This window comes from Marinococcus halophilus (assembly GCF_002265875.1).
In the GTDB taxonomy this organism is placed as follows: Bacteria; Bacillota; Bacilli; order Bacillales; family Marinococcaceae; genus Marinococcus; species Marinococcus halophilus.
The window spans coordinates 1-354,646 of record NZ_NPFA01000002.1 but is presented as its reverse complement, the minus strand read 5'-3'; the positions used below and the strand labels follow the sequence as shown (position 1 = coordinate 354,646).

Genomic DNA, 354,646 nt, shown 5'->3' with positions numbered 1-354,646 from the left:
CGCGCCCGGGCGGGCGCGACCCTGGAGAGCGTGTATAAAACCTACCTCGTGGCCTGACCCGCAAAGCCATCGGTTGGATGATATTGTCGATGATTTCCAATATTTAAATCCATGACCAGCATTTGTTTTCAAACCTGCAACAGTAGAGACGTTTATTAATCTGTTCTAATTCTTCTGTATTTTTTTTATTCAATTCTTTTTTTGCTGTCTCTGCCAAAAAAACTTCAAACATACAATCACCTCTTATTGCAAAATTATTAAACAGGACAAATAAAAATTTTTATAAATCATGTCCTTTTTCCTACTTATATCGTAATAAATTCCTGTTTTTTTACATTTAAAGAATAAATTTTAGTTAAAAAGTATCGTATTAAATGAAAAAGTTATTTTAAAAAAGAATAACTTTTTCATTTAAATTTAAAATCGTTAGATTCAGCCTCTAAATAATCTCTGCTTACTCAAAAATTAAATTCAAATACAAAAAACCCCGACTAACATTGAAGTCGAGGTTTCCTTACATATTTCTAATATATTCCTATTCCACTAAATCAAGCCGCTTTTTCTTCTTCGTTTTTCTTTCCCTTGTTGCGGTTCCAGCTGAGCAGGAAGATGCCTGCGAGTACCGCGAGGATAATCAGCGAGTACAACCACTGGGACTGGACGAGCATGATCAGGTTGCCAAGTGCAAGGCCGATGACGCCGAAGTCAGCATCGCCAAACGTAGTGTTCTGGAAGCCGAGATCGCCGAGCAGCGGCAGGAGCAGTGCCGGCAGGAAGCTGATCATTACACCGTTCGCTACAGCGCCGACAATGGCACCCACTCTTCCGCCGGTGGCGTTGCCGAAGACGCCGGCCGCCGCTCCGGTAAAGAAGTGAGGCACAAGCCCCGGCACGATGACGGCCAGGCCCAGCAGCGGCAGGATGAACATGCTGCCAAGGCCCGCGATAAAGCTGAACAAAAAGCCGATAATCACCGCATTATTTGCGAATGGAAATACAGCCGGTGCATCGAGCGCCGGTTTCGCGTTCGGCACAATTTTATCCGCAATACCCTTAAACGCCGGTACGATTTCACCGAGCAGCATCCGCACCCCGGCGAGAATGATGTAAACGCCGGCTGCAAAGGTAAGGCCCTGCATGAGCGCGAAGATCAGGAAGTTCTGGCCTTCGCTCACCTCTGACTCAATAAACGCCGGCCCTGTGAACAGCGCAACCACTACAAACAGGATAACCATCGTCAGCGACACGGATACGGTAGTGTCACGCAGGAACCCGAGCGACTTTGGCACCTTGATGTCTTCGGTGCTTTTGCTTTTGTCGCCGATCCGCTTTGCAAGAAAGCCGGAAACAAAATAACCAAAGGAGCCGAAGTGGCCGACCGCAATGTCGTCGGACTGCGTAATTTCACGCGTGTACGGCTGCAACATGGCCGGAAGCAGTACCATGAGCGACCCTAGGATGATGGAGCCAAGCGCTACCATCGGCACGCCCGTCATGCCGCCGGTCGTCAAAATAACCGCGATCATGCACGCCATAAACATAATATGATGCCCGGTCAGGAAAATGTAGCGAAACGGCGTAATTCTTGCCAAAATAATGTTGACGATCATACCAAACAGCATAATCATGGCCGTTTCCGCCCCAAACGCGTCCTGGGCAACCGCGACGATTGCCTCGTTGTTCGGAATGACCCCGTCGACGTTAAACGCCTGGTTGAACATGGCGCTGAACTGGTCGAGCGACCCGGTAATCACTGCTGCCCCTGCTCCTAAAATCACAAAGCCGAGTATTGTTTTGAGCGTCCCGGACACGACGTCCGACGCTGCCTTCCGTTGAATCAACAGGCCGATAAAGGCAAACAGTCCGACCAGAATTTCCGGTGTACCCAACAAGTCATTCATCAATAAGTCTACCATCACTCAACCTCCCCTCTAACTTGCCTGATGCTTTACAGATTTTTTTCCAGGGCGTCCCGCAGCTCTTGCTTGTCGAGCAGGTTATTCAGAAGCGCAATGTTGCGCGTGCCGTCGTCGAGGTTGCCGAGAATGTCGGCGGAGCCAATGTACAGATCGGCGCTTTCCGTTTTGGCGGTCGTCAGATCCGTATGGGAGACGTCCGCCTCCTCGTTCATTTCCTTTAAAATGCTGTTTACGTTCATTTCCACCATCATCGAGCTTCCTAGTCCGTTACCGCATACGACTAAAATCTTTTTCATTTTTCTCACTCCTCGTTGTTATTGGGTTGAATACGTTTTGACCAGCTGCATGATCTCTTCCTTGGATGATGCGTTTAACAGCTTTTCCTTTGCCTCCGGCTCCGACAGCAGCTCGGTCAGCTGCGACAGCGCCTTTAAATGCGTTTCGTTGTCAATCGCTGCGAGCACAATCACGACCGACGCCTGGTGCTTAGCCTCCTCCGAAAACTGGACCGGCTGCTGGAGGTGCAGCAGGCTCATGCCGAGCCTGTTGACGCCTGATTCGGGGCGCGCATGCGGAATCGCAATGTCCGGCGCAATGACCACATACGGGCCGAGCTCTTCAATGTTTTGGATCATCGCCTCGATGTAGGAGGCGTTCACGCTCTCGTTATCGGTAAGCGGAGTGGAAGCCTTGCGGATCGAGTCCTGCCAATCCGCCGCGAATTCTTCCATTAGGATCGTGTCTTCGTTGAGCAGTTCTTCTAGCATGGGTTTGGTTGTCTCCTTTACCTTTGAAATATCGCCCCTTAAGAAATGCCGGAGCTTGTCGGCCAGCTGCTCGCGCTCATGGATGGTCGCGTGCTGGCTGATCGCATCCAGCAGCGCCTCTTCTTCAAAAGCACCGGGGCTGCTTTCGGCGAACACCTCTTTTAATCTGGCGTGCACGGCGTCCCGCTCCTCATTGGTTAAAAACGGCGGGAGCAGAATCACCGGTGTATCGGTTTCCGGTACGGGAATCGTGGTAAAGATAATGTCCACGTGCCGGTCCATTGCCTCATATTCCTGCCGGGACAGTATGTCTTCGACCATCAGTTCCGGCAGCAGTGCTTCGAGCTGCGACCGCAGCAACGCGGATGCCGCGATCCCGTTTTCGCAGATGACAACGGCGGTATACTTTTTATTCGTCTGGACGCCGTCCCGGTGCAGCCAGCCCCCGAAGTGCATCGCGATGTAGGCGGCTTCCTCTTCGGGTACGGGCTTGCCCAGGTAGGACTCCAGGTGGGTAATCGACCGCCGGGTCAGATGCAGAATCTCGGGGTAGTCCCTCTGAACCTCCGCTACGTAGTCGTTTGCGATCGGCATGTCGTACTTCATCCGGTAGTAGGCGGGCTTTAAGTGCGCGAGCAGGTTGTCCTCCAGCTGCCTTCGTTCGTCAAACACGAGGCAGCCGACCACCTGAAAGTCGTTGACAATTTTCGTGATAATCATGCGCAGCTGGTGTTCTTCCTTCGTTTTGGACTGCTTCGCTGCCTCCCGCTGAACCCGCGAGCCGAGCAAATGCATCGCGAAGTAATAAACGTCTTCTTCCGCTAGGGCGACTAGCCCGCTTTCCTGCAGGCTGCGCTGGATTTCCCGGGCGGCCTGGTACGCCTTCGTCTGCCGGATGATTTCCTTTTCCTCATCGTCGATATCGACGGCTGGGGCGCTTCCGGACTGCTGCGCGGCCAGGAGCAGCTGCAGCACCAGAGAGCGGACGCTGTCGTTACTGTACTGCACTTCAAGCATCGTCTCGACGCGCCGGATTTCGCGTTCGATCAGGGCATACAGCTGATCCTCCTGGGGAAGCGCCGCAGGTGAGAGCATCTGCTGCGCTTTTTCCTCCATCCGCTCGGAGAAACGCTCGGAGAAAATGTCTTTAATGATCGTGTTTAACAGCTGCTGCTTGTCCTCCCGGCTCCCATCAAGATAGTAGCCAGCGTGTTTTTCGTTTTTGATGCGGATGCGTTTTGGCTCCAGCCACTCTGCGGCTTTTTTCATATCCCGAAACAGCGAGCCGCGGCTCACGTTAATCCAGTCGAGCAGCGTGTTCGTCCGCACGTTTGCTTTCGCGACCAGGAGATGCAGCACGATCAGGTAGATGCGCTCCCACTGGTCAAACCGGTAGTCCCAGTCATTGTCGATGTGGGTAACATCCTGCAGCTTCCGCTTTGTCTCCGCATCCAGGTAGATGCCCTTGCCGTAGATCCGCTGGGTGCGCCTCAGCCTGTTTTCCTCGAGCCAGTCGTCAATCTGCTGAAGGTCGTAATAGATGGTGCGCTGTGAGATGCCGAACTGCTTTGTTAACCAGTCCACTTCCACAACCGTGTCCGCCTGCAGCACATAATTTAAGATCGCCGTCCGGCGCTGATCCAGGACGATGATGATTCACCTCCCGCCTCTTTGTTTCAAATTGCAAAATGTATTTGCTCATTACTAGTGAATACCGTTACTATAATATAACCGCTGCAACTATGTAAGGGCTTTCCATGTTTCAAATTTGTAGAATAGAAATTTGCAAAATGATACTTATTTAAAACTTTGATTTCTAATTTTGCATTAAAAAAGCTTCTAGCACAATTAGCAATTGTCCAAGAAGCTTATAATGAAATCTATATTATTTTGCTATAGCATCTATCTATTAGCTCATGCTATTTGTTTTTTCTTTTGCATTCCAATATTTCTTATAATTTTTGGTTGCTCTATTTATGATTTTATTTTTCCAAGGAAAGGTAAAGGTGTATAATGCAAAAGTTAAAGAAATTAAACTAATTCCATTAAAAATAGTCAAATAATCTTGCCTTTTAGCCCATTCATTAATAATATCCAATGAAGTATTACTAGTTAAGTTGTCAAATTTGAAAACCAAACATAAAAAATAAATTGAAATGAGAATATACATGAAAAACTCTAAAACTATTACGTTTAAATATTTCATCTGATTTCCTAATTCTATAAATCTTGATAGCTCTTTTATATCTGGTTTATATATTATTTTTTTATCTTTCTCTTCTGGGAAGATTGTTTTTAGCATTAAATAATAAACTAAATCAACAATATAATATAAAAATATAACGAGAATAGATAGATATAAGTATGAAAATATTAGTAATGTTATAATCATCCAAGTTTTTGAATTTAAATAAGATAAAGCTATTATTAATATCAAATCAACAATACTTATTATAGCTATTCGATTTAGAGTCTTAAACAAAAATGGCTTTTTATTTAATTTACTATATCTTTTCCATAAGGCTCTATTAATTACTAACCATATAATAGTGAAAATAAACAATAATAATTTATTATCTAAAACAAACAGTAGTATTGGTAAGTATAAAAGAATGGTAACCAATAATATTAAATCTACCTTTTCAATTTTTCCTAATTCAGTTATATACTTTAGTTTATTTTTTCTTTTCAATAAATTCTCCTCACTTTCACTCTAAAATTATCAACAAATTAATGATAAGCACTTTTAAAAGCTTAAATTGACAATCTAAGAATAAAATTTTAAAAATGCGGTTAAAGATTTTTCTTTCAATATTTTTCGGAATAAACTTAAATTAAAAAACCACCCGTCCCTGCTTCCGCAGGAACGGGCGGTCTCGGGAACTCCTTTTAAAGGAGTTCTTTTTTATTCTTCGCTCTCGCTTTCGGTCTGCAGGGAGACGGTCCGCTGCGGGACGAAGGTGCTGATGGCGTGCTTGTAGACGAGCTGCTGCTTGCCGTCGCTGTCGAGGACGACGGTGAAGTTGTCAAAGGCTTTGATCAGGCCGCGCAGCTGAAAGCCGTTCGTCAGAAAGACGGTCACCTGAATTTTTTCCTTGCGTACCACATTCAAAAACTGATCCTGGATATTGACTGATTGTTTCATGATTGAATCTCCTTCCACTGCAGGGCTTAGTAAGTGATTTATGTATTAACGATGCTCGCGCTCGAACTGCCGCAGAATCGAAGCAAACGCTTCGTCGGCAAACGGCCGGGAGCGATCGGTAATATCATACCAGTGTGCGTCCTCTTTGTTGCGGAACCAGGTGAGCTGCCGCTTGGCGTATCTCCTGGAGTTGCGCTTCATCCGCTCGGCGACCCAGTCGGTGCCTTGGTCCCCGCGGAAATACGGGAACCATTCCTTGTAGCCGATCGCCTGGGCGGCCTGTACTTCCTCGCCGAAGCGTTCATACAGCCAGCGCGCCTCGTGCTCGAGGCCCCCTTCCATCATGCGGTCGACCCGGCGCTCGATCCGCTCATACAAATACGGACGGTTCATTGTTAATCCTATCATGAATGAGGCGTAGGGCGAATGCTTTTTTTGCATTTTTTTGGATAAAGTTGGACCTTCCTCCGACGTTTCAAGAATTTCGAGCGCCCGCACGACCCTGCGCACGTTATTCGGGTGAACCGCGGCCGCGCGCTCCGGGTCCTTTCGCTCCAGGTTCGCGTGCAGCGCCTCGCTTCCGTAATGGCGCGCGTACAGCTCCCACTTCTCGCGCACGCTCTCCTGCTTCTTTGCGTCATAAAACGAATAGTCGTGCAGGAGCGCCCGGATGTACATGCCGGTGCCGCCGACGATAATCGGGAGCTTGCCCTCCCCGTGCAGCCGCTCGATGATCGGCTCGGCCTTTTCCTTAAAGTCCGCAGCCGAATACGGCGTGTCCGGCGACAGCATGTCCACGAGATGGTGCGGGGCCTCGCGGCGTTCCTCGAGCGTCGGCTTGGCCGTGCCGATGGTGAGACCTTCGTACACCTGCATTGAGTCGCCGCTGATGATTTCGCCGTTGTATTTATGGGCGAGCTCGATGCCGAGCCGCGTTTTGCCAACCGCCGTCGGACCGACGACGGCGAGTACCGGTTGCTTCACGTGTATGCCTCCTTCCATCCGTACCGGACCGCGGCGCTCCGCCTCCCGGCCGGGGTTAACTGATACTGCTTAAAATGCGGGCTGTCCGCATAATCTTTCACCACAATCCGGCGCCATGCCACCCGCAGCGCTTCTTCGATCCACGCTGTCGAAAGCGGGTCGGTCGCCGCCACCGGGCGCAGCCGGTCAATCGCCGGGCTTGTGTCTATCGCTTCGGCAAACATCGGATCCAGGTATACAACATCTATGCAGCTGTCAGGAAGCAGCCGCAGCAGGCGGAGGCTGTCGCCCCGGACAACCGTGATCCGCTGCATTGCGTCCGTAAACCAGCTGGGATAGTCCCCCGGAAGCCGGAGCCCTTTGCGGACGAGCGACGCCACGACCGGCTGTTTTTCAATGCCGAGCACTGTGCCGGTCTTCCCCGCGCCGAGGGCAAGCATGATGCTGTCGGCGCCGAAGCCGAGCGTCGCGTCAAACACCGTATCACCCTCCCGGACGCCGGCCGCCTCCAGCAGCGGATCGCTCCCACCGCGGTGCACCTGCAGGCCACGCAGCCACGCCATCGACGGATGAAACGCAAGCGGCTCGGCGGCTTTCGTCGCCGGGTAGTACGTGTCCCCACCCGCTGCCACAATGTAGATATCCTCCCCGGTTTCCCGCTGCCAGCGCTGGATCGAACGCTTGTCACGCGGCACGTACGGCACGTTCCACGCCCGCGCCTGTGCCTCGGCTTCCGCGCGGACGAATGAGTCCGGCTTTTTGACGGTGGTAATAATCACGGCGCTCTCCCCTTCTATGCAGCTACATGATGCGCTTGAACATTTTTTCCATGTCGTAGTCGGAAAAGTGAATGATGATCGGGCGGCCGTGCGGGCACGTGTACGGGCTCTCGCACGTGCGCAGCCGGTCGACGAGCGCTTGTATTTCTTCCTTCGCCAGGTAGCGGTTCGCCTTGATTGCCGCCTTGCACGACATCAGAATCGCCGCTTCCTCGCGGAGCTCATGTACGCTGATGCGTTTGTTGTTTTTCACTTCTTCGATGCATTCGCGGATGACGCTTTCTTCGTCACCGGCCGGAAACCAGGTCGGATGCGCGTGGACCCGGAACGTCTGGCCGCCGAACGGCTCGAGAAAGATCCCGATGTTTTCAAAATCGCTCTGGCGGTCGCTGATGAGGATTTCCTCCTCCTTGGTCACTTCAAGCAGAATCGGCACGAGCAGCTGCTGCACGTCCTTGTCCACGTTGCCGATTTTCACGCGGAAGAATTCGTAAAAAATACGCTCCTGTGCGGCGTGCTGGTCGATCATGTACAGCGCGTCCTCGTTTTCCGCGAGAATATACGTGCCGTGAAACTGTCCGATCGGGCGCAGCTCCGGCAGCTCCGGGCCGGTGCTTTCCGGTGCCGGGGCTTCGGGCTCCGGCTGCGGCGCTTCCCGTTCCTCGGGCCAGGCATCCGCATGCTCAAACACCGTTTCCGCTTCCGGCTCCTTGGCAGGGGCCTCGTCGCTGAACGACGCCTCGTGGGCAGAGGCGTGTGACGCCGGGGACGGTTCCGGCTCAGCTGGGGCAGGCGGTTCCTCCCGCCGGGGCTCGGCCGCCGGTGTTGGCGTCGGCTCGGCAAAGGTGAGATTCATCTGCTCGGACGCAGGCGCCGATTTGGCCCGCTTCTGGTCGCCGACCGGAATGAGGCGCTCCTGCTGGAGGCGCTCCCGCACCGCCTGTTCGACAAGCTGCAGCAGCTCCTCCTCCTTGCTCACGCGCACGTCAAGCTTGGACGGGTGCACGTTCACGTCAATCAGCCCGACGTTCATTTCTATATGGAGCGCAGCGATCGGGTGCTTGCCGATCGGAAGGAGCGTATGGTAGCCCGCTTCGATGGCTTTGGTGAGCGGGTAGTGCCGGATGTAGCGATGGTTCACAAACGTCGACATGTACTGGCGCGAGGCGCGGTACGTCTCGGGCTTTGCGATCCAGCCGCTCACCCGGTAGTCATCGGTCTCCGCTTCAATATGCAGCATGTCGCGCGCCGTCTGGCGGCCATAGATGGCCGCGAGCACCGGCTGCAGGCTCCCGTTTCCGTTCGTGAGAAGCAGCTGCTTGCCGTGGTGGTACAGCCGGAAGCTGACGTCCGGGTGCGCGAGCGCCTGCCGGTTCATCACGTCCGCGACATTTGCCACCTCGGTGTTCATCGTACGCACGTATTTGAGCCGGGCGGGCGTGTTAAAAAACAGGTCGCGCACCTCTACCTGGGTGCCCTGACGGCTTTTGGACGGCGTGCAGGCGATGCGTTTGCCGCCCTGGTAGCGGATCAGCACTCCGGCCTCACGTCCGTCCCCGGTTTCCATCGTAACGTTCGAAACGGCCGCAATGCTCGGGAGCGCTTCGCCCCGGAAGCCGAGCGTCTCAATCTGGAACAGGTCCTTTTCCCGGGACAGCTTGCTCGTGGCGTGGCGCTCGAAGGCAAGCTCCGCGTCCTCCTGGTCCATGCCGCGGCCGTTGTCAGTCACCCGGATGAGCGACAGCCCGCCCTCCTCGACGTCCACCTGGATGGTCGAAGCGCCGGCGTCAATCGCGTTTTCCACGAGTTCCTTCACGACCGAGGCGGGGCGTTCGACGACTTCCCCGGCCGCAATTTTGTTGGCGAGGCCGTCCGGGAGTTTTTTTACATACGTCACCGCTTATTCCTCCTCCTGGTTCGCGTACTGCTGTAGCTCGTACAGCTTTTCAATCGCATCCATTGGGCTCATGCGGAGCACGTCGGTCCGCTTCAGCTCGCTCATGATTTCTTTGGCCCGGGCGCTGCCGTCATCAATCGAAAAGAGCGCGAGCTGTTCGGGCTCTTCTGCCTCCCGGACCGTCGTCTCCGGTGCGGGTTCCTCGGGTGCTGCGTAGGCGGCCGTTTTCTGCTGCTCAAAGCTTTTCAGGATTGTCTCGGATCGCTCGATCACCTGCGGCGGCAGCCCGGCGAGCTTGGCCACGTAAATGCCGTAGCTGCGGTCGGCCCTGCCCGGTTCCACCCTGTGCAGGAAGATGATTTCCCCGTCCTCTTCCACCGCCCGCACGTGCACGTTCCGAAGCGCCGGCAGGTGGTCCTCCATCACGGTCAGCTCGTGGTAGTGCGTGGAAAAAAGCGTTTTGGCCCCGACCTGCTCGTGAATGTATTCCATGATCGCCTGCGCAAGCGCCATGCCGTCGTACGTGGACGTGCCGCGCCCGATTTCGTCGAGCAGGATCAGGCTGTCGGCGCTCGCGTTCAAGAGCGCCTGCTGGGTTTCCTTCATTTCCACCATAAACGTGCTCTGGCCGCTCGTTAAGTCGTCGGCCGCCCCGATACGGGTAAAAATCCGGTCAAACAGCGGCAGCTCCGCCTCCTCGGCGGGCACAAAGCAGCCGATCTGCGCCATGATCGCAATCAGCGCCACCTGGCGCATCACCGTGCTTTTCCCGGCCATGTTCGGCCCCGTAATTAACAGCATGCCGTGCTCGTCCATATGGGTGTCGTTTGACACAAATTCGCCCGCGGTCAGCATTGTTTCCACGACCGGATGGCGTCCGTTGCGCACGGCAAGCGTTTTGTCCGCGCTGAAGGCCGGGCGCACGTAACCGAGCCGTTCACTCACGTGGGCAAAGTTTTGCAGCACATCCATTTCACTCAGCAGGTCCGCAAGCTCCTGGAGCGGACGCACGTAGCCCGCGACGCGTTCACGCAGATCGAGAAACAGCTCGTACTCGAGCTGGACGGCACGGTCCGCCGAGCCGAGAATCAGATCCTCTTTTTCCTTTAGCTCTGGGGTGATGTAGCGCTCGGCGTTCGTGAGCGTCTGCTTGCGCTCGTAGCGGCCGTCCGGAATCAGGTAGGTGTTGGCCCGGGTAATTTCAATATAGTAGCCGAACACCCGGTTGTAGCCGACCTTGAGCGACTTGATGCCGGTCTCGGCCCGTTCCTTCTGTTCGAGCTCCGCGATCCACTGCTTGCCGTTCTGGCCCGCCTCGCGGTACTGGTCGAGCTCCTCGTGAAAGCCGGAGCGGAACATGCCGCCCTCCTGGACGCCAAACGGCGGGTCGTCCACCAGGCTCCGGTCGAGCAGCTCCTCAAGCTCCTGAAAGGCGGACACGTCCACGAGGCGCTCGTTGATGGCCGGGTTGTTCATGCCGCTGAGCAGGTCGGCAATCGCCGGCACCGCCTGCAGCGTCCGCCGCAGCTGCACAAGCTCACGGGCATTAATGTTGCCGTAGACGGCTTTGCCGGCGAGCCGTTCAATGTCGTACACGTCGCGCAGATGCTCGCGCAGGTCCTCGCGGGCAAAGAAGTTTTCCGCAAACGACGCCACCATGCCGTAGCGCTCTTCGATGGCCGGGCGGGAGAGAAGCGGCTCCTCGATCCAGCGCCGCAGCTTCCTGCCGCCCATCGCAGTGACGGTATGGTCGAGCACGCCGAGAAGCGAGCCGTCCTTCGTTTTGCCCATCATCGTCTCCGTCAGCTCCAGGTTACGCCGCGAATGCAGGTCGAGCTGCATCGTCCGGTTCGGCTCGTATACCGTAAACGGCTGCAGGTGGCCGAGCGAGCGCTGCTGGGTGAGCTCCACGTAGCCGAGCAGAAGCGCCGCCCCGTCCCGGAGCGTACGGCTCTCAAGGGCGCTGGTGAGTTCCTCCCATTCCGGCTTCAGCTCCGGCACCGATCCGGTGGAAATCATGCCGCGGTAGATGTCAGCCATCCCGCCCTCCTGCTCCTCCGGAACGATAATTTCCTTCGGGTGCGCGGTCGTCATTTCACGCTGCCATTCGCCGACGTCATCGGACAAAAGCGCCGCAGCCGCTTCCCCCGTCGTCAGGTCCGCCTTCACAAACGCCGTTTCCGTTCCGTTCGGCACCATGGCTACGAGGAAATTGTTTTCCGTCTCATCGAGGGCGCGCCCTTCCATGATCGTCCCCGGGGTAATCATGCGCACCACTTCGCGCTTGACGACCCCCTTGGCCTTGGCCGGATCCTCCACCTGCTCGCAGATCGCAATTTTATACCCTTTTTCGATCAATGTTGCAATATACCCTTCGGCGGAGTGATACGGCACTCCGCACATCGGGATATCGTTTTCGTTTTTCTGCCCGCGTTTTGTGAGCGTAATTTCCAGTTCGCGGGCGGCAAGCTCCGCGTCGTCAAAGAACATTTCATAAAAGTCGCCGAGCCGGTAAAACAAAAAGGCGTCCGGGTAGGCCGCTTTAATATCCTTATACTGTTTCATCATCGGTGTATCTGTCTCTGGCATCCAAAAGCCTCCGTTATATGTGTTTCATTGCGTATCTATTGTACAGCGTTACCCCCGCTTCTCCAATAGAGAGTGCTTCGTTTTTGCAGTCCTTTTTATTATAGCATTATTGAAAAGGAAACTAAATTACAGTATGTGAAATTTATAAAATCCTGAAAGCAGAAAACCGCCTCCCGTTAAACGGAAAGCGGTTCTTTTTATAATGTGCTGTTGTCGTCCTCATTCTCCCAGATTGAGGCGGTGATCTGGTCGCTGATCAGCTGCAGAATGTAGTTGACCTCGGTCTGGCTCTGGCGGAACTGCCCGACGATCGGAATGTTTTCAATCTCTTCGTGCAGGTCGTTGATCTGCGCTTCCACCTGGCGCTTCGCTTCCGTTTTTTCGTAGTGCTGGAAGTTAACCGCCTGCTTCTGCTTGTCCTTGATTTCCTGAATCAGGTTCTGGATCCGCACATTGTTGTTAATCTGGGTTTCGGCGCGGATGAAAAAATCCACTTCCTCGGTTTCCTTCAGCCGTTCGGCAAGGCGCCCGGCCTCCTGCATCACTTCTTCTTTCGTGTAGGCCATTTGCTTACACCTCCGCAAATTCCACAACATGGCCGTCGAGCGACCACGTTTTGGCTTCGTCAATTTGGACGTAGATGACTTCACCGATCACATCTTTTGGTGCCCGGAAGTTCACGAGCTTGTTCGTGCGCGTCCGTCCGGAGAGCACGTCGGCGTTTTTGCGGCTTTCGCCTTCGACGAGCACCTCAAGCACCTGGCCTTCGAGCTCTTTGTTGCGGCGGTTCGAAATGTCGCCCATGAGCGCGTTCAGGCGGGCGAGCCGCTCTTTTTTCACGTCCATCGGCACGTTGTCCTCCATCTTCGCCGCCGGCGTATGCTCGCGCGGGGAGTAAATGTAGGTGAACGCGCTGTCGTAGTCCATCTCGCGCATGAGAGACATTGTGTCTTCAAACTGCTCTTCCGTTTCGTTCGGGAAGCCGACGATGATGTCGGTCGTAAACGACGCGTGCGGAATTGCCGTTTTGATTTTGCGGGCGAGCTCCACGTATTCCTCGCGCGTGTATTTGCGCCCCATCAGCTTGAGCATGTCGCTGTTGCCGGACTGCACCGGCAGATGGATATGCTCGACGAGGTTGCCGCCCTGGGCGAGCACCTCGATCAGGTAGTCGTCAAAGTCGCGCGGGTGGCTTGTCGTAAAACGGATGCGCGGAATGTCGATTTTATGCAGCTCGTTCATCAGCTCGCCGAGCCCGTAGTCGAGCCCGAGATCCTTGCCGTAGGCGTTCACGTTCTGCCCGAGCAGCGTAATTTCCTTATAGCCCTGGCGCGCGATGTCGCGCACCTCGGCGATAATGTCCTCCGGCAGCCGGCTGCGCTCCTTGCCGCGCGTATACGGCACGATGCAGTACGTACAGAACTTGTCGCAGCCGTACATAATATTGACCCACGCCTGCGTGCCGCCGGCGCGTTTTTTCGGCATGTTTTCGATCACATCGCCTTCCTTCGACCAGACCTCGATCACCATTTCCTTGCCCTGGATGGCGTCGCGGAGCAGCTCCGGCAGGCGGTGGATGTTGTGCGTGCCGAAAATCATGTCGATGTGCTGGTGCTTCTGCATGATGCGGTTCACGACGTTTTCCTCCTGCGACATACAGCCGCATACGCCGAGCATCAGCTCCGGCTTTTCGCGCTTGAGCGCCTTCAGGTGGCCGATCTCGCCGAACACTTTGTTTTCCGCGTTTTCACGGATCGCGCACGTGTTCAAAAAGATGAGGTCGGCCTCTTCGGTGTCCTTCGTTTCGGCAAAGCCCATCTCTTCAAGGATGCCGGCCATGTTTTCGGTGTCGTGATAGTTCATCTGGCAGCCGTACGTGCGGATCAGGTACTTTTTGCCGTAGCCGATGCCGCGCATGTCCTCGGGTATGTCAAAGTCATAGTGCACCGACGCGTCCTGCTTCGTCCGCTTGCGTCCTGCTTTATGGTCGGGCTGGTCGTTGATGACGATCGACCGGCCTCCGATTTTCATGTATTGCTTGCCGTCCTCGTTGCTTTCCACTTCGGCTTTGGAAAAATCAAAGTATTTTTCGTATGCCGGATCGACCGCCGGAGTCGTTTGTTCAGACGTATCCGTTTGCTTTTTATCAGTCACGGTGGTCTCTCCCTTCTCTATAGGTACGGGCGGACGTGCCGCCCGCAATTTTTTTATCGTCGCTTCATATTATAAGCCGAAAACCGGCAAAACTCAATCACCGTTCGACCCGGAGCGGACGGTAGCGGTTGATGGCCGCCGCGATTTCAAACCGGCGCGGGCGCGCAAAATCGCCCGGGTGCTGGTTTTTAAACGGCGACAGGCCGTCAAGCGACTGCTCGTCGATCGTCTGCTCGATGTAGTCGAGCACCTCCGGAAGCGGCGCCGGCTTTTGGAACTGCCTGCTCGCGTGCCGGATGGCCTCGGCAATCGCATTCGTCTGGCTGCCGGTGATCAGCTGCTCGACCGCGCTCAGGTCGATGGTTTCCGTTCCGTACATGACCGTCTGGCGGCCCTTGCCGCTCACCTTTTCCTTTTTGCCTTTACGGGCGTCAAAGCGGTGGACCGCAATGCGCCGGCCCGTTAAGGCCCCAAAAGCTTCCCCGGCTTCCTTCGCCCGGTTGGTCGGGTGCTCGCCGGCAATCCGGCGCGCTTCTTCGGTCACGTCGTACGGCACGTACTCTTCAAGCATGATAACATAATCCGCCACGTCAAAATAATCTCCTGCTCCGCCGACGACAAGAATGGTGGAAATGCCTTCGTCGTCATAGAGGGCGCGCACTTTATCAATAAACGGCGTGATCGGCTCCTTGCGCTTGGCGACAAGCGCCTGCATGCGGGCGTCGCGGATCATAAAGTTAGTCGCGCTCGTGTCTTCATCGATCAACAGCGTTCCGGCGCCCGCCTCGAGGCCCTCCATAATGTTCGCCGCCTGCGACGTGCTGCCGCTCGCGTTTTCGGTCGTAAAAAAGGAGGTGTCCTTGTCGGCCGGCAGGTTCGCGATGAACGGGCTGATGTTGACCCCGGTGACCGAGCGGCCGTCTTCGGCACGCACCTTCACCGCGCCCGGGTCGGCAATCACAAATTCACGGCCGTCGCCGGCGCGGTGGTTGTACACGCCGCGCTCAATGGCTTCGAGGAGCGTGCTTTTGCCGTGGTAGCCGCCGCCGACAATAATCGTCACGCCCTTTGGCACCGCCATGCCGGTAACCGGCTTTCCGTGCGGAAGCTCAATCGTCACCTCGCGCTCCTTCGGCGATTGAAATGAGATTACATCTTTGCCGCTCATCGGGCGGTTGCTGACGCCGCTTGCACGCGGCAGCACCGAGCCGTTGGCCACAAACGCGATGCAGCCGTTGTCCTGCAGGTAGCGGCGCACCGCCTGTTGCTGGTCGGCGAGCTCGAGCTGGGCTGTCAGCTTTTGTTTGGAATGCTGCTGGACAGCGCGCTGAATCGCCTCCGGCAGCTGTTTGGTGAGCCGGTCGACCGCCTCTTGGCCCTGGATTGTGCGCCCCCGGGCCGGCAGGTGGATCGACAGCCGGATTTCAAGATGATCCTTCGACAGCTTCACGGCTGTCCGGTCGATCATTTCTTGGCCGGGGCCGTCGATAATAATGCCCGGCTTGCCCTTCTGCTTGTGGAGCTCCTCCTGCATGGCAAGGGCGAAAAAGTCGATGGCCGCCACCCGGCGCGCGTCGCTTTCTTCAACCTCCGGGCCGAGCTCGAGCGCTTTTCTCGAAAGCGTCACCCGGGCACGGGAGGGGCTGGCAAACGGGTCCGCCTGCACGTGGTCCATGTGCAGCCGGAAGTCCGAAAACTCATGCGTGCCTTTAATATCGTTGTAGGCTTTGTAGCCCTTGCGGTCGATGCGTTTCAGCGTTTGAATCAGTTGTTTCATTGGTATGCTCCTCTCATCGTATGCCGGCATACAAAAAGACGCCGCGGGGACGTCTCGTTGTACCACCGGCTGGTGATATGTATGGAATTGCCGGCAGCGCCCGGGCGCTGCCGGAGGCGGCGGGGGACGTTTACCTCGGCTCAATAATCAATTTTATCGCCGTACGTTCCTCGCCGTCAATTTCAATATCGGTAAAAGCGGGAATGCAGACCAGGTCAATGCCGCTCGGCGCCACAAACCCTCTGGCGATGGCTATCGCCTTGATGGACTGATTAATGGCGCCGGCTCCGATCGCCTGAATTTCCGCGGCCCCCTTTTCACGAATAACTCCGGCCAAGGCACCTGCGACAGAATTTGGAGTGGATTTAGCGGATACTTTTAATACTTCCATTTCTAGTACCTCCCTGCGTAGGATCAATGATAACGCCATTGTATTAGTCATAATTCATGAAAGAAGGGGCAGATTCCTGCTTTTTTCTAAATATTCTTTTTTTACTCGAAAAAAGGGTGGGCTTCGTCGATACGGATGCGTTCGATTGTGGTCGCTTTTCCGGTTTTCGGATCCGCTTTCACAAAGACTCCATTTAACTGTTCCCGCCCTTCGGCCACTTCAAACTTGGTAGGAAGATTTGTCTGAAACTTTCGTATGATGGCCTCGCGCTCCATGCCGAGAATGCCGTCGCTCGGCCCGGTCATTCCTGCGTCACACAGAAAGGCGGTCCCGCCGTCGAGAATCCGGTCGTCGGCCGTCTGTACGTGGGTGTGGGTCCCGACCACCGCGCTCACCCGTCCGCTTAAAAACCAGCCCATCGCCTGCTTTTCGCTCGTTGTTTCCGCGTGAAAGTCTACAAAGATGAAGCTCGTGCGCGCTGAGGCCTCTGTGACAAGCTCATCCGCCTTCTGGAACGGGTCGTCGTTCGGATTACCCATAAATGTGCGGCCGATCAGGTTGATCACCGCCACTTCCTGGTCATTGATGCGCAGGTACTTGATTCCCTCACCAGGCACGCCTGCCGGGTAGTTGGCCGGCCGGATCATCATCTTGGCGTCATCAATAAATTCGAAAATGTTTTTGTTGTCCCACGTATGGTTCCCCATCGTAATGACCTGCGCCCCAGCTTCGAGCAGCTGCTTGTAGATCTTTTCGGTAATGCCTTTGCCGTGCGCCGCGTTTTCGCCGTTCATGATCGTGACGGTTGGCTGGTACCTGCGCTTCAGGCGCGGCAGGTACTCCTCCACCATTTTCCGCCCCGGCGAACCGACGATGTCGCCAATAAATAAAAATTTCATGTCTGTGACTTCCTTTCTTCGCGTGTGTACGCATAAAAAAATAAAGCGGTGGCAATCACCGCTTTATTTCGCATAATCTACTGCCCGGGTTTCCCGTATCACCGTTACGCGGATATGGCCCGGGTAATCCAGTTCACTTTCGATCCGTTTTGTGATATCTCTTGCCAGCTGCGGTGCCAGCTGATCGTCCACCACATCCGGCTTCACCATGATCCGTACCTCGCGTCCGGCTTGAATGGCGAAGGTTTTCTCGACCCCTTTGAAGGATTCCGAAATTTCTTCGAGCCGTTCCAGGCGGCGGATGTACGTTTCAAGCGTTTCCCTGCGTGCTCCCGGCCGTGCTGCGGACAGCGCGTCTGCGGCAGCGACGAGCGACGCAATCACCGAGGTAGCCTCGGTATCCCCGTGGTGGGAAGCAATACTGTTGATGACGACCTCGTGCTCTTTGTATTTCTTACCAAGCTCGACGCCGATTTCCACGTGGCTGCCTTCGACTTCATGATCGATGGCCTTCCCGAGGTCATGAAGCAGTCCGGCGCGGCGGGCCAGCTGTTCGTCCTCCCCGAGCTCGGCGGCCATCAGCGCAGTCAAATGCGCGACTTCCATCGAATGCTTCAGCACATTTTGGCCGTAGCTTGTCCGGAAGTGAAGGCGTCCGAGAATCTTCATGAGGTCCGGATGCAGCCCGTGAATCCCCATTTCAAACGTTGCTTCCTCGCCGTATTCACGGATAAATTCATCCACTTCCCGGCGTGCCTTTTCGACCATTTCTTCGATGCGTGCCGGATGAATGCGGCCGTCCTGCACGAGGCGTTCAAGCGCAATGCGCGCCACCTCGCGGCGAATCGGATCGAAACCGGAGAGAATGACAGCTTCCGGGGTATCATCAATGATAAGATCAATACCGGTTAACGTTTCAAGCGCCCGGATGTTGCGTCCTTCCCGGCCGATGATCCGCCCTTTCATTTCATCGTTCGGCAGGTTCACCACAGACACCGTCGTTTCGGCGACATGGTCAGCAGCACAGCGCTGCAGGGCCAGGGATAAAATATTCTTCGCTTTTTTGTTGGCTTCCTGTTTGGCTTCTTCTGTGCGTTCTTTGATCAGAAGCGCCGTTTCGTGTTCCATTTCCTGTTCGGTTTCGCGGCGGATCATCTCTCTCGCATCCTCCCGCGACATGCCGGAAACACGTTCAAGTTCCTCCTGCTGTTTGGCGAGAATCTCCTCCACTTTGCTGTTATTTTCCTCAACCTGTTGTTGTTTTTCGTAGAGAGACTCCTCTCTGCGCTCCAAGGATTCTTCCTTTTTGTCCAACGTCTCACTTTTTCGGTCAAGGGTCTCTTCTTTCTGCATCAAGCGGTTTTCTTGTTTTTGAACTTCATTTCTTCGTTCATTCAGAGTACTCTCTGCTTCTGCCCGAATTTGATGTGCTTCGTCTTTAGCTTCCAACCGCGATTCTTTTAAGATTGTCTCTGCCTGCCGCTCAGCTTCTTTCACAATCTGGCCGGCTTCGTGCTCGGCGCTTTTGAATTTCGCTTCGGCAATCGCTTTTCGGACAAAATATCCAATCAAACCAACTATCAATGCACCGATAACAAGCAAAATGGAGATGATTGCAGTGTTCATACATGTCACCTCCTCTTGCTATCTGATTGTTCACTTTCGGTTGTTGCGAAAGTTGCATTGATGATTCTTTTTCGTGTCCGCATTGTTCTGCTTGCGAATAAATACGCTCATCGAAGTGCGGAACAAAACAAACGTTCCACTTCTTTATTGTATCTTTACCGTAAGACGCTGTCAAGAAAGCTCACTGGCAGGAATCCCTGTTTTTATAGGGATTGACACCGCTTTCCTCCATCTCCCGCCCTCCGTTTGCTCCGTGCTGGCGGCACAAAGGCCGCAGATTTTTAACTCCCCGGCCGCTTTTTCCACACAAAAAGGCGCCGGAATCCCGGCGCCCTGGCAGTGCTTTAACGGTTCGTATCTGCTGTTTCTTCTTCTTCGGCAAGCAGGCTGGATTCATGCGGAGCTTCCGGTTCTTCCTCCGCCTCGTCCGGTTCGGCCTGGATATCATCAAGCTTGTAGTGGTCGCGGATTTTCCGTTCAATCGCTGCGGCCGTGGCTTCATTTTCTTTCAGGAACTGCTTCGAGTTTTCCCGTCCCTGACCAAGGCGTTCGCCTTCGTAGGAATACCATGCGCCGCTCTTGAGCACAATATCGAGCTCGGCGCCGATATCAAGGATCGAGCCTTCCCGCGAGATGCCTTCGCCGTACATGATGTCTACTTCTGCCTGGCGGAATGGCGGTGCTACTTTGTTTTTCACCACTTTGATTCTCGTTTTGTTACCGACCATTTCGTTGCCCTGCTTGAGGGTTTCCGCCCGGCGCACTTCAAGCCGCACCGAGGAGTAGAATTTCAGCGCACGGCCGCCGGGAGTCGTTTCCGGGCTGCCGAACATGACGCCGACCTTCTCACGGATCTGGTTGATAAACATCGCGATCGCGTTCGATTTACTGATTGCCCCGGAAAGCTTACGCAGTGCCTGGGACATTAAACGCGCCTGGAGGCCGACGTGGCTGTCGCCCATTTCGCCTTCAATTTCTGCTTTAGGTACGAGTGCTGCGACGGAATCAATAACGAGAATGTCAATGGCACCGCTTCGTACGAGGGCTTCAGCAATTTCAAGCGCCTGCTCGCCGGTGTCGGGCTGGGAAAGGATCAGTTCATCAATGTTGACGCCAAGCGCCCGCGCATAGCTCGGGTCGAGGGCGTGCTCCGCGTCGATAAATGCCGCCGTGCCGCCGTCGCGCTGGGCAGCGGCGATCGAATGCAGGGCAACTGTCGTTTTACCGGAGGATTCCGGCCCGTAAATTTCCACGACACGTCCGCGCGGATAACCGCCGACCCCGAGGGCAATATCTACGGCGAGAGCGCCGGAGGAAATGGTGGAAATGCGGCGGTCGGTCTGGTCTCCGAGTTTCATGATCGACCCTTTACCAAACTGTTTTTCGATGCGGCTCAGTGCTTGATCCAATGCGGCTTTTCTTTCGCTCATCTTATCTCTCCTTCAAGGATATATACTATTAAACGGACACCCTCTTCCCCACGAAGAGCATATCCATACATGCCTGCTGTTATTCAGGAAGCGTCCCCGCTGTTTTCCTGCTTTCTATATTATATCTTTTTTTATTCGATTTGCCAACAGATACGCGAACATTTATTCGTGTTTTATTTCCCGATTTCTCCATCAAAGGCACGAGGTTAAAAAAGCTCTTCAACGGCGGCTGCCGCTGAAGAGCGAACGGATTACTGGGACTGGCGCTGCGTGTTCCGGCTCGGACGGGCCGGGCGCGGCTTCGCCGGCTCGAGGTTCACGCGCGTGCCGTTGATGCGAGCGTGCCGAAGGGCTTCGTACACAAACGGAGCGCTGTCCTGAGGTACTTCCACAAAAGTAAACTTGTCAAAAATATCAATTTTGCCGATCGATTTGCCGGGAATGCCGACAGCGTTCGAAATTTCTTCGATTAATATTTTCGGCGTCATGTTCACATTGCGGCCGACATTGATAAAGAATCTTGTCATGCCGCGGGCACCGCCGGTTTCACCAAAGCTGTAGCTTTCATCGGATTCGCCGACGGTGGAGGCGAAGTTCAGCTTCATTAATGCCCGGACCACGTCCTTCGGATCGTACTCGGTAAGCAGTTCCTCAGTGATGTCATTGAACAGGCCAAGCTCCGACTCCTCCTCCATCTGGGAGGCAATCTGGCGCTTCCATGCTTCCTGCTGCTTCTCCACCACTTCTTCGATGGTCGGCACCCGGTGCGACGGGATATACATCTTGATTTCCGACTCGATCGAACGCAGATGCTTCATTTCGCGCGGCGTTACAAGCGTCAGCGCTTCGCCTTTGCGTCCGGCTCTGCCTGTACGGCCGATGCGGTGCACGTAGCTTTCCGGGTCCTGCGGAATGTCGTAGTTGATCACGTGGGTGACGTTCTGTACGTCAATGCCGCGCGCCGCGACGTCTGTCGCCACCAGGAATTCAATCGACGCGTCGCGGAATTTCTTCATAACCGCATCGCGGTGCTGCTGGGTGAGGTCGCCGTGCAGGCCGTCTGCGAGGTAGCCTCTTGCCTGCAGAATTTCCGTCAGGTCGGCTACGCCCTTTTTCGTCCGGCAGAAAATAATGCCGAGGTCCGGGTCGCGTGCGTCAAGAATCCGGCAGAGAGAGTCCTGCTTGTTGCGCTCGAGCACTTTAAAGTACGACTGCTCGATGTTTGGTGCCGTCACTTCGCTTTTGTTGATGGAGACCGTGACCGGGTCCACCATATATTTTTTCGACAGCTTGCGGATTGCCGGCGGCATCGTCGCCGAAAACAGCAGCGTCTGCCGGTCGACGTTCACCTGTTTCAGGATCGCCTCAATGTCCTCCACAAAGCCCATGTCGAGCATTTCGTCCGCTTCGTCGAGCACGACGGTATTTACTTTGTCGAGGTGCAGCGTTTTGCGGCGCAGATGATCCTGCACCCGCCCCGGCGTACCAATCACAATCTGCACGCCCTGCTTGAGCGCTTTAATCTGGTGCCCGATCGACTGGCCCCCGTAAATCGGCAGCGAACGGACATTTAAATGCTTGGAGAGCTTCTGGATTTCCGAGGAAACCTGAATGGCAAGCTCGCGGGTCGGAGTAATGATAATAGCCTGCACGTGCGGCTCCTCGGTTACCTTATTTAAAATCGGTATGCCAAACGCTGCTGTTTTACCGGTACCGGTTTGTGCCTGTCCGATCAAATCCTTCTGTTCAAGAGCATCGGGAATTGCTTTTTCCTGTACCGGGGACGGCTCTTCAAAGCCCATTTCCCGTACAGCCTGTTTAATTTCGTCTTTCATTTGAAAATCATTGAATGTTGTCATTTTCTACCACCTTTTCTTTCCATAACAATCGGCACCCTTCATATAAAGCCATAAAGCGGACACGATCCCTGGTGCCGGCGATGTGAATTTGCTTTGAGATCGTTCCGTGCGGACCGGAAACCCCGATCCAGACAAGCCCGGGCTCTTTACCTTCATCGCGGTCCGGCCCAGCGACACCGGTAAATGAAATACCAATGTCGGTATTGAATTTTTCTTTCACCTTTTCGGCCATCGCTTCTGCACAGGCGGCACTCACGGCGCCATCCTGTTCGAGAAGCGGCCGGTCAATGCCAAGAATGTGCTGCTTGGCCGCTTTGGAATACGTCGTGACGGACCCCTGAAATACGCTTGACGCCCCCGGCACGTCCACGATGGATTTTGCAAACCAGCCGCCGGTCAGGCTTTCCGCTGAAGCGATCGTCTGGGAGCGCTCTTTCAGCACATTCACCGTATGGTTAAAGACCGAATCGTCATCGTAGCCGTAAAAATGCTCCCCGACGCGCCTTTGCACCTGTTCTTCCACGCCTGCGATCATCTGCAGCGCTTCATCTGCAGTCGCAGCCGCCGCCGTCAGCCGGAGCGTGACTTCCCCGTCCCCGGCCAGCGGAGCAATCGTCGGGTTCGTCTGGGCTTCAATCAAATCCTGCAGCTCCTCTTCGAGCGAGGATTCCCCGATGCCGTAAAAACGGAGCACCCGGGACGACACAAGCCTGCCGCTTCCGGCAAGTGCTGCCACGTAAGGCTCGACGTCATACTTGTACATGGACTTCATTTCCCGGGGAGGCCCCGGTATTAAAATGTAATGCGTGCCGCCTTCTTCAACCGCCATACCGCACGCCATGCCGTTCTGGTTAAAAAATACCGTGCTGTTCTCAGCGTAGTGTGCCTGACGCATATTGGACGCCGGCATTGCCCGGCCCGTCCGGTTGTAGTAATCCTTGATTTTTTGCGCTGACGCTTCGTGCACGAGCAGCTTCCGGCCGGTAAAGTCTGCTATCACGTCTTTGGTAATATCGTCCTGCGTCGGCCCCAGGCCGCCGGTCAGTATGACGATATCCGCCCGTTCGGAGGCTTCTCCGACGGCTTCTTGCATCCGGGTTTCATTATCCCCCACCACGGTGTGGCGGTACACATTCACCCCGAGAGAAGCTAGTTCCTTTGATAAATACTGGCCGTTTGTGTTGGCAATCTGGCCCAGCAAGAGCTCTGTCCCTACTGCGATAATTTCAGCATTCATTACACGTTCCTCCGATACACCTTACATCGTCTTCATAATCACAGCGCGGTTTTTCCAGAAATAATCGACGCCGGATATGATGGTTAAAATAACAGCGATCCACATAAGCACGTCGCCTGTCGGAATGCCGGCATAGGAAAATGGAAAGTGGTGAAGCAAGAGCACCACAATAGCAACCATTTGGAATGTGGTTTTCCATTTCCCAAGTCCGCTTGCCGCAATGACGTTCCCTTCTCCCGCAGCCACCAGCCGGATACCGGTAACCGCAAATTCGCGGCTCAAAATAATGATCGCCATCCAGGACGCCAGCATAGAAATGTCAATCAGCACAAGCAGGGCGGCCGTGACAAGCAGCTTGTCCGCAAGCGGGTCCAAAAACTTGCCAAACGAAGTCACCAGCTTGTACTTTCTTGCAATATAACCGTCGAGCCAGTCGGAAACGGCTGCGATCGCAAAGATGACCGCTCCGATGAAATGATGCACCGGCAGCCCGGCGTTTCCTATCGACCATGTGCCAAACGGAAAAGGCACCAGGACAGCGATAACGAATAGCGGAATCATCAGCACCCGGGCGATCGTAATTTTATTAGGTAAGTTCATAGCGTCCTCCTACTTGCAAATCGTGCTGTTCCGTCCACATTCCAGTCTTTCATATTGTATCACATATCTTTTTTTCTCATGGAACAAAACGCACAATTTGTTTATGGCAAAGCAAAGCCTTCGTTCTGAAACGCTCAGAAGCGAAGGCCGGATTTATTCTTCTGGCACTGCCGTAAATGTAATTCTCTGGTGGGTGCCGTCCGAAGGATAGGAAAATTCCCGGCCGTTAACGGCCAGCTCCATATTGTTTGTGTTGCCGACGTTGACGGTAATCTCTTCTTCTTCATACGTTTCCTCAAGTTCATCACCGGCTGACTGGCTAGAGAACATGTCGAGCATGTCGCCTTCTGCATTCGTCACATCCACGTAGGAGTCTCCACTGAAATTCATCGTCAGCTCGAACGTTTCCGCCCCGATCACATCATACGAGGCGTTGTCTCCTTCAGCGGACGTTTCTTCCAGCTGCACATCGGCACCGCCGTTCTCTTCTTCGTCAGTGCTTTCGTTTTCTTCCCCGCCCGCTTCTTCGTTTTCCTCCGGGGCGTTTTCTGCACTGCCTGCGTTCTCTTCTGCGCTGCCTTCATCGTCGCTGCCTGCGCCCGACTCAAATTGCACACCGGTGCCCTCATCGCTCTGCTGCTGTTGAGTCTGCGTATCGCTGTTCACATTTTGAAATAACAGCCAGATGCCTGCCCCGATAATTAAAAGAAAAATAAGCGCAAACACAAAGGGCAGGAAGGATGTTTTTTTCTGTTTCTGCTGCTGGCGCGGCTGCTGATTTCTGCTGCGCGTCTGCTTCCGTGACGTCCGCGACGGCATCGCGGCCGGCTGCTGTTTCGGTGCCGGCAGTTCACCGCCGTACTGCCGGAAAATGTCCTCGGCATTCAGGCCGAGCGCTTCGGCGTAGCTGCGGATGAACGCCCGGGTATAAAATGCTCCCGGCAGCGCTCCGTAGTCGCCTTTTTCAATTGCCTGTAAATACCTTCGTTGAATTTTCGTGCGCTGCTGCATCAGCTCGAGGCTTGCCCCCTGGCGCTCGCGTTCCCCGCGAAGGTATGGTCCTAATTCTGCCATAACGGCTCACCTGCCCCTTTAACTAATATCAAAGGATGAAAACCCCGAGTCCACCGTATCGTAAGAAATCACCTGGCTTTCATCGTTTCTCAGCTCAATCATGCAGTCAAAATCATCCGCCGTATACGATGTTTCCCGGATAAAAATATCCGGATGCTCAACGACCTTGACCGCAGGCAGGCGCATGATCTCTTCCACGAGGTCGCGGTGCTTCCGGGCCGCCCGCATGGTAGTGACAATTCCGTCGATAATAAACACGTGGCTGTTTGTTCGTTCGTCCTCCCCAAGCTGGGTGCGCATCGTCTGGCGCAGAAGCGTTGACGACACAAATGTCCACCGTTTGTTGGCGCATACGCTTGCAGCCACAAGGGATTCGGTTTTCCCGACCCGGGGCATGCCGCGGATACCGACAAGGTAGTGGCGGTCCTTTTTGAACAGTTCGGCCATAAAATCGACCAGCAGCCCGAGGTCCGGGCGCACGAAGCGGAACGTTTTCCGGTCATCGGCATCGCGTTCAATATAGCGGCCGTGGCGGACAGCGAGCCTTTCCCGCAGGCCCGGCTGCTTAACCTTTCGAACGGAAATGATCTGAATCGTATCCAGAATGGCGCGCAGCCGCTGAATCCGGTCATAGCTGTCACAACGGAGAAGCAGCCCCCGGCGGTTGCCCTCCACGCCGTTGATCGTCACGATATTGATCGCAAGCATGCCGAGCAGCGAAGAAATATCCCCGAGCAGGCCGGGGCGGTTTTGATGAATTTCATATTCCACGTACCATTCGTTGCCAGCCATCAGGCGTTCCCCCTCTTATCTCTACTGCTTTTATTGTACGTCATTTTTTCCCATTTGAACAGAACATGCGGGGGCTTCAGGACGGAAATAAACCGTCGACGCGGAGCACTTCCCCGTGGACATAAGCGGCATCCGGCGAGCATAAAAACGCCACGGTTCCAGCCACCTCCCCCGGTGTGCCAATCCGTCCGAGCGACACGCGCCCGGCGACGTCCTGCCGTTCCTCCTCCGACAGATGCCCGAGCATCGGGGAGGCGACCGCTCCCGGCGCCACCGCGTTTACCCTGACGCCGGACGGTCCGGTTTCTTTGGCAAGCGACCGGGTGAACGCTTCAATCATTCCTTTGGCCGCCGCATAGGTGGATTCCATTGCTGCTCCTTCCCGGGCCCATACGGAGCTCACAAAAACAATCGTTCCTTGGCGGGCACGGATCATTTCCGGGAGGAGTGCCCGGCTGACCGCAAGCGCGCTCATCGCATTTGTCTGAATAATCGAATTTCGGTGGGCGTACGTGGTTTCCTGAAATAGTATGTATTCCTCCATGCCTGCAGCATGAATAAACGTATCAATATTTTGGGGCAGCCGGGCGGTAAACGCCTCCTGGCCTGCCTCGGTGGCAAGATCGCCGTAGACTAATTCTGCCTGCTGTCCGTTTTGGCGGCAGCGCATAGCTGTCTGTTCTGCGTTTTCTTTTCCTTGATAATAATGAAGCAGAAGCGGGCGGCCGGAGGCAGCAAGCCGTTCAGCTGCTGCGCTTCCAATTGCCCCGCTCGCTCCAGTCACCAGCGTCCAGTCAGGCATCGGTTTCGCCCTTCTGGTCGACGATGGAGGTTGTTCGGTTGTCGATGCGGAATTCATTTTGCAACAATCCGGAAATGTCCTCGAACGTCACCTGCTGCATAATGTCCACTGCATCCATGACCGATGCGCCGTGAAACGCGTAGCGCGTGCCCTCGGTAGCGAGAAATTCAGTGGAATTCAGCTGTTTGACGAGCTGGCCTAGCAGCTTTTTGCGCATCCGTTCAAAGCGCCGTTCGTCCATGCCTTCAGTCTGGGCGTGTGCGATAATGTCAAGCAGCCGTGCCTCCGTTTCTTCCGGCTTCGGCGTATTGCCGCCAATGGCCGCGAGCGAAAACGAACGCTCAATCATCGCCTCGCTTGAAAAGCTGTCATCGATCAGCCCTTCGGAGTACAGCGTTTCATACGCCTCCGAGCCTTCTCCGAACAGCGTTTCAAGCAGCAGCTCCAGCCGGGCTTCCTCGTACAGCAGGTTCTCCGTTGCGCTGTGCAGTGACAGCTTGTAGCCAAGAAGCACCTTCGGCAGGCGGATGCTCATCTTTTCGACTGCCCTGGAATGAAGCGCCGTTGCCGGCTCGTTCACTTCAACGCGTTCCACGTGGTCCATCGGCGCAAATTCCTTTTCCGCCTGGTTGCTTCGTACGAGCTCGAAAATGTCTTCAGGCTCCACCGCCCCTGCCACATATAAAATCATGTTGGCCGGATGGTAAAACGTATGATAACACGTATACAGATCATCCTTGGTAATCCGGTTAATGGACTCAGCGGTGCCGGCAATATCAATACGGGCCGGATGGCGGTGATACAGATTGCCGAGCAGCTGGAAAAAGAGGCGCCAGTCAGCATCATCATCGTACATGCTGATCTCCTGGCCGATAATGCCCTTTTCCTTTTCTACGCTTTCCTCGGTGAAATACGGGTGCTGCACAAAGTCGAGCAGCGTATGCAGGTTCACTGCGGTGTCGTCAGTGCTTGAAAACAAATACGCCGTGCGGGTAAAGGAGGTGAACGCGTTCGCTGAAGCCCCCTGTTTGCCGAACGTATCAAATACGTCCCCCTCTTCATCTTCAAACATTTTGTGCTCCAGAAAATGGGCGATTCCGTCCGGCACCTCCACGCTCTGCTTTTGCCCGATCGGAACGAAGGCGTTGTCAATGGAGCCGTAGTCGGTGGTGAAGGTGGCAAATGTTTTACTGAACCCCTGTTTTGGAAGCACGTACACCCGGAGGCCGTTTGGCATCACTTCGGAGTAGACAGTTTCATGCAGCTGATCATACTGTTGTTTCTGCATCTTTATCCTCCTTTCCGTGTAGGAAAAATACGGTATCAAGCACAATCGAGTTCGCGCATGCAAGCACGTCCTCCGCGCTCACCTGCTCAATTTCTTCAATCCATGTTTCAATCGGGCGGACGCGGCCGGCCATTTTTCCCTGAAAATGCAGAGCTGCCAGTCCGCCCGGGGCGTCGGTCGTCTCCCGGATCTGGTTGATGAGCATTCTTTTCGTCTGGGCCAGCAGTTCCTCGGACACGGCCTCCTGCTGCAGCGCCTGCAGCTGTTCACCGATGACCGTCTTCACCTGCTCGTACTGCCCTTTTTCAATGCCGGTCATCACCATGACCAGCCCCTTCTGGCTTTCATAGCGGGACGCGGCGTAATACGCCAGGCTCCGTTTTTCGCGCACTTCCTGAAACAGCTTCGAGTGCGGAAAGCCGCCGAACAGTCCGTTGGTTACCTGCATCGCGGCAAACTGCGGATCGTCCTGCGTAACCGGCGTCCGGTAGCCGAGCTGCAGCTTGCCCTGGTGGATGTCATCGGCCTCCTCCACGTAACGTACACGCGGCGGGCGCTCCGACCCGTCTTCAACCGGCGGCAGGGGGCTTCGTTCCGGAAACGGGCCTGTTACTGCCTCCACGTCATACGATCCCACGTCGCCGACCACATAGACGTCAATCGCATCTTCAGCCAGAAACTGCTCGTATACGTCGTAGAGCTTCTGCTCATCGAGAGCCTCCATCTGGTGGGCATCGCCAAGCGGATGCACCGAGTATGCTTCGGCGCTGCACATTTCCTGCACAAGGCGCATGTTGGCGTAGCGGTCCTTTTCATCGTAAATCGTATTGATTTTCTGCACCAGGGTCCGCTTTTCCTCTTCGACGATCTTTGAGTTAAACGCGCGGCCCTCTGCAAGCGGTGCGTGCACCATTTCTGCTAAAAAAGCGGTCGCTTCGGCAAACAGATCCTCCTGTGCCGGCAGAAACTGCTCGTTTACAAACTCCATGCGAAAGCTCATCACATGATAGTTGCCGCGTTTGCCGACGTCCACGTTGAACGAGGCACCGTACAGGTCATCGAGCTTTTCTTTTATGTGGGACTGCGACGGGTAGCGCAGGCTCCCTTTTTTCAGCACTCTGGCCAACAGCGCCCGGCCCGCTGCGGTATGTTCGGACAGCGGAGCGCGGCACTGCATAATGACGGCCGTTGTTTTAAACTGCTTCGTTTGAAATAAATGCACCGGAATATTCGTGTTCGTTGTCACTGGCTGCATGAAAATCCTCCTCAACTATGGTGCGTATCTTCCTTTTCTTCCGCGGGTTCGCTGTTTGCTCCCCGGGTGTCGCCAAGCACTTCACGCGGCTTACTGCCGCCGTACGGCCCGACGATGCCACGGTCCTCCATTTCATCGATGAGGCGGGCTGCGCGCGTGTAGCCGATGCGGAACCGGCGCTGCAGCATCGATACGGAGGCGCTCTGCATCTGCAGAATCATATCCACCGCTTCGTCAAACAGCTCGTCGCTCGGCCGTTCAGCCTGCGCCGGCTGGTCATCGGGTATCATTTCTTCCTGGTACTTGGCTTTTTGCTGGGCGACGACTGCCTCCACCACCTGTTCCACTTCCTGGTCGGACACAAACGCTCCCTGCACACGGGTGGATTTGTTGGAGCCGATCGGGGAGAACAGCATATCCCCCTTGCCGACCAGCTTTTCCGCCCCGCCACTGTCAAGAATGGTCCGGGAATCCGTCTGGCTCGATACGCCGAATGCGATCCGCGACGGAATATTGGCTTTGATGACCCCGGTAATGACGTCCACGGACGGGCGCTGGGTCGCGATGATCATATGAATGCCGGCCGCCCGGGCCATCTGGGCGAGGCGCGTAATCGCATCCTCCACCTCGCCCGAGGCAACCATCATGAGGTCCGCAAGCTCGTCGACGATAACCACAATGTACGGGAGCTCGGGCTGCTTGGCTCCGCCTTTATCGTTCTGCTTCCGGATCCATTCGTTGTAGCCTTCCAGGTTTCTCGTGCCCGTGTGCGAAAACAGATCATAGCGCCGTTCCATTTCAGCCACCACTTTTTTCAGCGCCTGGGCCGCCTTCTTCGGTTCGGTGACCACCGGCGCCATCAGGTGGGGCACGCCGTTATATACGTTCAGCTCTACCATTTTTGGGTCAATCATCAGCAGCTTCACCTCGTGCGGGCGGGCCCGCATCAGAATGCTTGTAATGATGCCGTTAATGCAGACACTTTTTCCGCTTCCTGTCGCCCCGGCGACAAGCAGGTGCGGCATTTTGTGGAGGGAAGCGAGAATCGGTTCGCCGGAAATATCCCGGCCGAGCGCGACATTCAGCACATGTTCGTCTTTTTTATCGAGCGACTCAAGCACTTCCCGAAGCGTCACCATCGCCACTTCCTGGTTCGGCACCTCAATGCCGACGGCGGATTTGCCTGGAATCGGCGCTTCAATCCGTATGTCCCGGGCCGCGAGCGCAAGCGCAATGTCATCGGAAAGGTTGACAATTTTGCTGACCTTCACCCCGACAGCCGGCTGGATCTCGTATTTGGTGACCGCGGGGCCAAGGTGTACTTCCGATACGTTCGCCTTCACTCCGAAGCTCTGCAGCGTTTCTTCGAGCTTTTTCGCATTGGCCGAAATTTGCGAACGCTCCTGCTGCTGATTCTGTTTTTTCGGCGCTGAGAGCATCGTAAGCGCCGGCAGCTGATAGTTCTTGTTCTCGGTCTCCCCCTCGGTCACACTCAGCATATCCGAGCGGTCCATCTCGGGTTCGGACTCTGCAGGCGCCCCCGTTTGCTCCGGCGCAGGCGCTTCTTTTTTGCGCGCAGGCTCCTCCGGCTTCGGTGTCTCTTTAACCGCCGGCGGCTCCTGGTACGCCTGTTCGGTAAAGGAAAAGATTTTCGGCTTTTCTGCGCTTTCTTTCGCTTTTTCCGCAGGTGCTTCAGGCGTTTCTGTCTGCTTCGGCGCAGCCTTCGCAGGCGCTTCTTTTGCCCGCGCCTCCTTTTGCTTTCTTCGTTCCGCCTGGCGCTGTTTCCCTTTTTCGACCGCCCGGGCTGCTCCCTGTTTCGAGGCACGGGCCGCCCATGCCCCGCCTGTCTGCATCGTATGTTGAAAAGACCACTGCATAAGTAAAAATAGTCCCGCGATCACAAGAAGCACAGAAACAATATATGCCCCGGCTGTTCCGATCAGAAAATGAACAGCATCGTAAATAAGAGCGCCGATCGCGCCGCCACCGGTAGAGGCTGCTCCGGATCGGTCGAGCCAGCCGTCACGGCCGAACGTTTCCATAAAAACGGAAATCGCCGGACCGTTGATGCCTGAAGCCCAGCGGACCTCTGTAAAAAGAATCACCCCGAGAAAAAGAAGTGTTCCGCCCGTCCACCGCAACGGATATTTCTTCACTGCGTTCCGGTTGACCATCCATACAGTGGAAAAAGCAAATATAAGCAAGTTCAATACCCACCAGAGGTCCCCGGTGAGCCATTGGGACCCGGAGCGGAGCAGCTGGCCGGCCCATCCCCATCCGCCAAGCGATATGAGGGCAAGCAGCGCAGCTGCAAGCGCCGGCCATGAAAAAGCCGGCTGCCTGTTTCTGTTCGACGAGGTTCGTTTCTTTTTCCGCTTCGCCGTTTTTGCCATGATTTGGCTCCTTTCTCCCCGAAAAAGCTCTGTTCAATAAAACACCCCCTGCCCGCCAAACTGGCTAACGCAGGGGTGTGTCATGGCAAGCTTTTCGCGTGCTTTTAAATTTCCATAATAATCGGCAGAATCATTGGGCGCCGTTTTGTTTTTTCATAAAGAAAACGGCTCATTGAATCCCGGATGCTGCTTTTGAGCGTCGACCATTCGCTCACGTTATCGCTGATTGATTTTTCCAGCGTCTCGGTTACTTTTTTATGCGCTTTTTCCATCAGCTCTTCGGACTCGCGCACGTAGACGAATCCGCGGGAAATAATGTCCGGGCCGCTTGCGATGGTGCCGGTCTTTTTGCTGAGCGTTACGACGACGACAAGGATGCCGTCTTCGGACAGCAGGCGGCGGTCACGCAGAACAATATTGCCCACGTCCCCAATGCCAAGGCCGTCAATTAACACGTTGCCGGCCGGTACTTTGCCGGCTTTTACAGCTTTGCCTTTGCTGAACTCCACAACTTCCCCTTTATCAAGCAGAAAGATGTTATTCGGATCCATGCCGGTTTCTTCCGCAAGCTCCCCGTGCACAAACTGCATCCGGTACTCCCCGTGCACTGGAATAAAGTACTTCGGCTTCACCAGGTTCAGCATCATTTTGAGTTCTTCCTGGCGGGCATGGCCGGAGGAGTGGACGTTTTCGCCCATGACGACCTCGGCTCCGATCTGATAGAGAAAATCGATCGTCTGCGAAACCGTTTTTTCGTTTCCGGCAACCGGGTTGGCAGCAATAATCACCATGTCGCCTTCCTCGATTGTCAAATTATCGTCTTCGCCTTTTGCCATATTCATGAGGGCGGAGACCGGCTCGCCCTGGCTGCCTGTGCATAAGATAGCTACTTTTCTTGGATCCATATCTTCTACCTGATCGGTCGTAATAAAAATGTCATCCTCGACCTCCAAATAACCGAGCCGGCGGGAGATTTCAATTGTTTTTTCCATTGCCTGCCCGTTCACAGCAATTTTACGCCCGCTTTCTTCCGCCGCCTGGATCACCTGCTGGATGCGGTGGATGTTAGTCGCAAAAGTTGTAATCACGATGCGCCCTTCGTTTTCTAAAAAGATATCCATGATACCATTGCCAGCAATCGCTTCCGACGGACTCACGCCGGGAACTTCGGCGTTAATGCTGTCAGAAAGCAGGCAGAGCACGCCTTTTTTGCCGATTTCAGTCAATTTATCCAGACTGGTGTACTGCCCGTCCACCGGCGTCTGGTCAAATTTAAAATCACCGGTGTGCACCACGATACCTTCCGGCGTCTGGACGACCATCCCGACCGAATCGGGAATGCTGTGATTGGTCCGGAAAAAGCTTGTTTTCAGCTGGCCGGTCTGGATGACGCTGTTGTCATGAACCACACGGAAATCCGGTTTCTTGCGGAGTCCTTTTTCTTTTACATACGACTCCACGATGCCAAGCGTCAGCTTGGTGCCATACACTGGCACATGCACCTGGCGGAGAATGTAGGTTAACGCCCCGATATGGTCTTCATGCCCGTGGGTTAAAAAGATCCCGCGGAGTTTTTCTTTGTTCTGGGTTAAGTATGAAATATCCGGAATCACGATATCAATTCCGAGCATGTCATCCTCTGGAAACATTAGTCCTGCGTCTATAACAATCATGTCCTGTTCTGATTCTATAACGTACATATTTTTTCCGATTTCCCCGATACCGCCAAGGGAAAAAACACGAACGTTACCATTCGCTTGTGTGGCCAAAGTATATTTCCTCCTAAATTAAAATGAATTATTGCTGACGTCGATTTACGGCCCCAAAAAGAAACATTTTTCCCTTTGGGTGAATGGTTTCCGCACAAATCACTTGTAATCAGTATAACCCAGGCGGTTTTTGAAATACAAGGGAAACTATTGGGCTCAGGCATTTCTCGCGGCTTTGGGCCAGGGGTTTTCTGGTTCATGCTTGTATTTGTAAAAAAATTGGACACCGGCAGCCGGGCTGTCGGTGTCCTGTTAGAAAATCATTAAGATGCGGCAGTGAACCACTGTTCGAGCTGCCGGATTTCGGCATCCGTCAGCGGCACGAGCGGCAGGCGGGTATAGCGCCCGGTAATGCCCATCTGTTCAAGCATTGCCTTCACCGGAGACGGATTCGGAGCCATAAAACAGGCCCGCATCTTCGGAAGGAGCGTCCGGTGCGCCTCTGCTGCCCGCTGCACGTGTCCGGAAAAGAAATCGGTCATCATCTGCTGCAGATCCTCGCCGGCAATATGGGCCGCCACAGAGACCACGCCGTCACCACCGACCGAAAGCGTCGGGAGCGTGAGCGAGTCATCGCCGCTGAAGAGCTGGAAATCCTTCGGTGCCGAAGAGAGAAAGTGCGAAATCTGATCAAGGTTCCCACACGCTTCCTTCACCGACGTAATGTTGGAAATTTCCGCGAGCCGGAGCAGCGTTTCCGGCAGCAGATTGACGATGCAGCGCCCCGGAATGTTATAAATCATCAGCGGAAGCGTTGTGGCGGCGGCGATCCGCTGAAAATGCTGGTACATGCCTTCCTGGTTCGGCTTGTTGTAATAAGGCGTCACCGCCATTAAGCCGTCAAGGCCGACTTTAGTTGCTTCGTTCGCAAGGTCAGCTGAATACGCCGTATTGTTCGTACCGACGCCGCCAATCACATCCAGCCGGCTCCCGGCAATATCTTTCACCCGGCGGAACAGCTGCAGCTTCTCTTCGCTGCTGAGCGTCGGTGATTCTCCGGTCGTGCCGGCCACTACAACGCCGTCGCTTTTTGTGGCTATCAAATGCTCCGTGAGCTGCTCGACTTGGTCCCAGTGAATGTCGCCATTTTCATGAAAAGGTGTAACCATTGCTGTGAGTAACTGTCCAAAAGCCATAAGTCGGCTCCTTTCTCTCATCTGCAGGGAATCGATGCGGCTCGTAATACTTCTCTGCAGCTTACTAGGAAACAGATGGGGGACGTATACCAGCACGTCCGAGCTCAAATACACGGTGCAGGGCAGATACTGCTTTATCCGTATCTTTTTCGCGGACAAGCGCCCAGATGGTCGTATGCGAATCCGCCGACTGTAAAATCGGCACCCCGGCCTTTGAGAGTGCAGTAACAATTTTGGAAGCCACTCCAGGCACACCGGTCATGCCAGCGCCGACAACACTGACTTTTGCACAGTGAGGCACCGCGGAGATGCTCCAGCCGTCTTCTTCAAGAGCGCTGACCGCAGCTTTCGCATGCGGGTCGGGTACGGTGAATACAGCACTTTCCAGTCCAATGTTAATAAAATCTACGCTCAGGCCAAGGCTTTCCATCCGCTGAAAAACGCGGGCATGCATATCTTCTGACTGCTCCGGGTCCGCCCAAACGCTGATCTGGGTAAGCGACGGGATGTGGGCGATGCCGGTAATCAGGCGTTCAGCCACCTCCCGGCCCGGCGCACCCCCGAGCATGGACGTAATCAGCGTGCCCGGCTCTTTGGTCGACGTCGACCGGATACGGATCGGCACTTTACCCTGCATGGCAATTTCAACCGCACGGGGGTGAATAACTTTAGCCCCCTGGTACGCCATGTTGCAGATTTCCTGATAGGTGACGGTGGAGAGCAGCCTCGCATCTTCCACGACACGGGGGTCCGCCGTCATCATGCCTTCGACATCGGTAAAAATGTCCACCCACTCGGCCTTTAAGGCTGTACCGAGCGCTGTCGCTGACGTATCGCTGCCTCCGCGGCCGAGCGTTGTGATCATTCCATCCTCGCTGACGCCCTGAAAGCCGGTTACGACGACAACGTCATGAGTGGTAAGCAGTTCTTCAACTTTTTCTGTGCGCATGTCGATAATTTTGGCATTGCCGTGGTTGCTGTCGGTAATAAACCCGGCCTGGGCCCCATTTAAAGCAGCAGCTGTGAGCTGCTTCGAACGCAGAAGCTCTGTAAATACTACGGCCGAGATGGTTTCACCGCACGACACAAGCAGGTCGCGCTCGGCTCTTCCTTCTCCCGGCGCACTTTCATCGATCAGGCCGAGAAGGGTATCAGTAGCGTAAGGGTCTCCGCTCCGGCCCATGGCAGAAACGACCACCACCACCTTATAGCCTTCACGCACTGCATCTTCAACATGGCCGGCGGCCTGCTCCCGCAGTTCCTTCGTTTTTACAGACGTACCGCCAAATTTCTGAACAATAATATTCATCAGTCCGGCTCCCTCTCAGGTTATTTGATTAAATTAAGGCGGATCAGGCTTTCAGCAATCTGTACCGAGTTATAGGCAGCACCTTTTAAAAGGTTATCCGAAACGACCCAGAAGTGGTAGGCGTTTTCCCGGTCAAGATCGCGGCGGATACGGCCGACAAATACATCCGGCAGACCGACGCTGTTCACAGCCATCGGGTACACCTGGTTGGCCGGATCGTCCTGAAGGGTAATGCCCTCGCCTTCGGAGAGCGTCTGCTGCAGTTCTTTTACATCCGGATTCCCTGTTTCGGTCTCAATATACACCGACTCCGAGTGGCCCGTGGCAACCGGAAGGCGCACACACGTTGCTGCTACCGGGAGCTCGTCCATATGAAGAATTTTTTTCGTTTCATTGATCATTTTCATTTCTTCAAACGTGTAGCCGTTGTCCTGGAATTTGTCGATCTGCGGGATCGCGTTAAAAGCGATCTGGTAGTGCTTTTTATCGCCGCTGACGGGCATAAGGTTTGCTTCTGCCTCCTCGCCGTTCAGTACCGCCGTCGACTGGGTGTTCATTTCATCGACCGCTTCCAGCCCCGCGCCGGATACAGCCTGATACGTGGAAACGACCACTTTTTTCAGGCCGTATTTCTGCCGGATCGGCTCAAGCGCTACGGCCATTTGAATGGTCGAGCAGTTCGGGTTGGCGATAATGCCGTTATGGTTGTGGAGGTCTTCTTCATTCACTTCCGGAACCACAAGCGGGGTGTCCGGGTCCATGCGGTACGCGCTCGTGTTATCCACGACAATCGCCCCACGCCTGACCGCTTCGGGAGCCAGTGCTTTCGATACGGAACCGCCGGCGGAGAACAGGGCGATCTGTACGCCGTCAAACGATTCAGGGGTTGCTTCTTCAAGCGTGTATTCCTGGCCTTTGAACGTCATTTTTTTCCCGGCGGAGCGGCTTGAAGAAAGCAGCTTCAGCTCTCCAACGGGGAAATTTTTATCTTCTAAAGTTTTCAGCATCTGCTGGCCCACGGCGCCGGTTGCGCCTACGACCGCTACAGTATATGTTTCGTTAGACATGTTCATTCTCCCTTTCTGATTCATCCATTTCACATTTATTAAAACAAACTTTGCTTTATTTTACCACACTTGTCAGTGCTGAAAAGGGCAATTCTGGCTTATTCTCCGCTGCTCACGCTGAAATTAGAGCTGTTTTTCTTTAATAGCCCGGGCAGACGGCCATCCGGCTGGATCAGCGAGGCACTCGGCGGCGTCTGCATCATCGCCCGCCCCCGCTCCTCGACATGTCCGAGCTGTACACTTTCAAGCCTGTCCAGTGTTTCATCAATTCCCGGATGCCGGCCGAACAGCATTTCGTTCCGGGCGTTGCGGGCCATACGGGCTGCCGACGACTCCAGTCCCAGTACAAAAGCGGATTTCAGCTGCGACCGGTGGTTCTCAATCTCCACTTCTTTGATATTTCCAGCGGATAAACGCTCAAACAGCCCTTCGATCGTTCCGAGCAGCTCTTCTACGCGCTCCGGGGCCGCCGCGCTGTAAATCGTATGAAAGCCGGTATGCTCAAAGGCTTCAAATGAAGAAAAAATAGAATAGGCGAGTCCCCGGTCCTCCCGGACTTCCTGAAACAGCCGGCTGCTCATCGAACCGCCGAGCAGGTTATTCCACAGCACTTCCGCAAAATACTGGTCATGAAAACGGGAAACGCCCGGAAATCCCAGGCACAGATGAGCCTGTTCGGTTTCCCTGTTCTTTACTTCTTTTCCCGGGACAAATACAGCGTTTTCCTTCCGGCTTTCCGCCCGGCGCCCGTGTCCCCATCCGGCAAATAAACGTTCGATGCAGGCAAGCAGCTCCCTGCTCACATTGCCGGCAACCGAAATCACAACTCGTTCGGGCGTATAATGGGTATGAAAAAAATCGAGCAACCGCTCCCGGGTCACTTCGTTCAGCACGGGCTTTGTTCCGAGAATTGGGCGTGCAAGCGGATGGCTCCCGTAGGAAGCTTTCCACAGCATATCGTGAATAATGTCGTCGGGCGTGTCCTCCACCATGCTGATTTCTTCTAAAATCACGTTCCGCTCCTTCTCCACGTCCTCTGGGTCAAAGCGCGAGTGAAAGAACATATCGGCAAACACCCCGGCGGTCTGCTCCGCATGCTCATCAAGCACGGTCGCCTGCAGGCAGGTGGTATCCTTTGCCGTAAAGGCTTCCATTTCTCCGCCAATCCGGTCAAAATAGCCGGCAATGTCTGCCGCACTCCGTCCGGATGTACCTTTAAACAGCATATGTTCGATAAAGTGTGCCATCCCGTTTTCTTCTTCCCGCTCCTGCCTGGAGCCTGCATCTATCCACAGGCCAATCGACACCGAGCGCACGTGCGGGATCTGTTCCGAAACCAGCCGTGTTCCATTCAGAAAATGTTTTGTTTCCACCATCTGTTGGCCCTCCCTTTTTTTACTCTCTTTATATTTATAAAAAAAAGGACCTGGAAATCCAAGTCCCTGCTGATCTATAGGCGCCTTACTGGGAAGGTGTGTCGGAGCTTTCCTTCGCAAGCAGCGCTTTTCTTGATAGGTTAATCCGTCCCTGATTGTCTATTTCTGTTACTTTTACCATGACTTCATCTCCGATGGAAACCACGTCTTCCACCTTATTGACGCGCTCGTGGTTCAGCTGGGAAATGTGGACAAGACCTTCTTTGCCTTTAAACAGCTCCACAAAAGCACCAAACTTCTCGACGCGTTTGACTTTTCCTAAATACGTCTCGCCCGGCTCCACTTCACGAATTAAATCTTCAATGATTTTTTTCGCTTCCTCGTTTTTATCCTGCTCGGTGGAGGAAATAAAGACGGTACCGTCCTGCTCGATGTCAATTTTCACGCCGGTGTCTTCAATAATCTGGTTGATCGTTTTTCCGCTCGGGCCAATTACGTCCCGGATTTTCTCCGGCTTAATGTGCATGGACATAATTTTTGGAGCATACGGGGACAGCTCACCGCGCGTTTCGCTGATGGTAGCGAGCATGTTTTCGAGTACTTTCATGCGGGCAACCTTCGCTCGTTTGAGAGCAAATTCAAGCACTTCGCGGTCGATACCCGCCAGTTTAATATCCATCTGCAGCGCCGTTACGCCGTCCGCCGTGCCGGCTACTTTAAAGTCCATGTCACCAAGGGCGTCTTCCATGCCCTGGATATCGGTCAGCACAGCCAGGTCGTCGCCTTCTTTCACAAGGCCCATCGCAATACCGGCAACCGGCGATTTAATTGGCACACCGGCGTCCATCATGGCAAGCGTGCTCGCGCAAATGCTCGCCTGGGACGTGGAACCGTTGGATTCAAGCACTTCGGATACCAGGCGGATTGTGTACGGGAACTCCTCCTCGGAAGGAACCACTTTTTCAAGGGCACGCTCCCCGAGAGCGCCGTGTCCGATTTCCCGCCGGCCCGGCCCGCGGATGGGGCCGGTTTCCCCGACACTGAAGTTCGGGAAGTTATAATGATGTAAAAACCGCTTCGACGTTTCCGTGCCGAGACCGTCAATGATCTGCACTTCTCCAAGTGCTCCGAGCGTGCAGATGCTGAGCGCCTGCGTCTGGCCGCGGGTAAACAAGCCAGAGCCGTGCGTACGCGGCAGAATGTCCACCTCGGAAGTCAGCTGACGAATGTCGTCCGGGCCGCGTCCGTCCGGGCGGATATGCTCTTCGGTGATCAGGCGGCGGAATTCTGCTTTAACAAGCTTTTCAAAAATATCTTTTACTTCGCTTTGCTGCTCTTCATCTTCATATGGCTCGGAGATCTGCGTTTTCAGCTCCTGGATGGCCACGTCGCGCTCTTTTTTATCTTTAACCATCACTGCTTCTTTCACAGCGTCCTGGAACTGGCTGCGGATGGTTTCTTCCAGGTCTTTATCCGTCTGGGAGAGCTGCACTTCCATTTTCTCCTGGCCGAGCTCACGGATAATGCCTTCCTGGAACTCCACCAGGCGCTTGATTTCTTCGTGTCCGAACATGATGCCTTCAAGCATCGTCTCTTCCGGTACTTCGTCTGCTCCGGCTTCCACCATGTTGATGGCGTCTTTGGTGCCGGCAACCGTCAGTTCAATATCGCTTCTGGCCGCTTCGGATTCTGAAGGGTTGACGACAAATTCACCGTCGACCCGTCCGATGATCGCACCCGAAACCGGGCCGTAAAATGGAATATCCGACAGGGAGAGAGCGAGCGATGAACCGACCATGGCAGCAATTTCCGGTGACGCGGACTGATCCACGCTCATCACCATATTGATTACCTGCACGTCGTTACGGAACCCGTCCGGAAAAAGCGGACGGATTGGCCGGTCAATCAGGCGGCTTGTTAAAACTGCTGTTTCGCTCGGGCGTCCTTCACGTTTAATAAAACCGCCGGGAATTTTCCCTGCCGCATACAGCCGCTCTTCGTAATTCACCGTGAGCGGGAAGAATGGAAGATCCTTCGGTTCTTTTGAAGCCGTTACGGTGGAGAGGACCACCGTATCTCCGTAGCGGATCATCACCGCTCCGTTCGCCTGTTTCGCAATGTGTCCTGTTTCGACGGTCAGCGTCTGCCCCGCCCATTCAATTGAGTAGGTTTTCTTTTCTTGTTCCAAATTTCAGGACCTCCTATACGTTTTTTCACGTATACGTCTGCATTTCCGGGTATAAATGTTCCATTCCGCCGGTACTCCCGACTAGCAGGAAACCCTTTCGTGCGCACAAGCTTAACGCGGAAGCCGCACTGCTTACGCGTTAAGCTTGTGCGATGTGCGTAAGGGATCATTTCATACCGCCCAGCCGCATACGTTATGCACATGGTTATTTTTAGGTAAGAGAAAAAGCGGGAGATACCTCCCGCTTCCCAGTACTTCTTAACGGCGCAAGCCGAGTTTATTAATGATGTCGCGGTAACGCGTGATGTCCTGGTTACGAACGTACGTTAACAGGTTACGGCGTTTACCAACCATTTTTAAAAGCCCGCGGCGGGAATGGTGGTCCTTTTTATGCTCACGCAGGTGTTCGTTCAACGAAACAATCTGCTCCGTCAAAATAGCGATCTGCACTTCCGGGGAACCGGTGTCGCCTTCATGTGTTTTGTACTCTTCGATCAACTCTGATTTACGCTCTGGTGTTAAAGCCATTCAGTCGACCTCCTTTTGTTTTTTTGTTTCAACCATTTCCTCGCAAGCCGCAGGAGGCGCGTGCAAGCCAAGAAGTAGTTTCCATACATCAACCATCTTACCTTTTGAGCAGAAAAAACGCAAGGGAAAACAGGTGTTAATCCCTGATTTCCTGCTGAAGTACCTGCTCGGCTGCGCGTTTGTCTTCATGCAGCTGGGAGACCAGCGCATCGAGGGAAGGAAATTTCACTTCACCGCGAAGCCGCTCCCGCCATTCAACCCGGACCGCTTTTCCGTAAATATCTCCATCGAAATCAAACAGGTGGACTTCAATTTCCGGCGGGCCGTCCCGTTCGTCGTGAAACGTCGGCTTATAGCCGATGTTGCTCATCCCCCGGTGCCATGCACCGTCGATAAGCGCACGTACAGCATACACGCCGTCATTTGGCAGCAGGTACGGCTCGTCGGCCTGAATGTTAGCTGTCGGAAATCCGATTGTCCGGCCGCGCTTCTCGCCCTCAACCACGGTGCCTTCAAACGTATACCAGCGCCCGAGCAGGCGGGCGGCTTTGACCATTTCTCCCTGTTCCACAGCCTCGCGGATCCAGGTGGAGCTTATCTTCTCTCCCTCTTCGGTGTAAGGAGATACCGTGGAAAACGTAAAAGCATCCCTCGAATGGTACGGGAGCGTCTCCATATTGCCGCGCCCGAATTTACCGTAAGAAAAATCAAATCCGGCCACTGCGTGCTTTACACCGAGATCAATAATATAAGCATCAACAAAAGCCTGAGGGTCGAGAGAGGCAAATTCCTGGTCAAACCGCACAATGTACAGCTCCTCCACTCCAAGTGATTCAAGAATATGCTGCTTTTCCGCCAATGGGGTTAAATAAAACATATCTTCCTCTGACTGCTTGGACAGTACCACTTTCGGGTGCGGGTGGAAGGTCATTACAGTGAGCGGCAGTCCCCTGTCTTCTGCTGCCTGACGGGCCTTCTCAATCACTTCTTTGTGACCCCGGTGCACTCCGTCAAAGTAGCCCATCGCCATCACTTTAGCCTTTGAAAGTGACGGGGTTAACGTATGTGGATGTATAAGATGATGAACTTCCATTATTTTCACCTGCCGATATTCTTTCATTCACGCTTTTAAAGAAGCATTGTTTTAGGTTTGAAAATGCCGGGCTTAGCCGGATGCGCCGTATAGACAGCAAGCGGTTTCCCGCTCTCTGCCTTTACCGCCATCGTCTGCTCAGAAAACCAAGCTGCCGGAAGCACCCGTCCGTGACTGATCTGCTCCGCCGTCTCCTCCGACACTGTAATGGCCGGAAGGTGAGCCACTGCCCAGTCTACCGGATACACGGCTTTTTCAGGACGGCCAGCGGCCACCAGGGCTTCAAGCTCTTCCCATGTGGAAGTGTGTTCCGGTTCGAATCCACCGGACGCCGTGCGGATGAGCTGCTGCAGATGTGCCGGGTACCCGAGCTTCTTTCCAGCATCGACAGCAAGCGTGCGCACGTAGGTTCCTTTACTGCAGCTCACCCGAATTTTAAAGGAAAATTCCCCGCCCCGCGGAGCGTCGTCCATTTCAAGCAGCCGAAAGTCGTAAATGCAGGCCTCCCGGACTGGACGCTCGACCTCTATGCCTTCACGGGCATATTCATACAGCTTGCGCCCCCGGACTTTAACAGCTGAAAACATCGGAGGCACTTGGGTTACCGAACCACTTAAAGCTTGGAGCGCCTCCTCAATGCGCTGCTTTGCCGGTGCCGTCTCTACAGCGAGGGCTTCCACCGTCTCCCCGTCGGCGTCTTCAGTGGTTGTCGCTCTTCCGAGAGTGATAACCCCTTCGTATGCCTTTGGAGCTTCGTGCAGGTAATCCACCGCTTTAGTGGCTTTTCCGATACAAAGCGGAAGCACTCCGGTCACGGATGGATCAAGCGTGCCGGAATGACCAACTTTTTTTGTTTTCAGCAGCCGGCGCGCCCGCGCTACACAATCATGGGACGTAACACCTGCTTCTTTCCACAAAGGAATGATTCCATCAATCATAGGGCCGTTTCGCTCACTTCCATTACAGAATTCATGTACATAGGAAAAGCTGTTTCAAAGTCAGCAACAGCTCTCCCAACTTTAAAACAGCTTCTGTCTTCTACTTTTCCCGTTCATTTAAATCGCGCAGCAGCGATTCAATACGGTTGCCGTATTCAATCGATTCATCGAAAGAAAAGAAGATTTCCGGTGTTTTGCGAAGCTGAATTCGTTTTCCGATTTCACTGCGGATGAATCCCCGGGCTTTTTCAAGGCCCTGAAACGCTTCCTCTTTGTCTTTTTCTTCTCCGAGAACGGTGACAAAGATCGTTGCCTGCTGCAGATCTCCGGTCACTTCCACGTCAGTCACCGTCACAAACTGCACCCGCGGGTCCTTGATTCCGCGCGCAAAAATATCCGAGACTTCTTTTTTAATCTGCTCTCCTACACGCTGAGCACGTATATTAGCCATAACTGTTCCTCCTATAACCATTCATAGTGTACGGAGGTTATTTCCCATTCCGTATAACTTTCAATCATATGAATGGCACGCTGCAGCTCTTTTTCCGCCCCTGCCTTTTCGTTATGCACGTTGACAATCGAAAGAGCTGCCCGCTGCCAAAGCTCCTGATAATCCGTTTCTGCCACGGAGAGGTTCCGCTGCTTCAGCTTCGTTTTCACGCTCTGAAGCACCGCCCGCTTCTGCTTTAAATGACTCGCTTCATAAAGCATGCACTCTACATGGACTACACCGATCATGTGCGTTTAACTTCCTCCATGATATACGGCTCCATAATGTCGCCTTCCTTAAGGTCGTTAAAGTTTTCGAGGGTCACACCGCACTCATAGCCGGCTGCAACTTCCTTGGCGTCATCTTTATAACGCTTCAGGTCCTTGATGCCGCCGTCGAAAATAACGACGCCGTCTCGTACGACCCGTACTTTGGAGTCCCGGGTGATTTTGCCTTCGAGCACATAGCTTCCGGCAATGGTACCAACGCGGGAAACTTTGAACAGCTGGCGCACCTCAACCTGTCCGAGCACGCGCTCTTCATAGACCGGGTCGAGCATACCTTTCATGGCTGTCTCAATTTCGTCAATCGCATTGTAGATAACCTGGTGGAGACGAAGATCCACATTTTCTGCATCCGCCGTACGCTTGGCGTTTACGTCGGGACGGACGTTAAAGCCGATAATGATCGCGTTGGAAGCTGAAGCAAGGATGACGTCTGATTCTGCAATCGCGCCGGCGCCGGCGTGTACGATATTGATTTTGCAGCCTTCCACTTCTATTTTTTCAAGCGAACCGCGAAGCGCTTCGACCGAACCCTGTACGTCCGCTTTAACGATCACGTTAATTTCTTTCATGTCGTTTTCCTGAATCTGGCTGAACAGATCGTCCAGGTTGATCTTCGAGGTTTGTGCACGCTCGGCATCCTTTGCCCGGCTCTTACGCGCATCAGCGATCTGGCGGGCTTTTTTCTCTTCTTCAAAGACAACAAACGGGTCGCCTGCCTGCGGCACATCGTTCAGGCCGATAATTTCCACTGGCTTGGACGGCCCCGCGCTTTTCACCTGGCGGCCAAGATCGTCTACCATCGCCCGGATTCGTCCGAAGGCGTTGCCGACGACAATCGGCTCGCCGACATGCAGCGTACCGTTTTGAACGAGCAGGGTAGCCACCGGCCCGCGCCCTTTATCAAGCTCTGCTTCTACGACGCTTCCGCGCGCACGCTTGTCCGGATTTGCTTTGAAGTCTTCCACTTCGGCCACGAGCAGGATCATTTCAAGCAGTTCGTCGATACCTTCACCGTTGATCGCGGAAAGGTTCACAAAGATTGTATCTCCGCCGTATGCTTCCGGCACTAATTGGAATTCCATGAGTTCCTGCATCACACGGTCGGGGTTGGCGCCTTCTTTATCCATCTTGTTTACCGCGACAATGATCGGCACCTCAGCCGCCTTGGCGTGGTTAATGGCTTCCCTTGTCTGAGGCATTACGCCGTCGTCGGCTGCGACGACTAGAATTGTAATGTCGGTTACTTCCGCACCGCGCGCACGCATGGTCGTGAATGCTGCGTGACCGGGCGTGTCGAGGAAGGTGATCAGTTTGTTATTTTCTTCCACCTGATAGGCGCCGATATGCTGGGTAATGCCGCCCGCTTCCCCGGAGGTGACTTTTGTGTGGCGGATGGAGTCAAGCAGCGTCGTCTTCCCGTGGTCGACGTGACCCATAATGGTTACTACCGGCGGGCGTTCCTGCAGCTTTGCCGGGTCGTCCTGCTCGACATAGTTATCAATATCGAGTTCATCCACCACTTCTTCCTGCTCCACCTCTACGCCGTAATCCGTGGCGATCAGTTCAATGGTTTCTGCCTCGAGCGTTTCATTAATGGTCGCCATTACGCCGAGGTTCATTAATTTTTTGATGACTTCCGAGCTTTCTTTGTTCAGTTTTTCTGCCAGTTCCCCGACGGAGAGGCTGCCGGCAAACGTAATTTTTTCAGGAGTAGCCTGCTGCTCTTTACGGCCCCCGCCCGGGCGTTTTTGGTTGGTCTTTTTCTTGCTTGGGCCTCTGTTTCCCTGGGTGTTTCGTGTTTTATTGCTTCTCACTTTACTCATAGTGACATCACTTTCCTTCCAAAGATATCGTTTGTGAATGTTGTTCGTTTTTCGTCCATCTACACGTCCTTCTCATTTTATTTCTTCATCTATCAATTTTATCAGCTTTTTGGCAAAGCCGCGTTCAGTGACGGATAAAATGGTTCTTGCTTCTTTTCCGATCGCTGCACCGAGATCGGCTTTTGTTCCCGCAACCCGAAAAGGACATGAATAAAAGCTCGTTTTATCCGTGAATTTTTTAATCGTATTGGCCGAAGCATCCCCGGCGACGATAACGAGATGTGCTTTTTTTGCCTGTACGGTTTTAAGAACGGTGTCGTCACCGCTTTTCAGCTCTCCTGCCCGGGCGGCAAGCCCGAGAAAAGACAATGCTTTATCGTTCATGCTTTACGCCTCTGCGCTCTTCTATAAGACGATCGTAATCATCGCTCGATATATTCACCTTTAAATGGCGGCTCAACGAATCTTTTGCTTTCGCCTGTAAAAAAACATCATCACTGTCTGTTAAATACGCGCCCCGCCCGTTCTTTTTACCCGAGCGGTCGACAAAAACGGTGTTATCCGGGTCCCGAACGACTCGCACCAATTCTTTCTTGGGCTTTTCCTCTCCAGTAATGATGCACTTTCTCATGGGAATTTTTTTAGCCATAGCCGTTCACCCTCATTTTTACAAATCTTCTGTGTCTAAATCAATGCTTGTGCTCGTTACCGGAATTTCTTCGGCATCCTCCGGGGAGAAAATACCAAGCTCTTCAGCTTCAGTTTCACTTTTAATATCGATTTTCCAGCCGGTAAGCTTGGCGGCCAGACGGGCGTTCTGCCCGCGCTTGCCAATAGCAAGAGACAGCTGGTAGTCCGGCACTACGACGAGCGTGCTTTTTTCTTCTTCATTTACCTGCACATCCAGGGCTTTCGCCGGGCTTAGGGAATTCGCCACATATTCCACCGGATTTTCCGACCATTGCACGATGTCAATTTTTTCACCCTTCAGCTCTTTGACGATGGTCTGGACGCGCTGGCCGTTCGGCCCTACGCAGGAGCCGACCGGATCCACTTCCGGATCATCCGCAAACACCGAAATTTTCGAGCGGTCGCCTGCTTCCCGTGCCACTGAAATGATCTCTACTGTACCGTCGTAAATTTCCGGTACTTCAAGCTCAAACAGCCGCTTCAATAAGCCCGGGTGCGTACGGGAGATAACAATCTGCGGACCTTTGGTCGTTTTTTCCACTTTCGTGATGTACGCTTTCAGGCGGTCATTATGGTTGTACGTTTCATTTTGCATCTGTTCGCTCTGGGGCAGCAGAGCTTCTACTTTTCCGAGATCCACGTAGATAAAGCGGTGGTCCTGGCGCTGCACAATGCCGGTCATAATATCTTCTTCGCGGTCGATAAAATCAGAATAAATAATGCCGCGCTCTGCTTCACGCACGCGCTGGGTCACGACCTGCTTTGCCGTCTGGGCTGCAATACGCCCGAAGTTCTTCGGAGTGACTTCCATTTCCACTACGTCGTCAAGCTCGTACGACGGGCTGATAGCCTGCGCTTCCTCCTGGGAGATTTCAAGCCGCGGATCGAATACCTCTTCGACTACTTCTTTGCGGGCAAATACCTGAATCGATCCGGTGTCACGATTGACATCCACCCGGACGTTCTGTGCCTGGTTGAAGTTTCGCTTGTAGGCGGAAATCAACGCGGCTTCGATCGCTTCAAGCACTATTTCTTTATCGATTCCTTTGTCTTTTTCCAGTACGTCCAATGCTTCCATAAAGTCTGCATTCATGGAATTAAGATCCTCCTTTTTCTCGATGCCCGCCGCACCGTTAAAAAATGATAGCGAGCCTTGCTTTAGCTACTTTACTGTATGGTACATGAACCGTGCGTTCCTTCTGTTTCTGTTTGGTGAAAATCAAAAGCTCTCCGTCTTTGAAGTCACTCAGCTTTCCTTCGAACGCTTTTTCCCCTTCAACGGGTTCATACGTGGTCACGTACACGTTTTTTCCGACTGAACGGCGGATGTCTGCTTCGTTGTTCAGTGGACGCTCCGCGCCCGGCGAAGAAACTTCCAGATAATAAGCTTCCTGAACCGGGTCCAGGTCGTCGAGCTGTTCACTCAGTCGTTCGCTCACCCGTCCGCAGTCCTCAAGATGCACACCGGAGGGACTGTCCACAAACACCCGAAGGTACCAATTTTTTCCTTCTTTTTTATACTCTGTATCCACCAGTTCCAGGTCCAGTTCTTCAGCAATCGGCCGTGCCAGGCGTGCTGCAATGTCTTTAATACTTTCTTTCATTACGTACCTCCCTGCTGCTTTGTCATCATCTTCATTTCTTCCAATGATAGTATATAGTTTATTTTATGCAGAAAGCTTCAACCATAAATGAAAGAGTGGGTGTTTACCCACTCTTTCGCCGTCTCGATATACCTCTCACTGCCCATTATCATAGCACGTTTCGCGCAATTCCGCAAGTCTCCCCGCTGTTTAGAACAAGGAAAGTTGGTTCGTGTCGGGCAGCCCGCCGAGGCATCCGTGCAGATCAAGATGCTCGATCACCGTTTTGGTTGCCTTGCTGCGCTGCTGCAGATCTTCCTTGGACAAGAATTCACCGTCAGCGCGGGCTTTCACAATATTAACCGCGGCGTTGGTGCCCACTCCTTCCAAAGCGTTAAACGGCGGGATCAACTGGTCGCCGTCGACGACAAATTCGCTCGCCTCCGAACGGTACAGATCCACCTTTTGGAAACGATAGCCCCGCTCGGTCATTTCAAGCGCGAGCTCGAGCACCGTCACCAGGCTTTTTTCCTTTGGCGAGGCGTCAAAGCCCTTAGCCTGAATTTCATCAAGCTTCGCGCGGATGGAGGTGCTTCCGTTAATCATGGTCGGCAGATCAAAGTCGTCCGCCCGCACCGTAAAATACGCTGCATAGAACAGTATCGGGTGGTGCACTTTAAAGTAGGCGATCCGGACCGCCATCAGCACATAGGCGGTGGCGTGCGCTTTCGGGAACATGTACTTGATCTTCAGGCAGGACTGAATGTACCACTCCGGCACGCCGTGATTTTTCATTTCTTCGATCCATTCCGGGTCAAGGCCGCGTCCTTTACGGACAAATTCCATAATTTTAAAGGCGAGCGAGTGTTCGATGCCTTTATAAATCAAATACACCATAATGTCGTCCCGGCAGCCGATCACGTCCTTCAGCTCACACGTGCCGTTCTGGATCAGTTCCTGGGCGTTGCCGACCCATACGTCCGCGCCGTGCGACAGACCCGAAATCTGAACCAGCTCGGAAAACGTCGACGGCTTCGTGTCTTCAAGCATCTGCCGCACAAAACGGGTGCCAAACTCCGGTATGCCGTACGTGCCTGTTTTACAATTAATCTGCTCCGGCGTGACGCCGAGTACTTCCGGACCGCCGAAGATTTTCATCACTTCCGCATCGTCGGTCGGAATGGTCTGTGGGTCAATGCCGCTTAAATCCTGCAGCATGCGTATAACTGTCGGATCATCGTGGCCGAGTATATCAAGCTTCAGCAGGTTGTCGTGAATGGAATGAAAGTCAAAGTGCGTCGTTTTCCATTCCGACGTTTTGTCGTCCGCCGGAAACTGGATTGGACAGAAGTCGTGGATGTCATACTCATCCGGGACGACGATAATCCCGCCCGGGTGCTGGCCGGTCGTCCGTTTGACGCCCGTACATCCACTGACCAGCCGGTCGATTTCCGCTCCGCGCAGATGCAGCTCGTGGTCGCTCTGATAGCCTTTCACGAACCCGTACGCTGTTTTGTCCGCCACGGTTCCGATTGTACCTGCCCGGTAGACTTTCTCCTCGCCGAATAGTTCTTTCGTGTAATTATGGGCCCGCGGCTGGTAGTCACCGGAGAAGTTCAAATCAATATCGGGAACTTTATCACCTTTAAACCCGAGGAAGGTTTCAAACGGGATGTCATGCCCGTCTTTAATCATATCCACGCCGCAGCTGTCACATTGCTTGTCCGGCAGGTCAAAGCCGGAGCCGACCGAGCCGTCATCAAAAAACGTCGATTGCTTGCATTCCGGACAAACATAATGCGGGGGCAGCGGGTTCACTTCGGTAATTTCTGTCATCGTGGCAACAAACGACGAACCGACCGAGCCCCGGGAGCCGACCAGATAGCCGTCTTCGAGGGATTTTTTTACGAGCTTCTGCGAAATCAGGTAGATAACGTCAAAGCCGTTACCGATAATACTGTCGAGCTCTTTATCGAGCCTGGTTTTCACAAGCTCCGGTATTGGCGAGCCGTAGATGCTTTCCGCCCGGCGGTAGCACATTTCGCGTATTTCCTTGTCCGAGCCTTCGATGTTTGGTGTATACAGGTCGCTTGGCACCGGATGAATCGTCTCCACCTGGTCAGCGATCGCCCGTGTGTTTTCTACCACAATCCTTTCTGCCGTGCGGTCATCGAGAAAATCAAAGCAGGAAAGCATTTCCCCGGTCGTACGGAAGTGCACCTGCGGAAGTGTCTGGTTGTTCAGCGGGTTCGCCCCGCCCTGCGATGCAATCAGGATCTGCCGGTAGCTGTAGTCGTGCTCATCCATATAGTGGGCGTTGCCGGTGGCAACGACCGGAAGATTCAGTTCATCCCCGGTGCGGATAATTTTCTGAATCACATCCCTAACGTCATCGTAGCTTTTCAGAAGCTCCTTTTCCACGAGATGCGCATAGTTTTCCGGCGGCTGTACCTCGAGATAATCGTAAAATTCAGCGGCTTTTTTCGCTTCGTCCTCCGACTTCTGCATCATCGTTTCAAACACTTCGCCTTTGTCACACGCCGAGCCGACGAGTATGCCTTCGCGGTACTTCTGCAGCTTCGAACGCGGGATCCGGGGCGTCCGGAAAAAATACTCCAGATGCGACAGCGTAACGAGGTGATACAGATTCTTCAGCCCTTCCTGCGTCTGGGCGATCAGAGTGCAGTGCGACGGACGCAGGCGGTGAAAGCCGGACTGGCCCATGTTATCATTGAGCTGTTTATGGTTGGTAATGTCCTGGGCGAGCGCATCCTTTACCATTTTCCAAAGCAGATAACCGGTTGCTTCCGCATCGTAAATCGCCCGGTGATGGCTTACGAGTTCAATATCAAACGTTTTACAAAGCGTATTCAGCCGGTGGTTTTTTAAATTCGGATACAAAAAGCGGCCGAATTCGAGCGTATCAATCACCGGCATATCTGCCGTTTTACCAATTTTTTTGTATCCCTCCCGGAGAAATCCCATATCAAAGCTTGCGTTATGGGCAACAAGCACCGAGTCCTTGGAAAAGGCGTGGAAGTCTTCCAGTACCGGCTCGATCTCCGGGGCGTCGACGAGCATATCGTCTGTGATGCCGGTGAGGTTAATAATGGTATCGGTCAGTTTTTCATGCGGATTTGAAAAGCGTTCAAACCGGTCGATAATCTCGCCGTCTTTTACTTTAACCGCTGCGAGTTCGATGATGGAATCGTACACGACCGACAGACCGGTTGTTTCCACGTCAAAAACGACATAGGTCCCTGTTTCAAGATCCACATCCGCCTCGTTGTAAGCGATCGGAACGCCGTCATCCACAAGGTTCGCCTCCATGCCGTACAGCACTTTAATATCGTGCTTTTTGCCGGCATTGTATGCTTCCGGAAACGACTGCACGACACCGTGGTCCGTAATTGCGACCGCCGGGTGCCCCCATTCGGCTGCCCGGGCCACGTATTCCCCGGCAGAAACGGTCGCATCCATCTGGCTCATGTTCGTGTGGGCGTGCAGCTCGACACGCTTTTCTTCGGCATCATCGGTTTTGGACGCTCCCTGCACCTGGATGACATCGTTTGCGATCATCACCAGGTCACGGACGAATGTATCGTCCTGCACGCCGCCACGGGCCTTTACCCAGATGCCCTTTTGCACGGCTTCGAGCAGCGGCACCTGTTCTTTATCCTTGGAAAACATTTTGATCATTATCGAATCTGTGTAGTCGGTAATTTTAAACGTTAACAGCGTCCGCCCGCTGCGGAGCTCCTTCGTTTCTGCTTCGAAAATGTAGCCCTCTACGGTCACGCGGCGTTCTTCCTCGCGGATATCCTTCAGCGGCACTGCTTCGTCTTTGATCGGGTAGCCGATCTGAATCGACTGGGAGGCTCGCTTGGAGTCGGCTTCGGATTCTTTTTTCTTTCGTTCCATCATTGCTTCTATTACTTTCGAATGCTCTTCTTGCTTTTTCTTTTCTTCAAACTGTTCCTTTTCTTCATCGCTCGTTTTGGCTTCCATGGTGAACGCGGCAGCCGGCAGGCCGAACAGCGGCAGGACATCATTCATCGCCTGCTGCAGCTTCGGCCCGAGCGAATTCATTTCGATGTCGCTTTTGCACGGGAAAATCAGCTCGCCTTCCCGCAAAAACGGCGCTCCCCCGTTCAGCCTCATTCGCAGATGAGGATCATACTGTTCGAGCTTCTGCATTATAAGCGGCCAGTAATCAGGGACGGCGTCCACAGGCACGGTTGTGCCTTCCTCGTAATGAAGCGTGAAATCAACAGCTGCGATGCTTTCAAACGCGGACTGCAGCTTCTCCTTCAGCAGTGCGTACACCGTGAACGGAAGCGGTGCTGCAAGCGTCAGATGGAAATGCCACTGCTTCTGTTCTTTATGAATAACAAGCTTTTCGAGGCGGCCTTCGGTAAAATAACGGTTGGTTTCTTCTTCCGGCATGCCAATCTGCTCAAGTAGCAACTCAAAACGTTCCTGCTGGATGTGACGGTCGGTCTGCACGTTTCTCGCCTCACTTTTTCGTTCTTTTATCATCTATTTTATCAAAAAAATTCATCTTCGGCAGGCACAGGGAAGAGGGAAACCCCTCCTGGAGCATCCAGAAAGGGTTAATGGATTTCAGCCCACAGCTTCTCTAAATACTGCGGCAGGTCGCTGACAGCGACTTCCACGTTTTCTTCGGCAGTTCGGGCTTTTACTTCCACAATCTGCTCTCCTGCTTTTTTACCGGAAGCAATACGGACCGGAAGGCCGTAAAGATCAGCATCCTTAAACTTCACTCCCGGCCGCTCCCTCCGGTCATCGAGCAGTACGGACCAGCCGCTTTTCTGAAGGCTGTCATACAGCTCTTCCCCGAGCTGCTGCTGGTCCTCCTGCTTCGGATTGATCACAAGCAGATGCAGGTCAAACGGGGCAGCTGCTTTCGGCCAGCAGATGCCGCTCTCGTCATGATTCTGCTCAATGACAGCAGCAATCGTCCGGCTCACACCGACGCCGTAGCTGCCCATAATGATCGGGCGGGCTTTTCCGTTTTCATCCAAAAATGTGGCTCCGAGGGCTTCGCTATACTTCGTGCCAAGCTTGAAGACGTGCCCGACCTCTATACCTTTGGCGAAACGGACAGTCCCCCGGCCGTCCGGGGATGGCTCGCCTTCCTGGATGAAACGCAGATCAGCGTACTCTCCTACCGGAAAGTCTTTTTCCGGCACCGCATTCTGGTAGTGCCTCCCGTTTTCGTTAGCTCCGCATACCGCGCCTGCCATGCCGCGGACCGCGTAATCAGCAAGCACCTCCACGTCTCCGGAAAGGCCGGCAGGACCGATAAACCCGGGTTCTGCCCCGAACGCTTCTTCAATTTGCCCGGCGGATGCCGGCTCAAGCACTTCAGCTCCCAGGGCGTTTGCGACCTTCACTTCGTTGACGTCATGATCACCGCGCATAAGCACGGCTACCAGGCGGCCGTCTGCATCAAACGCCACCGTTTTCAGGCACTGCTCATGCCTGATGCCAAGTTTTGCAGCCACTTCTTCGATAGTTCGTTCCTTCGGTGTATCAACCATGGTCATTTCTTCAGCGACCGGCTCCGGCTTTGACACGGTGTCCGGGATGGCAGCTATTTCAATATTAGCCGCAAAATCGCTCTCGTCAGAATACACGATGGTGTCTTCCCCAACGTCGGAAAGCACAGTGAATTCGTGGGTCTCGCCCTGACCACCCATCGCTCCGGCATCGGCCTGGACGGCCCGGTAATTCAGTCCCAGCCGGGTAAAAATCCGCTCGTAGGCGCGATACATGGCCCAGTAGCTTTCGTTCTGCGCTTCGTAGGAGGTATCAAACGAATACGCGTCCTTCATAATAAATTCGCGGGCACGAAGCACTCCGAAGCGCGGGCGCGCTTCGTCGCGGTATTTGGTCTGGATCTGGTACAAAATCGCAGGCATACGTTTGTATGTATTCATTTCATCTTTTACAAGGGCGGCAATGTTTTCTTCATGCGTGGGACCGAGAACAAAATCCCGCTGGTGGCGGTCTTTAAAGCGCATCAGCGCCGGCCCGTAATTGTCATAGCGGCCCGAGGCCTGCCATACCTCTGCCGGCTGCATGGCAGGAAGCAGTACTTCCTGCCCGCTTGCCGCATCCATTTCCTCGCGGACGATGCTTTCGATCTTGCGCAACACCTTATGGCCAAGCGGAAGGTAGGAATATACCCCGGCTGCGCTCTGACGGATCAGGCCGGCACGAAGCATCAGCTGGTGGCTTGCAATGTCCGCTCCCTGCGGCACATCACGGAGGGTGGGACTGAATAAAAATTGTTGTCGCATACTATATCATCCTCTTTCTCTTATACATCTGCGTCTGTAAGCTCTTTGGTTATTTTAACATAAGAACGGTGACGGGGCCTTGGCTCCGTCACCGTTTTTTTATTACGTGAATAAGCGATTAATATCGTTCCATGTGACTGCGATCATAAGCAGCAGCAGCAGCGCAAAACCGAGCAGGTGGATGACGCCTTCCTTCTGCGGCTCGATCGGCTTACCGCGGATCGCTTCGGCAATAATGAACAAAAGCCGTCCTCCGTCAAGCGCCGGCAGCGGCAGGAGATTGACGATTCCGAGGTTGACGCTGATCATGGCGGACCACGCAATAAGCGTGAGAAGTCCGGTTGCAATCACCTGGTCCGTGGCGTCATAGATTCCTACCGGGCCTGCCAGGTCATCGAGGGAGAACTCCCCGGTCACAATCGTGCCGAGCGTCTGGAAAATCAGCGTGGAAACTTCATACAGCTGGGTGCCTCCATATTCCAATGCGCCCGTAAAGGATCGTTCTAGCTCGGCATAAACACCGATCTGGCCGAATTCTTCGCTTGATCCCTCCTGCACCGGAACACCGTCGATAGTAACCGTATCTTCGATTGTTTCTCCGCCGCGTTCAGCGGTGACTGTCACTTCTTCTCCCGGACGCTCCTGAACCACACCGGTCATTTCATCCCAGGAATTTACGGACTCGCCGTCTACGGAAGTGATTACATCGCCTTCTTCAAACGCGGATTCGCTCAGCGGCGAACCGTCTGCAATACCTCCAATCACCGGAGTATCCTGCGGGACACCGTGCGCTAGAGCGTAAATACCAAACAGCACGAAAGCCAGCACAAAGTTCATAAACGGGCCGGCAAAGATCGCTACCGCTTTTTTCCACGGACGCTTGGAGCCGAACTGGCGGTCCCACGGTGCAATCTGTTCTCGCTTTTCGTCCACAATCAGGTCGCATGTGCGGTCGATCTCATACCGCTTCAGCCCGGAGTCTTCCTCATCCTCCACAGCTTCAATATAAAGCTCGCGCTCCATATCAATTGATTCCACAGATACAACTTTTGCTTCCGGATGCTTAGATTTATTATTGACGATGATTTCTTTGACTTTTCCGGCATCGTTAAAAGTCAGGCCGATTTCATAGCCCGGTTTGATGTTGACCGGGTCGGGATCGTCCCCGGCCATCCGTACATAGCCGCCAAGCGGGAGCAGCCGGATCGTGTAGACCGTTTCATTGCGCTTCGTCGAAAATATTTTGGGCCCGAAGCCGATCGCAAACTCCCGGCATAAAATGCCGACTTTTTTGGCAAAATACAGATGGCCCCATTCGTGAATGGCCACCAATAAGCCGAACATGATAATTACCGCTATCAGCGTATCCAAAGCTTATTCACCTTCTTCTTTTGCTCTTTCTTTTCATTATAGAGTGTTTGTGAAAGAACGTCACGTTATAAGCGTCTGCACATGTTCTCTAGTTTCCCGGTCTGCGCGTAAAATCGTGTCAAGATCCGGATGCTCGATGCGCTGGTGACGGGATAGCGCCTCTTCCACCGCGGTTTCAATTTCAAGAAAAGCGCATTTCCCATCTAAAAACATAGCGACAGCCTGCTCATTGGCAGCGTTTAGCACGGCCCCCATGGATCCGCCGGCTCTGCCGGCATCATAGGCAAGACGCAGGCTGCGGTAGCGTTCAAAATCCGGCGGCTGAAAATGCAGGGCACCTATTTCCCAAAGATTCAGCGATTCTTTAGCCGGATAGTCAAGGCGCTCCGGATAAGTCATTGCGTACTGGATCGGCACACGCATGTCCGGCAGCCCGAGCTGGGCAATGACGCTTGTATCCTGGTACTCCACGAGCGAGTGAATGATGCTTTCTTTATGAAGCAGCACGTCGATACGCTCGTATGGAATACCAAACAGCCAGTGCGCTTCGATTACTTCAAAGCCTTTGTTCATCATCGTAGCCGAATCGATCGTGATTTTGGCCCCCATGCTCCAGTTTGGATGATTTAAGGCGTCTTCCACGGAGACCCCGTCGAGATCGGATCGTGAGTAGTCACGGAAGCTCCCTCCCGAGGCCGTGAGAATCAGGCGGCTCACTTCCTTCAAGCTATTTCCTTCCAAACACTGGGCGATCGCCGAATGCTCGCTGTCGACCGGCAGCAGGCGCACGCCGTGCTCCTTTGCCTTTTCCATCACAAGATGCCCGGCGGTGACGAGCGTTTCTTTATTGGCGATCCCAATATCCACCCGGTTTTCGATGGCCCGCAAGGTCGGCTCAAGCCCCATGCTTCCGCTGACCGCGTTCATCAAAAAGTCACAGGAGCTTCCTGCAATCTCGATCAGGCCTTCATGGCCCCATACGATGCGTATACGTCCGCCGTATTCCGCCTGAAGCGTTCGGGCATCTTCTTTTGTGTGGACGGATACAATCTCCGGAGAAAATTCTTCAATCTGCTTTCGTACGAGATCAACATTTCTGCCGGCAGCAAGCGCTGTTATCCGAAAGCGCTCCGGGTGCAGACGAATAACGTCAAGCGTCTGTGTACCGATAGATCCAGTAGATCCAAGCAATGCTATTCGTTTCATGACGAAGACTCCTTTAGGTTGGCAACCTGCGTTTTTGTATTAACCAAAAAAATAGAAAAAATGAAGCAGGGGCATCACGAAAATCAAGCTGTCAAACCGGTCTAGTATACCTCCGTGGCCAGGCAGAATGTTGCCGGAATCCTTCACAGCGTAATGACGTTTTAACGCCGATTCCACCAGGTCCCCGAGCTGGCCAAAGATAGATGTTACTACGATAAAAGCACTCATGATCAGATAGGAATGAAACACCGGATACACGGCTTCAAAGATAAAGCCGACGACAAATGCCGCCACGAGCCCCCCGACAAACCCTTCGATGGTTTTTTTGGGGCTGATCTCCGGCCACGGCCGGTGGCGCCCAAAATTTTTCCCGATGAAATATGCCCCGGAATCGGTGGCCCAGATTAAAAACAAAATCAAAATCACAACGGCAAGGCCGATATCCGGGAGCTGGCGGATCATGATTAAACTGTGAAACCCATACCCTATGTACACAGAGGACAAAATAACAAACCCTGCTTCATCGAAGGTGAAGGAATTTTTGGTTACTACTGTTAATGCAAGCAGGCCCAGAATCATTGTTAAAAAAATCTCTGTTTTCGTTATGTGCTGCAAAAATGGATAGTCGAGCCATTCTGTCGGCACGAGCAGTATCCACATAAAGCCCATACTGATTAAACCCCGGAAGGATACCAGCGGGATTCGTTTCATGCGCATTATTTCAAACATGGCGACAGAAGCAAGCAAAGCGATCAAAAGAGTAAACCATTCGCGGCCCACAAATACAATCGCCAAGACGAGTACTGCTCCGATAAGACCCGTAATCGCCCGCAATCCCATAAAAGACCTCCCCTTCAGTCGTTAAACGCCCCCGTACCTGCGTTTTCTCTGCTGATATTCTATGACAGCTTCCGCTAAGCCTTCTTCATTAAAGTCCGGCCAGAGCGTTTCGGTAAACCAAAATTCCGCATAAGCCAACTGCCACAGCATGAAATTGCTGAGCCGGATTTCACCGCTCGTGCGAATAAGCAGATCAGGGTCCGGGAGCTGGTTTGTATACAACCGATTGGTGATGAGTTCTTCATTGATGGCCTCTGCCTTCATCCGCCCCTCTTCCACGTCTTTTGCAAGCTCCTGTACGACGTGCACGAGTTCGTGCCGCCCTCCATAGTTAAGGGCAAAGTTTAAGACGATGCCGGTATTTTCAGCTGTTGCGTCCACAGCCTCCTGCACGGCCTGCAGCGTATGGCCCGGCAGCTTGTCCGCATCGCCCATCATCCGTACTTGTACATTGTTTTTCATCAACTTTGGCAGCTCTTTAGCCAGAAATCGCTCTGGGAGCTGCATGAGAAAATTCACTTCTGATTTCGGGCGTTTCCAGTTTTCAGTGGAAAAAGCATAAAGAGTTAAGTATTTCACACCGAGTTCGTGCGCTTTTTCCACTACTTTCGTGATCGCTTTCATACCTTCGCGGTGGCCGGCTACACGGGGCAGGCCTCTTTTTTTTGCCCAGCGGCCGTTGCCATCCATAATAATAGCCACATGGGCAGGCGTATTCACCTTCACTGCCGTGGCGTTTGCCTCCGCCCACGGATTTAATTGATTAAATAGTCGATCGTTCATATCGAGGGCACCAGCCTTTTCCCCTTTGTCTAATTTATATGGCACGCGTCAAATTATTTCCATATAAAAACCGTTCCTGCCTCAGCATTGTTGAAGAACGGAAAGCAGTATTTCTGTTTATTTTTCCCCTCCGGCAGCGCGTATTCTTCGTGCCGGTTTTGTTCTTACAAAAAAACCCTCTTGAATGCAGAGGGTTCCAGTCTGTTCCTATTGTAACTCGATTTGCATCAAACTTCCATAACTTCTTTTTCTTTTTGTTCTGCTGCCTGATCCACCTGGCGGATATATTTGTCAGTCGCTTTTTGCACCTGCTCCTGCTCACGCTTTAAATCATCCTCGGTGATTTCATTGCTCTTTTCATCTTTTTTCAACGTATCATTGGCATCACGGCGGATGTTGCGGATAGCTACCCGTGCTTCCTCCGCGTATTTGTTAATCAGCTTGCTCATTTCCTTCCGGCGGTCTTCCGTCATCGCCGGGATCGGAATCCGGACTACTTCGCCGTCGTTGCTCGGATTCAGGCCAAGCTCTGCTTTTTGAATGCCTTTTTCCACGTCCTTGATGGAGCTTTTGTCAAAAGGGGTTACAACAAGCAGGCGCCCTTCCGGCACGGTGATCGTTGCGAGCTGTTGAAGCGGCACCTCGGCGCCGTAGTAGTCGACAACTACCCGGTCGAGCATGGAGGCGTTTGCCCTTCCTGTCCGCAGTGTTGCAAGCTCCCGGCTTAAAGAATCCACTGATTTTTTCATCTTATCCTCTGTTGCTTTCATGTCATGAGCCATCGTTGTTCCTCCTTATTATTGTTCCAATGTCTTCGCCCATTACTGCTTTTTTGATGTTTCCTTCTTCCATAATCGAAAATACGAGCAGTGGGATGTTGTTGTCCATACAGAGCGTTGAAGCCGTAGAGTCCATCACTTTCAGGTCATGATTTAAAATGTCCAGATACGTGAGTGACTGATACTTTTTAGCATCCGCATTGGCAGACGGGTCTGAGTCATATACCCCGTCCACTTTGTTTTTAGCCATCAAAATGATGTCAGCCTCTACTTCAGCTGCCCGCAGTGCCGCTGTCGTATCTGTAGAGAAGTACGGGTTCCCGGTTCCAGCCGCAAAAATTACTACCCGCTTTTTTTCTAAATGACGGATGGCTTTCCGGCGGATGTACGGCTCGGCTACCTGTCTCATTTCAATGGACGTCTGCACTCTCGTAGGGATTTCAATATCTTCGAGGCTGTCCTGCAGCGCAAGCGAATTCATGACTGTGGCGAGCATGCCCATATAGTCTGCCGTGGCCCGGTCCATCCCTTTCGAGCTTCCGGCCATGCCTCTCCATATGTTTCCTCCGCCGACGACAATCACTACTTCTGTTCCCAATTCTACTATTTCGCGGATTTGAGAAGCAATAGATTGAATGACTTCCGGATCAATACCGTAGCCCTGCTGCCCTGCCAATGCCTCTCCGCTCAACTTCAACACAACGCGATTGTATTTCTCCATCGTCATGAACCCCGCCTTTATATTATGTATCGCAGAAGCCCTTAAGCCTCTGCCCTGATATTACTTTTAGAAAAAAGGAGAGCCTACGGACCCCAGAGGATTCGATATGGACTCTCCATACTGCCAATTTATTTCTTTACTTGGTTCATTACTTCGTCTGCAAAGTTTTCGTCGCGCTTTTCCATGCCTTCGCCTACTTCGTAACGGACAAATGTGCGCACGGAAGCACCTTTGCTTTTCAGGTAGTCGCCTACTTTTTGGTCGGTATCCTTTACAAATTCCTGGTCGAGCAGGCAGATTTGTTCAAAATACTTGCCGATACGGCCTTCAACCATTTTTTCAACGATGTTTTCCGGTTTGCCTTCATTCAGTGCCTGCTGCTTCAGCAGTTCACGTTCACTGTCTGCTTCTTCCTTCGGCACATCTTCACGGGAAACGTATTTCGGGCTGATAGCCGCTACGTGCATCGCTACGTCTTTAGCAAGGTCACTGTCCTCTGTGTTTTCAAGAACAGTCAGCACGCCGATGCGTCCGCCCATGTGAAGATAAGCACCGAAAGCGTCGCCGTCATTTTTCTCTGCAAGCAGAAAACGGCGCAGGGAAATTTTCTCCCCGATGCGTGCAATCTGGTCGTTAATGTAACGATCAAGCGTTACTCCGCTTTCAATCTCCCCGGCCAGTGCTGTATCCACGTCCGCCGGCTGTTCTTTCAAAAGGTACGTAGAAACGTCAGCAACGAGCTGCTTAAACGATTCGTTTTTTGCTACGAAGTCTGTTTCTGCGTTCACTTCCACAATGACCGCCTTGTTTCCTTCGTACGTTGCGTACGTAAGACCTTCTGCCGCTACACGGTCAGCTTTTTTCGCTGCTTTGGAAATACCTTTTTCCCGCAGGTAGTTGATTGCTTCTTCCATGTTGCCGTCTGTTTCGTTGAGCGCTTTTTTGCAGTCCATCATACCTGCACCTGTTTTTTCACGCAGTTCTTTAACCATGCTTGCTGTTACAGCCATTTAAATTCCTCCTTCAATTTTCCATGCATACACGCTTGAGCGCTAATTTTCAAGAAAAAGGGTGATAAAGGGTTTTTCCCTTTTACCACCCTTCGCGTCAGGCCTGGGCCCGTTATATTTATGCAGAGAGCTTACTGGTTTGAAATGCTCTCTTCTTCTGTGCTTCCTTCTTCTTCCGCTGCAGATGCTTCTTGTTCTTTTTCCTGGGCAGCTGCCTGCTCACGGGCTTTTTCCTCTGCACCCTGGGTGGCTTCGATAACCGCATCGGCCATTTTTCCAGTAAGAAGGCGAACGGCACGGATAGCGTCGTCGTTACCCGGGATCAGCTTGTCGATTTCGTCCGGATCACAGTTAGTATCAACGATCGAAATGATCGGAATGTTTAGTTTGTGAGCTTCTGCCACTGCGATACGCTCTTTGCGCGGATCAATAATAAACAGGGCATCCGGAAGCTTGTCCATCTCTTTAATGCCGCCAAGGACTTTTTCGAGACGGTCTTTTTCTTTGTTTAAAAGCATAACTTCTTTTTTCGGAAGAATGTCAAAGGTACCGTCTTCTTCCATTTTTTCAAGATCTTTCAGGCGGGCGATCCGTTTGCGGATCGTAGCGAAGTTCGTTAACGTACCGCCTAACCAACGCTGGTTGATATAGTACATGTTTGAACGGATCGCTTCGTCACGCACAGAGTCCTGCGCCTGTTTTTTCGTTCCGACGAAAAGGATTTTTCCTCCGTCTTCTGCAATGCTGCGCACGTATTTGTACGCTTCTTCGACTTTACGTACCGTTTTTTGAAGGTCAATGATATAAATACCATTACGCTCCGTGAAAATATAACGGCTCATTTTAGGGTTCCAGCGACGAGTCTGGTGACCGAAGTGTACCCCTGCTTCAAGCAACTGTTTCATAGAAATAACAGCCATAAAATAATTCCTCCTTAGGTTTTTTCCACCGCAAGCGTCATATTCATGCAAAACTTTCTTTATCGAAAGCACCTCTGCATAAATCAGCTTTTGCGTGTGTTTTTAACACCAACACGTAATATACCATACGTGTCTGCAGGACGCAATGTCAAAGCTTACTTTTCCTGCATCTGCAAAAACAGATGCACCTCCCGCTGTCCGATCGACAGACTCTTGGCGATATCTTTTTCCTTCCATCCCTCTTTGTACAACATTATAACACGGTCCATCAGTGATTCCTTCGGGGACGCTTCACCCTCCGGCATTGCAGAATCCTCCTCAATCGCTTCCATTTCCTCTACAGGGCTTTCCGGTCCGTCCCATTCTGCACGGAGACGTTCATTGTCACGTTTCATCTCATCCGTGTAGTAGATTAAAAGCTGTTCGATTTCCTTCTTATCATTCTTTACCCGCCGCAGCTCTCCTGCCACCGACTGAAGCTTTATCCACAAAACACCGGCAGCCATCAGGGCAAGCAGGCTAAATATTAAAGCCATCACCATTCTCCCTTCTCACGTTCTTTCTTCCGTCTGCTTTAAATACTGTCTCAGCCGGAAAAGCGCTTTGGAGTGAATCTGTGAAATCCGGGACGTAGACAGGGACAAAATATGGCCGATTTCCGTCAGCGTCATTTCCTCCAGGTAAAAAAGAGAAACGACCTTCTGTTCTTTTTCGGGCAGCTGGGCTATCGCTTCACCCAGTTCGTGCAGAGAAGCCTGATTGGTAAGCATTTCCTCCGGCGACGGAGCGTTAGGATCCACAATCGCTCCCCGGTACGTTTCATCACGCTCACCATCCGGTGTCGCTTCGTCCATGGAAAGCATATGCACAAAATAGTTTTCCGCGATCACTTTCGATACCTCTGAAGACTTCATATCCAGTTCTTCACCAATCTCCCGGTCGGAGACGAAACGCCCCTTTTTTTGTTCAAGCCATTCAGCCGTCTCTTCAATTTTCTTTGTCTTTTCCCGAAGGGAGCGCGGCATCCAGTCCTCCTGGCGGAGACCATCAATAATAGCCCCGCGTATCCGGAAGGAGGCGTATGTATCAAATTTCAAATCCCGGGCCAGGTCGAATTTTTTCATTGCATCGTACAGGCCCATTAATCCGTGGCTCATAAGATCTTCCCGGTTTACATTTTTCGGAAGCGTGGCCGCGATACGCTGAACATGATAATGCACAAGGGGCGTGTAAATGTTGACTAATTGGTCGGCCGCTGCATCGTCATAATTTTCCAGCCATTTCTCCCAAATTTCCTGATGAGCATGCGCTGTCGATCTACTCATGTAACCTTCCCCTGTTCATATTATTATTGTTTCTCCACCGGTCGGCTTGATCCGGAGAGCTCCCGTAGCCACGTCGAATTCTATTGTTCTGCCAATGTGTCCGCCTGTTTCTTCCGCTGTCAGGGATACCGACCGCCCGGCAAGCAATTCTTTTGCCGCTTCAACATTTCGTTTTCCGATATTCAGATGATCTGTCTGAAACTGAAACATTCTTGCTCCCCCGGCTAGCTTCGCTTCCAGGGAATCTATTGGGATCCGGCGTTCTTCGAAGCCGGTGAATGCCTTTTTCACAGCCGTGTCTGCATACTTTGCTTCGTTAACATGCTGGCCCTCTCTTGCCATCTCAGATGACGGAAGCATGGCATGGATCAGACAGGCACACTGGCACCGGAGCGAATAAATTACAATACCGACACATGAACCAAGACCGCTTGTGGTGAGAATATCGCCGTTTTGCCCCCACTGCATATCCGCCATGGCCACTTTCACTTTCGCTGGTTTAACGTCCACGTTTTTCATGCCCCGCTCTCCTGCACTCCAAGCGAGGCAAAAATTTTTGGAAGCGAGTGAGCATCCGGAAGCATAAAAAACCGTCCTGCCATCTGTGATTGATGCTCCCCTTTTGTCATGTTGGTATCGATCATGATCGCTTCATCTCCTTCTAGGCCTGCTTCGATCAGTCCTTCGCTTAAAAGCGCTCCGATCATGTCAACAGCAGACGACGGGACCGTCGGCATCATATAAAGCCCGGTAAAATCCGAAAGCGCCGATAAATAAGACCCGGCCAGAATATTGGTTAGTTCGCATAATGCCGAGGCGAACAAGTCTTGCTCATTTTCGGGCGTTCTGGAAATATTCCAGCTTTCTACAAGTGCTCTTCCAACCGTCTGCATTTCTTCGGGCTCCAGGACAAAAAAAATGCTTCCACTGATATGACCCGCGATACGGAGAAAGGTAACCGCCGCCACTTTTTCTTCCCCTCCGGCCGCTTCAAGCAGCTCAGGGAATGGGACCATCTGCACCAACGGCACGCTGATCTGGACCGGTGTTTTCAGCAGCGAAGACAGTGCTGTTGCCGCATTCCCCCCACCAATGGTTCCGACTTCTTTTAATATATCGAGCTCTACCTCACGTGTGCCCATCATTTCACCTCTTTTTCATATGCGGTGTTATTTACAAGCTCCCCGATCCGCTCCCCGATCGCGTGGAGCGGCAGCACTTCATCAATTACGCCTGCCTGGACCGCTGCCCGGGGCATGCCATATACAATGGCCGTTTCTTCTGATTCAGCAACAGCATAAAGAACTGCTCTCACTTTCAATACTTTTAACCCATTTGTTCCGTCATTTCCCATGCCGGTTAAAATAACGCTGAGTACGCGCAGGCTGTCTACACCAGCAAGGGAGGCAAGCAGCACGTCTACTGATGGATGATACCGGTCGCCGGTTCTGCTCTCGCTTACCACCGTTACCAGCTGGCCCCTGTGCCTCCGGACCTCAAGCTGCCGGCCTCCGGGTGCAATATACGCGCTGCCCTTCTGCAGCAGGTCGCCGTCTTCGGCTTCTTTGACATTCCAGCTGTAATCCCGGTTCAGCCTGCCGGCAAGCGACCTGGTGAACCCGGACGGCATATGCTGGACAACCAAAATCGGCAGTGCTACTGTCTCCGGCATCGACTGAAAGAGTTTTTGCAGTGCTGCCGGACCGCCTGTAGAGGTGCCGATCACCAACAGATCCCACGGTCCTGTTAAATTAGAATAGTAATTTTTCATATACTCGGGCTCCGTCCTACATGCGGGCAGAGGCGAATAACCGCTGCTTCATTCCTGTAATAAATTGCCGGAACGGAGCGCCGTCCGTTGCTGGTTCCCGTTTTTTTACCCACAGAGTGGCTGCGATCTGCTTCATGCTCTGTGAAGCGCTACAGTTCGGGTACGCGATTACAAGCGGGGTCTGCTCCATAACTGCCCTGCTTACTTTTGGATCACTTGGAACCATCGGCAGAAGCATAAGCTGCATCCCGAGGAACCGTTCACTGACCGACGTTAATTTCTGCGCTGCCGCTCGGCCGTCTTTTTTTTGCTCCACCCGATTGATAACAGCGGCAAATGGAAAGTCACTCTTATGTGACCGGATATATTTCATCATTGCGTAGCCATCCATCAGCGCCGTTGGCTCCGGGGTCGTTACCAGGATTCCGCGCTCGGTTGTGGCAATCAGATGCATATGGTTTTCGTTCAGCCCTGCCCCCATATCAAAGATAATAAAATCAAATGCGCCTTCGAGCAGCTGAAGCTGTTCGTAAAACCGCTGCTTATGCTCCTCCTCCATATGAAAGATACCGGAAAGGCCCGATCCTCCCGCCACCCACTGCACGCCGGATGGGCCCGACTGAATTAATTCAAAGATGCTTTTATTTTCCGTAAACATTTCCTGAAAAGGGGGAATCGGCGCACATCCGAGCAGAATATCGAGGTTGGCCATCCCGGTATCCATGTCAATTAACAGCACTTCCGCTCCAGCCTCCGCCAGGGATATAGCCACGTTCAGGGACACATTTGATTTACCCACGCCCCCTTTTCCACTCACTACCGACAACACTCTCGTCTGCCTGCGGCGCCTTTTTTGCATTTGCTCTCGCAGGCTTTCCGCCTGATCATTTTTCACCGAGCGCCCTCCCTGCTATTTTTGCTGCAAGCCACCGGTTGTCTGCTGGTTCAATGTCTTCCGGCACTTCCTGTCCCGTAGTGACAAACGCCACCCGGAGCGAAAATTCATCGATAATATTCAGCAGCGCCCCAAACGATGTGGTTTCGTCCGTTTTGGTAATAATAACCTCGTTTGATATATAAGGAAGAAATTTTTCAGCGACTTCTTTCATATCCTTGTATTTAGCTGTTAGTGACAGTACGAGCACGGTTTTAATCGGTTCCCCGGCTGGGAGAAGGCGCTGCGCCTCCTCTACTGTCTGTTCATGCAGAAAATTTCTGCCCGCAGAATCAATGAATACATAATCATGTGTCCGGGACTGGGCTACTGCCTCGATATAATCTGCCTGGTCATAGATAACATGCACCGGCGCTTCCATGATGGAGGCATAGGTATTCAATTGGTCGACCGCTCCCATGCGGAAGGTATCTGTCGTAAAAAAGGCAATGGATTTTTTTCTCTGGAGCATTTCCCGGGCCCCAAGCTTCGCAAGCGTCGTCGTTTTTCCGACCCCGGTCTGGCCGACCAGCTGAATCATTCGGGACGGCACCGCTTCTGCAGCGGGATGCCGATGCTCCAGCCACTCCCGTATGCAGTCTTCGAGCACAGCCGCTTCCTGCCGGCTCCCCTTCTCTGCGTACCATTTTTCCATGAACCGGTTCATCAGCTCTTCTTCCACCTGTCCGTTTACTTCCTGGGCCTTTAAAGCGGAAGCTACGGCCCGAAAAGGCGCCGGGGCTGAAGACGGAAGACTTTCTGTCATCTTCCCCGGGCCCTGGGCCGCCTTAATTTCTTCAGGTGGGTCCGGCTTCACAATGTTTGCCGGGGGTTTTCGTTCTTTTTTGCGGGGCGGAGCATCATCAATTCCCGCATAAACTTCAAGCTTTTCTACAGATTTTAATCCAAACCATGTTCTGACCTTGACAGGCTTGGAATGCAGAATAACTGCTTCATCACCAAATTCCCGCCGCACCTTTGCCACCGCTTCCGGCATTGAATCCGCTGTAATTTTTTTTATTCTCATTCATTGTTCACCACCCCAACGCTTTGAACTTCGATGGAAGGTTCAAGCTCGTTATAAGATAAAACCGGCATCTGCGGAAAAAATCGCTCAATCAGCTGTCTTACGTGCATACGCACAGCCGGCGAACAGAGAATAACCGGCGTTTTCCCGAGATTCATCAGCTGCTCGGCTTCTGCGCCAATGCGCTGGACCACCCGCTGGGATTCGTTTGGATCCATTGCCAGATAATTTCCGCTTTCGGTCTGCTGAAGCGCATCGGCAATTTTCTTTTCAATGCTGCCGCTGAGTGTAACGACCTGCAGCAGCTCTTCCCCGTCCGCATACTGCTTGGAAATCTGTCTTGAGAGCGCCTGCCGTACGTACTCAGTAACAATGTCCATATCCTTGGTCATCGTGCCGTATTCTGCCAGTGCTTCAAAAATGGTCGGCATGTTCCGGATGGATACTCCTTCCCGGAGCAGCTTAGCCAGTACCTTCTGTACATCCCCGATTGTGAGCGTTGAAGGTGTCACTTCTTCCACAAGGGTCGGATATGTTTCCTTCAGGTGTTCAATCAGCTGCTTCGTTTCTTCACGGCCGAGCAGCTCGTGGGCATGGGTTTTAATGACTTCGGTTAAATGCGTGCTTACCACGGACGGCGGATCGACGACGGTGTATCCGGCATCCTCGGCAATCTCCCGCTCTTCTTCCGGAATCCAGAGGGCCGGCAGCCCGAAGGCTGGCTCGGTGGTTTCAATGCCGTCAATTGGCTCTTCAGCTCCGGTGCCCATCGCCATGTAATGATCCATGTAAAGCTCGCCCCGGGCGATTTCACTGCCGCGCATGCGGACTACGTATTCGCCCGGCTGCAGCTGGATATTGTCACGAATCCGTATTACCGGCACCACCATACCAAGCTCCAGCGCCAGCTGGCGCCGGATCATCACAACCCGGTCGAGCAGGTCGCCTCCCTGCTTTGCATCCGCAAGCGGGATCAGGTTGTAGCCGAATTCAAATTCAATCGGATCCACATCGAGCAGCTGCATCACGCTGTCCTGCGAACGCAGGTCCTCCTCCTGTGCCTCTTCGGTTTCATGGACCGCCGCCTGTGCTTCCTGCAGTACCGTCTGCCTGATGGTAAATCCAATTGCAGCCATCGCTCCGGCAATACAGGTGGTCAAAAAGAAGTTGATCGGCGTGAACACACCGAGCAGAAAAATGGCCCCTGAAGCAACAAACAGCATCGGCGGGAAAGCAAACAGCTGTTTTGTAATATCGTGGCCGAGGTTGCCCTCCGACGCTGCCCGCGTCACAACAATACCAGTCGCCGTGGAGATTAGAAGAGCTGGTATCTGGCTGACGAGTCCGTCCCCGACAGTAAGGAGCGTAAAGGTGTTTGCCGCCGTTCCGATATCCATTCCGTGCTCGGTCATGCCGATCACAAGGCCGAAAATAACATTGATAATAACGATCACAATCCCTGCGATGGCATCACCCTTCACAAACTTACTTGCCCCGTCCATTGAGCCATAAAAATCGGCTTCCCGTTCGATTTTCTCCCGGCGCGCTTTTGCCTGCTGTTCGGAAATGACGCCGGCATTCAGGTCGGCATCGATGCTCATCTGCTTGCCAGGCATCGCGTCGAGGGTAAAACGCGCCCCGACCTCCGACACCCGTTCTGCCCCTTTTACAATAACGACAAACTGAATAACGACAAGGATGACAAAAACCACCAGGCCGACGAAGGCACTGCCCTGCACCACAAAGCTTCCGAACGTTTCAATAACGTTGCCTGCTTCAGCATTGCTTAAAATGGAACGGGTCGTCGAAACGTTCAACCCGAGCCGAAACAGCGTTACAAGCAAAAGCAGCGTAGGAAAAATGCTGAATTCGAGCGGCTCTTTCGTGTTCATCGCCACAAGAATCACCAGAAGCGCCAGCGAAATATTGGCCATAATTAAGACGTCTAAGATAAATGTCGGCAGCGGGATGATCAGCATAATGACGATCAATATAACGCCGAGTAGCACTGATAATTCTCTAAATCCCATAACGTTACTCCTTTTCTACCCGTTTTTCCTTTTAAGGCGGTACACGTATGCAAGTACCTCGGCCACGGCTTTGAATAGATCTTCAGATATTTCATCATCGATCTCGGACTGGGCATACAGCGCACGGGCGAGCGGCTTGTTTTCCACCATCGGGATAGCATGTTCACCTGCTTTTTCCTTAATCCTCCGGGCCAGATGATCGGCTCCCTTAGCAATCACCTTCGGCGCCCCCATCGCCCCTTCTTCGTAGCGGAGCGCGACCGCAAAATGCGTCGGGTTCGTAATGACGACATCTGCTTTCGGCACTTCTTCCATCATCCGTCCCATCGCGAGTTCCTGCTGCTTCTGCTTTCGTTTGCCGCGGATAAGCGGATCGCCCTCCATGTTTTTCATTTCCTGCTTTACGTCGTGCTTGGACATGCGGATCTGCTTTTCGTGGTCGTGCTTCTGATAAATATAGTCCGGAAGCGAAAGCACGAGCAGCAGCAGGCTTCCGATAATCCCCATCAGCCCGGTTAGCCGGGCAATTTCCATAAATCCGTCGCCAACATCCTTTTGCGATAAAAACAGGAGACGGTCGAGCGCGAGCCAGAGAATGGTAAAAACGACACCGCCGACAAGCGTGATTTTTAAAAGTGCTTTGGCCAGCTCCACAAGCGCCCGGGCTGAAAATATCCGTTTGATACCGCTGAGCGGGTTAATTTTTTCAAGCTTCATTTTGACCGGTTCGCCCGTGAACAAAAAACCAACCTGGGTAAGCGAGGCCGCCACGCCTGCCACCATGGCCACGAGCATTACCGGCAGGATAATAATAACGGATTGGATCGTAATTTCCTGCAGCATCGCCGGAACACTGGCCGTTGTAATTTCCCACTGCATGTATTCTATGTATGTATGCGTCATTAACGCCTGCAAATGATTAAAAATAGTGCCTCCGTACATGTAAAAGAGAGCAAATACTAAAAACAGTATGACTGCTGTATTCACATCGTTACTTTTGGGGACCTGGCCTTTCTGCCTTGTATCCCGGCGTTTTTTAGGCGTGGCCTCCTCGGTTTTTTCCTGTGAAAAGAATTGCAGATCGAGTGTCCACTTCATTCCTGTTCCTCCCCCAAAAGTTCAAGCAGTCCACGCGAGACGTGAAACATGTCTTCATATAAGTACTGAATGGCCAAAAACATCCCGGGAATTGCTACTACAAGCAGCGGCAGCCCTGCCGCAATTTTCAGCGGCAGTCCGACGACGAACACATTCATCTGCGGGACTGCTCTGGCCATGATCCCTAAAGCAAGGTCAACCAGAAAGAGCGAACCAACCAGCGGAAACGCCAGCTGAAAGGCAAGAATAAACATCTGGTTAAAAGCCTCCGCCACATGCGTAACGACCGCTTCATCGCCGAAGGCAAGCCCTGTCTGGTCGATCGGCACAAAGCTGTAGCTGTAATAAATGCCGTCGAGCAGCAGATGGTGGCCGTTCACTGCCAAAAGCATTAAGAGCGCAAAAGCGTAAAAGTAACCGCCGAAAAGCGGGCTCTGGGCACCCGTCTGTGGATCCACCACGTTTGCCACCAAAAAGCCGAAGGAAATGTCAAGAAACATTCCGGCTGTCTGGACAGCATACAGCATAATCGTCGCGATAAGCCCGATCGCAAGTCCGAGCATGACTTCTTTTAACAGCAGGAGAATATACTCGCCGTCCACTGTCATCAGCGGAGCATCCAGTGCCGGAAAAATAGCCAAAGCAAGAAAAAATGCCAAACCTACTTTAAATTGATTCGGAATAGTCCGATAAGAGAAAAGAGGCATCGTCGTAAAAAAAGCGAGCACTCGCACAAACACCAGGGAAAAAGCAGGGAGCTGCTCAATTATTGCTTCCATCGTCTATTCAACCGATAAACTGCTGGGCGTGATACCATAAATTTCTCGTATACTCCACCAGCTGCGTCAGCATCCACGGGCCGAGCACGAGCATGGCGGCCAACACGCCAAGAATCTTAGGTATAAACGCGAGCGTCTGCTCCTGGATTTGGGTGGTCGCCTGAAATATGGCAACACCAAAGCCGAGAACGAGCGCAATGACAAGCAGCGGCCCTGCAATTAAAAAAACCATCCATATTCCCTGTTGTGCGATCTGCATTACCTGTTCTGCTGACATACATTTCTTCCTTTCTTTAACCCGGCTAGGTGTAGCTGAGGAGCAGCGACTCCACAATCAGATACCATCCATCTACAAGCACAAACAATAAAATTTTAAACGGCAGACTGATCATCACCGGCGGAAGCATCATCATGCCCATGCTCATCAATACACTCGCCACAATCATGTCAATAACAAGAAAAGGCACAAAAATGAGAAACCCCATCTGAAAAGCTGTTTTCAGTTCACTAATCGCAAACGCCGGCACGAGCGATGTAAGAGGAATGTCTTCGACCGACTCCGGCCGCTCTTCGCCCGCGTAATCCATAAACAGCGCCAGGTCTTTTTCCCGCGTGTACCGGGACATAAATTCCTTCATCGGTCCGACTGCTTCTGTCAGCGCTTCGTTCTGGTCAATTTCTCCTGCCATCAGCGGGCTGAACGCCTGCTCGTTTACTTCCGAGAGCGTCGGCGCCATGATGAAGAAGGTTAAAAATAAAGCAAGGCCGATAAGCACCTGGTTTGGCGGCGTCTGCTGCGTGGCAAGCCCCATCCGCACAAAGCTCAGCACGACCACAATTCTGGTAAAACAGGTCATCAGCACCAGAATGCCCGGGGCAAGAGATAAAACCGTAAGCAGCAGCACTAGCTGTACCGAGGTTGCCGCTCCTTCGCCGCCGCCCTCGAGCAGTCCGCTGAAATCAAGCGCCGGAAGAGCACTAATAATCATCGCTGTTCCTCCTTCGCTTCCGTCCGTTTATCCCGCGCCTCCGGATGTTTTGCCTCACGTGCTGTTTTCAGCCGTTCTTCAAGCATCGAGTGAAAAGGCGAGCTGCTGTCTTCTTTTTTTCCGCGTTTTTTCCACTTATCTATCACTGACGGAACGCCTGCATATGTATTTTGTTCCTGGGCGGTAATCCGTTCCTGTTCCTCTTTATCCTCAATTTCCTGAAGGAGCGAAATTGTATCCCCGACACCAATCACAAGCATTTTGTCTCCAACTTTAACTACTTGAATGGATTTATTCTGGCCGAGCCCGATTCCGCCAATGCTTTGCAGCGAGCGGGTCGATTGATATCTGCTCGTTTTTTTATTGATGAATTTCAGCAGCCAGAACAGCAGGCCGAGGACGACCGCGAGTGCTCCAATCATCTTTATAAAATTCAGCCACAGGCTGCCGTTATCCATCGCTGCAGGGACCGAATCTTCGTCTGCCGGAGCTTCACTGCCAGAACCCGTGTCCTCCTGATTTTCCTGCGGATTCAGGGACTCATTAACAGTAGTGCTGGCAAGCGCTGTGTCTGCGCCCGCCAGAAGTATTACTGTCATTATTACACCTATAATCACTGCGTATTTCCAATTCATTTTTTTCCTCCGCAGCAGGCCCTCAGCCTAACGTTTTATTGATCGCTTCAAGTACACGGTCTGCCTGAAACGGCTTTACGATAAAATCTTTCGCCCCTGCCTGAATCGCATCAATGACCATGGACTGCTGGCCCATGGCTGAGCACATGATTACTTTGGCATTGGGATCTGCTGCTTTGATTTCCTTTAACGCTTCGATTCCATCCTTGTCAGGCATAGTAATGTCAAGCGTCACAAGATCCGGAGCCGTTTCCTGAAATTTTTCCACTGCTTCGTTTCCGTCTTTTGCTTCTCCTACTACGTTAAACCCGTTCTTTTCCAGAATATCTTTGATCATCATCCGCATGAACGCGGCGTCGTCTACTACTAAAACTGAATAAGCCATGCTGTCCACTCCCTGTTTATTATTATTTTAGTTGAGCCACCCGTTCTCTCGGGCTGAGTATTTCTGTAATGCGCACGCCAAAATTTTCATCGATGACGACGACTTCCCCTTTAGCTACGGGCTTCTGGTTTACAAGCACGTCCACCGGTTCACCGGCAAGCTTGTCAAGCTCAACCACCGACCCCTGGGACAGGGCCAATATATCCTTGATCGGCTGCCTGGATCTGCCAAGCTCCACTGTCACGTCAAGCGATATATCCATGAGCATATCCAGATTCCCGCCGCCGTCGCTATGTCTGTGGGCCGGCTCCTCGAGCTCGGAGAAAGCGGCTCCACTTACTGTCGGAGCCGACGCAGGCCCCTGGGCACGCTCTGTCTGCTGCCGGGCTTCCTGCTGTCTGGACCGCTCCGGGCCAGGCTCCTGTTTTTGCTGCGGCGGAGCTTCTGCGTTATTTGTTCCAAGCAGCTCTTCGACCATCTTTTTTGCAAATCCAAGCGGTATGAGCTGCATAATATAAGAGTCCATCAGCTCCCCGATCTGAATGCGGAAGGCGATCTGTACGAGCGTATCTTCGTCAGGGATGTAGCGGGCTGATTCCTCCTGCTCCAGGTTCATAATATTGACGCCCGGAGGAGAAATATCCACCCGTTTATTAAAAATAGTGCTCATGGAGGTGGAGGCTGAGCCCATCATCTGGTTCATTGCTTCCTGTACCGCGCTTTGCTGCATGTCATCAATGTTATCAGCTTCATCTACTTTGCCATCGCCGCCCATCATCAGATTGGCGATAATGCTTGCGTCCGTCATGCTGATCACAAACAAATTGGTTCCTTCAAAACCTTCCGTGTATTTCACATTTACCGCTACATGCGGACGTGGAAAGGACTTCTCTACCATTGCGGTTGATACAGCTTTCACGCCAGGTATGGTGATGCTCACTTTCTGGTTCAGCAGGCTCGACAGGGCAGTTGCCGCGCTGCTGAAGCTGATGTTGCCGATTTCTCCAAGCGTATCCTTTTCCTCGGTGGATAAGAGGTGGTCAAGGCCGTCTTCCTCAGTAGAAGAGGCAATCTCTTCGGCCGGTGTTTCCCTGGAGGGAAAGCCGCTGTCATTATCATCGTCTGCGCCAACGTTTTTCAGCAGCTCGTTAATTTCGTCCTGCGAAAGCATATCGTCACTACTCATGCTGTTCTTCTCCCTCCTCTATCTTTTCTAATATTTGCACAGCCATATGGCTTCGTTTTCTTCCTGGCTGGGCTGTGAATTTTTTCCTGCTGCCTACATGCACCTCGAGCGGGTCATGAATATGCTGTTTCAGCATTAAGATGTCCCCGCGTTCCATATGTAATAGCTCCTCAATAGTAATAGAGGAAGTGCCGAGAATGGCCTGCAAAGAAACATTTCCCTGCATCAGCCACTCGTTCAGGTGTTCTACCTCCTGCTGGTTTCTTTCTTTTACTTTTGTCTGCATCCAGTAGTGGGTAGTAAGCTTTGGCAGGATCTCTTCAAGCACCATGTGCGGCAGGCATAAATTGATCATCCCGGACGTTTCCCCGATTGTGGTGGTTAAAGAGATGACTACCACGGTTTCATTTGGAGAAACCATCTGCAGAAACTGCGGGTTCACTTCAATTTCGGAGCCGATGGTTTCAATGCTGAGCACCGATTCCCAGGCGTTTTGAAAAGATTCAAGAATCATCTGCATGAAGGAACTCAACAGCTTTGTTTCAATTTCTGTCAGCTTTTCGACCTTGTTCATGCTCTGACCCTGGCCACCAAGCAGCCGGTCAAGCATGGCGTAGCCAACATGCGGGTTGACCTCCATCAGAAGCCGACCTTCAAGGGGAGGAGCTTCAAACACATTCAGGAGTGTCATTTTAGGAATCGAACGAATAAATTCGTCGTAGGGCACCTGGTCGACAGAAGCCACATTAATATCCACAAAAGAGCGCAGCTGGCCTGAAAGTGCCGTGGTAAGAATTCTTGCAAAGTTTTCGTGTATCCGTGACAGGCCCCGGAGCTGCTCTTTGGAAAACCGAAGGGCGCGTTTAAAATCGTAGGAACGGACTTTGCGTTCACTTTCTTCTTTTTTCAATTGTTCCCCGTCCATCTCTCCAGTGGACAAGCCGGACAGGAGGGCATCTATTTCGTGCTGTGATAATACATCTGACAAGAGGCTTTCACCTCCCTTTCTCTTCTCTCAGGCTGCTCCTGGGCTATTGAATAACGCGTTCAGTCGTGTAGACCCGCTGTACTTTGCCCTCTGTCATAACTTCATTTACTTTTTCCTTAAGTCGTTCTTCCATTTTTGTTGTGCCTTCCGAGCCTTCAATATCCTCGGGGCTGAGCTGAGCCAGTTCGTGGATAATGATATTATTAATCTGGTAATCCCGCTGTTCCAGCTCTTTTCGGGCTTTTTCATTATCGGCCTGCAGGCTGAACATCGTTTTAATATAGCGGTCGTTTCCTTTTAGGTTGGTTGTCATTTCTTCCATATCCCAGGTGAGCTCCCGCAGCTCTTCGGCGCTTAGTTCCTCTGTTTTTTTCTCTTCACTGCCTTCGGCTTTTTCAGACGAGGAGCCAAGAAATTGATACACAGCAGCCGCCGCTCCTGCAATAAGAACAAGGGTCAAAAGCATAATCATCATCATTTTTCCTGCTCTGGTTTTTAACATGGCTCAGGCATTCTCCCCTTTTCGACTAGCCGGTATCCATGTCCGTCGATAAAACCGTTCGGCCAGGTCCATTACTTCACTAATGCTTTCCCGGACGACAATTTTGTTGCCGTTCAGCAGCGTAATTGTAGTATCCGGCGCCGCTTCGACCTGTTCAATCAATGTAGTATTCAGCACGAACGGGCGTCCGTTTAATTTTGTTAATTCCATCATAATTAGTTGAGGGGCAGCATACCGCCCCTGTCTCCCCCAATTTCATTTCTTAGTTACCGCTTAATGTTAAGCAGCTCCTGAAGCACTTCGTCCGCTGTCGTAATACCGCGCGTATTTGCCTGGAACCCGCGCTGGGCCGTGATCATTTCCGTAAATTCCTCGGAGAGGTCAACGTTAGACATTTCCAGGGATCCAGATACAATTTCTCCCGCGCCGCCTGCACCTGGAGCAACATCATTCGCTACACCGGAGTTTAAAGAAGCCCGGAAGATGTTTCCTCCTACTTTTTCCAGCCCTCCCGGATTGTTGAACGTTGCCAGCCCAATTTGACCCGCTCCATTTGTATTTCCATTTTGGCCAACAACGTTGATGTTCCCTGCAGAATCAATGCTAAAGCTCTGCGCATTGGCATCAATATTAATTCTTCCATCCCCTGCGTTCAATAAATAATGACCATCTGCATTAACAATATTTCCGCCGTTATCCAAGTAAAAATTACCCGATCTTGTATATAAATTCTCGCCGCCCTGGGGGTTTTCCAATTTAAAATAGCCCGAACCTGAAATTGCAAGATCTAATTCACGGCCGGTGTTTTGCAGGCTGCCCTGCGTGTCAACCGTATCAATACTTCCAAGTTCACTCCCAAGGCCAATTTGTTTTGCGTTTACTCCGCCCCGGTTGCCTTCCGCTCCTGCGGCTGCTCCGGTCTGCTGGCTCATCATATCCTGAAATGTCGGGCGTCCTTTTTTGAACCCCTGGGTGTTTACGTTTGCGATATTGTTGCTGATAACGTCCAATTTCTGCTGAAAGTTCTTCATTCCTGCGATTCCTGAATACATAGAGCGTAACATGGTATTCCTCCTTTGATTTAAGCGGGCCCCGTCTGTCTGTCGGGGGCCCAGGCCTCCTTGCGGTCAAGCCTTTTACATGAATATGACGCCGTCAATATTAGTAAATGTATGATTCGCTGCTTCCTGCTTGGACATTGCTGTAATGATCGTCCTATTTTCTGCATTAACAACCAGTGCCGCTTCCGGGAATACCACAACAGATTCCTTCACACCTTTTTCCGCTGCCTCACCGAGTCTTACCTGCATCTGTTCCCAGGCCGTGCTATCAATATGGACGTTTCTCTCTTCCATTCGCTTGGCAGCATGCTTGCTGATTTTTACTTCCGGCCCGGCCAGTTCGTTCTGCAGCAGTGAGGCAAATGAACCAGCCTGTTGTTTTTCCGGACGTGGAGCGCTTCCTGTATTGGACGGAACCGGCATGCTGGAATAGTTATGTATCTTTGAATAATCCATGCTGTTCCTTCCTTCATGTCAGCTTTCCGCCTGCTCTTTTCCGATGTTCACCACCTGCCTGCCATCAATCCAGCGTCCCGAGTCAAGCTCGACCATAACATTTCCCTGAGTATCTTTTTTCACAGACTTAATTTCATTGCGCCCCGTCTGCACGTCCTCGTTTGGAGTATGAGCGTTTACGAGTGTCTGCCATGTCACGTCCTGGCCAATCAGGCTGCTCAGCTGCATCAGCGCATCCTGCGCCATAAACTGTGTCGACTGTTCCAATGATTTGTTCATGTTCGTCATCTGCTCAAGCGTACTGAAGTTGGCAATCTGCGACACGTATTCGGTATCGTTCATCGGCTCGAGCGGATTCTGGTTTTGCAGCTGGGTAATCAGCAGCTTCAAAAAATCATCCTTATCCATATTGCCGTTGGTGTTCTCTGCGGCAAATGGGCTTTTACTGTTTGAAGTATTACTTAGCTGCATATTATCTGTAATGGCACTCATCGTATGTTCACCTCCTTTAAATGCGTTCGTTGACCGAAAGCTGCTGTAAAATATCTTCAAACGAACGTTCTTCCTCTTCTGAAGACTCTTCCTGCACATTTACCGCTTCCCGCTGTTCTTCAGGCTCTTCTTTCTGCTCTTCTTCCTTATAGAAATCCGGATGCTCTGCTACTTCGATGCGCTCCACTTGCAGGTTCTGCTGCAGGAAGGAATGCCTCAGCTGATGCACGCTGCTTTCCACAAGCTCCTGCGCTCCTTTGGAGGTTGTAACCAGCTGAGCGGTCCACTGCCCTTCAATTTTCGTGAGCTTCACATCGAGCCGGCCCAGATGTTCAGGATGAAGGCGGATCGTATAGGAAGCTCCGTTTTTCAGCTGGGCGGCGTTCATCGTACTGAGTGTCTGCTGGAACTGCCTTAAAAATTCTGCCTGGCGCTGATTTCCTTCAGACGCCGGCGGCAGCTGGATTACAAGCGGCCCATTCAACTGGGACGCTCTCGGCTCTCCCACTCCAGCTGGTGGTACTGGAGTGGCTGAAGCATTCCCTGTTTCGCCGCGGATACTCTGAAGAATCCGTTCGAGCTGCTCTGCGAATGCTTCATTATTACCCGCTTCTGCTGTTAAAGAGACAGATGGCTGCTTTTTTATCAGCGCTTGGAGACTGTGAACAAATGCCGTCAGCAGCTTTTCAGGCTGTTCCCCGGAAGGCTGAAGCGCTTTTGGCACCCAGGATCCCGGCTCTTCCCGCCCATTGATGTATTTCTGCCACTGCTGCAAATCTTGCTTCAAGCTTTGCAGCCCGGTTGCTGCTCTTGCTTCCTGGCCGGCTGGAGGACTCATCCACCCGGCAGGCACCTGCGGCAGCCACTGGGGATGCGGCCCTGCGCTGCGTTCGGCTCCTGAATGCTGTTCTAGGTATGAAATAAGCTGCTGCACTTCCGGAGGTTTTTCTGGAAACAAAATCTCCAGCTTTTCTATTCGGGAAATATCCTTCCGAGGCGTTGACCACTCCGGCCGAACGCCTTCCATTTTTCCCTTCGTTCCATCTGGCTGCACCGGAGCTTCGTCAGCCACTGCTGCAGCGATAAGAGCAGCTTCAAGGCGGGCTTTTCCAGAGTTTTCTGGTAAAACTTTTGAAAGGAGGGCAGTCAACTCATTCAATCGGTTCGTAAACGAATCTTCTGCCTGCCCCTTTTCGTTTCCCGCCAGAGTTTCAGAAACCAGCTGCCCAACAGCCTGCTGCAGCTTTTCAGCTTCCATCTGTATCGCCTGCTGGTCTCCCGGGGGCAGGATCTTGAGCTTGGCTGTCAGCTGTTCGAGTACCGGCAGTGCTGCTTTCACTGCTCGCTCTTCCTTCGTGTTCCCTAAGGCTTCAGGCTGCTTTTCGCTTACTCCCGCGTGTTTGTTTGCCAATGCTTCTGCATTTGGAGAATTTACGACAATGGCAAGCTTAGTGAGCATGCTGTCCTTTTCTGGCGGCATCTCTTCGAGCGCATCCTCCGGCACCGGTGTTTCGCCGCCCTGCTCGTCAAGTACGAGCTCTGCAATATATATCAAGGCTTCTTCAAGCTCCGGCTGCTTCTTTATCAGGGCATTGATTGCTTCAGGATGCGATTCGATCGCTTCCATTACTTGTTCAGCTGAAGGCAGGGCGTTTTCCGGCCCATTTTCCTCTGCCGGCTTTCTTTCCGCAAGCGCAGCTGTCCCCGCGAATAACACGGCAAAAGCTGATGAACCGCTTGCTGCCTGCACGGACAAAGGCGTGCCGCTCAACTGGGCCGGGGCCCGGCCGGTAATTGCTGTTTCCATAGCGTCCTCCTTTCTTCTACTGTGCCAAATCGAGGCCTTCAATCCCTGAAACAACGGAAGCAGCAAGCTCTTCATCCATTTCTTCGAGAATGGCTGCCTGTTCCTCCGGCCGCAGGGAATACAATTGTTGGACAATCACTTCTGTTTCCTGCTGCCCAAGTACCGCTGCCGCTGTCGCCGGCTTCATTTCCTCGTAAATTTTCTGGGCGGAGCCAGCGCTCCCCCCATTTTCTTCTTCGCCTTCTTCGCCGCTTTCTTTTGTTTCTGCTTCAAGCGTCAATTCCTCAAGCTCTTCTTCCACACTACGGAGCTCCTGCTCCCGTTCCTCAAGCCGCTGCTGCAGTTCGACAATTTCCTCTTCCTTCGCTTCGAGTTCTTCGCCGGAAGCACCGGCGTCATCTGCACTTTCTTCGCTTCCGGCAACCGACTTCACCACGTCCTGGCCAAGCTGCGTCACATTTATGCCCATAAAGGACATAACCGCAACCGACAGAACGATGGCGAAAAGGAGCGGGATAAGAAACAGCATGAAAAACCATTGAAAAAAACTGCCCTTTTTCTTTTCTTTTTCAGCCATGATGCTGCACCGTCTGCTTCTGGAGATACATTTGCACCGCGGTATCGTCCATTGCTGCCCGCTCGTTTCGCTTTATTTTTTCCGTGTGTTTTGCTTCTTCTTGTTCCTTCATCAGCTCAAGCTTCCGGTTTTCGCGCCATGCTTCCTGCATCGCTTTTTCCTCACGCAGCATCATCCACCTGGCCTTACTTACAGCCTCTTCGAGAACCACAGCTTCCCGCTCATACATATGAAGCATCTTTTCCTGCTGGCGAAGCTCCCGTACCGTCACACCCCTGGTCATTTTTTCCCGGTTAACCTCTTCGGCATGTTCTTTAGAACGGAGCATTTCGTACAGGGCGCCGGCTTTCTGCTCAAACTGGTCCACTGCTTCATTGTAAGATTTTACTTTTTGGTCCTTTTCACGATCCCGCAGCTGCAGCAGCTGTTCTAACGAAAATTGATAGGCCATTAAGACGCTCCCTCCTCCATTACGTTTTGCAGTTTCTTCAGCGTCTGCTCCATTGTCGAAGCTTCCATCGACCGCTGCTGGATAAGTGCTTCAACGGCAGGCAATTTTTCCAGTGCTTCGTCAGTCTCCCGGGAGCTGCCTTTACGGTAAGCCCCGATTCGTATGAGATCCTCCGCCTCCCGGTACGCCGCAAGCCAGCTCTTCACTTTGGAAGCTGCCTGCTGATGGGTTTCATTTGTAATTTCTGACATTACCCGGCTCACGCTTTGAAGCACATCGATGGCCGGAAAGTGATTTTTATTAGCAAGCGACCGCTCAAGAACAAAGTGGCCGTCAAGAATACCGCGTACGGCATCAGCAATCGGTTCATTCATGTCATCTCCGTCCACAAGCACGGTATAAAAAGCAGTGATTGAACCTTCTTTGCTTGTGCCCGTCCGTTCAAGCAATCCCGGCAGGAGGGCAAATACCGACGGCGGATATCCTTTGGTCGTCGGGGGTTCACCGATCGCGAGCCCGATTTCCCTTCTGGCCATCGCAAACCGGGTAATGGAATCCATCATGAAATTGACTTTTTTTCCTTTAGAGCGGAAATATTCTGCGATAGCTGTAGCTGTATACGCGCCCTGAATCCGCATGGAAGCGGGCTGGTCCGAGGTCGCTACCACCAGTACTGATTTAGCCATGCCTTCTTCCCCGAGATCGCGTTCGATAAAGTCGCGCACTTCACGACCGCGCTCCCCGATAAGAGCGATGATGTTGATGTCGGCTTCCGTGTAGCGCGTGATCATCGAAAGCAGCGTGCTTTTGCCAACACCGCTTCCGGCAAAAATGCCTATGCGCTGCCCTTCCCCCATCGTAAGCAGGCTGTCGATTACTCTCACACCGGTCGGCATGATATTTTTGATTCTTGGACGGTCAAGCGGTGCCGGCGGCGCTGCCTCCGAAGAAACACTGACCAGTCCTTCCGGAAGCTCCTGATGATCAATCGGTTCTCCCATTCCGTTTAATACACGTCCGATAAGCCCTGCCCCGGCCTTAATCTTCAGCGGTTTGCCGGTGGCTTCTACTGTGCAGCCCGGGCTGATGTTTTTTAATGACTCCAGCGGCATCAGCAGCACATACTCCTGGCGAAAGCCAACCACCTCAGCAGCTGTGGAGGTGTCACTTCCGACGCCGTATATGTAACAGATGTCCCCGACGTTTGTTTTGGGGCCGCGTGACTCCACCATTAAGCCAATCACCCGTTCTACACTTCCGTAGGACCGGTACAAAGACATCTGTTTGACCTGGGCTGCTGCACGCTCTGCCCTCATACCGGCATACCTTCTTTAACAACAGCCTGCAGCTGTTTTTTTAATTCCTGAAGCTGGGTCTCCAGGGAAACGTCGATTTTTCCGAAGTCTGTTTCGAGTACACACTGGCTTTGTCTCATCTGCGCATCAGGGTAAATGGTTACCTTCTGTTCGCTCCCTGCCGCACTCTGCAGCTCTTCTTTATACATTCGTACCTCTTCGTACTCCCCGGCACTTACAAGCACACGAATATGACCCTGTTCCCGCAGTGCGCTTACCGCGGTCGAAAGCTGCATCCGCCAGTGCTCATCCGGCAGCCATTCCGGCCCAAGCATTTTTTCGAGTGCCTGCACGGCTATATCAATTACTGTCGGTTCAGCTTCATTCAAGCGTTCATGAAAGGCCTGCTCAGCGGATTCTATGATCCGGCCAGCGTGGGAAATTTGTTGCTGCCACGCTTCTAGCCCTTCCTGTTTTCCGCTCTCAAACCCTTCCGCGTATCCTTGTTGTTTTGCCTCTTCGGCCCAGGCGGCAATGCGGGCCTGGGAATCGTTTTCTTCCTGCCTGATTTTTTCCTGGGTTTCTTTCCAGGCCTGCTCGGCCTGCTGCTGCAGCCGGCCGGCCTGATCCTTTAACTGTTCCGCCTGCCGCTGCTGAAGAAGATGTTCGTCTGCCTGCGGCGGCACTTCCTGATACACAATTTTTTTTGGAGCAATGGTTCTGTGTCCGGCGCTTACGTGAGTGCGAAATACGTTAGACAATGACATCATCTCCTCCGCCGCGGGCAATCACAATTTCGCCCGTTTCTTCGAGTCTCCGGATTATACCGACTATTCTCGACTGAGCTTCCTCTACATCACGCAGCCGCACCGGCCCCATAAATTCCATTTCCTCCTGGAACGTTTCGGCCATCCGCTGGGACATGTTCTGGAAGACAACTTCTTTAACCTGCTCGCTTGCCACTTTGAGGGCAAGCTGAAGATCTTCATTATTAACGTCCCGTACCACACGCTGAATGGAACGGTTATCAAGAGCCACCACGTCTTCAAATACGAACATGCGCTTTTTGATTTCTTCAGCCAGCTCCGGGTCTTCCTGTTCCAGGGATTCGAGAATGATTTTTTCCGTGCTCCGGTCCACTCCGTTCAGCACCTCTACCACCGATTCAATGCCGCCTGCCTCGGTATAGTCCTGGGTAACAGATGTGGAAAGCTTCTGTTCAAGCACTGCTTCCACCTCGCTTACAATCTCCGGCGAGGTCCGGTCCATTTTTGCAATACGCCGGGCCACATCGGTCTGCTGCGTTTCAGGAAGCTCTGACAAAATCTGCCCGGCCTGGCCCGGCTCCAAATACGAAAGCACCAGGGCGATCGTCTGTGGGTGCTCGTTTTGAATGAAGTTCAGCACCTGGGCCGGCTCAGCTTTGCGGGCGAAGTCAAATGGCTTTACTTGCAGCGACGATGTGAGGCGGTTAATCATGTGCATTGCTTCCTCTTCCCCGAGCGCTTTTTCAAGAACGCTTTTAGCGTAGCCAATGCCTCCCTGGGAAATGTAATCCTGCGCAATGGCTATTTGGTGGAATTCATTCATTACTTCTTCTTTTTTCGAGCTTTCCACTTTTCGGACATTGGCAATTTCAAGCGTCAGCTTTTCAATTTCTTCCTCGCGCAAATGCTTGTATACTTCGGCTGAAACGTCCGGACCCAGTGAGATCAGCAGCACAGCCGCTTTTTGCTTTCCCGTCAGCGTTTCTTTTCTCTTTTGCAATTGCTGCTCCCCCTTTTAATCATCGGACAGCCAAGAACGAAGCAGCTTTGAAAATTCTTCCGGCTTTTCTTTTGCTAGCTTCTCGAGCTGGTTTCGTTTCATTTCTTCCTCGGTCATTTCCCGGCTGCTTCCAAGATCCGGTACCTCGTGCTGTTCAAATTCTGCTGCCTGGAAGGTTTCCTCTTTGGTTTCCACTGGTTTTTTCCGCCGGATGAGCCATACTACCAGCAGAATAAGGCCCACAGCGCCAACTGCCATCGCTGCGTAAGCCCACCACGGCAGGCCGCCAGCTTCCTGGTCGACTTCTTCAGCACCGAGGAACGTCTGGGAGGAAATAGATACTTTTTCTTCTACATCCATTTCTTCACCATCTGCTTCAAGATATTCTTTATCAATGCTCGTACTGATGACTGTCTCAAGCATGGCCTGCATGTTGTCCATTGTTTCTGCTTCTAAAGAGTTCGGGTCTTCCGGGTCCGGCGATTCCACCATCACTTGAATGCCAAGGTCGCGAAGCTTGTACGGACTTTCCTGAATCTCTTTATGTATACGGTTCACTTCGTAATTGATTCGTTCTTCCGTCCGCTCCGAGTCACCGGCTGCTTCTGTACCCGCCGGATAGTTGGCTACATCTTCCTCTCCGGCGCCTGCTTCACCCTCCTCGAGCGGATCAACGCCTTCATAAGCTTCAGCAATTTCTTCTGCGCTGACTGCAATGCCTTCCATCGTTTCTTCATCCACCGGCTCAACGAGGTCTTCTTCCCGGTTTTCTTTCGTAAAGTCGATGTCTGTCGTTACCGAGACCATGACTTTGTTCTGTCCAGCCACCGTGCCGAGCATCTGCTGGACTTCACGGCGGATGTCTTTTTCGATATCCTGCTGTACCGCACGCTGATCCTCGTATTGATCCATAGTGGACCCGGAAGAACCATTCTCTTCATATGTATAATAGTTCATGCTTGTATCGCTGATATCGATATTTTCCACCGGCAGATCAGGCACGCTCTTGGACACCAGGTTGTACAGAGTCTTCACCTGCTCCTGGTCCAGCTCCCCTGCTCCACTCAAATCGACCGTCACCGAGGCGGTGGCTGCTTCGGCTTCTTCGGCCACCCACGTGGCTTCCTCCGGCATATTAATCATTACATCGGTGCTTTCCACTGCGTCCATGTTGGAAATTAATGCTTCAAGCTCAGTCTGTAGTGCTGCCCGTTCCATGACAGAGAATTCATTGTCCGTCATTCCGAAGCCGGTCTGGTCTTCAATAAAGCTGTAGTCGATCGCTCCGTCCTGTGGCAGCCCCTCGGCAGCCAGGTCCACCTTCAACGCATCCACCTGATCCTTTGGCACGCTAATTGTGGTTCCTTCATTCGAAATTTCATACTTTACTCCGCGGGTATCCAGCGTCTCTTTAATGCTTCCTGCTGTTTCCGGTGCCAGATCGGTGTAAAGAGGCTCAAAGTTTGTCCGCGAAAACAGCAGTATGCTTATGAGGAGAAAAAGAAAGATCGCCGTCGTACCAAAAATATATATTCTTTTTTGTTTTTTACTGCGGCTGCCCCAATACGTTTTCGCCTTTTGGCTGTACTCTTTCCATTTTTCTTTCATAATTTCGCTTCATACCTTCCTCTTTACGATTACACCTGCATCCGCATCATTTCTTTGTAGGCTTCCACCGCCTTATTTCTCACCTCTGTAGCCGTCTGCATGTAAATACTTCCTTTTTCTGCAGCAATCATTACCTCGTGCAGATTATCCGCCTCCCCGGTCACCAGTTTTTCCGTCATCCGGTCCGATTCAAGCTGGGCCTCGTTGACTTTGCTCATTGCTTCGCTCATTGCCTTTTGAAACGTATCGCCGGTTTCCTTAACTGTGGTCTGCCCTGCTTCGTTTGCTGCTCTCACTGCCGGAGCCTGTATGTTTGTGATTTTCATCCGTTCTCCTCCTTCCGTTATTAGTTTTTGCCGATTTCAAGTGCTTTCATCATCATGTTTTTATTAGCATTGAGGGCCGTGACGTTCGCTTCATACGAACGAGATGCCGAAGTCAGATCCGTCATTTCTTTTAAAGGATCCACATTCGGCATCTGCACGTAGCCTTCTTCGTTAGCATCAGGATGCTCCGGCTGGTAGACCTCGTCAAAGGGAGCGTCATCCACGCCTATTTCCGACACCCGTACGCCTCCCTGTTCGTTCAGTGCTTTCGTTAAATTCGCCTGAAAAGAATTATCCTGTTTGGGGCTCATAGAAACGGTTTTACGCTGATACGGCTGCCACTCGCCGTCGACGAGCCGGCCCCGGGTGGAATCGGCGTTTGCAAGGTTGGAGCTTACAACATCCATCCGCAGACGCTGCGCTGTTAAAGCCGAGCCTGAGGCTTGAATCCCATTAAAAATAGACATGCTTATGACCCTCCCCGGATAGCTGATTTAATGCCACCGAATTTCCCATTAATGCGGTCAATGATGGCGTTATAATGCAGTTGGTTTTCCGAAAGCTCGGTCATTTCTTTATCAATGTCTACGTTGTTTCCATTATTGTTGTAGGTGTTGCCCCGTTGCTCATATACGCTTGGAGTATTTTGAGTATTCTGAAAAGAAAAATGTTTTGCATTTGTCCGTACAGCTTCCATTTGACTGCTGCTTTCTTCTTTTAACATCTCCTGAAAGGAAACTTCCTTCGCTTTATAGTTTGGCGTGTCAATATTAGCTATATTATTGGTAATGGCTTTTTGCCTGAGCGCTGCTCCTTCTGCCCCTGCCTGTAATTTCTGCCATGTCCCGGACTGGAACAGTTCCATTTTCTCACCTCTGGCTTTTTTATTAATACTAAAGATTCACTCCATCATTTTTATATGAGCATTACTTCCTAAATTGTATAGAAAAAATGTACATTTGTCTAACCAATATCGCCTTTTTTGCATTTCAGTAACTTACGTCTAAGCATTTAAACCAATAATTAGTAGTTCTTTTATCCTCTTTGTGCTTTTTTCATTGTGTGTTTTGCAGTTTTTTCTTACATAAATTGGTATTTATCTGAGACTTTTGCGTTTCAAAAACATAAAAAAACGATCCCTCATTTGGGATCGTTAGTCATTCGTCCATTAACCGTTATTTTTAATTTTTTCCAATTCGTATAGGAACTTATTATTCAATACTTTAATATAGGTCCCTTTCATCCCAAGAGATCTCGATTCGATCACACCGGCGCTTTCAAGCTTACGCAGAGCGTTGACGATGACTGAACGGGTGATGCCGACACGATCGGCGATTTTACTCGCTACAAGCAGCCCTTCCTTGCCATCCAGTTCTTCGAAAATGTGCTCGACAGCTTCAAGCTCACTGTAGGAAAGAGAACTGATCGCCATCTGTACGACCGCTTTGCTTCTCGCTTCTTCTTCGATTTCCTGCGTTTTTTCATGAAGGATTTCCATGCCGACAACGGTTGCCCCGTATTCGGCAAGGATTAGATCATCATCATCAAACGTTTCGCTCAGCCGGGCCAAAACGAGCGTCCCAAGCCGCTGGCCGCCGCCGACAATCGGTACAATCGTTGTGAGGCCGGAAGCAAACAATTCGGCGCTTTCCTGCGGGAATGCCGTGTATTCGCTCTGCACATCCAGGTTCGGGGAGGTTTCATTGATGCTGAACAGTCCGGACGTATATTCCTGGGGAAACTGGCGCTCTTCTAATATCCGCTGCATTTTTTCATGTTCAATTTCCTGTTCGATCGAATAACCGAGAAGTTTTCCCCGTCTGCTGACGACAAACACGTTAGCTCCAATAATTTCCTGAAGGGTTTCGGCCATGTCTTTAAAATTGACATGGTCGCCCTGCGTTTTCTGTAACATTTCGTTAATTCTTCTGCTTCTTGTTAACAAATCCATGCTGATTCTCCTCCTGATTTATGCTACAAAATATACCGGCTGACGTCCCGGTCCCTGGCGATCGTCGCCAGTTTATCGTTGACGTATTCCGGTGTAATGGTGATGGCATCCATGGTAATTTCCGGAGCCTCAAAGGACAGATCCTCGAGCAGCCGTTCAAGCAGCGTGTGGAGTCGTCTTGCACCAATATTTTCCGTCTGCTGATTGACCGCTTCCGCCAATTCTGCGATAGTTTCGACAGCTTCGTCTGTAAAGGTCACTTCGATGCCCTCTGTGCGGATGAGCGCCTGATACTGTTTGGTAAGGGCCTGGTCCGGCTCCCGCAGAATCCGGGCAAAATCTGCTGCCCCTAAGTTATCTAATTCGACACGCACCGGAAATCTTCCTTGCAGCTCAGGAATTAAATCGGAAGGCTTGGCCGTATGAAAAGCACCCGCAGCAATAAACAGCATATGGTCGGTACGAACCGGGCCGTACTTGGTATTGACAGTTGATCCTTCCACAATCGGCAGGATGTCCCGCTGGACGCCTTCGCGCGACACGTCCGCACTGCTGCTTTCTTTTTTGCCGGTCACTTTGTCGATTTCATCCAGGAATACAATTCCCAGCTGCTCCGCGCGGTAAACCGCCTCTGAACTGACTTCATCCATATCGATCATTTTCTGGGCTTCCTGCTCGGTAAGCACCTTACGTGCTTCGCGAACAGGGAGGGTGCGGTTGCTTGTTTTCTTTGGCATCATGTTTCCGAGCATCTCCTGCATATTCATGCCCATCTGCTCCATGCCGCCGCCCTGAAACATGTCACCCATCGAGCCGGACTGCTGTTCGACCTCGATGGTTACTTTGCGGTCCTCAAGCTCTCCCATTTCGAGCTGCTTCTGCAGCTGCCGGCGCTGCTCACGAAGATCGCTGTTGTCGGAGGTATCCGTCTCCTCCTCTTCTTCGCTGTCATTATTTTGCTGAAAAAGCATCCCAAACGGATTGCCGGCATTGTTGTCCGCCTGCCGGTTTTTTCGTTTTCGCGGGGCAAGCAGCCGGACGATTTTTTTATTGGCTGCTTTTTCGGCCTTTTCCTGTACGGACGCCGCTTTTTCTTCCTTTACAATTCGGACGGCAACCTCCACCAGATCCCGGATCATTGACTCCACATCGCGGCCAACGTAGCCGACTTCCGTGAATTTTGTTGCTTCCACCTTCGAAAACGGGGCGCCAACAAGTTTAGCAATCCGGCGGGCAATTTCTGTTTTTCCTACGCCAGTGGGGCCGATCATCAGAATATTTTTAGGCGTTACTTCCTCTTGAAGCTGTTCTGGCAGCTTGCTTCTGCGATACCGGTTGCGAAGCGCTACGGCGACAGAACGCTTAGCTTCATTCTGGCCGATAATATATTGATCGAGCCGTTCTACAATTTGTTTGGGTGTCATTGAAATTTCCATTAATAAGCCCCCTTAGCGGACTATGTTTTAAGATTCCAAATCTTCGATAATGATTTCATGGTTGGTGAATACACAGATATCCGCTGCTGTCTCAAGTGAAGCTTTGGCCATTTCCCGGGCAGTCAAATGCGTCGCATGTTTTTTAAGGGCACGGCCGGCGCTGAGAGCATAGTTGCCGCCGGAACCGATCGCAAGCATATCATCGTCAGGCTCAATCACTTCTCCAGTGCCTGCCACTAAAAGCATAGTGGATTTATCCATGACGATCAGCATCGCTTCAAGGCGCCGAAGTGTTTTATCGCTGCGCCAGTCCTTGGCAAGCTCGACCGCAGCCCGTTGCAGGTTACCGCTCCACTGCTCAAGCTTTTCTTCAAATAAATCAAACAGCGTAAATGCATCGGCTACCGATCCGGCGAAGCCGGCGAGCACTTTTCCGTTGTACAGCTTTCTTACTTTTCTTGCGGTATGCTTCATGACCACCTGCTGGCCGAGCGTTACCTGGCCGTCCCCGGCCATTGCTGCTTTGCCCCCGTGGTGGACAGCGTATATTGTTGTGGCGTGAAAGGATGGTTCCATTTATTATTCACGCTTCCTTTCTGCTCTCGGATGCGCGTGCTGGTACACATCCTGGAGCCGTTCTTTAGTGACATGGGTATAAATCTGGGTGGTTGATAAATTGGCATGCCCGAGCAGGTCCTGCACTACACGGAGATCCGCCCCGTGGTTGAGCAGGTGTGTCGCAAACGTGTGCCTCAAGTCATGAGGGGAAATACGCAGCGTACTCGATACCTTTTTCACCCGCTCGTTAATGACATGCCGAAAACCACGGTCCGTCAACGGACCGCCCCGGGCGTTCAAAAACAGCTGTCCGGCCGGGGCCTTGCTTTTGGCTGCGAGCTCCGGCCGCACATTCGTTTTATACAGCTCCACGGCTTCCTGGGCAAAGCTTCCTACCGGAACATATCTTTCCTTTCGGCCTTTACCCTTTACTAAAATCGTGCCGAGATAGTCATCGAGGTCATCAGCCTGAAGCTGCTGGCATTCGCTGATACGCATGCCCGTAGCATAAAGCAGCTCCATAATGGCTTTATCCCTGATATCAAGCGGCTTGCTCATATCAAAAGAAGCAAACAGCGATTCGATTTCTTCTTCATATAAAAAATGGGGCAGCGGCCGTTCTTTTTTTGGATGGCTTGCACCGATGAACGGATTTTGTTCAATATAATCTTCACGCTGCAAATAGCGGAAATAAGCACGCAGCGCTGAAATTTTCCGTGCTACTGTCGCCCTTGCGTATGAGTGGTCGTACATTTTGCTGTAGTAGAGACGGACAAGCGCCGGATCAACGTCCTCCACATGCTTCCACCCTTCCTGCTGCATAAATGTGTCAAATTCCATTAAGTCCTGCTCATAGGCGGTTTTGGTGTAGGAAGAAATATTCTTTTCCAGTTCCAAGTAGCGGAAAAATTCTTCTCGCCATGCTAATAACGGATTCATCAGCTTTTTTGCTCCTTTACGCTTTCTGCTTCCTTTGGCGGTTCTGTTGCCGCTTTATGAAGACAAAAGCTAGTAAATCGTATCACAAACCCCGGAGCCTAGCAATCATATTTCGACTTTTTTCATAAAATTCTGAATGGAAGCCAGAGCCCGTTCTGCGTAGTATTCATTGCGCTCCCGCTTGTTTTTGATTTTTTGCTCCGGTGCCGGCAGCAGGCCGAAGTTGGCATTCATCGGCTGAAAGTTCTTGGCCCCGGCCGTAGTAATATAGTGGCTCATAGCACCGATTACTGTTTCTTTCGGGAACGTGTCCGTTTCTTCGTGCAAATACTGCTTTGCTGCGTTCCATCCGGCTACAAGACCTGAAGCAGCTGATTCCACGTACCCTTCCACTCCGGTAATCTGGCCGGCAAAGAACAAATCGCTTCGCGCTTTCGTCTGATAGGTCGGGTTCAGGAAGTTCGGGGAATTCAAAAACGTGTTGCGGTGCATCACGCCGTAGCGGACAATATCAGCATTTTCTAGTCCCGGAATTAAACGGATCACTTCTTTTTGAGGTCCCCATTTCAAATGGGTCTGAAAGCCGACAATGTTAAACAGCGTGCCTTCCTGGTTATCCTGGCGCAGCTGCACAACGGCATGCGGGCGTTCTCCTGTCTCCGGATGCTCCAGGCCTACCGGCTTCATTGGGCCAAACAGCAGCGTCTTTTTACCTCTTCGGGCAATTTCTTCGACCGGCATGCAGCCCTCAAAGAAGATATTTTTCTCAAATTCGCGCAGCGGCACGACTTCTGCTTCCACCAGCGCATCGTAAAAGCGGTCAAATTCCTCTTCTGTCATGGGACAGTTGATATACGCCGCTTCCCCTTTATCGTAACGTGATTTTACGTACGCTTTATCCATATCGATGCTGTCCGTTTCCACAATGGGAGCAGCTGCATCATAAAAGTACAGATGATCTTCGCCGGTCAGCTTAAAGATATCTTCGGAAAGCGACTCTGCCGTCAGCGGACCGGTGGCAATAATTGCCGGCTCATCCGGTATATGAGTCACTTCTTCCGATACTACTTCCACGAGCGGATGGTTTTTCACTTTGTTTGTTACGTTGGCGGCAAATTCGTGCCGGTCCACAGCGAGTGCCCCGCCTGCAGGCACCGATGCAGCGTCTGCCGCCTCAATAATTACGCTGTCCAGGTTCCTCATTTCTTCCTTTAATACGCCCACGGCATTAGTCAGATTGTTGGCCCTCAATGAGTTACTGCAGACCAGCTCCGCAAATTTATCTGTATGATGCGCGGCTGTCTGTTTATTTGGTCGCATTTCGTGTAACTTGACCGGAACGCCCTGCCTGGCCAGCTGCCACGCCGCTTCACTTCCTGCCAGTCCCGCTCCGACGATATGAACAGGTGTACGTTTCATGATAAAAACTCCTTTCCCTTTTGAAAGCGCAGGCAACTATTCCTGTCGGAAGCAGTCGGACCTGCGCTGTAATCAGTCATTTTTTAATTTGGTTCTTCCTTGTAATCACATTCCGAGCACTGTACGTGTACGCCTTTTTTCGTCTTTTTCTCCACAAGCATGCTTTCACATTTCGGACAAGGCCGGGCGATCGGTTTATCCCAGGAAACAAATTCACATTCCGGATAACGGTCGCAGCCGTAAAAGATCCGCCTTTTCTTACTTCGGCGTTCAACCACGTTCCCCTCTTTACATTTCGGGCATTTTACGCCAATATCCTTCACAATTGCTTTTGTGTTACGGCATTCCGGGAAATTGGAGCAGGCCATGAACTTCCCGTAGCGTCCCATTTTATAGACCATTGGGTGACCGCACTGTTCACAGTCTTCCCCGGCCGGCTCATCTTTGATTTCGACTTCTTCCATTTCTTCTTCGGCCTTTTTCAGCCTTGGTTCGAATCCCTGGTAAAATTCATCGATAATCTCAATCCAATTTTGTTTGCCTTCTTCAATATAGTCAAGGTCGTTTTCCATCTTTGCGGTGAATTCCACATCGAGAATTTCAGGGAAAAATTCTTCCATTAGTTCCGTGACGATTTCACCGAGCTCAGTGGGCACGAAACGCTTTTCTTCAAGTGCTACGTAATTCCGGCGCTGCACGGTGTCGAGTGTCGGAGCATACGTTGACGGGCGCCCGATCCCCATTTCTTCCATCGTCCGCACGAGACGGGCTTCTGTATAGCGCGGAGGCGGCTGGGTGAAGTGCTGGTTTTCTTCCATGTCGGTCCGGGTGACCATCTGTCCTTCCTGAAGATCCGGAAGCATTTTATCCTCTTCTTTTTTCCCGTCATCCCGGCCTTCAACATATACTTTCATAAAGCCTGGAAACTTCACTTTCGACCCGGTCGCCCGGAACAGCACGCCTTCATTATCAAGATCCACCGACATTGTATCCATTACGGCCGGGGCCATTTCACTTGCCACCAGACGTTCCCAGATGAGTTTGTACAGCCGGTACTGGTCTCTTGAAAGTGAGCTTTTCACCTGCTTCGGCTCGTACATGATCGACGTCGGCCGTATCGCTTCGTGGGCGTCCTGGCTGTTGCTGTTTTTAGCAGCCTTTTGTTCTCCCTGGCGAACATATTCTTCCCCGTACTTCTCCGTAATAAATGTCCGGGCTTCTTCCTTTGCAGTTTGAGAAACCCTTGTCGAATCTGTCCGCATATAGGTAATCAAGCCGACAGTACCGGCCGGTTTACCTAAATCGATGCCCTCATACAGCTGCTGGGCGACCATCATCGTCTTTTTCGCCCGGAAATTCAGCTTTCTCGCTGCTTCCTGCTGCAGAGAGGAAGTTGTGAACGGCTGCACCGGGTTTCGTTTACGTTCTTTTCTTGTGACTTTGGTTACTTCAAACTGCTCGCCTTTCATTTTTTGAAACACACCGTCGACGTCTTCCCGGGAAGACAGCGCCTGCTTTTCCTTCGCAGTGCCGTAAAATTTCGCTTCAAATTCCGTGTCTCCATCCGAAAATGTTCCATTAATACTCCAGTATTCTTCCGGAATAAACGCCTTGATTTCTTTTTCCCGGTCAATAATCATTTTCACGGCAATCGATTGCACCCGGCCGGCACTCAGTCCTTTTTTCACTTTCTTCCATAGTAATGGGCTGATGTTGTAGCCGACGAGCCGGTCGAGTATCCGGCGGGCCTGCTGGGCGTCCACCAGATCCATGTTGATGGAACGAGGGTGCTTGAACGCATCCTTTACCGCCGTTTTTGTAATTTCATTAAAAACGACCCGGCATTCCGAATCTTCATCAATATTTAAGCTATGCGCCAAGTGCCAGGCGATGGCTTCGCCCTCTCTGTCAGGGTCGGCTGCGAGATATACTTTTTTTGCTTTCTTTGCAGCTGTTTTTAATTCCTTTAGTACCGGACCTTTCCCGCGTATCGTTATATATTTCGGGTCATAATTGTTCTCAGTGTCGACTCCCGTCTGGCTTTTTGGCAGGTCTCTTACGTGCCCCATTGAAGCTTTCACTGCATACTTTTTCCCTAAATACTTTTCGATTGTTTTTGCTTTTGCGGGAGATTCCACGATGACTAAATAGTCGGCCATTCCTCTTCTCCCCTTTGTCTCAATGAAATATTACCATTATTAACGCGAATAAATTATCATGTCAAATCGCGATACTTTTATGTTCATGGCGTTCAGTGCCCTTTGTGCTTGAAATCACAATTATTCTTTCACAGTTTCCTGAACGTGTCTAGCATAACATACGGAAAATTTTAAATTTCGTTTCAATTCTCCAGCTGTTATGAGACACTGTCCGGCCTTCGGACAATGCTTAAATCTTCCGGCTGGAGCACCGGGAGCGCACCGTCATAAATCAGCTGGTTCGTACCGGAACTTTGTTTGGAAAAAACCGGTCCCGGCAGCGCACAGACATCACGGCCCTGCTCAAGCGCAAGCGACGCGGTGATGAGAGATCCGCTGTTTACATCTGCTTCCACAACAAATATTTTGTCACTCAGCCCGCTGATGATACGATTTCTCGCAGGAAAATGCCATTTTCGCGGAGGTCTGTCGGGTGCATATTCGCTTAGCAGCAGCCCTGAGGCTGCAATATTTTTCGCCAGGCCGAGGTGTTCTTTCGGATAAAGATGTCCAAAACCGGAGCCGAGCACTGCAATAACGGGGTATCCTGCTTTTAAAGCGTGCCGGTGAGCGTGGCCATCTACGCCTCTTGCAAGCCCGCTTACCACCTGCAGCTGCCCGGCCGCCTTTTCAGGCAGGAACGCTTCAACTGCTTTTTTACCGTAAGAGGTCATGCTCCGGGAGCCAACTACCGCGAGCCGGGGTGCTTCGCGCAACAGGCCTGTGTTCCCTTTCGTATAAAGTACCCACGGCGCATCGTATATTGATTTTAAAGACGAAGGATACCGCACGTCAAAATAGGTTATCCATCCGATTCCTTGCTCGCGGTACCACGAAAGCCGCCGTTGCACGGTAAGCTCACGTACGTATTGCCGCCATGCGATTAAATGTTCATTGTTTAATGGGAGAAGATGCGGCTGCTTAAAAGGGAGAAGTAATTCAGGATCGCACCGCATCAGCTCTGCTACATGCTTCCATTGGAATAGGGGGAATTCGTGAACAGCCAGAAGACGTTCATTAAAGGAGAGATTATGCATAGGGGTAGTCCTTTCATGGGAGGGTGGTGGCGCGTTAAAAGGGGGGATACGGGAAAGAGAAAACCTCCGCTGCCTCTTTGGGCAGCGGAGGGCGGTTGGTTTATACTTGTGGTTCGTGGGTGAGGCATTTTTCGTAGAGGCTGCGTTCTTTTAGAACGTTGATCATCGTATCGCCGATTTCTGCTGGGGTTGCAGCTACCTGCACGCCGCTTTCGTTTAACGTTTTGATTTTTTCCTCTGCGGTGCCTTTACCGCCGGAAATAATCGCGCCGGCGTGGCCCATCCGTTTTCCTGGAGGAGCTGTCGCACCGCCGATGAATCCGACAACCGGCTTGGTCATGTTCTGCTTAATCCATTCAGCTGCTTCTTCCTCAGCCGTGCCGCCGATTTCACCGATCATGATAACGGCTTCTGTATCCGGGTCGTCGTTAAAGGCCTGCAGCACATCGGTAAAGCTTGTACCATTTACCGGGTCGCCGCCGATGCCGACTGCTGTCGACTGGCCGACGCCTGCTTTAGTAAGCTGATCGACGGCTTCATACGTCAGCGTGCCCGAACGGGAAACAACACCTACGTGTCCCTTTTTATGAATGTAGCCCGGCATAATGCCGATTTTGCATTCGTCCGGGGTAATAACGCCCGGGCAGTTCGGGCCGACAAGGCGGGTGCGCTTGCCTTCCATAAAGCGTTTCACTTTAATCATGTCAAGAACCGGGATGCCTTCAGTGATGCAGATGGCAAGATCAAGATCTGCATCCACTGCTTCAATGATCGCGTCCGCTGCAAAAGCAGGCGGAACATAAATAACCGAAACGGTAGCGCCGGTTGCTTCTACTGCATCATCCAGCGTGTTGAAAACCGGTACGCCTTCAACTTCCGTGCCGCCTTTACCCGGCGTCACGCCGCCGACGATTTTTGTACCGTACTCTAACGCCTGTTGAGTGTGAAAGAGGCCGGTAGATCCTGTAATTCCTTGAACAACTACTTTTGTATCCTGATTAATATAAATGCTCATAGGTCGATGGTCCCTGCCTTTCTATTGAACTAACGAAACAATTTTTTGCGCACCGTCTGCCATAGAGTCCGCTGCTGTAATATTCAATCCGGATTTTTCCAGAATTTCTTTGCCTTTTTCTACGTTCGTTCCTTCCAAACGTACAACAAGCGGAATCTCTAATCCAGTCTGCTTCGTAGCTTCCACTACCCCGTCAGCGATGACGTCGCACTTCATGATTCCACCGAAGATGTTAACGTAAATGCCTTTCACCGCATCATCTTCAAGGATAATTTTAAATGCTTCTGTGACTTTTTCAGCGGTCGCACCGCCGCCGACATCCAGGAAGTTCGCCGGATCGCCGCTGTAGTGCTTAATAATATCCATCGTAGCCATCGCAAGACCGGCACCATTGACCATGCAGCCGATATTGCCATCAAGGGCAATGTAGCTTAAGTCATATTTGGAAGCTTCGATCTCCTTTGGATCCTCTTCATCGAGGTCCCGGTAATCAAGCACTTCCTTCTGGCGGTAAAGCGCGTTGGAATCGAAATTGAACTTCGCATCAAGCGCCATTACTTTTCCGTCTCCGGTCGTTACAAGCGGATTAATTTCAGCAATAGAGCAGTCGTTGTCGATAAACACCTTGGATAGGCCAAGCATAAACTTCACTGCCTCTTTCAGCAGGTCTGTCGGTATGTTCATATTAAATGCCATACGACGGGCCTGATAAGGCTGCATGCCGATAGCTGGGTCGATGTATTCACGGAAAATTTTCTCCGGATTCTCTTCAGCTACTTCTTCAATTTCTGTTCCGCCTTCTTCAGACCCCATCATCACAATGCGGGATGATACCCGGTCGAGCACAACACCTAAGTAGTATTCTTTCTTGATGTCGCTTCCCTCTTCGATGTAAAGACGTTTTACTTCTTTACCTTCCGGGCCAGTCTGGTGGGTAACCAGTGTTTTGCCAAGAATTTCATCTGCATATTTGCGGACGTCATCGAGGTTTTTAGCGAGTTTTACTCCACCGGCCTTCCCTCTTCCACCTGCGTGGATCTGGGCTTTTACCACTGTTACGTCCGAACCCAGTTCTTTTGCGGCTGCTTCTGCTTCGTCTACCGTAAATGCAACTTTTCCGTTAGGGACTGCTACTCCGTATTTACGAAGGAGCTCTTTTCCCTGGTACTCATGAATATTCATGCTTTTTCCCCCTCACCGTTACAATACGAATCCTTCTATCGACTGTGTAAGTGATTACAAAATCGAATCTGGTCAGAGCGAAAGGCTTCAAATCGCCTCGCTGCTTCCCACACATCCTTTATCGTATAGAAATTTAGAAAAAAATTCAACATTTCCATAAAAGTTTCTGCTGTGCGGATTAGTTTTCATTTTCTGCTGTTTTTTTATCCATCCGGTAAATAAAAGCAAAAATTTCCGCCACAACTTCGTACAGTTCTTCCGGAATCTCTTCGTTCCATTCAAGCTCATGCAGCATATGTACAAGGCCAGCGTCTTTATGCACAGGCACGTTATGTTCAGCAGCCGCCTCGATAATTCTTTCCGCCGTCCAGCCCCGTCCTTTTGCTTTGACTGCCGGAGCCTGCGATGTACTCTGCTTATAGTTAAGCGCTACTGCCTTTTTCATCTTCCAGTTCTGGTTAGAATTCATATCCGAACATCAAACGCTCCTCTCGGCCGGGACTGCTGAGCACGCGGCTTCTCGGCCACCGCTTCTTCCTCATGCCACTGAAGCGACACCAGCTGATAGTTTAAAGAAGCCATTGCTGTTTTCAGCATGGGCTGCAGAAGATGAAGCGTCCGTTCCGGATGCGGGTTTTCACTGCTGATGTTCACTGTTACATTTCGTTTATAAATCTGTACGTCGGCAATTAAAACGCCGAGACGGTCCATCTCAAGCTGAAATAAGATGTGGCACGTATCAGGATCGAGCTTTCCGTCTTCCGTGCGCTTCCCTTCCCAGTGAACGACAGCATCCGAAAGCATTTCCCCCCACTTCGCCGGAAGATGGGAGAGCTGCTGCAGCCAGGCATCCTGGTCAGCCTGCTGCATGAGCTGCTGGCCGGCAACATGAGCCACAGTTCGTTCATGCTGGGGAGAAAGTTCGTTTCTCGACATAATATGCGTCTGAGCCTGCTCCAAATGCCTGTAAGCAGCCTGCATCGCTTCCTTGCTTCCGCTTTCTGCCCACGCTGCCCAGCTGGTGCTGCCAACGTGGCTAGTCAGCCATTTCACCATCTGGGGCATGTGGTCGAGCACCGCACCTGCTTCGGGCACGAGCGGGTGCCATGCTTTCATCAGAGCCTGGACGTTCAGTTGCGAGGCGACGCCGGGCGCCTGCTGTACTGTTTGATGCATCTGGCCGGCGTCCTTAACCTGGGCCTGAAGCCAGTTTTCCATGGAGCCGCTGCTTCCAATACCCTGGCGGAGATGCTGCAGAAATGCTTCAGCATTCAGAGGCGGCTGAAGGCCGGAAAATAACTGGTGAATCAGCTGTCGGGCCTGTCCATTTTTATCATTGGCGGCAACCGCGGCTGTCGCAGCGAACAGCTGTAATGGTTTTGTCGGGGCTTCAAGGTTCCCTTTAAAACTTTCCGGGGTAAGAACAGCGTTTTTAAGAGACTGATGAAGAGCCTCCGCCGGCCTGTGCCTTTCAAGAAGGGCGGCCATATCCTCAGCGGGCGACGTGCCGTGCAGCACTTGATGGATGCTTTGAAAAATGGAAGTTTTTAAGGGGGCGCCTGCGGCAAGCATCCATTGAAGCGTCTGCATTCCCTGCTTGTTTACCGCTCCTTCACTCTTCAGCAGCTGAACGCTTTTCTGAAGCGTTTCACTGGTTACAGGCAGCTGCATCTGTTCAAACATGCGGAATATGTATTGCTCTTGCTTTCCAGACGATAGGTCGAGCTGCTTCAGGAGAACCTGGCTCTTGTCCGCAGAAGTCTCGGCTGTCCCTCCAACTGCCACCTGCCATATTTGCCGGCCATGTTCATTCTTCACCTGAAAATAGTATGATTTGCCGGTTTCAACCGGTGCCTCCAAAGAGGCGTGATACACCCGCCCGTTCACGGCAACCGCCGCCTGCTGGCCGGGATAAAGCTGTTTGACGGCACCTTTAATGATCTGGCCGGCTTTAATGTCTCCGTTTCCAGCTTGGCTTGTATGATTTCGAGCATATGCGGACGGCAGTGACAGCTTCATCAATTTTCTCTCCTTTTACGGGCGGTGGAATCCGGCCACCGGCTGAAACGAGTACCGGTGAATGGCGCATCCTCCCAGACGCTTCAGGCCGTCCAGGTGATTCCGGGTACCATAGCCCTTGTTGCTGGCAAAATCGTAATCCGGATAGAGCGTATGGTAATACTGCATGTAACGGTCCCTTTCCACCTTCGCCAGAATGGAAGCAGCCGCAATCGACACGCTCCGGCTGTCGCCCTGTACCAGCGACTGCTGTTCAATATGCAGTGGAAGGGCCATTGCATCTACAAGCAGGGCGTCTGGCGCAGGTTCAAGGTTTGCGACAGCCGTCCGCATTGCTTTTTTGGTTGCCTGATATATATTCAGGCGGTCGATTTCGTCCGCTTCGATATGTACTACACTCCAGGCGACGGCCGCCTCTTTAATCTTTGTTTCGAGCTCTTCCCTTTTTTTGGCGGAAAGCGTTTTGGAGTCATTTACCTCTGTCAGGCTGAAATCTTCCGGCAGCACAACGGCAGCGGTAGTCACCGGCCCGGCGAGCGGACCGCGTCCGACTTCATCCACTCCAGCTACCGTTTGAAAACCCCGGCTCCAATATTCCTGTTCAAACGAAAGCCGGCGATAAAAGTCTTCGTACTTTTCCCGCTGCTGCTTCTGCCGCCTGGCGTACCGCTGCAGTTCCTTCTGGACGCCGGCCCGGGAGTCCTCCTTCCAGGCCTCCAGAAGTCCCGCATCCGGCTTTTCGTTTGTTTGCAAATACTCCTTTACAGCTGTTATCGTCCATTTCTCCAACATTTTCACCTCTGCTGCTCAATTATTCGCTTGCTTCATCATACGGGCGCTCGAGACTGATCCGGCCGAGCAGTCCACCGCGAAACTCGCGCACGACCATTTCACCTGCTTTTTCATAATCAATTTCCGCTCCTGCAAGAAGCGCCCCCCGCTTGCGGCCGATATCTTCAAACCATTCAAGCGACGTTTCCCTAGGCTTATCCTCGAGGCCGAAACGCTGAAGCAGCTTTTCAGGGTAATACTCCTGGCAGATGCCGATAATAAAATAAGCAATGTCCTGCAGGTCCAGAAGTTCATCTTTGATGGCCCCCGTCGCTGCAAGACGTTCACCGACATAGGGATCTTCAAACTTTGGCCAAAGAATCCCCGGGGTGTCGAGCAGGTCCATCTCCTTGCCCATCTTCAGCCACTGCTGATTTTTCGTAATTCCGGGACGATCGCCAATTTTAGCTGTTTTTTTGCCGATCCACTGATTGATCAGCGTTGATTTCCCGACATTGGGGATACCAATAATCATGGCCCGGATGGCACGCGGTTTAATGCCTTTTCTTTTCCACCTGGCCTGAAGACGCTCCGTCTGCTGAAGCGCTGCTTCTTTAATTACGTGCAGACCTTTCTTATGCTTAGAATCCACGTCCACCGCCTCAATACCTTGATCGCGGTAATACTGCTTCCATTCTTCTGTCACTTTCGGGTCAGCCAGGTCCGCCTTGGTTAATACAATGACCGACGGCTTGTCCTGAATAATCGTTTCAAGCAGTGGATTCCTGGAGGAGCGGGGGATTCTTGCATCAGCAAGCTCAATCACCACGTCCACCTGTTTTAATTTGCTCTGCACTTCTTTTTGTGCTTTATCCATATGTCCCGGATACCATTGAATGTCCATATTTCAGCCTCCTTTCAAATTAAAATGAGGACGTCCACATATGGTTGAGCGGCCAGAATGTGAGGACCGCTTCTCCCACAATCTCTTCTTCCTCCACCAGTCCAATGGCCCTCGAGTCATAGCTGTTCGGGCGGTTATCCCCCATCACAAACACTTCTCCCTCGGGGATACGGCTCCGGCCTGTTTTTTCCTTCAGCGTAAAGTCAGTCGTCGCCGGGAGAGGTCCAGCTGCCAGGGTTTTTTTATCGAGAAAAGGCTCGTCCATCTGCTCTCCGTTAATAAAAAGCTTATCATTCCTATATTCAAGCGTATCTCCCGGCAGCCCGATGATTCGTTTAATGTAATCATCTTTATCATTTGCATGGAAAACGACCACATCAAAACGATCCCATTCGTGCAGCCATTTGCTTGTTTTGTTCAACAGCATCCGGTCGTCATCATGAATGGTAGGCTCCATTGATTCGCCTTTCACAACGACTGGAGCTACAAACAGCCAGCGGGCTGCGAGTGCAATAAGTAATGCGATCATAATTACTGTCAGAAGATGCAGCCAATTGATGGGATAGCGGCGTTCATTCATGCGGTCGATTCCTTTCTTTATATAGTTTAGCCGTATGAAAAAAGCTGCAGACGGAATACTCCGCTGCAGCTTTTTTTCCTGTGTCTTATCGAAGTTCTTTAATACGCGCAGCTTTTCCACGCAGGTTACGGAGATAGTACAATCTAGCTTGACGTACTTTACCGCGGCGTTTCACTTCAATCTTATCGATTCTTGGGGAATGAAGCGGAAGAGTTCTCTCTACGCCAATTCCGTAAGAAACTTTACGCACGGTGAAAGACTCGCTGATGCCTCCGCCGCGACGTTTGATAACGACGCCCTGAAACACCTGTACACGTTCACGGGAGCCCTCGACAACTTTCAAGTGCACTGCTACAGTGTCACCTGGGCGAAAGTCCGGGAGATCCGATTTTAACTGTTCTTTCGTTATGTCGCGAATAAGTTGTTGCATTTGTATTCGCCTCCTTCTCTCGCATGCTCTTGTCCACGATGAAAACAGCGGAGCACCGTAATTGATGACTATTTAGTCACAAAATGAATCATAGCACATTCCACCAGCGGAATCAACCGCCGGATTTACGTCTAATCGGTATATTTTTCCCAAAGATCCGGCCGGCGTTCCTTTGTTCTCTTGATCGCCTCGTTTTGCCGCCATTCAGCAATTTTCCCGTGATCACCGGACAGTAGAATGTCCGGCACCGTCATCCCGCGGAAATCCGCGGGACGGGTGTACTGCGGATATTCCAGAAGGCCGTTTTCAAATGAATCCGTATGGGCGGAGTGTTCATTGCCGAGCACCCCGGGCAAAAGGCGCGTGATGCTGTCTGCCATAACCATGGCACCGAGCTCGCCGCCGGTCATCACAAAATCCCCTATCGAGTATTCGTCCGTAATCAAATGCTCCCTTATCCGTTCATCATAGCCTTCATAATGCCCGCAGATGAACATCAGCCGCTCTTCGCCGGCAAGCTCCCGGGCGTCCTCCTGCTTGAACGGCTTTCCCTGCGGGCAGAGAAGAATTACACGGTCTGGGAGAGCTTCGCCCTGATTTTTTACCTGATCGGCAGCGTCGAACACCGGCTGCGGCTTTAACACCAGGCCTGCGCCTCCGCCGTACGGGTAATCATCGACCTTATTATGCTTATCCTCTGTATAATCCCGGATATCATGAGTATGAAAGGACACGTGTCCTCTTTCAGCGGCCCGGGCAAGAATAGAGTGATTGAACACACTTTCAAACATCCCCGGAAACAGAGTTAAAAAATCCATTCTCATTCCGGCAGCATTCCTTTCATTATTCGTACGGTGATACGTTTTTTAGCCACGTCCACGTGCTGAACGACTTCTTCGATATACGGAAGCAGAATGTCCTGCCGGCCTTCTGCCGGTTCCACGACCCATACATCATTTGCTCCCGGAGTGAGGATTTCTTTTACATAGCCGAGATGGCTGCCTTCTTCCGTGTAAACGTCTGCGTCAATAATTTCATGAAAATAAAATTCTTCTTCCTTGAGCGGGGCCAGCGCCGTTTCCGGCACAGAAAGAGCAGCGTTTTTCATCCAGTCTACATCGTCAATGGAGTTGTACCCTTCAAAGGTAAGCAGGATAAACTGTTTATGCGGACGGGAGCTTTTAATAACCAGTGGTTCATAGCCGGTTTCCGCCTCATTATTTTCCACATATATCTCCTGCCCCGGCTGAAACCGTTCCTCTTCAAAGTCGCTGACAGATTTCACCCTGACTTCTCCCCGCACCCCGTGGGTATTCACAATCGTACCTACATTAAACCATTCCATTTTCGTCACTCGCTTTGTGTTTTGATCTGATTTCTTTTACAATGCCTTCTTCCACAACAATGGTGCCCCAGTGCTCGCCTTCATGCCACTGGCTTCCCACTTCGATGTCAAACATCACTTCCGTAGTGCCAAAGGACAGCTCCGATCCGATCGAAAGGTGCTCGAGCTGATTCTGCAGAAAATACAGCTGCTGCAGCTCTTCTTTGCGCTTTTCAATTTCTTTGTTGAATTTATCCATAGCCGACCAGCGCCCATTTTCTGTCTCCCGCTCCTTATTCTGCTTTTGCTTTTGAAAGCGGAGCTGTTCCGTTTCTTCCTGGAGCCGGGACTTCTGCTGTTCGTATTTTTCCTGCAGCTCTTCCTTTAATGTTTGCGTCAGAATGTGGTGAACATTCATTTTCTTTATTACACGCACTGTATCACCTCTTCTAAGGCCCCGAAGCGGCAGCTTATTTTTGGTCGTTTAACAGGGTAAGGCGGACCTTTTTCCCTTCAGCTGAGGCCTTCGCCTGCAGCAGCGTCCTTATTGCCTGAATTGTTTTTCCCTGCCGGCCGATGACTTTCCCTGCATCTTCCGGGTGGACCCTCACTTCAATAAGCGTCCGCCCGTTCTCTTCTGAGGCTGTCATACTTATATCATCGGGATAATCCACGATCCGCTCGAGTATTATGTAGGCAAAAGATTTCATCCACTCATCCTTTCCTGATATGTATTATTTTATCATAAACGGGCGGTTTCCGGCGCATTTCTGCCGGCTGGCTGCCAGCATAAAAAAAGACCGCCTGCCCCGCTCACTTCATAAGGAAATGGCGAATCCAGACGATCCTTTTACATCATTACTTTGCGTGCTTTTCGTTGTGAAGACGGGTCATAAGACCTTCCTGCGAAAACAGGTTACGTACAGTATCCGATGGTTTAGCACCGTCGAGCATCCACTTAAGAGCTTTCTCTTCGTTCACGTGGAACTCGGCAGGATTAGTCAGCGGGTTGTACGTACCGATTTCTTCGATAAAACGTCCATCACGTGGAGCCCGGGAGTCCGCTACTACCAAACGGTAGAAAGGACGCTTGTTCGAGCCCATGCGCTTTAATCTAATGCGCGTTGCCATATGCAAACACCTCCATTTTTTTCTCACATTTGCTTATTATAATAGCTTCTTTACGAGCTGTAAAGTGTTTTTCCTTGCCATATAAAATTTTTACATAAACGGCAGAGAAAAATTGCCCTTTTTCTTGCCTTTTTGCTGTGAAGTCATCTGTTTCATCATTTTTTTCATATCTTCAAACTGCTTGAGCAGCCGGTTCACGTCCTGGATGGTTGTGCCGCTTCCTTTAGCAATCCGGCGCTTGCGGCTTGCGTTCATTAGGGACGGCTGCTGGCGTTCCTGTTTGGTCATTGAACGCACGATCGCTTCCACCCGCGTAATCTGGTTGTCATCCATCTGTACGTTTTTAAGGCCTTTCATTTTGCCGGCCCCCGGGATCATGCTCATAATATCTTCCATCGATCCCATGTTACGCACCTGGCCGAGCTGTTCCAGGAAGTCGTCAAACGTCAGGTCCTGCGAACGCATTTTCTTTTCAAGCTCTTTGGCTTTGTCTTCATCCACATTGGTTTGTGCTTTTTCAATCAGGGAAAGCATGTCTCCCATGCCGAGAATCCTTGAAGCCATACGTTCCGGGTGAAATGGCTCAATGGCATCAATCTTCTCGCCAGTACCGGCAAATTTGATCGGTTTATCCGTCACCGACTTTACCGACAGCGCCGCCCCGCCGCGGGTATCCCCGTCAAGCTTCGTCAACGTAACGCCGGTGATGCCGAGCTGTTCATTAAAGCTTTCTGCAACGTTAACTGCATCCTGGCCGGTCATCGAATCTACGACAAGCATAATTTCATCGGGGTTGACTGCTTCTTTCATGCGCTGCAGCTCATCCATTAACGAATCATCCACGTGCAGACGCCCCGCCGTATCAATAAACAGATAGTCATAGTGCTCTTCTTTGGCTTTGGCAAGCGACTGTTTAGCGATATCAACCGGATCCGCTTCGGTTCCAAGAGAGAAAACCGGCATGTTTAACTGCCGGCCGAGTGTTTCTAACTGGTCGATCGCAGCCGGCCGGTAAACGTCGGCGGCAGCCATTAAGGGCTGGCGGTTTTTGTTTTTGCGTAAATAATTTGCAATTTTTGCAGAAGTCGTCGTTTTCCCGGCGCCCTGCAGACCAACCATCATTACTACCGTCGGCCCTTTAGCCGCCTTTGCTATTTCAGCCTGTTCGCCGCCCATCAGCTGCGTCAGCTCTTCATTAACGACCTTGACCACCTGCTGGCCCGGCGTTAAGCTCTTCATCACTTCCTGGCCGGTAGCACGGTCTTTCACACTGTTAACGAACTGTTTTACCACCTTGTAGTTGACGTCCGCTTCAAGCAGCGCAAGCCGTACTTCACGCATCATTGCCTTAACGTCTTCATCCGTGACTTTCCCACGGCTTTTCATATGGTCAAACGTGGACTGGAGACGTTCGCCTAATCCTTCAAATGCCATTACGAAACCCCTTCCTCTTCTAATTTTTCCAGTGTATCTATCAATTCAAGCAGCTGTGTTTTCCGGTTGTCATCAGGAACAAGCGTTTTTAACTGCTCGAATAATGCCAGACGCTCCTGGTATTTTTTATATAGGCCAAGCTTTTTTTCGTACTCTTCAAGCATTGCTTCCGTGCGCCGGATATTGTCGTAAACAGCCTGGCGGCTGACGTTAAATTCCTCCGAAATTTCGCCCAGCGAAAAGTCGTCTAAATAATATCTTTCCAAATAGAGCCGCTGCTTGTTCGTCAGCAGCGGCTGGTAAAAATCAAACAGCGAATTCATGCGAACGGTTTTTTCGAGCATGCAGACCACCTCTGGCGTTAAGTGCAATTACTTTACAGTTCATCTTACGAATCACAGCAGTTCTTGTCAAGAAATTGCCTGGCACGGAAACTATCTGTCTTCCGCATCCGCCGGTGCCTGTTCAATCATATCCTTAAACAGTCCATAAACGAAATCTTCCGCTTCAAACGGCTGGAGGTCGTCGAGTTTTTCTCCGAGTCCGACCATTTTTACCGGAATGTTTAATTCATTGCGGATCGCCATCACGATACCACCTTTGGCAGTACCATCAAGCTTCGTTAATATAATGCCCGAAACCTCTGTCGCTTCCCGGAAGGTTTTGGCCTGACTCATCGCGTTCTGCCCTGTCGTAGCATCCAGTACGAGCAGCACTTCGTGAGGTGCCTCGGGAATTTCCCGCGTAATTACCCGCTTTACTTTCGCAAGTTCATTCATTAAATTGACTTTATTCTGCAAACGGCCCGCTGTATCACAGAGAAGCACGTCTGCCTGCCTTGATTTCGCCGACTTGATCGCATCATAAATGACAGCCGCCGGGTCACTTCCAGCCTGCTGCTTGATAACGTCTACTCCGGCGCGCTCTCCCCAGCCTTCCAGCTGTTCAATCGCTCCGGCACGAAACGTGTCTCCTGCGGCTAGTACGACCTTCTTTCCTTCTGCTTTCATCTGGTGGGCCATTTTCCCAATTGTTGTCGTTTTCCCAACGCCGTTCACACCTACAAAAAGCATGACGGTCATTCCGTCCGGATTCATGTTCAGTTTAGAGTCTTCGCCAGTCCGATCCAGTTTTTCCGCCATTTTTTCAGTAATCAGCGGAGTAAGTTTTTCTGTAGTGCGTATATTTTTTAAAAGCGATTCATTTCGCAGCTCGTCGATGATTTCCATCACCGTTTCCACTCCAACGTCTGAGCTGATCAAAATTTCTTCGAGTTCTTCAAAGAAATCTTCATTTACTTCGCGGTACTGGGCGAACAATTCGTTCATTGCTTCGGAAAATGACGATCTCGTTTTCGCTAGTCCTTCACGGAACCGGCTTGAAAGCGAGGCGCGTCGTTCTTCCTGCCGTCCCTGCTCATTTTCCCCTGATTCTTTTGCTCCCTGCTTCGCTTCTTCTTCCGCCGCTTCTCCGGCCATTCGTTTTTTTAATCGCTGAAAAAGACTCATGCTTTTCACTCCTTACACTTCCAGTAGTTCATCCGCTTCTTCCAAACGGACAGAGACCATTTTTGACACTCCGGATTCTTCCATCGTAATTCCATAGAGAACATCGGCTTCTTCCATTGTTGCTTTGCGATGGCTGATGACAATAAACTGAGTCGTTTCACTGAACGAGCGCAGATACTTCGCAAACCGTACGAGATTAGCTTCATCAAGTGCGGCTTCTACTTCATCGAGCACACAGAACGGAGCCGGCTTCACTTTAATAATGGCAAACAGCAGAGCTATAGCCGTCAAGGCCTTCTCCCCGCCTGAAAGCAGGGATAAGTGCTGTTTCTTTTTACCCGGCGGGCGGGCGGAAATATCCACTCCCGTATGAAGCAGGTTCTCCGGCTCCGTCAGCACCAGGTCTGCTTCTCCGCCGCCGAACAGCTTCACAAAGACGTGCTGAAATTCTGCACGGATGGCGTGGTACGTAGCTGCAAAACGCTCTGTCACCTCGGCGTCCATTTCATCGATCACATTCTGCAGCGACTCCCGCGCCTCCATCAGGTCCTCCTGCTGGCTGTTTAAAAAGCGGTGGCGTTCTGTGACCCGCTCGCATTCATCAATCGCTCCGAGGTTGACAGTGCCAAGCTCTTCAATGCCGAGCTGGAGCAGGTGTACCTCATTTCTTGCCTGCTCCGCGCTTACAGCCAGCGTATGCTTTTGCTTCGCCCGTTCAAACGACAGTTCATATTCGGACTGCAGATAGGTGATTTTATTTTCCAGCGCCACGTCGAGGCGGTTCATGCGCACTGTCGTTTCGTGCAGGCGTTCCCGGCTCTCCTGATAACGGTCATTCTGGACGGAGGCTGTTGCTTCTATCTGTTCTGCATCCCGGGCCGTACGCGCCTTTTGATCGTTGATCCGTTCCTGGAGGCGCTCAATCTCAGCCTTGGCATTGCTGGCTTCTTTCACCAGTTGATCCCAGTCGTGCCCGCTGCGGTCATTATTCAAATGCTCTTCCCAGGAGACAGCCCGCTCTTTTCGTTCCGCCACCGCCTGTTCAAGCTCTTCTTTTTCTCTATGCAGCCGTTCTTTTTCTTTTTGTTGAGCGGATACATTCTCCCGCAGTGCCGCTGTCCGTACTTTCTCATCTGTTTCCTGCTCACGCAGCGACGCTTCTTCCTTATCCCGCTTTGAGTATTCCTGTTCGAGCTTGTCGATTGAGGATTTTAACTCCGAAAGGGTTTTTTCCACTCTCTTCCGGCTTCCTTCAAGCACCTGCAGCCGCTCTTCCAGACGTTCCTTCTCTTCTTCTAGCGACTCGTATTCCCGGTCAAACATACCAAGACGGGAATCAAGGCGGTCATGCTCCTGCTCGCTTTTGCGGCGCATCTCTTTTTTTTCCTCGAGCTGGCTGCTGTATTCGAGGGCTTTCTGCTGCTTTTCGCCGGCGGTTTCTTTCTGCTTTTTTGCAGCCTGTTTCGTCTGCTCCACTGTTTTTTCCCAGTCTGCAGTCTTTTTTTCTATGTCTGATAAATTGTCTTTTAACTCCCGAAGTTCACGCTGCTTTTCGAGAAGCGTTCCCTTTTGATTCTGTGTTTTCCCCCCGCTCATCGAGCCTCCGGGGTTTACGACGTCCCCCTCGAGGGTAACGATACGAAGCTTATAGCTGCATGCTGCTGCCAGCCGGTTCGCCGTTTCCAGCTGGTCCACCACAAAAATGTGTCCGAGCAGCTGGTCGCGGATGTGCTCGTATCCCGGGCGCACCTGCACGAGCTCTCCGGCAGTGCCGATAAAACCGGAAAACGACCGGGCCTTGTCATAGCTGGCCCGGTCTGCCCGCCTCGGCCGCACTGTTTCAGAAGGAAGCAGGGTTGCCCGTCCCTTTTGGTGCCTGCGCAGAAACGCAATCGCTTCACGGGCATCCTTTTCGGTCCGGGTTACAATATGCTGCAGCGATGCCCCGAGAGCCGTTTCCATCGCCTCCACGTATGCCGCAGGCACATCGATCAGCTCTGCCACTGAACCGATAATGCCCGCAAGCTTCTGTTCCCGGGCTTTCAAAATTTCTTTAGCACCTTGATAATAGCCGGAGTATTCCTCCTGCATTTCTTCAAGCATCCGGATTTTTGATTTTTTTTCGTCCACGTACCGATACGCTTTATACAGCTTATCTTCCTGTTCTTTCAATTTTTCTTCCAGGCGCTCTTCTTCGCTGCGCGCCGCTTCTGCATCCGCACGTGCATTTTCTGTTTGCTGCAAGAGCGATTCTTCTTCTTTTTTCCGTTTCTCCACGATCTGCCCGGAGCTCCGGCGTTCTTCAAGAAATGATTGGTTATCCTCTTTCAGCGCGTTCATGCGTCGTTCGAGGGAAGATTTCTGATCTGTCACATAACGAGTCTCGTTGCCAATAGAGGCCTGCTCATTCAGCCGGTCAATGTACTCACTTTTTTCTTCTTCAAGCTCCTTCCCATTCATTTCCTGGTAGGAGCGCAGCTGCTTTTGGACAGCCTGCAGAGAATTCATTGCGCTGTTGAGCGCTTCGTTCTCCTTTTCATACCGGTCTCTTTGTTCCCGGTAGGCGTTTGCAACCCCGCTCAGCTTCGTTTCGTCTTCTTCAAGCGCTTTTTTCTCCGCCTCCAGCTTTTCAGCCGCATGCTTTCCCTGCTCGTTGGAAAGATTACGATCCCCTTCGCGTTTTTCAAGGTTTCTGGCCGCTTTCACATAGCCGCTCTGCACCTGCTGGTGGAACCGGGCGAGCAGGGCTTCGAGCCTCCGGGCTTTCCGGGCAGCCGCTTCAGTCTCTTCTTTTTTCTGTTTCCAGCGATCATTGTTCTCTTTTTCCATTTTTTCTTCCTGCTGGGCTGTTTTCCACTCAGAGTGCAGTTCTTCAATTTCATGTACAAGTAGAGCTGATTCCAGGGATTCAAGCTCCTCCCGTTTTTCCAGATAATCTTTCGCAGCAGAGGCCTGGATTTGAAGCGGCTCCATCTGCTCGTTCAACTCATGCAGAATATCCTTTACCCGGTGCAGATTCGCCTCTGTGGATTCAAATTTCCGTTCGGCCTCCTGCTTGCGCTGCTTATATTTCAGTACGCCGGAGGCCTCCTCAAACATTGCGCGCCGCTCTTCCGGGCGGCTGTTTAACACTTCTTCGACCCGGCCCTGGCCAATAATTGAAAACGATTCTTTCCCCATGCCGGAATCCATAAACAGGTCGATAATATCTTTACGACGGCATTTTGTCCGGTTCAGCAGATATTCACTTTCACCGGAACGGTACAGCCGGCGTGTCACGCTGATTTCACTGTATTCATACGGGAGGCCTCCACCCTCGTTATCAAGCACAAGCGTTACTTCCGCAATATTCAGCCCACGGCGCGTGTCACTTCCCGAAAAAATCACGTCTTCCATCCGGGCGCCCCGTAGGGAACGGGCCGACTGTTCCCCAAGCACCCAGCGGATGCTGTCGGAAATATTGCTTTTTCCGCTGCCGTTTGGTCCCACTACGGTCGTTATGCCGGGATTAAAGTCAATATGTAAACGGTCGGCAAACGATTTAAATCCTTTGATTTCTATTCGTTTCAGGAACAAAGGTATGCCCCCTCTTATTTTATAGTATGCTCCAAAAGCTTTAGCCACTGTGCTTCACTATTTATATTTTATCACACCACGCACACCGGCAGAACTCGATCTAAATCCCCCTTTGTCAAACGAAGGAAAAACCACTACAATAATAATAACGTTGTCATGAAAACACCGCGAGGGTTCTTATAAAGAAATGAACCGCAAGGGTTTAAACTGGACGGAGTGGAGGAGAAAAAAATCGCTATGAGTTTAGAACAAGCAAGCCGTGATAACCTGGATTATATGATTACCGACCTGCAGAAAAAACTACAGATCGTCAATGTCTCCGTAATGCAGCCGGAACATTTTGATGTCGATCAATACCATGAGATTAAAGAAATCTACGACATGGTAGATGCCAAAGATAATATAAGCGTCAGCGAAATGCAGGCCATCGTTTCTGAGCTCGGCCACCTGCGCAAGGGCTGAACCGCACATTTAAACAACCGCCAATTGCTGGCGGTTGTTTTTTAATTCTTCTATTCACGGCGCTGCAGCTGTTCAAGCGTGGCCTGCGCTGCCCGCTGTTCCGCTTCTTTTTTTGATCTTCCGCGGCCGGTGCCGACGCGGGTTTCGTTTACCGAAACAGCAGAAGAAAATTCCCTGTTATGGGCCGGCCCCTGCTCATCGGTAATTTCATAGGAAATAACACCAAGGTTTTCTTTTTGAACAAATTCCTGCAGCTGACTTTTGTAATCAGCCGTAACGGAAAAAGCTCCTTCATCAAGCTTCGGAAACACGAAGCGTTCCAGAAACTGTTCGACGTTTGAAAGCCCCTGATCAAGATACATTGCACCAACAAACGACTCAAACACGTCTGCGAGCAGCGCCGGACGGGTACGGCCTCCGGTCATTTCTTCGCCTTTGCCCATCAGGACCACGTTCCCAAATTGCAATTCCTCGGCCAAGCTAGCTAGCGATGCTTCACATACCATTGCAGCGCGTAGTTTTGTCATATCGCCTTCCGTCATGGAAGGAAATTCGCGGAACAAATGGTTGGAAACCGCCAGCTCCAATACAGCATCGCCGAGAAATTCCAAACGTTCATTATCTTTTACGTGTTTCATTCGATGTTCATTCACATAGGAAGAATGGGTGAAAGCCTGCCTCAGCAGCTGTTCGTCTGCAAATGAAACCTGAAGCTCCCGGAGAATGGACTGCATGAGTTCATGCTGTCTGGTGGTAAATACTGCTTTCTCCCTGGACTGGTTTTTGGACGATGTAGGTTTTGGCACAAAAGGTCCTCCCTTAAACTAATTTCGGGGTATTACATAGAAAAGCCCAGCCCGCTTTCACAGGACGTGGGCTTGCTTTCTATTACTGCTTCTCTATGTAATTAATTACATCACCGACTGTTTGAATTTTTTCTGCTTCTTCATCAGAAATTTCCAGATCAAATTCATCTTCCAGCTCCATGACTAATTCGACTACATCGAGAGAGTCCGCGCCGAGGTCTTCCTTAAAGGTCGCGTCTTTATTTACGTTCGCTTCATCCACCCCGAGGTGGTCTGCTACGATTTTTTTTACACGTTCCAACGTATCTGCCATTCCATTCACCTCCTTCAAAGAATCGTTTCGGCTTCACCCCGTTCATTCCACTTCCTGCCGTGAATGAAACCGCTGTGTCACCGACATTTTATGGCATTACCATGCCGCCGTCAACATGAAGCGTCTGGCCAGTCATATATTTGGCGCTGTCTGAAGCCAGAAACAATACAGTATTGGCTACGTCTTCCGCATCCCCAAGCTTTTGCAACGGGATCTGCTGCATCATTTGCTCTTTAGTTCCTTCTTCAAGCTCCTCTGTCATTTCCGTCGAGATGAATCCGGGGGCGACAGCGTTCACGCGGATATTTCTTGAAGCAAGTTCACGGGCGAGCGTTTTCGTAAGTCCCACGACTCCAGCTTTTGATGCCGTATAGTTTGCCTGGCCGGGGTTGCCGGTTGTACCAACGACAGAGGCCATATTGATGATTGTTCCGCCCCGTTTTTTCATCATCGGCCTAGCCGCGGCCCGGGACGTCAAAAATACACTCTTTAAATTCGTGTCGATTACGTCGTCCCACTCGTCTTCTTTCATGCGCATTAACAGGTTGTCTTTCGTAATACCGGCATTGTTTACAAGTACGTCGATACCGCCGAATTCCTCTGTTACTTGTTTAAGCATTTCTTTTACATCCGATTCGCTCGACACATCGGCCTGGATAACGAGCGTTTTCACCCCGTGCTTCCCGCACTGCGAAGCGGTATCCTCGGCTTTTTCCCGGCTGCCGGCATAGTTGATGGCAACGTTCGCCCCCTGAGCCGCAAAGCCGAGGGCAATGGCCCTGCCAATACCTCTCGAGGCACCCGTTACAAGCACGCTTTGTCCTTCAAAATTCATGACGATGCACTCCTTTTTTCGAGCCATTTGTCTAACGATGCTTCGTCCTGCACTGCATGTACATCCAGGCCGCGGCGCTGAATCCGCCGGATCATCCCGCTCAGAACATTGCCCGGGCCGATTTCCACAAACTCCGTTGCACCAAGGTCAATCAGGCGGCGAATCGAATCCTCCCAGTGGACGGGAGAAGTCACCTGGGCAATCAACTGCTGGCGGATCGCAGATGGATCCGTCGTTTCTTTCGCATCCACGTTTGCTACAAGCGGCCGGCGCGGTGCGCGAATTTCTACATTTTGCAGCGCCTCTGCCAGTTTTTCCTCCGCCGGCTTCATAAATGAAGAATGAAACGGGCCGCTTACCTGCAGCGGAACTACTTTTTTCGCCCCTCGCTCAGGGCCGTGTTCCTCCACATAACTCACACCTTCCCGGCTTCCGGAGATGACTATCTGTCCGGGCGCGTTCAGGTTGGCCAGCTGCACTTTATCTGCGGCTTCTGTCGCTTCCTCCACAAGCTTCTGCAGATCTTCACGCTCCATGCCCATGACGGCGGCCATGGTTCCCTTACCATCAGCATCTGCTTCGGCCATCCATTTTCCACGCTTTGCTACGACAGAAACAGCGTCTGCGAATTTAAGCGCCCCATTAGCCACCAGCGCAGAGTATTCCCCGAGGCTGTGGCCGGCTGTGTAATCTGCCTGTAGTCCCTGCTCCTCCACAAGTGCATGGAGAGCAGCGCTCATTGTAAGCAGCGCCGGCTGGGTGTATTCTGTCTGGGTTAATGTCTCCTCCGGTCCGTTGAACATAATATTGGTCAGGCTGTACCCGAGCGCTTCATCTGCTTCCTGAAATACCGTGCGGGCAACCGGAGTGTGATCATACAGCTCTTTTCCCATTCCAACAAACTGGGACCCCTGTCCCGGAAATATAAAAGCGGTTTTTCCCATTGTGAAGCCTCCTACTCTTCTAAATGCTGCTGCATAAGGTGTGTCACATTTTCCTGGGCCATCTGCCGGGCCTGGCGGATCGAGTGGTACACGGAGATGTGATCAGACGAACCGTGGCACTTGATCAGCGGAGCCTGCAGCCCCACGAGTGTAGCGCCGCCGTGATGGGAATAATTCATTTTTTCCCGCAGGTGCATCAGTCCTGTTTTCATCATAGCAGCAGCCAGCTTTGTCCACAGGCTTGCCATGAATTCTTTTTTCAGCAGAGAAAACAGCGTGGATGCGGTCCCTTCAATAGATTTCAGCACGAGGTTTCCAGAAAAGCCGTCGCAGACCGCTACGTCACAGACGTCGTCGAGCAAATCCCTCGATTCTACATTCCCGACAAAATTAATTGGGGCATGCTCGAGCAATTCATACGTCTCTTTCATTAAATTATTGCCTTTGCCTTTCTCTGTTCCAATATTAACAAGCCCGACCCGCGGCTTTTCAACTCCCCGCACCAGCTGCATATATGTACTGCCTAAAATCGCATGCTGATACAGGTGACTCGCCTTTGCATCCATATTAGCCCCGGCATCAAGCAGAAGAAAGCCCGTGCCGTCCACCGTAGGGAGTGTCGGAGCGAGAGCTGGCCGTTCCACGCCGTGTATTCTGCCAATGTGCAAAAGTCCGGCCGTCATAAAGGCGCCGGTGTTGCCGCACGAAATACCAGCCACTGCCCGTCCCTCTTTCACTTCCTGCACAGCCAGTACCATGGAGGACTGTTTTTTGCGACGGATTGCTTTTGTCGGGGATTCATCTCCGTCAATCACTTCATCGGTATGCAAAATATCAATCCGCTCCGTCTTGGATAAATGCTTTTTAATCTGGGACTCAGAGCCCACCAGTGTGATTTCAATATCTTTAAAAGCTTGTACAGCAGCCATTGCTCCCGCCACCTGGGCTTTAGGAGAATGATCGCCGCCCATTGCATCGACTACAATTCTCATTTTTTAGTCTCCTTATTCACTCACCGGAGCAGCGTGGGAGCGGTACATGACGAAGTCGCCCTGAAACACTTCTTCCCCCTGCACGCGGCTTGTCACCGTAACATATGTTTTTCTTTCGGTCTTTTTTGTAACGACCGCTTTTGAAATAATTCGTTCTCCCAGAAGTACCTGCCGGTTGAATTCCAGCGAAGAACGCATCGTAAGCGCCAGATCATCGTTGATCACAGCCACAGCCAGCGAATTCGCCTGCGCAAACAGATAATGGCCGCGTGCAATGCCATTCCTTGAGAAAACGTGATCTTCCGTAATCTCAAGCATGCTGATCGCTTCGCGGTCCAGATGGAGGTCAATAACCTCGCCAATCACTTCGTCAAGCGGCAGCGCCTTTACTTCATCAAGCCTTTCCTTGGCTACGTGCTTGATTCTCTCCCGGTGCTCCGGGATCGAAAGCTCCAGGCGGTCCAGACGAACCGTCTGTACACTTACCTGAAACGACCGGGCAAGTGCTTCATCAGTAATAAAAGGGTTCGAGGCAATAACAGCCTGAAGCTCTTCCTGTCTTGCCTTTTTATTTTTTCGGGCCATTTTAATCATCCACTTCTATGAGTAGGTACTAATAGTAGTATATAGACCGATTTCTTTCATTTCAACCACTAATCCAGTTTATCTTTTTGAAAAGCTCCCGCCTCCTCAAGATATTCCCGGAGACCCAGATACTTTTCATCCTTCCAGAACACTTCGCTGCGGATTAACTTAGCCGCATCGTCCCGGGCGGTTTCGAGAGCTTTAAAATCGTGGACCACATCGGCAATTTTAAACTCGGGCAGGCCGCTCTGCTTTTTTCCGAAAAAGTCTCCCGGGCCCCGAAGCTCCAGATCTTTCTCTGACAGCACAAAGCCGTCTTCGGTCTCCTGCATGATACTCATTCTCTCCTGGCCGGTTTCGGATTTTGGATCAGCCAACAGTACACAGTAGGACTGATGCTCCCCGCGACCGACACGCCCCCGCAGCTGGTGCAGCTGGGAAAGGCCGAAACGCTCTGCATCATAAATTACCATCATCGTGGCATTCTGGACGTTTACGCCAACCTCAACCACCGTCGTTGAAACGAGAATGTCCAGCTCATGGGCAGCAAACCGCTGCATCACGTCTTCCTTTTCCTCCGCCGGGAGCCGGCCGTGCATGAGGCCGACCCGGTAACCCGGAAAAAACTGCATTAGCTGGGCGTGCACATCAATCGCATTTTGCACGTCGAGCGCTTCCGACTCTTCAATAAGCGGACAGATCACATACGCCTGCCTTCCCTGGTCGATTTCTTTCTGCACGAAACGAAGCACCCGCTCTAGCATCTGCGGCTTGGCCCAATACGTTTCAATCGGTTTTCGCCCGGGAGGCATCTCATCAATCACGGATACGTCCATATCTCCGTATACGCTGATAGCAAGCGTCCGGGGTATCGGAGTTGCGGTCATAAACAATACGTCCGGGTCCTCTCCCTTTTCTTTAAGGATCCGGCGCTGGCCTACCCCGAACCGGTGCTGCTCATCGGTAATGACAAGCTTCAGGTTATTAAACTGTACGGGCTCCTGAATGAGGGCGTGGGTTCCGATAATAATATCAATGGTGCCATCAGTGATGCGTTCATACACGTTACGTTTTTCCTTCTGCCGCATGGAGCCGGTCAGCAGGCCGACGGTCACCTCTGTGCCTGCAAATAGCTCCTCAAGAGATTCATAGTGCTGCTCGGCGAGAATCTCTGTAGGCACCATCAGCGCTGATTGTGCCTTGCCTGTAAACACCGCCTGCATGGCAATAGAGGCCACTACCGTTTTCCCGGAGCCAACGTCCCCCTGCAGGAGGCGGTTCATCCTTATAGGGGCTTCAATATCCTCCAGGATTTCCCGCACTACTCTTTTTTGCGCATTCGTCAGCGGAAACGGAAGCTGTTTTTCAAAAGCTGCCGTGGCCTCTGCATCATACACAAACGGCTGAGCTGAGGCCGACTGCCGTTCCATCCGTTTAAACATCTGCATTTTCAGCTGAAAAAACAGCAGTTCTTCATAGACATATCGTCTTCTTGCGTGCTTCAGCTCCTCCCGGCTCCTTGGCTGGTGCAGCGCCTGAAAGGTCTCAGGCTTTCCTGGAAGACGGTACCTTTCCCGTATTTCCCCGGGCAGGTTTTCAGGCACTATCTGATAGACGTGCTTTACCGCCTCTGCCTGAATCCGCTGCATCTGTTTGACCGTCAGGCTGCCCGCCACACTGTATATTGGCTCAAGCTGCTTTGCCGGATCAGGGGCGCCGGCCCGAAAGTCCTGAACCGATATCGTAAGACGATGTTTATCCCATTTGCCGGTGATCGTCACCTGTTTACCGACTTCTATCTGCTTTTTTAAAAACGCCCGGTTAAAAAACACAGCGGTCACCAGTAAATGGTCAATTAAAATCCGCACCGTCATCCGGGACTTTTTTTTGCCGAAAAAGCGCACTGACGGCTCCGACTGCACTTCGCCGGTAATTGTCACTTTTTCCTGATGCTTCAATTCTTCTATAGGAACCACTTCGTGGTTTTCGTATCGATAGGGGAAATGGTGAAGCAGGTCATTTATGGTGGCGATACCAAGCTGTTCGAGCTCCCGTTGTTTTTCTTCTCCTACACCTCTTAAGTCAGAGACAGGTGATTGAAGTATGGAATTCATAAACCGTCCCTTCCTTCCTGCTTTTGCTTTAATACACGAACGGTTGTTCACCTTTCATTATATACGTTTCCTTTTACGCACGAAAGAGGTACTGCCATGCGTTAAACAAAAAATAAGCCGCCCGAGGCAGCTTATTCCACAGAAACGATATATTGATACAGCGGCTGTCCACCCGTATGCGTTTCTACTTCTACGTCCGGGTACGCTTCTTCGAGCTCTGCGGTGATTTCCTCCGCAAGCTCTTCGCTGACATCTTCTCCGCTGATCAGTGTAATAATCTCGCTTTCACTATCCACCATCTGCGCAAGCAGCTCCTGAAAGGCCTGCTTCATCTCCTGATGGACAGTGACAATATCTTTTTCGAAGATACCCATAAAGTCGCCTTCCTGGATCTTTTTCCCATCGATGCTCGTTTCCCTTACCGCATGGGTAATCTGGCCCGATTTAACATAGCGGGTCGCTTCTTTCATTGCTCCTTCATTTGCCGACGCCTCTTTCGTTTCGTCAAATGCAAGCATTCCTGCGAGGCCCTGCGGCACGGTCCTGGTCGGGATGACAGTCACCTGCTTGTCGCTGATGTCTGCTGCCTGCTCCGCTGCCATAACAATATTGCCGTTGTTCGGCAGCAAAAACACGTGCTCCGCATGCACCCGGCTGATCGCCTCAAGAAGATCCTCCGTACTAGGGTTCATGGACTGCCCGCCGCGGACGACCTCCTGCACTCCGAGGCTTTCAAACAGGGAAGCTACGCCGTCGCCGGTCGTAACGGTTACAAAGCCGTACGCGGCAAGCGAGGCGGAAGCCTCCGGCTCTTCTGCCGGTGCCTCCTGCTGCAGGGCACGATTCTGCTCGCGCATATTTTCAATTTTTATATGAATCAGTTCTCCAAATCGCTGGGATTTTTCCAGAATTTTCCCCGGCTCTTCCGCATGAATATGGATTTTCAGCAGATCATCATCGCAGACGGCTAACAGAGAATCGCCGTATTCTGACAGCTCTTCCCGGAAGGATTCTTCCTGAAAAGAGGCAGATGCTTCACTGCCTGCAAAACGAACCATCACTTCAGTACAATAGCCATATGTGATAGCTTCAGCCGGGTCTTTATGATGCTCAAGCTTTACCAGCTGATCAAGCGAAGGCACGGCTTCTCCTTCTTCCTCCTCTTCGCCGGTGAGCGCGTGCAGCATTCCCTCGTATATATGAACAAGGCCCTGGCCGCCGGAGTCGACTACCCCAACTTCCTTTAATACCGGCAGCTGCTCCGGGGTGTAAGCAAGCGCTTCTTTTGCTGCTTTCAAAAACTGGCACATCCAATCTTCAGGCGCCAGCGCATTCGCATTATGTTTATTTTTCATCGTAAGGGAGGCTTCCCTCGCCACTGTCAGAATCGTACCTTCCACTGGCTTCATCACTGCCCGGTAAGCGGCGTCCACTCCCTGTTCAAAAGCTTCTGCCATATCCTCTGTGCGCAGTTCAGCCTTTTTTTCGATGGATTTGGCAAAACCGCGGAACAGCTGTGATAAAATAACTCCTGAGTTCCCCCGAGCGCCCATCAGCAACCCCTTCGAAAAGAACTTGGCTATTTCTCCGGCATGCCCGCTGTCGTTAAGCTGTTCGACCCCGGAGCGAATCGTCAAACTCATGTTGGTGCCTGTATCCCCGTCCGGAACTGGAAACACATTCAATGCATCCACCTCTTTGCTGTGCTTTTGCAGTGTGGAAGCTCCCCGCTTCAGCATCTTTGCCAGCTCAGGACCGCGTACTAATTGATCCATTTTTCTCTCTCCTTCATCCGTCGCATCCTATGGTAGTGCTGATTCAATCTGGACTCCCTGCACATATACATTCACAGCGGCCACATCCAGGCCGAGCATTTTCTGAAGCTGATACTTTACCTTCCGCTGCACGTTATGGGCCACTTCAGAAATTTTCGTACCATAGCTTACGATTATATACATATCAATATGGATGAGCCCGTCCTCTTCCCGGACGACCACTCCACGGGAATAATTTTCTCTTCGCAAAAGCTCCGATAAATTGTCCTTAAAATGTTTTTTTGACGCCATGCCTACAATGCCATAGCAGTCCATGGCTGCCGCTCCCACGGCAGTGGCAAGCACTTCGAGTGTAATATCGATTGTTCCATTAGATGAATAGATTTCGAAGCTCATGTCTCGTTTCCTTCCTTTCCAGACGCCGGCTGTGCCCGGACAATCCAGCTTCTTTTCAAAGTAACTCTGCCATTATCACTATAACCACGTTTTTCTTAAATGAAAAGCATAATTGTATTTTTAGCGAATCAACATTGCGTCTGTCCAGGCTCTATGCTAATATATTTGAGTATGGGTAATTTTGTTTGATATTAATAAGGAGGTGCCATATATGTCCCGCAGATGTTATGTAACAGGGAAAGGCCCTAAATCCGGAAATAAACGTTCTCACGCTAACAATGCAACGAAACGCCGTTGGGGAGCCAACGTGCAAAAAGTCCGCATTCTTGTAAACGGTAAGCCAAAACGCGTATACGTTTCCGCGAGAGCTCTAAAATCCGGCAAAGTGACACGCGTATAAAGCAAAAAGCGGCCAGGGCGCCGCTTTTTTTATGAAGGACTAGTTTACATAATAATATTATTTACTGCTTCAGTTCTTCGATCGCCTTTGCTTTATCTGTCTGTTTGAACAAAGCTGACCCTGATACAAGCACGTTCGCCCCGGCTTCAAGACAGTCTTTGGCTGTTTCCCGACTGACTCCCCCGTCTACCTCAATCTCAAGTTCTGGATTGACGATATCCGCCGCTTTTTTTACTGCCCTGATTTTATCGAGTACGTTAGGGATAAACGCCTGGCCGCCAAAGCCTGGATTTACAGTCATTAAAAGCACAAGATCCACATCGGGCAGAATGTGGGTAATCATCTCCACCGGGGTCGCTGGGTTTAACACGACACCTGCGCGGCAGCCGGCTTCTTTAATCTGCTGGATCGTCCGGTGAACATGCGGACAAGCTTCTACATGTACCGAAATAATATCAGCTCCTGCCCGGGCAAAATCCTCGATATAGCTCTCAGGCTTTTCAATCATTAAATGCACATCAAACGGCTTATCGCTGTAGGGCCGGATGGCCTCAATCACAGGCAGCCCAAACGTGATATTCGGAACGAAATGCCCGTCCATGACATCGATATGTATGTAGTCCGCCCCGGCTTCGTCGATTTCCTTCACCTCCCGGCCCAATTCCGCAAAATCAGCCGATAGTATAGAAGGCGCTACTTTTATCATCATTAATACCTCCTTGGTGTGGATAAAATTTCTTCATGGAATTGCTTATAATGCTCATAACGGTGGGGCGGGATACGTCCCTCTTCCACATCAAGACGTATGGCACAGCCTGGCTCCTGCCGGTGCGAGCATCCCCGGAATTTGCAGTCCGGCATTCTTTCCCGCATTTCAGGAAAACAGATATCAAGATCTTCGGCGGTGATTGAACCAAAATCAAGTGAGCTGAACCCGGGCGTGTCTGCTACCCATCCATTGTTTACACGCAGAAACTCGACATGCCGCGTCGTATGCTTTCCGCGGCCGAGTGCTCCGGAAATGTTCGCTGTCTCAAGATCAAGGTCCGGTGCAACCGCGTTTAGAAGCGATGATTTCCCAACTCCCGACTGCCCGGATAAAAGAGAATACTTTTGCGGAAAGTAAGCAGCTGCTTCTTCAAGCCCCTCCCCGGTTTTCGTGGAGTAAAAATGGAACGGATAGCCGATACGTTCATAGTCGGCCTGCACGCCGCGCAGCGTTTCTTTTTTTGACTCCTCTGCTTTGTCCCATTTACTTACTAATATGACTGGCTGAATTTCTTCATTTTCTACATGTACGAGAAAACGGTCGAGCAGCCAGGTGGAAAAATCAGGCTCGACGGCAGAAAAGATGAGCAGAGCCTGGTCAATATTTGCAATAGGCGGGCGCACCAGTTCATTCTCCCGCTCTTTAATTTCAAGCACGTATCCATCCGTATGATTCTCTGCTTCAAACCGCACTACGTCGCCTACAAGCGGTTTGATTTTCTGTTTACGAAACAGCCCGCGGCCCCGGCACTGAAAATATCCTTCTTCGCTGTCTACATAATAAAAACCGCTGACTGCTTTTACGATTCGACCTGTCGCCATACCTTCGCCCCTTCCTGTAATACTTGGCCCTCTCCTGCATTAAGCCCGTCCCATACAGCTGTCTGCGTTAAAGGGAATGCATGCGGGAATACATGCGGGAATACCTTTGTTGAGCCGTTAACGACAAACATTTCCGGAAGCAGCCAGTAGAAAAATGCTGCTCCTGAAAATACAAGGATGCAGGCTAGTACATATGGCCATTTTTTGGTTTTTTCCGGCTCTTCATCCACTGCTTCCGGGCCGGAATACTGCTGTTCATCCTCCTGCACTGCTGGCGCTGCTACCATCGTGTCCTCTTCAGGCAGCCGGGGGTCAGACCACCCCCCCTCCGCCTTGCTTGCATGTCCCTCCTGGATAAAATAAGGACGCTCGTTTTTTCTTTCATCCGACAGCGCGGAACGGATATCTTTATACATTTCTTCGGCGCTCATATAACGGTCATCAGGGCTTTTAGCCGCTGCTTTCAGGATAACGTTCGACAGGCTTTGCGGCAGGCCCTGACGAAGCTGGACAGGGTCCGGCAGCGGCTCCTGAATATGCTTTAAAGCGATGCTTACGGCGGATTCTGCGTCGTAAGGGATCACCCCAGTCACCATTTCAAAAAGAACAATGCCAGCTGCATAAATATCCGAGCGTACACTTACTACGCCGCCTCTTGCCTGCTCCGGCGAAATATAGTGAACGGAGCCCATCATCGTATTTGTCTGTGTAATCGTGGAAGCAGAGGCAGCGCGGGCGATGCCGAAATCAGCAACTTTTATTTCCCCCCGTTCATTGGAAAGGAGGTTATGAGGCTTAATATCCCTGTGGATGATGCCGTGGGTGTGTGCCTGCATCAGCGCTTCCAGCAGCTGCTTGGTTATATGTACCGCCTGTTCAAGCGGCAGCGGGCCGTGGAGGCGGATCATTTCTTTCAGCGTCTGGCCCTCCACGTATTCCATAACAATATAATGCAGTTCCCGCTCCTCACCAACATCATAGATATTGACCGTGTTTTTGTGTCCCAGAATAGTGGCTGCCCGTGACTCCCGGCGGAATCGCTGCAAAAATTCCTCATCGCCGTTAAACTGCGGTTGAAGAATTTTAATTGCTACCAGCCGTTCAAGGATCATGTCCTCCCCGAGGTATACATATGCCATGCCCCCGCTCCCAAGGAGGCGCTTAATATGGTAACGGTCACTGATACGGCTCCCAATCAGTTGGTCCATACCTCTTCCTCCCGAATTACTACCGCAATCGTTATATTGTCTTCGCCTCCGCGGTCATTGGCTGCCTGCACCATCGCTTCCACACTTTCACGAAGCTGTTCGTGAGAAGCAAGCATACCGGCCATGTCTTCGGCTCCGAGCTTATTGGTCAGCCCGTCGGTGCAAAGAAGCACGCCGTCCCCCTCACTCCATTCATACGTGTAAATGTCTGGAGAAAGGCTGCGGTCCGTGCCGAGTGCTTTTGTCAATATATTTTTCTGCGGGTGCGATTCCGCTTCCAGGGCTGAAATCTGGCCTTTATTGTACAGCTCCTGCACAAGGGAGTGGTCTTCGCTCTGTTGTTGAACTGTACTATTCGTCCAGATGTAGCTGCGGCTGTCGCCGATGTTTCCGGTCACGGTAAATGCCGGATGGCAGATTGCCGCTACAAGAGTGGTCCCCATCCCCGTATGCTCCGGATAATGATGAGCGTGACGAATGATGGCTTCATTTGCTTTCATCATGTTCTCAGTCAACCATTCAGAGGCCTCTTCAATTGAATCAACAGACGGATTTTCTTCCCATGCGTCTTTTAATGTCTGATAAGCCATAGCGCTTGCCACATCTCCGGCCGAATGTCCGCCCATTCCATCAGCCACGATAGCTAAAACAGTGCCGGAAGCATTCGTGACGATGCCTCCGGTATCCTCGTTATGAGGACGGATTTTCCCCCGGTCTGTTAAAAACATATGATTCACTGGGAATTTGCCTCCGTTTCTTCTTTCCGCTGGTTAGCACGCAGCTGTCCGCAGGCCGCATCGATGTCATGCCCCTGCTCACGCCGGATGGTTACGTTTACCCCGCGGTCTTTTAATGCCTTTTCGAACGCAAAAATGTCGTTTCTTGTTGTACGTACGTAGTTTCTTTCCGGCACATCATTTACAGGTATCAGATTGACATGGCATTTCAGATCCCCGATCAGGTCCGCGAGCTCGTCTGCATCCTCTTTCTGGTCGTTCACCTGTCCGAACAGCCCGTACTCAAATGTGATTCTGCGGTTTGTTTTCTTTTGATAGTAGCGGATCGAATCCATCAGCTCAGAGACGTCCCATGCACGGTTGATCGGCATCAGCCGGCTGCGGGTTTCTGTGTTTGCTGCATGAAGAGACACTGCAAAATTAATCTGCATGTTTTCGTTGGCAAAGTCATAAATGCGTGGCACAACCCCGCTTGTGGATACGGTAATGTGGCGTGCGCCGATGTTTAAGCCGTCGTCGTGATTAACTACACGCAGAAAATTCATCAAGCCGTCGTAGTTATCGAACGGCTCGCCAATGCCCATGACAACGATAGAGCTTACGCGTTCATCTCTTTCATCAAGCAGACGCTGGGATTCAAGCACCTGGGCAGTAATTTCGCCGCCTTCGAGGTTTCTTTTCAAGCCGCCAAGCGTAGAAGCGCAGAAGGTACAGCCAAGCCGGCAGCCTACCTGCGTAGTGACACAGACGCTGTAGCCGTAATCATGCTTCATCAGTACGGTTTCGATCGTATAGCCATCCTGTAGTTCGAACAGTATTTTAATTGTGCCGTCCTGGGACTGCTGATGGACCACCTCTTTTAGTGTCGTCAGGGTGAACGTGCTCTCGAGCTTTTCACGAAGTGTTTTCGGGATGTTGGTCATTTCCTCAAAGGACGTGACGCGTTTTTGATACATCCATTCAAACAGCTGCTTCGCCCGGAATGCCGGCTCCCCATTTTCCTTTAACCATTGTTCAAGTTCCTCGTATTTCAAGCTGTACATGGAGGGGCTGTCCGTTTGAGGGGCAGGCGCCTCCTTTTTTAAAATCTGCATGCTTATGCTCCTTCCGTTTCTTCCTGATTATTTTTTACCGCCGCGGCAATGAAAAACCCGTCTGTACCGTATTCATGGGGAAGTATCGTGCACCAACCGTATTCGCTGGAAAAATGCTCTATTTCTAAAATATTTAGTTTATCGGTCAGTTCCTTGTCTGGTGAAAGCTCTGGATGCCGGTGCAAAAATGCTTCCCACACCTGTTCGTTCTCTTCTGGGCGAATTGTACACGTGCTGAACACAATCCTTCCATTAAATCGTAACATACTTACCGCTTCATTCAATATTTCAAGCTGTATCTCCGGCAGGCGTTCAAAGTCCTGTGCCTTTTTGGCCCATTTCTGTTCAGGCTTTTTCCGGATAACGCCAAGGCCGCTGCACGGGGCATCGACAAGCACCCGGTCAAACGTACGCGCCGGAAAAGTCGTTGTCAATTGACGTGCATCTCCCGCGGCGGTTTCTATATTTTCAAGCCGCAGCCTTGCCGCCTGTTCTTTAATCTGAGTAAGCTTTTTTGCACTCAGGTCATGAGCTGCCACGCTTCCGCCCGGGCCGGTTCGTTCGGCTGCGTCCGTTGATTTTCCGCCCGGGGCGGCACAGGCGTCAAGGATTTCCATGTTTTTTTCGATTCTAAGTGCTTCGCCGGCTTTCATGGAGCTTTCGTCCTGTACCGTAATATAGCCGTTCTGGTACGTTTCAGTAACAAGCACGTTGCCCTTTTCAACAATCAGCGCCTTTTCCGCAATTGTCCCGCGGGTCGTCTGAATGCCTTCCTGCTCGAGCATTTCCTGCACGTCCTCTAGTTCAGCCTCCGGGGAGACCCGTACATTCGTTTTCGGTGTAACATTATTTGCTTCTGCGATACGAAGAGCTGTTTCTTCTCCGTAAGCTGCCTTCCATTCCTGCAGCATCCATGCCGGATGACTGTACTCCACGGCCAGGCGTTCTCCGGTATCGCTGATGGCGGAGAAGTCGGGAAATCCTTTTCGCTGCAGAGAGCGGAGCACTCCGTTCACAAAGCCGCTCACCCCTTTGTTTCCCCGCTGCTTCGCAATCTTTACCGCCTCATCCACAACGGCGTGGTCCGGTACCCGGTCGAGGTAGCGCATTTGATACACACTCATGCGCAGCAGCACACGCACCCAGACATCAAGCCTGTCGAGCGGTTTATTGACAAAAACTCCGAGGACGTAATCCAGGGTATTCTGGCGCCGCAGGGTGCCGTAAACAATTTCGGTCAGCAGGCCGGCGTCTTCCCGCGACCATGCTTTTCCGGCAAGCTCATGATGGAGCAGCAGATGGCTGAAGGCCTGGCCGGCCTCCACCCGTTCAAGAAGAGAAGCTGCAGTGTATCGCAGGGAATGGGAGGGTCCGGTTTTATTCATCAAAACTCTCTCCTTTAGCCCAGCCGTGGCTGCCCCGCAAAAACTCGGCCGTATTCATCCGTTTCTTTCCTGCCGGCTGAATCTCCCACAGCCGCACTAATGTACCGTCGCCAGCGGCCACATCAACATAGCTTTCCTCTATAGCGGTAATCGTTCCCGCTTCCGCACTGGCGGAGGCTTCTATCCATTCTGCCCGCCACACCTTAATCGGCTTCTCATCTTTTTCCGTATAAGCCACCGGCCATGGATTCATCCCCCGGACCTGGTTATAAATCGAGCGGCCGCTCTGCTTCCAGTCAATTCTTTCCTGGCCGCGCTTAATATTGGAAGCAAACGTTACGTCAGCTTCGTTCTGGGGAGTTCGTTCTGCCGTCCCGTCAATAACACCTGGCAGCGTATTAATTAAAAGATCTGCCCCGAGTACGCTCAGTTTGTCGTGCACATCCCCGACTGTATCCTCCCAATCAATATCTACTTCCCGCTGACGGATGATGTCGCCGGCATCAAGCTTTGCAACCATATCCATGATGGTGACGCCTGTTTTTTCCCGGCCGTCGATAACCGCCTGGTGAATCGGGGCACCGCCCCGGTACTCTGGAAGCAAAGAAGCATGAACGTTCACTGCCGCAATCGAAGGAGCTTCGAGCAGCTTTCCCGGAAGAATCTGCCCGAACGCAGCCGTAATAATCAAGTCTGGTTTCTCTGCAAGCACTTCGTTTAATGATGCTTCGTTCTTCAGTTTTTCCGGCTGCAGTACAGGAAGCTTCCACTTTTCGGCTTCTACTTTGACCGGCGGCGGGGTCAGTTCTTTTTTTCTTCCTTTCGGTCGGTCGGGCTGAGTGACTACCGCCGTTACTGGATAGCCTTCTTCAAGCAGACGCCTTAGAATCGGGACCGAAAAATCCGGCGTGCCCATAAATAAAATGTTCATACTTATCCCTCTTTTCACAATACACAGCCCCGTGCGTCGGTCACTATCGAAGCAGCGGGGCTGGATTTTACCTTATAGAAATAACTGCGGGTACATATCAATTGTAATAAACAGCTTATCCTGGGCTGTTTCCTTTTGATAGTGTACAGCAATGTCGTTTAGTATTTTCGTTAACTCAGGCTCATCTCTGTATTTTATCATGCATTGGTACCGATATCTATCCTTGATCCTCGCAATCGGAGAAACAGTCGGCCCGAGTATTTTTGCTTGCGGCGATAATTGCTCCCGCAGCCGGTTTGTCACTTTTTCTGCAGTTTTCAGTGCGACACCGATTTCTTCATGCGAAACATTGACCATTGTTAAATAGTAATATGGCGGGTAACCGCCACGCTTGCGCTGCCCCATCTCATGCCGGCTGAATGAAGGATAGTCATGATTTTTGGCAAACTGGATGCTGTAATGCTCAGGACTGTAGGATTGAATCACTACTTCTCCCTGTAGCTTGTCCCGGCCGGCCCGGCCGCTCACCTGGGTAAGGAGCTGAAAGGTACGCTCCGGGGCCCGAAAATCAGGCAGGTGCAGCATGGTGTCTGCGGCAAGCACTCCAACGAGTGTGATCCTCGGAAAATCCAGTCCCTTAGCAATCATCTGAGTGCCAAGTAAAATATCAGCTTCTCCGTTGCCAAACCGCCGCAGCAGTTGTTCATGCGAGCCTTTTTTCGTCGTCGTATCCATATCCATACGGATAATCCGCGCTTCCGGCAGTACCTTTGTCAGCTCTTCCTCCACCTTCTGGGTGCCTGTGCCAAAGTAGCGGATTTGTTCACTTTCGCAAGAAGGGCACGTCGAGGGCATCGTTTCTTCATAGCCGCAGTAATGGCATTTCAGTTGATGCTTTGTCTGATGGTACGTGAGCGTAATTTCGCAGTGCGGGCATTCAGCGGTGTAGCCGCACGAACGACACATGACAAAGGAAGAGTACCCACGGCGGTTTAAAAACAGGATGCTCTGCTCCCCTTTTTCTAGTCGGTCCTTCAGCTTTTCGAGGAGCGTTTCGGAAAATACCGAACGGTTTCCCTTATGAAGCTCCTCTCTCATATCCACCACATCAATGGCGGGCAGCTGTTTCTGATTGATTCTCTCCGGCATTTCAAGCAGCTGGTAGACCTCCCGGCCGGCCCGGGCATAGGATTCCAGTGACGGTGTAGCGCTCCCTAATACGACCGGCGCCCCGTGGTATCTGCCTCTCCAGATCGCTACTTCCCGGGCGTGATACCGGGGATGATCCTCCTGCTTGTAGCTGCCTTCATGTTCTTCATCAATAATAATCAGGCCAACGTTTTTGAAAGGGGCAAAAATCGCAGACCGCGCTCCGATCGCTACTTTTGCGTCTCCGGCATGCACCCTGCGCCATTCGTCATACCGCTCGCCTCTCGACAAGGCGCTGTGCATCACTGCCACCTGGTCCCCGAACCGCCCTTTAAAGCGTTCGACCATTTGCGGGGTAAGGGATATTTCCGGCACCAGCACAATCGCTTCCCGTCCCTCCTGAAGCACGCGATCAATGGCCTGCAGGTAGACTTCTGTCTTTCCGCTTCCGGTCACCCCGTGCAGCAAAAACTTATGGTGCTGCTGCCGGGATGCTTTTTCTATAATCGGGGCAAGCGCCTGCTGCTGATCATGTGTCAGCTCCTGCGGAGGGGTTGCTTCAAATGAACGGTCTTCGAACGGATCCCGGTACGATTCCTGGTCCCGTTCCATTAGGATATTTTTCTCCACAAGACCCTGAATGACAGCCCGGCTCGCCGTCTGCTCATGCAGCAGCTGTGCTGCGGGCACCGCAGCCTCTTCATCTCCGATCGAAAGAAACCAATCATACAGCTCCAGCTGCTTTTTCGCCTTCGCAGTAAGAGAAGCTGCATGCGCCCGGTGCTCCGGATGAAGCCGCAGCATCCGCCTGGTCTGTTTTTTCGTCTGATCCTTCACCTGGTAATCGATCCGGATCTGTTCATGCCTGACAGCTTCCTGCACATGCTGCATTACCGCCTTATCGTCGGGGAGGTCCTTCCAGTCGACCGTGGTCTGCTTCTGAAAAACAGCCTGAAGTACTGGTGTCAGAATCTCCGTCGGCACGAGCAGCTCTATTTTCTTCTTCGGTTTTGCCCGTATAGCCGCCGGAATCATCGACTGGTAGGCGGTAATTAAAAAGCATACCGTTTCCACAGCCAGATATTCTCCAAGCTCAAGCAGCTCCCGGGTGAGCACCGGATGGGGATCGAGTACATCTGTAATCGGCTTGACCCGGGCGAGCTCTGTTTTTTCCTCGACCCGCCAGATGAAGCCCTGAATTTTCCGGGCGCCAAATGGCACCGTTACTCTTGAACCGGGATGTGCGAGCATTTCGAGTGGAGCCGGAATGTCATAATCAAATGCCCGGTTCGTCTGGCCGGTAGCTATATCAACAATTACTTTGGCGTACATCGTTACGCGTCTCCTATTCGTTTCTGCAGCCAGACCATAATTTCGGCCGCTGCCTCATGCTTCGACTGGGTAGGAAAAGAAACGGCTCCATTTTTATCGACAAAGGTAATCGTGTTCTGATCGGTACGGAAGCCGGAGTCCGATTTACCGATTGCATTGGCGACAATTAAATCGGCGTTTTTGCGCTGCCGCTTGCTTTCCGCGTACTCCTCGAGGTGTTCCGATTCTGCGGCGAAACCGATCAGCAGCTGATGCTTCTTTTTTTCACCGAGCTCCTGGAGAATATCCGGCGTTTTCACCATCGGTACATCAAGGCCATCATCTTTTTTCTTCTGTTTTTTTTCATATACGGTTTCGGGCCGGTAATCTGATACGGCGGCAGCTTTAATCACCACATCCGATGCCTCATAATAAGTCAAAACAGCTTTGCGCATATCCTCTACGCTTTCTACATCAATTCTTGTCTGGACGCCGCCGGGCGTAGTGAGCGTCACCGGCCCTGCTACCAGCGTTACCTCTGCTCCCCGCCGGGCAGCTTCCTCTGCAATTGCAAAACCCATTTTCCCGCTGGATGGATTGGTGACGACCCGGAAAGGGTCAATATGCTCGTGCGTTGGCCCCGCTGTAACCAGGACCCGTTTTCCGGCAAGCGGGGTGCCAACGTTTTCAGCGTCCTCGACAAACTGCATAATATCCTCAGGCTCCGCCATCCGGCCTTTTCCTATCCAGCCACAGGCGAGATACCCTTCCCCGGGTTCAATGAACCGATAGCCGTCCTTTTTTAATGTTTCTTTGTTTCGCTGAAAGCTCGGATGGTTATACATGTTAACATTCATTGCCGGTGCAACGTAGACGTTGGCAAGTGTTGCCATCATGGTGGTTGTGAGCATATCGTCTGCAAGCCCGTTTGCAAGCTTCCCGAGTGTATTGGCGGACGCAGGCGCTACAATGAACACATCCGCCCAGTCTGCCACGTCAACATGGGAAACGACCGAAGGATCCGCTTCTGCAAACGTGTCGTCATACACTCTTGAACGGGTGAGCGCCTGGAACGTAAGCGGGGTGATAAATTCTTTTGCCCCCGGGGTCATAATAATACGCAGCTCGGCCCCTGCCTGGTACAGCTTACTTGCAAGCGCCGCAGCTTTATAGGCAGCTATACCTCCTGTGACGCCGAGCACCACTTTTTTTCCTTTCACAGCTTCGTCCTCCTTTTATGGACCCTTCAGGCTAAAAAAAGCAACCTACGTGATGCCATAGGTTGCTTCTTCTATCCGGTGCCCGTCCATTTCTTGTTATCCTTCGTAATCTCCCTGACGGTAGCTGAGCACGCCGGCCTGAATTTCTTCAAGAGCAATACCCACTGCCTTGACGGATTTTGCATTATCAATCATTGGAAGGGCCCCATCGATTTCTTCAAGGTCTCTCGCGCGCTGGGCCGATACGGTTACAAGCGTATATTTGGAATCGATATGCCCGAGCAGCTGGTCAATGGACGGATAAAGCATTCCTTCGTCATTTCTGTTTGAAGCCATTATTCCACCTCCGCTAGTTCTTTGTATTTTTCAATCAAGCGTTCCTGCTTGCAGTGTTCTGCCGTGACGATGGAACGGATGCGCGAGACCGCTTTATCGATCTCGTCGTTTTCGACCACATAGTCATACATCTGCATCATGTCAATTTCATTTTTGGCCACCGTCATCCGTTTGTCAATCAACTCGGACGTTTCCGTTCCGCGTCCGACGATCCGGTTTCGGAGCTCGGCAAGGCTCGGGGGCATCAAAAAGATAAACGTCCCTTCCGGGTAACGCTCCTTCACTTTTTCCGCGCCCTGCACTTCGATCTCGAGAATGATATCTTTACCGCGGTCAATGGTTTCCTTGACGTAATCAAGCGGGGTTCCATAGTAGTTGTCTACATACTGCGCCCATTCGAGCAGCCGGCCCTCCTCGATCATTTTTTCAAATTCTTCCTTTGAATGGAAGAAATAATTTACTCCGTGCTCTTCTCCCGGGCGGGGGGATCTGGTAGTAGCAGAAACGGAATATTCGATATTAGTATCTTTTTCCCGCAAAGCACCGCACACAGTACCTTTTCCCACACCGGCCGGGCCGGAAAGTACAATTAATAACCCTTTATCATCTTTCATAGGTTGACAAGCCTCATTTCACAATCTTATTCGTCCGATGAATCATCGTCTTTTGTATACAGCCGCTGGGCGACTGTTTCGGGCTGAACTGCAGAAAGTACGACATGGTCGCTGTCTGCAATGATAACCGCTCTCGTCCGTCTCCCGTATGTTGCGTCAATCAGCATGTTCCGATCTCTTGCTTCCTGAATAATCCGTTTGATTGGTGCTGATTCCGGGCTGACAATGGAAATAATCCGGTTCGCTGACACGATATTCCCAAATCCAATGTTGATTAGCTTAATGCTCAAAACTACCCCTCCTGGTCGGACCATCCCTCTAGCTGCTGCCTGAAAAAATGGTTCTTGTATGTTTTCTTCTGCGGCGCCTGACGAGTCGTTCTTTTGGTTAGTATAGCACGTTTATTTCAAGCGTCACAAACGATGCTTCGCGGTGAGCCCGAACATTATGTACTTCTACATTGTAAACAATATCTTTCCGGCTCACAACCAATGTTTATTCAGCAGACAAGACGGCGAGCTTTTCATTATGCTATAATCCACCGTACAGAACGCAAGCAGCAGAAGGTTTTCTCCTGCTTGTACGAGTAAAGGATGATCGAACGTGAGCTTTGACGGAATTATGACCCAGGCCGTGGTCCAGGAAGTACAGCAAACGCTTCAAAGCGGCCGGATCACAAAAATACACCAGCCCTACAAAACCGACCTGGTTATCACAGTGCGGGCGAACCGCAAAAATCACCAGCTGCTCCTCTCGGTAAACCCTTCCCTCTCGAGAATGCACCTGACAGACGAGAAGTATCAGAACCCGCCGGAGCCATCCATGTTCTGCATGCTGCTGCGCAAGCACCTCGAAGGCGGTTTCGTGCGGGAGGTCTCCCAGCAGGGCCTTGAACGAATCGTTTCGCTTCGCATTGAAAACAAAGACGAAATCGGTGACCTTACGGAACGGACCCTGGTGATGGAAATCATGGGCAAGCACAGTAACGTAGTACTTCTTAATGAAGACCGCACGCATATTCTGGACAGCATGAAGCATATCTCTCCGGCCCAGAACACGGTCCGCACGATTCTTCCCGGCCAGGCATATATCGAGCCGCCGTCCCAGCATAAAGCAAACCCTCTCGAGGCTGGGGCCGGCGACGTGCTGAGAGCACTTGACGCCAACCAGGGCAAGCTCGACCGCCAGCTGATGCAGGCATTTGAAGGCATTTCTCCCCAGAGTGCCAAAGAAGCTGTTCACCGGGCAGGCCTTGGGTCGCTCCAAAAACTGGCCGATACGTTTACCGCGCTTATGGCCGATGTTAAAAACGGAAATTTCCAGCCGCAGATCGTGACTACCGAAGCGAATAAAGAATACTACAGCCCGGTCAATCTTTCTCATGTGGAAGGCTCGAAGGAAATTTTTGACTCAGCAAGCGCCATGCTCGACCGCTACCATAACGGTAAAGCCGAACGTGACCGCGTCCACCAGCAGGCCCACGACCTCGAACGGTTTCTGCAGAATGAGCGCGAAAAAAACGAGCGCAAGTTGAAAAAACTGCGCCAGACAATTACCCAGGCCGAAACCCGCCTCGTCTACCAAAAATACGGAGAGCTGTTAACCGCCCATATGCACCAGCTCCGCGGGGGAGAGAGCGAGATAGAAGTAACGGACTACTACGACCCAGAAGGCGGCACGCTCAGCATCGGGCTTGAGCCTGAACTATCGCCGTCAGATAATGCCCAGAGGTACTTTAAGCGCTACAATAAAGCTAAAACCTCGCTTTCGGAGGCTAAAAAACAGATTAAGCTCACCCGGCGTGAAATAGATTACCTCGACCGTCTGATCCAGCAGGTCGAAACGGCTGCTCCTTCCGACATTGACGATATTCGCGAAGAATTGTCGGACGGCGGCTACCTGAAAAAACGTGTTCAAAAGAAAAAGCAGAAGAAAAATACGAAGCCTCAGGTCGAGCAGTACGTTTCTTCTGCCGGTATTCTTCTGCTGGTGGGGAAAAACAACCGCCAGAACGAATACGTTACCAACCGGGCAGCAAATGCGGGAGACACCTGGCTGCACACGAAGGACATTCCCGGCTCCCACGTAGTGATCCGCTCCACAGACGTAGACGAGGAAACGTTGAAGGAAGCGGCTGTACTTGCCGCCTATTTCTCCAAAGCGCGTTCTTCGTCCTCCGTGCCGGTCGACTACACCCTGATCCGCCATGTACGAAAACCAAACGGGGCTAAGCCCGGGTTTGTGACCTACGACCAACAGTCCACCCTGTTTGTTACTCCGGAGGAAAGCCTCGTCCTCGAAATGAAAAACCGGGCTAAGTCCCAGCCTGCCGCCAATTAAAAAGCTCCTTCCGAACAGCAGTGCTGTTCGGAAGGAGCTTTTTTCGCTTATATTTATGACCAGGACACCGGATCCTGCTTCCATTCCTGCAGACGCTCCATATCTTTTTCCCGGACGTAGCCTTCCTCAGCAGCAATCCGAATCAGCGCGGAGTAGTTGGTAAGGGTCTCCGACGGCAGCTGTGCTTCTTTAAGCTGCCGGCCGGCTTCCTCCAGCTCATACGTGAAAATCGCAGCGGCTCCGAGCACCTCGGCTCCGGCTTCTAGAAGCGCCTGCTGAACCGTAATCATGCTTTTGCCTGTCGAGATTAAATCTTCGACAATTACGACTCTATCCTCCGGGGCGACCCGCCCTTCTATCTGATTACCTTTGCCGTGTGACTTGGAGGATCCGCGAACATAGCACATTGGCAGGCCGAGCTTGTCAGCAGCAATCGCCGCATGGGCAATTCCGGCGGTCGCAGTGCCGGCAATAATTGTAGCTTCGGGGTACCTTACCCGAATCAGCTCCGCAAGCCCTTCAGCTACCCGGGTCCGTACATCGGGGTACGAAAGCGTCAGTCGATTGTCGCAATAAATTGGAGAGCGGATGCCGGATGACCAGGTGAACGGTTCATCCGGCCGGAGGGTTACTGCTTCTATCATCAGCAGGTCTCTACTGAGAATTTCTTCATTTTGCATCGGACATTCTCCATTCCTGTTCCATTTGTTCGTAAGCTCTTGTCGGATCAATGGCCCCCGTAATGCTTCGGCCAACAACGATCGCATCACTGCCAAGCTCGGCAGCAACTCCAGGAGTCACCACCCGCGTTTGATCCCCAGCCTCCTCACCGGCTCTGCGGATACCAGGAGTTACGGTGAGAAAAGAGCGGCTGCAGGTGCTTTTAATGAGCGGCACTTCTCCCGCGGCACAGACGACGCCGTCCTGCCCCGACCGTTCGGCAAGATCCGCGTAAGCCGTTACGGCTTCATTCATCGAAAGTGGTATGCCAAGCTCTTCATTCAGCACCGCTTCGGATGTGCTCGTCAGCTGGGTCACGGCTATGCATGCAGGTCTTTTCTTTCCGAAAGGGGTGCCCTGCTCCAGCCCCTCGACGGCCCTGGCCATCATCCGGCTCCCGCCAGCGGCATGCACTGTAACAAGATCCACCTGCAGCCGGGCGAGCTGGGCGGCAGCCCGCTGGACCGTATTAGGAATATCATGCAGTTTCAAGTCAAGAAACACCCGGTGGCCTTCTGCTTTCCACTCCTCCACAAGTGCCGGGCCTTCTTTATAAAATAATTCCATGCCAACTTTTAAAAACAACGGCGTCTGCCCAAAAGAAGCGAGCAGAGCGTCCGCTTCCGATTTGTCCGGCACATCCATTGCGATAATCAGGGGATGGTCGTTCATGCTTTCACCCCGCCCTGCTTCCAATCAGCCCAGTCCGCTGCCGGCTCGGTGCCGGCCCAGTCTGTCAGCTGCTGAATAATCTCCGGGCAGGCAAACGGGTTGCTGATGTTTGCTGTTCCAACAGCCACCGCATTGGCACCAGCCATCATAAATTCCAGTACATCCTCCATTCCCATGATGCCTCCCATGCCGATAATAGGAAGAGCCGTCACTTGCCGCACCTGATAGACCATTCGGATCGCCACCGGCTTGATAGCGGGCCCTGAAAGGCCACCGATTTCATTGGCAAGCAGTGGTTTCCGCGTTGCTGGGTCGATCTTCATGCCCGACAATGTATTGATCAAAGAAAGGCCATCTGCCCCTGCATGCTCCACCGCTTTAGCAATCTCGGTAATATCAGTCACGTTCGGGGAGAGCTTCACGTAAACCGGCACGTTTGACACGTCCTTCACCCTCCTCGTCAGCTCTGCAGCCAGCTTCGGATCAGTACCGAACGTAATACCGCCCTCTTTCACATTCGGGCAGGAAATGTTGAGCTCCAGGGCTGCTGCCATTCCGGATTCTGACAGCCCGGCAGCCACCGCTTCATAGTCTTCCATTTTCGTTCCTGCGACGTTGGCAAGAACCGGTGTGTTAAACTGCTGCAGCCACGGCAGCTCCTGTTCGGTGACTCCTTTAAGCCCGGGGTTTTGAAGCCCGATGGCATTCAGCATGCCTGCTTCTGTTTCTGCCACCCGCGGCGTTTCATTGCCGAATCGAGCTTCCTCGGTGGTCGCTTTGACCGCGATGGCCCCTAAATCGTTGAGATCATACAGCTGGGCAAATTCTTTTCCAAACCCAAAGCATCCACTCGCCGGCATGACCGGGTTTTTCATTTCGAGGCCGGGAAGGCTCACATGCATTTTCATGACAGCACCACCTCTCCCCACGGAAAGACCGGGCCGTCGCTGCATACCTTCCGGTAGCTCGTGCCTTCCGGATCATCTGCAGTGTGACAGACACAGGCAAAACAGGCACCGATACCGCAGCCCATGCGTTCCTCGAGAGAAAGCTTTCCTTTTGCCGTTGCATAAGAGCCGTCAAGCGCCCGGAGCATCGGCAGAGGCCCGCAGGCATAAATGGCATCATAGGAAAGCTTCCGGCGGTCAATGACGTCTGTGACAAAACCGGGCTCTCCGATGCTTCCATCAATGGTGCTCACAAAGCAGTCCCCAAGCGAACTGAATCTTTTCTGAAAGAAAGTACTGGAGGCATTGGCGAAGCCGAGTACAGTCTGCACCCGGATGCCCTGGCCCGCCAGCTGTTTAGCGAGCCCTAGCAGCGGCGGCACACCGACGCCGCCCCCCACGATCAGCGCCTTTTCCCCTTCGTTCATGTCACTTGTATCAAATCCGTTGCCGAGCGGTCCCAGCACATCTACTTCGTCACCTGCGCGCCATGCCGCCATCCGGCTTGTCCCTTCGCCTTCGGAACGAAACACAAGCGCCATTCTCCGACGGGCAGGCCAGTATTCACTAATACTGACCGGACGGCGCAGAAGCGGGGCTACGTGCGGTGATGTCTTCACATGCACGAACTGTCCCGGGGCCCCGATACGCTCCGGCATATCTCCTTCAAGCACTACTTCAAAAATCGAGGCGGCAATTTCATCGATTGAAACGACGGTCATCCATTCTTTTTGAATCATGTGATCACCTCGTTGGTCCGTTCCTCTTTCATCGCAGGCATCGCTTCCGTGGAAAAAGTGATCATTTCAAGCACCTCCAGGAGCGCTCCTGCCGTATCAAGCGACGTGAGGCACACCACTTCGTTTTCCACCGCTTCCCGGCGGATCCGGAAGCCGTCTGCTGCTGCTTTTTTCTGTTTTTCCATCGTGTTAATCACGAATTGGGCTTTGCCTTCACGGATAAAGTCCAGAATGTTTGGCGACTCTTCTTCTACTTTAGCAACCGACGATGCCGGCACCCCTTCCTGGTTCAGCCATGTAGCCGTCCCCTGGGTCGCGGTAATAGTATAGCCAATTGCATGAAACCGTTTGGCAAGCACCAGCGCTTCTTTTTTCCACTCATCAGCAATGGTAAACAGCACGGTGCCGTGATTTGGAATTTTCATCCCGGAAGCGATCAGCCCTTTATATAATGCTTTCTCGAGGGTCTGATCGCGGCCCATGACCTCCCCGGTTGATTTCATTTCCGGGCCAAGGGAAATTTCCACCTGGCGGAGCTTGGCGAAGGAAAAGACCGGCACCTTTACCGAAACCCCTTCTGCTTCCGGCAGCAGACCGTCATCATATCCAAGAGAAGCAAGGCTTTCCCCGACCATCACCCGGGTGGCAAGCTTTGCGATCGGGCAACCGGTAATTTTACTTAAAAATGGCAGGGTGCGGCTCGCCCGCGGATTCACTTCAAGCACATACACTTCGTTTTCATGAATAACAAACTGAATATTCAGCAGTCCTTTGATGTTCAGGCCCTTTCCGATAGCGATGGTCCGCTCTGCAAGTGTTTGTTTTGTCTGATCCGACAGCGTCTGCGACGGGTAAACCGCAATCGAATCGCCCGAATGTACGCCGGCACGTTCAATGTGCTCCATAATGCCGGGAATGACTACAGTTTCCCCATCTGAGATCGCATCGACCTCCACTTCTTTACCGACCATGTAACGGTCAATCAGCACCGGGTGCTTCCGGTTTACGCGCACGGCCCGCTCCATGTAGTTGAGCAGCTCTTTTTCATTTCCGACAATTTCCATCGCCCGTCCGCCGAGCACATACGACGGGCGCACCAGCACCGGGTAGCCAATATCAGCTGCCACCACCCGTGCTTCCTCTGTGCTTACGGCTGTGCGGCCAAGCGGCTGTGGAATTTTCAACGACTGCAGGGCTGCTTCAAATTTATCCCGGTCCTCTGCCCGGTCCATATCTTCGAGTGTCGTGCCAAGAATCTTCACCCCGTGGTCAGCGAGTCCGTCTGCAAGATTGATGGCCGTCTGGCCGCCAAATTGGACGATAACGCCTTCCGGCTGTTCCACGTCGACTACGTGCATCACGTCCTCTACGGTCAGCGGTTCAAAATACAGCTTGTCTGACACACTGAAATCTGTCGATACCGTTTCCGGATTGTTGTTAATAATAATCGCTTCGTATCCCGCTTCCTGCAGCGCCCATACGGTATGCACCGTCGCGTAGTCAAATTCCACTCCCTGGCCGATCCGTATCGGCCCGGAGCCGAGAACAATGACAGAAGGGCGTCCGGTTTTGCTGCTTTCGTTTTCTTCCTCATAGGAGGAATAATAATACGGTGTCTCCGATTCAAACTCCGCCGCGCATGTGTCGACCATTTTATACACCGGATTAATACCGAGCTTGAGACGCTGGCTGCGAACCTGTTTTTCTGTCGTATTCCAGTAAGCCGCCAGGGTTTCGTCAGCGATTCCTGTCGTTTTAGCCATCCGGAGGATCTCTTCATCGTTTGGATACGCGCGTGCCATCTCGGCCACTTTGACAATACCGGCGAATTTTTCAAGAAAAAACCAGTCGATTTTTGTCCATGTGTGCAGCTGCTCAAGCGAATAGCCGCGCTTCAGTGCTTCTCCGATATAAAACAGCCGTTCGTCATCTGCGTGTATAAGCTTCTCTATCAACTTTTCTTCAGTGGCCTCAGCATAGTCGGGGTGCGTCAGAAAAGCCCGTCCGAGCTCCAGTGACCGTATGCCCTTTAAAATGGACTCCTCAAACGAGCGGCCGATGGCCATCACTTCTCCTGTCGCTTTCATCTGCGTTCCGAGCCGGCGGTTTGCTGCTTCAAATTTGTCAAACGGCCAGCGGGGGATTTTAGTAACTACATAGTCAAGCGCAGGCTCAAAGCTTGCGTAAGTGGTGCCGGTGATCGGATTCTTCAACTCATCCAGCTTATAGCCCGAAGCAATCTTTGCTGCCAGCTTGGCAATCGGGTAGCCGGTCGCTTTGGAAGCAAGCGCCGAGGAGCGGCTCACGCGTGGATTGACCTCGATGATGTAGTATTCAAAGCTGTCCGGGGACAATGCAAACTGCACGTTGCACCCGCCTTCGATTTCGAGCGCCCGAATGATTTTCAGCGACGAATCGCGGAGCATGTGGTATTCCCGGTCGGCAAGCGTCTGGCTTGGGGCAGTTACGATTGAGTCGCCGGTATGAATCCCGACCGCATCGATATTTTCCATATTACAGACAACAATTGCCTGTCCGGAGCTATCTCGCATTACTTCGTATTCAAGCTCTTTAAAGCCTGCAATGCTTTTTTCAAGCAGGCACTGGGTCACCGGGCTGTATTTAAGTCCCGAGCCCACGATCTCCACCAGTTCATCATGATTGTGCACCAGGCCGCCGCCGGTGCCTCCAAGCGTGTAGGCCGGACGGACGATGACCGGGTAGCCGATGTCATCCACGAAGGCTTCTGCTTCCTGCAGGTCGTGCACAATTGTGCTTTCCGGCACCGGCTCATCCAGCTCATACATTAGGTTCCGGAATGACTCCCGGTCCTCTGCCTGCTCGATCGCAGAAAGCTCCGTACCAAGAAGGGAGATCTCGTATCGCTCGAGCAGGCCGTGGCGGTGCAGCTCCATCGCCATATTCAAGCCGGTCTGGCCGCCAAGGGTCGGAAGAATGGCATCCGGGCGCTCTTTACGGATCACCCGGTCGACAAATTCGAGGGTCAGCGGCTCCATGTATACCTGATCGGCAATGTTTGTATCAGTCATGATGGTCGCCGGATTGGAATTAATTAAAATGACATCGTATCCTTCTTCCTTTAACGCCTGGCACGCCTGGGTGCCGGCATAGTCAAACTCCGCCGCCTGTCCGATCACGATAGGGCCGGAGCCAATCACTAATATTTTTTGGATATCTGTACGTTTTGGCATGGTGACTCCCCTTTTATATGCGAGTAGGTACTTTTTCGTAGCGGTTCATCAAGCGGACAAACTGATCAAAAAGGTCGTTCGCATCGCTCGGCCCCGGGCAGGCCTCCGGATGATACTGGACGCTGAAGGCCGGATATTCGCGGTGTTCGACGCCTTCTACGGTACCGTCATTAACGTTGACGTGCGTCAGGACGAGGTCTGTTCCCATCAGCGAATCCCGGTCTACGGTGTAACCGTGGTTCTGGGAGGTGATGTCGACCCGGCCGGTTTTCACTTGTTTAACTGGATGATTACCACCGCGGTGGCCGAATTTAAGCTTGGACGAGGTGGCCCCGCAGGCAAGACTTAACAACTGGTGCCCGAGGCAGATGCCAAACACCGGCACCTCCCCGACCAGGCTCCGGAGCGTCTTTACCGCCTCAGGTACATCTTCAGGGTCCCCGGGACCGTTACTGAGCATCACCCCGTCCGGATTCAGGGCAAGCACTTCTTTCGCTGTGGCGTTGTATGGCAGTACAAATACGTCACAGCCGCGGCTGAGCAGATTCCGGGTAATGCCGTGCTTGGCGCCGTAGTCCATCAGTACTACCCGTTTGCCGTTGCCCGGCGCATGGTAGGCATTTTTTGTACTGACCCGGGAGACCTGATCCCGGGAGTCGATCCACTGCTGCAGCTCACGGACAGCTTCCTCTTCATCTACTTCTTCCGTACACAGCCTGCCCCGCAGTGTACCGGCAGTCCGGATCATTTTGGTAAGGCGGCGTGTATCAATGCCGCACAGCCCTGGAATGTCTTTTTCTTTGAGCCACTCGCTGAGCGTTCCGATGCTTCGGAAATTGCTCGGGTGCGAAGCTGCTTCTTTGATGATCAACCCGCCGGCAGAAGGATGCATCGTTTCAAAATCGTCACGGTTAATGCCGTAATTGCCGATCAGCGGATACGTCAGCGTCACTAGCTGATCGCAGTAGGACGGGTCGGATAAAATTTCCTGATAGCCGGTCATGCCGGTATTAAACACAACTTCTCCCACAGTTTCCCGTTCGCTTCCAATACCTTCCCCGTGAAAAACAGCCCCATTTTCCAATATTAATTTCCGCTTCATTTTTGCACCTCTTTCTTTTGATACACGGTTTGTCCATTTACGATTGTAAGTACCGGCCAACCTTTAAGCTTCCAGCCGGTAAACGGTGTGTTTTTTCCCTTGGATACAAACTGGCCGGGGTCGACTGTCTCTTCGTGCTCCAGATCAATGAGCGTCAGGTCTGCAAAAGCGCCGGCAGAAAGTGTGCCGGCAGACAGGCCAAACACCCTGGCCGGCCGTCTGGTCATTGAGGCAAGCAGATGCTCCAGGGTGCACACTCCGTTTAAAACCAGTTCGTTATATAAAAGCGGAAAAGCTGTTTCAAATCCCGTAATACCAAACGGTGCTTCGCCTATCGGCCGTGCTTTTTCTTCTGCTGCGTGAGGCGCATGATCGGTCGCTATAAAATCAATGGTGCCGTCGAGCCAGGCTTCAAGCAGCGCCTGCCGGTCACCCCGGGAACGCAGCGGCGGATTCATTTTATAGTTTGTATCCACCTCCGGGATGTCATCTTCGCTCAGCAGCAGATGATGCGGCGTCACTTCAGCCGTTACGTGAATACCCGCGCGTTTGGCATCGCGAATCAGCCGCACGGATTCCTTCGTGCTTACGTGACACACGTGATAATGGCAGCCGGCCGCTTCAGCAAGCAAAATATCGCGTGCAATATGCACCGATTCAGCTATCGCCGGTATGCCCTGGAGTCCGTTCTTTTCTGCAAACCTGCCGGCGTGCACGCTGCCACCATAAACAAGGGTGTTTTCTTCACAGTGTGCTACCACCGGCATGTTAAGCGCTGCCGCTTCGAGCATAGCTTCATACATGACAGAGGCGTCCTGCACGCCCACTCCGTCATCCGTAAAAGCAAAGGCCCCGTGCTCCTTCAGCGTTTTCATGTTCGTGCGTTTTCTGCCTTCCTGTTTCTCCGTAATGGAAGCATACGGATGAACACGAACAGCGGCCGTGGCTTCAATGCGCTCATACAGCAGATCAAGCTTTCCGGCAGAGTCGGGCACCGGGTACGTATTGGGCATCGGGCACACCGTAGTGAAACCGCCTTTGGCCGCTGCCTGCGTACCTGAATAAATGGTTTCTTTGTGCTCGCCTCCCGGCTCGCGGAGATGCACGTGTACGTCGACCAGGCCTGGAGCGAGCAGGCACCCTTTCGCGTCAACCACCACTTCCGCTTCTTCAGGTGCACGGCCTGTTTCCTGAATACGTCCGTTTTCAATCAGCACATCACGGGATTCGATCGTTTCCTGCGGGGTAAACACCTGTGCGTTAATTATCCATCCATTCATTTCCAATCTCCTCCTTTTGCCTGCCTTAAAACGTGATCAAGCACAGCCATGCGAACATATACGCCGTTAGTCATCTGCTTGAAAATTCTCGAGCGGCTGCCCTCCACGAGCTCGTCTGCTATTTCCACGCCCCGGTTGATTGGAGCCGGGTGCATAATAATACTTTTATCCTTCATCCGCTGCGTTCGCTCTACGGTGAGCCCGTAAGCTTCGTGATAATCGTTTGGCCCGGCTATCAGCTGAACCGTGTGGCGCTCATGCTGTATGCGGAGCATCATCATGACGTCCGCCACCTCCACTGCTTCATCCATCGGTATAAAGCGGCTGCTCATGGCTTCATCCATCCATTCCTTTGGCCCCGATACGTATACTTTCGCTCCGAGGCGCTCCAATACCTCTACGTTTGAACGGGCGACCCGGCTGTGCCGGATGTCTCCAGCGATGACGACCTTTACTCCGGCAAACCTGCCAAACTCCTGCTGAATAGTCATTAAATCCAGAAAAGACTGGGTTGGGTGATGCCCGCAGCCGTCCCCTCCGTTAATGATGGGAATGTTAATAAAGTCCCGAAGCTCATCGAAGTACCGTTCCTGCTCATGACGGATAACCACCACATCCGCACCAATGCTTTCCAACGTGCGTACCGTGTCGTACAGGCTCTCTCCTTTTTTTACGCTTGAAGTTGCAGCGTCAAAATGCAGAATCCCAAGACCAAGGTTTTGCTCGGCCGCTTCAAAACTGAGCTTCGTCCGGGTACTCGGTTCAAAAAACAAATTCGCCGCGTATAAAGGAAGGGTCGTCCGCTCCCGTTTCATGTCTGCGAACTCGTTCGCTCGCGTCAACAATTCGTGGATCTGGCGCACATTCCACTCTTCCATGGTCAGCACATGCTGCACGACTGCCGTTTTTGAAGTTTTCATACTCATCATTGTTTCCGCTCCTTTTCAATGCTCTCGTCCTTCATAAAAAAACCCGGAGTCGGAAAGACTCCAGGTTTACGGGTATGATGAAACGCCCCGCGCAGGATACACTGCTGCCGGGAGTGTTTTCATGCCGTTCAACCTTGGATGTCTCTCTGTACTTCCTTAAAGGATGATTAAGCTGCCTTATTTTTTGATGTGGACGTACTTGCGGATTCAAACATTGACCGGTTGCCGTAGGAGTTCTTTTTCCCCGGAAGCACTGCATGCAAAATCATCCCAATCACTGTTGCAAGCGCCATGCTCGAAATCTCAAAGTATTCCCCAATTTCGATGAACGCTCCTCCAATACCAGTCACCAGAATGACTGAGCTGATAATCAGGTTCCGCTTAATGCCAAGATCAATATTATTATCAATCAGCATCCGGAGCCCGTTCGAGGCAATAATGCCAAAGAGCAGAATAGAAACGCCGCCCATTACGGCTCCTGGAATGCTTGCGATAAAGGCCTCCACCTTTCCGATAAATCCGAAGCTGATGGCAAGTACCGCCGCTCCGCCGATGACATATACACTGAATACGCGGGTGATGGCAAGCACGCCGATGTTTTCCCCGTATGTCGTGTTTGGCGGCCCGCCAAGCACCGCGGCAAACATAGTGGCTACACCATCTCCCATAATGGAACGATGGAGCCCTGGTGACTCCAGAAAGTTTTTCTCTGCTACCTTGCTTAACACGAGCTGGTCGCCGATGTGTTCAGCAATTGTTACCAGCGCAATTGGTGCCATGATGGCGATGACACTCCAGCTCCAGTCCGGGCTGTATGTCGCAAAAGGTACCGAGAAATCCGGCACCTGAATCCAGGCGGCCTCCCCGATAGCTTCTGTGTTTACCATTCCGGCAGCAAGCGCCGTCATGTAGCCGCCGATGATGCCAAACAGCACCGGAATAATCCTGAAAAACCCCCGGAAAAACACGGAAGCGACAATGACAATCGCAAGTGTCACAGCAGCGACGCTCATATGGCGCATCGGTTCATTGTAGTTTCCGGTGTCTGCGTTGTAGTTCATCGACATTTCGATTGCTGTCGTCGCAAGGCCAAGACCGATGACCATAATGACCGGACCGACTACTACCGGCGGAAGAATATTCATCAGCCAGCCTACACCGGCTTTGCGTATAATCAGCGCCGTAATTCCGTAAACAAGTCCCGCAGCAAACGACCCAAGCATCACACCCCCCGGGCCTCCGATGGATAAAGCAGCAATAATCGGGAAGATAAATGCAAATGATGAACCAAGATAGGCCGGTATTTGTCCTTTGGTAATCGCCAGATAGGCGAGTGTTCCAAGGCCGCTCGAGACCAGCGCTACCGCGGGACTGAGTCCCGTAAGCGCCGGCACTAGTATTGTCGATCCAAACATGGCGAACAGATGCTGCAGGCTAAGAATCAGCCAGGTGGCCGGTGCCGGGCGGGTCTGAATATGGATATCTTCACTATTTTTCATGATAAACCTCCATTAGTATTGGCATGGAGGGAAGAAACGCTTTCGTCTCATCCCTTCTTGAACTCACGGGTCCAAATTAAAGAGAACTGATCTTATGCCGAGTGGATACTAACCTGATCTTCACCGTCTTCTTCTGCCATATTAACGGCGATAATTTCTTCGCGCGATGTCGGCACGTTTTTACCAATGTAATCCGGGCGTACCGGCAGCTCCCGGTGGCCCCGGTCCACAAGTACCGCCAGCTGAATCTGTGCTGGCCGTCCGCTGTCCATCATAGCGTCCATCGCTGCCCGTACCGTTCGTCCAGTGTATAACACGTCGTCCACGAGTATTACTGTCTTACCGGTGACGTCCTCGGGGAGTGTTGCTCCGTGGAGCTCCGGCTCCCGGCTGTTATTATTGTGGGATAAATCGTCGCGGTACATCGTAATGTCCACTTCGCCAATCGGTATGGCATTTCCTTCAATCCGTTCGATGCTCTCTGCGAGCCGGTTGGCAATGTAAATCCCCCGCGTTTTTATCCCGACCAGGATACAGTCTTCCACGCCTTTATTCCGTTCAATAATTTCATGTGACACTCTCGTCAACGCTCTCCGGATCGCTTGTTCATCCAAAAGCACCCGTTCCATCTGCACCATCCTCCTTTTCTTCAATGAAAAAGCCCTCATCCTGTGAGGATGAGGGCTTGAGGCTCCGGATACGCGCCATTACAGGCCGGGTATATACATACGCCGCCCTTAGGAATTTTGCGTTCGGACACCACCTCTTCTCAGCCTCACGGGACTGTGTTAAAAAGGCATTCGTTTTTATCGTTATTACGTAGTATGACAGTCTTTTTCTGTGCGGTCAACTGGTTTTGTCAAGTTCATCAATCGCTGCCTGTATTTCCTGTGGCAGTTCAGCTTCCACTTCGATCCATTTTCCGCTGACAGGGTGCTCGAAGCGGAGGCGGTAAGCATGAAGTGCCTGTCCCGGCAAAGCCAGGGTTTTCCGGCGTCCATACTTTGGATCAGCTGCAACCGGATGGCCGATCTGGGCAAAATGTACCCGGATCTGGTGCATGCGGCCAGTTTCGAGCTCACATTCCACAAACGTATATTTGTGCCACCATTGAAGCACTTGGAAATGAGTCACCGCCGGCTTGGAGTTTTCTCTTACAGCCGCCATTTTCTGTCGGTCATGAGGATCGCGCCCGATCGGCATGTCGATTTTTCCGGTTTCATGTGGTACTTCTCCGTGCACAATCGCCTTGTATTTACGCTCAATTTTTCGGTTTTTCATCTGATTCGATAATTGCTCGTAAGCTTCAGGATGCTTGGCTGCTATCAGCAGACCCGAGGTATCTTTATCCAGGCGATGAATCAGCCCAGCCCGGGCTTCAGGATAATTCTGCCACTCCGGATAGCGGTGCAGAAGTCCATTCATTAATGTGCCGCGGAGGTGACCAGGGGCCGGGTGCACGACCATCCCTGCCGGTTTATAAATTACCACTACATCGTCGTCCTCATAACGTACGTCAAGCTCCATTTCTTCAGGAGTCATCTCTTCATGACTTTCTTTTGGTACACTAACATCGATTCGATCCCCGGCCTGGAGCTTGTAATTGTTTTTGACCCGGCTGTCATTGACCGTAATCCAGCCGTCTTTGACCCACTGCTGTACAACTGAGCGGGACTCTTCCAGCTCGTCTGCCATTAGACGGTCAACTCTTGTGCCCTGTTCTTCTTCATTAACGGTTCGTGAATTCATGTGTTTCTTCCTTCTTTCGTGATCTTTCGTCTAAAAACATGCCAATAATCAACCATGCTACACCTACTGTGAGGGCAGCATCCGCAACATTGAAAATTGGGTAATTGTAGGCAAACAGATAAACATCAATAAAATCGACTACTTCTCCAAATAAAATACGGTCAATGAAATTTCCAATAGCTCCTCCCAGAACGAGTGCCAGCGGGATACCAAAGGTAAATGAGAGCGTTCCATATTGCTGCAGGTAATACACTACCACCGCTATCACGACAATCGTAATAAGTATAAAAAACCAGCGCTGGCCCTGCAGGATGCCAAAGGCCGCTCCTTCGTTCCGGTGAGAGGTCAAATATAGAAAGGATGGGACAATTTCAAAGCTTTCTCCAACACGCATGGAGGCAGCTACTATGTATTTGGTTGCCTGGTCGAAAATAACAATCAGCGCAGCCAGCAGGTAATGCCATTTAATAATTTTCATACAGCCTCTTTCATCCTCTCTTACGGAGTGCGTTCCACCCTTAGCATTTTAGCACATATTCACGGGTGCGAACAGCGCCCCGAAGGAACCTTCCGCCTTTTGCTTTGCATAAAAAAAAGCCCCCTTTATAATCAGGGGGCTCCCGTATTAGGATTGATTAACGTTTTCTTTCTGATGCATTACCGAAGCACAGCGGCTGCACAGATCCGGGTAAGCCGGGTCTTCTCCTACTGTTTCGGTTACTTCCCAGCAGCGTTCGCAGCGTTCACCCTCCGCTGCTCCTACAACAACGCTTACTTCATCAAGCTTCGACGCTTCTGCCGGAGCTTCGGATGCTGAGCCGGCGACTTCCGCTTTCGACACAATAAAGAGCGTCTTTAAGCGGGTTACGCTCTGAAGCATGTCTTTAACTTCCCCGTCTGCATAAATGTCAACCGAGGCTTCAAGCGACTTGCCAATCACTTTTTCTCCCCTCGCTGTCTCCAGCGCCTTCAACACATCGTCCCGGACATCCATGAGACGATCCCATTTCCGGCGTAGCTCTTCGTCCTCTGCAGAACGGTCTGCCTGCGGCATGTCCGTCAGCTGCACGCTGTCTGCTTCTGTCTGAGGGATAAACTCCCATACCTCTTCGGCCGTATGCGGGATAATTGGGGCAGCCATCTGTACGAGGGCAGTTAAGGTGTCATACAGTACTGTCTGGATCGCCCGTCGGCGGACGTCGTCTTCATGCTCAACATAAAGCGTATCCTTGGCAATATCGAGATAAAATGAGCTCAGGTCGACGGTACAGAAATTGTGAAACGTCTGATAGACATTGACGAACTGATACTCTTCATAGCCGGCCCGGATTTTTGTGATTAAATCCTGCAGACGCAGGTGCATATACTGGTCAAGCTCGCTCCAGTCCGATGGCGAAATCCGGTGTTTTTCCGGATCAAAATCACTCAGGTTCCCGAGCATAAACCGGAATGTATTACGGATTTTACGGTATGCTTCAGCGATTTGCTTTAAGATGTTGTCCGACAGCCGGTGATCCGCCTGATAATCAACACTCGACACCCAAAGCCGGAGAATATCCGCCCCGAGCTGCTTTGTGATGTCATTGGGCGAAATTGTGTTACCGAGCGATTTACTCATTTTTTTGCCTTCCCCGTCCATCGTAAAGCCGTGACTCAGCAATGACCGGTATGGCGATTTTCCGGTGACCGCAACGCTCGTTGTAAGAGAAGAATTAAACCAGCCGCGGTATTGATCAGAGCCTTCGAGATACATATCAGCCGGACGCTGCAGAAGCGGAGATGCCTCAAGCACTGATTGATGCGAGGAGCCGCTGTCAAACCATACGTCCATGATATCCATTTCCCGTGTAAAGCTGCCATTTGGGCTATGGTCCGAGGTGAATCCTTCCGGCAGGAGCTCCGCCGTCTCCCACTCAAACCATACGTTGGAACCATGGGTGCGGAACAGCTCGGAGACGTGCTGGATAGTTTCATCGTTAATGATCGCTTCTCCGTCCTCGGCGTAAAAGACCGGGATCGGCACACCCCAGGCACGCTGTCTGGATATACACCAGTCGCCCCGGTCCCGCACCATATTATACAGGCGCGTTTCGCCCCAGGCAGGCGTCCATGTCACTTGGCTGATTTCATCTAAAAGCTCTCCGCGAATATTCTCGATCGAAGCAAACCACTGATCAGTCGCCCGGTAAATGACCGGCTTTTTCGTTCTCCAGTCATGCGGATAGGAGTGGCTGAAGAAGTTCAGCTGCAACAGCGCTCCGAGCTGGTCCAGGTTATCCGTGATCGCTTTGTTCGCTTTATCATAAAAGAGACCTTCAAACCCAGGCGCCTCCTCAGTAAACACCCCTTTGTCGTCTACAGGACAGAGCGTGTCAAGCCCGTACTGCTGGCCTACAATAAAGTCTTCTTCCCCGTGGCCCGGAGCTGTGTGCACGCAGCCGGTACCGGCGTCCAGCGTTACGTGGTCGCCGAGAATAACGAGAGAGTCCCGGCCATAAATAGGGTGCTCAGCCATCACATACTCAAGGTCACGGCCCTTCATACGTTTTGTAATTTCATAGCCGTCCCATTCGAGCTTCTGTTCAAGCTCCTCCAGGAGCCCTTCAGCCACAACATACTTTTCGCCGCCCGCTCGAACCACGACGTAATCAAGCTCGGGGTGTACCGTGATCGCCAGATTGGCAGGTATAGTCCACGGCGTCGTGGTCCAGATGATAAACTTTTCATCGCCTTCAAGTACGTCCTTGCCGTCCTTAACCGCAAACGAAACATAAATAGACGGAGAGCGCATATCGTGGTATTCGATCTCTGCTTCTGCCAGGGCCGATTCCGAAGACGGCGACCAGTAGACCGGTTTTTTGCCTTTATAAATATGGCCCCGTTTGGCCATCTCCCCAAATACCTGGATCTGTTGGGCTTCGTATTCATGATTCATTGTCACATACGGGTTTTCCCAATCGCCTCTTACTCCAAGACGTTTGAACTGTTCGCGCTGACGGTCAATTTGCTTCTCCGCATATTCTTCACAGGCGGCGCGAAATTCAGCTGTTGTCATTTTTTTTCGGTCCACTTTTTTATTTTTCGTCAATGCTGTTTCTATCGGAAGGCCGTGAACATCCCAGCCCGGCACGTAGGGAGCATGGTAGCCCGTCATCGATTTGTAGCGGACGATAAAATCCTTGAGTACTTTATTCAGGGCATGGCCCATATGGATGTCCCCGTTGGCATACGGAGGGCCATCGTGGAGCACAAACAGCGGCCGGTCCTGGGTGCGTGCTTGTACCCGTTCATAAATGCCCTGCTCGTTCCATGTTTTCTGGCGCTCCGGTTCTTTATTCGGCAGATTGCCGCGCATGGGAAATTTGGTTTTTGGCATTAGCAGTGATTCTTTATAACTCATTTCCGTTTCCTCCTTTATTACATTAAAAAGAGCCATCCTGAGCCCCCGTGCATAGGGGCGAGAATGACTCGCGGTACCACCCTGATGAGCGCAGGAAGCCATACAGCTCCCTGCTCGTCTCTTCATTGGCAATAACGGCTTTTCAAAAGCCGCCTTAACTTACTTTTTTGTTCAGTTAAGGAACTCCGGGGTGATAACAAAAATGCCCTGGTTCTGCGCTTTCACCAACCGCAGATCGCTGAGACCGGTACATTACTGCCTGCTCCCCTTCAACGTTTGTCGAATATGATAATGCAAAAGTATAATCTAGTTGCCGGTGTTAGTCAAGCCGTTCGCCGTCGCCTGCATAAACTTCTGCCTCTGCGGCTTCTTCTTCAGAAAGATTCAGCCATTCATCCGAATGAAGCATCTCCATCTGTGCTTCCAGAAGCATTTTAAACTTGGTCTGGTAAACAGAAGCCTGTTTTTTCAGCTCTTCAATTTCAAGCTCAATGCGGCGGGATTTGTTCAATGCTTCGTTGACGATCCGGTCCGCATTTTTTTCTGCTTCCTTCACCGTCAGTTCACCTTCTTTACGGGCGTTTTTCCGCACTTCTTCTGCTGATTCCTGGGCTACATATATTGATTTGTTCAGAGTTTCTTCGATATTGGAGAAGTGATTAATCCGGTCCTCCAGCTCTTTCGTACGTTCGTACATCTCATCACGTTCGCGGATGACATCTTCAAAATCCTTAATCAACTGTTTTAAAAAGTCATTCACTTCATCTTCATCGTATCCCCGGAAACCTCTTGTGAATTCCTTATTATGAATATCCAGTGGTGTTAAAGGCAAAATCGTTCACCCTTTCTCCTATTCAAGTATGTATAAAGGCCCGAGAGCCTGCTGCCTTTTTCTACATTCGCGGCAAAAAAGGCAGTTCCTTCTTTTAAAACAAAAAAGATTATTTTTTTCTTTTCTGTTCCTTAACCCCGTATACTATCCGCTGCTTATCTTTTTTGGTGCGTCCCAGCACCTCCATCAATTTGGAGCGGCCAAGCCCTCGTACCGAAACATAGTCCCCGGGGTGCAGGACGTAAGAGGATTGTTCAACCTTCTTCCAGTTCACGCGCACTTTCGCTTTTTCGATGAACGGCAGCGTTTTGCTTCTTGAAAGCCGGTACGCTTCTGCCATAAACGTATCAAGCCGAAGCGAAGAGACCGTCGTTTCGCGTTCCACCCACTCTTCTTCTATTGGAAGCATAGCGGAAAACGGCTTTTCCACCGGCGTCACGGAGACATTGGCAATTTTCGGGAGGTTCAGCTCGATATAGCTGCGGACTTCAGCAGCTGCCACGAATTGAAAGCGCCCCTCCCCTTCCAGGATATCACCGAACTTTTCCCGTTTTAATCCAATGCCCATCAGTGCCCCGAGCACATCTTTATGCTCAAGGGAAGCGAATTTCTGCGGATAAGAGATCTCAAACAATATCAGCTGAAAATCCTCCTGCTCCGGCTGTTCATAAAACGGATAAATTAACGCCCGTTTTCGCTCAGCATCATCGCTCCCCCCGGCAAACGCATAGTAGACGGTCTCGTCTTTGCCGATAACTGAAGCTAAAATATCCCGCTCCCGCGGATCGAGAAAATCGGTCAGCCGTCTTTCAAAGCTGGTTTCGACTGCTTCTTTCCAGTCCGCTGCCTGTTCCACCCAGGCCCTTTCTTCTGGACGGAAGTGTTCGAGCATATTCATGTTTTATTCACCTCAATTAAAACAACGCACCGGCATTAAAAAACAGCGCCCGTATGCCTGATTCTGCAAAAAAGAGTACAATGATGGCCACAATTGGTGAAATATCAAGCGGGCCGAGCGGTGGAATAAATCGGCGGAACGGCTCCAAATATGGTTCGCAAATCGAGCCGATAAACTGGCCGATCGTAGATTCTCTCGCATTTGGGAACCAGGACATGAAAATATAAACAATTAAAACAATACGGTAAATACTGATTAAACTGATCAACAAAGAACCTATAAGCTGCATAATCCCTCCCCTTTCTTTTTAATAGTGCTCATCCCTTTCTGAAATGATTTCTGTAATAGCGCCCGAAATATCTACATTTTCCGGCGCACAGAAAAAGATCTGGCTGCCAACCTTCTGAATATCCCCGCCGATAGCATAAACAGTACCGCTTAGAAAATCAACGATGCGCCGGCCCTGATCCTTTGGCACCCGCTGCAGATTGATGATCACTGCTTTCCGGCTGCACAGGTGATCGGCAATATCCTGTACTTCCTCATAGCTGCGCGGCTCCAAGAGCATCACCTTCGAGGACTTCTGCACACTCTGCAGGCTCACCACGTTGCTTGGCGCCGCCCCCTGCTTGTTTTCATGCTGGGCATATTGCTCTTCTTCAGAAAGAGGAACTTCCTGTTCGACAACATCGTCGTCCATTTCAAAAAAACGCCGGAACTTCGAACGCAAACTCATCTTCTCCTCTCCTTTTTACACAGAGATACCGGCTGCTTTGTTACTTAACGCCGGAGTCTTTTATTCACCTACAAGCGAAGTGCCGAGCCGGATATGAGTAGCGCCTTCTTCAACAGCTACCATATAATCGTTGGACATTCCCATAGACAAATAACTGCAAGGCGCATGAGCCCAGCTTTTTTCCTGAATGTGTCCGCGCAACTCATTCATCTGCCGGAAAACCGGCCGGGTTCGTTCAGCATCCTCTTCAAATGGGGCGAGCGTCATTAATCCTACGATTCGGAGCCGGGGCAGTTTCATCAGCGATTCAATGAACGGTTCCACCTTTTCCGGGGAAAGCCCTGCTTTGCTTTCTTCTCCCGAAACATTCACCTGCACGAAGCATTCGGTAACTGTTTCTTCGGACCGTTTGTTGATTTCTTCTGCCAGGCTCCAGCGGTCGAGTGAATGAATGTATGCACATTTACCGATAATTTTTTTTGCTTTTTTTGATTGGAGGGTACCGATAAAATGAATGTCCGCCCGGCCGGAAACAGCTTCGTATTTTTCAAGTGCTCCTTCCACACGGTTTTCCCCTAAATTGGTTATTCCGGCGTTCACTGCCTCTATCGCGCGCTCCGGGGAGACATACTTTGTAACAGCAATGCATGTTACCTCCCCCGGGTCCCGGCCGGAGGCTTCGCAGGCACGGCCGATATTACGTTTTATCGCTTTCCAGTTGGATTCCACAGTGTTCAAGTGCAGCATCCTCCCTGCCTATATAATATAGATATAACTCATCATTCGTCCAGTTTTCCCGTTTTCACGGCGATGGGAGAAAAACAGCTCTTCCTCAGCGTAAGTACAGTAACGGCTAACAACAATACGTTCGGGAGCTATTCCTGCACGTTCAAGCAGAAGCCTGTTAGCAGTCTTTAGGTCAAGCTCATACCGGCCGTTTGCCTTTTGAATCCACGGCTTATGGTATAAAAAAACTTCTTTATCCTGAAAAGATTGGATGACTGCTTCATTTACCTCATAGTTGGCTCCGGATATCGACGGCCCAATGGCAGCATACATCTGCTCCACCGGGACTCCCTTCTCTATAAAAGCACGTACCATTTCTCCGCCGATGTCCGCTGCAGTTCCTTTCCACCCGGCGTGGGCCAGCCCGGCCACTGCAGAGCTCTCTGTATAAAAGAACAGAGGTACACAATCAGCATAAAAGCTCACAAGCGTAACGTCCTTCGATTGCGTAATTAGGCCGTCAGCTTCCGCCACAGCGGTCTCTCTTTGCTCACTGCCTTTGCCTGCATCGCTTTGGCCCACTTCCACAATCCGGCTGCCGTGGACCTGCTCCTCGGCAATCCACGTAGATAACGGGCGGTTAATATGCCTGGCAGTGATCATGCGATTATTTATAGTGGTATTATTGTCTTCCCCTACATGGAAAGCCGTATTCCGACTTTCATAAGGCGGCTTTCCTATGCCATCTGTTCTGGTGGTAAAACCGGCGGCCACTGCTGGACTTTTCGTTTCCAGCTGAAGAATGCCGTTTGTTAAAAGATGAAACGGCTCGTGCTTCATGCCATCATGCCCTTTCTGCTTATTGATCGGTTTGCACAAAACTCATCGCTTTATTATCCGTGTGCTCCAGCGAAGAAAAGCGGGCCGTGTCCGGCCCGCTTTTTTCTTCTATCGCCTGCCCCGCTTTAGCGGCGGCGCCGGTTGCGCAGAAATGTTGGAATATCGAGTCCTTCGTCTTCCTCCTGTCCCTCTCTGGACGATTCGTTTTCAGAAACAGGCTCTTCCTTCCATTCCTGTTGAGGCGCAGGCTGCTGTGGCTGCTGCGGAGCCTGTTGTCTTGACGGCTGCTGCCGGGAAACAGTCTGTCGGCCGCCGCCGCGTGTTCCCTGCGCGCTCCGCTGATCTTCACTATCCTGAAAGCCGGTCGCAATAACAGTAACGACGATCTCATCTTTCAGGTTTTCGTTAATCACTGAGCCGAAGATCATATTAACATCTGTATCCGAAGCTTCAGATACAATCTCAGCAGCTTCGTGCACTTCAAACAGACTCAGGTTGGAGCCGCCGGTGATGTTCATCAGGACGCCCTGGGCGCCTTCCACAGATGTTTCAAGCAGCGGGCTTGAAATGGCTTTCTTTGCTGCTTCCACGGCCCGGTTCTCTCCAGTGGAAATACCAATTCCCATCAGCGCAGAACCTTTTTCACTCATGATGGTTTTTACGTCAGCGAAATCCAGGTTGATAAGACCCGGCACCGCGATCAGGTCACTAATGCCCTGTACACCCTGGCGGAGAACGTTGTCCGCTTCACGGAACGCCTCAAGCATTGGTGTGCTTTTATCTACGATTTCAAGCAGACGGTCGTTTGGAATTACAATCAACGTGTCCACTTTCTCTTTCAGGGAAGAAATGCCATTGGAGGACTGCACTGCACGCTTCTTGCCTTCAAACGTAAACGGGCGTGTAACGACACCTACTGTCAAAGCCCCGATTTCTTTAGCTACTTCAGCAATCACCGGAGCCGCACCAGTACCTGTGCCTCCGCCCATGCCAGCTGTGATAAATACCATATCGGCACCAGTCAGCGCTTCCTCGAGCTGTTCTTTACTTTCTTCCGCAGCCTTTTTCCCGATCTCCGGGTTCGCGCCGGCGCCAAGGCCTCTAGTCAATTTCCCGCCTAGTTGAAGCTTTGTTTCTGCCTCTGATAATTTTAACGCCTGGGCGTCTGTGTTTACAGCAATAAATTCGACTCCCTGTAAACCGTTCTCGATCATACGATTCACAGCGTTCGAACCGCCCCCGCCGACACCGATGACTTTAATCTGGGCTAGCTGGTCCATATCCATTTCAAATTCCAACATATGTGGTCCTCCTATATAGTCGTTTTATCCATCGTTACTTAATTATTCAAAGAAAGATTTAAATACGCTTCGCATCCGCTCTTTAAACCCAGGCTCTTCCGGATCTTTTTCCTTTGTCCGGTTTTGCTGGCGCGTGCTTGAACCATTGCGGTAATTAGAGTCTCCTGCTGAAGCCGGACGGTCTGATTCAGCGTATTTCTCAGAGCGTCCTGCGGCTACAACGGACTCCTCCCCACTATGAACCTTCATGCTTTTATATGCAAATTCAATCAAGCCAATGCTTGCGGTGTACGTTGGCTCACGGACACCGATGTAGTCCGGCATGGCAAGACGGACATGCTGTTTCCAAATGTCCTGGGCAAGCTCAAGCGTTCCCGGCATCATGACTGCCCCTCCGGTTAACACGTAACCGCCGGGCAGATCATGATAACCCATGCGGGAGATCTCCTGCTGTACTAATGTAAGAATTTCTTCCATTCTTGGCTCGATTATCTCTGCGAGTTCGAGCTGCGTGAATTTTTTCTGGTCGTTGTTGCCAAGCGTCTGAATCGAAAATGACAAATCATCCGAAGCGTCATCGATAAAGGCGTGGCCATGCTCAAGCTTCAAGCGCTCCGCTTCTTCTGCAGTCGTTCTGATGCCTACAGAAATATCGTTGGAGATATGGCTGCCGCCGATCGGAAGAAAGGACATTGTCTGGAGCTGCCCTTCCTGAAACACAGAAACCGTGGTTGAGCCGCCGCCAATATCAATTAATGCAACGCCAAGAGAACGCTCGTCCTTTGATACGGCTACACTCCCTGAAGCCAACGGCTGCAATACAATATCTGCGATTTCCAGTCCTGCTCGCTCCACACAGCGTAGTAGGTTATGTAAAGCGGTTTTAGCTCCTGTAATAATAGTCCCTTCCATTTCCAGACGGGTGCCGAGCATGCCACGCGGGTCTTTAATTCCGTCCATTCCGTCTACAATAAACTGGGCTGGAATGATATCAATAATTTCTCTGTCAGGCGGTATACTCATTACATGCGCTGCGTCAATGACCCTTTCTACATCCTCATCCTGAATCTCGCGGTCTGTGCTTGATACAGCCACGATTCCATTACATGCCCGCATTTCCACTTGATTGCCGTTAATTCCTACAATGACTTGCTTTACTTCCAGATCAACCATTCGTTCAGCCTGGTCTACAGCCTCTTTAATCGCTTTAACCGTTTCATCGATATCGACGATCGCGCCTTTTCTCATACCGATAGACGGCGCCCGGCCGACTCCAATAATTTTCAAGGCGCCACCGCTCATATCTCCGATAATCGCTCGGACAGACGATGTGCCGACATCAAGACTGACATACAAATTTTCACTGTTCAAGGTTGGGCACCCCCTTATAGATCTATTTTCGCTTCAACGTTATAGCTATTACATCTTTTATAATTCCATACGCAACAGAATGTTTCCGGTTGCGCTTCCATTAATAATATATGGCAGTATTTTTGGGTGAGTTAAGAGAAATACGCCTTCTTTTCAGTCTACAACAACTATCTTCAATGGAAAAGGCAATTTTCAAACAATATTCATTCTTTTATCGTTCAGCTTCATTACCACTATTGTTTTCTTCTGATTCAGAAGAACTTCCTTCTGCTCCCTCAGGAGTATTGTTTCCTTCGATAAAACTCTCCTCAGGAACTTCCTGTGTCCCTTCATTTCCTTGCACAGATCCTTCTTCCGATTCTGTTGCTTTAAAGTACGGCGCTCTCATCATGTAAAGCACTCCATCCTGGCCGGCCTCAATGTTTCTTGCAATAGATGGATACGATCCCATGTATTCTGCAAAATCTGATACAGAGCTGCGTACCTCCAGACCATCATTCATATAAAGAGTAATATTGTCTTCATTACTCTCAGAAGGCTCGAAATACACTTCTGAAATCCGGTTGGTTACCCCCTCGCCAAGTTTACCAAGCTCTTCAGCAAATGCTCCGAGTCTGTCTTCATTATTAAAATTCTGCAAAAGCGGCGCATCGGCGGGAAGCTCCTTGTTTACCTTTTCTGTCAGCGTATGGCCGTTTTCAAGCACTGGGGCGTAAGCTTCTTCTGCCTGGGTGTAGGCAACTTTTTCATACTCAGTAACTTCAATATTTACGGTCGCTGGCCAAGATCTTGACACTTCTGCTTCTTCGACTTCCGGCAGTTGTTCTACATTATTTTTAATCACGTTTCTGTCCATTTCCCAAATATTCGTACCGACCTGGACCCCGCTCTCTTCTTTAATAGCCTGCTTCTCTGTAAAATGGGATCCACTCGTTTCAATACTACGGATATGACTTAACGGAGATTGAAAATAGATAACCAGCCCAATCAGAATAAAAAACACAGCCAGATAGATGAACAGCCGCCGTCGAGATTTTTGCCGGCGCTGCTCTTTTAAACTGGGATGGTGTTCTTCGAGCGAGACCAGCTTGCCATCATTTGGCTTCCTCACACCGCAGTCCTCCTCTATTCCCTCGCGTATCAGCTATCGGCTGATCTTCTTTTTACGATTTCCACTTCGGTCTCGAGGTCAATGCCGTAAGCATCTTTAACGGAGGAACGGGCTTTTTCAATTAAAGCAAGCACATCAGATGCTTTGGCGTTCCCTATGTTGACAATAAAGTTCGCATGCAGCTCTGATATCTGCGCCCCGCCGATCACGTGCCCTTTTAGCCCAATGTTTTCAATAAGCTCCCCGGCATGGTCCGGAAGAGGGTTTCGAAATACGCTTCCGGCGCAAGGGTGGGCCCACGGCTGCGTCTCTCTTCTGTACTCTTTGTAGTCCTGCATTTCCTTAAAAATGACATCCCTTTCGCCCTGTTCAAGTTTCAATCTGGCAGCAACACATATGCCTTTGTCCGACTGGAGCCTTGAGGTACGGTAGGCAAATCCCATCTCCTCATTTGGTATCCACTCCATTGTGCCATCTGGAAATAAGATTAGAGCTTCCGTCAGAACCTTCGACATGTCAGAGCCATGGGCCCCAGCATTCATAAATACTGCACCGCCCACACTCCCCGGGATCCCTCCGGCAAATTCCATGCCTCCGTATCCGTCTCTGCTTAGAATTGTAGCAAGCCGTACTAAAGGATAACCCGCTTCCACAGTAACTGTACCGTTATCATTTTCCATATTGGCGAGCTTTGTGCCAAATTTCAACACTACCCCTTCAATGCCTTCATCATCCACCAGCAGGTTTGAGCCCCGGCCGATAGCACGCCATGGCAGGTGTTCTTCCTGAATCCATTTCATCGCGTTCGTCAGCTCTTCTACGCTTGTCGGCTCAATCAGCCAATCTGCCGGACCTCCAATCTTCCAGGTCGTATGCTTTTCCAGTGGTTCATCTTTCATTACTTTTCCAAAGTCTTCAAAGTCCCACGCTGATTCCGCCTCTTGTCCCATGTAATCCCCTCCTGTTTTCTTATTCATTTATTTCAGGTTCCCTGGATTCATCACATTTTTGTTTTTATATACTCTCTTTTAACGAATGCATCATTTCGATCCATTCCTGAAGCCACCTTACGAAGGTGGCTTCAGGAGTGGAGCAAACCCGCACTCCTTCTCACCTGTACTTTCCGACGCATTCTATAAAGGTCCGGCCGCGTTCTTCAAACGTCTGGAACTGATCCCAGCTTGCACAGGCAGGGGAAAGCAATAGCACGTCCCCACTTTCAGAGAGCTGAAAGCCTTTATCCACAGCATCTTCCAAAAATTCTGTACGGTGAATTTCAGTTACTCCTGCTTCCTGTGCAGAGGCCGCTAGTTTATCTCTCGTCTGGCCATATGCGACTATTGCTTTGATTTTTTGAAAAGAATCTATCAGGTCATCAAAGGTATTACCACGGTCGAGTCCTCCAGCGAGCAGTACTACCGGCTCTTCAAAAGCTTCAATTGCTTTTTGGGTAGAGAGCATGTTTGTAGCTTTGGAATCGTTATAAATTTTACGCCCATTCACGATTCCACTAAATTCGAGACGGTGCTCGATGCCGTGAAAATCAGATAACGCCGATTCAATAGCTTCATTGGAAGCCCCCAGTACTTTTGCTGCTGCAATAGCCGCGAGCATGTTCTCTTTATTGTGCGCCCCGGGCAGAGAGGCACGGTCCAGAGCCATTACCGGCTCCGTTTTAAAATAAAACATACCGTCTTTAATGTATGCTCCGCCTTCACAAACTGAGGAAGTTGAAAAGGGTACGAGCGCCGCGCCGGAACGCTCTGCAATTCGCTTAACTTCTTTCTGGTCATAATTATAGACCGCTGCATCTTCTTTCGTCATGTTTTGAAAGAGCTTCGCTTTGGACTGCTCGTAATCATTCCGTGACCCGTGATAATCCAGGTGGGCATCAAAAATATTTAACAGTACGCCAACCTTGGGACGGAACTGCTGTATTCCTTTCAGCTGAAAGCTCGAGACCTCTGTAACCATAATCTGGTTCTTTTTGATTTGAGGAGCTACTTCACACGCCACCTTCCCAATATTACCAGCTACAGCCGCTTCCCTGTGGTCCTTTTTGAAAATGGCCTGGATTAATGAAGTGGTGGTTGTTTTCCCGTTTGAGCCTGTAATGGCTACCATTGTTCCTTCACAAAGCGCTGCCGCAAGCTCAATCTCCGTAATAATATTGAAATTTTTTTCCACGGCTTTTTCAATAAATGGGTGATGGTAAGGAATACCAGGGTTTTTAACAATGACCGAAAACGGTTCATCAAGCAAGGAAAGCGGGTGGTCTCCTGTAACCAACCGTATTCCAAGATTTTCAATCTCCTGCAGCGAGGCATCTTCTTTCACCGCTTCTTTCCCGTCATTCACTGTTACCTCTGCGCCGGAACGATGCAGTAGCTTTGCAGCCGCCAGTCCGCTTTTAGCCAGACCTACTATCAGTACTTTTTTTCCTTTATATTCTTCTAAGCGATCCATTATAAAAACACCTCTAATGCGACCCCGGACAGCCCGGCAGCAGCGCCTACTACCCAAAAAGCAGTAACGACCTGCCATTCCGACCAGCCTGATAGTTCAAAATGATGATGAACCGGGCTCATTTTAAATACTTTTTTTCCTCTTAATTTGTATGACATCACCTGGATAATAACGCTTAGTGTCTCCAAAACAAATACGAGGCCGATCACAATCAATGTCAGTTCGGTTTTTGTCAAAATTGCCACAGCAGCAATCGCTCCTCCGAGTGCCAGAGAACCAGTATCTCCCATAAAAATCTTTGCCGGGTATTTATTGAAGATTAAGAAGCCAAGCAGGCTGCCTACCACTGCAAACGAAAACAATCCGATATCCATGTACCCAAGCGAAAAAGCAACCAGGGCGTAGGCTGCAAATGCCATCGTTCCAGTACCGGCCAACAGCCCGTCCAGCCCGTCCGTCAGATTTACGGCATTAGAAGCTCCGACGAGCATGACAATAATAAGAAAGAAATAAGCCCAGCCAAATTCGAGCGACCACCCCGTACCCGGCACAGCTACGCTTGTATCAAACGTGCCGTTGTACAATACAATAAAAAAGATAAATGCAATAACAATCTGGCCAACCAGCTTCTGTATACTTGTAAGTCCCAGATTTCGCTTCATCACAATCTTAATGAAATCATCCAAAAATCCAAGGATGCCGAATCCTACAGTCACAAGTAAGAGGAGCCATATTTCCGTGGTGTATCCGACAAAAAGTGGCAGAACGATGAGAGCGGTGGCTAAAAGCCCCGCAATGATCATTACACCTCCCATCGTCGGGGTACCGCCTTTTTTCTGATGAGAGGCCGGCCCCATTTCTCTTATGCTCTGGCCAAATTTCAACCGTTTTAAAGCGGGAATAAGCAACGGTGCCGACACCGCACATATGGTAAATGAAACTATTGTTACTATTAAAGCTGCAAAACCCATTAAGGGAGCTCCTTTCAGTACGAAACGCTACGCCTGTTTATTATTTTTTCTGACTGCTTCTTTTGCTACTTTGCGGTCATCAAATGGCAAAGTTTGATCTCCTACTATCTGGTACGTTTCATGCCCTTTGCCTGCAATGAGCACGGTGTCTCCGGCTCCTGCCAGGAATACGGCACGTTCGATCGCCTTTTCGCGGTCTTCGATTATTTCATATGTGTTCCCGGTAAATCCTGCTTCCATCTGCTCTAATATGCTAACCGGGTCTTCTGAACGCGGATTGTCTGAGGTAAGGATCACCATATCGCTGAACTTTTCCGCAACAGCTGCCATCTTCGGCCTTTTTTCTTTATCTCTGTCGCCCCCGCAGCCTATTACGGCATAAAGACGTCCTTCAGTCATCTCCCGGGCTGTTTGGACTACATTTTCAAGTCCGCCTGGAGTGTGCGCATAATCAACGACAATCGTACTTTCCTGCCCGGCTTCTACAGCTTCAAACCTGCCGCTTACCCCCGGGGCATGTTTCAGTCCATCCACGATACTTGTGACTGATACATTTTCTGCAATACAGGCAGCAATAGCTGCAAGAGCATTGTACACATTGAACTTCCCAAGCAGTGGATATTCCACTTCGGTGCTGCCCCAAGGAGTATGCAGCGTAAAGGATGTTTTGCTCCCTGTCGTGTTTATATTCTCAGCGTAAATATCATTATTTTCACTGAGACCGTACGTAAGCACTGGCACTGTGGTTACTGCTTCGAAGTAAGCGGAAGCTGCGTCGTCACCATTTAAAACTGCTGTACTCAGCTCTCCTGCAAAGCTGTTGCCTAACTGGGAAAACAGAAGGCCTTTCGCATTTCTGTAGCTTTCCATCGATCCGTGGTAGTCCAGATGGTCCTGGGAAAGATTCGTAAAAACTGCTGTACGAAACTGTACGCCTCGTACGCGTCCCATCTGCAGGGCATGAGACGACACTTCCATCACGCAGCTTTTCACCTCTTTGTCCCTCATACCGGCAAACAGCTGCTGCAGCTCGAGAGATTCGGGTGTCGTGTTATTTGTCTCTATGGACTCACTTCCAATTTTGGCATACATTGTGCCGATTAAACCTGTCTTTGTCTGCTCTTCGTTCAGGATGGATTCGACTAAATGACTGGTAGTCGTTTTACCATTCGTTCCAGTAATACCTATTACACGAACATCTTTTGTAGGATGATCGTAAAAATGATCCGCAGCGTAGGCCATCACTTTCTGCGTATCTTTTACGAGCCACACCGGCGCTTCAACATCTACATGCCGTTCAGCTATTACCGCTGCAGCTCCGTTATTTACTGCCTGGGAGGCAAAATCGTGGCCGTCGACTTTTGTTCCTTCAATACAAAAAAACAGACCATTTGGGGTGACTTCCCTGGAATCCATATGTAAACTTTCTATTTCTTTATCTTCGCGTTCAAGCCTCACCATTATGCTTGGAATAATATCTGTAATATATTTCATTTCCGTGCCTCTTTTCTATCCGGAGCAAGTGTTTACCACTAATTATAGAAAAAATGTGTTTCGCCCTTCCCGGGTGTCTTTTAATGAACATGCACGCAGAGAACGAAAAAAGTCCTCTGCGTACACCCCACTCATTCTAATGTGAACAATCAAGCATGTCATGGGGCAATCGTCATTAGTTTTCTGCTGGTGCTTCACTTTCTTCTGGCTGTTCTTCCCCGGGGCTTCCCTCTGTTTCCTGGGGAGAAGCCTCTTCCGGCTGCACTTCATCGTTTTCATTTTCTTCAGCATTTTCTTCTTCTGCCGGCTGCTCTGTCTCGGCGTTCTGCAGCTCGTCCGGAGGCACCAGCTCCACTTCCATTTTTTCAGCAGCGCTTACGGCCGTCCCCGGATCAACCGATTGGGTGCTGACATAGCCCGAACCGTTTGCCGTTATATCGACCTCCAGCAGTTTTTCGAGACGCTGGATCTCCCGGAGGGACCATCCACTGACGTCCGGAATGCTTTTCTGGCCGTTCGTCAGGAAGATTACTTTTTCACCTACAATCAGGCGCTCTGTCTTTGTCGGGATCTGATTTTCGACCTGATTTCCGCTGCCGATGACTACCGGCTCGAGACCGGCTTTCTTAGCGGCTTTTTTAGCCTTTTTTACTGACTTCCCAGTGTAGTTTTCAAATTCAATGCCAGATTCTTCATACGCCTTGTTGTCTTCAACATCCGAAGGGGTAAGGTTCATGTATGAAAGGCTCTGCTGCATCACCGGATTAAAAATAGCACTCACGGCATCAGAGCCAGTTTCTGTCGGCTCCAGCTCCGGACGGTCCACAACAACATAAACAATAATTTCCGGATCGTCCACCGGGGCCATACCAATGAAGGAAAAAATGTTTTGGTTTTCTCCACTCAGATATCCTCCTCCCTCAGGGTCAGAGATCTGGGCTGTACCAGTTTTTCCTGCAACCTCGACTCCATCAATCTGATACGGAGCCCCAGTGCCATGTTCACCTTCAATAACGGTTTGCAGCTTTTCCCTTGTCTTTTTAGCCGCTTTCTTACTGATCGGCTCCCCTGCTACTTTGGGCTCGGATTCATACGTTGTTTCGTTGTTGTTCGGGTTTTCAATATGATCGATCACATAAGGCTGCATCATTTTGCCATCATTAGCGATGGCAGTAGCCCCCTGAATCATTTGAATAGGAGTGACTGTAGACGCCTGCCCAAAGGCTGTTATACCAACGTTTAATGGGGTTTCTTCCGCTAACGCCCCGTCCGCCTCATTCGGGAGATCAATCCCGGTTTCCTGGCCGAATCCGAATTTTTCCAGATAATTAAATAGGGCTCCTTCAGGCAGAATTTCAAGCGCAATTCTCATAAATGCTACGTTCGAAGAACGGCGGAGCCCTTCATTATAAGTGATTTCGCCCCAGCCTTCCCCGTTGTTATGATCCCGGATCGTTTCTCCGGACACGTTATATGTGCCGGATTCATAAGTATCTTTGCCTTCAAAGACGCCTTTATCAATCGCAGCAGCCAGCGTAAAGATTTTCATCGTCGAGCCGGGCTCAAACTGGTCGGACACAGCATAATTGGTATAATTTTCGATTTCTTCATATTCATTCGGGTTGAAGCTCGGCCGGTTGCTCATTCCGAGGATTTCACCGCTGTCTGCGTCTGCCACAACGCCCATCATTTTGTTTGGATTGTAGTTTTCTTCCACCTCTGACATCGACTGTTCAAGCACGCTTTGAATATTGCCATCCAGTGTCAGGTAAACGTCTTTGCCATCTTTAGCTGTGTTCGTCGTTGTCTCATCTTCGTCAAGAAGAGCATTCTCTTCCGATTCTGTTCTCGTGCCGTCTTTACCGGTCAATTCTTCATTTAACCCGGCTTCGAGCCCCATGTGAGCTTCTGACATATCCCGGCTCATGTAGCCAAGGACATGACTTGCAAACGTCTGGTTTGGATAATAACGCGTCGGCTCTTCACGAAAATGTATGCCTGCGAGGCCAAGCTGTTCAATTTCTTCTCTTTCAGATAACGTTAAATACTTGCTTCCTGAACCGAGTTCCACCTGATATTGGTCGCGGTTGAGCATTTCTTTCAGCTCTGCTGCTTCCATGCCGATCAATGGACCGAGTTTTTCAGCTACTTTAGCTGGATTTTTCACGTGATCATCGTAGGATTCATCGAGCACTGCATAAACCGAATAGGATGGCACCTGTTCTGCCAGCGGTTCGCCCTTCTTATCGAAAATAGTCCCCCGCTTCGCCTCGACGGTTTCAGTTGTAGTATACCTGGAGTCTGCCATACTTGCCAGGTCATTGCCCTCTACCGTTTTTCCCACTTGAATATAGACCATGCGGCCCGTGAAAATAAGGAAAAAAATAGAGACAGCAAGGACCAATAGGAGCGCCCGCACTTTCGTACTTTTCAATTTCTTCATGCTGAGAACGTTCACCACCTGAGTTTTTACATGTAACGGGGCCGCTGGTTAACTTGCAAGAAGGGAGCGGTACTGCCGTGTCCCCACGGTTTCCCCTCCCTTCTGTGTTAGTTCTGTTCTGTTCCGTTTACAACTTGAATATTTTCGTCCTTCATTTCCATGCCCAGTTCATTTTTAGCGTAATCCATGATGCGCTCCGGTGAACTAAGTTCAGCCACCTGCAGTTCAAGGTTTTGATTCACCTGCTGCTGCTCCTGGATCTGTGTAGCGGTCTGGTCGATTTGCTGATCCTGGGCGTGTATGGTGGCAAAATTCGAAACGATGAAAAAGGAGGCGATTAGAATCCCGACAATGACCGCAGTCATAATCAGTTTTTCACCTTTTGTAATACCACCGCGAACGTGGTACTGGACTTTTTTATGTACTATTTGTTTGTCTTCCTGCTGGCGTTTTATCTGCTGTGCCAAATTCTCCATTATTTTTTATCCTCCTCGCGTTTTTCGATGATTCGAAGCTTCGCGGAAGCCGCCCTTGGATTTTGCGTAAGTTCATCTTCTGATGGCAGGATCGGTTTCTTTGTGACCAGGTTGAAATCTGGTTCTGCTTCATCGGGCACGACCGGGAGTCCCTTCGGAAGCGGAGGTGGAGAACTTTTCTGTTTAAACAACTTTTTACAAATCCTGTCTTCTAACGAATGAAATGTTATGACACACAATCTTCCGCCGGGCGCTAACATGGTCAGCGCATCGTCAAGCGCTTCTTTGAACACATCAAGTTCATTATTTACAGCAATTCGCAAAGCCTGAAAAGTCCGCTTCGCCGGATGCCCGCCTTTTCTCCTGGCCGGTGCAGGTATTGCACTTTTGATGATTTCCACTAGTTCTTCGGTTGTTTCAATACGGTGATCTTCACGCGCTTTTTCGATTTTTCTGGCAATCTGTTTTGAGAAACGCTCTTCCCCGTATTCTGAGAGAATCTGCCAGATTTCCTGAAACGATGCTTCATTGACGATGTGTGCTGCTGTACGCTCCTGCCGGTGCCTATCCATCCTCATGTCAAGCGGGGCATTATAGCGGTAGCTGAACCCTCTTTCCGGCCGGTCGAACTGCGGTGATGACACTCCAAGATCGAATAATATCCCGTTTACCTGCTCAGTATGAAGCTCGAGCAGTTCTTCTTTTAAAAACTGGAAATTGCTATGTACGATCCTGAAATTTTCTCCATAAACCCGGAGCCGCTGCTCTGCATGAGCGATCGCTTCCTCATCCTGGTCAAAGGCTATTAAAAGGCCCTCGGAAGAAAGCTGCTTCATGACTTCTTCACTGTGTCCGCCGCCGCCGAGAGTACAATCAACATACACCCCGTCCGGACGAATATTCAGCCCCCGGACTGATGCTTCTTTCAATACGGTTTCATGTTCAAATTGTGGCGGCACTTCTATTCCTCCGGCAAAAACGTGTTTGATACTGCGCTAAAAATCCAGGTCGGCCATGTTTTCTGCAATGTCTGGAAATACTTCTTCTGATTCTGCATAATATTCGTCCCATTTGTGTTTATCCCATATTTCTACTCGGCTGCTTACCCCGATGATCATACATTCTTTTTTTAATTCTGCATATTGGCGGAGGGTGGTTGGAATCATCGAACGCCCCTGTTTATCAAGTTCGCATTCTGACGCTCCTGAAAAGAAAAAACGGGTGAATGCCCTTGCATCTTTTTTTGTGAAAGGCAAAGCTTTTAATTTAGTTTCAATGCGTTCCCATTCGTCATATGGATAAACAAACAAGCATCCATCCAGACCACGGGTAACGACGAAAGAATCTCCCAACTTCTCCCGAAAACGGGAGGGTATAATAATTCTTCCTTTATCGTCCATATTATGTTGATATTCTCCCATAAACATATGGACCCAACCTTTCACCACTCCTTACATTTAAGTTACCACATTCCCCCACTTTGTACCACTTTTTCCGGAAAATTTTTTAACAAAAAAAAAACTCCCCGATATTTCGGGAAGCTTTCAGCCGGATAACGTATAAATTAGTGTGCAGATGCTACAGTAATATAATATTCTGCCGGCCGCTTTTCCATTCTGTTTCGGCAGCCGTCTGCGCCGGAAGAAAGGCGCCGAATTCGTTTAACATAAATAAAATATTAACCTGCCTTTCCGCCGGTTCCCGGCGAGGATACAGGCGGCCGATAATTAACTCCAGCCGCCGGACATGTATCTGCACTCTCCGCTCCTGCTCTGCATCCAGCCGTTCTCCAAGGTAACAGGTTTCTTTTTCAATCCGTCTCCAGTTTTCTTTCGCAAAACTTTCCTGTGAAGGAAACTGGCGAATCCATTCTTTAGCAAGAGCTGCATGAGCTTCTTTCATTTCTTCCAACGCCTGGAGGGCTTTTGCTTTCCCGTCCACTTCCAGGGCAGCGCGGCGCACCTCCTGGAGTTTTTGTTCGAGTAAAGGTAAATCCAGCAGCATTCTATAGGGAACATTCTCTTTTTCAGCGGCCTGCTGTACCTGACGGGTGACATAATGCACTTCCATACGCTTTTGCACCACCGGCATCCGCATGCCGAGTAATTCAAACAATGGCTTTAAAAGAGACCAATACTGCATTTCCCCTGGCCCTGCCACAAAGTGCAGAACCGGGAGCATCTGCTCCTGCATCAGCGGCCGGGTAATTACGTCAGTGCTGAAACGGGTGGGTTGGCGCACTGCTTCTTCTAGTAATTTCTCCGTCCCCACAGTTTTTCCCGATCTCCGGCTCCTCCAGGCTCCATCTTTATATTCAAGCAGATGTCTCACGTAGTTTATATGATAGAATAGATGCCCGCTGTCAAAATTGATGCCCGCGACCTCGTCGTATCCCGCTGCCTTTCTTTCAGCTGTGCCCTGATAAACAGCCGCATTTATTTTATCTGGATCGGAAAGCAAAGTTTTAAAAAGCGGCTTTCCCAGTTCTCTCCATTCCGGCTGCTGCGGATCCATCATGATAAGTTTTGTATCCTTAAACAGCCAGCGCATCATCTCTGCAAAAAACTGGGACCACGACCTTGAACGATTCAAAAGCACATACACTTCATCTCGTAATTCTTTCGTAAATGGACTTTCGCGGAGCTTTGAAAAAGCTTCTTCCACGAACGCTTCCACTTCCGCTGCTTCAAACGGCTGCTCTGACACAGGCACATTCGGCAGAAAGTTTCCTTCGAACCTCGTTTTATCTAAATGCCCTTCAGCCGGGAAATTGACGTGGTTTACTTCCTCCCAGTCATGATCTTCCCCTGCAATCCAAAACAATGGAAGGACCGGACGCCCAAGCCGCTTCTCCTCCTGATCTGCAAGCTTTAGCACTGATAATGCCTTGGAAATTACCAGCGAGGGGCCGGTGAGCATGCCAGCCTGCTGGCCGCCCGCTACCACCACGGCCTCGTCATTGTCCATTTTTTCAAGAGCCTTGACCGCTTTATCCCCATAATACAGCCCGCCATTATACTTCTGCAGAAGCTGCTTTAAGTACCTGCGCTCAAAGGACCGGCCGTCTAAATAACGAAGCCGGTCCTCTACCCCCTGATTTTCCCCAGTGTAATGAAAGAGCTTCCTGGCACCGGGCCTGCCCGCTTGATAGTCATGTAAAAAATAATCGGTTTCTATTGGTTGTTCGTACAGAACTTTCATGTCAAACTACCTTCCTTCACGCCTTGCTCCGTTCTATGCCATAATCTGCAGATAGGCCCAATATCCGGCTAAGAGGATGTATCCTGCCGCAAATATAAAAAAGCTGCATCTCCATATGCCTTTCAGCACCCGAAAAAACTCCAGCTCCTCGCGGGAATGATAATGAATAATGGAAATCACGACAGCGCTGGCCAGAATCACTAAATAAATGACCCACAGGTAGGATTCGTTCCACAGGTCACTTGACCATCTATGGACCGAAGCGATGAACAACAGCGTAGTTGAGTCGCAGGCGGCCCTGAAGGCATATGCTTTTCTTTTCGTTAATTTTGCCGTGACCAGATAGGCTATGTACCAAAAAACCAGCGGCAGCGCCAAGCCTGCTTCCATTAACCATCCATATATCTGCTGTAGCATATTTGTCACTTTCCCTCATCCAGTTTGCTCTCATTTTCTTAACTCTATCACATTAAACCACAATACTATTAATGAATTATAGATGTCTCAAGCATTTTAGCATATCTCTTCTCTCCGGACTAGTAGCACCGCACGATCCAAACGGACGACTTTTCACTTTTCGACTTTAAGCGTTTTCGTGTATAATGAAGTTGGAAGTTATTAGTGAAGGAGGCCAATCGCATGAGTGGAATTGAAGTTGTACCATTACTCATAAACTACAAGACATTAGAAGAATTTCAAAACTTCAAAGAAGTTGGCGCTCAAGAGCTTTCTATGCAGGAAGAGCTCGAGGAAAACATCATGGAAAACGACATCCGTTCTCCATTTTACGGCATCTATTTTGGAGGCCGGCTGGTCGCACGTATGTGCTTATATACAATTACCGGCAAATATGACCGCTTTTTTGATCCTCCCCAGGACTACCTTGAACTCTGGAAGCTTGAAGTACTCGAGCCATACCAGGGACGTGGTTTTGGCGAAGAGCTTGTCAATTACGCAAAGAGCTTTGAGCTGCCGGTTAAAACAAACGCACGGCAGCGTTCAGATGATTTCTGGCTGAAAATGGGCTTTGAGCCCGCAGAATATAACCCGGTCAGGGACCGTGGCGAAAATCCATATGTCTGGTATCCAAAAGGGGTACAGCCGCAGAAAGCAGAGGAGCTAACTGCAGAACCACCGCTTTCTGACACTGAATCATAAGCAATGCCTTTCCGATATCATAAAAAAACAGGGCGCCGAAAACGGCACCCTGTTTTTTATTTTTCTACAACTGTTTCGCCTTTGTAAGAACCGCAGTTTCTGCACACACGGTGAGATAGTTTCTGCTCTCCGCATTGTTCACATTCTACCATACCTGGTACTGCTACTTTTTGATGAGCTCTGCGCATACGTTTACGGGTCTTAGAAGTACGTCTAAAAGGTACTGCCATGATTCCCACCTCCTTATAAGATAAAGATTATTTCAACCAGTGAATGATTTTGGATCAGCTGGAGCCTTTATCGAAATACTTCGATAAATCAGCCATTCTCGGATCAACTTTAGGAGCTTCCTGCTCCCGTTCCTTTATTAATTCATCCTCCGAGATTACCCGCCAGTCGTCTCCACTTTGAGGAGCAAGCGGCTCACCGTCCCCTTCTTTGGCGAAAACTCTGAAGGGCATTTCAAGGAAAATGTTTTCTTTAATATATGGGAGAAGATCGACAAAACCATCTTCTGGCTCGTGTTCATTAATGTTTTCTTCGTCCGCCGGCATACCGTCCAGCCGAAATGCTTCAAACATTTCCACATCAAACGGATGGTGGACATCCGCGAGCGTCCGTGCACATGGTAGTATCATTGTTCCTTTTAACCGCAGGCTTACATGGAAGGTTTCTTCAACGATCGATCCTTCGCCCTGAACCTGCACGGCACTGATATCCCTTAATTCTTTGTCACGCTCAATCATTTCTGATACATCTGCGCTGCCTTCAATGTTAAACGATTGTTCGTGCTTCTTTGAAAGTAACTGCTGGATACCCCATTTCATTGGATCCACCTCCAGACAACAAGAGTAATTATATCCATCGAAACGACCTTTGTCAATATTTTTTCTTTACAGTAAACCCTTTTGAACTCTCGAAAAACATCGTATCATGAATAAAGAAAAGAGAAAAGCGATATTTACCGAAAATACCCTAGTTGAAAGGCGGTCCTATCATGAATGTCTTAGGAATGGTTGTCGAATACAATCCTTTCCATAACGGCCACCTCTACCATCTCGAACAGGCCGGCACCCAAAGTAACGCGGATGTAGTCGTATGTATAATGAGCGGCCCTTTTCTCCAGCGGGGTGAACCAGCTCTCGTTCCTAAAAGAGAGCGGGCGGAAATGGCGCTCTCGAGCGGCGCCGACCTTGTTATTGAGCTTCCGTACATGTTCGCCTGCCAGCACGCCGACATATTTGCTGCGGGGGCTGTTTCCATCTGTAGAGAGCTTGGCATTACTCATTTGAACTTCGGGAGTGAACATGGAAAAGCTGCCCCATTTGTACAGCTTGTTGATTTCCTGCACACCCACAGGGGCCGTTTTGATGAGCGCGTCCGCTTTCATATTCAGGGAGGCTGCAGCTACGCCAAAGCAAACGAACTGGCATATAGAGACTTGGAGGCTCCGGGCTCGCTGCCGGACTTGAGCCAGCCAAACAATATCCTCGGCTTTCATTACACAAACGCTGCCGCCCGGATGTATCCCTCGCTTCACATAGGCACCATCAAACGTAAAAACGCTTCTTATCACGATATTTCTCCGCGGGATCCGTCTATCGCGAGCGCCACCAGTCTCCGGCACATGCTTGAAAGAAACGAAGATATCAGTGCTTATATCCCTGAGGCGTCCAGGCGTATTCTAGCCGGCCTTCCAGCCCTGCGCTATTGGGAGGATTACTTTTCAGTTCTACAGGCAAAAATGCTGACCATGCCCACCGCCGACCTTGCCTCTCTCTATGATATGTCCGAAGGCCTCCATCACCGCATGCAGCGCCTGATGAAAGAAGCAACCGGCTTCGGGCAGTGGCTGCAGCTGGTTAAAACGAAGCGCTATACTTTAACACGGCTGCAGCGCACCGCAGTACATCTATTGACCGGCCTTACAAAAGAGGAAGCTCACGCAGCCTCTGATGGCCAGCACGTTGATCACCTGAGGGTGCTCGGCATGAATGCACGGGGGAGAACTTATCTAAATAAAGCTAAAAAGAATATTTCTATCCCTCTTTACACAAAAATGACTAATAAAAAAACGCCGCAGCTGGCTGTGGGCGAAAGAGCTGATACTGCTTATGCGCTTTTGCTTCCACCTTCTGAAAGACAGAAAGAATGGCGGAGAGATTATGACCTTCCGCCCCTTCTGCTTTTTTAAGAATTGCTTTCAGCTTTTTTTAAATCGTTTTTCAGATACTCCACTGCTTCCTCCAGCGTTGCCACTGGCACCACTTTCATATCACTGTTGATGCTTCGTGCCGTCTGCCTGGCAATTTCATAATTGGACGGAGAAGCCATGCCGGCATCCGGGGCAAAAAAGACATCTATGTCCTTTTTATCCGCTGCGACGATTTTTTTATCTATTCCGCCAATTGGGCCAACTTCACCCTGTTCATCAATGGTCCCGGTGCCGGCTATTTTTTTTCCGCCTGTAATATCTTCTTCTGTAAGCTGATTGTATACTTCAAGGGCAAACATCAAGCCGGCGGAGGGCCCACCTATGGAGCCTGCATCAATTGTGGCCTCTGGGTTAAGAGAAACGGACCTTTCTGTATAAGGATACAATATTCCAAGACCCGAGCTTTCTTCCTCCCCTGTCGAGGCCGGAAATGATTCCACAGCTATCTCTGCTTCCATCTGCTCTTTATTTCGCTGGAAGGCTATAGTTGCTTTCTCGCCGGTCTCTATGCCCTCAATCGCGTTGTTTAATTCCTCAAGTGTCTGAACCTCTCTGCCATTGACCGCCTGGATCAAGTCTCCTTCCTCGAGCTTTTCTGCCGCATCCATTCCATCAATAAAATCACTGGCCCTTACTCCGCGGTATTTTACATTCACTGTCTTTCCAGCCGCTTCATACGCTGCTATTTCTGCAGACTCCTGGGAGCTCTCCATCACCTGGCGCTGGCGTTCAAAAAATTCTTCCTCACTTTCATCTCCGAATTGGTAGGAATCCTTTGGGGAAAGCTCCCGGTAAGGAGAAAATACCGACCATAAAGCGAGCGCCGGGGTAGCTCCCTGCTGGTAAACAGTCGTTAAATACATCTCACCGGACTCCCCGGCTCCCTCCTCCACCTCTACAACGGAGGACAAGCTGGCCGCTGAGCCCGGCTGTATATAATAATACGGGAGAGGCGCCTGCGTTAATATAAGCACAACAGCTGCTATGACAGCCGCAGTAATAATCCGCCGCATTTTCCTGTTTCGGTTGTGATACATGGTCTTCATCCTTTATTAAACGATTATTCTTCATCATACGAAGGATGGCTGGAAATTTGCAACGAATCGCACTTCTACCCCCGGCTCTTTTTCTCAAACTGTTTCCGAAGTGCCTCCTCCACATGCGCAGGCACGAGGCCGGAAACGTCCGCTCCGTATTCCGCTACTTCTTTTACAATACTCGAGCTTAAATAAGAATACTGGTGATTTGTCATCATAAAAAAAGTCTCTACTCCGGGTTCAAGCTTTCTGTTAATTGAAGCCGCCTGCATTTCATACTCAAAATCAGACACAGCCCGGAGGCCTCTTACAATCGTATCGGCTTTCACTTCTTTTACATAGTCCACTAAGAGCCCGTGAAAAGCATCCACTTCCACGCCTGGCATGTGTTTGACCGATTCTTCAATTAATTTTACCCGTTGGTCAATAGAGAAGAACGGCTCTTTTTTCCGGTTATGCAGCACCGCCACCACCACATGATCGAATACATTGTGTGCCCGTTCGATTATATCCAGATGGCCATTGGTAACCGGATCAAAGCTTCCTGGATAAATTGCCTTACTCGCCATTTTCAGGACCTCCCGTCAGCTGCAATATTGTAAGCGTTGTGTCACCATAATTTTTTTCTGCGAAAACCGACAGTCGTTCGTCAAACGCTGCCGCTTTTGCTGCGGCGTGTTCCCATATCAGCATGCCGTTTTCCTTTAACATCGAGCAGTTCAACAGCTTTCCTACTAGCTGTTCTGCTTTTTCTTCTGCGTAAGGAGGATCGAAGAACACTAAATCGAAACTACGCCCCCGGCTTTCCAAACGATCGATTGCCTTAGAAGCTTCTGAACGATAAACTTCCGCCCGCTCGCCAAGGTTCAAAGCATCAATATTGCTCCGGACTGTCTTGACGGCGGTTTGAGCTTTGTCGACAAAAACAGCCGAGCTGCAGCCTCTGCTCAGCGCTTCAATTCCGAGATTTCCGGTTCCTGCAAATAAATCGAGCACCGTTTCCCCATCAGAAAAAAACGGGCCAAGCTTATGAAACAACGCCTCCTTCACTTTATCAGAAGTCGGCCGGGTGCCGGTTCCAGGAACGGCTTTCAGCCGGCGCCCTTTAAAATCTCCTGCTATCACTCTCATACCTTTCGCCTCACTCTACGATTCTGTGCGCTGTGCCAGCTTTGGAAGTACTTTTGCATACATGACAAAAGCGGCAGCTCCCAGTATGGCAGCGCTAATTAAAAATAGGCCGCGCATGCCGAGAGCGGCGCTGATTAAGCCCCCGGCCGCCGGCCCGAGCATGTTTCCAAGAAACAAGAAGCTGTTGGAAAAGCCGTAGGCCCGGCTCTCCATTCCCTGCGGGGACAGCTGCCGGATTAGCGTGTTAGCTGCCGGCAGCAGTCCGCCAAGACACAAGCCGACCAAAAAACGCGCCACGATCAGCTGCCAAAGGTTGGTAACAAAAGCCTGCGGAATAGAAAGGAGCACAGCACCGATTAACGAACCGAACAGCACATACTGGGCTCCTCTTGTATCACTGAGTTTGCCAAGCTTGGGCGAAGCAAGCATATTCGCCACCCCCAGGGAAGCTACGGCCAGTCCGGCATAGAAAGCATTTTCCTCTCTGCCGCTCAGCTCCCCGACAAACACGGAAATAAGCGGGTTGACCCCGATCAGCGCAAATTGCACGAGAAAAATAACAGTGTACAGGGGGATCATCGGCTGTACACCTGCGATTTTTTTGAAATCATCGCTCGTTTTCGTTTTCTCCGCCTTTTCCGGCTTCTCGAAGTCTTCTTTCACTAAAAACAAAACGGCTACCGCAGCTACGGCGATACCGAGCCCGGTAATGTTAAATATGGCCCGGAAGCCAAACGCGTCTGCTAGAAGACCGCCGATCAGCGGCCCACAAATTGTTCCTGCCACCGTGCCTGACTGCAGCAATCCAAGCGCCCTGCCTGCGTATTCTTTAGGCGTATTTGTAGACACAAGCGCAATCGAAGCAGGAATAAAACCGCTAATCGTGCCATTTAGCATTCTCAGAAAAAAAAGACTCCATGGGCCGGTAGCAAATCCCATCAGTACCATTACTATGGCCATGCCGAATCCCGAACGGAGCACCATCAGCTTACGGCCCTGTCTGTCAGCAATTTTACCCCAGAGCGGGGCAAACAAAAAAGCTGTTAAAAAATTAACGCCAAAAATAACGCCTGACCAGATACTTATCTGCCCAGGATCTGTCACTCCGAGTTCCTGCAGATACAGCGGCAGGAATGGAACGATCATCGTCATGGCTGCCATCACAAAAAATTGGGCGGCCATTAATATATATAAATTTTTTCTCCATTTTACCATTAGAGAGGTCCCTTCTTTCTGCCTCCCCTATTATAAAACAGCGTTCCCAATGGGACAATAAAAGTCAATTTATTTATATCCCGATACTGTCATCCTGCGGTTGGCTTTCTTTTTCAACTTTATGGTATTCTAGCGGAATAAATGGTTTTTCCGACCGTTCCACCCTTTCTACAAAACCAAGGTTTCCCAGCTGACTTATGACCATTTCCGCATTTTCCTGATCCACATATAAAACTGCGTATTTCATTTGTTTGGAAACGTAATGCACTAACCCGTACTTTCTCAGCTGCCTCGCCTGTTTGACGGATTTAATCCAAACGGCTACCCCGATTCTCGGCTGATGCATGAAAGCACATCCTTTCGCGTGATTTTCGTTAAGTCTAGCATGCCGGAGGAAAAAAGAGCAATGCTGGCAAGGAGGAGTAACATGAGCCAACCATCTGTAATAATTATTGGCGGAGGCTTCGGCGGACTTACGGCATCTGCTCTGCTCGCCTGCCATCACTATAATGTCACTTTATTTGAAGCTTCCAACGAATGGGGAGGGTGTGCCGGAAAGTTTACGCACAAGCCTCATCTGTTTCCAGTCGGGGCTACACTCGGGCTGGGCCTGCAGCAGCCAGACGGCCTTCATTACCGCGTCTTCAACTACCTGAAGGAGCCGCTCCCAGAACATGTGGGCCTTGAGACCATTATGCAGGTACACGCTCCTTCTTTTTCTCTTCCGTTGTATTCTTCACGGGAAAAACATATCGATACTCTCTGCCGGTTGTTCCCTTCCTCGGCAGATGGCATCCGCTCGCTATACCGTTATATTTCCCGGGTCGGGGAGGAACTCCGGAAGCTGATCCATCACCTTCCGGTTCTTCCCATGCAGAAGCCCGCAGATTTCATCCGCTCGGTCCGGGCACTCAGACCCGGCATTCTCGGCGCTGTCCGCTGGCTTGCCGCCTCTACTGAAGATGTGCTGCGGCATTACCGTCTGCAGGACACCGAGGTGCACCAGTATATTGACGGGCAGCTTCTGGACAGCCTGCAGACAAGCAGCCGCCACGCTCCTGCCTTGCTTGGATTGTACGCCCTCGATTTATACCATCAGGGAGCTTCTTATGTATATGGCGGGCTGTACCGCATGGCCGAGCAGTTAAAAGAAGCAGCCGAACGCCACAGCGCCTCGATGCAGAAACGCCGCCGCATTCAGGCGGTGGAAAGAAACAGCGACGGCACCTGGACAGCTATCGATCATCGGGAACGAAGAACCACTGCCGATCATCTGGTGTTAAACATCCCAGTCCAGGCCGCGCTCCCGCTTTTTCACCCTAAAGAGCGAAACCAGTTTACCCGTCGCTGGCAGACCAAATCCGAAACGCCGATCTGGAGCACGTTTTCCATGTACGGAGTCTGCGAGCCCTCCGCTCCTCCCTCAGCGTTGTTTCATCAATTGCTTTGGGACCAGAACATTCCCGGCATTTCGAGCCATTTGTTTTATTCATTATCAGCACCGGATGACCGCACCCGGGCCCCCGAAGGTGAGCGTACGTTTACCGTTTCCACTCATACGCCGCCCGAGTTCTGGGAAGATCTTTCTTTATATGAAGAAAAAAAGTCAGCAGCCACCAGGGCGCTTGTAGAAAAAATCCAGGAAGCCGGCTTGCCTGTCCAGCCGGAGCGGGTCCTGCCCGGTGCTCCGCATGCCTGGGAGCGATACATTAAACGTCCCCGCGGCATGGTCGGCGGCTTTCCACAGACGAGAAGGGATACGTTTTTTTACCCATTATCCCATCGTTCTCCCCTTGAAAACGTATGGTTCTGCGGAGACTCTATTTTTCCGGGAGCGAGTACCATGGCCGTGACCATGAGCGGTATCCATGTGTTTGAATCAATCAGCGGGCAGTCGTTTGCCGCTTTTGAACGAAAGCAGTAGTCATTTGCGGTAAAACTGCTTTCGTCCAACTTTTTCCACCGCCGACGGCCACAGCTGATAAAGCGCACTGAGCATTCCCATCCAGCGGGGCATAAAAACTGTACGCTTTGGCTGCTCCACTAGCTGCACAAGCCTACCAGCCACTTTCTCCGGGGCCAGGGCGAGCTGCTCGACCGAACGCTTATATCTCCCGCTTGGATCGGCGCGGTCATGGAAATCGGTTTTTACCGGTCCGGTATTTAACACTGAAACCCGTATTCCGCTCTCCGCGGTTTCGAGCCGCAGCGCTTCTGCAAACCCAATTACTGCACGCTTGCTGGCCGCATAAACGGTCGCTTTTGGAGTGCCGATAATGCCCGCGGTTGAACCTGTGAATATGACATGCCCGCCGGCCTGTTTTAATTCAGGAAGCAGTGCCTGCGTGATAGCAATGTTTCCTTTTACGTTTGTATTTATCATCTGCTCCCAGTCTTTTATACTCAATTGCTCCAGCTCCCCGAATTTCCCAGTGCCGGCATTATTGATAAGGACGTCCGGTTTTCCGTGAACAGCGGTTATTTTTTTCATTTCTTCTGCTGCATCTTCAATTATTTCTACATCCATTGTCCAGGCGATAAATTCCCCGGGGTGAGCCTCCCACTCTACTGCTGCGGCTTGCAGTTTCTGCGTGTTTCTTCCTATGCCTATTACTTTCTCTCCATTTTGCACGAGCTTTTCTGCTGTTTTTCTGCCGATGCCGCTGCTTGCTCCTGTTAGTATAATTGTTTTCAATCATTCTTCCTCCCCTCTGGTGTATTAAAACTTGACAAACCACCCGGCTCTTCACATAATAGTAATCACAAATAAGCTGAATAGTGCAAAAGCTGTGAAACGGAAATAGTAGGACAAAGCACCGACAGAGAGCATAGCCATGAGCTGAAAGCTATGCCGGAATTTGTTTTGCCTGAACCTGTCCGTGAGCTTCCTTTAGGACGCAGCCCTGCGTTAATGGGCATGAGCGGAAAAGACAAAGTCTTTTCAACTAAAGGTGGTACCGCGGATAACTCTTTCGTCCTTTTACAGGCGAAAGAGTTTTTTATATGCACCCAGTACGAATAAAGACAGGTGGTTCCAATGAAAAAAGAACGGGTCGTTGTTAAAATCGGAAGCAGTTCTTTAACAAATCAGCAGGGAAGTTTAAGCAGGGAAAAGCTGAAGCAGTACGCAGATGAAATCATCCAGCTCCGCCAGGCGGGAAATGAAGTCGTGTTGATCAGCTCCGGCGCGGTCGCTGCCGGCTTTTACGATCTCGGCTACCCGTCCCGGCCGGTTACCACTGCCGGCAAACAGGCTGCGGCCGCTGTCGGCCAAAGTCAGCTGATGCAGGCATATAACGAAGAATTTAGCAGAGTAAACATTGCCTGCGGGCAGTTGCTTTTAACCCGGGAGAATTTCGCCAATCACAGCCAGTACCAAAACGCCCACTCCACGATCACCGAGCTGCTTCACCGCCAGGTACTTCCTATTATCAACGAAAACGATTCTATTGCTGTTGATGAACTTACTTTCGGGGATAATGACATGCTGTCCGCGCTTGTAGCAGGGCTTGTACATGCAGATACACTGCTGATATTAACAGACATTAACGGGATTTACGACAAGAATCCAAACGAAGACCAGGGGGCCAAAAAATATCATTTCATCCCGGCCATTACGAATGACCTGATGGACCAGGCCGGAGAAACCAGCTCTTCTGTAGGAACCGGCGGTATGCGTTCCAAATTAAAAGCAGCCGGCACCGCTCTCCGCCTGGGCACCCGGGTGTTTGTCGGCAGGCTCAGCAGCGGACACCGACTTGAAGACGTCCTTAGCGGCAAAGGGGACGGCACCTATATAGGCGTGCCCGGCGGGGACGTTTTAAACAATAAAAAACAATGGATCGGTCTCCATTCCGTTACCGCGGGCGCTGTAGTGGTCGATGACGGAGCGGCAAAAGCGCTGCTGCGTTCAGGCAAAAGCCTTCTCCCTGCCGGTATCGTCGATGTGCAGGGCCACTTTTCAGCCGGCAACGTTGTTGATGTGTATGACCAGAAAGATAACCTGCTCGGCCGGGGACAGGTCAACATGAGTGCCGAGGAGCTCCAGGCTGTGAAAGGGAAATCCACGGCCGAGGCTGCATCCTTTACGTCAACGTCGAAATCAGAAGTCATTCACCGGGATAACTGGATTACTACCGTAAGGGAGAGATAAACATGGAACAAACACAAATCAGTACTCAAATGCGGGTGCAGGGAGAAGCAGCTAAAAAAGCGGCTAAACGTGTCGCTACTGCTTCCACCGAAGAAAAAAACAAGGCGCTTTCACTTATCGCTGACGAACTTGAAACGCGGGAAACTTTTATTCTTGAAGCAAACGCCAAGGATCTCGAAGCAGGAAGAAAAAACGGCTTGTCCTCCGCCCTGCTTGACCGGCTCACGCTCGACTCCGGGCGTATTGCAGGGATGGCTGACGGATGCCGGCAGATTGCTTCTCTTGAAGACCCTATTGGCGAAACTATTGAATCCTGGACCCGGCCGAACGGTCTGAAATTGGAAAGCGTCCGGGTGCCGCTCGGTGTCATTGGCATGATCTACGAAGCCCGGCCGAATGTAACAGCGGACGCAGCCGCCCTTGCTCTAAAAACCGGCAACGGAGTTCTTTTACGTGGCAGCTCTTCCGCTTTTCGATCGAACCAGGCAGTCATGGACGCTATTTGGGAGGCTCTGGCAAAAACCTCTCTTCCGAAAGAAGCGGTTCAGCTCGCCTCCGACACGTCAAGGGAAGCGGCCGCGACGATGTTTCAAATGAATGATTACCTGGACGTTTTGATTCCGCGCGGAGGCGCCAATCTAATAAAAACCGTGGTGGATCAGTCGACTGTGCCTGTCCTTGAAACCGGTGTCGGCAACTGCCATATTTTTATTGATGACAGCGCCGTGGCTGATAAAGCAGTTCAGATTGCCATTAATGCCAAAACGCAGCGTCCTTCTGTCTGTAACGCAGCTGAAACCCTCCTTGTGCATGAGGCATGGCTTGAGGCTCACGGAGAAGCCCTTGTCCATGCGCTGCTCGCCCACGGGGTTACTATCCGGGGAGACGCTTCAGTGCAAAAGCTGCACGGCGATGTGGAGCCTGCAGCCGACGAGGATTGGAACACTGAATATCTGGATATGATAGTCTCGATGAAAACCGTAAAGAGCACCGAAGAGGCCATCGAGCATATCAATATGTTCACGACGTATCACTCCGAAGCAATCCTTACAGAGTCCGAGGAAAATAAACGGATGTTTTTCCAACAGATCGATGCAGCGGCGCTTTATCATAACGCCTCTACCCGGTTCACCGATGGGTTTGAATTTGGCTTCGGGGCCGAGATCGGCGTCAGCACTCAAAAGCTGCATGCCCGAGGGCCAATGGGACTAAAAGCGATCACTTCCTACAAATATTTAATTCACGGAGATGGACAGATTAAATGATGACAAAAACTAATCTACAGCAGAAAACAATTGCTTTTATCGGCTCCGGCTCGATGGCGGAGGCTATATTTTCCGGTCTTCTGCGCCACGAGCTGGTCAAACCGGCAAACGTGCTTGGGACGGTAAAAACCTCTGCTGATAAGCAGGAGCGGCTGAAAAAGCAGTACGGTATTCAGGTAAAAACTGATAATAAAGAGGCGGTAAAGGCGGCAGACGTCGTCGTTCTGGCCGTTAAGCCGAAAGACGCCGAAGCAGTCATTCAGTCATTCGCCGAGGAGCTAACAAAAGATAAGCTAGTGATCAGCGTTCTGGCCGGCATTTCCTTAAATAATCTGGAAGCTTTCGCTGGCAAAGAGGTGCCGGTAGTGCGTTCAATGCCAAACACGTCTGCGCACGTCGGTGCTTCGACAACAGCTATATGCGCCGGTTCCTATGCTACTGACGAAGATCTCGATCTTGCGGAATCGTTGTTTCAGGTAGTCGGCAGCGTACACACAATTTCTGAAGAGGATATTGACAGCTTCACCGCGATTGCCGGCAGCGGACCTGCCTATTTTTATTATTTCCTTGAAGCTATGGAGCAGATGGCGGCTGAAGCTGGCTTCCCGCCGGAGGAAGCAAAAAATATTATCGCTCATACGATAGAAGGAGCGGCTTATCGCTACCTTGATTCCGATAAAAAACCGCACGAACTGTACCAGGAGGTACTGAGTCCAAACGGGGTGACTGAAGCGGCGTTTACCCACCTGGAAAAACACAGAGTGCAAAAGCATTTTTTAGAAGCCATGAAAGAGGCTTCCAGGCGATCCGGGTCCATCGGTGATTAAAAGCAGAAAGCAGGAGCCGGCTCCCGGTTCCTGCTTTTTTATTGAAGCAGCGATACAATTTTTTTCGCTGCATCCTTTCCGCTTAAAACGGCCCCTTCCACTTTTCCTTCACCAAATGCATCCCCGGCAAATGCAAGAGGATAAGGATCATCATAGCTTCGTGAATGATTTGGGTACATATGCACCGGCTTCGCATACCTCCAGCGCTTTGGGTGGAGCTTCAGTACCTTTTCCCGGTCCAGCAGCGGCCCGGCGATGCGGCACAGCTCTTCAGCAAAAGCTTCGCCGCTGTCGTTCCAGTGCTCCCTCGACCATTCTCCTTCTGCATGCACCGTAAGTACGCAGGTTTCGGAAATGCCTTTTTGCTGATTACAGCCGATAAACTGAATTCTTGGATCCTTTGTCTGGATGCCCCCCGGAACCTGAAGAGGGCTTTCCCCTTCATATTCAATCATTACAGCCAGGCACGGGTCGTATTGAATTGAGGAAAGATCCTTTTCCCAAAGGCGCTCCCCGGGCACGTTTTGCAGCATATCAAGGGATTGCGGCACCGGGGGAGTTAAAAGTACAGCTCGCGTTTCCATATGATTAGTTTCTGTACGAAGTATCCAACCTTCTTTCCCGGGCACGATAGCATTAATTTTTGTTTCTTTTTCTATCGTTTTCCCTTTCCATAAATTTTTCATCAACGGAGCCATCCCAGCGTTACCTACGTATCTCGGGTGCCCGTCTCCTTGAAAATGCTGCTCTTGTTCAAGGTTTTCCAGCTGAATAAAGCCGTTACTCCAATTGCGTATGTATTTCGCGCCCTCCCATTCCTTTGCTATTTCACGCATAGATTGACTTCTGGCGGTGAAGAACTGGGTGCCATGGTCCGCACGCCCGTCGTTCAATCTTCTTGTTGCCATTCTGCCCCCGACTCCTCTGCTTTTTTCGACCACCATAGTGCCCAGGCCGTGCTTTTCAAGTTCCCGGTTCGCGCTCCATCCGGCGAGACCGGCACCGACAATAATGACATCCGGATTCATATAACTCCTCCTCTTAAAGCTATTTCTTTTCTTTACCTGCTATTTTTTGTACAATCAAAACGGTTCACATCTTTTTAAAGGAGTCCACCTATGAGCGAGATATCTACCTTTACCCGTTTTCGGCAGCGTTTAGCTGTCATTTTAAATCAGCCGGTTTTCACTGCCATTGTAACGACACTTATATTATTCAATGCCCTGCTCGTAGGTCTTGAAACTTCCGAAGCATTATACAACCGCTACGAAAATACGTTTTCAGTATTAAATTACGTACTTCTCTGGCTGTTTACCATTGAGGTTATCATCCGGTTTCTTGGTGTCTTTCCTTCCTACAATTTTTTCCGGTCTCCCTGGAACTGGTTTGATTTTTTCATTGTAGCGGCCGGCCATATTTTTGCCGGCTCCGCTTTCATCACCGTCCTTCGGGTGCTGCGGGTGCTCCGGGTGCTGCGCGCTATCACGGTTGTCCCTTCCCTGCGCCGGCTTGTAGATGCTCTGCTTCGTACCATTCCCTCTTTAGGAAATATTATGATTTTGATGAGCATTATTTTTTACGTTTATGCTGTAATCGGTACGATGCTTTACCGCGACACCGCCCCTGCTTATTTCGGTGATATTTTCCAGTCCCTGCTGACGTTATTTCAGGTGGTCACATTGGAGTCATGGGCAAGCGCGGTCATGCGCCCAATTGCAGAAACTAATCCATTGAGCTGGATTTATTTTGTCTCTTTCGTACTCGTTGGAACGTTCGTGGTGTTCAACTTGTTTGTAGGCGTTATTGTCAGTAACGTCGAAAAAGCTGAAGCCGAAGAAAGCGAGGACAAGCTAAAAAAACAGCTTGATCACATGGAGAGCGAACTGTATGATATTAAACAGCTTCTAAAAGAAAAGCATAAGGATTAATCGGTTTTCATATACAAAGAGGGCAGCCGCCGGCGGCTGCCCTCTTTATTATTACTGAAGTACTTCCTTCGTACTGAAAAATTCTTCATACAGACCTCGGATTGCTTCATCCACATGCTCTTCAGCAATCCCGAAACTGAGTGAAACCTCAGAAGAACCCTGGTTGATCATTTCAATATTAATGCCTTTTTCAGAAAATGCGCGAGTCGCGCGTGCAGCTACACCTACCGTTTCATGCATGCCTTCACCTACGAGCATAATCATTGCGTATCCTTTTTCAATGTAGGCATCGTCCGCATCGAGCTCATTTATAATACGCTCAATGATCCGCTCTTCTTTCTCTTTAGACATCTGCCCTTCTTCAATAATGATAGAGGTATCATCAATTCCAGACGGCATATGCTCATACGAGACTCCTTCGTCTTCAATAATCGAAAGCAGCCGGCGACCGAACCCTACTTCTCTATTCATTAAGTATTTACGTACGTAAATTGTTTCAAATCCTTTGTCTGCTGCGATCCCGATGATTGGATTCAGGGCATATTCCCGTTCAGAAATGATCATTGTACCGCTTCCCTGCGGATTATTCGTGTTTTTCACACATACCGGAATTTTTTTACGGAAAGCCGGAATGAGGGCTTCATCATGAAAAACAGCAAAGCCTGCGTAGGAAAGCTCACGCATTTCACGGTAAGTCATTCGTTTGATTGCGCACGGGTTGTCCACCACTGTCGGATTGGCCGCAAATACTGAATCCACATCTGTGAAGTTTTCATAAAGGTCCGCCTGTACTCCCGCAGCCAGAATAGAGCCTGTAATATCAGAGCCGCCCCGGGAGAATGTAACGAGATCTCCTTCTTTTGAATAGCCGAAGAAGCCTGGAAATACTACTACTCCGTCGCGTTCTCGCAGCTTATAAATGTGGTCGTACGATTCATTCAACACCTGGGCGTTGCCCGGAGTATCACTCACAAACAGACCGGCGTCATTTGGATTAACATATTCGGCTACGGTTCCGATGCTCTGAAGATACTGTGCCACCACTTTAGCATTATTATCTTCACCACCGGCCTTCATCTGATCAATGAAGCGCCCTTCGTTATTTTTGGTGAACTGGATCCGGCTTTCAATATCGCTTTCAATGGTTGCAATAATGTCGTCTGATAAATTCAATTCGGATGTAATGCTGCGAAAGCGTTCCAATACTTTATTTTTCGCATCCTCCACCCCGGAATTCTCCAGGCAGGCTTCCGCAAGGGTGATTAATAAATCCGTCACTTTTGTGTCTTCACTGTTTCTTTTACCCGGGGCAGAAACGACTACCACTCTGCGGTCTTCGTCTGTCGCTACAATGTCTGCCACCTTTTTAATCTGCTCCGCACTCGCAAGAGAACTCCCGCCAAATTTCGCTACTTTCATTTCTTTGTCACTCCTGTCGTTATTTCCGTTCTTTTTATTAAAGTTTTATGCGTATATTGCTTTTTCTAATTATATGAGTGAATTGTTCAAAAATTTCACAATTAATAGATTATCATATGTTTCATCCGTCAACAATCAGTAATATGAGTGGTTAAAGCCCATCTGGACTGATTCTTATGAAAAAGAATCCGTGGTCCGAAGTATCCTCTTAATCCATAGTAATTACTTTCGATTGGTAAGACATAGGAAGATATGTATTCTTTCCCTCCTTTTCAAGCTCTTAAGCATTAATTTTACAATTTTGCCCACGGACGATGTAAGGTAATCTAACAAATAAACATACATGTAAAAGTTATTATGGTATATTAGCTTACAAAAGAGATGAAAAGGGGAGTAAACCATGTCGTCATATAAGGATAAAAAAGTAATTACGATTGGAGTTATGAGCGAATTAACCGGACTGTCCGAAAGAAAAATTCGTTATTATGAAGAACGTAAACTGATTCACCCTGACCGTACCTCCGGCGGGACTAGAAAGTATTCCTTTTTAGATGTAGAGCGGCTCCTCGATATCGCAGAAAAAATGGAAGATGGCATGCAGACGTTTGAAATACGCCGCATGGAACAGAAGAAAATGAAAAACAAAGAACTGCGGGAAAGAATGCTTCGCGGCCAATTGAATGCAGCCTTCAATATGCGCAAGGGTTAAATCCATTTTATTCCAAAAGACAACTGTTGAGTCGATTTGGTTCAACAGTTGTCTTTGGTGTGCCTAAAAGCCTTCAAATCGTCGATAATTACGTTTTTTGGAACTTGACGAAACCTTGAAATCCTTTTATTATTCAACATGACTTTATATCCACGCCTCATACCTATTGGCCTTCTGCTCCATGAGAAATCAACGAAAGTATGTGATGACAGTGCTTCATGAATTGAAAAACACAAATATTATGGACCAGGAAATAGCTGAACTGATCATCGGCCATGAAAAAGTTGCCCATGTTCAGGCTGCCAACCCTCTGGACCATGCGCTTTTAATATTAATTAAGTCCGGCTATACCGCAGTCCCTGTTTTAGATACACATTACCGTGTTCAGGGACAAATTAGTAAAGCTCAGGTGCTCGACACCATTTTGGGCACCGAACGGATCGAAATGGACAAGCTTCATGAACATACCGTAGAATCGGTGATGTCGGAAAAGGTGCCGAAGATGAACGTAAATGATAACTTTGGGAAGGCCTTAACCCTTTCTATTAACCATCCGTTTGTATGTATTGAAGACGATGAAGGAGCTTTCGTCGGCCTCATTACCAGGCGCGCTATTCTGGTCATGGTCCACCGGGAGTTTCAGTCTCATTAAAGAAGTTCCGCTTTTCGTTTAAAAAGCGGAACTTCTTTTATTTTCCGTGCTGAATTGTTTTACCACAAAAGCTTTCCGGTTTTTAAACATTCCGTTTAAAAAACACTTCACCATCCAGGCCGGCACTACCGATTCAAATTCAATGTAATCATGTACGCCCGTTAACGGCCCGAGCTCCTGGAAAGTATGGGTATGCTTCCAGGATATAAACGGAAACGGCAGCTTTTTTCCCTCATCCTGAAACGCATTCGGCGCGTCTACGTAAGTAATAACTGAGTCCCAGACAGTTTTCCATATACCAAAATATAAATATAAACGGATTTCTGCTCCGGCTTCTGTTTTCCCTGAAGATTCCACTTCAACTTCCGGAAACTCTGTCATTTCTTCAAGCTGCACTGGATCGCCGAAATAGTTCCAAACTTCCTCTCTGGATGCAGGTACTACAGTCTGAGCTTCGAAGACTCCTTTAAACATAGCAAAAACCTCCTCTTTAAAGGAGGTATACCCTAAAAGAGGAGGTTTTATGTTTATTAAGAGCATCCACAGCTTCCACCAGTGGAACAGCCGCATGATTGGTTATCATAAAATGGATTGCCCGTCGGCACTTTGATTGAGGATGAGACGGATTCAGCTACCAGCGTTGATATTTCTGTCAGTAAGTTATCCAGCGCTTTTTCTGCCTGTCGGTACCGGATGACAGTTTCATGCATGTCCATTTCCCGTTTTACGACCCTCACCTGCTTGGCGGTTGTTTTGTAATCCGGGTGATATGCTCCAAACCGCTGCACTTCTTCATATTGATCCTTCCAGCTTAAAAAATTATTAATTTTTTCCTGCGCTTCCGGATCTTCTTTCATCGCCTTCTTGGCTTCCCTGTATTCAATATATATATCAGATTCCACCACCATGTGGCCTAACTGTTCTGATTGCTCAAGTATATCTATAGACGTCGATGCTTCTATTACAGCCATACATTCACCTCCGCTTTTATCTTATCACGGATCACCTCATTCTATGAAGAACGAATCGCCATATTTGTTCGCTTTTTGTCTTATTGCTACAATATAAGGAGAGCGTAACTACGGAGAGGATGACAAACATGACAGAAAAACATTCACCCCAGCTGACAGAACAGGAAATGCTCGAAAGCATTCTGGCGGACGGCTCCCCGAAGGCTAAAGAGCTGACTAAACATTATCTCAAACTGCTGCACGACTGGGATAATTCAGAGGCCCGAAGTGGAGTGGAACATTTCATGCACACTTCTACTTACTGGGAGGATGAAGAAACGCTTTGTGCTTCCATTCCCATTCATCCGGGTCTGCATAATACCCACGGCATCGTCCATGGAGGGATTCTGACGACGATAATGGATAATTCCATGGGCGTGCTGCTCACGGAGCTTTCTCCTGTCCCTGGTGATATTTTAACGATCGATATTCACGTGCAGTTTATTGCCGCTGGTACTGGCAAAGAGCTGACCTGCAAAGCATCGCCTATTACTGTTGGACGCCGCATCTCCTATGCTGAAGCAGCGGTTTATGATGAAGAAAACCGGCTCGTTGCAAAGGCAGACGGCACCTTTTATTTAAAGCAGGCTGCCCGCTCCTGACTCCGCTTCCATTTATTAATTACTATTATCTGCTTAAATACTTTATTATAAATAAAGTACATAATGCTTCACTTTGATGAAAGGAGCTTCCCTGTGACCGCCCTGCTGACAAAAAAAAATATTTTCCGGTTTATCGGCATCGTTCTGGCCCTCGTCGCTCTTTACTTTATTCTGCCTGTTTCGGGCCCGATTATCCTTGCATGGTTAACAGCCCTGGCCCTTTCTCCCGCTGTAAGGCTTACCATGCGTTCTCTTAATATTAAACGGCCATTTTCGGTTATGATCGTTTTCTCGGCTTTTCTTCTGTTATTAATTTTACTTGGATATTTGTTAATTACTCAGGTGATCACCCAGGTGGTAGCTTTTTCCAAAAATCTCCCTACATATATCAGTAATCTCGTAGAAACAGCAGAAAACATTCAAACCGGGCTGAACAATCGTTACGAACAGTGGAATCTTCCGCAGGATACTATTGACCAGATCAACAACCGGATTGCCGAGATGCTTACCAGCCTTCAGGAAAATATCGCAAGCGATGATCTGCTGAACCAGGCCACGGCAATTATTGCTTCTATTCCCGGCTATTTGATTATGTTTTTAGTGTATTTGATCGCTCTTTATTTATTTATGATCGATCTCCCAAAACTGACAGACAAATTTTACTCTTTTTTAAAGCCTGAGACTTCTGAAAAATTTCAGTTTATGACCAGCCGGCTCGCTGAAGTAATTCTCGGTTTCTTCAAAGCCCAATTTTTAGTCAGCTTAATCATACTGGCAGTTACGTTTGTCGGATTAATGATTTTCACCCCTGAAGTGGCAATTGTGATGAGCCTGATTATATGGGCCGTTGACTTTATTCCAATTATCGGCTCCATCGCCATTCTCGCCCCGTGGTCTATTTATATGTATATCAGCGGTGACCTTGTTCTTGGAACGCAGCTGCTGGCCCTCGGCATCGTTCTTCTCATTATTCGCCGTACTGTGGAACCTAAAGTAATGGGGCTCCATATCGGCCTTTCTCCGCTTGCTACTTTAATCAGCCTCTACCTCGGGCTGACCCTTCTCGGCGTAGTAGGCTTTATCGTCGGCCCGCTCGCTGTTATTGCTTTCACTTCTGCCCGGGAGGCAGGACTCATCAAGTTAAATTTCAGAGTATAAAAAAGGAAAGCCGCGGGGCTTTCCTTTTTTCTTAATAGTACGGGGCAATCATAAAGTAAACCACTACGCCAGTAACACTTACATACAGCCACAGCGGCATCGTCCACCGGGCAATTTTGCGGTGTTTTTGCACCTGGTACGTAAATCCTTTTAAAAATGTATAAATCGAAAGCGGTACAATCAGTGCTGCTAAAATAATATGGGAGATCAGGATAAAATAGTATATATACTGAATGACTCCTTCTCCGCCGTAAGACGTGCTCGAGGCAAGGCTGTGGTATGCCAGATACGTGACGAGAAAAAGGGTCGTTGTTGTAAACGCCCCGTATATAAACCGGCGGTGCATCTTTATATTTTTCCGTAAAATAAAGTACAAAGCCCCCAATAAAAACACGGTGGTAAAGCTATTAAAAATAGCATTCATCATCGGCAGAATCGTCAGGTCGAAACCATTAAATGTCTGGCCGCCGCCTTCTACAAATATTAAAATCGTTACAAGCCCATTAATAATCACGCTGAGTAGAATCACGATCCATGTATGCGTGCGATTGGTGCGCTTTTGTTCTTCAGCCTTTAATTGAGACACGTATATTCCTCCTCTTCTGTGGTAGCGGTTATATTATACTAAATCACACCCATTTATGCAGATCCCTGGATTAACAATCCAGTGAACGTTTTTTCTTTGAGGCTTCTGCTTTCACATATTTTTCACAATTCATTATTTGTTCATCAGGGGATCATGATTAAAAATTGACTTTTTCAGGCTGGAAATCTACGATTAATTATGTAACAACAACGTGAAATTCTTAATTGCATTCATATTGAAGGAGTGACTTATTTTGCACTGGGGACTACGCACATTCGGCGTCATCACCTCCATCGGCATGCTCATCGTATTGCTGCAGGGAGCACTGGTGACTAATACAGGGTCCGGCGAAGGCTGCGGTGCCACATGGCCGCTTTGTTTCGGGGAAGTAGTACCTTCCAACCCCGCCGTCGCCACTATCATTGAATACAGCCACCGGCTTTGGTCGGGACTGATGGGGCTGTTCGTAATTATTCTTGCTATTTGGTCATCTGTGAAGCTTTCTCATCTGCGTGAAACAAAGTTTATGGCGCTCATGGCTGTATTGTTTATTATTTTTCAGGGGTTAATGGGCGCAGGCGCAGTTATCTGGGGCAACTCGAGCCTCGTGCTCGCTCTTCATTTCGGCATCAGTGCCATTTCACTTGCAACGGTTATTATGCTCACCATTCTGGCATTTGAGGATAACCGCAAGCCGTCGCTGCAGCCAAAAGTGACAAAAGGCTACCGCAATTACCTGGTTGCCACTATTGTTTATTCATACGCCGTCATTTATACCGGAGCCTATGTGAAGCATTCCGGCGGAGCAGAGATAGCCGGCTGGATTCACCGCGGTGCCGCTGTCGCTCTTATGGTCGTCGTAGCCGTACTGATGATTTGGACGCTGAAACGATTTCGGGCCTATACGTCACTGGCTGCTATGAGCGTAATGGCTTTTGTGCTGATACTCGTTCAGGCCGGTGCCGGCATTGCCCTGATTTTTGGAGCGCCGCATTTAACGTCTGTGCTTATTCATGCACTGACAATCAGCATCATTTTTACCATAATGACCTACATGCTTGTCATTATTACCCGGCAGCCTGCTGTTTCTTCCACAGAACTCACCAGCACCTCTAAAAGCATACACCAAAAAGAAGCAGGCCTTCACCACTAGAAGGCCTGTTTTTTCGTCTCAAAAGAAGTCGTACATAAACGGAGTAAAGCCCGGAAGAGCATGATCAAGCAGCTGCAGCTGCTGCTTGCTGCCTTTTACAAGAGACGTGCGCTCAGCTTCCCGTACAGTGAGGTATCCCATAACGAGAGCGGTCAGTGTGTTAATGGAAAGGTCGATACCAGTACGGTTCGATAGCACTTCTTTGATCTCCGTCCGCCCTTCTTTTGATTTATACAGCTGCCAGCTCGTATTGTTCCAATCACAAAATGTATCTTCCACATGCAGCACGAGGGATTCCTCGACCGGCAGATTCAGCGGATACTGATGCAAAAATGGGTACACATCCACGATGCGGGCCATAAAATAGCTTTTTCTCGTTTCTTCGATTTTGGGTTCCGGCAGTAAATAACGGCTCGGGTCATCAATAACGGGTGAAATTTTGGCAGTTTCAATCATAGAATCATGATTGGCCAAAAACCTCCACAATTCCCTGCGTGCATCTTCATGCCATGCTACAAACTCATGCACAGTCAGCTGCTGCTCTTTTACTTCATACAGCACATATCCGCTGTCAAAGCCATTCGCATCGGTGTAAACAGCAGCGTTGCCTTTCTTGCGCTGAAGCGTGCGGTTTTTCCACCATTGTTCAGAGCGTACAATCATGCCGGCATACTGCTTTGCCCATTTCTGGTAGATATAGTCGAGTATCTGCCAATCCTGCTGATAAATTCGGCGGATATACCCTTTTTCAGGTTCCCCGGTTTCCGGAAGCTCGCTTTTTGTTACTGTCCAATGCTTCGTATCACAAAATACTTCCCAGCCGAATTTTCGGTAAAAGGAAGTGGAAAACGGATAAAGCATAGAGATCGGCACGCCCCGGTCTCTTAAATCCACCAGCGCTTCTTTCAATAGCGAGCGCACTAAACTGCCCCGTCGCTTTTCCGGCCACGTTGCTACGCCAGAAATTCCCCCCATCGGCATTTTGACGTCTCCAAGGTAAACAATCGTGGGAAATATCGCTACTTTAGAAAGAACCTTCCCCCGTTCGACGGCGACCCAGTTGTCCTGGGGCACGATCGTGCGGCGCCTTTCCCGGCGCTGTTCCTCTGTCAAATGAATTTGGAAAGCATACTGGGCCAGATCTAAACTTTGATCAATTTCTGATTTTTTCATACGGCGAATGTCCATGGCTTAGTCTCCTTTAAACATCTCAATTGCTTTTTTTCGCTGAACCGAGTGATCTATTTCAGGCTCCGGGTAATCTTGACCGAGTATACAGTTATACTCTTTTTGCTGTTGTTCATCCATTTTCCACGGGGTATGAATATATTTTTTTGGTACTCCCTGCAGTTCCGGCACATGTTCGCGGATATAATCGCCCTGCGGGTCAAAGCGCTCACTCTGCCTCACTGGAGAAAAGACGCGGAAATAAGGCACCGCATCCGTGCCGGTGGAAGCCGCCCACTGCCATCCGCCAGCATTGGAGGAAGGGTCATAGTCAATAAGCCTTTCAGCGAAATACCTCTCTCCCTCCCTCCAGTCAATTAAATAATCCTTAGTGAGAAAGGAAGCAGCGATCATCCGGCCCCGATTATGCATCCAGCCGGTTTCATTTAACTGCCGCATGCAGGCGTCCACCACCGGATAGCCAGTACGCCCCTCTTTCCAGGTCTGCAGCCGTTTTTCATCATACTCCCACGGCAGATTTTGGTAAGCTTCCTTCAGCTCTTTATTTTTTAGCTCGGGATGCGTGGCGTGAATCATATTATAGTAATCTCTCCAGGCAAGCTCGCTTACAAACGCTTCAGCCCCTGGATTTCCTTCTTCAAGCTGTTCTGAAAGGGCCTGATAAATTGTTCTCACAGAAAGCCGGCCGGTTTTTAAATATGCGGACAGCCGGCTCGTTCCGTCCTGGGAAAGTGCATTGTTTGTTTCGTGGTATGTCGGAGCTATTTCCTCCACAAATGTCTCCAGCCGTTTATGGCCGTCTTCTTCACCGGTATGCTTCCACGTTTCCCCGTAATGCTTTAAATAAGAGGATAATTTTCCGTATGCGGCTTTCTGCGGCAGGGAGGGACGAGCCTGCCGACTGCTTATAAGATCAAGCCTGCATTTGTACGGTTGTTCTTTTTCGAGCTGGCGCCAGGCACGATAATACGGAGTGTAGACGGAATACAGCCCACCGTCCTTTTTCTTCACTTCATCGGAACGATGAAAATGAGCATCTTTATATACGTGGGTTTCTACGCTGCGCCGCTGCATTTCTGTCTTCACCTGCTCGTCCCGGTAGGCGGCAGGCGGTGCTTCGTCTTCATTAAAAAATAAATGCGTAAGCCCGGGCACCTTTTCTTTTAAATAGGCGAATGCCTTTTCCGCCGTTCCATGCAGGAAATATAATTGTATATGTTGATCATCGCATTCTTTGCGAAATTTTTCTAGATTTTGAAAAAAATAATCATGGTGGGGACATGAAAAACTGTAAAACTCCGGGTCAAGATGAAAGACTAAAAACCACTGCCTTCCCTCTTCCGCCTCCACCCATTGCTGCATTTCATGCATTGCCCGGTTATCTGTTAATCGTAAATCCCTGCGCATCCATAAAGCACTTACTTCCGTCATACATTCCGCTCCTTTTATACCGTAGTTCTTCTTCAATTCTATACCTTTTTTCAGTTTATTTAACGCTTTTTCCGTAAGAAAACATGCTTCCATAGAAATTTCATTTTTTGAAACCTACTACCTCTCTGTGTTAGATTTTTCTCTATTTTTATTTTGCCATAAAAAAAGACCGGCCTACCGGCCGATCTTTTAGTACCTGTTATTCAAATTCGAGAAGAAGATCTCCCGATTCGATCGGTTCATTATTTTCTACATAAACGCCCTTGATTTTACCATCAAACGGCGCCTGGACAGTCGTTTCCATCTTCATTGCTTCCGTAATCATAAGCTGGTCGCCTTTAGCCACTTCATCGCCCTCTTTGACAGAGGTTTTCAGCACGGTTCCAGGCATCGTTGCCCCAATATGGTTAGGATTTGATTTATCCACTTTTGGACGCACATTGGCATCCACCTTGGCATTTTTATCCTTAATAACAACTTCACGGGACTGCCCGTTCAATTCAAAGTACACGTTTCTATGACCAGTTTCGTCCGGCTCTGATACGGAAATGAGCTTCACGATCAGCGTTTTCCCTTTTTCGATTTCCACTTCCACTGTTTCCCCGAGCTCGAGCCCGTAGAAAAACGTCGGTGTATCAAGCACAGATACATCACTGAAGCTTTGACGGAACTGTTCAAATTCCATGTATACTTTCGGATACATCGCGTAGGAAATCATATCATGACTGGTCACCGGGCGGTCGAGCGTGTTAAAGAGTTCTTCTTCAATAGCTTTAAAATCGACTGGTTCAAGATTTTCACCCGGACGGTTCGAAATAGGGGTACGATCCTTCAAAATAATTTTTTGAAGTTTTTCCGGGAAGCCCTGGTGCGGCTGCCCTAAGTAGCCCTGGAAGAATTCCACGACGGAATCCGGGAAATCAAGGTTCTGGCCATTATCGTAAACGTCTTCTTCTGTCAGGTCGTTTTGGACCATATACAGTGCCATATCTCCGACGATTTTCGACGACGGCGTTACTTTGACAACATCCCCAAACATGTCGTTAACACGGCGGTACATTTTCTTCACTTCCCGCCAGCGGTCCCCAAGGCCTACCGCTTTCGCCTGCTGCTGCAAATTGCTGTACTGGCCGCCCGGCATTTCGTGTTCATATACCTCTGGTGCGGGTGAACGCATGCCGCTTTCAAAGCCTTGGTAGTATTCACGCGTGGTATCCCAGAAGTCACTGAGCTCCTGCAGGGCACCAACATCCACCTTCGGCTGCCGCTTATTTCCGGCCAGGGCATAATACAAGCCGTCTGCGCTTGGCTGTGAAGTGAGACCAGCCATAGAGCTTTCTGCCACATCGACAATGTCTACTCCGGCTTCTACCGCACGGGCGTACGTAAAGATACCGTTGCCGCTCGTGTCATGTGTGTGAAGGTGCACCGGAATGGAAATGGAATCTTTGAGCTCAGAAACAAGCTGGTACGCTGCTTCCGGCTTTAAAAGTCCTGCCATATCTTTAATGCCCAGAATATGGGCGCCGGCGTTTTCAAGCTCTTTCGCGAGGTTTTTATAATACTTCAGGTCATATTTGTCCCGCTTCGGATCAAGAATATCTCCTGTATAGCACATGGCAGCCTCAGCGATTTTATTCGTCTGTCTTACTTCATCAATCGTAAGCGTCATTCCTTTCAGCCAGTTAAGGGAATCAAAAATCCGGAAAACATCAATTCCGGCATTGGCTGATTTTTGCACAAATTCTTTAATCAGATTATCCGGGTAATTTTTATACCCTACGGCATTGGAAGAACGGAAAAGCATCTGCAGAAGCGTGTTCGGCATACGCTCGCGAAGTTCAAGCAGCCGGGTCCACGGATCTTCGTGCAGAAAGCGCATAGCTACGTCGAATGTTGCCCCACCCCACATCTCTGAGGAAAACAAGTTAGGCAGCATGCGGGAGGTCGGTTCTGCGATGCGCTTCAAGTCATCGCTTCGGACCCTCGTAGCAAGCAGCGACTGATGGGCATCACGGAACGTGGTGTCAGTCAAAAGCACTTCATTTTGGTCTTTCACCCAGTTTGCGAGCCCTTCTGGCCCCTGTTCATCGAGAATTTGTTTTGTTCCTCTCGGTATCGGTTTTTTCTTATCGATCTTTGGTACCACCGGTTTGTTGAGCGTTGGCTTTGGTGTGTTTTCAAGCCCGGGATAACCATTTACAATCGTTTCTCCGATAAATGTGAGCATTTTCGTTCCACGGTCCTGGCGCACTGGAAAGACGAAGAGCTCCGGGCTCGAATCGATAAAGGAAGTGTCATACGTGCCCGTAATGAATTTTTCATGCTGAACAACGTTTTCCAAAAACGGGATATTTGTGCGAATACCACGAATCCGGAATTCCCGAAGGTTCCGGAGCATTTTTTCCGAAGCCCCTTCAAATGTCCGTGCCCATGTGGATACCTTCACGAGCAGAGAGTCATAGTACGGAGATATGATCGCCCCCTGGAACCCGTTCCCGGCATCGAGCCTCACTCCAAAGCCTCCGCTTGAACGGTAAGCCATGATTCGTCCTGTATCCGGCATGAAATCGTTCGCAGGATCCTCTGTCGTCACCCGGGATTGAATGGCATAGCCGAAGGTTTTAATATCCTTTTGCTCTGGAATGTCTATGGAACCATCATGCAGTGTGCCGCCATCGGCGATTTTCAGCTGGGACTGCACGATGTCTACCCCGGTAATCATTTCCGTAATTGTATGTTCTACCTGAACGCGGGGGTTAACTTCAATGAAGAAAAATTCTCCCTTGTCGTTAACCAGAAACTCTACCGTGCCCGCATTGACGTATTCAATATTTCTGGCCAGTTTCACAGCAGCATCGCAAATGCGTTCACGCAGCGACTCATCGAGCGCAATACTTGGTGCTACCTCCACCACTTTCTGATGGCGGCGCTGAATGGAACAGTCCCGTTCATACAAATGGATAACGTTTCCTGCTTTGTCCCCGAGCACCTGCACTTCAATATGCTTTGGATTTTCGACAAATTTTTCTACATAAACGATATCGTTGCCAAAAGCAGATTTCGCTTCGGATTTTGCCCGGTCGTATGCATCCTCGAGCGATTCTGCATCGCGGACAATCCGCATGCCGCGTCCGCCTCCGCCAAGCGAAGCTTTAATCATAATCGGGAAGCCGTGCTTGTCAGTGAATTCCTTCACTTCTTCCACACTGTTTACCGGACCGTCGCTTCCTGGAATAACCGGGAGGTCTGCAGCAATCGCCGTTTCTCTCGCTTTGACTTTATCCCCGAACATTTCCAGGTGACGGGTCTCCGGACCAATAAAGGTAATTCCTTCTTCATCACAGCGTCTGGCAAAGTCAATATTTTCAGAAAGAAAACCATAGCCCGGGTGAATAGCATCGACACCGTTCTCTTTTGCTGTACGGATAATATCTTCAATATCCAGATACGCATCGATCGGTTTCTGCCCTTCTCCTACCAGGTAAGCTTCATCTGCTTTATACCGGTGGAATGCTCCTACATCTTCATTGGAATAAATAGCCACGGTGCGTATATGTAATTCGGTGCACGCCCGAAATATGCGTATAGCAATTTCACCGCGGTTTGCTACTAATACCTTTTTAATATTCTCTAGACCGTTCATCCTTCTCCTCCTCTTATCTAATGCATCTCCAGCAGGATGTATCTATCTTATCCCGATAGGAGCAATCAGAATTATCTTCAATAACAGATAATTCTAAATATAAATTATCATACGCAAGAACCAGGCCATCTGTCAAAGTAATATTCTCATTTTTTTAAAATTTGTGCCTATTTTGAATACAAGATGAGCCTGCTTTACATAATATTTCCCTAATTTTCACTAAAATAAAACTTCAAATAAAAAACTTAGTTGTTTGTAAAAAAACCAAGCTATTCAATTAGAATAGCTTGGCTCATCCACCGACTGTTGCTTCATGAAAAGCAGCAAGTTTCCGTTCAAGTTCAGAGAGAATTTGTTTACCGGTATGTTCGTCGATGAGATTCAAACGAATGGCAAAGTCGATTTCCCGTGAAAGCCCAAACATTTGTGTATCAAGCACCTCTTCGTAAAGCGGGCATTGAGGCATTGTCAAGTTGTCCATCTGCACTTCAATAAGTTTTCTAATCTTTTCAGCATCTGCTTTCAATAAAGCGTATGCTTTCTCGCTATGTTCTGTTGCTGCCCTCATGCTCAAGGCAATCCCTCCTACAAGCTGACTCCTTCTATTCATCTTATCTGTTCATTAAAAAAAAAGCAAGACGATTTACGTATAAAATCTTGATTCTTCAGACTATAAGCCATAATCTCCGGGCCAGCAGCAGCTTCTGCTTTTTCTCTATTACCCGGTTGTGGTAGCATAAAAACCAGTTCCTATCAGCAGCTATAAAATTGGAGGAGTGCTTTATGAATTTCATCGTAATGATTCAGGGGAATGTTCGTTTTCCGATCACTCTCGATCCTACTACCTGGATATTTGATGACCGCAAAATTGACCTTGATACGTATTTTGATACCGATCCTGCTGCCGGAGAGCAGCCTTCCACGGAAGCCGATCATACAGCCAGGCGGTTTGCACGTGACCGTGAAGAAGGTTCCAATGCCCCTGATCCGGACCCAGGACGCGGACGCACTAACAAAGTACGCAACAAAAAAGAAGCCATCATCAACGGCTCCTTCGGCATCAGGTTTGAGCCGTTTTTACAGAATGCCGAACCAAAAGAGGACGCAAGCCACGTTGTTGTGGAAACAGAAGCAGAAACTCATCTTGTATCTCTTGAAGAAGCGAAAAATTTCATTGTAGCATTTTCCCATAAGGGCAGTCCGCTAAAAGAAGACGGCCCGGTCCACATATATTACGGAAACGGGACTAACAAGGCTAATCCTATTCGGCATGTAACAGGTTTTCAGGTAAAATAAACAGAAACGACAGCTGGAGCTATTCCAGCTGTCGTTTTTTATAGTATGTCCGCTGCAAGCTGCGCGAGACCGGAACGTTCTCCTTTCTCCAGCTTGACGTGCCCGCTGATCCCTTGATTTTTGAACATTTCAACCACATAGGCCAGGCCGTTGTTTAATTCGTCGAGGTACGGGTGATCAATTTGGGCCGGGTCGCCGAGAAAAACAATTTTACTGCCTTCTCCCACTCTTGTTAATATTGTTTTTACTTCGTGCTTTGTTAGATTCTGAGCCTCATCAATTATAATATACTGATCCGGAATACTGCGTCCGCGAATATAAGTTAATGCCTCCACCTGAATCGACCCCATCCCGGCAAGAATCGAATCAAGCTCGCCGGGCTTTTTAGCGTTAAAAAGATACTCCAGGTTATCATAGATAGGCTGCATCCATGGGCGCAGCTTTTCATCTTTTTCCCCTGGGAGGTAACCTATATCTTTACCAAGCGGCACAACAGGTCTTGCAACCAACAGCTTATGGTATCTTTCCATATCTTCAATCTGAAGCAATCCGGCAGCAAGAGTCAATAGGGTTTTGCCCGTTCCTGCCCGTCCAGTCAATGTTACAAGGGGTATATCTTCCCGAAGCAGCAGCTCGAGGGCCATTTTCTGCTCCACGTTTTTCGGACGGATACCCCAAACATGATCAATCTCTGATGTGAATTTACGAATTCTTTTGCCGGAGGCGTCAACCTTTGCAAGAGCTGAAGAGCTGCTCAGACCATCTCTTAAAATAAGGAATTCATGGGGGCAGAACCCTTCTTCAGAAACCTCCCCGGAAGCGAGAGAGCCTTCCTCGAAAAAAGCGTCAAGCAACGGGCGGTCGACCGTCAGTGTCTGATGCCCTTTATAAATATTGTCGTATTGGGTGACCCGGTCATTCAAAAAGTCCTCTGCTGTTATACCAAGAGCATCTGCTTTCACGCGTACAAGAGCGTCTTTACTGATAATGACGACATGGTAGTCGCCCAAAAGCTCGTATTCGTCCTTTAAATTCTGGGCCACGGCGAGGATACGATTGTCATTGGTCACTTCAATAAAAGTATCTTTCATGCTTTCGTATGAACGGTGATTCAGTTCTACACGTAGTGTCCCGCCTGAACCGAGAGAAACTCCTTCATGGAGTTTGCCTTTTCCGCGGAAGCGATCCAGAATCCTGGCTGTTTCTCTCGCGTTTCTGCCAAGTTCATCCATCAATCTTTTTTTGGAATCAATTTCTTCCAGAACCACTGCCGGAATCACTACATGATGTTCGTCAAACTGATAAATTGCCTGGGGATCTTGGAGCAGTACGTTCGTATCTAAAACGTAAATTTTTTTCATAACAGGTGCTTCCCCCTATCTTGTCTCTATCGCAATATTTAAATTATTGTGTTTTCTTCATAGCTTCAAGTACTTTATTATCCAGCTCATCTGCCGCTTCCAGGTCATATGTTTTCTCAAACACCGGGCCGCTGATCATTCTGGAACCGTAAAACATTACATCTTTCACTTCAACGACCTCCACTTCTATGATTGCAAGCGGAAAAGATATACCATTGACCTCCGTCGTTAAAATTTTCCCTCTGCCTGCAATGGAGTAAGTGGTGCCTCCGCCGATGACAGTCATAGCCATTCCCGGAGCCGCCCGCAAGTTTTTCATTACGGACGCCCGGGCATCAACCGCAAACCGGAGCATTCGGGATGAAGATGCATATACCCATGACACGGCGTGAATATCCGGGGTAGAATTTTTCTGATTGATCGTAGAGACCGTCACGTACTGTTCCTGCTTTAATAAATAGACGATTTCTTCAGGTAGCTCGTCAAACACACGACTAGCCATATGTATCCCCCCTTATATGTATAATAGTACCATTTTGGTCTGAAAATTTGTCCATTCTTTTTCGGATTCTTTTGTTTAATTTTCTGTTCTAATCATCTGGCCCCTCTTCTGTTATCAAGGCAGCGGTCGTGTTATACTTAAAGCATATCTTTTGGTTGCATAAAGCAGAGGTGAAACGAAATGATGCGGGTAAAATGCGTAATCTGCGATGAAATTCATAAATTGGACGATGAAAATCCTCAAGCAAAAAAAATTAGGAACCGTCCGATTCACACGTATATGTGTTCTGAATGCCATGAACGGATCTCAAACCGAACAAATGAGCGGAAAGCTACTGGTCATTTCCATTTATACCGGGATCCGGTAAAAGACAACGACTGGTAATAATGGGTTTACCCGATCGGCATTGATTGATAATAAAAATCCCGGCTGCAGTAATTACTGCAGCCGGGATTTTTATTATTTGGAAACGCTCTGGCGCTTTTCTTCGCGCTCGCGTTCGCCTTTTTGGAGAATTTTCTTTCTTAGTCGGATTGAATCCGGAGTAACTTCGCAGTACTCATCTGCGTTCAAATACTCAAGAGCTTCTTCAAGTGTCAGAACCCGCGGGCGTTTCATCGTTACGGTCTGGTCCTTGGTAGCTGAACGCACGTTTGTCTGCTGCTTCGCTTTTGTTACGTTTACAGCCAAATCATTTTCACGGCTGTGCTCACCGACAATCATGCCTTCATAAATTTCAGTACCAGGCTCGACAAACATCGTACCGCGGTCTTCAAGCTGCATCATGCTGTATGGAGTCGCTTTTCCATTTTCCATGGAAACGAGCACTCCCTGACGGCGGCCGCCAATCTGCTCTTTGATATACGGACGGTACTCTTCAAACGTATGGTTCAAGATGCCGTATCCTTTAGTCTGGGATAAGAATTCATTCGTATATCCAACCAAGCCGCGGGATGGGATCATAAAGTCAATCCGGACCTGGCCGTCACCTTTATTAACCATGTTTTCCATTTCACCTTTACGTTCACCGAGGGATTCCATTACCGGTCCGGTAAAGTCCTCAGGTACATCAACCTGAAGGCGTTCATAAGGCTCACAGAGTACGCCGTCCACTTCTTTAATAATTACCTGCGGCTTAGATACCTGCAGTTCAAAATCTTCGCGGCGAAGGTTTTCAATTAAAATAGACAGGTGAAGCTCACCGCGGCCGGAAATCAGCCAGGCGTCCGGGCTGTCCGTTTGTTCGACCCGGAGACTCACATCCGTTTCCAACTGCGTCAGCAGCCGTTCTTCAATTTTACGGCTCGTAATTTTGGATCCTTCCCGTCCGGCAAATGGACTATTATTCACAAGAAAAGTCATTTGCAGCGTTGGTTCATCAATACGAAGTACCGGCAGTGCTTCCTGATGATCCACCGGGCATATTGTTTCCCCAACCATGATATCTTCTACACCGGATATGGCCACCAGGTCCCCGGCTTTCGCTTCGCTGACTTCTTCTTTTTTCAGGCCAAAGAAACCAAACATTTTAGAAATACGGAATTTTTTCACCGTACCGTCAAGCTTAACCAGCGCTGCCTGGTCGCCTGTTCGCAGCGTTCCACGGAAGACCCTTCCGACACCAATTCTCCCCAGATAATCATTGTAGTCAAGCATCGCTATCTGGAACTGGAACGGCTCGTCACTATTGTCCACTGGCACTGGCACATTATCTGAAATCATACGGAAAATAACGTCCATATTTTCGTCCTGTTTTTCAGGGTCTTCGCTTGCCGTGCCGTTAATTGCGGAAGCATAAACAACCGGAAAATCGATTTGGTCTTCGTTTGCTCCGAGCTCGATAAACAAGTCCAGCACTTCATCCACAACTTCTGAAGGACGGGCCATATCGCGGTCAATTTTGTTTACGACTACGACCGGAGTCAAGTTCTGCTCCAATGCTTTTTTCAAAACAAAGCGAGTCTGCGGCATGCAGCCTTCATAGGCGTCTACAACCAGAAGTACACCGTCCACCATTTTCATGATACGTTCTACTTCCCCGCCAAAATCCGCGTGGCCCGGGGTATCAAGAATGTTGATACGCGTATCATGGTACTTTACTGCTGTGTTTTTCGCCAGAATCGTAATACCGCGTTCTTTTTCAATATCGTTGGTGTCCATTGCCCGCTCGTCTACCTGTTCATTTTCCCGAAAAGTTCCTGATTGACGAAGAAGCTGGTCGACAAGGGTGGTTTTCCCGTGGTCAACGTGGGCAATAATCGCGATATTGCGAATATCTTTACGTAAAACTGTCACTATAAATCTCTCCTATTCTCTTGCTGCAATCATAACAAACCCTGGCACTCGGCGACATCGTCTTCCATAAAGCCAGGGTTCTCATTGCCATTTTTATCTGAGTTCCTACCATTTTACATTGTTAGTATAACATATGCCGGATTCCATTTAAGAAACGCCGACTGGCAAGTTACTATCACAGACACTACTTTCAACAATATAACATAAACGTGTACTGAATCATAGCCGTCTGACTGTATTTGAGTTTTCTTTCAAAAGCCGATAAAATAATAACAGCATCATTTAATAGAAAGAAGGGAATTTATGACAAAAATACAGTGGTTATATTTACTGCTCGCCACTTTAGCTATTTTTGGGATCGCCTCCATCGGCATTGCTATCGCCGAAGCCTCCATTATTATTGCTATTGTTTCAATCGCTGTAACATGTTCAGCTTTTTACTTTGCCCGGAAGCTGAAAGCAAGATCTGCAGCTTAGCTTAAATGAGTACGGGGGATCAGCTGTTCAGCATCCCCCGTACTTTTTCCTGCAAGCCTGGACGCCCGGCCAGATAAGGTCCTTTTTCAAGCATCGACGGCCTTTTGTTATCGATTGTCGAAATGTCTGCCCCTACTTCCCGCAACAGCACTTCCGCTCCAGCGAAATCCCAAGGCGCAAGCCACAGGTTCACATAAGAATCAAGCCTGCCACATGCTACATAACAGAGTTCAATGGCGGCCGAACCGTACGCTCTTGTGCTTCTTGACTCATCCACAATATTTCGCATCTGTCGGGCGTAAGGAATTTTTTCATTTTTAATCCACCTGGCGTTAATACCCACAATCGCTTCCTTTAATTCTGCCGGCTTCAATTTTGAAAGCTTTACGTTATTGTGGTAGGCGCCCTTTCCTTCCAGTGCGGTAAACCATTCATCAGCCATAACGTCATAAACAATGCCGACTTTGCCGATTCCATTTTCAAAAACAGCCAGGGAAATGGCAAAATTAAACTGCTGATGAACAAAATTTGTGGTCCCATCGATAGGGTCTATAATCCAAATAATGTTATCGGTGTCTGTAATATCAGCACCGGCCTCCTCTTCTCCTAAAATACGGTGCCCGGGATATTCTTTATTAATTTTCTTTGTTAACAGTCGTTCAATTTTAAAGTCCATTTCGGTTACCAAGTCATTGGGATTTGATTTTGTTTCTATGACCAGGCTTTCCTCCAGAGAAGCGCGAAGCAGCTCCCCGGCCTCCTGTATCCATTGCACGGCTTTTTCCTGCATGGCCGACCAATTCTCTTCCATTATAATCCTCTCCACTTCTTCCATATGTATATGAGTTATTCTTCCCTCTAAATAGTAAATTTATGCACCGACTTCTGCACAAAAAAGATCCGGCCTGCTGTAGAGCAGCCCGGATCCTTTTATTTATATTACACTTCCAGTCGAATCCACTCCTGGCGTAATTGCTCTAAGCGGTATTTGCTGGCGTGTATAGATGTTAAATCTTCTTCTGCCATGGCGTCATGAAGGGTTACCAGTTCATAATCAATTTCTAAGCGCAGTACCGGGATTCGTTCTTCTGCATCTCTACGTTTAAACGCCTGAATTACTTGTTCCAAGTTTCCCACACCCCTTAAATGGAATATTAATGTCTCGAGCTGAAAGTTAACTGACGCTGGCAAGCCTTCTCAGAATGTTCAGAAAATATAAGATGCAGAACTATCTCTTTTGTTCTGAAATTATATTTTGCTACGGCCTCTCCCTACTGTCTTTTTTGTTTATCTAACGATGTACTGAGAAAGTTTGTGTACTCGTTATTCTATAAGGATTATTGGAATTATAAAACCTTTTTACCCGAAACGCAAGAAAAACACACAAAAATTTTCAGTATTTTTAAATAATTGTGTTTTTTGCCTATGTCCATTAGTTGCCGGATATACAAAATTTCAGTATGCTTGACTGTAGATTAATTGAAAAAGGAGCAGTCATTACATGAGCAAAATGCATTTTACCAAAAAAGACTTTTCTATTATGCAGACAGAGGGGCTTGAAAACCGCATGAGTCAAATCCGGGAGCATATTCAGCCCGTCTTTTCTCAATTAGCAGACTCCCTTGCTGAAGATTTATCCACAGACACCGGCGAAGAATTGTTTATTCATGTTGCAAGGCACGCCCGGCGCTCCGTTCATCCTCCGGAAAGCACCTGGTTTGGTATTGCTCCTGATAAAAGAGGCTACAAAAAGCATCCCCATTTCCAGGTCGGCCTTTTTGACGATCATCTTTTTGCCTGGCTCACCCACATGTACGAAGTGCCGGATAAAGCTGGTATTGGCAGCATGTACCTGGACCGCCTCTCCCTGCTTACCTCTCTTCCGGACGACTATAAAATCTCCCCGGACCATACGAAACCGGATGCGTTTTATATTCAGGAAAATCAGGAAAAGACCATTCATACTCTTGAGCGTTTGCGGGACGTCAAAAAAGCCGAGCTCCTGATTGGCCGCCAGTTTGACGCGAAAACAGCCTCTTCCTGGAATGAGAAAGAAACGTACGAGTATATCTACGGTACATTTAAGGAACTTCTTCCTTTATATCACTTGTCTCTCCAGACTGTATAAAACAGCCGTGCGCTCTACCCAGAGCGCACGGCCATATTAATTTTTTCTTCTGCTTCTGCTTTTTTTGCCGCCTGCACGGTTTTCCAGCAGCTTACTTCAGCGTCCTCGTCAAACTGGCGAAACATTTGCTTCTCCTCGCTTTTGCTCGGTACCACTTCTTTAAATTTTTTGTATAAGCCTAAGATATCTTCCCTTGGCACAGCTTTGCCGTACGCAGTTTCAATAATCTGAAAAAAGGTGGTTACATCAATAATTTCCTGCGTAGTCCATTCCATGGAGATGGGAATATTAACATTTTCTTTCATCACTGGTTCCCCCTTCATTAATATTCTAGCAAATCCCCGGCGAAACGTTCCACAAAGTTATTTAATGACTGTATAAAGTCTGCTATAATTTGAATGTTTTTGATCGCATTGGAGGGACACATATGAACAAACAGAAGCTTACTCCGATATTCACTAAGTTAAAAGAGCATATACAGGCAAAACCTGTGCCTTTTCACATTCCCGGCCATAAAAACGGCACTGGCATGGACGAGGAATTCCGCGAATTTATCGGCAGTAATATATTAAATATGGACCTTATTAATATCGAACCACTCGATGATCTGCATCATCCGTCCGGAGTGATTGATGAAGCGCAGAAGCTCGCCGCCGAAGCCTTCGGGGCAGACTATACTTTTTTTTCTGTGCAGGGTACAAGTGGCGCCATTATGACGATGATTTTATCTGTATGTGCCCCGGGAGACAAAATTCTTGTGCCGAGAAACGTACACAAATCGATCATGAATGCGATTATTTTTTCCGGAGCCGTGCCTATTTTTATGTATCCGGCTCTTGATGAGCAGTTCGGTATTTCTCACGGCATCACGCCTTCCACAGCTCAGCACGCTCTGGACAGGCATCCTGATGCAAAAGCGCTGCTTGTGATTAACCCCACTTATTTTGGTTTTTCCTCTGATCTTGGTGCCATTGTAGAAACCGCCCACCAGTACGGCGTACCGGTTCTCGTAGATGAAGCTCACGGGGTGCATATTCACTTCCACCCCAGCCTCCCTCCTTCAGCCATGGAGGCAGGTGCTGATATGGCTGCCACAAGTGTGCATAAACTCGGGGGCTCAATGACGCAAAGCTCCGTATTGAATGTCCAGGGCTCTCGGGTTTCGATCGCTCATGTACAGGCGGTTTTCAGTATGCTTACAACAACGTCTACTTCATACCCGCTTCTAGCATCGCTCGACGCTGCACGCAGGCAGCTTGCACTGAAAGGGCAGGGGTTGATAGAAGATACACTTGAACTCGCAGAAAAAACACGGGTCTCTATTAACGCTGTTAATGGCCTCTACTGTGCCGGTACTGAAATGCTTGCGCAGCATACCGTGACCGCTATGGATCCGACAAAGCTGTTAATTTCTGTTCAGCAGCTTGGCATCAATGGCTACGAAGCTGAAAAATGGCTGCGGGAGCATTACCGCATTGAAGTAGAGCTTTCCGATTTGTACAATATTCTCTGTATTGTGAGCTTTGGCGACACGGAAAAAGAAACCTCGTTACTTGTGCATGCACTAGAAGAGCTCGCCAGACAGCATTACACCGCTGAAACTTATGCAGTACCCGCAGTGTTAAAGCTTCCGTCCATACCTACCCTTTCCATCGCACCGCGCGATGCATTCTATGCCGAAAAAGAAACCATCACTCTTTCAGAAAGTGCCGGCCGGATTATCGCAGAATTTATTATGATTTATCCTCCTGGGATCCCGGTGCTTTTACCAGGGGAAATCATTGCCGAGGAAAACTTAACTTATATTCAAGCTAATGCAGCGGCCGGGCTTCCCGTTCAGGGCCCAGAGGACCCCTCCCTTCAAACGATACGTGTAATCCAGGAACAAAAGCCAATTCAATAAAAAAGCAGCTGTGGCTGCTTTTTTGGCTTTTACATATAATGAGGAAGTTTGGCATTAATAAAAGACATAATTTCTTCGAGCAGCCATACTTCTTCCTTTTCCAGTTCTTTCATTTGCGCCTCTCTTGAAATAATAATTCCGCCCGCAAATATTTCTTTTTCATAAAAAGGGAGCACCCAGTGATACATACCTTCCTCCTGGCAGCAGAACACCGTTTTCTGTATGTCCGCTAAAAGCAAAAGGCCGTTTTGAATATCTATTTCCTTCGTAAATACTGGATGAGCGTCCCCGTCCTGCCATTCAAAGTGTGTTCCTTTATTAACGTACAAAGAAATAAGGTCTTTATGCGGCCAGTATCTTTGGAATGCATTCATAACGTAGTGCAAGAAGTCTTCAGGCGTTATGGAGTAATCATGGGCAAGGCCGACGTGAAGCCTTATTTCATCATAAAGTGCGGAATGGTCCATAAATGTTCCCCCTTCGTGTGAATCTTGTTCATTTTTAATCAATATAGCATTAATGTAAAGCCCAATAAAATTTTTCAACAAAATTCGACATAAAAAGCTTCTATCTCAAGCATTTCCCTACTCTTTTTCTATATATTGGGGATCAATAAAGGAATAGCCCTTTTCATTAAATCCTTCGATAATTGGGCCGAGTGCTTCTTTCGTCCATTCCCGGTCGTGCATAAGAATGTTTGCCCCGTTCGTTAACAGTTCAGTATTCAGCGTAATATCCGTAAGTGCCTCTGCATCCTGGTATTCAGCCTCAAAATCATACCCGTACGTCCAATTCATTTTTATCATGTCGTGCTCTTTGGCATATTCGTCACTAAAGGAAGTATTCTGCCCAAAAGGTGCACGGAAAAAAGCCGGTTCTTCACCTGTAATTTCTTTGACAAGTTCATCGGTTTCTTTTAATTCTTCAAACTGCTTTTCTTCTGATAACTCAGGCAGTGAGGCATGGGTAGTTGTATGATTTCCTATGGCAAACCCCATGTCGCTTATTTTCTTTAGGGCTTCTTTGCCTTCTTCATCCTTTAAAAACATTCCATTAACAAAAAAGATAGCAGGAGCTTCATTATCCGCTAAAATTTCTGCAATTTCTACAGCGTTTCCGTCCGGGGCGTCGTCGAATGTGAGAAGAACTTCGTCTCCCTCGTTCTGCTGGGCCTGCACAGTCCAGTTTGCTTCATTGACTTTATAAACCGGGGCTTCTTCCTTTGAAACAGATACTTTTTGCTCTTCCTTTTTTTCCTCGTTCTGCTCCTGGTTTTTTTCACCGGCAGCAGTATCTGTTTTTTCTTTTTTATCTGCGGCTGCATTCTCTTCTCCAGCACTTGAGCATCCTGCAAGCATCAATGCAAGTGATGACAATAATAACGTTTTTTTCAACCCGACTCCCCCTATTTGTTTATTCCCTCTTATATTTTAGCAAAATTTATACAAAACCAGGTCTAAAAGTTTAAAAAACTTCTATATAATGTTAATAATGTTGCTTTGTTGGAAATAATTTCCCTTCTTATGGACTGTAGGTATTTTTTAACAATTTCGTATAAAGGTTTCTAGGTTTACGGACCTAGACTTAGGGTATAGATTATTCGTGCGTTCTGGTTGCGTATGAAGTTATGAGTGTTATAATAATCATCGTTGTTATTTTTTAAATAGGTATGTGTCTGCTTATTGAATTCTTGAATATCCCCTTTATGCAGAATGCCTCTGCCTAAAAATTGAATGCTTCGCTAAAAGGAAGGTGGAATTTAAAAAGTCATGAGAAAATTAACAAGCGTCTTTTTTGTGACCTTAATAGCGGCGCTTGCGGTAATCATCTGGGGTGTTGTTACACCAGAGAATTTAAACGTAGTGACTGGTAACATTCAGGGATGGATTGTTACTAATCTCGGGTGGTTTTATTTAATATCCGCAACGTCTTTTGTTATCTTTTGTATTTACTTAGTATTTAGTCCGTATGGGAAGATCCGTTTAGGTAAACCGGATGAGCGTCCCGAATACAGTTACTTAACATGGTTTGCATTTCTATTTACAGCCGGTATGGGGATCGGTCTTGTATACTGGGGAGTAGCCGAGCCGCTTTATCACTATTACGGCGGTCCTGAAGCAGACCCGCAGACACCAGCTGCTGCTTCTGACTCTATTCGCCTGTCGTTTTTCCACTGGGGACTGCATCCATGGGCAATTTATTCGGTAGTAGCCCTGGCCCTGGCTTACTTCCAGTTTCGCCATAACGCGCCAGGAATTATCAGCTCGGCGTTCCGTCCACTTCTCGGTGACCGGGTAGATGGATGGTTAGGTACGTTGATCAACTTTATCGCTGTATTTGCTACTATTTTTGGTGTTGCGCAATCTCTAGGATTCGGTGCTACGCAAGTAAATGGCGGGCTCAGCTATATTTTTGAAGGCATTAATAACGACCTGCCTACTCAGCTGATTATTATTCTTATTTTTACTATTCTTTATCTCGCCTCGGCCACTACCGGCCTAAACAAGGGAATTCGTTATTTAAGCTGGGCCAACATTGCTTTAGCTGCAGTTCTGATGCTGTTTGTGCTCTTCGCTGGCCCAACAACAAGCATTCTAAACTCTTTTACTGGTGGGATTGGTAACTACCTCCAAACCTTCCCGGATCAAAGCTTCACTACCTATGCTTATACTGGAGACCGGGCATGGCTTGATTCCTGGACAGTATTCTACTGGGCCTGGTGGATTGCATGGGCTCCGTTTGTTGGTACCTTTATTGCCCGCGTGTCCCGCGGACGTACTATCCGTGAATTCATTACCGGTGTTCTGCTCGTACCATCAATCTTTTCGTTTGTATGGTTTGCCGTTTTTGCAACGACCGGCATTGCCGAAGACAACGCTCAAAACGGTGGATTGTATGAACTGATGACAAGCCAAAGCGATGAAATAGCTCTTTTCGGCCTGCTTGATACGCTTCCTTTCGGAGCCATCACAGGCGTGATAGCATTACTCTTAATCATGAGCTTTTTCATCACCTCCGCAGACTCTGCCACATTTGTTCTTGGGATGCAGACGACCAACGGGAGCTTGAACCCGCCAGTATCCATTAAATTCATATGGGGCCTTGTTATTTCCGGTTCCGCAGCAATGCTGCTCGCTTCCGGGGGTATTAATGGCATACAAGTCGTTATGACCATTGCGGCCCTGCCGTTTACTATCATCATGATCTTAATGTGTGTATCGCTGTTAAAAGCCTTGCAAACCGACCGCAGTATTCTTAACAAAGAACGTAAACTACGCCAGGACGATGAAACAGGACTTTCCCGGCGCGAACGCGAACAGCTTCGCAAAGAACAGGAAGAGCTCCAAAAAGATTTGACTGGCAAAAGCTAACTTATAAACGAAAAACAAAACCCTGGCCTCAGCGCCGGGGTTTTTTGTTCTAAAAACTAGTCTCTGCTCCAAAAAATTCCAGGATGAGCTTGAGTTTTCCTTATTTTTCACAAAAAAGGCCACGGCTTGTGTAAGCCGTGGCTCTTTCTATTTTTTACGTGATGTGGATTGGCATGCCGAGTGCTGCTTCTGCCGTTTCCATCGTAATCTCACCTAACGTTGGGTGAGCATGGACGGTCATCGCTACATCTTCTGCTGTCATACCTGCTTCAATGGCCAGACCTGCTTCTGCAATCATGTCAGAAGCGTTAGGACCAACAATTTGAGCTCCGATGACTAATCCATCATCTTTGCGAGTGATGAGCTTCATGAAGCCTTCAGAGACGTCCAGAGAAAGGGCACGTCCATTCGCCTGGAATGGGAACTTCGCGGATTTCACATCAAAGCCTGCTTCTTTTGCGTCTTCTTCTGTGTATCCAACGCTTGCAAGCTCCGGATTCGAGAAAACAATCATCGGCATACCGAGATAATCGACTGCTGCCGCTTCCCCGGCAATAGCTTCTGCAGCTACCTTCGCTTCATAGGAAGCTTTATGAGCAAGCGGGAGGCCAGGGACAATATCACCGATAGCATAGATGTTATCCACACTTGTGCGGGACTGCTCATCTACTTGGATAAGGCCACGTTCGCCAATTTCTACGCCAATTTGCTCGAGTCCCAGTTCTTCTGTGTTTGGACGACGTCCAACAGCAACCAGTACATATTCTGCTTCAAATGTTTTTTCTTCGCCTTTTACTTCAGCCGTCAGAGTGACACTGTCTTCTGATTCTTCTACTCCCTGAGCAAACGCTTCGGTCTGAATATCCACACCCTGAGCTTTTAATTTCTTTTGCACAGGCTGAGTCATTTGCTTTTCAAAGCCCTGGGAGAGAATCCGGCTTTCGCCTTCAAGCACAGTAACCTCTGTTCCGAGATTTGCATAGGCGCCAGCCATTTCGATGCCGATATAGCCTCCACCGACAACAATCAGGCTTTTCGGAATTTCTTCGAGGTTTAATCCTCCAGTAGAATCAAGTACACGCTTGCCGAAAGGAAGCGGTTTGAGTTCCACCGGCCGGGAACCTGTAGCAATGATGCAGTTGTTAAATTTATACGTTTGCGAGCTGTACTCGTCTGTAGAAACCTTTACCTGATCCTTGTCGGAGAAATAAGCTTCCCCTCTTACGATGTTCACCTTGTTTGCTTTCAGCAGTGATTCAACGCCTCCGGTAAGCTTTTCAACGACGCTGCCTTTCCACTCCTGCACCTTTGTGAAATCCACTTCGGCGCCTTTCGAAGTAATTCCCATATTTTCAGCGCCTTCGTTAGCCTCGTGAAAACGATGGCCGGCCTGAATCAATGCTTTGGATGGAACGCAGCCTACGTTCAAGCAGACTCCGCCCAAGTTTCCTTTTTCTACGATTGTTACTTTCTGTCCAAGCTGGGCCGCACGGATGGCTGCAACATAACCACCCGGTCCGGCACCTACAACTAGCGTGTCAATTTCTTCAGCAAAATCTCCTACTACCATGAATTATCCCTCCATTGAGATTAGTTCTGGTTCATTTAACAAGCGTTTAATGTGATTCAATGCGTGCTGGGCTGTCATGCCGTCAATGAGACGGTGGTCGTAGCTTAATGAAAGAGCAAGCATTGGTGCTGCCACAATTTCACCATCGCGCACTACCGCTTTTTCTTCGATGCGGCCAATACCAAGAATAGCTACTTCCGGATGGTTAATAACCGGAGTAAAGAAAGCGCCCTTCGCAGATCCCAGGTTTGAAATCGTTGCGGACCCCCCGCTCATTTCAGCTGAGGAAAGCTTCCCGTCTCTTGCTTTTGTAGCCAGTTCGTTGATTTCATCGGCCAGGGTAAAGATAGGTTTGCGGTCCGTGTCTTTGACAACCGGTACGACGAGTCCCTGCTCTGTATCAGCTGCAATACCGATATTGAAGTAATTCTTATAAACGATTTCAGAAGCTTCATCATCGATAGAAGCATTTAATACAGGGAACTTACGGATTGCGGAAGTCAGAGCTTTTACTACGTACGGCAGGTACGTAAGCTTAATGTCCTGCTCTGCTGCCATTGGCTTGAATTTTTTACGATGGTCTACCAGGGCAGTAACGTCCACTTCGTCCATATGCGTAACGTGCGGAGCCGTCTGTTTTGATTGTACCATTTTTTGAGCGATAGCTTTACGGATACCTTTAAGCGGCACGCGTTCTTCCATAGCACCCCGATCCTGTGAAGGCGCTGTGCTTGCAGCCGGTTTGCTTTCTTCGGCACCGGAAGCTGCTTCAGTTGTTTCTTCTTCTGCTGACTGGTCGCCGCTCAGGAAGGCGTCAATGTCTTCACGAAGGATGCGCCCATTTTTGCCGGATCCTTTTACTTTTTGGATCGTTACGTCGTTTTCACGTGCGTATTTACGTACGGACGGCATAGCGATAACGCGGGCGTCTTCGTCTACATCCGTTTCGCTTGAAGCACTGGCGCTTTCGCCGCCTGCCGGCGTCGGGCTCTCTTTTTCTGCTTCTGTGGAAGCAGGCTGAGCGTCGTTTTGCTCCTGCTCATCTCTTTCTGATTTACCTTCCGAGCTTTCATCCCCGGAAGCTTCTTCCGCAGAGTCATCTGAAGAGGCTTCTTCTCCGCTGCCGTCGTCGATAGTAAGAATTACTTCCCCAACAGTAGTTGTTGTGCCTTCATCCACTTTCAGTTCTAAAACTTTCCCATCTACCGGAGAAGGAATTTCCACAACTGCCTTATCATTTTGTACTTCGCAGAGCACGTCGTCTTCTTTGATTTCATCGCCGGGCTTTACCTGCCACGATACGATTTCGCCTTCGTGAATTCCCTCGCCAATATCGGGAAGTTTAAATTCATAAGCCAAAACAAATGCCTCCTTTTAGTTTACATTCGATTTATGCGTAGCAAACAGGTTGATTTCAGCCATCAACCTGTCGCAGTCATGTTCAATTTTAGAAGTTTAGTACAGCTTTTGCCTTTTCGATAACGTCATTCTCATTAGGGAGCCATACGTCTTCAGCTGCCGCAAATGGGAACACAGTATCTGGAGCTGCTACCCGGAGTACCGGAGCTTCAAGGTGTAAAATTGCACGCTCATTAATGTCAGCAATAACGTTAGAGCCAACACCCGCCTGTCTTTGCGCTTCCTGAACCATCACAGCACGATTGGTTTTTTTCACGGATTCAATAATAGTATCCATGTCTACCGGGCTTACAGTACGGAGGTCAACCACTTCTGCCTCATACCCTTCTTCTGCAAGCTGGTCAGCTGCTTTCAGGCATGTGTGTACCATAGCACCGTAAGCGATAAGCGTAACGTCTTTTCCTTCACGCTTCACGTCTGCTTTGCCGATCTCCACTGTGTATTCCTCTTCCGGCACTTCTTCCCGGAAGGAACGGTACAGCTTCATGTGTTCAAGATAAAAGACTGGGTCATTGCTGCGAATAGCAGAAATAAGCAATCCTTTTGCATCGTATGGAGTTGACGGGATAACCACAGAGATCCCCGGCGACTGCGCGATGATCCCCTCCAGGCTGTCTGCGTGCAGCTCAGGAGTCTTTACACCGCCGCCGTAAGGCGTGCGGATTGTTACTGGCGCCCCGTATTTACCGCCAGTACGATAGCGAAGGCGTGCGATCTGGCCAACTACTTCGTCCATTGTTTCAAATACGAAGCCGAAGAACTGGATTTCCATTACCGGACGAAAGCCAGTAACAGCCAAACCGAGCGTTAAGCCTCCAATACCGGATTCTGCGAGCGGGGTATCGAATACGCGTTCTTCGCCAAATTCATCCTGCAGTCCCTCTGTCGCACGGAAAACTCCGCCGTTCTGGCCTACGTCTTCACCATAAACGAGAACGTTTTCGTCGTTCTTCAGTTCCGTACGCATTGCGTCTGTAATTGCTTGAATCATCGTCATTTGCGCCATGGCTTACTTCGACTCCTTCTCTCTGTATTCTTCGAGCTGTTCCTGCAGATTCTGCGGAAGCTTTTCATACATGATTTCGATTAAATCGGAGGCTTTTTGCTTCGGTGTATCGTCAGCCTGTTTAATCGCTTCTTTAATATCAGCTTTCGCCTGATCTACTACTTCGTTTTCTTTATCTTCATTCCAAAGGTCTTTATCTTCAAGAAACTTCCGGAACCGAATAAGCGGATCTTTCTTTTCCCACTCGTTGTCAAGTTCTTCTGTACGATAACGGGTCGGGTCGTCGCCGGCCATGGTGTGCGGACCGTAACGGTAACATACGGATTCAATCAGCGTAGGCTCTCCGTTCAGTGCATTTTTACGGGCGGTTTCCGTCACTGAATACATAGCAAGAATATCCATCCCATCAACCTGCACTCCGTGAATGCCGGCAGCTACTGCTTTTTGGGCAATCGTTTTAGCAGCGGATTGCTCTTCCACTGGTACGCTGATCGCAAACTGGTTGTTCTGCACGACAAAAATAGCTGGAGCTTCATATGCGCCTGCGAAGTTCATGCCTTCGTAAAAGTCGCCCTGGGAAGCGCCGCCATCTCCGGTATAAGTAATCGCCACGTTATCCTGGTGACGTCGTTTAAGCCCGAGTGCCACACCCGCAGCCTGCACAATTTGCGCCCCGATAATAATTTGAGGCGGAAGAATATTTACGCCTTCTGGAATCTGGCCTCCGTGGAAGTGGCCGCGGGAATAAAGAAATGCCTGATACAACGGAAGGCCGTGCCATACTACCTGTGGTACGTCACGGTAACCAGGAAGAATCCAGTCCTCTTTTTCCAATGCATAGTGAGAGCCGATCATGGAGGCTTCCTGCCCTGCTACTGGAGCATAGAAACCAAGCCGTCCCTGGCGGTTCAGCGAAATTGCGCGCTGATCCCATATGCGTGTATACACCATGCGGCGCATAATTTCCTGAAGCTGTTCATCGGACAGATCAGGCATAGCGTCCTTGTTAACTACTTCTCCGTTTTCATCTAAAATCTGAAACATTTCAAAGTGACTTTCGACTTGCTCAATCGTTTTTGTCGCCACAAATGTTCACCTCTTCCTCTCTTCTTAAAATAAACCGGCTGTATCCAGTAGTAGTGTTTATCTGTTCTTGAATTATCGTTTGAATAATACACTTGCTTTTGATTGGGTATTCTCATGTGTGAACCCAGAACCACATCATCTTTTAATACCCTTCAAAGCCGTAATATAATCACCGATAATTTTAATAAAGAACAAATAAGTAACTGTTTCAGTTTATTATATCATTTCAGTGAAACAATACTTCTCAATAGTTAGAATATACCAAACGAAAAAGATACGTCAATCCTTTTTGCTCAAAGGATTATCCTGTCATTTAGCATCTTCTAGTTTTTGTAAATAAGACAATCTGTTATATATCATTTGTCTATGCCTATATAAACAGTCCAGCCGTTTTTGGCCTTTTTTCTGCCTTGCTTTTCCCGCTTGTTATAAAACTGAATTAACTTTCTGCCTCCACCATCTCCCCGAATACATTTTTAGCTTCATTGAATGATTTTGTTTCTGTATTGAATGAGTCCCTGAAGCTTTCTACCTTCTTATAGGAGCTGTTAATTTTATCAAGATGTTTTTCGAGCGATTCAAGCTCCAGATTTTCATCAGTAAACGATTCATACATCTCAATTTCTTTATCTGCTGCTTCTGTGTAAGCCCCGTGAACGCTATTAAATGCTTCATTTCTCTTCTCCATTGCCCGTTGTGCCTGTTGTGCCTTTTTAGTCATTTTTTCATTTTCAAGGTTGTTGATCGGCTCCCCTGCTTCCATTGCCTCATCATAAGCTTTATTAATTTCTTCTTTTTCTTCTTCCATTAATTCTTTGCGTTCCTTGACTGAGCTTACGGCTTTTTCTATAGATGATTTAATTTTTTTCTGTTCCTCATTTTCGTAGGAGGTTAAATTTTCAAATACATTTTGTTCCTCTTTAGCCAGTTGGGTCAATTTTTTATCCTTTTCCGGAAATTCTTCCTCTGCTCCAGCTGCTTCACTCCAGTGATTCTGAATATTTCCTTCTGGCGAGCCGCATGCAGACAGCATGACTGCAGATAGAGTAATAACTGCTGCTCCGGTTATCTTTTTATTCATCTTATGCATATGTATTCCTCCGCTATATTTGTTTTCTCAGCCATTCTGTTTTTAAAAGCTGTTTAAGCTGAAATTTTTTTGCTATACTAATACACTGTTATTAATCACTATCATTTGCACGCTTGATTGGAGGCAGTAGATTCATGTTAACGATGAAAGATATTCAGCGTGAAGGGAGCCCTGCGCTCCGCAAAGTATCTGAAGAAGTTCCGGTTCCTCCGTCTGCTGAAGATTTGCATGTTCTGCAGGACATGCTGGATTTCTTAAAAAACAGCCAGGACGAAGAAACCGCTGAAAAATATGAGCTCCGTTCGGGCGTCGGCATAGCAGCGCCGCAGCTCGGCATCAATAAACGAATGTTCGCCATGCATGTAACCGACGATAAAGATGAACTGTACAGCTACGGGTTTATTAACCCGAGAATTGTCAGCCATTCCGTCGAAACCACCCATTTAGAAGGCGGAGAAGGCTGTCTTTCCGTCGACCGGGAGGTGCCCGGAAATGTGCCCAGGTATTCACGTATCACATTAAAGGCCAAAACGCTTGAAAATAAAGAAGTAAAATTGCGTCTTCGGGGAATGCCTGCTATCGTCGCCCAGCACGAAATTGATCATCTGAACGGCGTTATGTTTTACGACCGGATTGAAGATTATGAAGATGAGTACAAACGGGAGCTGCCCAAGCTATAGTTTGCAAAAAAAGCATTTTCCTTCGGGAAGATGCTTTTTTATGAGCATCTTTTTATCATTTTCTATGCTTTCTTATCATCGATGCCTGGATAGTATACAAAAAGGCTGATAACTGCTGGCGACGCTTTTCATCGACTTAGCTCCGGCATTTCTCAAAGCTCTCCTCCGTTATTGGTAATAATTACTATAATTTAAAATTTATTTATATTTAGAAAATTTATTCCCTTTTGTATTTTATCATGGTTCTTTAGGACCCGTATAGTTACTTTCTTTTAACTATTAACTTCCCTGCAGCCGGACGATTTTTGTAATGAAATGATTAAAAGGATGAAAAAAACAGTCTCATGCTTTATAATATGAATTATTAATGGTTGGTACGTACACTGTGGTGCTGTTCAGCTTGAGTTCTTTGGCCGGAAGCTGAGTAGAACCGCTCTGGATATGAAGTCATTTTTGATTAAACAGCCAGGCTGTTGCAACGATTACTTCCTGTCCTTCCTGCATTATTTTGCTTTTTTATATTCACAGTACTAGTTTATGCCAAAAAACCATTTTTTCTAAAGCAGTTATATACGCCGCATTTACATTTCAAGAAGGAGAGATATTTACGATGATTTTCAAAGTTTTTTACCAAAATAATTTTACAGAAGCTCCTGTACGGGAGAACACCCATTCACTATACGTAGAAGCAGAATCAGAGCGGGAAGTCCGCCGCAAACTTGCCGATAAACAATTCAACATTGAATTCGTTCAGGAGCTCACTGATAAGCAGCTTGAATTCGAAAAAAGATCCGAAGACTTCCAAGTGGAGAATTTATAACGTATGAAACAAATAAAACAAAATCAAGTTGCAGTTTTTGCCCTGGGCGGGTTAGGCGAAATCGGCAAAAACACGTATGTTGTTCAATACCAGGATGAAATCATCGTTATTGACGCCGGGATCATGTTCCCTGAGGATGACCTGCTTGGCATTGACTACGTTATTCCCGATTACACCTACCTTGTTCGGAACAAAGAAAAAATTAAAGGCGTCTTTATTACCCACGGGCACGAAGACCATATCGGCGGTGTGCCTTTTCTGCTAAAAGAATTAAATGTCCCTATATACGGGGGGCCATTGGCTATTGGCCTGTTAAAAGGAAAGCTCGAAGAACGCGGGCTTTTGCGAAAAGCAAAACTAAACACTATACAGGAAGACCAGCCTGTTGCTTTCAACCATTTAAAAGTAGACTTTTTCCGGACCACCCACAGCATCCCTGATTCCCTCGGTATCAACGTTCATACTCCTGAAGGAAATGTGGTGCACACAGGGGATTTCAAGTTTGATTTCACCCCGGTTGGAGAGCCGGCCAATTTAGCCAAAATGGCTGAGATCGGCGAAAAAGGCGTTCTCTGCTTGCTTTCCGATAGCACAAATGCAGAAGTTCCCGGATTTACCGTTTCGGAACGAAAAGTCGGGGATAATATTCATTCCATTTTCCGACAGGCCAAAGGAAGAATTATTTTTGCTACATTTGCCTCTAATATCTATCGTCTCCAGAAGGCTGTTGACGCTGCTGTCAAAGATGGACGTAAAATCGCCGTTTTTGGACGCAGTATGGAAGCTTCCATTACCATCGGCCAGGAGCTGGGTTATATCAATGCGCCCAAAGGGACATTTGTGGAGCCTTCGCAGCTAAATAAACTTCCCGATGACCAGGCAGCTATTTTATGTACCGGGAGCCAGGGAGAGCCTATGGCGGCCCTCTCTCGCGTGGCCCATGGGACGCATAGGCAAATCCAGATTATTCCCGGGGACACTGTTGTGTTTTCAAGTTCTCCTATTCCAGGAAACACGACTTCTGTGCACAAAATTATTAACCAGCTGTACCGGGCCGGCGCCCGTGTTATCCATGGTTCGCTGAATAATATTCACACCTCGGGTCACGGGAGCCAGCAGGAGCAGATGCTTATGCTTCGTTTGATGCGCCCGAAATATTTTATGCCGATCCACGGGGAGTACCGGATGCTGAAAATGCACTCCCGGCTTGCAAAGGACTGCGGTGTACCACTCGAAAATTCATTTATCATGGAAAACGGCGAAGTGCTCGCTCTCACTAGAGACAGTGCTTCTGTCGTGGGCAAGGTGCCTTCTGGTGCTGTTTACGTCGACGGCCATGGAATTGGAGACATCGGAAACATTGTACTCCGCGATCGCCGCATTTTATCTGAAGAAGGTCTCGTGGTGGTCGTCGTAAGCATCGATATGAAAAACTTTAAAGTCTCAGCTGGCCCTGATTTAATTTCACGCGGGTTCGTTTATATGCGTGAATCCGGAGATTTAATAAATGATGCCCAGAAAACATTAAGCAGGCATCTCGATGAAGTAATGAAACGAAAAACAAGTCAATGGTCTGAGATTAAATCAGAAATTATTGACAACCTGGCGCCTTATTTATACGAGCGTACAAAACGGCGCCCAATGATCCTTCCTATAATTATGGAAGTGTAATCCATTTTCTTGCTGCCTCCGCATATACTGTGGAGGCTTTTTTTGTGTAGATTTTTCATTCTCCTTCAGTTACAATGATGATATTGAAAATCATTATCATTTAAACAGGAGGATTTTTATGTATTTACATGCGATTGTTGGACGCTTGACTATTTTTACGGCTGGACTGGCACTGCTTGCTTCCTGCAGCAGCGGAGAGGGCAATTCTTCCGATAATAATTCAGATAGCGGAAAAGAAACCAGAGCATATGAAACGGAAAAAGGCGAAGTCACTATTCCCTCGGACCCTGAAACCATAGTGACCGATTACTATGCCGGAGAGCTGCTTTCAGTGGGGGCTGACGTCTCCGGCACCGGGCCGGATGCGTTTTCCAATCCTTTTCTTAAAGAACAGCTGAGCGGCGCTGAAGACGTCGGTGCCCCCCTCAATCCCGAGGAAGTGCTCGAGCTCGATCCGGATCTAATCGTTGTTATGTACGATGAGAATTATGAACAGCTGTCAGAGATCGCACCGACGGTTTATATTCCATACAATCCCGACACGAATGTCCAGGAAACGCTTGATACCTTCGGAGAATTGACAAATAACCAGACGGAGGCAGAAAATTTTAAAGAAACCATTGAAACAACTGCTTCGGAGGCAAAAGAACGTATTGAAGGAACTATCGATGAAGGCGATACCTTTGGAATCTACGAGCTCACTAACAATGATGAACTTTATGTTTTCGGCGCAAATGGCGGACGCGGGGGTCAGGCTATCTATAATGCTCTTGATTTAAGTCCTCCCGAAAAAATTCAGGAGGAAGTTATGGGGGGAAACGCCCAGGAGATTTCAATGGAAGTACTCAAGGACTACTCTGCTGACCACATGTTTATGACTACCTATGACCCTGAAAGCACTGGTGAAAGCAAAGAAAAAATCCAGGAATCTGATGTATGGGCCAATCTGGACGCTGTACAAAACGATCAGTTTTACTTCCTTGATTTTGATACATATTATCCATATGATCCGATTTCTGTGAACGAACAAATCGATTTAATCGCCGACAAGCTTTCTGAGCAATGAAACAGAAAAACGCCCTCCGGATGAACACGGAGGGCGTTTAGTTAATGATATACATAAAGTTCTTTGATAATAAGATCCAACGGGTTTTCCGCCATGTACGTTTTCATCTGGGCGATTGTATCGTTTCGATTGTCTTCAATGCTCTGCAGGGCGTCATGCAGCGTGTCTTCGTTAAGCTGCTCTTCTTCTAGAACGGCTGCATACCCTTTTTCCTGAAAGGATTCAGCATTCAGAATCTGGTCTCCCCTGCTCTGGGCACGCGTTAACGGCACGATCAGCATAGGCAGATGAAGGGTTAAGAACTCAAAAATAGAGTTGGAGCCGCCGCGTGTAACGATCGTATCAGTTGCTGCAAGTACATCAGGCAGCTCTTCATTAACGTATTCAAACTGACGGTAGCCGGGCTGGTCTTTTAGGGTTTCATCTGTATGACCTTTACCACAAAGGTGCACTACCTGGTACTTTTCAGTCAGGCGCGGCAGTGCCGCCCGAATTGTTTCATTAATTTTTCTCGCTCCAAGACTGCCTCCCATAACGGTTAGTACCGGCCGGGACTCCTCAAATTGAAGGAATTCCATCCCTCTTTTTTTGTCTCCCCGGGTAATCTCTTTTCGCACCGGAGAGCCAAGAGCTTTCGCTTTTCCCGGCGGAAAATGGGTTGTTGCTTCATCAAACGAAGTAAATATTTTTGTAGCAAACCGTTGGGCGATTCTATTGGCAAGGCCCGGGGTAATATCACTTTCGTGAATAATGACAGGAATATTCAACGTTTTGGCCGCGATAATAACCGGCACGGTCACAAAGCCGCCTTTGGAAAATACTACGTTCGGTTTGACCTTTTTTAAGTATTTCCGGGCTTCCAAACATCCTTTTACCACCCGAAAAATATCAGTAATGTTCTGCCAGTCTATGTAACGACGCAGTTTACCTGAGCTAATGGCATGATACGGAATGCCTTTGTGTTCGACCAGCTCTTTTTCAATACCTTCTTTGGAGCCCACGTAATAAATATCCCAATCGTTTTGGTTCAGTTCGTTCATCACGGCAATGTTCGGAGTAACATGACCGGCGGAACCGCCGCCGGTGAATACGATTTTTTTCAGCATTTCCCTCATCATCCTATACTTCTTCCAGTTTATGAGATCATGGTTCTCACGCCTTTTATAATATCATACGCTTACGAAGGTGTAAGTTGTTTCGATAATAAGGAAAACATTTCATGCCAATATTTTTCCGTCTGCCGTCTTTGCTCTCTTAAATGTTCTTCTACTGTTTTTGGATGCAGCTGCTCATGATGAAGAAAAACTACGTCCTGGGTAACAATCACTTGGCTTCCATTCAAAATAGAGTTGATTTCCACCTTGATTTTTTCATTCTGTCCGCCTGTTTCTTTTCGAACGAGTGTTTTTTCAATTCGTTCCGGCGGATCGATTTTTAAGTATTCTCCGTAAGCCCGGTACGTCTCCTCCTGGCTTTCGTTCACAACGCTCCATGCACCGCCCTCTGTGACATCGGCCTTTGCTTCAGATTCCCGGCTTTCTCCTGAGAGGAACATCCAAGTTTTCATCAGTTCGGGGTTAGTCCAAGCTTCGTATACCTGTGCGGGCTCTGCATGATGAATGTGGCATCCTGCCTGAGCAATGATTCTGCTGTATTTTGCCATAATCGATTTCTCCTTTACGCTTTGCTTTTCAAACTCATTCCCTAAATGAAAGCTGAAAAAACGCGACTTCCATATTTTCAGGCTGTTCCTGTTTATTATAATAGGGGCGCGGGTATATCCCAGTAGTTCTAATCAAAGGAGTGAAAAATATGGCCAACATGGAATTTAACGTAGAAGGAAAGGCAAAGAACTTTCAAACAGATCTTTCTACGGGTACTCACAAAATCACGATCGATGAACCTGAAAATCTTGGTGGACACAATCAGGGTATGGATCCTCTGTCCGCCCTGCTCTCCTCTCTTGCCGGCTGCGAGAATGCAGTAGCCAATTTTGTGGCAAAGGAAATGGATTTTGACCTGCAGGGTATTTCGTTTCAGGTAAGTGGAAATATCGATTCGGAAGGCATGATGGGAAACCCCGATGTGCGCCCGTATTTTCAGACCGTTTCAGTAAAAGCAAAGGTGGAGACATCTGAAAGCGAAGAACGCATCCAGGAACTTCAGGAAAAAGTGGATGCCCGGTGTCCCGTATTTACTACTCTTAACGCCGCCGGCGTGGAAATGAACGCGGATTGGAGCAAAGCTTAACAGCGGAAGATAAAACACGCCCGGCGAATGTCTCCGGACGTGTTTTTAATTATACATATTCATTCTTTGTTGATCAGCTAAGCCGCAGATTCTTAGGAGGAAAACTTTTTCGCCAGCGGATAGACGCCGAGACTTTGAATGACAAGGGAAAGCAGGATAGCAGCAAATGTCAGGGACACGACTAAATTTGCACTGCTGCTTGACTGGGTTTCAATACTTAACAGCAGGGCCACAGACACGGTCCCCTTCAGTCCTGACCAGGTCATCATAAACACCGACGACCATTGAAACCGTTCTTTGATATGGGGAGAAAATTTTAGAAAACCTCCCAATACAATGAAGCGGACGATCAACGAAATGATAAATACTCCAATTGCCAGCAGCCAGTGCCCAAATGCAAGGTAGCCTGCTGATTGAATGCCGATCAACAAAAAGAGCAGCGATAATACAACCGGCTCTACCACTTTCCAAAAGCCGTCCAAATAAGAATGAAGCTCTTCTTCTTGTGCAGACTGCTGAAAAGCCCGGGAAAGCATAATGCCTGCCGAAACTGTTGCCAGTACTCCGGAGGCCCCCAATCCTTCCGCAATGTAAAAACCGCCGTAGGCAAGAACGATACTGAGTATTACCTGGTACACATGGTTGTGCATGACATGGACTGCCTTAGTGACCATCCATCCCCCTGCCACACCAACGGCCACACCGCCAAGCGAAACAAGCAGAAATTCACCTAGAAACGAAAATAAAGAAAAGGGTTCGTTGTATAAAAACATGGAGGAAGCAATGCTGAATAGCACTACACTTGTACCGTCATTGATCATCGATTCCCCTTCCACAACTTTCGGAATATCCGAGTCTCCGAAAACATTTTCGAGAATAGCTGTAACGGACACCGGGTCGGTCGGTGTGAGTATGGAAGCAATCAAAAATGCCGCCACAAATGAAAGTCCGGCGGCCGGAGCCCCTACGAAATATATGAGCACTGCCATTAAAAACACCGTAGCCATAAGTCCGAGCGTTCCTAATGTGGCAATCGGCCAGAAATTTTTCTTTAATGAACGAATGGAAAAACTGTAGGCTGGCACAAACAGGAGCGCTGGCAGCAGCAGATCAAAGATGATGTCATGATTCAGGCCCAGCCTGTTGAAAACAGGAATAAATGAAAGCCCTAGGCCAATAAACAAAAGCACCATCGGGACCGGGAAATAGTTGCTTTTAACATCAAAGATATAAACGATCAGCCCGAGAGCTAACAGTATAACAAGCAGCGATGCGTACAACAGCAACCAGCACACCTCCTATTTATAAATATATGTGTCCAACATCCTTATTTACCCTTATCTGGCAGCTTAAAACTAAAAAGCCCTTCCGTATTTACATTACGGAAGGGGGCGAGTCTTATTTAATTGTCATCGATCCATCGGGCTTCCAGCCTTGCAATATCACCATCCGCGCCGACGATAATCAGAATATCTCCTTCACTGATATCCACCTCGGGGCGTGGCGACACATGAACGTCCTCCCCGCGTTTAATGGCAAGTACGTTACATTCATACGTTTCACGTATATCTAAATCAAGAAGTGATTTGCCATCAAGCAGCTGTCCGGCTTCAAGCTCCACGATGCTGTAATCTTCGGAAAGCTCCAGGTAATCGAGGACACTTTTAGACACGATGCTGTGTGCCACCCGGACACCGATATCCCGCTCCGGATGAATAACTTCATGGGCACCAATCCGCCGCAGTACTTTTTCGTGGTAGTCATTCTGGGCTTTTACCGTAATATGCTTGACGCCGATTTCATCAAGCACAATAGTAGTCATAATGCTTGCCTGAATATTGTCGCCGATAGCTACAATGACGTTATCAAAATTACGAATTCCAAGACCCCTCAGCGCCTTTTCATCCATACCGTCCGCAATGACTGCCTGGGTGACAACCTGGGCGAATTCATTGACCCGGTACTCATTGGAATCAATAGCAAGCACATCCATTCCTTCATCTGCCAGGGCGTTACATATACTGCCCCCGAATCGGCCAAGACCAATGACTGCAAACTGTTTCTTCATCCCGTTCTCCCCTATTCTTCTCAAGTCCCTCAGCTGCCCCGGCGGCCCTACGGAGCCAGACTGTGTTCAACATACCTGTCTGCCCAAATCCTCAGGGATTGAGCGTGTCCTGTCCCGGCTTCCAGTTTGCCGGGCACATGCCTCCCATCTGCAGGGCCTGCAGTACACGCAGTACTTCATCCACGTCACGTCCGACATCATTGTGGTGAACCATTGAGTACTGCAGTTCCCCGTACGGGTTAATAATATACAATCCCCGCAGCGCCACTCCTTCTTCTTCAATCAACACGCCGTAGTCCCGGCTTACCCGGTGGTTTGTATCAGCTGCAAGCGGAAACTTCAGCTGTTCAAGTCCATTGTTTTCCCGCGCCATGTTAATCCAGGCTTTATGTGAATGGATCGTATCCGTCGAAACGCCGATAATTTCTGTATCGAGTTCTTCAAACTCCTCGTAATGGTCACTCATCGTCGTGATTTCTGTTGGGCAGATGTGAGTGAAATCCATCGGGTAGAAAAAAAGCACCGTCCATTTATCTTCTTTCATTAATTGTTCAAGACTCACTGTGCCAAACGAGGTGTCCGGCATCACAGCATTCATCTCAAAGCGTGGAGCCTGCTTTGCAACCATACGCTTTTCACTCATGCATTCCACTCCTTTAATAGTACGCTCCTGCATTCTATTCTTCATTATATGGACCGCTAATTTCAAAGTCAACGGCATGCTCCAAACCTCGTTTTATGGCAGTTTAATTCATTACTATTGCATATTTTTTGGCTGGACCGGTTATGTTATACTAATCGGGTTAAAATGGAAACTACAGGCGGAGGAGTGGTAGGACATGAATATGGAATCATTTAATGACGGAGTCTTCTGGGCAGCTGCCATTATTTTAATTGTGCAGTTAGTCGGTGTGCTTATCGGCTATATTATCGTACGGGCCATCGGGAGCAAAATTATTCACCGCGCCTTTAACCGCATGGAAAAGCAGCGGAATATGCATCCGGGCAGGGTCAAGACCCTTTCAAGGCTCGCTATCAGCATCTTTACTTACATTTTATTGTTTATAGTAATCACTATTACTTTAGGGCTGTTTGATCTTGATATTGCTCCGCTGATCGCAAGTGCCGGGATCGTTGGCCTTGCGATCGGCTTCGGGGCCCAGGGCCTTGTGAGCGACGTAGTTACCGGCTTTTTTATTTTGCTCGAAAAGCAGATTGACGTCGAGGATTACATCGCTATCGCAGGTATAGATGGGATCGTCGAAGAAGTCGGCCTGCGCACAACTCAGGTTCGCAGTTTCGATGGCACGCTTCACTTTGTTCCGAACCGGGAGATCAGCGTTGTCAGCAACTATTCACGAGGTAACATGCAGGCAATTGTTGATATTGGCATTGCTTATGAAGAAAATGTAGATAAAGCAATCGCTGTTATCCAGGGAGCCTGCAACCGCGTCGCAGAAGAACAGGGGGCTTTTAAAGAAGGTCCTGATGTTGTGGGAGTAAACGCCCTTGGCTCTTCCGAAGTAACCATCCGAATTATCGCTAAAACAGAGAATATGATGCAGTGGGCCATGCAGCGGGAGTTATTGAAAGCGTGCAAAGAAGAACTCGACGCCCATAATATCGAAATTCCGTATCCTCACCAGGTGAACGTCAGCAAAGAAGCATAGCACAAGAAAAAGACGGCGGGGCTCAGAGCCTCCGCCGTCTTTTTTTGTAAAGAGATTACCGGCTGTGTAAAAAATCAGTGAAAAACTGTACCGCTGTGTCCATCGCTTTTTCGGAAGGGCTGATCCGGTTGTCATGCAGGCCGTACGGTGTGTCTACTCCGAGCCACACCATCGTGCCTGGAATCTCCTCGAGGAAGTAGCCAAAGTCCTCTCCGGTCATTGCTTCCCGGCTTTCTACAGCATTTACCTGGCCATGGCTCTCTGCAGCCGCCGTCAGTTCGGCTGTTTTTATTTCATCATTATACACCTGGCAGTAATTCGCTCCCCAATCCACCCCTGTTTCACAATGGAAGGAGGCTTCGATTCCTTTCAGCATGCCGCTGATTCGTTCTTTAATCAGCTTCATGTTATCCATCGAAAATGTCCGGATCGTCCCTTCCACCCGGGCGGATTCCGCAATAATGTTCTGCTTGGTGCCTGCTTCGATGGTCCCGACCGTGACGACGGCCGAATCAAGCGGATCAATATTTCTGGCTACGATCGACTGAAGCTGTGTCACAAAGTGACTTGCCGCCACCACCATGTCCTCTGTCTGATGGGGACGTGCCGCATGGCCGCCTTTGCCGCGGATGTCAATAAATAATTCCGAAGTGTTAGCAAACAGCACCCCCGGCTTCGTCGCAACCGTGCCCACCGGGTGCTCCGGGGCAATATGGAGCGCATAAATTTCATCTGGCTTCCATGCCTTAAATTCCTCTGACCTGAGCATCGGTTCTGCACCACCGGGCCCTTCCTCTGCCGGCTGAAACAGTATCACCACGTTTTGGACTGGCTGGTGCTCCGTAAGGTTTTGTAATATCCCGAGCGCGATGGTCATATGCATGTCGTGCCCGCAGGCGTGCATCATTCCTTCATGTTCGGACGGAAAATCCAGACCCGATTGTTCTGTCACCGGAAGACCGTCCATATCTGTACGGTAGCCGACGGTTTTTTCCGGATTTGAGCCTTCGATACGGACGAGGATTCCAGTCTGCCAGGTTTTATACATAAGGTGCTCCTGCGGCAGAGCACGAATCGCTTCGAGCAGGTACTGCTGCGTTTTAAATTCTTTAAATCCCGGCTCCGGAATGCGGTGCAGGTCACGGCGTACCCTGGTTAAATCGAGGGTGGTCATTACTGCAGACTCCTTTCTTTTAAGGCATTCATTTCTTCAGCGAGAGTTTCAATGAAGGCGTCCACTTCAGCGTGCTCAAGGGTTAAAGGCGGCAGAAGGCGGATAATCCGTTGCTGGGTAATATTAAACATGAACCCTTTCGCGAGCAGCTTTTCCTGCAGAGCTTTTACAAAAACTGCGTCAGCATCCAGCACTACTCCAATCATCATGCCGAGGCCCCGGATTTCCTGCACAAACCCTTCGCTTTCCTTCTTCCAGCCTTCCAGGCGCTGCCATAAATATTCAGCCCGTTCACGCCCATGTTCCAATTCTTTTTGATCATACAGGACATCGAGCACGGCGTTGCCCATCGCGGCGCTGAGCGGTGAAGGCCCAAAGGTCGTCCCGTGATCGCCGGGGTGGAAAACTTCCTGCACGTGCTCTCCAGCAATCAGGCCCCCTAGTGGAAGGCCGCCGCCGATGCCTTTAGCAAACAAAATGACGTCCGGCGTAATATCTGCCCGTTCATAAGCGAAAAATGTGCCAGTACGGCCGATGCCGGTCTGTATTTCATCCACGATAAACAGCACATTGTATTTTTCACAAAGGGCTTTTGCTTTCTCCATAAAAGAAGGAGAAACCGGCTGAATGCCGCCTGATCCTAAAATTGGTTCGAATAAAAACGCTGCCGGCTGCTTCGTCCTGAGCACTTCTTCGAGCGCTTCCAGGTTTTCTGCCTCTACTTCATACACGGGATAATCCGCCGCCGGGAAATCCTGATAAATCCCGGGTTGACGTGTCAGCTGGATAACACCCAGCGTCCGGCCATGAAAGCTTTTTTCCAGAACGGCAATGCCTTTTTTAGGCGTTTCCTGGCTGCTTCCCCACTTATGAACAAGCTTGACCGCTGCTTCAGTAGCTTCCGCCCCGGAGTTTGCAAAAAACACTTTTCCCGGAATACTGAGCTCAATCAGCCGTTCCGCCAGGCGCACCGCCGGTTTGTTAATAAACATATTGGAAATATGCAGAAACTGGTCTGCCTGCTCCTTCAGCTTTTTGAGCAGATAGGGATGGGAGTGGCCGACAATATTAACGGCCAGGCCGGTAAATAGGTCGAGATATTTGTTTTGTTCGCTGTCGTATAAATAGTTGCCTTCTCCTTTTTCTACGACAATCGGAAGACGCTGGTACGTAGACATTATATAGTGCTGGTCTTTTTCAAGCCAGTTCATGCTGTTTGCCCCTTTCGCATAAATGAAAAAGAAAGGCCCCTTTTGGAACCCGTCCCAAAAGGCAGCCTTTCACCGTTACATTACATTGTTGCATTGTTATTTTAAGCGGCGCAGTTCCTGTTTAATTTCTGTTTTTCCTTTTGTCTGATCATCAATTTCTTTGATGACACGTGCAGGAGTACCGGCAACAACCGTGTTTGCCGGCACGTCTTCTGTTACTACGGCACCGGCCGCTACGACTGCACCTTCTCCGACAGTAACTCCTTCAAGGATGACGCAGTTGGCACCAACCACTACACCGTCTTCGACAACGACCGGCTGCGCGGATGGCGGCTCGATGACCCCGGCAAGAACGGACCCTGCACCGATATGGCAGTTGTTACCCACGGTGGCACGGCCGCCCATGACAACGTTCATATCAATCATTGTGCCTTCTCCAACAACTGAACCGATATTGATGCTTGCGCCCATCATGATAACCGCGCCTTTACCGATTTCCACCTGGTCGCGGATGATCGCACCCGGCTCAATGCGTGCTTCGATGTCTTTCAAATCAAGCATCGGGATTGCGCTGTTTCTGCGGTCATTTTCTACAACAAAATCTTCAATTTTGTCTGCATTCGCTTCGATGCCTTCTTTAATATCTTCCCATTCACCGAACAATACGCCGGTGTTGCCTGTAATAAACCGCTTCGTTTCATTTCCAAATCCGATAGCGTCCAATTCACCGGTAATATGTACTTTAACCGGGGTGGATTTTTTACTATCTGAAATAAACTGAATAATTTCATTTGCGTCCATTTGATTCATGTTTTACATCCTCCTTCAAATTTCTCTTTCCTAGATTATCATATCGCCCTTTGAAAGCAAAATGATAGTTCCATCTTTTTTCTGTTCTCCTGCTATTTTCTTTCGTTTGGGAAAGCCTTACAATGAAATTAATAAAAGGAGGCATACATATGGGTAGAACAGCTGATATCTGTGATGAATATGGAAACGAGGTTTTTGTCGCCAACGAGCCGTTTTTATCACACGGACCGGCACGTTCCTTTGAAGGACCAATAGAAACTGTACGGGTATTTGAAGATAACGTACTTGTCGAACAGGCGCTTGGCGATATTCCAGCCGGCAGCATTCTTGTCGTTGACGGAGGCGGTTCCTCCCGGCGCGCCCTGCTCGGGGACAACCTGGCAGAAATCGCTGTCAATCGCGGGCTCGCAGGCATTATCGTGAACGGCGCCATCCGCGACAGTGACGAGCTGCGCGAAATGGATGTCCGTGTGTTCTCCCGCTTTACCAACCCCCGAAAGTCCGTCAAGGAAGGACGCGGCGAGCGTTCCATTCCAGTCGACTTTGCCGACGTCACCTGGACGCCCGGAGACTACGTCTATGCCGACAGCGACGGCATTGTGCTTCTTCCTGCCAAAAGCTAGCCTGCTTCCGCTGGCATCAGACGACGCACGCTTGTAAGTGTGACTATTAACAGGAGCAGACCGCCGGCAATGACACCTATCCAGCCGGCTGCGGGCCATAGTAGTCCAAAATAAATACTGCTCAGGCTTCCGCCCAGATAATAAGACGTCAAATAAAGTCCCGAGGCACTCGCCCGGGCTTTTTTGGCGTTTTTTGTCACCCAGGAGCTCGACGTGGAATGAGCAAAGAAAAAACCAAAACTCAGTACAGCAAGCGATGCAATAACCACCCAAAGCTGCGGTACAAGCGACAGCAGCAGACCGCCGGCCATAATTAGAATGCCGGTCTGCATACAGTCCGTCTGTTTAAAGCGCTGCGTCAACTCTCCGGCAAGACTTGAACTGAACGTGCCTGCCCCGTATGTTAGAAACAACAGTCCAAGGACCGCTGTACTAACGAAAAAAGGATCTCCGTCCAACCGGTACGTGATAAAGTTAAATGTGCCAATAAACACGAAAAAATTCAGTCCGCCGATAATATAAGCCAGCCGTTGGACCGGATCTCTAAGATGAAACAGGGCGTTTTTCCATGTATCGCTCCACTCCAGCGGCTTCGGTTTGAAATTTTTCGAAGCAGGAAGCAGCAGAATGACGAGCACGGCGAGCAGCACACTTGCCCCAGCCATAAAAAAATAAGCTGTCCGCCAGTCGAACCAATCAGCAAGCACGCCGCTCATTACTCTTCCCCCCATGCCGCCAAGACTGTTCGCGCTCACATAAAAGCCCATCGCTACTGTCATGGCCCTCGGGGTAAATTCCTCCCCGATATAGGACATCGCCGCAATAGGAATGCCGGCCAGCCCGACTGCCTGTATCATCCGCAACAGCAAAAGCAGCCAAAACGACCCCGCAAACGGAATAAGAAGCGTTGCTATCGTTCCCCAGATCATTGCATACACGATGATTTTCCTTCTTCCCTTAGCATCAGATATTGCACTGATAAAAAAGAAGCTTATCCCAAGCATCAGCAGCGACAGTGAAACCACAAAGCTTGCTGTTGCTTCGCTAACGTTGAATTCTCCTGTAAATAATGGAAGCAGCGGCTGCGGATAATACATATTGGCAAAGATGAGCAGAGAGGCAAGCCCAAGAGCAATGGATGCCCGCCAAAATGTTCCGGTATGCCGGTCAATCATAATGCCTTCCTCCTTTCGTCACATTCGATATTACTGCTTGTATCATACAACCAGTACATGGAAATTATTCCTTTTCTACTTTACCCTATTTGGCCTGTTATACGCTTTTATTGTCCAGGGGATTAGCAAGCGGCTTCTAATACAGCTGAAGACCCGGCCGCCTTCTTCCGGCACCGGGTCTTCCTATTAACTGCGTGTCGTTTTAAGATACGAACGCGCGATATTTCGCACATTAGGATTCCAATGAGTCATGCAGCCAGCCATCGCACGTTCTACATGCTCTGCTGCTTCGTCTTCCCAATAGCCATTATTATTCTCGTACTCCGCTGCTTCTCCGAGATATCCGGCTGCCACCGCGGCAACCGCATCTTTTTCTTCCCCGTAAACCTTGAGCTCCACTTTATCCCCAAGTCTAATGCTTGTAAACAAAGACATCATGCCGAGTACGCTTTTTCCATTGGCGGAAGTTCTTCGTTTTTCGAAAAATACATCTGCTTTAAATGTTTCCAATTCATGCACAAATGACAATACTTGACTGGCATTCAGCCCTCTGGTTAATACGAATGTTTCCACTCGTTCCATCGAATGCATCGGCTCCTTTTTACGTACAAATTCCTTCTGACAAACATTATTATTATAACATGTACGTTCTATTTGCCAACCATGTATCCAGCTTAATTATTGTCGGACATGTGATAATTTTCTTCAGGGGTTTTTTCAATATAAATAGACTGCGTTGGATAGGCAAATTGAACGCCTTCCTCCTGAAGGATACGAATAATTTCAAGATTCAACTCTTCTTTGATTTCCGCCCACTCCAGGAACGCGGTCGTTTTTGTGAAGCAGTAAACCCACAGGTCGAGCGAGGAGCTGTTAAATTCTTTAAATTGTACAAGAATCAGTTCTTTATCAATGTCATCACGGCTGTTCAGCATCTCCTCGAGGCGTTCCCGCAGCTGCAGCACCTGCTCCCGCGGGGTCTGGTATTCAATGCCAAGCGTCATATTAATTTCGCGCTTGCGCATTTCACTCCAGTTCGTAATCGCCTCGTGCGCAAGCGTGTTGTTTGGCACAATAACAATCGAGTCAGCAAATGTACGTACCTTCGTACTCCGGAATGAAATGTCTTCTACAATCCCCTCTACCGTCGGGGTATAGATCCAGTCTCCACGTTTAAACGGACGCTCCACCACAATGATAATGCCGCCGATGAAGTTTGCCACCATGTCCTGGGCAGCTAGAGCGAAGGCGAGTCCACCAAGGCCGAGCCCGGCAACAAACCCGTTAATATTAAAGCCCCAGGAGGAAAGAATAATGGTGAACGCGAGCGCTACGATAATAATCCGGATCACCCGTGATAGAAATGGCACCAGCATATTATCTTCTTTGCCTTCGAGCCGTTTAATCATTGGATTGAAAAGCATCGAAGACGTATTCAGCAGCTTGTATGTCCCCCAGGCTACGAGCACAATTAAAATAGAGCCGTACAGGCGATTGATAATCGTCATCGAATCCCACGGTATTGGCAGGTACAACAGCGCTAAGTATATACCGACTACGGCGAAAAACATACGAATCGGGCGTTCAAATGACACTAAAATATTAGTGAACAGCTGCGATCTTGATTGATGGGTCATCCTTAAAATAAAACGAAAAATGTATGTCGTAAATAGTTTCCGAAAAGCAAACACGAGAAGCGCAATAAGAACAGCTACTCCTATATCAATCCAGGGCAGCTCCACAATACGTGTCTGCCATTCCATCCAAAAATCTGCATATGCCTGCATGAACATCCCTCCACCTTTATCCCATTCTCTCTATCTCGGTGCCGTCATTACCAGCTTTCTGCCGGCTGTCTCTGTTCGTGTGATGCAGATATCTTTTAAACCCAAGGTATGGTAGCATATAAACCGGAAAAAGACATCAACACAAAGAAAGGTTCAGATAGTCGCATGAATTTACTTATTTTACTGCTAATTGGATTCGCTGTAAATACGCTTGTGTACCAATTTGCGCGGTTAATGCAGAAAGTTACCGACCGCAGCCTGCCGCTTCTCGGAATTACATACATCACTTTTTTCGGGGCACTGTCTCTTGGTATTTTTAATCAAGGACCGCTCGGCTTTATTCTTTCCAATCTCAGCTTGGGCATGCTTGCCTTCTGCTTATTTCTATTCCTTCAGCAGCGGAGAGAAAAACAGCAAAAAGGAAAATAATTTACTTTTTTCATTTTAATGGAAGTGAATAGATATACTGTACGCCCATTGGTCCCATCAAACGCCGGCCTGTATCTTTGAACCCCGCTTTTACATAGACATATTGGGCAGATTCATTTCGGATATTGACTCCGAGGACAATTTCGTTCAATTCCGGGAACCATTTGCCGGCAAAGGCAGGCAGACTGCAAAGGGCATCTCCGGCGTACCCTTTCCCCTGTTCTTCCACACGAATTGAGAATTTTTTTAATAAACCCGCCCGGCTGTTGGCTGAGTAGTTAGGAAACCTGTTTTCAGTTTCCAGCTGGAAAAATCCTACCGGGTATGTGTTGTGGACAATTAAAATTCCGGTCTCCGCCGGTCCCAGCTGTGTAACTGCCTGCAGCGGCAGGCGTGTATACTGCGCCTGTGCTTCCGGCAAATAATAGGATTCCAGCGAGGGCCGGTAAGCTTCATTGTACGGAAGAAGTCGAATGTTCTTCATTGAAACCCTGCTTTCCATGTATAATTTAACTGAGGAAGGATTGACATTGCTCTTTTCCTATTGTATATTATTTCTGTCGCTTCGTTCTATACTAATTGTTCCGTTAGCTCAGTAGGGAGAGCGCCACCTTGACAGGGTGGAGGTCACTGGTTCGAGCCCAGTACGGGACACCATCATATATAATAAACCTCAGCAGGAGCCGCAGGCTTCTGCTTTTTTATTGTTATTGGGGAGCCCCCTTCTTAATTTTAAGCTGCATTTTCTCGTATCTCCTCTCCTAACCCATATTCCCTACAGCAATAAAAAACTGTATGTTGATGTATATTCATCCTTCAACCCTTTAGCATTCTCTACTTTTATTAATTCTTTTCAGGGTATATTATGGTAAATAACTACTGAAAGGAGGGTTATCCATGAGTTCATCAGTAGACAGCTCGAATTTCATTGAGGTTTACTTTGAGCCTTCTGCCATTCCACTTTTTGACTTAAATGGATTCCAAAGCGAAGGGACGTTCGAGGAGCATTCAAGCTACGTTAAAGCTGTAGTATCAGCCGATAACTGCGGTATTGAAGAAGCTGGCGTTTATTTTTATCAAGAAAAAGCCGGGAGAGGCTCTGGCGGCAGCCGGACCGTCTTTATCCCCATGCGGTTTATTCTCACCGTAGTGGAGCATTCCGAATCCCGGGGGCCTATCGGTTACACGGACCCAAATACTCTTTAGCGCAGCTCAAAGGCAGAAAGCTTCACGCTTCTGCCTTTTTACCGCAGAACGTATATATGTCTTCCGAGCTGTATGATCTCTTCATTCTCTGGAAAATAGACCCGCTCAAACGTCGGATGAAAACCGCTGTTCTGCATGGAGTGTATATCAGCTACCCACCCCCCTTCCCCCGGCCATACAAGGCAATGCAGCATGTGTCCTTCACTACAAATAATTACCTGCACCTGGCGAATATGCCGCTCGATATAAACAACCCCCATGGCGTATACCCCCTTAATGACAATATACCCATTAAGGAAAAATCAGAACTTATTTCTTTCAGAATTAGTTAATAATTTTCCTAAATAAAAAAGCGCCGCGGCGGGCGCTTTTTCTAAAGTCCGAGTATGTCACCGAATGTATTCTTAAGATGATTCCGGACGATATCCATATCAAATTCTTTATCTTCTTCCCTGCTGTACATTCTACCTTCCTGCACATATATAACATCCAGCTCATTGCTGCTGTCGTCTGTCCCCTGCGTAACCTGAATGTAATAATTGCCGTCCTCTGTAATCGTTTCAAAAATCACTTCACGGTTATCAATGGTCATATAGCTGCGGTGCTTAGAACCGTAGCTGCTGAACGAATCGTTTTTCACTTCACCAATTTCTTTGTTCAAATTATTAAAGTATTTGGCAATTTCCCAGTTTACTTCGTTCATAATGTTTGCATCTTTATCTTCTTCTAAATATTCTTTTGCTTTAGCTACGAACTCATCTTCGAAACTCATTGCCATCACCCTCTTCTCTAAAGTAATTCTCTATTCTTCAGGTTACAAGGCTCCTGTTTTCGTAACAGGAAAATTATGTACAGATATTCTATTAAAAAAAGAGATAATGTTAACTGTTCATAAAACAGTTAACATAAATTATTTTACCTCTACTACATACACCCCGGCGTCAACATATCGGATAAGCATTAACTGCCCATTACCCACCATCGAATCAATAGTTTTTAAAGCAAAAGAGCTGTCAATGCTGTTTTTATCTTTTAATATGGCGGCGACATCTTTATTAGTAAGCGGCTTTTCATTGTCCTGGATAATACTTTTAATTGTTTTTGCCCCTCTGGTCTGTAATATAATGTTCACCCCTTTGTTTATCATTAATAGTCTATTTCCGAAAAGTCTCCAGGATAATCATCAAATTATTACAATTTTGATTCCAGGGGAATCAAACTACTGATCGCTCTCATGCAGATGTTTTTCTTTTTCCTGTTTAAGCTGTAATTTTCCACGGCGCACAGCTTCCATTACGATTAAACAGAGGACTCCGGCCAGGATATGAATGAGCGCCCATATATAGCTTTGCAGCACGAGAGTGACGATAACCCCAAGGCCGATATTCCATATACCGATGATAAGCCAGAATAGAATAAAATAACTGTTTATCGTTTTTCGTTTCATGTCTGACACCCTTTAACGTTTTTCTACAAATTACCATATTTATGTTCAAAAGTCACTTTCCAGATTTTTGACAGCGCTATCATGACTGACACACATCCATCATGTTACACTAGTCTTATACTGAAAAAAAAGAGGTGCCCAGATGAATCAAATACAGTTAGGCAGCAGTTCTCTCCACGTATCCAACATAGCGCTCGGATGTATGCGAATGAATGAACTTTCCGTAAGCGGTGCTGAAAAAGTTTTCCAAACCGCTCTTGATGCCGGGGTGAACTTTTTTGACCACGCCGACATCTACGGTGGCGGGGATTCCGAAGAAATTTTCGCCAAAGCAGCGGGGATGAATGATGACCTGCGCGAGAAAGTGATTCTTCAGTCTAAGGCAGGTATTCGCGGGAACTCCTTCGATTTTTCCAAATCCCACATTTTAAAAACAGTTGATGAAAGCCTGCAGCGGCTTCAAACGGATTATCTGGATGTCCTCCTTCTTCACCGTCCCGACGCACTCATGGAGCCCAAAGAAGTAGCTGAAGCATTTGACAGCCTTTACACTTCCGGCAAGGTTCGGCATTTTGGTGTCAGCAACCAGCATCCAATGCAGATCGAACTCTTGAAGCAGCATGTAAAACAGGATTTAATAGCCAATCAGCTACAGTTCGGTCTGATGCACTCTCTTATGATCGACCAGGGATTGAACGTAAATATGAAAAATGAGGCGGCCGTGATGCGGGAAGGCGGGCTGCTTGAATACAGCCAGCTGAACAATATGACCGTCCAGGCGTGGTCCCCGTTCCAGTATGGCATGATGGAAGGCGTGTTTGTCGGAAATGACAAGTTTCCGGAACTAAACAAAAAACTAAGCGAGCTGGCCGGCCGTTACCGTATTACAGAATCGGCAGTGGCAGCCGCATGGATCCTCCGGCACCCGGCCCGCATTCAAACAATTGTAGGCACGATGAACCCTGAACGGCTCTCCGGTATTATCGAGGCGTCTGAGATTAATTTGACGCGTGAAGAGTGGTATGACCTGTATCAATCAGCCGGCAACGAGCTTCCGTAACACTAAAGACCCCCTTTTCTCTTTATGAAAGAGAAAAGGGGGTCTTTATTTTAAGCTTTTGCCGCTTCTGTGCTTTCATTTTCTTTATTTCTTCTAATCTTTTTAATATTAAACCTCATGACAATCATAGCGGCTAAAGCAACCACCAGAAGAATGTTAAACAGATAGAATGAGAGTGTGTAGCTTCCTGTAGCCGATACGATGCTTGAAACGGCAGTCGGCCCCGCAACCCCGGCAAGCGCCCAGGCCGTTAAAAGAAAACCGTGGATAGCTCCGAGCTGTCTCGTACCGAACAAGTCGCCGATATACGCTGGCAGACAGGCAAAGCCTCCGCCATAGCAGGTAATAATAATAAACAAAAGAATCGCAAGCAACACCACGTTAGTCGTTAACGGAAGGAGGAAAAAGGCAACAATCTGAATAAGAAAAAATAACGTGAACGTATTCGTTCTACCTAAATAGTCCGAGAGCGATGCCCAGACAATCCGTCCCCCTCCGTTGAAAAATCCCATCACGCCGACGACGGTAGCGGCTACTGCAGCGCTGGTGCCGGTAATGGACTGGGTCATATTTGACGCCACCGCAAGGAGCATAATGCCTGAAGAAATGTTAATAAACATTACGAGCCAGAGCAGGTAAAAACGCATCGTCCGGAGAGCCTGTTTCGCTGAAAGCTGCGCCAGATCTCCGCCTTTTTGGTTCGTTTGCAAATCTTCCTTCTTGTAGCCCTTAGGCATCCAATCCTTCGGCGGCTTCTTCATGTAGCTTGCCCCCGCAAGCATAAGAACGAAGTACGAAGCGCCCAGGATGTAGAACGCTCCCGGGATTGACACAGCGTTCATCAGCCATTCTGCTACGGGACTTGTAATCAGCGCCCCCGCGCCAAATCCCATAACTGCCATGCCGGTAGCCATCCCTCTGCGGTCCGGAAACCACATAACGAGCGTAGAAACCGGGGATATGTACCCGATACCAAGACCAATGCCTCCAAGAACACCATAAGAACCAATAAATAATGGCAAACTTTCAAGCTGGACCGCAAGTCCGGCCCCCATCGTTCCGGCGCCAAACAGCACGGCTGCAATAGCAGCTGAGATCCTCGGCCCGTATTTTTCCACAAAAAACCCTAGTGAAGCGGCCGACATCCCCAAGAAGAAAATTGCAATTGTAAATGCGAGTGTTACGTCGGAAATGTTCCAGCCAAGTGATTCATTCAGCGGATTTTGGTAGACACTGTACGCATATACCGAACCGATCGACAAATGAATCGCTACGGCTGATAACGCCATCAACCAACGATTTCGATCTGCTTCCATAATTAGTAAGTGCCCCCTTCTGTAGTAATACAATCCTTCCATTCCCTTTGTGTTTGCATTCAAACGGTCAATACTTAAAAAATTATAAAAATTTTTTATTAAGAACAGTTTTAAAGTAAATAAAAAAAGCACCCCTTCGGATGCTTATACTTCGTCGGCATACACATTGTCCAGACGTACGCTTTTTCCAGTTCTGCTGCTTTCATAAACAGCTTCAATAATCCGGGTGACACGAAGGGCTTGCTCTGGCTTGACAACAATTTCCGCCAGCCCGAGGCACGCTTCTGTGAAATTTTTCGCCTGCAGCACGTCCTCGCGCTCCGGGTTTGTTAAGTGAGGCTCTGTACTCATCATAGAGCCGTATTTCGACTGGTAAAGCTCAAGCGGAAAGACCTGGAGGCCGCCGTCAACCCCGGAAATGCTCAGCTCCTCTTTATCTTCTTTAATATTCGCAGCCCAGGACGATTCGAGCAGCAGCGTCATTCCATTTTCAAATGTAATATAGCCGGTCACATGATCCTCTACGGTAAAGCTTTCAGCATCAATAGCTCCCCATTCGTTAATCTGGCCGGGCGTTTTACTTAAACGGTCGTAAGTTCTTCCACTGACTTCAACCGGCCGGGGGTCATCCAGCAGCCATAGCGAAAGATCAAGCAGGTGACACCCATAATCCATCAGGCTGCCGCCACCCTGAAGGTCTTTGTTTGTAAAAACCCCCCACCCAGGCACCTTTCGCCTTCGCATCGCCTGCAGACGTACGACAAGCGGATCGCCAATTTCGCCCTCCTGCACCATTTGTCTCGCCGTGCGGGATTCCTGCATATAACGGTAATGATAACCAATCGTTAATACCGCCCCCGAGCGTTCGGATGCTTCAATCATATCTCTGCACTCGGCAGTGGTCATTGCCATCGGTTTTTCACAAAGCACGTGGACTCCTGCATCGAGCGCCTGTACGGCAAGCTCTGCATGAAATTTGTTCGGCGTGCAGATAATTACTGCTTCTACCTGTTTGAGCAGCTCTTCCACTGTCCCACACACAGCCGGGATATCGAATGCTTCGGCAGCTCTCTCCGCTTTTTTGAAGTCTGTATCAAAAACAGCAGCTACGTGCGCGTCTTCGATCAGCTGGAAAGCAGGAATGTGCCTGCCCTGGGCAATGCCCCCTGCACCAATGATACCTATCTGCAGTATATCCATTAATTCTCTTCCTCCACATCTTTACTCGAAATGGTTTCAAGCGGCTTGGCATTGCCATAAACGGGCGCCGGGGTATTTTTCGGCCCAGCCCACTGAACTGCGTTTTTGATTACTGTTTGAATGTCCTGATGGTAATAGGTGGGATACGTTTCGTGGCCTGGACGGAAATAAAAAATCTTCCCCCGTCCCCGGGTGAACGTTGCCCCGCTTCGGAAAACCTCCCCGCCTTCGAACCAGCTGATAAACACGAGTTCGTCCGGTGCCGGAATGTCAAAATGCTCACCATACATTTCCTCCTTCGGCATTTCGATATACTCTCCAATTCCTTCGGTTATCGGATGCCCAGGCTCCACCACCCAGAGACGCTCACGTTCATCTGCTTCCCGCCACTTTAAATCGCAGCCTGTGCCCATCAGCGTACGGAATATTTTCGACAAATGGCCGGAATGAAGCACAATCAGCCCCATGCCATCTAGGACACGCTTTTGGACACGCCGCACAATATCGTCTTCGACTTCGTCATGGGCAATGTGGCCCCACCAGAGCAGCACATCGGTATCGTTTAACACTTCCTCCGTGAGTCCATGCTCTGGTTCGTCGAGTGTAGCCGTCCGTACAACGCCCGTTTCTTCCGTTAAAAATTCAGCCAATGCTCCGTGGATCCCCTTCGGATAAACTTCGGAGACGGCGGGATTTTTCTGTTCATGCCTGTTTTCGTTCCAGATTGTAATATTCATATCGTTCCTCCTTTGGTAGTTAAGTATCTTCTGAAGGCGTTTCCAAAACCAACTAAAAATATTTGTGCCTATTATGAGTTGGGCACCTACTTCCCCTCCATAGTAATCCAAAACGTTTCGGATCGCAATCTTCAATTATTCTTTAATAAAACAGGCAAAAGCCTGAAAAGACTTTTGCCTGTTCATTACAGTCTCTGTACAGTAAACGGCGACGTTTGTGCATATATTTTTTTATAAGCCTGAAACGTTTTTTCATATATCAATGATTGATCCGGATCCGGATAAAATGTTTCGCTTTCGTTTACAAATATCTTTTTGCATTCCTCGAGCGTTGCAAACCATCCTGCGCCATAGGCTGCAAGCATTGCTGCCCCGAGCCCCGGCCCTTGTTCATGTGCCAGTCTGCGCACCGGGCAGCCAAAAGCATCGGCCTGCATCTGAAGCCAGAAGGAACTTTTTGCTCCCCCGCCGATGGACACAAGGGAATTTACCTGAAACCCCTGCTGAAGAATAATATCATGAGACTCCTTTAGCGAATACGTGATTCCTTCCATGACCGCGCGGACAATATGCCCTCTTGTATGACGGATGTCAAGCCCGATAAAGCTGCCCCTGATGCCTGCATCCATATACGGAGTCCGTTCTCCAGTTAAAAACGGGGCGAACAATAAATGATCTGCTCCTGCCGGCACCTGAGAGGCCCGTTCGACCAGTTCTTCAATCGTTTCGTCAAAAAACAGATTGTCTTTCACCCACTGCAGGCTGTTTCCGGCAGAAAGCGTGACGCCCATATAATAATACTGATCTTCCGAAGCATGGTTAAAATAATGCAGGCGTCCATCTGGCACTGCTTCCCCGTGATCCGGTACCAGGAGCACTCCGGACGTCCCAATGCTTAGAAGGCCTTCCCCGGGTTCCGTAATACCGCTTCCTAAAGCACCGCAGGCATTATCAGCGCCGCCTGCAATAACATTTACCCTGTTATGCAGTCCTGTTCGGGCTGCTGCTTCCTTCGTCAGTCTGCCGGCGCTTTCGTGTGACTCAATCAGCGGTGGGCAGAAGGAGGAGGAAAGGTTAAAGCCCTCGAGCATCGCGTGGCTCCATGTTTTCCGCTTCACATCCAACAGAAGCGTGCCGGCTGCATCCGATAGCTCCATCTGCATGCTGCCCGTCAGCCGGTACCGGACATAGTCCTTTGGCAACAGGAAGGATGCTGCCCTGCTCCATACCTCCGGCTCATGCTCCTGCACCCAGAGCATTTTAGGGAGAGTAAAGCCTTCGAGAACGGTGTTCTGCGTCGCCTCAATCAACTCGTTCTCCCCGATCATACGGCGGATCATTTCGCACTGCTCCGATGTTCTTGTATCGTTCCAGAGTATGGCCGGGCGCAGCGGACGCCCGGCATCATCGAGAAGGACGAGGCCGTGCATCTGGCCGGAAAAACTGAGGCTTTCTACTTCTTCTGCTTTGATGCCTGTCTTCTCCATCAGCGCCTGAATCGATGCTTCCGTCTGCTCCACCCATTCATCAGGGTTCTGCTCGGAATGCCCTGCCGCCGGCTGTTGGACAGACAGCGATTTTGATACCGATGCTGTCACCTCGCCACTTCTATTCACAAGAAGCGATTTCACTGCGCTCGTTCCTAAATCGACTCCGATTACATAAGTCATGCCAGCACCTCTTTGCTTAAACTTTAACTGTATTGTTTGCGTTTAAAATATATTGGTTCAGTTTTGCCTTAATAAGCTCCTGTTTACCCGACTGATGTTCGATCGGCTCCTGGAGTTCAAGGGCGTAAGCTTCGAGTTCTTTAAAGCTTGTTTTCCCGGCGAGAATGTCACTTCCCACCCCTTTATCAAAGCTGCTGTAGCGCTCCTCCACGATGTTTTCAAATACACGGTCTTCGATCAGCTGGGAGGCTGCTTTTAATCCATACGCGAAGGTGTCCATTCCCGCAATATGCGCGTGAAACAGGTCTTCCGGCTTATGGGACGGGCGCCGCACCTTGGCATCAAAGTTTAAGCCGCCGGTACCGAGGCCGTCGTTTTTCAGAATTTCGTACATGGCAAGTGTCGCATCGTAGATATCAGTTGGGAACTCGTCAGTGTCCCATCCGAGCAGCAGGTCGCCCTGGTTTGCGTCCACAGAGCCAAGAATGCCCATTTCTCTCGCGTAGCGGAGTTCATGTTCAAATGTATGGCCGGCAAGCGTGGCGTGGTTTGATTCAATGTTCATTTTAAAATGACTGTCGAGATCATATTTTTGCAGGAACGCGTAGGCTGTAGCAACATCAAAGTCGTACTGGTGCTTCATTGGTTCCCTCGGTTTTGGTTCAATAAGCATCTGCCCTTCAAAACCTATCTCTTTCGCATAATCCACCGCCATGTGATAGAAGCGTGCCAGGTTATCCATTTCGCGTTTCATATCAGTATTAAGCAGAGTCTCGTAGCCTTCCCGGCCGCCCCAAAACACGTAGTTCTGCGCACCCAGTTCTTTCGCCACCTCAAGCTGTTTTTTTACTTTAGCTGCGGCATAGGCATACACGTCCGCATTGTTTGTCGTCGCTGCCCCGTGCATAAACCGGCGGTCCATAAACATATTCGCTGTATTCCACAGAAGACCAATGCCGTGTTCTTTCATATTATCCTTCAGCATCGCAGTGATCGTATCAATATTTTGATAGGTTTCTTTTAAAGAATTACCTTCCGGGGCAATGTCAATGTCATGAAACGCAAACCGGGTGATGCCCAGCTTATTCAAAAGTTCAAAGTTCGCCTCCACCCGTGCTTTCGCGAGATCCATGCCGTTGTATTTCTGATAGGAACGCTCCATCGTCGGTCCGCCGAATGGATCTTCCCCCCCAAAGGTGTGCGTATGCCAGTAGGCTACTGAAAAACGGAGCCATTCATCCATCGATTTCCCCATAACGGTCGCGTCCTTGTCATAGTGCTTAAAAGAAAAGTCATTAGCCGAAGCTGCTCCCTCAAAGTTGATCGTTGGTACGTTGTTAAATACAGTCATTATTCATCCTCCTAATTATTAGTTAAAGTCATTACTACGGGCTCACCCTTTAACAGCACTTGAAGAAATACCCTCCACCACTTTGTTGCTGAAAAAAAGAAAAGCCAGAAGAACCGGAATGATACTGATCACAAGTGTCGCTCCGATAGAACCCCAATCCGTCATATACTGACCGATAAAGTTCTGGATTCCGACAGTAAGTGTTTTGTACTCATCCGAGCTGATAAATGTATTCACAAATACGAATTCATTCCAGTTGTAAATCATATTAATGATAACTGTTGTTGCCATTACCGGTGTTGTCATCGGCAGAATGATCGTGAAAAACAATCGGTTGATCGATGAGCCGTCCATCACTGCCGCTTCTTCAATTTCTCTCGGCAACGTATAATAGAAGCCAAGCAGAATCATAATCGTAATCGGTAAATTGTACGTGGTGTATGTGAGCACGATTGACAACGGGTTATCGATTAAATTCACGCTGAGAAACATGCTGAACAAAGGAATCAGCGCAGAGTGAATAGGAATCATCAACCCGACCATAAACAGTCCCAGCACAAATTTATTCAGCTTCCAGTTCATGCGTGTAATCGCAAATGTCGCCATACTGGCAAAAAGTACTGTTAATACAATCGCCAATCCCGTAATCCAGACGCTGTTGAAAAAATACAGCCCTATACCGCCCTGCCAGACGTTCAGGTAGTTCCCAAACTGCGGATCACTCGGGAGCGCAAATGGGGAGCCTGAAAAGATCTGGGCGTTATCCTTAAGGGAAAACAATACTAGCCACAGCAGCGGAAAGATCTGAAACGCCGCAACCAGTGCCAAACATGTGTACAATAAAATATATCCAATTCGACCCATAACCTTCACCTCGTTTCAACTAGTACTGAATATCTTCCTTGGATGCAGTTAGTTTTCTAATAATGATAGTAACGATAAGTGTAATAATCAGCAGTAAAAAGCCGATGGCACTGCCATAACCGAAGTTATTCGTACTAAAAGCAAGATCATACATATACGATGCCATTACTTCACTCGAACCACTGGGACCGCCGCCGGTCATTACATAGATCAGGTCGAAATATTTTAGCGACCCAACGATGGCCAGAACGATGGTTACTTTTACTACGCCCATGATTAATGGGAGTTTTATTTTGTAGGCAATCTGCAATGGATTCGCTCCATCGATTTTTGCTGATTCAATTAAAGATTCCGGGATATTTTTTAGTGCAGCGTAGTATATAAGAATATAAAAGCCTGCGTACTGCCAGAGAATAGGTATAAATATGGCATACAATACGACATCCGGATTTGCCAGCCACGACGGTGGATTTTCGATACCTATTCCACGAAGGATCGTATTGAGGATCCCGTTTGCAGGATTGTAAACTTTAATCCAAAGTTGGGCGATCGCCACGGAAGAGAGAAGCATTGGGATTAAATAAATTTTTCTTAATAAGTCCGCACCTTTGATTTTGGAAGCGAGAATCATGGATACCGCTAAGTAAATCACCAGACTTAACGTTGAAAATAAAGCTAGCAGCAGTGAGTGCCAGGCACTGTCCCAGAAAGCCGCATCCTGAATGGCATTGATATAGTTTTCCATACCTATGAAGGTCATTGAACCAATACCGTTCCAGTCCATGAGACCGTAATAGCCGGTCAGTATGAGCGGAACTATAATAAGTACGGCAATGAGAAATAAAGCCGGGAATATGTAAAGCGTAATCATAAGTTTGTTCGACATAACTTTATTCATTTCACTTGCCCCCAAGCTCTGCATTTACGTCCAGAATGCATTTATGAATGATATAAAGGGCACGCCCTTAGGAATGCCCTTTATTCATTTTTTACTGGTCTTCTTCTATTGCTTCATCGTGCATTTCAGCAAATTCTTCCGGTGTAATTTCTTCACCAAATAATGACTGAATTGCTGTCAGGTGGGTTTCGGCAACATCCGGGCTCATCTGTACATCCGCAAACAATGTCAGGTTGTCAGCGTTGTTTAAATCGTCCAGAACTTCGAGATACATATCCGGAAGATCCACGTTATCCGTGTTTACTTTCGTAGCCGGGATAACGCCTGCATCGCTGACGGATTTTTCGCCCCACTTTTCAGAGAAGTATTTGACAAAGTCTTTCGATTCTTCTTTTACATCAGAATCTTCAGAAACAAACAGCCCTACGCCAGGTCCGCCTACATAGCTGTTCTGGTTGCCTTTACCTTCCACTGTCGGGAAGTCAAAGTAGTCAACCGCATCCTGGAAATCCTGCGAGACGGTTTCATCCGTGGTGTAGTTTGGAAGATCCCATGTAGCGATTAGGTACATCGCTGCCTGTTCGCTCATAAACATGCTTTTTGCTTCCTGATCGGAAAGACCGTTAAACCCTTGGGTGAAAGCACCATTTGCAGCCAAGTTCTGCGTTTTTTCCGCCGCTTTTACCAGTGGCTCTTCCGTAAAGGATGCTTCTCCATTAATTGCCTGGTTTAATAGGTTATCTTCACCAAGCCGGTCTGCCATATACATGTACCAAAGTGAACCGGTCCATCTGTCCTGGTTACCTAATGCAATTGGAGCCACGTCATTTTCCTTAAGCGTATTTACAATTTCTTCAAATTCTTCGTATGTTTCCGGCTCTTCTAAATTATATTCATCAAATATTGCACTGTTATAGAAAACCTGGGCTACGTTCAGTTCGAGCGGCAGTCCGTAAGTACTTCCATCCACTTCATATGCTTCCGTTGTGCCTTCTACGTATGAATCACGCAGGCCGTCTTCATCAAGCACATCATCAAGCGGTGCAAACATCTCCCCATCAACGTAAGGCTCGAGGAAACCACCCGGCCAGGTCATACCTACATCCGGCAGTTCACCCGATGTAGAAGTTACCTGAAGCTTTTCCTTGTATTGTTCATTACTCAGCACTTCGAGTTCCACCGTAGTATTCGGGTTCTGCTCTTCGTAATCAGCTATGATTTCGTTTACAATATCGTAATGGTCCTTAGAGCTTCCTTCCGGCCATAAGTGCATAAATTCAATCGTTTTTTGTTCTCCGTCCCCACTGCCATCGCCAGAGCCTGAAGATTCCGAGTTACAGCCTGTCATTACCATCGCTGTTGCACACCCTGCAGCCAAAAACGTAACCGCTTTCATCTTTTTCATTATTTCCTCCCCCTTTTCATAATATTAAAGTAACACCCTCTACATAATTTGTCCAGTAAACAAACTAAGTTTTTATAATTTTTTTAAAAATATTTTTATTGACGACTGTGGCAACAAATGCCGTAGCGCTTATTCCAAATATAAAGCCCAGTGCTGGCACCATGTAAAAAACAACTCCCAGAAGAAATAAACTTAGCGTTAAAAAGAATAAATGAACAGGATGAGTCAACATAATAAAAAATGCATTCTTAAAAATATTTCTTAGTTTATCGTCAAAATGAGCAAAGGAAGGAAAAAGATATAACAGAAAAACAAACACAAACAGAATATATACAAACAACGGGATGTGAAGCCAGTTCAATGTGTCACTTGCTGCGATGAACTGAATATCAAGAACAACAAGTATGAATAAAAAAAGGACTACAGCCCCCAACTTATTAGATTGAACAAATTCCCGTTTGTAAACCTTCCAAAAATAGGGGAAAATTGGAAGATCCGTTTCTCCGCTCACCCATTTGCGCACTACTGCAAACAAAGCGTTTGTTGCCGGAAATAAGCCTGCAGCCACAGCTCCCATCAGCGTAAAAAACACCCAGAGCACCTGAACGTACGCGAAATTCATCACCCACGTCAACGCTTGATAAATTTTACTGTTCAATTTCGAACAGCCCCCTTTCTATACTTATACCACCGTGACTCTGCTGGTCGAAAAAAATGTTTCAATCGAAAAAGCCGCAGAGCCCAGGGCACATGAATATATACTGTTTTCAGAGAAGGACAACGTGAACGAATCTCGAAATTCTTCATGAAGGCGCTGCTGAAACACTCTTTCAATAGGATTGCGAAGCCACTGCTCCAATTCTGCAAAGCGGTTTCCTACAATGATTTTTTCCGGGTTAAATATGTTAATGAGATTCGTCAATCCAATGCCAATATATTCCCCCACCTGGTCAAAAGCGTTTAGCACCTCCAGGTTTCTTTCCTTTGCTTTTGCAATTAGACAGTCGATTGTCACTTCCTCCTGACCTGAAAAGAGATGTGCTGTTTTTTCCACCATAGCGCCTTCCGAGCTGTATAGCTCCCAGCAGCCTTTATTACCGCACCGGCATTTTCTCCCATTTGGCTCAATAGTGAAATGTCCGACTTCCCCGGAGATACCGCTGCCGCCCTTATATAATTGGTCATTAATAAAAATGCCTGCACCAACGCCAATGCCAATACTTACATAGATAAAGTTCGAAACGCCCTGCCCGGCCCCGTACCTCTTTTCGCCGTGCGAACCAGCTTTTGCTTCATTTTCAATAAATACTGGCAATTCGTATTTTCTTTCCAGATGCTGTTTTAAATGAACATTTTTCCAATCCAGGTTCGGCGCGAATAAAATGGTACCTTCGTTGTCGATCAGCCCCGGGACCCCAACACCGATTCCCACTATGCCATAGGCACTTTTTGGCGCCTGATCCGTAAGATCTTCAATGACTTCCTCCACTTTATTAAATACTGCTCCTTCATCAATAGACAGCAGCGGCTCATTAATTTTGGCAACGATCGCTCCCTGCAGGTCTGTCAGTATACCAAGGACATAATTTACTCCAAGGTCAATACCAATAGCATAACCGGCTTTATTATTAAAAAAAAGCATGGTCGGCTTTCTTCCCCCATTGGAAAGCCCAGTCCCCATTTCCTCCACAAGTCTGCCCTCCAGCAAATCAGCCACCAGACTTGAAACTGTAGCTTTATTCAGACCGGTATCTTTTGAAATTTGCGCCCTTGAAATTGGGCTTTTCTGCTGAACGGTCGTCAGCACGATTGATTTATTTATTTGCTTTACCAGGGTTTGGTCTCCCGTGCGCATATTATCTTCTCCTACTTCTCAATTTTGGTCGGTTTACGTACATAATAGCATACATTTTCTTTTGATCATCATATAGTTTTTTGGTTAAACAAAGATGATAGTATTTATATGCAATAATTTATGTTTTCATTCACATTTTTGCTTCAAAACAAATTTACAGTTGAGCAGAATCAGGAATTAAGTTATATTTAGTTTATTGCTTATACAATCTTTTTTGAAAGCGTTACCAAATATAGGAGGGTACTATCATGAATGATCAAATTACCAATCCAATTTTAACTGGTTTTAACCCTGACCCGAGTATTTGCAGGGCTGGAGAGAATTATTATATTGCTACTTCCACATTTGAATGGTTCCCAGGGGTGCAGATTCATCATTCAAAGGATTTAAAAAACTGGGAAGTCGTCAAACATCCTCTCGAACGAACCTCCCAGCTGAATATGGCAGGCAATCCAGACTCAGGCGGCGTCTGGGCCCCCGCGCTCTCCTGGCATGATAACCAGTTCTGGCTTATATATTCAGATATTAAACAAATCGACGGTATCTGGAAGGACGGCCATAATTACCTAGTCACCTGCGATACAATTGACGGTGAATGGAGCGACCCTGTGTATTTGAACAGCTCCGGGTTTGACCCTTCTCTCTACCATGACGACGACGGCAGAAAGTATCTGCTGAATATGGTCTGGGATTACCGTCCGGGCAATCACCGCTTTTACGGTATCGCGCTGCAGGAATACGACGCCGAAGCAGAAGCACTGATTGGTGAGCGCCAGATCATTTTCACCGGTACAGATATCAAACTGACCGAGGGGCCTCATATTTATAAAATAAATGGGTGGTATTATCTACTTACTGCAGAAGGCGGCACTACCTTTGACCACGCAGCTACCATAGCACGATCCAAATCATTATTCGGCCCTTACGAAGTCCACCCGGATAATCCGTTTATTACTTCCTGGCCCTACCCGAGAAATCCTTTGCAGAAAGCAGGACACGGCTCTCTTGTAGAAACACAAAACGGCGAATGGTATTTTGTACATCTGACCGGAAGGCCGCTAAAAGAAGCACAAAAGCCTTTATTGGACCCACGGGGCTTCTGCCCGCTCGGGAGAGAAACCGCTATCCAAAAGGTTCATTGGGAAAAGGATTGGCCTTACATAACCGGCGGTAACGAGCCTTCACTGTATGTAGAAGGCCCTGGTCTTTCGAAGGAGTCCCAGCATTCACCTTCCCCTGTATACAGCCGTTTTAACACCGGCGACCTGGATAAAAGCTTCCAGACCCTGCGGGTTCCTTTAGGGGAAAATACTTTATCGCTTAAAGACCGTCCAGGCTATTTACGACTCTACGGCAAAGATTCCCTAACATCTAAATTCACCCAGGCGTTTGTAGCCAGAAGGTGGCAGCATTTTTATTTTGATGCTGAGACCGCCCTTCAATTCGATCCGGATCATTTCCAGCAGTCCGCAGGCATGGTCTGCTATTACAATACGCAAAACTGGGTTTATTTTCACGTGACCCACGATGAAAATAAAGGAAGGATTTTAACCCTTCTTACTAATGACCATTTTCAATTTGATAAGCCGCTTCGGAACAGCGACATTGAGCTTGGTCAGGATATAGAAACGATTTACCTTAAAGTGTCTGTGCGCATGGACCAGTATTGGTTTTCCTACTCCTTTGACGGCAGCTCGTGGATTGCGGTGGATATTTCTTTTCCTTCCGCTAAACTATCGGATGACCATATACAGGGCGACGGCTTTTTCACAGGCGCTTTTGTCGGTATGCAGTGCCAGGACAGTTTTTCTTCCAAGCCTGCAGATTTCGAATATTTTCATTACTTTCCTAAAGAAGAGAACGAAGCATAACGTACAGAAAGCCCGGCTGCACTACTCGCAGCCGGGCTTCTTTTTTACAAGCTTACTTTTTCATTCCCATTTCTATCTCTTCAAGCGTTTTTCCCTTTGTTTCAGGTACAAATTTCCATACGAATAGGGCGGACAATATGCTCATGAAACCGTAAAATCCATACGTTAATCCACCGCTGAACTCAATCATAGCCGGGTATGTGGAAGAAATAAAATAGTTTGCGGCCCATTGGGCTGCCACCGCAATAGCGAGAGCCTGACCGCGAATTTTGTTCGGAAATATTTCGGATAAAAGCACCCATACCACCGGGCCCCACGACATCATAAAGGAAGCTGTATAGATGATAATAAATACAAGCGTCGCTATACCAATAGTGCCGGTAAAAGCGAGAGCCGAAACACCGAACATACCTATGGTCATTCCGATCGACCCGATAATCAGCAGTGGCTTCCGCCCGAATTTATCCACCGTCATAATAGCGATGACTGTAAATATTAAATTCACAGCTCCCATAATGATCGTCTGGAATAGTGAAGCGTCTCTTGCAGCTCCCATGCTTTCAAATATTCTCGGTGCATAATACAGCGCAACGTTAATGCCGACGAATTGCTGGAAAATTGACAAGAGAATACCGATTATAATAATCAGCTTTCCGTAGGCAAACAATTTCTCTTTGCTTTTATCAAACGATTGATTAATCTCATAAAACGTAGCCTTTGCCATCGTCTGGTCGTAGATTCTTGATAAAATTTTCATTGCTTTGTCATCCCGGTTTTTGGAAACCAGATACCTCGGTGTCTCAGGCACAGTTAACAGGAATAATAAAAATAAAGCCGCTGGTATAGCTTCTGAAGCAAACATATATCTCCAGCCGAGAGTGTCCACCCATTCTGCTGTTTCTCCTCGGGCGATCCCCCAGTTAACAAAGTATACAACGAACTGGCCGAAAATAATCGCAAACTGGTTAAGGGACACAAGCCTCCCCCTAATATCAGGCGGGGCCATCTCACCAATGTACATAGGCGCGACCGCCGAGGCCAGTCCTACTCCGATTCCTCCGATAATACGGTAAATATTAAATACAACTAAAAGAGCAACAGAAGGGTCGCCAGCTTCAAAAAATAATGCTTCCGGGTAGGCTGAACCCAATGCGGAAAGAAGAAACAGCACCGCTGCTATAATCAATGTAAATTTTCTTCCTATCCGGTTTGCAAAAAATCCTGAAATTAACCCACCGATGATACAACCGATAAGAGCACTTGAAACCGTCAGGCCGTGAATAAAAGGACTCAGATTCAGACTGTCAGCAAAGTAGGTCTGCAGCGATCCCTCCGCACCGGAAATCACAGCCGTATCATAACCAAACAACAAGCCGCCAAGTGTAGCTACCATGGTAACTAATACTACATAAATCGTTCGTTTAGAATTCATATGCGCGAGTAGCTCTACTACTCTTCCCTCCTTTATGTAAGCGATCACAAACAAGATTAACATTCTTCGTTTGTTTAATCAATAAACTTAATTGGCAAAAGTATTATATGAATATTTTCATTTGAACGAACGAAAAACTTTTGTGAACTAAAAAAGACGTTCCTTTCAAGGTTTATTCGGGAATAAGAATAAACAGCCAGTATTATGAGGAGGAAATCAACAGTGAGTCTTTTTTCATCTATTAAAAAACGAGTGACCGATGCGAAAGAAAACGGGGTAACTATACCGGTCACGGAAAAAATGTTTCTGAAGGTTCTTCAGGTTAAAAAAATGGATAATGTCGATATTTCCGCAGTTCATATCCAGGATCAGGTCCTGCGCATTGAAGGAGTTAAAAATGACAGCAGCCAAAGCCGTTTCAGCATGCTGCTGGAGCCTTCCCACGCTTCCGAGCGGGCCCTTTACTTCACGTTAAAATCCATCTCTCCTTTAGAAGCAGAAGACGTATTTAAAGAAATTTTTGACCGCCCGCCCTACTTCTCAGTACAGGACCAGCAGGCAGGATTTCACTTGGAAGTGTTCGAACCTATGAAAAAAGTTCCTTACGGAAAAATAGATTCCTATTACTTTGAGCAGAACAAATTAAAAGTCGTCATGAAATGGAAATAAACAGACTTTCATAGTTCAGGAACTTTAAACAGGTAATTACTTCTCTACAGGACTTTTTACTTCCGGTTTCTGCCGGAAGTATTTTTTAGGTAGAAATTACCTATTTTTTCGTGCATAATGAAAGAAAAACGAATGGGGCGAAAATCATGGAATATCAGGCAGCTTCTTTCGGGCGGTACCGTGTTCTCCAAAATGGTTCTATTGAAGTTATTGCAGACATCACCAGCCGTTTTGAGCACCCGCGTTGGGAGAATATGTGGTATCTATCAGAAACAAAGCGGATCTGCCGTGAGCTGGAGACGCTTGGCATCATTTCAGAGTGCGACAGCTTTGAAATTGTCGACCGCAACCAGTTTAAGATTTTTTGGAAAAAGGACCGTATCGCCTGGGGGTATATTGATGAAGACGAAACGTACTTTCGCCTGCGATTCACCGGCCTAGTCGATGCCCCTGCTACCGAATAGCAGTACTACCTGTCTTTGTTATGGTTGCAATTAAGAGCCATATCATTTAAGGTGTACATACAAAGCAATTACTTATAGAACAATTAAATAAACGGTGGAAATGGATAGACAATCGCGCTATTTCCCATAAGCCAAAAAGAGACACAGGGTACCTGCCTCCTGTTTATCTTTTTGGCTTTTTTATTTATTCAGGAAAGGAGAAATATTTTAACTTATGAAATTTTTAATTGATCACGACGGCCAAAAGATTCACAAATCCGTATTTGTTAACGACCTCTGCATGACCAGCAGCAAACCGTCCGATTGGGAAAGCTTCATCGAAGAAGCGGCCCTGCAGTCGTTCACGCAAAAGAATTACTCCTATTGTGTCCACTGCTTTCAAGCTTATGCCGGCTGATACACCCGGCGCAGGCAATCAGTGCCGTTTAGCCGGAGCCACTCATGATAAAGACGATAACGCTTCGGTCCCGTTCAAAGTCCCAATCAACAAACACATCAGCAATATTCATGCCAGCTATGGACGTAAATGACTTTCCTTCTATTAGCAGTCGTTTTTCCAGCTTGCGTTTAGTGACCTTTAACTGTTCTTCATATCCCTGCTGCACTAACTCCTTTTCAATGTTAATCAGCAGCCCTTCCCGGATGACAAGCAGAGTTTTATTATTTAACATTCCCGAAAAAACTTTGTCGGGCTCTTTTTCTGCCTCCGCAGTAACCTGCCTCACCCGCTCTTCGAGTTTCTTTTTACCGGCATATTCCTTAAAAGGATTTTCGCCGTCATATGCATTTTCATCAATACCGACAAAAATACTGGATTCCTTATCAAAGTCGCTGTCATGATAAAAGTTTTTATACACTTGTCCGGTCACCGACTGCACGTAGCCGTTAATTTCCGGAACAATTTTGTGCATCATGCTTTCACGCAGACGAAAAACCGCCTGCTCGCCTTCCTGCTCGAGAATAACCCGCTCCATCGGGCTAAGAAAATGCCGCAGATAGATTGTAATGAAAGGACCCTGCATAACCACATGGGCTGCTTCCGGGCCTTTGCCGAATCGCTCCCGCAGCAGTCTGCCGGCGAAGCTCGCAATATCTTTTTCGTTTTCTGTTGGTCTCATTTTATCAGTGTCCTTTGAGTAAAGTTTAGTCCCGTATTTAACCTCCAAAAGCATTATAATCTAGTTTTCATTTAATCACAAACGCTACATTCCCTAATAAAATGGCTCTACAATTATTAAAATATTGTTTTAAGTTTATATTTTCGTGGAAGTGTGAAAGTAATCCTTTATTATTTTTACATTTTTCAGTTTAAATCCTAGAATAAAGGGGGCACTCCCTTGGCTCTTACATAAGCGAGTGCGGCATTCATCTACTGTCCTCTATTTCTTTCAATTCCTCTAGTCCAATTTTATTTCCAAAATGGAAGGATGATTATTTTGTCGATTATTCGAGTAACGATGAATGGCACCGAACGCAAAGTTTCGGACGATTCCACTATCCTAGATTACACACGAGGCACCAACGAAGAAGTGCCGAATGTCTGCTATCACCCGAGCCTGGGTGCGATTGAAACCTGTGATACCTGTATGGTAAAGGTGAACGGAGAAATTGTCCGTGCCTGTTCCACCGAATTTAAAGAAGATGACGTCATCGAAACACTTACGCCTGACGTTGACCAGGCGCAAAAAATTGCGATGGACCGCATTTTGCATAATCATGAGCTTTACTGTACCGTCTGCGACTACAATAATGGCGGCTGTGAAATCCACAACACGGTTGAAGCAATGCGGGTTGAACATCAAAGCGTACCTTTCGAAACCAAACCGTATGAAAAAGACTATACGAACCCGCACTACCGTTATGATCCGGATCAGTGCATTCTTTGCGGACGCTGCGTGGAAGCCTGTCAGGACGTCCAGGTGACCGAAACTCTATCCATTGACTGGGAACGCGAACGTCCCCGCGTCATTTGGGACAATGATGTTCCGATCGGCGAATCCTCCTGTGTTTCCTGTGGCCACTGTTCGACCGTGTGCCCATGCAACGCTTTAATTGAAACAAATATGGAAGGCGAAGCCGGCTATATGACCGGACTTAAAGAAGATACCCTCCGTCCGATGATTGATATCACCAAGGATGTGGAAACCGGCTACAGCTCAATCCTGGCCCTATCCAATATGGAATCCAAAATGCGCGATGACCGCATCGAAAAAACAAAAACAGTATGTACTTATTGCGGCGTCGGCTGTAGCTTTGATGTCTGGACAAAAGACCGCGAAATTCTGAAAATTGAGCCGCAGGCAGAAGCACCTGCAAACGGTATTTCCACCTGTGTAAAAGGCAAATTCGGCTGGGATTTTGTGAACAGCGAAGAACGCCTTCAGAATCCGCTCGTCCGTGAAAACGGCCAGTTTGTCGAGACAACCTGGGAGCATGCTTTAAACGTGATCCAGAAAAACTTTACTTCCATTAAGGAAGAGAGCGGCAACGATGCTCTTGCATTTATCAGCTCTTCTAAAACATCGAACGAAGAGTCCTATCTTATGCAGAAGCTCTCCCGTTCCGTCATGGGAACAAACAACATTGATAACTGCTCCCGGTACTGCCAGACTCCTGCTACCCAGGGCCTCTTCCGCACTGTCGGCTACGGCGGGGACACTGGCACGATAGAAGACATTAAAAACGCGGAGCTTATTATTACCGTCGGGACAAACACCTCAGAATCCCACCCGGTGCTTGCCACGCGGATTAAAAGCTCCCATAAGCTGCGCAACCAGAAGCTGATCGTTTCTGACATCAGAAAGCACGAAATGGCAGAGCGCTCAGATATGTTTATCCAGCCGAAGCCGGGCACGGACCTTGTATGGCTGAATGCCGTCGCTAAATATATTATCGACCAGGGTTGGCAGGACGAAGAATTTATTAATGAACGCGTGGATTACTACGACGACTTTGTTAAAGAACTCGAAATGTACACCATCGATTACGCTGTGGAGCAGACCGGTCTCTCCCGCGAGGAATTGATCGGCATTGCCGAGAGCATCCATGAAGCAGATACTACCTGTGCGCTGTGGGCGATGGGTGTTACCCAACACTCTGGAGGTGCGGATACGAGCACCGCAATATCGAACCTGCTGCTTGTCTCCGGCAACTACGGTCGTAACGGTACCGGTGCTTACCCTCTCCGCGGACATAATAACGTCCAGGGCGCTACAGACTTCGGAAGCGCACCGAACCTTCTTCCCGGCTATCAATCCGTTGAAGACGAAGAAGTCCGCCATAAGTTTGAACAGGGCTGGAACACTAAGCTTTCCAGTGAAGTCGGCATGACGAACCATGAAATGGTGGACGCGATGCACGAAGGCCGCCTGCGCAGCCTTTATCTGAAAGGCGAGGAAATGGCGCTTGTCGACTCCAACATTAACTACGTGCAGCAGGGCTTTGAAAAACTTGATTTCTTCGTGGTGCAGGATATTTTCCTCTCTGAAACAGCCAAGTTTGCTGATGTGGTGCTCCCAGCAAGCCCAAGCCTGGAAAAAGACGGCACGTTCGTAAATACCGAACGCCGGATTCAGCGTTTGTATAAAGCACTCGACCCACTCGGTAACTCTAAGCCGGATTGGGAAATTCTGCAGCTTGTCGCCAACCGGATGGGTGCTGATTGGAATTACAGCCATCCGTCTGAAATTATGGCAGAAGCAGCTTCTCTCTGCCCGTTCTTCGAAGGCGTTTCCTACGAGCGGCTCGAAGGGTACGACTCTCTCGTATGGCCTGTGACTAAAGAAGGACAGGATGAGCCGCTTCTTTATGAATCCCGCTTCCAGTTCCCGAATGGAAAGGCAAGATTCTATCCGGTCCATTGGACAGAGCCTCAAACCTTTGGAGAACAGTACGACCTGCACGTAAACAACGGCCGGATGCTTGAACACTTCCACGAAGGCAATATGACGTATAAAACAGAAGGGATCACGCTGAAAACACCGGACAACTTTGTCGAGATTTCTCCAGAGCTTGCTGAAGAGCGCGGACTTGAAAGCGGAGCGCTTGTAAGGCTTAAATCCCCATACGGGGCAGTGCGTATCCAGGCGCTTGTTACTGACCGTGTGAAAGAAAAGCAGCTGTACATTCCGATGAACAATTCCGGTGAATCTGCGATCAACCGTTTGACAAGCAGTGAAGCAGATAAGGATACAGATACTCCGGCCTATAAAGAAGCCCAGGTGTTTATGGAAGTACTCAGCACAGACGGCGAAGCACCGATGCCGAAAAACAACTTCCGTTACGGAAATCCCCAGCCGCAGAACGGCGTGGAAGTAGAACGGAAATGGAAGCGTAATGACTACATCTTCCCTGGCGACATGGTGAGAAAGGAGAATCGCTAATGGCTGAGCGTATAACTCATATCGAAAAGCTGAAATTCTCCGAAGAGGAACTCAAACAGCGGGACATGGAAGAACTCCAGTCCCAGCTGCTTGATAATAAAGAAAGCCTGGAAAAGATGGTGCGCACCGCGAACCTGCTTGATGAATCCGGCCTGCTGGACATGGCAAACGGACTTCTCAGCGAAGGGGATAAAGTATTAAACGTCGCAGTAAATGCGATGAACACTGAAGGCAGCACCAACATGCTGAAAAACCTGCTTCTTCTCGCTGGGGAAGCCGGGAAACTTGATGTCGAAAGCATGCAGCCGATTCTATTGAAATTAAACAAAGGACTCGAGCGTGTGGCAAAAATGGAAGAAGAAAAAGAAGATACCAAGCAAACGGTTAATATCTTCCAATTATTAAAGCTGCTCCGGGATCCCGAAGTCAATCACACGCTTTCACTTGGTATCGCCTTTATGCGTGGCATGGGCGAAACAGGCAAGCCGGAAATGGAAAGAGAACAAAACGAACGCAAGCCAGATACAAAAGTTTAACCTGCTGTTCCCTTCCTCCAGGCTGCATTTTGCAGCCTGGCTTTTTTGTTTGAAAGCAGCCTATGCGCGGGAATAGAATGAAAAATAAATTAAGGGAGCAAATATTATTGTCTTTTAGAGGCCTACATCTGTCTGACGTACCAAAAAGTTCCTGGATACTTATCATTGCCGGTCTGCTTACGCTGTTTACGACAGCTTTTCTTTTCCTGGAAATGGGAGAAGAAGTGCTTGAACAGGAAACATTTACGGCTGACCGGACAGCTCAAAATATTGTATCGATGTTTAATTCCGAAACGCTCCGGGCTGTCATGGGCTTGATTACAGAAGCCGGTTCGGTGATTTGGCTGACAGCCGGCGCTGCTGTCATCGTCGTGTATTTGCTGTTTTTTTCTTCCTTCAGCAGATGGAACGCCGTTTATTTTGCGTTAAATATGATCGGCATCAGCATCATTACGACTGTCTTTAAGAATTTTTTCTCCCGGCAGCGTCCGGAAGTGCTCGCGGCCTATGACGGTACCGGCTTCAGTTTCCCGAGCGGCCACGCTACAGGAGCGGTCACTTTTTACGGCTTTCTCGCCTATTTAGTTATACGCAGCGGATTAGCGACTGTATGGAAGTGGATACTAGGCATTTTGTTAATAGTGCTAGCCTTGCTTGTAGCCATCAGCCGAATGTTTTTGGGCGTGCATTATTTTACGGATGTACTCGCAGGCATTTCAGTTGGCTTGTTTTGGCTGCTCATCTGCATCATCGCTCTTGAGCTTACGATATGGAATAAATATCGCAGACAAACCTAAGTGAAGCCCCCGGCACAAGACGCCGGGGGCTTCACTAAATTACATTTATGCATTTTGCATTTGTTCTGCTTTTCTTGCTTCTATTTTTCTCTCCACGTCTTCTTTAGATAATCCATGCTCTTCCATATAACGGTTACGTGGATGGGTCATGCATTGCGTCGTGCAGCTTCTCATATATTTATGCTCGTTTTCTTCAGAGCAGATGATCTGATTATTGCAATCAGGGTCTGCACAGTTAACGTAGCGCTCGCACGGCTCTCCGTCAAAATGGTCCCTTCCAATTACGCGGTGTTCGACCTGGTTGATGGGAACGCTGATGCGCTGGTCAAACACGTAGCATTTTCCGTCCCACAGGTCCCCTTTCACTTCCGGGTCCTTACCATAGGACACAATGCCGCCGTGTAGCTGCGCCACATCGTCAAATCCTTCTTCTTTCAAAAACCCGGAAAACTTCTCACAGCGGATGCCGCCAGTACAATAGGTTAATATTTTTTTACCTTCAAGCTTTTCCCGGTTTTCTCTTACCCAATCTGGCAGCTCCCGGAATGCGTTAATGTCTGGGCGTATAGCTCCCCGAAAATGCCCGAGGTCATATTCATAATCATTTCGTGCATCAAGCACGATTGTTTCATCGCTCTGCAAGGCTTCGTAGAACTCTTTCGGACTTAAGTGCTCGCCGGTCTGTTCATTAGGGTTAATGTCATCTTCGAGATACAGCGACACCAGCTCTGAACGCGGACGCACGTGCATTTTCTTGAACGCGTGGCCTTCGGCATAATCCACCTTGAATTCGGTATCTTTGAACCTCTCATCCCCCGTCAGTTCCTGCATATATGCTTCCGTCTGGTCTACGGTGCCGGAAACAGTACCGTTGATGCCTTCCTCTGCAACAATGATCCGGCCCTTCAGCCCAAGTTCTTTGCAGAAAGCCAGATGCTCTGCAGCAAAGTTTTCAGGGTCTTCTACATTCGTGTAATTGTAATACAATAACACCCGGTATGCCTGATTTTCTTCTGTCATTTGTTCTCACCTATCCGGAATATATTTGCAAGATACATTCCTCGTCTTCCGTCTTGCAATCGGAACACGTTGGCACACAAAAGTCACTTTTCTATCCTTCTGATAATAAGGCATGTCTTTCATAACAGGAACTCGGCCCTTTCGTCCACATAAAAAAGTCCCTGCTTCATCAGCGGGGTTTCTTGGTGTGCAGACATATTATATAAAAATTTCCCTGTTCCGGCAAATGAAAAAGTTTTCTGAACAAGGAAAAAAGATTGAGACAACACAATATTTACCGGTCCCTATAAATGATTTTTACGTTGCGCTTCCTTTGTCCGGTTGCTTTGCTTTAGGTTCTCAAACATGCCAGTGCCTCCCAGGCCGGCGAGTACCCCTGCCCATACACGCTCCGCCAAAACTGCATTTACGAATGGAAAAGGCATTAATGCCAGCACCACCCCAATTCCAAGCGTGAAAAGAGGTATATACTTGATAGGCACCGGCGCCACCCGCTTTAATAGCTCCATCAAAGCGGTACTGGCTGTTCCAATAAACGACATGTACAGAAGAAATTCCGGACTCACTTCCAAGTTAATGCCTCCTTTTGTTTATTATGCTTTCTTTAAAAGGCATCAGGAAGGTGATTAGTAAACCATCTTTCCCAAAAAATTCTGTACAATAAAAAGAACCCGGAGTCCCCGGGTTCATCATTTATAATTTTCAATTCAGTTTTTGTTTTCTCCGCTGCGGCTTTATTCGGTCAACGGCTCCCGGTCAGGCATAGCCCCTGCTTCGATATATGCAGCCATTCCCCGGACAATCTCTTCTGCCCCGTAGGTTTTCGCCTCTAGTGGATACATTTCCTCTACTGTGTCCAAATAAAAGGAGAGATCTTTATTGCGGAGAAAATGAGAGTAATATTCGCGCTCACTCTGGAATTCGTGTCTTGATCTCGTTTGAGCAACAGACTGCATTTCTATATCCGCTAAAGTACGGACCACCTCTTCAAATGTTTTCATGTCTTCACTCCTTCTCCTAGGATCAATGACACGGAATAATGCAATGCATGGATAGATTTATATTATACCATGAACAGATACACGAATTCTAATCTCATGTTCAGAGAATTAATGGTATTCATTCAAGCCCAGATAGATCGCGTTGGCTGCTTCATTTCGGAAAGAGCTTTTCTTCATATCCACGGCTTCCTCTGCATTTGTTACAAAACAATAGGTTTCTGAACCATCAGCAGAAGCTGCGTTTGCATGAATGCTGACAAATGAATCCGCTCCTGCTTCATTGGCAAGCCGCGCTCGTTCCTTTAGTTCTGCATAGCTGTCGCCGGAGCGCGTCAGAATCACTTCTGTCCCTCCCTGCTCCCGCCTTTCTTTCGTACGAACTGCAACATCGTGTACCAGTTCTTTTTCATATACACCGTCCCTAACAGCTCCGGGTTCATGCCCGCTATGTCCTGCCTTAATGGCTATTGTCTTTCCGGCTACTCCAGCTTCGGCAAGGCGAAATTCAGGCATGCAAAATTAGGAAATAACTCGCTGCCGCTCGCTTCGATATATCAATAGAATTAATTGCATTTGACAAATAAAACTGTAATATTTATAATTACAGTATAAACATTAATAAATCTTTTTAACCGGAGAGATATGTATGAACAGCCACTTTTCTTTAGCCGTACACAGCTTAACCCTGCTTGCTCATCAGTCTGAAAGGGCTGCATCCAGTTCTTTCATTGCTGAGAGCGCCTCCGTGCATCCGGTGCGGATACGGAAAGTGTTAAGCTTGTTGAAGCAGCATGGGTTGATTCGGTCCAAGGAAGGCGCTGGCGGCGGCTTTGTCCTTTCCAGGCCACCAGAAGCTGTCACCTTATGGGATGTGTACCAGATTACGTCAAAGGGTACTCTGCAGCCCCGTTGCCCTGAGGAAAACCCTTCATGCGACGTAGGGGCTAACATGAAGCATGTGCTTGGCGGTGTTTTTTCGGACGGAGAAAGCGTATTTGGAGAGCACCTCGATCAATACACGATTGCTGATATGCTCAAAAAATGTATAACAAATTAACTGAGCAATGTTTTTGCAATAAAAAACAGGGAAATGTATAGTTATAGATAATTCAGATTACAGCACTATTAATTAATATGTAATCCTTAGGAGGTTACGCGAATGTTACCAACAAACGATATTATTTCGGTAGGAGATTGGGTTCGAGGAACCACTATTTATGGTGAATTGGTAGTAGGTTATGTCGAAGCAATTGAAGAATCTTATCAAACAATCAAAGTAAAAGTTATTTCTTCTGATAATGAAGATATTATGGAAAAATCCGCTGAACTGCTGCTTCACAAAGTAAACAAGCTGAATACTGTCCAGCCCGTTTCTGAAGACGAGCTGTACGACCTGATTGATCTTGCCCTGGTTACCAATGACAAACAATGGTTCCTGGAGCTCACTTCCGAATTGAATAATAAAACTAATGTCCGGTCTTCCAACGATTCTTCCTATGCGCTGTCAAATTACAGCGAATACTAGGCAGGCATTGACATTACGAAAGCCCTTTGCAGTATTTTGCAAAGGGCTTTTTTTGCGGCTCTATGTCTAGGAGTTTTTCATTTGAATATTCACTTTCTGTTCCAGTGCCTGCTGCAGATGGGCAAAAGTTTTTACTTTGCTGAAATCGATCCCCAGCCGCACGGCCGTTTCTGCGATCTCCGGCCGAATGCCGGTAATAATGATTTCTGTTCCGATTAAGCTCAGTCCATGGTGAAGATTGAACAACTGCTGGGCTACCATTGTATCGATAATCGGCACGCCGGACATATCAATAATCAGTACATCAAGCTCAAGCTTTGCTACCTCGGAAAGAGTCACGTCTTCGATCATCTTTGCCCGGTGCGTGTCAATCTCCCCGACTAGCGGGAGCACGCCAATATCTTCGATCAATTTAATAATTGGTACACTCAGCTCCACCATCATCTGCTGCTGGGCCTCCAGCTGCGCTTCGTTCATCTGATAGTAGTACTGGTTTACAAGCTCCAGTCCCTTTTCAAATACCGAATGGATCTGCTCCGCCCATTCTGCCACCTTCAGTGGGGAAAGCTCATCTTCCCTCTCTTTGATGTACTGGGATAAACGATTCCATAGGTCAACACGGCCAACTCTGAAAAACTCCACAGAATAGAATCTCGGCCCCTGGTTTTCAAGCCCGTCCATCGCCGTAAGCTGTGCCCAGTCAGTAAGCGATGGCTCCTCCCCTATTACAGCTTTAGCTGTTTCCTGAATGAACCCATTTAATCGTTCCCGAAAGGCTTCTCTCCGCTCAGCATCGTTCGGGTAAATAGCTTCCGACTGCGCTTCAATATCTTCCATCCATGTATTCACGATCTCTTCCGCATGGCTTAACATGAAATCGTACAATTGTTTGCTCAACGCCAATAACCCTTTCTGTTAATGCTTGTATTTAATATATTTTAAAATACATAATCAAAAAAATAAAGCAGTCTTATTATTTTTCGCGTTCAAGCTTCTCCACCCATTCCTTTTCAAGCAGCCGTTCAATATTTGTCTGTTCCATGCTCCATTCCCACATCTTTTCCTGGAGTTCTTTATCGCGTGCGTGCAAAGCGGTCTCTTCTTCAAACGAATCGATAAAATACTTTCCATGTACACCGTGCACTTCCCGGGAAACAGACAGATAAACTGCTGTTTCTGCTCCTTCTGCAGCCGTGCGCAGCATCGGCTGAATGACCTGGTGAATGCGGCTTCCAAACCCTGTTGACCGATCCACACCAAGCATAGTACTTACTCCACCGGGGTGCAGGGCGTTAACTCGAATGTCTGTCTGTTCCAGACGTGCAGCAAGGGCATATGTAAATAAAATATTCGCCAGTTTTGACTGGGCGTACCCTCTCCATGTACCATACCTTCTCGTCAAATGAGGATCCGGGAAATGAATGCGTCCGTATTTGTGTGCTCCTGATGAAACATTAACAATTCTCGCCTCGTCTGTAGAGCATTCCAGAAGCGGAAGAAGCTGAAGTGTCAAGGCAAAATGCCCTAGATGATTTACCCCAATCATACTCTCAAATCCGTCTTCGGTAACTTCTCTTTTCAGCGCTACTACACCGGCATTATTCACTAATACATCCACACAGGGAATAATCTGCTCGAGCTGGCGCACAAAGGTATGTATGTCCGTTAGCGAAGACAGGTCACAGCGCATCACACGTACCCGTGAAGCACCGGTACTGGCTTTTATCTGTCTCATGGCCTCTCCTCCGCGCTTTTCATCCCGGACGGCCATAATAATATTAAACCCTTTTACGGCAAGCTGTTTCGCCGTCTCAAAGCCCATTCCTGTGTTTGCTCCAGTAATAATGGCTGTTTTCTCCATAATTTATTCTCCTCTGGAATAGTTTTGTTGCTTTTCCTATACCCATTGCTGCCTTAGTTCACTCTCGGCGGCAAATATTTTCTGAAATTTCTTCCCCCATATGAGTACAGCCGAGTAAATCATTGGTCATATTTTCTTCCAAATGTATTGAAGTTTATTAGATTCCCCGGTACGATGCAGGTATTATCAATTACCCTTCGTATATATTCAACAATTGGGTTGAACGTTTCTACTGGGAACCGTAATTTCCAACTACGAAGAACGCCTTTTGCGGGCGTTCTTCGTTTTTTATGCATATAAAGGAGTGTTTACAATGACAACGATTTTAATACGGCAGGCTGAAATCATGACGATGAACGAAAACAACGATATTGTACATGGCGACATACGGATTGAAAATGAATATATTAAAGAAATCAGTTCCTCGTTAACTCCCTATCCCGGAGAAAAAATTATCGAAGCCCACGGGCGTACCATCCTTCCCGGCTTCATTCATACTCATATCCATTTGTGCCAGGCCCTGTTTCGCAGTCAGGCGGATGACCTTGAGTTAATGGATTGGCTGAAAGAACGCATTTGGCCGATGGAGGCTGCCCATACTCCCGACTCTATTTACGCTTCAGCAATGCTCGGCATCGGAGAACTGCTTCGAAGCGGTACCACGACGATCGTCGATATGGAAACCGTTCATCATACTAACGCAGCTTTTGAAGCTATAGAAGCCTCCGGCATCCGGGCGTTGTCGGGAAAAGTAATGATGGACAAAGGCGATGAACTGCCTGCCCCCCTGCTTGAAACTACAAGCCGGTCCGTGCAGGAAAGCGCCGATTTGTATGAAAAATGGCATGGCCGGGATAATAATAGAATACGTTATGCGTTTTCCCCTCGGTTCGTTGTTTCCTGCTCTGAACCATTACTGCGGGAAGTTTCCCGTCTTTCCAACCATTACGATGCATACGTCCACACCCACGCTTCGGAAAGTCAGGGGGAAATAGACATTGTCGAGGCTGACACCGGGATGCGCAACGTGGCGTATTTAGATCATCTCGGCCTTGTTCATCCCCGCCTTATTCTTGCCCACTGCGTTTGGCTTAATGATCATGAAAAACAGATAATCAAACAGAAGGGCGCCCATATAAGCCATTGTCCGAGCTCCAATATGAAGCTTGCTTCGGGGTTTGCGGAAATTCCTGACCTCCTCGACCACCATCACAATGTCAGCCTCGGGGCCGATGGCTCTCCGTGCAACAATACACTTGATATGTTTCAGGAAATGCGGATGGCTGCGCTCATTCACAAGCCTTCCTACGGTCCAACAGCCATGAATGCCCGGCAGGTCCTTCGCATGGCCACCATCGAAGGCGCCAGGGCGGTCGGCCTTGAAGAAGAGATTGGCAGTATAGAAATTGGCAAAAAAGCAGATTTGTCCATTATCGATCTTTATGATTTTCACACGTACCCGAGTGAAGGTGCGGACCCTTATTCCCGCGTCGTTTATGCTGCTTCTAAAGACCAGGTTGACACAACCATAGTAAATGGACGAGTGGTAATGGAAGAGCGTGCGATGCAGACTATGGATAAACACCGTGTGTTAACTGATGCAAATAAAGAAGCAAAGCATTTGTTTCAGCGCGCTTCCCGGTATATGTCCAGTTCTTTTGCATAAATTATGAGCAATCTCCTCCCTGCCAGAAGGAAAATTTGATATGCTGATGACGAAGAAATAGCGCAGAAGGAAAGGAAGAGGATGTATGCTTAGTGCAAAACGAGGAGATATTACTACCGTTACTAATGTCGATTATATCTGCAACGCTGCTAATGGCAAAGGAACAATGGGCGGCGGAGTTGCAGCTGCCATCAAGGGGGCCGGTGGAGAATCTATTGAACAGGAAGCAGTAGCCTACTGCGAAAAAAACAAGCCGAAGCGTGGTGAATTGTACACTACCACAGCTGCCAGCCTTCCATACGAAGAGATTATCCACTTAGTAACCATGGAAGCACCTGAGGAAAAGTCGAATTATGACGTAGTATATTCCTGTCTGCAGGCGTTGATACGTTACTGCCAGGAGAATCACATCTACCGGGTTGCCCTGCCGGCACTCGGTACTGCGACCGGCGGCCTTGACCCCGACACTGTAGCGATTTATTACCGGGAGCTGCTTCATAATGTAAGAGAAGTCCAATTTATTGCTGTTGATATTGATGAGACATTCATTCAGGCACTTGAAGCCGAATAGGATAAAAAGAAGCCCAGGGATAAAAACCCGGGGCTTCTTTACATTGTGCATCCCTTCCCTTTACTTTCCGGGGGCCTCCTGCTTCCCTGCTATCTGCACCGCATGCACCACAGCGATAGCGGCAACAAAAATGGACGGCACATACACCGTAATGAGCAGGCCCACATATAGCACGAAAAATATTATAGCCCAAAGATATTTTTTTACATACACCTGTCCTGCTCCCGGTATAAGAAGTGACAACAGCCCTGCTATCCACATTTTTTTGTTTTTCATGTTTTATTCCTCCTCCCTAAAAAAATTTTAGTTCTCCATGAACATCCACCTGGCCGCAGCCGATATAAGAAATATTCTATTACATATACTCACATTGCATCGGGAGGCTGTTTATTATGCTGTTTTCAGCTAAATCATCATCTGCACCAGTTTCACAATTTCCGGGAGACACCCATTCCGGCAGCCGGATCAGGATCGCCTCCGGCAGCGACCTGCACCGGCAGCTCCAACTGATTCATTTAACCAACCACGATCTCTATATACTGTCCGAGCTTCAGCCGGTAATTGCTGAAAACATTGATGCTATTGTTGAGGCCTTTTATCGTAACCTTAAGGATGAGCCTCAACTCCGTGCTATCATTGAAGAGCACAGTTCGGTCGCGCGGCTGAGCCGCACCCTTGCTGTCCACGTGCAGGAAATGTTTCAAGGCACCATGAATGATAGTTTCATTCAAAAACGGCTGAAGATTGCCCAGGTTCATCTTCATATCGGCCTGCTTCCTAAATGGTACATGTCCTCCTTTCAAGACATAGAACAATCCATTTTATATTTCGTCGATCAGCACCTCGCTAATCGCGCTGATGTTCTTCCGGCGGTTCTCGCAGTTACAAAAATCATTAACTTAGAGCAGCAGCTTGTGCTTGAAGCCTATGAGGAAGCCCACCTTACGCTTCACAAAGAGCAGCAGGCGGCAAAGGATCATCTGTACAGCCAGATCTCTGCCACTACCCGCTCGCTCCGGGAAGTGTTCGACCAGACGAGTACTTCTGTAGCCACGCTTACCTCTACCTCCAACCGGGTAGTAACGATTTCAAAAGAAAGTTTTCAGAGCAGTTCAGACGCTGCCGCCCATTCTGAAGAAGGCAAGCAAGAGCTTGAAAAGCATGGAAAACATATGAAAAGCCTGCAGGAGCTCATGGATTTTATGCGTACCGAAACGAATGAACTTAAAGCAATAGCAGCTAAAATTGATGATATCACAAACATCGTTACAGGAATCGCCGAGCAAACAAATTTGTTGGCTCTGAATGCCTCCATTGAATCTGCCAGGGCTGGAGAACATGGGCGTGGTTTCGCGGTTGTTGCCACTGAGGTCCGTAAGCTTGCTGGTGAAACAAAAAAATCAGTAGATACAGTGTCCGATCTTGTCCGGAAGACCAACGACCAGATTCAGCTTGTAAGTAACCATATTGAAAATGCGGACAATCAGATCGGCGACGGCACAAAGCGGGTTCACGAGATTAACAGCATGTTTGACGGCATCGTGCAGGAAATGGCAAAAAGCCGCCAGCAGAGCAACGAGGCAGAAACAGAGGTTCATTCGCTCATCCGGGAGCTGCACGAGGTGGAACAGGCCATCTCCCAGGTTGGCAGCTCTGTCTCTTCCCTGCACGGTTTAACACAGCAGTAATACTCCGCTTTTCTCATGCTATAATTGTAATACAGCCAGAGAAAAGGAGGTCCGCAGATGGAAACTAAGGAACAGCTTACAGCTATGACAAATGATTATTTACACACCTACGAAGCATTAAAGAAAAAGTACCCCTGGTATCATTCTGATGCCCGGATGTTCATGCTGATGGCCTCAATGTACTCCCTGTATCAAAAGCCATTTGACAGTCACAGGTTCGACCGGCTTCAGCAGACGATTAAAAAGAAAAACAGCTGGTTTTCACCGCTTCGGTCCCATCAGCGCTTTCCAATCGCCGGCATGCTTGACTGTTTGTCCGAAGATCCTGAAAACAGCTGGCCCGGCTTTAAACAATTATACAGCCAGCTGGTGCAGGGGCCGTGGGGACGCGGCACATCTACGTATGCAGCAGCTTTATCCTACTATGCATTCTACAAAGACGACTTTGCAGCTGTACCGGCATTCACTGCCTGGTACCAGTTTCTGCAGGAATCCTTTCCGGAGTTGACAAGTGCGGATTATTACCCTCTGCACGCACTTTGCATTCATCAGTTTCCCGGGAATAAAGAACAGATGATCGAGCATATGAATAACGTCCATCACCAGCTTTTGGAGCGAGATTTTAAAAAGGGGCCTCAGCTTCAGTATCTTTCTTTCTTAGCTGCTTTGAATCTTGAGAGCTTGGGCGGGACTGCTTACTTTGAACGTTTCGATGAACTGCTTGAATATTGGAAGTCTGATCAATGGCACGTACGTCCGTTTTATTATTCACTACTGGGCGTGCTTGGGTTTACAACTTCTTTTCCGGCTATTATAGACGACGCCCGGAGCATACACGCCCGTTTGGCTGGACAGGGAGAATTTCGGAGGTTTCATCATTTCGCAGTTCATATTTCCCTGCAGCTTGCCGTTGCCCACCATGCTTATACGAACGGTGGCAGTCTGCCCGTGGCAGTGCTCGAAGCACAGCGGGCGGTGGCACTGCAGGCATTGAATTCTTCAACTTCTGCTTCGGCTGCAATAACGCTGTAATCAAACTGAAGGCGCACAATGCCGTGCGCCTTCTTCCATTTTATAACTGTTACAATTATTACAATTATGCTACGCTAGTTTTTGCTTATACACTTGCGTTTAACGTCTTATTAGAAAACAGGGAGGGAACCCGGTTGCCACATTTTTATTCTGTTGCTATCATGCTTTTTTTCTTGCTATTTATAAGCGGCTGCGGCATGCTCCCTTTTTCTTCTGAGTCCGGGAAGACAGCTGAGGGAATATTTGTCGCCCCTTCAGGCAGTGATAATCAAAGCGGCACCATCGATGCTCCGTATAAATCCGTTCAAAAAGCAGTTGACACGGCAAGCGCCGGAGATACGATTTATTTACGGAAAGGGACCTACCGGGAAAATGTAAAAATGAATCACCAGGGCGAAGAACACCTTCCCATCATTATCCGCCCGTTTAAAGATGAAGACGTTCAATTGAAAACGGAGAGCAAAGAACCGTTTTTCTCTTTAAAGGACACTGAATACATAACAATCAAAAAGTTTACCTTTTATCAGGAGAAGGAGGCTTCCGTTATCGTCTCCTCCGGGGAAACACGCTCCCTTCAAATACTCGATAACCGCTTTCGCTCGTCTCAGGGAGCAAAAGAAAAATCAGGCTCGGCGGTGCGTATCTCCAGCCCGAATGCAGATAGCATTCACGAGGACATAGTCATAAGCGGCAACACCGTTGAAAGATGGAAGTATTCCCCCGCCTTTTCACTGGTCGGCAACGTAAATTCATTTACTATCTCCCACAACCACTTTGAAAAGGCTTCCGGGACTTCTCTCGATTTACAGGCAGTTTCGGGAGAAGTAAACGGGCGCGTACCATCCAGAGGCAATGTGAAAAATAATACTATTAATTCTTCGGGCAGGAGCTCCGAGCCGGGCATTGCCGTCCAAGGCGCCCATAATATCGTTTTTTCCCATAACACTATACACGGTGGTTCTGTAGGGACGCTTGTCCGCAATACTTCCTTTGCTGATACAGAGGACCTGTCCTTTAAAAACAATGTATGGCGGGATCAGACGTCGGCTGGCACCGCCCTTATTCAGGGGCCTGCCGAACGCCCGATCAGCCGCGTTTCTTTTTCGGAAAACGTCTGGAAAAACGCGCACGGCAGCCGGGGATCCGCGCAGCTGCGCATACAGTCCTCCATCCGTCATTTAAACGTCATGAACAATGAATTTAAAGGAAACACGTTCAAAGGATTTTACATTGATGCTACTGAAGATATTAGTAACTATGTTACCCTGAAAGATAATTCCTTTCCTTCTTCTTCAAGCGCCGAATGGAAGTGGGAAGGACATAAATTCCGGGACCTTTTTACATTCCAGCAATATATTGAACAGGAGGCCCCCGTACCTTCTTCTGAAGACACAGATTAGAAGAGCTGCCGGGGATGGTTCTGATCCCTGTGACCTGTGCAGCAGCTGTGCACAGGTTTTTCTTTTCCTCCCGTTTTGTATAATAAGAATAAGGCCAAACTAAAGGAGGGGTAGCATCAAAAACATAACTGCTTTTATGAAAAATCTTTTCTCAGAATTAACGAAGGATAACGCAGCCGGCCTTGCTGCTCAACAGGCATTTTATTATCTATTATCCATTTTTCCACTGCTTATTTTGTTTCTATCGCTTCTTCCTTATTTCAACATAGACGCCGACCGGGCTGTTTCACTTTTGTACCAATTCGTTCCTGCAGAGACTGCTTCATTGTTCCAGGAGACGATTGAAGATACGATCAACAGCTCAAGCAATGGGCTGCTTACCATCGGGATCATTGGAACAATATGGACAGCTTCTCTTGGACTGAATGCTTTTATACGGGCAATGAACGGGGCGTATGATGTGCTGGAGACAAGACCCTTTTTTATAGTACGGCTGATATCGGTAGGTTTAACCTTTGGATTAATGCTTTCAGTAATTATCGCTCTTTTCCTCCCCGTTTTCGGCAGCCTGATTTTATCAGCTATACAATCATTCATTTATGTGCCGGAGGACACCGTCTTTCTCGTCCAGCTTCTCCGTTGGATTGTCACTATTTCAGTCACCTCTGTTATTCTTGCCACGCTCTATCATCTTGCACCGAATAACAACATGCCATTTTGGACTGTTTTGCCGGGGGCAATGACAGCTACGCTACTCTGGCAGATAATTTCACTTGGGTTTTCCTTTTATGTTAACAATTTTGCCAACTACGCTTCCACATACGGCAGCCTTGGCGGTGTTATCGTATTAATGATATGGCTGTTTTTGGTCGGTATGCTTCTTGTTATTGGCGGAGAAATTAACGCACTCGTCTATCGGAGGCGGCAAAAAAAGCATCCTGCCCCTCTGCTTCATGATTACTATTAGCTTCTTTTGAGGCTGCGTTGGTAGAATACAAGTGATTGTAGTATACTGGACGGGCAGAAGCGCAGAAAAGGAGACCCTATACATGAGTAAAAAAATGATTTTTTTCGACATTGACGGAACGCTGTATGATGAAAACAAACAGATTCCCGGTTCTACCAGGAATGCTATTCATAAGCTTCGCAGCAAGGGCCATGACATCGCGATTTCCACTGGAAGAGCTCCCTATTTGTTCGATGACCTCCGGGAAGAACTCGATATTCATACGTTTATTTCATTCAACGGCCAGTTTGTAAAATACAAGGGAAATGCTATTTATCAAAATACGATCCCTACTACAACACTTCAGTCTCTGCAGGCCTTCGCTGCTGAGAAAGAACACCCGATTGTGTTTATGGGCAGCACTGCCATGAAAGCAAATATTGAATTCCACCATGACATTCATGACAGCATAACGACACTCGGCGTAGAACATCCCGAATTTGATGCTTCGTTTGCAGAGCAGAATAATATTTACCAGGCCCTTCTATTTGCCCGCGAAGATGAGGAAAACCGTTATGTAGATCAGATGCAGGATCTGCGATTTGTACGTTGGCATCCTTACTCTCTCGATGTTATTCCTCCAGGAGGATCCAAAGCAAACGGTATTAAAAACCTCATCGCTGAAGCCGGCATCGAGCTTGAGAACTGCTATGCTTTTGGGGATAATTATAACGATGTAGAAATGCTTCAGTACGTACCCAACAGTGTTGCTATGGGGAACGCCCCGGACGAGGTCAAAAGTTGTGCCCGCCATATTACAGCTGATGTAGGTGATGACGGGATTGCGCGTGGACTTGAAAAAGTAGGGCTGCTGTAGTGACCGTTTTAGCAGTACCGGATGCTCGGATTATCAAAAAAGAGCACTTAAAGAAGCCCCCTTTTTTGTAAAGGCAGGCTTCTTTTAATATGATTGTTATTCGGTCAATGAAATTATAGACACGCGCTGCGAAAGGAAGTTTCACTCTTTCGAGGCTCCCTTTTCTTCCAGCTGTTTGGGTTGTTCCGATGAGTTTGATTTCAATGGGCCGCCCTCTAGCTGTTCTGGTTCTGCGGGATATAAATACTGCTGCAGTGCCTTAGGCTTATTCGTAATGATCCCAGTAACGCCAGCCTCTATGGCTTTTTTCCATCCACTCTTTTTATCAATAGTGTACGGAACTACTTCCAGTTCCGCGTTGATAGCGTCGTCAATCCAAGCTTTGTCAATTGTACGGTAATGAGGATGAAGCTCAGTAGCCCCGACAATTTTCGCGTATTCACACGGTCGGTATAGATGCACCGCATAAAGAATTGCGATGTTTACCTCTTCCGATAACTCCCGGGCGTAGGCCATCGAGCGGTGGTTAAAGCTTGACACGGTAGCTGACTCAATCTTTTTGTAGTCATTCAGCAGGTTAATTACAGCTTCTTCAAGCCCTTTATGTGCAACATTGGAATTTTTCAGCTCAAGCACAAACTTCATCTCTTCCGTGCTTGTTTCCTGCAGCAGACGTTCCAGGCTGACGATTTTTTCTTTGCGGTATCGTTTGTTCATCCACGCCCCAGCGCTTAAGTCCTGCAGTTCTTTGTATGTATATTCATGAACACTCCCGGAAGCTCCAGTCGTTCGTTTCAAAAGCGTATCATGAATTAATACTGGAACCCCGTCTTTTGAAAGCTGCACGTCTGTTTCAATTGCGTCTGCCCCGTCTGTAACGGCCTGGCGGAAAGCCGACATTGTATTTTCCGGGCGGCGGTCTGAAGCCCCCCGATGAGCTATAATTGAAGTCAAAATATCTTCCCTCCCTGCAAATAACCGTACAAAACCCGCTCTATAAGAGCAGGTTCCGGCAGATGTCCCACTATCGGCTATAATCGTTATTCCATAAAGTTTGCTTTCCACAATTGCCCTGGCTCCCACTGCCTGGCAAATCTTTTCTTTATTATATATTCACATTCCAGGGTTTGAAAAGCAACCATTAAGGCACATTCAATTTCTTCCGTAAAAACAAGCCTTGCTCTATTAAAGTTTTCTGCCTGCTTTTTAATATTTTTTCTGTTGCTTTTGGGACATAATATTTCTTTCAGTAACGCTCAAAAAATGTAATTCTCCCCTGTCGTTGAATAGAAAAAAAGGCGATGCAGCAGGCACATTTGCTTCTCTCGATAAATTGTTGCCTTCTTTGTGCATGTGAATCGTCTGTATGCTCGACTCTGTATCGTACCAATGATATCCGAACAGTCCGGCAATGCCCAGGCCAAGCACTGTAACAATCGCATAAAACTTCCCCATATTCCCCACTCCAGTTGTGCTTCTTCAGTGAATAATATTATAGCTGCAACCCCTATTGCAGATTATTATCCTGGTTACTACCTTATATTATACAATTCCAGGATGATACATACTTCCATCACTTTCTTTCATTTATTAGTTTAGCACTACCAAATCTCACAAAAAAACTCCGCCTCGGCGAAGTTTCATAAAAGCATAGATGTATTTAACAACACAAGCGCAAGCAGCGAGCTTCCGTACAGTAGTGAACAATGCTGCCTATTTTCTTTCATCTCTGCATTTGTGTTCCACAGTTCGTAAAATAAATAAGTAAGCACAGCAAACAACATCAGGGATAAAATAATAATAATCATTTTAACTCCCTTCCCGCTTTTTGTCAGAATCTTTAATTTAATTTTAGTGCATCTGTCCGGTCTTTTCAAACCTTTTTCACTTTTGGACATACATTTTCCCAAAGGCAACTTTTATATTGGAAATTTCAAGGCACAATAAAATATGCATCCCCCGGCCCTCACTCAGCCAGTCGAAGAGTAAATATTAAAATCCCCCGTGCGCCGGCACGGGGGTACATTTTTACAAGTGGCGCCCTAGGCAGGATTCGAACCTGCGACCTACAGCTTAGGAGGCTGTTGCTCTTCCCCTGAGCTACTAGGGCAAATATACATTCATAAGGATACAGAAACCTCTGTCGCAAAGAGCAAAGACAAATGTAAGAATACGTGTAAAAGCGCTTATTGTCAAGGTTTCCTTTTTAAGTTATATGATAAAACAGACACCCAACCATGAAGCTGGGTGCCTGTTTTGCTATTAATTCGTTACTTTGTATTCGCGGAGCATATGAGCAAATACCTGCTCTATATGCTTTTTCTCCAGCTTCGTGCAGTCTTTTGGCTTTTTGCCGGCTTCGGCAATTACCCACTGGTTGCTGCGTGTATCAATCAGGTACAGCTTATCGTTTGGTAGAAATACCTGACTGAGTGCTTTCTTTTTCGGCTCATCCAGTGTTAAATCAACCATAACGTCAATATTACGGTCGAAGTGACCGCTGACGGAACCTTTTAATTCTGATTCCAGAAGTTCAATGGTGAAAGTTTCATCTCTGAACCGTTTTCTGTAGTCTTCTTTTTCCAATTCACCCTGGTCCACAATTTCCATTAAAACCTCGTCGAAATCGCCCCAGAGCTTATCAATACACTTGCTGATACGTTTCATTTTTTCTGCCGTAGTGTCTTCTGTGTCATTTTTATGAAAATCAAATTCTTTTGACCAATCCATCTAATCCCTCCTAGAACTCTTAGCATTTTCCTTCCCGTTTCCGGAAAAACTCACACTTAGCATTTTATCTCGTTCTATGCACTATGGCTATAGCTTCACGTATAATTCGTTAATTTTTTAAATCCAGCCACGATAACCCATTGCTTCCTGCAGGCGGCCTATAGCAAAGGTCATGGCGCCGTTTCTATTCGTTGTCTTGTGCTCGTAGGCGGATTTTTCCGTCTGTTCATACGCCTCAAGAATAAAGGCTTTCATTCGTTCATTAATTACATCTTCAGACCAATAGTAGTTCATGTGGTTCTGGACCGACTCCAGATACGATACGATGACTCCTCCGGCGTTCACTAAAATATCCGGATACACCTGCTGCCCCTGGTCCTTTAAAATATGATCTGCTTCCGGCGTTGTCGGTCCGTTTGCAAGTTCCATAATTTTCGGCGCTTTTACCCGCTCTGCGTTCTTTTCTGTAATAACGCCTTCCATGGCAGCTGGGATCAGAATGTCAGCCTCTGTGTAAAGAATGTCCATATTGTTTTCAAGCATATAGTTTTCTCCGTATTCCTGCAGCCCATTCCCTGCTTTTGCCTGTTGGGCTCTTGGAATATCAAGCCCATTTTCCTCGTAAAGAGCTGCTTTGGAATCGCTGACGCTAACAATTTTACAGCCCATATCATACAAAAGTCTCGCAGCAATCTGACCGGCGTTGCCAAATCCCTGCACGGCTACGCGTACATCTTCAGCACGCTTGTTTTCTTTTTCAAGCATTTTTTCAATAATATACACAGCGCCGCGGGCAGTCGCTGATTCTCTTGCTTTTGAACCACCGACGAGAGGCAGCTTCCCAGTGATAACGCCGGGCTCATGTCCTCCGGCCATACGGGAATACGTGTCCATCATTACGCTCATGATCTTAGGATCTGTATACACATCCGGAGCCGGCACATCTTTATTCGGGCCAAGCAGGTCAAACAGCGCCTCGGTGTACCCCCGGCTTACCTGGCGAATTTCCCGGTCACTCAGAAGAGACGGGTCACATACGACTCCGCCCTTCGCTCCCCCATGCGGAATCTGCACCAGTGCACACTTAAATGTCATCCAGGCAGCAAGCGCTTCTGTTTCCTCTTCATCTGTTTGGGGATAAAAACGGAGGCCGCCTTTCACCGGCCCGAGAACGTCATTGTGCTGTGTGCGGTAGCCTGTAAACATCTGGGTATGGCCGTCATCCATTTCCACTGGAAACTGAACTTCTACCTTTCTTTTCGGATGCTTCAGTATCGTTTCTATAGTGTTTGGCAGTTGAATAAGCTGGGATGCTTCAGCGATCTGTTGATGTACAACGCCAAGCGGTCCCTGGTTTTGTTCAGCCATGATGCTCTTCCTTTCTATAGGACTGCTGCCCCTAAAATATTTTCTGCATGCTTTAATGCAAATGCGTGCCCTGCTTCATCAAAACTGGCTACGGCGTCCTGGTGAATAATGATATTAAACCCTTTATTATAAGCATCCACCGCAGTATGGAGGATGCATATATCGGTACAGACTCCGACAAGATGGAGCTCGGTGATGCCCCGTTCTCTTAATTTCATTTCCAGGCTCGTTCCTGCAAAGGCACTATACCTTGTTTTATCCACCTGCCAAACATTCGGCTGGTGTTGTATAGTTTCGTACAGGCTCTGAATGCTTCGATACAGGTCTCTTCCTTTTGTGCCTGCTATGTTATGGGAAGGAAATAATTCCGTTTCCGGATGATAGGCATCCCCCTCTTCATGACGATCGAGAGCGAATACGATAAAATCACCGGCTGCCTGAGAGGTTTCGATTAATTGATGAATGGCGTTTTCGATTTTTTGTCCCGGCTCTCCGCAGGTCAGGGCTCCTTCTTCCGCTACGAAGTCCACCGTATAGTCAATCACAATCAAGGCACGCGAATAGCTCATCAAGTGTCTCCTTTCTTTTTATGAATGCCGCACCACCGGATTAAAAAGTCGGCGTACACTTTTGTTACGTTTTTCACACTTTCAAGATCCACCCATTCATCGGGTTCATGCATTTTTGCACCCGACGGCCCGTAGCACGTAACAGGAGTATCGTAATAAAGACCGTAATACCGGGCATCTGTCGTAACTGGTATTGCCTGCCGGCCGCAACGTGTGCCAGTTACAAATTCATGGGCTTCATCGAGCCTGGCAAACAGCGGGTCTTCCTCGGGCATTATCATTCCCTCTGCATGAAAGCCGAAGGATTCAAAGGACGGAGGGTGCTCGCGGAGCCACTCATCATCTTTCGTTTTATCGAGAATCCAATCGATTAAATCCTGTTTACCTTCGGCCGGATCTTTCCCCGGGTAAACGGCCGATCGTACTTCAAGGGTGGCTTCTACCGGAATATTTGAGGCAAAATCTCCACTGTGCATCGTGCCTGCCTCTACGTCAATCGGTTCTTTCATATGGGCAAACTCCGGTGGCTTTTGTTCATCCCGATTGACATATTCCCGGTAGCTCTGCAAAGCCTCAATGATAGTCTGGGCTTTTTCAATGGCGTTTGCCCCGACGCCGGTTCGATCCGATTGAAGGTTGCTGCTCGTATCAATATGAATACGAAGCCAGATGCTTCCGAGCTGCGCAGTGGAGGGGCACTGGCCGAACGGTTCCGGAATAAGCACCGCATCTGCCAGATATCCCGCATTCGCTGCTGCGAGCGTCCCGTTGCCCGTAGCTTCTTCTTCGATAACGGTTTTGATGGAAAAATCAGCAGCCGGTTCGTAGCCTGCCTCCTGAATGGCTTTGTAGGCGTAAACCATCGCCGCTACGCCGCTTTTCATATCAAGGACCCCGCGCCCATACAGACGGTTCCCGATCTGCAGAGCACTCCACGGATCCACGCTCCATTTATGTTTGGGCTCGGGACTCACTACATCCACGTGTCCCTGAAACAGCAGACTGTTTCCTTTAGACTCCTGAATGCTGCGCGGTGCTTTCGCCACAACAACCGGCCTGCCCGCGTAGGACCACTCACTCGGGGCATAGCCGGGGAGAGAGCTAATCTCTTTTTCATCGACCTCCACTGTTTCCACATCCATCTGCAGCTCGTTTTGAAAAAAATCCTTTAAGTATAGTTGAAGCGAGCCCTCATGTTCGATCGTACTTGGGAACCGGGCGATCGTCTGTAAAAACTCCACTTCCTCTCCCCACAGTTTATCCACTGTCGAGAGTATTTTTTGACTCGAATCGACTGTTTCAGTCACACGCTCTCCCTCATTTCTTAACAAATCACTTTATTTCTCTTTTCAACTCTTCCCATTTTTACATGAAAGTATGCTTCTAGTTTTAATGTAGGCGTTTTTTCAGAAGCCTCCCTCCCAGGCTGCCGAAGCAGGCCTTTTCTCTATATAAAAAAGAGGAAGCGCCTAGGCGTTTCCTCTTTGAATTAATACAGAGCTGTCCCACTGCAGCCAGAATCCGGCTGAAAACCATGCGGCTGCAAGTGCCATAGCGAAAAATAGCACTCCCCACGCCTGGGAGGGAACACGGCTCACACGATGCATACCGGTAGCATCTCCGGCGTCGCCAGGCATCCGCAGACTACGTTGCAGGATAATCCAGGCTGAACGCACCGACTGGGTGAGCAGAAGCACCCCGAGAATAAACATTATCCATATCTTAAGTATTTCCATATTTTCAATCAGCACATACAGTCCTCCTGCAGAAGCTGCCAGCCCCCAGATAATCCCGGCAGGATTGCGGACCCAGAAAAGTGTATTCCAAATGAACAGACCTACGAGACCAAGCATGAGCCCACTGTACCACCCGGACGTAAATATCCAGCTGTATAGAAGAGCCATGCCGCTTGCGAACGGATAGCCCGCGAATGTTGTAAGCGCCTGGCCCAGTTTGCCTTTATGCCCGGTTTCAGCGAGACCCTCCCGCGTATAAAATAAAGAAATGGAGCGCACTTTTCCGCCGGTGGCAAGCGCCATAAAAGCATGGCCATTCTCATGTACCAGTGTCTGAAACAGGGAAAGATAGGTACCCACGACCGGTGTATAGGTAAGGGCCGTTAGCACGACTGCTGTTGTCAGGAAAAACACGGCCGTCTCAATCATAATTGTTCCTGCGCGTGGCCGGGCAGCGGACGATTATTTCCCACCGCCTGCTTTAACGCCTGTTGCATGTATCCCATCCCCCGGTAGTCCCGCAGCGGAAAAACAGTCCGTTCCATTGGCAGTAGTCTGGCGATGAGCGGATTGAATTTCCGTCCCAGAAGCACTACATACTGGTCATACTCACCCATCTGCTTTGTCTGCCACTGTTGCAGACAAAACTCCGTGGAAACTTCTTCCCGCTGTTTTTTCCCAAACGTGACGTCGTAATTTGCATCAATACGCTCCTGCGGATACATAAAGCCATGTTTTCCAGAGAGCACAGTCCATTGGTCAGTGAACGCTTCGGCGTAAGCCCGGCACAGCTGATGAAAAGTACTCTGGTACACATGTTTTACAGGGAGGGGGCCAAGGCCCGGATCTGCATCCCAGGCCTTTTTCGCCCCGCAGGGAATAATTGCGAGCTGTTTCAATTTCATTCACCTTTTTTCTTTAATTTTCGCGTATGTCTTTTTTGGTCGCTTTCCGTTTTCCACGTATACAGAGCCGGCACTAAAAGAAGCGTCATTATTGTGGAAAAGACAAGGCCAGTTACGATGGCTGTGCCGAGCGGCTGAAACAATGGATTGTCCCCAAGGGCAATCGGAAGCAGGCCGGCGATGGACGTTAAGCTTGTTAAAAGAATTGGCCGGAACCGTTCTTCTCCGGCTGCCGTGACAGCCGTTCGCACATCTGCCCCCGCGCGGAGGCGCTGCTCCATAAATTCTATCATAACGACTGCGTTCCGTACGACGATACCGGCGAGACTGACAGCCCCCATCATTGACATAAAACCAAGTCCTGTCTGAGTTAGGAACAGACCGAGAATAACTCCAGCGATAGCAACATATACTGCGCTCAATACGATAAACGGGATCCGGAGCGAATAAAACTGCAGGGCAAACAAAATCAACAGCAAAAAGACTACTACGATGAATATTTGCCCAATATCAATAAATACATCGTTTCGTTCAGAGGTTTCGCCGCCTATCTGGACACTGACTCCTCCGTATTCATTTTCAATCGAGTCAAGAGAATCTTCAGCTACGGCTAAAATTTCGTCTTCGGAGACATCTCCCGGGTACGCTCGGACTGTAATGGTCCGCTCTGTGTTTTCATGCGGGACAGCGGAAATCGTTGTTTCCTCTGTGCCCTCCCCCAGATCATTTAACGTAACGTCTTCTCCATTGTCGTCTCTGGCCATAATAATTTGGTTCAGGTCGCTGTTTATAACCTGCTCTCCGTTATCATACATCACCTGGACCGGTACTACTTCATTATCCGTATTCCACTGGCCAAACGGCACGCCTTCCCCAAGCAGCCGGAGCTCGGTGCTTACAGCTTCATTGGTGACGCCTGTCCCTTCCATGGCCTCCCTGTCCTGTTCAAACCGCCATTGATTCACGTTCTGATTGGCGTTAGACACAGCCAAATCCACTCCGTCCGTTGCGTCAAACAATGCTTCGACTTCCGCTGCTGCAGAGAAGAGCTCCTCTGTTTCCTTCCCGGAAAGCTCAATCGCAATCGGAGCACCCACCGGCGGCCCGGATTCAACGATTGACCCCTGGGCTTCGACGTTGTCGAAGGTATTCCGGATCTCTTGCGGCCACGTTTCACTTCCTTCTCTTGCCGGAATCTCTTCAGGGTTTACGTAAACGAGAAAATTCATATCGTTCGGGCCGGCAGCACCGCCTCCTGCCCCACCCGAAAATACGGTAGGAATCTCCGTCCCGGCATAAGAAGACACCGACGTTACTCCTTTTCGTGTCTGCAGCCAGGCGCTGACTTCTTCCGCCTGGGTTTCCGTTTCCTCAAGCGGGGTATTTTCGGGCACCGATGCTTCGATAAATACTTCCTCCCGCTCCGTGTCCGGGAAAAACTCGAGCGGCGTGTACGGCACGAGCGCAAATGCCGATGTTCCGAGTATCAGGCCGGCAAGCGACACGATAATCGGCCGCTTTACGACACGCGTCAACACTCGTTTACTGTACCATCTGGCTGAACGGTCGAGAAAGGAGCCCAGAAATCCCGGCGAGGGGCGCTTGAGTGTCTTTGTTCTTCTTTTTTCTACAATGCCCCGGTAAATTGGGATAAAAAAGATCGCAAGAAGCGTAGACGAAATCAATACCGTAATTAGCACGACAGGCAGGGGGCGGATAAACGAACCAGCCGCTCCCGGAAGAAATAAAAGCGGAAAAAAGGTAAATACAACAGCAAGCGTTGACACAATAACGGATACAAGCACTTCCCTCACCCCGTTGCTTGCTGCTTCAATCGGGCTGTCGCCCCTCCGGAGCCGGCGGTCAATGTTGTCGTTTACGACAATGGCATCGTCAACGAGAATCCCAAGCGAAATGATAAAAGCAATCAACGAAATTTGATTCAGACCGACATCGGTAAACGGAAGAGGAATCATCCCGATCGCAAGTGCTGCCGGAATCGATATAGCTACCGAAAGGGCTGTCCGCAGCCGCAGGCCGATAGAACACACAATTAATACCGACACAAATGCCACCACAAATGAGATAGCCAGACTTGAAAATAAATCCTCTACGACGTCGCCCTGCGTATAGAGCTGGGTCAGCTCCATGCCTGCAGGCAGCTGCTGTTCAAAATCCCCTATCACGTCATCTAAACTACTTTGTGCCTGCGGCACGCTCGCATTATCCGCGAGAAAGAATGTTACCGACAGGGCCGACTGCTGATTGTATTCCACCTGTTCATCTATCGGCTCATAAGTGTTTTCCACTGTGGCAACGTCCCCGAGTAGAACACTTTCTCCGCCGCCCTGCTGTCCCTGGCTCACCTCAATGCTCTCCCAGTCTTCTACGTTTTCAAGTGCTTCAAGCTCTACTTGATACAGCTCTCCTCCGCGCTGCCACTCTCCGGGCGGAACGATCTCCGAGGCTGAGGAGAACGCCCCAATAATCTGGCCGGACTGCAATCCTTCCTCCTCGAGTGCTTCACTATCGAGGCGAACCTGCAGCTCGCGCTCCACGTCGCCAGTAATTTCCAGGCTGTCGATATCTGCTATACCAGTGAACCGCTGCTCCCAGTTTTCAATCAGCTGTACCGCTTCCGGAACCGATTCTTCCTCCACTGTCAGCTGATAAATAGCCAGCCCCTGCTGACTCAGTTCGCTATTGATGGAAGGCTCTTCTGCATCATCCGGAAACGTGGTGCTCACCTGTGATAGCCTCTGCTCGAGACTATTCCACACCTGCTCTGGATTTTCAGTGCTTTCATCAAGCTCTACAGTAATGGACGACAGCCCGGGCGAGGAGATCGAAGAAATCGACGCTGTGGCCGATTCGTTATCAATCTCTTCTTCAAGCTGGTTCGTGACTGTCGTTTCCACTTCCTCGGCCGAGGCTCCAGGGTACACCGTGGTCACCTGCCCCACCGGTGGATTGGTTGATGGAATTTCTTTTTGCGGCAGCTGGAAAAAAGACAGCGTACCGACGATGACAAGCATCGCCATAAATAATAAAATCAGCTTCGGTTTTGCAATTATTTTTTTCACGTTTCTCCCCCCACAGTATTATTACCCCAGTATACTTTGTTTGGAACGAAAATGACACTAGTGTCATTTAAATTTAAAAATTATTTACGGATGTCTGATACCGTTTAAAAAAATATTATAAATGGTCTCTACCCATTCCTCCTCGCTCAGAGACGGGTCCGGTGCCTGTACGGCCACCATCAGCAGCCGCGTGATGCCCTGCGTCGGGAGGTCCCCTCGAATAGCCCCTTCTTTTTTACCGGCTTCGATTAGAGTAGACGCCCGGCTCCCCAGTTGCCCCAAGTACTGCTGAAGCTGTTCTACGTTTATTTCCACCTGTGCGGAAGCATGGTGGTCCATGACCGGGAAAATATCAAAGGCCTGATGGACCGATGCCTGCTGCACCCATACCCGGATATAGGCCTTCATACGTACGGAAAAATTCGCCTGCCGATCGGCTTCATCAAGCTGGGCGAATACCTGCTCTAGTTTATCGAGCATGTATGCCGTTACTAATTCTTCTTTTTTAGCATAGTAATTATAAATGGTGCTTCTCGCCACCCCGAGCCGTTCCGACAGGGCTTTAAAATGAAACGAATGGTAGCCTTCTTCCACGATTAGCTTTTCCGTTTCCTGAAAAAGCATTCGGCGGTCTATTGTTCGCTGCCTAGGCATCAGGGTTCTCCTCCTTTCCATTCAGTATCAAGCAAAAAACAGCATATTCAGGCCGGCTATTCCAATAATAACGGCCGTAAGTGTACGAATATGCTTTTGCGGCAGCTTTTCAAAATAGCGGATACCAATCCTTGTTCCAAGCAGCACACACACAATTCCTATAGGAACATAAAGCAGCAGCTCCTTTGAATAGTCACCGGCGCCTGCGTGGGCAAGAACAGTTAAAAGACTTCCAATTAAAAATGTAATCTGCAGGTTCGCCGTATAATGGTATTTGTTGGCTGTGGTTAATAGAAAATAAACAACAAAAAAAGGACCGCCAACACCAAATACGCCGCCTACCAGCCCACCGCAAAAGCCGAGCGTGAGCGGAACCCATTTCGGGACCGGCCGCAGTTTTTTTTCCGGCTTTTGGGCAAAGGTATACACGACCATGCCGAGAAGCACGAGACCGAGTACTTTTTTCAGAATATCCATTTCCCCAAAGTTATGTAGTATAAAAAAAGCTGCAAATCTTCCTGCTGCGGTGGCTGCCAGCAAATATCCGAGCTGCGCCCACTGAATGTGCTTATAGACCTTGCCTATAATGCTCAGGGCGGTGATAACCGACAGTGAAATAACGAGAAGCGAGCTGAACTGCAGCGTAAAGAAAAACGGCACAAAGCTCATCACGAACAAGCCGAAACCAAAGCCGCTGACGCCCTGGATAAAGCTTCCTGTAAAAATAATAACAGCGATTAAAATAAATTCCCCAATGGCACTCATGCTGTCAGAACCCTTCATTACATGCTTTTATTATTGTATCATGCTTTAAATAAAGAGAGAAAAAACGGGAGCGACTTTTGTCACGCCCGTTGATTAGCAGCAAAATAAATCATAAATTCATACAGTTGTATCGGCCATTCCCGTTTAGGATGTTCTGCCGGCCAGTGCTGGTCAAGATAGTCGGGATACGTGCCGAGCCAATCGTAAGCCACCAGATCAATCAGTTCCGGTGTATGCGACTTCATGCCGTTATAATAGCGGTATTTGGCTTCCTTCTCTTCTTCGAGCGGAGATTTCCGCTTCGGCCACCGCCATTTTTTCTTTTCTTCCTGCTGAATGAAAACGTACCGTTGCGACAGATGAAGTCGAAAATCCTGCAGGCGCTTACGGTAATAATCATCAAGCTCGTACAGTTCAGGCCAGGGCTTACGGAAATAGTGCATCCAGGCCTTCATAAATGGGGAAAGCACGTCTCCTTCCACGATTACCGGTACACCTTCCTCTTCCCACTGTTTCGCCTCCCGGTTCCGCAGTCGTTCGGCTTCGACCCACTCCCATGGGTCCTCAGGAAACTGCGTCAAACGTTCGATCAGCTTTGCCTCGGGAAAATAACGCTTAAGCCGGCCGGAAAGCTCTGGAATCCACGCGTTGTTTTCTGCTTCCACCGTAATAATCGTCATTGTTCCCCCTGCCCGGTGCCGAATAAATATTTCATGCTTTCTGTGCTGTGCACCGGCGCATGGCAGGAAAAGTCCCGGCAGACATAGATAGTGGTCTTTCCGTTTTGCACTGGATAATCCTCTGCAAACGGAGCCGCCCGGCTGAGGTCAGTCTCCAATTCGGCCACCAGGCTTGTCACTTCGGGATGAAATGCACGCTGGATGTAGGTCTTCACCCGAAACGCTTCATCATCCTGCGCAGGCCGGATAACTACTTCCTTTCTGTCGCCGTGAAAAAGCACCAGCCCCTGCATGAGGTGACCAAAGGCAGTTGGCGCCTGTTCGATGGAGGCCGAAAAAGCTTCCCACGTTTTTTCGGCTATTCGTTCAAATTCCATTTTCCCGGAAAGACGAGCAAGTCTCATCAGCTGCACCGCAGCCACGCTGTTGCCGGAAGGTGCGGCTCCGTCAAAAGCTTCCTTTGGCCGGAACAGAAGTGATTCCCCATCGGACGCTGTGAGAAAGAATCCCCCGTTTTCCTGATCGTAGTAGTAGCTAACCATCGTTTCTGCCCAGGCAGACGCCTTTTCAATATACTCCGGCTTCCAAGTCGAAGCGTAAAGCTCAGTGCTGGCCCAGATCATATTGGCATAATCGTCCACATATGCATCATACTGCACGTCGCCATCCTTCCAGCGGGCTTTGAAGCGCCCGTTTTGATCCTGGAGCCGGGTTTCAATAAAACGGTACGCCTCCTCCGCAAACGTCGTCCATTCCTCTTTCTGGAAAACCCGTCCTGCCTTAGCCATCGAAGCAATCATCCAGCCATTCCAGGACGTAAGTATTTTTTCATCCCGGAACGGACGCACACGCTTTTCCCGATGTTCGTATAAGGCCTGCAGTGCCCCGCGGCGTTCTGCATCACTCCAGCCAGCGGTCGGACGGTTGATCCGGTTGGGAATGCTTTTTCCTTCAAAGTTTCCGGCGGGGTCGATACCGTACTCAATCGCAAACTGTTCGCCACGCTCTTCCCCAAGCACATCTTCAATCTCTTCCGGGGTCCAGACGTAAAATTTACCTTCTTCCCCCTCACTGTCGGCATCCTCTCCACAGAAGAACGCGCCTTCTTCATGCGTCAGATCCCGGTGCACGTACTCAATAATTTCCTCCACGACTTCTTTATACCTTGTCTCACCCGTCAGTTGATACGCCTCCGTATACGCCATTAAGAGCAGCGCGTTATCGTACAGCATTTTTTCAAAATGCGGCACAAGCCACGCCTCATCCGTCGCATAACGGGAAAACCCGCCGCCAATATGGTCTCTGATGCCTCCTGAAGCCATTGCATCGAGCGTGGAGGTGGCCATGTACAGCGCACCCTCGCTTTCAAATTGATGATAGTAATGCAGCAGGTACATTACGATATGCGGACTTGGAAACTTTGGGGCAGACCCGAATCCGCCGTACGAAGAGTCAAACTGCTGAGTGAAGGCGCGGAACGCTGTATGCACGTTATTGATATTCAGCTGTCTCGTTTCTAAAGCCCGCGGCTCCAACGCTTTGGAAATATCATTGCCCACCTGCGCCACTCGCTCGGGGTCGTCGCGGTAGATATCTGAAAGCTGGCTTAGGACATCCATAATTCCCGGCATACTGCCCATCTGGTTCCTTGGAATATAGGTGGCTGCATAGAAGGGCTTCTGGTCCGGCGTAATAAACACGTTCAGCGGCCAGCCGCCGTGTCCGTTCATAGCCTGGCATGCTGACATATAGATTGCATCCACATCCGGGCGCTCCTCCCGGTCCACTTTCACAGGCACAAATTTTTCATTTAACACTGCTGCCACTTCTGCATTTTCAAAGCTTTCCTGCTCCATTACATGACACCAATGGCAAGATTTAATAACAACCAATCTTCTTATTTTTAATTCATCTTATGACCCCGCAGGGTCAGGAAGAATAACCGACGGAAACCATTAGCGGCTTCCCTTCTCGTTTTGCTTTAGTAAATGCTTCCGCAGACCACGGAAACCAATTAACAGGATTTTTTACATGTTGTTGAAGATAGGGCGATTTCTCATGATAAAGCCAATTGTACGTTTCGCTGTAACGTTCACGTTCCAAAAATTCCTTCATAGATAAACAACCCTTTCTTATTAAAATTTTTGTGTACGTTCCCTTTCGGTTGAACGGCGTCGGTATGCCGTTATAGATTTTTAAGGGAATACGTTCATCATACCCGTTATTTTACGATATAAAAAGAACGCCTTCCTTTTTAGGAAGACGCCTGTTTTCTTCTATTCCACGCTAAATTGAAGTTATCAATTGCTTCGTCTGATGGACGGTCTGACATTCCCTTTACGGTAATTGGCGTTGATTTTGCGTCCTTACGGTACTCAACAACCATTTCAATCGTTTCTTCCGTTTCCGTTTTCTCCACTGTATAACCCTGCATAAAAATAACACCCTTTCTTATCGTTATAAAAAAGAGTGTTGGAAGGTCTTATTCGTTTGTGACACGTTCAAGAAACTTTTTATCTTCAGCCGTAATTTTATCGCCGTGGTCGTATTTAACGATTTCTTTTCCAAAGTTACCTTTTCGATAAGGGTACGGAAGCCCCCAACGTTTCAACCATTCGTTTTTAAGTTCTTGAACGTATTTTCCCTGTGCAATTAAACGGTCAATCTGTAAACATGCTAATGTGTTTACGTTCACTGTATAACCTCCCGTATTTAGATTAATTTTTTGTAATGAACTTGAACAATTTTCTTTTTCAACGAAACATCAAAGTCAGGATAATATTCGTCTTCGTGTAAAATCTGACTTACGTGAAGCAAATACGTATTTTCTGATTCTTCGTCAACATAAACTTCAGCTATAATTTCATCAGTACCAAATTCAACCTTCTTTATTCGCTTACCTGCTAAATGCTTATTTAATTCTTCGTTCATTCTATAACACCCCTTCAGTTGCTTTTTGTTTTAAATACGTTTTAAACGGAATAGCGTTCGATGAACCACAATTTAGGCACATATGCCAGTAAAGCGTATAGTGACCCATTAACTTACTTTTATACTTAACTCCGCCTATTCTTCTTAAATGACTTTTACAATCAGGACAAAACCAATTTCTAAACATTAAACTTCACCCCTTGCTTGTGCTTCTTTAAATATTTCGCTTGAAGGACGTGTATCTTCCGCACATTCTTCAGGTGTACGTTTATTCCGTTCACACCAATATACGTATTTCTCAAATTCTTCAGGCGTCATATCATTACGCATAGCCAAGTAAAGAACCAACTCGTCAAAACGATCTTGTGATAGTCCATAACGATCTTTAAACGCCTGAAACCATTCGAACGGGTTACGATTGCCTTTCGATATATTCAAGTCAGAACGTAACGGGTAACAATTAGCGGCTGATGTACCACCGTGACCCCAAGACAAAGGAATAAAATGCTCACAATGACTATTCCCTTGTGATTCGTCTAAAACGTCACCTGTAAGCGCACAACGCCCGTGAAACCGTTCCATGATATCCGCCCAATTATTCGCCCAATTAGGTTCAGCGTGAAGGTTACGTTTAAGGGCGTTTCTTTTTGCTTCTTTCGCTTGAAAACGTTCAGGTTCTTTTACGTAGCGTTGACGTTGACGCTCACGTTGTTTTTCTACCCACGTAGGGTCATTACGCTTTTCTGCTCGATACTGACGCTGATATTCTTTAATATGGTCAGCGTTTTCTGCTTGATATTGACGCATGTACTCTTTAAGATGTTCAGCGTTTTCTGCTCGATATCCTACTTTATGTTCCCCGTCACATTCACGGCATATACTTCTTACGCCGCCTAATTTATTACTTTCGCTATAACCGTCCTTCAGTTTCATTTCGCCGCAATCAGCACAACGTTTGCTAATAAATTCGCCTTTTACGTCTACTAAGTACCACGAAATGCCGCCTGCCCTACTTTTATAACGTTTCAAGTAGACCGTTCCAACACCTTCAAGCGTCCATTCCGTATAAAATTCGTCAGCTATACGTTTTTTCTTTTCGCATTGTTTACAACGTGGGTTCATACTGTCTTTCGCCTGTTCTTGTTTACCAAAAGCCACAACGTCCTTCGTTTCCATGCAAACAGTACACGTCTTTAATCCGTTCCTAGTGAAAAACGTAAACCCTGCTTCCTGTTCGTCAATATATGCTTTAATGTCTTCTAACGTACAAACAGCGTTTTCTAATAACATACGCTCACCCTCTTTTATCGTTTAAAAAGACCTGTTGGGCGTATGAAGCTGTTTGTGACTATGTACGTAAAATTAGACAAAAAAAAGAAGCATGGATTGTTAATCTCCACGCTTCAGAAAAATTCGTGCCGCTAATGCGGCGAAGTATATGACGCCCGCTATAATGACGAAGTAATCAATAAACGTCATATCTCCGAAATCAATCAGGAACAGGACGAATACCCAAAAGGCAATAATGACGTAATCAGTTGTGTTTAATAGTTTCATTCGTTTATAATGGTTATGAAGTGGGGGAAGGAAAAAACCCTCCCCGTTAATTACTTTTTGCGACCTTTTCTTTTTCTTGAAGGTCGTTTTCTTTTTTGTCGGTCTTTCCGTAATCTCTTATGAAGAAGTATAATTTCGAGTATCTTCTTATAAGCGGCGATGATTACGGCGATTGCACCGACAATTTTTATCACTTCATCAACCAATGTCTTCCCTCCTTTCTATAATTTCATTATACGACAAATAATAATATTTGTAAACAAGTTTACGTAAATTCATATAAAAAAAAATTGGCGAAACCCTAACGATAGGATTCCGCCTTTTTTGCGTTATTTTTTAAACTCATGACCGCCTACAACGTCCACTGTCGTCAATGATTGCATAAAGGACGAATTGGACAAGTCAGGATTGTAAAAGTACAATGCGCCGTTTACGTCACCGCCACCGTTTACAACCGTTTGAACGGCTTCCTGTGCTTCGTCTGTGCTTACCGTGTTACCAATCTTCCCTGACGTTACAGGGTCAAATTGACCTGTTTGTTGAATAACGCCTTCAGTCGTATCAGGAAAAGCGTCAGATTCGACACGGTTCATAACGACTTTTGCCACGCCAATTTTCCCTTCCAACGGTTCACCTTTTGCTTCTGCCGTCACAAGGCGGGCGAATAGGTCACTTCCTGTTTGCGTACTGGCTTCGTTCGTAGACGTGCCTTTTATTGCTTCAGTCGCTTCTGTATCTTCGTCAGGAATATCGATTTCCTGATTCGGATAGATTAAGTTAACATTCGTAATTTCTTCGTTCATGCTTGCAATTTCTTCGACTTCAACGTTCTTTTCGTCAGCAATTTCGTTTAGTGTGTCGCCTTCCTGTACGGTGTACGCCAATGCCGTATTTGCGGAAAATACAAGTAATCCTGCTGTTACCATGCCAATAAATGTTTTCTTCATTATTTAACCCTCCGTTATATTAACCCTATTTCTATTAGTTGATAAAAAACCGATAAAATACCGCCAATCGAAATCACAAAATAAATAATTGCTTTCCTCATTTTCGAAGGGAAATTTCTTATTCCGTTTACCAACAAATAGAGGGATACGGCGAATATAGATAGTTGCGAAAATGACCATATCAGCCATACCGAAATTAGTGCTGTCAAAAGTACCCCTCCAACCTGTCAGGCTTGTCAGTAAACAATTCGACAAATGTGATTTTTTACAATGGAATAATTTCGGATTCATAAAATACGCCTATTTGTTTGTAAAACTGAACTTCATAATAGTGGGCTTCGTACTCATTCGTTCCAGTCGAAATAATTTCGCCTTTTTCCTTTCCAAACTTCTGTAAATAGTAATACGTTTCTACGTCATGAATATCTTCGTCAGGATTAACCGTCTTAACCGTATCGCCCACATTTAGAAAAGGAAGGTTCGGCTGTTCTTTTACAACCTGAACCTCGTTTTCTTCTGTGGATTCTTCTTCAAATTCTTCAGGTTCTTGGTCAAGCGGAAGTTCTAATTGTTCAACCAATTTATTTCAACCCCTTCAACGGCTTCATACGTTTTTTCAAATATTTCAGGATTACACGGATAAATTTCGCCATTTACGCCCTGAATAATATAATCGCCGCCGTTCGCTACCATATCGCCCTCTAATGTCCTAATTACGCAATAGGCTTCGTCTATCGTGAACCTACGGTAATCACAATTGTACGTAATTGCTTCGCTATTAATCATCTTGTACGAAAACCAATCAGGCATAGGGTCAACGTAGAAGCGGAAGGCTTCAATAATTACGGGCTTTTTACGGAATTTCATTCGTTATCATCGTCCAATAGTCCAGTAGAAACGTTTAGGCTGTATGGTTCGCCTACAATAACGTTCACACTAAGGTTTTTATCTTCAAGCGAAAGTACAACTACGGCGTCATTTAGCAGGTAAACGCTTTGATCGCCGTCTTCCATTCCACCGTTTTCTTCAACTTCTTTTGCGTGTGCTTCAAGTACCTTATTTATAAATTCCATTATTTACCCCCGTTAATCAGATCATTTTCAAGTTTGTTAGTTAATGTAATAAGACCTTCCATAGTTTCATGCTCATTTTCCCCACATTCTTCAGGGTCTTCGACGTTAAACCCTAAAAGTTCCGAACTCTTTTCATTAAGTTGTTTTACAAGTTCTTCGCTTCTTTCTTTTTGAAATCCAAGTGCTTTCCAAAGATATACTTCGATTGCTGACATTGCTTGTAATTTTTCCTTTTGTGTCAATTCCATTATTCCGCCCCCTTGTGAGAATCGTTTAATATCGTGAATTGGCTTTCGTTTACATAGCCGTTATTTACAGTAGTTAAAAAAGCCTTTCCTGTACCATAAACGTTGTCTTTTTTCGGAAGCCTTTCAGTAAGCGTTACTCGTTTTTTATTAGTCGTATACTTTAAATTTAATTGAACAACGTCACCAACTTCAGCTTCGTCAGGATTAGGCGCAAAAAGAAGATCATCGTCAACTTCCAAGTCTTTTGCACGTTTTAGAGCGATAGCTTTTCCAATATCAGCGTTAAATACGTCATTAGGGTCAGTTTTCGCAATTCCACGTGCTATAATGTGCTTCGTTTCTTCCACTCGTATCAATGCGACAACGGTTCGTTTTTCTTCGTCAACAATATATTGAACTTCTTTCGGTATAATTCCGATAAAGCCCCTACTTTGTATTTCTTTCGCCTTTTTAATTGCTTGATTACGCTTTTCGTTATTACTTGGTTCGTATAATTCACGTAAGCCTATACTCTTTTTCGAAACTTTTCCTTCTGCGTAAAGTTGCCGTTTTACTTCTTCTTCCTTAATGTCCTGAATAAGTTCTTTTGCGTCCACAATGACCGCTTCAGCTTTATCAACTTTTTCTTCGAGTATTTCAATGCGTTTACTGTTGTTCATCGTATAAGCCCCCTGTGCGCTTTGTGTGTTTGTTTAAATGTTTACATGACGTAATGTTTACGATTAGTTTAAAAATTTAATGTCGCTTTACTCTCTTATTCCTGATCGTTAATATAAGCGTCGTAGAAGTCGTTAATAACGTTTTCTACTTCTAACAGTTCAATTACGGATATTTGACTTCCTGAATGACGTGAACACTTACTTCTAATATATAAATCTCCACCTACACCATCACGTTCAAAGTTAGCGGGAACTTTACCGCCTTCAATCTGAACGCCATTATCCGTCAGGTTCATTACCTTCGTAGGGCGAAGCACCGTTTTCGTCTTTAATTCCTGTGTTAGTTCGTTCCTTGCTTCCCGCAACTGCGCTTTATTCATTTCCGAAAACTTCATAATTTCGCCCCCTGTACGTTCCATAGTGTTTCAAGTGGAATTTCGTGTTTCTCAACGATTCCTTCACGTGTGAAGATCGTCTGAACGTCTTCTTCTACAAATTGCGTTGATTTAAATGCAAATAGACGATAACCGTTTTTAAATAATTCAATAGCGTCTTTCGTGCTGAACCAACTTTGTATTTGCTCACGATTGTCGCAACCGCTGAACCATTTACGACCACCTTTCGAATATCTTTCGTCAAAGTCCATCGGAAGTGATTTCGATATTCCTTCAGTCAGTCGATTAATGAACGGGTCAAAAGTGCCGTCTAGTCTGTACCACATGCCATGCATAGTTTCCTCATTTTCAATTCGATATATTGTCTTCACGTTACGTTTCCCTCCTGACGATCAGAAAGCATATCCGCAATAATTTTATTTTCTGTACGTTCATGACTTTCTTCGAACTCAACGCCCAAAACGTTCTTACTGTTTTCAGTAAAATCGCTTAACATCTTCAGCGGAAAATTCTTCTCTTTTGCAAAGTCGTAATCGAAACTTACGCCTGAAGCGTTATGATGACCGCCCCCGCCTAATTCTTTCGCAATTTCCCCAACGTCAATTGTTCCTTTACTGCGGAAGGAAACCGACTTTGCGTTTGGATTAATCATGGCGACTGCTTCAAGGTTGAAGTCTTCCATTAAAGCGTGACCTAACTCTGACTGGAAACTGTCAGCGTAAACAATGCCAATGTCTCGACTGTCTGAAAGCGGAAAACGTCTAACGTATTTACTAACATGGTCAATGTAGCGTTCAAGCCGATCTGATTCGAGTTCAAGAATCATTTCGTCTACTTCCGTAAAACGTTCAGGAAACGGCAGGTTCAGGCAACGATTAAAGAAACGATTGATACCCATAGCGAAAAATAAACGGTTTAAGCGTTTAGAATCTGAATAGGCGTGAACCCAACGGTCATAATCATCGACCATTTTCGCAAATGCTTCGTAATCGTCAGGAATCGCCATAAAGTCGTAAACAAGTAATGTTCCGCTTCTTTCCGTGTCTACAACCGCCCACTCGTATTTTTCCGCAATCCATTCGTTTGTTTTATGATGATCTAACATCAGGCGTTCGCCTTCGTATGAATCGACCATTTTCGCTGTTTCTTCCGAAATACCTAAATCCGAAATAATAATTTGCGGTCTTTCTACGCCCGTAGCACGAAGATACTTAATTTTATTTTGAATAACGTCGTCAACGTCGCCATAATTACAAAAGTAAACTTGATTACTTGTCGTTATTCCGCTTTTGTAAAGTACGCCGCAACCTACGCCGTCTAAATCCGTGTGAGTGAACATAATTCCGTTTGTTTCTACGTCTGTTAGTTGGTCAGCAATTTGCATAACCTTTCACCACCTCTATCTTTTTTAACTTACAAAAAAGACTGTTGGCAGGTGACGGGGGTACGTGACACATAACGAAAAAAAATTCGTCCCTCTTTTTAGAAGGACGAATAATCGTTTATCCAAAGAAATCGTCAGGTTCATCGTCAGGAAATTCTGTAATTCTACCGTTTACCATTTTAACGTTTAGTTCTTCCGCAACTTTTTCAAGTTCGTTAAGCGTAATTTTTGCCATTTCCCCGCCTTCTTCTGCTTGAAGACGTACTTTTTCAAGAAAGTCGTTAAATATTTTAAGTTGGGCTTCCCTATCGCCTGAATGTTCTGCTAATCTATTTTGAATTTCCAACATTTCATTTAAAAGTTCCATTCCTTCCTGAAAATCATCAAAAGGATTTCCCATAAGTAACACCTCTATAAAAATAATTCAGACGTTAACCAAACGCCTGATTGTAGCGAACCCCTTCGTAATCATACCTTTAACCGTTCGCCTTCCCACGTTTTTCGTTTAACCTTTATTTATTTACCTCCATTCAGTAAGCGGTCAATTCCTTTAATTGCACCTTCGTTGTCGGAAATCGTTAGTAAAGCACGATCTTTTTCCCGTTTCAATTCGCTAATTTTACCGTCAATGTCGTTAACTGTTTCGTGTAGAGAAGCGTTATTTGTTTTCAACGTTTCTTTCGCTTGCTTAAACTGTGAAAGCTGTTGGTTCGATTGCTGACGTAATTGGTCTACCTGCTTCTGAATGTTTTTGTTCAAGATAATCACCTCAATAAGATATTTTTTATCGTTACAAATAAGAGTGTCGGAAGATTAACCGTTTTGTGACGCTCTTTTTTAAATTTCTATTTTCAATCCAAGAAGAACGCCAAAAAATAAAGACGCCAAGCAAGCTGTAATAAGCATGATTTAAACCCTCCTGTTATTCTGATTTATTGTAATTTGCTTGTTTTTTACCGCCTAAATAGTTCTGTTCTGTATGCGTTTCAGGAATAGATTCGTCAGCCGTTTCCCTTGAATAACGTGTTTTCAATTGCCGCTTCGTCATAATCGGAAATTCTTCACGTGTAACTTTGTCAGGGTGACGGTCTGCCAACGATTCAAACAATAGCCAGTTCGCTAAACGGTTCACATGGCGACCTTCAGGCGTTTCGCCCGTCTGATTGACGTAAGCGGAAATAAGGGAATCCGTGGCGTAAATGCGCCATTGTAAGTCAGGCGGTACTTTGTCAGGTGTTAACGTTGATATAAGTTTATTTACTTGTGTTTCAAACGATTCACGGAAGTTTTCAACTTCAAAAGCACCGTCATAATATCGTTCATGTAACGGCTTGTTCGGTAGAATGGTTTTCATACTCATGCTTTAAAACCCCCGTTAACGCTGTGCATAGACGAACGATAATATTGCGATACTTTGTTAATGACGTTCCAAATTAATTGATGAATCGCTTGCTGTGAAATTCCCATACGTTCAGCCGCTTCCCTTTGCGTTAAATGCTTCGTAAATACAAGGTAAATAGCCGTTCCTTGTCTTTCCGTTTTGCATACTTTGCTACAAGCCTTATCGAAATCAATCAGCAAGTCTACGGCGTCAAAGTCCGTTTTATCGTAAGCTGATGATTTCACATGGTCATAATCGACAAATAGCGCATATACGCCTTCAGGTGTTTCTAGTGGATAATCTTTTTCAAACTTGCTTATTCCTTCCATTCGTTTTCTCCCCCTGCGGTTGAATAGCCCCTTCCGTTTTATATTTGTCCATAGCGTCCTTTACTTGTTCGTGCAATTCTTCAAGTGTTCCGTCGTTGTTAATCGAATAATCAACGTCGAAGTCGTTTAAATAGCTTTCTGTTTCATGTTCAGCCGTTACTTTCGTGAACCTATCTCCTGCTTCCGTTGCTCTATTTAATCGTGTACCTAACGACGCCCCTACTCGAATAATGAAAAAGCCGTTTTCTCGTAAATACTTCATTTCGTTGGGCTGACGTAAATCCGTAATGACAATATCCTTTTCGCCTGACGCTTCTATGTTGTTAAACAAAAAGCGAACCCAAATATCTTCGTCAACTTCACGTAATTTCTGCCCTACGTCCTGAAGCAATTTACGGGGCTTCTGATTGCCGTTGAAATCTTCAGGGAACAAAAGCCTTCCAGTCGCCCAAATGCCTTCAGAAAAAGCGAATTGCGTCATTCCGTACTGTCCTGAAATAATGTCAGCAACCGTATTTTTACCGCTTCTAAACTTACCGCAAATAGCAATTTTATTTTCGTAAGCCATAAATTAATGCACCTCCTTCTTTTCCTTTATAAAAAGAAGTGTCGTATTACTACGCCCCTATGTGACGCATAGCATAAAAAAAGCAACCGTTTATTTAACGATTGCCCTTCCGTATTTTTTCCGTAGTTCTTTTTTAAGTTCCTGATACTCTTGCATGTTTTCATTGGACGGCATGGCTTTAATTATTGATCTTGCATAAGCCAGTTCCCACTTTGCTCTATGGAAGAAAGTGCAATCCATTAACGTCCACCTCTTTCTTCGATTTCTGTAATAACAAGTGCGCCGTCTTCAATTGCCTTTTCCATAGCTTCAACCTTTGAAGCCGCTACATATGTCTGAACTGCCTTTTCGCCTTCAATACCTCTAAGTTCAATTACGAATTGTTTCATGTTTGATTTCCCCTTTAAATTAATTTTTGTTTACTTGTAATCATGTTTACGCAATACTCATAAAAAATATACGCTTGTCCTGAAGAATAACAACGTCAGCCTGTTCAATTGGTTCTTCCGTTTCTTTGTCAACGAAGCTACTATATTTAAACGGGTTATACGTTGCTTCCCGTACAATGCCCTGTTCAAAAACGCCGTCTTCGTCAGGGTCTACGGAAGAAATAAGTCCGTTCACTTTTGCGTGGACGTTTTTCTTTCCTTCTTCCAGTACCTTTTTGCGTCCGTTTTCGTTTACTTCAAACGTGGCATTTTCGATCACAACGGCGTCTGATTTTGCATGGACACGCTGACCCTTTTGAATAGAAAACGTGTTTCCGTGAAGGTCGTAATAAACTTTCACCCTGTCGCCAAACTCTACGGTACGTCCTTTAAATTGTTCCATTTATGTTCTCCCCTTTCGATCTAAATTCATTATACGACGTAAATATAAAAACGTCAACATGTTTACATTAAAAAATTATATAAAAAAAAGAAGGCTTATTTAGCCCTCTTCTGAAAAGTTTTCTTCAATATATTCTTGTTCTTCTTCTTCCGTTAGTAACCCTGTCGCCCGTCCAACTGTTCCTTCTTGCATACTCCAAATTTTGTTATGAACTTCAACGGAATTTTCAAAGTTGCCGTTATCCCAAGCTGTTAATGCTTCCTGATAAAATTTTTCATTTTGGTAGGTCGTTTGTTCGTCCAACGTTTGAAGCATATTATCAATACGTTCTTCCGTAATACGACGTTCACCCCATTTATCGTTTGAATCAACTTTTTGGTGCGTCATATTGTGCAATTTTTCTTGGAATCGTGCTTCAGTCGTTACGCCGTTTTCATTTTCGTGTGACGCTTCATTTAACCGTTTTGTTTTCTCGTTTTCAGCACTTGCCGTTTCAACATTGTCCTGTTTCGCAACCTTTTGTTCAAGACTGGAAAGAACGTTATACGTGAATATCCCGCCCGCTAAAATGATTCCTACAACTATAACCGCAATTAATTTCTTCATAACTACAACTCCTAGCGAAATGTTTACTTATCGAAATGTTTGAATGTAAATTTGTTTACGTTAATAGAATATCAATCACGGACTAAGGCGTCAATAGCGTTAGGGAAATGTTGTCTTGATAATTTATTGACGGCTTCCGCATAATCACGAATTTCGCTCTGTGCGTCGCCTTTTAGACGTTGGTTCAGGAAGTGACAAACGCCTTGCAAACTGCCCGCCCAACGCCATCTTACGTAAAGACCATAAGAAGGAAGGAATAAACGTGCTTGTTCAACGGCAACGCCTTCTTCGATTGCGTTTGTGTAGCGTTTATATCCTGTATCGTACATATCGACAAGCTGACGGGTTAAGTCTTTACCCTGTGTAACGGGAAGTATTTCGCCTGAACCTTGCTTTTTGTTGGCAGGTTGGGAACGCCATTCGTTTTCACCTACAATATAAAATTCAGGCTGTTCCGTAATATAGCGGCGGCTTGATTCGTTCCAAGCGTCAAGCGGGTCATGAGATCGAAGCGGCTGTTCTGCGTGATCTGAACCGATTACGTATTTCCACCACTGACGGGCAACCATAAGCGGCGCATATACTTCGAATTTCATGAACGAATGACGGAAAGGGCTTGTATGCCCTTCACGTCCAAGAAAGTTAAGAAGGCGTTCTTCTTTCGTTCCAAATTCGTTCGATTCACGGTCAAACGAAACTTTTGCGTCGTTAACGGGCGATAGATCGTCGCCCATTACGTCCTTTGCTTTAAGTTGTACATATCCGTTATCAAGAACGGGAATTTCGGTCATTACTTTTGTCATTATTTTCAACCTCCGTAGGTTCTTCGTCTTCAGGTGTTATTAACATGAAATCAACCATGCCGTCGTCATCGTCTTCTATTTCGTGATCGTCGTCTTCATCTGCTATTAGTTCAAACTGAACGTATTCCTTCACCTGAATTCTCCCCCTGTTAATAGTATCTTTCCGTTAAAAAATACCTATAAATTTTTAATGCGCCTTAAAAGTGTAAAGTAGAAAAATTTACTATGCAACCAATATCCTGAATGTCATTCATTTTAAATTGGTTACATTTTACTTGAACCCCACCCCTTTGAACCACGACTTGTTTCGTCCAAATCGTCAACAACTTCCACGTCAACGTTTTCTTCATACTCTTTAAATACTGCCTGTGCAATTCTTGACCCTTTTTTAACGTGGAAAGGCTCACTACCTGCGTTGTAGAGAAGAACGCCAACGTTCCCCCTAAAAGTTGGTTCTATCGTAGCAGGTGAATTTAATACAGTTACACCTTTTTTACTTGCGATTCCGCTTCGTGGGCGTATCTGCATTTCATATCCACGTTCAGGTTTAAACGCAAGTCCTAGTTTAAAGACTTTCCTTTCGTTAGGTTGAAGCGTTCCTTCTTCTACCGTGGAAACATCAACCCCAACGTCTTTTTCGAAGTTTTGGGTAGGAACAATAGCGTCTTCGTGTAATTTTTTAATTTGTACTTTCATTATATTACCTCCTGAATTTCGTGATTTACGTCTTTACCGTCGTAAAAATACCTTTTACGTACTTCTTTTGCTACACGATCAGCTTCTTCAATTGTTTGGTACGTGCCAAAACGTTTGTCCTTACCGTTAATGCCTAACTGTACGAACCAAGTGCCGTTTTTATTCTGATAAACGTTCCTGTACCCGCTACTTTTGTTATTCTTCGAAGCCCCTTTTCGGTTCTGACTATTCGAAGCATGATCGACAACGTTTAAATTGCCTTTCGTATTGTCTAACGTATTATGGTTACGATGATCGACAACTGTTTTCGGCGGGTTATTCGCTACAACTTGGTGAAGATAAACAGTAACGCCCGCAACTTTTGTATGAACGTAAACTGTTTCATCGTCTTCTTTACGGGCAACGTTTGAACCCGTCCAAGTACCTGAAATAGCGTTAACTCGATGAAAGTCTTTCGTGGAAATCGTTGTTGTAATCATTTCCCCTTTGTACCTTATGAAGATAACCGTCACGTCGCCACGTACTTCAAAATTGTTCTTCATCAAAAACACTCCTTCTTTTATTTGATTCAATAAAGAACTGTTGGCGGTACGTTCGGTTATGTGACACATATAATAAAAAAAAGCCGCCCAAATATGGACGACCTGACGTTTACTTATTTAACTGATTCAATAATGCTTTACGGGCGTATGCTAATTCTTGAAACCAAACTTGGTCTTTTGTATCTAACGCTAAATCAATCATTAAATCGAAATCTTCAAGCGTAAGCTGTGTTTCTTCAATGTCTCTTAAACGTTCCTTTTGAACGAAGAACGATCTTTTTAAATTAGGGAAAGCTACTCTGACGCCCCTATAACTTTCGTTTAAAACGAAGCCCCGTTCTGTCCGTCCTGCATACTCCATTTCTACCCATTTACCAATGCTTACCAATTCGTACACCCCTGCGGCTCTTCCGCTAATATTCTTCAACGCTTTCGATATAAAGACAATTTAAGCAAAACGTAGCTTTCATGTTTACACATATAAAATCACCGTTCGAATTGCCTACTTCGATACCTTTACGAATATCCGTTGTTAATTCGCCACAATTATTGTCTATGCTACTGTTTGGACATTCCATTTCCTGAACCTCCTGCTTTATTCATGTTTTTCGGCTTCCAACTCGAACAAAAGACGTTTTGCCAAAACTTCACCTAACGTTTTCCCAACAAATACATTCCAACTGTATTCCGAATAATATTTTTCTCCGTCGAAGCTAAATTCAAGCGGATAACCTAAATCTTCTAAAAGAACCGTAGCCATTTCAACATTGTGGGAAACAGGCGGTACAAGTACAGGCTTTCCATTTTCAGCAAGCCAATTTGTTTTGGCTACCTCGTTCCCCTGTTCGTCTGTGATCTGCCTGAAGATTGTAGAGCGTTTAAATCCAAGTAATTTTTTCGCAACTTCTTCGTCTAACGCTTTCCCGCCTTCCATCTTGTCAATTTGTGTAGCGTATTCGCCTAATTCTCCGTTCATCGTAAAACCTCCCTTTTAGTAATCTTTAAAGAAGTGTCGTATGATGTTTTCTATTTGTGACTATGTAATAAAAAAAAGACGGGAAACCCCGCCTTATAAATCATCAAAACCGTTATCTTCCGAAACTTTTGCGTACTCTCTCGACTTCTGTTCAAAGAAATCGGTTTTCGTGTCATTCATAGCTTCGTCACTGTACGTTCTAATCCACGGCATAACGTTATCAGTGTAACCTTCATATAAGTCGTCCAGTCCAAGCTGACGAAGCCGCTTATTCGCAATATATTTTATATAACCGTCCATTTCTTCCAAGTCTATCCCTTCAAGCCCTGTTAATACTTCGTGTGACCAACGTATTTCAAGCTGAACGGCTTTATCAATCGTTTCATACACGTATTCTGTAAAAGAACCGTCAGCGTCAATGTCAGGACGTTCAGCAAGCAAGGCACGTAATAGCATAGCGACAAAATGTCCATGTTGCATTTCGTCTTTCTGAATATACGAAATCATTGTTGACGTTCCAACCATCTTCTGTTGACGTGCTAAATTGTAGAAGAAAGCGAACCCTGAATAAAAATTGATTCCTTCAAGTATGATCGAACCAACTAACGCTTTCGCTAACGTTTTCGGCGTTGGGTTTTCGTCAAATTCATCGTAAATATCCAGTATAAGCTGATTACGTTTCATAACTTCAGGGTCGTTTCTTGCCATGTCGAAAATGCGATTCTGTTCTTCCAGTGGAACGATTGAAGAAAGAACGTAAGAATACGATTGATTATGAACGGCTTCCTGACTGGATATTTCCGCTAATATGGCGTGAACGCTAGGGTCTGTTACGTAGCCCGACGCCCTTTGAATTAAATTCGTCTGTACGGAATCAAGAATTGACAATAAACCGATAATCCGTTTAAAGGCTTCCTGTTCGTCGTCACCAAGTTCGCCCCAACTTTTAATGTCTTTCGCCATAGAAATTTCGTCAGGAATCCAAAAGTTTGAACGAAGATTTTTATAAATGTCGTAGAACTGCGGATAAGGAATGTCGTTCCAGTTAACTATTCCGCTTGCTTCTCCGTTAACAATTCCTGTTGAATGATTAGGGTTTTGCGGTTCTAATAGTTTGATCTTTCTTAATGCCATGTTTCACCCTCCAAAATTTCATTTGTCCATTTCGTCACTTTGTCCATCTGCGAACCCCGACAAGACTGTTCGACTTTCAACGTTTCCTGACGTACTGGAACGTTATGGTTTTCCAAGTGATATTTCATTTCGTCCACGGCTCGACAATATTTCGGAAATTGCGTTTCTCCTGAACCGAAAACAGCCGCTTCATTTATATTTAACTGACGTTCTTTTAAGATCGAACGTAGTTCTGTACGCATAGCAGACGGAAGTTCACCGTTCCCCCACGTATAAGAACCGAATAAAACCATATCGTAATCATGGAAAGAAGAAGGCGTTCCACCTGTACGGAATAACGTACAAGTGAAACCCTTCGATTCAACAACGTTTTTAATTACTTCTGCTATCTCCTGCGTATTACCTGACATTGAAGCGTAAACGATAGCAACGTTCACCCTAACGCCCCCTTACGAAGAACAAACTTCACATTCGTCGATTGTTACGGAAGTCGAACGTACATAATACGTGGTCTTAATTTTCGATTCCCACGCTTGCATATGCAACGCAAGTAAATCTTTCGCTTTAATATCGTTTCTAACGTATAGATTGCACGATTGACTTTGATCTATATGCTTTTGACGAACGGCGTTCTGCTTCAGCGTCCAAGATTGGTCAATGTCGTGTGCCGCCTTGTAATACCAAAAGGTTTTCGGCGTCAGTTCAGGTGCGGTTACGGTTGTACGGAAATCTTTCTTTTCTTCGACATATACTAATTTATAAATAGGGTCAATCGAAGCTGAAGCGTTCCCGATAATGGACGTTGAACCGTTTGGTGCAACTGCCATTTGATAACCGTTCCTTACGCCATATTCAGCGACTTCTTGTTTCAACGTTTTCCATTTGTCGTCTTCATAGTCACGGCGGTCAAAGTATGCGCCTGTATGCCAGTCGCTTCCTTCAAAATAAGGATATGCGCCTTTTTCTTTCGCTAAATCTTTCGAAGCATTAATTGTTAGATACGAAATTTCTTCATACAATTTATCAGCGTATTCAACGGCTTTTTCACTTTCGTAATTAATACCGCTAACCGCTAACAGGGTATGCCACCCAAACGTTCCAAGCCCTACGGCTCTATATTTCATATTCGTCAATTCCGCTTGCTTAACTTCGATATTGTTCAGATCAATCACGTTATCTAACATACGAACCTGAATCGGAATTAATTCTTCAAGAACGTCGTCCGTTACGGCACGTGCTAAATTAATTGACGAAAGATTACAGGTTACAAAGTCGCCCGCTTCCTTACGAATAATAATTTCGTCGCCGTCCGTTGTTTCTTCTTTGACGGTTGTCGCTGAAAGATTTTGCATGATTTCAGTACACAAGTTTGAACAATAGATAATGCCTTTGTGCTTGTTTGGGTTATCACGGTTGACGGAATCCCTGTAAAACATATAAGGAACTCCTGTTTCCAACTGTGATTTCATAATTCGCTTCATAATGTCGATAGCTTCAACCTTGTCTTTATTAATGTCAGGGTCGTCAACTAATTCCCAATATTTATCACGGAATGAACCCTGTCCTTTTTCTTCGTCATAATAGTCTTCTAACGCCCAACCTTTTTTATCCCGTACTTCGTGAGGGTCGAACAAATACCATTCGCCACGGTCACGTACTTTTTCCATGAATAAATCAGGAAGGTTTACGCCTGTAAATAAATCGTGAGTACGAAGGCGTTCATCACCGTTATTTAGCTTCAGGTCTAAGAAGTCATGAACGTCTTTGTGCCAAACGTCAAGATAGATAGCAACTGAACCCTGACGGCTTCCAAGTTGGTCAACGGAAACAGCCGTATTATTTAACTGTCTAGCCCACGGCACAATTCCGCTTGATACGCCTTTAAACCCACGAATGTCGGAATTAAGTGAACGTATTTTTCCAAGATAAACGCCAATACCGCCGCCTGATTTCGATAGCGTGGCAATATCCGTGTTACTGTCGTAAATACCACGAAGGGAATCGTCCACTGTGTCCACGAAGCACGAAGAAAGCTGTCCGTGGGTTTTCCCTGCGTTCGCTAACGTTGGTGTAGCCACGGTCATATATAAATTTGATAACGACCAATAGGCTTGTTTAACTAATTCCATACGGTGTGACGTTTCTTCTTCAGACATTAAGAAAAGCGCAATCGTAAGAAAACGTTCCTGTGGAAGTTCAATCGGTTTTTTGTTTTCGTTTTTCGCAAGGTAACGGGTCGATAACGTCATAAGTCCAACGTAAGTGAATAGTTCGTCACGTTGCGGTTCGATCATCTTTCCCGCTTCACGTAGTTCTTTATGCGAATAGGACTTTAACACTTTATCGTTATAATAGCCTGTGTCTGTTAACTCTTTCGTTAGGTCGAAGAAGTTCCCGTATGCTTTCGCCTTTCTTCGTGTTTCCACGTCTTTCCGTAATTGCTTCGAGTAGAAATGTGCGGCGACAAACGTCCAGTCAGGTTGTTCCTTCGTGATTTCGTCCACGGCGTTCGAAATTAATAATTCCGTGATATTCTCCGCCTTAATTTCGCCCCTTGCTTGGACTGAACGAAAGATTCTTTCTTTATACCGTTCTGTTGGAAGATCAGGGAAATTATCTAATACGTCATTCAAATATTTACCTAAACGTTCAGGATTAAATTCGCTCTGTTCGTGTCCATCAATTACTATTGTCAAATTAAAACCTCCCCTTCTTTATCTTTCTAATAAAGTTGTTGTTTAAATACGCCTGTCTGTGACTTATTGGAATAAAAAAAAAGAAGGGAATCCCCCTCCTTTTCTTTAGTGACTATTTAATTAGACAACCTGAACGAAGTTTTCATTGGCGGTTACAAAGTAAGCGTCACCGTTAGAATTTTTCGCCTTAAATTGTTTTCCGTTGCCTACTGTTACCTTTTCGACGATTTCAGGGAATCCTTGTCCTTCCGTCAGTGAACCAACGTGATCTTCGTCTTTCCAAGAAGGTTCGTTATAGAATCGAACTCTGCCGTCGTAATGCGATTCTACCCGTCTACCCACGTAAGAAGGCGTTTCGTCCTTTTCAACAAGCGTTACAAATTTCTCTGCCGCTGTAATATAGAACGTGTCTCCGTTGGAATTTTCAACTTCGTACTGATAGCCGCCTTCAACTTTCAACTTACGTTTAACCGTTGGAAAACCACGATCTTCGTCAACTACTCCAATTTGTTCAGCGTCAGCCCAACTTGGACTTGCGTAAAAACGAAGATCGTCAACTTTCGATTCAAGTCTGTAATCACCAACGTTTTCCTTAACAGTTTCAACGTCTTTTTCTTCACAACTGCTTTCGTCTGTACTTGCGCTTTCTACTTTCGTCTTCTCCTGAAGACCGTATTTTTTCGCAATACCGTTAACAATAGCTTTCGCACAAGTACGGCGATAATCGTCGGAAAGTAAAAGTTCAGCTTCTTCCCTATTGTCCATAAATCCACATTCAACAAGAATTGCGCTCATGTGCGATTCACGAAGAACGTGGAAGTTTGCGGCTTTTACGCCACGGTCATAAAGTCCAGTCTTTTCAATCATTTCCCCGTGAACGTTTTCCGCAAGATCAACTGAACCTGTCGGCTCTGATTCGTACACATACGTTTCAATACCTCTTGGGGCAGGGTCAGCCCATTCGTTCCCCAATGCGTTCGCATGAATGGAAACGTAAGCGTCTGCGCCCCAATCGTTAACCTTGTCCGTTCTGTCTCCAAGCGGTACGTCACGAACTTCTTCGCCTAGCTGAAGAACCTCAACGTCTTCATATTCATTTTCAAGCATTTCCCTAACGTATTCCGCTGTTGGAAAGTTAAAGTCATGTTCATTCATATAACTACCGTCTTCGAATTTAGGTGTACGTTTTCCGTAAGTGTTTGCCCCGTGTCCTGCGCCTACTGCGATTCTTTTGGTCATATTGAACCCTCCTGTAAATCTTTTTTATAAACCAATGTCAGCGCAACGCCCATAGCGTCACTTTCGTCGTTACTTTGAAAAACAAAGTCTTCAGGAAGATTTAATTCGACCTCAATGGCTTGTTCCACTTCAGACTTCGAAGCACTTCCACTTCCTGTGACTACTTTCTTAATTGTAGAAGCGGCGTATTCTACAAGACCCATTTTTGAAAAATATTCTTCCGCTACACCGTAAGCCTTAAACAAAGCCTGCGTCGCTTTTTTATGCCGTGTAAATCCTGATTCTCTTGCGACATATTTAATCTTGTATTCCTTTAAAATATTTTCGAAACTTTCACGTTGTTTGGTCAGCCTTTCCCCGTGTGGCTTTTTATCGTTTGCCTTAACAATCCCTGAATCGACAAGGCGAACGTCTTGACCTTTTACGCCAATAACCGCCCAACCTGTCGAGTTCATGGAAACGTCAAGTCCTAGTACAAAGATTTCATTCATTTTTTCGCTTTCTTCCGCCGTTCTTCCGCCTTTCGTTTCTTTTCTTCTTCCTTGCGTAATTTCTCCGCTTCCACGGCGTCAGAATCATAAGCGTCAGTACCGCCGTCTGATTCACACACGCTTTTGAACGGACAAAATAAACATTTGTCGGGGAAACGTCCATCAGGAATTACTTCTTTGTGCTTCGACTTTGCAACGAACGCACATTTCGCAAGGAAATCGTTCTTTTCTTTTTGCGTAGGCTTGTAATAGAAAAACCGCATATCGTTTTTAGCGTCTTCCTGCTTCAGCCATGAATCTTTTGCTAACGATTCGTAAACAAAAACAAATTCATCAACGTCGAATAGTAACGAATAAGCAACGGCTTGTTCTTTGTGACTTTGTTGAATATCTTTCATCTTGAAGTCACCAATTGCGCCAATGGTCGTTGACTTCGTTTTAAACTCGAAGCCTACTTTTGAACCGTCAGGCGTATATTCAAGTATTCCGTCCATCATTCCGAAAACCTGAAAATCAACGCCTTTATATTCAAACGGCTTAACGTCCTTTATATTGCTTTCCCAAGCGGGCGTTCCGTTTTCCATACGGTGAACCGTAAATTTCGGATTTTTTAAATGCTGTTCCGCATAAAGCAAGTCTTTCTGAACAGCCGCATGGATAGCCGTTCCATTACGAACCCAACGCCGCTGATACGGAAGCATTGGCTGTTCGTCCTTTTCTTCCTTACGTAACTTATAGTAAAGTTCACGTTCGCATTTCGAAGCTGACGAAGGTGAAAACGTCGGAAGCCGTTGAAAGTTTGGTTTTTTCGGATTCTTCAGATCGTCAAGTTCTTCTTCTAATACCTGCGTTTCAATGTCCTTATCAAATATTTCATCTAAGGAATGAAAACGTTCGAAATGGTTCGCCATAGCTTTCGTTAATTCGTCAGCCCTGTCTTTCTTGGTTACTTCATTTCGAAGTTCTTCCCCGTCCGAAACAAATAGTTTCGATTTATCCATAATGACCCCCTTTCGATCTACAATTTAAGCCGTAGACGAAAACCATTCGTCTTTGCTTATCTCAACGCCCCATTCGTGCATAAAGGCAACGTCTACTTTTAAAGGAACGTCCAATTCTGCCGCCCCCGTCATGGCATGTTCCATTTCTTCCGTTTCTTCTTTCGTTATGGAAGCTGAAACTTCCGTAAGTGCTTCGTCGTGTACCGTTCCAAGTAACAGCCAGTCTTCACGTTCTTTTACTAAATCATTCAGGCGTATCATGGCGATTTTCATAATATCCGCCGCTGAACCCTGAATAATGGCGTTAACTGCCTGACGCTGTACACGGGAAACTTTCTTATTAGCGTCGTGAATCTTACGCTTAAATTTATACGGCAACGCCTTACCAACTTCCCAAATATTGTCAGGAACTTCTTTCCCGTTCATTCGTTCTTTCGCTTCCTTGCGTAAAGCCTTCAGTTCCTTCACGTCTTTCGAATGTTCAGGGAAACGGCGTTTACGTCCGTACATTGTTTCAACGTATTCGTTCGCCGCTACTTCTTCGTGAATAGATTCAATCCACTTTCTAACCGTTGGGTACGCTTTATAGAAGTCTTCAATAAACGTTTCTGCTTCTTCAACGGAAATTTCGAGTTGCGTCGCAAGCGTGTACATTGTCGTTCCATACATAACAGCCAGTAAGCCTGTTTTCATCATCTTCCGTGGCTCACGACCTTTGTCGTCCTTAACACCGTCACCACATTCTTCGTATGAAAGCCCGAATGTGTATGAAGCCAATGTTGAATAAAGATCGTAACCTTCCCTGTATGGACGCTGAAGTTCCAAGTCTCCCGTAATGTGTGCCAAAACACGGGGTTCGATCTGCGAAAAGTCAGCCCCGACGATGATTCTTCCATCAGGCGCACGAAAAATGATTCTTGCTTTCGGCGGCAACTGCTGAAGGTTCGGTTCACTGGAAGAAAAACGCCCTGTGTCTGTACCGTTCTGTTTAAATTGTCCGTAAACTCTGCCTGTTGACTTAACAAGTACGGGCAACTTATCAATGAACGAAGATAACAATTTTGAAATCTTCCTGTATTCAAGTAATAAATCCGCTACTTCATAAGATTCCGCTAACTTCTTCAGAACCTTTTTATCTGTCGAACGTTTCTTTGAAAAGTCAGGAATACCTAAATCGTCATACAACGCTTTTTGTAGCTGTTGCGGCGAATTAAAGTTAATGTCACCTAATACGTTAACCAATCTGTTCTTTATACTGATTTCGTCAGCTTTCAGTTCCTTCTGTGTTTCCGTTACCTTTTCGTGATTTAATAGAAATCCGTTTTCTTCCATATCAATACACGCTTCAAGTAACGGATTCTCAATGTCGTAATAAAGCTGACGTACATTCTGAAGATGTTCACGTTTTAACTGCTTTTCGATAAAGAAGTATAGCTTAACGGTTAATTCCGTATCTTTAGCGGCATACACTAACGCAACATCAAGCGGAATTGTGTCGAACGTTGCTTTTCCGAATAAATCTTTGAACGTATCGTTTTCGGATTTTACGCCTAAATGTTTAGCGTATTTGTTCGCTAAGTCTTTTAATTTAAACGAAGGTTCATTTTCGTTCAGAACCCACATTGCAAGCATAGTATCCATTAATATTCCGACTAATCGAACGCCTTCCATTGAAAAACCGTGAGCGTCGAACTTTGCGTTATGAAGAACTTTTAAATACTGCCTATCCTGTAAAAAACGTTTGATCTTTTGCATAACGAAAGCCGTGGACAACTGTTCTTTTAATATATTTCCATCGTCGTCAACGTGCCTTGTCGGAATATAAACGTGAACGTCGTTTTTCGGAAATGAAATCGAAAGACCGACAAGTTGGTTATCGCCATGAACAATGTCCAAGCCGTCCGTTTCAATGTCTAGCCCTGAAATTTTTTCTTCTTCCCAAACGTCACAAACCCACTGAAGGCTTTCTTCTGTGACAATTAGATAATAGTTATCAGGCGTTTCTTCGACCAATTTCTTTAAATGTTCTTCACGATGTTTTTCCATTAAACGGGAATACATTCGAAGGGCTTCCGTCTTGGAAAGTTTGGCGTTAGGCTCAACTTCTCCGTTCTTCCAAGCACGATAAACCTTCCGTAACTTCTCAATGTCGTTTGTACTGTTTTTACGTGAAAAGATTTCTTCCCATAGTTCGTCAGGTGATTTATTCGAAGCCTTCTTTTTCTGCGTTGCTTCCTTTGCCTTCTTTTTAGCGGTTTCTTCTTTCTCCGCTGTGTTCGTTTCAAATTCACTAAAGTCTAATTCTGTTTGTTCTTCGGACATATAAAACCCCCGCTTTCTTATCTTTCAAATAAGACTGTTGGAAGGTTCTATTTGTTTGTGACACATAACGAAAAAAAGACGGCATATAGCCGCCTTCTTTTAGAAGTTGTTAGTTGGGTCTTCGTTTTCATCTTCCGTTGTGTCGATTGCCTCTCCTTCGTCTTCCCCTTCTTCCTGTTCACCTTCAGGTTCTTCGTCACTGGAATCTTCTTCCGTAACTTCGTAATTTAAGAAACTCTTAACAGGGAAGCCTGCTTTCTGAAGTTCTTTCGCTTGTTCTTCCGTAGTACGTGGCTGAAGGGCTTGTTCGAAAATCTTGTCTGAAACTTCTTCTTCGTCGAACTTATCAAACGTAGGCTGAACTTCTTTCATCTTTTTCGGCATAATCGGATTAAGTGAATAAGACGTATCTGTTTTTTCGCCTGTACGCTTGAACGTAAACGCTACTTCGTCAAGATCGTCAGCGTATTCGTCAATGGTCGAAATAATTGCGTCAGCTTGCGATTTTGTAGCGTCAAATACTCGAAGCATACCTTCAGGGTTTCCGTCTTCGTCTTCTGCGCCTTCTTCAAGATCGACAAAGGCGAACATAACCCGTTTCTTTGCGTACATAGCACCCCAAACAGAATTTCCGTCTTTATCCGTTTCTTTGTCGTACTTCTGTGCTTCACATAGAAGGCAACGTTCACCTGTCGAAGCAATACACGGTTGCGTGTAAATTCCTTTGCTGTAATGCGAATGTGCTTTATAGGCAACGTAATCATTAGGTGAAAGGATTCGTACTTTTCGGCTCTGTCCTGCCTTCAATTTGATAAACGCTTTTTTAAAGTCAAGACCTCCGCCGCCACCGTTTCCTTCAATCGCTTTTTTCGCTTCGTCGCCACGTCCTAAAATTACAGACATAAATCAACCCCCATCATTTTATATTGAAACTTGCCGCAATAATGCGGGGCTATTACGCCCCACGTTTTTCCATAAACTTCGAAAATGAATTTTTCGCCCGTTGTACGGTTTTACGAAGATTAGCATTGTACTCATTAAATCCAAGTATTTCCGCTAAATCGTCACCTTCGTAACCCTTATACAAATAAGCGATAATTTCAGCGTAACGCTGATTACAACGGTAAAACTCTCTGACGATGTTAAACGCTTCTTCTTCTTCGTCTTCAACAACTTGTTCTTCTGCGCTCGGTACTTCTTCGAGGGCAAAAACTTCAAGCGTTAAATCATTGTTGTCGCTGTCTGCGCCAATGTGTGCTTCCAGTGAATCCAAACGGGCGGAAATATACGATTTACCGTCTTTATCGTTTTCCGTTCCTTTTGTTTCGTACTTTCTCCATACACTAGCTTCAGCGATACGTAGACGATAGCCATAAAGTGAACTGAATTTTCCCTTTTCAGGGTCATAGCTTTTCAACGCTGACCAAAGGGCTTCATAAAAAGCAGAAATGAAATCTTCATACGGCAACTTAACGCCCTTAAACTGACCACGGTATTCAGCATTTCTTGCTGATTTTTCAATATATGGCTTCATAAACGTAAGCACCTGACCAAGTATTTCTTCCTGTTTAAATTCATCTTTTTCGTCAAAAAAGTTATCCGCCATAATCTGAACTTCTTCCCAATAGTTTACGTTACGTTTCATTAAAATCATTCCTTCCGAAAATTTGTTTATTGCGGCTTTTATTTGTTTCAAAAAAGAGTGTTGGAACGTAAACATGTTTTGTGACACACATTTATAAATTCATAAATGTTTACTTGTTTACACAAAGGGCATGACGAACTAAGCCCCCGACAAATTAGGTCGGACGCTACGTCTTTATGAAATTTTTAAAATCGCAATATTTGTGTATTATATGACGAATACATAAACATGTAAACAAATTTACGGATAAATGAAACGAAGTGACCACTTTTCCCGTAAAATATAGTTTGGACGTGCTTCAAATAGAAAAACGTCCTTGATTATTACCAATCAAAGACGTTAATTCCATGTGTTTCCATATTATTAATTTCGTTTCGTGCTTCGTTAATGTCGGTTATTCCGTCGGGAACGCCCGTCCAATCAACTTCTTCGAGTTCAATAAGCCCTGCAAGCTGATCTACTATCGAATGTCTTGCTTTCCTGCCTTGCTTATCATTATCCGTAGCAATTACCAATTTCTTTATATCAGCCTTTAAAAGTAAATTCCGCTTCGCCGTAGTCATGAAAGACGTTCCGATTGCTACCGCCGCTATACCGTTCGACCATAACGTTAAAGCGTCAATTTCACTTTCAACTATCCAAACGGTGTCTTTTTTCCTACGTACAACCCAATGTATTCCATATAAATGGTTACGGATAGGTTGACCGCCCTTCACGTACCAAAACTGTTTATTATGAACGTGTCTGTGCTTCCATGAAACGATATTTCCATTCAAATCGTGCCATACAAGAACGATTGATTTCGTATTAGGGTCATAGCCCACGTCAAACGCCCGCTGTACGTTAAACGGAATCCCTCTCCGTTCTAAGTACGGGTGCTTGTAAAGATACGGCTTCAGATCGTCTTTATCGAATACATGGTTATTTTCTTCTTCCGTATGCCAGTCGTCGAAATCCAGTTTGAAATTTTCCACTTCGCCGTAATCAGGCGAATACATAGCAAGAAGATATTCTTCCGTTTCTTCATACGTTTCATTACGGATAAAGGAAAGCAACTTGACGAAGTTTCCTTTCTGCCATTCGCTATCATCGTTCCCACTATCTATGAACGTTCCATTTTCCAAGTTAACCGCAAAGGACGGGTGCTTTTCGTCACGAAACGGGGAACAGGCGATTAAGCGATTTTCTTTCCAGTTAGGACGTTCCCATTCGTAATCTTCAATTTCGGCTGATACGTTAACAGGAAGTTCCTTGTCTTTTATAATGACCACGTTATTCCCTCCTAAAAATCAAGACCGCATTAGAAACGTGCGGTCAAGTCGGGTTCTCCGATAATTCCCCTATTGAAATCACAATGTAAGTCCACGACTTCCCCAACGGCAGGTTCACGACATTTAGCAACTAGCAATTTTCCAATTCCGTCATGCTGATCGAATGTAAGAACGGTTGCGGCGTCCTGAACGACTGCTATTGTTTCGGAATACTGATCGACGGAAGGCGGTCTTACAACCCGTTCCCCTTCGTCGTCGTCTTCTTTGTTTTCCTTTTCCGCTGAAGTAGGTGTTTGGTGAACGACAAGACCAACGACCCCGTATTTACCGAAAAGTTGTCGAAGTTGTCTCGAAGTGTTACTCATGGCGTCACGGTTGGACTTCCCTCCGCCGCTGTGTGCCATTAAATTAAAGCCGTCGATGATTACCATTGATACGTTTGGATTCATTTCAAGGTCAGCTTCTATTGCGTCAATAGTTAAGCCTTTCGGTAGGTCTTCCATTGTCTTAACGATATAAGGCGTTTGTTCTTCTTCTGAAAGATCAAACTGTTCCAAGTAGTCGTAATAATCTTGTTCGTTTTCCAGTTGTCCACGGCGTAAGTCGGAATTGTTAAATTTGCCGTCTATCGTATCAATACGGCTTTCCTGCTGTGCTTTCGACAATTCAGGTGAATAATGCAGAACGCCAAAACCTGAACGCCATGATTGACGACCTAAGTCCGTAGCAATCCAACTTTTCCCTCTATTCGTATAAGCCATAAGAAGAATATAGTCGCCTAATTCCATTCCTGCCATTTTGTCGTTCAGGGCGTTGTAAGGAAACGGAATGTAACGTTGAGTGCGTGTTTCTTTCGCTTCTTCGTATCTTTGTTTTCTTTCCTTTCCGTTAACAGCGAAATTCGTTCCTGCTGAAAAGTCCGTTGATGTTTCCCGTTCGATCTGCTTCGTTCGCTCACCAAGCCACGTAATAAATTCGTCGCCTTCTAAACTCTTATACTTTTGTTTCGCTTCCATCTGAAGCATTTCGAATGATTGACGTTTAGCTGACTGTTTTTTAATCCGTGAAGCCAGTCCTTTAAACGGTTCATGAACGGCTTCTTGATAGTCGAAATTCTGAAATTCCGAAACGACTGTTTCAACGTCAGGACAAGCCCCGTACTTCTTACGGTAATCAACTATATAGTCGAATACTTCACCATGACGTTGAAAATCCTCTTTATTAACGTTGTACTTCAATACGGAATGAACATCGTTGTTATCCAGTATTTTCGATATAATTTGTTCTTCAACCATTGAAGAAAACCCCCTTCTTAAATCACAACGACTTTTTACGGTGATCTTTGCCTTTAAACGGTAGTGCTTGCGTCATTCCTTCGATACGGGAAGCAACCTGTTCGCCTAGCATTGTGTGAATCGTGTCTCTTGGAACGTTAGAAGTGAATATTGTCGCCCGTTCGTTTGTATCTCGTTCATCTATAATTTCGTAAACTTCGTTAATAAACGCTTCCGTCATTCCACGAAGACCAATGTCGTCCAGTACAAGAAGATCAACGTTCATCATTTTCTGTTTCAAGCTGTCGTATTTATCGCCATTCAGTTCTTTATTTTCCGCTGAACCTCGATATTGCGAATTATAGACATTCTGAAACTTTGCCATTTTCATAAAGAAGGCGGGTTCTTTATCAATCGAACGTTCCTGTTTTGCTTCTGAAATCGCCCGCTGACGTAAATACTCTATCGTGATAGCAACCGCCGCCGTCGTTTTTCCTGTTCCTGTTCCTTTCGGATTCTCTTTCGAAGGAACGCCAAACAAGTAAAGCCCAAAACCATCGTCAATTCGTTGTTCGATTTTTGCGGCGTATTTCTGAATGTACTGATACGCTTTCGGATTATCTTCTTCGAACGGCAACGTCTGAAGCGTCGTATTTTTATATTTAGCGGGAATGTTCGCAACTGCTAACAATCCGCCGTTTTCATTAACTCCATGCATACGGGTGAACGGGAAACAACCGTGATTACAAAACGTAGGATTTCCCGCTTTCGAACAATAAGGTGCTAACAAACATTTATCTTCAAGCGTCATTTCGTGAATCCCCCTTTCGTTTAAACTGTGTTTTTAAAGTTTCGCTTACGTTTAATTTCTTTTGCTTTACACATGAATAATCACCTTCCGTTGGGTAAAATGGCTATACAATTTAGCCTGTGTTTCAGGAAGCCGTTTTTGTGACACGTAACAATAAATTTTTAATCTAAACTTTCAAGTAAAGCGTCATAATGTGATTCATCGTAATTATATTTTTCGGATTCCGCTTCAACGTTTTCTTCCTGCTTCTGTAATGAATCCGCTACGCCTAACGCTTTATTTCCAAGCCATGAACAAAGTTGTCCAATCGTAGGACGTGGAAACTTGTCGTTCGCCCAACGTTGGTCATATTCAGAAAACACTGTGTCCAAGATCGTTTTTATTTCTTCGTCCGTGTACGTCTTTAACAATTTATTTTTAATCATGGCGGCGTCACGACCCCAATTCGGTTGATACGTTTCTTCGTACTTGTCGAAGTATTTGTTACGGAAGTAATTAACAACGTCTTTCGCATTGTCGAAGACAATACTTTCTTGTTCTTGGCTCTTGTTACTTGGTTCTTGTTCAGTAGTTCTTTCTAGTTCTTGTAACCTCTCCGTTACAACCCCACTTCCTTGTTCCGTTACAACCCCTTCTGTTTGCGTTACACCCGTTTTCCCAAAATGAAGACCTAGTTTCTGCGAAAGAACGTATTTGTTACGTCGTCCTTTAGCCGTTTTCTCCTGAAGAATTTGAAGAACAGGTTCGCCTTCAACGTCTGTTGACCGTAAGTCTTTAATGACGCCGTTCACGGTTTTTCGTGTAAATCCAATAAGTTCGCCAATTGTGTCCTGACTAGGGAACGCTTCACCTTTGTCGTTCGCATAAGAAGCGATTATTGAAAGAACAGCGAAATGTTTAACGCCACCTACCTCTTTAATTAATCCGTTTTTGATTGATTCAATGTCCACTTTGTAAAACACGAAAATTCCTCCCTGAATTTGCCGATCATGCGTCACATAAGCATTGAAATGACGACACTCTTATTTGTAATAGCGAAAAACGCATTGATCGTATTTTTTGGCTTACAAAGTAACGTGTTTTTCACAACCCCCTGAATGTGACATGTTCGATAAAATTCTTTTAAAAAAGTTTGAAATGCGAACAAGTGTTTGTTAGTATTCTCGTATAGACAAAAAAAAGACGCCTTCCCGTTAAGGAAGACGCCTTTAAAATCGAATATAAGTATATAAGTTTTATAATTAGTTTTTGCTTTTACATAATCATTATTGTTTTTGTTATTGTTAACATTCTCATTTATGACACTCTCAATCTTATCAATATAGACTTATCTTTGAATTATTTAATGATCTAATATAGATGGTACTTATATAATTTTTGAATAAAATAATTATCAATCTTTCCATATACTCATTAATTGTAAATAGGCTTGATGTTCTTCTTCACTTAATTCTGTTTCTTCTCTAACCAACATTTCAGATAACATTTGTGCGCTGTCTATATTCTTTACTGTTGCTATTGCTTTAAATCTCTTAACTACGTCAGCTTCCACTCTAACGGAAAACGGTTTTTTAGCCATGTAATTATATCTCCTTTTAACAGATTGTTAATTCAAACTCGAATATACCAAAACGTAAATTTATTTACAAGTAAACTTGTTTTAATTACTTAAATTCAAATATGTAAAAATATGACCCGTCAGGCAAAAGCCCAACGGGAATTTTAATCCTTATTTTCCTGATACGGATTTAACTTTTTTACTATTTCCAAAGGTGTTTTTAACCTTCGAAATATCAAACAACCCGCTTGCGCCTAATCCCATAGCGACGCCGTAGAAGACCTGATTAGCAACGTCACCGTCTACGAAAAACAAGCCCCCTGTAACGCCTAGTACGATAGAAACGACTGGCATGAATTTCTTTGGTACGCCCGCTTTCTTAATGCCCTCACCCAATGCCGTAATAACTGCGATAATAATTCCCATTTCGATCATCATTTTTCATACCTCCTTTCGGTTTCTTTTTCTTCTTTTTCTTGTCTCCATTCACGTTTTCGCCGTTTCACTTCCGTCTTTAAGTGCAATTCGTCTTTAATATCGTCAACGTCTTCAGCTAATCGTTCTACCCCCGTAGCCAAACGTTCGAATTGGTTGGAAATGTTTGTTATAAATTCCGTCAGCTTCGTTTCACGTTCCAAACTCTCCTTTCGAAGTTCTTGGTATTCTTCCCGTAACTTGTTTTCACGCTCTTTCGCTATTTCCTGCTGACGCCTGTTTTCCTTTAGTGTGTAATAAAATAAAGCGACGTATAACAAAGCCCAAAGACCTTGTTTCGCCGCTTCAGCGAAAACAATTTCACTCATTCATTATAACCCCCTCCTTAACTGCGATATTTCGGTTGTACTTTAGGAATCATTTCGAACATGCGGGGGTCTTCGTAACCCATCGTCCAAAGTCCGACGCCTTTTAATCCGTAATCATTAACCGCTATATTCATAGTACGAAGGAAAGATTCAGCGTCACCAACCCATAGGACGGACATTCCGTTTCGATCACCTATTAACGCCTGACCGAACCAAACCCCTGCGTCTTTTAGGCGAACCCTGACATTTTTACTTCCCTGCCACGATTCCCATTCGTCAACCGTAATTTCATAATCAAGCGAAACTTCGTCAGGCTCATAGGATAGTTGACTTCCCATATCATCGCCTGTATTCGCTGTACCTCCGTCTGAAGGTGCTTGGTCACGTGTTTCTGTTTCGTCCATTCCCGTATAAATCAAATAACCGTAATGGTCGAAATCGTAGCCGCTTCGTGCAATCCGCCCGTATTCACGTGTTTCGCCGTCAATGTCTACTTCAAACTTTTCCATCGTTTCCCAACGATCAAGCGACGAAACAGCGAATAACGTTGATTGAATATGGCTATCCCAAGCGTATATTCCGCAAGAACCTGATTGACGTTGAAGTGTAACTTTTCCGTTTGTCGGATCAACGTCGCCATTATTAACGAAAACCTTCGTTTGATTTTCGCCCTCAATCGTTTCGTTATCTTCAATGAATACGTCAAGACCGTTCACGGAAAGCTGACATTCGTCTTCAATCCAACGTGCCATAAACGAAACGGTATCTCCTAAATTGATATTTCCGACTGGCTGACGTGCAACAATCGTTTCGGTATAATCCCATTCGCCCGTTTCTTCGTTGTACTCCATATCTTCAAGTACAAGTTCTGTAACGCCTGTGCCTGTGATTGTCTGTCCGTTGGTATTAGTGAACGAATATTCTTTTTCTAAGTTCACACGAAGCGCATAACCGTCAGCAACGCTACCTTCTTCCTGTGCCATGAAACGAATACCTGCCATTTTTCCACGAAGAATTTTAATGTTCGATTCCACCTGAATATTCCCCGTCCATTTCTTTGAAAGTGCCAATTGCGCTGAAGCGGAAGAATCATAATCAACGACAACCGTATTGCTTTCGTCTAAGGCAATCTGCCATTCTCCCGTAGTAAAACCAACATTACGGGCGTCTGAAAAACAAACAGGTTCACCGTCTGCGTCCGTGTCTAAATTACTCCCTGCGCCCTCTACTCTGTAATCACGTTCAATAGAACGGTAATACGTCGTATTCTGAAGCATAGGTTGCGGGTCGTCGTTATAACTTCGTTCGTCTTCGTAATAAGATTGAAAGTTATCCTCCCACAAAATAACAGGGCGGGCGTCACGGCGTAGCATTTTAGCCGCTAACGCTAACTTATCGGGAAAATAGGCGTCTTTCGGCGGTTGAACATTTCCTTCGCTATCTTCTTCAAAATCCGTTTCTGATTTCGCTTTTAACGGCTGAAGATTCGTCGGAAGATCAATTTCACCGCCTGAAAAGTTTTGGTCAAAATCGTCGCAAACAATGAAGCCAAAAATAGGCGTTTGCTCTGTGCTTCCGTTGCCAGTAACAGAAATAGTATTTTCCCCTGCGTTTAACTCAAAAAATCCGCAATCGAACCAATGCGAACCTTTAAGAACAAACGGATACCATTCTTCTGTGTTTTCCCCTCCTATAACCATACTTGTACTGTTAACACTTCCGACAAGGGTCATTTGGTCATACCAAGAAAAAGAAGTCATGGCTACGATCTTATAACTTCCTGAAGCGGGAACATTTACCTTATACTCAACAACGCCTTCAGGCACTCGTTCTTGATAGCAAGCTGAACCGTCACTGGTTGGTGTCCATATAGGGTGAACAAATTCATATCCAACAAATACTTCATTTTGTCCGTTAACCGTCTTAACAGAATGACCAAAATCTAAAGTTTCAGGGTCAAGATTTTTGTTATATTTACGTCTTTCAGAATAAGCTGATTGCTCACTTACTCCGTCAGGCGGGTTAACAGCGAACGCTTTTCCTGTTACGTTGTCAGGCGTATTCGCTATTTCATGAATGTTTGTCCAAGTAGGAATTTGTTGTTTCGAAAAGGTTGTAATATATTCAAGTCGATTATATTCGTCCTTTGTAGCGGTAGAAGAACCATTATTCTGTTCTAAGATTTTCGCATATTTCGGTTCAAAAAGATCATAAACGTGCGGGTACATGATTTCGTTTAAGGATTCGGCGTCTTCTTCTGAAGCAAACGGCAAATAATCTTGCGGTTCATAAACAAAAACCGTTTCGTCGTTTCCGTCACCGTCTACGTCTTCCTGCTTTCTGTGATAATGTTTGTAACGTCCATTCTGCCAGTCCAATAATTGAAGATACGTAATCGTTGAACCTCTTTGAACAACGCTTTCGTCGTGCATACCCCACCTGTGTCCGTAACCTGCCGCCCCGACGTAAACATTTTCTTTACGTAACTTTGCGTTAGGATTACGACCAACAATTTCGTCTATCCATTCACATACGTCTGTAAGCCACCATATAGGCGTTGAAGCACCTGCGGCAGAACCCGCCCAATGGAAGTCATACGTCATACATTGCATTTCGTCTATCGTGGCATTTCCGTTTTTGTCTTCTGATTCCGCAAATAAGCGGTAATTATGGAAACGATAATAATACGGAAGCTGTTCGCCCCACATTCCGTAAGTGTTAATACGTAATTTCTTTTCATTCGGAATACATACTTCGTTCTTTATACGTTCCAGTAATTGAATATAACGTTGGTCATATCCGCTTGCGTTTGGGTCTGCGGTCATTGAACCCTCAAAGTCGATTTCTACGCCTACAATATTTAAAGGAACGCCGTCACTGGATTCGTTATAAACGTTAACGACTTCGTTCAGTTCAAGAATTAATTGATCTTGCGGAAGTCTCCCTTCGTTGTTCGTGGTATTATTCGCAAGTACGGTTTTCACTGTGTTCCATTGGAACGGAATAATAAACTGTAAATACCAATTCATATCAGGGAAGTCAATTAGGTCTTGTTCAATTGGTGAAGGGCAACGTTGACCCGTATGAACAATACTGTCGCCGTCTGCTTCAAAGTAATAACCTTCACTACGATAGTCATATATTTTGCCGTCGCTATCTATACCAAACTCATGAAGACCAATGGAATATATTCGATCATGGTATTGGTTAAGGGAACGACGATAAGAACCATCAGGTTCAGCACCCTGCCATGTCCACGTCATAAGACGACGATCATTCTTTTCCATACTTTAACCCCCTTTCTGAATTAATATTGTTCACGTCCGTAAGTCCATTGGAAAAATGAAGCGTAACCGTGAAATCCAACGCCTACGTCTTCTAAATAAGAATATTCTTTCTTGACTCTGTTACCATCTTCGTCTTCCGTAATTAATTCGAGTGTTTTCTTTTTGTAGAACTCTACACGGAAACGGGTCGAACCTTTTGGTGCAATTAAGAATTTGTTCCCTTCAATTTGAACAGGGTACGTATAGCCATTTAGATCAAGCGGCTTGCGTTGGATAAGATCAAGATAATTGTCACCTACACGTGCAATTCTCGTATTAGCGTGTACAAGGATTTCCGTTCCTGCTTCTGCGCCTTCGAACCACATTTCTCTTGTATGACGATAATGAAGCGGGTGATCTTCGAAAAGCGATAAAACACGTTGAAGGTTTCGATATTCAGCGTAACCCCCACCACGTTCTTCTTTTTCTCGATATTCGTCGATAATATCTTTATAATGCCATTCTTCTTCAGGCAATTTCGTTCCCGCTTCCGTACATACACGACATAAATCGAAATCTTCTTTAGGGTAAAGCGTAATGTCCAACCCTGTCGGAAGAATAGGAACTTCCCAATCTTCAGGAAGGTAATTCGGTACGACAAGCGTCGTATTTCCACGCCCCATGAGATTGAACCAACGTTTTTTGACGTTTTCATATACCGTTGGTTCGTTCCCTTCAAATTCATTCGGACTTGCTACGTTCTGCTTTTCGTCGTCTGTCCACGTTAGTTGTTTCATCATTTCCTTCGTGTTAGGCGTCCAACCTGTAAGCACATTTCCACTTTGAAATTGAATATCCGTAAAATATACGGGGTTACGATCTATGCCGTCAGTAGACGAAACAGCGTCGTTTGCTTCAACCTCAAATTCGACTTTCTCAACATGACGTTCAGGGTCAGGGTTAAACGTTCCATGAAATCGAACCCAATCTTGAAGCGTTGGAACGTCGCTCATACGTTACCCAACGACCACTGAATTTCGGAAACGTGACCAACCCACGAAGTCGCTACTGTACCGCCCTGAAGCATAACGTCAGAAATATAAACTTTTGGCGTTTCCGTACTGTCAGAATCGTCAGGTTTCCCCGAATTTGTGGATTCAAGGGAAACTTCGATTCGTTGAATACGTTTAGTTCTGTCAATGTCTATTTGCTTCGATATAACGTCAAAACTGGACGCTCTCAATGCCATATTAGGTTTCACCTCCGCTACTTTCTTCTGCGCTTGTTACGTCAGGTATAGCCAAGTAATGCGTTTCAGGTTCTTCGGGGGAGTCTTCGTAATAGACATTTACTTTAATTCCAACAAAGGCGTCTTCACTTCCGCCCCTTGTAATATCGCCTTCCGTCGCAACGGCGGCTGATACCGTGTAAGCTGAACGGTGTGCTACGCCCTGAACTTCTTGCGTTAAGGAAGCGGTTTTGTCGAATTTTGGCGTTACTACAAAAGACCAATCTCCCGAAAACCCTGCATTTGCTATATCGAAATCTGTTCCTACCTGAACCCAATCGGCACTTATGCCTTCGTCAGCCCGTGAATTTAACAGTTGATTAAATACGGTCATTTGTTGGGCGTCTGTTTGAGATAGCGGGTCAGATTCTTCTAAGTCCTGACTGTCATCGTCCACTGCCCTACTCTCAATATCCTGTAATGTTTTCTGCGGTTCTGAAAGTTCGACGGTTGAGTTTTCGGGCTTATGAACATCCCAATTACGTCGAACAACTCTTTGCGGTAAATCGTCCTCCATAAGTTCCTTGTCAACGATTGCTAAGGAATCACCAAGTTCAAACGCTTCATGTTCGTGTCCTGACAATACGGATAAATCTTGTATATCTGCGACATAGCTTATTTTCGGTTTCGCCCTGTCATTTAAAATCGCTTCAGCGTCTTCCTTTAAATTTTCAGGAATCGTATAACGATCATCTTTGAAGCGGTACGGAATAACCTTCTTACGTAGCCCTAACTTTTCAACCCATTCGAAGTTTTCAATGTAGGGAACGCCGTCGTTAACTGTCGTAATATCAAGTTCGCCTTTTCCTACTGGATAGATACGTGTTTTCAGATCATACGTATCAATATGACGTTCAATTTCCTTCACGTTCTTTTTGTGATAGAAACGAATACCCGTGTCTTTGCCTAGCCGCTTAACTAAATTGATTGTCTTTGTATCGGTATCAAATTTTAGTTCGCCGCCCCACGTGTCCTGTACTTCTTGCATAAGTTCAAGCACGTTTTTCCATTCTGCGCTAATTGAACGTTTCCTTCCGTCCGTTTCTATCCGTCCAATCGTCCAGTCAAATTCAGGGTCGCCTTCTTCCCTAACTACGTTATCAACTATCGCTTTTACGGCTGTTAATGCGTTAACGGCTGTTTCGTCTAGCCCCTGAACGTACCAATCGCCTAATTCCGTCCATAACGCTTCACATGTAAATAACACGTGAATTGCGCCCCTTTCCCCTCTGACTTTCTTTAATTCCTTCACAACGTAATTCCTATTTCCAATAATCACACGCATTTCAACTGGGTCTTCGCCTATTTCTTTCAACTTTTTATCATTGTGCGGAAGTTTAAATTCAAGAATGTCTTCTTCATTTATCTTTTCTTCAATGATTACGTCATAAGCCCAATTAAGCGTTCCTGCTGAAATAAGCCCTTCTTCCATATCGAAATAAAGTTGAAGCGGCTTCCCTGCTAAATTTATGCGTTTAGCTTCTTCAAAATCCAAAATCTGAATTTCTTCAAGAATAGGCGTGTTTCCAACGTAATTTGATTCAAGTATTGCCCTAACCTGTAAATAACGTTTATTCGTTTCGTTAATAATTCCGCCTGACGTTATTGGTTTCCACGATTCACTGAATGAACTACTGCTGTCGCTTAAACGGTATTCGACATTTATAGAAGTTCCTTCAGCGATTTCTGAAACGATCTGTATTTTCCCGTAATCCGTCAAGCCGTTTTCTCCTAAATCAATTACGTCAGGTTGCCATATTTGTTTTGTCGCCGTGTAATCGCCGCTTAACGTTTTACCAAGCCGCAATTCTCCACCAATCGTTTCATAATCTAAATAACGCCCATTGGCTACAATGTCGTAATACTGTTGTACTCCTGAAGCACTCCAAACGTCACTTCCATATGAAACAATAAGGTCGTCAAAATATCCCTGAAATTTATACTGTGAACTATTACTTGTGTCTAACATATCGCCCAACGTCAATGAATTTGACCACCCCGCCGTAGGGTCAGGGTCAGACGAAGTAAATAACACGTCGTCACCGTCAACATACGCCTTAACAATAAAGTCAGCGTCAGGGTCATAAATCACGGAAATGTGATACCAAACGTTAGGTTCAAAATTAAAGTCTCCACGTCCATACACTCCCTGTGACGAATACATGTTTACGGAAGCTGAACCGTATAGCCTTACGTTCAATGTACCAACGCCCCCAACGCTGTCCTGATTGTATATGGCTACGTGGAAGCCCTGATTCGAATAAGCGTAACCTCCCGCTGATAAACCGCCCCTGTTCGTTGCCAACATCGTCCAAGACGTTTCCAAGTCTTCCTGTTTTGGCTTCACCCAAAACGAAAGCATATATTTATTACTTGCGGGCATACCCACGTGTTTAAAGATTCCATAATTACCAATCATTTCCGTTGCGTTACCTCTTACACCGTCCACAATGAAGGGTTCATTGCTATATTCGAATGATTCTCCGCCGTTACCATCTATAACCCATTTACTTCCGTTATGGTATAAGTAAGGATTTATTGGAAAGTCAGGGAATCCAACGTTACGAAAATCAGTATCTTTCGTGAATAATGCTTTTTCAGTTGCCAAAATTGCACCCCCTTTCGCATAAAAAAAATACGCCTTCCACAATGGAAGACGCCTATCACTGTCTTCACTTGACAATTAAACCAAGCGAACATTTAACAATATGATGTTTTATATCCACGTATCACGAAAAGCAATTTTCACCTGCGAAATATTACCGCTATTTACAAAAGAGTTTTCGCCTTCGTCCATTTCGAAATAATCTCCTGTAACGTATTGATAAGCAGGTTCGCCGTTCTTTTGTATCGTGTACTCTGTACAGTCAATAACATATTCTCCTGAAGGTGAAGAACTGGATAACGCCAATTCAAGAATATTCCCGTCATTTCTCGTTAAAGTAACAGCACCTTCGCCGCCATTATGCGTAATAGTAAGCGTTGGTTTTGCTACGTGAGTTCCTTCGTGGCTCGTATTAAGATCGTTCGAAAACGTTCCAATTCTTTCGTCTGTGCCGTAAGTGTGCGGGCGTTCAGGACAAACTAATTCTATCGTGAACGTTCCCATTTGCCCCTTCTGTTCAAGTGGAACTTGGGCGTCCAGTCTTGCGAAATAACATTTGTCAGGTTCATCGTCGAATACTAATTTTTTCGCCCCTTTACGTGGGTTAAACGCCTTTACTATTTGACGAAGATTGTCTTTCATCGTTCGTTTTTCCGTTTTAAATATCGTACATTCAAGGTCGATTTCACGGGGGTCATAGGAAACGCCGTAATCCCATGCCCCGTCAAAACCGTCTATCGTTTGCGTTCGCCCATTGACGGGCGGCGACATTGGAACGTTCTTTTTGTTAACAATAACGCCAAGATCGTCCGAATGTACGCCGTCAAACGTGAACCCGTTCATGATTATCTACCTCCTTTCGCCCGATTGCGATTCCGTTGCATATTGTAAAGTTCTTTCGAAATCTTACGTGTATCTTGTTCGTCACGAACTTCCATTCTGTCAACGTTAACAAGTGGGGCGTTGTAACTGTCGCCACCGTTTCCATCTTCTCCTTTGCGTTCTGAAAGGTCGTTCAACCTTGCGCCTGTCATTTGCATGTTCCCAACGTTAGGTGCTGATACGGTCATTCCGCCCATGCTACTGAAAGCATTTTTAACGGCGTCTACACCGCCAATAACGTTTTCGGCTACTCTCTTCATAGTTCCCTGCGGCATTTTCGCAAGACGCTGAATCCCTGCGTTCATACCACGAACCAAGTTCTGACCAACTTCCCTGTCGAATACCTTCGAAGGTGAATTAATGTCAAAGAATCCTTTGATTCCGTCCAGTACACTTTCAGAAAATCCGCTTATCTTACGTTTAACCCAATTCGTCATTGAACCGATACCGTTCCATAGTCCACGGATTAGGTCTTTACCTACGTCTACTAAGTCCATATCAGAAATTGTGTCGAATATTTTTGTCGCAATATCCCACGCCGCACTTCCAACTTCACCTATTAAAGAAAGGACGCCTTCAATTAAAGCACCTATCAATTTGACCCCTGCGTTGAGTATTTCAGGAAGGGCTTGAAGGATTGCTTCCAGTAAAGCCGTGACCAATTCAATCGCCGCAGACACCAATTGTGGAAGAATCTGGATAATTCCATCTATTAAAGCAAGTACCAACTGTACCCCCGCTTCTATGATCTGCGGAAGCGCACCAATTAAAGCGTCTACTATCGCAATAATTAAATCAATCGCCGCAGATACCAACTGTGGAAGTATCTGTAAAATCCCCTCAATTAACGCCGTGAGAATTTGAACACCCGCTTCTATAATCTGCGGAAGCGCACCAGTCAACGCTTCTACAATTGAAACGATTAAATCAACTGCCGCAGAAATTAACTGCGGAAGAAGTTGGGTAATTCCGTCGATTAAAGAGTTCAGTATTTTTATACCTGCTTCGATTATCATTGGTAAATTGCTTACTACCGTTTGAATAATCGTATCTAGTACCTGAACCGCCGTCTGTATAATCTGCGGAAGAAGCTGAATAATTCCGTCGATTACCGCATTTAGAATTTTTATTCCTGCGTTGACTAATTTAGGTAAATTCGAAACTAAAGCGTTCAGTAACGAAGTTACAATATTTAAAGCCGCAGAAACTAATTGCGGAAGCATTTGCGTAATTCCGTCGATCAGCGTCGTAAGAACCTGTATGCCAATTTCTATCAATTTCGGAAGAAGTGTCGTCAGCGTCGTTACTAATTTCGTGATAATCGTTGTCGCCGTAGACATTAGTTGTGGTAACGCATTGGTGATTCCGTTGAGTAACGAAGTTAGTATTTGAACTCCTGCGCTAATCAATTGCGGAAGCATTTGCGTAATCCCGCTAATAACGGTATTCAGTATTTGGATTCCTGCCTGAAGCAATTTCGGCAACATTGACGTTAAATTTGTAACTAACGTATTAATTACGTTTAACGCTGTTGTCGTCAGTTGCGGAAGAATCTGACTGATACCCTGAATTAACGTGGTCAGCAACTTAATACCTACGTTGAGTATTTGCGGAAGCAAAGTCGTAATCATGTTTACAATCGTCGTGATTAACGTCGTTACTGTTGAAGTTATTTGCGGCATAGCTTGCATTAAACCGTTCATAAGCGATTTAAGCATTTGCATACCTTGCTGAATTAACTTCGGAAGTAAACTTGTAATCATGTTTACGAATTGGTTCATTATTTGAGTTACCGAAGCCATGAACTGCGGCATAGCGGCGGTTAACCCGCTTACAAGGCTCTTTATAAATTTCATTCCTGTCTGCATGAGTTGCGGAATTTTCGTCAGTATTCGCTGAATGAACTGCGTAATAGCCTGACCCGCTTTCTGAATGAGTTGCGGCATGGATTGATTCGTTCCTTGCGTCAGTCCTTGAATCAACTGCGCCCCCATCATGATTAAACGGGGTATTCCACCCATCAGAATACTTAATATCATAGGAATAAGATTTTTAACCGCTTCAAATAACGGCGTAAAGTCTCCTGAAGTGACCGCTGTTTTTATAGCGTTATATAAATCTTTGAAACGTTGAACTAAGTTCATAATCATTTCAGACATAACGGCAAAAACGGCTGTATTCGTGAAGTTATTCCAAAGGCTTACGATAGCACTTTTCGCTTTGTTGATATATTTACGAAATAGTTCCATCGTTATGCCCCATTCAGCAAGTTTCGCCTTCATTACGTCGCCTTTCGTTACTAACAACGCAATAGCGGCAACAACTGCCGTGATACCAAGAACAATCGGATTGAACATAAGCCCTTTCAGTGAAACAGAAAGAACAGCTATCGCCGCCCTTAATGTACTTGCTACGAGTGCTAAGGATTTAAACCCTGCGATTAATTGCGGAAGGAAACCAACGACAACCAATCCCGCACCGCTAACCATAGCAAGAACGGAAGCTAACGCTGTTCCGATAGCAATAAAGTTTTGCGTAGACGTGCTTAAACCGTTGAACCATTGAAGCATAGATTGAAGCCATTTAGCGACCCTTGTAATAGCGGGAACTAAAGCAGAACCTATTGCAATTGAAGCCCCTTCAAACGCTGAACCGAGTTTTCTCACTGCCCCGTTCAGATTATTCATTTGTTGGTTAGCAATACGTTTTCCTGTACCTTCAGCGTTTTTAAGTTCCTGTGTGTACGTTTTTAAACCTTGCGGGTCTGACATTAGTTTCATCATTCCCGACATAGCTTCCTGACCGAAAATCGTGGACATAGCCGCCGCCCGTGTCGTACTGTCTACGCCTTTAAATCCTGTTTTCATCTGCTGTAAGATTTCAGGAAGGGTTTTCATCGAACCGTCAGCATTTTTCACGGAAATACCGTATTTATCCATTTCTTTTTGCGCCGCTTTCGTTGGGGCAGAAAGACGTGTTACGGCTGAACGTAGCATTGTACCCGCCTGTGAAGCGTCAATACCTGCGTCGCCCATTTTACCCGCCGCCGCTGACATGGATTCTAACGACCAACCAACGGAATCCGCTATTGGCGCAACCTGTTTCATCGTATTACCTAAACCTGCGATAGTCGTATTTGAAGACGTGGACGTTTTCGCCAGTACGTCTGACGCCCGTCCTGCTTGGTCTGCGCTCATTCCGAAACCTGAAAGAACGTTTGACGTAATATCTGCGGCTTTACCAAGTTCAATCTGTCCTGCCGCCGCCATATTTAAAACGTCACCCATCGAACTAACCGTTTCCTGTGCGCTAAAACCTGCCATTGATAACGCCTGCATACCTTGTGACGCTTCTGTTGCGGAATAAGCGGTTGACGCACCGAGTTCTTTCGCTTTATTCGTCATAGATTGCATTTCTTTTCCAGTTGCGCCTGATAGTGCGCCTACACGTGACATAGAACTTTCGAAGTCTGCGGCTGTTTTAACTGCGCCGCCTAAACCTGCCGCTACTACTGCCCCGCTTGCCGCCATACCTGCGCCTACATTCTTCATTGAATCGGCTGTTCGTTGAAAATTATCGCCAAACTCGCTCGCTTTTCTTCCTGCGTTTTCTATTCCTGAATTGAAATTATCTACTTTTAACTTTAAATTGGCTACAATATCGCCCGCACTAGCCATTACTTACACCCCCGAAATTTTGGATAAAAAAAGAAGGCATTTAGCCCCCTCGCTTCTCTGCGTTTTCACGCATTTCACGGGCTATTGCCTTCAATTGCTTTTCGTCTTCTTTTGACATTTTCTCTTTATCAATATAGGAACGCCCTTCTGACTTCTGCAAGTCCTTTTCAAATTGTTTCTGTAATTTGCTAGGGTCTTTTGTATGCGGGTTTTGCGTTATAGCCAATTCAGTTATCCGTTCATTTGTTCTATCCCTTTGAACCCGTGTAACATAAAAGTTAATTTCGTCAGGGTATAACTCGTTAAGGACTTCACTTTTTGACCAACCATAATTTGAAGCCATGAAGTGAATAATGTCAAAAATCCATTCCGTTGTTTCGGAATCACCGCCCGATTCTATTCTTTCGGACGGTTCATGACGTTTTTTACTTGACCAATTACCTGTTCAAGATTATTTACTTCATAAATTGCTAAGAAAAGCGCAATCCCACCATCAAGACCAATGTTGTTATCTTCGTTTAAACGCTTCTTCGTAATTCCTGAACCAATAGCAATTACTTCAATAATTTGTTCCCACGATTTTCCGAATACTTCAAAGATCAATTGAATCGCACCTTCGTCTGAATTACCTTCCATTCCTTGAAGGTCTTTAAGAATGTCCGTAGGCATATTTTTCAATGTCATAAGAAGTTTAGCGTAATTCCCTAGCGGTAACTTTTTAACTTCAACAATTTCGCCGTTTCCAAGTTCCACTTCTTTCGTTGTTCCAATTGCTTTTTGAATCTCTTCCATTATTAAACACCTCGTTATAAATTTTCGTAATTCGATTCCTTTCGCTTTAGGTTGCGAACCATTTTGTTAATTCATAATAAAGCCCGCCCCGAAAGGCGGGTTATTCAATTACGTTGATGTTGAAGTATCACCTGAAGTAGTTTCAGGATCACCGATTGTTGCAAGTAAATTTCCGTCTTCTTTGCTTTCGTCAATGATTGCGACAAATTCAACTTCGTAAACCGCTTGTTCGTCCTTCGAATATTCAAGTTCAACTTCAGACGCCGCAATTGCTTTATGAAGTGTAATATCAAACTGTTTGTCGCTTTCAGGAAGCCATGACGGGTGCATGATTAATTCAGCCGCTACGTCAGACATTTTCTTTCCTGCTTGCGAACCGATCTGTAATTTCTTCTTACCACTTGCGGAATCCTCAACAAAAGTACCCGATGGAATAGCGTTCTTAAATTTATCAACGGTTACTTCCGCCATTGGAACAGTCACACGTACAATTTCACCAATAAGTGCTTTGTCTGCGGCTGTCGTACCGTACATATCAACTACAATGTCGGCAAATTCAGGCTCATAACCAAACGTACAACCGCCGTTAGTGTGACCCAAGTCTTCGCCGTTGTATGTGAGTTTCTGCGCCCCAATCTGAACGTTTTTAATATCGCCCATCTAATAAACCCCCTTTATTCTTTAGTTTTTTCTTGCGGCTCTTTCTTTTTCTCCTGTGTCTTTACTTCTTCAGCCTTTCCACGTGCAATAAAATCTTTCGCACGATGTTCAGGAAGGTCAATAGTATCGCCAACCTTTATAGGCTTCCCTTTGTGTACAAACTTTTCATTTTTATCAACCTGAATAAATTTTACTTTCATGTTATGACCCCCTTCTTTACAGTAATTGGACTAACGCCGCACCTTACAAGCAATATTTAACGAATAAATTGTTCTTCCGTTATCATCAGTGCCTACATAAATAGGTTCACTTTGCTGTGCTAACATTGAATAAACGTAAGTGTCGCCCATTTCAAAGTGGAATTTTCCGTTTAAATAATCGAAAATATCATAAGAAATTCGTTCTGCTTCACTTCCACGTTTATGACGAACAGCTATTTGAAGATTAGGATTCGCCAATTCTAATAAATACGCATTAGGCGCACCGCCTTCGTTAAAACGGACGAAAGCACAATTTCCCGCTGAATGTGGAAAATCGTTCGCATAATAATCGAAGGGTTTAACGTCTTGTAAATGCTGAATAACGTCCATTACCTTCATAAAATCACCTCAACGCCTTACTAACTAATTTTGCGATATGCTGACGAACAGCTTCCGATTCTCCTTCAATTGGACGGGAAAGATATTTACGCCCGACTGCATACGATTTACCTGAAAGATTGCTTGTCGTTCCACCTTTCGAAACTGATTCGCTACCTAACTCATACACGCCTTCATGAATCCAACGGGCGTAATTAAAGCCGCCTTCCGAAACGGAAAACGCAATTTCCGCAAACAGCCCGCCACGTTTTTCATTCACCTTTCGCTTATGTGAACGTTGAAGTGTGCCGTACTGGAAAGGCGCAATTTCGGAAGCTATACGAAGAATTTCGTCCACGGCGTCATTTGTTCCTGTCGTGGCGTTTTCCTGCGCTTCTTTTTTAATACCGTTTAAACGCTTTTGAAACTTGCCAATGTTTAAATCTGCGCTAAAATTCATTTATACGTTCACCTTCGTATATGCGACTTCTCCGCTTAAATTACGCAAATATTTAACCGTAATAGGTTCGTGTTCCCTGACTTCTCCATTCGGTTCAGTAAAGCGTATTTTGTCCGTGTGCTTAATGTTAACCGTTCCTTCGAACAAAATATTAAACACGGAAACTACTTCTTTACCTTCAAGTGATTTCACGACTTGCGTAGACGAACGGATATTTCCTTTTAAATCTTCCGTTTCCACGTCCGTAGATTCACCCCAAGCGTCAGGCTTACCTTCTCTTAATAGTGTTACGTCATGAGTGAACGGAATCATCGGAAACCACGTCCTTGAATACGATCACGACGTTCAATTTTTCGTGAATTGGAATCAATGTAACCAACCCTATCGTTAACTGAACGCCCAACCCTGCGACCAAGTATCGCTTTCACCTGCGGCGAAATCGTTCGATCAATCTGCGAAAGTTGAACAGAAATCCCGTCAATGGAATAAGACGTTACGCCCTGTTCTGACTGCTTACGTGCTTCTGAAACTTTTAGAAGCCATATCGCCTGTTCAAAAACAGCTTCGTCAGGAATAGGGCGACGTTCAGGGTCGAATTGTGAGTAATAGCGGTACAATACGTTAGAAGCATTTTTTAATGCACGATCTTTGTCCGATTCGTTTGCGTTCGTCCAAGCGGCATTATCGAAAACTTCTTCTTCAAAATACGTATTTGCCGTTTCCTTACTAATCGCCAATTACGTCACCCCCTGCGTTATTCTTCAGTTTCTTTTTTCGTTTGCTTTTTAGGCTGTTTCGTTTGTTTCTTCGCCTGTTTTGGCTTCTCGCCCTCAACGCTTTCTTTACTTACTTTTTTCACGTCCACTTTTACAGGCTCATTTTCTTCTACGTATTCATATCCAAACTGAACGGCTCGACTTTTCGCTTCCTTTTCACGTCCTTCAGGAACGTCAGCTTCCCCTTTGAAGAACTGGAATCCGAAAAGTTTACGATCTTCACTTTTATTTGGTACGACTAATTTCGCCATGTTACAACCTCCGAAAATTTAGATTATTAATCAAAAAATAAATAAAAAAAGAGGACGGAAGCGGAATAAACCGCAACCGCCCTTACTTCGTTATTCGATTAAACAGACCGAGTAATACCGCCAAGACGTGCCGCCGCTTTCGGGTGAAAGTCAGCAAGTCCACAATAGAACTCGATACGTGTACGATAAACAGGCTTGGAATCAATTTCACCCAAGTCTTGAACCATTATGCCACCGTTCGTAAGCCCCGAAATAGCTTCCTGTGCGCCGAAACGTAGAGCATAAATCGAACCTGCGGAAGTCGCTGAACCTTGCGTTTCGTTGAAAGCAAGAACATCGTCTTCAACGGTACGAATAGCAACGTCACCAAAGTATTCAACTGGACGACCAAACTCGTCAGTACCGTTTTGAATATAGTGCGTAGATTGTTCAAGCAATTTCTGAAGTTCCCGACGCATAGCCTTCGACATGAACAATACTTCTGCGCCGCCTTCAACTGCGTCAAGAAGTTCGTGAAGTTTAATCAGGGAAAGATTACCGCCGTCTGTACCTGCCATAATTTCGTTTCCGTTGTTAGCAACACGTTTTTCCAGTCCGTCAAATTCAAGCGGGCTTGCGGAACTGTCGCCTTTGAAGAAATTCTGCGTATATTTCTTTGCAAGACTTTTAACCTTCAGATTCGTTTGAACCGCACGTTGGTTGTTTACGTTACCAAGCGTTTGTGCAACGAATTTGTCAACATCAACGTCACCGCCGATAATTGAAAGAGTTTCAGACTTACGTGCTACGTCACCGCTTGAAGGTTCATAACCGTCGCCCACGTCACGAAACGCAACGTCAGGAAGCGTGTCTTCTTGGTTGTACTGATAAGAGTTACCCGCCACGGTCATTTGCGGCGTCAGTTCCATTACAGGTGATGTTCTTGCGAAAGTCTCAACTACGCCCGCCTGAAGCGTGTCAGTAGAAAGATTCTTTGCTGTTTGTGCCAATGTTAAAGCCATTTTTATACTCCCCCTTTCGTAGTGAAATTATTAACCGCAAATAAGTAAACATGTTTACAAAACATGCAAAAAATTATTTACGACCATAACCCGATAGTAATTTTTCCATCGGATTCATTTTGTTTGTGTCCTGCGTCTGCTGTACGTCTTGCGGATTAGTTTGTTCACCAATCGGCTGTTCTTGTTTATTACCAAAAAGACCTTTTTGTTCCGCACTATTGACCCATGCAAGTTTTTGTTCAGGCGTCAAATTTTCAGGAATCAGGTCATGATAGCTTTCGTCAATAGATTCTAATTTTGAATTAAGCAACTCGTTAACTGTTCCTTCGAGTGATTGAATCCGTTCATTAGCGGAATCTCTTTCTTGTTGAACAGCTTCAAGATCAGTTTGCGTTTGCTTATACAAGTCTTCGTATTCTCCACGCTTTTCTGCTTCTTCCTGTTCTTTTTGCTTACGTTCTTTTTCCGCTTTGTCTCTTTCCTGTTTGAAGGCGTCCAGTTCTTTTTTCATTTCTTTGTAGCCTTCGTTAACTTCATCAAAACGATGTTTCGGAATCATATGCTCTTGCTGTTCTTTACCTTCTTCTTCACCAGTCGTTTCCGTCTTTTCCTTCCCGTCGGAAGATTGACTGTCTGTTTCCGTTTCGCCTTCTGCGAAATATTGAAGGTCTAATTGTAAAAGTTTGCTTTGTTTCAAAATAAGTTTCCTCCTGCCTTCGAATATTTTTCGTCGTCACGTCCGACGTGGGCATGTGTATTTAATAAAAAGGAATCGAATTTCGAAAACCCATAAAAGAGGATTCACGAAACCGATTCAATAGATAATTCGACTGTGTGACACATTTACAAGGAAAAATTAAAAATTATTTATTTTTCTTTTCCTGAAGTAATCTTTCCGCTTCAGGTCTGTCTGATTCTATTCGACTTCTTACGTTATCAGGCAGAATATCAAGCGAACGAATAGGCGTAACCTTATGACGACAATTCGGGTGAAAAATTAAGTTAGAACGTCGTAATTCTTCATACGTCATAAAGCCGTCTGTCTCTCCATTCATCGAAATAATTTGTCCTTCAAAATGACGGCAAGCGTCTTTTGCGTTATGAGAAGATACAATTGCAAGGTCAACGTTTCTATTTTTCGCTTCCCTACGTGTGCCTTCCACGTGTGCCTGTAACATTTTTGTACGTGTAACCATTTCGGAATAACGTTCAAGCGTCCACCTGCGTCCTTTGTTATCTCTTATCGCAATATTACCTTCTTCCTTAAAACGTTCACGAAGGGCTTTCTTCGTCGTCTTACGACCTTTATCTTGTGCCGCCTGATTCGACATTTCTTCTTTCGCTACATTACGAACCATACGAATAGTTTCTTCCTTCATTTGTTTGTTCGCCTGAAGAAGATCGTTGTACGTGTCTGTAATTAACTGATTGCGGGCGTCAAGAATAGAATCCGTAGCGGCTACCGCACCAATTGCGTCGTCAAAACTTTCTGCTTCCCCTAACGCAACAATCGTTTCAGCCTGTCCATTTTTAAAAGCCATTTCTATCTTTTCGTTAACCCATTCTTCCGTTTCTTTGTCTACCGTCTTTAAACGTGAAGCGATATAAGCCAACACTTTTCGCATTTCTGCCCGTTGAAATTCCTTATCCTCTCCGTAAGTCGAAAGCGAAACAATCTCGTCCAGTACGTCGTTCGTTGCCCTCTTATACGTTTTAATCATATGGTTCATATCCTTATCATATTCAGGCGGCGGTAAATCCCATTTCGGTTCAGCCATACGTTAACCCCTCCTATAACAGAAAAAAGAAGCGGGGAATTTTACTCCCCACTTCCTTCAGAACTTTCTTCGTTATTTGGCTGTTCGTCATTTCCCGTTTCTTCGTCAGTTTCCGTTTATTCTTGGAAAGCGGAAGGGTCAGCAAACAGTTCTTTATTTCGATCTTCTTCTTTCTTTGCGTCCTGTTCCATCTTTTCAAGTTCACGATCAGCCTGTTCTTCTGTAAGCCCGTCCATCTTCATGAGTGCCGTCTTTTGGCTGACGGTAGGCTTTCCACCTGTACGAACATTCATGATATTCGCAAGTTCTGCGTCGTCCTGCGGTAGTCCGTCTTTAAAGTGAATGATAGGCTCAACAATATCGTAATTAGCGTTACCCTGTTCATGTTCAAGCATCTGTGCGATAAGAAACATTTTCTTTAATCCTTTATCGTAGAATTGACGCTTACGGTTGATTTTCGCAAGTAATGAGTTCATACGAAATTTAATCGCAAGACCGCTTGACCCTGACGTTCCTGAATCGCCTTTTCCTAACGCAAGGGCAGGAATTTCAGCGTTCACAAGTAACATTTCCGTTACACGGTCAAGTTCTTCAAACGCCGATTGAAGTTGTCCATCCCACGTTATATATTGCGGAACAATATCGTCTTTACCCATGATTTCAAATACTTTGTCACGCCCGACGGCGAACATTGGATTGCCATGCTCATCTTCTCCAAGTACACCTGCGGGAACAGCAAGCGACGGGTCAGCGTGTTTGTCCAGTATTTCCGCAATACGTGAAAGGCGGTTGTTTATTTCGTCGAACATTGGCTTGTGTTCAGAAATATCGTCTATTCCCTGCCAGTCGTCGTCTGTTGCGTAATTTGGAATGTGTACGACAAGCGGGAAAGGAACGCCCGTTTCTACGGTTTTACGTTGGGAAGTAATTTCTTTTTCAATCTTCCATTCCGTTACTTCCATTCCACTTGTCATAAATGGCGTCATTTCAAATTTCGAATATACGATTTCGTTAGGATAATGACTTTCTACGTTTAAATACCATTCCTGATCTCCTGAACCTTCAATTGCTACTGGATAGGCAATGTGATAAATTTCAATTTCAGTTGCGTCACCAAACGATGTTTCAGGGAAAACAAATTTTGGATTCTGCGGCTCTATAATTGTTCGAAAAGGGTCGAATTTTTTCGGTACTTTACCGCCCCACTTCTGCCCCCAACGAATTTTTAAAAATGAATCACCACGAAAAGCGTTCCCTGTCGCTGATTGCTGTAACTTCATACGAAGATCATTTTCTTCAACAATGCGGTCAATCGCTTTTTGTTCTTCAGAATCGTCTTCCTTTCCTGCGGAAAACGTGGGTGATTCGCCAAAAAGAAAGTCAGCGGATTTTTTACAAATTAAACCCGCCATATTTGACGAAATATAAACGGATTCTGAAGGAATGTTTTGTAAACGCTGAAATACGTCATAATGGTCGCCTAAAAATAGCTGTTTATTTTCTTTATAGCGTTCAATACGTTCCCTGTGTCCTTGCGGCGGATAGTACCCGCCCTTTTCGAATAACGGCATAAATTAACCTCCCTCCATTTAATGTTTGTCTATCAAACCCCTTTCGGTTTTTTATGATGTGTCAGTTTCCGCATTTTCGTACCTGCTTCAAGTGCCATTTGTAAGGCGTCAGGAAGGTCGTCGTTCACCCCATTAGGGAATTGTTCTAATTGTTCAAGCAACAACCGCTGATGACGCATAAAACGAAGCGCACCGTTTTCAATTAGCGGTTCAAGTGCTTCAATCCGTTCTTCCTTCTTCGTTTTCGACTGGATAGGAAGAATTTTCGTCCGATAGATACCTTCTTTTGGCATAGCCGCACGAAGTTGACGGTAAAAGTCATGTTGCGCCGCTACCGTTTCAATCATGAATACTTTCGGATTGTACTTTTTCATAATTTCCAATGCTTTATTTAACGCTTGGTGTGCGGGAACTTTTTTCGCCCACGCTTCAACGACAAAATAAACGCCTGTCCGTCGATCACGGGCAACCGTTACAATAGCGTTATAGTCGGAATTTTTATTTTTACCCATAGCAATATCCCACGCTGTAAAGTATTCGAAGAACTTTTCTTTTTCGTGCTTTTCTTCGTAATCGAAATAACTGAACTCGTCAGGGCGGAATATAGCGTTTTCTGTATCAATCGGATTATTCATATACTCTGAATTGAACGCCCGTGTACCCATGTTTACCTTTTCGTGAATTAACGATTTATAATCCCAACGTTTAGACCAAAGAACCTCAACGCCCTTTTCCATTTCCGTCTGATTATCTTCAAACAATTGTTCAGCGTCAGCCTTTCGGTTTTCGTTTTCTTGGTCACGTAGAATAGTTTCAAATTCTTCCCATAAGTCACCACGTTCAGGTTCTTGTACAATAGCGGCGAACTTCTTCGAATGGAAATCGCTTCTGTTCATAACGTGCTGAAGAAGACCTTCCGCCGTGACCGCTGTTCCCATATAAATGAACGCTGTTTTATCAGGTTCACCTATTGGAATTACAACGGAATTGAACCAATGAATGTTTTTCTGAATTAGATCAGGCGTATTTGTATTCTTGGAAGATTCCAAGTCGTCACAAATTACTAAGTCAGGTCTATGCGCCCCGTTACGTTTACCACGTAATTGTTTACCAATTGAAGCGGCTTCGACCATCGTTCCAGTCAACGAAAGAAAGCCATGTTCGTTGTCCTTGTCGTTACGTGATTTTTCAGGCGACAACAATTCCCCGAAATCATTACGAAGTTTTTCGTTGTGTTTAAATTCGTCGCCAATCCATTCGATAAACTTTTTAGCGGCGGCGTCCGTTTCTGAAATAATCAGTAAGTAATGACGTTTGCCGAAAGCTATTTGATGAACTGGAAAGATATTCGAAAGATACGCTGACTTTGCGTGTCCACGTGGCGCACTCCACGCAACCCTTTTATTAATTTCTTCGTTTGAAACGACATTCATAATGTTCGTTAACTCTTGGTGAAATTCGGGGGCGTCTTCTATGCCAATTCCTTCAGGAATTAAGTTGCCGCCGTTTTCAGGATTGTATTCTTCCGAAAAGTATTCGTATGCGAACGATAGAAGATCGTTTTCACTTTGGTCTATACGTTTCAACGCCTTCAATTCTTCCATATAGTCGATTAGTTGATTCGTTCGCCTTTCGTTCAGGTTGCCGCTTTCTTTTCGTAGCTTGGAAAGCATATCAACCGCTTCCGCTATTAAGCCCATTCGTTCGTGTCGTTTCTCTGCGTCCGTTATAAACTTACGGTCAACGATTCCGACGTTTCCACTCATTCACCCCACCTCTTTAAATAGAAAAAAGACGCCCCTTTTTTGGGAACGCCTTTCGTTATTAATCTTCTACTGTCATAAATGGGGCAAAGGCTGAAATAACAAGCCGTGTTTACTTGAACAACTTTCCAATGCCTTTTCCTGTCGCTTTTCCGACTACCCTTCGACCAATGCGTTTCTTAACAGTGCCGTTCTTAACTGCGCTTATGTCTCCGAGTATTTTCGCCAATACGTACAAGAATGATCTGAATTTGTTTATGTTCATTTTATTCGCCGCCTTTCATAGCTTCCATAATTTTTTCAAACTGTTCGTTCGATAAGTGAACCGATTGCGTTTGATTCGTTATCCGATTGAAGGAAAGGATTTCAATTCCGTCTTCTCGTATCACCGCAACTTTACGGTCTTTTTCTAATTCAACAATATTTTCGTCCATCTTTCCGTTCCCCTTTCGTCTAATCTAAATAAATTATACGACGTATTTATTTACAAGTCAACAAGTTTACTACGAAAATTTTTAATTGGAAGCGGGGCGTTAACCCCGCCGCCTTTACGCTTGCTTGATGATATTTTTGGCAACGTTGATTTCACTTACAAAGTCAATTTCTTCGCCGTCTACGTTTCTAACGCTGTACCCTTGCGTTGGGAAGAACTTCGCCCTGATCGACATTCCGTTTGAAGCGTACCAAACTGTGTCTTTTTTCTCGAAAGTAACTTTCTGTGCGTTCGCTTTTTTCATTTCTTCAATTTCAGGAATTTCGACAATAGTGAGATTACTCATGAATGAAATTCTGTTATATTCACGGCTTTTTTCTGCTAGGTCTTTCCGTGAATGAAAACTGAACACTGTCCAATGCTCGTCTTTGTCTTTTTCCGTTGGATTTTTATAGCCGATAACAGCGAAACGGTAATCACTTTTGTCGCTTTTTCTTGTTGCTTCTCCACCGTCAGGAAGCGTAATTTTGTATTCGAATTTTTTACCTGCTACCCTTACGCTTGCGGTTGCTTTTGGTTCAACGTTTTCAGTCGCCGTTTCTTCTTCTTCTTCGTTTTCTTCTTCAACAAGAACTTCTTCTTCTGTACATTCTTCGCAATTGCAAGGCTTTACTTCACGAATTACTTTAAGTAGTTCAGCCTGTGTGTCTTCATGTCCAGTGTGACAACCCGTTGAAGGGAAATAAAATCCTTTTTCTGTGTAAGCCCAATATCCCATTGCCTTACCTTCGAAGTCTACTTCTGCAATCATGCCCTGATATTTGTTCGGTACTTGAATGTTTGTGTTGTTTTTCATTGTTAATTTCCCCTCTCGTTTATCTGATCTAAATTCATTATACGACGTATTTTATTATACGTCAACATGTTTACATAAAAAGTTTTAAAATAATTTTTGGGCATAAAAAAAGTACGCTTCCTTAACGGAAAACGTACATGTAAACTTTCATTCGTTTGGTTTTCGCAACCAACCCTTCGAGCATTAACATTTTATGTTCTTTCTTCATATTCTGCCAGTCGCTATTTTTAATTAACATCGTTAACCTACCTTTCGTAAATTAGTAAACATGTTTACAAGAAGGGCGAATTTAATCGCCCACGTTTTAACCTTTTACCAACGCTGAATATCTTGCGTAGTTATGACCTTGCGGGTCAACAACAATCATTTCGTTTGCTTGCGGCGTCGTGATACCGATACATTCACGATATGCGCCCTTGCGAAATTCGTCCATTTCTTCCTTCGTCCATTCGAACATTCTTTTGCTTTCGTGGGCTTCCGTTGCTGTCGTTGAATCCGTTCCACCTTTTCCGTCAAGAAAATCCCAATCCGCCATCATGCTTGTACTAAATTCGTTATATTCTTCTTCCGTCATAACCGCAACTTCAACGATTTTGTATCTTTCGCTTATCTTTTCCATGTATTCAATATCTTCCTGAATGTCTTCAATGTGGTCAACTTTGTTTGCGAATTTTGCCTTTTGGATTCCTGCGTTTGTGTTAAGTAATTTCATTTTTTATTTCCCCTTTGCGTTTTTATTATGTCCTTCCCTGAAGAACTAAATTCATTATACGACGTATTTTATTATTTGTAAACATGTAAACAATATTTTTATAAAAAAAATTCGCCCTTCCATTAGGAAGGACGTAAAGGTTTATTCGTTTATTGCACGTTCCATTTCGTCAATATTATCGACGCCTTTTTTATAGTATTTATACGCTTGCTTCCATTCGTCTTCGTCGTATGATCTAGCTTCTTCGAAGTAATGAATCGTTTCTGTCGTCCAGTCGTGAACAGCGTCGAACTGTTCAACGTAAGGTTCGATACGATACAGTTCGTGTAACGAACTATGTGAACCTTCTTCAATAGCTTCGTAACCTGTAAGCCTTTCTTCTGATTCAGCTTCTTTTGAATAATCAACGTTTTCTTCGTAGTTTTCTATTTCGCTAAGTGGAACGCCCACTTTCCCTGAAGGCGTTGGGTAACGGGTTAATTGCTCATTAACAATATACTTCAACGCCCCTAACGCTTGCGTTCCTTCAGGTTCAGTTTTAAACCCTTCCGTAGCTTTTCCGTAATTCGTCCATGTGTACCGATACGTTTCTTGTGTTTCTTTATCAAAAACCATTGAATTTTTGTAAAGTATTACGTCTTCAAAATCATCTTCAGGACGAAGAAATTCCGTAAAACCCGCTTCAGCTTCTTCCTTGCTAACACGCCCTTCTTCGGGAAGGCTGAACGTCGTCATGGTTTTGTGTAGCTTCTCATAACGATCTGACGTTTCTTCAGAATCGGCTTCCGACGTTTCCCCTTCGTTATTACTGGAAGAATCATCTGAAGACGCCTGTGCTTTCTGCGTAGACCCTTCGTTTTCTTCGTTACTTGCTTCTTCATTCGTACCGCAAGCGGATAACGCTAATAATGACGACAATCCAACTGTAACTAATTGCTTCTTCATGTATTGTAACCCCTTTGTAATATTTTCGTTACCAAACTGTAACAAAGTAGTGAAAACATGTAAACATATGTACAAAAAAAAGCCGCAACCCTGAAAGGGTTACGACAAAATTTATTAGTGATACCAAGTATCTGTTGTATAATTCCATTCTCCATAGTATTCTCCGCCTTGAGAATAGGTGAAATGAAATTCTAACCAACAAGTTCCTTCGTAAACAGGTGTAATATCACGGTCAAAAGGACTTTCTGAATGAACGTAACCTGTTCTTGTTGCAATAAGACCGTCACCTTCACGGTACAACCTCATTTCAACATCATAAGCTGTAATTGTATTGTTATTCCCTGATTTAGCGTCCAGTCTTACCTGTACTTCTTCCCAATTGTCATAAACTTTTAAAGTCGCATAGTGGTCATGTTCTGCAATTGGACTGTCTTGCAAGTTAAAAAATTCTTCAATTTCCGGTGTAGCCATGTTATCACCTCATGTAAATTTTTGCGTCCATTTTAACGCTTACAACTAAGACTGTTGTTAAAAGTCGCTATTTGTGACAACTTTCGATAAATTAATTAAAAAGCCGCAACCCTCAAAGGGTTACGACAACTTAACTTAATGCGTCCATTGGTGCGTGTAAATTGTGTCTACAACGGTATCAGTACCGCTGTGGAAGATAGTATATTTAACGAAAATATCACCTTCGCCCGTATGGACGCCGTAAATATCACGGTTAAACGGACTATAACCCGAAACCCAACCTGTTTTAATCGTAATCAGGTTAGTAGAACCATAATGTGTTTTACGGTATAGTGCGGCTTCTACGTCGTAACTCGCCACGTTGCCGCTAACGTCCGTTGTACTTCCACTAAGAGAAATAAGAACATGCTCGCCGCTAATGGTACGACCACAACCTTCTAAACCTAAGAATCGCAAGTCACTCGCTCTACAATGTGCGTCTGCCATATAAATCACCTCTTTTAAAATTTAGCGTCCATTTTGACGCCTATTACTAAATTAATCTGACTGGACGTTTAACAACGCCTAAAACAAAAAAAAGATAGGCTTTCGCCCACCTTTTAGAAGTTATATTCGTTGTCCTGCATGGCTTCAGCGATTTCCCGCATACTTGGTTCAATATAACGCCGTGACGTATCAACGGAATCATGCCCCGCCAAACTTGCGACAATTTCAACTTTCCCCGTAGAATCCGCCACGTTTTTCAGGAACGTATGACGCAATTGGTGAACCGTAAAATGAAAGTTCAGGTTTTCGTTCAATCGTTTCGCCATATGCTGAACGCCCCTTGTCGTCATTTGCGGCTGACGTTCTGACGTAAATAAATAATCGCTATCTTCCGCTTCTCTATACTGTAACCAATGTAAAATACTTGTCGAAGTCGATTTATTTAGCGGAATGTAACGAAACTTGCCGCCTTTCCCGCTTCGTACCGTCAAGATTCCACTTTTAAAATTAACGTCGTCCACTTTCAGGTTCGTTAATTCTTCGACACGTAAGCCGCAGTTAACTAATATCGAAAATATGGCATGATACTTAACCCGTTTAGCGTCGCCGTTTACCTTTTTTATTTCGTTAAAAATCGCTTTTATTTGGTCACGATCAAGCCATTTCGTTTCATTCTGACGGGCGACTTTTTTCGCCTTAATGTCGTTCATCGGATTTTCTTCAGCGTAGCCTTTCGCTATCATCACGTTAAAGAACGTTTTTAAAGATTGCATACGTCGGTTAATCGTTGCGGGCGCAGACCCCGAGTTTCGTAAATGTTGTGCGTATTTTTTGAACGTCGGCTGTGGGGGAAATATGCCCCCCGCCCCCCGTTGTGGGGGGTCAACGTTTTCCACGGAATCATTCACCCACTTATTGAAGTATTTCAGATCATACACGTAATTACGTACCGTGGCTTCACTTCGTTCATCTTTCTTCATTTCGTCAGCAAACATTTCAATATACTTTTGTTCAATCATTTTATTCGTTCATTCCTTTCGTTCAACTGATTAACTTTATTATACGACGAACACGATAAAGTGTCAACAACATTATATGACGAATTGTTTTCGTTCATTCCTTTACTGTCAGTGTTTGTTGCGTTTAAGTAAAATATTATTCGTCGTATATTCTATATTATGTGACGAACAATTTAAAGTATTTATGTAGGAAAGAAGACGATGATTAATCGCCTTTACTTTCATCAATTAAGTTACGAAGTTCATTTATTTCTTTGTCAATGTCTTCATTATCCTTGTCCTTATTGCTTACATTCTGCTCTATCTCCTGCTTCTCTACTAGCAGACCAAACAGCTTATAGAATAATTCAATAGCCTTAACATTTCCTTTAGTTGCTTGCTTCTTGTGTGCTGATAGAACGTCAGGTATTTCGTCCTTAACATTATTAAGCGACTGTTCAACGATAGCCTGTTTAAATTCAGGTTCAGTACGCCACCTGTGCAATTGTCTAACAGACACCCCACAACGTTCAGCTATATCGTCAAAGGACATACCCGCTTTATTTGGCATGGACAAGTACCCTATTGCTTGAACCTGCGTTTCCTTAAATTGTGTAAAGTCGATCATCGTTAACCTACCCCCTTTCGAAAATTTGAGAAGTGCCGTCCACTGAAGACGTAACACGGGAATTTTAAACGTAATCCCCCAACGTAAAAACGCCTATATACGCCTATACATAACAACGCCTGAACCTACGCCATATCAACGTTTAAGCACGTACCCCCTAACGAAATTTTAACCCCTATATACGTCTGATTTACGCCAATATTTACGTTAATCATAAATGTCAGTAACGCTTATTTACGTCCTATATTCGGACATAGCATTTTACGTTAGATTACATATCCCTGACGATCAATATTCGTCAATATTTACGACAATATTTCGTTCAATAAACGTAATAGATCGCTTTTTCTCTATACGTAGTTAACGTTAAGACGTAGTTCACGTTATTACGTCAAGATTTACGTAATCAATATACGTATCAATAAACGCAATAACGCTTTATTCCCTTACGGGAAATTGCCTTCGGCAATTATTGTTTTATGGAAATAAAAGAATAATTTATATAGGCTCTAGTTCAAAACATAGTTATAGTTCATGTAACTACTTCGTTACAATCCCCACTTCTTCGTTTTGTTACAACCTTCTTATTCTCTTTTTCCGACAAGTATTAAATTTAATTTCTACGTAAAAGACTTTTGCAACCCGATTCGTCGGCATGTACAAAAGCAAGGATTACGTATCATTGACCGTTTCGCTATCCCGTCGTTCTTTAAGAGTTTAGACGGTGCATTTTAACGGTTGAATACGTACCTTATGAATGACAAAAGCATGAACGCTAATGTCTCTTTCAATGAGTAATTGAACCAAACGTTCATCTAACAAGTCAGGACGAATATTTTTTATTTTGAAATGTTTACTTGTTTACTTTATAATATAATCGAACGTAAACAAAGGAGGTTATTCGTCTTGCAATATGAAAATAACGCAATACTCGACGTTCAATCCGTAGCCGTCTACCTTCGTAAATCACGTAACGAAGAAGGCGAAACGGACGTTTTACAAAAGCACCGTAACCAACTTTTAGACTTCGTTCAGTCTTACGGTTGGAAGTTTGACTTGTTTCAGGAAATCGGTTCTTCCGACGACTTGGAATTTCGGACGGAATTTAAGCGGCTACTGGAACGTGTACAAGCGGGAATTTACGACGCTGTTGTTGTCGTGGAATTTGACCGTTTAACACGTGGCGATTCGTATGACTACGGCTATATAAAACGCATATTTGCGGAATCACGGACGAAGATTCTGACGCCTTACGGCGAAATAATTGATCTATCCGATGAATTTAATGTGATGAACGACATGAAAGCCACAATGGGGCGTTACGAATACCTTCAGACGAAGAAACGCCTGAATGAAGGAAAATTGCGTTCTGCCCGTCTTGGTAACTGGGTTAACGGTACTCCGCCTTTAGGTTACGACTATGACCACAAGACAAAGAAACTCGTCATTAACGAAGACGAAGCGAAAGCCGTTCGAATGATCTTTTACCTTTATCACGAAAAGGGCAATTCGATGGATAACACGTCTTTCGAAATGAATCGACTTGGTTTTAAGACGAAAAGGAACGATTATTTCACCGTTACCAAGATAGGGCGTATTTTACAGAATCAGACTTATGTAGGACGTATCGTCTACGGAAAAAGCGAAGGAAGCGGGCATAAGCATAAGAAGTCCAAGACGTTACGTTATAAGCCTGAAAACGAATGGTTGGTTGTCGTGGACGACGCTCACCCTGCGCTTATCAGTAAAGACGTTTATGAACAGATTCAAATACAAATGACGAAAAAGCGGAGGATTCCGCCTAAAGCACGTTATTCAGGTTACGCCTTAACGGGTTTAATGCGCTGTAATCGTTGTAATTCCATTATGAACTTTACGAAAAAGCAACTCGTAAAAGCAGGTTGGAAATGCTACGTTCGAACCTGCGTAACGCCTGACCCTTTCGGAAATCGCTGTAATTGCCGTGGCTGTGACGCAAGTATTGTACTTGATTATGTGCGTAGAAATATCGAAGAATATATTCCCCGTCTTATGGAACAACGTGATATGGGCGAAAATGATTCGGTTGAACGCCTGAATCGCAAAATTAGCGGATTGCATACGGAAATAGATAAGCTGAAGGAAGGCATTGGACGTATTAAGTCACTTTTCATTGACGGCATGATTGATAAAGAAGAAATGAACGGAAAGCACGAAGAACAGACTTCGAAAATTGAAGAAAAACAGCGGGAACTTCGTGAAGCGGAAAAAGAACTTGCTTATGCGTCCAGTGAATCGGTAGACGACAAAATTGAACGCTTGGAAATCGCTAAACGGGAATACGATCTTACTGACCCGTTCAGTTCTGAAACGAACGAATACCTGAAAGAAATTATTGATTGTATCTATTATGATAGGGTCGATGATGAAATAAGTTTAAAAATCGAATTTATGTAATGCCCTGAAGCCCTGTTGTTTCAGGGTTTTTCTTTTGTATTATATAGTTGCATTTAGATTCTGCCACCAATGGCACGTTGAATACCCAATGGACACCATAAGCGGTTTGTTTTCTGCCTCCGCCTTTTCAAAAGCATCTGTTCCCCATGGATACCAGTCCACCGGGTTGTTTTTATGCTGCTGGAGATAGGGCGATTTTTCGTATTGTAGACGGTTCAACCAATCACGTCCTTTCTTGTTAATATTTATTCACGAAAAAGACGCTGCCCAAACAAGGACAGCGTGTTTACCAGTTATCCGTTTATTGCTTTTTCCATTTCGTCAATATTATCAACGCCTTTTTTATAATACTTATAAGCTTCTTTCCATTCTTCTTCATCGTATGATTCGGCTTCTTCAAAGTAATAAATTGTTTCTGTCGTCCAGTCGTGTACGGCGTCGAATTGTTCAACGTAAGGTTCAAGCTGGTGAAGTTGGCTTAACATACGTTGTGAACCTGCCTCAATAGCTTCGTAGCCTGTGGGATTCTTCCCTTCTTTTTCTACAAGCTCCCCTGAGGCAATAAGAGTTTTTTTGTCCCCTTTGTATTCATCTAAATTTTTTAAAGGTGTACCTGCGTTTTCTTCGAATATTGAAGGATAAAATACCATGTCATGATTCACTCTATATTTTAACGCCCCTAACGCTTGCGTTCCATACGGTTCGGGCTTGTCTTCCTGCGATAATGTATCGTAATTGATCCAGGAGTAAGTATACGTTTCTTTCGTATTTTTATAAAAAATCATCGAATTATCATAGACAATAACATCTTTGTACTCGTCTTCTGGTCGAAGAATCTCCCCAAACCGCAGTTTTGCTTCCTTACTACTTAGACGTCCTTTTTCGGGAAGGCTGAACGTGGCCATCGTTTTGTGCAACTTTTCAAAACGTTCGGACGTTTCTTCAGCCGCCATTTCGGCTGTTTCTGTCTTCGTATCTTCTTCACTGGAAGAATCATTTGCAGAAGCCTCGTCTTTATTCTCCTTGTTTTCGCTTGAATCACTGCCTGATTCTTCCGAAGTTACACAAGCAGATAGTGCTAATAGTGATGACAGACTAATCATAACTAATTGTTTCTTCATGTCAGGTGCCCCTTTATACTATCACTCTAATGTTTGGTAATTGCTTTTTACCATTACTATACCAATTTTTCGATTTTAAATAATGCATTGCCTGGCATATAGTTAGATTTTACCCCTTGTTTTTAATAGAAGCTTTCCCCTGCCCCGGGCAGCTCTCTTTTAAATTTTTATGATAGAATCTAAATGTAATGATTATCATAAACTGTTTAAAAAGTGAGGATACACAATGATTGCAAAAACGGAAGAGGATTTTCAGGGTTTACGGGAAATTGGCGAAATTTGTGGAACGATTCGGAACAAACTAGTCCAGGCTGCTAAACCAGGGATTACAACAAAGGAACTCGATACCATTGCAGAAAAGCTGTTTGAACAATCAGAAGCTCAATCTGCCCCGAAAGGAGTGTACGACTTTCCCGGCCAGACGTGTATCAGCGTCAATGAAGAAGTAGCGCACGGAATCCCGGGCGATCGGGCCATTCAGGAAGGCGACCTTATCAATATTGATGTTTCGGGTTCGAAAAACGGCTATTTCGCAGATACTGGGGTTTCCTTTGTGATTGGCAGTGCTGAACCGGTGTTACAAAAAATATGCGACGCTGCCAAAGAAGCATTCGATGCCGGCCTGGAGAAAGCTAAACCCGGGGCAAAAAAGAGCGCTCTCGGAAAAGCTGTACACAACGTGGCAAAGCAGCATGGTCTGACGGTTATCAAAAATCTTACCGGGCACGGCATTGGACGCTCGATTCATGAACCGCCGGAGCATATTTTTAACTACTTTTCCCGTTGGGACGATGAAATTTTAAAGGATGGAGCGGTCATTGCCTTTGAGCCTTTTATTTCGACGTTTGAAGAGGAGGTTTTTCCGGCTGAAGATGGCTGGACCCTGTTGACCGATGACAGCTATGTAGCTCAATACGAGCATACAATTATTCTCACCAGGGACGGCCCGATTATAACTACACTGTAGGCTCGTAATTTTTTCTTATCTATTTACCGCTGCAGGCGATTTTTCTCCTGACCTATGTCTAAATCTTCACGAATACGGGAACAGCCTACTATCATCCCGTTCAGGAGGTTCATTATGCCAGCACAACAAACAATCAGTTCCTTTTTATATGACTGCCTTGCAAAAGAAGGTATTACAGAAATATTCGGCGTACCGGGCGATTATAACTTCGCCCTGCTTGATGAGCTTGAAAGCTACAGCGGCATTCGCTTTGTTGATAACAGAAATGAGCTGAATGCCGGTTATGCGGCAGATGGCTATGCGCACGTCGCAGGCCTCAGCGCTATGATTACCACGTTCGGCGTGGGGGAGCTTAGCGCTTCGAATGCTGTTGCCGGAGCCTACAGTGAACACATTCCCCTCATCCATATTGTCGGCTCACCCGCCTTCTCTATGCAGGAAGCCGGGACTAAAGCCCATCATACATTAATGAACGGCGACTATTCGGTGTTTCTGCGCATGCATCAGGAAATCACCTGTTATGCAGTAAAAATCACCCCCGAAAACGCCGCCGAGGAAATTCCAAAAGCGATCGCTTCTGCCGTCCGTGAGCGAAAGCCGGTTTATCTGGATATTCCGCAGGATACAGCGACCACGCGCATCGAGACTCCCGGTATCCAGCAGGAGCTTTCCTACATGAGCGATGAGCTGGTCGTGCAGGAAACAGCCCAGCTGATGAAGGAAGCCATTGATCAGGCAGAAAAAGCGGTGCTGCTTGTAGATATTTTTACCTCCCGCTACCACATGGAGAACATTATTTTACAGCTGGCAGAACATTTGAACATTCCGACAGCCCAGATGATGCAGGGCAAAAGCGGGTTCAATGAACAGCATCCGCTATACATCGGTATTTACGCCGGGGCCTTCGGCAGCCAGCAGGTGCGCGATTATGTAGAGAACGCTGATTTAATTATTACTGCCGGATTGCTTGAATCCGATTTTAACATGGCAAAATTCACTGCCGATCTCCCGGCGGAAAAACGGATCGATATCCAGCCACAGGAGATTTCCATTCAAAACAAAGCACGGTACAATACAGTGGTTGAAGAAGTGATTGATGCTCTTACCTTAATGGAGTGCCGTACGTTTGAACAGATTGGCTATCTTCCGTCCTTCTATGATTTTCCGTCCGAAAACTATTCGGAACGACTGCTGGCAGAAACGTACTATCCTATTATCCAAAAGCTGCTCCAGCCGAAGGATATTGTAGTCGTCGAGACTGGCACATTTTCTTACGGACTGCCGCACGTACGTCTTCCTGAGAATACGCTTTTTATTTCCCAGGGCTCCTGGCAGAGTATCGGATACGCCCTCCCGGCGGCCTTCGGGGCCGAGCTTGCAGCTCCTGGCCGGCGCGTCCTGTTATTTATGGGAGATGGATCGTTTCAGCTGACCGCCCAGGAGCTTAGTGCGATGGCCGAGCAGAATCTTAAGCCGGTTATTTTCTTTTTAAACAACAAGGGCTACACTGTTGAACGTTATTTAAACACAGAAAATACCCATGCCCGCTACAATGATATTCCGCATTGGGATTACATGCAGCTCGTAAAAAGTTTTTATCCTGCCGCGGAAACGGTGAGCGTGTCCACTTCCACAGAATTTGAAGAAGCCGTGGCCCGCATTGGCCAAAACGATACGCTCCATTTTATCGAAATGAACGTCGATGACCAGATGGATGCGCCGATTCATCTGAAGCGGCTTCGGGAATTTGCCGAAGGCAGCAGCTCATAGCAGCAGTTAAAAGCTAATCTCATTTCATAAGGAGATTAGCTTTTTTATTCGGCATTATCGTTTAATCAGCACAGACAATTCACTCTCAAACACTTTCGTGTTCTCTTGATTGTATGTTCTGAGCATCACCGTGAGGATGCCTTCGTTTTTCCTTTTTGCTTCTATGTTGGTCACTTCCGCATACACACGCAGTTCATCACCCGGGTACACCGGCTTGATGAATTTGATATGGTTCATTTCTGTACCCGCTACGACATCGTCGCCGTACACCCCTGTCTCTACCCACAATTTGAATGTGATACTTATCGTATGAATACCGGAGGCAATAATGCCATTAAATCTCCCCGCTTGGGCTTTCTCTTCGTTTACATGCATATACTGCGGATCGAACTCCCGGGCAAACCGCAAAACATCATCCTTAGTCACCCTGTATGCACGTGTTTCAAATTTCTGGCCGGGGGTAAAAGTATCCAGCCTCATTTTTTCTCCTCCTCGTCCTTTTACATTAAACCAATTACAAAATATCATTTCCACCTTAGTATACTGCCTCTGTTTATAAAAACATCTAAATTTTAAAATTCCTGTATGTTTTTAAAAGAAATGGCAACTCTACGTTTAGACTTTGCCGTTATCGGCTATAACATAATCAGTACAGCATATTGCGTGGCGGGAATAACCAGATAAAAAGCTGGATTATGAGCCAGAGAAAGGAGACACCTTCTTTTTCTGGCTCTTTTTTTATGATTTCAGAAAGGAGGGCGGTCCACCAAGCGCCAGGGCGGTATGTTGTCTTTTTCACGACATGAACTATAAACATCCAATTAGATAGACTAACTATTTACTACAAAAAAGGAGTTATTCATTTATGTTTTTTCACCGTAAAGAGCTGCAATTTCACGCGAAACCAGACCGTCCGGATCCCGTCTTTGCCAAAAAACTGCAGGAGATTCTCGGCGGCCAGTTCGGTGAAATCTCTGTAGCGATGCAATACATGTTTCAAGGATGGAATACCCGCGGCAACGAACAGTATAAGGATATGTTGATGGATACCGGCACAGAAGAATTTGGCCATATTGAAATGATCGCGACCATGATCGCCCAGCTGCTCGATGACGCTCCTGTAGAAGAACAGGAAGAAGCAGCTAAAAACCCAGTTATCGAATCCATAATGGGAGACATGAACCCGCAGCATGCGATTGTTTCCGGACTCGGCGCCGTTCCTAAAGACAGCAATGGTGTTCCTTGGAATGCAGGCTATATTATCGCGAGCGGCAATGTGCTCAGTGATTTCCGGGCCAACCTTAATGCGGAATCGCAAGGACGCCTGCAGGTAGCACGCCTGTATGAAATGACCGAAGACAAAGGTGTCCGTCAGATGCTTTCTTTCTTACTCGCCCGTGATACGATGCACCAGAATCAGTGGGCTGCAGCAATTAAAGAACTCGAACAAAAAGAAGGCTTTACTGCACCGTCCACTGTACCGGCACAGTGGGAAGCAACTGAGTTTTCCCACCAGCTGATGAACTTTTCTGAAGGAGAGCAAAGCGCAAATCTTAACTGGCTGAAAGACAAAGCACCGGACGGCCAGTCCTTTGAATATGTATCGGAGCCGAAGGCTCATGGAGGCAAGCCTGAGCTGAAGCCTGCTCCTGACTATATGCACAACACTCTTCCAAATATGGACAAACAATAATTATTAGTAACCAGTTTTATTCACTTCTTTTTTTCGTTGAAAGCCTCCGATATTCATTTTCGGAGGCTTTTTATTCGAATTAATTTCATTACCCGCGAGCATAAACTAATCCGTACAGATATCATATTTTCCCGAAACTTATCAGAATACATCAATAAGGATAATGGTTTAAATAAGAAGCCTGGTACGTTTTTCATGCGTAAGGTGTGATTTCACAAAAGCTATTTGCTGAACTAAGTTAAAGCCTTTGAAAATAGCTAGACCCTATTTCGTGAATGCCTGGCTTTTCATCCTAACTTCCCTATAGAAAAAGCAGAGATGCCCACAAATAATTTCGATTGGCTTCAAGGGGTTCGAAATTCAAAAAGCTATAGAATATTATACGAAAATAGCCAGCAAATAAAGCAGTTCATATAAACCTGCGCCACGATAAAATTTTTGCTTTTCAAATTTATACCTGAGAATCCCCCAACATATTAGCCGGATTTTGGGCAAAAACAAGATTCGCTTTGTACTTATGTTTCTACCGTTAGTGCTTCAAGAATCAGGCGCTTAAAGGCAGGTGTCATATTTTTCAGTTGATCGATACTGTAAACCCCTACATAATATTGAATAATCAGACCATCTACAAAGGCGACCACTACCGAAGCCCCGTAATCTGTATGCAGCGCAGGATAATTCTTATCCCGGTCAAGCTCTTTTAGCTTTTTCTGCAAATGTCCCACCATTTCATTGAAAGAACCACTAAAGGTGCTTTGATGAATTTCCTTTCTTGTATAACGGCTTAACACACTTTTAATATTATCCATATTTTCTTCATTATATGCCCATGAATCATACAAGAATTTTTCTACGAAGTCTTCTACGTTTCCGCTCTCATTACCTTTCACAGCCCTCACATAATCTTCTTCCAATCGACTGAGAATTTCATCCATTTCCTGACCCATGCGTGCACTCATAATATTACACTCTCCCTTAATTTTATACTGAAGATGTTATTCCCTGAGAATCATCGTTACAACCGCTATATTTTATAGTTTGTTAATTTACTTTTATTACAGGTAATTGTCTACAGTACAAAAAAAGTAATACCCTTTATTAAAAGGATATTACTTTTTGAATTTTGGATTACCAGCGGGCGGTCACCATTTTCTTGCGGGTGTAGAACTCCACGCCGTCCTTGCCGTTCGCATGCAGGTCGCCGTAGAAGGAATCCTTCCAGCCCGAAAACGGGAAGAACGCCATCGGCGCCGGCACCCCGACGTTGACCCCGAGCATCCCGGCATCGATCGTCTCCCGGAATTCGCGGACGTGGTGCCCGGAGCTTGTGAACAGGCACGCGCCGTTCGCAAASCGSGACTCGTTCGCCCACGCGATGCCGGCGGTCAGGTCCGGCACCCGCACGATGGACAGGACCGGCGCAAACAGCTCGTCCTGCCAGATGGTCATCGTCTGCTGCACGTGGTCAAAGATCGTCGGGCCGATAAAGTAGCCCTCCCGGGCCACCTC

General features: G+C 47.8%; 364 protein-coding genes, 2 tRNA genes, 4 pseudogenes, 1 riboswitch and 2 other annotated features. Of the genes and pseudogenes, 51 read left to right on the top strand and 319 right to left on the bottom strand.

Annotated elements, in window-relative coordinates:
- Window positions 1-548 precede the first annotated feature (548 nt).
- The 106 genes and pseudogenes from CHL76_RS03905 to smc all read right to left on the bottom strand — a co-directional run bounded on the left by CHL76_RS03905 (window position 549) and on the right by smc (window position 110,839).
- Entirely contained in the window at window positions 549-1,916 is a 1,368-nt protein-coding gene (locus tag CHL76_RS03905; protein ID WP_094907899.1) for a PTS ascorbate transporter subunit IIC, read from the bottom strand.
- A 32-nt stretch (window positions 1,917-1,948) separates the two neighbouring features.
- Complete coding sequence (locus tag CHL76_RS03900; RefSeq protein WP_079476246.1) at window positions 1,949-2,215, bottom strand: PTS sugar transporter subunit IIB; 267 nt, start codon at window positions 2,213-2,215, stop codon at window positions 1,949-1,951.
- 18 nt (window positions 2,216-2,233) lie between these two features.
- Window positions 2,234-4,276, bottom strand: a complete 2,043-nt coding sequence (locus CHL76_RS03895) for a BglG family transcription antiterminator (RefSeq protein ID WP_094907898.1) — start codon at window positions 4,274-4,276, stop codon at window positions 2,234-2,236.
- A gap of 319 nt (window positions 4,277-4,595) precedes the next feature.
- Entirely contained in the window at window positions 4,596-5,378 is a 783-nt protein-coding gene (locus CHL76_RS03890; RefSeq protein ID WP_094907897.1) for a hypothetical protein, read from the bottom strand.
- Between the two features lie 213 nt (window positions 5,379-5,591).
- Window positions 5,592-5,831, bottom strand: coding sequence for an RNA chaperone Hfq (gene hfq / locus CHL76_RS03885; RefSeq protein ID WP_022792841.1), 240 nt, complete (start codon window positions 5,829-5,831; stop codon window positions 5,592-5,594).
- Between the two features lie 45 nt (window positions 5,832-5,876).
- Window positions 5,877-6,815 carry a tRNA (adenosine(37)-N6)-dimethylallyltransferase MiaA gene (miaA, locus tag CHL76_RS03880; RefSeq protein WP_094907896.1) on the bottom strand — a complete coding sequence of 313 codons (939 nt, stop codon included), beginning with the start codon at window positions 6,813-6,815 and terminating at the stop codon, window positions 5,877-5,879.
- The gene (locus CHL76_RS03875; RefSeq protein ID WP_143747436.1) at window positions 6,812-7,519 is read right to left on the bottom strand and encodes a class I SAM-dependent methyltransferase; all 708 of its coding nucleotides are present in this window, start codon (window positions 7,517-7,519) and stop codon (window positions 6,812-6,814) included. Before CHL76_RS03875 ends, miaA begins: the two co-directional genes overlap by 4 nt.
- Before the next feature lie 97 nt (window positions 7,520-7,616).
- The gene (mutL, locus tag CHL76_RS03870; RefSeq protein WP_094907894.1) at window positions 7,617-9,491 is read right to left on the bottom strand and encodes a DNA mismatch repair endonuclease MutL; all 1,875 of its coding nucleotides are present in this window, start codon (window positions 9,489-9,491) and stop codon (window positions 7,617-7,619) included.
- Window positions 9,492-9,494: 3 nt separating this feature from the next.
- Window positions 9,495-12,080 carry a DNA mismatch repair protein MutS gene (gene mutS / locus CHL76_RS03865; RefSeq protein ID WP_094907893.1) on the bottom strand — a complete coding sequence of 862 codons (2,586 nt, stop codon included), beginning with the start codon at window positions 12,078-12,080 and terminating at the stop codon, window positions 9,495-9,497.
- Between the two features lie 197 nt (window positions 12,081-12,277).
- A complete protein-coding gene (locus CHL76_RS03860; protein WP_158219058.1) occupies window positions 12,278-12,646 on the bottom strand; it encodes a YlbF/YmcA family competence regulator in 369 nt (122 codons plus the stop codon).
- A gap of 4 nt (window positions 12,647-12,650) precedes the next feature.
- On the bottom strand, window positions 12,651-14,234 hold the full coding sequence (miaB, locus tag CHL76_RS03855) for a tRNA (N6-isopentenyl adenosine(37)-C2)-methylthiotransferase MiaB (RefSeq protein WP_079476224.1): 1,584 nt from the start codon (window positions 14,232-14,234) through the stop codon (window positions 12,651-12,653).
- 97 nt (window positions 14,235-14,331) lie between these two features.
- Window positions 14,332-16,011: an ABC-ATPase domain-containing protein gene (locus CHL76_RS03850; protein ID WP_079476223.1), complete on the bottom strand. Its 1,680-nt coding sequence runs from the start codon at window positions 16,009-16,011 to the stop codon at window positions 14,332-14,334.
- 130 nt (window positions 16,012-16,141) lie between these two features.
- Window positions 16,142-16,402, bottom strand: coding sequence for a stage V sporulation protein S (locus CHL76_RS03845; protein ID WP_022792833.1), 261 nt, complete (start codon window positions 16,400-16,402; stop codon window positions 16,142-16,144).
- Between the two features lie 101 nt (window positions 16,403-16,503).
- Window positions 16,504-17,301, bottom strand: a complete 798-nt coding sequence (locus CHL76_RS03840; protein ID WP_079476222.1) for a TIGR00282 family metallophosphoesterase — start codon at window positions 17,299-17,301, stop codon at window positions 16,504-16,506.
- 63 nt (window positions 17,302-17,364) lie between these two features.
- Entirely contained in the window at window positions 17,365-18,927 is a 1,563-nt protein-coding gene (gene rny / locus CHL76_RS03835; RefSeq protein WP_094907892.1) for a ribonuclease Y, read from the bottom strand.
- 344 nt (window positions 18,928-19,271) lie between these two features.
- Window positions 19,272-20,357 carry a recombinase RecA gene (recA, locus tag CHL76_RS03830; protein WP_079476220.1) on the bottom strand — a complete coding sequence of 362 codons (1,086 nt, stop codon included), beginning with the start codon at window positions 20,355-20,357 and terminating at the stop codon, window positions 19,272-19,274.
- A 251-nt stretch (window positions 20,358-20,608) separates the two neighbouring features.
- Window positions 20,609-22,216: a DEAD/DEAH box helicase gene (locus CHL76_RS03825; RefSeq protein ID WP_079476219.1), complete on the bottom strand. Its 1,608-nt coding sequence runs from the start codon at window positions 22,214-22,216 to the stop codon at window positions 20,609-20,611.
- The gene (locus tag CHL76_RS03820) at window positions 22,200-23,453 is read right to left on the bottom strand and encodes a competence/damage-inducible protein A (protein WP_079476218.1); all 1,254 of its coding nucleotides are present in this window, start codon (window positions 23,451-23,453) and stop codon (window positions 22,200-22,202) included. Before CHL76_RS03820 ends, CHL76_RS03825 begins: the two co-directional genes overlap by 17 nt.
- A gap of 21 nt (window positions 23,454-23,474) precedes the next feature.
- Window positions 23,475-24,053, bottom strand: a complete 579-nt coding sequence (pgsA, locus tag CHL76_RS03815) for a CDP-diacylglycerol--glycerol-3-phosphate 3-phosphatidyltransferase (RefSeq protein WP_079476217.1) — start codon at window positions 24,051-24,053, stop codon at window positions 23,475-23,477.
- Window positions 24,054-24,206: 153 nt separating this feature from the next.
- Complete coding sequence (locus CHL76_RS03810) at window positions 24,207-25,127, bottom strand: helix-turn-helix domain-containing protein (RefSeq protein ID WP_079476216.1); 921 nt, start codon at window positions 25,125-25,127, stop codon at window positions 24,207-24,209.
- An 18-nt stretch (window positions 25,128-25,145) separates the two neighbouring features.
- A complete protein-coding gene (locus tag CHL76_RS03805) occupies window positions 25,146-25,919 on the bottom strand; it encodes a DUF3388 domain-containing protein (RefSeq protein WP_079476215.1) in 774 nt (257 codons plus the stop codon).
- A gap of 76 nt (window positions 25,920-25,995) precedes the next feature.
- Window positions 25,996-26,721, bottom strand: coding sequence for an elongation factor P 5-aminopentanone reductase (gene ymfI, locus CHL76_RS03800; RefSeq protein WP_158219057.1), 726 nt, complete (start codon window positions 26,719-26,721; stop codon window positions 25,996-25,998).
- Window positions 26,714-28,009: an EF-P 5-aminopentanol modification-associated protein YfmH gene (yfmH, locus tag CHL76_RS03795; RefSeq protein WP_079476213.1), complete on the bottom strand. Its 1,296-nt coding sequence runs from the start codon at window positions 28,007-28,009 to the stop codon at window positions 26,714-26,716. Before yfmH ends, ymfI begins: the two co-directional genes overlap by 8 nt.
- Window positions 27,990-29,264: an EF-P 5-aminopentanol modification-associated protein YfmF gene (gene yfmF, locus CHL76_RS03790; RefSeq protein WP_094907891.1), complete on the bottom strand. Its 1,275-nt coding sequence runs from the start codon at window positions 29,262-29,264 to the stop codon at window positions 27,990-27,992. The genes yfmH and yfmF overlap by 20 nt, the downstream gene beginning before the upstream one ends.
- Window positions 29,265-29,275: 11 nt before the next feature.
- Entirely contained in the window at window positions 29,276-31,657 is a 2,382-nt protein-coding gene (locus CHL76_RS03785; protein ID WP_094907890.1) for an FtsK/SpoIIIE family DNA translocase, read from the bottom strand.
- Between the two features lie 104 nt (window positions 31,658-31,761).
- Window positions 31,762-33,426: a ribonuclease J gene (locus CHL76_RS03780; RefSeq protein WP_079476210.1), complete on the bottom strand. Its 1,665-nt coding sequence runs from the start codon at window positions 33,424-33,426 to the stop codon at window positions 31,762-31,764.
- Between the two features lie 263 nt (window positions 33,427-33,689).
- Window positions 33,690-34,562: a 4-hydroxy-tetrahydrodipicolinate synthase gene (gene dapA, locus CHL76_RS03770; RefSeq protein WP_079476209.1), complete on the bottom strand. Its 873-nt coding sequence runs from the start codon at window positions 34,560-34,562 to the stop codon at window positions 33,690-33,692.
- A 64-nt stretch (window positions 34,563-34,626) separates the two neighbouring features.
- The gene (gene dapG / locus CHL76_RS03765) at window positions 34,627-35,871 is read right to left on the bottom strand and encodes an aspartate kinase (protein WP_079476208.1); all 1,245 of its coding nucleotides are present in this window, start codon (window positions 35,869-35,871) and stop codon (window positions 34,627-34,629) included.
- A gap of 20 nt (window positions 35,872-35,891) precedes the next feature.
- On the bottom strand, window positions 35,892-36,938 hold the full coding sequence (asd, locus tag CHL76_RS03760; RefSeq protein WP_079476207.1) for an aspartate-semialdehyde dehydrogenase: 1,047 nt from the start codon (window positions 36,936-36,938) through the stop codon (window positions 35,892-35,894).
- A 98-nt stretch (window positions 36,939-37,036) separates the two neighbouring features.
- Window positions 37,037-38,314 (bottom strand): M16 family metallopeptidase, encoded by a 1,278-nt coding sequence (locus CHL76_RS03755; RefSeq protein ID WP_079476206.1) that lies wholly within the window; start codon window positions 38,312-38,314, stop codon window positions 37,037-37,039.
- An 85-nt stretch (window positions 38,315-38,399) separates the two neighbouring features.
- On the bottom strand, window positions 38,400-40,502 hold the full coding sequence (locus CHL76_RS03750; RefSeq protein ID WP_079476205.1) for a polyribonucleotide nucleotidyltransferase: 2,103 nt from the start codon (window positions 40,500-40,502) through the stop codon (window positions 38,400-38,402).
- A 258-nt stretch (window positions 40,503-40,760) separates the two neighbouring features.
- Window positions 40,761-41,030: a 30S ribosomal protein S15 gene (rpsO, locus tag CHL76_RS03745; RefSeq protein WP_022792814.1), complete on the bottom strand. Its 270-nt coding sequence runs from the start codon at window positions 41,028-41,030 to the stop codon at window positions 40,761-40,763.
- Window positions 41,031-41,166: 136 nt separating this feature from the next.
- Window positions 41,167-42,123, bottom strand: coding sequence for a bifunctional riboflavin kinase/FAD synthetase (locus CHL76_RS03740; RefSeq protein ID WP_079476204.1), 957 nt, complete (start codon window positions 42,121-42,123; stop codon window positions 41,167-41,169).
- Between the two features lie 35 nt (window positions 42,124-42,158).
- A complete protein-coding gene (gene truB, locus CHL76_RS03735) occupies window positions 42,159-43,061 on the bottom strand; it encodes a tRNA pseudouridine(55) synthase TruB (RefSeq protein ID WP_307725185.1) in 903 nt (300 codons plus the stop codon).
- A gap of 100 nt (window positions 43,062-43,161) precedes the next feature.
- Window positions 43,162-43,512, bottom strand: coding sequence for a 30S ribosome-binding factor RbfA (rbfA, locus tag CHL76_RS03730; RefSeq protein WP_079476203.1), 351 nt, complete (start codon window positions 43,510-43,512; stop codon window positions 43,162-43,164).
- An 11-nt stretch (window positions 43,513-43,523) separates the two neighbouring features.
- Window positions 43,524-43,799 carry a DUF503 domain-containing protein gene (locus tag CHL76_RS03725; protein WP_094907888.1) on the bottom strand — a complete coding sequence of 92 codons (276 nt, stop codon included), beginning with the start codon at window positions 43,797-43,799 and terminating at the stop codon, window positions 43,524-43,526.
- Window positions 43,796-45,553: pseudogene (infB, locus tag CHL76_RS03720) on the bottom strand (translation initiation factor IF-2); the annotation flags it as partial. The gene CHL76_RS03725 and the pseudogene infB, both read right to left, overlap by 4 nt.
- Before the next feature lie 180 nt (window positions 45,554-45,733).
- Entirely contained in the window at window positions 45,734-46,045 is a 312-nt protein-coding gene (locus CHL76_RS03715; protein ID WP_079476201.1) for a L7Ae/L30e/S12e/Gadd45 family ribosomal protein, read from the bottom strand.
- Window positions 46,035-46,310: an RNase P modulator RnpM gene (rnpM, locus tag CHL76_RS03710; RefSeq protein WP_079476200.1), complete on the bottom strand. Its 276-nt coding sequence runs from the start codon at window positions 46,308-46,310 to the stop codon at window positions 46,035-46,037. Before rnpM ends, CHL76_RS03715 begins: the two co-directional genes overlap by 11 nt.
- 18 nt (window positions 46,311-46,328) lie before the next feature.
- Entirely contained in the window at window positions 46,329-47,444 is a 1,116-nt protein-coding gene (nusA, locus tag CHL76_RS03705) for a transcription termination factor NusA (RefSeq protein WP_079476199.1), read from the bottom strand.
- Window positions 47,445-47,484: 40 nt separating this feature from the next.
- Window positions 47,485-47,955 carry a ribosome maturation factor RimP gene (gene rimP, locus CHL76_RS03700; protein WP_079476198.1) on the bottom strand — a complete coding sequence of 157 codons (471 nt, stop codon included), beginning with the start codon at window positions 47,953-47,955 and terminating at the stop codon, window positions 47,485-47,487.
- A gap of 189 nt (window positions 47,956-48,144) precedes the next feature.
- On the bottom strand, window positions 48,145-52,473 hold the full coding sequence (locus tag CHL76_RS03695; RefSeq protein WP_079476197.1) for a PolC-type DNA polymerase III: 4,329 nt from the start codon (window positions 52,471-52,473) through the stop codon (window positions 48,145-48,147).
- A 74-nt stretch (window positions 52,474-52,547) separates the two neighbouring features.
- Window positions 52,548-54,260, bottom strand: a complete 1,713-nt coding sequence (locus CHL76_RS03690) for a proline--tRNA ligase (protein ID WP_079476196.1) — start codon at window positions 54,258-54,260, stop codon at window positions 52,548-52,550.
- 102 nt (window positions 54,261-54,362) lie between these two features.
- Window positions 54,363-55,631 carry an RIP metalloprotease RseP gene (rseP, locus tag CHL76_RS03685; protein WP_094907887.1) on the bottom strand — a complete coding sequence of 423 codons (1,269 nt, stop codon included), beginning with the start codon at window positions 55,629-55,631 and terminating at the stop codon, window positions 54,363-54,365.
- Window positions 55,632-55,691: 60 nt separating this feature from the next.
- Window positions 55,692-56,837 (bottom strand): 1-deoxy-D-xylulose-5-phosphate reductoisomerase, encoded by a 1,146-nt coding sequence (locus tag CHL76_RS03680; RefSeq protein ID WP_079476194.1) that lies wholly within the window; start codon window positions 56,835-56,837, stop codon window positions 55,692-55,694.
- A gap of 39 nt (window positions 56,838-56,876) precedes the next feature.
- Entirely contained in the window at window positions 56,877-57,677 is an 801-nt protein-coding gene (locus tag CHL76_RS03675) for a phosphatidate cytidylyltransferase (protein ID WP_079476193.1), read from the bottom strand.
- Window positions 57,678-57,698: 21 nt separating this feature from the next.
- Window positions 57,699-58,460, bottom strand: coding sequence for an isoprenyl transferase (locus CHL76_RS03670; protein ID WP_094907908.1), 762 nt, complete (start codon window positions 58,458-58,460; stop codon window positions 57,699-57,701).
- Window positions 58,461-58,687: 227 nt separating this feature from the next.
- Window positions 58,688-59,242 carry a ribosome recycling factor gene (gene frr, locus CHL76_RS03665; RefSeq protein ID WP_079476192.1) on the bottom strand — a complete coding sequence of 185 codons (555 nt, stop codon included), beginning with the start codon at window positions 59,240-59,242 and terminating at the stop codon, window positions 58,688-58,690.
- A complete protein-coding gene (gene pyrH, locus CHL76_RS03660; protein WP_079476191.1) occupies window positions 59,232-59,966 on the bottom strand; it encodes a UMP kinase in 735 nt (244 codons plus the stop codon). Before pyrH ends, frr begins: the two co-directional genes overlap by 11 nt.
- 122 nt (window positions 59,967-60,088) lie before the next feature.
- Complete coding sequence (tsf, locus tag CHL76_RS03655; protein WP_079476190.1) at window positions 60,089-60,970, bottom strand: translation elongation factor Ts; 882 nt, start codon at window positions 60,968-60,970, stop codon at window positions 60,089-60,091.
- A 131-nt stretch (window positions 60,971-61,101) separates the two neighbouring features.
- A complete protein-coding gene (gene rpsB / locus CHL76_RS03650; RefSeq protein WP_094907886.1) occupies window positions 61,102-61,890 on the bottom strand; it encodes a 30S ribosomal protein S2 in 789 nt (262 codons plus the stop codon).
- 155 nt (window positions 61,891-62,045) lie between these two features.
- Complete coding sequence (locus tag CHL76_RS03645) at window positions 62,046-62,426, bottom strand: DUF6115 domain-containing protein (protein WP_094907885.1); 381 nt, start codon at window positions 62,424-62,426, stop codon at window positions 62,046-62,048.
- A 15-nt stretch (window positions 62,427-62,441) separates the two neighbouring features.
- Window positions 62,442-63,215, bottom strand: a complete 774-nt coding sequence (locus CHL76_RS03640) for a FliA/WhiG family RNA polymerase sigma factor (RefSeq protein ID WP_094907884.1) — start codon at window positions 63,213-63,215, stop codon at window positions 62,442-62,444.
- Window positions 63,216-63,230: 15 nt separating this feature from the next.
- Window positions 63,231-63,734 carry a chemotaxis protein CheD gene (locus CHL76_RS03635; RefSeq protein WP_233133206.1) on the bottom strand — a complete coding sequence of 168 codons (504 nt, stop codon included), beginning with the start codon at window positions 63,732-63,734 and terminating at the stop codon, window positions 63,231-63,233.
- The gene (locus tag CHL76_RS03630; protein WP_233133205.1) at window positions 63,731-64,357 is read right to left on the bottom strand and encodes a chemotaxis protein CheC; all 627 of its coding nucleotides are present in this window, start codon (window positions 64,355-64,357) and stop codon (window positions 63,731-63,733) included. The genes CHL76_RS03635 and CHL76_RS03630 overlap by 4 nt, the downstream gene beginning before the upstream one ends.
- Entirely contained in the window at window positions 64,357-64,986 is a 630-nt protein-coding gene (locus CHL76_RS03625) for a CheB methylesterase domain-containing protein (RefSeq protein WP_094907882.1), read from the bottom strand. The genes CHL76_RS03630 and CHL76_RS03625 overlap by 1 nt, the downstream gene beginning before the upstream one ends.
- Before the next feature lie 16 nt (window positions 64,987-65,002).
- A complete protein-coding gene (locus tag CHL76_RS03620) occupies window positions 65,003-65,881 on the bottom strand; it encodes a MinD/ParA family protein (RefSeq protein ID WP_094907881.1) in 879 nt (292 codons plus the stop codon).
- The gene (locus tag CHL76_RS03615; RefSeq protein ID WP_094907880.1) at window positions 65,871-66,947 is read right to left on the bottom strand and encodes a flagellar biosynthesis protein FlhF; all 1,077 of its coding nucleotides are present in this window, start codon (window positions 66,945-66,947) and stop codon (window positions 65,871-65,873) included. Before CHL76_RS03615 ends, CHL76_RS03620 begins: the two co-directional genes overlap by 11 nt.
- Window positions 66,944-68,977 (bottom strand): flagellar biosynthesis protein FlhA, encoded by a 2,034-nt coding sequence (flhA, locus tag CHL76_RS03610; protein ID WP_094907879.1) that lies wholly within the window; start codon window positions 68,975-68,977, stop codon window positions 66,944-66,946. The genes CHL76_RS03615 and flhA overlap by 4 nt, the downstream gene beginning before the upstream one ends.
- 15 nt (window positions 68,978-68,992) lie before the next feature.
- Window positions 68,993-70,075 carry a flagellar biosynthesis protein FlhB gene (flhB, locus tag CHL76_RS03605; RefSeq protein WP_094907878.1) on the bottom strand — a complete coding sequence of 361 codons (1,083 nt, stop codon included), beginning with the start codon at window positions 70,073-70,075 and terminating at the stop codon, window positions 68,993-68,995.
- Entirely contained in the window at window positions 70,072-70,854 is a 783-nt protein-coding gene (gene fliR, locus CHL76_RS03600) for a flagellar biosynthetic protein FliR (RefSeq protein ID WP_079476179.1), read from the bottom strand. Before fliR ends, flhB begins: the two co-directional genes overlap by 4 nt.
- A gap of 7 nt (window positions 70,855-70,861) precedes the next feature.
- The gene (fliQ, locus tag CHL76_RS03595; RefSeq protein ID WP_022792784.1) at window positions 70,862-71,131 is read right to left on the bottom strand and encodes a flagellar biosynthesis protein FliQ; all 270 of its coding nucleotides are present in this window, start codon (window positions 71,129-71,131) and stop codon (window positions 70,862-70,864) included.
- 25 nt (window positions 71,132-71,156) lie between these two features.
- Entirely contained in the window at window positions 71,157-71,843 is a 687-nt protein-coding gene (fliP, locus tag CHL76_RS03590; RefSeq protein WP_022792783.1) for a flagellar type III secretion system pore protein FliP, read from the bottom strand.
- The gene (locus CHL76_RS03585; RefSeq protein ID WP_079476178.1) at window positions 71,840-72,478 is read right to left on the bottom strand and encodes a flagellar biosynthetic protein FliO; all 639 of its coding nucleotides are present in this window, start codon (window positions 72,476-72,478) and stop codon (window positions 71,840-71,842) included. The genes fliP and CHL76_RS03585 overlap by 4 nt, the downstream gene beginning before the upstream one ends.
- Window positions 72,479-72,500: 22 nt before the next feature.
- On the bottom strand, window positions 72,501-72,863 hold the full coding sequence (locus CHL76_RS03580; protein ID WP_079476177.1) for a response regulator: 363 nt from the start codon (window positions 72,861-72,863) through the stop codon (window positions 72,501-72,503).
- A 22-nt stretch (window positions 72,864-72,885) separates the two neighbouring features.
- Window positions 72,886-74,049 carry a flagellar motor switch phosphatase FliY gene (fliY, locus tag CHL76_RS03575; protein ID WP_094907877.1) on the bottom strand — a complete coding sequence of 388 codons (1,164 nt, stop codon included), beginning with the start codon at window positions 74,047-74,049 and terminating at the stop codon, window positions 72,886-72,888.
- Window positions 74,042-75,037 carry a flagellar motor switch protein FliM gene (fliM, locus tag CHL76_RS03570; RefSeq protein ID WP_094907876.1) on the bottom strand — a complete coding sequence of 332 codons (996 nt, stop codon included), beginning with the start codon at window positions 75,035-75,037 and terminating at the stop codon, window positions 74,042-74,044. The genes fliY and fliM overlap by 8 nt, the downstream gene beginning before the upstream one ends.
- 43 nt (window positions 75,038-75,080) lie before the next feature.
- Window positions 75,081-75,539 (bottom strand): flagellar basal body-associated protein FliL, encoded by a 459-nt coding sequence (fliL, locus tag CHL76_RS03565; RefSeq protein WP_079476174.1) that lies wholly within the window; start codon window positions 75,537-75,539, stop codon window positions 75,081-75,083.
- A 3-nt stretch (window positions 75,540-75,542) separates the two neighbouring features.
- Window positions 75,543-75,752 (bottom strand): flagellar FlbD family protein, encoded by a 210-nt coding sequence (locus CHL76_RS03560; protein WP_079476173.1) that lies wholly within the window; start codon window positions 75,750-75,752, stop codon window positions 75,543-75,545.
- A gap of 53 nt (window positions 75,753-75,805) precedes the next feature.
- Window positions 75,806-76,603, bottom strand: coding sequence for a flagellar basal body rod protein FlgG (gene flgG / locus CHL76_RS03555; protein WP_094907875.1), 798 nt, complete (start codon window positions 76,601-76,603; stop codon window positions 75,806-75,808).
- 72 nt (window positions 76,604-76,675) lie between these two features.
- Window positions 76,676-77,056, bottom strand: a complete 381-nt coding sequence (locus tag CHL76_RS03550; protein ID WP_079476171.1) for a TIGR02530 family flagellar biosynthesis protein — start codon at window positions 77,054-77,056, stop codon at window positions 76,676-76,678.
- 18 nt (window positions 77,057-77,074) lie between these two features.
- A complete protein-coding gene (locus CHL76_RS03545; RefSeq protein ID WP_094907874.1) occupies window positions 77,075-77,548 on the bottom strand; it encodes a flagellar hook capping FlgD N-terminal domain-containing protein in 474 nt (157 codons plus the stop codon).
- 16 nt (window positions 77,549-77,564) lie between these two features.
- Complete coding sequence (locus CHL76_RS03540) at window positions 77,565-79,355, bottom strand: flagellar hook-length control protein FliK (protein ID WP_158219056.1); 1,791 nt, start codon at window positions 79,353-79,355, stop codon at window positions 77,565-77,567.
- 16 nt (window positions 79,356-79,371) lie between these two features.
- The gene (locus tag CHL76_RS03535; protein ID WP_079476168.1) at window positions 79,372-79,932 is read right to left on the bottom strand and encodes a MotE family protein; all 561 of its coding nucleotides are present in this window, start codon (window positions 79,930-79,932) and stop codon (window positions 79,372-79,374) included.
- Window positions 79,925-80,383 carry a flagellar export protein FliJ gene (gene fliJ, locus CHL76_RS03530; protein WP_079476167.1) on the bottom strand — a complete coding sequence of 153 codons (459 nt, stop codon included), beginning with the start codon at window positions 80,381-80,383 and terminating at the stop codon, window positions 79,925-79,927. The genes CHL76_RS03535 and fliJ overlap by 8 nt, the downstream gene beginning before the upstream one ends.
- Window positions 80,383-81,699 carry a flagellar protein export ATPase FliI gene (fliI, locus tag CHL76_RS03525; RefSeq protein ID WP_079476166.1) on the bottom strand — a complete coding sequence of 439 codons (1,317 nt, stop codon included), beginning with the start codon at window positions 81,697-81,699 and terminating at the stop codon, window positions 80,383-80,385. Before fliI ends, fliJ begins: the two co-directional genes overlap by 1 nt.
- Window positions 81,696-82,439 (bottom strand): flagellar assembly protein FliH, encoded by a 744-nt coding sequence (gene fliH, locus CHL76_RS03520; protein WP_158219055.1) that lies wholly within the window; start codon window positions 82,437-82,439, stop codon window positions 81,696-81,698. The genes fliI and fliH overlap by 4 nt, the downstream gene beginning before the upstream one ends.
- Window positions 82,432-83,445, bottom strand: coding sequence for a flagellar motor switch protein FliG (gene fliG / locus CHL76_RS03515; RefSeq protein WP_079476164.1), 1,014 nt, complete (start codon window positions 83,443-83,445; stop codon window positions 82,432-82,434). The genes fliH and fliG overlap by 8 nt, the downstream gene beginning before the upstream one ends.
- Window positions 83,446-83,460: 15 nt before the next feature.
- Window positions 83,461-85,053: a flagellar basal-body MS-ring/collar protein FliF gene (gene fliF, locus CHL76_RS03510; protein ID WP_094907871.1), complete on the bottom strand. Its 1,593-nt coding sequence runs from the start codon at window positions 85,051-85,053 to the stop codon at window positions 83,461-83,463.
- A 29-nt stretch (window positions 85,054-85,082) separates the two neighbouring features.
- Window positions 85,083-85,379 (bottom strand): flagellar hook-basal body complex protein FliE, encoded by a 297-nt coding sequence (gene fliE / locus CHL76_RS03505; protein ID WP_079476162.1) that lies wholly within the window; start codon window positions 85,377-85,379, stop codon window positions 85,083-85,085.
- Window positions 85,380-85,399: 20 nt separating this feature from the next.
- Window positions 85,400-85,846 carry a flagellar basal body rod protein FlgC gene (gene flgC, locus CHL76_RS03500; protein ID WP_079476161.1) on the bottom strand — a complete coding sequence of 149 codons (447 nt, stop codon included), beginning with the start codon at window positions 85,844-85,846 and terminating at the stop codon, window positions 85,400-85,402.
- 2 nt (window positions 85,847-85,848) lie between these two features.
- Window positions 85,849-86,244: a flagellar basal body rod protein FlgB gene (flgB, locus tag CHL76_RS03495; protein ID WP_079476160.1), complete on the bottom strand. Its 396-nt coding sequence runs from the start codon at window positions 86,242-86,244 to the stop codon at window positions 85,849-85,851.
- A gap of 303 nt (window positions 86,245-86,547) precedes the next feature.
- On the bottom strand, window positions 86,548-87,330 hold the full coding sequence (codY, locus tag CHL76_RS03490) for a GTP-sensing pleiotropic transcriptional regulator CodY (RefSeq protein ID WP_079476159.1): 783 nt from the start codon (window positions 87,328-87,330) through the stop codon (window positions 86,548-86,550).
- Between the two features lie 23 nt (window positions 87,331-87,353).
- On the bottom strand, window positions 87,354-88,766 hold the full coding sequence (gene hslU, locus CHL76_RS03485) for an ATP-dependent protease ATPase subunit HslU (RefSeq protein ID WP_094907870.1): 1,413 nt from the start codon (window positions 88,764-88,766) through the stop codon (window positions 87,354-87,356).
- 27 nt (window positions 88,767-88,793) lie between these two features.
- Window positions 88,794-89,342 (bottom strand): ATP-dependent protease subunit HslV, encoded by a 549-nt coding sequence (gene hslV / locus CHL76_RS03480; protein WP_079476157.1) that lies wholly within the window; start codon window positions 89,340-89,342, stop codon window positions 88,794-88,796.
- 3 nt (window positions 89,343-89,345) lie between these two features.
- Complete coding sequence (gene xerC, locus CHL76_RS03475; RefSeq protein ID WP_079476156.1) at window positions 89,346-90,263, bottom strand: tyrosine recombinase XerC; 918 nt, start codon at window positions 90,261-90,263, stop codon at window positions 89,346-89,348.
- Between the two features lie 105 nt (window positions 90,264-90,368).
- Window positions 90,369-91,682, bottom strand: coding sequence for an FADH(2)-oxidizing methylenetetrahydrofolate--tRNA-(uracil(54)-C(5))-methyltransferase TrmFO (gene trmFO, locus CHL76_RS03470; RefSeq protein WP_079476155.1), 1,314 nt, complete (start codon window positions 91,680-91,682; stop codon window positions 90,369-90,371).
- 83 nt (window positions 91,683-91,765) lie between these two features.
- Window positions 91,766-93,841 (bottom strand): type I DNA topoisomerase, encoded by a 2,076-nt coding sequence (gene topA, locus CHL76_RS03465; RefSeq protein WP_079476154.1) that lies wholly within the window; start codon window positions 93,839-93,841, stop codon window positions 91,766-91,768.
- A 197-nt stretch (window positions 93,842-94,038) separates the two neighbouring features.
- On the bottom strand, window positions 94,039-94,917 hold the full coding sequence (dprA, locus tag CHL76_RS03460; protein WP_079476153.1) for a DNA-processing protein DprA: 879 nt from the start codon (window positions 94,915-94,917) through the stop codon (window positions 94,039-94,041).
- Window positions 94,918-95,017: 100 nt separating this feature from the next.
- Window positions 95,018-95,932: a succinate--CoA ligase subunit alpha gene (gene sucD / locus CHL76_RS03455; protein ID WP_079476152.1), complete on the bottom strand. Its 915-nt coding sequence runs from the start codon at window positions 95,930-95,932 to the stop codon at window positions 95,018-95,020.
- 21 nt (window positions 95,933-95,953) lie between these two features.
- The gene (sucC, locus tag CHL76_RS03450) at window positions 95,954-97,114 is read right to left on the bottom strand and encodes an ADP-forming succinate--CoA ligase subunit beta (RefSeq protein WP_079476151.1); all 1,161 of its coding nucleotides are present in this window, start codon (window positions 97,112-97,114) and stop codon (window positions 95,954-95,956) included.
- Window positions 97,115-97,292: 178 nt separating this feature from the next.
- Entirely contained in the window at window positions 97,293-97,583 is a 291-nt protein-coding gene (locus CHL76_RS03445; RefSeq protein WP_079476150.1) for an EscU/YscU/HrcU family type III secretion system export apparatus switch protein, read from the bottom strand.
- Complete coding sequence (locus tag CHL76_RS03440; RefSeq protein WP_094907869.1) at window positions 97,580-99,133, bottom strand: hypothetical protein; 1,554 nt, start codon at window positions 99,131-99,133, stop codon at window positions 97,580-97,582. Before CHL76_RS03440 ends, CHL76_RS03445 begins: the two co-directional genes overlap by 4 nt.
- Window positions 99,134-99,148: 15 nt before the next feature.
- Window positions 99,149-99,925 (bottom strand): ribonuclease HII, encoded by a 777-nt coding sequence (locus CHL76_RS03435; protein ID WP_079476148.1) that lies wholly within the window; start codon window positions 99,923-99,925, stop codon window positions 99,149-99,151.
- Window positions 99,926-99,944: 19 nt separating this feature from the next.
- Window positions 99,945-100,808 carry a ribosome biogenesis GTPase YlqF gene (gene ylqF / locus CHL76_RS03430; RefSeq protein WP_079476147.1) on the bottom strand — a complete coding sequence of 288 codons (864 nt, stop codon included), beginning with the start codon at window positions 100,806-100,808 and terminating at the stop codon, window positions 99,945-99,947.
- Window positions 100,809-100,827: 19 nt separating this feature from the next.
- A complete protein-coding gene (gene lepB, locus CHL76_RS03425; protein ID WP_079476146.1) occupies window positions 100,828-101,388 on the bottom strand; it encodes a signal peptidase I in 561 nt (186 codons plus the stop codon).
- Window positions 101,389-101,473: 85 nt separating this feature from the next.
- Window positions 101,474-101,818, bottom strand: a complete 345-nt coding sequence (rplS, locus tag CHL76_RS03420; RefSeq protein WP_022792749.1) for a 50S ribosomal protein L19 — start codon at window positions 101,816-101,818, stop codon at window positions 101,474-101,476.
- A 131-nt stretch (window positions 101,819-101,949) separates the two neighbouring features.
- Window positions 101,950-102,642, bottom strand: a complete 693-nt coding sequence (trmD, locus tag CHL76_RS03415) for a tRNA (guanosine(37)-N1)-methyltransferase TrmD (RefSeq protein WP_094907868.1) — start codon at window positions 102,640-102,642, stop codon at window positions 101,950-101,952.
- Entirely contained in the window at window positions 102,639-103,163 is a 525-nt protein-coding gene (gene rimM / locus CHL76_RS03410) for a ribosome maturation factor RimM (RefSeq protein WP_079476144.1), read from the bottom strand. The genes trmD and rimM overlap by 4 nt, the downstream gene beginning before the upstream one ends.
- Window positions 103,150-103,578, bottom strand: coding sequence for a YlqD family protein (locus CHL76_RS03405; RefSeq protein WP_079476143.1), 429 nt, complete (start codon window positions 103,576-103,578; stop codon window positions 103,150-103,152). Before CHL76_RS03405 ends, rimM begins: the two co-directional genes overlap by 14 nt.
- Window positions 103,579-103,612: 34 nt before the next feature.
- Window positions 103,613-103,852, bottom strand: a complete 240-nt coding sequence (locus tag CHL76_RS03400; protein WP_079476142.1) for a KH domain-containing protein — start codon at window positions 103,850-103,852, stop codon at window positions 103,613-103,615.
- 148 nt (window positions 103,853-104,000) lie between these two features.
- Entirely contained in the window at window positions 104,001-104,273 is a 273-nt protein-coding gene (gene rpsP / locus CHL76_RS03395) for a 30S ribosomal protein S16 (RefSeq protein WP_079476141.1), read from the bottom strand.
- Between the two features lie 90 nt (window positions 104,274-104,363).
- Window positions 104,364-105,707, bottom strand: a complete 1,344-nt coding sequence (gene ffh / locus CHL76_RS03390) for a signal recognition particle protein (RefSeq protein ID WP_079476140.1) — start codon at window positions 105,705-105,707, stop codon at window positions 104,364-104,366.
- Complete coding sequence (locus CHL76_RS03385) at window positions 105,707-106,051, bottom strand: putative DNA-binding protein (protein ID WP_079476139.1); 345 nt, start codon at window positions 106,049-106,051, stop codon at window positions 105,707-105,709. Before CHL76_RS03385 ends, ffh begins: the two co-directional genes overlap by 1 nt.
- Window positions 106,052-106,141: 90 nt before the next feature.
- Window positions 106,142-107,215 carry a signal recognition particle-docking protein FtsY gene (ftsY, locus tag CHL76_RS03380; RefSeq protein WP_079476138.1) on the bottom strand — a complete coding sequence of 358 codons (1,074 nt, stop codon included), beginning with the start codon at window positions 107,213-107,215 and terminating at the stop codon, window positions 106,142-106,144.
- Window positions 107,216-107,227: 12 nt separating this feature from the next.
- Window positions 107,228-110,839, bottom strand: a complete 3,612-nt coding sequence (gene smc, locus CHL76_RS03375; protein WP_079476137.1) for a chromosome segregation protein SMC — start codon at window positions 110,837-110,839, stop codon at window positions 107,228-107,230.
- Window positions 110,840-111,028: 189 nt separating this feature from the next.
- Between smc and CHL76_RS03370 the strand changes: the two genes are divergently transcribed.
- Window positions 111,029-111,253, top strand: a complete 225-nt coding sequence (locus CHL76_RS03370; protein ID WP_079476136.1) for a DUF1128 domain-containing protein — start codon at window positions 111,029-111,031, stop codon at window positions 111,251-111,253.
- Window positions 111,254-111,303: 50 nt separating this feature from the next.
- Here CHL76_RS03370 and rnc read toward each other — a convergent pair whose 3' ends face one another.
- The 9 genes from rnc to CHL76_RS03325 all read right to left on the bottom strand — a co-directional run bounded on the left by rnc (window position 111,304) and on the right by CHL76_RS03325 (window position 120,013).
- Window positions 111,304-112,059, bottom strand: a complete 756-nt coding sequence (gene rnc, locus CHL76_RS03365; RefSeq protein WP_371862224.1) for a ribonuclease III — start codon at window positions 112,057-112,059, stop codon at window positions 111,304-111,306.
- An 82-nt stretch (window positions 112,060-112,141) separates the two neighbouring features.
- Window positions 112,142-112,372: an acyl carrier protein gene (acpP, locus tag CHL76_RS03360; RefSeq protein ID WP_027847178.1), complete on the bottom strand. Its 231-nt coding sequence runs from the start codon at window positions 112,370-112,372 to the stop codon at window positions 112,142-112,144.
- Window positions 112,373-112,460: 88 nt separating this feature from the next.
- The gene (fabG, locus tag CHL76_RS03355) at window positions 112,461-113,207 is read right to left on the bottom strand and encodes a 3-oxoacyl-[acyl-carrier-protein] reductase (protein WP_079476135.1); all 747 of its coding nucleotides are present in this window, start codon (window positions 113,205-113,207) and stop codon (window positions 112,461-112,463) included.
- Window positions 113,204-114,151, bottom strand: a complete 948-nt coding sequence (gene fabD, locus CHL76_RS03350; protein WP_079476134.1) for an ACP S-malonyltransferase — start codon at window positions 114,149-114,151, stop codon at window positions 113,204-113,206. Before fabD ends, fabG begins: the two co-directional genes overlap by 4 nt.
- An 11-nt stretch (window positions 114,152-114,162) precedes the next feature.
- Window positions 114,163-115,143, bottom strand: a complete 981-nt coding sequence (plsX, locus tag CHL76_RS03345) for a phosphate acyltransferase PlsX (protein WP_094907867.1) — start codon at window positions 115,141-115,143, stop codon at window positions 114,163-114,165.
- A gap of 12 nt (window positions 115,144-115,155) precedes the next feature.
- Window positions 115,156-115,728 (bottom strand): transcription factor FapR, encoded by a 573-nt coding sequence (fapR, locus tag CHL76_RS03340; RefSeq protein WP_079476132.1) that lies wholly within the window; start codon window positions 115,726-115,728, stop codon window positions 115,156-115,158.
- A gap of 68 nt (window positions 115,729-115,796) precedes the next feature.
- Window positions 115,797-117,842 carry an ATP-dependent DNA helicase RecG gene (recG, locus tag CHL76_RS03335; RefSeq protein ID WP_094907866.1) on the bottom strand — a complete coding sequence of 682 codons (2,046 nt, stop codon included), beginning with the start codon at window positions 117,840-117,842 and terminating at the stop codon, window positions 115,797-115,799.
- Between the two features lie 131 nt (window positions 117,843-117,973).
- A complete protein-coding gene (locus tag CHL76_RS03330) occupies window positions 117,974-119,617 on the bottom strand; it encodes a DAK2 domain-containing protein (RefSeq protein WP_079476130.1) in 1,644 nt (547 codons plus the stop codon).
- Between the two features lie 27 nt (window positions 119,618-119,644).
- Complete coding sequence (locus tag CHL76_RS03325) at window positions 119,645-120,013, bottom strand: Asp23/Gls24 family envelope stress response protein (protein ID WP_022792732.1); 369 nt, start codon at window positions 120,011-120,013, stop codon at window positions 119,645-119,647.
- 211 nt (window positions 120,014-120,224) lie between these two features.
- Between CHL76_RS03325 and rpmB the strand changes: the two genes are divergently transcribed.
- Window positions 120,225-120,413: a 50S ribosomal protein L28 gene (gene rpmB, locus CHL76_RS03320; RefSeq protein WP_079476129.1), complete on the top strand. Its 189-nt coding sequence runs from the start codon at window positions 120,225-120,227 to the stop codon at window positions 120,411-120,413.
- A 61-nt stretch (window positions 120,414-120,474) separates the two neighbouring features.
- On the opposite strand, the gene rpe is transcribed toward rpmB, so the two are convergent.
- The 12 genes from rpe to remA form a co-directional block, all read right to left on the bottom strand.
- Window positions 120,475-121,119, bottom strand: a complete 645-nt coding sequence (gene rpe, locus CHL76_RS03315) for a ribulose-phosphate 3-epimerase (RefSeq protein ID WP_079476128.1) — start codon at window positions 121,117-121,119, stop codon at window positions 120,475-120,477.
- A 2-nt stretch (window positions 121,120-121,121) separates the two neighbouring features.
- Window positions 121,122-122,003 (bottom strand): ribosome small subunit-dependent GTPase A, encoded by an 882-nt coding sequence (gene rsgA / locus CHL76_RS03310; protein WP_094907865.1) that lies wholly within the window; start codon window positions 122,001-122,003, stop codon window positions 121,122-121,124.
- Window positions 121,982-123,211 (bottom strand): Stk1 family PASTA domain-containing Ser/Thr kinase, encoded by a 1,230-nt coding sequence (gene pknB, locus CHL76_RS03305; RefSeq protein ID WP_094907864.1) that lies wholly within the window; start codon window positions 123,209-123,211, stop codon window positions 121,982-121,984. Before pknB ends, rsgA begins: the two co-directional genes overlap by 22 nt.
- Window positions 123,199-123,948, bottom strand: a complete 750-nt coding sequence (locus CHL76_RS03300; protein ID WP_094907863.1) for a Stp1/IreP family PP2C-type Ser/Thr phosphatase — start codon at window positions 123,946-123,948, stop codon at window positions 123,199-123,201. Before CHL76_RS03300 ends, pknB begins: the two co-directional genes overlap by 13 nt.
- Entirely contained in the window at window positions 123,945-125,042 is a 1,098-nt protein-coding gene (gene rlmN / locus CHL76_RS03295; protein ID WP_079476125.1) for a dual-specificity RNA methyltransferase RlmN, read from the bottom strand. Before rlmN ends, CHL76_RS03300 begins: the two co-directional genes overlap by 4 nt.
- A 2-nt stretch (window positions 125,043-125,044) precedes the next feature.
- Window positions 125,045-126,427 carry a 16S rRNA (cytosine(967)-C(5))-methyltransferase RsmB gene (rsmB, locus tag CHL76_RS03290; protein ID WP_079476124.1) on the bottom strand — a complete coding sequence of 461 codons (1,383 nt, stop codon included), beginning with the start codon at window positions 126,425-126,427 and terminating at the stop codon, window positions 125,045-125,047.
- The gene (gene fmt, locus CHL76_RS03285) at window positions 126,420-127,358 is read right to left on the bottom strand and encodes a methionyl-tRNA formyltransferase (protein WP_079476123.1); all 939 of its coding nucleotides are present in this window, start codon (window positions 127,356-127,358) and stop codon (window positions 126,420-126,422) included. The genes rsmB and fmt overlap by 8 nt, the downstream gene beginning before the upstream one ends.
- 72 nt (window positions 127,359-127,430) lie before the next feature.
- Window positions 127,431-129,839 carry a primosomal protein N' gene (gene priA / locus CHL76_RS03280; protein ID WP_094907862.1) on the bottom strand — a complete coding sequence of 803 codons (2,409 nt, stop codon included), beginning with the start codon at window positions 129,837-129,839 and terminating at the stop codon, window positions 127,431-127,433.
- 2 nt (window positions 129,840-129,841) lie between these two features.
- The gene (gene coaBC / locus CHL76_RS03275; protein WP_079476121.1) at window positions 129,842-131,038 is read right to left on the bottom strand and encodes a bifunctional phosphopantothenoylcysteine decarboxylase/phosphopantothenate--cysteine ligase CoaBC; all 1,197 of its coding nucleotides are present in this window, start codon (window positions 131,036-131,038) and stop codon (window positions 129,842-129,844) included.
- Between the two features lie 96 nt (window positions 131,039-131,134).
- Complete coding sequence (rpoZ, locus tag CHL76_RS03270; RefSeq protein WP_079477028.1) at window positions 131,135-131,347, bottom strand: DNA-directed RNA polymerase subunit omega; 213 nt, start codon at window positions 131,345-131,347, stop codon at window positions 131,135-131,137.
- Between the two features lie 26 nt (window positions 131,348-131,373).
- Entirely contained in the window at window positions 131,374-131,988 is a 615-nt protein-coding gene (gene gmk, locus CHL76_RS03265) for a guanylate kinase (RefSeq protein WP_079476120.1), read from the bottom strand.
- A gap of 26 nt (window positions 131,989-132,014) precedes the next feature.
- Window positions 132,015-132,278: an extracellular matrix/biofilm regulator RemA gene (gene remA / locus CHL76_RS03260; protein WP_079476119.1), complete on the bottom strand. Its 264-nt coding sequence runs from the start codon at window positions 132,276-132,278 to the stop codon at window positions 132,015-132,017.
- 313 nt (window positions 132,279-132,591) lie between these two features.
- On the opposite strand from remA, the gene CHL76_RS03255 reads away from it, so the two are divergent.
- The gene (locus CHL76_RS03255) at window positions 132,592-134,328 is read left to right on the top strand and encodes an Rqc2 family fibronectin-binding protein (protein ID WP_079476118.1); all 1,737 of its coding nucleotides are present in this window, start codon (window positions 132,592-132,594) and stop codon (window positions 134,326-134,328) included.
- Between the two features lie 53 nt (window positions 134,329-134,381).
- Here the strand turns inward: CHL76_RS03255 and pyrE are convergent, their stop codons facing one another.
- From pyrE to CHL76_RS03095, 32 genes are all read right to left on the bottom strand, one after another.
- Entirely contained in the window at window positions 134,382-135,008 is a 627-nt protein-coding gene (gene pyrE, locus CHL76_RS03250) for an orotate phosphoribosyltransferase (protein ID WP_079476117.1), read from the bottom strand.
- Window positions 134,998-135,720 (bottom strand): orotidine-5'-phosphate decarboxylase, encoded by a 723-nt coding sequence (gene pyrF, locus CHL76_RS03245; RefSeq protein WP_079476116.1) that lies wholly within the window; start codon window positions 135,718-135,720, stop codon window positions 134,998-135,000. The genes pyrE and pyrF overlap by 11 nt, the downstream gene beginning before the upstream one ends.
- Window positions 135,717-136,628: a dihydroorotate dehydrogenase gene (locus CHL76_RS03240; protein ID WP_094907861.1), complete on the bottom strand. Its 912-nt coding sequence runs from the start codon at window positions 136,626-136,628 to the stop codon at window positions 135,717-135,719. Before CHL76_RS03240 ends, pyrF begins: the two co-directional genes overlap by 4 nt.
- Window positions 136,625-137,407, bottom strand: coding sequence for a dihydroorotate dehydrogenase electron transfer subunit (locus tag CHL76_RS03235; protein WP_094907860.1), 783 nt, complete (start codon window positions 137,405-137,407; stop codon window positions 136,625-136,627). The genes CHL76_RS03240 and CHL76_RS03235 overlap by 4 nt, the downstream gene beginning before the upstream one ends.
- Window positions 137,404-140,619 (bottom strand): carbamoyl-phosphate synthase large subunit, encoded by a 3,216-nt coding sequence (gene carB, locus CHL76_RS03230; RefSeq protein WP_079476113.1) that lies wholly within the window; start codon window positions 140,617-140,619, stop codon window positions 137,404-137,406. The genes CHL76_RS03235 and carB overlap by 4 nt, the downstream gene beginning before the upstream one ends.
- A gap of 13 nt (window positions 140,620-140,632) precedes the next feature.
- Entirely contained in the window at window positions 140,633-141,721 is a 1,089-nt protein-coding gene (locus CHL76_RS03225) for a carbamoyl phosphate synthase small subunit (protein WP_094907859.1), read from the bottom strand.
- Window positions 141,718-143,001: a dihydroorotase gene (locus CHL76_RS03220; protein ID WP_079476111.1), complete on the bottom strand. Its 1,284-nt coding sequence runs from the start codon at window positions 142,999-143,001 to the stop codon at window positions 141,718-141,720. The genes CHL76_RS03225 and CHL76_RS03220 overlap by 4 nt, the downstream gene beginning before the upstream one ends.
- On the bottom strand, window positions 142,998-143,897 hold the full coding sequence (locus tag CHL76_RS03215; protein ID WP_079477027.1) for an aspartate carbamoyltransferase catalytic subunit: 900 nt from the start codon (window positions 143,895-143,897) through the stop codon (window positions 142,998-143,000). The genes CHL76_RS03220 and CHL76_RS03215 overlap by 4 nt, the downstream gene beginning before the upstream one ends.
- A gap of 200 nt (window positions 143,898-144,097) precedes the next feature.
- Window positions 144,098-145,429, bottom strand: coding sequence for a solute carrier family 23 protein (locus tag CHL76_RS03210; protein WP_079476110.1), 1,332 nt, complete (start codon window positions 145,427-145,429; stop codon window positions 144,098-144,100).
- Window positions 145,430-145,521: 92 nt separating this feature from the next.
- Entirely contained in the window at window positions 145,522-146,058 is a 537-nt protein-coding gene (pyrR, locus tag CHL76_RS03205) for a bifunctional pyr operon transcriptional regulator/uracil phosphoribosyltransferase PyrR (RefSeq protein WP_269845147.1), read from the bottom strand.
- Between the two features lie 217 nt (window positions 146,059-146,275).
- Entirely contained in the window at window positions 146,276-147,178 is a 903-nt protein-coding gene (locus CHL76_RS03200; RefSeq protein WP_079476108.1) for an RluA family pseudouridine synthase, read from the bottom strand.
- The gene (gene lspA / locus CHL76_RS03195) at window positions 147,159-147,656 is read right to left on the bottom strand and encodes a signal peptidase II (protein ID WP_079476107.1); all 498 of its coding nucleotides are present in this window, start codon (window positions 147,654-147,656) and stop codon (window positions 147,159-147,161) included. Before lspA ends, CHL76_RS03200 begins: the two co-directional genes overlap by 20 nt.
- A gap of 147 nt (window positions 147,657-147,803) precedes the next feature.
- Complete coding sequence (gene ileS, locus CHL76_RS03190) at window positions 147,804-150,578, bottom strand: isoleucine--tRNA ligase (RefSeq protein ID WP_079477026.1); 2,775 nt, start codon at window positions 150,576-150,578, stop codon at window positions 147,804-147,806.
- Between the two features lie 50 nt (window positions 150,579-150,628).
- Window positions 150,629-150,860, bottom strand: a binding site (T-box leader).
- A 37-nt stretch (window positions 150,861-150,897) separates the two neighbouring features.
- Window positions 150,898-151,410: a DivIVA domain-containing protein gene (locus CHL76_RS03185; RefSeq protein ID WP_079476106.1), complete on the bottom strand. Its 513-nt coding sequence runs from the start codon at window positions 151,408-151,410 to the stop codon at window positions 150,898-150,900.
- Window positions 151,411-151,519: 109 nt separating this feature from the next.
- The gene (locus CHL76_RS03180) at window positions 151,520-152,308 is read right to left on the bottom strand and encodes a YlmH family RNA-binding protein (RefSeq protein WP_079476105.1); all 789 of its coding nucleotides are present in this window, start codon (window positions 152,306-152,308) and stop codon (window positions 151,520-151,522) included.
- A 16-nt stretch (window positions 152,309-152,324) separates the two neighbouring features.
- Complete coding sequence (locus CHL76_RS03175; RefSeq protein WP_022792702.1) at window positions 152,325-152,597, bottom strand: YggT family protein; 273 nt, start codon at window positions 152,595-152,597, stop codon at window positions 152,325-152,327.
- Between the two features lie 18 nt (window positions 152,598-152,615).
- Window positions 152,616-153,044, bottom strand: coding sequence for a cell division protein SepF (locus CHL76_RS03170; protein ID WP_079476104.1), 429 nt, complete (start codon window positions 153,042-153,044; stop codon window positions 152,616-152,618).
- A 60-nt stretch (window positions 153,045-153,104) separates the two neighbouring features.
- The gene (locus tag CHL76_RS03165; protein ID WP_233133204.1) at window positions 153,105-153,782 is read right to left on the bottom strand and encodes a YggS family pyridoxal phosphate-dependent enzyme; all 678 of its coding nucleotides are present in this window, start codon (window positions 153,780-153,782) and stop codon (window positions 153,105-153,107) included.
- An 18-nt stretch (window positions 153,783-153,800) separates the two neighbouring features.
- Window positions 153,801-154,610 carry a peptidoglycan editing factor PgeF gene (gene pgeF, locus CHL76_RS03160; RefSeq protein WP_079476102.1) on the bottom strand — a complete coding sequence of 270 codons (810 nt, stop codon included), beginning with the start codon at window positions 154,608-154,610 and terminating at the stop codon, window positions 153,801-153,803.
- Between the two features lie 125 nt (window positions 154,611-154,735).
- Window positions 154,736-155,911: a cell division protein FtsZ gene (gene ftsZ / locus CHL76_RS03155; protein ID WP_079476101.1), complete on the bottom strand. Its 1,176-nt coding sequence runs from the start codon at window positions 155,909-155,911 to the stop codon at window positions 154,736-154,738.
- Between the two features lie 42 nt (window positions 155,912-155,953).
- Window positions 155,954-157,282, bottom strand: coding sequence for a cell division protein FtsA (gene ftsA / locus CHL76_RS03150; protein ID WP_079476100.1), 1,329 nt, complete (start codon window positions 157,280-157,282; stop codon window positions 155,954-155,956).
- 211 nt (window positions 157,283-157,493) lie between these two features.
- Complete coding sequence (locus tag CHL76_RS03145; RefSeq protein ID WP_094907858.1) at window positions 157,494-158,393, bottom strand: cell division protein FtsQ/DivIB; 900 nt, start codon at window positions 158,391-158,393, stop codon at window positions 157,494-157,496.
- A 29-nt stretch (window positions 158,394-158,422) separates the two neighbouring features.
- A complete protein-coding gene (murB, locus tag CHL76_RS03140; protein WP_094907857.1) occupies window positions 158,423-159,343 on the bottom strand; it encodes a UDP-N-acetylmuramate dehydrogenase in 921 nt (306 codons plus the stop codon).
- 160 nt (window positions 159,344-159,503) lie between these two features.
- A complete protein-coding gene (gene murD / locus CHL76_RS03135) occupies window positions 159,504-160,859 on the bottom strand; it encodes a UDP-N-acetylmuramoyl-L-alanine--D-glutamate ligase (protein ID WP_094907856.1) in 1,356 nt (451 codons plus the stop codon).
- Window positions 160,859-161,830, bottom strand: coding sequence for a phospho-N-acetylmuramoyl-pentapeptide-transferase (gene mraY / locus CHL76_RS03130; protein ID WP_079476096.1), 972 nt, complete (start codon window positions 161,828-161,830; stop codon window positions 160,859-160,861). Before mraY ends, murD begins: the two co-directional genes overlap by 1 nt.
- A 27-nt stretch (window positions 161,831-161,857) precedes the next feature.
- Window positions 161,858-163,324, bottom strand: coding sequence for a UDP-N-acetylmuramoyl-L-alanyl-D-glutamate--2,6-diaminopimelate ligase (locus tag CHL76_RS03125; RefSeq protein WP_094907855.1), 1,467 nt, complete (start codon window positions 163,322-163,324; stop codon window positions 161,858-161,860).
- Window positions 163,325-163,499: 175 nt separating this feature from the next.
- Window positions 163,500-165,767, bottom strand: a complete 2,268-nt coding sequence (locus CHL76_RS03120; protein ID WP_094907854.1) for a penicillin-binding protein — start codon at window positions 165,765-165,767, stop codon at window positions 163,500-163,502.
- A gap of 107 nt (window positions 165,768-165,874) precedes the next feature.
- Window positions 165,875-166,243 (bottom strand): cell division protein FtsL, encoded by a 369-nt coding sequence (gene ftsL / locus CHL76_RS03115; protein WP_079476093.1) that lies wholly within the window; start codon window positions 166,241-166,243, stop codon window positions 165,875-165,877.
- Window positions 166,243-167,202, bottom strand: a complete 960-nt coding sequence (gene rsmH, locus CHL76_RS03110; protein WP_094907853.1) for a 16S rRNA (cytosine(1402)-N(4))-methyltransferase RsmH — start codon at window positions 167,200-167,202, stop codon at window positions 166,243-166,245. Before rsmH ends, ftsL begins: the two co-directional genes overlap by 1 nt.
- Before the next feature lie 36 nt (window positions 167,203-167,238).
- Window positions 167,239-167,670, bottom strand: a complete 432-nt coding sequence (gene mraZ / locus CHL76_RS03105; RefSeq protein WP_022792688.1) for a division/cell wall cluster transcriptional repressor MraZ — start codon at window positions 167,668-167,670, stop codon at window positions 167,239-167,241.
- A gap of 151 nt (window positions 167,671-167,821) precedes the next feature.
- Window positions 167,822-169,444, bottom strand: coding sequence for a bacillithiol biosynthesis cysteine-adding enzyme BshC (gene bshC / locus CHL76_RS03100; RefSeq protein WP_079476090.1), 1,623 nt, complete (start codon window positions 169,442-169,444; stop codon window positions 167,822-167,824).
- Between the two features lie 33 nt (window positions 169,445-169,477).
- Window positions 169,478-169,861 carry a DUF3397 domain-containing protein gene (locus tag CHL76_RS03095; RefSeq protein WP_233133209.1) on the bottom strand — a complete coding sequence of 128 codons (384 nt, stop codon included), beginning with the start codon at window positions 169,859-169,861 and terminating at the stop codon, window positions 169,478-169,480.
- Window positions 169,862-170,083: 222 nt separating this feature from the next.
- On the opposite strand from CHL76_RS03095, the gene CHL76_RS03090 reads away from it, so the two are divergent.
- The gene (locus CHL76_RS03090) at window positions 170,084-170,602 is read left to right on the top strand and encodes an N-acetyltransferase (protein WP_079476088.1); all 519 of its coding nucleotides are present in this window, start codon (window positions 170,084-170,086) and stop codon (window positions 170,600-170,602) included.
- A gap of 56 nt (window positions 170,603-170,658) precedes the next feature.
- Here CHL76_RS03090 and rpmF read toward each other — a convergent pair whose 3' ends face one another.
- Complete coding sequence (gene rpmF / locus CHL76_RS03085; RefSeq protein ID WP_079476087.1) at window positions 170,659-170,832, bottom strand: 50S ribosomal protein L32; 174 nt, start codon at window positions 170,830-170,832, stop codon at window positions 170,659-170,661.
- Window positions 170,833-170,886: 54 nt separating this feature from the next.
- Complete coding sequence (locus CHL76_RS03080; RefSeq protein ID WP_079476086.1) at window positions 170,887-171,429, bottom strand: YceD family protein; 543 nt, start codon at window positions 171,427-171,429, stop codon at window positions 170,887-170,889.
- Window positions 171,430-171,599: 170 nt separating this feature from the next.
- On the opposite strand from CHL76_RS03080, the gene CHL76_RS03075 reads away from it, so the two are divergent.
- Window positions 171,600-172,796 carry a nucleotidyltransferase gene (locus CHL76_RS03075; protein WP_079476085.1) on the top strand — a complete coding sequence of 399 codons (1,197 nt, stop codon included), beginning with the start codon at window positions 171,600-171,602 and terminating at the stop codon, window positions 172,794-172,796.
- Here CHL76_RS03075 and CHL76_RS03070 read toward each other — a convergent pair.
- The 5 genes from CHL76_RS03070 to CHL76_RS03050 form a co-directional block, all read right to left on the bottom strand.
- Window positions 172,793-173,854, bottom strand: a complete 1,062-nt coding sequence (locus tag CHL76_RS03070) for a SepM family pheromone-processing serine protease (protein ID WP_158219053.1) — start codon at window positions 173,852-173,854, stop codon at window positions 172,793-172,795. The genes CHL76_RS03075 and CHL76_RS03070 overlap by 4 nt on opposite strands.
- 74 nt (window positions 173,855-173,928) lie before the next feature.
- Window positions 173,929-174,423: a pantetheine-phosphate adenylyltransferase gene (coaD, locus tag CHL76_RS03065; RefSeq protein WP_079476083.1), complete on the bottom strand. Its 495-nt coding sequence runs from the start codon at window positions 174,421-174,423 to the stop codon at window positions 173,929-173,931.
- The gene (rsmD, locus tag CHL76_RS03060; protein ID WP_079476082.1) at window positions 174,413-174,985 is read right to left on the bottom strand and encodes a 16S rRNA (guanine(966)-N(2))-methyltransferase RsmD; all 573 of its coding nucleotides are present in this window, start codon (window positions 174,983-174,985) and stop codon (window positions 174,413-174,415) included. Before rsmD ends, coaD begins: the two co-directional genes overlap by 11 nt.
- Window positions 174,986-175,000: 15 nt before the next feature.
- Window positions 175,001-176,200 carry an MFS transporter gene (locus CHL76_RS03055; protein ID WP_094907851.1) on the bottom strand — a complete coding sequence of 400 codons (1,200 nt, stop codon included), beginning with the start codon at window positions 176,198-176,200 and terminating at the stop codon, window positions 175,001-175,003.
- 73 nt (window positions 176,201-176,273) lie between these two features.
- The gene (locus CHL76_RS03050) at window positions 176,274-176,546 is read right to left on the bottom strand and encodes a YlbG family protein (protein ID WP_079476080.1); all 273 of its coding nucleotides are present in this window, start codon (window positions 176,544-176,546) and stop codon (window positions 176,274-176,276) included.
- A gap of 81 nt (window positions 176,547-176,627) precedes the next feature.
- Between CHL76_RS03050 and CHL76_RS03045 the strand changes: the two genes are divergently transcribed.
- Window positions 176,628-178,124 carry a phytoene desaturase family protein gene (locus CHL76_RS03045; RefSeq protein ID WP_158219052.1) on the top strand — a complete coding sequence of 499 codons (1,497 nt, stop codon included), beginning with the start codon at window positions 176,628-176,630 and terminating at the stop codon, window positions 178,122-178,124.
- On the opposite strand, the gene CHL76_RS03040 is transcribed toward CHL76_RS03045, so the two are convergent.
- Window positions 178,125-178,895, bottom strand: coding sequence for an SDR family NAD(P)-dependent oxidoreductase (locus CHL76_RS03040; protein ID WP_094907849.1), 771 nt, complete (start codon window positions 178,893-178,895; stop codon window positions 178,125-178,127).
- 85 nt (window positions 178,896-178,980) lie between these two features.
- Window positions 178,981-179,183: a binding site (T-box leader), on the top strand.
- A 54-nt stretch (window positions 179,184-179,237) separates the two neighbouring features.
- Here CHL76_RS03040 and proB point away from each other — a divergent pair.
- From proB to proC, 3 genes are read left to right on the top strand one after another with little or no spacing between them, the layout of a single operon-like run.
- Window positions 179,238-180,353 (top strand): glutamate 5-kinase, encoded by a 1,116-nt coding sequence (gene proB / locus CHL76_RS03035; RefSeq protein ID WP_094907848.1) that lies wholly within the window; start codon window positions 179,238-179,240, stop codon window positions 180,351-180,353.
- Between the two features lie 2 nt (window positions 180,354-180,355).
- On the top strand, window positions 180,356-181,618 hold the full coding sequence (locus tag CHL76_RS03030) for a glutamate-5-semialdehyde dehydrogenase (protein ID WP_094907847.1): 1,263 nt from the start codon (window positions 180,356-180,358) through the stop codon (window positions 181,616-181,618).
- The gene (proC, locus tag CHL76_RS03025) at window positions 181,615-182,445 is read left to right on the top strand and encodes a pyrroline-5-carboxylate reductase (RefSeq protein ID WP_094907846.1); all 831 of its coding nucleotides are present in this window, start codon (window positions 181,615-181,617) and stop codon (window positions 182,443-182,445) included. The genes CHL76_RS03030 and proC overlap by 4 nt, the downstream gene beginning before the upstream one ends.
- Window positions 182,446-182,483: 38 nt before the next feature.
- Here the strand turns inward: proC and CHL76_RS03020 are convergent, their stop codons facing one another.
- Complete coding sequence (locus tag CHL76_RS03020; RefSeq protein ID WP_332908336.1) at window positions 182,484-183,281, bottom strand: NAD(P)/FAD-dependent oxidoreductase; 798 nt, start codon at window positions 183,279-183,281, stop codon at window positions 182,484-182,486.
- Window positions 183,273-183,476 (bottom strand): annotated as a pseudogene (locus CHL76_RS17425) (NAD(P)-binding protein); the annotation flags it as partial. The pseudogene CHL76_RS17425 and the gene CHL76_RS03020, both read right to left, overlap by 9 nt.
- Before the next feature lie 87 nt (window positions 183,477-183,563).
- Here CHL76_RS17425 and CHL76_RS03015 point away from each other — a divergent pair.
- Complete coding sequence (locus CHL76_RS03015; RefSeq protein ID WP_079476073.1) at window positions 183,564-184,373, top strand: ion transporter; 810 nt, start codon at window positions 183,564-183,566, stop codon at window positions 184,371-184,373.
- A 51-nt stretch (window positions 184,374-184,424) separates the two neighbouring features.
- On the opposite strand, the gene CHL76_RS03010 is transcribed toward CHL76_RS03015, so the two are convergent.
- Window positions 184,425-185,792 carry an aspartate kinase gene (locus CHL76_RS03010; RefSeq protein WP_079476072.1) on the bottom strand — a complete coding sequence of 456 codons (1,368 nt, stop codon included), beginning with the start codon at window positions 185,790-185,792 and terminating at the stop codon, window positions 184,425-184,427.
- Between the two features lie 400 nt (window positions 185,793-186,192).
- On the opposite strand from CHL76_RS03010, the gene CHL76_RS03005 reads away from it, so the two are divergent.
- Together CHL76_RS03005 and cbpB are read left to right on the top strand one after the other, a co-directional pair.
- On the top strand, window positions 186,193-186,501 hold the full coding sequence (locus CHL76_RS03005) for a MerR family transcriptional regulator (RefSeq protein ID WP_079476071.1): 309 nt from the start codon (window positions 186,193-186,195) through the stop codon (window positions 186,499-186,501).
- A gap of 181 nt (window positions 186,502-186,682) precedes the next feature.
- A complete protein-coding gene (cbpB, locus tag CHL76_RS03000) occupies window positions 186,683-187,153 on the top strand; it encodes a cyclic-di-AMP-binding protein CbpB (RefSeq protein ID WP_233133203.1) in 471 nt (156 codons plus the stop codon).
- 18 nt (window positions 187,154-187,171) lie between these two features.
- Here the strand turns inward: cbpB and CHL76_RS02995 are convergent, their stop codons facing one another.
- On the bottom strand, window positions 187,172-187,627 hold the full coding sequence (locus CHL76_RS02995) for an SRPBCC family protein (RefSeq protein WP_079476069.1): 456 nt from the start codon (window positions 187,625-187,627) through the stop codon (window positions 187,172-187,174).
- 56 nt (window positions 187,628-187,683) lie between these two features.
- A complete protein-coding gene (locus CHL76_RS02990; RefSeq protein WP_079476068.1) occupies window positions 187,684-188,124 on the bottom strand; it encodes a YlbF/YmcA family competence regulator in 441 nt (146 codons plus the stop codon).
- A 128-nt stretch (window positions 188,125-188,252) separates the two neighbouring features.
- Here CHL76_RS02990 and CHL76_RS02985 point away from each other — a divergent pair, with 128 nt between their 5' ends.
- Window positions 188,253-188,765 (top strand): PaaI family thioesterase, encoded by a 513-nt coding sequence (locus CHL76_RS02985; RefSeq protein ID WP_158219051.1) that lies wholly within the window; start codon window positions 188,253-188,255, stop codon window positions 188,763-188,765.
- Between the two features lie 93 nt (window positions 188,766-188,858).
- Entirely contained in the window at window positions 188,859-189,923 is a 1,065-nt protein-coding gene (gene ytvI / locus CHL76_RS02980; protein ID WP_094907844.1) for a sporulation integral membrane protein YtvI, read from the top strand.
- Between the two features lie 31 nt (window positions 189,924-189,954).
- Here the strand turns inward: ytvI and CHL76_RS02975 are convergent, their stop codons facing one another.
- Window positions 189,955-190,509, bottom strand: coding sequence for a DUF420 domain-containing protein (locus CHL76_RS02975; RefSeq protein WP_079476065.1), 555 nt, complete (start codon window positions 190,507-190,509; stop codon window positions 189,955-189,957).
- A 253-nt stretch (window positions 190,510-190,762) separates the two neighbouring features.
- Between CHL76_RS02975 and CHL76_RS02970 the strand changes: the two genes are divergently transcribed.
- Window positions 190,763-191,662 carry a COX15/CtaA family protein gene (locus tag CHL76_RS02970; protein ID WP_079476064.1) on the top strand — a complete coding sequence of 300 codons (900 nt, stop codon included), beginning with the start codon at window positions 190,763-190,765 and terminating at the stop codon, window positions 191,660-191,662.
- Window positions 191,663-191,680: 18 nt separating this feature from the next.
- Here CHL76_RS02970 and CHL76_RS02965 read toward each other — a convergent pair whose 3' ends face one another.
- The 4 genes from CHL76_RS02965 to CHL76_RS02950 form a co-directional block, all read right to left on the bottom strand.
- Window positions 191,681-192,850 (bottom strand): GNAT family N-acetyltransferase, encoded by a 1,170-nt coding sequence (locus CHL76_RS02965; RefSeq protein ID WP_079476063.1) that lies wholly within the window; start codon window positions 192,848-192,850, stop codon window positions 191,681-191,683.
- A 3-nt stretch (window positions 192,851-192,853) separates the two neighbouring features.
- Window positions 192,854-194,281 carry a cryptochrome/photolyase family protein gene (locus tag CHL76_RS02960; RefSeq protein WP_158219050.1) on the bottom strand — a complete coding sequence of 476 codons (1,428 nt, stop codon included), beginning with the start codon at window positions 194,279-194,281 and terminating at the stop codon, window positions 192,854-192,856.
- 199 nt (window positions 194,282-194,480) lie between these two features.
- On the bottom strand, window positions 194,481-197,927 hold the full coding sequence (gene pyc / locus CHL76_RS02955; RefSeq protein WP_079476061.1) for a pyruvate carboxylase: 3,447 nt from the start codon (window positions 197,925-197,927) through the stop codon (window positions 194,481-194,483).
- A gap of 292 nt (window positions 197,928-198,219) precedes the next feature.
- On the bottom strand, window positions 198,220-198,495 hold the full coding sequence (locus CHL76_RS02950; RefSeq protein WP_094907905.1) for an Fpa/YlaN family protein: 276 nt from the start codon (window positions 198,493-198,495) through the stop codon (window positions 198,220-198,222).
- Between the two features lie 215 nt (window positions 198,496-198,710).
- Between CHL76_RS02950 and CHL76_RS02945 the strand changes: the two genes are divergently transcribed.
- A complete protein-coding gene (locus CHL76_RS02945) occupies window positions 198,711-199,223 on the top strand; it encodes a hypothetical protein (protein WP_094907842.1) in 513 nt (170 codons plus the stop codon).
- Window positions 199,224-199,261: 38 nt separating this feature from the next.
- Here the strand turns inward: CHL76_RS02945 and CHL76_RS02940 are convergent, their stop codons facing one another.
- Window positions 199,262-200,584 carry a PhoH family protein gene (locus CHL76_RS02940; protein WP_079476059.1) on the bottom strand — a complete coding sequence of 441 codons (1,323 nt, stop codon included), beginning with the start codon at window positions 200,582-200,584 and terminating at the stop codon, window positions 199,262-199,264.
- Between the two features lie 43 nt (window positions 200,585-200,627).
- Window positions 200,628-201,086, bottom strand: a complete 459-nt coding sequence (locus CHL76_RS02935) for a pyridoxamine 5'-phosphate oxidase family protein (RefSeq protein WP_094907841.1) — start codon at window positions 201,084-201,086, stop codon at window positions 200,628-200,630.
- A gap of 183 nt (window positions 201,087-201,269) precedes the next feature.
- Between CHL76_RS02935 and CHL76_RS02930 the strand changes: the two genes are divergently transcribed.
- Window positions 201,270-201,470 (top strand): YlaI family protein, encoded by a 201-nt coding sequence (locus tag CHL76_RS02930; RefSeq protein ID WP_079477025.1) that lies wholly within the window; start codon window positions 201,270-201,272, stop codon window positions 201,468-201,470.
- A 75-nt stretch (window positions 201,471-201,545) separates the two neighbouring features.
- Here CHL76_RS02930 and typA read toward each other — a convergent pair whose 3' ends face one another.
- The gene (gene typA / locus CHL76_RS02925) at window positions 201,546-203,381 is read right to left on the bottom strand and encodes a translational GTPase TypA (RefSeq protein WP_079476057.1); all 1,836 of its coding nucleotides are present in this window, start codon (window positions 203,379-203,381) and stop codon (window positions 201,546-201,548) included.
- Between the two features lie 303 nt (window positions 203,382-203,684).
- On the opposite strand from typA, the gene CHL76_RS16945 reads away from it, so the two are divergent.
- Entirely contained in the window at window positions 203,685-203,858 is a 174-nt protein-coding gene (locus CHL76_RS16945) for a DUF5325 family protein (RefSeq protein ID WP_158219049.1), read from the top strand.
- Window positions 203,859-203,877: 19 nt separating this feature from the next.
- Here the strand turns inward: CHL76_RS16945 and CHL76_RS02920 are convergent, their stop codons facing one another.
- Together CHL76_RS02920 and CHL76_RS02915 are read right to left on the bottom strand one after the other, a co-directional pair.
- Window positions 203,878-204,669: an inositol monophosphatase family protein gene (locus CHL76_RS02920; RefSeq protein ID WP_158219048.1), complete on the bottom strand. Its 792-nt coding sequence runs from the start codon at window positions 204,667-204,669 to the stop codon at window positions 203,878-203,880.
- Window positions 204,670-204,797: 128 nt separating this feature from the next.
- On the bottom strand, window positions 204,798-204,986 hold the full coding sequence (locus tag CHL76_RS02915; protein ID WP_022792649.1) for a hypothetical protein: 189 nt from the start codon (window positions 204,984-204,986) through the stop codon (window positions 204,798-204,800).
- A 373-nt stretch (window positions 204,987-205,359) separates the two neighbouring features.
- Here CHL76_RS02915 and CHL76_RS02910 point away from each other — a divergent pair, with 373 nt between their 5' ends.
- Complete coding sequence (locus CHL76_RS02910; RefSeq protein ID WP_233133202.1) at window positions 205,360-205,986, top strand: YktB family protein; 627 nt, start codon at window positions 205,360-205,362, stop codon at window positions 205,984-205,986.
- Window positions 205,987-206,000: 14 nt separating this feature from the next.
- Here the strand turns inward: CHL76_RS02910 and CHL76_RS02905 are convergent, their stop codons facing one another.
- The gene (locus CHL76_RS02905; RefSeq protein ID WP_079476055.1) at window positions 206,001-206,291 is read right to left on the bottom strand and encodes a UPF0223 family protein; all 291 of its coding nucleotides are present in this window, start codon (window positions 206,289-206,291) and stop codon (window positions 206,001-206,003) included.
- A 122-nt stretch (window positions 206,292-206,413) separates the two neighbouring features.
- On the opposite strand from CHL76_RS02905, the gene CHL76_RS02900 reads away from it, so the two are divergent.
- Complete coding sequence (locus CHL76_RS02900; RefSeq protein WP_094907839.1) at window positions 206,414-207,889, top strand: aminotransferase class I/II-fold pyridoxal phosphate-dependent enzyme; 1,476 nt, start codon at window positions 206,414-206,416, stop codon at window positions 207,887-207,889.
- 29 nt (window positions 207,890-207,918) lie between these two features.
- Here the strand turns inward: CHL76_RS02900 and CHL76_RS02895 are convergent, their stop codons facing one another.
- Both CHL76_RS02895 and CHL76_RS02890 read right to left on the bottom strand, forming a co-directional pair.
- Window positions 207,919-208,356, bottom strand: a complete 438-nt coding sequence (locus tag CHL76_RS02895) for a hypothetical protein (RefSeq protein ID WP_079476053.1) — start codon at window positions 208,354-208,356, stop codon at window positions 207,919-207,921.
- A 117-nt stretch (window positions 208,357-208,473) separates the two neighbouring features.
- Window positions 208,474-209,283: a polysaccharide deacetylase family protein gene (locus CHL76_RS02890; RefSeq protein ID WP_233133201.1), complete on the bottom strand. Its 810-nt coding sequence runs from the start codon at window positions 209,281-209,283 to the stop codon at window positions 208,474-208,476.
- Between the two features lie 375 nt (window positions 209,284-209,658).
- Between CHL76_RS02890 and CHL76_RS02885 the strand changes: the two genes are divergently transcribed.
- Window positions 209,659-211,260: a glycine betaine uptake BCCT transporter gene (locus CHL76_RS02885; protein ID WP_079476052.1), complete on the top strand. Its 1,602-nt coding sequence runs from the start codon at window positions 209,659-209,661 to the stop codon at window positions 211,258-211,260.
- Between the two features lie 154 nt (window positions 211,261-211,414).
- On the opposite strand, the gene lpdA is transcribed toward CHL76_RS02885, so the two are convergent.
- From lpdA to CHL76_RS02860, 5 genes are all read right to left on the bottom strand, one after another.
- A complete protein-coding gene (gene lpdA, locus CHL76_RS02880; RefSeq protein WP_094907838.1) occupies window positions 211,415-212,830 on the bottom strand; it encodes a dihydrolipoyl dehydrogenase in 1,416 nt (471 codons plus the stop codon).
- Between the two features lie 3 nt (window positions 212,831-212,833).
- Window positions 212,834-214,189: a dihydrolipoamide acetyltransferase family protein gene (locus CHL76_RS02875; protein WP_079476050.1), complete on the bottom strand. Its 1,356-nt coding sequence runs from the start codon at window positions 214,187-214,189 to the stop codon at window positions 212,834-212,836.
- A gap of 88 nt (window positions 214,190-214,277) precedes the next feature.
- Window positions 214,278-215,255 (bottom strand): alpha-ketoacid dehydrogenase subunit beta, encoded by a 978-nt coding sequence (locus CHL76_RS02870; protein WP_079476049.1) that lies wholly within the window; start codon window positions 215,253-215,255, stop codon window positions 214,278-214,280.
- A gap of 3 nt (window positions 215,256-215,258) precedes the next feature.
- The gene (gene pdhA / locus CHL76_RS02865; RefSeq protein WP_179124151.1) at window positions 215,259-216,299 is read right to left on the bottom strand and encodes a pyruvate dehydrogenase (acetyl-transferring) E1 component subunit alpha; all 1,041 of its coding nucleotides are present in this window, start codon (window positions 216,297-216,299) and stop codon (window positions 215,259-215,261) included.
- 481 nt (window positions 216,300-216,780) lie between these two features.
- Window positions 216,781-217,431: a YkyA family protein gene (locus CHL76_RS02860; RefSeq protein WP_094907837.1), complete on the bottom strand. Its 651-nt coding sequence runs from the start codon at window positions 217,429-217,431 to the stop codon at window positions 216,781-216,783.
- 134 nt (window positions 217,432-217,565) lie between these two features.
- On the opposite strand from CHL76_RS02860, the gene def reads away from it, so the two are divergent.
- From def to CHL76_RS02840, 4 genes are all read left to right on the top strand, one after another.
- On the top strand, window positions 217,566-218,111 hold the full coding sequence (gene def, locus CHL76_RS02855; protein WP_079476046.1) for a peptide deformylase: 546 nt from the start codon (window positions 217,566-217,568) through the stop codon (window positions 218,109-218,111).
- A 610-nt stretch (window positions 218,112-218,721) separates the two neighbouring features.
- Window positions 218,722-218,931 carry a DNA-dependent RNA polymerase subunit epsilon gene (locus CHL76_RS17165; RefSeq protein ID WP_079476045.1) on the top strand — a complete coding sequence of 70 codons (210 nt, stop codon included), beginning with the start codon at window positions 218,722-218,724 and terminating at the stop codon, window positions 218,929-218,931.
- Between the two features lie 3 nt (window positions 218,932-218,934).
- Window positions 218,935-220,602, top strand: coding sequence for a ribonuclease J1 (gene rnjA / locus CHL76_RS02845; RefSeq protein ID WP_079476044.1), 1,668 nt, complete (start codon window positions 218,935-218,937; stop codon window positions 220,600-220,602).
- A 118-nt stretch (window positions 220,603-220,720) separates the two neighbouring features.
- Window positions 220,721-221,668: an ABC transporter substrate-binding protein gene (locus tag CHL76_RS02840; RefSeq protein WP_094907836.1), complete on the top strand. Its 948-nt coding sequence runs from the start codon at window positions 220,721-220,723 to the stop codon at window positions 221,666-221,668.
- Between the two features lie 41 nt (window positions 221,669-221,709).
- Here the strand turns inward: CHL76_RS02840 and CHL76_RS02835 are convergent, their stop codons facing one another.
- Entirely contained in the window at window positions 221,710-222,774 is a 1,065-nt protein-coding gene (locus CHL76_RS02835) for an undecaprenyldiphospho-muramoylpentapeptide beta-N-acetylglucosaminyltransferase (RefSeq protein ID WP_079477022.1), read from the bottom strand.
- Window positions 222,775-222,845: 71 nt separating this feature from the next.
- Window positions 222,846-223,331, bottom strand: a complete 486-nt coding sequence (locus CHL76_RS02830; RefSeq protein ID WP_094907835.1) for an SRPBCC family protein — start codon at window positions 223,329-223,331, stop codon at window positions 222,846-222,848.
- Window positions 223,332-223,480: 149 nt separating this feature from the next.
- On the opposite strand from CHL76_RS02830, the gene CHL76_RS02825 reads away from it, so the two are divergent.
- A complete protein-coding gene (locus CHL76_RS02825) occupies window positions 223,481-223,918 on the top strand; it encodes an OsmC family protein (protein ID WP_094907834.1) in 438 nt (145 codons plus the stop codon).
- Window positions 223,919-224,010: 92 nt separating this feature from the next.
- On the opposite strand, the gene CHL76_RS02820 is transcribed toward CHL76_RS02825, so the two are convergent.
- The 3 genes from CHL76_RS02820 to CHL76_RS02810 form a co-directional block, all read right to left on the bottom strand.
- The gene (locus CHL76_RS02820; RefSeq protein ID WP_233133200.1) at window positions 224,011-225,204 is read right to left on the bottom strand and encodes a cation:proton antiporter; all 1,194 of its coding nucleotides are present in this window, start codon (window positions 225,202-225,204) and stop codon (window positions 224,011-224,013) included.
- Between the two features lie 116 nt (window positions 225,205-225,320).
- Entirely contained in the window at window positions 225,321-225,986 is a 666-nt protein-coding gene (locus CHL76_RS02815; RefSeq protein ID WP_079476040.1) for a potassium channel family protein, read from the bottom strand.
- A 91-nt stretch (window positions 225,987-226,077) separates the two neighbouring features.
- Entirely contained in the window at window positions 226,078-226,629 is a 552-nt protein-coding gene (locus CHL76_RS02810) for a peroxiredoxin (RefSeq protein ID WP_079476039.1), read from the bottom strand.
- 196 nt (window positions 226,630-226,825) lie between these two features.
- On the opposite strand from CHL76_RS02810, the gene CHL76_RS02805 reads away from it, so the two are divergent.
- Complete coding sequence (locus tag CHL76_RS02805; protein ID WP_079476038.1) at window positions 226,826-227,656, top strand: mechanosensitive ion channel family protein; 831 nt, start codon at window positions 226,826-226,828, stop codon at window positions 227,654-227,656.
- 55 nt (window positions 227,657-227,711) lie between these two features.
- Here CHL76_RS02805 and CHL76_RS02800 read toward each other — a convergent pair whose 3' ends face one another.
- The 3 genes from CHL76_RS02800 to dapD form a co-directional block, all read right to left on the bottom strand.
- The gene (locus tag CHL76_RS02800) at window positions 227,712-228,830 is read right to left on the bottom strand and encodes an N-acetyldiaminopimelate deacetylase (protein WP_094907833.1); all 1,119 of its coding nucleotides are present in this window, start codon (window positions 228,828-228,830) and stop codon (window positions 227,712-227,714) included.
- Entirely contained in the window at window positions 228,830-230,041 is a 1,212-nt protein-coding gene (locus CHL76_RS02795) for an aspartate aminotransferase family protein (RefSeq protein ID WP_094907832.1), read from the bottom strand. The genes CHL76_RS02800 and CHL76_RS02795 overlap by 1 nt, the downstream gene beginning before the upstream one ends.
- 96 nt (window positions 230,042-230,137) lie before the next feature.
- Entirely contained in the window at window positions 230,138-230,851 is a 714-nt protein-coding gene (gene dapD, locus CHL76_RS02790) for a 2,3,4,5-tetrahydropyridine-2,6-dicarboxylate N-acetyltransferase (RefSeq protein ID WP_079476035.1), read from the bottom strand.
- 149 nt (window positions 230,852-231,000) lie between these two features.
- Between dapD and rraA the strand changes: the two genes are divergently transcribed.
- The gene (rraA, locus tag CHL76_RS02785; protein ID WP_079476034.1) at window positions 231,001-231,474 is read left to right on the top strand and encodes a ribonuclease E activity regulator RraA; all 474 of its coding nucleotides are present in this window, start codon (window positions 231,001-231,003) and stop codon (window positions 231,472-231,474) included.
- Here the strand turns inward: rraA and CHL76_RS02780 are convergent.
- The 3 genes from CHL76_RS02780 to CHL76_RS02770 all read right to left on the bottom strand — a co-directional run bounded on the left by CHL76_RS02780 (window position 231,471) and on the right by CHL76_RS02770 (window position 234,436).
- Window positions 231,471-232,649 carry an MFS transporter gene (locus tag CHL76_RS02780; protein WP_079476033.1) on the bottom strand — a complete coding sequence of 393 codons (1,179 nt, stop codon included), beginning with the start codon at window positions 232,647-232,649 and terminating at the stop codon, window positions 231,471-231,473. The two genes, rraA and CHL76_RS02780, sit on opposite strands and share 4 nt — an antisense overlap.
- Before the next feature lie 186 nt (window positions 232,650-232,835).
- A complete protein-coding gene (locus CHL76_RS02775; protein WP_158219047.1) occupies window positions 232,836-233,231 on the bottom strand; it encodes an HPr family phosphocarrier protein in 396 nt (131 codons plus the stop codon).
- A gap of 92 nt (window positions 233,232-233,323) precedes the next feature.
- The gene (locus tag CHL76_RS02770) at window positions 233,324-234,436 is read right to left on the bottom strand and encodes a mechanosensitive ion channel family protein (protein ID WP_158219046.1); all 1,113 of its coding nucleotides are present in this window, start codon (window positions 234,434-234,436) and stop codon (window positions 233,324-233,326) included.
- A 165-nt stretch (window positions 234,437-234,601) separates the two neighbouring features.
- Between CHL76_RS02770 and CHL76_RS02765 the strand changes: the two genes are divergently transcribed.
- Entirely contained in the window at window positions 234,602-234,865 is a 264-nt protein-coding gene (locus tag CHL76_RS02765; RefSeq protein WP_079476030.1) for a hypothetical protein, read from the top strand.
- Window positions 234,866-234,875: 10 nt separating this feature from the next.
- Here the strand turns inward: CHL76_RS02765 and CHL76_RS02760 are convergent, their stop codons facing one another.
- Complete coding sequence (locus CHL76_RS02760; RefSeq protein ID WP_079476029.1) at window positions 234,876-235,349, bottom strand: GNAT family N-acetyltransferase; 474 nt, start codon at window positions 235,347-235,349, stop codon at window positions 234,876-234,878.
- Window positions 235,350-235,446: 97 nt separating this feature from the next.
- Here CHL76_RS02760 and CHL76_RS02755 point away from each other — a divergent pair.
- Together CHL76_RS02755 and CHL76_RS02750 are read left to right on the top strand one after the other, a co-directional pair.
- Window positions 235,447-235,522, top strand: a tRNA-Val gene (locus CHL76_RS02755).
- 240 nt (window positions 235,523-235,762) lie between these two features.
- On the top strand, window positions 235,763-236,071 hold the full coding sequence (locus CHL76_RS02750; RefSeq protein WP_079476028.1) for a hypothetical protein: 309 nt from the start codon (window positions 235,763-235,765) through the stop codon (window positions 236,069-236,071).
- 38 nt (window positions 236,072-236,109) lie between these two features.
- Here the strand turns inward: CHL76_RS02750 and CHL76_RS02745 are convergent, their stop codons facing one another.
- The 4 genes from CHL76_RS02745 to CHL76_RS02730 form a co-directional block, all read right to left on the bottom strand.
- Complete coding sequence (locus CHL76_RS02745; RefSeq protein WP_079476027.1) at window positions 236,110-236,331, bottom strand: hypothetical protein; 222 nt, start codon at window positions 236,329-236,331, stop codon at window positions 236,110-236,112.
- Between the two features lie 113 nt (window positions 236,332-236,444).
- Complete coding sequence (locus CHL76_RS02740) at window positions 236,445-236,843, bottom strand: DUF3942 family protein (RefSeq protein WP_079476026.1); 399 nt, start codon at window positions 236,841-236,843, stop codon at window positions 236,445-236,447.
- Window positions 236,844-236,981: 138 nt separating this feature from the next.
- Complete coding sequence (locus tag CHL76_RS02735) at window positions 236,982-237,203, bottom strand: hypothetical protein (RefSeq protein ID WP_143745428.1); 222 nt, start codon at window positions 237,201-237,203, stop codon at window positions 236,982-236,984.
- An 87-nt stretch (window positions 237,204-237,290) separates the two neighbouring features.
- Window positions 237,291-237,518, bottom strand: a complete 228-nt coding sequence (locus tag CHL76_RS02730; RefSeq protein WP_079476024.1) for a hypothetical protein — start codon at window positions 237,516-237,518, stop codon at window positions 237,291-237,293.
- Window positions 237,519-237,660: 142 nt separating this feature from the next.
- On the opposite strand from CHL76_RS02730, the gene CHL76_RS02725 reads away from it, so the two are divergent.
- Window positions 237,661-238,578, top strand: coding sequence for an aldo/keto reductase (locus tag CHL76_RS02725; protein ID WP_094907830.1), 918 nt, complete (start codon window positions 237,661-237,663; stop codon window positions 238,576-238,578).
- A gap of 50 nt (window positions 238,579-238,628) precedes the next feature.
- Here CHL76_RS02725 and CHL76_RS02720 read toward each other — a convergent pair whose 3' ends face one another.
- The 10 genes from CHL76_RS02720 to CHL76_RS02675 form a co-directional block, all read right to left on the bottom strand.
- On the bottom strand, window positions 238,629-239,894 hold the full coding sequence (locus CHL76_RS02720) for an L-lactate MFS transporter (protein WP_094907829.1): 1,266 nt from the start codon (window positions 239,892-239,894) through the stop codon (window positions 238,629-238,631).
- Window positions 239,895-240,038: 144 nt separating this feature from the next.
- Entirely contained in the window at window positions 240,039-241,094 is a 1,056-nt protein-coding gene (locus CHL76_RS02715; RefSeq protein ID WP_094907828.1) for a Gfo/Idh/MocA family protein, read from the bottom strand.
- Window positions 241,094-241,831, bottom strand: a complete 738-nt coding sequence (locus tag CHL76_RS02710) for a ThuA domain-containing protein (protein ID WP_094907827.1) — start codon at window positions 241,829-241,831, stop codon at window positions 241,094-241,096. Before CHL76_RS02710 ends, CHL76_RS02715 begins: the two co-directional genes overlap by 1 nt.
- 185 nt (window positions 241,832-242,016) lie before the next feature.
- Window positions 242,017-243,501 carry a xylulokinase gene (xylB, locus tag CHL76_RS02705; protein ID WP_094907826.1) on the bottom strand — a complete coding sequence of 495 codons (1,485 nt, stop codon included), beginning with the start codon at window positions 243,499-243,501 and terminating at the stop codon, window positions 242,017-242,019.
- A gap of 16 nt (window positions 243,502-243,517) precedes the next feature.
- Window positions 243,518-244,852 carry a xylose isomerase gene (gene xylA, locus CHL76_RS02700; RefSeq protein WP_079476018.1) on the bottom strand — a complete coding sequence of 445 codons (1,335 nt, stop codon included), beginning with the start codon at window positions 244,850-244,852 and terminating at the stop codon, window positions 243,518-243,520.
- Between the two features lie 42 nt (window positions 244,853-244,894).
- Window positions 244,895-245,716: a carbohydrate ABC transporter permease gene (locus CHL76_RS02695; protein WP_079476017.1), complete on the bottom strand. Its 822-nt coding sequence runs from the start codon at window positions 245,714-245,716 to the stop codon at window positions 244,895-244,897.
- A 19-nt stretch (window positions 245,717-245,735) separates the two neighbouring features.
- Complete coding sequence (locus CHL76_RS02690) at window positions 245,736-246,614, bottom strand: carbohydrate ABC transporter permease (protein WP_079476016.1); 879 nt, start codon at window positions 246,612-246,614, stop codon at window positions 245,736-245,738.
- A 91-nt stretch (window positions 246,615-246,705) separates the two neighbouring features.
- Window positions 246,706-248,019 carry an extracellular solute-binding protein gene (locus CHL76_RS02685; protein ID WP_094907825.1) on the bottom strand — a complete coding sequence of 438 codons (1,314 nt, stop codon included), beginning with the start codon at window positions 248,017-248,019 and terminating at the stop codon, window positions 246,706-246,708.
- A gap of 64 nt (window positions 248,020-248,083) precedes the next feature.
- On the bottom strand, window positions 248,084-248,641 hold the full coding sequence (locus CHL76_RS02680; protein ID WP_261763908.1) for a YesL family protein: 558 nt from the start codon (window positions 248,639-248,641) through the stop codon (window positions 248,084-248,086).
- A 60-nt stretch (window positions 248,642-248,701) separates the two neighbouring features.
- Window positions 248,702-249,874 carry an ROK family transcriptional regulator gene (locus tag CHL76_RS02675; protein ID WP_079476013.1) on the bottom strand — a complete coding sequence of 391 codons (1,173 nt, stop codon included), beginning with the start codon at window positions 249,872-249,874 and terminating at the stop codon, window positions 248,702-248,704.
- Between the two features lie 248 nt (window positions 249,875-250,122).
- Between CHL76_RS02675 and CHL76_RS02670 the strand changes: the two genes are divergently transcribed.
- Window positions 250,123-251,745 carry a glycoside hydrolase family 43 protein gene (locus tag CHL76_RS02670; RefSeq protein WP_094907824.1) on the top strand — a complete coding sequence of 541 codons (1,623 nt, stop codon included), beginning with the start codon at window positions 250,123-250,125 and terminating at the stop codon, window positions 251,743-251,745.
- 52 nt (window positions 251,746-251,797) lie between these two features.
- Here CHL76_RS02670 and xylE read toward each other — a convergent pair whose 3' ends face one another.
- On the bottom strand, window positions 251,798-253,177 hold the full coding sequence (gene xylE / locus CHL76_RS02665; RefSeq protein ID WP_094907823.1) for a D-xylose transporter XylE: 1,380 nt from the start codon (window positions 253,175-253,177) through the stop codon (window positions 251,798-251,800).
- 222 nt (window positions 253,178-253,399) lie between these two features.
- Between xylE and CHL76_RS02660 the strand changes: the two genes are divergently transcribed.
- Both CHL76_RS02660 and CHL76_RS02655 read left to right on the top strand, forming a co-directional pair.
- Window positions 253,400-253,846 (top strand): hypothetical protein, encoded by a 447-nt coding sequence (locus CHL76_RS02660; protein WP_079476010.1) that lies wholly within the window; start codon window positions 253,400-253,402, stop codon window positions 253,844-253,846.
- A gap of 146 nt (window positions 253,847-253,992) precedes the next feature.
- Window positions 253,993-254,310: a hypothetical protein gene (locus tag CHL76_RS02655; protein WP_079476009.1), complete on the top strand. Its 318-nt coding sequence runs from the start codon at window positions 253,993-253,995 to the stop codon at window positions 254,308-254,310.
- A gap of 223 nt (window positions 254,311-254,533) precedes the next feature.
- Here CHL76_RS02655 and CHL76_RS17350 read toward each other — a convergent pair whose 3' ends face one another.
- Both CHL76_RS17350 and CHL76_RS02645 read right to left on the bottom strand, forming a co-directional pair.
- Window positions 254,534-254,659, bottom strand: coding sequence for a hypothetical protein (locus tag CHL76_RS17350; protein ID WP_261763711.1), 126 nt, complete (start codon window positions 254,657-254,659; stop codon window positions 254,534-254,536).
- 76 nt (window positions 254,660-254,735) lie between these two features.
- Window positions 254,736-255,428, bottom strand: a complete 693-nt coding sequence (locus tag CHL76_RS02645; RefSeq protein WP_158219044.1) for a Na-translocating system protein MpsC family protein — start codon at window positions 255,426-255,428, stop codon at window positions 254,736-254,738.
- A gap of 309 nt (window positions 255,429-255,737) precedes the next feature.
- Between CHL76_RS02645 and fdhF the strand changes: the two genes are divergently transcribed.
- The 3 genes from fdhF to CHL76_RS02630 all read left to right on the top strand — a co-directional run bounded on the left by fdhF (window position 255,738) and on the right by CHL76_RS02630 (window position 260,025).
- A complete protein-coding gene (gene fdhF / locus CHL76_RS02640; RefSeq protein ID WP_094907822.1) occupies window positions 255,738-258,692 on the top strand; it encodes a formate dehydrogenase subunit alpha in 2,955 nt (984 codons plus the stop codon).
- Window positions 258,692-259,228 (top strand): helical membrane plugin domain-containing protein, encoded by a 537-nt coding sequence (locus CHL76_RS02635; RefSeq protein ID WP_079476005.1) that lies wholly within the window; start codon window positions 258,692-258,694, stop codon window positions 259,226-259,228. The genes fdhF and CHL76_RS02635 overlap by 1 nt, the downstream gene beginning before the upstream one ends.
- Before the next feature lie 107 nt (window positions 259,229-259,335).
- A complete protein-coding gene (locus tag CHL76_RS02630; RefSeq protein ID WP_094907821.1) occupies window positions 259,336-260,025 on the top strand; it encodes a phosphatase PAP2 family protein in 690 nt (229 codons plus the stop codon).
- 45 nt (window positions 260,026-260,070) lie between these two features.
- Here the strand turns inward: CHL76_RS02630 and trhO are convergent, their stop codons facing one another.
- The 4 genes from trhO to CHL76_RS02610 all read right to left on the bottom strand — a co-directional run bounded on the left by trhO (window position 260,071) and on the right by CHL76_RS02610 (window position 262,559).
- Window positions 260,071-261,045, bottom strand: coding sequence for an oxygen-dependent tRNA uridine(34) hydroxylase TrhO (trhO, locus tag CHL76_RS02625; protein ID WP_094907820.1), 975 nt, complete (start codon window positions 261,043-261,045; stop codon window positions 260,071-260,073).
- Window positions 261,046-261,329: 284 nt separating this feature from the next.
- Window positions 261,330-261,611 carry a holin gene (locus CHL76_RS02620; protein WP_233133208.1) on the bottom strand — a complete coding sequence of 94 codons (282 nt, stop codon included), beginning with the start codon at window positions 261,609-261,611 and terminating at the stop codon, window positions 261,330-261,332.
- A 168-nt stretch (window positions 261,612-261,779) separates the two neighbouring features.
- Window positions 261,780-262,046: a hypothetical protein gene (locus CHL76_RS02615; RefSeq protein WP_079476001.1), complete on the bottom strand. Its 267-nt coding sequence runs from the start codon at window positions 262,044-262,046 to the stop codon at window positions 261,780-261,782.
- Window positions 262,047-262,154: 108 nt separating this feature from the next.
- On the bottom strand, window positions 262,155-262,559 hold the full coding sequence (locus CHL76_RS02610; protein WP_094907818.1) for an N-acetylmuramoyl-L-alanine amidase family protein: 405 nt from the start codon (window positions 262,557-262,559) through the stop codon (window positions 262,155-262,157).
- Between the two features lie 133 nt (window positions 262,560-262,692).
- Here CHL76_RS02610 and CHL76_RS02605 point away from each other — a divergent pair, with 133 nt between their 5' ends.
- Complete coding sequence (locus CHL76_RS02605; protein WP_079475999.1) at window positions 262,693-263,103, top strand: RrF2 family transcriptional regulator; 411 nt, start codon at window positions 262,693-262,695, stop codon at window positions 263,101-263,103.
- Between the two features lie 102 nt (window positions 263,104-263,205).
- Window positions 263,206-263,571, top strand: a complete 366-nt coding sequence (locus CHL76_RS02600) for an IDEAL domain-containing protein (protein ID WP_094907817.1) — start codon at window positions 263,206-263,208, stop codon at window positions 263,569-263,571.
- Window positions 263,572-263,637: 66 nt separating this feature from the next.
- On the opposite strand, the gene CHL76_RS02595 is transcribed toward CHL76_RS02600, so the two are convergent.
- A complete protein-coding gene (locus CHL76_RS02595) occupies window positions 263,638-264,468 on the bottom strand; it encodes an STAS domain-containing protein (protein WP_094907816.1) in 831 nt (276 codons plus the stop codon).
- 76 nt (window positions 264,469-264,544) lie between these two features.
- The gene (locus tag CHL76_RS02590) at window positions 264,545-265,432 is read right to left on the bottom strand and encodes an SDR family oxidoreductase (RefSeq protein ID WP_094907815.1); all 888 of its coding nucleotides are present in this window, start codon (window positions 265,430-265,432) and stop codon (window positions 264,545-264,547) included.
- A gap of 177 nt (window positions 265,433-265,609) precedes the next feature.
- Window positions 265,610-265,707: riboswitch (purine riboswitch) on the top strand.
- Between the two features lie 38 nt (window positions 265,708-265,745).
- On the opposite strand from CHL76_RS02590, the gene CHL76_RS02585 reads away from it, so the two are divergent.
- Complete coding sequence (locus CHL76_RS02585) at window positions 265,746-267,098, top strand: 5'-deoxyadenosine deaminase (protein ID WP_079475995.1); 1,353 nt, start codon at window positions 265,746-265,748, stop codon at window positions 267,096-267,098.
- Between the two features lie 85 nt (window positions 267,099-267,183).
- Window positions 267,184-267,669, top strand: coding sequence for a macro domain-containing protein (locus CHL76_RS02580; RefSeq protein ID WP_079475994.1), 486 nt, complete (start codon window positions 267,184-267,186; stop codon window positions 267,667-267,669).
- Between the two features lie 60 nt (window positions 267,670-267,729).
- On the opposite strand, the gene CHL76_RS02575 is transcribed toward CHL76_RS02580, so the two are convergent.
- Window positions 267,730-267,945 carry a DUF5683 domain-containing protein gene (locus CHL76_RS02575; RefSeq protein ID WP_079475993.1) on the bottom strand — a complete coding sequence of 72 codons (216 nt, stop codon included), beginning with the start codon at window positions 267,943-267,945 and terminating at the stop codon, window positions 267,730-267,732.
- Window positions 267,946-268,061: 116 nt separating this feature from the next.
- On the opposite strand from CHL76_RS02575, the gene CHL76_RS02570 reads away from it, so the two are divergent.
- The 5 genes from CHL76_RS02570 to CHL76_RS02550 all read left to right on the top strand — a co-directional run bounded on the left by CHL76_RS02570 (window position 268,062) and on the right by CHL76_RS02550 (window position 273,612).
- Window positions 268,062-269,357 (top strand): globin-coupled sensor protein, encoded by a 1,296-nt coding sequence (locus CHL76_RS02570; protein WP_094907814.1) that lies wholly within the window; start codon window positions 268,062-268,064, stop codon window positions 269,355-269,357.
- 57 nt (window positions 269,358-269,414) lie between these two features.
- Window positions 269,415-270,389 carry a DUF4003 family protein gene (locus CHL76_RS02565; RefSeq protein ID WP_079475991.1) on the top strand — a complete coding sequence of 325 codons (975 nt, stop codon included), beginning with the start codon at window positions 269,415-269,417 and terminating at the stop codon, window positions 270,387-270,389.
- Between the two features lie 134 nt (window positions 270,390-270,523).
- On the top strand, window positions 270,524-271,789 hold the full coding sequence (locus tag CHL76_RS02560) for a right-handed parallel beta-helix repeat-containing protein (RefSeq protein ID WP_094907813.1): 1,266 nt from the start codon (window positions 270,524-270,526) through the stop codon (window positions 271,787-271,789).
- A gap of 136 nt (window positions 271,790-271,925) precedes the next feature.
- Entirely contained in the window at window positions 271,926-272,756 is an 831-nt protein-coding gene (locus CHL76_RS02555) for a YihY/virulence factor BrkB family protein (protein ID WP_233133199.1), read from the top strand.
- An 82-nt stretch (window positions 272,757-272,838) separates the two neighbouring features.
- On the top strand, window positions 272,839-273,612 hold the full coding sequence (locus tag CHL76_RS02550) for a Cof-type HAD-IIB family hydrolase (RefSeq protein WP_094907812.1): 774 nt from the start codon (window positions 272,839-272,841) through the stop codon (window positions 273,610-273,612).
- A 141-nt stretch (window positions 273,613-273,753) separates the two neighbouring features.
- Here CHL76_RS02550 and CHL76_RS02545 read toward each other — a convergent pair whose 3' ends face one another.
- The 88 genes and pseudogenes from CHL76_RS02545 to CHL76_RS02125 form a co-directional block, all read right to left on the bottom strand.
- A complete protein-coding gene (locus tag CHL76_RS02545) occupies window positions 273,754-274,566 on the bottom strand; it encodes a glycerophosphodiester phosphodiesterase (RefSeq protein WP_079475987.1) in 813 nt (270 codons plus the stop codon).
- A 252-nt stretch (window positions 274,567-274,818) separates the two neighbouring features.
- Window positions 274,819-275,067: a hypothetical protein gene (locus CHL76_RS02540; protein ID WP_094907811.1), complete on the bottom strand. Its 249-nt coding sequence runs from the start codon at window positions 275,065-275,067 to the stop codon at window positions 274,819-274,821.
- A gap of 185 nt (window positions 275,068-275,252) precedes the next feature.
- Window positions 275,253-275,420: a hypothetical protein gene (locus CHL76_RS16940; protein WP_158219043.1), complete on the bottom strand. Its 168-nt coding sequence runs from the start codon at window positions 275,418-275,420 to the stop codon at window positions 275,253-275,255.
- Window positions 275,421-275,647: 227 nt separating this feature from the next.
- Window positions 275,648-275,722, bottom strand: a tRNA-Arg gene (locus CHL76_RS02530).
- Window positions 275,723-275,874: 152 nt separating this feature from the next.
- Window positions 275,875-276,342, bottom strand: coding sequence for a hypothetical protein (locus CHL76_RS02525; RefSeq protein WP_079475984.1), 468 nt, complete (start codon window positions 276,340-276,342; stop codon window positions 275,875-275,877).
- Window positions 276,343-276,459: 117 nt separating this feature from the next.
- Complete coding sequence (locus CHL76_RS02520) at window positions 276,460-277,710, bottom strand: Glu/Leu/Phe/Val family dehydrogenase (protein WP_094907809.1); 1,251 nt, start codon at window positions 277,708-277,710, stop codon at window positions 276,460-276,462.
- 14 nt (window positions 277,711-277,724) lie between these two features.
- Entirely contained in the window at window positions 277,725-278,279 is a 555-nt protein-coding gene (locus CHL76_RS02515; protein ID WP_094907808.1) for a cysteine hydrolase family protein, read from the bottom strand.
- Window positions 278,279-279,586 carry an ArgE/DapE family deacylase gene (locus tag CHL76_RS02510; RefSeq protein ID WP_158219042.1) on the bottom strand — a complete coding sequence of 436 codons (1,308 nt, stop codon included), beginning with the start codon at window positions 279,584-279,586 and terminating at the stop codon, window positions 278,279-278,281. Before CHL76_RS02510 ends, CHL76_RS02515 begins: the two co-directional genes overlap by 1 nt.
- Before the next feature lie 162 nt (window positions 279,587-279,748).
- Window positions 279,749-280,444: a M50 family metallopeptidase gene (locus CHL76_RS02505; RefSeq protein ID WP_094907806.1), complete on the bottom strand. Its 696-nt coding sequence runs from the start codon at window positions 280,442-280,444 to the stop codon at window positions 279,749-279,751.
- Entirely contained in the window at window positions 280,441-280,920 is a 480-nt protein-coding gene (locus tag CHL76_RS02500) for a DUF6884 domain-containing protein (protein ID WP_094907805.1), read from the bottom strand. Before CHL76_RS02500 ends, CHL76_RS02505 begins: the two co-directional genes overlap by 4 nt.
- Window positions 280,917-284,003, bottom strand: a complete 3,087-nt coding sequence (locus tag CHL76_RS02495) for an efflux RND transporter permease subunit (RefSeq protein WP_094907804.1) — start codon at window positions 284,001-284,003, stop codon at window positions 280,917-280,919. The genes CHL76_RS02500 and CHL76_RS02495 overlap by 4 nt, the downstream gene beginning before the upstream one ends.
- Window positions 284,004-284,087: 84 nt before the next feature.
- Window positions 284,088-284,657 carry a TetR/AcrR family transcriptional regulator gene (locus CHL76_RS02490; protein WP_158219041.1) on the bottom strand — a complete coding sequence of 190 codons (570 nt, stop codon included), beginning with the start codon at window positions 284,655-284,657 and terminating at the stop codon, window positions 284,088-284,090.
- 27 nt (window positions 284,658-284,684) lie between these two features.
- Window positions 284,685-285,422, bottom strand: a complete 738-nt coding sequence (locus CHL76_RS02485; protein ID WP_158219040.1) for a TSUP family transporter — start codon at window positions 285,420-285,422, stop codon at window positions 284,685-284,687.
- A gap of 80 nt (window positions 285,423-285,502) precedes the next feature.
- Complete coding sequence (locus CHL76_RS02480) at window positions 285,503-286,102, bottom strand: hypothetical protein (protein ID WP_094907802.1); 600 nt, start codon at window positions 286,100-286,102, stop codon at window positions 285,503-285,505.
- Window positions 286,099-288,217, bottom strand: a pseudogene (locus tag CHL76_RS02475) (thioredoxin domain-containing protein). Before CHL76_RS02475 ends, CHL76_RS02480 begins: the two are co-directional and overlap by 4 nt.
- A gap of 139 nt (window positions 288,218-288,356) precedes the next feature.
- Window positions 288,357-288,536, bottom strand: coding sequence for a hypothetical protein (locus CHL76_RS02465; RefSeq protein ID WP_094907799.1), 180 nt, complete (start codon window positions 288,534-288,536; stop codon window positions 288,357-288,359).
- Between the two features lie 48 nt (window positions 288,537-288,584).
- Complete coding sequence (locus CHL76_RS02460) at window positions 288,585-288,797, bottom strand: hypothetical protein (protein ID WP_094907798.1); 213 nt, start codon at window positions 288,795-288,797, stop codon at window positions 288,585-288,587.
- A gap of 17 nt (window positions 288,798-288,814) precedes the next feature.
- Entirely contained in the window at window positions 288,815-289,033 is a 219-nt protein-coding gene (locus CHL76_RS02455) for a hypothetical protein (protein WP_094907797.1), read from the bottom strand.
- A 186-nt stretch (window positions 289,034-289,219) separates the two neighbouring features.
- On the bottom strand, window positions 289,220-290,323 hold the full coding sequence (locus CHL76_RS02450) for a hypothetical protein (RefSeq protein ID WP_094907796.1): 1,104 nt from the start codon (window positions 290,321-290,323) through the stop codon (window positions 289,220-289,222).
- Between the two features lie 99 nt (window positions 290,324-290,422).
- Entirely contained in the window at window positions 290,423-290,590 is a 168-nt protein-coding gene (locus CHL76_RS16935; RefSeq protein WP_158219039.1) for a hypothetical protein, read from the bottom strand.
- 50 nt (window positions 290,591-290,640) lie between these two features.
- Entirely contained in the window at window positions 290,641-290,796 is a 156-nt protein-coding gene (locus CHL76_RS16930) for a hypothetical protein (RefSeq protein WP_158219038.1), read from the bottom strand.
- 123 nt (window positions 290,797-290,919) lie between these two features.
- Entirely contained in the window at window positions 290,920-291,537 is a 618-nt protein-coding gene (locus CHL76_RS02445) for a cell wall hydrolase (protein WP_094907795.1), read from the bottom strand.
- Window positions 291,538-291,802: 265 nt separating this feature from the next.
- Window positions 291,803-292,117, bottom strand: a complete 315-nt coding sequence (locus CHL76_RS02435) for a hypothetical protein (RefSeq protein WP_094907793.1) — start codon at window positions 292,115-292,117, stop codon at window positions 291,803-291,805.
- A complete protein-coding gene (locus CHL76_RS02430) occupies window positions 292,102-292,404 on the bottom strand; it encodes a hypothetical protein (RefSeq protein WP_094907792.1) in 303 nt (100 codons plus the stop codon). Before CHL76_RS02430 ends, CHL76_RS02435 begins: the two co-directional genes overlap by 16 nt.
- Window positions 292,401-292,610 (bottom strand): hypothetical protein, encoded by a 210-nt coding sequence (locus CHL76_RS02425; protein ID WP_094907791.1) that lies wholly within the window; start codon window positions 292,608-292,610, stop codon window positions 292,401-292,403. The genes CHL76_RS02430 and CHL76_RS02425 overlap by 4 nt, the downstream gene beginning before the upstream one ends.
- The gene (locus CHL76_RS02420; protein WP_094907790.1) at window positions 292,610-292,858 is read right to left on the bottom strand and encodes a hypothetical protein; all 249 of its coding nucleotides are present in this window, start codon (window positions 292,856-292,858) and stop codon (window positions 292,610-292,612) included. The genes CHL76_RS02425 and CHL76_RS02420 overlap by 1 nt, the downstream gene beginning before the upstream one ends.
- Window positions 292,858-293,517 carry a hypothetical protein gene (locus CHL76_RS02415; protein WP_094907789.1) on the bottom strand — a complete coding sequence of 220 codons (660 nt, stop codon included), beginning with the start codon at window positions 293,515-293,517 and terminating at the stop codon, window positions 292,858-292,860. Before CHL76_RS02415 ends, CHL76_RS02420 begins: the two co-directional genes overlap by 1 nt.
- 95 nt (window positions 293,518-293,612) lie before the next feature.
- The gene (locus CHL76_RS02410; protein WP_094907788.1) at window positions 293,613-293,912 is read right to left on the bottom strand and encodes a hypothetical protein; all 300 of its coding nucleotides are present in this window, start codon (window positions 293,910-293,912) and stop codon (window positions 293,613-293,615) included.
- Entirely contained in the window at window positions 293,909-294,283 is a 375-nt protein-coding gene (locus CHL76_RS02405) for a hypothetical protein (protein WP_094907787.1), read from the bottom strand. The genes CHL76_RS02410 and CHL76_RS02405 overlap by 4 nt, the downstream gene beginning before the upstream one ends.
- On the bottom strand, window positions 294,280-295,296 hold the full coding sequence (locus CHL76_RS02400; RefSeq protein WP_094907786.1) for a DHH family phosphoesterase: 1,017 nt from the start codon (window positions 295,294-295,296) through the stop codon (window positions 294,280-294,282). The genes CHL76_RS02405 and CHL76_RS02400 overlap by 4 nt, the downstream gene beginning before the upstream one ends.
- A 118-nt stretch (window positions 295,297-295,414) precedes the next feature.
- Complete coding sequence (locus CHL76_RS02395) at window positions 295,415-295,696, bottom strand: hypothetical protein (RefSeq protein WP_094907785.1); 282 nt, start codon at window positions 295,694-295,696, stop codon at window positions 295,415-295,417.
- Window positions 295,697-295,812: 116 nt separating this feature from the next.
- Window positions 295,813-296,055, bottom strand: coding sequence for a hypothetical protein (locus CHL76_RS02390; RefSeq protein ID WP_094907784.1), 243 nt, complete (start codon window positions 296,053-296,055; stop codon window positions 295,813-295,815).
- Between the two features lie 163 nt (window positions 296,056-296,218).
- Window positions 296,219-296,656 (bottom strand): hypothetical protein, encoded by a 438-nt coding sequence (locus tag CHL76_RS02385; RefSeq protein ID WP_094907783.1) that lies wholly within the window; start codon window positions 296,654-296,656, stop codon window positions 296,219-296,221.
- Window positions 296,653-297,006 (bottom strand): sigma factor-like helix-turn-helix DNA-binding protein, encoded by a 354-nt coding sequence (locus CHL76_RS02380; protein ID WP_094907782.1) that lies wholly within the window; start codon window positions 297,004-297,006, stop codon window positions 296,653-296,655. Before CHL76_RS02380 ends, CHL76_RS02385 begins: the two co-directional genes overlap by 4 nt.
- The gene (locus CHL76_RS02375; RefSeq protein WP_094907781.1) at window positions 296,984-297,574 is read right to left on the bottom strand and encodes a deoxynucleotide monophosphate kinase family protein; all 591 of its coding nucleotides are present in this window, start codon (window positions 297,572-297,574) and stop codon (window positions 296,984-296,986) included. The genes CHL76_RS02380 and CHL76_RS02375 overlap by 23 nt, the downstream gene beginning before the upstream one ends.
- Before the next feature lie 239 nt (window positions 297,575-297,813).
- The gene (locus CHL76_RS16925; RefSeq protein WP_158219037.1) at window positions 297,814-297,963 is read right to left on the bottom strand and encodes a hypothetical protein; all 150 of its coding nucleotides are present in this window, start codon (window positions 297,961-297,963) and stop codon (window positions 297,814-297,816) included.
- A 46-nt stretch (window positions 297,964-298,009) separates the two neighbouring features.
- Window positions 298,010-298,405 carry a hypothetical protein gene (locus CHL76_RS02370; RefSeq protein ID WP_094907780.1) on the bottom strand — a complete coding sequence of 132 codons (396 nt, stop codon included), beginning with the start codon at window positions 298,403-298,405 and terminating at the stop codon, window positions 298,010-298,012.
- A gap of 99 nt (window positions 298,406-298,504) precedes the next feature.
- Entirely contained in the window at window positions 298,505-299,011 is a 507-nt protein-coding gene (locus CHL76_RS02365) for a DUF6241 domain-containing protein (RefSeq protein WP_094907779.1), read from the bottom strand.
- Between the two features lie 71 nt (window positions 299,012-299,082).
- Complete coding sequence (thyX, locus tag CHL76_RS02360) at window positions 299,083-299,814, bottom strand: FAD-dependent thymidylate synthase (protein ID WP_233133196.1); 732 nt, start codon at window positions 299,812-299,814, stop codon at window positions 299,083-299,085.
- Window positions 299,780-299,947 carry a hypothetical protein gene (locus tag CHL76_RS16920; protein ID WP_158219036.1) on the bottom strand — a complete coding sequence of 56 codons (168 nt, stop codon included), beginning with the start codon at window positions 299,945-299,947 and terminating at the stop codon, window positions 299,780-299,782. Before CHL76_RS16920 ends, thyX begins: the two co-directional genes overlap by 35 nt.
- Window positions 299,948-300,078: 131 nt before the next feature.
- Entirely contained in the window at window positions 300,079-300,510 is a 432-nt protein-coding gene (gene dut, locus CHL76_RS02355) for a dUTP diphosphatase (protein ID WP_094907778.1), read from the bottom strand.
- Entirely contained in the window at window positions 300,510-301,052 is a 543-nt protein-coding gene (locus tag CHL76_RS02350; RefSeq protein ID WP_158219035.1) for an AP2 domain-containing protein, read from the bottom strand. The genes dut and CHL76_RS02350 overlap by 1 nt, the downstream gene beginning before the upstream one ends.
- A 109-nt stretch (window positions 301,053-301,161) precedes the next feature.
- The gene (locus CHL76_RS02345; RefSeq protein ID WP_143747433.1) at window positions 301,162-301,449 is read right to left on the bottom strand and encodes a hypothetical protein; all 288 of its coding nucleotides are present in this window, start codon (window positions 301,447-301,449) and stop codon (window positions 301,162-301,164) included.
- Window positions 301,450-301,647: 198 nt separating this feature from the next.
- Window positions 301,648-302,028 carry a hypothetical protein gene (locus CHL76_RS02340; protein ID WP_094907775.1) on the bottom strand — a complete coding sequence of 127 codons (381 nt, stop codon included), beginning with the start codon at window positions 302,026-302,028 and terminating at the stop codon, window positions 301,648-301,650.
- Window positions 302,029-302,121: 93 nt separating this feature from the next.
- Window positions 302,122-303,162 (bottom strand): ribonucleotide-diphosphate reductase subunit beta, encoded by a 1,041-nt coding sequence (locus CHL76_RS02335; protein WP_094907774.1) that lies wholly within the window; start codon window positions 303,160-303,162, stop codon window positions 302,122-302,124.
- Window positions 303,153-303,599, bottom strand: a complete 447-nt coding sequence (locus CHL76_RS02330) for a flavodoxin domain-containing protein (RefSeq protein ID WP_094907773.1) — start codon at window positions 303,597-303,599, stop codon at window positions 303,153-303,155. The genes CHL76_RS02335 and CHL76_RS02330 overlap by 10 nt, the downstream gene beginning before the upstream one ends.
- Before the next feature lie 12 nt (window positions 303,600-303,611).
- A complete protein-coding gene (locus CHL76_RS02325) occupies window positions 303,612-305,858 on the bottom strand; it encodes a ribonucleoside-diphosphate reductase subunit alpha (RefSeq protein WP_094907772.1) in 2,247 nt (748 codons plus the stop codon).
- A gap of 120 nt (window positions 305,859-305,978) precedes the next feature.
- A complete protein-coding gene (locus tag CHL76_RS02320) occupies window positions 305,979-307,097 on the bottom strand; it encodes an N-acetylmuramoyl-L-alanine amidase family protein (RefSeq protein ID WP_094907771.1) in 1,119 nt (372 codons plus the stop codon).
- Window positions 307,094-307,588: a crossover junction endodeoxyribonuclease RuvC gene (locus CHL76_RS02315; protein WP_094907770.1), complete on the bottom strand. Its 495-nt coding sequence runs from the start codon at window positions 307,586-307,588 to the stop codon at window positions 307,094-307,096. Before CHL76_RS02315 ends, CHL76_RS02320 begins: the two co-directional genes overlap by 4 nt.
- Window positions 307,585-308,589: a PD-(D/E)XK nuclease family protein gene (locus CHL76_RS02310; RefSeq protein WP_186807327.1), complete on the bottom strand. Its 1,005-nt coding sequence runs from the start codon at window positions 308,587-308,589 to the stop codon at window positions 307,585-307,587. Before CHL76_RS02310 ends, CHL76_RS02315 begins: the two co-directional genes overlap by 4 nt.
- A 24-nt stretch (window positions 308,590-308,613) precedes the next feature.
- Entirely contained in the window at window positions 308,614-310,911 is a 2,298-nt protein-coding gene (locus CHL76_RS02305) for a DNA polymerase (RefSeq protein WP_094907769.1), read from the bottom strand.
- Window positions 310,912-311,010: 99 nt separating this feature from the next.
- On the bottom strand, window positions 311,011-311,814 hold the full coding sequence (locus CHL76_RS02300) for a hypothetical protein (RefSeq protein ID WP_094907768.1): 804 nt from the start codon (window positions 311,812-311,814) through the stop codon (window positions 311,011-311,013).
- A 52-nt stretch (window positions 311,815-311,866) separates the two neighbouring features.
- Window positions 311,867-312,556, bottom strand: a complete 690-nt coding sequence (locus CHL76_RS02295) for a hypothetical protein (RefSeq protein ID WP_094907767.1) — start codon at window positions 312,554-312,556, stop codon at window positions 311,867-311,869.
- Window positions 312,557-312,879: 323 nt separating this feature from the next.
- Window positions 312,880-313,827, bottom strand: coding sequence for a toprim domain-containing protein (locus tag CHL76_RS02290; RefSeq protein ID WP_094907766.1), 948 nt, complete (start codon window positions 313,825-313,827; stop codon window positions 312,880-312,882).
- Window positions 313,828-313,856: 29 nt separating this feature from the next.
- On the bottom strand, window positions 313,857-315,122 hold the full coding sequence (locus tag CHL76_RS02285) for a DnaB-like helicase C-terminal domain-containing protein (protein WP_094907765.1): 1,266 nt from the start codon (window positions 315,120-315,122) through the stop codon (window positions 313,857-313,859).
- A gap of 22 nt (window positions 315,123-315,144) precedes the next feature.
- Window positions 315,145-315,819: an ATP-binding protein gene (locus tag CHL76_RS02280; protein WP_198951233.1), complete on the bottom strand. Its 675-nt coding sequence runs from the start codon at window positions 315,817-315,819 to the stop codon at window positions 315,145-315,147.
- Between the two features lie 254 nt (window positions 315,820-316,073).
- Window positions 316,074-316,874, bottom strand: a complete 801-nt coding sequence (locus tag CHL76_RS02275; protein ID WP_158219034.1) for a helix-turn-helix domain-containing protein — start codon at window positions 316,872-316,874, stop codon at window positions 316,074-316,076.
- Between the two features lie 431 nt (window positions 316,875-317,305).
- Window positions 317,306-317,491: a hypothetical protein gene (locus tag CHL76_RS02270; RefSeq protein WP_094907762.1), complete on the bottom strand. Its 186-nt coding sequence runs from the start codon at window positions 317,489-317,491 to the stop codon at window positions 317,306-317,308.
- A gap of 150 nt (window positions 317,492-317,641) precedes the next feature.
- Complete coding sequence (locus tag CHL76_RS02265) at window positions 317,642-317,908, bottom strand: holin (RefSeq protein WP_094907761.1); 267 nt, start codon at window positions 317,906-317,908, stop codon at window positions 317,642-317,644.
- Entirely contained in the window at window positions 317,905-318,273 is a 369-nt protein-coding gene (locus CHL76_RS02260) for a BhlA/UviB family holin-like peptide (protein WP_094907760.1), read from the bottom strand. Before CHL76_RS02260 ends, CHL76_RS02265 begins: the two co-directional genes overlap by 4 nt.
- 17 nt (window positions 318,274-318,290) lie before the next feature.
- Window positions 318,291-321,560 carry a glycoside hydrolase family 18 protein gene (locus CHL76_RS02255; protein ID WP_094907759.1) on the bottom strand — a complete coding sequence of 1,090 codons (3,270 nt, stop codon included), beginning with the start codon at window positions 321,558-321,560 and terminating at the stop codon, window positions 318,291-318,293.
- Window positions 321,561-321,580: 20 nt separating this feature from the next.
- Window positions 321,581-322,552 (bottom strand): hypothetical protein, encoded by a 972-nt coding sequence (locus CHL76_RS02250; protein ID WP_094907758.1) that lies wholly within the window; start codon window positions 322,550-322,552, stop codon window positions 321,581-321,583.
- Entirely contained in the window at window positions 322,549-322,788 is a 240-nt protein-coding gene (locus CHL76_RS02245) for a hypothetical protein (RefSeq protein WP_094907757.1), read from the bottom strand. Before CHL76_RS02245 ends, CHL76_RS02250 begins: the two co-directional genes overlap by 4 nt.
- Window position 322,789: 1 nt before the next feature.
- Window positions 322,790-325,435 (bottom strand): phage tail protein, encoded by a 2,646-nt coding sequence (locus CHL76_RS02240; protein ID WP_094907756.1) that lies wholly within the window; start codon window positions 325,433-325,435, stop codon window positions 322,790-322,792.
- 108 nt (window positions 325,436-325,543) lie between these two features.
- On the bottom strand, window positions 325,544-326,275 hold the full coding sequence (locus tag CHL76_RS02235; protein ID WP_094907755.1) for a distal tail protein Dit: 732 nt from the start codon (window positions 326,273-326,275) through the stop codon (window positions 325,544-325,546).
- A gap of 2 nt (window positions 326,276-326,277) precedes the next feature.
- Complete coding sequence (locus CHL76_RS02230; protein ID WP_094907754.1) at window positions 326,278-329,991, bottom strand: phage tail tape measure protein; 3,714 nt, start codon at window positions 329,989-329,991, stop codon at window positions 326,278-326,280.
- 40 nt (window positions 329,992-330,031) lie between these two features.
- A complete protein-coding gene (locus CHL76_RS02225; protein WP_094907753.1) occupies window positions 330,032-330,334 on the bottom strand; it encodes a hypothetical protein in 303 nt (100 codons plus the stop codon).
- A gap of 53 nt (window positions 330,335-330,387) precedes the next feature.
- Complete coding sequence (locus tag CHL76_RS02220; protein WP_094907752.1) at window positions 330,388-330,783, bottom strand: hypothetical protein; 396 nt, start codon at window positions 330,781-330,783, stop codon at window positions 330,388-330,390.
- A gap of 108 nt (window positions 330,784-330,891) precedes the next feature.
- Window positions 330,892-331,443: a hypothetical protein gene (locus CHL76_RS02215; RefSeq protein ID WP_094907751.1), complete on the bottom strand. Its 552-nt coding sequence runs from the start codon at window positions 331,441-331,443 to the stop codon at window positions 330,892-330,894.
- Between the two features lie 14 nt (window positions 331,444-331,457).
- The gene (locus CHL76_RS02210; RefSeq protein WP_094907750.1) at window positions 331,458-331,643 is read right to left on the bottom strand and encodes a hypothetical protein; all 186 of its coding nucleotides are present in this window, start codon (window positions 331,641-331,643) and stop codon (window positions 331,458-331,460) included.
- 30 nt (window positions 331,644-331,673) lie between these two features.
- Window positions 331,674-332,042, bottom strand: a complete 369-nt coding sequence (locus tag CHL76_RS02205) for a minor capsid protein (RefSeq protein ID WP_094907749.1) — start codon at window positions 332,040-332,042, stop codon at window positions 331,674-331,676.
- Between the two features lie 4 nt (window positions 332,043-332,046).
- Window positions 332,047-332,481 (bottom strand): hypothetical protein, encoded by a 435-nt coding sequence (locus CHL76_RS02200; RefSeq protein ID WP_094907748.1) that lies wholly within the window; start codon window positions 332,479-332,481, stop codon window positions 332,047-332,049.
- Window positions 332,482-332,793, bottom strand: a complete 312-nt coding sequence (locus CHL76_RS02195; RefSeq protein WP_094907747.1) for a hypothetical protein — start codon at window positions 332,791-332,793, stop codon at window positions 332,482-332,484.
- Complete coding sequence (locus tag CHL76_RS02190; RefSeq protein ID WP_094907746.1) at window positions 332,790-333,218, bottom strand: hypothetical protein; 429 nt, start codon at window positions 333,216-333,218, stop codon at window positions 332,790-332,792. The genes CHL76_RS02195 and CHL76_RS02190 overlap by 4 nt, the downstream gene beginning before the upstream one ends.
- A 17-nt stretch (window positions 333,219-333,235) precedes the next feature.
- Window positions 333,236-333,508, bottom strand: coding sequence for a hypothetical protein (locus tag CHL76_RS02185; protein WP_094907745.1), 273 nt, complete (start codon window positions 333,506-333,508; stop codon window positions 333,236-333,238).
- 98 nt (window positions 333,509-333,606) lie between these two features.
- On the bottom strand, window positions 333,607-334,509 hold the full coding sequence (locus tag CHL76_RS02180; RefSeq protein ID WP_094907744.1) for a major capsid protein: 903 nt from the start codon (window positions 334,507-334,509) through the stop codon (window positions 333,607-333,609).
- A 73-nt stretch (window positions 334,510-334,582) separates the two neighbouring features.
- Window positions 334,583-335,206 carry a hypothetical protein gene (locus CHL76_RS02175; protein WP_094907743.1) on the bottom strand — a complete coding sequence of 208 codons (624 nt, stop codon included), beginning with the start codon at window positions 335,204-335,206 and terminating at the stop codon, window positions 334,583-334,585.
- Between the two features lie 166 nt (window positions 335,207-335,372).
- Window positions 335,373-336,287, bottom strand: a complete 915-nt coding sequence (locus CHL76_RS02170; protein ID WP_094907742.1) for a phage minor capsid protein — start codon at window positions 336,285-336,287, stop codon at window positions 335,373-335,375.
- Between the two features lie 116 nt (window positions 336,288-336,403).
- Complete coding sequence (locus tag CHL76_RS02165; RefSeq protein WP_094907741.1) at window positions 336,404-337,858, bottom strand: phage portal protein; 1,455 nt, start codon at window positions 337,856-337,858, stop codon at window positions 336,404-336,406.
- Between the two features lie 32 nt (window positions 337,859-337,890).
- Window positions 337,891-339,624 (bottom strand): phage terminase large subunit, encoded by a 1,734-nt coding sequence (gene terL, locus CHL76_RS02160; protein ID WP_198951232.1) that lies wholly within the window; start codon window positions 339,622-339,624, stop codon window positions 337,891-337,893.
- Between the two features lie 263 nt (window positions 339,625-339,887).
- Complete coding sequence (locus CHL76_RS16915) at window positions 339,888-340,055, bottom strand: hypothetical protein (protein WP_158219033.1); 168 nt, start codon at window positions 340,053-340,055, stop codon at window positions 339,888-339,890.
- A 114-nt stretch (window positions 340,056-340,169) separates the two neighbouring features.
- Window positions 340,170-340,910, bottom strand: coding sequence for a hypothetical protein (locus CHL76_RS16910; RefSeq protein ID WP_094907740.1), 741 nt, complete (start codon window positions 340,908-340,910; stop codon window positions 340,170-340,172).
- 304 nt (window positions 340,911-341,214) lie between these two features.
- Window positions 341,215-341,622, bottom strand: coding sequence for a hypothetical protein (locus tag CHL76_RS02150; protein ID WP_094907739.1), 408 nt, complete (start codon window positions 341,620-341,622; stop codon window positions 341,215-341,217).
- 141 nt (window positions 341,623-341,763) lie between these two features.
- Complete coding sequence (locus CHL76_RS02145; RefSeq protein WP_094907738.1) at window positions 341,764-342,567, bottom strand: hypothetical protein; 804 nt, start codon at window positions 342,565-342,567, stop codon at window positions 341,764-341,766.
- A gap of 114 nt (window positions 342,568-342,681) precedes the next feature.
- On the bottom strand, window positions 342,682-343,038 hold the full coding sequence (locus CHL76_RS02140; protein ID WP_094907737.1) for a hypothetical protein: 357 nt from the start codon (window positions 343,036-343,038) through the stop codon (window positions 342,682-342,684).
- 135 nt (window positions 343,039-343,173) lie between these two features.
- Window positions 343,174-343,524: a hypothetical protein gene (locus tag CHL76_RS02135; protein ID WP_094907736.1), complete on the bottom strand. Its 351-nt coding sequence runs from the start codon at window positions 343,522-343,524 to the stop codon at window positions 343,174-343,176.
- A gap of 113 nt (window positions 343,525-343,637) precedes the next feature.
- A complete protein-coding gene (locus CHL76_RS02130) occupies window positions 343,638-344,543 on the bottom strand; it encodes a tyrosine-type recombinase/integrase (protein ID WP_094907735.1) in 906 nt (301 codons plus the stop codon).
- Between the two features lie 205 nt (window positions 344,544-344,748).
- The gene (locus tag CHL76_RS02125) at window positions 344,749-345,150 is read right to left on the bottom strand and encodes a phBC6A51 family helix-turn-helix protein (protein ID WP_094907734.1); all 402 of its coding nucleotides are present in this window, start codon (window positions 345,148-345,150) and stop codon (window positions 344,749-344,751) included.
- Window positions 345,151-346,056: 906 nt separating this feature from the next.
- Between CHL76_RS02125 and CHL76_RS02120 the strand changes: the two genes are divergently transcribed.
- Window positions 346,057-347,586, top strand: coding sequence for a recombinase family protein (locus tag CHL76_RS02120; protein WP_158219032.1), 1,530 nt, complete (start codon window positions 346,057-346,059; stop codon window positions 347,584-347,586).
- A 66-nt stretch (window positions 347,587-347,652) separates the two neighbouring features.
- On the opposite strand, the pseudogene CHL76_RS02115 reads toward CHL76_RS02120, so the two are convergent.
- Together CHL76_RS02115 and CHL76_RS02110 are read right to left on the bottom strand one after the other, a co-directional pair.
- Window positions 347,653-347,805: pseudogene (locus tag CHL76_RS02115) on the bottom strand (DUF255 domain-containing protein); the annotation flags it as partial.
- Window positions 347,806-347,879: 74 nt separating this feature from the next.
- Window positions 347,880-348,707, bottom strand: coding sequence for a hypothetical protein (locus tag CHL76_RS02110; protein WP_094907731.1), 828 nt, complete (start codon window positions 348,705-348,707; stop codon window positions 347,880-347,882).
- Window positions 348,708-348,933: 226 nt separating this feature from the next.
- On the opposite strand from CHL76_RS02110, the gene map reads away from it, so the two are divergent.
- Entirely contained in the window at window positions 348,934-349,674 is a 741-nt protein-coding gene (map, locus tag CHL76_RS02105) for a type I methionyl aminopeptidase (RefSeq protein WP_094907730.1), read from the top strand.
- 114 nt (window positions 349,675-349,788) lie between these two features.
- Complete coding sequence (locus CHL76_RS02100) at window positions 349,789-351,444, top strand: alpha-keto acid decarboxylase family protein (RefSeq protein ID WP_094907729.1); 1,656 nt, start codon at window positions 349,789-349,791, stop codon at window positions 351,442-351,444.
- A gap of 54 nt (window positions 351,445-351,498) precedes the next feature.
- Here CHL76_RS02100 and CHL76_RS02095 read toward each other — a convergent pair whose 3' ends face one another.
- Window positions 351,499-351,924 carry a MaoC family dehydratase gene (locus CHL76_RS02095; RefSeq protein ID WP_079475970.1) on the bottom strand — a complete coding sequence of 142 codons (426 nt, stop codon included), beginning with the start codon at window positions 351,922-351,924 and terminating at the stop codon, window positions 351,499-351,501.
- 385 nt (window positions 351,925-352,309) lie between these two features.
- Here CHL76_RS02095 and CHL76_RS02090 point away from each other — a divergent pair, with 385 nt between their 5' ends.
- Entirely contained in the window at window positions 352,310-353,137 is an 828-nt protein-coding gene (locus tag CHL76_RS02090) for a manganese catalase (RefSeq protein WP_079475969.1), read from the top strand.
- A gap of 515 nt (window positions 353,138-353,652) precedes the next feature.
- Here the strand turns inward: CHL76_RS02090 and CHL76_RS02085 are convergent.
- Window positions 353,653-354,096: a hypothetical protein gene (locus tag CHL76_RS02085; protein ID WP_233133195.1), complete on the bottom strand. Its 444-nt coding sequence runs from the start codon at window positions 354,094-354,096 to the stop codon at window positions 353,653-353,655.
- A 169-nt stretch (window positions 354,097-354,265) separates the two neighbouring features.
- The coding region (locus CHL76_RS02080) for an aldehyde dehydrogenase family protein (protein WP_143747431.1) at window positions 354,266-354,646 on the bottom strand (381 nt) is incomplete at its 5' end.

Coding starts and splice junctions, on each gene's coding strand:
- hslV (WP_079476157.1), bottom strand. CDS start 89,342: ATGGAACCATCCTTTCACGCCACAACAATATACGCTGTCCACCACGGG.
- frr (WP_079476192.1), bottom strand. CDS start 59,242: ATGGCTCATGACATGAAAGCAACAGAGGATAAGATGAAAAAATCAGTG.
- recG (WP_094907866.1), bottom strand. CDS start 117,842: ATGAATTCCATACTTCAATCACCTGTCTCTGACTTAAGAGGTGTAGGA.
- CHL76_RS03690 (WP_079476196.1), bottom strand. CDS start 54,260: ATGCGACAACAATTTTTATTCAGTCCCACCCTCCGTGATGTGCCGCAG.
- CHL76_RS02415 (WP_094907789.1), bottom strand. CDS start 293,517: ATGAACAACAGTAAACGCATTGAAATACTCGAAGAAAAAGTTGATAAA.
- xylA (WP_079476018.1), bottom strand. CDS start 244,852: ATGACTGTATTTAACAACGTACCAACGATCAACTTTGAGGGAGCAGCT.
- CHL76_RS02685 (WP_094907825.1), bottom strand. CDS start 248,019: ATGAAAAAGATGAAAGCGGTTACGTTTTTGGCTGCAGGGTGTGCAACA.
- lpdA (WP_094907838.1), bottom strand. CDS start 212,830: ATGGTAGTAGGAGATTTTGCTGAAGAAATTGACACGCTAGTTGTAGGT.
- CHL76_RS02555 (WP_233133199.1), top strand. CDS start 271,926: ATGAAAAATCTTTTCTCAGAATTAACGAAGGATAACGCAGCCGGCCTT.
- pknB (WP_094907864.1), bottom strand. CDS start 123,211: ATGGACCAACTGATTGGGAGCCGTATCAGTGACCGTTACCATATTAAG.
- CHL76_RS03445 (WP_079476150.1), bottom strand. CDS start 97,583: ATGAATTCTAACCAGAACTGGAAGATGAAAAAGGCAGTAGCGCTTAAC.
- CHL76_RS03545 (WP_094907874.1), bottom strand. CDS start 77,548: ATGAGTGCCATTACAGATAATATGCAGCTAAGTAATACTTCAAACAGT.
- tsf (WP_079476190.1), bottom strand. CDS start 60,970: ATGGCTGTAACAGCAAGCATGGTTAAAGAACTGCGTGAAAAAACAGGT.
- CHL76_RS02445 (WP_094907795.1), bottom strand. CDS start 291,537: ATGAAGAAAACATTTATTGGCATGGTAACAGCAGGATTACTTGTATTT.
- CHL76_RS03630 (WP_233133205.1), bottom strand. CDS start 64,357: ATGGGCACACGTGAGGTAGAGCTCGATATATTAAAAGAAGTCGGAACC.
- pdhA (WP_179124151.1), bottom strand. CDS start 216,299: ATGTTTCAGATTTTAGATGAAAACGGAGAAGTAGTTAACAAGGACGCT.
- CHL76_RS03585 (WP_079476178.1), bottom strand. CDS start 72,478: ATGAATTGGAAATACGCAGTGATTATAGGTGTAATAATGACAGTAATA.
- CHL76_RS02095 (WP_079475970.1), bottom strand. CDS start 351,924: ATGAGGCTGGATACTTTTACCCCCGGCCAGAAATTTGAAACACGTGCA.
- CHL76_RS03070 (WP_158219053.1), bottom strand. CDS start 173,854: ATGTATCACAACCGAAACAGGAAAATGCGGCGGATTATTACTGCGGCT.
- CHL76_RS03560 (WP_079476173.1), bottom strand. CDS start 75,752: ATGATGGAATTAACAAAATTAAACGGACGCCCGTTCGTGCTGAATACT.
- flhB (WP_094907878.1), bottom strand. CDS start 70,075: ATGAAGTGGACACTCGATCTGCAATTCTTTTCACAGGAAAAAACCGAG.
- CHL76_RS03680 (WP_079476194.1), bottom strand. CDS start 56,837: ATGAAACGAATAGCATTGCTTGGATCTACTGGATCTATCGGTACACAG.
- CHL76_RS03840 (WP_079476222.1), bottom strand. CDS start 17,301: ATGAAATTTTTATTTATTGGCGACATCGTCGGTTCGCCGGGGCGGAAA.
- rraA (WP_079476034.1), top strand. CDS start 231,001: ATGGGTAGAACAGCTGATATCTGTGATGAATATGGAAACGAGGTTTTT.
- CHL76_RS02870 (WP_079476049.1), bottom strand. CDS start 215,255: ATGGCGCAAATGACGATGATTCAAGCAATTACAGACGCAATGCGTACG.
- CHL76_RS02370 (WP_094907780.1), bottom strand. CDS start 298,405: ATGGAACAATTTAAAGGACGTACCGTAGAGTTTGGCGACAGGGTGAAA.
- CHL76_RS03805 (WP_079476215.1), bottom strand. CDS start 25,919: ATGGCTGGCAACGAATGGTACGTGGAATATGAAATTCATCAAAACCGC.
- CHL76_RS03200 (WP_079476108.1), bottom strand. CDS start 147,178: ATGAATTCACGAACCGTTAATGAAGAAGAACAGGGCACAAGAGTTGAC.
- asd (WP_079476207.1), bottom strand. CDS start 36,938: ATGTCTAACGAAACATATACTGTAGCGGTCGTAGGCGCAACCGGCGCC.
- CHL76_RS02430 (WP_094907792.1), bottom strand. CDS start 292,404: ATGAAATTCCGTAAAAAGCCCGTAATTATTGAAGCCTTCCGCTTCTAC.
- CHL76_RS02465 (WP_094907799.1), bottom strand. CDS start 288,536: ATGCAGGGTTATACAGTGGAGAAAACGGAAACGGAAGAAACGATTGAA.
- def (WP_079476046.1), top strand. CDS start 217,566: ATGTTAACGATGAAAGATATTCAGCGTGAAGGGAGCCCTGCGCTCCGC.
- CHL76_RS02725 (WP_094907830.1), top strand. CDS start 237,661: ATGAATCAAATACAGTTAGGCAGCAGTTCTCTCCACGTATCCAACATA.
- xerC (WP_079476156.1), bottom strand. CDS start 90,263: ATGAATCCGTTATTAGCATGGCGAGAAGAATTTTTCCGCTACTTGGAA.
- CHL76_RS02680 (WP_261763908.1), bottom strand. CDS start 248,641: ATGAATTTCGCGTACGTTCAGGTGCTCTGGGTGTTTTTTACGCTGATG.
- CHL76_RS02220 (WP_094907752.1), bottom strand. CDS start 330,783: ATGGAAGAGATTCAAAAAGCAATTGGAACAACGAAAGAAGTGGAACTT.
- CHL76_RS16915 (WP_158219033.1), bottom strand. CDS start 340,055: ATGGACGAAAATATTGTTGAATTAGAAAAAGACCGTAAAGTTGCGGTG.
- CHL76_RS03900 (WP_079476246.1), bottom strand. CDS start 2,215: ATGAAAAAGATTTTAGTCGTATGCGGTAACGGACTAGGAAGCTCGATG.
- CHL76_RS02125 (WP_094907734.1), bottom strand. CDS start 345,150: ATGATCGACTTTACACAATTTAAGGAAACGCAGGTTCAAGCAATAGGG.
- CHL76_RS02575 (WP_079475993.1), bottom strand. CDS start 267,945: ATGAAAAACAAAAAAATGTGGATAGCAGGGCTGTTGTCACTTCTTATA.
- CHL76_RS02185 (WP_094907745.1), bottom strand. CDS start 333,508: ATGGCGAAATTAGTCGTACCAAATAAAAGTGAAGATCGTAAACTTTTC.
- CHL76_RS03175 (WP_022792702.1), bottom strand. CDS start 152,597: ATGCAGCTTATAGGTTCTTTGTTGATCAGTTTAATCAGTATTTACCGT.
- CHL76_RS03400 (WP_079476142.1), bottom strand. CDS start 103,852: ATGAAATCTTTTGCCTACATAATACTCGAGCGGATCGTGGATTATCCC.
- CHL76_RS02150 (WP_094907739.1), bottom strand. CDS start 341,622: ATGAAATTACTTAACACAAACGCAGGAATCCAAAAGGCAAAATTCGCA.
- fabD (WP_079476134.1), bottom strand. CDS start 114,151: ATGGGAAAAACCGCTTTTATATTTCCGGGACAGGGGTCCCAGTTTGTT.
- CHL76_RS03715 (WP_079476201.1), bottom strand. CDS start 46,045: ATGAACGATAAAGCATTGTCTTTTCTCGGGCTTGCCGCCCGGGCAGGA.
- CHL76_RS02960 (WP_158219050.1), bottom strand. CDS start 194,281: ATGACGGAAGTAAGTGCTTTATGGATGCGCAGGGATTTACGATTAACA.
- CHL76_RS02740 (WP_079476026.1), bottom strand. CDS start 236,843: ATGAGTTTCGAAGATGAGTTCGTAGCTAAAGCAAAAGAATATTTAGAA.
- pyrH (WP_079476191.1), bottom strand. CDS start 59,966: ATGACGATGGAGAAATACAATCGCGTTGTGTTGAAGTTGAGCGGAGAG.
- CHL76_RS02215 (WP_094907751.1), bottom strand. CDS start 331,443: ATGGGCGATATTAAAAACGTTCAGATTGGGGCGCAGAAACTCACATAC.
- CHL76_RS02245 (WP_094907757.1), bottom strand. CDS start 322,788: ATGGCATTGAGAGCGTCCAGTTTTGACGTTATATCGAAGCAAATAGAC.
- CHL76_RS03785 (WP_094907890.1), bottom strand. CDS start 31,657: ATGGCAAAAACGGCGAAGCGGAAAAAGAAACGAACCTCGTCGAACAGA.
- CHL76_RS02300 (WP_094907768.1), bottom strand. CDS start 311,814: ATGTCTGTAATTTTAGGACGTGGCGACGAAGCGAAAAAAGCGATTGAA.
- CHL76_RS02940 (WP_079476059.1), bottom strand. CDS start 200,584: ATGAAAAAAATTTACGTTTTAGATACGAACGTACTGCTCCAAGATCCC.
- CHL76_RS02255 (WP_094907759.1), bottom strand. CDS start 321,560: ATGGAAAAGAATGATCGTCGTCTTATGACGTGGACATGGCAGGGTGCT.
- rpe (WP_079476128.1), bottom strand. CDS start 121,119: ATGATAAAAGTAGCGCCTTCTATACTATCGGCTGATTTTGCGGAATTG.
- fliP (WP_022792783.1), bottom strand. CDS start 71,843: ATGATTATTAGTGCTCTTCCGGCGCTTGATTTCAGCGGACTGCTCGAG.
- rpmF (WP_079476087.1), bottom strand. CDS start 170,832: ATGGCAGTACCTTTTAGACGTACTTCTAAGACCCGTAAACGTATGCGC.
- CHL76_RS02450 (WP_094907796.1), bottom strand. CDS start 290,323: ATGTTATTAGAAAACGCTGTTTGTACGTTAGAAGACATTAAAGCATAT.
- pyc (WP_079476061.1), bottom strand. CDS start 197,927: ATGAACGGTCTAGAGAATATTAAAAAGGTATTAGTAGCAAACCGCGGT.
- rimP (WP_079476198.1), bottom strand. CDS start 47,955: ATGAAAGAAAGTATTAAAGACATTGCAGCACGCCTGGCACGGCCGATT.
- CHL76_RS02100 (WP_094907729.1), top strand. CDS start 349,789: ATGCCAGCACAACAAACAATCAGTTCCTTTTTATATGACTGCCTTGCA.
- CHL76_RS02340 (WP_094907775.1), bottom strand. CDS start 302,028: ATGAACGGAGAATTAGGCGAATACGCTACACAAATTGACAAGATGGAA.
- CHL76_RS02400 (WP_094907786.1), bottom strand. CDS start 295,296: ATGCAAATTGCTGACCAACTAACAGACGTAGAAACAAACGGAATTATG.
- CHL76_RS02265 (WP_094907761.1), bottom strand. CDS start 317,908: ATGATGATCGAAATGGGAATTATTATCGCAGTTATTACGGCATTGGGT.
- fliE (WP_079476162.1), bottom strand. CDS start 85,379: ATGAAAATCACAAACATACAGGCTCCGGCAGTGAGAGCAGCAAACGAA.
- rnjA (WP_079476044.1), top strand. CDS start 218,935: ATGAAACAAATAAAACAAAATCAAGTTGCAGTTTTTGCCCTGGGCGGG.
- CHL76_RS03615 (WP_094907880.1), bottom strand. CDS start 66,947: ATGAGAATAAAAAAAATTACAGCGGATTCAATGCCGGAAGCGGTGGCA.
- CHL76_RS02280 (WP_198951233.1), bottom strand. CDS start 315,819: ATGCATGGAGTTAATGAAAACGGCGGATTGTTAGCAGTTGCGAACATT.
- CHL76_RS02950 (WP_094907905.1), bottom strand. CDS start 198,495: ATGAGGGCAGCAACAGAACATAGCGAGAAAGCATACGCTTTATTGAAA.
- ftsY (WP_079476138.1), bottom strand. CDS start 107,215: ATGAGTCTTTTTCAGCGATTAAAAAAACGAATGGCCGGAGAAGCGGCG.
- CHL76_RS02745 (WP_079476027.1), bottom strand. CDS start 236,331: ATGGGGGTTGTTTATATCGAGCGGCATATTCGCCAGGTGCAGGTAATT.
- CHL76_RS02835 (WP_079477022.1), bottom strand. CDS start 222,774: ATGCTGAAAAAAATCGTATTCACCGGCGGCGGTTCCGCCGGTCATGTT.
- CHL76_RS03030 (WP_094907847.1), top strand. CDS start 180,356: ATGGAACAAACACAAATCAGTACTCAAATGCGGGTGCAGGGAGAAGCA.
- CHL76_RS02585 (WP_079475995.1), top strand. CDS start 265,746: ATGACAACGATTTTAATACGGCAGGCTGAAATCATGACGATGAACGAA.
- fliF (WP_094907871.1), bottom strand. CDS start 85,053: ATGAAAGAAAAATGGAAAGAGTACAGCCAAAAGGCGAAAACGTATTGG.
- CHL76_RS02590 (WP_094907815.1), bottom strand. CDS start 265,432: ATGGAGAAAACAGCCATTATTACTGGAGCAAACACAGGAATGGGCTTT.
- hfq (WP_022792841.1), bottom strand. CDS start 5,831: ATGAAACAATCAGTCAATATCCAGGATCAGTTTTTGAATGTGGTACGC.
- CHL76_RS02520 (WP_094907809.1), bottom strand. CDS start 277,710: ATGGCTGAACAAAACCAGGGACCGCTTGGCGTTGTACATCAACAGATC.
- CHL76_RS03845 (WP_022792833.1), bottom strand. CDS start 16,402: ATGGAAGTATTAAAAGTATCCGCTAAATCCACTCCAAATTCTGTCGCA.
- fliY (WP_094907877.1), bottom strand. CDS start 74,049: ATGAGTAGTGACGATATGCTTTCGCAGGACGAAATTAACGAGCTGCTG.
- fliI (WP_079476166.1), bottom strand. CDS start 81,699: ATGAGGGCAGAGCGTGCAGCAGCCCAGGTCAAACAGATGTCTTTGTAC.
- CHL76_RS02500 (WP_094907805.1), bottom strand. CDS start 280,920: ATGAAATTGAAACAGCTCGCAATTATTCCCTGCGGGGCGAAAAAGGCC.
- CHL76_RS03670 (WP_094907908.1), bottom strand. CDS start 58,460: ATGAACGATCGACTATTTAATCAATTAAATCCGTGGGCGGAGGCAAAC.
- ileS (WP_079477026.1), bottom strand. CDS start 150,578: ATGAGTTATAAAGAATCACTGCTAATGCCAAAAACCAAATTTCCCATG.
- CHL76_RS02775 (WP_158219047.1), bottom strand. CDS start 233,231: ATGGAACGAGTGGAAACATTCGTATTAACCAGAGGGCTGAATGCCAGT.
- CHL76_RS02550 (WP_094907812.1), top strand. CDS start 272,839: ATGAGTAAAAAAATGATTTTTTTCGACATTGACGGAACGCTGTATGAT.
- plsX (WP_094907867.1), bottom strand. CDS start 115,143: ATGAGAATTGTAGTCGATGCAATGGGCGGCGATCATTCTCCTAAAGCC.
- xylB (WP_094907826.1), bottom strand. CDS start 243,501: ATGACTTATGTAATCGGAGTCGATTTAGGAACGAGCGCAGTGAAATCG.
- thyX (WP_233133196.1), bottom strand. CDS start 299,814: ATGACAAAAGTAATGACCGAAATTCCCGTTCTTGATAACGGATATGTA.
- CHL76_RS03435 (WP_079476148.1), bottom strand. CDS start 99,925: ATGTTGGAGAAATGGACGATAACAGCTGTAAAGGAGTATTTGCAAACA.
- CHL76_RS02645 (WP_158219044.1), bottom strand. CDS start 255,428: ATGAGACCAACAGAAAACGAAAAAGATATTGCGAGCTTCGCCGGCAGA.
- CHL76_RS02720 (WP_094907829.1), bottom strand. CDS start 239,894: ATGGAAGCAGATCGAAATCGTTGGTTGATGGCGTTATCAGCCGTAGCG.
- rsmD (WP_079476082.1), bottom strand. CDS start 174,985: ATGAGAGTGATAGCAGGAGATTTTAAAGGGCGCCGGCTGAAAGCCGTT.
- dprA (WP_079476153.1), bottom strand. CDS start 94,917: ATGCATAATCTCTCCTTTAATGAACGTCTTCTGGCTGTTCACGAATTC.
- flhA (WP_094907879.1), bottom strand. CDS start 68,977: ATGGGATTTAGAGAATTATCAGTGCTACTCGGCGTTATATTGATCGTC.
- CHL76_RS02320 (WP_094907771.1), bottom strand. CDS start 307,097: ATGACCAAAAGAATCGCAGTAGGCGCAGGACACGGGGCAAACACTTAC.
- rlmN (WP_079476125.1), bottom strand. CDS start 125,042: ATGCAGATTTTAAAAAAGGAGGCGCCTGCCCCTCAAACGGACAGCCCC.
- CHL76_RS03755 (WP_079476206.1), bottom strand. CDS start 38,314: ATGGTGGAAACAAAACATTTTCTGAATGGAACACGGCTGGTTTCGGAA.
- CHL76_RS02765 (WP_079476030.1), top strand. CDS start 234,602: ATGAATTTACTTATTTTACTGCTAATTGGATTCGCTGTAAATACGCTT.
- CHL76_RS02270 (WP_094907762.1), bottom strand. CDS start 317,491: ATGGCTAAAAAACCGTTTTCCGTTAGAGTGGAAGCTGACGTAGTTAAG.
- map (WP_094907730.1), top strand. CDS start 348,934: ATGATTGCAAAAACGGAAGAGGATTTTCAGGGTTTACGGGAAATTGGC.
- priA (WP_094907862.1), bottom strand. CDS start 129,839: ATGTACGCCAAAGTAATTGTTGATATAGCTACCGGCCAGACGAACCGG.
- CHL76_RS02810 (WP_079476039.1), bottom strand. CDS start 226,629: ATGAGTGAAAAGCGTATGGTTGCAAAGCAGGCTCCACGCTTTGAGATG.
- CHL76_RS03810 (WP_079476216.1), bottom strand. CDS start 25,127: ATGGCAGAATTAGGACCATACCTTCGCGGGGAACGCGAGCGCCAGGGG.
- CHL76_RS02140 (WP_094907737.1), bottom strand. CDS start 343,038: ATGGCTACACCGGAAATTGAAGAATTTTTTAACTTGCAAGACAGTCCA.
- CHL76_RS02395 (WP_094907785.1), bottom strand. CDS start 295,696: ATGGGAAATCCTTTTGATGATTTTCAGGAAGGAATGGAACTTTTAAAT.
- CHL76_RS02615 (WP_079476001.1), bottom strand. CDS start 262,046: ATGAAAACATTTGAAGAGGTGGTCCGTACTTTAGCGGATATAGAAATG.
- rpsO (WP_022792814.1), bottom strand. CDS start 41,030: ATGGCTTTAACACCAGAGCGTAAATCAGAGTTGATCGAAGAGTACAAA.
- CHL76_RS03240 (WP_094907861.1), bottom strand. CDS start 136,628: ATGAAAATGCATGTGAGCCTTCCCGGCCTCGAAATGAAAAACCCGGTC.
- CHL76_RS02805 (WP_079476038.1), top strand. CDS start 226,826: ATGAATATGGAATCATTTAATGACGGAGTCTTCTGGGCAGCTGCCATT.
- carB (WP_079476113.1), bottom strand. CDS start 140,619: ATGCCAAAACGTACAGATATCCAAAAAATATTAGTGATTGGCTCCGGC.
- CHL76_RS02315 (WP_094907770.1), bottom strand. CDS start 307,588: ATGAATGAAATCTTTGTACTAGGACTTGACGTTTCCATGAACTCGACA.
- trhO (WP_094907820.1), bottom strand. CDS start 261,045: ATGACAGAAGAAAATCAGGCATACCGGGTGTTATTGTATTACAATTAC.
- CHL76_RS17165 (WP_079476045.1), top strand. CDS start 218,722: ATGATTTTCAAAGTTTTTTACCAAAATAATTTTACAGAAGCTCCTGTA.
- yfmH (WP_079476213.1), bottom strand. CDS start 28,009: ATGCAGAAACAACAGTATGATCAGCTGCATGAAACTGTCTACTCCGAA.
- CHL76_RS03385 (WP_079476139.1), bottom strand. CDS start 106,051: ATGCTCGAAAAAACCGTTCGCATGAATTCGCTGTTTGATTTTTACCAG.
- CHL76_RS03635 (WP_233133206.1), bottom strand. CDS start 63,734: ATGAAAAACGTGGACGTTAAACCAGCGAAAGTGAAAGTGGCCATGGCG.
- flgB (WP_079476160.1), bottom strand. CDS start 86,244: ATGGAACTGTTCCAGTCCGGGACATGGCAGAAATTACAGGCAGGGGCA.
- CHL76_RS02540 (WP_094907811.1), bottom strand. CDS start 275,067: ATGGGGAAGTTTTATGCGATTGTTACAGTGCTTGGCCTGGGCATTGCC.
- CHL76_RS02195 (WP_094907747.1), bottom strand. CDS start 332,793: ATGATTCCGTTCACTCATGACGTAACACTATTAAGAGAAGGTAAGCCT.
- CHL76_RS02570 (WP_094907814.1), top strand. CDS start 268,062: ATGCTGTTTTCAGCTAAATCATCATCTGCACCAGTTTCACAATTTCCG.
- CHL76_RS03905 (WP_094907899.1), bottom strand. CDS start 1,916: ATGGTAGACTTATTGATGAATGACTTGTTGGGTACACCGGAAATTCTG.
- CHL76_RS02420 (WP_094907790.1), bottom strand. CDS start 292,858: ATGGAATTGACACAAAAGGAAAAATTACAAGCAATGTCAGCAATCGAA.
- fliL (WP_079476174.1), bottom strand. CDS start 75,539: ATGTTAAAAACCAGAGCAGGAAAAATGATGATGATTATGCTTTTGACC.
- cbpB (WP_233133203.1), top strand. CDS start 186,683: ATGAGAAATCAACGAAAGTATGTGATGACAGTGCTTCATGAATTGAAA.
- CHL76_RS02885 (WP_079476052.1), top strand. CDS start 209,659: ATGAGAAAATTAACAAGCGTCTTTTTTGTGACCTTAATAGCGGCGCTT.
- CHL76_RS03535 (WP_079476168.1), bottom strand. CDS start 79,932: ATGGCTGAAAAAGAAAAGAAAAAGGGCAGTTTTTTTCAATGGTTTTTC.
- CHL76_RS03550 (WP_079476171.1), bottom strand. CDS start 77,056: ATGGATTATTCAAAGATACATAACTATTCCAGCATGCCGGTTCCGTCC.
- CHL76_RS03580 (WP_079476177.1), bottom strand. CDS start 72,863: ATGGCTTATTCAGTTTTAGTAGTAGACGACGCCGCGTTCATGCGGATG.
- murB (WP_094907857.1), bottom strand. CDS start 159,343: ATGGGACAAGAGGCGGAATCAGCGTGGGACTTTGAAGACTTTGGAAAA.
- CHL76_RS02250 (WP_094907758.1), bottom strand. CDS start 322,552: ATGAGCGACGTTCCAACGCTTCAAGATTGGGTTCGATTTCATGGAACG.
- CHL76_RS03740 (WP_079476204.1), bottom strand. CDS start 42,123: ATGGAAGTTCATCATCTTATACATCCACATACGTTAACCCCGTCACTT.
- CHL76_RS02815 (WP_079476040.1), bottom strand. CDS start 225,986: ATGAAGAAACAGTTTGCAGTCATTGGTCTTGGCCGATTCGGGGGCAGT.
- CHL76_RS02380 (WP_094907782.1), bottom strand. CDS start 297,006: ATGGAAGGAATAAGCAAGTTTGAAAAAGATTATCCACTAGAAACACCT.
- pgsA (WP_079476217.1), bottom strand. CDS start 24,053: ATGAACTTACCTAATAAAATTACGATCGCCCGGGTGCTGATGATTCCG.
- CHL76_RS03050 (WP_079476080.1), bottom strand. CDS start 176,546: ATGCATCAGCCGAGAATCGGGGTAGCCGTTTGGATTAAATCCGTCAAA.
- CHL76_RS02180 (WP_094907744.1), bottom strand. CDS start 334,509: ATGGCTTTAACATTGGCACAAACAGCAAAGAATCTTTCTACTGACACG.
- CHL76_RS02760 (WP_079476029.1), bottom strand. CDS start 235,349: ATGAAGAACATTCGACTTCTTCCGTACAATGAAGCTTACCGGCCCTCG.
- flgG (WP_094907875.1), bottom strand. CDS start 76,603: ATGTTACGCTCTATGTATTCAGGAATCGCAGGAATGAAGAACTTTCAG.
- CHL76_RS02985 (WP_158219051.1), top strand. CDS start 188,253: ATGACAGAAAAACATTCACCCCAGCTGACAGAACAGGAAATGCTCGAA.
- ymfI (WP_158219057.1), bottom strand. CDS start 26,721: ATGCCTGACTGGACGCTGGTGACTGGAGCGAGCGGGGCAATTGGAAGC.
- CHL76_RS03010 (WP_079476072.1), bottom strand. CDS start 185,792: ATGAAAGTAGCGAAATTTGGCGGGAGTTCTCTTGCGAGTGCGGAGCAG.
- CHL76_RS02965 (WP_079476063.1), bottom strand. CDS start 192,850: ATGGACATTCGCCGTATGAAAAAATCAGAAATTGATCAAAGTTTAGAT.
- CHL76_RS02295 (WP_094907767.1), bottom strand. CDS start 312,556: ATGAAACGTAACGTAAACTATTGGGAAGAAGTTCAGATTATGGCGGAT.
- CHL76_RS02580 (WP_079475994.1), top strand. CDS start 267,184: ATGCTTAGTGCAAAACGAGGAGATATTACTACCGTTACTAATGTCGAT.
- fliQ (WP_022792784.1), bottom strand. CDS start 71,131: ATGTCAGCAGAACAGGTAATGCAGATCGCACAACAGGGAATATGGATG.
- CHL76_RS03005 (WP_079476071.1), top strand. CDS start 186,193: ATGTCGTCATATAAGGATAAAAAAGTAATTACGATTGGAGTTATGAGC.
- pyrR (WP_269845147.1), bottom strand. CDS start 146,058: ATGGAACGGGTGCTTTTGGATGAACAAGCGATCCGGAGAGCGTTGACG.
- CHL76_RS03075 (WP_079476085.1), top strand. CDS start 171,600: ATGAATGTCTTAGGAATGGTTGTCGAATACAATCCTTTCCATAACGGC.
- CHL76_RS02770 (WP_158219046.1), bottom strand. CDS start 234,436: ATGCAGGCATATGCAGATTTTTGGATGGAATGGCAGACACGTATTGTG.
- yfmF (WP_094907891.1), bottom strand. CDS start 29,264: ATGCAGCCAGTGACAACGAACACGAATATTCCGGTGCATTTATTTCAA.
- CHL76_RS02090 (WP_079475969.1), top strand. CDS start 352,310: ATGTTTTTTCACCGTAAAGAGCTGCAATTTCACGCGAAACCAGACCGT.
- proB (WP_094907848.1), top strand. CDS start 179,238: ATGAAAAAAGAACGGGTCGTTGTTAAAATCGGAAGCAGTTCTTTAACA.
- CHL76_RS03695 (WP_079476197.1), bottom strand. CDS start 52,473: ATGATAAAAGAACGAAAAAGTGAGGCGAGAAACGTGCAGACCGACCGT.
- CHL76_RS02410 (WP_094907788.1), bottom strand. CDS start 293,912: ATGAAGTTTTCGGAAATGAATAAAGCGCAGTTGCGGGAAGCAAGGAAC.
- dapG (WP_079476208.1), bottom strand. CDS start 35,871: ATGAATATTATTGTTCAGAAATTTGGCGGTACGTCTGTAAAAACGAAG.
- CHL76_RS02230 (WP_094907754.1), bottom strand. CDS start 329,991: ATGGCTAGTGCGGGCGATATTGTAGCCAATTTAAAGTTAAAAGTAGAT.
- recA (WP_079476220.1), bottom strand. CDS start 20,357: ATGAGCGAAAGAAAAGCCGCATTGGATCAAGCACTGAGCCGCATCGAA.
- CHL76_RS02830 (WP_094907835.1), bottom strand. CDS start 223,331: ATGGCAAAATACAGCAGAATCATTGCTCAGGCAGGATGCCACATTCAT.
- CHL76_RS02310 (WP_186807327.1), bottom strand. CDS start 308,589: ATGGATAAATCGAAACTATTTGTTTCGGACGGGGAAGAACTTCGAAAT.
- lepB (WP_079476146.1), bottom strand. CDS start 101,388: ATGAATGAACGCCGCTATCCCATCAATTGGCTGCATCTTCTGACAGTA.
- CHL76_RS03170 (WP_079476104.1), bottom strand. CDS start 153,044: ATGAGTTTGCGTTCGAAGTTCCGGCGTTTTTTTGAAATGGACGACGAT.
- CHL76_RS02710 (WP_094907827.1), bottom strand. CDS start 241,831: ATGAATATTACAATCTGGAACGAAAACAGGCATGAACAGAAAAATCCC.
- xylE (WP_094907823.1), bottom strand. CDS start 253,177: ATGAATTCTAAACGAACGATTTATGTAGTATTAGTTACCATGGTAGCT.
- CHL76_RS03180 (WP_079476105.1), bottom strand. CDS start 152,308: ATGAATATGCTCGAACACTTCCGTCCAGAAGAAAGGGCCTGGGTGGAA.
- CHL76_RS02110 (WP_094907731.1), bottom strand. CDS start 348,707: ATGAAGAAACAATTAGTTATGATTAGTCTGTCATCACTATTAGCACTA.
- CHL76_RS02085 (WP_233133195.1), bottom strand. CDS start 354,096: ATGAGTGCACGCATGGGTCAGGAAATGGATGAAATTCTCAGTCGATTG.
- hslU (WP_094907870.1), bottom strand. CDS start 88,766: ATGGAAATTTCAATGACACCCAAACAAATTGTAGAACGGCTCGATCAA.
- CHL76_RS03090 (WP_079476088.1), top strand. CDS start 170,084: ATGAGTGGAATTGAAGTTGTACCATTACTCATAAACTACAAGACATTA.
- ylqF (WP_079476147.1), bottom strand. CDS start 100,808: ATGGACATTCAATGGTATCCGGGACATATGGATAAAGCACAAAAAGAA.
- CHL76_RS03820 (WP_079476218.1), bottom strand. CDS start 23,453: ATGAATGCTGAAATTATCGCAGTAGGGACAGAGCTCTTGCTGGGCCAG.
- rsgA (WP_094907865.1), bottom strand. CDS start 122,003: ATGGCGACAGGTCGAATCGTAAAAGCAGTCAGCGGTTTTTATTATGTA.
- CHL76_RS03235 (WP_094907860.1), bottom strand. CDS start 137,407: ATGATTCAAAAAGAATGGATGACCGTCGTTTCAATCGATGAAATTGCC.
- CHL76_RS02485 (WP_158219040.1), bottom strand. CDS start 285,422: ATGAGTGCCATTGGGGAATTTATTTTAATCGCTGTTATTATTTTTACA.
- topA (WP_079476154.1), bottom strand. CDS start 93,841: ATGGCCGACTATTTAGTCATCGTGGAATCTCCCGCAAAAGCAAAAACA.
- CHL76_RS02225 (WP_094907753.1), bottom strand. CDS start 330,334: ATGGCTTCAAATTATGGTTGGTCAAAAAGTGAAGTCCTTAACGAGTTA.
- CHL76_RS02365 (WP_094907779.1), bottom strand. CDS start 299,011: ATGAAGAAATTAATTGCGGTTATAGTTGTAGGAATCATTTTAGCGGGC.
- CHL76_RS02900 (WP_094907839.1), top strand. CDS start 206,414: ATGAACAAACAGAAGCTTACTCCGATATTCACTAAGTTAAAAGAGCAT.
- rbfA (WP_079476203.1), bottom strand. CDS start 43,512: ATGGCTAATATACGTGCTCAGCGTGTAGGAGAGCAGATTAAAAAAGAA.
- CHL76_RS02610 (WP_094907818.1), bottom strand. CDS start 262,559: ATGCCTGAATTTCGCCTTGCCGAAGCTGGAGTAGCCGGAAAGACAATA.
- CHL76_RS02205 (WP_094907749.1), bottom strand. CDS start 332,042: ATGAAGGTAATGGACGTTATTCAGCATTTACAAGACGTTAAACCCTTC.
- CHL76_RS02655 (WP_079476009.1), top strand. CDS start 253,993: ATGGAATATCAGGCAGCTTCTTTCGGGCGGTACCGTGTTCTCCAAAAT.
- ftsZ (WP_079476101.1), bottom strand. CDS start 155,911: ATGTTGGAATTTGAAATGGATATGGACCAGCTAGCCCAGATTAAAGTC.
- rpsB (WP_094907886.1), bottom strand. CDS start 61,890: ATGGCTGTTATTTCTATGAAACAGTTGCTTGAAGCAGGGGTACACTTC.
- CHL76_RS02825 (WP_094907834.1), top strand. CDS start 223,481: ATGGCCAACATGGAATTTAACGTAGAAGGAAAGGCAAAGAACTTTCAA.
- rplS (WP_022792749.1), bottom strand. CDS start 101,818: ATGCAACAACTTATTCGCGACATAACGAAAGAACAGTTAAAATCGGAT.
- pyrF (WP_079476116.1), bottom strand. CDS start 135,720: ATGAACGACCATCCCCTGATTATCGCAATGGATGTGCCGGACAAATCG.
- mraZ (WP_022792688.1), bottom strand. CDS start 167,670: ATGTTTATGGGAGAATATCAACATAATATGGACGATAAAGGAAGAATT.
- CHL76_RS02690 (WP_079476016.1), bottom strand. CDS start 246,614: ATGAATAAAGTTATGTCGAACAAACTTATGATTACGCTTTACATATTC.
- rsmB (WP_079476124.1), bottom strand. CDS start 126,427: ATGAATAAAACCGGACCCTCCCATTCCCTGCGATACACTGCAGCTTCT.
- fliJ (WP_079476167.1), bottom strand. CDS start 80,383: ATGGCCTATCAATTTTCGTTAGAACAGCTGCTGCAGCTGCGGGATCGT.
- CHL76_RS02715 (WP_094907828.1), bottom strand. CDS start 241,094: ATGGATATACTGCAGATAGGTATCATTGGTGCAGGGGGCATTGCCCAG.
- CHL76_RS02505 (WP_094907806.1), bottom strand. CDS start 280,444: ATGATTGAGACGGCCGTGTTTTTCCTGACAACAGCAGTCGTGCTAACG.
- CHL76_RS02800 (WP_094907833.1), bottom strand. CDS start 228,830: ATGACCACCCTCGATTTAACCAGGGTACGCCGTGACCTGCACCGCATT.
- coaD (WP_079476083.1), bottom strand. CDS start 174,423: ATGGCGAGTAAGGCAATTTATCCAGGAAGCTTTGATCCGGTTACCAAT.
- CHL76_RS02135 (WP_094907736.1), bottom strand. CDS start 343,524: ATGGCAGACGCACATTGTAGAGCGAGTGACTTGCGATTCTTAGGTTTA.
- CHL76_RS03095 (WP_233133209.1), bottom strand. CDS start 169,861: ATGCTACAGCAGATATATGGATGGTTAATGGAAGCAGGCTTGGCGCTG.
- CHL76_RS02490 (WP_158219041.1), bottom strand. CDS start 284,657: ATGCCTAGGCAGCGAACAATAGACCGCCGAATGCTTTTTCAGGAAACG.
- CHL76_RS03850 (WP_079476223.1), bottom strand. CDS start 16,011: ATGAAACAACTGATTCAAACGCTGAAACGCATCGACCGCAAGGGCTAC.
- CHL76_RS02210 (WP_094907750.1), bottom strand. CDS start 331,643: ATGAAAGTAAAATTTATTCAGGTTGATAAAAATGAAAAGTTTGTACAC.
- CHL76_RS03045 (WP_158219052.1), top strand. CDS start 176,628: ATGAGCCAACCATCTGTAATAATTATTGGCGGAGGCTTCGGCGGACTT.
- CHL76_RS03440 (WP_094907869.1), bottom strand. CDS start 99,133: ATGAAGCTGTCACTGCCGTCCGCATATGCTCGAAATCATACAAGCCAA.
- CHL76_RS02930 (WP_079477025.1), top strand. CDS start 201,270: ATGCGGGTAAAATGCGTAATCTGCGATGAAATTCATAAATTGGACGAT.
- CHL76_RS02335 (WP_094907774.1), bottom strand. CDS start 303,162: ATGGCATTAAGAAAGATCAAACTATTAGAACCGCAAAACCCTAATCAT.
- acpP (WP_027847178.1), bottom strand. CDS start 112,372: ATGGCAGATACGTTGGAACGTGTAAAAAAAATCGTAGCAGACCACCTC.
- CHL76_RS02480 (WP_094907802.1), bottom strand. CDS start 286,102: ATGACGATTATTACGGTGGAAGCAGAAAACAACGCGTGGATTCCAGAG.
- CHL76_RS02780 (WP_079476033.1), bottom strand. CDS start 232,649: ATGATTGACCGGCATACCGGAACATTTTGGCGGGCATCCATTGCTCTT.
- CHL76_RS02305 (WP_094907769.1), bottom strand. CDS start 310,911: ATGTCCGAAGAACAAACAGAATTAGACTTTAGTGAATTTGAAACGAAC.
- dapA (WP_079476209.1), bottom strand. CDS start 34,562: ATGGCTTTTGGACAGTTACTCACAGCAATGGTTACACCTTTTCATGAA.
- CHL76_RS02910 (WP_233133202.1), top strand. CDS start 205,360: ATGAGCAAAATGCATTTTACCAAAAAAGACTTTTCTATTATGCAGACA.
- CHL76_RS02860 (WP_094907837.1), bottom strand. CDS start 217,431: ATGCATAAGATGAATAAAAAGATAACCGGAGCAGCAGTTATTACTCTA.
- CHL76_RS16925 (WP_158219037.1), bottom strand. CDS start 297,963: ATGAAACAATTCGTAATTGAACTTAGAGGTATTGAAGGCGAAAAGGCA.
- sucD (WP_079476152.1), bottom strand. CDS start 95,932: ATGAGCATTTATATTAATCAGGATACAAAAGTAGTTGTTCAAGGAATT.
- CHL76_RS03125 (WP_094907855.1), bottom strand. CDS start 163,324: ATGAAATATATTACAGATATTATTCCAAGCATAATGGTGAGGCTTGAA.
- codY (WP_079476159.1), bottom strand. CDS start 87,330: ATGGATTTGTTAACAAGAAGCAGAAGAATTAACGAAATGTTACAGAAA.
- CHL76_RS02235 (WP_094907755.1), bottom strand. CDS start 326,275: ATGAACGGGTTCACGTTTGACGGCGTACATTCGGACGATCTTGGCGTT.
- fabG (WP_079476135.1), bottom strand. CDS start 113,207: ATGAATTTTGAAGGACAAAGCGTGCTTGTAACGGGTGCCTCGAGAGGT.
- CHL76_RS02285 (WP_094907765.1), bottom strand. CDS start 315,122: ATGGTTGAAGAACAAATTATATCGAAAATACTGGATAACAACGATGTT.
- trmD (WP_094907868.1), bottom strand. CDS start 102,642: ATGAGAATGGATTTTTTAACTCTGTTTCCGGGGATGTTTGAAAGTGTG.
- CHL76_RS02635 (WP_079476005.1), top strand. CDS start 258,692: ATGGCTGAGCGTATAACTCATATCGAAAAGCTGAAATTCTCCGAAGAG.
- sucC (WP_079476151.1), bottom strand. CDS start 97,114: ATGAATATTCATGAGTACCAGGGAAAAGAGCTCCTTCGTAAATACGGA.
- CHL76_RS16935 (WP_158219039.1), bottom strand. CDS start 290,590: ATGAAACTATTAAACACAACTGATTACGTCATTATTGCCTTTTGGGTA.
- CHL76_RS02565 (WP_079475991.1), top strand. CDS start 269,415: ATGGAAACTAAGGAACAGCTTACAGCTATGACAAATGATTATTTACAC.
- CHL76_RS02695 (WP_079476017.1), bottom strand. CDS start 245,716: ATGGGTCGAATTGGATATATTTTATTGTACACATGTTTGGCACTGGTT.
- pgeF (WP_079476102.1), bottom strand. CDS start 154,610: ATGAAGCACGAGCCGTTTCATCTTTTAACAAACGGCATTCTTCAGCTG.
- CHL76_RS03675 (WP_079476193.1), bottom strand. CDS start 57,677: ATGGGATTGCGGGCGATTACGGGTCTTATCGGAGCAGTACTCGTCTTG.
- fdhF (WP_094907822.1), top strand. CDS start 255,738: ATGATTATTTTGTCGATTATTCGAGTAACGATGAATGGCACCGAACGC.
- CHL76_RS02525 (WP_079475984.1), bottom strand. CDS start 276,342: ATGGATTGGTCAAAAGAATTTGATTTTCATAAAAATGACACAGAAGAC.
- murD (WP_094907856.1), bottom strand. CDS start 160,859: ATGGATCGCTTAGAAGAATATAAAGGAAAAAAAGTACTGATAGTAGGT.
- CHL76_RS03120 (WP_094907854.1), bottom strand. CDS start 165,767: ATGAAGAAATTGAAAAGTACGAAAGTGCGGGCGCTCCTATTGGTCCTT.
- CHL76_RS02895 (WP_079476053.1), bottom strand. CDS start 208,356: ATGGACCATTCCGCACTTTATGATGAAATAAGGCTTCACGTCGGCCTT.
- ftsL (WP_079476093.1), bottom strand. CDS start 166,243: ATGGAGAATTTGGCACAGCAGATAAAACGCCAGCAGGAAGACAAACAA.
- terL (WP_198951232.1), bottom strand. CDS start 339,624: ATGAGTGGAAACGTCGGAATCGTTGACCGTAAGTTTATAACGGACGCA.
- CHL76_RS03225 (WP_094907859.1), bottom strand. CDS start 141,721: ATGAAGCGGAAATTAATATTGGAAAATGGGGCTGTTTTTCACGGGGAA.
- rpmB (WP_079476129.1), top strand. CDS start 120,225: ATGTCCCGCAGATGTTATGTAACAGGGAAAGGCCCTAAATCCGGAAAT.
- CHL76_RS02170 (WP_094907742.1), bottom strand. CDS start 336,287: ATGGCTGAACCGAAATGGGATTTACCGCCGCCTGAATATGATAAGGAT.
- rimM (WP_079476144.1), bottom strand. CDS start 103,163: ATGGAATGGTTTAATGTAGGTACGATTGTGAATACCCACGGGGTGCGG.
- CHL76_RS16940 (WP_158219043.1), bottom strand. CDS start 275,420: ATGATTATTATTATTTTATCCCTGATGTTGTTTGCTGTGCTTACTTAT.
- CHL76_RS02425 (WP_094907791.1), bottom strand. CDS start 292,610: ATGGAATTTATAAATAAGGTACTTGAAGCACACGCAAAAGAAGTTGAA.
- CHL76_RS02945 (WP_094907842.1), top strand. CDS start 198,711: ATGAATTTCATCGTAATGATTCAGGGGAATGTTCGTTTTCCGATCACT.
- CHL76_RS03015 (WP_079476073.1), top strand. CDS start 183,564: ATGAGCGAGATATCTACCTTTACCCGTTTTCGGCAGCGTTTAGCTGTC.
- CHL76_RS02730 (WP_079476024.1), bottom strand. CDS start 237,518: ATGAAACGAAAAACGATAAACAGTTATTTTATTCTATTCTGGCTTATC.
- CHL76_RS02145 (WP_094907738.1), bottom strand. CDS start 342,567: ATGAAGAAGCAATTAGTTACAGTTGGATTGTCGTCATTATTAGCGTTA.
- CHL76_RS02375 (WP_094907781.1), bottom strand. CDS start 297,574: ATGGCTTACGAAAATAAAATTGCTATTTGCGGTAAGTTTAGAAGCGGT.
- rpsP (WP_079476141.1), bottom strand. CDS start 104,273: ATGGCAACGCGCATTAGATTAAAGCGCATGGGCTCGAACAAGCGTCCT.
- CHL76_RS03370 (WP_079476136.1), top strand. CDS start 111,029: ATGAGTTTAGAACAAGCAAGCCGTGATAACCTGGATTATATGATTACC.
- CHL76_RS16945 (WP_158219049.1), top strand. CDS start 203,685: ATGACAAAAATACAGTGGTTATATTTACTGCTCGCCACTTTAGCTATT.
- CHL76_RS02605 (WP_079475999.1), top strand. CDS start 262,693: ATGAACAGCCACTTTTCTTTAGCCGTACACAGCTTAACCCTGCTTGCT.
- CHL76_RS02600 (WP_094907817.1), top strand. CDS start 263,206: ATGTTACCAACAAACGATATTATTTCGGTAGGAGATTGGGTTCGAGGA.
- nusA (WP_079476199.1), bottom strand. CDS start 47,444: ATGAATGCAGACTTTATGGAAGCATTGGACGTACTGGAAAAAGACAAA.
- CHL76_RS02920 (WP_158219048.1), bottom strand. CDS start 204,669: ATGGAAGAGAATTGGTCGGCCATGCAGGAAAAAGCCGTGCAATGGATA.
- fliR (WP_079476179.1), bottom strand. CDS start 70,854: ATGGAAGCAATAATTGAGCAGCTCCCTGCTTTTTCCCTGGTGTTTGTG.
- CHL76_RS03220 (WP_079476111.1), bottom strand. CDS start 143,001: ATGAATGGATGGATAATTAACGCACAGGTGTTTACCCCGCAGGAAACG.
- CHL76_RS02670 (WP_094907824.1), top strand. CDS start 250,123: ATGAATGATCAAATTACCAATCCAATTTTAACTGGTTTTAACCCTGAC.
- CHL76_RS03020 (WP_332908336.1), bottom strand. CDS start 183,281: ATGCGTGAAATAGCAAAGGAATGGGAGGGCGCGAAATACATACGCAAT.
- pyrE (WP_079476117.1), bottom strand. CDS start 135,008: ATGCAAAATGAAGAAATTCTCAGTAGAGACCTGCTGATGATAGAAGCA.
- dut (WP_094907778.1), bottom strand. CDS start 300,510: ATGAAAGTACAAATTAAAAAATTACACGAAGACGCTATTGTTCCTACC.
- mraY (WP_079476096.1), bottom strand. CDS start 161,830: ATGGGTTTTGCAGCTTTAATAGTAACAATAGTTTCATTTACCATATGT.
- CHL76_RS02385 (WP_094907783.1), bottom strand. CDS start 296,656: ATGAGTATGAAAACCATTCTACCGAACAAGCCGTTACATGAACGATAT.
- CHL76_RS02350 (WP_158219035.1), bottom strand. CDS start 301,052: ATGAAGAACAATTTTGAAGTACGTGGCGACGTGACGGTTATCTTCATA.
- CHL76_RS02200 (WP_094907748.1), bottom strand. CDS start 332,481: ATGAATTTTAGCGCAGATTTAAACATTGGCAAGTTTCAAAAGCGTTTA.
- flgC (WP_079476161.1), bottom strand. CDS start 85,846: ATGTCTATTTTTAATGGGATTCAAGCCTCAGGCTCGGCTTTAACAGCG.
- CHL76_RS03210 (WP_079476110.1), bottom strand. CDS start 145,429: ATGAAAAATAGTGAAGATATCCATATTCAGACCCGCCCGGCACCGGCC.
- mutS (WP_094907893.1), bottom strand. CDS start 12,080: ATGCCAGAGACAGATACACCGATGATGAAACAGTATAAGGATATTAAA.
- CHL76_RS03055 (WP_094907851.1), bottom strand. CDS start 176,200: ATGGTAAAATGGAGAAAAAATTTATATATATTAATGGCCGCCCAATTT.
- CHL76_RS02130 (WP_094907735.1), bottom strand. CDS start 344,543: ATGATTGAACAAAAGTATATTGAAATGTTTGCTGACGAAATGAAGAAA.
- CHL76_RS02905 (WP_079476055.1), bottom strand. CDS start 206,291: ATGAAAGAAAATGTTAATATTCCCATCTCCATGGAATGGACTACGCAG.
- CHL76_RS16910 (WP_094907740.1), bottom strand. CDS start 340,910: ATGAAAAACAACACAAACATTCAAGTACCGAACAAATATCAGGGCATG.
- CHL76_RS02165 (WP_094907741.1), bottom strand. CDS start 337,858: ATGCCGTTATTCGAAAAGGGCGGGTACTATCCGCCGCAAGGACACAGG.
- CHL76_RS02795 (WP_094907832.1), bottom strand. CDS start 230,041: ATGAACTGGCTTGAAAAAGACCAGCACTATATAATGTCTACGTACCAG.
- CHL76_RS02750 (WP_079476028.1), top strand. CDS start 235,763: ATGAGTTCATCAGTAGACAGCTCGAATTTCATTGAGGTTTACTTTGAG.
- lspA (WP_079476107.1), bottom strand. CDS start 147,656: ATGAAAATTATTAAATGGCATTACCTGCTGGCTGCGCTGATTGTTATT.
- fmt (WP_079476123.1), bottom strand. CDS start 127,358: ATGAACATTTTATTTATGGGCACGCCGGATTTTTCGGTCCCGATTCTA.
- fapR (WP_079476132.1), bottom strand. CDS start 115,728: ATGGCCCGAAAAAATAAAAAGGCAAGACAGGAAGAGCTTCAGGCTGTT.
- truB (WP_307725185.1), bottom strand. CDS start 43,061: ATGATTGATGGAATCATTCCTTTGTGGAAAGAAGCAGGTGTTACGTCC.
- bshC (WP_079476090.1), bottom strand. CDS start 169,444: ATGAAAGTTCTGTACGAACAACCAATAGAAACCGATTATTTTTTACAT.
- rnpM (WP_079476200.1), bottom strand. CDS start 46,310: ATGGCTAAAAAAATTCCCATGAGAAAGTGCATCATTACTGGAGAGGAA.
- CHL76_RS02840 (WP_094907836.1), top strand. CDS start 220,721: ATGTATTTACATGCGATTGTTGGACGCTTGACTATTTTTACGGCTGGA.
- trmFO (WP_079476155.1), bottom strand. CDS start 91,682: ATGAAACGTACACCTGTTCATATCGTCGGAGCGGGACTGGCAGGAAGT.
- CHL76_RS02995 (WP_079476069.1), bottom strand. CDS start 187,627: ATGTTTAAAGGAGTCTTCGAAGCTCAGACTGTAGTACCTGCATCCAGA.
- rny (WP_094907892.1), bottom strand. CDS start 18,927: ATGAACACTGCAATCATCTCCATTTTGCTTGTTATCGGTGCATTGATA.
- CHL76_RS03640 (WP_094907884.1), bottom strand. CDS start 63,215: ATGAGTAGATCGACAGCGCATGCTCATCAGGAAATTTGGGAGAAATGG.
- CHL76_RS02935 (WP_094907841.1), bottom strand. CDS start 201,086: ATGGCTAGTCGTGTGTTTGACGAGCTACCTGAAGAAATCGTCTATTTA.
- CHL76_RS02260 (WP_094907760.1), bottom strand. CDS start 318,273: ATGAGTGAAATTGTTTTCGCTGAAGCGGCGAAACAAGGTCTTTGGGCT.
- CHL76_RS03725 (WP_094907888.1), bottom strand. CDS start 43,799: ATGATCGGTGTAGTCCATGTAGAGTGCATGCTTTATGAAGCGAGTCAT.
- CHL76_RS03825 (WP_079476219.1), bottom strand. CDS start 22,216: ATGACAACATTCAATGATTTTCAAATGAAAGACGAAATTAAACAGGCT.
- CHL76_RS03645 (WP_094907885.1), bottom strand. CDS start 62,426: ATGGCTTTAATATTTAGCCTGCTTGCCCTGATGGCTGCCGGTGTTTTG.
- dapD (WP_079476035.1), bottom strand. CDS start 230,851: ATGAATCAAATGGACGCAAATGAAATTATTCAGTTTATTTCAGATAGT.
- CHL76_RS03080 (WP_079476086.1), bottom strand. CDS start 171,429: ATGAAATGGGGTATCCAGCAGTTACTTTCAAAGAAGCACGAACAATCG.
- proC (WP_094907846.1), top strand. CDS start 181,615: ATGATGACAAAAACTAATCTACAGCAGAAAACAATTGCTTTTATCGGC.
- CHL76_RS02455 (WP_094907797.1), bottom strand. CDS start 289,033: ATGAACGAAGAATTAAATAAGCATTTAGCAGGTAAGCGAATAAAGAAG.
- gmk (WP_079476120.1), bottom strand. CDS start 131,988: ATGAAAGATGATAAAGGGTTATTAATTGTACTTTCCGGCCCGGCCGGT.
- CHL76_RS03325 (WP_022792732.1), bottom strand. CDS start 120,013: ATGAGCTTCGAAATCTATTCATCTAATGGAACAATCGATATTACACTC.
- CHL76_RS02990 (WP_079476068.1), bottom strand. CDS start 188,124: ATGGCTGTAATAGAAGCATCGACGTCTATAGATATACTTGAGCAATCA.
- CHL76_RS03330 (WP_079476130.1), bottom strand. CDS start 119,617: ATGGATCAATTAGTACGCGGTCCTGAGCTGGCAAAGATGCTGAAGCGG.
- CHL76_RS03540 (WP_158219056.1), bottom strand. CDS start 79,355: ATGGAAACAGCAATTACCGGCCGGGCCCCGGCCCAGTTGAGCGGCACG.
- CHL76_RS03625 (WP_094907882.1), bottom strand. CDS start 64,986: ATGAAAAATTACTATTCTAATTTAACAGGACCGTGGGATCTGTTGGTG.
- CHL76_RS02515 (WP_094907808.1), bottom strand. CDS start 278,279: ATGAGCTATTCGCGTGCCTTGATTGTGATTGACTATACGGTGGACTTC.
- rpoZ (WP_079477028.1), bottom strand. CDS start 131,347: ATGCTTTATCCGTCCATTGACCAGCTGCTCGGGCATATCGATTCCAAA.
- ffh (WP_079476140.1), bottom strand. CDS start 105,707: ATGGCATTTGAAGGATTAGGCGAACGTCTCCAGTCCACGTTTGACCAT.
- CHL76_RS03860 (WP_158219058.1), bottom strand. CDS start 12,646: ATGGCCTACACGAAAGAAGAAGTGATGCAGGAGGCCGGGCGCCTTGCC.
- CHL76_RS02675 (WP_079476013.1), bottom strand. CDS start 249,874: ATGCGCACGGGAGACCAAACCCTGGTAAAGCAAATAAATAAATCAATC.